Annotated in this window: 386 protein-coding genes, 9 tRNA genes, 3 rRNA genes, 5 pseudogenes and 3 riboswitches (1 of these 406 only partly in view); of the genes and pseudogenes, 201 read left to right on the forward strand and 202 right to left on the reverse strand. The window is 63.0% G+C overall.

What is annotated here, in order from left to right:
* The first annotated feature begins 108 nt into the window (after window positions 1-108).
* On the forward strand, window positions 109-567 hold the full coding sequence (locus tag AT395_RS06885) for a metal-dependent hydrolase (protein ID WP_042112464.1): 459 nt from the start codon (window positions 109-111) through the stop codon (window positions 565-567).
* A 92-nt stretch (window positions 568-659) separates the two neighbouring features.
* On the opposite strand, the gene AT395_RS06890 is transcribed toward AT395_RS06885, so the two are convergent.
* A complete protein-coding gene (locus tag AT395_RS06890) occupies window positions 660-1,670 on the reverse strand; it encodes a serine/threonine protein kinase (protein WP_042112463.1) in 1,011 nt (336 codons plus the stop codon).
* Window positions 1,671-2,274: 604 nt separating this feature from the next.
* Here AT395_RS06890 and AT395_RS06895 point away from each other — a divergent pair.
* The 5 genes from AT395_RS06895 (at window position 2,275) to rrf (ending at window position 7,487) form a co-directional block, all read left to right on the forward strand.
* Window positions 2,275-3,807: ribosomal RNA gene (locus AT395_RS06895) — 16S ribosomal RNA — on the forward strand.
* A 64-nt stretch (window positions 3,808-3,871) separates the two neighbouring features.
* A tRNA-Ile gene (locus AT395_RS06900) sits at window positions 3,872-3,948 on the forward strand.
* A 45-nt stretch (window positions 3,949-3,993) separates the two neighbouring features.
* A tRNA-Ala gene (locus AT395_RS06905) sits at window positions 3,994-4,069 on the forward strand.
* A 283-nt stretch (window positions 4,070-4,352) separates the two neighbouring features.
* A 23S ribosomal RNA gene (locus AT395_RS06910) occupies window positions 4,353-7,230 on the forward strand.
* 144 nt (window positions 7,231-7,374) lie between these two features.
* Window positions 7,375-7,487, forward strand: a 5S ribosomal RNA gene (gene rrf / locus AT395_RS06915).
* The 16S, 23S and 5S rRNA genes sit together here with 2 tRNA genes alongside, the layout of an rRNA operon.
* Before the next feature lie 148 nt (window positions 7,488-7,635).
* Here the strand turns inward: rrf and aac(6') are convergent.
* The 12 genes and pseudogenes from aac(6') to AT395_RS06980 all read right to left on the reverse strand — a co-directional run bounded on the left by aac(6') (window position 7,636) and on the right by AT395_RS06980 (window position 21,539).
* Window positions 7,636-8,112, reverse strand: a complete 477-nt coding sequence (gene aac(6'), locus AT395_RS06920; protein ID WP_082164644.1) for an aminoglycoside 6'-N-acetyltransferase — start codon at window positions 8,110-8,112, stop codon at window positions 7,636-7,638.
* Between the two features lie 165 nt (window positions 8,113-8,277).
* Window positions 8,278-9,410 (reverse strand): annotated as a pseudogene (locus AT395_RS26350) (CMD domain-containing protein).
* Window positions 9,407-10,753: an acyl-CoA thioester hydrolase/BAAT C-terminal domain-containing protein gene (locus AT395_RS06935; RefSeq protein WP_048627784.1), complete on the reverse strand. Its 1,347-nt coding sequence runs from the start codon at window positions 10,751-10,753 to the stop codon at window positions 9,407-9,409. Before AT395_RS06935 ends, AT395_RS26350 begins: the two are co-directional and overlap by 4 nt.
* 16 nt (window positions 10,754-10,769) lie before the next feature.
* Window positions 10,770-12,338, reverse strand: a complete 1,569-nt coding sequence (locus AT395_RS06940) for an ABC transporter substrate-binding protein (RefSeq protein ID WP_042112457.1) — start codon at window positions 12,336-12,338, stop codon at window positions 10,770-10,772.
* A gap of 80 nt (window positions 12,339-12,418) precedes the next feature.
* Window positions 12,419-13,417 carry an ABC transporter ATP-binding protein gene (locus AT395_RS06945; protein WP_048627786.1) on the reverse strand — a complete coding sequence of 333 codons (999 nt, stop codon included), beginning with the start codon at window positions 13,415-13,417 and terminating at the stop codon, window positions 12,419-12,421.
* 68 nt (window positions 13,418-13,485) lie between these two features.
* Window positions 13,486-14,481, reverse strand: a complete 996-nt coding sequence (locus AT395_RS06950; protein ID WP_376738379.1) for an ABC transporter ATP-binding protein — start codon at window positions 14,479-14,481, stop codon at window positions 13,486-13,488.
* An 8-nt stretch (window positions 14,482-14,489) separates the two neighbouring features.
* Window positions 14,490-15,434: an ABC transporter permease gene (locus AT395_RS06955; protein ID WP_048627782.1), complete on the reverse strand. Its 945-nt coding sequence runs from the start codon at window positions 15,432-15,434 to the stop codon at window positions 14,490-14,492.
* Window positions 15,434-16,408, reverse strand: a complete 975-nt coding sequence (locus AT395_RS06960; RefSeq protein WP_039372782.1) for an ABC transporter permease — start codon at window positions 16,406-16,408, stop codon at window positions 15,434-15,436. Before AT395_RS06960 ends, AT395_RS06955 begins: the two co-directional genes overlap by 1 nt.
* Window positions 16,405-17,898 (reverse strand): flavin-containing monooxygenase, encoded by a 1,494-nt coding sequence (locus tag AT395_RS06965; protein WP_048627781.1) that lies wholly within the window; start codon window positions 17,896-17,898, stop codon window positions 16,405-16,407. The genes AT395_RS06960 and AT395_RS06965 overlap by 4 nt, the downstream gene beginning before the upstream one ends.
* A complete protein-coding gene (locus tag AT395_RS06970) occupies window positions 17,895-18,875 on the reverse strand; it encodes a LysR family transcriptional regulator (RefSeq protein WP_042112448.1) in 981 nt (326 codons plus the stop codon). Before AT395_RS06970 ends, AT395_RS06965 begins: the two co-directional genes overlap by 4 nt.
* Before the next feature lie 381 nt (window positions 18,876-19,256).
* The gene (locus tag AT395_RS06975) at window positions 19,257-20,969 is read right to left on the reverse strand and encodes an exonuclease domain-containing protein (protein WP_083577653.1); all 1,713 of its coding nucleotides are present in this window, start codon (window positions 20,967-20,969) and stop codon (window positions 19,257-19,259) included.
* An 18-nt stretch (window positions 20,970-20,987) separates the two neighbouring features.
* A complete protein-coding gene (locus AT395_RS06980; RefSeq protein WP_048627701.1) occupies window positions 20,988-21,539 on the reverse strand; it encodes a DUF2471 family protein in 552 nt (183 codons plus the stop codon).
* Between the two features lie 144 nt (window positions 21,540-21,683).
* Between AT395_RS06980 and AT395_RS06985 the strand changes: the two genes are divergently transcribed.
* Complete coding sequence (locus tag AT395_RS06985) at window positions 21,684-22,403, forward strand: glutathione S-transferase C-terminal domain-containing protein (RefSeq protein ID WP_042112445.1); 720 nt, start codon at window positions 21,684-21,686, stop codon at window positions 22,401-22,403.
* A gap of 65 nt (window positions 22,404-22,468) precedes the next feature.
* On the opposite strand, the gene AT395_RS06990 is transcribed toward AT395_RS06985, so the two are convergent.
* Window positions 22,469-23,647, reverse strand: a complete 1,179-nt coding sequence (locus AT395_RS06990) for a GGDEF domain-containing protein (protein WP_042112443.1) — start codon at window positions 23,645-23,647, stop codon at window positions 22,469-22,471.
* 119 nt (window positions 23,648-23,766) lie between these two features.
* Between AT395_RS06990 and AT395_RS06995 the strand changes: the two genes are divergently transcribed.
* On the forward strand, window positions 23,767-24,327 hold the full coding sequence (locus tag AT395_RS06995; RefSeq protein ID WP_048627700.1) for a DUF4019 domain-containing protein: 561 nt from the start codon (window positions 23,767-23,769) through the stop codon (window positions 24,325-24,327).
* A 25-nt stretch (window positions 24,328-24,352) separates the two neighbouring features.
* Here the strand turns inward: AT395_RS06995 and AT395_RS07000 are convergent, their stop codons facing one another.
* Window positions 24,353-24,937, reverse strand: coding sequence for a GntR family transcriptional regulator (locus tag AT395_RS07000; protein ID WP_058375298.1), 585 nt, complete (start codon window positions 24,935-24,937; stop codon window positions 24,353-24,355).
* Between the two features lie 487 nt (window positions 24,938-25,424).
* Window positions 25,425-25,703 (reverse strand): hypothetical protein, encoded by a 279-nt coding sequence (locus AT395_RS07005; protein ID WP_048627698.1) that lies wholly within the window; start codon window positions 25,701-25,703, stop codon window positions 25,425-25,427.
* Between the two features lie 143 nt (window positions 25,704-25,846).
* On the opposite strand from AT395_RS07005, the gene AT395_RS07010 reads away from it, so the two are divergent.
* Both AT395_RS07010 and AT395_RS07015 read left to right on the forward strand, forming a co-directional pair.
* Window positions 25,847-26,155, forward strand: a complete 309-nt coding sequence (locus tag AT395_RS07010; protein WP_042112437.1) for a DUF4148 domain-containing protein — start codon at window positions 25,847-25,849, stop codon at window positions 26,153-26,155.
* Window positions 26,156-26,483: 328 nt separating this feature from the next.
* Window positions 26,484-27,593 carry an alpha/beta fold hydrolase gene (locus AT395_RS07015; RefSeq protein ID WP_072632790.1) on the forward strand — a complete coding sequence of 370 codons (1,110 nt, stop codon included), beginning with the start codon at window positions 26,484-26,486 and terminating at the stop codon, window positions 27,591-27,593.
* 73 nt (window positions 27,594-27,666) lie between these two features.
* Here the strand turns inward: AT395_RS07015 and AT395_RS07020 are convergent, their stop codons facing one another.
* Window positions 27,667-28,242 (reverse strand): GNAT family N-acetyltransferase, encoded by a 576-nt coding sequence (locus tag AT395_RS07020; protein WP_048627697.1) that lies wholly within the window; start codon window positions 28,240-28,242, stop codon window positions 27,667-27,669.
* Complete coding sequence (locus AT395_RS07025) at window positions 28,239-28,829, reverse strand: helix-turn-helix domain-containing protein (RefSeq protein WP_042112432.1); 591 nt, start codon at window positions 28,827-28,829, stop codon at window positions 28,239-28,241. The genes AT395_RS07020 and AT395_RS07025 overlap by 4 nt, the downstream gene beginning before the upstream one ends.
* 91 nt (window positions 28,830-28,920) lie before the next feature.
* Between AT395_RS07025 and AT395_RS07030 the strand changes: the two genes are divergently transcribed.
* From AT395_RS07030 to AT395_RS07055, 6 genes are all read left to right on the forward strand, one after another.
* Window positions 28,921-29,424, forward strand: a complete 504-nt coding sequence (locus tag AT395_RS07030; RefSeq protein ID WP_042112430.1) for a GNAT family N-acetyltransferase — start codon at window positions 28,921-28,923, stop codon at window positions 29,422-29,424.
* A 577-nt stretch (window positions 29,425-30,001) separates the two neighbouring features.
* On the forward strand, window positions 30,002-32,977 hold the full coding sequence (locus AT395_RS07035) for a xanthine dehydrogenase family protein molybdopterin-binding subunit (RefSeq protein WP_048627696.1): 2,976 nt from the start codon (window positions 30,002-30,004) through the stop codon (window positions 32,975-32,977).
* Window positions 32,974-33,648 carry a (2Fe-2S)-binding protein gene (locus AT395_RS07040; RefSeq protein ID WP_048627695.1) on the forward strand — a complete coding sequence of 225 codons (675 nt, stop codon included), beginning with the start codon at window positions 32,974-32,976 and terminating at the stop codon, window positions 33,646-33,648. The genes AT395_RS07035 and AT395_RS07040 overlap by 4 nt, the downstream gene beginning before the upstream one ends.
* A gap of 160 nt (window positions 33,649-33,808) precedes the next feature.
* Window positions 33,809-35,065: a c-type cytochrome gene (locus AT395_RS07045; protein WP_042117213.1), complete on the forward strand. Its 1,257-nt coding sequence runs from the start codon at window positions 33,809-33,811 to the stop codon at window positions 35,063-35,065.
* Between the two features lie 46 nt (window positions 35,066-35,111).
* Window positions 35,112-35,795, forward strand: a complete 684-nt coding sequence (locus AT395_RS07050; RefSeq protein WP_042112426.1) for a helix-turn-helix transcriptional regulator — start codon at window positions 35,112-35,114, stop codon at window positions 35,793-35,795.
* 158 nt (window positions 35,796-35,953) lie between these two features.
* Complete coding sequence (locus AT395_RS07055; RefSeq protein ID WP_048627694.1) at window positions 35,954-36,328, forward strand: VOC family protein; 375 nt, start codon at window positions 35,954-35,956, stop codon at window positions 36,326-36,328.
* A 79-nt stretch (window positions 36,329-36,407) separates the two neighbouring features.
* On the opposite strand, the gene msrA (AT395_RS07060) is transcribed toward AT395_RS07055, so the two are convergent.
* From msrA (AT395_RS07060) to msrB, 3 genes are all read right to left on the reverse strand, one after another.
* Complete coding sequence (gene msrA / locus AT395_RS07060) at window positions 36,408-37,265, reverse strand: peptide-methionine (S)-S-oxide reductase MsrA (RefSeq protein WP_082117619.1); 858 nt, start codon at window positions 37,263-37,265, stop codon at window positions 36,408-36,410.
* Between the two features lie 122 nt (window positions 37,266-37,387).
* Entirely contained in the window at window positions 37,388-39,244 is a 1,857-nt protein-coding gene (locus AT395_RS07065; RefSeq protein ID WP_042112423.1) for a cytochrome c biogenesis protein DipZ, read from the reverse strand.
* 103 nt (window positions 39,245-39,347) lie between these two features.
* Window positions 39,348-39,977 (reverse strand): peptide-methionine (R)-S-oxide reductase MsrB, encoded by a 630-nt coding sequence (msrB, locus tag AT395_RS07070; protein ID WP_082164635.1) that lies wholly within the window; start codon window positions 39,975-39,977, stop codon window positions 39,348-39,350.
* A gap of 240 nt (window positions 39,978-40,217) precedes the next feature.
* Between msrB and AT395_RS07075 the strand changes: the two genes are divergently transcribed.
* Together AT395_RS07075 and AT395_RS07080 are read left to right on the forward strand one after the other, a co-directional pair.
* Window positions 40,218-40,961, forward strand: coding sequence for a response regulator transcription factor (locus tag AT395_RS07075; protein ID WP_042112422.1), 744 nt, complete (start codon window positions 40,218-40,220; stop codon window positions 40,959-40,961).
* Window positions 40,958-42,451 (forward strand): sensor histidine kinase, encoded by a 1,494-nt coding sequence (locus AT395_RS07080; RefSeq protein ID WP_047014179.1) that lies wholly within the window; start codon window positions 40,958-40,960, stop codon window positions 42,449-42,451. Before AT395_RS07075 ends, AT395_RS07080 begins: the two co-directional genes overlap by 4 nt.
* On the opposite strand, the gene AT395_RS07085 is transcribed toward AT395_RS07080, so the two are convergent.
* From AT395_RS07085 to AT395_RS07100, 4 genes are all read right to left on the reverse strand, one after another.
* Window positions 42,435-43,526, reverse strand: a complete 1,092-nt coding sequence (locus tag AT395_RS07085; protein WP_167370718.1) for an RHS repeat domain-containing protein — start codon at window positions 43,524-43,526, stop codon at window positions 42,435-42,437. The genes AT395_RS07080 and AT395_RS07085 overlap by 17 nt on opposite strands.
* Before the next feature lie 289 nt (window positions 43,527-43,815).
* The gene (locus AT395_RS07090; RefSeq protein WP_042112418.1) at window positions 43,816-44,067 is read right to left on the reverse strand and encodes a hypothetical protein; all 252 of its coding nucleotides are present in this window, start codon (window positions 44,065-44,067) and stop codon (window positions 43,816-43,818) included.
* Between the two features lie 408 nt (window positions 44,068-44,475).
* On the reverse strand, window positions 44,476-44,895 hold the full coding sequence (locus AT395_RS07095) for an Hsp20/alpha crystallin family protein (RefSeq protein WP_048627691.1): 420 nt from the start codon (window positions 44,893-44,895) through the stop codon (window positions 44,476-44,478).
* A gap of 36 nt (window positions 44,896-44,931) precedes the next feature.
* A complete protein-coding gene (locus AT395_RS07100) occupies window positions 44,932-45,372 on the reverse strand; it encodes an Hsp20/alpha crystallin family protein (RefSeq protein ID WP_042112416.1) in 441 nt (146 codons plus the stop codon).
* A 197-nt stretch (window positions 45,373-45,569) separates the two neighbouring features.
* On the opposite strand from AT395_RS07100, the gene AT395_RS07105 reads away from it, so the two are divergent.
* From AT395_RS07105 to AT395_RS07120, 4 genes are all read left to right on the forward strand, one after another.
* The gene (locus AT395_RS07105; protein ID WP_048627690.1) at window positions 45,570-46,208 is read left to right on the forward strand and encodes a hypothetical protein; all 639 of its coding nucleotides are present in this window, start codon (window positions 45,570-45,572) and stop codon (window positions 46,206-46,208) included.
* Between the two features lie 194 nt (window positions 46,209-46,402).
* Window positions 46,403-46,720 carry a co-chaperone GroES gene (locus tag AT395_RS07110; protein ID WP_042112414.1) on the forward strand — a complete coding sequence of 106 codons (318 nt, stop codon included), beginning with the start codon at window positions 46,403-46,405 and terminating at the stop codon, window positions 46,718-46,720.
* Between the two features lie 77 nt (window positions 46,721-46,797).
* Window positions 46,798-48,420, forward strand: a complete 1,623-nt coding sequence (gene groL / locus AT395_RS07115) for a chaperonin GroEL (protein ID WP_042112412.1) — start codon at window positions 46,798-46,800, stop codon at window positions 48,418-48,420.
* A 108-nt stretch (window positions 48,421-48,528) separates the two neighbouring features.
* On the forward strand, window positions 48,529-48,783 hold the full coding sequence (locus AT395_RS07120) for a hypothetical protein (protein ID WP_048627689.1): 255 nt from the start codon (window positions 48,529-48,531) through the stop codon (window positions 48,781-48,783).
* Window positions 48,784-48,869: 86 nt separating this feature from the next.
* Here AT395_RS07120 and AT395_RS07125 read toward each other — a convergent pair whose 3' ends face one another.
* A complete protein-coding gene (locus tag AT395_RS07125) occupies window positions 48,870-49,553 on the reverse strand; it encodes a lipocalin family protein (RefSeq protein ID WP_082164633.1) in 684 nt (227 codons plus the stop codon).
* The gene (locus AT395_RS25500; RefSeq protein WP_156219629.1) at window positions 49,550-49,711 is read right to left on the reverse strand and encodes a hypothetical protein; all 162 of its coding nucleotides are present in this window, start codon (window positions 49,709-49,711) and stop codon (window positions 49,550-49,552) included. Before AT395_RS25500 ends, AT395_RS07125 begins: the two co-directional genes overlap by 4 nt.
* A 186-nt stretch (window positions 49,712-49,897) precedes the next feature.
* On the opposite strand from AT395_RS25500, the gene AT395_RS07130 reads away from it, so the two are divergent.
* On the forward strand, window positions 49,898-50,482 hold the full coding sequence (locus AT395_RS07130) for a fasciclin domain-containing protein (protein ID WP_048627688.1): 585 nt from the start codon (window positions 49,898-49,900) through the stop codon (window positions 50,480-50,482).
* Window positions 50,483-50,615: 133 nt separating this feature from the next.
* Window positions 50,616-51,551: an alpha/beta hydrolase gene (locus tag AT395_RS07135; RefSeq protein ID WP_231606001.1), complete on the forward strand. Its 936-nt coding sequence runs from the start codon at window positions 50,616-50,618 to the stop codon at window positions 51,549-51,551.
* A 30-nt stretch (window positions 51,552-51,581) separates the two neighbouring features.
* Here AT395_RS07135 and AT395_RS07140 read toward each other — a convergent pair whose 3' ends face one another.
* The 4 genes from AT395_RS07140 to AT395_RS07155 form a co-directional block, all read right to left on the reverse strand.
* On the reverse strand, window positions 51,582-51,716 hold the full coding sequence (locus AT395_RS07140) for a DUF2256 domain-containing protein (RefSeq protein ID WP_072632791.1): 135 nt from the start codon (window positions 51,714-51,716) through the stop codon (window positions 51,582-51,584).
* 1 nt (window position 51,717) lies between these two features.
* On the reverse strand, window positions 51,718-52,293 hold the full coding sequence (locus AT395_RS07145) for a lipocalin family protein (protein ID WP_042112408.1): 576 nt from the start codon (window positions 52,291-52,293) through the stop codon (window positions 51,718-51,720).
* A gap of 190 nt (window positions 52,294-52,483) precedes the next feature.
* Window positions 52,484-53,215 (reverse strand): GTP cyclohydrolase I, encoded by a 732-nt coding sequence (gene folE, locus AT395_RS07150; protein WP_042112407.1) that lies wholly within the window; start codon window positions 53,213-53,215, stop codon window positions 52,484-52,486.
* Between the two features lie 40 nt (window positions 53,216-53,255).
* On the reverse strand, window positions 53,256-54,212 hold the full coding sequence (locus AT395_RS07155) for a MerR family transcriptional regulator (protein ID WP_167370719.1): 957 nt from the start codon (window positions 54,210-54,212) through the stop codon (window positions 53,256-53,258).
* Window positions 54,213-54,543: 331 nt separating this feature from the next.
* Here AT395_RS07155 and AT395_RS07160 point away from each other — a divergent pair, with 331 nt between their 5' ends.
* The 3 genes from AT395_RS07160 (at window position 54,544) to groL (AT395_RS07170) (ending at window position 57,403) form a co-directional block, all read left to right on the forward strand.
* Window positions 54,544-55,203: a carbonic anhydrase gene (locus AT395_RS07160; protein WP_042112405.1), complete on the forward strand. Its 660-nt coding sequence runs from the start codon at window positions 54,544-54,546 to the stop codon at window positions 55,201-55,203.
* Window positions 55,204-55,415: 212 nt separating this feature from the next.
* Window positions 55,416-55,706: a co-chaperone GroES gene (groES, locus tag AT395_RS07165; protein WP_010808449.1), complete on the forward strand. Its 291-nt coding sequence runs from the start codon at window positions 55,416-55,418 to the stop codon at window positions 55,704-55,706.
* Window positions 55,707-55,756: 50 nt separating this feature from the next.
* Window positions 55,757-57,403, forward strand: coding sequence for a chaperonin GroEL (groL, locus tag AT395_RS07170; protein WP_042112375.1), 1,647 nt, complete (start codon window positions 55,757-55,759; stop codon window positions 57,401-57,403).
* A 142-nt stretch (window positions 57,404-57,545) separates the two neighbouring features.
* Here the strand turns inward: groL (AT395_RS07170) and AT395_RS07175 are convergent, their stop codons facing one another.
* A complete protein-coding gene (locus AT395_RS07175; RefSeq protein WP_048627686.1) occupies window positions 57,546-58,517 on the reverse strand; it encodes a LysR substrate-binding domain-containing protein in 972 nt (323 codons plus the stop codon).
* 103 nt (window positions 58,518-58,620) lie between these two features.
* Here AT395_RS07175 and AT395_RS07180 point away from each other — a divergent pair, with 103 nt between their 5' ends.
* Window positions 58,621-59,832 (forward strand): MFS transporter, encoded by a 1,212-nt coding sequence (locus AT395_RS07180; RefSeq protein WP_042112372.1) that lies wholly within the window; start codon window positions 58,621-58,623, stop codon window positions 59,830-59,832.
* A 75-nt stretch (window positions 59,833-59,907) separates the two neighbouring features.
* On the opposite strand, the gene AT395_RS07185 is transcribed toward AT395_RS07180, so the two are convergent.
* Window positions 59,908-60,441, reverse strand: a complete 534-nt coding sequence (locus AT395_RS07185; RefSeq protein ID WP_042112371.1) for a MarR family winged helix-turn-helix transcriptional regulator — start codon at window positions 60,439-60,441, stop codon at window positions 59,908-59,910.
* Window positions 60,442-60,569: 128 nt separating this feature from the next.
* Here AT395_RS07185 and AT395_RS07190 point away from each other — a divergent pair, with 128 nt between their 5' ends.
* Entirely contained in the window at window positions 60,570-61,445 is an 876-nt protein-coding gene (locus AT395_RS07190; RefSeq protein WP_042112370.1) for an EamA family transporter, read from the forward strand.
* 21 nt (window positions 61,446-61,466) lie between these two features.
* Here AT395_RS07190 and moaC read toward each other — a convergent pair whose 3' ends face one another.
* A complete protein-coding gene (moaC, locus tag AT395_RS07195) occupies window positions 61,467-61,946 on the reverse strand; it encodes a cyclic pyranopterin monophosphate synthase MoaC (RefSeq protein WP_048627685.1) in 480 nt (159 codons plus the stop codon).
* A gap of 185 nt (window positions 61,947-62,131) precedes the next feature.
* Here moaC and AT395_RS07200 point away from each other — a divergent pair, with 185 nt between their 5' ends.
* Window positions 62,132-63,811 (forward strand): M48 family metalloprotease, encoded by a 1,680-nt coding sequence (locus AT395_RS07200; protein WP_231606000.1) that lies wholly within the window; start codon window positions 62,132-62,134, stop codon window positions 63,809-63,811.
* A 188-nt stretch (window positions 63,812-63,999) separates the two neighbouring features.
* Here AT395_RS07200 and AT395_RS07210 read toward each other — a convergent pair whose 3' ends face one another.
* The 5 genes from AT395_RS07210 to AT395_RS07230 all read right to left on the reverse strand — a co-directional run bounded on the left by AT395_RS07210 (window position 64,000) and on the right by AT395_RS07230 (window position 67,570).
* Complete coding sequence (locus AT395_RS07210) at window positions 64,000-64,665, reverse strand: DUF2946 family protein (protein WP_042112366.1); 666 nt, start codon at window positions 64,663-64,665, stop codon at window positions 64,000-64,002.
* A gap of 9 nt (window positions 64,666-64,674) precedes the next feature.
* A complete protein-coding gene (locus AT395_RS07215; protein WP_048627683.1) occupies window positions 64,675-65,706 on the reverse strand; it encodes a YheT family hydrolase in 1,032 nt (343 codons plus the stop codon).
* Window positions 65,707-65,722: 16 nt separating this feature from the next.
* The gene (locus AT395_RS07220) at window positions 65,723-66,178 is read right to left on the reverse strand and encodes a nuclear transport factor 2 family protein (RefSeq protein ID WP_042112364.1); all 456 of its coding nucleotides are present in this window, start codon (window positions 66,176-66,178) and stop codon (window positions 65,723-65,725) included.
* A 60-nt stretch (window positions 66,179-66,238) separates the two neighbouring features.
* The gene (waaF, locus tag AT395_RS07225) at window positions 66,239-67,264 is read right to left on the reverse strand and encodes a lipopolysaccharide heptosyltransferase II (protein ID WP_042112362.1); all 1,026 of its coding nucleotides are present in this window, start codon (window positions 67,262-67,264) and stop codon (window positions 66,239-66,241) included.
* Between the two features lie 108 nt (window positions 67,265-67,372).
* Window positions 67,373-67,570, reverse strand: a complete 198-nt coding sequence (locus tag AT395_RS07230) for a zinc-finger domain-containing protein (protein ID WP_023594882.1) — start codon at window positions 67,568-67,570, stop codon at window positions 67,373-67,375.
* A gap of 456 nt (window positions 67,571-68,026) precedes the next feature.
* Between AT395_RS07230 and AT395_RS07235 the strand changes: the two are divergent.
* The 5 genes and pseudogenes from AT395_RS07235 to fba form a co-directional block, all read left to right on the forward strand.
* A pseudogene (locus AT395_RS07235) lies at window positions 68,027-68,773 on the forward strand (AzlC family ABC transporter permease); the annotation flags it as partial.
* 158 nt (window positions 68,774-68,931) lie between these two features.
* Window positions 68,932-69,255 carry an AzlD domain-containing protein gene (locus AT395_RS07240; protein ID WP_042112361.1) on the forward strand — a complete coding sequence of 108 codons (324 nt, stop codon included), beginning with the start codon at window positions 68,932-68,934 and terminating at the stop codon, window positions 69,253-69,255.
* Window positions 69,256-69,341: 86 nt separating this feature from the next.
* Complete coding sequence (locus AT395_RS07245) at window positions 69,342-70,547, forward strand: phosphoglycerate kinase (protein WP_042112360.1); 1,206 nt, start codon at window positions 69,342-69,344, stop codon at window positions 70,545-70,547.
* 233 nt (window positions 70,548-70,780) lie between these two features.
* Window positions 70,781-72,214 carry a pyruvate kinase gene (gene pyk, locus AT395_RS07250; RefSeq protein ID WP_042117196.1) on the forward strand — a complete coding sequence of 478 codons (1,434 nt, stop codon included), beginning with the start codon at window positions 70,781-70,783 and terminating at the stop codon, window positions 72,212-72,214.
* A 134-nt stretch (window positions 72,215-72,348) separates the two neighbouring features.
* Entirely contained in the window at window positions 72,349-73,413 is a 1,065-nt protein-coding gene (gene fba / locus AT395_RS07255; RefSeq protein WP_042112359.1) for a class II fructose-bisphosphate aldolase, read from the forward strand.
* Window positions 73,414-73,510: 97 nt separating this feature from the next.
* Here fba and AT395_RS25505 read toward each other — a convergent pair whose 3' ends face one another.
* Window positions 73,511-74,233, reverse strand: a complete 723-nt coding sequence (locus AT395_RS25505; protein ID WP_125347420.1) for a hypothetical protein — start codon at window positions 74,231-74,233, stop codon at window positions 73,511-73,513.
* Between the two features lie 192 nt (window positions 74,234-74,425).
* Here AT395_RS25505 and AT395_RS07265 point away from each other — a divergent pair, with 192 nt between their 5' ends.
* The 5 genes from AT395_RS07265 to AT395_RS07285 all read left to right on the forward strand — a co-directional run bounded on the left by AT395_RS07265 (window position 74,426) and on the right by AT395_RS07285 (window position 79,960).
* Window positions 74,426-76,063, forward strand: coding sequence for a hypothetical protein (locus AT395_RS07265; RefSeq protein ID WP_048627682.1), 1,638 nt, complete (start codon window positions 74,426-74,428; stop codon window positions 76,061-76,063).
* 177 nt (window positions 76,064-76,240) lie between these two features.
* A complete protein-coding gene (locus AT395_RS07270; protein WP_042117194.1) occupies window positions 76,241-77,146 on the forward strand; it encodes a phosphoribosylaminoimidazolesuccinocarboxamide synthase in 906 nt (301 codons plus the stop codon).
* Window positions 77,147-77,162: 16 nt separating this feature from the next.
* The gene (gene purE / locus AT395_RS07275) at window positions 77,163-77,669 is read left to right on the forward strand and encodes a 5-(carboxyamino)imidazole ribonucleotide mutase (protein ID WP_042112354.1); all 507 of its coding nucleotides are present in this window, start codon (window positions 77,163-77,165) and stop codon (window positions 77,667-77,669) included.
* 41 nt (window positions 77,670-77,710) lie between these two features.
* The gene (locus AT395_RS07280; RefSeq protein WP_048627681.1) at window positions 77,711-78,904 is read left to right on the forward strand and encodes a 5-(carboxyamino)imidazole ribonucleotide synthase; all 1,194 of its coding nucleotides are present in this window, start codon (window positions 77,711-77,713) and stop codon (window positions 78,902-78,904) included.
* A gap of 3 nt (window positions 78,905-78,907) precedes the next feature.
* Window positions 78,908-79,960 (forward strand): L-threonylcarbamoyladenylate synthase, encoded by a 1,053-nt coding sequence (locus AT395_RS07285; protein WP_058375300.1) that lies wholly within the window; start codon window positions 78,908-78,910, stop codon window positions 79,958-79,960.
* Window positions 79,961-80,025: 65 nt separating this feature from the next.
* Here the strand turns inward: AT395_RS07285 and AT395_RS07290 are convergent, their stop codons facing one another.
* Complete coding sequence (locus AT395_RS07290) at window positions 80,026-81,000, reverse strand: sterol desaturase family protein (RefSeq protein ID WP_048627679.1); 975 nt, start codon at window positions 80,998-81,000, stop codon at window positions 80,026-80,028.
* A 280-nt stretch (window positions 81,001-81,280) separates the two neighbouring features.
* Complete coding sequence (gene dacB / locus AT395_RS07295; RefSeq protein ID WP_224787462.1) at window positions 81,281-82,798, reverse strand: D-alanyl-D-alanine carboxypeptidase/D-alanyl-D-alanine endopeptidase; 1,518 nt, start codon at window positions 82,796-82,798, stop codon at window positions 81,281-81,283.
* A 377-nt stretch (window positions 82,799-83,175) separates the two neighbouring features.
* Here dacB and AT395_RS07300 point away from each other — a divergent pair, with 377 nt between their 5' ends.
* Both AT395_RS07300 and AT395_RS07305 read left to right on the forward strand, forming a co-directional pair.
* Window positions 83,176-83,859: a response regulator gene (locus tag AT395_RS07300; protein ID WP_042112348.1), complete on the forward strand. Its 684-nt coding sequence runs from the start codon at window positions 83,176-83,178 to the stop codon at window positions 83,857-83,859.
* Entirely contained in the window at window positions 83,859-85,277 is a 1,419-nt protein-coding gene (locus AT395_RS07305) for an ATP-binding protein (protein WP_048627678.1), read from the forward strand. Before AT395_RS07300 ends, AT395_RS07305 begins: the two co-directional genes overlap by 1 nt.
* A 153-nt stretch (window positions 85,278-85,430) precedes the next feature.
* On the opposite strand, the gene AT395_RS07310 is transcribed toward AT395_RS07305, so the two are convergent.
* Window positions 85,431-85,880 (reverse strand): hypothetical protein, encoded by a 450-nt coding sequence (locus AT395_RS07310; protein ID WP_125347418.1) that lies wholly within the window; start codon window positions 85,878-85,880, stop codon window positions 85,431-85,433.
* A 252-nt stretch (window positions 85,881-86,132) separates the two neighbouring features.
* Between AT395_RS07310 and AT395_RS07315 the strand changes: the two genes are divergently transcribed.
* Together AT395_RS07315 and AT395_RS07320 are read left to right on the forward strand one after the other, a co-directional pair.
* Complete coding sequence (locus AT395_RS07315) at window positions 86,133-87,680, forward strand: DegQ family serine endoprotease (protein ID WP_048627676.1); 1,548 nt, start codon at window positions 86,133-86,135, stop codon at window positions 87,678-87,680.
* 129 nt (window positions 87,681-87,809) lie between these two features.
* Window positions 87,810-88,256: a carboxypeptidase regulatory-like domain-containing protein gene (locus AT395_RS07320; RefSeq protein WP_042112344.1), complete on the forward strand. Its 447-nt coding sequence runs from the start codon at window positions 87,810-87,812 to the stop codon at window positions 88,254-88,256.
* A 182-nt stretch (window positions 88,257-88,438) separates the two neighbouring features.
* Here the strand turns inward: AT395_RS07320 and AT395_RS07325 are convergent, their stop codons facing one another.
* Window positions 88,439-89,458, reverse strand: a complete 1,020-nt coding sequence (locus tag AT395_RS07325; protein WP_048627675.1) for an XdhC family protein — start codon at window positions 89,456-89,458, stop codon at window positions 88,439-88,441.
* Between the two features lie 320 nt (window positions 89,459-89,778).
* Here AT395_RS07325 and AT395_RS07330 point away from each other — a divergent pair, with 320 nt between their 5' ends.
* The 5 genes from AT395_RS07330 to AT395_RS07350 all read left to right on the forward strand — a co-directional run bounded on the left by AT395_RS07330 (window position 89,779) and on the right by AT395_RS07350 (window position 92,929).
* Window positions 89,779-90,396 (forward strand): CoxG family protein, encoded by a 618-nt coding sequence (locus AT395_RS07330; protein ID WP_048627674.1) that lies wholly within the window; start codon window positions 89,779-89,781, stop codon window positions 90,394-90,396.
* Window positions 90,386-90,931 (forward strand): winged helix-turn-helix domain-containing protein, encoded by a 546-nt coding sequence (locus AT395_RS26280; protein ID WP_082117614.1) that lies wholly within the window; start codon window positions 90,386-90,388, stop codon window positions 90,929-90,931. Before AT395_RS07330 ends, AT395_RS26280 begins: the two co-directional genes overlap by 11 nt.
* Window positions 90,932-91,061: 130 nt before the next feature.
* Window positions 91,062-91,697, forward strand: a complete 636-nt coding sequence (locus tag AT395_RS07340) for a cytochrome b/b6 domain-containing protein (protein WP_048627673.1) — start codon at window positions 91,062-91,064, stop codon at window positions 91,695-91,697.
* Between the two features lie 119 nt (window positions 91,698-91,816).
* Complete coding sequence (locus AT395_RS07345; protein WP_231606002.1) at window positions 91,817-92,545, forward strand: molybdopterin-dependent oxidoreductase; 729 nt, start codon at window positions 91,817-91,819, stop codon at window positions 92,543-92,545.
* An 81-nt stretch (window positions 92,546-92,626) separates the two neighbouring features.
* Window positions 92,627-92,929 carry a hypothetical protein gene (locus AT395_RS07350; RefSeq protein ID WP_048627672.1) on the forward strand — a complete coding sequence of 101 codons (303 nt, stop codon included), beginning with the start codon at window positions 92,627-92,629 and terminating at the stop codon, window positions 92,927-92,929.
* A gap of 89 nt (window positions 92,930-93,018) precedes the next feature.
* Here the strand turns inward: AT395_RS07350 and modC are convergent, their stop codons facing one another.
* The 4 genes from modC to AT395_RS07370 all read right to left on the reverse strand — a co-directional run bounded on the left by modC (window position 93,019) and on the right by AT395_RS07370 (window position 96,877).
* Window positions 93,019-94,125 (reverse strand): molybdenum ABC transporter ATP-binding protein, encoded by a 1,107-nt coding sequence (gene modC / locus AT395_RS07355; RefSeq protein WP_042112339.1) that lies wholly within the window; start codon window positions 94,123-94,125, stop codon window positions 93,019-93,021.
* Window positions 94,115-94,813, reverse strand: a complete 699-nt coding sequence (gene modB, locus AT395_RS07360) for a molybdate ABC transporter permease subunit (RefSeq protein ID WP_048627702.1) — start codon at window positions 94,811-94,813, stop codon at window positions 94,115-94,117. Before modB ends, modC begins: the two co-directional genes overlap by 11 nt.
* 212 nt (window positions 94,814-95,025) lie before the next feature.
* A complete protein-coding gene (modA, locus tag AT395_RS07365) occupies window positions 95,026-95,847 on the reverse strand; it encodes a molybdate ABC transporter substrate-binding protein (protein ID WP_224787463.1) in 822 nt (273 codons plus the stop codon).
* 364 nt (window positions 95,848-96,211) lie between these two features.
* Window positions 96,212-96,877: a TetR family transcriptional regulator gene (locus AT395_RS07370; protein WP_042112336.1), complete on the reverse strand. Its 666-nt coding sequence runs from the start codon at window positions 96,875-96,877 to the stop codon at window positions 96,212-96,214.
* 340 nt (window positions 96,878-97,217) lie between these two features.
* Between AT395_RS07370 and AT395_RS07375 the strand changes: the two genes are divergently transcribed.
* The 7 genes from AT395_RS07375 (at window position 97,218) to AT395_RS07405 (ending at window position 106,503) form a co-directional block, all read left to right on the forward strand.
* On the forward strand, window positions 97,218-98,450 hold the full coding sequence (locus tag AT395_RS07375; protein ID WP_048627671.1) for an efflux RND transporter periplasmic adaptor subunit: 1,233 nt from the start codon (window positions 97,218-97,220) through the stop codon (window positions 98,448-98,450).
* Window positions 98,451-98,465: 15 nt separating this feature from the next.
* Window positions 98,466-101,639, forward strand: coding sequence for an efflux RND transporter permease subunit (locus tag AT395_RS07380; protein WP_042112333.1), 3,174 nt, complete (start codon window positions 98,466-98,468; stop codon window positions 101,637-101,639).
* A gap of 2 nt (window positions 101,640-101,641) precedes the next feature.
* Window positions 101,642-103,132, forward strand: a complete 1,491-nt coding sequence (gene adeC / locus AT395_RS07385) for an AdeC/AdeK/OprM family multidrug efflux complex outer membrane factor (protein ID WP_042112331.1) — start codon at window positions 101,642-101,644, stop codon at window positions 103,130-103,132.
* 351 nt (window positions 103,133-103,483) lie between these two features.
* Window positions 103,484-103,741 (forward strand): acyl-CoA-binding protein, encoded by a 258-nt coding sequence (locus tag AT395_RS07390; RefSeq protein ID WP_042112329.1) that lies wholly within the window; start codon window positions 103,484-103,486, stop codon window positions 103,739-103,741.
* A 728-nt stretch (window positions 103,742-104,469) separates the two neighbouring features.
* Window positions 104,470-105,381, forward strand: coding sequence for a PilW family protein (locus AT395_RS07395; protein WP_072632793.1), 912 nt, complete (start codon window positions 104,470-104,472; stop codon window positions 105,379-105,381).
* Window positions 105,360-105,995 (forward strand): pilus assembly protein, encoded by a 636-nt coding sequence (locus AT395_RS07400; RefSeq protein ID WP_048627649.1) that lies wholly within the window; start codon window positions 105,360-105,362, stop codon window positions 105,993-105,995. The genes AT395_RS07395 and AT395_RS07400 overlap by 22 nt, the downstream gene beginning before the upstream one ends.
* Entirely contained in the window at window positions 105,985-106,503 is a 519-nt protein-coding gene (locus tag AT395_RS07405) for a GspH/FimT family protein (protein WP_048627648.1), read from the forward strand. Before AT395_RS07400 ends, AT395_RS07405 begins: the two co-directional genes overlap by 11 nt.
* Before the next feature lie 14 nt (window positions 106,504-106,517).
* Here AT395_RS07405 and AT395_RS07410 read toward each other — a convergent pair whose 3' ends face one another.
* The 3 genes from AT395_RS07410 to AT395_RS07420 form a co-directional block, all read right to left on the reverse strand.
* Window positions 106,518-107,015, reverse strand: a complete 498-nt coding sequence (locus AT395_RS07410; RefSeq protein WP_048627647.1) for a DUF3318 domain-containing protein — start codon at window positions 107,013-107,015, stop codon at window positions 106,518-106,520.
* 13 nt (window positions 107,016-107,028) lie between these two features.
* Window positions 107,029-107,412: a phage holin family protein gene (locus AT395_RS07415; protein WP_042112324.1), complete on the reverse strand. Its 384-nt coding sequence runs from the start codon at window positions 107,410-107,412 to the stop codon at window positions 107,029-107,031.
* A gap of 95 nt (window positions 107,413-107,507) precedes the next feature.
* Window positions 107,508-107,807 (reverse strand): ElaB/YgaM/YqjD family protein, encoded by a 300-nt coding sequence (locus AT395_RS07420; RefSeq protein ID WP_376738380.1) that lies wholly within the window; start codon window positions 107,805-107,807, stop codon window positions 107,508-107,510.
* 214 nt (window positions 107,808-108,021) lie between these two features.
* On the opposite strand from AT395_RS07420, the gene AT395_RS07425 reads away from it, so the two are divergent.
* The gene (locus AT395_RS07425; RefSeq protein WP_042112321.1) at window positions 108,022-108,660 is read left to right on the forward strand and encodes a peroxiredoxin; all 639 of its coding nucleotides are present in this window, start codon (window positions 108,022-108,024) and stop codon (window positions 108,658-108,660) included.
* 205 nt (window positions 108,661-108,865) lie between these two features.
* On the opposite strand, the gene AT395_RS07430 is transcribed toward AT395_RS07425, so the two are convergent.
* On the reverse strand, window positions 108,866-110,059 hold the full coding sequence (locus AT395_RS07430) for an acyl-CoA dehydrogenase (RefSeq protein WP_042112319.1): 1,194 nt from the start codon (window positions 110,057-110,059) through the stop codon (window positions 108,866-108,868).
* A gap of 231 nt (window positions 110,060-110,290) precedes the next feature.
* On the opposite strand from AT395_RS07430, the gene AT395_RS07435 reads away from it, so the two are divergent.
* Window positions 110,291-111,139, forward strand: a complete 849-nt coding sequence (locus tag AT395_RS07435; RefSeq protein ID WP_231586133.1) for an IclR family transcriptional regulator — start codon at window positions 110,291-110,293, stop codon at window positions 111,137-111,139.
* 325 nt (window positions 111,140-111,464) lie between these two features.
* Here the strand turns inward: AT395_RS07435 and kynA are convergent, their stop codons facing one another.
* From kynA to kynB, 3 genes are all read right to left on the reverse strand, one after another.
* The gene (gene kynA / locus AT395_RS07440) at window positions 111,465-112,430 is read right to left on the reverse strand and encodes a tryptophan 2,3-dioxygenase (RefSeq protein WP_042112318.1); all 966 of its coding nucleotides are present in this window, start codon (window positions 112,428-112,430) and stop codon (window positions 111,465-111,467) included.
* Between the two features lie 16 nt (window positions 112,431-112,446).
* Complete coding sequence (kynU, locus tag AT395_RS07445) at window positions 112,447-113,700, reverse strand: kynureninase (RefSeq protein WP_042112316.1); 1,254 nt, start codon at window positions 113,698-113,700, stop codon at window positions 112,447-112,449.
* A 70-nt stretch (window positions 113,701-113,770) separates the two neighbouring features.
* Window positions 113,771-114,436, reverse strand: coding sequence for an arylformamidase (kynB, locus tag AT395_RS07450; RefSeq protein ID WP_042117180.1), 666 nt, complete (start codon window positions 114,434-114,436; stop codon window positions 113,771-113,773).
* 47 nt (window positions 114,437-114,483) lie between these two features.
* Between kynB and AT395_RS07455 the strand changes: the two genes are divergently transcribed.
* Window positions 114,484-114,666, forward strand: coding sequence for a hypothetical protein (locus tag AT395_RS07455; RefSeq protein WP_125347417.1), 183 nt, complete (start codon window positions 114,484-114,486; stop codon window positions 114,664-114,666).
* Here AT395_RS07455 and AT395_RS07460 read toward each other — a convergent pair.
* Both AT395_RS07460 and AT395_RS07465 read right to left on the reverse strand, forming a co-directional pair.
* Entirely contained in the window at window positions 114,663-115,121 is a 459-nt protein-coding gene (locus AT395_RS07460; RefSeq protein ID WP_048627646.1) for a MarR family winged helix-turn-helix transcriptional regulator, read from the reverse strand. The two genes, AT395_RS07455 and AT395_RS07460, sit on opposite strands and share 4 nt — an antisense overlap.
* Window positions 115,122-115,129: 8 nt before the next feature.
* Window positions 115,130-115,648, reverse strand: coding sequence for a flavin reductase family protein (locus AT395_RS07465; RefSeq protein ID WP_042112312.1), 519 nt, complete (start codon window positions 115,646-115,648; stop codon window positions 115,130-115,132).
* Between the two features lie 163 nt (window positions 115,649-115,811).
* On the opposite strand from AT395_RS07465, the gene AT395_RS07470 reads away from it, so the two are divergent.
* The 10 genes from AT395_RS07470 (at window position 115,812) to msrA (AT395_RS07515) (ending at window position 125,552) form a co-directional block, all read left to right on the forward strand.
* Window positions 115,812-116,861: a 2,5-dihydroxypyridine 5,6-dioxygenase NicX family protein gene (locus AT395_RS07470; RefSeq protein WP_042112310.1), complete on the forward strand. Its 1,050-nt coding sequence runs from the start codon at window positions 115,812-115,814 to the stop codon at window positions 116,859-116,861.
* Window positions 116,858-117,655 carry an alpha/beta fold hydrolase gene (locus AT395_RS07475; protein ID WP_048627645.1) on the forward strand — a complete coding sequence of 266 codons (798 nt, stop codon included), beginning with the start codon at window positions 116,858-116,860 and terminating at the stop codon, window positions 117,653-117,655. The genes AT395_RS07470 and AT395_RS07475 overlap by 4 nt, the downstream gene beginning before the upstream one ends.
* Window positions 117,656-117,664: 9 nt before the next feature.
* Complete coding sequence (locus tag AT395_RS07480; RefSeq protein WP_042112307.1) at window positions 117,665-118,909, forward strand: acyl-CoA dehydrogenase family protein; 1,245 nt, start codon at window positions 117,665-117,667, stop codon at window positions 118,907-118,909.
* A 91-nt stretch (window positions 118,910-119,000) separates the two neighbouring features.
* Window positions 119,001-120,551: a class I adenylate-forming enzyme family protein gene (locus tag AT395_RS07485; protein ID WP_042112306.1), complete on the forward strand. Its 1,551-nt coding sequence runs from the start codon at window positions 119,001-119,003 to the stop codon at window positions 120,549-120,551.
* A gap of 243 nt (window positions 120,552-120,794) precedes the next feature.
* Window positions 120,795-121,541, forward strand: a complete 747-nt coding sequence (locus tag AT395_RS07490) for an IclR family transcriptional regulator (RefSeq protein ID WP_042117178.1) — start codon at window positions 120,795-120,797, stop codon at window positions 121,539-121,541.
* A gap of 39 nt (window positions 121,542-121,580) precedes the next feature.
* The gene (locus AT395_RS07495) at window positions 121,581-122,318 is read left to right on the forward strand and encodes a transporter substrate-binding domain-containing protein (protein WP_042112304.1); all 738 of its coding nucleotides are present in this window, start codon (window positions 121,581-121,583) and stop codon (window positions 122,316-122,318) included.
* 100 nt (window positions 122,319-122,418) lie between these two features.
* A complete protein-coding gene (locus AT395_RS07500) occupies window positions 122,419-123,087 on the forward strand; it encodes an amino acid ABC transporter permease (protein WP_039372621.1) in 669 nt (222 codons plus the stop codon).
* Window positions 123,084-123,860: an amino acid ABC transporter ATP-binding protein gene (locus tag AT395_RS07505; protein WP_042112302.1), complete on the forward strand. Its 777-nt coding sequence runs from the start codon at window positions 123,084-123,086 to the stop codon at window positions 123,858-123,860. The genes AT395_RS07500 and AT395_RS07505 overlap by 4 nt, the downstream gene beginning before the upstream one ends.
* An 18-nt stretch (window positions 123,861-123,878) precedes the next feature.
* The gene (gene hutG / locus AT395_RS07510; RefSeq protein ID WP_048627644.1) at window positions 123,879-124,826 is read left to right on the forward strand and encodes a formimidoylglutamase; all 948 of its coding nucleotides are present in this window, start codon (window positions 123,879-123,881) and stop codon (window positions 124,824-124,826) included.
* A gap of 150 nt (window positions 124,827-124,976) precedes the next feature.
* The gene (msrA, locus tag AT395_RS07515; protein ID WP_224787465.1) at window positions 124,977-125,552 is read left to right on the forward strand and encodes a peptide-methionine (S)-S-oxide reductase MsrA; all 576 of its coding nucleotides are present in this window, start codon (window positions 124,977-124,979) and stop codon (window positions 125,550-125,552) included.
* A gap of 83 nt (window positions 125,553-125,635) precedes the next feature.
* On the opposite strand, the gene AT395_RS07520 is transcribed toward msrA (AT395_RS07515), so the two are convergent.
* Both AT395_RS07520 and AT395_RS07525 read right to left on the reverse strand, forming a co-directional pair.
* Complete coding sequence (locus AT395_RS07520; protein WP_048627643.1) at window positions 125,636-126,367, reverse strand: hypothetical protein; 732 nt, start codon at window positions 126,365-126,367, stop codon at window positions 125,636-125,638.
* A gap of 187 nt (window positions 126,368-126,554) precedes the next feature.
* Window positions 126,555-126,896: a hypothetical protein gene (locus AT395_RS07525; protein ID WP_048627642.1), complete on the reverse strand. Its 342-nt coding sequence runs from the start codon at window positions 126,894-126,896 to the stop codon at window positions 126,555-126,557.
* 588 nt (window positions 126,897-127,484) lie between these two features.
* Between AT395_RS07525 and AT395_RS07530 the strand changes: the two genes are divergently transcribed.
* Together AT395_RS07530 and fabV are read left to right on the forward strand one after the other, a co-directional pair.
* Window positions 127,485-129,023: an MFS transporter gene (locus AT395_RS07530; RefSeq protein ID WP_048627669.1), complete on the forward strand. Its 1,539-nt coding sequence runs from the start codon at window positions 127,485-127,487 to the stop codon at window positions 129,021-129,023.
* 178 nt (window positions 129,024-129,201) lie between these two features.
* The gene (gene fabV, locus AT395_RS07535; RefSeq protein WP_042112298.1) at window positions 129,202-130,395 is read left to right on the forward strand and encodes an enoyl-ACP reductase FabV; all 1,194 of its coding nucleotides are present in this window, start codon (window positions 129,202-129,204) and stop codon (window positions 130,393-130,395) included.
* Between the two features lie 96 nt (window positions 130,396-130,491).
* On the opposite strand, the gene AT395_RS07540 is transcribed toward fabV, so the two are convergent.
* The 4 genes from AT395_RS07540 to AT395_RS07555 all read right to left on the reverse strand — a co-directional run bounded on the left by AT395_RS07540 (window position 130,492) and on the right by AT395_RS07555 (window position 135,938).
* Entirely contained in the window at window positions 130,492-131,625 is a 1,134-nt protein-coding gene (locus AT395_RS07540; RefSeq protein WP_048627641.1) for a DUF72 domain-containing protein, read from the reverse strand.
* Window positions 131,622-132,833 (reverse strand): SAM-dependent methyltransferase, encoded by a 1,212-nt coding sequence (locus tag AT395_RS07545; protein WP_042112297.1) that lies wholly within the window; start codon window positions 132,831-132,833, stop codon window positions 131,622-131,624. The genes AT395_RS07540 and AT395_RS07545 overlap by 4 nt, the downstream gene beginning before the upstream one ends.
* Window positions 132,834-132,949: 116 nt before the next feature.
* Window positions 132,950-133,597: a pyridoxamine 5'-phosphate oxidase gene (gene pdxH / locus AT395_RS07550; protein WP_042117168.1), complete on the reverse strand. Its 648-nt coding sequence runs from the start codon at window positions 133,595-133,597 to the stop codon at window positions 132,950-132,952.
* A gap of 286 nt (window positions 133,598-133,883) precedes the next feature.
* Window positions 133,884-135,938 (reverse strand): AsmA family protein, encoded by a 2,055-nt coding sequence (locus AT395_RS07555; protein ID WP_231605993.1) that lies wholly within the window; start codon window positions 135,936-135,938, stop codon window positions 133,884-133,886.
* 52 nt (window positions 135,939-135,990) lie between these two features.
* Between AT395_RS07555 and tcdA the strand changes: the two genes are divergently transcribed.
* Window positions 135,991-136,827: a tRNA cyclic N6-threonylcarbamoyladenosine(37) synthase TcdA gene (tcdA, locus tag AT395_RS07560; protein WP_048627640.1), complete on the forward strand. Its 837-nt coding sequence runs from the start codon at window positions 135,991-135,993 to the stop codon at window positions 136,825-136,827.
* Window positions 136,828-137,099: 272 nt separating this feature from the next.
* On the opposite strand, the gene AT395_RS07565 is transcribed toward tcdA, so the two are convergent.
* On the reverse strand, window positions 137,100-138,752 hold the full coding sequence (locus tag AT395_RS07565; RefSeq protein WP_048627667.1) for an AMP-binding protein: 1,653 nt from the start codon (window positions 138,750-138,752) through the stop codon (window positions 137,100-137,102).
* A 409-nt stretch (window positions 138,753-139,161) separates the two neighbouring features.
* On the opposite strand from AT395_RS07565, the gene AT395_RS07570 reads away from it, so the two are divergent.
* Together AT395_RS07570 and AT395_RS07575 are read left to right on the forward strand one after the other, a co-directional pair.
* Window positions 139,162-139,238, forward strand: a tRNA-Arg gene (locus tag AT395_RS07570).
* A 155-nt stretch (window positions 139,239-139,393) separates the two neighbouring features.
* Window positions 139,394-139,470, forward strand: a tRNA-Arg gene (locus AT395_RS07575).
* A 169-nt stretch (window positions 139,471-139,639) separates the two neighbouring features.
* Here AT395_RS07575 and AT395_RS07580 read toward each other — a convergent pair.
* Genes AT395_RS07580 through AT395_RS07590 form a run of 3 tightly spaced genes read right to left on the reverse strand, consistent with a single transcriptional unit; the run spans window position 139,640 to window position 144,001 of the window.
* Entirely contained in the window at window positions 139,640-141,118 is a 1,479-nt protein-coding gene (locus AT395_RS07580; protein ID WP_048627639.1) for an efflux transporter outer membrane subunit, read from the reverse strand.
* Between the two features lie 5 nt (window positions 141,119-141,123).
* Window positions 141,124-142,704: a DHA2 family efflux MFS transporter permease subunit gene (locus AT395_RS07585; RefSeq protein ID WP_082117610.1), complete on the reverse strand. Its 1,581-nt coding sequence runs from the start codon at window positions 142,702-142,704 to the stop codon at window positions 141,124-141,126.
* The gene (locus tag AT395_RS07590; RefSeq protein ID WP_048627638.1) at window positions 142,697-144,001 is read right to left on the reverse strand and encodes an HlyD family secretion protein; all 1,305 of its coding nucleotides are present in this window, start codon (window positions 143,999-144,001) and stop codon (window positions 142,697-142,699) included. Before AT395_RS07590 ends, AT395_RS07585 begins: the two co-directional genes overlap by 8 nt.
* Window positions 144,002-144,103: 102 nt before the next feature.
* On the opposite strand from AT395_RS07590, the gene AT395_RS07595 reads away from it, so the two are divergent.
* Window positions 144,104-144,853, forward strand: coding sequence for a CerR family C-terminal domain-containing protein (locus AT395_RS07595; protein WP_042112294.1), 750 nt, complete (start codon window positions 144,104-144,106; stop codon window positions 144,851-144,853).
* A gap of 77 nt (window positions 144,854-144,930) precedes the next feature.
* On the opposite strand, the gene AT395_RS07600 is transcribed toward AT395_RS07595, so the two are convergent.
* Together AT395_RS07600 and AT395_RS07605 are read right to left on the reverse strand one after the other, a co-directional pair.
* Window positions 144,931-146,406, reverse strand: coding sequence for an amino acid permease (locus AT395_RS07600; RefSeq protein ID WP_042112293.1), 1,476 nt, complete (start codon window positions 146,404-146,406; stop codon window positions 144,931-144,933).
* Window positions 146,407-146,642: 236 nt separating this feature from the next.
* Window positions 146,643-147,731 (reverse strand): porin, encoded by a 1,089-nt coding sequence (locus AT395_RS07605; RefSeq protein WP_042112292.1) that lies wholly within the window; start codon window positions 147,729-147,731, stop codon window positions 146,643-146,645.
* Window positions 147,732-148,000: 269 nt separating this feature from the next.
* Between AT395_RS07605 and AT395_RS07610 the strand changes: the two genes are divergently transcribed.
* Together AT395_RS07610 and AT395_RS07615 are read left to right on the forward strand one after the other, a co-directional pair.
* Complete coding sequence (locus AT395_RS07610) at window positions 148,001-148,474, forward strand: Lrp/AsnC family transcriptional regulator (protein ID WP_039372583.1); 474 nt, start codon at window positions 148,001-148,003, stop codon at window positions 148,472-148,474.
* Between the two features lie 67 nt (window positions 148,475-148,541).
* Entirely contained in the window at window positions 148,542-149,729 is a 1,188-nt protein-coding gene (locus AT395_RS07615) for an alpha-hydroxy acid oxidase (protein ID WP_042112291.1), read from the forward strand.
* A gap of 110 nt (window positions 149,730-149,839) precedes the next feature.
* Here AT395_RS07615 and AT395_RS07620 read toward each other — a convergent pair whose 3' ends face one another.
* Together AT395_RS07620 and AT395_RS07625 are read right to left on the reverse strand one after the other, a co-directional pair.
* Window positions 149,840-150,268 (reverse strand): hypothetical protein, encoded by a 429-nt coding sequence (locus AT395_RS07620; RefSeq protein WP_042112290.1) that lies wholly within the window; start codon window positions 150,266-150,268, stop codon window positions 149,840-149,842.
* Window positions 150,269-150,401: 133 nt separating this feature from the next.
* Window positions 150,402-151,328 (reverse strand): LysR family transcriptional regulator, encoded by a 927-nt coding sequence (locus AT395_RS07625; protein ID WP_042112289.1) that lies wholly within the window; start codon window positions 151,326-151,328, stop codon window positions 150,402-150,404.
* A gap of 335 nt (window positions 151,329-151,663) precedes the next feature.
* On the opposite strand from AT395_RS07625, the gene tcuC reads away from it, so the two are divergent.
* The 3 genes from tcuC (at window position 151,664) to AT395_RS07640 (ending at window position 155,514) form a co-directional block, all read left to right on the forward strand.
* A complete protein-coding gene (gene tcuC, locus AT395_RS07630; protein ID WP_042112288.1) occupies window positions 151,664-152,983 on the forward strand; it encodes an MFS transporter in 1,320 nt (439 codons plus the stop codon).
* 27 nt (window positions 152,984-153,010) lie between these two features.
* A complete protein-coding gene (locus AT395_RS07635; protein ID WP_042112287.1) occupies window positions 153,011-153,826 on the forward strand; it encodes a substrate-binding domain-containing protein in 816 nt (271 codons plus the stop codon).
* 215 nt (window positions 153,827-154,041) lie between these two features.
* The gene (locus AT395_RS07640) at window positions 154,042-155,514 is read left to right on the forward strand and encodes an amidase (protein ID WP_048627666.1); all 1,473 of its coding nucleotides are present in this window, start codon (window positions 154,042-154,044) and stop codon (window positions 155,512-155,514) included.
* A 42-nt stretch (window positions 155,515-155,556) separates the two neighbouring features.
* Here AT395_RS07640 and AT395_RS07645 read toward each other — a convergent pair whose 3' ends face one another.
* Complete coding sequence (locus AT395_RS07645) at window positions 155,557-155,799, reverse strand: DUF3820 family protein (RefSeq protein WP_042112286.1); 243 nt, start codon at window positions 155,797-155,799, stop codon at window positions 155,557-155,559.
* A 160-nt stretch (window positions 155,800-155,959) separates the two neighbouring features.
* Between AT395_RS07645 and AT395_RS07650 the strand changes: the two genes are divergently transcribed.
* Window positions 155,960-156,529 carry a YdeI/OmpD-associated family protein gene (locus AT395_RS07650; protein ID WP_048627637.1) on the forward strand — a complete coding sequence of 190 codons (570 nt, stop codon included), beginning with the start codon at window positions 155,960-155,962 and terminating at the stop codon, window positions 156,527-156,529.
* Window positions 156,530-156,592: 63 nt separating this feature from the next.
* On the opposite strand, the gene AT395_RS07655 is transcribed toward AT395_RS07650, so the two are convergent.
* The 8 genes from AT395_RS07655 to AT395_RS07690 form a co-directional block, all read right to left on the reverse strand.
* Window positions 156,593-157,234 (reverse strand): LysE family translocator, encoded by a 642-nt coding sequence (locus tag AT395_RS07655; protein WP_042112285.1) that lies wholly within the window; start codon window positions 157,232-157,234, stop codon window positions 156,593-156,595.
* Between the two features lie 180 nt (window positions 157,235-157,414).
* Window positions 157,415-158,383, reverse strand: coding sequence for an ABC transporter substrate-binding protein (locus AT395_RS07660; protein ID WP_048627636.1), 969 nt, complete (start codon window positions 158,381-158,383; stop codon window positions 157,415-157,417).
* A gap of 55 nt (window positions 158,384-158,438) precedes the next feature.
* A complete protein-coding gene (locus AT395_RS07665; protein WP_048627665.1) occupies window positions 158,439-159,695 on the reverse strand; it encodes a c-type cytochrome in 1,257 nt (418 codons plus the stop codon).
* A 108-nt stretch (window positions 159,696-159,803) separates the two neighbouring features.
* Window positions 159,804-160,667, reverse strand: coding sequence for an ABC transporter ATP-binding protein (locus AT395_RS07670; RefSeq protein ID WP_082117608.1), 864 nt, complete (start codon window positions 160,665-160,667; stop codon window positions 159,804-159,806).
* The gene (locus tag AT395_RS07675) at window positions 160,661-161,791 is read right to left on the reverse strand and encodes an ABC transporter permease (RefSeq protein WP_082117607.1); all 1,131 of its coding nucleotides are present in this window, start codon (window positions 161,789-161,791) and stop codon (window positions 160,661-160,663) included. Before AT395_RS07675 ends, AT395_RS07670 begins: the two co-directional genes overlap by 7 nt.
* 6 nt (window positions 161,792-161,797) lie before the next feature.
* Window positions 161,798-162,841 carry an ABC transporter substrate-binding protein gene (locus tag AT395_RS07680; protein ID WP_082117606.1) on the reverse strand — a complete coding sequence of 348 codons (1,044 nt, stop codon included), beginning with the start codon at window positions 162,839-162,841 and terminating at the stop codon, window positions 161,798-161,800.
* A 79-nt stretch (window positions 162,842-162,920) separates the two neighbouring features.
* Window positions 162,921-163,817, reverse strand: coding sequence for a class II aldolase/adducin family protein (locus tag AT395_RS07685; RefSeq protein ID WP_042112282.1), 897 nt, complete (start codon window positions 163,815-163,817; stop codon window positions 162,921-162,923).
* 16 nt (window positions 163,818-163,833) lie between these two features.
* Window positions 163,834-164,931, reverse strand: coding sequence for an LLM class flavin-dependent oxidoreductase (locus AT395_RS07690; RefSeq protein WP_042112281.1), 1,098 nt, complete (start codon window positions 164,929-164,931; stop codon window positions 163,834-163,836).
* A gap of 254 nt (window positions 164,932-165,185) precedes the next feature.
* Here AT395_RS07690 and AT395_RS07695 point away from each other — a divergent pair, with 254 nt between their 5' ends.
* The 4 genes from AT395_RS07695 (at window position 165,186) to AT395_RS07710 (ending at window position 170,274) form a co-directional block, all read left to right on the forward strand.
* The gene (locus AT395_RS07695) at window positions 165,186-166,496 is read left to right on the forward strand and encodes an acyl-CoA dehydrogenase family protein (protein WP_083577654.1); all 1,311 of its coding nucleotides are present in this window, start codon (window positions 165,186-165,188) and stop codon (window positions 166,494-166,496) included.
* Complete coding sequence (locus AT395_RS07700; protein ID WP_048627634.1) at window positions 166,493-167,140, forward strand: cysteine dioxygenase family protein; 648 nt, start codon at window positions 166,493-166,495, stop codon at window positions 167,138-167,140. Before AT395_RS07695 ends, AT395_RS07700 begins: the two co-directional genes overlap by 4 nt.
* 166 nt (window positions 167,141-167,306) lie before the next feature.
* The gene (locus tag AT395_RS07705; RefSeq protein ID WP_083577655.1) at window positions 167,307-168,965 is read left to right on the forward strand and encodes a rhodanese-related sulfurtransferase; all 1,659 of its coding nucleotides are present in this window, start codon (window positions 167,307-167,309) and stop codon (window positions 168,963-168,965) included.
* Between the two features lie 178 nt (window positions 168,966-169,143).
* Window positions 169,144-170,274: a glycosyltransferase family 9 protein gene (locus AT395_RS07710; RefSeq protein ID WP_072632939.1), complete on the forward strand. Its 1,131-nt coding sequence runs from the start codon at window positions 169,144-169,146 to the stop codon at window positions 170,272-170,274.
* A 47-nt stretch (window positions 170,275-170,321) separates the two neighbouring features.
* On the opposite strand, the gene AT395_RS07715 is transcribed toward AT395_RS07710, so the two are convergent.
* The 8 genes from AT395_RS07715 to AT395_RS07750 all read right to left on the reverse strand — a co-directional run bounded on the left by AT395_RS07715 (window position 170,322) and on the right by AT395_RS07750 (window position 178,565).
* Window positions 170,322-170,711 (reverse strand): DUF1801 domain-containing protein, encoded by a 390-nt coding sequence (locus AT395_RS07715; protein ID WP_042112278.1) that lies wholly within the window; start codon window positions 170,709-170,711, stop codon window positions 170,322-170,324.
* 361 nt (window positions 170,712-171,072) lie between these two features.
* Window positions 171,073-172,233: an iron-containing alcohol dehydrogenase gene (locus AT395_RS07720; RefSeq protein ID WP_042112277.1), complete on the reverse strand. Its 1,161-nt coding sequence runs from the start codon at window positions 172,231-172,233 to the stop codon at window positions 171,073-171,075.
* A gap of 24 nt (window positions 172,234-172,257) precedes the next feature.
* On the reverse strand, window positions 172,258-172,905 hold the full coding sequence (locus AT395_RS07725; RefSeq protein WP_042112276.1) for a branched-chain amino acid ABC transporter ATP-binding protein: 648 nt from the start codon (window positions 172,903-172,905) through the stop codon (window positions 172,258-172,260).
* Complete coding sequence (locus tag AT395_RS07730) at window positions 172,898-173,662, reverse strand: ABC transporter ATP-binding protein (RefSeq protein WP_042117137.1); 765 nt, start codon at window positions 173,660-173,662, stop codon at window positions 172,898-172,900. Before AT395_RS07730 ends, AT395_RS07725 begins: the two co-directional genes overlap by 8 nt.
* Before the next feature lie 11 nt (window positions 173,663-173,673).
* Entirely contained in the window at window positions 173,674-174,684 is a 1,011-nt protein-coding gene (locus AT395_RS07735) for a branched-chain amino acid ABC transporter permease (protein WP_082164624.1), read from the reverse strand.
* Window positions 174,681-175,577, reverse strand: a complete 897-nt coding sequence (locus AT395_RS07740; protein ID WP_042112274.1) for a branched-chain amino acid ABC transporter permease — start codon at window positions 175,575-175,577, stop codon at window positions 174,681-174,683. The genes AT395_RS07735 and AT395_RS07740 overlap by 4 nt, the downstream gene beginning before the upstream one ends.
* A gap of 136 nt (window positions 175,578-175,713) precedes the next feature.
* On the reverse strand, window positions 175,714-177,006 hold the full coding sequence (locus AT395_RS07745; RefSeq protein WP_224787469.1) for an ABC transporter substrate-binding protein: 1,293 nt from the start codon (window positions 177,004-177,006) through the stop codon (window positions 175,714-175,716).
* Window positions 177,007-177,116: 110 nt separating this feature from the next.
* A complete protein-coding gene (locus AT395_RS07750) occupies window positions 177,117-178,565 on the reverse strand; it encodes an NAD-dependent succinate-semialdehyde dehydrogenase (RefSeq protein WP_048627633.1) in 1,449 nt (482 codons plus the stop codon).
* Between the two features lie 248 nt (window positions 178,566-178,813).
* Between AT395_RS07750 and AT395_RS07755 the strand changes: the two genes are divergently transcribed.
* Window positions 178,814-179,644: an IclR family transcriptional regulator gene (locus AT395_RS07755; RefSeq protein ID WP_082117977.1), complete on the forward strand. Its 831-nt coding sequence runs from the start codon at window positions 178,814-178,816 to the stop codon at window positions 179,642-179,644.
* A gap of 250 nt (window positions 179,645-179,894) precedes the next feature.
* Window positions 179,895-180,536: a flavodoxin family protein gene (locus AT395_RS07760; RefSeq protein ID WP_048627632.1), complete on the forward strand. Its 642-nt coding sequence runs from the start codon at window positions 179,895-179,897 to the stop codon at window positions 180,534-180,536.
* A gap of 155 nt (window positions 180,537-180,691) precedes the next feature.
* On the opposite strand, the gene AT395_RS07765 is transcribed toward AT395_RS07760, so the two are convergent.
* Window positions 180,692-181,408: a GntR family transcriptional regulator gene (locus AT395_RS07765; RefSeq protein WP_042112272.1), complete on the reverse strand. Its 717-nt coding sequence runs from the start codon at window positions 181,406-181,408 to the stop codon at window positions 180,692-180,694.
* A gap of 177 nt (window positions 181,409-181,585) precedes the next feature.
* Here AT395_RS07765 and AT395_RS07770 point away from each other — a divergent pair, with 177 nt between their 5' ends.
* From AT395_RS07770 to AT395_RS07795, 6 genes are all read left to right on the forward strand, one after another.
* Window positions 181,586-182,806 (forward strand): pyridoxal-phosphate-dependent aminotransferase family protein, encoded by a 1,221-nt coding sequence (locus tag AT395_RS07770; RefSeq protein WP_042112271.1) that lies wholly within the window; start codon window positions 181,586-181,588, stop codon window positions 182,804-182,806.
* A gap of 189 nt (window positions 182,807-182,995) precedes the next feature.
* Window positions 182,996-184,273: an MFS transporter gene (locus tag AT395_RS07775; protein WP_042112270.1), complete on the forward strand. Its 1,278-nt coding sequence runs from the start codon at window positions 182,996-182,998 to the stop codon at window positions 184,271-184,273.
* A gap of 163 nt (window positions 184,274-184,436) precedes the next feature.
* Entirely contained in the window at window positions 184,437-187,499 is a 3,063-nt protein-coding gene (locus AT395_RS07780) for an FAD-binding and (Fe-S)-binding domain-containing protein (RefSeq protein WP_048627631.1), read from the forward strand.
* Between the two features lie 40 nt (window positions 187,500-187,539).
* Window positions 187,540-188,709 carry a DSD1 family PLP-dependent enzyme gene (locus AT395_RS07785; RefSeq protein WP_042117129.1) on the forward strand — a complete coding sequence of 390 codons (1,170 nt, stop codon included), beginning with the start codon at window positions 187,540-187,542 and terminating at the stop codon, window positions 188,707-188,709.
* Window positions 188,710-188,791: 82 nt separating this feature from the next.
* A tRNA-Ala gene (locus tag AT395_RS07790) sits at window positions 188,792-188,867 on the forward strand.
* A 16-nt stretch (window positions 188,868-188,883) separates the two neighbouring features.
* Window positions 188,884-188,959, forward strand: a tRNA-Glu gene (locus AT395_RS07795).
* Between the two features lie 274 nt (window positions 188,960-189,233).
* Here AT395_RS07795 and AT395_RS07800 read toward each other — a convergent pair.
* Together AT395_RS07800 and AT395_RS07805 are read right to left on the reverse strand one after the other, a co-directional pair.
* Window positions 189,234-189,530: a YciI-like protein gene (locus AT395_RS07800; protein WP_042112268.1), complete on the reverse strand. Its 297-nt coding sequence runs from the start codon at window positions 189,528-189,530 to the stop codon at window positions 189,234-189,236.
* 59 nt (window positions 189,531-189,589) lie between these two features.
* The gene (locus AT395_RS07805) at window positions 189,590-190,312 is read right to left on the reverse strand and encodes an AraC family transcriptional regulator (protein ID WP_048627630.1); all 723 of its coding nucleotides are present in this window, start codon (window positions 190,310-190,312) and stop codon (window positions 189,590-189,592) included.
* 167 nt (window positions 190,313-190,479) lie between these two features.
* On the opposite strand from AT395_RS07805, the gene AT395_RS07810 reads away from it, so the two are divergent.
* A complete protein-coding gene (locus AT395_RS07810) occupies window positions 190,480-191,409 on the forward strand; it encodes a DMT family transporter (RefSeq protein ID WP_053086307.1) in 930 nt (309 codons plus the stop codon).
* A 73-nt stretch (window positions 191,410-191,482) separates the two neighbouring features.
* Here the strand turns inward: AT395_RS07810 and AT395_RS07815 are convergent, their stop codons facing one another.
* The 4 genes from AT395_RS07815 to AT395_RS07830 all read right to left on the reverse strand — a co-directional run bounded on the left by AT395_RS07815 (window position 191,483) and on the right by AT395_RS07830 (window position 194,591).
* Entirely contained in the window at window positions 191,483-191,800 is a 318-nt protein-coding gene (locus AT395_RS07815) for a VOC family protein (RefSeq protein WP_048627628.1), read from the reverse strand.
* 429 nt (window positions 191,801-192,229) lie between these two features.
* Window positions 192,230-192,742 carry a hypothetical protein gene (locus tag AT395_RS07820; RefSeq protein ID WP_042112264.1) on the reverse strand — a complete coding sequence of 171 codons (513 nt, stop codon included), beginning with the start codon at window positions 192,740-192,742 and terminating at the stop codon, window positions 192,230-192,232.
* Between the two features lie 140 nt (window positions 192,743-192,882).
* Window positions 192,883-193,644, reverse strand: a complete 762-nt coding sequence (locus tag AT395_RS07825; RefSeq protein WP_048627627.1) for a 3-oxoacyl-ACP reductase — start codon at window positions 193,642-193,644, stop codon at window positions 192,883-192,885.
* A 212-nt stretch (window positions 193,645-193,856) separates the two neighbouring features.
* Entirely contained in the window at window positions 193,857-194,591 is a 735-nt protein-coding gene (locus tag AT395_RS07830) for a YoaK family protein (protein WP_042112262.1), read from the reverse strand.
* Between the two features lie 236 nt (window positions 194,592-194,827).
* Here AT395_RS07830 and AT395_RS07835 point away from each other — a divergent pair, with 236 nt between their 5' ends.
* The 3 genes from AT395_RS07835 to AT395_RS07845 all read left to right on the forward strand — a co-directional run bounded on the left by AT395_RS07835 (window position 194,828) and on the right by AT395_RS07845 (window position 196,499).
* On the forward strand, window positions 194,828-195,253 hold the full coding sequence (locus AT395_RS07835) for a TOBE domain-containing protein (RefSeq protein WP_048627626.1): 426 nt from the start codon (window positions 194,828-194,830) through the stop codon (window positions 195,251-195,253).
* A gap of 27 nt (window positions 195,254-195,280) precedes the next feature.
* Window positions 195,281-195,877: a nitrogen fixation protein NifQ gene (locus AT395_RS07840; RefSeq protein ID WP_052765392.1), complete on the forward strand. Its 597-nt coding sequence runs from the start codon at window positions 195,281-195,283 to the stop codon at window positions 195,875-195,877.
* Between the two features lie 100 nt (window positions 195,878-195,977).
* Window positions 195,978-196,499, forward strand: coding sequence for a DUF1993 domain-containing protein (locus AT395_RS07845; protein ID WP_048627625.1), 522 nt, complete (start codon window positions 195,978-195,980; stop codon window positions 196,497-196,499).
* An 88-nt stretch (window positions 196,500-196,587) separates the two neighbouring features.
* On the opposite strand, the gene AT395_RS07850 is transcribed toward AT395_RS07845, so the two are convergent.
* Window positions 196,588-197,118 carry a GNAT family N-acetyltransferase gene (locus tag AT395_RS07850; RefSeq protein ID WP_042112259.1) on the reverse strand — a complete coding sequence of 177 codons (531 nt, stop codon included), beginning with the start codon at window positions 197,116-197,118 and terminating at the stop codon, window positions 196,588-196,590.
* Window positions 197,115-197,804 carry a type 1 glutamine amidotransferase domain-containing protein gene (locus AT395_RS07855; protein WP_048627624.1) on the reverse strand — a complete coding sequence of 230 codons (690 nt, stop codon included), beginning with the start codon at window positions 197,802-197,804 and terminating at the stop codon, window positions 197,115-197,117. The genes AT395_RS07850 and AT395_RS07855 overlap by 4 nt, the downstream gene beginning before the upstream one ends.
* Before the next feature lie 249 nt (window positions 197,805-198,053).
* Here AT395_RS07855 and AT395_RS07860 point away from each other — a divergent pair, with 249 nt between their 5' ends.
* Entirely contained in the window at window positions 198,054-198,668 is a 615-nt protein-coding gene (locus AT395_RS07860) for a glutathione S-transferase (protein WP_042112257.1), read from the forward strand.
* A 64-nt stretch (window positions 198,669-198,732) separates the two neighbouring features.
* Here the strand turns inward: AT395_RS07860 and AT395_RS07865 are convergent, their stop codons facing one another.
* From AT395_RS07865 to AT395_RS07880, 4 genes are all read right to left on the reverse strand, one after another.
* A complete protein-coding gene (locus AT395_RS07865; RefSeq protein WP_039364975.1) occupies window positions 198,733-199,494 on the reverse strand; it encodes an ABC transporter permease in 762 nt (253 codons plus the stop codon).
* Window positions 199,495-199,502: 8 nt separating this feature from the next.
* Window positions 199,503-200,432: an ABC transporter ATP-binding protein gene (locus tag AT395_RS07870; RefSeq protein ID WP_042112256.1), complete on the reverse strand. Its 930-nt coding sequence runs from the start codon at window positions 200,430-200,432 to the stop codon at window positions 199,503-199,505.
* A gap of 185 nt (window positions 200,433-200,617) precedes the next feature.
* The gene (locus tag AT395_RS07875) at window positions 200,618-201,046 is read right to left on the reverse strand and encodes a VOC family protein (protein WP_042112255.1); all 429 of its coding nucleotides are present in this window, start codon (window positions 201,044-201,046) and stop codon (window positions 200,618-200,620) included.
* A 57-nt stretch (window positions 201,047-201,103) separates the two neighbouring features.
* A complete protein-coding gene (locus AT395_RS07880) occupies window positions 201,104-201,523 on the reverse strand; it encodes a YybH family protein (protein ID WP_042112254.1) in 420 nt (139 codons plus the stop codon).
* A 107-nt stretch (window positions 201,524-201,630) separates the two neighbouring features.
* Between AT395_RS07880 and AT395_RS07885 the strand changes: the two genes are divergently transcribed.
* Window positions 201,631-202,281 carry a TetR/AcrR family transcriptional regulator gene (locus tag AT395_RS07885; RefSeq protein WP_048627623.1) on the forward strand — a complete coding sequence of 217 codons (651 nt, stop codon included), beginning with the start codon at window positions 201,631-201,633 and terminating at the stop codon, window positions 202,279-202,281.
* A 41-nt stretch (window positions 202,282-202,322) separates the two neighbouring features.
* On the opposite strand, the gene AT395_RS07890 is transcribed toward AT395_RS07885, so the two are convergent.
* The gene (locus tag AT395_RS07890) at window positions 202,323-203,228 is read right to left on the reverse strand and encodes a LysR family transcriptional regulator (protein WP_048627622.1); all 906 of its coding nucleotides are present in this window, start codon (window positions 203,226-203,228) and stop codon (window positions 202,323-202,325) included.
* A gap of 284 nt (window positions 203,229-203,512) precedes the next feature.
* Here AT395_RS07890 and AT395_RS07895 point away from each other — a divergent pair, with 284 nt between their 5' ends.
* Complete coding sequence (locus AT395_RS07895) at window positions 203,513-204,271, forward strand: SDR family NAD(P)-dependent oxidoreductase (RefSeq protein ID WP_048627621.1); 759 nt, start codon at window positions 203,513-203,515, stop codon at window positions 204,269-204,271.
* A 12-nt stretch (window positions 204,272-204,283) separates the two neighbouring features.
* On the opposite strand, the gene AT395_RS07900 is transcribed toward AT395_RS07895, so the two are convergent.
* The 10 genes from AT395_RS07900 to ilvD form a co-directional block, all read right to left on the reverse strand.
* The gene (locus AT395_RS07900; protein ID WP_224787470.1) at window positions 204,284-205,267 is read right to left on the reverse strand and encodes a DMT family transporter; all 984 of its coding nucleotides are present in this window, start codon (window positions 205,265-205,267) and stop codon (window positions 204,284-204,286) included.
* A complete protein-coding gene (locus AT395_RS07905; protein ID WP_042112250.1) occupies window positions 205,260-205,739 on the reverse strand; it encodes an Lrp/AsnC family transcriptional regulator in 480 nt (159 codons plus the stop codon). Before AT395_RS07905 ends, AT395_RS07900 begins: the two co-directional genes overlap by 8 nt.
* A gap of 275 nt (window positions 205,740-206,014) precedes the next feature.
* On the reverse strand, window positions 206,015-207,193 hold the full coding sequence (locus AT395_RS07910) for a porin (RefSeq protein WP_048627620.1): 1,179 nt from the start codon (window positions 207,191-207,193) through the stop codon (window positions 206,015-206,017).
* Between the two features lie 161 nt (window positions 207,194-207,354).
* A complete protein-coding gene (locus tag AT395_RS07915; protein ID WP_048627619.1) occupies window positions 207,355-208,737 on the reverse strand; it encodes an MFS transporter in 1,383 nt (460 codons plus the stop codon).
* A 116-nt stretch (window positions 208,738-208,853) separates the two neighbouring features.
* The gene (locus AT395_RS07920) at window positions 208,854-210,158 is read right to left on the reverse strand and encodes an FAD-dependent oxidoreductase (protein WP_042112247.1); all 1,305 of its coding nucleotides are present in this window, start codon (window positions 210,156-210,158) and stop codon (window positions 208,854-208,856) included.
* A gap of 100 nt (window positions 210,159-210,258) precedes the next feature.
* Window positions 210,259-210,732, reverse strand: a complete 474-nt coding sequence (locus tag AT395_RS07925) for an aconitase X swivel domain-containing protein (RefSeq protein ID WP_042112246.1) — start codon at window positions 210,730-210,732, stop codon at window positions 210,259-210,261.
* Window positions 210,729-212,018 carry an aconitase X gene (locus tag AT395_RS07930; RefSeq protein ID WP_042112245.1) on the reverse strand — a complete coding sequence of 430 codons (1,290 nt, stop codon included), beginning with the start codon at window positions 212,016-212,018 and terminating at the stop codon, window positions 210,729-210,731. Before AT395_RS07930 ends, AT395_RS07925 begins: the two co-directional genes overlap by 4 nt.
* A 30-nt stretch (window positions 212,019-212,048) precedes the next feature.
* Complete coding sequence (locus tag AT395_RS07935; RefSeq protein WP_082164623.1) at window positions 212,049-212,963, reverse strand: TauD/TfdA dioxygenase family protein; 915 nt, start codon at window positions 212,961-212,963, stop codon at window positions 212,049-212,051.
* Window positions 212,964-212,999: 36 nt separating this feature from the next.
* On the reverse strand, window positions 213,000-214,367 hold the full coding sequence (locus tag AT395_RS07940) for an MFS transporter (RefSeq protein WP_048627618.1): 1,368 nt from the start codon (window positions 214,365-214,367) through the stop codon (window positions 213,000-213,002).
* Window positions 214,364-216,064 carry a dihydroxy-acid dehydratase gene (gene ilvD, locus AT395_RS07945; RefSeq protein ID WP_048627617.1) on the reverse strand — a complete coding sequence of 567 codons (1,701 nt, stop codon included), beginning with the start codon at window positions 216,062-216,064 and terminating at the stop codon, window positions 214,364-214,366. The genes AT395_RS07940 and ilvD overlap by 4 nt, the downstream gene beginning before the upstream one ends.
* 141 nt (window positions 216,065-216,205) lie before the next feature.
* Here ilvD and AT395_RS07950 point away from each other — a divergent pair, with 141 nt between their 5' ends.
* The 4 genes and pseudogenes from AT395_RS07950 to AT395_RS07965 all read left to right on the forward strand — a co-directional run bounded on the left by AT395_RS07950 (window position 216,206) and on the right by AT395_RS07965 (window position 221,278).
* Complete coding sequence (locus tag AT395_RS07950; RefSeq protein ID WP_048627616.1) at window positions 216,206-217,138, forward strand: LysR family transcriptional regulator; 933 nt, start codon at window positions 216,206-216,208, stop codon at window positions 217,136-217,138.
* Window positions 217,139-217,483: 345 nt separating this feature from the next.
* Window positions 217,484-219,622: pseudogene (locus AT395_RS07955) on the forward strand (TonB-dependent siderophore receptor).
* A 190-nt stretch (window positions 219,623-219,812) separates the two neighbouring features.
* Entirely contained in the window at window positions 219,813-220,397 is a 585-nt protein-coding gene (locus tag AT395_RS07960; protein ID WP_042112242.1) for a TetR/AcrR family transcriptional regulator, read from the forward strand.
* 455 nt (window positions 220,398-220,852) lie between these two features.
* The gene (locus AT395_RS07965) at window positions 220,853-221,278 is read left to right on the forward strand and encodes an organic hydroperoxide resistance protein (protein WP_042112241.1); all 426 of its coding nucleotides are present in this window, start codon (window positions 220,853-220,855) and stop codon (window positions 221,276-221,278) included.
* Window positions 221,279-221,389: 111 nt separating this feature from the next.
* On the opposite strand, the gene AT395_RS07970 is transcribed toward AT395_RS07965, so the two are convergent.
* Both AT395_RS07970 and AT395_RS07975 read right to left on the reverse strand, forming a co-directional pair.
* Window positions 221,390-222,046, reverse strand: a complete 657-nt coding sequence (locus AT395_RS07970) for a DUF1439 domain-containing protein (protein ID WP_082117600.1) — start codon at window positions 222,044-222,046, stop codon at window positions 221,390-221,392.
* A gap of 186 nt (window positions 222,047-222,232) precedes the next feature.
* The gene (locus tag AT395_RS07975) at window positions 222,233-222,445 is read right to left on the reverse strand and encodes a SlyX family protein (RefSeq protein ID WP_048627615.1); all 213 of its coding nucleotides are present in this window, start codon (window positions 222,443-222,445) and stop codon (window positions 222,233-222,235) included.
* A 99-nt stretch (window positions 222,446-222,544) separates the two neighbouring features.
* Between AT395_RS07975 and AT395_RS07980 the strand changes: the two genes are divergently transcribed.
* The gene (locus AT395_RS07980) at window positions 222,545-222,862 is read left to right on the forward strand and encodes a YnfA family protein (protein ID WP_042112240.1); all 318 of its coding nucleotides are present in this window, start codon (window positions 222,545-222,547) and stop codon (window positions 222,860-222,862) included.
* A gap of 13 nt (window positions 222,863-222,875) precedes the next feature.
* Here AT395_RS07980 and AT395_RS07985 read toward each other — a convergent pair whose 3' ends face one another.
* Window positions 222,876-223,541: a helix-turn-helix transcriptional regulator gene (locus AT395_RS07985; RefSeq protein WP_042112239.1), complete on the reverse strand. Its 666-nt coding sequence runs from the start codon at window positions 223,539-223,541 to the stop codon at window positions 222,876-222,878.
* Window positions 223,542-223,606: 65 nt separating this feature from the next.
* On the opposite strand from AT395_RS07985, the gene AT395_RS07990 reads away from it, so the two are divergent.
* Together AT395_RS07990 and AT395_RS07995 are read left to right on the forward strand one after the other, a co-directional pair.
* Window positions 223,607-225,094 (forward strand): MFS transporter, encoded by a 1,488-nt coding sequence (locus tag AT395_RS07990; protein ID WP_048627614.1) that lies wholly within the window; start codon window positions 223,607-223,609, stop codon window positions 225,092-225,094.
* Between the two features lie 17 nt (window positions 225,095-225,111).
* Window positions 225,112-225,996 (forward strand): annotated as a pseudogene (locus AT395_RS07995) (LysR family transcriptional regulator); the annotation flags it as partial.
* An 89-nt stretch (window positions 225,997-226,085) separates the two neighbouring features.
* Here AT395_RS07995 and AT395_RS08000 read toward each other — a convergent pair.
* Together AT395_RS08000 and AT395_RS08005 are read right to left on the reverse strand one after the other, a co-directional pair.
* On the reverse strand, window positions 226,086-227,663 hold the full coding sequence (locus AT395_RS08000; RefSeq protein WP_224787480.1) for a sensor domain-containing diguanylate cyclase: 1,578 nt from the start codon (window positions 227,661-227,663) through the stop codon (window positions 226,086-226,088).
* A gap of 80 nt (window positions 227,664-227,743) precedes the next feature.
* Complete coding sequence (locus AT395_RS08005) at window positions 227,744-228,208, reverse strand: Lrp/AsnC family transcriptional regulator (RefSeq protein ID WP_042112237.1); 465 nt, start codon at window positions 228,206-228,208, stop codon at window positions 227,744-227,746.
* 267 nt (window positions 228,209-228,475) lie between these two features.
* On the opposite strand from AT395_RS08005, the gene AT395_RS08010 reads away from it, so the two are divergent.
* From AT395_RS08010 to AT395_RS08030, 5 genes are all read left to right on the forward strand, one after another.
* Window positions 228,476-229,105, forward strand: coding sequence for a LysE family translocator (locus tag AT395_RS08010; protein ID WP_048627612.1), 630 nt, complete (start codon window positions 228,476-228,478; stop codon window positions 229,103-229,105).
* A gap of 510 nt (window positions 229,106-229,615) precedes the next feature.
* Entirely contained in the window at window positions 229,616-230,677 is a 1,062-nt protein-coding gene (cyoA, locus tag AT395_RS08015; RefSeq protein WP_045852646.1) for a ubiquinol oxidase subunit II, read from the forward strand.
* A gap of 15 nt (window positions 230,678-230,692) precedes the next feature.
* A complete protein-coding gene (gene cyoB / locus AT395_RS08020; protein WP_042117100.1) occupies window positions 230,693-232,672 on the forward strand; it encodes a cytochrome o ubiquinol oxidase subunit I in 1,980 nt (659 codons plus the stop codon).
* A gap of 2 nt (window positions 232,673-232,674) precedes the next feature.
* Window positions 232,675-233,301 carry a cytochrome o ubiquinol oxidase subunit III gene (locus AT395_RS08025; RefSeq protein WP_042112235.1) on the forward strand — a complete coding sequence of 209 codons (627 nt, stop codon included), beginning with the start codon at window positions 232,675-232,677 and terminating at the stop codon, window positions 233,299-233,301.
* On the forward strand, window positions 233,302-233,667 hold the full coding sequence (locus AT395_RS08030; protein ID WP_042112234.1) for a cytochrome o ubiquinol oxidase subunit IV: 366 nt from the start codon (window positions 233,302-233,304) through the stop codon (window positions 233,665-233,667).
* 138 nt (window positions 233,668-233,805) lie between these two features.
* Here the strand turns inward: AT395_RS08030 and AT395_RS08035 are convergent, their stop codons facing one another.
* The 3 genes from AT395_RS08035 to AT395_RS08045 form a co-directional block, all read right to left on the reverse strand.
* A complete protein-coding gene (locus tag AT395_RS08035) occupies window positions 233,806-235,590 on the reverse strand; it encodes a peptidoglycan D,D-transpeptidase FtsI family protein (RefSeq protein WP_042117099.1) in 1,785 nt (594 codons plus the stop codon).
* A 243-nt stretch (window positions 235,591-235,833) separates the two neighbouring features.
* The gene (locus AT395_RS08040) at window positions 235,834-236,577 is read right to left on the reverse strand and encodes a DUF3047 domain-containing protein (RefSeq protein ID WP_231605984.1); all 744 of its coding nucleotides are present in this window, start codon (window positions 236,575-236,577) and stop codon (window positions 235,834-235,836) included.
* A 251-nt stretch (window positions 236,578-236,828) separates the two neighbouring features.
* Window positions 236,829-237,455, reverse strand: coding sequence for a LysE family translocator (locus AT395_RS08045; protein WP_048627611.1), 627 nt, complete (start codon window positions 237,453-237,455; stop codon window positions 236,829-236,831).
* A gap of 152 nt (window positions 237,456-237,607) precedes the next feature.
* Here AT395_RS08045 and AT395_RS08050 point away from each other — a divergent pair, with 152 nt between their 5' ends.
* Entirely contained in the window at window positions 237,608-238,957 is a 1,350-nt protein-coding gene (locus AT395_RS08050; protein ID WP_125347413.1) for a hypothetical protein, read from the forward strand.
* Window positions 238,958-238,996: 39 nt separating this feature from the next.
* Here the strand turns inward: AT395_RS08050 and AT395_RS08055 are convergent, their stop codons facing one another.
* Entirely contained in the window at window positions 238,997-239,527 is a 531-nt protein-coding gene (locus tag AT395_RS08055) for a chromate transporter (protein WP_042112231.1), read from the reverse strand.
* The gene (locus AT395_RS08060) at window positions 239,524-240,126 is read right to left on the reverse strand and encodes a chromate transporter (protein ID WP_082164621.1); all 603 of its coding nucleotides are present in this window, start codon (window positions 240,124-240,126) and stop codon (window positions 239,524-239,526) included. The genes AT395_RS08055 and AT395_RS08060 overlap by 4 nt, the downstream gene beginning before the upstream one ends.
* Window positions 240,127-240,283: 157 nt before the next feature.
* Here AT395_RS08060 and AT395_RS08065 point away from each other — a divergent pair, with 157 nt between their 5' ends.
* The gene (locus AT395_RS08065) at window positions 240,284-241,207 is read left to right on the forward strand and encodes a LysR family transcriptional regulator (protein WP_048627608.1); all 924 of its coding nucleotides are present in this window, start codon (window positions 240,284-240,286) and stop codon (window positions 241,205-241,207) included.
* A 59-nt stretch (window positions 241,208-241,266) separates the two neighbouring features.
* On the opposite strand, the gene AT395_RS08070 is transcribed toward AT395_RS08065, so the two are convergent.
* Both AT395_RS08070 and AT395_RS08075 read right to left on the reverse strand, forming a co-directional pair.
* Window positions 241,267-241,866: a TlpA family protein disulfide reductase gene (locus AT395_RS08070; RefSeq protein ID WP_048627607.1), complete on the reverse strand. Its 600-nt coding sequence runs from the start codon at window positions 241,864-241,866 to the stop codon at window positions 241,267-241,269.
* 71 nt (window positions 241,867-241,937) lie between these two features.
* Window positions 241,938-243,086, reverse strand: a complete 1,149-nt coding sequence (locus tag AT395_RS08075) for a transglutaminase-like domain-containing protein (RefSeq protein ID WP_053086306.1) — start codon at window positions 243,084-243,086, stop codon at window positions 241,938-241,940.
* Between the two features lie 304 nt (window positions 243,087-243,390).
* Here AT395_RS08075 and selD point away from each other — a divergent pair, with 304 nt between their 5' ends.
* A complete protein-coding gene (gene selD, locus AT395_RS08080) occupies window positions 243,391-244,470 on the forward strand; it encodes a selenide, water dikinase SelD (RefSeq protein WP_042112228.1) in 1,080 nt (359 codons plus the stop codon).
* 69 nt (window positions 244,471-244,539) lie between these two features.
* On the opposite strand, the gene AT395_RS08085 is transcribed toward selD, so the two are convergent.
* The 4 genes from AT395_RS08085 to AT395_RS08100 form a co-directional block, all read right to left on the reverse strand.
* A complete protein-coding gene (locus AT395_RS08085; protein WP_048627606.1) occupies window positions 244,540-245,361 on the reverse strand; it encodes an alpha/beta fold hydrolase in 822 nt (273 codons plus the stop codon).
* Window positions 245,362-245,375: 14 nt separating this feature from the next.
* On the reverse strand, window positions 245,376-246,938 hold the full coding sequence (locus AT395_RS08090) for a benzoate-CoA ligase family protein (RefSeq protein WP_048627605.1): 1,563 nt from the start codon (window positions 246,936-246,938) through the stop codon (window positions 245,376-245,378).
* A gap of 142 nt (window positions 246,939-247,080) precedes the next feature.
* Window positions 247,081-248,685, reverse strand: a complete 1,605-nt coding sequence (locus AT395_RS08095) for a 3,4-dehydroadipyl-CoA semialdehyde dehydrogenase (RefSeq protein ID WP_048627604.1) — start codon at window positions 248,683-248,685, stop codon at window positions 247,081-247,083.
* Window positions 248,686-248,746: 61 nt separating this feature from the next.
* The gene (locus tag AT395_RS08100) at window positions 248,747-249,217 is read right to left on the reverse strand and encodes a DUF4863 family protein (RefSeq protein WP_042112224.1); all 471 of its coding nucleotides are present in this window, start codon (window positions 249,215-249,217) and stop codon (window positions 248,747-248,749) included.
* A gap of 267 nt (window positions 249,218-249,484) precedes the next feature.
* On the opposite strand from AT395_RS08100, the gene AT395_RS08105 reads away from it, so the two are divergent.
* The 5 genes from AT395_RS08105 (at window position 249,485) to AT395_RS08125 (ending at window position 255,846) form a co-directional block, all read left to right on the forward strand.
* A complete protein-coding gene (locus AT395_RS08105) occupies window positions 249,485-250,399 on the forward strand; it encodes a helix-turn-helix transcriptional regulator (RefSeq protein WP_042112223.1) in 915 nt (304 codons plus the stop codon).
* Window positions 250,400-250,511: 112 nt separating this feature from the next.
* Window positions 250,512-252,167 (forward strand): 2,3-epoxybenzoyl-CoA dihydrolase, encoded by a 1,656-nt coding sequence (gene boxC / locus AT395_RS08110; protein WP_042112222.1) that lies wholly within the window; start codon window positions 250,512-250,514, stop codon window positions 252,165-252,167.
* Window positions 252,168-252,276: 109 nt separating this feature from the next.
* Window positions 252,277-253,704 carry a benzoyl-CoA 2,3-epoxidase subunit BoxB gene (gene boxB, locus AT395_RS08115; protein WP_042112221.1) on the forward strand — a complete coding sequence of 476 codons (1,428 nt, stop codon included), beginning with the start codon at window positions 252,277-252,279 and terminating at the stop codon, window positions 253,702-253,704.
* 37 nt (window positions 253,705-253,741) lie between these two features.
* A complete protein-coding gene (gene boxA / locus AT395_RS08120; RefSeq protein WP_042112220.1) occupies window positions 253,742-254,998 on the forward strand; it encodes a benzoyl-CoA 2,3-epoxidase subunit BoxA in 1,257 nt (418 codons plus the stop codon).
* A 266-nt stretch (window positions 254,999-255,264) separates the two neighbouring features.
* The gene (locus AT395_RS08125; RefSeq protein WP_042112219.1) at window positions 255,265-255,846 is read left to right on the forward strand and encodes a DJ-1/PfpI family protein; all 582 of its coding nucleotides are present in this window, start codon (window positions 255,265-255,267) and stop codon (window positions 255,844-255,846) included.
* A gap of 58 nt (window positions 255,847-255,904) precedes the next feature.
* Here AT395_RS08125 and AT395_RS08130 read toward each other — a convergent pair whose 3' ends face one another.
* Window positions 255,905-256,420, reverse strand: a complete 516-nt coding sequence (locus AT395_RS08130; protein ID WP_048627603.1) for a 2-thiouracil desulfurase family protein — start codon at window positions 256,418-256,420, stop codon at window positions 255,905-255,907.
* Between the two features lie 171 nt (window positions 256,421-256,591).
* Here AT395_RS08130 and AT395_RS08135 point away from each other — a divergent pair, with 171 nt between their 5' ends.
* Window positions 256,592-258,016, forward strand: a complete 1,425-nt coding sequence (locus tag AT395_RS08135) for a hypothetical protein (protein ID WP_048627602.1) — start codon at window positions 256,592-256,594, stop codon at window positions 258,014-258,016.
* A gap of 25 nt (window positions 258,017-258,041) precedes the next feature.
* On the opposite strand, the gene AT395_RS08140 is transcribed toward AT395_RS08135, so the two are convergent.
* Entirely contained in the window at window positions 258,042-258,986 is a 945-nt protein-coding gene (locus AT395_RS08140; RefSeq protein ID WP_048627601.1) for a LysR family transcriptional regulator, read from the reverse strand.
* Between the two features lie 120 nt (window positions 258,987-259,106).
* Between AT395_RS08140 and AT395_RS08145 the strand changes: the two genes are divergently transcribed.
* The 5 genes from AT395_RS08145 (at window position 259,107) to AT395_RS08165 (ending at window position 268,968) form a co-directional block, all read left to right on the forward strand.
* A complete protein-coding gene (locus AT395_RS08145; protein WP_197088149.1) occupies window positions 259,107-260,117 on the forward strand; it encodes a zinc-dependent alcohol dehydrogenase family protein in 1,011 nt (336 codons plus the stop codon).
* 31 nt (window positions 260,118-260,148) lie between these two features.
* Window positions 260,149-260,256: riboswitch (ZMP/ZTP riboswitch) on the forward strand.
* 98 nt (window positions 260,257-260,354) lie between these two features.
* Window positions 260,355-261,602 carry a serine hydroxymethyltransferase gene (gene glyA / locus AT395_RS08150; protein WP_042112214.1) on the forward strand — a complete coding sequence of 416 codons (1,248 nt, stop codon included), beginning with the start codon at window positions 260,355-260,357 and terminating at the stop codon, window positions 261,600-261,602.
* 18 nt (window positions 261,603-261,620) lie between these two features.
* Window positions 261,621-262,103: a transcriptional regulator NrdR gene (nrdR, locus tag AT395_RS08155; RefSeq protein ID WP_010808637.1), complete on the forward strand. Its 483-nt coding sequence runs from the start codon at window positions 261,621-261,623 to the stop codon at window positions 262,101-262,103.
* Between the two features lie 899 nt (window positions 262,104-263,002).
* Window positions 263,003-266,215, forward strand: coding sequence for an autotransporter family protein (locus AT395_RS08160; RefSeq protein WP_167370720.1), 3,213 nt, complete (start codon window positions 263,003-263,005; stop codon window positions 266,213-266,215).
* A gap of 530 nt (window positions 266,216-266,745) precedes the next feature.
* Window positions 266,746-268,968: an autotransporter domain-containing protein gene (locus tag AT395_RS08165; RefSeq protein ID WP_048627599.1), complete on the forward strand. Its 2,223-nt coding sequence runs from the start codon at window positions 266,746-266,748 to the stop codon at window positions 268,966-268,968.
* 193 nt (window positions 268,969-269,161) lie between these two features.
* On the opposite strand, the gene AT395_RS08170 is transcribed toward AT395_RS08165, so the two are convergent.
* Complete coding sequence (locus AT395_RS08170; protein WP_042117088.1) at window positions 269,162-270,226, reverse strand: porin; 1,065 nt, start codon at window positions 270,224-270,226, stop codon at window positions 269,162-269,164.
* A 513-nt stretch (window positions 270,227-270,739) separates the two neighbouring features.
* Complete coding sequence (locus AT395_RS08175) at window positions 270,740-271,669, reverse strand: LysR family transcriptional regulator (RefSeq protein ID WP_042112211.1); 930 nt, start codon at window positions 271,667-271,669, stop codon at window positions 270,740-270,742.
* 263 nt (window positions 271,670-271,932) lie between these two features.
* Here AT395_RS08175 and AT395_RS08180 point away from each other — a divergent pair, with 263 nt between their 5' ends.
* The 4 genes from AT395_RS08180 (at window position 271,933) to AT395_RS08195 (ending at window position 277,209) form a co-directional block, all read left to right on the forward strand.
* Window positions 271,933-272,838, forward strand: coding sequence for a VOC family protein (locus AT395_RS08180; protein ID WP_048627598.1), 906 nt, complete (start codon window positions 271,933-271,935; stop codon window positions 272,836-272,838).
* A gap of 104 nt (window positions 272,839-272,942) precedes the next feature.
* Window positions 272,943-273,824: an NAD(P)-dependent oxidoreductase gene (locus AT395_RS08185; RefSeq protein WP_042112209.1), complete on the forward strand. Its 882-nt coding sequence runs from the start codon at window positions 272,943-272,945 to the stop codon at window positions 273,822-273,824.
* Window positions 273,825-273,930: 106 nt separating this feature from the next.
* Window positions 273,931-275,445 (forward strand): aldehyde dehydrogenase family protein, encoded by a 1,515-nt coding sequence (locus AT395_RS08190; RefSeq protein WP_042112208.1) that lies wholly within the window; start codon window positions 273,931-273,933, stop codon window positions 275,443-275,445.
* 396 nt (window positions 275,446-275,841) lie between these two features.
* Window positions 275,842-277,209 (forward strand): DUF3100 domain-containing protein, encoded by a 1,368-nt coding sequence (locus AT395_RS08195; protein ID WP_094068299.1) that lies wholly within the window; start codon window positions 275,842-275,844, stop codon window positions 277,207-277,209.
* 109 nt (window positions 277,210-277,318) lie between these two features.
* Here the strand turns inward: AT395_RS08195 and AT395_RS08200 are convergent, their stop codons facing one another.
* The 3 genes from AT395_RS08200 to AT395_RS08210 all read right to left on the reverse strand — a co-directional run bounded on the left by AT395_RS08200 (window position 277,319) and on the right by AT395_RS08210 (window position 278,866).
* Entirely contained in the window at window positions 277,319-277,882 is a 564-nt protein-coding gene (locus AT395_RS08200) for an EF-hand domain-containing protein (RefSeq protein ID WP_053086304.1), read from the reverse strand.
* Between the two features lie 111 nt (window positions 277,883-277,993).
* Window positions 277,994-278,260: a glycine zipper 2TM domain-containing protein gene (locus AT395_RS08205; RefSeq protein WP_082117597.1), complete on the reverse strand. Its 267-nt coding sequence runs from the start codon at window positions 278,258-278,260 to the stop codon at window positions 277,994-277,996.
* A gap of 171 nt (window positions 278,261-278,431) precedes the next feature.
* Window positions 278,432-278,866 carry a hypothetical protein gene (locus AT395_RS08210; RefSeq protein ID WP_124988650.1) on the reverse strand — a complete coding sequence of 145 codons (435 nt, stop codon included), beginning with the start codon at window positions 278,864-278,866 and terminating at the stop codon, window positions 278,432-278,434.
* A 615-nt stretch (window positions 278,867-279,481) separates the two neighbouring features.
* Here AT395_RS08210 and AT395_RS08215 point away from each other — a divergent pair.
* Both AT395_RS08215 and AT395_RS08220 read left to right on the forward strand, forming a co-directional pair.
* Complete coding sequence (locus AT395_RS08215) at window positions 279,482-280,138, forward strand: TetR/AcrR family transcriptional regulator (RefSeq protein WP_048627597.1); 657 nt, start codon at window positions 279,482-279,484, stop codon at window positions 280,136-280,138.
* 11 nt (window positions 280,139-280,149) lie between these two features.
* Entirely contained in the window at window positions 280,150-281,106 is a 957-nt protein-coding gene (locus AT395_RS08220; protein WP_048627596.1) for a LysR substrate-binding domain-containing protein, read from the forward strand.
* 84 nt (window positions 281,107-281,190) lie between these two features.
* Here the strand turns inward: AT395_RS08220 and AT395_RS08225 are convergent, their stop codons facing one another.
* The 12 genes from AT395_RS08225 to AT395_RS08280 all read right to left on the reverse strand — a co-directional run bounded on the left by AT395_RS08225 (window position 281,191) and on the right by AT395_RS08280 (window position 291,987).
* Window positions 281,191-281,550, reverse strand: coding sequence for a helix-turn-helix domain-containing protein (locus tag AT395_RS08225; RefSeq protein WP_052765390.1), 360 nt, complete (start codon window positions 281,548-281,550; stop codon window positions 281,191-281,193).
* A gap of 208 nt (window positions 281,551-281,758) precedes the next feature.
* Window positions 281,759-282,469, reverse strand: coding sequence for an ABC transporter ATP-binding protein (locus AT395_RS08230; RefSeq protein WP_042112205.1), 711 nt, complete (start codon window positions 282,467-282,469; stop codon window positions 281,759-281,761).
* Complete coding sequence (locus tag AT395_RS08235; RefSeq protein ID WP_042112204.1) at window positions 282,466-283,236, reverse strand: ABC transporter ATP-binding protein; 771 nt, start codon at window positions 283,234-283,236, stop codon at window positions 282,466-282,468. The genes AT395_RS08230 and AT395_RS08235 overlap by 4 nt, the downstream gene beginning before the upstream one ends.
* Window positions 283,233-284,207, reverse strand: coding sequence for a branched-chain amino acid ABC transporter permease (locus AT395_RS08240; protein WP_042117076.1), 975 nt, complete (start codon window positions 284,205-284,207; stop codon window positions 283,233-283,235). Before AT395_RS08240 ends, AT395_RS08235 begins: the two co-directional genes overlap by 4 nt.
* An 8-nt stretch (window positions 284,208-284,215) precedes the next feature.
* Window positions 284,216-285,136, reverse strand: coding sequence for a branched-chain amino acid ABC transporter permease (locus AT395_RS08245; protein ID WP_042112203.1), 921 nt, complete (start codon window positions 285,134-285,136; stop codon window positions 284,216-284,218).
* Window positions 285,133-286,005, reverse strand: coding sequence for an alpha/beta hydrolase (locus AT395_RS08250; protein WP_048627594.1), 873 nt, complete (start codon window positions 286,003-286,005; stop codon window positions 285,133-285,135). The genes AT395_RS08245 and AT395_RS08250 overlap by 4 nt, the downstream gene beginning before the upstream one ends.
* A gap of 235 nt (window positions 286,006-286,240) precedes the next feature.
* Window positions 286,241-287,434, reverse strand: a complete 1,194-nt coding sequence (locus tag AT395_RS08255) for an ABC transporter substrate-binding protein (protein ID WP_042112201.1) — start codon at window positions 287,432-287,434, stop codon at window positions 286,241-286,243.
* A 210-nt stretch (window positions 287,435-287,644) separates the two neighbouring features.
* Complete coding sequence (locus tag AT395_RS08260; protein ID WP_048627593.1) at window positions 287,645-288,640, reverse strand: amidohydrolase family protein; 996 nt, start codon at window positions 288,638-288,640, stop codon at window positions 287,645-287,647.
* Between the two features lie 37 nt (window positions 288,641-288,677).
* A complete protein-coding gene (locus AT395_RS08265) occupies window positions 288,678-289,232 on the reverse strand; it encodes a 3-hydroxyanthranilate 3,4-dioxygenase (protein WP_039368112.1) in 555 nt (184 codons plus the stop codon).
* A 42-nt stretch (window positions 289,233-289,274) separates the two neighbouring features.
* Entirely contained in the window at window positions 289,275-289,709 is a 435-nt protein-coding gene (locus tag AT395_RS08270) for a RidA family protein (RefSeq protein ID WP_039368109.1), read from the reverse strand.
* Window positions 289,710-289,794: 85 nt separating this feature from the next.
* The gene (locus AT395_RS08275; RefSeq protein WP_048627592.1) at window positions 289,795-291,267 is read right to left on the reverse strand and encodes a 2-hydroxymuconic semialdehyde dehydrogenase; all 1,473 of its coding nucleotides are present in this window, start codon (window positions 291,265-291,267) and stop codon (window positions 289,795-289,797) included.
* Window positions 291,268-291,420: 153 nt separating this feature from the next.
* Entirely contained in the window at window positions 291,421-291,987 is a 567-nt protein-coding gene (locus AT395_RS08280) for an SRPBCC family protein (protein ID WP_042112198.1), read from the reverse strand.
* A gap of 299 nt (window positions 291,988-292,286) precedes the next feature.
* Between AT395_RS08280 and AT395_RS08285 the strand changes: the two genes are divergently transcribed.
* The 6 genes from AT395_RS08285 (at window position 292,287) to AT395_RS08310 (ending at window position 298,145) form a co-directional block, all read left to right on the forward strand.
* On the forward strand, window positions 292,287-293,333 hold the full coding sequence (locus AT395_RS08285) for a LacI family DNA-binding transcriptional regulator (protein ID WP_042112197.1): 1,047 nt from the start codon (window positions 292,287-292,289) through the stop codon (window positions 293,331-293,333).
* Window positions 293,334-293,533: 200 nt separating this feature from the next.
* Window positions 293,534-294,547, forward strand: a complete 1,014-nt coding sequence (locus tag AT395_RS08290; RefSeq protein ID WP_042112196.1) for an extracellular solute-binding protein — start codon at window positions 293,534-293,536, stop codon at window positions 294,545-294,547.
* A 40-nt stretch (window positions 294,548-294,587) separates the two neighbouring features.
* Window positions 294,588-295,412, forward strand: a complete 825-nt coding sequence (locus AT395_RS08295; RefSeq protein WP_010805847.1) for an ABC transporter permease — start codon at window positions 294,588-294,590, stop codon at window positions 295,410-295,412.
* 5 nt (window positions 295,413-295,417) lie between these two features.
* Window positions 295,418-296,221, forward strand: coding sequence for an ABC transporter permease (locus tag AT395_RS08300; protein ID WP_053086303.1), 804 nt, complete (start codon window positions 295,418-295,420; stop codon window positions 296,219-296,221).
* A 45-nt stretch (window positions 296,222-296,266) separates the two neighbouring features.
* Window positions 296,267-297,310: an ABC transporter ATP-binding protein gene (locus tag AT395_RS08305; RefSeq protein ID WP_042112194.1), complete on the forward strand. Its 1,044-nt coding sequence runs from the start codon at window positions 296,267-296,269 to the stop codon at window positions 297,308-297,310.
* Window positions 297,311-297,317: 7 nt separating this feature from the next.
* On the forward strand, window positions 297,318-298,145 hold the full coding sequence (locus AT395_RS08310) for a phosphodiesterase (RefSeq protein WP_048627590.1): 828 nt from the start codon (window positions 297,318-297,320) through the stop codon (window positions 298,143-298,145).
* Between the two features lie 96 nt (window positions 298,146-298,241).
* On the opposite strand, the gene AT395_RS08315 is transcribed toward AT395_RS08310, so the two are convergent.
* Window positions 298,242-299,444, reverse strand: coding sequence for a globin domain-containing protein (locus AT395_RS08315; protein WP_048627589.1), 1,203 nt, complete (start codon window positions 299,442-299,444; stop codon window positions 298,242-298,244).
* A gap of 198 nt (window positions 299,445-299,642) precedes the next feature.
* Entirely contained in the window at window positions 299,643-301,280 is a 1,638-nt protein-coding gene (locus AT395_RS08320; protein ID WP_125347411.1) for an ankyrin repeat domain-containing protein, read from the reverse strand.
* Window positions 301,281-301,605: 325 nt separating this feature from the next.
* On the opposite strand from AT395_RS08320, the gene AT395_RS08325 reads away from it, so the two are divergent.
* Complete coding sequence (locus AT395_RS08325; protein ID WP_042117075.1) at window positions 301,606-302,274, forward strand: DUF1415 domain-containing protein; 669 nt, start codon at window positions 301,606-301,608, stop codon at window positions 302,272-302,274.
* 245 nt (window positions 302,275-302,519) lie between these two features.
* Here AT395_RS08325 and AT395_RS08330 read toward each other — a convergent pair.
* The 3 genes from AT395_RS08330 to AT395_RS08340 form a co-directional block, all read right to left on the reverse strand.
* Window positions 302,520-302,595 (reverse strand) — tRNA-Thr (locus AT395_RS08330).
* A 165-nt stretch (window positions 302,596-302,760) separates the two neighbouring features.
* Entirely contained in the window at window positions 302,761-303,774 is a 1,014-nt protein-coding gene (locus AT395_RS08335; protein ID WP_042112190.1) for a class 1 fructose-bisphosphatase, read from the reverse strand.
* A gap of 152 nt (window positions 303,775-303,926) precedes the next feature.
* Window positions 303,927-305,210 (reverse strand): aspartate carbamoyltransferase, encoded by a 1,284-nt coding sequence (locus AT395_RS08340; RefSeq protein WP_042117074.1) that lies wholly within the window; start codon window positions 305,208-305,210, stop codon window positions 303,927-303,929.
* Between the two features lie 207 nt (window positions 305,211-305,417).
* On the opposite strand from AT395_RS08340, the gene AT395_RS08345 reads away from it, so the two are divergent.
* A complete protein-coding gene (locus tag AT395_RS08345; RefSeq protein WP_472462597.1) occupies window positions 305,418-306,251 on the forward strand; it encodes a LysR family transcriptional regulator in 834 nt (277 codons plus the stop codon).
* Window positions 306,252-306,360: 109 nt separating this feature from the next.
* On the opposite strand, the gene AT395_RS08350 is transcribed toward AT395_RS08345, so the two are convergent.
* Both AT395_RS08350 and AT395_RS08355 read right to left on the reverse strand, forming a co-directional pair.
* The gene (locus AT395_RS08350; protein WP_124988651.1) at window positions 306,361-306,564 is read right to left on the reverse strand and encodes a hypothetical protein; all 204 of its coding nucleotides are present in this window, start codon (window positions 306,562-306,564) and stop codon (window positions 306,361-306,363) included.
* A complete protein-coding gene (locus AT395_RS08355; RefSeq protein ID WP_042112187.1) occupies window positions 306,561-306,824 on the reverse strand; it encodes a hypothetical protein in 264 nt (87 codons plus the stop codon). The genes AT395_RS08350 and AT395_RS08355 overlap by 4 nt, the downstream gene beginning before the upstream one ends.
* A 427-nt stretch (window positions 306,825-307,251) precedes the next feature.
* Here AT395_RS08355 and AT395_RS08360 point away from each other — a divergent pair, with 427 nt between their 5' ends.
* From AT395_RS08360 to AT395_RS08370, 3 genes are all read left to right on the forward strand, one after another.
* Entirely contained in the window at window positions 307,252-309,237 is a 1,986-nt protein-coding gene (locus AT395_RS08360; protein ID WP_048627587.1) for an aconitase family protein, read from the forward strand.
* 360 nt (window positions 309,238-309,597) lie between these two features.
* Window positions 309,598-311,016: an MFS transporter gene (locus AT395_RS08365; RefSeq protein ID WP_237165751.1), complete on the forward strand. Its 1,419-nt coding sequence runs from the start codon at window positions 309,598-309,600 to the stop codon at window positions 311,014-311,016.
* Window positions 311,017-311,082: 66 nt separating this feature from the next.
* A complete protein-coding gene (locus AT395_RS08370) occupies window positions 311,083-311,676 on the forward strand; it encodes a class I SAM-dependent methyltransferase (RefSeq protein WP_048627656.1) in 594 nt (197 codons plus the stop codon).
* Window positions 311,677-311,710: 34 nt separating this feature from the next.
* Here AT395_RS08370 and AT395_RS08375 read toward each other — a convergent pair whose 3' ends face one another.
* Window positions 311,711-312,634, reverse strand: a complete 924-nt coding sequence (locus tag AT395_RS08375; protein ID WP_042112185.1) for a LysR family transcriptional regulator — start codon at window positions 312,632-312,634, stop codon at window positions 311,711-311,713.
* 135 nt (window positions 312,635-312,769) lie between these two features.
* Here AT395_RS08375 and metE point away from each other — a divergent pair, with 135 nt between their 5' ends.
* Window positions 312,770-315,082 carry a 5-methyltetrahydropteroyltriglutamate--homocysteine S-methyltransferase gene (gene metE / locus AT395_RS08380; protein WP_048627585.1) on the forward strand — a complete coding sequence of 771 codons (2,313 nt, stop codon included), beginning with the start codon at window positions 312,770-312,772 and terminating at the stop codon, window positions 315,080-315,082.
* A 101-nt stretch (window positions 315,083-315,183) separates the two neighbouring features.
* Here the strand turns inward: metE and AT395_RS08385 are convergent, their stop codons facing one another.
* Entirely contained in the window at window positions 315,184-315,810 is a 627-nt protein-coding gene (locus AT395_RS08385; RefSeq protein ID WP_231605977.1) for an FMN-binding negative transcriptional regulator, read from the reverse strand.
* Window positions 315,811-315,962: 152 nt separating this feature from the next.
* Complete coding sequence (gene pepN, locus AT395_RS08390) at window positions 315,963-318,674, reverse strand: aminopeptidase N (RefSeq protein ID WP_048627654.1); 2,712 nt, start codon at window positions 318,672-318,674, stop codon at window positions 315,963-315,965.
* Window positions 318,675-318,872: 198 nt separating this feature from the next.
* On the opposite strand from pepN, the gene AT395_RS08395 reads away from it, so the two are divergent.
* Window positions 318,873-319,484 (forward strand): DUF4136 domain-containing protein, encoded by a 612-nt coding sequence (locus AT395_RS08395; RefSeq protein ID WP_048627653.1) that lies wholly within the window; start codon window positions 318,873-318,875, stop codon window positions 319,482-319,484.
* 90 nt (window positions 319,485-319,574) lie between these two features.
* On the opposite strand, the gene AT395_RS08400 is transcribed toward AT395_RS08395, so the two are convergent.
* From AT395_RS08400 to xdhA, 7 genes are all read right to left on the reverse strand, one after another.
* Complete coding sequence (locus AT395_RS08400; RefSeq protein WP_042117064.1) at window positions 319,575-320,132, reverse strand: TMEM165/GDT1 family protein; 558 nt, start codon at window positions 320,130-320,132, stop codon at window positions 319,575-319,577.
* A 10-nt stretch (window positions 320,133-320,142) separates the two neighbouring features.
* Window positions 320,143-320,330: riboswitch (yybP-ykoY riboswitch) on the reverse strand.
* Between the two features lie 292 nt (window positions 320,331-320,622).
* Window positions 320,623-321,951: a guanine deaminase gene (gene guaD, locus AT395_RS08405; protein ID WP_048627584.1), complete on the reverse strand. Its 1,329-nt coding sequence runs from the start codon at window positions 321,949-321,951 to the stop codon at window positions 320,623-320,625.
* 19 nt (window positions 321,952-321,970) lie between these two features.
* The gene (locus AT395_RS08410) at window positions 321,971-323,395 is read right to left on the reverse strand and encodes an NCS2 family permease (RefSeq protein WP_224787474.1); all 1,425 of its coding nucleotides are present in this window, start codon (window positions 323,393-323,395) and stop codon (window positions 321,971-321,973) included.
* Between the two features lie 228 nt (window positions 323,396-323,623).
* Window positions 323,624-324,664 carry an adenosine deaminase gene (locus AT395_RS08415; RefSeq protein WP_042112181.1) on the reverse strand — a complete coding sequence of 347 codons (1,041 nt, stop codon included), beginning with the start codon at window positions 324,662-324,664 and terminating at the stop codon, window positions 323,624-323,626.
* 96 nt (window positions 324,665-324,760) lie between these two features.
* Window positions 324,761-325,840: a xanthine dehydrogenase accessory protein XdhC gene (xdhC, locus tag AT395_RS08420; RefSeq protein WP_042112180.1), complete on the reverse strand. Its 1,080-nt coding sequence runs from the start codon at window positions 325,838-325,840 to the stop codon at window positions 324,761-324,763.
* Window positions 325,840-328,188 carry a xanthine dehydrogenase molybdopterin binding subunit gene (xdhB, locus tag AT395_RS08425; protein WP_042112179.1) on the reverse strand — a complete coding sequence of 783 codons (2,349 nt, stop codon included), beginning with the start codon at window positions 328,186-328,188 and terminating at the stop codon, window positions 325,840-325,842. The genes xdhC and xdhB overlap by 1 nt, the downstream gene beginning before the upstream one ends.
* A gap of 12 nt (window positions 328,189-328,200) precedes the next feature.
* On the reverse strand, window positions 328,201-329,673 hold the full coding sequence (xdhA, locus tag AT395_RS08430) for a xanthine dehydrogenase small subunit (RefSeq protein ID WP_048627583.1): 1,473 nt from the start codon (window positions 329,671-329,673) through the stop codon (window positions 328,201-328,203).
* A gap of 207 nt (window positions 329,674-329,880) precedes the next feature.
* Here xdhA and AT395_RS08435 point away from each other — a divergent pair, with 207 nt between their 5' ends.
* The gene (locus tag AT395_RS08435; protein WP_042112177.1) at window positions 329,881-330,843 is read left to right on the forward strand and encodes a LysR substrate-binding domain-containing protein; all 963 of its coding nucleotides are present in this window, start codon (window positions 329,881-329,883) and stop codon (window positions 330,841-330,843) included.
* Window positions 330,844-330,977: 134 nt separating this feature from the next.
* Here the strand turns inward: AT395_RS08435 and AT395_RS08440 are convergent, their stop codons facing one another.
* From AT395_RS08440 to AT395_RS08450, 3 genes are all read right to left on the reverse strand, one after another.
* A complete protein-coding gene (locus AT395_RS08440; RefSeq protein ID WP_042112176.1) occupies window positions 330,978-331,490 on the reverse strand; it encodes a disulfide bond formation protein B in 513 nt (170 codons plus the stop codon).
* 240 nt (window positions 331,491-331,730) lie between these two features.
* Window positions 331,731-333,116: an amidase gene (locus AT395_RS08445; protein WP_048627582.1), complete on the reverse strand. Its 1,386-nt coding sequence runs from the start codon at window positions 333,114-333,116 to the stop codon at window positions 331,731-331,733.
* 2 nt (window positions 333,117-333,118) lie between these two features.
* Window positions 333,119-333,772: a GntR family transcriptional regulator gene (locus tag AT395_RS08450; RefSeq protein ID WP_042117061.1), complete on the reverse strand. Its 654-nt coding sequence runs from the start codon at window positions 333,770-333,772 to the stop codon at window positions 333,119-333,121.
* 633 nt (window positions 333,773-334,405) lie between these two features.
* Between AT395_RS08450 and AT395_RS08455 the strand changes: the two genes are divergently transcribed.
* Entirely contained in the window at window positions 334,406-336,193 is a 1,788-nt protein-coding gene (locus AT395_RS08455; RefSeq protein WP_042112174.1) for a cation:proton antiporter, read from the forward strand.
* Between the two features lie 109 nt (window positions 336,194-336,302).
* Here the strand turns inward: AT395_RS08455 and AT395_RS08460 are convergent, their stop codons facing one another.
* The 3 genes from AT395_RS08460 to AT395_RS08470 all read right to left on the reverse strand — a co-directional run bounded on the left by AT395_RS08460 (window position 336,303) and on the right by AT395_RS08470 (window position 338,552).
* The gene (locus AT395_RS08460) at window positions 336,303-336,869 is read right to left on the reverse strand and encodes a PaaI family thioesterase (RefSeq protein ID WP_048627581.1); all 567 of its coding nucleotides are present in this window, start codon (window positions 336,867-336,869) and stop codon (window positions 336,303-336,305) included.
* A 159-nt stretch (window positions 336,870-337,028) separates the two neighbouring features.
* Window positions 337,029-337,760, reverse strand: coding sequence for a 3,4-dihydroxy-2-butanone-4-phosphate synthase (gene ribB, locus AT395_RS08465; RefSeq protein ID WP_082164620.1), 732 nt, complete (start codon window positions 337,758-337,760; stop codon window positions 337,029-337,031).
* Between the two features lie 97 nt (window positions 337,761-337,857).
* Window positions 337,858-338,037, reverse strand: a riboswitch (FMN riboswitch).
* A 314-nt stretch (window positions 338,038-338,351) separates the two neighbouring features.
* On the reverse strand, window positions 338,352-338,552 hold the full coding sequence (locus AT395_RS08470; RefSeq protein ID WP_048627580.1) for a heavy-metal-associated domain-containing protein: 201 nt from the start codon (window positions 338,550-338,552) through the stop codon (window positions 338,352-338,354).
* 272 nt (window positions 338,553-338,824) lie between these two features.
* Here AT395_RS08470 and AT395_RS08475 point away from each other — a divergent pair, with 272 nt between their 5' ends.
* The 4 genes and pseudogenes from AT395_RS08475 to AT395_RS08490 all read left to right on the forward strand — a co-directional run bounded on the left by AT395_RS08475 (window position 338,825) and on the right by AT395_RS08490 (window position 343,323).
* Complete coding sequence (locus AT395_RS08475) at window positions 338,825-341,338, forward strand: heavy metal translocating P-type ATPase (RefSeq protein ID WP_048627579.1); 2,514 nt, start codon at window positions 338,825-338,827, stop codon at window positions 341,336-341,338.
* A 174-nt stretch (window positions 341,339-341,512) separates the two neighbouring features.
* Window positions 341,513-342,319: an endonuclease/exonuclease/phosphatase family protein gene (locus tag AT395_RS08480; protein WP_082117975.1), complete on the forward strand. Its 807-nt coding sequence runs from the start codon at window positions 341,513-341,515 to the stop codon at window positions 342,317-342,319.
* A 7-nt stretch (window positions 342,320-342,326) separates the two neighbouring features.
* Window positions 342,327-342,725, forward strand: a pseudogene (gene cueR, locus AT395_RS08485) (Cu(I)-responsive transcriptional regulator); the annotation flags it as partial.
* 457 nt (window positions 342,726-343,182) lie between these two features.
* Window positions 343,183-343,323, forward strand: coding sequence for a DUF3563 family protein (locus AT395_RS08490; RefSeq protein ID WP_072617503.1), 141 nt, complete (start codon window positions 343,183-343,185; stop codon window positions 343,321-343,323).
* Between the two features lie 433 nt (window positions 343,324-343,756).
* Here the strand turns inward: AT395_RS08490 and AT395_RS08500 are convergent, their stop codons facing one another.
* From AT395_RS08500 to AT395_RS08520, 5 genes are all read right to left on the reverse strand, one after another.
* Window positions 343,757-344,221 (reverse strand): DUF995 domain-containing protein, encoded by a 465-nt coding sequence (locus tag AT395_RS08500; RefSeq protein WP_042112170.1) that lies wholly within the window; start codon window positions 344,219-344,221, stop codon window positions 343,757-343,759.
* Window positions 344,222-344,436: 215 nt separating this feature from the next.
* On the reverse strand, window positions 344,437-345,102 hold the full coding sequence (locus AT395_RS08505) for a DUF799 domain-containing protein (protein ID WP_042112169.1): 666 nt from the start codon (window positions 345,100-345,102) through the stop codon (window positions 344,437-344,439).
* A complete protein-coding gene (locus tag AT395_RS08510) occupies window positions 345,099-345,470 on the reverse strand; it encodes a DUF4810 domain-containing protein (protein WP_042112168.1) in 372 nt (123 codons plus the stop codon). Before AT395_RS08510 ends, AT395_RS08505 begins: the two co-directional genes overlap by 4 nt.
* Before the next feature lie 119 nt (window positions 345,471-345,589).
* Window positions 345,590-346,231, reverse strand: a complete 642-nt coding sequence (locus AT395_RS08515) for a CsgG/HfaB family protein (protein WP_042117054.1) — start codon at window positions 346,229-346,231, stop codon at window positions 345,590-345,592.
* A 334-nt stretch (window positions 346,232-346,565) separates the two neighbouring features.
* On the reverse strand, window positions 346,566-347,876 hold the full coding sequence (locus AT395_RS08520) for an Nramp family divalent metal transporter (RefSeq protein ID WP_042112167.1): 1,311 nt from the start codon (window positions 347,874-347,876) through the stop codon (window positions 346,566-346,568).
* 162 nt (window positions 347,877-348,038) lie between these two features.
* Here AT395_RS08520 and imuA point away from each other — a divergent pair, with 162 nt between their 5' ends.
* From imuA to AT395_RS08535, 3 genes are read left to right on the forward strand one after another with little or no spacing between them, the layout of a single operon-like run.
* Entirely contained in the window at window positions 348,039-348,926 is an 888-nt protein-coding gene (gene imuA / locus AT395_RS25510; RefSeq protein ID WP_167370721.1) for a translesion DNA synthesis-associated protein ImuA, read from the forward strand.
* Window positions 348,856-350,463 carry a Y-family DNA polymerase gene (locus AT395_RS08530; protein ID WP_048627577.1) on the forward strand — a complete coding sequence of 536 codons (1,608 nt, stop codon included), beginning with the start codon at window positions 348,856-348,858 and terminating at the stop codon, window positions 350,461-350,463. The genes imuA and AT395_RS08530 overlap by 71 nt, the downstream gene beginning before the upstream one ends.
* A 20-nt stretch (window positions 350,464-350,483) precedes the next feature.
* A complete protein-coding gene (locus tag AT395_RS08535; protein ID WP_082164618.1) occupies window positions 350,484-353,768 on the forward strand; it encodes an error-prone DNA polymerase in 3,285 nt (1,094 codons plus the stop codon).
* 78 nt (window positions 353,769-353,846) lie between these two features.
* On the opposite strand, the gene AT395_RS08540 is transcribed toward AT395_RS08535, so the two are convergent.
* The 6 genes from AT395_RS08540 to AT395_RS08565 form a co-directional block, all read right to left on the reverse strand.
* Window positions 353,847-355,217, reverse strand: coding sequence for a nucleobase:cation symporter-2 family protein (locus AT395_RS08540; RefSeq protein WP_042112164.1), 1,371 nt, complete (start codon window positions 355,215-355,217; stop codon window positions 353,847-353,849).
* Between the two features lie 590 nt (window positions 355,218-355,807).
* The gene (locus AT395_RS08545; RefSeq protein WP_082164617.1) at window positions 355,808-357,307 is read right to left on the reverse strand and encodes an HDOD domain-containing protein; all 1,500 of its coding nucleotides are present in this window, start codon (window positions 357,305-357,307) and stop codon (window positions 355,808-355,810) included.
* A 17-nt stretch (window positions 357,308-357,324) separates the two neighbouring features.
* Entirely contained in the window at window positions 357,325-359,064 is a 1,740-nt protein-coding gene (locus AT395_RS08550) for a putative bifunctional diguanylate cyclase/phosphodiesterase (protein WP_162597688.1), read from the reverse strand.
* A gap of 523 nt (window positions 359,065-359,587) precedes the next feature.
* A complete protein-coding gene (cuyB, locus tag AT395_RS08555; RefSeq protein ID WP_042112162.1) occupies window positions 359,588-360,316 on the reverse strand; it encodes a cysteate racemase in 729 nt (242 codons plus the stop codon).
* 85 nt (window positions 360,317-360,401) lie between these two features.
* Window positions 360,402-361,304 (reverse strand): transporter substrate-binding domain-containing protein, encoded by a 903-nt coding sequence (locus AT395_RS08560; protein ID WP_042112161.1) that lies wholly within the window; start codon window positions 361,302-361,304, stop codon window positions 360,402-360,404.
* 198 nt (window positions 361,305-361,502) lie between these two features.
* Window positions 361,503-362,759 (reverse strand): D-amino acid dehydrogenase, encoded by a 1,257-nt coding sequence (locus AT395_RS08565; protein ID WP_072632945.1) that lies wholly within the window; start codon window positions 362,757-362,759, stop codon window positions 361,503-361,505.
* Between the two features lie 222 nt (window positions 362,760-362,981).
* On the opposite strand from AT395_RS08565, the gene AT395_RS08570 reads away from it, so the two are divergent.
* On the forward strand, window positions 362,982-363,941 hold the full coding sequence (locus AT395_RS08570) for a LysR family transcriptional regulator (protein WP_042112160.1): 960 nt from the start codon (window positions 362,982-362,984) through the stop codon (window positions 363,939-363,941).
* A gap of 15 nt (window positions 363,942-363,956) precedes the next feature.
* On the opposite strand, the gene AT395_RS08575 is transcribed toward AT395_RS08570, so the two are convergent.
* Window positions 363,957-364,568 carry a hypothetical protein gene (locus tag AT395_RS08575; RefSeq protein WP_125347409.1) on the reverse strand — a complete coding sequence of 204 codons (612 nt, stop codon included), beginning with the start codon at window positions 364,566-364,568 and terminating at the stop codon, window positions 363,957-363,959.
* A gap of 71 nt (window positions 364,569-364,639) precedes the next feature.
* On the reverse strand, window positions 364,640-366,052 hold the full coding sequence (gene dbpA / locus AT395_RS08580; protein ID WP_042112158.1) for an ATP-dependent RNA helicase DbpA: 1,413 nt from the start codon (window positions 366,050-366,052) through the stop codon (window positions 364,640-364,642).
* Between the two features lie 136 nt (window positions 366,053-366,188).
* Here dbpA and AT395_RS08585 point away from each other — a divergent pair, with 136 nt between their 5' ends.
* Both AT395_RS08585 and AT395_RS08590 read left to right on the forward strand, forming a co-directional pair.
* Window positions 366,189-371,273: an NAD-glutamate dehydrogenase gene (locus AT395_RS08585; RefSeq protein WP_058375306.1), complete on the forward strand. Its 5,085-nt coding sequence runs from the start codon at window positions 366,189-366,191 to the stop codon at window positions 371,271-371,273.
* Window positions 371,274-371,530: 257 nt separating this feature from the next.
* On the forward strand, window positions 371,531-372,751 hold the full coding sequence (locus AT395_RS08590; RefSeq protein ID WP_048627571.1) for an MFS transporter: 1,221 nt from the start codon (window positions 371,531-371,533) through the stop codon (window positions 372,749-372,751).
* Window positions 372,752-372,776: 25 nt separating this feature from the next.
* Here the strand turns inward: AT395_RS08590 and pdxR are convergent, their stop codons facing one another.
* On the reverse strand, window positions 372,777-374,345 hold the full coding sequence (pdxR, locus tag AT395_RS08595) for a MocR-like pyridoxine biosynthesis transcription factor PdxR (RefSeq protein ID WP_082164616.1): 1,569 nt from the start codon (window positions 374,343-374,345) through the stop codon (window positions 372,777-372,779).
* Between the two features lie 256 nt (window positions 374,346-374,601).
* Here pdxR and AT395_RS08600 point away from each other — a divergent pair, with 256 nt between their 5' ends.
* The gene (locus AT395_RS08600) at window positions 374,602-375,327 is read left to right on the forward strand and encodes a GNAT family N-acetyltransferase (protein WP_042112154.1); all 726 of its coding nucleotides are present in this window, start codon (window positions 374,602-374,604) and stop codon (window positions 375,325-375,327) included.
* Window positions 375,328-375,448: 121 nt separating this feature from the next.
* Here AT395_RS08600 and AT395_RS08605 read toward each other — a convergent pair whose 3' ends face one another.
* From AT395_RS08605 to AT395_RS08615, 3 genes are all read right to left on the reverse strand, one after another.
* Window positions 375,449-376,741 carry an NCS2 family permease gene (locus AT395_RS08605; protein ID WP_042112153.1) on the reverse strand — a complete coding sequence of 431 codons (1,293 nt, stop codon included), beginning with the start codon at window positions 376,739-376,741 and terminating at the stop codon, window positions 375,449-375,451.
* 91 nt (window positions 376,742-376,832) lie between these two features.
* The gene (locus AT395_RS08610; protein ID WP_042112152.1) at window positions 376,833-377,873 is read right to left on the reverse strand and encodes a porin; all 1,041 of its coding nucleotides are present in this window, start codon (window positions 377,871-377,873) and stop codon (window positions 376,833-376,835) included.
* A 905-nt stretch (window positions 377,874-378,778) separates the two neighbouring features.
* Entirely contained in the window at window positions 378,779-379,618 is an 840-nt protein-coding gene (locus AT395_RS08615) for a metal-dependent hydrolase (RefSeq protein ID WP_042112151.1), read from the reverse strand.
* 156 nt (window positions 379,619-379,774) lie between these two features.
* Between AT395_RS08615 and AT395_RS08620 the strand changes: the two genes are divergently transcribed.
* From AT395_RS08620 to AT395_RS08630, 3 genes are all read left to right on the forward strand, one after another.
* The gene (locus tag AT395_RS08620; protein ID WP_231586128.1) at window positions 379,775-380,425 is read left to right on the forward strand and encodes a TetR/AcrR family transcriptional regulator; all 651 of its coding nucleotides are present in this window, start codon (window positions 379,775-379,777) and stop codon (window positions 380,423-380,425) included.
* A 66-nt stretch (window positions 380,426-380,491) separates the two neighbouring features.
* Entirely contained in the window at window positions 380,492-382,099 is a 1,608-nt protein-coding gene (locus tag AT395_RS08625; RefSeq protein ID WP_042112149.1) for a Na/Pi cotransporter family protein, read from the forward strand.
* A 402-nt stretch (window positions 382,100-382,501) separates the two neighbouring features.
* Window positions 382,502-383,728, forward strand: a complete 1,227-nt coding sequence (locus AT395_RS08630) for an arabinose transporter (protein WP_082164615.1) — start codon at window positions 382,502-382,504, stop codon at window positions 383,726-383,728.
* Here the strand turns inward: AT395_RS08630 and AT395_RS08635 are convergent.
* Window positions 383,703-384,602 carry a PhzF family phenazine biosynthesis protein gene (locus tag AT395_RS08635; RefSeq protein WP_048627566.1) on the reverse strand — a complete coding sequence of 300 codons (900 nt, stop codon included), beginning with the start codon at window positions 384,600-384,602 and terminating at the stop codon, window positions 383,703-383,705. The two genes, AT395_RS08630 and AT395_RS08635, sit on opposite strands and share 26 nt — an antisense overlap.
* Before the next feature lie 657 nt (window positions 384,603-385,259).
* On the opposite strand from AT395_RS08635, the gene AT395_RS08640 reads away from it, so the two are divergent.
* A complete protein-coding gene (locus AT395_RS08640; protein ID WP_052765385.1) occupies window positions 385,260-386,570 on the forward strand; it encodes an MFS transporter in 1,311 nt (436 codons plus the stop codon).
* A gap of 193 nt (window positions 386,571-386,763) precedes the next feature.
* On the opposite strand, the gene AT395_RS08645 is transcribed toward AT395_RS08640, so the two are convergent.
* From AT395_RS08645 to AT395_RS08670, 5 genes are all read right to left on the reverse strand, one after another.
* Entirely contained in the window at window positions 386,764-389,004 is a 2,241-nt protein-coding gene (locus AT395_RS08645; protein ID WP_042112147.1) for an NADP-dependent isocitrate dehydrogenase, read from the reverse strand.
* 1,005 nt (window positions 389,005-390,009) lie between these two features.
* Window positions 390,010-390,084 (reverse strand) — tRNA-Val (locus AT395_RS08655).
* Window positions 390,085-390,359: 275 nt separating this feature from the next.
* Window positions 390,360-391,100 (reverse strand): DNA polymerase III subunit epsilon, encoded by a 741-nt coding sequence (dnaQ, locus tag AT395_RS08660; RefSeq protein ID WP_042112145.1) that lies wholly within the window; start codon window positions 391,098-391,100, stop codon window positions 390,360-390,362.
* 99 nt (window positions 391,101-391,199) lie between these two features.
* Window positions 391,200-391,646 carry a ribonuclease HI gene (gene rnhA, locus AT395_RS08665; protein WP_042112144.1) on the reverse strand — a complete coding sequence of 149 codons (447 nt, stop codon included), beginning with the start codon at window positions 391,644-391,646 and terminating at the stop codon, window positions 391,200-391,202.
* Between the two features lie 11 nt (window positions 391,647-391,657).
* A complete protein-coding gene (locus tag AT395_RS08670) occupies window positions 391,658-392,518 on the reverse strand; it encodes a methyltransferase domain-containing protein (RefSeq protein WP_042112143.1) in 861 nt (286 codons plus the stop codon).
* 14 nt (window positions 392,519-392,532) lie between these two features.
* On the opposite strand from AT395_RS08670, the gene gloB reads away from it, so the two are divergent.
* The 4 genes from gloB to mdtD all read left to right on the forward strand — a co-directional run bounded on the left by gloB (window position 392,533) and on the right by mdtD (window position 399,622).
* Window positions 392,533-393,360 carry a hydroxyacylglutathione hydrolase gene (gloB, locus tag AT395_RS08675; protein WP_048627564.1) on the forward strand — a complete coding sequence of 276 codons (828 nt, stop codon included), beginning with the start codon at window positions 392,533-392,535 and terminating at the stop codon, window positions 393,358-393,360.
* 327 nt (window positions 393,361-393,687) lie between these two features.
* Window positions 393,688-395,394, forward strand: a complete 1,707-nt coding sequence (locus AT395_RS08680) for a transglycosylase SLT domain-containing protein (protein ID WP_048627563.1) — start codon at window positions 393,688-393,690, stop codon at window positions 395,392-395,394.
* 620 nt (window positions 395,395-396,014) lie between these two features.
* Window positions 396,015-397,916 (forward strand): propionate--CoA ligase, encoded by a 1,902-nt coding sequence (locus tag AT395_RS08685; protein WP_048627562.1) that lies wholly within the window; start codon window positions 396,015-396,017, stop codon window positions 397,914-397,916.
* 251 nt (window positions 397,917-398,167) lie between these two features.
* Window positions 398,168-399,622, forward strand: coding sequence for a multidrug transporter subunit MdtD (gene mdtD, locus AT395_RS08690; RefSeq protein WP_082164614.1), 1,455 nt, complete (start codon window positions 398,168-398,170; stop codon window positions 399,620-399,622).
* A gap of 123 nt (window positions 399,623-399,745) precedes the next feature.
* Here the strand turns inward: mdtD and AT395_RS08695 are convergent, their stop codons facing one another.
* On the reverse strand, window positions 399,746-400,672 hold the full coding sequence (locus AT395_RS08695; RefSeq protein ID WP_042112134.1) for a LysR family transcriptional regulator: 927 nt from the start codon (window positions 400,670-400,672) through the stop codon (window positions 399,746-399,748).
* Window positions 400,673-400,901: 229 nt separating this feature from the next.
* Between AT395_RS08695 and AT395_RS08700 the strand changes: the two genes are divergently transcribed.
* Together AT395_RS08700 and AT395_RS08705 are read left to right on the forward strand one after the other, a co-directional pair.
* Window positions 400,902-402,299: a M20 family metallopeptidase gene (locus AT395_RS08700; RefSeq protein ID WP_058375308.1), complete on the forward strand. Its 1,398-nt coding sequence runs from the start codon at window positions 400,902-400,904 to the stop codon at window positions 402,297-402,299.
* Complete coding sequence (locus tag AT395_RS08705; protein ID WP_072632799.1) at window positions 402,296-403,651, forward strand: MFS transporter; 1,356 nt, start codon at window positions 402,296-402,298, stop codon at window positions 403,649-403,651. The genes AT395_RS08700 and AT395_RS08705 overlap by 4 nt, the downstream gene beginning before the upstream one ends.
* Window positions 403,652-403,928: 277 nt before the next feature.
* On the opposite strand, the gene AT395_RS26355 is transcribed toward AT395_RS08705, so the two are convergent.
* Window positions 403,929-404,069: a DUF5076 domain-containing protein gene (locus tag AT395_RS26355; protein WP_107338493.1), complete on the reverse strand. Its 141-nt coding sequence runs from the start codon at window positions 404,067-404,069 to the stop codon at window positions 403,929-403,931.
* 345 nt (window positions 404,070-404,414) lie between these two features.
* Here AT395_RS26355 and AT395_RS08715 point away from each other — a divergent pair, with 345 nt between their 5' ends.
* The 7 genes from AT395_RS08715 (at window position 404,415) to AT395_RS08745 (ending at window position 412,315) form a co-directional block, all read left to right on the forward strand.
* Window positions 404,415-406,757 carry a bifunctional salicylyl-CoA 5-hydroxylase/oxidoreductase gene (locus tag AT395_RS08715; RefSeq protein ID WP_042112130.1) on the forward strand — a complete coding sequence of 781 codons (2,343 nt, stop codon included), beginning with the start codon at window positions 404,415-404,417 and terminating at the stop codon, window positions 406,755-406,757.
* Between the two features lie 9 nt (window positions 406,758-406,766).
* Entirely contained in the window at window positions 406,767-407,588 is an 822-nt protein-coding gene (locus AT395_RS08720) for an SDR family NAD(P)-dependent oxidoreductase (protein ID WP_042112128.1), read from the forward strand.
* A 35-nt stretch (window positions 407,589-407,623) separates the two neighbouring features.
* Window positions 407,624-408,487: an enoyl-CoA hydratase family protein gene (locus AT395_RS08725; RefSeq protein WP_048627560.1), complete on the forward strand. Its 864-nt coding sequence runs from the start codon at window positions 407,624-407,626 to the stop codon at window positions 408,485-408,487.
* Window positions 408,488-408,500: 13 nt separating this feature from the next.
* Complete coding sequence (locus AT395_RS08730) at window positions 408,501-409,685, forward strand: acyl-CoA dehydrogenase family protein (RefSeq protein WP_048627559.1); 1,185 nt, start codon at window positions 408,501-408,503, stop codon at window positions 409,683-409,685.
* Window positions 409,686-409,722: 37 nt separating this feature from the next.
* Window positions 409,723-411,366 carry an AMP-binding protein gene (locus AT395_RS08735; RefSeq protein WP_042112123.1) on the forward strand — a complete coding sequence of 548 codons (1,644 nt, stop codon included), beginning with the start codon at window positions 409,723-409,725 and terminating at the stop codon, window positions 411,364-411,366.
* A 68-nt stretch (window positions 411,367-411,434) separates the two neighbouring features.
* Window positions 411,435-411,905, forward strand: a complete 471-nt coding sequence (locus tag AT395_RS08740) for an acyl-CoA thioesterase (protein WP_042112121.1) — start codon at window positions 411,435-411,437, stop codon at window positions 411,903-411,905.
* A 2-nt stretch (window positions 411,906-411,907) separates the two neighbouring features.
* On the forward strand, window positions 411,908-412,315 hold the full coding sequence (locus tag AT395_RS08745; RefSeq protein WP_042117041.1) for a RidA family protein: 408 nt from the start codon (window positions 411,908-411,910) through the stop codon (window positions 412,313-412,315).
* A 256-nt stretch (window positions 412,316-412,571) separates the two neighbouring features.
* Here AT395_RS08745 and AT395_RS08750 read toward each other — a convergent pair whose 3' ends face one another.
* The 3 genes from AT395_RS08750 to AT395_RS08760 all read right to left on the reverse strand — a co-directional run bounded on the left by AT395_RS08750 (window position 412,572) and on the right by AT395_RS08760 (window position 415,645).
* The gene (locus AT395_RS08750) at window positions 412,572-413,105 is read right to left on the reverse strand and encodes an ureidoglycolate lyase (protein ID WP_042112120.1); all 534 of its coding nucleotides are present in this window, start codon (window positions 413,103-413,105) and stop codon (window positions 412,572-412,574) included.
* Between the two features lie 108 nt (window positions 413,106-413,213).
* Window positions 413,214-414,236: an allantoicase gene (gene alc / locus AT395_RS08755; RefSeq protein ID WP_058375309.1), complete on the reverse strand. Its 1,023-nt coding sequence runs from the start codon at window positions 414,234-414,236 to the stop codon at window positions 413,214-413,216.
* 86 nt (window positions 414,237-414,322) lie between these two features.
* Entirely contained in the window at window positions 414,323-415,645 is a 1,323-nt protein-coding gene (locus tag AT395_RS08760; RefSeq protein ID WP_042112113.1) for a C4-dicarboxylate transporter DctA, read from the reverse strand.
* Window positions 415,646-416,084: 439 nt separating this feature from the next.
* On the opposite strand from AT395_RS08760, the gene AT395_RS08765 reads away from it, so the two are divergent.
* The 8 genes from AT395_RS08765 (at window position 416,085) to AT395_RS08800 (ending at window position 425,872) form a co-directional block, all read left to right on the forward strand.
* Window positions 416,085-416,852, forward strand: coding sequence for an SDR family NAD(P)-dependent oxidoreductase (locus tag AT395_RS08765; RefSeq protein WP_042112110.1), 768 nt, complete (start codon window positions 416,085-416,087; stop codon window positions 416,850-416,852).
* 2 nt (window positions 416,853-416,854) lie between these two features.
* On the forward strand, window positions 416,855-418,492 hold the full coding sequence (treF, locus tag AT395_RS08770; protein WP_224787614.1) for an alpha,alpha-trehalase TreF: 1,638 nt from the start codon (window positions 416,855-416,857) through the stop codon (window positions 418,490-418,492).
* Window positions 418,493-418,558: 66 nt separating this feature from the next.
* Complete coding sequence (locus tag AT395_RS08775; protein ID WP_048627557.1) at window positions 418,559-419,320, forward strand: FadR/GntR family transcriptional regulator; 762 nt, start codon at window positions 418,559-418,561, stop codon at window positions 419,318-419,320.
* A 194-nt stretch (window positions 419,321-419,514) separates the two neighbouring features.
* On the forward strand, window positions 419,515-420,660 hold the full coding sequence (gene carA, locus AT395_RS08780; RefSeq protein WP_042112107.1) for a glutamine-hydrolyzing carbamoyl-phosphate synthase small subunit: 1,146 nt from the start codon (window positions 419,515-419,517) through the stop codon (window positions 420,658-420,660).
* Between the two features lie 39 nt (window positions 420,661-420,699).
* Window positions 420,700-421,368, forward strand: a complete 669-nt coding sequence (gene leuE, locus AT395_RS08785; RefSeq protein ID WP_042112105.1) for a leucine efflux protein LeuE — start codon at window positions 420,700-420,702, stop codon at window positions 421,366-421,368.
* An 18-nt stretch (window positions 421,369-421,386) separates the two neighbouring features.
* Window positions 421,387-424,629 (forward strand): carbamoyl-phosphate synthase large subunit, encoded by a 3,243-nt coding sequence (carB, locus tag AT395_RS08790; protein WP_048627556.1) that lies wholly within the window; start codon window positions 421,387-421,389, stop codon window positions 424,627-424,629.
* Window positions 424,630-424,896: 267 nt separating this feature from the next.
* Window positions 424,897-425,373, forward strand: a complete 477-nt coding sequence (greA, locus tag AT395_RS08795; RefSeq protein ID WP_042112102.1) for a transcription elongation factor GreA — start codon at window positions 424,897-424,899, stop codon at window positions 425,371-425,373.
* Window positions 425,357-425,872: a DUF4149 domain-containing protein gene (locus tag AT395_RS08800; protein ID WP_042112100.1), complete on the forward strand. Its 516-nt coding sequence runs from the start codon at window positions 425,357-425,359 to the stop codon at window positions 425,870-425,872. Before greA ends, AT395_RS08800 begins: the two co-directional genes overlap by 17 nt.
* Window positions 425,873-426,003: 131 nt before the next feature.
* Here the strand turns inward: AT395_RS08800 and yhbY are convergent, their stop codons facing one another.
* Window positions 426,004-426,504 (reverse strand): ribosome assembly RNA-binding protein YhbY, encoded by a 501-nt coding sequence (gene yhbY, locus AT395_RS08805; protein WP_042112098.1) that lies wholly within the window; start codon window positions 426,502-426,504, stop codon window positions 426,004-426,006.
* Window positions 426,505-426,642: 138 nt separating this feature from the next.
* On the opposite strand from yhbY, the gene AT395_RS08810 reads away from it, so the two are divergent.
* The 11 genes from AT395_RS08810 to phoR all read left to right on the forward strand — a co-directional run bounded on the left by AT395_RS08810 (window position 426,643) and on the right by phoR (window position 439,331).
* Window positions 426,643-427,293, forward strand: a complete 651-nt coding sequence (locus tag AT395_RS08810) for an RlmE family RNA methyltransferase (RefSeq protein ID WP_042112096.1) — start codon at window positions 426,643-426,645, stop codon at window positions 427,291-427,293.
* A gap of 119 nt (window positions 427,294-427,412) precedes the next feature.
* Window positions 427,413-429,287, forward strand: coding sequence for an ATP-dependent zinc metalloprotease FtsH (gene ftsH, locus AT395_RS08815; protein ID WP_042112094.1), 1,875 nt, complete (start codon window positions 427,413-427,415; stop codon window positions 429,285-429,287).
* Window positions 429,288-429,662: 375 nt separating this feature from the next.
* Window positions 429,663-430,532: a dihydropteroate synthase gene (gene folP / locus AT395_RS08820; protein ID WP_052765694.1), complete on the forward strand. Its 870-nt coding sequence runs from the start codon at window positions 429,663-429,665 to the stop codon at window positions 430,530-430,532.
* Window positions 430,533-430,723: 191 nt separating this feature from the next.
* On the forward strand, window positions 430,724-432,067 hold the full coding sequence (gene glmM / locus AT395_RS08825) for a phosphoglucosamine mutase (protein ID WP_042117037.1): 1,344 nt from the start codon (window positions 430,724-430,726) through the stop codon (window positions 432,065-432,067).
* Between the two features lie 477 nt (window positions 432,068-432,544).
* A complete protein-coding gene (gene pstS, locus AT395_RS08830; RefSeq protein ID WP_048627555.1) occupies window positions 432,545-433,579 on the forward strand; it encodes a phosphate ABC transporter substrate-binding protein PstS in 1,035 nt (344 codons plus the stop codon).
* Between the two features lie 137 nt (window positions 433,580-433,716).
* Entirely contained in the window at window positions 433,717-434,691 is a 975-nt protein-coding gene (pstC, locus tag AT395_RS08835; protein WP_042112091.1) for a phosphate ABC transporter permease PstC, read from the forward strand.
* A complete protein-coding gene (pstA, locus tag AT395_RS08840) occupies window positions 434,692-435,588 on the forward strand; it encodes a phosphate ABC transporter permease PstA (protein WP_042112088.1) in 897 nt (298 codons plus the stop codon). It abuts the gene before it with no gap.
* A gap of 60 nt (window positions 435,589-435,648) precedes the next feature.
* Complete coding sequence (gene pstB / locus AT395_RS08845; RefSeq protein ID WP_039368919.1) at window positions 435,649-436,431, forward strand: phosphate ABC transporter ATP-binding protein PstB; 783 nt, start codon at window positions 435,649-435,651, stop codon at window positions 436,429-436,431.
* Window positions 436,432-436,453: 22 nt separating this feature from the next.
* A complete protein-coding gene (phoU, locus tag AT395_RS08850) occupies window positions 436,454-437,161 on the forward strand; it encodes a phosphate signaling complex protein PhoU (protein ID WP_042112087.1) in 708 nt (235 codons plus the stop codon).
* 36 nt (window positions 437,162-437,197) lie between these two features.
* Window positions 437,198-437,899 carry a phosphate regulon transcriptional regulator PhoB gene (gene phoB, locus AT395_RS08855; RefSeq protein WP_010805263.1) on the forward strand — a complete coding sequence of 234 codons (702 nt, stop codon included), beginning with the start codon at window positions 437,198-437,200 and terminating at the stop codon, window positions 437,897-437,899.
* A gap of 91 nt (window positions 437,900-437,990) precedes the next feature.
* Window positions 437,991-439,331, forward strand: a complete 1,341-nt coding sequence (gene phoR / locus AT395_RS08860) for a phosphate regulon sensor histidine kinase PhoR (RefSeq protein ID WP_048627554.1) — start codon at window positions 437,991-437,993, stop codon at window positions 439,329-439,331.
* 191 nt (window positions 439,332-439,522) lie between these two features.
* Here the strand turns inward: phoR and ppk1 are convergent, their stop codons facing one another.
* Entirely contained in the window at window positions 439,523-441,637 is a 2,115-nt protein-coding gene (gene ppk1 / locus AT395_RS08865) for a polyphosphate kinase 1 (protein WP_042112083.1), read from the reverse strand.
* Between the two features lie 152 nt (window positions 441,638-441,789).
* Between ppk1 and ppx the strand changes: the two genes are divergently transcribed.
* Window positions 441,790-443,310: an exopolyphosphatase gene (gene ppx, locus AT395_RS08870; protein WP_042112081.1), complete on the forward strand. Its 1,521-nt coding sequence runs from the start codon at window positions 441,790-441,792 to the stop codon at window positions 443,308-443,310.
* Between the two features lie 140 nt (window positions 443,311-443,450).
* Here the strand turns inward: ppx and AT395_RS08875 are convergent, their stop codons facing one another.
* Together AT395_RS08875 and AT395_RS08880 are read right to left on the reverse strand one after the other, a co-directional pair.
* Window positions 443,451-444,278, reverse strand: coding sequence for a GNAT family N-acetyltransferase (locus AT395_RS08875; protein ID WP_042112079.1), 828 nt, complete (start codon window positions 444,276-444,278; stop codon window positions 443,451-443,453).
* 188 nt (window positions 444,279-444,466) lie between these two features.
* Window positions 444,467-444,943: a SixA phosphatase family protein gene (locus AT395_RS08880; protein ID WP_042117034.1), complete on the reverse strand. Its 477-nt coding sequence runs from the start codon at window positions 444,941-444,943 to the stop codon at window positions 444,467-444,469.
* A gap of 178 nt (window positions 444,944-445,121) precedes the next feature.
* Here AT395_RS08880 and AT395_RS08885 point away from each other — a divergent pair.
* The 6 genes from AT395_RS08885 to AT395_RS08910 form a co-directional block, all read left to right on the forward strand.
* Window positions 445,122-445,198, forward strand: a tRNA-Pro gene (locus AT395_RS08885).
* A 463-nt stretch (window positions 445,199-445,661) separates the two neighbouring features.
* Window positions 445,662-446,465 carry a hypothetical protein gene (locus tag AT395_RS08890; protein ID WP_048627553.1) on the forward strand — a complete coding sequence of 268 codons (804 nt, stop codon included), beginning with the start codon at window positions 445,662-445,664 and terminating at the stop codon, window positions 446,463-446,465.
* Window positions 446,458-446,982, forward strand: a complete 525-nt coding sequence (locus tag AT395_RS08895; protein ID WP_042112078.1) for an RNA polymerase sigma factor — start codon at window positions 446,458-446,460, stop codon at window positions 446,980-446,982. The genes AT395_RS08890 and AT395_RS08895 overlap by 8 nt, the downstream gene beginning before the upstream one ends.
* Before the next feature lie 126 nt (window positions 446,983-447,108).
* Window positions 447,109-448,107, forward strand: a complete 999-nt coding sequence (locus AT395_RS08900; protein WP_048627552.1) for a FecR family protein — start codon at window positions 447,109-447,111, stop codon at window positions 448,105-448,107.
* Between the two features lie 355 nt (window positions 448,108-448,462).
* Window positions 448,463-460,735, forward strand: a complete 12,273-nt coding sequence (locus AT395_RS08905) for a filamentous haemagglutinin family protein (protein WP_167370722.1) — start codon at window positions 448,463-448,465, stop codon at window positions 460,733-460,735.
* Between the two features lie 357 nt (window positions 460,736-461,092).
* Window positions 461,093-461,373 carry the 5' portion of an STN domain-containing protein gene (locus tag AT395_RS08910; RefSeq protein WP_125348274.1) on the forward strand. Its footprint extends 502 nt past the window's final position, so the window shows 281 of its 783 coding nt (coding positions 1-281); the start codon lies at window positions 461,093-461,095; the stop codon falls past the right edge of the window.

Consider the following 461,373-nt stretch of genomic DNA (forward strand, 5'->3'; position numbering starts at 1 on the left):
GCCGGTATGCTCGGCAGGGGAGGGTGCCGATGTCGTTGTCCCGGTGGTAGACTTCGGCCCCTTTTCTCAGACACGCGAGGCATGCCCGCGCTTCGCCGCCGGTCTTTCATGCAAGCCAGAAGTCATCTCATATTCGGTATCGGCGCAACATGGCTGATGCATCGCACCGGATGGGCCGCCAGCGTCCATGCCTGGCCATTGACACTTGTCGGTGCGCTGCTCCCCGACATCGATCATCCGAAGAGCATGCTGGGGCGCCGCGTCGCGCCAGTCTCGCTGGCGATTTCCGGGGTGTTCGGTCATCGCGGCATGACCCATTCGCTTTTGCTGCCCGTGCTGGCGGTTGTCGCCTGTCTATATGGATGGAGACACGTGCCGGCGTGGATGATCGCGCTGTGCGCCGGGTATTTGTCGCATCTGCTGGCGGATTGGCTGACCCCGTCCGGGGTGCCGCTTTGCTGGCCACTGCGCACGCGTTTTCGCTCGCCGCTTTACGTAACGACGGGGTCGGCGGCGGAGTGGTGTATTGCCGCCGCACTCGCGTTCGCCATGTGGCGGTGGTGGTGAGTGCGGGCGGTGTTGCGGCTGCGTGGGGCAGGAGGTGTTGCGGATCTGCGAATTGCCGGATTAGCGGATTAGCGGACTAGCGGACTAGCGGACTAGCGCCAGGTCAGCGGCGGTTCGTCCATGAGGGCGACTTGTTCGCGCAGCTCGAGTATGCGGTCCTGCCAATAGCGCTGCGTGTTGAACCAGGGGAACGCGGCGGGGAAGGCGGGGTCGTCCCAGCGACGTGCCAGCCAGGCACTGTAGTGGAGCAGGCGCAGCGTCCGCAGCGCTTCCGTCAGATGTAACTCGCGGGGATTGAAGTCGGCAAAGTCTTCATAGCCCGAGAGTACTTCGTCGAGCTGGAGGGTCATTTCCGCGCGCGTACCCGAGAGCAGCATCCACAGGTCTTGCATCGCCGGGGCCATGCAAGTGTCGTCGAAATCGACGAAGTGCGGGCCGGCATCGGTCCACAGGACATTGCCGGCGTGACAGTCGCCGTGTACGCGCAGCAGTTTCACGTCTCCCGCATGTTCGTATGCACGGGCGATGGCGGCGAGCGCGAGATCAACGATGCTGCGCCAGGCATCGCGCAAGTCGGCCGGAATGAAGCCGTTCGTCCACAGATACTCAACGGGGGCATGGCCGTAGCTGTCGATATTCAGCGTGAGGCGGTGCTGAAACGGCTGGGTGGCGCCGAGGGCGTGAATGCGCCCCAGAAAGCGGCCGAGCCAGTTCAGCGTGTCGGGATCTTGCAGTTCTGGCGCCCGGCCGCCGCGTCGAGGAAAAAGTGCGAAGCGGAAGCCGTCGAAGAAATGGAGTGTCTTGCCATGAATCTCCAGAGGGGCTACGACGGGGATCTCGCGTTCTGCGAGCGCTTGCGTGAAGCTGTGCTCTTCCAGGATGGCGTCGTCGGTCCAGCGCTCGGGGCGGTAGAACTTGGCGATCAGGGGCGGTCCGTCTTCCATCCCGATCTGATAGACGCGGTTCTCGTAACTGTTGAGTGCGAGCAAACGCCCGTCGCTGTAGCTACCTAATTGCTCGACGGCGTTGATGACGACATCTGGCAGCAGGGCGGCGAAGGGATGCGTGTGCCCGGAGGCGTCGGGGGAAAGATCGGTGTTCATGTCCGCTATTGTGCCAAACACGGTGAGCTTGACGCTGGTTCGCCACGATCTCTTCTCTCTATATAGACAAAGCGCATCCGAGACACGCCGGAAACGCAGGAAAATGCGTAGCCTTCAAAATAGTTTCACAAAGGGCTTGCGAAGTTCGTCGAAGGTGACTAATATCTCGTCTCTCGCAACGACGGCGACGCAGCGAAAGCGGCGGCGAAGGCGAAGCGAGACGGGCTGCAAAGCCCGGTGGTTGGCGGTTTTGATGCGAGCGAGTGGCTACGGCGACGAGCGAAGAAAGCGAAAAAAACTGTTGACGACGACGAGAAGCTGCGACATAATCTCACTTCTCTGCTGCTGATGCAGCGACGCAGAAAACGAAGCGACGGCGCGGTAAGTGTGCGACGAAGCGAAGTCAGATGCGATTGATCTTTAAAAATTGAACAACCGATAAGTGTGGGCACTCGATGAATAGTGCGTCTGCTTCGGCAGATTAGCTTTAAATTTATTGAGGCTCACATAGTAATAGGTAAGTTAAGTAATTAACTTGTCAGCATACTTTGAGAGCGACCGGTTCAAGTGATTTATCACGAAAACCGAAAACAGTAACAGGTTTAAACTGAAGAGTTTGATCCTGGCTCAGATTGAACGCTGGCGGCATGCCTTACACATGCAAGTCGAACGGCAGCACGGGTGCTTGCACCTGGTGGCGAGTGGCGAACGGGTGAGTAATACATCGGAATGTACCTTGTAGTGGGGGATAGCTCGGCGAAAGCCGGATTAATACCGCATACGCTCTGAGGAGGAAAGCGGGGGACCTTCGGGCCTCGCGCTACAAGAGCAGCCGATGTCAGATTAGCTAGTTGGTGAGGTAAAAGCTCACCAAGGCGACGATCTGTAGCTGGTCTGAGAGGACGACCAGCCACACTGGGACTGAGACACGGCCCAGACTCCTACGGGAGGCAGCAGTGGGGAATTTTGGACAATGGGCGCAAGCCTGATCCAGCAATGCCGCGTGTGTGAAGAAGGCCTTCGGGTTGTAAAGCACTTTTGTCCGGAAAGAAATCCTCTGGGTTAATACCTCGGGGGGATGACGGTACCGGAAGAATAAGCACCGGCTAACTACGTGCCAGCAGCCGCGGTAATACGTAGGGTGCAAGCGTTAATCGGAATTACTGGGCGTAAAGCGTGCGCAGGCGGTTTTGTAAGACGGATGTGAAATCCCCGGGCTTAACCTGGGAACTGCATTCGTGACTGCAAGGCTAGAGTATGGCAGAGGGGGGTAGAATTCCACGTGTAGCAGTGAAATGCGTAGAGATGTGGAGGAATACCGATGGCGAAGGCAGCCCCCTGGGCCAATACTGACGCTCATGCACGAAAGCGTGGGGAGCAAACAGGATTAGATACCCTGGTAGTCCACGCCCTAAACGATGTCAACTAGTTGTTGGGGATTCATTTCCTTAGTAACGAAGCTAACGCGTGAAGTTGACCGCCTGGGGAGTACGGTCGCAAGATTAAAACTCAAAGGAATTGACGGGGACCCGCACAAGCGGTGGATGATGTGGATTAATTCGATGCAACGCGAAAAACCTTACCTACCCTTGACATGTACGGAATCCTGCTGAGAGGTGGGAGTGCTCGAAAGAGAACCGTAACACAGGTGCTGCATGGCTGTCGTCAGCTCGTGTCGTGAGATGTTGGGTTAAGTCCCGCAACGAGCGCAACCCTTGTCCTTAGTTGCTACGCAAGAGCACTCTAAGGAGACTGCCGGTGACAAACCGGAGGAAGGTGGGGATGACGTCAAGTCCTCATGGCCCTTATGGGTAGGGCTTCACACGTCATACAATGGTCGGTACAGAGGGTCGCCAAGCCGCGAGGTGGAGCTAACCCCAGAAAACCGATCGTAGTCCGGATCGCAGTCTGCAACTCGACTGCGTGAAGCTGGAATCGCTAGTAATCGCGGATCAGCATGTCGCGGTGAATACGTTCCCGGGTCTTGTACACACCGCCCGTCACACCATGGGAGTGGGTTTTGCCAGAAGTAGGTAGCCTAACCGTAAGGAGGGCGCTTACCACGGCAGGATTCATGACTGGGGTGAAGTCGTAACAAGGTAGCCGTAGGGGAACCTGCGGCTGGATCACCTCCTTTCTAGAGCAAGCACTGGAAGTTGAGTGTTCACGCTTATCGGTTGTTGACTGCGTAGATCTAAGTCGGGTCTGTAGCTCAGGTGGTTAGAGCACCGTCTTGATAAGGCGGGGGTCGAAGGTTCAAGTCCTTCCAGACCCACCAAGCTAACCACCGCCTGACCAAGTCAGATGGTAACTGGCTTGAAATGGGGGCATAGCTCAGCTGGGAGAGCACCTGCTTTGCAAGCAGGGGGTCGTCGGTTCGATCCCGTCTGCCTCCACCAATTCCTTAGATCGCACATCGATGTCAGTCAAAAGCTTTTACGTCTGCAGTAAATCCCAATGGTGATGAAACGTGAATGTTTTTGAATGACAGCAATGTCATGCAGTATTTGTTCTTTAACAATTTAGAAGAAGTAGTAGTACAACGGAAGCGCGTTAGAGATGGCGCGTGGAAATTGTACGGGTTGTGATTGTATCAACCAGTATTTAAGTGATCGAAAGATGACTTGGAATACGGCACAACGCGATAACTCAACCTATAGCTGGAAGACATTCTGGTTATAGGGTCAAGCGAATAAGTGCATGTGGTGGATGCCTTGGCGATTACAGGCGATGAAGGACGCGATAGCCTGCGAAAAGTTGTGGGGAGCTGGCAAATAAGCATTGATCCACAAATGTCCGAATGGGGAAACCCGGCCTTTTAGGTCATCCTAGACTGAATACATAGGTCTAGCGAAGCGAACGCGGCGAACTGAAACATCTAAGTAGCTGCAGGAAAAGAAATCAACCGAGATTCCCAAAGTAGTGGCGAGCGAAATGGGACCAGCCTTCAAGATTTAGCACCGGTGTTATCAGAACGGAATGGAAAGTCCGGCCATAGTGGGTGATAGCCCCGTATGAGAAAACCCTGGTGTGGAACTAAGCTTGAGATAAGTAGGGCGGGACACGTGAAATCCTGTCTGAAGATGGGGGGACCATCCTCCAAGGCTAAATACTCGTAATCGACCGATAGTGAACCAGTACCGTGAGGGAAAGGCGAAAAGAACCCCGGGAGGGGAGTGAAATAGATCCTGAAACCGCATGCATACAAACAGTCGGAGCCTCGTAAGGGGTGACGGCGTACCTTTTGTATAATGGGTCAGCGACTTACATTCAGTGGCAAGCTTAACCGAATAGGGAAGGCGTAGCGAAAGCGAGTCCGAATAGGGCGTTCAGTCGCTGGGTGTAGACCCGAAACCAAGTGATCTATCCATGGCCAGGATGAAGGTGCGGTAACACGTACTGGAGGTCCGAACCCACTAATGTTGAAAAATTAGGGGATGAGCTGTGGATAGGGGTGAAAGGCTAAACAAACTTGGAAATAGCTGGTTCTCTCCGAAAACTATTTAGGTAGTGCCTCGTGTATCACCTTCGGGGGTAGAGCACTGTCATGGTTGAAGGGTCCATTGCGGATTACTTCGCCATAGCAAACTCCGAATACCGAAGAGTGCAATCACGGGAGACAGACATCGGGTGCTAACGTCCGGTGTCAAGAGGGAAACAACCCAGACCGCCAGCTAAGGTCCCTAAATATTGCTAAGTGGGAAACGAAGTGGGAAGGCTAAAACAGTCAGGAGGTTGGCTTAGAAGCAGCCACCCTTTAAAGAAAGCGTAATAGCTCACTGATCGAGTCGTCCTGCGCGGAAGATGTAACGGGGCTAAGCAATATACCGAAGCTGCGGATGCGAGCTTGCTCGCATGGTAGGAGAGCGTTCTGTAAGCCTGTGAAGGTGTCTTGTAAAGGATGCTGGAGGTATCAGAAGTGCGAATGCTGACATGAGTAGCGATAAAGGGGGTGAAAGGCCCCCTCGCCGTAAGCCCAAGGTTTCCTACGCAACGTTCATCGGCGTAGGGTGAGTCGGCCCCTAAGGCGAGGCAGAGATGCGTAGCTGATGGGAAGCAGGTTAATATTCCTGCACCGTCGTATGATGCGATGGGGGGACGGATCGCGGAAGGTTGTCCGGGTGTTGGAAGTCCCGGTCCCTGCAGTGGAGAAGGCGCTTAGGCAAATCCGGGCGCGTAATTCAAGGCTGTGGGGCGAGCGAACTTGTTCGCGAAGCAATTGGAAGTGGTTCCAAGAAAAGCCTCTAAGCTTCAGTCATACGAGACCGTACCGCAAACCGACACAGGTGGGCGAGATGAGTATTCTAAGGCGCTTGAGAGAACTCGGGAGAAGGAACTCGGCAAATTGGTACCGTAACTTCGGGATAAGGTACGCCCTTGTAGCTTGACTGGCCTGCGCCAGAAGGGTGAAGGGGTTGCAATAAACTGGTGGCTGCGACTGTTTAATAAAAACACAGCACTCTGCAAACACGAAAGTGGACGTATAGGGTGTGACGCCTGCCCGGTGCCGGAAGATTAAATGATGGGGTGCAAGCTCTTGATTGAAGTCCCGGTAAACGGCGGCCGTAACTATAACGGTCCTAAGGTAGCGAAATTCCTTGTCGGGTAAGTTCCGACCTGCACGAATGGCGTAACGATGGCCACACTGTCTCCTCCCGAGACTCAGCGAAGTTGAAGTGTTTGTGATGATGCAATCTACCCGCGGCTAGACGGAAAGACCCCATGAACCTTTACTGTAGCTTTGCATTGGACTTTGAACCGGTCTGTGTAGGATAGGTGGGAGGCTTTGAAGCAGGAACGCTAGTTTCTGTGGAGCCGTCCTTGAAATACCACCCTGGCTTGTTTGAGGTTCTAACCTAGGTCCGTAATCCGGATCGGGGACAGTGCATGGTAGGCAGTTTGACTGGGGCGGTCTCCTCCCAAAGTGTAACGGAGGAGTACGAAGGTACGCTAGGTACGGTCGGAAATCGTGCTGATAGTGCAATGGCAAAAGCGTGCTTAACTGCGAGACTGACAAGTCGAGCAGGTGCGAAAGCAGGTCATAGTGATCCGGTGGTTCTGTATGGAAGGGCCATCGCTCAACGGATAAAAGGTACTCTGGGGATAACAGGCTGATACCGCCCAAGAGTTCATATCGACGGCGGTGTTTGGCACCTCGATGTCGGCTCATCTCATCCTGGGGCTGTAGCCGGTCCCAAGGGTATGGCTGTTCGCCATTTAAAGAGGTACGTGAGCTGGGTTTAAAACGTCGTGAGACAGTTTGGTCCCTATCTGCCGTGGGCGTTGGAAGTTTGAAGGGGGCTGCTCCTAGTACGAGAGGACCGGAGTGGACGAACCTCTGGTGTACCGGTTGTCACGCCAGTGGCATCGCCGGGTAGCTATGTTCGGAAGAGATAACCGCTGAAAGCATCTAAGCGGGAAACTCGCCTTAAGATGAGACTTCCCTAGGAACTCGATTCCTTTGAAGGGTCGTTCAAGACCAGGACGTTGATAGGTCAGGTGTGGAAGCGCAGTAATGCGTTAAGCTAACTGATACTAATTGCCCGTAAGGCTTGATCCTATAACCAGTGTGTTTTCCCTGGTTTGAGTGACGTGTGTGCGCCAAATGGCGCTGATACATTCACAACCCAAACTACATGATGTACTACGCTTCTTCTGAATTGGTTTTGTTGCACGCCTAGTGCAGCAGAACATACAAGTTATGCCTGATGACCATAGCGAGTTGGAACCACCCCTTCCCATCCCGAACAGGACCGTGAAACGACTCCACGCCGATGATAGTGCGGATACCCGTGTGAAAGTAGGTAATCGTCAGGCTCCCCTAAAAAACCCCTTGCTACAACGCGTAGCAAGGGGTTTTTGCTTTGTGCGCACGCTATATCTTGTGACTTGCGAGATGGCTCAAGCGCCAGGCAAGCGTGCTGGCCCCGATGCTCTAGGGCTTGTGTCGACATCTTGATTCACCCTATCTCAACGCAGCCTTCGACGTTCGCTTTCTGAAGAAGACAACGCGTTCTGTCTCTTCGAAGCCGAGTGCCCGATGTAACGCCTGAACGCCGTCATTCCGAACATCCGTATCTGATGCAAACTCTTCGCACGCGTGAAGGGCGCCCCATTGCTCGACGTATTCGAACAATGCCTTGGCAACACCTTGACGACGTGCCTCAGGCGCCACATAAATGCCTTCAAGGAATAGCACCGGCGACGTATCGCATCCATTCACATAGTCGTGTCGTATCGATGCCTCGGCGAAGCCAAGTGCCGCCTTCGCCGTCGAAAATGCGATGAATGTGGCGTAACGTTCCGGACTGGAAAGTGTCTCTGCCATCTCGCGGTCATGCTCATCCGCGCTGGCCTGTGGCCAAAGACAATGTCTGAGCATACGCCACGACGGAATGTCATCGGGGCCAATCGGCTGGACGAAGTACTTGGTGGAAGTCATTGCTGAAGCCTTGAGGATGTCCGCGCAGAGCGGGTAAAAGGCTTCAGCCTATACCACTTGTCCAATAAAAAAAGCGCTGCCCGTAAGGACAGCGCTCTCTTAGCGCACAACCGCACTGGCACCAAGGAAACGTGCCAACGTCTCGCCGCGATCGAGGTTCCAGCCTTAGACAGCAGGCGCCGTTTCCGGGAACACCGGCTCACCGAGGTTAAGCATCAGCCGGTTCGCCCACGCAAAGATCGCGATGGAGTGAATCAAATCCAGAATTTCGGCGTCCTTCAGCCCCACATCGCGCAGCGCCTGAAGTTGCTCCGGACGTACATCGCCCGGCTTTTCCGTCAAGGCAATCGAGAACCGAGAAATGGCCTTCTCACGCGCTGTCGTACCGGCAGTGCGGGGGTCTTCGAAGACCTCGCGAATCACATCGTTACGCTTCGCTAATTGTTCGAAGCGCTGCGCATGCACCGACGCGCAATACACGCAGCCGTTGATACGCGAGACCACCGTGGTCGACAACTCACGCTCGGCGCGCGGCATGCCCCCGGGCGCATACATGATCGCGTTGAACGCGGCCGAACGCTGACGAAGGATCTCGGGTTGATGCACGAGGAAGAGGTAGTAATCGGACGTCTTGGCCTTCGGATGGCTCTCTTCCAGCACCGCTACCTGCTCCGGCGTTGCCTTGTCGAGTTCCACTACATCGAGCCAGGCATCCCAGTCGAGCGACTCGTTGGTGAATCCATGCGAACGGATGATATCGCTCATGCTGTCGTCTCCTGCGGCGCAAGTTGTTTGAGGGCCTGCAACCCCGCGACCAGACGCGTCTGATACGACAGGAATGCAATCAGTTGGGCCAGTGCAACGACCGCCGGCGTGGTGAGCCCAGCCGCCGGCAGCTTCTGCAAAGCCGCTTTGTCGCCAGCGACCGGGTTCTCGATAAGCGTGCGTGTGAATGTCAGGATCGCGCGCAGACGGGTGTTTTCGATATCGTCCGGTTGACCAGATTCGACGGCACGCAGCTGCGCCGCGTCGACCGCGTGTTTGCTCAACTCGGCGCGATAGTGCGCGGCAAGCGAAGGCGAGGGCGTGAGACGGCTCGCGTATAGCGCAACGAGCAGACGCTCCACCAACGAAATACCTTCGAGTGCAGGATCGAACAGCCCCTCGTAGCTACCCTGCGTCGCGACAGCGACTTTGTCGCGTGCATGACGCAACGTGTGCGTAGCCGTTCCGGGTGTCAGGCCGGCAACGCGATCGACGAGATCGTTGGCCATGTCGTATTGAGTATTGGCGCTCATGATTGTCCTTGAGATTGGGCCCGTGCGGCTACTGCCCGCGCGAGGAATGCCTGCACAGCGGTCCAGGAACGTTCGTCCGCATGGGCGTTCGCTGGCGGCTCGCCGCCACCGGTACTGATCTTTCCAGAGACCGGATGTGCGTAGACGAGCTGCGTCGTGGGCACATATGGGAACACAATGGCGTGTCCCGCACGATCGAAGTCCAGGTGCTCGACCGGATAGGGATGTGCATGCGCCGCAAGCCGCTCGGCGACCATCCGTGAATACCGGCTCGACGGCCATGAACCGTCGTCTTCGGCCGAAAGCAGCATGACCGGACCTTGGATCTTCTCTACGGGAATGCGTGCCCGCTCAACCGCTTCGGCGTCGTTCAGTGCGGTCAGCATCGCCTTGGCATGCCGATGCGGCGCAGGGCCCTCGTCGAACGGTGCCCACGATGCCGTTCGATTGTTTTCCCAGATGTGCGGCAACGGCTTGCCGTCGAGCAGCCACGTCGGGCCCTCGCGGCCGATGGCCGGATCGCAAGCGTTCTGCGCGCTGTGAATCAGCGCACTGGGCACGTAACCGACGACGGCCGAAACGGCGTCCGGGAACGTGGCGCCGAGCAGCAGCACCAACTCGCCGCCGCGCGATTGGCCCGAGAGCGCTACGAAGTCATGTGCCGGCTTCACGGTGCGGCGCAGCCAGTCCATGCCCTTCGCGAAGTACTCGAGCGGCGTATTGGAGATGTAGTCGGGCAGCCCCGGTCCCTTGAAGTATCCGAGTGCGAAAGCGGCATAGCCATGCGATGCATACAGCGCGGCGCGCGGCTCGTTGATACCACCGCCGGAGCCGTTGAGGATCATCACCGCCGGATGCGGGCCGTCGCCAGGCGGCAGATAAAGGGTGCCCACGAGCCCGTCTTCGCGCACCTCACGTCGGGTGACGCCGTCGGCGGCGAGTCGCTGGGTGAACGATACGGAAGACGATACCGCACCGTTGTCCTCGTTCTGCCCAGCCGTACGACCCGCCTGAGCGACCACCGTTGTCACGAGCGGCGCCATGACGGGCTGTGGAAACACGTCGCGACTCTTGCCGTCTTCCGGAACTTGCGACCAGATGAGGCCCATTGCCGATACGCCCTGATAGCTGCCACTGACGGGCGCGTCGCGCGACACGTCGACAACGCCCTGTGCGTCGGCCTTGAAGGTCGCCTCGGCATACCAGACCACGCCACCGGCCCGCGCCGTGCGGGCGGTGAGCGTCACATGTGCGCCGGGCGACGCGCCGTGCACCACGAGGTGGCGCGGCACGTCGATCAGCGCGTCGGCAGGGGTTGCCGTAAGAATGAGCGATGACGTCATAACGCGGCGGGCCGGCTTACTTGGCGGCCTTGGTCACTTGCATCGCAACGGTGCGATCGCTCGTGAACGGCGTGACCTTCAGGCCCTTACGGGCGGCCCAGATGTTCTGGTAGTGATACAGCGGGATCGTGCCGACGTCGTCCGTCTCGACTTTGACAGACTGACGCAGGATCGCTTCGCGCTTGCCCTCGTCGAATTCTGCGGTCGATGCGTCGAGTGCCTTGTCGATGGCCGGATTGCTGTAGTGACCCCAGTTCGAAGCGCCCAGACCCTTCTTGGCGTCCACCGTCGCCAGCACGTTCACCAGCGCGTAGCTGGCTTCACCCGTGCCGTTACCCCAGGCAAGCATGCTCATGGCGTATTCGTTCTTGTTCGCGCGACCCGAGTACACGGCCCAAGGCACCACTTCCACCTGGGTCTTCACGCCGATACGCGTCCAGAATTGCGCAACCGCCTGTGCGGTCTCAGGACCTTGCGGGTAGCGGTCGTTCGGCACATGCATCGTCAGCTTGAAGCCGTCCGGGAAGCCCGCTTCGGCGAGCAGCTTCTTGGCTTGCGCGGCATCGAACGGAATGTCCTTCACGTCCGGGTTGTAGCCGAACGTGTCCTTCGGCATCCACTGGTTGGCCACGCTCGCCGTGCCTTGCATGATGCGCGTGACGATTGCCTCGCGGTTGATGGCGAGCGAGAGGGCACGGCGCACGCGCACGTCGAGCAGCGGATTCTTCGCGAGCGGCTTGCCTGCGTTATCGGTGATGTACTGATTCGGGCCTTCGCGGAAGGTCGGTTGCAACAGCATCACGCGCAGGCCCGGGTATGGGAATACCGTCACGTTCGGCGCCTTCTTCAAACGCGGAATGTCCGAGGCCGAGACCTTGTCGATCACGTCCACGTCGCCCGCCAGCAGGGCGGCCGTGCGTGCGGCGCCGTTGTTGATGTAACGGTAATCGACCTTTTCCCACTCCGACTTGCCGGCCCAGTAGTTGTCGTTACGCACCATTTCCACGCGGTCGCCCGGCGTATAGGAGACGTACTTGAACGGACCCGTGCCGACCATGGCGCGTCCGGCGTTGTAGTCGTCGGTGTTCGACTTCTCGCCAACGTGCTTGCTCACGATGTGCACCGAAGCGAGGTTGAGCGGCAGATCCGGATTCGGAATCTTGGTCTTCACGACGAGCGTGAGCGGGTCCGGTGCGCTCATCGTGTCGATGGTGCGCAGATAGCCTGCGAACGTGGCCACGCTGCCCGGCACGTTACGTGCGCGCTGATACGAATAGATGACGTCTGCGGCGGTGAACGGCTGACCGTCGTGCCACTTTACGTTGGGGCGCAGCTTGAATTCCCAGGTCTTGGCGTCGAGCGCCTTCCACGACACAGCCAGTCCCGGTTGCAGCTTGTTCCACTTGTTCTCGACGAGCAGATCCCAGAAGTGCAGATCGACCGAGCGATCGCCCGCGTGGTTATTCAGTTGCGGATCGAGCGACGACAGCGGGTCGGCAAAGGCGATGCGCAGCGTCTGGGCAGAAGCGGCCGCGCTCGTCACAAGCATTGCAGCAGCCAGTGAGGACAACAAGAAGCGTTTCATTATCGGCAATCCTGGTCGTTGATGATGAAGAGAAGAGGCAGACACCGTTGCGAGAATCGACAGCGGCGTCTGTGGGCATATCAGGTGTCGTTCAGGTGACACGCACTCACATGATTGACGGCCACGCCGCGAAGCGTCGGTACCTCCGTGCGGCAACGCGGCATGGCGTGCGGACATCGCGGATGGAAGTGGCAACCGCCCGGCGGCGCAATTGGGCTCGGGATCTCGCCGCGAATGGCGGAGAATGTCTTGTGACGCACGTCGATGCGCGGAATCTCGGCAAGCAGCGCCTGCGTGTACGGATGATTCGGGCGACGGAAGACTTCCTCGACAGGCGCACTTTCCACGATGCGGCCGAGATACATGATGACCACGCGATCGGACAGGTGCTCGACCACGCCGAGGTCATGGCTGATGAACACATATGTCAGATGCAATTGTTCGCGCAGATCCATGAACAGATTGAGAATCTGCGCCTGGATCGAGACGTCGAGCGCCGCGACCGCTTCGTCGCATACCAGCAGATCGGGCGCGACGGCCAGTGCGCGGGCGATGCCGATGCGTTGACGCTGACCACCGCTGAACTGGTGCGGATAGCGATGACGCAGCGCAGGATCGAGCCCGGCGCGCTGCAACTGTGCACTCACGTAGTCGTCGAAGCCTGCCCGATCGGTCAGGCCGTGTACGAGCGCTCCTTCGCCGACAATGCGGTCGACGCGCAAACGCGGATTCAGGCTCGAGTACGGGTCCTGAAAGATCATCTGGATCTTCAGACGTGCATCGCGTTGCTCTTGCGCGGAAAGCGAGTCCGCCGGACGGCCGTGAATCTGCACTTCGCCTGACGATGGCTTGAGCAGTCCCGCGAGCATGCGCCCGAGCGTGGACTTGCCGCAGCCCGACTCGCCCACGAGTCCCACGACCTCCCCCGGTTTGACCACGAGATCGACGTTATCGACCGCGCGCACCACGGCTGGCGGATGCGCGAGACCAGCGCGTTCGAGCAGGCGTCCCGCGGGACCGACGTGACGCTCGCCAAAGCGCTTGCTAACACCACGCAACGCCACGATGGGCGCGGGCAGTGTGGCGCTCGGGCTGGTCGATTTGCCGTAGCCGGTGCTGACAGGCTGGCTTTGCGGCAGCGGCGTGTTCATACCATCTCCTTTTGCAACGCAGCGCCCGGGTGGAAGCAGCGCACGAGGCGGCCCGGCGAGGTTTGCGTCATCTCGGGACGCACCGCGCAGGCCGCACTCGCATAGGCGCATCGCGAGGCGAACGCGCATCCGGCCGGCATGGCGAGCAGATTCGGCGTCATGCCGGGAATCTGGCGCAGGCGCTGGCCGCGTTTGTTCAGACTGGGCAGGCTGCCGATGAGGCCCGACGTGTACGGATGTTGCGGCGTGTCGAGCACGGCGTCGACTGCGCCCTGCTCGACGATGCGTCCGGCGTACATCACGGCGAGCGTATCGGCCAATCCGGCCACGACCGACAGGTCATGCGTAATCCAGATGAGCGCCGTGCCATGCTGGCGTGCGAGCTTCTGTACTTCCGAGAGGATCTGCGCCTGAATCGTGACGTCGAGCGCGGTGGTCGGCTCGTCGGCAATGATCAGATCGGGCCGGTGCAACATGGCGATGGCAATCGCCACGCGTTGACGCATGCCACCCGAGAGCTGATGCGGATAGGCACGCAAGCGCTCGTCAGGGCTCGGAATCCCCATCATGCCGAGCGTATCGCGGGCGAGTTCACGCGCCTGTGCCTTGGACACGCGCTGGTGCGCACGCACCGCCTCGATCATCTGCACGTCGACGCGCAACACCGGGTTGAGTGTCATCATCGGGTCCTGAAAGATCATCGCGATGCGATTGCCTTGCAGGTGACGCAACTCGGCCGGCGACATTTTCGTGAGGTCGCGCCCTTGAAACAGGACCTCGCCGCCGACGATACGGCCCGGGGCATCGACCAGCCCCATGATCGAGAAACCGGTCACCGATTTGCCCGAGCCCGATTCGCCCACGAGCCCCATGATGTGGCCCGGCGGCAGTGAGAAGGAGACATCGTCCACGGCCGGCAACGTGCCGGCGCGGGTGATGAATTGCGTGCGCAGATTGCGCACTTCCAATGTGAGGGGAGACGTGGGGGACACTGCGCCGCTCATTTCTGCAACCTTGGATTGAACACGTCGCGCAGGCGGTCGCCCACGAGATTGATGGCGACGACCGTGATGAGCAGCGCGAGGCCCGGATACAGACTGATCCAGTATTCGCCGGAGAGCATTGTCTGATATCCGTTGGCGATGAGCAGGCCGAGCGAAGGTTCCGTCACCGGCACACCCAGACCCAGAAACGACAGCGTGGCTTCGAGCGTGATGGCCCGCGCGACTTGCAGCGAGCCCACGACGATCAGCGGCGGCAGGCAGTTCGGCAGGATATGGCCGAGAACGATGCGCCAGTTCGGAATGGCCTGGCAGCGTGCGGCTTCCACATACTCGCGCCGCGACTCCACGAGCGCTTGCCCGCGTGCGGTGCGGGCAAAGTAGGCCCATTCAAGTACGACGAGGGTGAGCACCACGTTGCCGATGCCCTTGCCGACGTAGGCGAGAATCATCAGTGCGACGAGAATCGACGGGAACGACAGCAGCAGGTCGACCAGCCGCATGATGGCGGCGTCGACCCGCCCGCCCGCGTAGGCGGCGATCAGTCCGAGAATCGTGCCGAGAATGCCGGCAATGAGCGCGGAGCCGACACCAACGCCCAGACTGATACGCAGGCCGTAGATGATGCCGGAAAGCAGGTCGCGGCCCTGACCGTCGGTGCCGAGCCAGTACGTGTACGTGGCGGCGCCGTTGGCCGTGGCGGGCGGCAAACGCGCGTCCATCACGTCGAGCTGCATCAGGTCATACGGATTTTGCGGCGTGATCCACGGCGCGGTGATGGCGGCGACGATCAGCACGACGAGTACGACAAGGCCAAGCACCGCGCTCTTCGAGCGGAGGAACTCACGCAGGCCCTGTTGCCAGGGCGACTCGCGGCGCATGGGCACCGGCTCGGGCGCGAGCGCCGGGGCGGGGGTGCCGTTGGGAGACGGATTGAGCGACATCAGGCAGCGGCCTCCACGCGCACACGCGGATCGAGCCATTTGTAGAGCACGTCCACGATCAGGTTGAGCGACACGAACAGGCACACCACGACGATGAGATACGCCACGATCACGGGGCGGTCGAGCGAGTTGATGCTGTCGAGAATGAGCTTGCCGGCCCCGGGCCACGAGAACACGCTCTCTGTCACCACGGCGAACGCGATGGTCGAACCAAACTCTAGCCCGAGCACCGTTACGAGCGGAATCAGCGTGTTGCGCAGTACATGCACAAGCACGACACGCAACGGCGAAAGCCCCTTGGCGCGGGCGAACTTCACGTAGTCCTGCGGCAGCACTTCAGACACGCCGGCACGCGTGAGACGCAGCACCAGCGATATCTTGAACAGGGCCAGATTGAGGGCGGGCAGAATCAGGTGGCGCAGCCCGTCGATCGTCAAAAACGACCATTCCACACCGAACACGCGCACCGTCTCGCCCCGGCCGCTCGCGGGCAGCACGCCCAGATGCACCGAGAAGAACATGATGAGCATGAGTCCGACCCAGAACGTTGGCAGCGAGAAGCCGACAATACTGCCGGTCATCAGCAGCTTCGAGATCGGGTTGCGCGGGTACAGACCGGCGAACAGTCCCAGCGGAATGCCGATGAACACCGCCAGAATGAGGGCTGCGAAGGCCAGTTCCAGCGTGGCGGGCAGGCGTTGCAGAATCAACTGGATGGCCGGCACGTTGTAGACGAAGCTGTTGCCCAGCTCGCCGTGCAGCGCGCCGCCGAGGAACGACAGGTACTGACGCCACAACGGCTGGTCGAGGCCGAGTTGCGCGATGATGCGCGCGCGATCGACCTGGTCGACGTCCTGGCCGATCAGGATGTCGACGGGATTGCCGATCGCATGCAGGCCGACGAACACGATCAGTGTCATCAGCCAGACCACGAAGACCGCTTGCAGCGCGCGGCGCAGAATCCAGGCGGTCATGCGATGCGCTCCTCGCCCTTCGCGGCGATCTCGCTGTTCAGTGCGGGCGGCGGCGGGGCGGGGGTCCATTCGTCGCCGTAGACTTCCGGCTCGGCGTATGCCTCCATGTTCGCGTAGTGATGTTCGACGTCTTCGCGATAGAAGGTGCCCGCGAGTGCTTGTGCCAGACGTTTCGCGCCTTCGCTCACCGCCGGGATGTCGCCCGAGACCGCGCCGTGCGAGAGCGTGGCCGGTGCGCAGAAGCAATGAATGCGCTCAAGTCCGGGGCAATCGCCGGGGGTCTTCTCGAGGAATTCGAAGGCCGGGCCAAGGTCGGGCGAGTCGGACAGTTCAACGTCTTCGTCCCCGGCTGCGGGCGTATAGCGATCGCTCCACTTGCGCACGAATTTCGAGAAGGCGGCGAACTCCGGACGTCCTTCGATATCGATGCGAAAGCCGGTCGCGAAGACGAGGAAGTCGAGCACGAAGGTGCCCTTTGCGGTGCGGACGTGCAGTTCGTCGCCGATCGGAGTCACGTCGAGAATCGGTGCGCCGAGGTTGAAGCGCGCATTCTCGTGACGCGATACACGCAGCGTGCTGCCGCGCGGCGGCGGAACCTGCTGCACATTGACGTAATGCCGGATGCGCCACTTCCATTCGTCCGGCAGGTTGATGTGACCGTGCGTGAGGCCCGGGTTGCCGGCGCCCTTGCCCTTGTTGATGCGCGGAATGTCGGCGCGGCGAATGAGCAAGTCGACGCTGGCCGCACCGGCTTCGAGCGCGGTGGCGGCGCTGTCCATCGCGGACGCCCCGGCACCGATCACGCCAACGCGCTTGCCGCGCAGCGTTGCATAGTCCATGGCATCCGACGAATGCGCCCAGTAACGGCGCGGCAACGCACGGGCGAAGGCCGGTACGGTCGGGCCGCCGAGGCCGTCGCGACCGGTGGCGAGCACCACATGGCGCGCATAGACCGTGTGTTCTCCCTCGGGCGACGTCATCGACAGCGCGACGAGACCGTCTTCGCCGAGCGGCGTCACGGCGGTGATGCGGTGGTCGTTACGGACATCGATGGCGAGCACATCGCGATACCAGCGCAGGTAATCCATCCATTGCAGCCGCGGGATCTTGTCGAGGGCGTCCCAGGCTTCGAGACCGAACTGCGCCTCGAACCACGCACGGAACGTGAGTGCGGGCAGGCCGAGCGCGGGGCCGGTGAGTTGCTTGGGCGAGCGCAGGGTTTCCATGCGCGCGGTGGTGGCCCATGGGCCTTCGAAACCGCGTGGCGACTGATCGAAGATCACGGCGCCCACCCCCAGATGCGTGAGCGACGCTGCGGCGGCAAGACCGGCCATGCCGCCGCCGATAATGGCGACGTCGAGCACGGGCTGGCCGTGGTGCGTGCGCTCGGGCACCCAGTGCTTGGCGGGCAGTTCGAGCCAGGCGAGGTCCTGACGCAGGCGCGCTTCGAGCGCGGGCAGGCCGGTGGCGGATGTCGGGGACTGGGTCATGACGACAGAGCTTCCTTGGGAGCGGGCAAGTCGCCGTAAAGCGACTGCAAGACTTGAGCGTGTTCGGTGGCGGCGCGTTGCGCAAAGTCGGGCAGCAGGTTGCGCGCGGCGTCGGCGAGTGCGCTGACGAAAGCGAGTGCGGCGGGCGAAGGTTCGCGCGCGTCGCGGGTGATGACACCGAAGAAGAACGGAATGTCGGCGTCGATCGGGCGCACGGCAACGTCCGCGAGCGGCAGGCCGTATGCCGTGACCGGTTCGAGTACGGCAACGCCGAGTCCTGCACGAACCGCCGTCATCGCATTGATCGATGCATTGGTCTCGATAAGACCCACCGGTGCAACGCCGGCTTGCGCGAACGCCTGATCGAGACGCCGGCGCAACCGATACGGGTTCTGCATGGTGATGATGCGACGGCCCACGCACGCGGCGAGCGGCAAGCGGTCGTAGCTGGCCAGCGGGTCGTCGCTGCGCACTGCGGCCACGCAGGCCGCTTCACCGATCCAGTGCACGACGATGCCGCGATGCTCGAGCGGCAGGCTGGTGACGCCAACGTCTGCGGCACCGGTAAGCACGGCGTGCACGACCTGTTCGGGCGATGTGCTGCGCATCTGAATCTGGACAGTGTCACGCGCAAGGCCCGGCAGGGCGAGGGCGGCGGGCACAAGGCCGGCGGCCAGCGCCGAAGTGGCGGCGACATGCAACGGACGAGACTGGCCACGCGCGATTTCGTCCGCGCGGGCGCGAATCTGCTGCAAACCGGCAAGCACATGCTCGACGTCTTCGAAAAGCAGAAAGCCTTGCTCGGTCGGTGTGACGCGCGGACCGCTACGGGCAAACAGCGCGTAGCCGATTTCGGCTTCCAGCTCCTGAATCATTCGCGTGATGGCCGGCTGAGAGCGCCCGAGCAGACGCCCGGCAGCAGTAATGCTGCCGGTCGACATGACCGCCGCGAAGGCTTCGAGTTGGCGTAATTCCATCTGGCTCTATGTGGGGACGGAGAACTGACGCGTACCCCACGCGCCGGAACTCCGGTCAGCGACGACGCCGAAGTCGCCGATGTCGCAATACCTTTGTATTCGGATTGCGTATTCTTCGACCTTTAGCATGCGTCTTGCAAATACTTAATATTTATATGCTCATTCCGTGGCGTGCAAAGGAGGGTTTTGCCTAGGTGGACGCCGGGGAGAAATAAATTGACGAGGTGGCGCGCGAGTGGCGTCGCGTTGCGCGGAGGGCGAAGTCGACGAGGCCCTGCGGGGCGGAAAGTGCCGAGGGCGGGGACGCTGGCGGTGGGGCGGCCTGTGGCGGTGCCGCCGGCGAGGGGGATCGGAACTGGCGTCGATCCCCCGGGGGATGTCTCAGTGGGCGTCGAACGGCAGACGAATCTGCGCGGGGTCTTCAGGACGGGGTTGGCGGCGGCGCAACAACGCCACTGCACGTTTGCTGGGAGGCTTCTCCGGCGGCTCGACAGGACTCAGGCGAAACGCCGGGCGGCTGAGTTGCAGAACGACCAACGGGGTGTGAGCGCGGCGTGCGGGGGTGGGGGTGGGCCCGGGCGACGGCAGGACGGCAGTGTCGGTCGCAGCCGGATCGCTCGCCTGCCGCGACGCCGCGAGGCGCCGGCCCAGCAAACGATAGATGTCGGGATCGAAGCCCGTCACCGCCGGCATGCTGTCGACCAGAGTGTCCAGTGCCTCGCGGGATGTCACGCTGCCGAGATATTGCCAACGGTCGATGACGTGGTATTCCACGTCGTCGGCGCGAGTCCCGGTGCCGTGTTCTTCAATCGCGATGGGGCCATCGTAGGGCCAGGTGTCGAGTTGCAGGGTGGTGAGGGCGTCGCGCACCCGCGCGGTATGTGCGGCAAGCGGCACATCGCCTACGCACGCGCCGTCGCATCGTTTGACCTGATAGCCAAAGCAGGGACGTCCGCCCGCCGCTTTCTCGAGCCCGAGTTGCGCGCAGCATAGACGATGCTCGTCGGCCAGCGCCCGAAGCGCACTCTCGGCACTCGCGCGCGACGAGAAGGTGCCATACAGCGCTTCGGCACTGGCGAAGTCGACCGTCTTCGCGCTCACGAGTTGGGGGGGGGCGCTATCGGCTGCGAGTTGCCAACTATAGAGACTCGACGTGCGACGCAACTGACGGTTATGCACCGGCTGCAATTGCTTGACCAATTGCGATTCCAACAGCAACGCACCCAGTTCACCTGTGGTTTGGCGCGCCTCAACGCGGCGGATTTCCTGCGAGATGCGCAAGTCCTTTGCGACTTGGTGATCGCTGGAAAAATGCGAGCGCACGCGTGACCGGATATCGACACTCTTGCCGACGTAAAGCAGTGTGTCGCCTTCGCCGTAGAAGAGATAAACGCCGGGACTGTCGGGCAGTGCGTCGATCGCTTCGTCCGGCAACTGCGGCGGCTGGCTCGAGCGTTTGGTGACCCGCTGCACAGCTTGGCCGATCAGATCGGGCGCATAAATCGTGTGGAGTTTCTGCCAGAATTGCCAGAGCAGATCGGCGTCCGCGAGCGCGCGGTGGCGGCCCAGCGGGGTGAGGCCGAAGCGTGCAATCAGGGCGTCCAGCCCATGACGGGCCGCCGAGGGAAACAGCAGACGCGAGAGTCGCACCGTGCAAAGTACGTCCGCCTGAAAGCTGATGCCGGCGCGCCGGAACTCGTTCTTGAGAAAGCCGTAGTCGAAGCGCGCATTGTGGGCGACGAACAGCTTGCCGTGCAGGCGTTCCGCCAGTCCTTCCGCCAACGTTGCGAACGACGGCTGACCGCGCACCATCTCGTTGGTGATCCCCGTCAATTGCTGGATGAACGGCGGAATCGGTTCGGCCGGATCCAGCAAAGTGCTCCATTGTTCGACACCGTGCGGGCCGACTTCGACAACGCCGATCTCAGTGATGCGGTCCTCGAGGGCGTTGCCGCCGGTCGTCTCCAGATCGACGAAGACCATCGGTGCGGGCAGGGAGCGGGCAAGGGCATCCGGGTCCATGACCTCGGACGCGACTTGTGTGCTGGCGTCCTCGACAGCGAATTCGGGCACTTCCTGAACCTCGTTGACCATAGTGATGAATGGCGGTGCTCAGGCGGCACACACCGGGCCGCTCGAACCCGGGCAGCGCGCGGCGATGGGCCGCACCGATCCACCCGCAGCGAACGACGAGGTGTCGTCACCGTGCAGGCGCTCACTGGCGAAGGCCTCGTCGAATACTGTCTCGAATGCGGCGGCGATGGCGCGAAACACTGCCGGCGCTGCGGCATCCGGCCAGTGCAGATCGACGGGCGCGTCGAGCGACGGCAGTTCGCCGTTGCGGCGCAGGGCCTCGTCGCCGGGCAGGCGTAGCAGGCGCGCAAGCACCCATGGCTCATGGCGGGCGTGCAGCCCGATATCGGCCTCCGCTTCATCGGCGATGGCCACGAGCGTGCGCCAGTCCAGTGCCGGTGTCAGGACGACCGCCCCCGATTTGTCAGACTCGCTCGCCCGCGTGCCGGTTGCCGTGGCGGCGTATGGCGACGCGGCCTCCGTCATGCCCGAACGTTGCTGCGCGTAACGTGCGGCGATCTCGCGCACGATGCCGGCAAGATCGCGTTCGGCGGCGTTCAGCGCCAGTTGATCCCAGTCGATGATTTCCATAAGACATTCCTCGATTGGGGGATATGATACTGTATAAAACCACAGTGTGCGAGAGACGTGGCCTCGTTAGCCTGACGGGGTCGCCGCCGGCGTCGCTGCGTGTAATACTCTGCGCCATTCCCATTGCGCAGGAGCCTGCCCTCGATGTTGACCCTGTACACCTTTGGCCCGGCATTCGGGCTTCCGGACGCCAGCCCGTTCGTCGTCAAGGCGGAAATGCTGCTCAAGCTCGCCGGATTGCCGTATCAGACGGATCGTGGTGGTTTTCGGCGCGCACCCAAGGGCAAACTGCCCTATATCGACGACAACGGCGAGATCGTGGCGGACTCGACACTGATCCGGTTGCACATCGAACGCAAATACGGGTTCGACTTCGATGCAGGCCTGACACCTGAGCAACGGGGGGCGGCGTGGATGTTCGAGAAGGCGTTGGAGGACCATTTCTACTGGCATGTAGTGCAGGCGCGCTGGTGCAACGAGGAGAACTTCGCCAGAGGCCCCGCCTCGTTCTTCAAGGCAATTCCCTGGCCGGTGCGTCCGATGGCTCAGGCATTCATCCGCCGCAAGATCCGGGGCACCTTGCACGGGCAAGGAACCGGGCGTTATACGCCGCAGGAGCAAGCACAACTGCTCAAGCGCGGCGCGCAGGCCGCAGCCCAGTTGCTGGGTGACAAACCGTACTTTTTTGGACGGTCGCCGTGCGGCGCCGATGCCACCGCGTTTGGTTTCATCGCAAGCGCCATGTCGCCGCACTTCCGGATGACGCTGCGCGACGAGATCGAAAACCATCCGAATCTGACCGAGTACGTGGCGCGCATGCGCCGCGAGTTCTTCGCCGACGCGAGCGATGGCTCTCACGCCTGAGCCGTCCGAGCCGGGGTTGTGTGGCTAAGGCAAGCGAGGTTGGGTGGGGCAGGGCAGGCGCAGCGTCAGCCCGCCTCGGACGCGGTCTCGTCGCTTGAGAGAACGTCCGAGAGCACGAGGTTGCGTCCGGAGATCTTTGCGGCGTACAACGCCCGATCGGCGCGCATGCACAGCGCTTCGAGGCTTTCGTGTTCGTGCCACGTCGCCACACCGCCGCTGAGCGTGTAATGACAGACGCCGAACGGACCGGCCACCAGATGGCGGCTCGCCTGAGTGCGCAGCCGCTCGGCAATGCGAATGGCGCCGGGGGTATCCGTGCCCGGCAGTAACACCGCGAACTCCTCTCCTCCCAATCGCCCGAACACGTCGCCTTCGCGCAAGCTATCTCGCACGAGCTTCACGAATTCGCGCAGCACCGTGTCGCCGCCTGCGTGGCCATGCGTGTCGTTGATTTGCTTGAAGTGATCGAGGTCGATCACCACGATCGACAGCGGCCAGCTGCGCGCGAGGGCGCGTGCCATTTCCTGACGGGCCAGCAGGTCGAAGTGTTTGCGCGAAAGCGCGCCGGTCAGGTAGTCGCGATTGGCGGCCTCTTCGGCGGTGGCGAGCATGGCGTCGTGGATCATCATGACCGCCCCCATCGTCATGGCAGGCATGACGATCGTGCCGATCGTGAGCATGACGGCGTTGAACATGGTCGGTGCAAATAACTCCGGACCGGGCGCCGGCGTCAGACCGAAGATTGCGCCACGGACCGCATGCCCGATGGCGAACACCGTCGCAAGGCCTGCCGTCAACCAATAGTTATAGGGATGGCGGCGCGGCGGGATGTGGCGCGCAATGAGCAGCGCCGTGGCGAGCAGCATCGCGGCGTGATAGGCGGAGACAACGACCACCCGCACTTGCGGATTGTCCGTGCCGTAGAACCACACGAGTATCGCTGCCGCGAGCACGCCCAGCGACGCCCCCAGCCACCGCCAATGGGGCGGCTGGCCGAGAAAGCGGGCGCATCCGGCGTAATAAAACAACAAGCCACCGGCGAGCGCGATATTGGCAAAAGGCACCGACAGGAAGTCGGGCACAACGCCACGCAGGGCGAATAGCGGCAGGGCGATCAGCACCGCCACGTTGGCGATGCACCATTCGCGCACGCCCGCCACGCGTGAGCGTAGAAGAGAACCCACGATCAGCAACATCATGAAGCTGAGCAGTGAGGTGATCGCGAGCAGGGACGTCGTCAACATGGCGATGACCAACGGGGGGGAACGGGCATTTGTTGTGCATTGTAATGTACGCCGCTGCGCGCGTTACACGCCAGTAGAATGGCCGGGTTAGTCTTTCTCGTTTCAAGGAGTTTGCGTCAATGTTGACGACACAGTCATTCGCGTCGGATCGTTCCCGTCACGCCCGCCGCTTCGGTCTCTTGCGCGCATTGGCGCTGGCCGCGAGCGTGGCCGGCAGCCTGAGCGCTTTGCCGGTACAGGCGCAGCAGGAGCCGCTACAGCGTCGCATGACGCAGCCGCCGCTGTTTTCCTCCCCCGCCAGCGGCGCGAAGGCGCCAGCCGCAGACATCAATCGCGACATGCGCCCGGCGCTTGAGGCCGCCAACCTCTGGCTCGGACTCACCGATATCAATCGCGGGAAGCAAAGCTGGGAGCAGGCGGCACCCGTGTTTCAGCGCTCCACGTCCGCCGATGACTGGGCGCAGAGCCTGCAGGCGGCCCGCTTGCCGTTGGGCAAAGTGAAGTCGCGCAAGACCGCGGACGCCGTCTTTACGCGCACGATTCCAGGGCAACCGGATGGCGAATATGTGGTGATTCAGTACGACACGGCTTTCGAGAAGAAAGCCGATGCGCATGAGATGGTGACGATGGTTCTGGGCATCGACAACCGCTGGCGGGTGGCGGGATATCTGGTGCGCTGAACGGTGCGCCTCGCCGGGTGCGGAGTCAGCGCGGCAGCGCGGGCTCCACGATACCGCGCGTGGTCTCGACGTGGGCGCGTGCGATCTGCTCGGCCCGTTCTTCGTCGTGGGCGCGCAGGGCGGCGAGCAATTCACGGTGCTGGGCGTTGGTGGCGCTCAGTTGTTCGTCGGAGAACATCACGGGAATACGCAACGCCCAGTAATAGAACTGGGTGCGCTCGTGAAACTGCGCCAGCACCACGTTATCGGCGGCTTTTACGATCAGATCGTGAAATTCCGTATTCAGGCGATTGATAGCAAGACGCGGCAAGTCACTGCCCGGCTCCATCTGGTCGATGAGCGCGGCCAGGGCATCGCACGTTTCGGGGGAGATCTTCCGGGCGGCGAGCCGTGCCGTTTCCGCTTCGATGGCCACACGGCTCTCGAAGATGGCATGGACTTGCAGATGATCGATGCCCTGCACTTCCCACCCGCGATTGCGGGCGATGAAACCCTCGCCTTGCAGAATGAGCAAGGCCTCACGTACGGGCGTGCGGCCAACGCCGAGCCGTTGAATCAGATCGTCTTCGATGAGGCGCTGCCCCGGCTTGAGTTCCGAGGTGAGAATCATGCTGCGGATTTTGGTCCGCACATCTCCAGTAATCAGGTTGCTGGGCGCTTTCATCTAATGCTTGTCTTCCATTGAGCGGCGCGCGCGCCGTGTACTTCGGCGAGATGCCGCAGCCATGCCCGTCCAGAACACGGGCCGCGTTCAGCGGGCACCCCATGCCGCAGCGGATTTTACCGAGTTTCTTTCCGCGCCTTCAAAACCCTTCCCCGGAACCTCACCGTCGTGGCAGCCATGCATGCAATGCATCAATGGCATCAGATTTCGCGCAATTCTTTCGGTTTCCGAAGCGAGTGCTCGCTTATACGGGCGTTTGAAGCGTCTGAAAATACAATAACGCCCGCCATAGCGGGGTTCGCGCTCACTCACTTGTTGTGTGAATACCTGCCGTCATGGCGTTGCGGGTACCGAAACATACGTCGCGCTTGAGGGCAACAAAAATGATGAAGATGTGAACCAGCGGTGCTGAATAACCCTGGGTCAGGAGGGGTTATCGATCGATGTCGAGTTTTCTTTCTACGCACCAAATGTCGCGCTCGCCGGTAGGTTTGAGCCGCCAGTGCTTGGCGGGAAGCTGCGCGCCCGCCGTCGTTCGGTAGGGCGCGACATCCAGTGTCAGCGAGCCATCGGCGAAACACTGGTACTGGCCGGCGCTGCCTGCGCCATCGCTGAATTCCAGGATCACGTTACCCGCCGGTGCTTTCGGCCCCTCAAGCGCTGTTAGTCGTGCGCCAGGGTAGAGATGGGTGTGATGCACATGAAATCGCATTCGCCGCCCTCCCGCTCAATAATTGCTAAATTAGAAATAATTGATTATTAACGTTGGTATTTATTATTAATATGCGCACTAATAGACTGTAACTGTCGACGATGAATCAAGCATCGCCCCCTTCAAAAGACAGGAGAAAGACCATGAAGCGCACTCTTATTACCTCAGCCCTGATTTCTACCATGCTGGCTGTGTCGGCCGGCTCGGCCTTTGCCAGCGATGCTTTCGACGGCCCGTCGGAATTCTCGTGGGTGCCCCAAACCAGCGTACTCACCCGTGCCCAAGTTCGTGAAGAACTGATTCAGGCCCAGAAGGCCGGCCTCGTGGTTCAACACGATACCGTGTATCCGAAGGCTGCGCCCAGCGCCCAACCGGCAACTGCCGCAGCCCCGGTGGCAGCCGGTTCGGTCGGCGGCTTGCAACGTGCCGGCACGACCTACTTCGGTAACTAAGCCTCACCACGGCACGCGACCGCCCCGGATCGCCGGGCGCGGTCGCGTGCCGCTTGCATTGCGGCGTTGACCTCCTTTTCAGGAACGTTAGCGTCGGCAGCCAGACCGTTTGACATCGCATTGCGATCTCTCGGTATCGTCTGCGATGCCGAAGGCAACGCCGGTGATCTCCTGCTGGCTCCTGTCGCTGTGCGTGGTTTCGCGCACAGGACTTTCCCGTCGCACTTGCGGCGGGCTTTTTGCGTGACGTCCACCTACGGAGACTGCGTGGCACAATCGCGTCATTCCGCTTTGTGCCACTTCGCGTGCTGCGGCGCGCTTATCTCTCATGACGTTATCGCTTAGCCTGCGCGCGCGCCGTGTGTCGCAACAAGCCGTTGCGGCGCTACGGGCGGGCGCCTTCGTCAGCCTTACCGCCCTCGTTGTTCTGAACGTAGCCCTGAGCGCTACGCCTGCGCGTGCTGCGCAGACCGCATCTGACAACGTGCAAAGCAACGCCGGTCCGGCCTATGGCCCAGAGTTGCAGGGCTTCGACTATCCCTATCCGGTCAATCGATTCGACTTCACGTCGCAGCGCCTGCCGTTGCATATGGCGTATCTCGATGTGAAACCCGAGCAAGCCAATGGGCGCACCGTCGTGCTGCTGCACGGCAAGAACTTCTGTGCCGCCACTTGGCGGGAGACCATCGACACGCTGGCCAGCGCGGGCTATCGCGTAATCGCACCGGATCAGATCGGCTTCTGCAAGTCGAGCAAGCCGGCCCAGTATCAGTACAGCTTCCAGCAACTCGCGAACAACACGCATGCGCTGCTGGCATCGCTGGGCATCAAGACGGCAACCATCGTGGGGCACTCGACAGGGGGCATGCTGGCGGCGCGCTATGCACTGATGTATCCGAACGAGACGCAGCAACTGGTGCTCGTCAATCCGATCGGTCTGGAAGACTGGAAGGCGTTGGGGGTGCCGTCGAAGACCGTGGACGAGTGGTACGACCGGGAGTTACGCACCACGGCGGCGGGCATTCGCCGTTATGAGCAGGCGACGTACTACGCCGGACAATGGAGCGATCGTTACGAGCCGTGGGTGCAGATGCTGGCGGGCATGTATCGAGGACAGGGGAAGCGTATCGTCGCGTGGAACTCGGCGTTGCTCTACGACATGATCTATACGCAACCGGTGGTCTACGAGTTGGGGCAGATTCGGGTGCCGACCTTGTTGCTCATCGGTGACAAAGACACCACGGCCATCGGCAAGGACTTCTCGCCGCCGGAGGTGCAGGCGCGAATCGGACACTACCCCGCGCTCGCGAAGGCGACACAAGCCGCCATTCCCGGCGCGACGCTGGTGGAGTTTCCCGAACTCGGCCACGCGCCGCAGATGCAAGATCCGGCAACGTTCCACAAGGCGCTGCTCAGCGGTCTGGCGGCGGTGCGTTAAGCCCGCCCCAAGGCGTGAATTCAATCAGACCACGCAAACGCCGGCCGCGCGCACCGGCAACCCCGGCGATGCATCAGAGGTGCTTGTAGTAGAACGTGGTGCTACAGAACGCGCCGTCGGGCATGCGCGCGAATTTCGGCACATCGCCCGCGCGCTGCCAGCCGCTGCGCTGGTAAAGCCGCTCGGCGTCGCCACCGGTCACGGTATCGAGCACCAGCACATGGCGGCCTTCGTCGCGCGCCACCTCGTCGAGGGCCGCCATTAACTGCTGCGCAACACCCCGGCGCCTTGCCGAGCGGTGCACGAGCATCTTGGCGACGTCTGCACGATGCGGCTGGTTCTCGGGCAGATCGAGAACCAGCTGGACCGTGCCGACGATGTCGCCATCGTTCGCCGTACCGTATGCATCCGCTGTCCCCGACGACTGACGACGACGGGCAACGAGCAATGCGCGTTCGCCACGCGCTACGCTCTCGGCCACTTTGCGCCAGAACGCGGCAGCGCGCTCGCGCGTGAGCGGCAGCATGAAGCTCACCGAGGCGCCGCCCTCTACGCAGTCGATGAGTACGTCGGTGAGCGCGTCGATGGCGGCAAGCGCTTGCGCGCCGTCGAGTCGTTGCAAAGCGATAGACCACGAAGCTGACGTCATGGGGTTCTCCTTGGTGCGACAAACGGCAACGTTACGAGCCCGACGAGATAACGGGCGCTTACCGATGTCGGATTATGAAAGCCGATCGGCTGATCGAGCCGCATCGCAAGACAGTCGCCGGTATCGAGCCGCCAGGTGGTATCGCCCAGCGTGATTTCGATGGCGCCGTCGATCACCCAGATCTGTTGCCAGACTTCGTTGTCTCGCGCGCCGGTGTCGTAGGCCACACGCTCGCCGGCCGGGAACTGTACTTCCACGAACTGCAACGGCGAGGGTTGCGCCGGTGAAAGGTTGCGTCTCACATAGCCAGAATCCGGATCTGTCCACACCGGCTGCTCGGCGCGCCGGGCGAGCGGTGAGGGCGGTGCATCGTCCTGCGCGTGAACCTCGAACATCGAGGCGAGCGTGACATCGAGTGCAGTGGCAAGCTTGTCGAGCACGTTGGCCGTAGGGCTGGTCTGTGCACGCTCGATGAGCGAGATGCTCGAACGGCTCACGCCGCTGCGCTCGGCCAGCGTGTCGAGGGAATAGCCACGCTCGCTGCGCAGTTCGCGCACACGGCGTGCGATGCGTTCGTTAATGTCCATGACTTCCAGTCTAATGGAAATTAATTTCCAGTAAAATAGATAACATCGTTCACGCCGTCATTCACGGCCTTTCGCCTGCGGGACCTTCCAAATGACTTCCTCGTTCATTGTTCGCGACGCTACCGACGCCGACCTCATCGCCATTCGCGACATTTACAACGATGCCGTCGAGCACACGACTGCCATCTGGAACGAAGTGCTGGTCGACGTCGACAACCGGCGCGAGTGGCTGGCGGCACGCGTGGCGCGCGGATTTCCCGTGATCGTGGCCGAGCGCGATGGCAAGGTCGCGGGGTATGCGTCGTTCGGTGACTGGCGCGCATTCGACGGCTACCGCCATACCGTCGAGCACTCGATCTATGTCGACAGGCACACGCGCGGCGGTGGTGCCGGTGAAACACTCATGCGCGCACTCATCGATCGCGCTCGAGCGCTCGGCATCCATGTGATGATTGCGAGCATTGAGGCGCAGAACGCACCGTCCATTCGTCTGCACGAAAAACTCGGCTTTCGCAGGGTCGGCACGTTCAACGAAGTCGGCACGAAGTTCGGCCGCTGGCTCGATCTGACGTGCATGGAATTGCGCATCTCTTGAACGCTTGCGCGACCGAACGATCGATCCCGGAAAGCCTGCGCTGCAACATAAATTCGATGCCGCTATGTCTTGTCAGATATAGCGGCATTTCTCATTGGGCATAGGCAACATCACGCCATTCAAATATCGCCCGCTCTCGCCCGCCATATGGTGCGCAATGCGTGACATATCGCTGGCGTTCTCACGCAGTGCGGCATGCCTAACCTTGTCATTCCCATGGGGGGCGTGTAGCCTTGGCACGTCCGGTGTCACTCATGAAGTGTGTTCGCATAGAACTTCACGAGCGCATCACGGCAGGTGAATGTCACGCATTGTGAACATGCATCGTGGGTCGTTGACGTGAAGTCCGACGTCGCGGCCCCGTGAGCGTTGCAGTGCTGTCTTGTCGTTCGCGAGCTTTGTGAAACGTGATACGTCCCCCCAAAACAAGACGGACGGAACGCTTATGCCGCGCCTGCCAAGAAAACACTGTCCTCCTGCGGCTGTGTCGAGCGATGACGCTCGGCCCGACGCCGTTTCCGAATTTCCCCAGTCTTCCCACAGTTCTCAGCGTCCCGATGCTGCGCCCGGCTTCGCCATGTCGCGTCGCGGGTTCCTCAAGGCGTCGGTGATTGCGGGCATCTCCGTGTCTATCGCGCCTTTGGGCAGCCGGGCGTTCGCTGCGCTGTTCGAGGACAAGAACCTCACGCCCGTTGCGTGGGATGCCGCCAAGGGGCAAGCCAAATTCCGCATCGACGGCACCGCCAAGGTAACGGGTGCCAAGATCTTTGCGCGCGACGTCCGTTCGCGCGACATGCCGGGTTGGCCCGCGCAGCAGGCGCATGCGTTCGTGCTGCGCGTGACGCGTGCCGACCGGCCCTACCTCGGCTTCGATCTCTCGCGTCTGGATGACGGTCTGCAACCCGACCGTATCGTGACCGCCGACGATCTCGCGCGAGACGGTATTGCATTCCCCGAGTTCTACGGCGACGACATGTTGCTGCCGGCGGGCAAGACACCCGCTTATCTCGGCCATGCCGTGGCGATTCTGATCTATCGCGACTTCACGCGCTTCCGTTTCGCCAAGGACAAGCTCAAGTTCCACGACGAGATCATTCGTTACGGCGACGTGACGGGCCCGCTCGAGCGCGATCCGTGGGGCAGCTTCCGCTACGTGCGCGTTGGTGGCAAGACGGCTTACGACGATGACGTCTACTCAAGTCTGAAAGATGCGCCGATCTTTCCAAGCATGATGCGCAAACATCTGCCTGTCTGGCCTGACGGCAACGATCACGGCAAGCTCGACGAACAAGGTATGGCCTACGCAGGCAAGATCGGCGAGTCGCTCTCGCACCCGCCGGCGAATTGGCTGGTGATGTCGCGCGAATACCGTACGCAGTCGATCGACACGGCGGCGCTCGAGCCCGATAACGCCAACTGCTGGTACGACGCCGGCACGCAAACGCTGCACATGGTCGTACCGACGCAATCGCCGTCCGAAGTTGCCGAGAACGCTGCCGCGATGGTGGCCAAGGGCCACTTCCCGGTCAAGCGCCTGATTGTCTATCCGTGCTACACGGTCGGCTACGGTTCCAAGGACCACTACAACATGCCGTTCTACGGGCTGGCTGCGGCAATGTACGGCGACGGCCTGCCGGTGCGGCTGGCCAACGACCGCTACGAACAGTTTCAGACCTCGCTCAAGCGACACGCATTCACCATACGCTATCGCATCGGCGTCGACAAAGAGAGCGGGCTGCTCCAGGCATTGACTGCCGACATGGAGTGTAACGGCGGCGGACGGATGAACTTTTCGCCCTCGGTGGCGATGGTTGGCGCGACAGCCGCACAATCGATCTACTACTTCCCGCAAAGCGATCTGGCGAGTGTGGCGATTGCCTCGCGTGCGATCGACGCAGGCTCGGCCCGCGGTTACGGCACGTTGCAGTCGATGGCCGCCACGGAAATGATGATTGACGAGATCGCGGCGCAACTGGGTGTCGACGCGATCGATTTCCGTCTCAAGAACGCACTGCGCTCGGGCATGAAGAACACGCAGGGCGCGATCCCCGCAGGGGCCGTTCGCGTGGACGAAGTGCTCGCCCGTGCCAAGGCGCATCCGCTATGGACGCAGCGCGACAAGAAGAAGGCAGAGTACGAGGCTGCGCATCCCGGACGTCGCTACGGGGTGGGATTTGCATGCGTGCAGAAGGACTTCGGCACCGGTGCCGAGACCTCGTTCGCGCGTGTGGAGATCGACGAGACCGGCAAGATTTCGTTGCACCACACGGCCGCCGAGATCGGCACCGGCACCTCGACATCGCAGGCGGTCGCCGTGGCGAAATGGCTGGGTATGCCCGCAACGGACGTGCACGTCGCGATTACCGACTGGCCGGAACTGCCGGTGGTGACGAGCGGGGACCCGTACCTGATGTCGCAAGCCGAGCAGGACAAGCTCGCTGCCAATCCGCGTTGGTCACCGGGGTATGCGTCGCCATCGAGTGCTACGAACTCCGCGTTTTACTTCACGCATAGCACCCGCGAAGCGGCTCGGTTGTTGTTCATGCAAGGGCTATGGCCGGCGGCGCTATCGATTTGGCGTCGCGGACTGGGGGGCGGTCAGGCGGCCCCGCTGGTCGTGCGAGCCGAAGACGCGCGCTGGGTCGAGGGCAAACTCTCGGCTGCCGGGCTAGAGGCGTTGCCGTTACCCATGCTCGCCAAGACGGCGCACGAGTTGGGACTGGTGACCGGCGCAACGGTGCACGTTTTCAATCGCTGGCAGTGGGCGGAAGCCGATTGGGATCTGGGCGACGGTGTGACGCAGCGTCTGCCCGTCGACGGGATTGCGCTGCGCTTCGGCAAAGGCGGCGCGAATGCGGCCGCGGCGGCCGGACAGGCGCCTGCGGCACAGACGCCCGCAGCGAAGGCCGCACATCGCAGCGGCAACGCGCCGGCGAAATCTGCGTCGGCCGCAGCGGGCAAGGGCACGAAGGCCGGGGCGGGCGCGCCGTCGCCCAATGCGGGTGCTGCGGGCATGCAGGTCGCGGCCCCCACGCCGGGCACCGGCTATCGCACGGTCGATCGCAAGCGCGTGTATTACCCGCCGGTGCAGCGTAACAACGCGGCGGTCACGTACTACAGCGCAGTGGGCACGCTCGTCGAGTTGTCGGTGCACGAGGCGACCGGCAAGGTCGAGCTGCTCACGCACCATTCCATCATGGAATGCGGCAACCAGATTTCGCCGCAACTCGTTTCGGGCCAGTTGCAGGGCGGTCTTGCGATGGGCATTGGCCACGCGTTGCACGAGTATCTGCCGCTGTATGAAGACGGTCCGGGCAACGGCACGTGGAACTTCAATCGTTATCACTTGCCGCGCGCGGTCGACGTTGCGGTATGGACGCAAACCGGCGAGGTGCTGCCGCCGATTTCCGAGACAGATGTACCCAAGGGCATTGCCGAAGTGGTGATGATCCCCGTAGTGGGCGCGATTGTGAACGGCCTCGCGCATGCGATTGGCCATCGATTTACGGATTTGCCGGTGACACCGGAGAAGATCCAGGAGGTACTGGCATGACGGACGTTTCGAGCGCACCGCAAGCCGCGTCGGACGCCACGGCGACGACGGGCGCGGGACAGGACATGAGCGGCGCGAGCGCTGCATCGGCAGCGGCAACGCCGGCTTCGGCGAGCGGCAAGAAGCCATGGGAAACCCTGCCGGTGACCGTGAAGGTCAACGGCGTCTCGCATGGACCGATGGACGTGCCGGCCGGTCTGATGATGATCGACTTCCTGCACGAGACACTGGGCCTGACAGGCTCGCGTCTGGGCTGCGGGCAGGGCATTTGCCACGCTTGCGTAGTGATCGTCGATCACGCGGACGGCAGCAGCGAGACGGTCCGTACGTGCATTACCGGGGCGAACTATTTCGACGGTAAGACCGTACGCACGGTGGAAGGCCATGCGACGCGCGATGCCGACGGCAAGCTCACGCTCGCGCCGATTCAGCAGGCGTTTCTCGATCACTTCAGTTTTCAGTGCGGCTATTGCACACCCGGTTTCGTGAACGCGGCGACGGTGCTGATCGAGGGACTCAAGCGCAACCCGGTCGCGCGTGCCGATCTCGAAGCTGCGATCACGGCGGGCCTTAACGATCAGATCTGCCGGTGTACGGGTTACGTGCGCTACTACGAGGCCGTGCGCGACGTCATTCTCCAGACGCCCGGCTGTATTAAGGATGCCAAATGAAGGACGCGAAATGAGGGGATATGCCATGAGCCTGAATCGCGTCACCCGATGGAGTACGCGGGCGGCGTGCGTCGCCGCGATGCTGCTCGTTGCCGCGTGCAACGACTCGACGGCACCCAAGCCACCGGAGCCTGCGCAGCCGCCGAAACCGAAGACGTCGATGCTGCCGTCGCTGGTCACGAGCGCGATCGCCGCAGAGGCACCGGGCGCTGCCGCGTCTGCTGCGTCTACCGCATCTGTCACGACGTCCGCGCCGCCTGCCTCCCCGGCGCCGGCGGCCAACGCGTCGTCCGAACTGATCGCTCGCGGCAAGTATCTTGCACGCGCGGCCGACTGCGCGGCGTGTCATACGAGCGCGGATGGCGCGCCGTTTGCGGGCGGTGTGCCGCTCAAGTCGCCCTTCGGCACCTTCTACGGCACGAACATCACGCCCGACAAGACGAACGGCATTGGCGGCTGGACGGCCGACGACTTCTATCGCGCATTGCACGACGGCGTGGCGCCGGACAAGGCGTTGTACCCGGCCATGCCGTACACCTCCTATCGCCAGATGACCCGTGCAGACAGCGACGCCATCTACGCGTATCTGATGTCGGTGAAGCCCGCGGCGGTGCCCAACCGCAAGCACGACCTCTCGTTCCCGTACAACATGCGCTTCGGCATGCGCGTGTGGGACTGGATGTTCCTGAAAGACACGCTGCCCGATGCCTCGAAGGGGCAATCGGCCGACTGGCTGCGCGGACGCTATCTTGCCAACGCCCTGGGCCACTGCGCGGAATGTCACACACCGCGAGGCACGTTCGGTCAATTGGACAAGGCAAAGCCGCTTGGCGGGGCTGCGCTCGCACGGATTGCGGCGCCCGATCTGACGCCCGAAGCCCTCGCCGCACGCGGCTGGACGGTGAAGGACCTGCAAACGTTCTTCGGCACGGGGATTGCGCCGCAAGGCTCGGCGTTTGGCGAGATGTACCCGGTGGTGCATTTGAGTACGCAATACCTCACGCCCGACGATCTGCGTTCGCTGTCGACGTATCTTCTTGGCGATGCTGCTCCGGCACCGAAGCCGTTGCCGGAGAATCCCGACACCAGCAAGCTGACGGCCGGCCGCAATCTGTATCTTGCCGTTTGTGCGGGATGCCATGCGGCCGATGGCACCGGCAAGCCGCACGTTGCCGTGTCGATGCTGGGGAATTCGACGGTGCGTCAGAAGGATCCGCGCAATCTGATTGTGGCGATCCTCGACGGTATCGAGCCGCAGAAATTCCCGGGGCTTGAGGCGATGCAGGATATGCCCGGCTTCGACAAGCGGCTCACCGACGCGCAGATTGCCGAGCTGAGCAACTACCTGCGCGTGGCCTACGGCGGGCAGGCGGGCGACGTGAACTCCGAGATCGTCAAACAACTGCGTCAGAAGTGATCTGACCTGCCACCTCCCGGATCGGCATGGCGCATAATGATGCGCCATGTCCCGTACACAACGTCTCTTCTCTCTGATGCAGTTGCTGCGCCGTCACCGTTATCCGGTGGCGGGCGCGGCGCTGGCCGACTCGCTCGGCGTGAGTCTGCGCACGCTGTACCGCGACATCGCGGTATTGCAGGCGCAGGGCGCGCATATCGAGGGCGCGCCGGGGCTTGGCTACGTGCTCAAGCCCGGCTTCCTGCTGCCACCTTTGATGTTCTCGGAAGAGGAGATCGAGGCCATCGTGCTGGGCTCGCGCTGGGTGGCCAGGCGTACCGATGGCGCACTGGCCGACGCTGCGGCCAACGCGTTGGCCAAGATCGCGGCGGTGCTCCCGCCGGACTTGCGCGCTTCCCTCGAAGCCTCGACGCTGCTCATTGGTCCGGGCGATCCGTTGCCGCCGATGATCGTCGATCTGACTGTCATCCGCGAGGCCATTCGTGCCGAGCGCAAACTCCGGTTGTCCTATCGCGACGAAGCGGGGCGCCTGTCAGAGCGCGTCATCTGGCCGTTCGCGCTGGGCTTCTTCGAGCGCGTGCGCATGATCGTCGCGTGGTGCGAATTGCGTGAGGGGTTCCGGCACTTCCGTGCCGATCGCATCGAGGCAATGACCGTGATCGAAACCCGTTATCCGCGCGGGCGGCGTGCCTTGCTCAAGGCGTGGCGCGAGACAACCGGAATACAGTGATCTGTGACGGTTTGCGGCGTTTCAAATGGCCGTTCGGCTACTGACAAAAACTGACAGCATCTCTTCGTACGATGGCATCCATGACAACGCGCAGCGGCACCGGAAATTCGGAGGCCGATGAAGCGGATGTCATTGATAACAATCGACAGGAGCGAGTTATGCTGCATCCGAACATGGTCATTCTGTATGTTGCGAGTCCCCCCGAGAGCGCGGCGTTTTATGCCGATCTGTTTGATCTGGAGCCGGTCGAAGCGTCTCCCGGATTCGCGTTGTTCGAATTTCCTTCGGGCATGAAGCTGGGGCTGTGGGCGCGCTTTGCCGTGGCGCCGACGGTCATCGCCCCGCCGGGCGGCAGCGAAATCGTGGTGCCCGTGGCGTCCGACGCGCATGTGGATGCCACATGGGAAGACTGGCGCGCCCGGGGCATCACCATCGTGCAGTCGCCCACGGCGATGGACTTCGGCCGCACTTTCGTGGCGTCCGATCCGGACGGTCACCGGGTACGCGTGTACAAGCTCGCCGAGAACCAGTGATGACGTGACGCGAGGGCGGGCAAGGCGTGTGAGCGCCTTGCCCGCTTTCGTTCCCGGTCTCCCGCATGACAGCGAAGCCTTACTTGGCAGACGCCGTCTTCACGAGTACGGGCGTGTCGCGATACAACGCGGGGAACAGACGCTTGAGGTCGTGCACCTTCGGCAGATCGTTGATGACGATATACGGATACGTCGGATGTTCGGTCAGAAAGTCCTGATGATAGGTCTCCGCCGCATAGAAGCCCGTGTACTTTTCCACTTTGGTGGCGATGGGCTTGCTATAGACATGCGAGGCGTCGAGCTGAGCGATGTAGGCGTTGGCGACGTTGCGCTGTGCATCGGTCATCGGGAATACGGCTGAGCGATATTGGGTACCGCTGTCCGGACCCTGACGGTTCACTTCGGTTGGATTGTGCGCCACGGAGAAGTAGATTTGCAGCAGCTTTCCGTAGGAGACCTGTTGCGGATCGAACGTCACTTCCACCGATTCGGCGTGCCCCGTCGAACCGCTGCTGACGGTCTCGTAATCGGCGGTCTTTGCACTGCCGCCCGCGTAGCCGGACACGGCTTTCGTTACGCCTTTCACATGCTGGAAAACACCCTGCACGCCCCAGAAGCAGCCGCCCGCGAAGACCGCTGTCTCGGTATGCGCGCCTGTGACGGGTTCGTCGATTTTCGGTGCGGCGATGACGACCGCCGCTTCAGCCCCGCCGAACGCATAGGCGCCGACTTGCCAGACGAGCACGCCCGCCACGGCCGCGGCCGCGCCGACGAGCCCACGCCGGAGGCGTGAGACGGAGACAAGGGGAGTCGCCGACGCGATAGGTGTGTCGGAGGTACCGCTCGCGCCAGGTGAGACCGACACCGAGCGGCGCGACGACTGGCCCGAGGTGCTGTCGTTGATTTGCGACGTGTGTTGGGGATCGAAGGGGGTCATTTGAAAACTCCTGGCGTCTGTAGACGCCTCGCTGACAAGGTCAATGGCAATTGAAAATGAAATCCGGCGCGGATTCGCGGTAGCGGGCGGCAGATCGCAAGCGCCCGCCGGCGCGCGCATGCTCAACCAAACGTAAAGGCATAGGCAGACACGCCCGGATCCAGAAACTCGATGGAGAACGTGCGGTCGCGTACCTCGCCCGCCTGAGCCGACTGACGCACCAGCTGGTACAGGCGTTGTGAGGTCACTGTGCCGGCCCCGTCGGCGGTGACGTCTGTGCCGTGAGCGTTGCCGGGCGCATTGCCGTCGATCGTCACGCGAAAGCGCACGGGCTTGCCGTTCGTGTCGGGGCCGAGTACGAGGTGCAGATCACGGGCGTGGAATCGATAGACGATGCGTGCGCCGGTCTCGGTTGCCGTGGCCTGCTCCGGCCCGACACGCCAGCCACCGGCCAGTCCCCATTGGTTGAGGGACGGCATTGACGGGGCGCGATAGTCGCTGGCCTGATCGCGTACGGCGCCCCCCGGCGATGCAAAGTGATCGGCGCGTTCGTAGCCGACATAAGTTTCCGGCGACGCGACGTCGCGCATGTCGGCCGCTTGCTGAACGCCATTGGCTTGCACGTCGGCAATTCCGCCGGCGACCTGCTTGGCGCCCGCTTCACGCAACAGCTGTTGGATCACGCGCTCCGACTCGGCGTAGTTGCCTTCGCCAAAGTGGTGGTAACGCACACGACCCTGAGCGTCGACGAAGTAGTGCGCCGGCCAGTACTGATTGTTGAAAGCGCGCCAGATGGCGTAGTTGTTGTCGATGGCGACCGGGTAGTCGACTCCCAGATCATGCACGGCCTTCGTCACATTGCCGATATCGCGTTCGAACGCGAACTCGGGGGCATGCACACCGATGACAACGAGGCCCTGATCGCGATACTTCTGTGCCCACGCTTTCACGTACGGCAGTGTGCGCAGACAGTTGATGCAGGAGTATGTCCAGAAGTCGATGAGCACGACCTTCCCACGCAAGGCTTGTGCGGAGAGCGGCGGCGAGTTCAGCCACTGCACGGCGCCGTCGAGCGAAGGCAACTGCCCTTCGACGGGGAGCGGGGCGGGCGCATCGACAGCGGCGAGCATCATCGCGCCGCCGGTGGCGGTCATGGCTGCGCCGCCTGCGTTGGCTTGATCGGCTGCCGGCGCGTTCTGTCCCGGCGTGTCGGTATGGGCCGCGTCGTGACGGCGGGCGCCGAGTTGTTCCACGAGCTTTTGTTCGATACCGCCTGTCGACGCCGTCGAGACTTGCGCGAGTACACCGGTGTCCAGCCCCAATGCGATCGCGGCAACGCCCGCGAGCATCAGTCCGCCGAGCCCGCGTCGGATCCACTCACCTGCGCCGAGAGAGCGTTTCATGGCGGCGAACACGCGCCCGCCGACGAGCAGTGCCAGCGCGAGCGACGTGGCCGCGCCTGCCGCGTACGCGACCAGCAAAAGCGTCGTGCCGACACTTGCGCCTTGCAGCGCGGCGCCCGTGAGCACCAGACCCAGAATCGGGCCGGCGCACGGCGCCCAGAGCAGCCCGGTGGCGATCCCCAGCAGGAACGAGGGGCCGGGACGCGGGCCGGAAGTGACGGCGTCCTTGGCGATGCCGTCAGTTTGCGCCGACTGCGACAGCCGGTCGCCAAGCGATACGAGCGGATGCGTGAGCCGTTCGGCGAGCTTCGGGAAGAGCAGTGTCGCACCGAAGAGCGCCACCAGCGCGAGTGCGAGCCAGCGGCCGTACTGATTGGCCTGCACGACCCAGCTCCCGCCCACGGCCGCGAGCGTGGCGACCAGCGCGAACATCAGCACCATACCGGCGAGCATGGGCAGCACGCTGCGCGAGAAAGACTGGCCGGCACGCGAGAAGACGAACGGCAGTACCGGCAGAATGCACGGGCTGACGATTGTCAGAATCCCGCCGAGATAGGCAAGGATGAGCAAAGTCATGACGCACTCCAGAAGCAGCGCCCGAATGCCGGGCGAAGCCAATTTTTATGAGTTGGCGGTAAGTGGGGCTGGTTATATCCCCTCGGGCAGGGTGGTTTCGACATCAGGCTGCTTGCGGATTGAACGTCATGGCAAGGCCGTTCATGCAATAGCGCAGACCGGTCGGCTTCGGCCCATCGTCGAACACATGGCCCAGGTGGCCGCCACAACGCCGGCAATGCACTTCGGTGCGAACCATGCCGAACGTTGTGTCGGTACGCGTGCCGACGGCGTGCTCAAGCGGTGTCCAGAAGCTCGGCCAGCCGGTGTGGCTGTCGAATTTCGTGCGCGACGAAAAGAGCGGCAGTGCGCAACCGGCACAAGAGAAGGTGCCGGCGCGGTGTTCGTCGTTGAGCGGGCTCGAATAGGGACGCTCGGTCCCTTCGTTGCGCAGGATTTCGTACTGCCCGGGCGTCAGGCGCTTGCGCCACTCGGCGTCGCTGTAGGCCACCTCGAAGTGTTCGGGGGTGTTGGCATGGCGGGCGTCTTCCGCCCGTGCCGGGCGCACGAGCCGCGGCACCAGTCCGGCGGCGACGGCCGCCGCCGCAGCGGTCGCGCTCAGCAGAAACACCCGGCGCGATGGTACCGGGTGGGGGCTCCCGGCGGCAGCGCGGCGCGGCTGATGCGACTTAGGCGACTTGGACGACTCGCGCGGCTCAGTTGAGCGGTGTGGATCGTTTTCGGACAAACTCATGACATCCTCCGGTCAGTAGGACGATCCGGGGCGGCGCTGGCATCGTCGTCACCGGTTCAGGGGAGCGGAGCGACGGTAGTGATGCACAGCGGAGATCCGCGCCGGATCGATGACTGAAGCGTAGTGCGCGGGCGATGCCAAAGTCCTCACGTAAAATTAAACAATTCGTGATACCTCGCGGTGCGTGAACTGCGCACAATGGGGTCTCCAAGACCCACTTTCCCGGGAGTTGTCCCTTCGATGGAATCGCCGCGCCGTGTTTTGCTCGTCGAAGACGACGTGCATATCGCCGATTTGCTCACGCTGCATTTGCGCGACGAGCGATTCGAAGTCGTGCATTGCGCCGACGGCGACGAGGGGTTGCGCCGGTTGTCCGAAGGCGGCTGGGATGCCCTGATCCTCGACCTGATGCTGCCGGGCGTCGATGGTCTGGAAATCTGCCGCCGGGCGCGGGAGATGACGCGCTACACCCCCATCATCATCACGAGTGCGCGCTCTAGCGAAGTCCATCGGATTCTCGGGCTGGAACTCGGGGCCGACGACTATCTGGCCAAGCCGTTTTCGGTGCTGGAACTGGTCGCCCGGGTCAAGGCGCTTATGCGACGGGTCGACGCGCTGGCTCGCAACGCGCGCATGGAGGCTGGCAGTCTGGCGGTTTCCGGGTTGTTCATCGATCCGATCGCCCGCGAAGCGTCGCTCGGTGGCAAGCGGCTCGATCTCACGCCGCGCGAGTTCGATCTTCTGTACTTCTTCGCGCGCCAGCCCGGCAAGGTGTTCTCGCGCATGGATCTGCTCAATGCCGTATGGGGCTATCAGCACGAGGGCTACGAGCACACCGTCAATACTCACATCAATCGGCTGCGCGCCAAGATCGAGGCGGACCCGGCACAGCCCACACGCATCCTCACGGTCTGGGGACGTGGTTACAAGTTCGCGACCGATGGCGGACCGGACGGCCCGAGTGCCGACCCAGGAGCTGTATGACGCGCCGCTGGAATCTCACATTGACGCAGCGCCTGTCGCTGGTCTTCGCGGTGTTGCTGCTGGTGTGCTGCGGCACGTCGGCATGGATGCAGGTGCGCGCGAATCGCATGCACGAAGCCGAGGTGATTCAGGGGCTCTCTCGCGGACTTGCCGAGCACATTGCCGCCAATGCGCAACTGATGGACTCGAACGGTATGAAGCCGGATGCCGTGCGGCGTCTGTTCGGTCAGTTGATGGTCGTGAATCCCAGTGTCGAGGTCTATCTGCTCGACATGCACGGGCGCATCACCGGTCACGCGGCGCCGGAGGGTCATTTGCGGCGCACGCAGGTCGATCTGGCGCCTGTGCACCGGCTACTCGACGGCGAGGCGCTGCCGATCTATGGGGACGATCCGCGCAATACCGATGTTCGCAAGGTGTTCAGCGCCGCGCCGTTGCGCGTGGATGGTCGGGAGGTCGGGTACATCTACGTCGTGCTGCTCGGCGAGGCTCATGACCGGTATGCCGAACGCGGGGCAACGAGCGTTGCGCTCAATACCGCGCTATGGTCCATCGGACTCGTGGCGGCGTTGTGCCTGATTGCCGGTCTGGCGGCGTTTGCGCTCATCACCCGGCCGTTGCGACGCCTGACCGACGTTGTGCGCGAGTTCGATATCGACGCCGCCCCGGTGTCTGCGCTGCCGGCTGTCTCGTTGGACGAACCAGCCTCGCAACAGGGGCGCCCGAGCGACGAGATCGTGGTGCTGGAGCGTGCCTTCCGGCAAATGGTGGAGCGACTGGAAACGCAATGGCGCGCGCTCACGCGTCAGGATCAGGAGCGGCGCGAGCTGATCGCCAACATCTCGCACGACTTGCGCACCCCGCTGTCGTCGCTGCACGGTTATCTCGAAACGCTATCGCTCAAGGACGCCACGCTCACGCCAGCCGAGCGGCGGCGCTATCTGGGCATTGCACTCGATCAGAGCCGCAAGGTCGGGGCGCTGGCGCAGTCGCTGTTCGAACTGGCGCGCCTCGAACACGGCTTCGTACAGCCCGAGGCCGAGCCGTTCTCCATCACGGATCTGATTCAGGACGTTTTTCAGAAATTCGAGCTGAGCGCCGAGTCGCGCGGGGTAGCGCTGCGCGCGCAACTCGCACCGCAAATTCCCGTCGCACGGGCCGATCTGGGGCTGATCGAGCGGGTATTCACGAACCTGCTCGATAACGCGCTGCGGTACACGCCGTCGGGCGGGGAGATTACGGTGTCAGTGGCGCCGGTCGGCACGGAAATCGAGGTGCAGGTGAGCGATACCGGGCCGGGCATTCCCGAGAGCGCGCGCGACGGACTCTTCGAGCGGCCATTCACGGTCGGGGGCGCCCGCCGTGAGGGCGGGCTGGGCTTGCGTATCGTGCACCGTATTCTGCAACTGCACGGCCGGCGTATCACGCTGGTCGACGCCGCCGGTCATGCAGGACAGGGTGCGACGTTCCGCTTTACTTTGCCGACGTGATCCTGTTCTCTGCCGGGGTGCCCGGCACGGTGTCGAAATAGGTCAGCTTGCGCACGAAGACATTGGCGAACGGGTCGACCTTTTCACCTGCGGCGGAAGGTGAGGTGATCACGACGCGCACAATGTTGCCGTGGCTGTCGTATTTGTAGTGATACTCCGACACGTGGCGCTCGCCGGTGGCGGCGTCGGTGCGGGTCACGCGCATGAGTTCGTGGCGCGGGGAGTATTCCGATACCTCGTTGTCCCATGCCAGCGGCAGCCACTGACCGTCGATGAAGGCCGACGCGCCGTTGTCCCGGACGATGCGCCCGCCGTCGGGTTTGCGCTCCACACTCGCGAAGGTGCGGTAGGAAACGACCTTCGGCGCGGGGCGTACCTTGCCGTCTGCCGTGACCACCTGACGCGCCTCGTTCGGCGCTTCCCACTGACGCGATAGCGCGAAGCACTCGTCGTCGAACAGGCGTGCCTGCAGGCTGCCGGCGCGACGATGATGGATGCCGTTCGCCGACGCGAGAATGCGGCGGGTCCATTCCAGTTGACCGTCGCTTTCCTGACGCACCTGCTCCTTCCATGTCCCGCGCCTTGTGGCGCCGCGCACGACCCAGGCGTCGGCGCTCTGCCAATCGACGGGGGCGCCGTCGATGCTGCGCAGGCGTCCGTCGGCGTCGTAGGTATAGCGGCCGCGGTCGGTGCTTGAGAGCAGGTGGCCCTGAGCGTCGAACTCCATAACGAAGCGATTGCCGTTGTCGAGCGGACCGACCTTGCCGGTGCTGCGATCGTAGCTGGCGATGAAGCGCGTTTCTTCGATACGGCGAACCCCGGCAGGAATACCACCGAAGTTGCGCATCAGATCGTCTTCTTCGCGCAGGGAGGTCTGCACGCACCACGGCAACGGGGCGACGGGCTGCGGCGCGTCGGCAACGGTGGGAGACATCGAGGGGGGCGTGGGTGTCGCTGTGCCGGTGGCCGGGAGATTCACCGGGGCGGTGCCCGGAAGGGGACCGGCGCAACCCGCCAGCGCCGCAGCCAGCGTGAGGAGTTCAAGTCCACGGCGGACAGAGCGTACGGAAAGCATGGAATGGGCGGTTCGGACAGGTAAAGCGGACATCATTGCAAACGATTGTCGGGAAGATTCTCTCCCGGATTGTACCGGCTCTATGTGACGTGTCAGTTCCACAGCCTGGCAGGGGGGCTTCAACGGGAAAGCAAACGTGCCTGGGTGAGAGTCACGGACCGAGCGCATCGATCCGGCGAAGGGGACGGAGTTAGCCGCTGTGAGGCGACATTCTCAGCGTCGCCATGCCGACATCGCTACGGGCAAGCGCTTGCACACGATCGCCGAGGGGATACCTGCACACAGGGGATCAGTCGGCCCGGTCCGAACAACGCTCCTTTAGGGGCGCTCCTATCCGGCAAGAGGCGTCGTCCGGATGTAGCTTGCGGAGAAACGACCGGCCCTTTTCCGTGAGCTGGGCACGGCGCAAGCCGGTATCCGATTGTTCCAGCATGACGAGCTGGCGTTCGAGCAGTGCGTCGAGTTCGGCGCGTTTCATGTCGAGCTGGTCGGGTGCCTGGCGAACCAGCATCAGGGTCGCAAATTCGTGTGGACTGAGCATTTTTGTCTCCTGTCAGCAATGGAACCGTGAGCAGGGGCACGAGGCAAAGGATGCCACGCTGCGAGGCAGCGTCAAATGGGCAGTGTCAAATGGCAGCGCCGGTTTGGCGATGCGGTGTTTCCTCGTCGATCGAAGGCGATGCACCGGTGGGGCATCGCAGTGTTCCGGTAAGTCTTACCCGGCGTGGGCCCAGAGCAACGCGAAACGGGCGAGACGGGCAATACGGGCAATACGGGCAATACGGGCAAGACGCAGGCAATGCACATGGCCGTGGCAAAAACGGAAGGGTTCCGTCCATCGAGATCGGCTGGTTTTGCATCGTTAGCCGTCGCCGGATGTCTCCGGATAGCGGGTTAAGCGGCACATCCCCCTGCACGATGTGCCGCGTGTCCGCGCACGGCAGGTGGCTTACGTCTGTTCAACGCTGACCTGAATGCGTCTCGGCTTCGCCTCCTCTCGGCGCGGAATCGTCAGCTTGAGCACGCCGTCGCGCAACTGTGCATCGATACGTGTCACGTCAAAATCCGGACTCAGCGTGAACGCACGCCGGAAATGCGGATGACGCACTTCGCCGTGCAGCAAGCGCAGTTCGGCGGGCGTTGGAACGATTGCCTCTGCTTCGATATTCAGACTGCCGTCCTGAACGCGCACTTCTAGCTTCTCGCGTGGCACGCCAGGAAGGTCGGCATACAGTGTGATGCCGCGGCTATCCTCGAACACGTCGACGGCGGGCGCGATACGGGTGACAGGCTTTGCCGTCTCCCCGCCCTGCGCGCCGACGACATCAGTGCGCGATGAACGGGAGGTCAGTTCAGTGTTTTCATTCATGATGTTCTCCGTGTTCGTTCTGCGGTATCGGGCGCCTTACTGGACGGAAATCGCCCGCGGCTTCGACGCCTCGGAGCGCCCGACGGTGATCATCAGGCAGCCGTTGGTGTAGCGCGCGCTGACCTTGTCCGGGTCGGCGTGCTGGGGCAGCTCGATCACTCGCCGGAAAGCACCCATAAAGCGCTCCCGGGCATAGACGCGAGCATCGTCGCCCAGGTCCGGGCCAGGCGGTTTGCGTTCGCCGCTGATGGTGAGCAGGCCCTTCTCGATCAAGACGTCGATCGCGGCCGGATCGAGCCCGGGGGCGAACGCGACAATCTCGATGCTGTCGTCGGTACTGCCGATGTTCACTGGAGGAAAGGTCTCGCTGCGCATCGCGCGCAGGCTTGCCGGAAAGCCCGAGAAGAGGCTTGTCATCTGCCGCTGCAGGCGGTCGAATTCGCCCAACAGATCGGTGTTGTAGAAAAGATCGCTCATGAGTGGCTCCTGAAATTCAGGGGGCCTTTCACGAAAGGCGAGTGGAACCACGCGCTCCAGTCCGCCCGTCGTGGATAAGCCCGCCGACAAACAAATCGAAACACGCAGCGCTTATCGCGACTGCCTGAGCAATGCATAAAATAGTGCAGGAAACGGAAATTTCAAGAGGCCCCGCAACATAGCTCACAGGAGGTCGAATGGATCTTTTCGACAGACTTCAGGAACAGGTCGAGAGTGTTCGCCTGCCGCTGTTTGCCGTGACGCTCACGGCGGCGGCGCAGGTAAATTCCCCGCTTCTTGCCATACTTCACTGGCACGGCTTCCGGCGCGCAACACCGCTTGTCTTGCCCGGGGTCGACATCCCGCCGCGACCGATTCCCGGATCGGCCATTCAGCTCGACGCGCCATGGCATCGTCTCGAAACCGTGGACGCCATGCTGCTCGACGCCGCCTGGCAATACGGCGCATGGGATGTCGAGCGCACGGAACAGCGCGGCTGCAACGTGATCGGCGCCAGCGCTGCCGAGGCGCTGGCCTGCCGTCAGGCGTTTGGCGACTACGGTGACGACATTGCCTTTCCCCAACCGCTTCTCGACGACCAGACCGATCGTCGCGAGCTGATGCAGCTCGCCGCGCACAAGGGGTATGTGCGATGGCTCTTCCGGCCCGTCAAAGGCGGGGTATGGCGCACGCTCGACGAGCCGGACGACACGCTTGAGGCGGATGGCGGCCGTCGGCCACCTTGTCCGGTACCCGCCCAGCCCCGGCGCCCCGAGGGACGAGGCCGCACAATCTATCGGCTCGGCAAGGTTCGCCGCATTCTGTTAGTGCGCTGAATACGCGCTGAAAACGCGCTGAAACAATTTGTTACAAAAAAGCACTTTTTCGCCTCTTGAAGCCCAACACGGGCACCCCTATTTCGCTTTCCGCCAGACATTGGCTCGGCTGGTGCAATACGCCGCTTCGAGCGCGCCGAGTGCACCAGCCGGATTCCCTTATTGGTGATCCTTTAATCGCTTAGGAGATGGAAATGCAGATTCGTCCCCTCTACGACCGGGTTATCGTCAAGCGAATCGAAGCGCAGCGAACTACGGTCTCGGGCATCGTGATTCCCGATTCAGCGGCTGAAAAGCCGGAGCAAGGTGAAGTGGTTGCGGTCGGCACTGGTCGACTGCTGCAAGACGGAACGCTGCGCGCGCTCCAGTTGAAAGTCGGTGATCGGGTGCTGTTTGGCAAATATGCAGGCCAGACGGTCAAGGTCGACGGTGAAGAATTGCTTGTCATGCGCGAGGAAGACGTCATGGGCGTTCTCGAGGCCGACGCCGGCGCTGCACGCAAGGCCGCCTGACATCGCATTCGGGTCGCGGACACCGGGCGGGTCGTTCGCGACGCGTTGAATCAACGACTACTTTCCGGAGCAATATCATGAGTGCAAAAGACGTCAAATTCCATGACAGCGCGCGCGCCCGCATCGTCAAAGGGGTGAACGTGCTCGCCGATGCAGTGAAGGTCACGCTTGGACCGAAGGGTCGCAATGTGCTGATCGAACGCAGCTTTGGCGCCCCCACCATCACGAAGGACGGTGTATCGGTTGCCAAGGAAATCGAGCTGAAAGACCGCTTCGAAAACATGGGCGCGCAGATCGTCAAACAGGTCGCCTCGAAGACCGCCGATGTGGCCGGCGACGGAACGACTACCGCCACCGTGCTTGCGCAGGCCATCGTGCAGGAAGGCATGAAGCATGTTGCCGCCGGCATGAATCCGATGGACCTCAAGCGTGGTATCGACAAGGCCGTCGCTACCGTGCTTGATGAACTGCGCCAACTCTCGAAGCCGATTTCCACGAACAAGGAAATCGCGCAGGTGGGATCGATCTCTGCAAATTCAGACGAAGCGATTGGCAGAATCATTGCCGATGCCATGGAACGAGTCGGCAAAGAGGGCGTGATTACGGTCGAAGACGGCAAGTCGCTCGACAACGAACTCGACGTAGTGGAGGGCATGCAATTCGATCGCGGCTACGTCAGCCCGTACTTCATCACCGATCCGGAAAAGCAGGCGGCGTATCTGGACGACGCTCTGGTCCTGCTCCACGACAAGAAAATCTCGAACATCCGGGATCTGCTGCCCATCCTTGAGGCGACCTCGAAGGCGGGCAAACCCCTGCTGATCGTTGCGGAAGATATCGACGGCGAAGCCCTGGCAACGCTCGTGGTCAACGCGATGCGCGGCATTCTGAAGGTGGCCGCCGTCAAGGCGCCCGGGTTTGGCGACCGCCGCAAGGCGATGCTCGAGGACATTGCGATCCTCACCGGAGCCACCGTCATTTCCGAAGAAACCGGCATGCAGCTTCAGAAAGCCACGCTCGAGGATCTGGGGCGGGCCAAGCGCGTCGAAGTCCGCAAGGACGACACCATCATCATTGACGGTGCGGGTGACGAGAAGCGCATCGAGGCGCGCGTGCAGGCGATCCGTACGCAAATCGAAGAGGCGACGAGCGACTACGATCGCGAGAAACTGCAAGAGCGCGTGGCGAAGCTGGCGGGCGGTGTGGCCGTAATCAAGGTCGGCGCGGCGACCGAGGTTGAGATGAAGGAGAAGAAAGACCGCGTCGACGACGCGTTGCATGCAACGCGCGCGGCGGTAGAAGAAGGTATCTTGCCGGGCGGCGGCGTGGCGCTTCTGCGTGCGCGGTCTGCGGCAAGCCACCTGAAAGGCGCTAACAGCGATCAGGACGCGGGCATCCAGATCGTGCTGCGTGCGCTCGAAGCACCGTTGCGCGTCATCGCCGCCAACGCCGGGGACGAGCCTTCGGTGGTCATCGCGAAAGTGCTCGAGGGCAATGGCAATTTCGGCTATAACGCAGCCACGGGCGAGTATGTCGATCTTGTCGAGGCGGGCGTGGTCGATCCGACCAAGGTTACGCGCACGGCTCTGCAAAACGCTGCTTCGATTGCCGGGCTGATCCTGACGACGGATGCCACGGTCGCCGACGCGCCGAAAGAGGAAAAGACAATTCCGTCCGGCGCACCGGAACTCGAGTACTGACCCAGCGGTGGGTTGTGCACGCGCCGGTCTACAGTCGCGACCGGCGCGTTTCGTTCGGCGCCGCACGATGTCTGTGTCATGCGGCGCCGTTTTTTGCCGGAGACAGACATGAGGCTTGAACTTTCCATCGACGCTAATCCGCTCGACATAGAGATCGACGACGTGGTCGCGGGACTGCTCGCTGCCCGGCTTGATCTTCCCGCTGGGGCGGACAACAGCGAAGCGCTCGCACGCTATCTCAGCGAGAAGGCTGCGCCATGGACGCTCGACGAAGACCACATGCGCAAGCGTATTCTTCGCAGGCTGATTCTTGACATAGCCGACCCCGCACTGATTATTCGCCATCTCATGGCGGATGACTGAACTGACTCGACCCGCGCAATGGGCAATCGTGTCAGTCCCCATTTGTGAGCCGGCGAACGGGCGGGGGTGCCGATTTTCTTCGTCGATCAGTTGTCCTGGCCCGGCGTAGCGAACCCCGGCAGACCGAGTTGCTCCGGCAACTGGGGGACTCGCCGAAAGCGCGAGCTGTCATAGCCCATAGCTTCCAATCGCGTGAGCAGCGAGCGGTAAGTCGCGTCGTCAATCGTCGGCGTGCGCGAGAATATCCATCCAAGCGATTTATCCGGGTAGCCGAGAATGGTGTAGCGGTAATCGGGATCCACGTACAAGGTGAGTTGAGAGACGTAGATCGGCCAGATGAGTCGTACACGCCAGTGACCGCCTTCGCTGCCCGGCACTACGCTGTCGAGAAACTGGTAGTGGGTTTCGGGCTGGTCGAATCCCCCTTTGCGGCCATAGAAGTGATCGTCGATTCTTCCATCGTCTCGAAGTACCCATTCCGCTCGGGTCGCGACGAAGCCACGCTCGGCGAAATAGGGAATGTTGGCAACGACGTACCAGCGGCCCATGTATCGAGGCAAGTCGACCGAGGTAACCTTGAGCGGAACATTGGCGAGAGGGTTGGGGTTGGGAGGGGACCCGGAGCAGCCTGCGAGCGCTATGCAACATAGCGTTGCGCATGACACGGCCAGACCGCGTGCCAACCGCGCCGCCGCTCGCTTTGTCCAGCCGACTATCCGGGAGAGGAGCCCGCCCGCCAGCGGATAAGCACTCGCAGCATATTGGGTCATACCGTTTCTCCCACGACCTTCTCTCGCTTCTCGAACAGGTGATGACCGACGCTCCACGGCTGGCCGCTCGCATCACCGAACAATGCAGCAACGGCTATCCGCACGCGAGCGGGCGCGGCAAACAGACCACAGAAGGTCGTTGCGACTGTCAATAGCATGTATGACTCCCGGCAATGTGGTTGGCGATGCGCTCGTATACGGGTAAAGCACCCGGCCGGATGCACGGCTGACGAATTTCTTCCTCCAGTGAAAGAATTCACATGCATTGATGCATCCGAAAGCAGTCCTCATCCGTTTTAGCTTTTGCTTCCATCTCGGAGAAGCGCTACCAATCGGGTGAAGGAATGAAAAAGTTCAAGCAAGCCGGATTTCTTGCGATCTGTCTGTCTGTGGGCGCCGTTACCGGCTTCCAGGCTGTCTCGGCGTCGGCCGCCATGGATGGCGCGGATCAAACGGTCATGGTGGGCGGGGCGGCCATGTATCCCTCCAAGAACATTATTCAGAACGCGGTCAATTCTAAGGACCACACGACGCTGGTAGCCGCAGTAAAAGCGGCGGGGCTAGTCGATACCCTTTCCGGCGCCGGGCCGTTCACGGTTTTCGCGCCCACGAATGAGGCGTTTGCGGCGCTTCCGGCCGGGACAGTCGACGGATTACTGAAGCCGGAGAGCCGGCCCGCGCTGGTGAAGGTGTTGACCTATCACGTGGTTCCGGGCCGCCTCTCGGCTCAGGAACTCATGAAGGCGGTCAACGACGGCGGGGGCAAGGCGATCCTGAAAACGGTCGAGGGAGACTCGCTAACCGTGATGAGCGACGGTACTCACCTGACGGTGACCGATGACAAAGGCGGCACCGCGCGCGTCACTATCGGAAACGTCATGCAATCGAACGGCGTGATTCATGTCGTCGACAAGGTGCTCCTGCCGTAACGACCCCATGGGGAGGCGGCGCGCGTAAGCACCTGCCTCCCAAAAGTCTCCGGGGCGATCTGCTTTCGCCATGTCTGCCGTGCACCCGAAAGGACACGGCGCGACGTTTCGTGTCAGATATTGCGGTAACGCGATGAAGAAACACCGACTCTCCCGCCTTCTTTCGACGCTCTCGGCCTGCGCCACACTATGCGCTTGCACCCCGGTGAATGTGGTCAATGCCTTGACACCCAGCAAGACCTATCGCCTGGTCCCTGACATTGCTTATGGCGACGCCGAGCGGCTAAAGCTCGACGTCTATGTGCCGACGCGACCTGCTGGGCGTGCGGCCGGCATGCCCGTTGTTGTATTTTTCTACGGCGGCAGTTGGCAAAGCGGTGAGCGTGCCGAATACCGCTTCGTTGGCGAAGCACTCGCGTCGCGGGGATTTCTTGCGATTCTGCCGGACTACCGAACCTATCCGGACGTGATCTTCCCCACGTTCATGGACGACGCGGCGAAGGCGGTACGGTGGGCTATCGATCGGGCGAGCGCTTTCGGCGGTGATTCGGAGCGCGTGTTTCTCATGGGGCATTCGGCGGGCGCCCAGATCGCTGCATTGCTTGTGACCGATGAGCGTTACCTGCTCGAAGCGGGCTTGGCGACGCGCAACATCTCGGGCATGGTAGGACTCGCCGGGCCGTATGATTTTCTGCCACTACAAAGCAAAGTGCTTCGTCGGATATTTCCCGAACCCGTGCGCAAGGCGAGCCAGCCGATTGAGTTCGTCACGGGGTGCGAGCCTCCCATATTTCTGGGGGTAGGCGATACCGACAGTGTCGTCTTGCCCGGAAACGCCGTCCGGTTTGCCGAGCGGTTAAGGGCGATGCATGGCACTGTGGAGATTCGACACTACAACCTCGGTCACGCATTAATGCTGGGCGCGATCAGTGCACCGTTGCGCCGTTTCTCACCGGTGCTGGACGACATCGCCGATTTTGTAAATGCCATTTCGGAGCGAAGGGTGGTTCGTCAGGTCTGTACGCAGACTGAGCATTTCGCCGTCGGCGATACATCGTCGATCAAGTGATAAATGGAGCAGCAAGGCGTGATGCCGCGACTAATGCCTCAGGCGTCGGCATCGCTCGGAACAATACGTAACGTTTTCCCACGCCCGTGCCCATTTCTTGCGCCAGACGAACGAGCGTCCGCACACAGGGCAGATTTTGCTCGGCAGAAAAGGCTTTCGGTGCACGTTATTCCGACGGCATGGTGCGGTTTTGCGTCACCCAGATAAGCGCATCGGTATCGACGCCCAACGCTTGCGCCCGGGCCAGGATGCGTTTCATGTCGTTGTCGGCGATTCGTTTGTCCCGAGCCAGAATCCAGCAGTAGCCGGTGTCGGGCCCGAGAACCAGCGCCCATCGGTAGTCCGGATCCAGTGCTGCAACGTGGTAACCGCCGTAAAAGGGCCCGAAAAAAGAGACCTTGAGCGAGGCGACATCCGGCGCACCGGTGAAGCGAGCCTTTCCGCTGACTTCTTTCCAGCGACCCGTGGCTGGATCGAAACCACGATTCAGCACCTTGACGCTGCCATCCGGCTGGCGCGTATAGGTTGCCGAGACGTCCGTCATGCCGCGCTCGAACGAGTGATCGAGGCGTGCCAGTTCATACCAGCGCCCCTCGTAGCGCCCGATATCAAACGGCGATACCGGGATGACTCCCGGTGGTGGATTCGTGCTCGCGCAGGCCGACACCAAAATCAGCAACGACGAAAGCACTCCCAGCAGCCCAATCCGGAATGACGTTCCGACGAAAACACTCTCTCTCATGGCATACCTTCGACGGTGAGTTTGAAGAGAACGGGGTAAATCGGCCTGTCGCCCCGAGCGGGACCCGCTGGGCGAGTTCAACGCTCCGGCACTTGCCGGCGCTTGGCCCGCGCAATATGGCGTCAAAACAAGTGGGGATGTCAGACCGTATAAAGGTACGAATGCTCCCGCGTCTGCGCGCCGGAGTTGCTTACTGAGAACGCGTAGCCATTAACGTCAGAAACTCACGGCGCAGCGAAGGATCTTCGAGAAATCTCCCGCGCATCACACTGCTCACCATGCGCGCACCGTCATCTTTGGTCCCTCGCCAGTGCATGCAGAAGTGATCCGCTTCTATGACGAGTGCCAGGCCATCCGGCGCAATTTTCTCCTCAAGCAAGTCGGCGATTTGTTTCACCGCTTCCTCCTGAATCTGCGGTCGGGCCATGATCCAGTTGAGCAAACGCGCATATTTGGACAGTCCCGGGAGATTTGAATCGGCGTTCGGCAGAATGCCGATCCATGCGTGCCCCATGATAGGACACAGATGGTGTGAGCAAGCGCTCCTCACCCGGAGCGGACCGATCAGCGTAAGTTCGTTCAATTGTCCGATGTTCGGAAATTCGGTGATGGCCGGGGGCGGCTCGTAGCGGCCCGCGAACACTTCTCTCACGAACATCTTGGCCACGCGTTTCGCCGTGTCGCGGGTGTTGTGATCGTTGTCGACGTCGATGACGAGCGCGCGCAGCGCATTTTCGATATGAAACGCGACTTCTTCCTGAAGCCTGTCTACGTCGCCTTCGCGCAGATGGGAAGCGATATTGTCGTTCGCATGAAACCGGACGCCTGTATTACGCAGACGCTGAACGATGGCTTGCGACAACGGAATCCCGTCCTGAGTGCTCTGCGTGATGGCTGGCTGCGAATCGATAATTGCGCCCATGAAATTCTCCTTAGCGGAAAGGGTTCTGATGACCCGCGCCTTATCGTTCGCGGCGCCCCATACCCGGAATAGACCAGCCCTCGTGCGCGACTATCGCGGCCAGAGCATCTTCAAACAATGCGACCGCTTTGTTGGCAGCATCGCCCAAGTGCTGGTGGAGCAGGGCGTCGGCGGGGGAGCGCGACAGGCACTCATCGCTATATCGCTCGAAGGCGGAAACTTGCAGCACCAGTTCGGCAAGATGCTTGGGACACTCGCACGCAATCGTCGTCGATTGCGAGGCCACGTTGGCCAGCGTTTCATCGTCGAACCGACGCGGTGATCGCGACCAACGCGGGTCATGGCCCGAACCTGACGCATTGTCGCGACGCAACGACCGAACGAAATCGACGATGATTTCGTTCGCATGCAACAGCGCGTTGGATTTTCGCTTTAGCTCGATGCCCTCGAGACGAGCGAGATCGATGGCGCGACGCGCGCCGAAAGCGTAGACGACAAGGACTTGCTCGCAACGGATGCGCCGCGCGGCCGCAACGATGGAGAGCACTTTGTCTTCGTGAAGTGCCTCGACGCGAACGACCATGCCGTTTGTCATGGCGCGTTGGTCGTCGTCAGGTGGAATATCTTCAACGCTATTGAACGTAAGGCATGTAATGCCCGCCGGCGTTTCCGGTTTCACGCTTTCGCCGAAACCCACAATGATCAGGTTCGCAGAAAGTGGTTCGCTTTGCGAAAGGGGGGCGCCGGCACCGCTCGCCAATCGGCTCAACTGCTCGTTATCCAAATGAGCGATTGCACCGATTGCATGCCCTTTGTCGACGAGTGACTTGATGGTTCGCAGTCGACCGACATCCAGGTCGGAATACTGACGCTGACCGGAGGCGCTCGTGGCAGGAGAAATGACGCCATAGCGTTGCTCCCAGATCCGCAACGTGGCGGCCGGCATATCGACGAGTTTTGCGGCTTCGCCACTTCGATAACGTCGAACTGAACTCACTCTGGCCTCCATTCCTGGCGCGCTTCAATCGAAGATGTAATCCGGGGTTAACTTAACTCAATGCTTCCGTGGAGTCAATAATTTAACTCGTTTTATTGTTTATCTGTTATTTTGAGTTGAAAATATGACTCAAAAATCTTTGCTGAGTGCGAAAGTCGCTCGCTGTGGACGGGCGTTTTCGAGGGAGGGGCGGGCAATGCGGGACGCGTCTATCTGGTGCGAGCTGGCGCAGCCCGGGCCGAGATCGGTAATAATGGCGGTCGATCGCAGGCTGCGCAGCACTTGCACAAATGCTCGCGCCTGTGCCGGAGTCTTAACTCAGAGAATCGTTATGCGTGACATCATTGACGGCTTTCTGCGATTTCAACGCGAAGCCTATCCCCAGCGTGTCGAGCTATTCAAGCGACTCGCCACCAGCCAAAACCCGAAAGCGCTGTTTGTTACCTGTTCGGACAGCCGCGTCGTGCCGGAGCTGCTGACGCAGCGCGAGCCGGGCGAGCTATTTGTAATACGCAACGCAGGCAATATCGTTCCGTCGTACGGGCCCGAGCCCGGTGGCGTTTCCGCGACTGTCGAGTATGCGGTTGCCGTGCTGGGCGTGCGGGACATTGTGATTTGCGGCCACTCGGACTGCGGTGCCATGGGCGCAATTTCGCGCTGCACCTGTCTCGACCACATGCCGGCAGTTGCCAACTGGCTGCGACATGCCGACGCCGCGAAAGTGATCAACGCGGCGCACTCGTTCGATACGCCCCGCGCCAAGCTTGACGGGCTGGTGCGAGAGAACGTGATTGCCCAACTGGCAAATCTGCGTACTCACCCTTCGGTAGCGCTGGCGCTGGAACAAGGGCGCATGAACCTGCACGGTTGGGTCTACGACATCGAAACCGGAGGCATCGATGCGCTCGACGGCGCCACACGCACGTTCGTTTCGCTGGCGGAAGCGCCAAGCACCGTGGCGGTGACCTCGCGCAATCCGGACGGGCGTTGAGGCCCGTTAGCATTGCCTGCCGTCATCATCTAGCCCCCGCAAAGCACAAAAATGTAGCCCTAGGGAAAACCCCGCGTCTTGAAATCGTAAAACCCCGTCCCTATAATTAGCACTCGTTGGCGCAGAGTGCTAACGCCATGAATTCACCATATATGCAAAAAATTGCATATTTAGTTTTGACGATCTCACACTGAGAGAAAGAGGAGCTTGTAATGAACCTTCGTCCCTTGCATGACCGCGTTATTGTCAAGCGCCTGGACAACGAAACGAAGACGGCGTCGGGCATCGTGATCCCTGATGCCGCCGCTGAAAAGCCGGATCAGGGCGAGATCCTGGCTGTCGGCCCGGGCAAGCGCGATGATCAAGGCAAGTTGATCGCACTCGATGTGAAGGTGGGCGACCGTGTTCTGTTCGGCAAGTACGCCGGCCAGGCCGTTAAGGTCGACGGCCAGGAACTCCTGGTCATGCGCGAAGAAGACATCATGGCCGTCGTGGCCGCCTAAGATTGTCTGCCCCCAGACATCTTCCGTAAAGTATTCAAGGAGTTATTGCAATGGCAGCTAAAGAAGTCGTTTTCGGCGATGCCGCTCGCGCCAAGATGGTCGAGGGTGTCAACATCCTCGCCAACGCCGTCAAGGTGACCCTGGGCCCGAAGGGCCGTAACGTTGTGCTCGAGCGCAGCTTCGGTGGCCCGACCGTGACCAAGGACGGTGTGTCGGTCGCCAAGGAAATCGAACTCAAGGACAAGCTCCAGAATATGGGCGCGCAAATGGTCAAGGAAGTGGCTTCCAAGACCAGCGACAACGCCGGTGACGGCACCACCACCGCTACGGTGCTGGCTCAGTCGATCGTGCGCGAAGGCATGAAGTTCGTCGCCTCGGGCATGAACCCGATGGATCTGAAGCGTGGTATCGACAAGGCCGTTGCTGCCGCCATCGAAGAACTGCGCAAGATCAGCAAGCCGTGCACGACCAACAAGGAAATCGCTCAAGTCGGCTCGATCTCGGCCAACAGCGACACCTCGATCGGTGACTACATCGCCAAGGCGATGGACAAGGTCGGCAAGGAAGGCGTGATTACCGTCGAAGACGGCAAGTCGCTGCAAGACGAGCTGGACGTCGTCGAAGGTATGCAATTCGACCGCGGCTACCTCTCGCCGTACTTCATCAACACCCCGGAAAAGCAAGTTGCGATTCTGGAGAACCCGTTTGTCCTGCTGTTCGACAAGAAGGTCTCGAACATCCGCGATCTGCTGCCGGTGCTGGAGCAAGTCGCCAAGGCTGGCCGCCCGCTGTTGATCATCGCTGAAGATGTCGAGGGCGAAGCCCTGGCAACGCTGGTGGTGAACAACATCCGTGGCATCCTGAAGACCTGCGCCGTCAAGGCACCGGGCTTCGGCGACCGCCGCAAGGCCATGCTGGAAGACATCGCCATCCTGACGGGCGGCCAGGTCATCGCCGAAGAAATCGGCCTGACGCTGGAAAAGGCCACGCTCAACGAGCTGGGCCAAGCCAAGCGCATCGAAATCGGCAAGGAAAACACCATCATCATCGACGGTGCCGGCGAAGCTGCGAACATCGAAGCGCGCGTCAAGCAAATCCGCGCCCAGATCGAAGAAGCTTCGAGCGACTACGACCGTGAAAAGCTGCAAGAGCGCGTGGCCAAGCTGGCCGGCGGTGTTGCCGTGATCAAGGTCGGCGCTGCGACCGAAGTCGAAATGAAGGAAAAGAAGGCTCGCGTGGAAGACGCACTGCACGCTACGCGCGCTGCCGTGGAAGAAGGCATCGTCCCGGGCGGTGGTGTTGCACTGCTGCGCGCTCGCGTGGCCGTGGCCGACATCAAGGGCGCCAACGCTGACCAGGACGCCGGTATCAAGATCGTGCTGCGCGCCATGGAAGAGCCGCTGCGCCAGATCGTCACCAACGGTGGCGAAGAAGCCAGCGTCGTTGTGGCCAACGTGATTGCCGGCAAGGGCAACTACGGCTACAACGCGTCGACCGGCGAGTACGGCGATCTGGTGGAAATGGGCGTTGTGGACCCGACGAAGGTTACCCGCACCGCACTGCAAAACGCCGCATCGGTGTCGGGCCTGCTGCTCACGACCGACTGCGCCGTTGCCGAACTGCCGAAGGAAGATGCTCCGATGGCTGGCGGCATGGGTGACATGGGCGGTATGGGCGGCATGGGCATGGGCATGTAAGTCTCGCAAGAGACTGCATGACGGGGCGTCGAAAGACGCCCCGGATGCCGGGTCGCCGGGCTTCGCTGCGGAATTTTCGATTCGGCGGTTGAAGCCCGCACCAAAACGGCAACGAGTTCCTCGGAATTCGTTGCCGTTTTTTTTATGCCTGCGTGGACGTCTGAGCCGGTGGGGCGTTGTCGTTGCCGCTTCGAATGCGCGAGGGGACGAGCGGTGCCGTGGCGGCGATCTCGTCCTGCATCCACTGCCAGAAGGCGTGTATCGCGCGCTCGCGCGGATGATTCTCACGCCAGTTCACGTGATATTCGAGGCTTGGCGGAATGCGCGCATCGCCGATCTGCACCAATTCGCCTGCCGCCAGCGCATCGCGCACCAGCAGACTGCGTGTCGTGGCCACCCCCTGTCCCGCAATCGCGGCCCGCAGGAGTAATCCCGAATCGTCGAAAATCGGGCCGCGCGTGGGTTCATGCGGCGGCAAGCCGGCGGCAACCTGCCAATCGCGCCATGACCGATGCGCAAAGCGCAGCATCGGCAATTTGTCGGTGTCCGCCACGGTGAACCCCGGCACGCGTGCGATCAGATCGGGGTGGCATACGGCGATCACGTAGTCGTCGAGCAGCTTACGCGTAACGAATCCCGTGGCTTCTACGCGTTGATGCCAGATGCCCACATCGACCGAATACGGGTCGGGGGCGGCGATATCTGCGTGAATTCTCAGCATCAGGTCGATGCCCGGGTGCTTTTCACTGAAGCGGTCCAGTCGGGGGATCAGCCACTGCGCCGCCAGATCGGTCATCACACTGACTTCCAGGCGCACCGTGACCGGCGACGCACCGGGGGCCGTGCCGGCCCGTGCCTCCGCGATCGCCTCGTCGAGTTCCGACATGCCGATGCGCACGCGCTCGGCCAGGCGTGCTCCCACGCTCGTTGGAATCATTCGGGCACCCACGCGGCGGAACAGCGCCGTGCCGAGCTGTTGCTCGAGTGAGCGCATATGGTGACTCACCGCACTGTGCGTCAAATTCAATTCATCTGCGGCCCGCGTAAAACTACGATGGCGAGCGGCTGCTTCAAGCGCGCGCAGTGTTTGGAGGGGAGGAAGGTGTTGGAACATGATGTCAAATTCTACTCACAATACGCGCGCAAAGGTTTCGTTGGCGTCATCGCAGGGTTCGGCCGACAATCCATACCCAAGCAATTCACTAGGGTATAGCTTCATGTCGAAAGCACTTCGTATCTTCGTGCTGTTCGCCTGCGGGTACTTCGTCTCATACGTGTACCGCGGTGTGAACATCGGGTTCGCGCCGTTCATGACACGTGAGCTCGGTCTCTCGTCTGCCGATCTCGGCTTGCTGACGAGTCTTTATTTCCTCGGTTTCGCGGGCGCGCAATTGCCGGCTGGCGTGCTCCTCGACAAATTCGGCCCGCGCCGGGTGGCGTCGCTCGTGCTGTTGCTGGCGGCCGCCGGTGCGGCACTGTTCGGTCTGGCACAGGGCGTGGGCGCGCTGATGGCCGGCCGCCTGCTGATCGGCGTGGGGGTTTCGGTGTGTCTGGGCAGTGCGTTCAAAGCGCTCGCGCAGTGGTTTCCGGTCTCTCGTCTGCCGTTGCTCAATGGGCTGGTGATGGCCGTCGGTGGCATGGGCGGGGTCGTGGTCGGCACGCCACTGAACTGGCTGCTCGGTCTGACGGATTGGCGCATCGTGTCGTTCGGGCTGGCGGCACTTACGGTCTTCATGTCGGTCGCGCTGTGGTTCGGCGCGCCGGAGAAGCCTGGTTCGCACGCGCAAGGCGGTCTGTCCGAGGCGCTCAAGGGCGTTCGTCAGGTGCTGGGGAGCGGCATGTTCTGGAAAGTCACGTCGCTCTCGGGCATTACGCAGGGCGTGTTCTATGCGATGCAATCGCTGTGGATGGCGCCATTCATGCGTGACGTGGAGGGCCTGAGCGAGGTGCAGGCGGCGTCGCTGGTGTCGGTCGTGGGGCTGGCGATGATGGCCGGCAGCGTGGGGTTCGGTGCGGCGGCACGCTCGCTCGAGCGTCGGGGAGTGAGCGTGTTCGCGTTCTCCGGCGTCGGCATGGTGTTATTCGTTGTGGTGCAGTTGTTGTTGATGATGCGTGCACCGATTCCGCCGGTCTGGCTGTGGGCCGCCTATGGGATTTTCGGTGGCACGGGCATTCTGTCGTACGCGGTGCTTGCCGAGCACTTCCACGGCACGCTGATCGGCCGTGTGAATACGTCGCTCACGCTGGTCATTTTCCTGTTGATCTTCTTCTGTCAGGTGGGCGTGGGGGCAATGCTCGGCGCTTACGCGGCGCACAGTGCACAAGCGCACTTCGCCGCCTGGACGGTGCTGATCGTGCTACAGGTGCTGGGCGCCGTGTGGTACTTCTGGCCGCAACGTCAGCGCGTCGGTAACGCAGCTCCGGCGTGATGTGATGTGAGGCGGCAGCCTTTGCCGTGCGGCTGCCGTCTATCCAACGTCCCTGTTGCGTTCCGCTTCAAGTCTTCATTCCCGTCCGGCTTCCAGCGCGCGCAACCATGCGCTCAGGCCGGATTCGATGTCTGCGAGCGCCGCTTTCGTCAGGGGGGCCAGCATGCGGTGTTCGTTCGCCACGTGTGCCTCGACGGCCTGCTCGATCAATGCGAATCCGGCGTCCGTCAGTTGGACCAGCGTGCTTCGGGCATCGTCCGGATTGGCCACGCGAGCAATCCAGCCCCGCGCTTCCAGACGCTGCAATCGATGCGTCATTGTCCCCGACGTCACCATCAACGTCGAAAACAGGGCTGTCGGCGCCAGCCGGTAGGGCGCGCCCGAGCGACGCAGCGTCGCCAGCATGTCGAATTCCCACCCGCTCATGTCGAACTCGGCGAAGGTCGCGTCGAGCTGCAATTGCACGAGCGCTGCGCAGCGTTTAAGACGGCCGATCACGCCCATCGGCGACACGTCCAGATCGGGACGCTCGCGGTGCCACTGTGCGAGGATGTTGTCGACGGCATCGCCGTCTCGCTTCTCCGCTTTTTGCGTCGGCTCGATCTCCATTGCCGCGTGCTTCGTGTGTTTCGTGCGACTCCCCGTTGGCCGGTTTCCCATGCGTGACTCCAGTTGTCTTGACTTCAAGACAAAATGATACCAAACTGCAAATTATCTTGAATTGAAGATAATTTGCCATGACGACTACGACTTCCTCTTTGTCGGTCCGTTGGATCGACGCGCTGCTCACGGCGTTGGCCCCCATGATCTGGGGCTCGACCTATATCGTGACGACTCAACTGTTGCCGCCGGACCGGCCTTTCACGGCGGCGTTGATTCGTGTGCTGCCATCCGGTTTGCTGTTGTTGCTGTACGCAAGACGTTGGCCTGAGCGTCGCGACTGGGGCCGGTTGGTGGTGCTCGCAGCGCTGAACATCGGCGCGTTTCAGGCGTTGCTGTTTGTGGCCGCATATCGCTTGCCGGGTGGGCTGGCGGCGGTGGTCGGCGCGATCCAGCCATTGCTCGTGATGGGGCTGGCGTGGGGTGTGGAGCAACGACGTCCGCTGGCGGCTACGGCCTGGGCGGCGCTCGCGGGTGTCGTCGGCATGGCGGTTCTGCTGTTGTCGCCGGGCACGGTGTTCGAGCCGGTGGGTATCCTGGCGGCGCTGGCCGGGGCGGCAAGTATGGCGACGGGCACGTATCTCACGCGCCGGTGGCGCTTGAATATGCCGGTGCTGGCACTCACGGGCTGGCAGTTGCTGTTGGGCGGATTGATGCTCGCGCCAGTGGCATGGCTGGCGGACGCACCACTGCCCGCGCTCACGATGTGGCAAACGCTGGGCTATCTGTATCTGTCGATCGCGGGCGCGTTGCTGGCGTATGCCTTGTGGTTTCGCGGCATTGCGCGTCTGGCGCCGGTGGCGGTGTCGTCACTCGGTTTGCTGAGCCCGTTGACCGCCGTGGTGTTGGGCTGGGTTTTGCTTGGTCAGGCGATCAAGGGTTTTGCGTTCGTTGGGCTCGCAACCGTGTTCGCGAGCATTCTGGCGGTGCAGTGGACAGCATCGCGAACGTGATGCATGGGACGTGAGATGGCCTTACGCCGGCGCCACCCAGTCGCCAGACTTGCCGCCGTGCTTTTCGAGCACCCTCACGTCGGTGATGGTCATGCCACGGTCGACGGCCTTGCACATGTCGTAGATCGTGAGCAGGCCGACCTGAACGGCCGTGAGGGCTTCCATCTCCACGCCCGTGCGGCCGATGGTTTCGACCTGCGCGCGGCAATGCACGGCGGTAGCGCCATCGTCCACGAGAAACTCCACTGTCACGCGCGTGAGCGCCAGCGGATGGCACAGCGGAATCAGATCGGCGGTTCGCTTCGCGCCCTGAATGGCCGCAATGCGGGCAATACCCAGCACGTCGCCTTTCTTGGCTGTGCCGGTGCGAATCAGCGCGAGCGTTTCCGGCTTCATCTGGATGGTGCCGCGTGCGACCGCGATGCGGTGTGTGCTGTCTTTGCCGCCGACGTCAACCATGTGGGCCTGTCCGGCGGTGTCGAAGTGGGTGAGTTCTGCCATGAGTCGATGCTGAGAAGGTGTTGCGGGAATCGTGGCACGGGAGCGCGCTTGCGCCGCCTGCGAGCATGAATTCGACGGTGTTCAGTCTGTATTCCCGACGGTGATGCGATGCCACGGAACGTCCACGTCTGGCTGCTATCATAGCAGCAGCCCCGAATGATCAGCGCCACGCGGCGCCCATTTCCATGACGCGTTCGTCACGTTCGTTCAGCGCCTCCATCGCGCATATTCCGCATGATTCCCGTGCTTCGCTTTTCTTCGTCGCGCTGCTTATGGCGCGTCTGACCGGCATGTCGAAGCGCTCACACCGGTCTACCCTTCGCCCGCGCGATATCGCTCGCTGGCGGCGCGTTTTCGCGTGGGCGATGCTGCCGGTCATGACCGCGGCGACGTTCACCGCAACGGTGCTCCCGACACAGGCCGCAGCGCAGTCGCTGCCCACGCTCGGCCAAAGCTCGGCGTCCGACCTGTCGCCCGCGATGGAGCGCAAGTTGGGCGAGCGAGTGATGCGCGAGATTCGCGCCGACCCCGATTATCTGTCCGACCTGCTGCTCTCCGATTACGTCAATGCGTTAGGCAGCAAGCTTGTCTCAGCCACGCGCAAGGTCGGGCTCGACGCCAGTCAGAGCTTCGAATTCTTCGTTGTGCGAGATTCCGCGATCAACGCTTTTTCGTTGCCCGGCGGGTTCATCGGCATCAACACCGGACTGATCGTGATTACGCGCACCGAGTCGGAACTGGCGTCGGTCGTCGGACACGAGACGGGGCACGTTCTGCAGCACCACATTGCGCGAATGCTCGGCCAGCAGTCGCAGAACTCGTGGATCGCGCTTGGGGGATTGTTGCTCGGCCTGCTCGCGGGGATTGGCGCACGCAGCTCGGATCTGGGTATGGGGATCGCGATGGGCGGTCAGGGGCTGGCCGTCGACCGGCAATTACGATTCTCACGCGATGCCGAGCGTGAAGCGGATCGTGTGGGTTTCCAGTTGCTTCAGGCGGCGGGTTTCGACACGTATGCGATGCCGGCCTTCTTCGAGCGTTTGCAACGTGCGGAGTCGATCAACGAAGCGGGGGTGCCGGAATATGTGCGGACTCACCCGCTCACGACGGATCGCATTGCCGACATGCTCAATCGTTCGCGCAACGCCGGATACCGTCAGCCGGAACAATCGCCGGAGTATGTGTTCGTGCGTGCGCGTGCGCTCGTGTTGCAGCAGAAGTCGGCGAGCGACTTTGCGACGATTGCCGATGCGCAACGCACCGCAATCCGTTCGCAAACGGCACCGAGTGTGGCGGGGGCCTGGTATGCCGTGGCGCTGGCGGAATTCAAGCAGCGTCGTTGGGAGCCTGCGCGCGAGGCGTTGGAGAAGTCCCGTGCGGCGTTTGGCGGCACGGGGCCGGGTACGCCGAGTCTGGCCGTCCTGGCCTCGGATATCGCGCGTTTGTCGGGGCGGCCGGAGGAAGCGTTACGCGTGGCCACGCAAGCGCGCGCGGCGTTCCCGCTCTCGCAGGCTGCCGATATGGCGTATGCTGACGCGCTGGTCGCGAGCCAGCGGATTCCCGAGGCAACGAAATTTCTGCGGGCGCAGGTGGAGCGCTATCGCAGCGAGCCGATTTGGTGGCGGGCACTGGCGGGCGCCTGGGCGGCAGATGGCAAGCGGGCGCGTCAGCACGCCGCGTTAGCGGAGCAGTATGCATTGCAAGGCCAGTGGATGGCGGCCGTCAGCCAATTGAAACTGGCGCGCGACGCGGGCGACGCCGACTTCTACGAGATGTCGACCATCGACGCCCGGCTGCACGAGTTTCAACGTCGTTACCGGGAAGACAAAGAAGACGAGAAGGACTTTAACAAGCAGTTTGGGTGAGCTCGCGTACAGCGCAGCGGCGTGCATCGTTGGGTTGCACGCAAAGCCCCTCATGCCCCTCGTGCCCCTCGTCGAAGCTTTCGAGCGTTGTCGTCTCACGCCCCCTTTGGCGAGTTTGGCCGCCCGGCGGTATCCCGAAGCGTTTGACAATGCCGACTCCGTCCGAAGGGACGTCGCGGTGTAACTGCTTATGCGCCTTGACCGTCTGCCTGTGGATCGCGCTCGAAACCATAAGTCTGCGGCAGACTGCCTGCATGGACGGTCGCAAAGGGGAGGGTGGCGCCATTGCGCCAATGCAGACGCACAGCACCTTTGGCGTCGGCAGTATCGTCGGACGTTTGCGCGATCTCGAAGGCCTGCGCCAGGTCGGAAACCTGCGTGAGCAAATCGATGTCGTGATCGTGCAGCAACGCGAGCGGAGCGTTTCCCTTCGAGACGCCCTCGCCATCGCTGCCGGATACCGCACCGACGAACGCGACATTCCCGTCTTCATCCAGCAAACACGCTTGCGGCACGAACGTATGCCCCAATTGATCCGTCAGCACTGGCGCGCCACGACCCTCGTTCGCGGTGGCGTCCCACGTTAGCCGTACCACGAACGGCGCATAGGCGAGCGCCACATACACGCGCTGAGGCCCGTTCTGGAAGTACCATCGCCCGGCGTCGTCACTGGCGTAGTTGCGTGCGATGAACGCGAGCAGCGCCGCGTGACGGATCGGATCGCCCGCCGTGCCTGCCGCTTGTGCCGCCTCGTCGCGCATGCGCCACTGGCCGCGCCGGTCGAGTGCGAGCCAGCCGTAGCAATGCGGTACGTTGGGCCACTTGGCCATCGCCTGTCGAACGATTTCATCCATGTCGTATCCTCAGGCCGCGCCCGGCAAAAATTGACGGAAGTACTCGATGACCGTGTGCGGCATCCAGGTCATGCCGCCCGGAAACGGCCCGCTCATGAAGCCGACGTGCCCGCCGTGCGCCGGTTGCAGCAACTGCACGTAGCGTCCGACATCGTCGTGACCGGGCAACGCGCTGGCGGGTTGGAATGGGTCGTTGCGCGCATTGATCACCAGCGTGGGCACTTCGATGGCTGGCAGAATCGGCTTGCTCGACGCGCGCGTGTAATAGTCAAATGCGCTGTGATAACCGTGCAACGGCGCCGTGACCACATGATCGAATTCGCCGAGATCGCGCGCGGCCATCATCAGGTCCCGATCGTACAGCCCAGGGTATTGGTCGAGCTTGGCGAGCGCCTTCTTCTTGAGCGTGCCCAGAAAGTTGCGCGTGTACACCATGTTGAAACCCCGCGAGAGCGCCAGTCCGCCCGCCCGCAAATCGAGCGGCGCCGAAATCGCGCACGCGGCACTCACGATCCGCGTGGCGTGTCCCTCTTGCTCACCCAGCCAGCGCAGCAGTACGTTGCCGCCCAGCGACACCCCCGCAGTGAAGATGGGGCCCGAAGTGTTGGCGCGCAGCCGCTGCAACATCCAGTCGATCTCGGTGCTGTCACCCGAGTGATAAAAGCGTGGCGCCCGGTTCAGGCGGCCGCTGCAACTGCGAAAGTGGGGGATCACGCCGCGCCAGCCCCGCGCTTCGACCTCGCGCATCAGTGTGCGGGCGTAGTGGCTGCCCGAGCCGCCTTCAAGCCCGTGAAACAGTACGACGAGCGGCGTTCCGAGCAGACCTTCAGGGGCAGGCGGAGATTTTTCGGCGGCTGGCGGGGCGACAAGCCAATCGACGTCGACGAAGTCGCCGTCGGGGGTGTCCCACGTCTCGCGCCGGAACTCGACCGACGGGCGGCGACCCAGCAGTGCCGGGTAAATCGTCTGGCTGTGTCCGTCGGGCAGCCACCGGGGTGGCTGGTAATCCGGAGGGAGAAACGTCGCCTGACGCGCCGTCATCGTCGTGCCGTACCTGTCAGTGCAGTCCGTCCGGACGCGCGTGCATCATCAGGCTGAACTGCTCGACGGCATGCGGCGGCAATGGGCTGGAGTGGATATGAGCGAAGCGCCAGTCGCCTTGCTCGTGCACCAGCACGTAGGTCGTGTGGATGAGCTGGGCGGTCGTCTGGCCGGCGTCCTCGTTGCCCACGCGTATCGCTTCGGTCGCGGTATGCACGACTGTGCCGACCGTGTCGTACTCGGTCGTGTCCAGCGAATCGACCAGCACCACGCTCTGGGCGAACTGGGCGACCAGACCGCTGCGGATCTGCTCGAGACCGTCCCAGCGGGTGCCGTCGGCGCGAATGTAGCTGACGAAATCCTCATTCGCCCAGAGCGACATCACGCGATCCGTCTGCCCACGGCGCAGCGCGTCGTAAAAGGCGGTGATGGTCTCACTGGCGGCATCGAACAGACGGACAAAACGTGGCATGAGGATTTACCGTTGAGTGTTACCGGGATCGGGCTGAACGCGGCGCCGCCATCCACTGGATCAGCGCTGCGTGAGCAAAATGTTGCGCACATTTGCGAACACATGCTCAGGCATCAACTCGGTGAGGCAGCGTGTGTGGCCCAGCGGGCATTCGCGGGCGAAACACGGACTGCACTCCAATTGTAGCCACAGGATATGCGCCTGGTCAGACAGCGGCGGCGTGTGGCGCGGATCGGACGAACCGAACAGGGCGATTTGCGGTCGGCGTAACGCCGCGGTTACGTGCATCAGCCCCGAATCGTTGCTCACCACCGCATTGGCGCGTGCCAGCAGCGCGCACGCCTCGGCCAGCGATGTCTGCCCGCACAGATTGCGCACGAACGGGGCTTCGGCGGCGATCTGCTGCGCGAGCGCTCCGTCTTTGCCCGATCCGAGCGCAACAATCTGCGCATACGGGAACGAGCGGCGGACCAACTGGGCAAGCTGCGCGAAATGACCCGGCGGCCAGCGTTTGGCCGGACCGAACTCGGCGCCCGGGCAAAACACCACGAGCGGCACACGCAGATCCAGATCGAAGCGCGCGAAGACGCGCGCCGACTCGTTCAGATCGGCCTCGATACGCGGCGTGGGCAGCGTCTCGGGCAGCTTGGCGCCCGGCGCGAACGCGAGCGCAGCGTAGTGCCGCACCATGGGCGGGCGCTCGTCTTTGCGCGGATTGGCGTGGCGCACGTTGAGCAGGCCGTAGCGCTGCTCACCCTTGTAGCCGATGCGCAACGGAATGCGCGCCAGCCACGGAATCAGCGCCGACTTCAGGGAGTTCGGCAGCACATAGGCGGCGTCGTAACCCTCGTCGGCGAGCACGCTCGCGAGCCGATAGCGCTCGAGTGGCTGCAATTTGCCGTGCGCGAGGTCGGTGGCGACGACGCGCGAAATCTCCGGCATGCGTTCCAGAACCGGGGCGACCCAGCCGGGCGCGATCGCGTCGATGGTCAGACGCGGATGCAGACGCTTGAGCAGGGTGAACAACGGCTGCGCCATCAGCGCGTCCCCAATCCAGTTGGGGGCGATCACCAAGGCTTTATGCATCGTGGCGGAGACTCTAAACGTTAAACGTAACGATGAAGCGGACAGGCAACCGGGCTGCGCATTGCGACAGCTTGGCGCTGCGCCCGGCCGGGTGGGACGACCGGCGGCTTAGTGGTGGCCCTTGAGCACGACACCCGCCTTCAGGCGATAGCGTGTGCCGCAGTACGGGCAAGCCGCTTCGCCATGGGTCACATCGATGAACACGCGCGGATGGGCGCTCCAGGCTTCCATCTTCGGATTCGGGCAATGCACCGGCAGATCTTCGGCGCCGACTTCGACGACCGGCATTTGTTTGACTTCGCTCATGGGGTTCAGACCGTGATGGGTATTCGGAGTTTTGGGGATTGCAGGGCCGGTACCACGATTGAAACCGCTGGCTGCCGGACCACCAAAAGACGCTATTGTAAAGCAGCCGCGGCCCTTTGCGGATGGCTCGCAGCGCCAGCGGGCGCGCCACATGCTCGTTTTGGCATCGCTTATTGCTCACCGCGTGGCGCGTATGCGACACCTCGGCTGTTGCACCTGCAAAAACGAACCGATATACGCTGGCAACGTAGTAAGCAAATATTTACCGTGGCTATAATGCGTTGTCGCTCGCCGCCAATGATGAATATATTCAGGAGACACTCCGGCAACCCTGGCGGGCGTCATGGCTGCTAGCGGCCATCTTGGGCGTGCCGGGCGCCGTCGGGACCGCTTTGCCCCGCAATGCCAGACACTGCACCGACCGCTTCGGTGTTCGCCCCCCAACCGACCATGCCAATGCTCCGTCTGCCAGCCGCCGAACGTAAAGGGTTCGCGGCCGGATTTCGCATCATTTCGCCGCTTTTGCCTGCCATCTTCTCGTGGGGACTCGTTACCGGCGTCGCCATGAGCAAATCGATACTGACCGTGCCGCAGGCCATCGGCATGAGCCTGATGCTGTATGCGGGGTCGGCGCAGTTGGCCTCGCTGCCGCTATTCGCCGCCGGCATGCCGTTGTGGACGATTCTGCTCACGGTAGGCATCGTGAATCTGCGCTTCGTGATCTTCAGTGCCGCGCTCCAGCCACATTTCTCCTATCTGTCCTTGCCCCGGCGCATTGTGCTTGGCTATGTGAACGGCGATCTCGGCTTCGTGATGTTCATGAATCAGAACTTTGCGAGCGGTTACGTGCCCGGCAAAGAGGGCACGTATTACGGCATTACGATCAGCAATTGGGCGGTATGGCACGTATCGTCGATCCTCGGCATCATGCTCGGCGCGCTCGTGCCCGATAGTTGGGGGTTGGGGTTCGCCGGCACGCTCGCCCTCATTCCCATGATGGTTCACACGATTACCAGCCGCTCGACGATGCTGGCCGTGGCGCTCGCCTCGGTTATCGGTCTGCTTGCGTTCGATCTGCCTTACCGCCTCAACCTCGTGCTCGGTGTGCTCGGGGCATTGGCCGCTGGCATGGTCTGCGATGATCTGGCTGCACGGCGCGCGAAACGTCTTGCGCTGGCGAGTCCGGCGCCGGCCGCGAATGACGAGATTGCGCGTGCGGTGGCGGATGACGGTGCGCAGGGAGGCGGACACGAAACCGGACACAATGGCAGACACGACGGCGGACAGGGCGGTGCGCAAGAAAGCGCGCAAGCGGGCGTGCAGGGGAGTGCACAGACCCGCGCCACCGGGGAGCGTCGCTCATGAGTGCCTTCGAAATCTGGTTCGCCTTCGTGGCGATGACGGCGATCACCATCGTCACGCGGACCTTCTTCCTGCTCGCGGGCGATCGGGTGACGCTGCCGCAGCGCTTGCAACGTGCGCTGCGTTACGCTCCGGCAGCGGCGCTCGCCGTAATCGTGGTGCCGGAGGTGCTGTTGCTCGATCACCAGTTCGCGCTGCATCTGGGCAACCATAAGCTGGCGGCCGCCGTGGCGGCCACGGGCTGGTTCGTCTGGCGTCGCAACATGATCGAGATGATCGTCGTCGGCATGGCCGTCTACACGCTGGGACGCTTGTTCCTGTAGGCAGAACCCCCAAGCCCCAAAATGGGCAACCGGCCGGTCGGATCAGTTAAAATGCATGTTTTTCCCACTATTTATTCCGGATTCTCATGGCTTCCGTCGTACGTCTTTCCGATTTGATCGCTCAAGGCCGCCTGGCTGGCAAACGTGTTTTCATCCGCGCCGATTTGAACGTGCCGCAAGACGATGAGGGCCGTATCACGGAAGACACGCGTATCCGCGCCTCGGTGCCGGCGATTCAGATGTCGCTCGACGCCGGCGCAGCCGTGATGGTCACGTCGCACCTCGGCCGCCCGACCGAAGGCGAGTTCAAGCCGGCCGACTCGCTCGCCCCCGTTGCGCAGCGTTTGTCGGAACTGCTCGGCCGTGAGGTGAAGCTGATCGCCGACTGGGTCGACGGCGGCTTCGATGTGGCGCCGGGCACGGTCGTGCTGCTGGAGAACTGCCGCGTCAACAAGGGCGAGAAGAAGGATAACGACGAACTGGCGCAGAAGATGGCCAAGCTGTGCGACGTCTACGTGAACGACGCATTCGGCACGGCCCACCGCGCCGAAGCCACGACCCACGGTATCGCCAAGTACGCGCCGGTCGCGTGCGCGGGCCCGTTGCTTGCCGCCGAGCTCGAAGCGCTCGGCAAGGCGCTGAATGCGCCGGCCCGTCCGCTCGTGGCTATCGTGGCAGGCTCGAAGGTCTCGACCAAACTCACCATTCTGAAAACGCTCGCCGACAAGGTCGATCAACTGATCGTAGGCGGCGGCATTGCCAACACGTTCATGCTCGCCGCCGGCCTGCCGATCGGCAAATCGCTTGCCGAAGCCGATCTGGTGGGCGAAGCAAAGGCGATCATCGACGCCATGGCTGCGCGCGGTGCGTCGGTGCCGATTCCGACGGACGTTGTGTGCGCCAAGGAGTTCAGCGCCACGGCTGAGGCTACGGTGAAGGCGGCTGCCGATGTGGCCGCCGACGACATGATCCTCGACATCGGCCCGCAAACGGCCGCAAAGCTCGCCGAGCAACTGGCGGGCGCGGGCACCATCGTGTGGAACGGTCCGGTGGGTGTGTTCGAATTCGACCAGTTCGGCCACGGTACCGAGACGCTGGCGCGTGCCATTGCCGCTGCCAAGGGATTCTCGATCGCCGGGGGCGGCGACACGCTCGCGGCCATTGCCAAGTACGGTATTGCCGATCAGGTCAGCTATATCTCGACCGGTGGCGGCGCTTTCCTCGAATTCCTCGAAGGCAAGACGCTGCCGGCCGTCGACGTGCTGCAACAACGCGCGGCACAAGCCAACTGATCGCCTGAAGGCAGGTGGAGCGGGGCTCGCAGGCCGGTTCGACGGTCCGGAAAAGCTTGGCAAAAGGCGGTTTTGATCGCCTTATTGCGAACGTCAGAGATCGAATCAAACGATTTCGTACGGACAATACGAACTTTTTGGTTAACCTGCGGCGGCCTAAATGCGCTACAAACCTCTAAGCGCCAGCAATGTCGAACGCGCTGTTACCAAAAGAGGATGAAGAGATGGATGTAATGAACCGCTCCACCAAGATCGTCGCCACCATCGGTCCGGCATCGAGCACGCCGGAAGTGCTCTCGCGCATGATTGCCGCAGGCGTCGACGTTGTTCGGCTGAACTTCTCGCACGGCAAGGCGCAGGACCACATTGAGCGCGCCGAGATGGTGCGCGCGGCCGCCAAGGCGGCGGGCCGCGAAGTGGCCATCATGGCCGACCTTCAGGGCCCGAAGATTCGCGTCGGCAAGTTCGAGAACGGCAAGACCACGCTCGAGGCGGGCGCCAAGTTCATTCTGGATGCCGACTGCGAGCTGGGTAACGACGAGCGCGTCGGCCTGGACTACAAGGAACTGCCGCGCGACGTGCGTCCGGGCGACGTACTGCTGCTCAACGACGGCCTGATCGTGCTGATCGTGGATCGCGTGTTGGGCAGCGAGATCCACACGACCGTGAAGGTCGGCGGCGATCTGTCGAACAACAAGGGGATCAATCGCCAGGGTGGCGGGCTGACGGCGCCGGCGCTCACGGCCAAGGATATGGAAGACATCAAGACGGCGATGGCGCTGGGCGCCGACTACGTCGCGGTCTCCTTCCCGAAGAACGCCACCGATATGGAAATGGCGCGCCGTCTGGCCAACGTGGCCGGCGAGCCGTATGGCATCAAACCGCGCATGATCGCCAAGATCGAGCGCGCCGAAGCCATTCCGGCGCTCGAAGAGATTCTGGCGGCGTCGGACTGCATCATGGTCGCGCGTGGCGATCTGGCCATCGAAGTGGGTAACGCGGCAGTGCCGGGTCTGCAAAAGCGCATGATCAAGCTCGCGCGTGAGATGAACAAGCTCACGATTACGGCCACGCAGATGATGGAGTCGATGATCCACAACCCGGTGCCGACCCGCGCCGAGGTATCGGACGTCGCCAACGCGGTGCTCGACGGCACTGACGCGGTCATGCTGTCGGCCGAGAGTGCGGCGGGCAAGTATCCGGTCGAGACGATCGAGACGATGGCGGCGATTTGCGTCGAAGCCGAACGCTCGGAAACGGTGGAACTCGATCGCGACTGGCTCAACCAAACTTTTACGCGCATTGACCAGACGATTGCGGCCGGCGCCCTGTTTACCGCGTATCATCTTGGCGCGAAAGCGATCGTGGCCCTGACGGAATCGGGCTCGACCGCTCTGTGGGTGTCTCGCCACAGAATTCATGTGCCGATTTTTGCGCTGACGTCGCAACTCGGCAGCCATCGCAAGATGGCGCTGTACCGCAACGTCTATGCGATGCGTGCCGACGCCACGCTCGACCGCGATCAGGCGCTCAAGCAAGCGGAACAACTGCTGCTTGCGCGCGGGGTGGTCAAGCGCGGCGACACGATCGTATTGACGGTAGGCGAGCCGATGGGGCAACCCGGCGGCACCAATACGTTGAAGATTGTCCAGGTGGGCCAGGCATGACGAAATGGGCCGCGCGAGTGCGGCGGGGCGTGGGAGTTGAAATATACGCCGCGCTGCCCGCGAGCCGTCGTCATGAGGGGCGCCTCTGGATCGAGGAAAGATTTGCTTAGTTTTGTGATTCCAAGGAGAACATCATGCCCCTAGTCTCTATGCGACAGCTGCTCGACCATGCCGCCGAAAACGGCTACGGTCTGCCGGCCTTCAACGTCAACAATCTGGAGCAGGTTTCCGCCATCATGGCCGCCGCCGACGAAGTCGGCGCGCCGGTCATCATGCAAGCCTCGGCCGGTGCCCGTAAGTACGCTGGCGAAGCGTTCCTGCGTCACCTGATCTCGGCGGCCGTGGAAGCCTACCCGCACATTCCGGTGGTGATGCACCAGGATCACGGCCAATCGCCGGCGGTGTGTATGGCCGCGATCAAGAGCGGTTTCTCGAGCGTGATGATGGACGGCTCGCTCGAAGCCGATGGCAAGTCGGTCGCCAGCTACGAGTACAACGTCGAAGTGTCGAAGAAAGTGGTCGAGTTCTCGCACTACATCGGCGTGACGGTGGAAGCCGAGCTGGGTGTGCTGGGTTCGCTCGAAACGATGAAGGGCGACAAGGAAGACGGCCACGGTGCCGACGGCACGATGACCCGCGAGCAGTTGCTGACCGATCCGGATCAGGCGGCCGACTTCGTGCAACAGACGCAGTGCGACGCGCTGGCCATCGCCATCGGTACCTCGCATGGCGCTTACAAGTTCAGCCGCAAGCCGACGGGCGATATTCTCGCCATCGACCGCATCAAGGAAATCCACCGCCGCATTCCGAACACCCACCTGGTGATGCACGGTTCGTCGTCGGTGCCGCAAGAGCTGCTCGCCGAGATCCGCGAATTCGGTGGCGACATGAAGGAAACGTATGGCGTGCCGGTCGAAGAAATCGTCGAAGGCATCAAGCACGGCGTGCGCAAGATCAACATCGATACCGATATCCGTCTGGCCATGACCGGCGCGATCCGTCGCTATTTGTTCGAAAACCCGAGCAAGTTCGACCCGCGCGATTACCTCAAGCCGGCCCGCGAAGCCGCCAAGCAGGTTTGCAAGGCGCGCTATCTGTCGTTCGGTTGCGAAGGTCAGGCCGGCAAGATCAAGACGGTTTCGCTCGAGAAGATGGCAGAGAAGTACAAGAGCGGCGATCTCGCTCAGATCGTGAAGTAAACAGGCGCATCATTGCCATGCCGGGTTTGCCCCCGCATGGCTGGCTGCCCGGTCCGGGTCGCGTGGCGTGACGGACAATCCGTCGAACGCCTCGCGCTCAGGTCGCAGGCCCGGCTTTCGCCAGCACTCGCTGGAACAGAAGCCGGGCCTTTTCTTTTGGCATCTGTAACTGGAACTTCCCGCCCAGTTCCGAGCGGATCGTGGCGGTGAGCATTTCCACCCCATCGACAATGAGGGTCATCGGCTCGTTCATGTGCTGGCGCGAGAAGTCGCGCATGCGGGTGGTCGCGCCTTCGCGCAGGCTCAACGTGATGACGACCTCGGCATCTACCGGGGTGTCGCCTTTCTGTGCGGGAAACTGCAAGCCCAACTGCTCGATATCGCGCGCGGCGAACAAGGCGAAACGTGGAATTTCGTCGTCGTCTTCCGGGGTGGCGATGGCAATGAGGCGCGGCAGCACAGGCCGGTCGACACTATCGGGGGTATCGGTGGCCGCCGATGGGGGGCTCCCGGGCGGGGTGTGCGCAGTGCTGGGCCGATGAGCCGGCGCGTGGGCAGACGCTGCCGGTGGCGTGGCGCCGGGGCTTGCCGACTGCGCAAACGCGGGCAGGCTGGCAAACGCCAGAACTGCGGCTAGCGTCAGGCGGATGCGCCAATGGGTTTTCGGGCGAGCGCCAAAGGCGAATTCCGGGCGGCCTTCCCGTTGAAAGTGCAAGTGGCGGTCAGGGCGGCGTACGGCAGGATTGCCGGCGTACGGCTGCCGGACAGTTTTCGGATTCGAGGCGTTCGTCACGGCAGTCCCCTCGGTTCGGGTGAGCATTTCCATTCTAGGCAACATCCGGGCAAGTCGAAGGGCAGAGAAATCCCGGCCCTCGCCGACGTGGGACGGTGCCGGCACCGGATCAAACCGACAGTCATCCACCGAATTCCGAAGCCCGCTGGCAGTGGGCGTGACAGTCTCCTGAGCCCCCTGAATATTAGCTCTCGCCCTCAAGGCCATCCGGAGATTGCCATGCCCACGTCGCTGCCCAAGATTGTTAGCTGTTGCCTCGGTATTACCAAACCAAACGACAATTCGCCCCCGTCATCGGAGAGCGCTTCTCTGGCGGGGGACATCGTTTCGGTGTCTCACCGTGCACAAACGGCCAGCGGCGTAACCCGTGACGGGCTGCCGCCGGCGACGGCGGCCGCTGGCGAGTCTGCGCCCGGCGCGTCCGAGATCGCGCTGACGACCATGGCCGCCGATTGGCGCGGCAGTGAGCTTAGCGCCGCTGGCATCCGTGGTACCACCGGTACTGCCGGTAACAGGGGGGCTGCGGGCAACGCGTCTGTAAAGGCGCATGCGGAGATGCCGATTCGGCGTCCGGAGCATGGCATTGCACCGCAAGCGTTGCCGCCAACGATGCAACCGGCCACGAAAGCGTGGGTCGATATGTACGGCGTCAACACGTCCAAATTGATGGATCTGAATAACGAATTCACGCGCTATGGCCTGATCGAGCTGGGTGGGCACCGATTCATGGTTGGGCCGACGGCGGGCCCGGCGGAGGCACGAGTGCTCACCCGCATTCTCAAGGCACGACCGCAAATCGGTGCGATCTTCTGCGTCGAGCCCGGCGCAATGTGCGAGCCTGCCGACCCGAGGGGCGAACCGCGTAAGACGGGATACGCCGAGCGGCCTATTCACGAGTATTTTTCCAGTGTCGTTCTCCGGCACCCACAAGACACCGACGCTTCTGCGAAGCACGCGCCTCAAGCGAGCGTCGGCTTCGGTAGCGGACTGTCTCATGTGCAGTACATGGAGTTTGCCGGTATGGAACGATTCGATGCCGAGATTCCTCGCGAGGTGCTGTGGCATGCCGGGCGAGGCGTGGCGACGTTCATGCGCGAGAACCCAGGCAAGATTGCGCTCGTTTGTTCGGAGCGCGGCATTGCCCGGCCGTGCGCCGTGATTGCCAGCGCAGCGCTGCAACTGAAAAACGGCGACGCGCAGTTGCGCAAGGCGCTGACCATGCAGGTTGTCGAGCAACGTTCCAGATTCAGCGATCACCATATCAATCTGGCGACGCGCAGCCTCGATCAGATCGCCGAGTTCGCCAGACTGCTCCAGGTACTTCGCAGCCCCGGCCGGGGGGATCTCGACGAGGAACGAAAAGTCCATTTGCTCAAGGCGCGTCTGCCGGAAGCGACGGTTGGCCAATATGCGGATGTCGACTGGGCCAGCGACGAGGCGCGCCGCACGCTGGCAACGCTCCTCGAAGACAACTTCGCTCAAGTGTCGCCGGTACTCGCCTCGGGAGGCTTGCCCCCCGATACTGCGCTGCTCTGGTTGTGCGACGAATTCCATGTGCAGCGCGGGATCAGGTTTCTGACCGCCGACTACCTCTACGGTCACATCGACCGGATCTCTCAGGAGAGTATCGACCCGGGCCATCGGAATGCGGTTCGCCTGGTGACGGTCGACGACGAAGGACTGACTTGCGACAACAAGTACTATGACGCGGCCGCAGTGGCCGACTGGTATCGCCAATGCCGCCTTCGCTCCAACGTGATGTCGAATCCGTTGTCGCGGGCGCCGGTGGTGGCGCTGCTCGTGCGCGCGGGCGACACGGCGCGGCTCGAGCCGCTATTCCGGCCCGGCGCGGCCTGAGTCTGGTGCCCCCGCCGCGAGGCGGGGCGGCGTTTGACGCTCCCCCCCTACACTTGAGAGCGGCGCGAGGGTACCGGCATCCCCGCCCGATGTCCCCTTGGGGGTCGACATCTTCGTGAATCGCCCCCCGACACGCGTATAATTACGCCTTTGCCCTTCCTGATATTGGGTCCCGCCGTGACTACCCCCGCTCCGAACGCCCTGTACGAATCTTCCCTCAAGAGCCTGCCGCTGCTCTCGCGCGGCAAAGTGCGCGATAACTACGCCGTCGGCGACGACAAGCTGCTGATCGTAACGACGGACCGCCTCTCGGCGTTCGACGTGATCATGGGCGAGCCGATTCCGGGCAAGGGCCGTGTGCTCAACCAGATGGCCAACTTCTGGTTCGACAAGCTGGCGCATGTGGTGCCGAATCACCTGACGGGCGTGGCGCCCGAGACCGTCGTGTCTGCCGACGAAGCCGGTCAGGTCGCCGGCCGTGCGGTCGTCGTCAAACGTCTCAAGCCGATCCTCGTGGAAGCTGTGGTGCGTGGTTATCTGGCCGGCAGCGGCTGGAAGGACTATCAGGCAACCGGCGCCGTGTGCGGCGTGAAGCTGCCCGCCGGCCTGCAGAACGCGCAGCAACTGCCCGAGCCGATCTTCACCCCGGCGGCCAAGGCCGAGCTGGGCGAGCATGACGAGAACATCAGCTTCGACGACATGGTGAGCCGCATCGGCCGCGAACTCGCCGAGCAGATCCGCGAAATCTCGATCCGTCTGTACAAGGAAGCGGCGGCCTATGCGGCCACGCGCGGCATCATCATCGCCGACACGAAATTCGAGTTCGGTCTGGACGACAATGGCAAGCTGCACCTGATGGACGAAGCGCTGACGGCCGATTCGTCGCGCTTCTGGCCGGCCGACTCGTATGCCGTGGGCAGCAACCCGCCCTCGTTCGACAAGCAGTTCGTGCGCGACTGGCTGGAAACGCAGCCGTGGGGCAAGACACCGCCCGCACCGAAACTGCCGGACGACGTCGTTGAGAAGACGGCGGCCAAGTACCGCGAGGCGCTCGAGCGCCTGACCGGCCAGCAACTGGCCTGAGCAGGACATCGACGACATGAGCGAGAAACAAGCCGTGGCCCCGCGCGTTGGCGTGGTAATGGGGTCCAACTCGGACTGGGAAGTGATGAAGAACGCGGCCGCCATTCTGGCCGAGTTCGGCGTGCCCTATGAGGCGCAGGTCGTCTCTGCGCATCGCATGCCGGACGACATGTTCCGTTACGCCGAAGCCGCCCGCGAGCGCGGTCTCGTCGCGATCATCGCGGGGGCGGGCGGTGCCGCCCACTTGCCGGGCATGATCGCCGCCAAGACGACCGTGCCGGTGCTCGGCGTGCCGGTGCCCAGCAAGTATCTGCGCGGCGAAGATTCGCTGCTCTCCATCGTGCAGATGCCCAAGGGCGTGCCGGTCGCCACGTTCGCTATCGGCGAAGCGGGGGCGGCTAACGCGGCGTTGTTTGCGGTCGCCATGCTGGCGGCCGACGACCCGGCGCTGGCCGGCAAGCTCGAAGCGTTCCGCGCGAAGCAGACCGAAGCCGCGCGTGGCATGACGTTGCCCTCGCTGTAAAACAAAAGTACGTCCCCGCTACTGTCAGCGCCTCAACGAAGATGAATTCTGCCTCCGCTACGCCTGTCCTTCCCGGCCAATGGCTGGGCATGCTGGGCGGCGGCCAACTCGGCCGCATGTTCTGTTTTGCCGCGCAATCGATGGGTTACCGCGTCTGCGTGCTGGACCCGGACCCGCGCTGTCCGGCCGGTGCCGTTGCCGACCGCCTGATCGTTGCCGATTATCGCGACGAGACTGCGCTCGCTGAGCTGGCCGCGTTGTGCCCGGCGGTGTCGACCGAGTTCGAAAATGTGCCGGCCCAGTCGCTCGACTTTCTTGCCGCTTCCACGACCGTGAGTCCTGCCGGGCGTTGCGTCGCGATTGCGCAAGACCGTGTGGCGGAAAAGCGCTTCATCGAGAGTTGCGGCGCGCCCGTGGCGCCGCATCTGGTCATCGAATCCAACGAGGCGCTCGCCGCCATGGGCGATGCAGCCATCGAAAGCGTGCTGCCGGGCATTCTGAAGACGGCGCGTCTGGGCTATGACGGCAAGGGCCAGGTGCGGGTGAATACCGTTGCCGAGGCGCGCGACGCCTATACCGCGCTGGGCGGCGTGCCTTGCGTGCTGGAAAAGCGTCTGGCGCTGGCCTTCGAAGTCTCGGTGCTGAGCGCACGCGGTGCCGATGGATCGGTAGCCACGTATCCGCTCGCACAGAACGTCCATATCGACGGCATTCTCGCCACCACCACCGTACCCGCGCCCGACGCCGCCCCGGCCATTGCCGACGCGGCTCGCGCTGCGGCGGCGAAGATTGCGTCGCAAATGGGTTACGTGGGCGTGCTGTGCGTCGAGTTCTTCATTCTCAAGGATGGCTCGCTCGTCGCCAACGAAATGGCGCCGCGCCCGCACAATAGCGGCCACTACACCATCGATGCGTGCGCGGCCAGTCAGTTCGAGCAGCAAGTCCGCGCGATGGCCGGGCTGCCGCTCGGCGAGACACGTCAACACTCGCCGGCCGTGATGCTCAACGTGCTCGGCGACGTATGGTTCGAAGGCGCAGCCAAGGATCAGCCGCGTACGCCGGCGTGGGCGGAGGTCGTGGCGCTGCCGTCGGCACGTCTGCATCTCTACGGCAAGGAAGACGCCCGCGTGGGTCGCAAGATGGGTCACATCACGTTTGCCGGTGCGTCGTTGGACGAAGCCCGCAAGGCATGTGTGACGGCAGCGGCGAGCCTCAACATCCCGCTGGAAGACTGAGCGATGACATCGCCTCACGCGCCGCGCATCGTCATGCCGCCGGCCGACGCCATCACGCTCGCGGCCGAGCAACTCGCGGCCGGTGAACTGGTCGCGTTTCCGACGGAAACGGTCTACGGCCTCGGCGGCGACGCCGAGAATCCGGCAGCCGTCGCGGCGATCTATGCCGCGAAGGGCCGTCCGGCGAATCATCCGGTCATCGTGCACTTTTCGCCTGAAGGCGATCCCGGCTACTGGAGCGACGACGTGACACCGGCGGCGCGCAAGCTGATGGACGCGTTCTGGCCCGGCCCGCTCACCCTCATTCTCAAGCGCGCACCGCATATTCCTGCCGCCGTCTCCGGCGGCCAGGATTCGGTCGGCGTGCGCTGTCCGTCGCACCCGGTGGCGCAGGCGTTGTTGCGCGAGTTTGCCCGGCTCAAGGGGGGGCAGGGCGGGGTCGCCGGCCCCTCGGCCAACCGTTTCGGTCAGGTGAGCCCGACCGCTGCGCAACACGTGCGCGACGAGTTCGCCGGATTGCCTGGCGTGACCGTTCATGTACTCGATGGCGGCGAGGCGGCGGTGGGTATCGAGTCGACGATTGTGGACTTGTCTCGCGGTTTCCCGGCGCTGCTTCGACCGGGCCATATTGCTCCTGAGCAGATCGCCGAGGTGCTGGGTGAGATGCCGCGCCTGCCGGGGCAGGACAGCAACGCCCCGCGCGCGTCTGGTACGCTCAAGGCGCATTACGCACCGCGCACGCCGTTGTATCTGTGCGACGCAGCTCAGTTCGCGCCGGCCCTGGCCGTGCGTCCCGAAGGCGAGCGCGTTGCGGTGGTGGCCTTCGCGCCAACGCTGGCGGCCCTGCCGGCCGAGGTCTCGACGTCGAGCGATGTCGTGAAGATCGTGTTGCCCGGCACGCCGGCGGCGCTCGCCACCGACCTTTACGCCATGCTGCGCCGGCTCGATCGTGCCGATGTCACGCACATTCTGTTCGAGCGTTTGCCGGACACCCCCGAGTGGGCAGCGGTCGGTGACCGTCTCGGGCGCGCCGCCGCGGCCTTCGAGCGCGCCTAGGGTATTCGTTCAGTTCCCCTTAGTAACGGCGTACCGGCAGGATTACGCAGGCCCGGGGCAGCGCTTCAAAGCCTTGTGCGCGACGCCCCCACACTGCCGGCATTCCCCACACTCCCCGGCATTCCGCCCTCGGAGGGCGGCGCCGTTGGTCCGGTGGCCAATGGTGCCGGCTGTGCCGATTGCACCGATTGCACCGATTGCACCGCCTGCCACGTACGACGCCACTCCGGCGGCCCGAACAACGCCATCGCCTTGTTGCGCCATCCCTTCACGGTGAAGACGTCGTGCACCATCGCGCGCCACTCGTGAAATGTCAGCGTGATCGGGTTATGCGTGCGAATCGGGTCGACGATGCCGAATTCGCACGGCTCGGCCTCGCTTTCTTCCACATAGGACCCGAACATCCGGTCCCAGATGACCAGCACGCCTGCGTAGTTGCGGTCGATGTAACGCGGATTGCGCGCGTGATGCGCACGGTGAATCGACGGCGTATTGAGCACGTACTCAAGCCAGCCCAATTTCGGAATCGCCTGAGTGTGCACGAAGAACTGGAAGGCGAGATTGAGCAACACCACGCCGACGATCTGTATTGGCGTGAAGCCAATGAGCGCCATCGGTGTCCAGAACAGCCACATGCCCGCGACCGGGTACATCAGGCTTTGACGGAATGCGGTCGACAGGTTGAGCCGTTCCGACGAGTGATGCACGACGTGCGCCGCCCACAGCCAGCGGATACGATGGCTGGCTCGGTGAAACACGTAATAGAGAAAGTCCTGCACAACGAAGAGCAGCACGAAGCCGGCCCATCCGGCGGGCATTGTGTAGATGCGATGATGGTCGTAGAGCCACGCGTAGAAGGGCACGATAAGCAGCCACGCCAGTTTGTCCGCGCCCTGGTGCATCAGTGCGAGCGTGGCGTTGCTGATGGTGTCCTTCAGGCTGTACATGCCGGGGCGCCGGCGCCGCCAGTACCAGGCCTCGATGCCGATGCACAACACGAACACCGGGGCGAGCGCCAGCAAAATCAACTCGACGTTCATGACCTCGTGTCTCCTCACGATGGGGTCATCTGAACCGGTGTCCCTGCCGCTATGTGAACGTGGGCGAAGGTGGCACCGATGGAACGTCTATTCTGACCCGAATGTGCCGGGTCGGCGCGGCGGTTAGAGGGAAACGTCAAATGCCGCGTGACTCCCGCCATCACGCACGTCGTGTGCTCTGCGTTGAGCATGCCGTAGCGTCATAGCGGTGTAGCGGTGTAGCGGTGTAGCCGGCCCGCCGGCAATTTGGCAGGCCCGGCGGACCTTTCCCCAAGCAGACTCAACGCGCGTTTTCGTACACCCAGGAAATGAGAGCATCGTGGAATCCGCGGGCATTGCCTGCGCGCGGGTCGTTCACGAGCGAGACCACCACGTAGATGTCGCCCGAGCGCGTGCCCACATAACCCGCCACTGCACTCACATCGTCGAGCGTGCCGGTCTTGATGTGGGCGTTGCCCGCCACGTCGCGGTTCATGAGGCGGTTGCGCATGGTGCCGTCGACGCCGACGGTCGGCATCGATTCGACGAGCACCTGTCCGGTCGGGCTGTTGATGCCGTGTTGCAGCAGGCGGGCCAGTTCGGCGGCACTGATGCGCTCGATGCGCGACAGGCCCGAGCCGTTCTCGACGACGAGCCCGGGCATGGCGAGATCGTTCTTGTCGAGCCACCGGTTGAGCACATCGCGTGAGCGCGCGAGGCTGGCTGGCGTGCGGTTGTTGTCTGCGGCGAGGCCCAGCGTCAGGAACAACTGACGTGCCATCACGTTGTTACTGAACTTGTTCATGTCGTGCACGACTTCGGCCAGTGTCTGACCGCGATGCGTGACGAGCAAACGTGCGCCCGGCGGCACGACGCCCGTGCGCACATTGCCGTTGAATTGCCCGCCCGAGGCTTGCCACAAGGCGCGGAAGCCGCCAAGGAAGAAGCGATCGCGATCCGGAGCGGCCACGTTCCATCCCTTGTCTTCGCACGAGGCCGGATAGGTGCCCGAGAAGTGCGCGACATACGTGCCGTCGGGCGTCGTGTTCAGCGTGGGATGAATGCGTGTGAGCCAGTCGCCGCAGTTGCCCGCCGGGGTGAACGACATGTCGTTCGCGATTTGCAGATTGGCCAGCGGCGGCAGCACGTTCACGTCGACGGTGCCGTTCTGATTGCCGGCGAAGCTGAACGACATCGCCTTGAACGAGTAAAGCAAGGGATCGGGAGCGACGTTGTAGGGCCGGTCGTCGCCGCCGTCGATCGCACCGACCGCGCCAATGTCCGAGCTGTAGGCAGACCGGTCGAGCACGAGGTCGCCGTTGATGTTCGTCACGCCGGCATTGTGCAGTTCAGCGACAAGCTTCTCCATCTCTTCGGGCACGAGCTTCGGATCGCCCGTGCCCTTGAAATACAGATTGCCGTTGAGGGTGCGGCCGTCCGATACCCCATCGGTGAATGCCTGCGTGCGCCAGCGATAGTCCGGCCCGAGCGTGTCGAGTGCCGCGATCGTCGTGACGAGTTTCATCGTCGAGGCCGGATTGCGCGGCACGTTCGGATTGACGGCGAGCAGCGGCGCGGCGATCTGTCCTCGCGTTTGCAACGGGTTGTCGACTTTCGCGACGATCACGCTCACATGCGACATGGGCACCTTGCTTGCGGCGAGGGCGCGCGACAACTCGGGCGGCAGCGGCGTGGCACGCGCGGCGGCGGCCGGCACCCTGGGCGTCTGCGCGTGCTTGGCGGACTTCGCCTGTACCGGCGCACTCACGATCATCGCGAGCATCAACGCCGAGCAGCATACGCGTGCGACGTCGCTCACGACGCGGCGCGACGCCGGCGAATGCAGTGAAGAGGGGGAGCGTGAGGCGCTGCTGGGCAAACGAGGGACGCGCATGACGGGCGAGGTTCTCCAGTGTTGCGCGCAGCGAAACCGTACGGCCCGAATTCCGAAAATACTCAGGCAAAGCGATGCGGACGCGGCGGCGAAGCGATGATATGAGTTCGCTAACCGCGATGTGCGTCTGACAGCGCGGCTGCAAGCGTGCCATTGTAAGGCGGTCGTGCAACGAACTGTCGCTACAATGAGTCGAAATCCCGTGAGTGTCACGCATAGGCAACAGCGCGCGAGAGATAACCCGTCGCCTGTGCCGGTACAGCCTGTGACATGTGGGGAAGCTCTCAACCGGTGCCCAAGCCATGCGAATCTTGTTGGTGGAAGACGATGCGATGATCGCCACGGCCGTCATGAAGGGTCTGCGCCAGGACGGCTGGACCGTCGATCATGTCGGGGACGGACAGCGCGCGCTCGATGCGCTCGTGGTCGAGTCGTACGACGCACTGCTGCTCGACCTTGGCCTGCCGCGCCGCGACGGCATCGACGTGCTGCGTACGTTGCGTGCACGAGGTCAGACGCTGCCGGTGCTCATTGCCACGGCGCGCGACGCCGTCGCCGAGCGCGTTAAGGGACTCGACGCCGGGGCCGACGATTATCTCGTGAAGCCGTTCGATCTCGACGAGTTGGCGGCACGCCTGCGTGCGTTGGTGCGTCGTCAAGCCGGGCGTAGCGAGCCGTTGCTGCGTCACGGCGGCATTGTGCTCGATCCGGCGACACGGCAGGTGACATGCGGCGGCGCGCCAGTCGTACTTTCCGCACGCGAGTACGCCGTGCTCGAAGCGTTGCTCAACCGGCCGGGCGCGGTGTTGTCTAAGGCACAACTCGAAGAACGTATCTATGGCTGGGGCGAAGAAGTGGCGAGCAATGCAGTCGAAGTTCATATCCACGGGCTGCGCAAGAAGCTGGGGGCCGACGCCATACGCACAGTGCGTGGTGTCGGCTACATGATGCCCACCGTGGGCACGACGTCTGCGGAGGCCAACTGATGCGCTCGATTCGCCGTCGTCTTCTCGTCGGGTTGCTGATCACGCTGGTGGTGGCGCTGTTGCTCGCAGGGATTGCGATCTTTCGTCAGGCACGCACAGAGGCCAATGCCTTGTTCGATTTCCAGTTGCAGCAGATGGCGTTGTCGCTGCCTGCGGAACCTTTTTCGAGCGTGCCGGGCGACCACAGCGACGCGGGCGGTCTGGTCATTCAGATATGGAGCCGCAACGGCGTGGAGTTGTATTACTCGCATCCGCGCGCGCCGTTGCCGCCGCGTGCCGAACTCGGTTTTACCACCGTACAGACACCCGCCGGCGATTGGCGCGTGTATGCGGCGCTCGTAGGCGATAACGTGGTGCAACTGGCGCAGCCAATGGTCATTCGCGACTCGCTGGCCGTATCGATGGCGCTGCGCACATTGTTGCCGCTGGTGGTGGCGATGCCGGTGCTGGCGTTGCTGGTCTGGATCGTGGTCGGGCGCGGTTTGCAGCCGCTGCGTCGTGTGACGAAGGCGCTCGATGCGCGCGCACCGGGGGCGCTGGAGGCGTTGCCGGAAGCCGGGTTGCCCGACGAGGTGCGGCCCTTGGTGCGCGCACTCAACAGTCTGCTTGGCCGGCTCGACGAGGCGCTCGTGCAGCAGAAGGCCTTCGTGGCCGACGCCGCCCACGAACTGCGCACGCCGCTCGCCGCGCTGCAACTTCAGGTGCAATTGCTCGAACGGGCCCATACGGAGACGGAGCGAACCGAGGCCATGCGCGATCTGCGCGACGGCGTGCGGCGCGCCTCGCATATGGTTGCGCAATTGCTGACGTTGGCGAGGCAGGAGCCGGACGTCGCGCGCGCCGCCACGACGTTCGTGGAATTACCGCTCGCGCCGCTGCTGCAAGACGTGGTGGCGCATCATGCAGCGCTGGCCGTCGCGCGCGGGATCGATCTCGGACTCGACGCCCCCGACGCGTTGGCTGCGATCAGCCGCGTGCGCGGCGATGCGAACGCATTACAGACACTCTTCGGCAATCTCGTCGACAACGCGCTGAAGTACACGCCGAGCGGCGGTCACGTGGACGTTCGTCTGGTGGCCGCAATGCCGGCACCGGTAGTCGAGATCGAAGACACGGGGCCGGGCATTGCACCGGCCGAGCGCGAGCGCGTGTTCGACCGGTTCTTCCGCGGTGGGGCGGCGTCAGGCGACGACGGTGGCGCGGCGCATCCCGGGTCGCCGTCCGAGGCTCGGACACCGGACGACACCGGCGTGCCGCGTGCGCAGGGTAGTGGGTTGGGGCTCGCCATCGTGCGTAACATCGCGCTTGCCCACGGCGCGCGCGTGGAGTTGTTAGACGCGCGCGGCGGCAGCGGCCCGGGGCTGCGAGTGCGCGTGAGCTTCGGTGGCGCCGCGTCGTCTCCCCCGCCCGCGCTTTGACGTTTGCCGTGAGGCGTACGAGTCGCCGCGGGTGTGTCGTGTCTGGCTCGCGTTGACGGGCATCAATGCGCTGCGCCGTGACGGCCATCGCACCCGCGATATGCGACGTCGCGCGGTGCATTGACGCACCGCGCCTTCGGTGAAAACCGGAACTCATCCGCGCGTCACGTTCGTGACTTTATCGTTTTCAATCGTGAGGGTGCGTCGATCCGGACGATAATCGCGCGTGGTCGGCAGGGCTTTGCCGTCTTGCATGCCGATGCGCCACGGGCACCCTTGCAACATCAATTTGGCTTCTGCGAGCGATTTGCCGACGATAGCCTGGTCGGCAGGCGTGTCCGGCGTGCAGTTACCGTTCTTGCTCTGCATTTGCCCCTGCATTTGCCCCTGCATTTGTCCCGACATCTGCCCCTGCGTTTGCGCCGAATCGGCGGGACCTTGCGTGCCCATACCGTCGCCGCGTGAGCCGTCGCCAGGGGCGGCATTCACGGAAATTGCGAAGCTCAGACAGAACGTGGCCGCAGCCCATCCCATCCAGCGCCCTGTGTTGTGGTCACGGCGATCCATGCGTGTACGGCGACGTGTCGTTAGGGTCTTAGGCATCGTTATTCTCCTGAAGTCGAAAACTCGCGACGCGGAATTGCGCCACCCCGCCACCGTAGGCAGCGGCATGCCTCGCACGCAAGGCGAACCACGCGAGATGTCCCTTCAAACGCCTGCTGCCGTAACGCATAGCACTCAAGATCGCGCTCGCCAGGATTCGATGAGTGACTTTTGCGCGTCTTAAGGTTGCCTTAAGGGAGCCTCTCTACGATCACAGTCATGTCAAACGTGGTCGTCAGTAAGGAGAAACTCATGCGGACCTCGAAGCTCACTCGTACGCTGGTTGCCAGTGCCGTGCTCGTTGCCATGACGGGGGGCTATGTGGCGGGACGCCAGCACTGGCAGGCACCGATCGCCTCCGAGATGGTCAGCGACGCCAATGCGGCCAATCCGGCGCTGGCCACACCGGTCGCTGGCGCGCAAAACACCCCGAATACCGCGCCGCGCATGCTGGTGCCGGACTTCTCGCAACTAGCGGAACAATACGGACCGGCGGTAGTCAACATCAGTGTGACGCACGATGGGAAACCTTCGGCGGCGCGCGGATCGGCGGCCATTCCAATGCCGCCGGGCATGGATCAAAACGATCCGCTGTTCCAGTTCTTCCGTCATTTCTACGGCGCGCCGGGTAACGATGGCGGCGGCAACGACGATGGCGGCGATGGCGGCAGCGGACCGACGCGCAGTCTCGGTTCTGGCTTCATCGTGAGCCCGGACGGTTACATCCTGACCAATGCGCACGTCGTGGACGACGCGAGTCAGGTGACGGTGAAGCTCACCGACAAACGCGAGTACAAGGCGAAGGTCGTGGGCAGCGACAAGGCGAGCGACGTGGCGTTGCTCAAGATCGCCGCGACGGATCTGCCGACGGTGAAGATCGGCGATCCGGCGAAGACAAAGGCGGGCGAATGGGTCGTAGCCATCGGGTCGCCCTACGGTTTCGACAACACGGTAACGGCAGGTATTGTGTCGGCGAAGGCACGTGCCTTGCCTGACGAGAATTACACACCGTTCATTCAGACGGACGTGCCGGTCAATCCGGGTAATTCGGGCGGGCCGCTGTTCAATCTGAACGGCGAAGTCATCGGCATCAACTCGATGATCTATTCGCGCACCGGCGGTTTCCAGGGGTTGTCGTTCGCGATTCCGATCGACATGGCGATGAAGGTCAAGTCGCAACTCCAGCAATACGGCAAGGTGAGTCGCGGGCGCATTGGCGTGGCGATTCAGGAGGTGAACCAGTCGCTGGCGAAGTCGTTCGGTTTGCCCAAGCCGACGGGGGCGCTGGTGTCGTCCATCGACAAGAATGGACCGGCGGCGAAGTCGGACCTGAAGCCGGGCGACGTGATTCTGGCCGTCAACGGCACGACCATCGACGATTCGGTGCAGTTGCCGGAGAAGATCGCGGATATGCGTCCGGGCCAGAAGGCAACGCTGACCGTGTGGCGGAATGGTGCGAAGCAGGATGTGAGCGTAACGGTGGCGGCGTTGAACGAGAAGAAGGACGTTGCGAGCAACGATGACTCGGCCACGCACGGCCGGTTGGGCCTCGCGGTACGCGAACTCTCGCCTGAGGAGAAGCGCGCGGCGCAGGTCGCCAACGGTCTGCTCGTGGCGCGTGTCGGCGGCCCGGCGGAGCAGGCGGGCGTGCAGCCGGGCGACATCATCCTGTCGCTCAATGGCACGCCGGTGACGAGTGCTTCGCAACTGAGCGACAAGCTCAAGAAGGCGGGTAATAATGTCGCGTTGCTGGTGCAGCGCGACGGGCAACAAATTTTCATCCCGGTCGATCTCGGCTAAATGCCGGAGGAGACAAGCACGGGATGCCACGCACTACCTTGTGTACCGGTGCCGTGGCGGTCGCGATACTGCGGCGGCTGCATCACCGGTGCGATCCGATTTCGTGACGACATGAACGGGAGGTCGAACATGTGGCAACAATGGCAACGCTGGTCGGTAGCCGCGGCGATGGCCACGGCAATCGCCGGGAGTCTGGGCGGCATATCCGTCGCCCATGCGCAGGGCGGAATGCTGCCGCCGTCGATGCAGCAAGGCAACGTGACGTATGTGTCGGGCGGCATCGATAGCGACGAATCGGGAGCTTTCAAGCGTGAGGCCTCGCGCTGGCCGCTGTCTATCGAGATGGCGGCGCGTGGCGACGGCGCAAACGAGTATATCGCCGACGTTCAGGTGCAGATCATGCACGGTGGCACCACGGTGCTCGATACGCGCTCGAAAGGGCCGTTCATGCTCGTGAAACTGCCCGAAGGCAGCTACACCGTGAAGGCGACGTATAAGGGCAAGCCTATGACGAAGGATGTCCATGTGCCCGGGAAGGGCCACACCGCAGCAACATTCCTGTGGCCGCACGACTGATGTGCCGATCGGTCGAGCCGGGTGAAGGGCCACGAATGACGAGGTAACCCAGGCAGTACCAGGCAGTACCACTCAGCAACGAGTGAGCGAGTTGCGCCGCCATGTTTGACATGGCGGCGCTTTTTTTCGTGCTGGGCAAGGCGATGCGCGACGCGCGGAATGTCGGCCCGACGTGCGGTTGCTCAGGCCGTGCTGCGGCACTCGGAGGCTTCGCCGTCGGCGGTATCTTCCTCCGCGCGCACTGCGAAGGTTTGCCTGACGGCGATGCCGTTCTTGATCGCCGTCATCTCGGCAAGAATCGCCACAGCGATCTCTGCCGGGGTGCGTGCGCCAAGATGCATGCCGACCGGGCCGTGCAGCCGTTCGATCTCCGTCGAACTCAGATCGAAGAGCGAAAGCCGCTCGCGGCGTCGCGCATTGTTCACGCGTGAGCCAATGGCGCCGATGTAGAACGCGGGGGACTTGAGCGCTTCGAGCAGCGCCATGTCGTCGAGCTTCGGGTCGTGTGTGAGCGTGAGCACGGCGCTGTGCGAGTCGAGCTGCAGCCGCACGATCAGATCGTCAGGCATCTCACGCGACAACTCGGTGCCCGGCACCTGCCATTCGTCGGCATATTCGCTGCGCGGATCGCAGACGATCACGTGATAATCGAGCGCGCACGCCATTCCGGCCACGTATTTCGACAATTGCCCTGCGCCGATCACCACCAGCCGGTGGCGGGGGCCGTGCGAGGTGATGAGACGGATCCCATCGAACTCAAGCGGGGGCGTATGGTGGCCCGGCGCTATGCGCACCGCACCGGTGGCCATGTCCAGTTCGCGCACCACGAGGCGGAATTGCGCAATGGCGTCGAGCAGTTCCGGAATGCGCGAGGCATCGCTCAGCGGTTCGAGCACCAGTTGCAGCGTGCCGCCGCAGGGCAGCCCGAAGCGGTGCGCTTCTTCGGCGGTGACCCCGTAGCTCGTGAGTTGCGGGCGATCCTGCGGCCAGTCGCCGTCGCGAATGCGGGCGATGAGATCGTCTTCCACGCAGCCGCCCGAGACGGAGCCGACCATATGGCCGTCTTCGCGAATCGCGAGCATCGAGCCCACGGGGCGCGGGGCAGAGCCCCAGGTGCGCACAACGGTGCCCAGCGTGACGAAAAAGCCCGCGCGGGTCCACTGTACGGCGGACTTCAGCACTTCCAGATCGACACTGTCCATAGCACGGTTCCTTCGCCAATACGCAAGCGGCAGCGGAGGGAGGCCCGGACACGGGACCCTCGCTATCCATTCACCGCTCGATGTGATCCGGCGAGTATATCCCGCCTTGGCTTGCGCTGTATTTGAGCCAATACTCCGCTCACCCCCCGGCTTTGCGGTCCGACGACGGTTTTCCGAGGGGCAGGGCGGGCGTCGGACCCAATGTCGCAGGCATGATCTGACGTGAGGTAACTCGTGTCACAATAGTTTGAGGTTCGAGATAACACCACGGCATCGCCGCAACACTCACGCGTTGACACATCGCGTTCGGGGAGGGGGCAATGGAACTGCAGAACAGCCGGCGGTTGCCGGCGGCACGAGACGTCGTGTGGATCGCGCTGAACGACCCGGGCGTGCTGCGCGGGTGTATTCCGGGATGCGAATCGATCGAGCGCATCGACGACACGACATGGACGATCGTTGTCGCCGCCTCGCTGGGACCGGTAAGCGGGCGCTGGAACGGCCGCATCACCCTCTCCGACGTGGTTGCGCCGAGCGCGTACACATTGAATTTCGACGGACTGGGCTCGTCGGCCGGGCATACGCTCGGCAAGGCGGCGGTCACGTTGCAATCGCAAGGACCGATGAACACATTGCTCACGTATGACCTGAAGGCGCAATTCGGCGGCGAGTACGCCCATCTGGATTCCCCGCAGATCGAAGGCGCTGCCCGCAAGCTCGCTGACGAGTTCTTCACGCGCCTGACGGCCGCCATTGCCCCGCACCACAAACTCGACGAGGCCGTTGCCCCCGATAGCACGGCGGCCACCGCGCTGGCGCCCCATGGGGCGACGCGCGATACCGCCGCCGCGCGCAGCAAGATAGCGCGCTGGTGGCCGTGGGCCGTGGCAGCGGTTGTCCTGATCCTGATCGTGTTGTGGGGCAACCATGCCAGTTGAGCGTCGTCAGAGGAAAGAAGGTGGGGCGGGCAAACGGGAAAAAGCGGGCGGGCCGGACATCGTGCCTGTCATTGGCGAGCAGGCCCCAGGCGCGCTTGCGCGGGAATTGCTGGCGGCAGCCGAAGCGCTGGAAGCCGCGAGCCAGGCCCCGGCTCCGGCAGGTGTGGCGAGTTATGACGTACGCGTGCGAATTCGCGATGGCGACACACCGGTGTTCGGGCCCGGGCGCCTCACGTTGCTGCGTGCCATCGAAGCGACGGGGTCGATTTCTGCGGCCGCACGTCGCATGGGCATGTCCTATCGTCGGGCGTGGCTGCTCGTCGAAGCGATGAACCACGAATTCCGGGAGCCGCTCGTCACCCGCCATATCGGCGGTGTGTCCGGTGGCGGCGCGCAGCTCACGCCGTTCGCGCAGAACCTCACGGCGCACTACGACACGCTCATCAAGGAAATCCGCTTGCTTCTCGACGCGCATGTGCCGACCTTCGACGCCTATCTCAAAGGCAGCAAGGCCGTCGACCCGGACGAGGGGTGAAAACCGGCCGCCGTTCGCGTATTTTCTGTCACGCCAACTATCACGAAAACGTTATCTCTCCGTGAGGACTTCGTCACCGGCCTGAAGCGACACTGACTCCATCGACGCGAACCCCGCGATGGAGGTCCCCATGTCCAGTCTGACGAAGTCCGTGCCGCCGGTGGCACAGCCCCCGGTGCGGTCCCGGCCGGTTCAGCCCGGTTGGCTGCGCGTCACGCATTGGCTGAACGTGCTGGCCGTTCTCGTGATGGTCACGAGCGGCTGGCGCATCTACAACGCGTCGCCCATCTTCGGTTTTCGCTTTCCCAACGAGATCACTTTCGGCGGCTGGCTCGGCGGCGCGCTGCGCTGGCATTTTGCCGCGATGTGGCTGCTGGCGGCCAATGGGCTCGTCTACCTGCTATTCAATTTTGCGAGCGGCCGTCTCGTACGCCGCTTCTTTCCGCTGACGTTGCGCGGCGTGTTGCGCGACGCCTTCGCCGCGCTGCGCGGCCGTCTCGCGCACGACGATCCCCGCCAGTACAACCAGGTGCAGCGCGCCGCGTATCTGTTCGCGGTACTCGACCTTGTGCTGCTCGTGGCGTCGGGGCTTGCGGTCTGGAAGCCCGTGCAACTCGGCTGGCTGTGCACGCTGTTTGGCGGATTTCAGGGGGCACGCCTGGTGCACTTCCTGGCGATGACGGGACTTGTCGCGTTTATTGCAGTGCACGTTGTCATGGTGGCGCTCGTGCCTCGCACGCTGCGCACGATGATTACCGGTCGCTGAGCGCGCCGTCTACGAGAGAGCGAATGGTCATGACCCTCGAACGAAAACCTCACCATGTTCCGCCCAGCGCCCCGATCGTGCGCGACGGCGAGGCGATTCTTCATGAAGCGCGCGCGTTGATGACGCGTCGCGTGGCCGAGCCCTCGCGCAGAGCCTTCCTGACCCGCACGTTGTCGCTCGGCGGGGTCGCATTGCTCTCAGGGTGTTCGCTCGACGACAACGCCAGTGTGGAGTCGGCGCTGGACAAAATCTCGTGCTGGAACGACCGGGTGCAGGCCGCACTGTTTCGCCAGAATGTGCTGGCGCCGACGTTCCCGGCATCGAGCATTACGCGGCCGTTCCCGTTCAACGCGTTCTATTCGATGGACGAAGCGCCGGTGGTCGACGCCGCCGATTACCAACTGGAATTGTCCGGTTTGATCGCAGACAAGGCACCCTGGCGGCTCGATGCGCTTCGCGATTTCGCCGGCCCGCGTGCAGCGGAGCAGATCACGCGACACGTCTGCGTGGAGGGCTGGAGCGCCATTGGTCGCTGGGGCGGCGTGACGTTCTCCGACTTTCTGCGGCGCATTGGGGCCGACACGACGGCGCGTTACGTCGGCTTCAAATGCGCCGACGACTACTACACGAGCATCGACATGCCGACGGCACTGCATCCGCAGACGTTGCTCGCCCTTACCTACGACGGCCAGACGCTGCCAAGGGAGTACGGCTTCCCGATGAAGCTGCGCATTCCCACGAAGCTTGGCTACAAGAATCCCAAACATATCCGCGCGATTTTCGTGACCAACACCTATCCGGGCGGGTACTGGGAGGACCAGGGATACAACTGGTTCGGTGGCAGTTGACGCCTGCGCGCGACTCCACGTTTTACGGAGCACCCTCGTGGCGTTCCGGCAGCACACACTTACTCTTGGAGGACTACGGCAATGAAAATGCGATATCTGGCGGTGATGGCAATGGGACTGGCGCTTGGCACCGGAGCGGCGTTTGCACAGGACGCAATGAGCAAGGGCGACGCCATGGGCAAAGGCGACGCGATGAGCAAAGGCGACGCCATGAGCAAGGACATGGACAAGAGCGGCAAGATGTCCAAAGGCGACGCGATGGGCAAGAAGGGTGACGCGATGGGCAAGAAGGGTGACGCGATGGGCAAGAAGGGCGACGCCATGGGCAAGATGGACAAGGGCGATGGCATGTCCAAGGGCGACGCCATGGGTAAGGGGCAGTAAGCCACGCGCGGTAAAGCCAAAAGGCGTCGCGGCGGACCTCCGACGCGACGCCTTGTCGTTTGTTGCTGTTTTGTCGTTACCCCGCAGTCTTATCGGGTCAGCGCCACCGATTTGATCAGCAGATACACGTTCTGGCCCGCAGCCAGTCGCAGTTGATCGGCAGAGAATCGCGTGATGCGTGCGCGAAGTATCGTGCCCGCGGTGTCGCCGGCGAGCGCAGCCCCCACTTCTACCGAGTCGCCCAGATCGCGCAACGCGACTACGCGGGCGGGCAGCACGTTCAGCACGCTGGTGTCGACGGGCGGTGCCGTAGCGACCGCAACGTCGCGCTCGCGCACGAGAATGCGGCAGGCGTCGCCCGTTTCGCCACCGGCTCGCGGTACACGCAACCGGATCGTGTCGCTACCGTTTACGGCCAGCGTTGTCAGACCGTATCGCGTGTCGTGCGCAACGATGCGTGTCTCCAGCACCGTGCCCGGCGCTTCGGTTGCGCCGTCGAGCGCGTCGCGATGCCTATTGAGCACGTCGGCGGGGGCACCTTGCGAGATCGTGCGGCCGTCCTTGAACAGCACGACCTGATCGGCCAGCCGCATGACCTCGTCGAGCGAATGCGTCACGTACAGCACGGGCAGCTTCAACTCGTGACGAATGCGATTGAGATAGTCGAGCACTTCGAGACGCCGCGCGTGATCGAGCGAGGCAAGCGGCTCGTCCATGAGCAACATGCGGGGGCACGACAGCAGGGCACGGCCGATGCCCACGCGCTGCTTCTCTCCACCAGACAACGCCCCGGGACGGCGACTCAGCAGATGCCCCAGATTCAGCACCTCGACCACATGTTCCAGTGCAATGGCGCCGGTGCCCGCCGCTGCCACATCGCGGCGGCGTAACCAACGGCCGAACAGCAGGTTCTGCCGTACGGTCAGATGCGGCAGCAGGCGCGCGTCCTGAAACACGTAGCCGACACGGCGGCGCCACGTTGGCAGCGCGACGCCTGCGGCACTGTCGAAGAGGACGTCATCGCCCACGACAATACGCCCCGTGTCGGGCTTGAGCAGGCCGGATACCGCGTTGACGACGGTACTCTTGCCGCTGCCGGACGGCCCGAACAGCGCGGTCACGCCCATGCCGGCGGCGAATTCGGCGTCGAGCCGGAAGTCGCCGAACGCATGTTGGAGACGAACTTCAACCGTCATAACCGAGCGCCTTGCGATGGCCGAAGCGAATCAGCACTTCGGAGAAGATGAGCGTTGCCACGGCCAGCGCGACCGAGATTGCGCACAGACGCCAGACCAGTGCGTCGCCGTCGGGCACCTGGGTGGCGGTGTAGATTGCGAGCGGCAGCGTCTGCGTCTGTCCGGGAATATTCGAGACGAACGTGATCGTCGCGCCGAACTCGCCGAGGGCGCGAGCGAACGCGAGCACGAAGCCGTGCAGCACACCGGTGGCGCTCAGCGGTAACGTTACCGTGAAGAAGGTGAGCCAAGGGCCTGCCCCCAGTGTTTGCGCCGCTTGCTCCAGCCGGGTGTCGGACGATTCGAGCGCCTGCCGGATCGCTCGCACGAGCAGCGGGAAGCCCATGACGCCGGCGGCGAGCGCGGCCCCCGTCCAGCGAAACGCGAAGGTGAAGTTGAACCACTCGCGCAGCAGCTTGCCGATGGCGCCCTGTGCGCCGAACAGCACGAGCAGCGCGAAGCCGACGACCACCGGCGGCAGTACGAGCGGCAGGTGCAGGACGGCATCGAGCAACGTTTTGCCGGGGAAGTGCCGGCGAGCGAGCAGCCATGCGGCCGCATAGGCGAAGGGCAGGCTGCAAAGCGTGCCCCATAAGCCAATGCGCAGGCTGAGTTCGACGATGCCCCATTCTTCCGGGCTGAGACTCATGAACATTCGGGCGAGCGATAGTGGGTAGCGGGGTTGGCCAGACGCTCACGCGCCGGTCCTGCGAAAGGTAACGCCAGCGCCGTGGGCGACGGCACCGGCGGCCAACGCATTGGAGGAATACCGGGACTGTAGCGGATCTCGCCTGTTCGAGCGCGAAAGGCGTTCCTGGTATGCGTGCTGTATGTCCACCAAGTGTTACCGATGCGGCGAAATCACGGGCGACCGAAGCCGAAACGCTGGAACGTGGCCTGCGCGGTCGGGGTTTGCAGGAATTTGTAGAACGGATCGGCGTCGGCACGGTTGGCCTGTTTCGTCACGGCAACCGGGTAGACAATCGGCGCGTGGCTATCGGCCGGGAACGTGCCGGCGATACGTACGCGCTTCTCGGCGTTGGCGTCGGTCTTGTACACGATGCCGTAAGGCGCTTCGCCGCGGGCGACCAGCAATAAGGCGTTGCGCACGTTATCGGCGGCGGCAACCTTGCCCTGTACCTTCGTCCAGATGCCGAGCTTTTCGAGCGCAGCCTTACCGTAGAGGCCTGCCGGCACATGGGCCGGATCGCCCATGGCGAGCTTTCCGTTGCCGAGCTTGGCGTCGAGATCGATGCCCGGCTTCAGATCGATGTCGCCCATGGTCGTGGCCGGTGCGATCAGCACCAGCTCATTGCCCAGCAGGTTGCGGCGCGTGGTCGTGTCGATCAGGTCGTGCTTCTGCGCGTAGTCCATCCAGTCCTGGTCGGCCGAGATGAATACGTCGGCCGGCGCGCCTTTCTCGATCTGGCGTGCGAGCGTCGAGCTGGCGCCATACACGAGCACCGGTTTCTTGCCGGTTTCCTTGGTGTAGGCCGCCGAGAGATCGTCAAGGGCGTCTTTCATGCTGGCGGCGGCGAACACTTGCTGGGCTGCCGCGTGACCGGCAAACAACAGACTTGCGCCGACCGTGGCAATGCCCAGTGCGCGGCGCAACATCGTGCCAGTCTTCTGCGGGGCTTGGGACTTGAAGCTAACGAGTTTAACGATAACGACGGCTTTCACGAATGTGGTCTCCAGCATGGGGTGGCGAGGTCGGCTCGATGTGTGGCGGCGAACAGGCCGCATGCTTTGAGCCAACTCGTGGGTGCGATCGGGCGGCGAGGCCGGATTGCCGGTCGCGCAGTGCGCGCAACGCGTTATGTAGGATTATATATAACGCTTCGACGCTGTACAGGTATACGCCGTATCACGGCGCCCGAATGTGATCCCATGCGGCAACTCCGCACCATGAAACGGAGAAATCGGGACGGCGTGCATGACTTCACGCGCTGGCCGGGCATGAACAGACAAGCGCCCGGTCACGGGCGCCTGCTAATTAATATATGTAGTAAATCTTAGGAGGGGGGGCGTCGGTCGACGCGGACCTTCAGGCGAGGGCGGCTTGCGGCGTTTTACCTTCCGGGCGCAGCATGGCCGGGCTTGTGCGCAGCATGTCGAAGAAGCCGTCGACCACGGCATCGCATTCTGCGCCGAGATCGTAGTCGGGCAGGAACAGCCAGTCCGACATCATGCCGACGACCAGCGCGTGCAGCATGATCGCCGCGCGGCGCGTGTCGAGATGCTTCGGCAACTGGTTGCGCTCGATGGCGCGTTCCATGTCTCGCATGATGCGCTGCTTGCCGTCGGCACATGCTTCACGCTGACGCTCGAGCACCGAAAGCATCTCGTTCGTGTATTCGCATTTGTGGAAAAGAATGTCGAGCACACGGCGGCGGCGCTCGTTACGCGCCGTCTCCTTGAGTACCAGCTTGCAGATATCGTGCATGCGCTCCATCGGATCGCCATTCTCCGGCTCGGCGCATTCTTCGTCGATCATGCGCTCCATGGGCAGGCGGATGCGGTCCGTCATGGCGTTGAACAGGTCGATCTTGTTCTTGAAGTGCCAGTAAATGGCGCCACGGGTCAGACCCGCAGCTTCGGCGATGTCGGAGAGCGACGTGCGCGATACCCCTTTCTGTGCAAACACCGCTTCGGCGGTGTCGAGCAACAGATTGCGGGTCTCGATCGCTTCCTCTTTGGTTCTGCGGGCCATCGTCGTGTCACAGGGGCGGCGGAAATTTGCAAAATGCGATGTAAACCGGGACGCACTTTGGTGCGACGCAATATGATTTACATACATTCATGAATGTATCTATAATAGCAGCCGCTTGCTCTATTGCACAGGGAACATTTAAGCTCCTTCGTCTAAGGGAAAAACCTCACCGATGTAAGGGAGCCATTTGAGGCCGGATCACCCGGGCCTTTGGCACTCGCCGACCCGTCTTTGTGCGACAGGATTGCTGAACGGTATTCGCCACGGCAATCGTCGCCACCGCAATCGTCGCAACGTATCGTCATTTTGTTTGACCGCATTCCATTTATCGGGGGCGTATATGCACGTCAAGAGAAGTTCACTGGGGATGGTCACGGCCGTGGCACTCGCGGTATTGACCTTGGCCGCGTGCGGCAAGAAGCCGCAGCAGCCGCAGGGCATGGTGCCGGAAGTCGGCGTCGTGACACTGCAACCCCAGAACGTAACACTGACGACCGACCTGCCCGGACGCACCTCGCCCTTCCGCGTTGCCGACGTGCGTGCGCGCGTCGACGGCATCGTGCTCAAGCGCGATTTCACCGAAGGCAGTGACGTCAAGGCAGGCCAGCGTCTGTACAAGATCGATCCGGCAACGTATCAGGCCGCCTATGACAACGCCAAGGCCACGCTGGCCAAGGCCGTCGCGAATCAGGCCTCGACCAAGCTGCTGGCCGATCGTTACAAGCAACTGGTCGCCGTTGAAGCCGTCTCGAAGCAGGATTACGACAACGCTGTGGCCGCCGCGCTACAGGCCGACGCCGATGTGCAGTCCGGTAAGGCCGCGGTCGAAACGGCGCGCATCAACCTTGGCTACACCGACGTGCCGGCACCGATTTCGGGCCGCACCGGCCTGTCGCAGGTGACCGAAGGCGCTTACGTGCAATCGGGCGCCGCTACGCTCATGACGACCGTTCAGCAGATCGATCCGATGTACGTGGACGTGACGCAATCGGCCGCCGAGGGACTGCGTCTGCGCCGCTCGCTGGCTGAGGGCAAGCTGCAAAGCGCAGGCAAGAACGCCGCCAAGGTCGAACTGACGCTGGAAGACGGCACGAAATACCCGCTCGAAGGCAAGCTGCAGTTCTCCGACATCACCGTCGATCAGACGACCGGTTCGGTGACTGTGCGCGCTATCTTCCCGAACCCGAACCGCGAGTTGCTGCCCGGCATGTTCGTGCACGCCCGACTCCAGGAAGGGGTGAAGGAAGGCGGTCTGCTCGTGCCGCAACAGGGTGTCACGCGTGACCAGAAGGGTCAGCCGACGGCACTGATCGTGAACAAGGAAGGCAAGGTCGAACTGCGTCAACTGGTGACCGATCGCGCGATCGGCGACAAGTGGCTGGTGAGCTCGGGCCTGGCAGTGGGCGATCAGGTGATCGTGTCGGGTCTGCAGAAAGTACGCCCGGGTGCGCCGGCCAAGGCTGTGCCGGCACAGCTTCCGGGGGCGGCGCCGGCGCCGGCGGGGGCCAGTGCACCGGCTGCGGCAGCATCTGCCTCGCAGGCGAGCACTGCCTCGGCCGCCAACGCTCAATAACGCGGAGCCTCATTCATGGCAAAGTTTTTTATCGATCGCCCGATTTTTGCGTGGGTGATCGCGATTGTCATCATGCTGGCCGGTGCGCTTTCAATTCTGAAGCTCCCGGTCTCGCAATATCCGCCCATCGCACCGCCTTCGGTGCAGATCACTGCGACTTACCCGGGCGCTTCGGCGCAGACCGTTCAGGATACGGTCACGCAGGTGATCGAGCAGCAGATGAACGGTATCGACAACCTCGAGTACATGTCGTCGACGTCTGACGGCTCGGGTACGGCACAGATTACGCTGACCTTCTCGCAGGGCACGAACCCGGACATTGCGCAGGTGCAGGTGCAGAACAAACTGCAACTTGCCACGCCGCTGCTGCCGCAGCAGGTGCAACAGCAGGGTATCAAGGTGGCCAAGGCGACCAAGAACTTCCTGCTGGTGATCGGTGCGTATTCCGACGACGGTCAGATGACCGACATCGACCTTGCAAACTACATTGCCGCCAACGTGCAGGACCCGATCAGCCGTGTGAACGGTGTGGGTCAGGTGCAGCTCTTCGGTTCGCAGTACGCAATGCGCGTCTGGGTCGATCCGCAGAAACTGAACGGCTACAACCTCACCGTCATCGACGTTTCGAACGCCATTTCGGCGCAGAACGTTCAGATTTCGGCCGGTGAGCTGGGCGGCGCCCCGGCAGTGAAGGGGCAGCAGCTCAATGCCACCGTGACGGCGCAAAGCCGCCTGCAAACGCCGGAGCAGTTCCGCAAGATTCTGCTCAAGGTCAACAAGGACGGCTCGCAAGTGCGTCTGGGCGACGTGGCGCGCATCGAGCTTGGCGGCGAATCGTATCAGGTGGTGGCACGCTATAACGGCAAACCGGCCGCCGGTCTGGCCATTACGCTGGCCACGGGCGCGAACGCGCTGCAAACCGCTACGGCGGTCAAGCAGGCGGTCACCGAGCTGGAGCCGTACTTCCCGGCGGGCATGAAGGTCGATTACCCGTACGACACCACGCCGTTCGTGAAGATCTCGATCGAAGAAGTGATCAAGACTCTCATCGAAGGTATCGTGCTCGTGTTCCTGGTGATGTATCTGTTCCTGCAAAACCTGCGGGCAACGATCATCCCGACGATTGCCGTGCCGGTCGTGTTGCTCGGTACGTTCGGCATCATGGGTGCGGCAGGTTTCTCCATCAATACCTTGTCGATGTTCGGGCTGGTGCTGGCTATCGGTCTGCTCGTTGACGATGCCATTGTGGTGGTGGAAAACGTCGAACGGGTGATGGCCGAAGAGGGGCTGAGTCCGAAGGAAGCGACGAAGAAGGCGATGGATCAGATCGTCGGCGCGCTGGTGGGCGTGGCGCTGGTGCTCTCGGCGGTGTTCGTGCCGATGGCGTTCTTCGGCGGCTCGACCGGGGCCATCTATCGTCAGTTCTCGCTGACGATCGTGGCGGCCATGGCGCTCTCGGTGCTGGTGGCTATCGTGCTGACGCCGGCCATGTGCGCAACGATTCTCAAGCCGATCAAGAAGGGCGAAGTGCACGAGAAGCGCGGCTTCTTCGGCTGGTTCAACCGCACGTTCGACAAGGGTTCGAAGAAGTATCAGAGTCAGGTCGAACGGATTCTGAAGCGCAGCACGCCGCTCGTGATCGTGTATGTCGTGATCGTGGCGGTCGTGGGCTTCCTGTTCGTGCGCATGCCGACGGCGTTCTTGCCGGATGAAGATCAGGGCTACTTCTTCAACCTGGTGCAATTGCCGCCGGGCGCGACGCAAGAGCGCACGCTCGACGTCATGAAGCAGGTCGAGAAGCATTACCTCGAGAATGAAAAGGACGCTGTGCGTTCGATCTTCACGGTGACGGGCTTCGGCTTCAACGGCCGTGGTCAGAACGTGGGTCTGGCGTTCACGATGTTGCGTCCGTGGGAAGACCGTCAGTCGTCCAATCTGAAGGTGCAGGCGGTGATCGCGCGTTCGTATCAGGCGTTCGCAAGCGTGAAGGACGCCATGATCTTCGCGATCAACCCGCCGTCGGTGCCGGAACTGGGTAACGCGGGCGGTATCGACTTCGAACTGCAAGATCGCGCGGGCCTTGGTCACGACGCGTTGATGGCCGCACGCAACCAGCTTCTCGGATTGGCGGCAAAGAATCCGAACCTGGCGAACATGCGTCCGAACGGTCTCGACGACACTCCGCAGTACAAGGTGGACGTCGACGAAGAAAAGGCCGCAGCACTGGGTCTGTCGATTGCCGACGTGTACACCACGCTCTCGGCCTCGTGGGGTTCGTCCTACGTGAACGACTTCATCGACCGCGGGCGTGTGAAGAAGGTGTACGTGATGTCGGAGGCGAAGGACCGCATGCTGCCGCAAGACATCAACAAGCTGTACGTACGCAACGCGAGCGGAACCATGGTGCCGTTCTCGGCCTTCGCGACCGGCAAGTGGACTTACGGCTCGCCGCGTCTGGAGCGATACAACGGCGTGCCTGCGGTGGAAATTCAGGGTATGCCGGCACCGGGCAAGTCGTCGGGTGACGCCATGAAGGCCGTGGAAGAAATCGCGAAGCAACTGCCGCCGGGTATCGGTCTGGAGTGGACGGGGCTGTCGTTTGAAGAGCGCATTTCGGGTTCGCAGGCACCGGCGCTGTACGCCATCTCGATCCTGATTGTGTTCTTGTGTCTGGCTGCGTTGTACGAGAGCTGGTCGATTCCGTTCTCGGTGATTCTGGTGGTGCCGCTGGGCGTGTTGGGTGCACTGCTGGCAGCCACGCTGCGCGGGTTGTCGAACGACGTGTACTTCCAGGTGGGTCTGCTCACGACTGTGGGTCTGTCGGCGAAGAACGCGATTCTGATCGTGGAATTTGCCAAGGATCTGCAAGAGCAGGGCCGCACACTCATGGAGGCGACGATGGAAGCGGTGCGACTGCGTTTGCGCCCGATTCTGATGACGTCGATGGCGTTCGTTCTCGGGGTGTTGCCGCTTGCGATCTCGAACGGTGCCGGCTCGGCTTCGCAGCACGCTATCGGTACCGGCGTGATCGGCGGTATGCTGGCGGCAACGTTCCTGGCGATCTACTACGTGCCGGTCTTCTTCGTGATGGTGCGCAAGCGCTTCGCCCATGAGGATCTGGATACCGTGGAACACCCGGAAGCGCGTCACGTGCAACCGGACGCCGGCCCCGCCAAGGAAGGAAACTGACTATGAAGCACAAAGCATTGCCGATGGCCTTGGCGGCAGCGTTCCTGGCAGGCTGTACCCTCGCGCCGCACTATGAGCGGCCCGAGGCACCGGTTGCCACGTCGTTCCCCACTGGCCCGGCTTACAAGACGCCCGGGGCGGCGAACCAGAACGGCGCTTCCGGCAGCAATGCCGTGATGGCGGCCGATCTGGGCTGGCGAGATTTTTTCACCGATCCCCGTCTGCAAAAGCTGATCGAGATCGCGCTGGAGAACAACCGCGATCTGCGAGTCTCGATGCTCAACATCGAAGCCGCGCGTGCGCAGTATCAGATTCAGCGCTCGGCGCTGCTGCCCTCGGTTGGGGCGGCGGGGCAGGCGTCGATTCAGCGCTCGCCGGCGGACTTGTCGACGTCGGGACGCGCCGGCGTGAGCCGCAGCTATCAGGTGGGTGTGGGCTTCACGTCGTATGAACTCGATCTGTTCGGTCGTATCCAGAGCCTGAAGGATCAGGCGTTGGAGACGTATCTGGCTAGCGAGGACACGGCCAAGGCAGCGCATATGACGCTGATCTCGGAAGTGGCGACGGCGTACCTCACCTGGCTGGCAGATCAGGAACTGCTCAAACTCACCTCGGACACGCTCAAGAGTCAGGAATCGTCGTATGAGCTGACCAAGCGCAGCTTCAACGTGGGCACGGCGTCCGGGCTGGATCTGCGTCAGGCGCAAACGCCGGTCGATACGGCGCGGGCGAATTTCGCCCAGTACACGCGTCAGGTGGCGCAGGACGAGAACGCGCTCACGCTGCTCATTGGCCAGCCGTTGCCGGCCGATCTGCCGCCGGGCCGTCCGCTCGATGGGCAGGGGCTGCTTGCCGACCTGCCGGCCGGGTTGCCCTCGGATCTGTTGCTGCGCCGTCCGGATGTCACGGCGGCCGAGCACACGCTCAAGGGCGCCAACGCGAACATCGGTGCAGCGCGTGCGGCGTTCTTCCCGTCGATCTCTCTGACGGCGAACGCAGGGACGGCCAGTGCGTCGTTGAGCAATTTGTTCAAGGGCGGGCAGGGCGCCTGGTCGTTTGCCCCGACCATCACGCTGCCGATCTTCGCTGGCGGGCAGAACATCGCCAACCTCGATTTGGCCAAGGTGCAGAAGCGTATCGAGATCGCCAACTACGAGAAGGCGATTCAGACGGCATTCCGCGAAGTGTCCGATGGGTTGGCCGCACGCGGCACGCTCGACGATCAGGTCGCGGCGCAGGAGTCGCTCGTCAAGGCGAGCGACGAGAGTTACAAACTCTCGGATCTGCGCTATCGCAACGGCGTGGACAGCTACCTGAACGCGCTCGTCTCGCAACGTGCGCTGTACTCGGCACAGCAAACGCTGATTGCCACACGCCTGTCGCGCTGGACCAACCTCGTCACGCTGTACAAGGCGCTTGGCGGTGGTTGGGAAGAGCGCTCGGTCCCGGCCAACGCCGGTACGGCGTCGGCACCGGCGGCGGCTTCGTCGTGATCGTGCCGTGACGCGGTCGCTTGCGTTGAAGATGTCGTGAGATCGGGTGCGACGAGCGTCGCATAACGGTCTCGAAACGACGCAAGGTTTGACCCTCGCAGTATCAGAAACGCCCGGCAATGCGCCGGGCGTTTTGTCTTTTTGCGCCGTGCGGCGCGGAAAATAGGCTCAGTTCCCGAGAGGTTTAGACGCCGGGTTCTACGCTCGCCCCTACCTCCCGTAGCGCTTCGTCGCTATCCTTGATCGCGTTGTATTCGCAACACCCCGAACGTCGGCGCGAGCGCTTCATAACATCCGCGAATTGACGCACGGGACATATATAAGCTGACTGCTTTTCCAGGGAGAGACACCATGAGCGATCTTCAAGCACGCTTCGAAGAGGCGGTAGCCCAATCCAAGACGCTGCCCGAACGCCCCGACAATTTCACGTTGCTGCGTATCTATGCGCTCTTCAAACAAGGCACCGAGGGCGACGTCTCCGGCACGCGTCCCGGTATGACGGATTTCGTCGGTCGCGCCAAATTCGACGCTTGGGAAATGCTCAAGGGCAAGTCGAAGGAAGAGGCGCAAGAGGCTTATGTCGCACTCGTCGACGAGCTGAAGGGGTAATGCTGACGGACACCGCGTTGCCCATCATGTGACGATGCAGCGACAATCGGGCGGCGCAGAATGCGCTCGGTGTGATGGGCCCAAAGACGGCGACTTCGGTCGCCGTTTTTTATGGGCGTTCGTCGAGAACTGAGGTATCGCGTACGAGAAGTGAGGTGGCGTATGACGGGGTAGGTTTTGCGGCACCGTCCGATTGGCGTGTCGCGGAGCGTGGGCGACGATGGACTCGTCATCAACGAGACGAGAGACCGAACCATGCAACAGGATCGACGACACCCGCAGCGTCGCGCCGATCGGCAGGCGCTTCGCGATGCCCTGACCCATCACCGCCATCCGTCGCGCCGAGACGCCCGGCGGCCGCCATCGCTCGATGCAGGGCGAAGGCGGAACCGGGGATCGTGGCTATTGCCGCCACGCGCGTCGGAGCCACCGGTCGCTGCGACGGCGGCAGAGGGGGGGCCGAGGGCCGGTGCGTGCGGTCGGCCTCGCTGTCGAGGGGCGGCACTGCTCGACGTCATGTTCACATTGGCCGCCCTCATGGCCGGTGCGCAAGGGTTTGCCCAATGGCAGGCGGCGGGCGGTATGACATCTGCCGAGCTTGCCCCGCCGGCGAAAGCGGCCGCGACGGCCTTGCCGGCGCCAGCCAGGAGTGACGCATGGCACATAGGCCGCTAACCGCGATGCGGCCGTTGACCGTCGTTCGGGGCGATCGGGTTTGCACGCGTCATATGAGGGGTTTCACGCTGCTCGAATGGGTGCTGGCAATGCCGCTCGGACTGCTGATCGTGACGGCGGCGATCGCGATCTATCTGGCGGGGATTCGGTTGTGGCGAGTCCAGGCGGAGCGATATGACGTAACCGAGCGCGCCATCTTTGCGTTGACCCAACTGACTCGCGCCGTAGGCATGGCGGGGTACCGGAACTGGGACCCGATGGAGGGCGCGATCTGGCCACCGGGGGCGTTGCCGGCGAAGCGAGAGTGGCCGTCGTTACGAGCGAGTGCTGCGTGTGCGAGCACGGTTGACACTTGCCCGCGACAGGGTTGGCAAGGCAGTTCGTTGCTTGAGGTGCAGTTTCAGGGGGCGGGGTTGTCGACCGGCAATGGGGCCGTTCATAACTGCGCTGGGATGCGCACCCGGGCGACGGGTCAACTGGACGACCGACAAGTCAGTATTTTCTATGTCGATAAGGGAGAGGACGGTACTCCCTCACTCTATTGCCGTTATGGCGAGCGTCAGATGCTCTCGGCGGATCTGCACCCGGCGCAGGTGTTGGTGAGCGGGGTGGAAGCCATGTACGTTCGGCTGGGGTTCCGCGTTGGGGGAACAGGGCCTTTGCGCTGGGTCGAGCCCGTGAGGAGTCTGCGCCGCAGGCCGCCGAGCCCGCCGCGGGGGGAGGGCGGGTGGGAGAACGTTGCTGCCGTGGCATTCTCGCTGGTCCTGCGTGGTGCACCGCGAAGTGGCGGCAAGTCCCGCGCGGTGCAGGTGGTCGAAGTCTTCGATGCAGTGTCCGGTGGCCGCGAGTACAAACGGCTAGGCAATGCTGGCGATGTCCATCTGCATGTGTTCAATGCGGTGGCCTATCGCCGCAACGATGGTGGCGTCGGTGAGGAGGCGAAATGGTTGGCGTCTTCATGGTGATGTGGCTGGCGGCATTGATGACGCTTGCCGCATCCGGTATGCAGCATCGTCAACTGGCCGCTCGGTTCATCGCCTACACGAGCGACCGCGCTGGGGCATTTGCAGCGGCGGATCAGGCCCTGACCGAGGCGCGCGATTGGCTCACGCATACCTCTCGCGCAGCGGATATCGCAGGCGTCTCGGTTTTCGAAGCCGGACCGTTCGGCGTGCTCGCGGCGAACCATCGCGGCGACATCTGGTACGAGCGCCGTATACCAAGATGGCGAACGGTCGAGTGGTATGGCAGTAGCGCCGTCGTTGCGACCCGCAAGGCGCGCTATTTCATCGAGAGAATTGCGTTTTCCGCCTATCCGGCAGGCGAGCCGCAGGCGGGCGACACGCCGGCGCGCCGGTATCGTGTGAGTGCCATGGGATGTGGCGAGTTGCCGGGCACACGCGTGTATTTGCAGGCGATTTATGAAGTCCGGCAGAGACCGGCGGAAGCTCGCAGTGGTGGAAGGGCGCCGTCGTTTTCCTCACGCTCACTGAGTTGGCGCGAGGTTGCCATGTGGCATGACAGCGTTGTTGCCACGCCTGTACAGCGTAATCGTGACGAGCATTGCGATGCGCCGTGATTTGCGTTTCGCACGCGGCGTGACGATGCTGGAGTGTGTGGTCGCGATGGCAGTGCTTGCCGTCGCACTGATGGCAGTGTCGCCATCCATCGATGCCGTTCGGCACCGCGTCGCGGTCGACGTCACGGCACGAGCATTTCTGGCCTCGATGCAGTCGGCGCGAGCGGAAGCGTTGGGCCGGCACCGTCGCGTTGCAATGGCGCCGCACGATGGCGGGAGTCTGAGCAGTGGCTGGGTGACGTTCGTCGACAAGAATCGAAATGATCGTTTCGACGAGGGGGATCAGTTGCTGGGACGGCATGCGCCGTTGCCACCGGGCGTCAGCGTCGAAGTGCGATGGGGGCTGTACAACACGGAGGGGCTCGCGTTCGCAGAAAACGGCTTCATGCGAACGGAGACACGGGGATGGTTATCGGGGACCGTGCGCATTGAGGGGCACGGTCGAAGCGTTTGCATCACCATCAACGCCTATGGCCGCGCCCGTGTGGCCCGACGCTGTAGCGCGTGAGCCGGGCGCAGCGCTCACATGATCGGTGGTGTGCCGCTATCGTCGGCTCGGGATGGGGCGGCAGGGCGGGCGGTGACGGCCGCGTTCGCGTTGGGTGTCGACGGCTTCGTCGATTCCTGCCAGAGCTTGATGCCTTGCCAGGCGAGAACCCCGAGGCCGCCCCATTTCAGACCGCGACGTACTACACGGCCGACAGGCGTATGTGACAACCCGGTGAGCGCCAGCGAGGCAACCGAGCTGACCAGCGGATAGCGTTCAAGCAGTCCGCCGAGCTTGAGCCCGGAATTGGCGATGCCGCCCATTCCGGAGAGCTTGGAGAAGGCGCCGGGCAGCAGATAGCGTACCCAGCGGAAATTGCGCAGGCGTTCGCGGGTGACGTGTGAGGCCTGAATCAGTTCGGCACGCTCGACGGCAATACGCGTGAGCACGAGTTCCTTGCGAATCGCGAGGAGGTCGTGACGCGAGCGTCGTGACGGTCGCGTGCGGCGAGGGCGGTTCTGTTCCAGCGGCACGGGCAGATCTCCTTCAGTCCGGACGCAGGGCGTCGCGGTCCTTTTCGAACTCGGCCAGCGTGGCCTCGAACGGCATTGGGGCATCGCGCAGGATGTTGCGTGCGCGCAGTGCGCATCCGCCGGCGATCAGCGAATACACGATGAATATGCCGGTCATGGCCTGGAGACGATAGGTGTCCCAGAAAATCACGATCACCAGCGCGGTCAGCGACACGAGGGCGAGAACGCCGAAGAGCATCGCGGCGAGGCCGAGGAAAGCCACGCCCATCAGGCGTTCCTTCTCCTCGGTCAATTCGATGCCGATGAGTTCGATGCGCGACTGCAGGATCTCGAGCAACGCACCGGCGAGGCGCCGCAGCGAAGGCCGTGGCGGGGTCGTGCGATCATTGTCGGTCATGGGCTGGACTCGGGCGGCCCACCTGACCCGTCGCACCGGTCAAGTGGGTCCGCCTTGGGCAGAATAGGCGAGAAAGCGACTTGCGTCGGCGCAGCTTACTTGCGGTTGAGCAGCAGGCCGATCACCACGCCGATACCGGCGGCGATGCCCACGGCTTGCCACGGGTGGTCGTGAACATAGTCATCGGTCGCGCGAGCGGCCTTCTTGCTCTTCTCGACAACGACGACCTGCACGTCGGAAGCCTTTTCCTTGGCTTGCTTGAGCAGGGCCAGCGCCTTGTCGCTCAATTCGGAGGCACGCTCACCGGTCGTGTTGGCGGCTTGTTTGAGCAGGTCTTCGGCGTCGGCCAATACGGATTTGATATCGGTCATGAACTTCTCCTTGTTGGTGTGCATTTGCGACATGATCGTTACCCAGTAATGGGAGGAAAATGCGAGGGGGGTGTGAGTAATATCGTAACGCTTTCAGCGGGCCGTTGCCAGAAAGCAACATCCTCGATGTTCGTATATTTCGAATAATTATGTGTAATCAATTTTTTATTCGTTCTTGCAAAGCTTAGCATCCTTTAGTCTTTACCCACTCAGTTGAACGTTCTCAAGGAGACCGTAAATGACATTGCGTTTGGGTGACATTGCCCCCGATTTCGAGCAGGACTCGTCGGTTGGCAAAATCAAGTTCCACGAATTCCTGGGCGACGGTTGGGGCGTGCTCTTCTCGCACCCGGCCGATTACACGCCGGTTTGCACGACTGAATTGGGTCTGACTGCGAAACTCAAGGGTGAGTTCGAAAAGCGTGGCGTAAAGGTTATCGCGTTGTCAGTCGACGACGCCGAATCGCACAAGGGCTGGATCAACGACATCAACGAAACACAGAACACCACGGTCAACTTCCCGATTCTGGCGGATGGCGATCGCAAGGTTTCGCAGCTGTACGACATGATTCATCCGAATGCCAGCGAAACTGTGACAGTGCGCTCGCTGTTCGTGATCGATCCGAAGAAGAAGGTGCGGTTGATCATTACGTATCCGGCCAGCACCGGTCGCAACTTCGACGAGATCCTGCGTGTGATCGACTCGCTACAATTGACCGACAACTACTCGGTTGCCACGCCGGGTAACTGGAAAGATGGCGAAGACGTGGTGATTGTGCCGTCGCTCAAGGACGAAGCCGTGCTGAAGGAGAAATTCCCGAAGGGCTACAAGGCCGTGCGTCCGTACCTGCGTCTCACGCCGCAGCCGAACAAGTAATCCGGCTAGCGTTGTAGAAGACTGCGGATAAAAAAAGCCAGCTCTCCAGAGCTGGCTTTTTTGTTTGGTACGCGCCGTCGCCCGGGGGATTGACGGCCCGCGAAGTGCGGCCTGAGAAACGACGCGTACCAGACAAGTCGCATGAACCGCGATAAACCGCAGAATTGCGTGCGGTTCATGCAACTCGATCCATCATGACGATCGATCAGAAGAACGCCTGGATGCCGGTCTGCGCACGACCGAGAATCAGCGCGTGGATGTCATGCGTGCCTTCGTAGGTGTTGACCACTTCGAGGTTCACGAGGTGACGTGCGATACCGAACTCATCGGAAATGCCGTTGCCGCCGAGCATGTCGCGCGCCAGACGCGCAACATCAAGCGCCTTGCCGCACGAGTTGCGCTTCATAATCGACGTGATTTCGACGGCGGCCGTGCCTTCGTCCTTCATGCGGCCCAGACGCAGGCAGCCTTGCAGGCCGAGCGTGATTTCCGTTTGCATGTCGGCAAGCTTCTTCTGGATCAACTGATTGGCGGCGAGCGGGCGGCCGAACTGCTGACGGTCGAGCACATACTGACGCGCCGTGTGCCAGCAGAATTCCGCCGCACCGAGTGCGCCCCAGGCAATGCCGTAGCGCGCCGAGTTCAGGCAAGTGAACGGCCCCTTCAGGCCCGATACGCCCGGCATCAGATTCTCTTCCGGAACGAACACCTGATCCATCACGATCTCGCCGGTGATCGAGGCACGCAGGCCGACCTTGCCGTGAATCGCCGGGGCCGACAGACCCTTCCAGCCTTTTTCCAGAATAAAGCCGCGAATCTTTTCTTCGCCGTTCTCGTCGGCAAGCTTGCCCCACACCACAAAGACATCGGCGATGGGCGAGTTGGTAATCCACATCTTGCTGCCGCTCAACTCATAGCCACCGGCGACCTTCTTGGCGCGCGTGGTCATGCCTGCCGGATCGGAACCGTGGTTCGGCTCGGTCAGACCGAAGCAACCAATCCACTCGCCGCTGGCCAGCTTCGGCAGGTATTTCTGCTTCTGCGCTTCGCTGCCGAATTCGAAGATCGGCACCATGACGAGCGACGACTGCACCGACATCATCGAGCGATAGCCCGAGTCCACGCGTTCGACCTCGCGCGCGATCAGACCGTAGGCCACATAGTTCAGGCCCGGGCCACCGTATTCCTCGGGAATCGTCGGGCCGAGCAGGCCGATCTCGCCCATCTCGCGAAAAATGGCAGCGTCGGTGCGCTCATGACGGAACGCTTCGAGTACGCGCGGCGCGAGCTTGTCGTTCGAGTACGCGGCTGCGGCGTCACGAATCATGCGCTCTTCGCTCGTGAGCTGTGCGTCGAGCAACAGCGGATCTTCCCAATGAAACTGTGCATTGCCTGCCATGACCTATCTCCTCCGACGTTCTCGAAAATATGCCGACGCCATCCTCATCGGCCCGTTGGCACATGTGCGGCATAGGTCGCTACCAGCCGCACCGGGAAAGCACTTCGACTTGACGAAAGTTCCGCAATGCGGAACAATGTTCTGAAATCGAAGTTAGTTTAGCACTAAACTTTTTTCTCAGGCAATGGCTAGTGCATGCGCTGGCTGAACCCATTTGAAGCGGAGCGCGCGATGGTTGTGGTCAAAACGTCCCTGTCAGCCTTTGCCGGTGCGCCGGCACACGGAGTGCCGCCGTCCCATGACGAACGAAAGTTTGTCACCGCGCTCGCGCGGGGGCTTGAGCTGCTGCGCGCTTTCGGACCCGACGACGTGCTGCTGGGCAACCGCGACTTCGCGGCCCGCACCGGATTGCCGAAGGCGACTGTCAGTCGCCTTGCCTACACGCTGACAGAGCTGGGATATCTGCGCTACGACGCCGAGCTGGGTAAATACGCGCTGGATGCGGGCGTTCTTGCCTTGGGATACGCCTTTCTCAGCGGCACCGACATGTTGACGCTGGCGAGGCCGCATATGCGGGCACTGGCCAAGGAAATGGGGTGTTCCATTTCGCTCGGTTGCCGGGAGGGTATCGACATGATGTATCTCGAAACCATTCGCAGCGACTCAGCACATCTCACGCTGGGACTGACGGCGGGTTCCCGCCTGTCGATGCTGACGAGTTCGATGGGGCGTGTCTACCTCGCTGCGATGACCCCGATCGAGCGCGAGACGATGCTCGCCGATCTTCGCGATGCTTACGACGCGAACCCGGGAGCGCTACGCAATGTTGGCTGGGACGTGCTGCAGTCCGGTGTCGACAAGGGGATCGAGTCTTACAAGCGCGAGGGCTGCTGCTACTCGTTTCGCGAGTGGCATGAGGGCGTCAATGCCGTGGCGGTGCCGCTTCGCGACGTGCGGCAGAATCGCTGGCTGGCGATCAGTTGCAGCGGGCCGTCGTCGTCGATTCCGGATTCGGTCTTTCGTGAAGAGATCGGCCCGCGCCTGAAGCAATTGGCTGCTCGGTTGAGTGGGCAGGTTTAAGCCCTTGGATTGGCTCACATCCGAACCTGAACCCGAACCCATGCCAGTGGTTCATCCGGTCGGGAGCCGCCCGCGGCGCTCTGATGCCTGTTAAGTCGCACCGCGGGCCGTTCCCAACCTGATCCGCAACCGTTATTGATCCGATAACACCTATCGAGGTGATGGGCACTGTGGGGTGAGGGGCACGCCGGCGATGATTGTCCGTCCCCTGACGTAGCGACCAGGCATTGGCGCGGAGTCAGGGGACGAACAATCGCCACGGCCGCAGGCGGCCGGGGCTGGTGCTCGCTGAACCTATGCGGTGGGTGTGCTTACCGCAAAGCCATCACAGCAGCGTTCGCACATGCCACAACTCGGGGAACAACACGACATCAAGCATCTTGCGAAGGTAGGGCGCGCCGTTGGTGCCGCCGGTGCCTTGCTTGAAACCGATGATGCGTTCTACGGTCGTCACGTGACGGAAGCGCCACTGGCGGAAGGCGTCCTCGAGATCGACCAGTTCCTCGGCCATCTCATACAACTCCCAGTGTTGCGACGGATTGCGATACACCTCGAGCCACGCTGCCTCGACGGTCTTGTCGTGCGGTGTCGGCTGTGTCCAGTCACGCTCCAGCCGTTCCGGTGCAATCGCGAAGCCGCGACGCGCGAGCAGGCGCACTACCTCGTCGTAGAACGATGGCGCATTGAGCGCCGCTTCCACCTGCTGGAAGAGGTCGGGACGATGCGAATGAGGCTTCAACATCGCCGCATTCTTATTGCCCAGCATGAACTCCAGAATGCGGTACTGATAGGACTGAAAGCCCGACGAGCTACCCAGTGACGGACGCATCGACGAATATTCCGACGGCGTCATTGTCGCCAGCACGCTCCACGCCTGCACCAGTTGCTCAAGAATACGCGACACGCGCGCGAGCATCTTGAACGCGGGCGGCAGTTCATCGTTGTGAACCGCCGAGCGCGCCGCCTGCAGTTCGTACAGCGCAAGCTTCATCCACAATTCACTCGTCTGATGCTGAATGATGAACAGCATCTCGTTGTGATCGGTTGAACGCGGATGCTGTGCATTCAGAATCGGATCGAGCGACAGGTAGTCGCCGTAGCTCATGCTCTTGGAAAAATCGAGCTGCGCATCGTGCCATTGCGTCGTGTCGGCCGATGCACTTTGCTCGGCCTTCGGATCGCTCGCCGGGCGCTCTGCGCTCTGATGCCCGAACGGGCACCCGCCCTGAGCGGGCGTAGCGTCCGTCGACGTGTCGTGATGGCCGCTTGCGGAGGAGGGGGTCTTGCTCATACTGACAGTTCCTCTCTCAGGTCACCGTGCCGCGACGATGAAACTCGGGCTTGTCCCAAGCGCCGGTGGTCAATACGTCGCGCAGAATTTCAACCGAATCCCACACGTCGGCAAAGCTCGTGTACAGCGGAGTCATGCCGAATCGCATGATGCGCGGCTCGCGATAGTCGCCAATGACACCGCGCGCGATCAGCGCCTGAATCACAGCGAACCCTTCAGGATGCTCGAAACTCACCTGCGAGCCTCGTGCGGCATGGTCGCGCGGCGTCACCAGCGTGAGCGGGAATTCGGCGCAACGCGCTTCCACCAGCTTGATGAACAGATCCGTCAGCGCCAACGATTTGCGACGCAGCGCTTCCATCGACGTCTGCGCAAAAATGTCCAGACCGCACTGCACGAGAGAAAGCGAAATGATCGGTTGCGTACCGCACAGGTAGCGCCCGATGCCATCGTCCGGGGTGTATTCCGGCTGCATCGCGAACGGCGTGCGATGGCCCCACCAGCCCGACAGCGGCTGCCAGAACGTGTCCTGGAGACGCTTGTTGACCCACACGAAGGCCGGTGCGCCCGGGCCGCCGTTCAGATATTTGTACGTGCAGCCCACTGCGTAGTCGGCATTGGCACCATTCAGATCGACGGGCACGGCACCCGCAGAGTGGCAAAGGTCCCACACGGCCAGTGCGCCCGCCGCATGAATCTCCGCCGTACGGGCAGTCATGTCGTACATGGCGCCGGTGCGGTAGTTCACATGCGTAAGCAGTACCACGGCCACATCGTCACCCAGCGCATTCGGCAACTCGTCGGGCGAATCGATCAGACGCAGCGAATAGCCGTCGTCGAGCAAACGCGTGAGGCCTTGCACAATGTAGAGATCGGTCGGGAAATTGCTGCGCTCCGAGATGACCACTTTGCGTTGTGGCGAGCGCGAGCGCTGCGCGTCGAGCGCGGCGGCCATCACCTTGAAGAGGTTGCTCGACGTGGTATCCGTTACCACGACTTCGCCTTTACCGGCACCGACGATCGGCGCGAGGGCGTCGCCCAGCGTGCGCGGCAGCGCGAACCAGTCCGCATCGTTCCAACTGCGGATGAGGCCGACGCCCCATTCGGCGGTGATTATTTCCTGTGCACGCTTGGCAGACGCCAGCGGACGGGCACCCAGCGAGTTGCCGTCGAGATAGATCACCCCCGGCGGCAGATCGAATTGCGCACGCAGCGGGGCGAGCGGATCGGCCGCATCGAGGGCCAGACAATCGTTGCGAGAAGACGTCATGGTTAGCGTTTTGTGAGTGATAGCAATGTGAAAAAATCGTTTGCCGCGAGGCCGACGCGGGCAGTACCGTTCAGAGAGAACGCAGCACGGCGCGGACCGGGCTCGCGTCGAGCCGCATGAACTTCAGCGGCAACGCAATGAGTTCGTAATCGGCGGGGGCAATCGCGTCGAGTACCAGTCCTTCGAGAATGGCCATGCGATGCGCGCGAATGCGGTGGTGCGCGTCCATGGTCTTGCTCTCCTGCGGATCGAGCGACGCCGTGTCGATACCTACGAGCTTCACGCCATGCGACGCAAGCAGGTCGATGGTCTCGGGGGCCACCGCGCAAAACGCGTTATCCCAGCGTGTTACCGGCGCTTGCGCATATGTACGCAAGAGCACACGCGGCGGCACATCCGCCAAGTGTGGCGCGATCATTTCGGGCGTGACGACCGGCGACGCGCCAATGCAATGGATCACGCGGCAAGTCCCCAGATAGGTGTCTAGCGGCACTTCGCCAATGAATGCGCCGTCGTCGTCGTAATGGCGTGGCGCATCCGCATGCGCACCCGTATGCGGCGACAACGTGATGCGCCCGACGTTGACCGGACAACCCGGTCCGATCTGCCACACCGCTTCCTCCGAGAACGGCGTGTCACCCGGCCAGACAGGCGTGTCGCTGGAGAGTGGGGCGCTGATATCCCAAACGCGGCGCTCGTTGTGCGCATCGGCTGGGCGGTGGCTGGGTGGGGTCATGGACGTGCGCAATAGCGTGAATCGATATGCGCATCTTAGAAGAATTCGTGTTGCAAGTGCTTGCGTATTCGCCGGCCGCGATGCGTGAAATTGATAGCAGAAGCAATATTTCCGTCATTCGCCGACAGAAAATTCGAAAATATGGCAAAGCGATCGAATTTTTGACGATTCGCGACGCCGCGCGATTCGCGTTTTCAGACGTGTCCGTGCAGCGATCGGACACGGCCTAGCGGGGGCTTTGCGTTCCCTGCGCCATTTCGTCGATCAGGCGGCGCAACGTTTCTTTGAGGAGGGCGGATTGATCTGCGCCGAAGCGAGCGAGCACGCCGGCTTCATGGCGGCGTGCGCTGGCGAGCAACGGCGCGACGCGCTCGCGTCCCGCGTCGGTGAGCGAGACCAGCGACTGGCGACGATCTGTTGCACTCTCGCCGCGAACGACATCGCCGGCCGCTTCCAGCCGGTCGACGACTTTGGTGAGCGTCGGCTGTTTGGCGAGCACGATGTCTGCCAGTTGATTGATGGTGCGCGCGCGTCCGTCGGAGAGCGTGGCGAGCACTCGCCACTCCGACACGCCGAGTCCCGCCGCCGCGACTTCGCGATGAAATTCATCGGAGACCAGCGTGCTCGCACGGGCGAGCAGATACGCCAGATAGTCATCGACGAACGGCGCTCCCGCGGCTGACATGGGGCGTTTTAACCGAGCGACTGCGGCTTGTGAAAGCCGCCTGCGTGGAAGATCAGCGGCATGCGCTCGGAAACGTTTGCATGAACCCCGCAACGCTCGACCTCACCCACGAAGATGACGTGATCGCCTTCGTCATAACGGCTGCGGTTATGACACTCGAACCAGGCCAGTGCACCCTCCAGCACCGGCGTGCCCGACGCCGACAAGGTGTACGGCACACCCGCAAACCGGTCGCCCTTCATGGTGGCGAAGCGCTTGCAGACGTCGAGCTGATCGGCGGCCAGCACGTTCACGGCATAGTGCGAGTTCTCGCGGAAGACGGGCATGCTGCCCGCTCGCGTGGCGAGACTCCAGAGAATGAGCGGCGGCGTGAGCGACACCGAGTTGAACGAACTGGCGGTGATACCGATCAGCGAGCCGTCGTCGGCGCGCGTGGTGATTACCGTCACCCCGGTCGCAAACTGACCGAGCGCATGACGAAAGGCAGCGCTGTCGAAATCTGGTACTGCGGCGCGTTTGGCGTTCACTGTCCCTGCACTCCCGTCGGGCTAATTTGATCGGGTTGATTTGTATGAATATTCATATACTATGGCACGAACAACAGATCGACAAGACGCATGACGGCCAGTAGCGTGCCAGGGGGCGAAGCAGCCCACGGCGGGCGAGAGGGTCAGACGCTCAGGAGACGATATGCTGATCGAACGAATCGAGCATAAGTGGATCGACGTATTTGCCGAGACCTTGCGGCGCTGCGACATACGACCCGGCGACGTGGTGGCGATTGTAGCCGAAACGCAATCCCGGCCTGTGAACGTGGAATTAGCACAGCTTGCGGCCGAATCGCTCGGCGCCAAGCCTTTCCGGCTGATCGTGCCAAGCCCGCGTGTCAGTGCGCCGGTGCCGGTGCGCTCGACGGGCGCCAGCGACGCGCTGGGGCAGTTGGCCCCGGTCGTGGCGGCGCTCAAGTCGGCAACGCTTGTCGTCGACTGCACCGTCGAGGGCTTGTTGCACGCGCCCGAACTGCCTGAGATTCTGGGGGGCGGTGCGCGCGTGCTGATGGTCTCCAACGAGCATCCCGAAATTCTGGAACGCTGCGCGACCGATCCGGCGCTCGAGCCGAAAGTGCGTGCAGCGATCAAGCGTTTGCGCGGCGCAGCACAAATGCATGTCACGTCCGCCGCCGGCACCGATCTGCGCATCGGTCTTCGCGATGCCCGCGTGGGCGGAGTCTGGGGCTGGTGTGCCAAGCCCGGACAGGTCGCTCACTGGCCGGGGGGGCTGGCGCTGGCGTTTCCGGCGGCCCACAGCGTGAACGGCCGACTCGTGCTCGCGCCGGGCGACATCAATCTGACGTTCAAACAATACTTGCGGGATCGCATCGAACTCACGGTCGAGGACGACTATGTCGTCGCCATCGACGGCGAGGGTGTCGATGTCGAGCTCATGCGCGATTACTTCGCTGCGTGGGGAGATCGCGAAGCCTACGCCGTCTCGCACGTCGGCTTCGGCATGAACCCGCGCGCACGCTGGGACGCGCTGGCCTGTTACGACAAGCGCGATTGCAATGGCACGGAGCAGCGCGCGTTCGCGGGCAACTTCCTGTACTCGACGGGGGCCAACGAAGTGGCGGGACGCCACACGCTCGGTCATTTCGATCTGCCGTTGCGGCGCTGTACGATTGCGCTCGACGGCGATGTCGTCGTGCGCGACGGTCAATTGCAAGGCGAGTTCGCATCATGACGCTTCCCGTACCCGCCTGCCAAACGGCGGGCGATGGCCCGCTCACGCTGGTGCTGCTGCACGGCATTGGCGGCAACCGGCATGTCTGGCCCGCGCAGTTCGAGACATTCGCCACGGCGGGGCATCGCGTGGTGGCGTGGGATATGCCCGGTTACGGCGAGAGCGCGTTGCCTGCCGAGCCGACGATGGCGTCGCTGGCCGATAGCCTGCAAGCACTGCTCGACGCATTGGGCCCATCGCGATTCGTGCTCGTTGGCCATAGCATGGGCGGCATGGTCGCACAGGAGCTGATGGCGCGCGGCGCGCCGTTCACGCGCGATATCGCGGCGCTGGTGTTGTGCGGCACCTCCCCCGCATTCGGTAAGCCGGACGGCGACTTTCAGCGCGAATTCGTGCGCCAGCGCACTGCGCCGCTCGACGCGGGAAAAACGCTGCGCGAGATGGCCGAAGCGATCGTGCCGGGCATGCTCGGCGAGCCGGATGCCGCCGTCCGTGCGAGCGCGCATGCGGTGGCCGTCGACGCGATGGGCGCGCTCACCCCCGATGCCTACCGGGCGGCGCTGCAAGCGCTGGTGGGTTTCGAGCAGCGCGCCGCACTGGCACGCATCGCCGTGCCGGTGCTGCTCATTGCCGGCGAGCACGACACCAATGCGCCGCCGAAAGTCATGGCGCGCATGGCAGAGTCCATTCCGCAAGCTCGCTACGTCTGCCTGCCCGGTGCAGGACACCTCATGAATCTGACGCACCCGGCGGCATTCAACGCCGAGGTGCGCGCTTTCCTCGCAACACTCTAGGAGACTACCGTGGCCTATCAGCCCCCTTCGATCGTCGGCGAGCATTACCCGCTCACGGACAAGCAGCGGCGCCTGCTGGCGCTGGCCGAGCAGGTGGGGCGCGAGTCGCTCGCGCCGCGCGCCGCCCGCTGGGATCGCGAAGCGTCGTTCCCGTTCGAGAACTACGACGACATGCGCGCCGCAGGCCTGCTGAAGTTGTGCATTCCCGAATCGGAAGGTGGTCTGGGCGCGGATTTCGCCACCTACATGATGGTCTCCGCCGAGTTGGGCCGCCACTGCGGCGCCACGGCGCTCACGTTCAACATGCACACGTGTTCGATGATGTGGACCGGTATTCTTGCCGACGATCTCGACATGACGCCCGAGCAGCGCGCCGAGCATGCGGGTTATCGCAAGCATCACTTCGCGCGCGTGATTCAGGACGGGGCGATCTACGCACAACCGTTCTCCGAAGGCAGTGCGGCGGCCGCAGGCAAGGCACCGTTCGGCACGACTGCGACGAAGGTTGAGGGCGGCTGGAAGATCAATGGTCGCAAGATATTCGCATCCCTCTCGGGGGCGGCGAATTACTACGGCGTGCTGTGTACCGAAGACAAGCCCGAATTGTCGATGAAGGACACGTTCTACATCGCCGTGCCAGGCGATGCGCCGGGCGTGACCGTCACCGGCGACTGGGACCCGCTGGGCATGCGCGGTACCGTCTCGCGCACGCTGCTCTTCAAGGACGTTTTCGTCCCTGACGAACTGCAACTGATGCCGCGCGGCGTCTACTATCAGGCCGCCAGCCGCTGGCCGCATATGTTCATGACGCTTGCCCCGACGTACATGGGGATCGCGCAGGCGGCCTACGATTTCACGGTGCGCTATCTGCGCGGCGAAGCCGAAGGCATGGGCGCGCCGGTCAAGCGTCGTATGTACCCGACCAAGCAGATTGCCGTCGCGCAAATGCACATCATGCTCGAGCAGACGCGCGCGCTGTTCCTTCGCGCGTTGCAGGACGGCCGGGCCGATCCGGGTAAGGACGCACGTCTGCGGGCGTATGCAGCGCAGTACACGATCATGGAGAATGCCAACGAGCTGTGCCGTCTGGCCATTCGTACCTGCGGCGGGCAGTCGATGCTCAAGACGCTGCCGCTCGAACGGATGTATCGCGATTCGCGTTGCGGCGCATTGATGCTGCCGTGGACCGCAGAGCTGTGCCTCGACCGTATCGGCCGCGAGGCGCTCTACGAACCGGGTGAGCGCGACGAGTAAGCCTTGCGCGCATGGCCGAGGCTGATCGCCGGTCACCGGACGCCGATCGCATGCCCCGGGCCATGCTGTCTTTCTTGTCACGGAGAACAAGTTGACGCCTTTTGTAGAAGCGCTTGCCCGTCACGCACGCGCCACGCCGGAGCGGCTGGCGTTGCGATGTGGCATTGGCGATGAATCGGAGCAGACCGACTACGCAGCGCTGTGGCGACGCGTCGAACGGGTCGGTGGACATTTGCGCAGCACCTGGCGTATCGCGCCGGGCGACCGAGTCGCATGCCTTGGTCTGAACGACGCGTTGCAATTGGCGCTGTTGTTCGCTTGCGCTCGTGCCGGTGCCATCTTCCTGCCGCTGAACTTCCGTCTCGCCGTGCCCGAACTGGCCGCGATCGTGCGCCATGCGGGCGTACGTGTCCTCTGGTTCGACGCCGCGCATCGCGATGCTGCGCGCCAGATTCGCGACTCGCTCGAGCAGCACGCGATCATTGACCTGCCGCCCCCCGCCATCGCACCCATTGAAGGACTAATCGCGGTGCCGTCGATGAAGCCGGTCGACTATCCCGAGGTGGCGGCCGATGCGCCTGTGCTGCTCGCGTACACGTCCGGCACGACGGGCGAACCCAAAGGCGCATTGCACACGCAGGCCGGGTTGCTCGCCAACGCCGAAGCCAGTTGGTGGGCGCATGACATGAGTGCGGACGATCACATCCTGTCTACGCTGCCGATGTTTCATGTGGGCGGGCTGTGTATTCAGACACTGCCCGCGCTCTTGCGCGGCGCGAGCGTCACGCTGCATCCGCGCTTCGATCCCGCTGCCTGGCTGGCAGATGTCGAAAGGCATCGTCCGACACTCTCGCTGATGGTACCTGCCACGCTGCGAGCCGTGCAGTTGCATCCGGCGTGGCCGGGCACGGACTTGTCGTCGTTGCGCGGGGTGATGGCCGGTTCCAGCGTCGTGCCGATGTCCGCCATCGACGCGTTTCACGCGCGCGGCATTCCGCTTGGGCAGGTGTATGGCGCGACGGAAACCGGCCCGGTGTCGATCGCACTGCGTTTCGGCGAAGCGAAGGCGCATCCCGGCGCAGTGGGGCGCGCGTGCCCGGGCGTCGACGTGCGGCTGACCGATGTGACCGGGCAGGAGGTGCCTGCGGGAGAGGTCGGTGAAATTCTCGTGCGGGCGCCGAACGTGATGCGCGAGTACTGGCGTGCGCCCGGCCACGCGTCGTTCGAGGACGGCTGGTTCCACTCCGGCGATCTGGCGCGCTTGCGCGAGGACGGCTGTTATGAGGTCGTGGGCCGCAGCAAGGACATGATCATCTCGGGCGGCGAGAACATCTACCCGGCGGAAATCGAGAATGCGCTGGTCGATTGCCCCGGGGTAATGGAAGCCGCCGTTGTCGGCGTGCCCGACGAGCGGTGGGGCGAGGTGCCCGTCGCGGTCATCGTGCCGTCGCCGGCAACGAGCGCCACCCCGCAATCGATACTCGACTTCCTTGGCGAGCGCATCGCCCGCTTCAAACTGCCGCGACGGGTCGTCATTCTCGACGCCCTGCCCAAAAGCGCACTTGGGAAAGTGCAGAAGCCGATTCTCATCGGCTGGTTATCCAAGGTGCCCGATTCGCAAACATCAACTGACAGTCGTTAATCAGAATCTTCATTCAGTTTTCGCGTAAAAGCGCCGAATGCCTTGTCTGGAAAGGGGTTCGGCGTTTTTTTATGCCGATCTCCCGTAGTGCGTAAGGGAAAATCCCTATGCGCAATCCCTCGATTTGTTACCATCCGATGAGAATTGCATTTTTTACTTTGGGAATTGCATCGCAAGATAGCGCCCATGTCGTCATCGGCGGCTAGCCCGCTGATTTTTTTGCTTTCTTTTGTTTTCAAGACGATGGACACCACCGAAGCTCATTCGGTCTCCGAACGCGTTCTGCAAGTCCTTGTGACTGTGGCGCGTCATGGACGACCGATCGCGGCACGCGAGATCGCCGCGCAAACGAGCCTGCCGCTCTCCACGGTTTACCGCCACCTCGTACCGCTCAAGAAGTGGGGCCTGGTGCAGGAGCACGCCCATGAGGCGCTCTACGAACCGGGTCCGGTCGGCGTGCAATTGGCGTGGGGTTTCGACCACAACTCGCATCTTGTTACTCAGGCACGTGAGGAGATCGACGCCCTCGTGCAGCGCACCGGTGAGACCGTCGGTCTGCTGGTGGCCGCTAACGGTCAGGTCGTTTGCCTCGACATGCACGAGAGCGAGCAATCGCTGCGTTGCTCCTTTGCCAAGGGACGTGCGCATCCGCTGGTGCATGGCGCCTCGGCCAAAGCCTTGCTCTCGTTCTTGCCGCAAGCCACCCGCGACAGCCTGATCGGCCGTCAGTTGGCCGGCCAGCCGGTCGCGCAGGAGCGTCTCGTTGCGCAGGTCGAGGAAATCCGCAAGCAGCGTTATGCGGTGTCCGAAAGCGAAGTGGATTTCGGCGTCTGGGGCGTGTCGGCCCCGGTGTTCGCCGCCAAGGAACGTCTGGAAGGCACCATCACCTTGATGGCGCCGGCCGTGCGTGTGGCTCAGCGCCACGAAGAGCTGATTCGCCTCACCGTGGCGGCAGCCGAGCGTATTTCGAATCGATTGCAGTACTTTTAACCGGTTTTTTCCGACCGAGACTACACGAAGGAGTACCAGATGAAATTGCGTCACATTCTGTTCACGATGGCGCTGGCCGTCACCTGCTCGAGCAAGGTCTTCGCTGCCGACGACGTGCTGCGTGTTGCGACCGACGCGACCTTCCCGCCGTTCGAGTACGTGGACAACGGCAAGCGCACCGGCTTCGACGTCGAAATGATCGAGGCGCTGGGCAAGGCAATGGGCAAGAAGGTCGAGTGGACGGATATCGATTTCAAGGGCCTGATCCCGGCCGTGCTGTCCAAGCGCGTTGACGTGGCTGCTTCGGCAATCTACATCACCGACGAGCGCCTGAAGGTGGTGAACTTCACGCACCCGTACTACACCGGCGGTCTGGCCATCATGGTCAAGGCTGAGAACACCAGCATCAAGGAGCCGGCCGATCTGAACGGCAAGAAGGTGTCGGTGCAGGTGGGTACGAAGTCGGTGCAGTTCCTGAAGGAAAGCTATCCGAAGGTCGAGCGCGTGGAAGTCGAGAAGAACGACCAGATGTTCGAACTCGTGAAGATCGGCCGTGCCGACGCCGCCGTGACCGGTAAGCCCGCAGCGCTGCTGTACGCCAAGGCCAACCCGGGCGTCAAGGTGCTCGACAAGACGCTGACGGTTGAGCGTTATGGCTTCGCCGTTCGCAAGGGCGACACCGAACTGACCAACGAGATGAACAAGGCGCTGGAAAAGGTCCGTGCAGACGGCACCTACGCCGCGCTGGTCAACAAGTACTTCGGTACCGCGAAGTAAGTACGTCGCGAACGTAATACCGGGCGGGTTTGCCGCCACCTTCATGGGAAGGCGGCGCCCGCCGAAGCACTAAAGCAGTAGAGCAACTGACGGAGTACGCATGGAACTCGATTTTTCGCCGGTGTGGGCAAACTGGCAGGACCTCGCGCGTGGCGCGCTCGTTACCGTTGAGGTGACTGCCTGCGCACTGGCGCTGGGCTGCGTGTTGGGTTTGCTGGTCGGCATGGGCCGCCTGAACCCGGCGCATCGCATTCGCTACGGCATTTGTACCGCCTATGTCACGTTCATCCGTGGCACGCCGTTGCTGGTGCAACTCTTTATCCTGTTCTTCGGACTGCCTCAGTTCAACATTCTGCTGCCGGCCTTCATGTGCGGTGTGCTGGGCCTTGGCATCTACAGCGGCGCTTATGTTTCGGAAATCGTGCGCGGTGCCATTCAGTCGATCGAGCGCGGTCAGATGGAAGCGGCCCGCTCGCTTGGCATGCCGTATGGTCAGGCCATGCGCTCGGTGATTCTGCCGCAAGCCGTTGTGCGCATGATTCCGCCGCTGGGCAACGAATTCATTGCGCTGATCAAGAACTCGGCCCTCGTGTCGCTGCTCACGATTCATGACGTGATGCACGAAGGTCAGAAGATTATCAGCGTGTCGTACCGTTCGCTGGAAGTGTATCTGGCGATTGCGTTTGTTTATCTGATTCTGACCGGTGTTACCACGCTGCTCCTGCAGCGCGCCGAGAAGTCCCTGCGTGCCGGAGGTGCCGTGCAATGAGCGAAGTGAAAAAGGAATTCGGCGCCCCGATCCTGAAGATCGAGGGCCTGGGCAAGGCTTACGGCAGCCATCAGGTGCTCAAGGGCATCGACTTCGAAGTCGATGCGCGTCAGGTTGTCGTAGTCATCGGTCCGAGCGGCTCGGGCAAGAGTACATTCCTGCGTTGCTGCAACGGGCTTGAAACTGCCGAGCAAGGCACCATCGAGATCGTAGGCAAGAAGCTTGTCGATCACGGCAAGATGATGGGCGAGAACGCGCTCAATCATCTGCGCACCGAAGTGGGCATGGTGTTCCAGTCGTTCAATCTGTTCCCGCATTTGACCGTGCTCGATAACGTGACGCTCGCGCCGCGCAAGCTGCGCGGCATGAAGAGCGCCGACGCCGAGAAGCTCGCTCGTGAGTTGCTCGCGAAGGTTGGGCTGGCGGCGAAGGCCGACGTCTACCCGGGTACGCTTTCCGGTGGACAGAAGCAGCGCGTGGCAATTGCTCGCGCACTGGCCATGCAACCGCAAGTCATGTTGTTCGATGAGCCAACTTCGGCGCTCGATCCGGAACTCGTGGGCGAAGTGCTTCAGGTGATGAAGGCGCTCGCGAACGACGGCATGACGATGCTGGTCGTCACGCACGAGATGGGTTTCGCACGAGAAGTCGCCGATGTCGTGGTCGTGATGGACCAGGGCCGAATCATCGAAGCGGGTGCGCCCGAGCAGATTTTCACCGCACCGCGCGAAGCGCGTACGCGAGAATTCCTGCAAGCGGTCATCGCGCGGTAAGGCAAGGCAGGAAAACGTATGACAATCGATCGAACGGTCTGGCAAGGCCGTGTGGATACCGGCGAGACCGGCCATACCCTGCGTCTGCATCAGGTGCTGCGCGATTACGACGCGTCGCAAGCTGCCGGTGGCGCGGTGGTGCTGGGCTTTTGCAGTGACGAAGGCGTGCGCCGCAATCACGGGCGTCAAGGCGCGGTTGCGGGCCCGGACATGCTGCGTCGCGCACTGGCGAGCCTGCCTGTGAAGGGCACGCCTGTCGTGTTCGACGGCGGCAATATCGTGTGTGCCGACGACCGGCTCGAAGCCGCGCAAGCCGCGCTGGGTCACCGCGTGGCGGAAGTGCTGAGCGCAGGCGCACTGCCGGTGGTGCTGGGTGGCGGGCACGAGATTGCGTACGGTACGTTCCTTGGGGTTGCCGAACATTTCGGCGACCGCTTGCGCAACGAGCCGATCCTGATCCTCAATTTCGACGCGCACTTCGACTTGCGTGCCCAACCGACGGCCAGCTCGGGCACGCCGTTCTGGCAAATCTCGCAGTTGCTGGCGGGGCGTCAGGCGCCGTTTCATTACGCGTGCCTGGGCGTGAGCCGCTACAGCAATACCGATGCGCTTTTCGAACGCGCGGATTCGCTGAACGTGGAGTACTGGCTCGACGAGACGATGCTCGCGCACCGTCTGCCCGACATGTGCGAGCGGCTCGAGAAAAAGCTCGCGCAAGTGAGTCATGTGTACCTGACCATCGATATGGACGTTTTGCCGGGCGAGAAGGCCCCGGGCGTGTCGGCGCCGGCGGCACATGGCGTGGCGCTGGAAGTTGTCGAAGCGCTCATCGGCGTGGTCCGCCGTTCGGGCAAGTTGCGTGTGGCGGATATCGCCGAGTACAACCCGACGTATGACCGCGACGGTCTGACCGCACGCGTGGGCGCCCGGCTTTTGCATCCGCTCATCACACAGTTGCCGGTCTGACGCGCAAGTGGGCGGCGTGAGTCTGGCGTAGGGTAATTTGCGCCGTTTGCGGGACTTCTGCGCGACAATAGGGCGGGCGATCGAACCATCGATCGCCCGCCCTATTTGTTTTGTGCGCTGCCGCATAAAACGTTGCCGACAAGCGAGGTCATGATGACAGAGCAGACGAACTCCCCGAGCGATACCCGTACCGAAGTTGCCACGCTGGCGGGTGGCTGTTTTTGGTGTCTCGAGGCCTGCTATCAGCAGTTGGACGGCGTCAAATCCGTCGTCTCGGGTTATGAAGGCGGACACGTCGACAACCCGACCTATGAGCAGGTTTGCGAAGGCGACACCGGCCATGCGGAAGTGGTGCGGCTGACCTACGATCCGGAGGTGGTCTCCTTCGAAGAACTGCTGGTCGTGTTCTTCCAGATTCACGATCCGACGACGGTTAATCGTCAGGGCAACGATGTGGGCACGCAGTACCGCTCCGCCATCTTCTATCAGGACGAGAAACAGAAGGAAGTCGCCGAGCACCTCATCGCCGAACTGATGGCCGAGATGACCTACCCTGCACCGATTGTCACGCAAGTGGTGCCGGCACAGACGTTCTGGCCGGCCGAGGCGTATCACCAGAACTACTTTCGCCAGCATCCCGATCAGGGCTACTGCGCTTACGTGGTCGCCCCGAAACTCAAGAAATTCCGCGAGAAGTTCGCGCGTCGTCTCAAGTCGGCGGCATAACCGTAGCCGGTTCGCCGCCGTTCCGGGGATTCGCCAACGTACGAAAACTCGGGACGGCGGCGCGGTTCGGCCGGCGCCTGCCCTTACTGGATCACGCACGGGCCGTTCTGCATCGTGTCGAGCGGGTTGGGCCAGTTGTAATTTCGGGCATCGACCGAGCGCGGCAATCGACCCAGATCGGTTCGTTGGCGGCATCGGGCCAACTGCGCGGTGAAATCGGAGAGGTGCGTGTCGTCCGTTGCCGCAAGGGCATATCCGGCGGGCGGCAGCGTGGTGTGCCCTCGCATTCCCGCCGCCCGGTAATGGAATCCGAGGATCGCCGCATGTTCTTCCCGGATGCGGGGGGCATTCGGATTGCCTTCATGGAGAAATGCCAGTTCGCTCTCGCCAGCGAAGAGGAACTCGGCCTCTCCCGGCACGTTCAGCTGCGGAAATTCGAATCGGCCGATCTCGATGCTGTGCGCCCCAATGTCGAAGGTCAATGCACTCAGGGTGCCGGGCAAATACTCCGGCTCGTCGCGCAGCAGCGACGGGAAACCCACGGCTCGGATGCGCGCCTCGACAGACAGTGAGCCCGCTGCGGGGTGAAACGTCATGAGGTCGCCCAACGCCTTGCGCAATTCGGCGTTGCTCGTGTATTGCCGGGCACTACATTCGTTTTGCGGGGTGACGAGTTCTGCGAGCAGATTATCGAAGTACTTGTTCACCGGAATGGGATGGCATTCGAAGACGGTACGGCGAAAGTGGGCCTCCGGCAGTTTTGCCACGAGCGACGCAGAGGGCGAATCAAGAGGCTGATTTTTGATCTTTTCCATATCGATGGCGATTTCGTGGCGATCCGTATGGGGGTTGCTCTCATAAGAAGCGGAGCTGGATTGTGCGAAAGGAATTGCCAAGGCGAGTAACGGCATATTTCATGCTCCCTGAGGGATGTCGTGCGTGACGGGGGGGCGCTGAGTTGGGGCGATGGGCGCTGGCGGCGAGGTTGCATGGGGATCGGCATCACCCCACCACACGGACAGACGCGCCGCCAGTTGCCGAAAACAGAATCAGACAGGGCTCTCCCAAATGAGCGGCATGCCCATAGGCAGCGTCGAGACTGTCGAAGAAGAATGCTTCGGCTGCGCTTGGCACCTGCTGGGTCACAATTTCGAAGCGATGGTGATCGAAGCGAATGTCGAGATAGGTCCGATTTGCAAGAAACCAGACCACGTAGCCGGCAAATGGCAGTGCTGTGGGCAGTGCCGGAACGATGCAAGCCGAGTGCGATTCGTTGTCTGATGCCGTGGCGGTCTGCGCTTCCAGCCAGCGTCGATAGTCCTCGCGCGCAGGTCGGATTTTCATGGTCGTATTCTCCTGAGAAGTGACGACGACGCTTCCTGAGGCGTCGAGCGATAGTGCGGCCGTTGCTGAGGCAAGGTTTTAGAAACTGGCCCTAGCGTTGCCGAATTCGCGTCGCGCCGCCAAAGCACGCGGTGTCCGGCGACGCTGCGACGTCGCATGGATACCGCGCTGAGCAGTTGGGGGCGGACGCAATCTGAGGCCGGCCGTCGGGCGTCGTTGCCCGGTGTCCGGTGTCCGGACAACGATTTCGATAATGCCCAGTGCCGGAGGGGCTGGGCTAGAGGAGCGTCCGAAAGGGGCATCGGACAGCGCCTGATTATGATGAGGCGATGCGGTTTGGAGGAGGGCTGCCCGCGGTGAACGTATCGCCGGCTGCCGTTGAATCGCCCTCACGTGGCCGCGCCATCGGAGTTCAGGAACGGAGGTCGTGTGATGCTGCGGGCCGCCGGGCGAATCGGCCCCGAAACCCGCATGGCGCCTGAACGTTCATATGTTCATTATTTTTCGCATAGAATGGCGGCTTCCCTCCATGAAGTCTTCAGGTAGTCCGCCGTGCGCCCCCTGCCTTTCCGCGATGCGTTGATGGCCATGATCGGCATCGCGCTCGTCAATATGCTGGTCGCTCTCGATCAGACCGTTGTCAGTACAGCACTTCCATCCATCGTCGCCGAACTCAAAGGGTTCGAGTACTACGCCTGGATCGCGAGCATTTACCTGCTGGCCTCCGTGGTCACCGTGCCGGTGTTTGGCCGGCTTGGCGATTACTTCGGCCGCCGCCAGTTCGTGATCGCTTCGGTGCTGACCTTTACCGTCGCTTCGTTGTTGTGCGGGCTGGCCCCCAACATGCCGTTCCTTGTGTTCGCGCGTGGATTGCAGGGCATTGGCGGCGGCATGATGGTCGGCACGGCCTTCGCGTCGGTGCCCGATCTGTTCCCCGACGCCCGCTCGCGGGTGCGCTGGCAGGTCGTGATCACTGCGGCTTACGGCATTGGCACGGCCGCCGGGCCATCGCTGGGGGGGCTGCTCTCCGAGCATTTCGGCTGGCGTTCGACGTTTTTCGTGAACCTGCCGGTCGGTCTGGCGGCGCTGTACTTCGTATGGCGATACCTGCCGAAATTCCCGTCAGCCCACCAGGGTGAAGTTCGCGTGGACTGGCGCGGCGCTGCATGGATTGCGGTTGTGCTCGGAGGCTTTCAGGTGTTCATCGAGAACGTGCCGGCGCATGGGGCATCGCTCGGGAATCTGCTGTTGATCGCCGCCGTCGCGTTCGGCTTCTGGGCGCTGCTGCGCACCGAGCGTCGGGCCACACATCCGATTGTGCCGCTCGATATGTTCCGGCATCCCCAACTCATCGTGCTCTTCACGTTGTCGGTGCTGATCGGCTTCGTGATGTATTCGCTGATTTTCTTCGCGCCACTGCTGCTGCAAGGCGGATTCGGCCTCAGTCCTCAGGGCGCGGGCCTGATTGCGACGCCCATTGCGGCATGCATTGCGCTGGGCAGCTTCATCAATACGCCGATCGTGGTGCGCCTTTCACGGCCGACCAACATGCTGATCCTCGGGTTTTGCCTGCTGGCGCTGGCCTCGGCGGGCGTGGGGCTGGCGCATCGCGATACCCCGCACGGCCTGCTGGCGTTGATGATGGCCTGCGCGGGGATCGGCATTGGTTTCATCCTGAACAATATGAACGTGTTCGGGCAGGAGATTGCCGGGCGCGAACGTTTCGGCATTACCACCGCGCTGTTGCAGTCGACGCGCATGGTCGGCGGCATGCTGGGCACAACGATCGTGGGCACCCTGGTCAACCATTGGTACGCCAACGGTGTGGCCGGCGCCGTGTGGAGTTACAACGGCACGCCGGCGGCACATGCCGTTGCGCGGGCACTCGACCCGCGCATTCTCATCGATTCGGCCTTGCGTGCTGACCTATTGACGGATCTGCGCGCGATGGGCATCGACGGCGCCCCGCTGGTCGAAACCGCTCGTCAGACGCTCGTGAACGCGGTCCACGCCGGGGTGTTGCTCACGGGCGTTGCCGCGGTCATTGCCGCGTTGCTGGTGCGCCGCATCCGGCAGATTCAGTTTCCCAAGCGGCTCGACCGTTCGGTCGTGGTGGCGCCGGAATAAGTTGGAATAAGCTGAAATAGAGCCGGCGTTGGCCGAACGGGCGACGCCAAATGGCGCAAAACCAAAGCACGGAACGAGCAAACGCCCCTCAAAATGCCGGGGCAGGCCCGACCTCGTTTACAATGCGCGGTGTTTGCCGGGTGAGCCGGCATCAACGAATTTTGTGAACGAGGTTTCCATGATCATCAAGCCACGCGTGCGCGGCTTCATCTGCGTCACCACCCATCCCGTCGGCTGCGAGGCCAACGTCAAGCAACAGATCGAATACGTGAAGGCTCAGGGCCCGATCGCGAACGGTCCGAAGAAAGTGCTCGTGATCGGTGCGTCGACCGGCTACGGCCTGGCTGCGCGCATTACCGCTGCCTTCGGTGCCGATGCGGCAACGCTGGGGGTGTTCTTCGAGCGTGCGGGCAGCGAGACCAAGCCGGGAACGCCGGGCTGGTACAACACCGCCGCCTTCGACAAGTTCGCCACCGAAAAGGGGCTGTACGCGAAGAGTATCAACGGTGACGCGTTCTCCAAGGAAATCAAGGCCAAGACCATCGAGACGATCAAGAACGATCTCGGTCAGGTCGATCTGGTCGTCTACAGTCTGGCCGCACCGCGCCGTACGCATCCGGAAACGGGGCAGGTGTTCAGTTCGGTCCTCAAGCCGATCGGCAAGTCGGTAACGCTGCGCGGTATCGATACCGACAAGGAAGTGGTCAAGGCTTCGGTATTCGAGCCGGCCTCGCAGGAAGAGATCGACAACACGGTCGCTGTCATGGGCGGTGAAGACTGGCAAATGTGGATCGATGCGCTGGCCGACGCTGGCGTGCTCGCCCCGGGTGCCAAGACGACGGCGTTCACGTATCTCGGCGAGAAGATCACGCACGATATCTACTGGAACGGTTCCATCGGCGCGGCCAAGAAGGATCTCGACGAGAAGGTGCTCGCCATTCGAGCCAAACTCGCCGCGAACGGTGGCGACGCTCGCGTGGCCGTGCTCAAGGCGCTGGTCACGCAGGCCAGTTCGGCCATTCCGATGATGCCGCTCTACCTCTCGCTGCTGTTCAAGGTCATGAAGGCCAAGGGCACCCACGAAGGTTGCATCGAGCAGATCTACGGTCTGTACAAGGACAGTCTGTACAGCGCCACGCCGCTGCTCGATGACGAAGGCCGCGTGCGTACCGACCAGAAGGAACTCTCGACGGACGTGCAGGCGGAAGTCTCGGCCCTGTGGGATAAGGTGACGGACGAGAACCTTTACGAACTGACGGATTTTGCAGGCTACAAGCACGAGTTCCTGCGTCTGTTCGGCTTCGAGATCGACGGCGTCGATTACGAGGCAGATGTGAATCCGGACGTGCCGATTCCGCATCTCGTGGCATAACGACTACGCGCCCGGCGCGATAGCGAGGTTAACGATGGCCTGAGTCCGGCGGTTTGCCGGCTCAGGCCATCGTCGTTTCAGGCGGGGCGTTGGGTGTCAATCTGCGCCGGCGCGAGAGGAGGCTTGAGACAACTCGTCGATCCGTTGGGCCAGTGCGTGACACGATAGCGGCGACGAGCCTTCGGCCTTGTTGTTGACGATCACGTAGACGGGTTGCCCGGCGAGTGCGTAATGCGTGGCGAGGGTGGCGAGCACGTCGCGTGTTGTCGGATCGGGATCGACAATCTTGTCGAACGGCGCGTACTTCGCCTTGGCTTGTTCGTAGCGGTGCGCGCTGTTCAGATTCCAGCGCACGACGAGCGGGCCCGCGCCCGTTTCGTCGAGCATGGCGAGCGCTGCGGCCTGACGTTCCACATGCGGCATGCGCGCGTGCAGACCGATGCAATAGCGCACGCCCAACTGTCCCAATGCCCGCATGAGGCGTGGCGTAAGCAATGCGCCGTCGCGAATCTCCAGCGCATAGCACGGCCCCGCGGCGACGTTGCCGTCGGCCGAGGTTTCTCCTTGCGGTAAGGCCGGCAGGGCGGAAAAGAACGCTTCGATGCGCTGAATCAACGCAGGAATGTCGCGCAGCAACTCGACGGGCAGGGGCGACACCTGAAACACCAAGACTCCCGCCTTCGGACCGAGTCCGGCCAGACAGGGCGTGACAAACTGCTCGGTGGCAATCTGAGCGTCGAGAAAGCACGGGTTTGCGCTCAGCCCTTCGCCTTTTTCGCCGCGCACAACAGCATCGGTCACGACACTCGGCGCCTTGACCAGAAAGCGGAAGTCGTCCGGTACCTGTTGTGCATACTTCTGATACTCGACGATCGACATCGGCTTGTAGAACGACCGGTCGATGCCCACGCAGCGCAACACCGGGTGGCTGGCGTAGGCGGTGAGCCCCTGGCGGGAGAGTTTGGTGTCACTATAGTCGTCGTCCCAGACAATGCCCTTCCAGCCGGGGAACGACCACGACGAGGTGCCCAGACGAATATTGCCGGGCAGTCGATGGCCCAGTGTCTGCATGGCGGGTGGAATGTCGGCCGCACCGACGCCGCCACGGCGTGATGCGCTTTTGCGAGGTTCGGGGCTTTCCTGCGCGGGGGTGTTGCCATCGACCTGCCCGGCACCTCCGCCTGTCGGAGGATCGTCAGGCGGCGTGCCAAACAGATCGAACTGGCTCATCGGTTCTCGTACATGTAACGGCGCGACCAGGGCAAACGCTTGGCCGACAGACCTGCCTTGCGGCAGACGATTTGATAGATCGAGACGTGATCGTGCTCGAACGCATACGCGCAACCCGCAAGATACACGCGCCAGACCCGGAAGCGCTCTTCGCCGGCAAGTTTGCGCAGCGTAGGGGCGTGCGCTTCGAAGCGTTCGGACCAGAGCGTGAGCGTGCGGGCATAGTGACGGCGCAGGCTTTCCACGTCGCTCGCTTCGAGTCCGCCGCGCTGCATCGATTCCAGTGCGAGACTGATGTGCGGCAACTCGCCGTTCGGGAACACGTACTTGTCGATGAACTCGCCGCCGCCCATCGCCGTCTCGCCGCTGTCCGGATCGGTCGACGTGATGCCGTGGTTCATGGCAATACCGTCGTCCTTGAGCAGCGATGCGATCTTGGCGAAGTAGTCACGCAGGTTCTTGCGTCCTACGTGCTCGAACATGCCCACACTCGTGATGCGGTCGAACTCGCCGGTCACGTCGCGATAATCCTGAATGCGGATTTCGATCTGATTCTCGAGGCCGAGTTTTCTGACCCGCTCGGTGGCGAGATCGAACTGGTTCTGAGAGAGCGTGACGCCGACACACTTCGCGCCGAATTTCTGCGCGGCGCGAATCACCAGGGCACCCCAGCCGCAACCGATATCGAGCAGCGTCTGCCCGGGCTGCAACTGGATCTTGGTGAGAATGTGATCGATCTTTTTCTCTTGCGCCGTATCGAGGTCCTCGTCGCCGTTTTCAAAGTAGGCACACGAATAGACCATGTTCTTGTCCAGCCAGAGCTGGTAGAACTCGTTCGACACGTCGTAGTGAAACTCGATCGAGCGTTTGTCGGATTTCTTGCTGTGATTGAAGTGGCGTACGGCACGCTCCAGCGGGCCGATAGTCGAGAGACTGCTACCGGCGAGCGCGTAGCTCATGTCGATGACGTCGGCGAGCTTGCCCTCGACGTCGATTTCGCCCTTCACGTAAGCCTCTCCGAGATTGTCGAGGCTGGGACTCAGTAGACGCGTCATGGCCGCAGGGCCGTTGATGCGTAACGTTACGCTGGGGTTGTCGAAGGCACCGAAATCATAGTGCTGTCCATTCCAGAGCGCGAGCCGGATCGGCAGATTCGAAGATGTCTTGACGCCGCTAACCCAGTTTTCGAGTTTTTTCTCCCACAACATGGATATGCTCCAAGTGTCACCAAAAAAACTTCAATCCGTACCGCAGGCACGGTGACGTCTCCTCGTCAGAACGGGCGGGCAGGCGTACCGCGTCGGCGTAGCCGACACAACAACGTTTACGGGGAGAGGCGCGCCACGCGCCAGGACCCATCGGCAAGCCGGAAATACTTGATGCGATCGTGCAGGCGCGATTCACGGCCCTGCCAGAACTCGATGGTCTCCGGCACCAGCCGGTAGCCACCCCAGTGCGGCGGGCGCGGCGGGTTGTCGCCAAACTGGCGCCGGAAGTCCGCTTCGCGTTGCTCGATGATGCTGCGATCTGCCACTTCGGCGCTTTGCACCGAGGCCCAGGCACCCAGACGGGAGCCCACCGGACGCGAGTGGTAATAAGCGTCGCTCTCCGCCTCGCTCACTTTGTCGACACGGCCCTCGATGCGCACCTGACGCTCAAGTTCGATCCAGTGAAACAGCAGACAGCCATACGGCGTGGCAGCCAGTTCCTGGCCCTTGCGCGACTCGTAGTTCGTGAAGAAGGTGAATCCGCTTTCGTCCGCGCCCTTGATGAGCACGATGCGCGCATCAGGCCGACCATCCGGCGTGACCGTGGCGAGTGTCATGGCGTTCGGCTCGGCCAGTTCGGCGGCGAGCGCTTGCTCAAACCAAAGTCGGAATTGATCGAACGGGCTGGGCGCCACGTCGGTCTCTGAAAGTGAGCCGAGGGCGTAGTTCTTGCGCAGGTCCGCGAGAGAAAGCGTCTGAGTCACGACGATCGATATCAGTCTGTTGCGGTTGGGGGTTGCGACACAGTATAGCGAAGAGTCGGCGAATGTGCGCGCGTGACGATTTGTCGCATAGCGTTGCACAGGATCCTTCGAATGCCCCGTGAGGCGGGCATTTCGCGCCATGTGCTTGATATTTAAGGAGTGAAGTAGTTTTGTCGAATTGTCGCCGTTGCTTCCGAAATCGCACGGCATGGGGCCGGAAAATCCCTGTGCCTGGCATGGGCATTGCTTTGGCGCGCCGAAGCCCATGCCCGCCCCGATCAGGGGGTCACGGCGCTTCCCGGCCCGACCCAAATACAGGCGCCGTGGCCGCGGGCGAGGGGGGGAGCGAGCTGCCGGACGGGCGCCTTTTCGCCCCGGATTGGGGGGCGCTCGTACCATTGGCGTCGGGCACCGGTTTCACCTTGGACGGATTCCTGCTCGCCGGACGTTGCAGATTGGCGAGCAACTCGCCGCAAGGGCTGTCCTTGCCCGGTCCGAGTTCCAGCAGCGGCACGAGTGCGGTGTACGGGGCGAGCACGCCCAGCGCGATGGCGCCGCCGGCGCGAGCCACCAATGTCGGTACGTTGACGCCCACGTCCGGATGCTTGAAGGTGCCACGCACATACAGCGGCGAGCGCAACGACAGCAAGCCGAAGTGTTTCGGCTCCGGCCGGATCGTCAGATTGAAGTGTTCGCGCTTGAGGTCGACCTGACCGGTCACGCCAATGCTCGTATCGTCGGTGTCGATCACAAACGTGCGGGCGTCCATCAAGCCGTCGCGCACCGCAAAGTCTGCCGCCGCACACCGCATCTCGACCTGCTTGTCGCCGAAGAGTTTTGTGAGGACGATGTTCCCCACGTTGAGCCCCAGGTATTGCAGTAGTAGCTTGCTCACCGAGCCGCGATCGATCAGCGTTTTGATCTCACCATTCGACGAGCCGGCCAACGCGGCGACCGAGTTGCCGGTGGCTGTCAGCGCGGCGTCGCCATTCACTTCACCCACGCTGGTTTTCATCAGATCGACCTCGGGCAGCAATTGCTTCATTTGCAGGTGGCGCAACGAGACTTGCGAATCCACCTTCATCAGTTCGGCTTGCCCGTTGAGCACCAGTGTCGACGTGATGCGTCCGCCGGCGACACCGAACTCCAGCGGCCGGAGCGAGAGCACGCCATCGTCAAGCACGATGTGCGTGACGAGGTTGTCGATCGGCAGGCTCCTGTCCTTGATGATCTTGCGGCCCGTGAACTGCACGTCGGCGTCGATGGCGCGCCAGCGATCGGTCTTGAAGGGATCGACCGGCAGTACTTTGTCGGAGGGCGGCGCTTTCGGCTTGCCCGTCAGGTCGCTGCCGCCCGACGGATTCTGCCCGCCCACGACCGGTCCGAGGTCGACCAGACGCAATTGATTCGATACGACCGCGCCTTGCAGGATGTTGCGCGGCTCGCGCTGACGCAACACGAGCGTGCCCGAGAGATCGCTCTGACCGACCTTGCCGAGAAAGCGCTCGTAGCGCCATACGCCAGCGGTATGCAGCAGATGCCCATTGGTCTCGTACGCGGGGGTTTCCGGCAGCAATACGCCCGTGATCGGGTAAAGGTCGGCCATCGTCGGGCCGGACAGCCGCAGATGCATGTCGAGCGCCGACAATGTCGCCGGATTCGTGAACGTTCCCGTCGCGGCGATCTGGGTGCGGCCGATGCGCACGCTGGCGTCGAGCGGATAGGGATCGCCGGTGTCTTCGAGCGAGAGTACGTCGCCGCCTCGTGCCTTGCCCGTGACCGGGACCTTTCGGAACGTGCCTTTGAGCGAGACGCCGATGCCATAGGGGGCCTGCCCGTCGATGGTCGCGATGTTCGCGGTGAGATCGAGTTGCTGGGGGGCAAGGTTGGCGCGCACCACGCCGTCTTCGAGAATCAGGCGGCCAATGCGCAGTTTCCACGGGGAGGGCTTGCCGTCGCCCTTCGTGAAAGTCCAGTTGTTCTGTCCGTCGGCCCGTTGCTCCACGATTACCTTGGGCGCAGACAGTGTCACTTCGGGCAGCACGACATGTTTGTCGAGCAACGGCAGCCATTCGAGCGAGAACGTGAGGCGCCCGAGCGCGATCATGTTCGGCTCCTGACTCCACGCAACGTTGCCTAACACGATATCATTCGCGATCAGGCGAGGCCGCGGCAGCCAGCGCCCCAGTCCCGGGGCCTGTGCGTTCGGCGCCAGCCAGTGCAGCGAGAGGTCACCCCTGATGGCGAACGGGCGGCCGGTCGCGGTGCTCACCTCCCGGTTGATGAAGGGCCGGGCGTAGTTCCAGTCAAACCACGTGATGAACGCCGCGAATGCCAGCACGATGGCGACTATCGTGATCGCCAGCCATTTCAAGGACGTTACCCATCGCATCATGAACAGTACCCCGTCGATCGTTGTTGCTCCGGTGCCTGCCACGCCATCGGAGGAAGATTTTGACGCGAATCGCCGCTTCGGCGGTATCGCGCGTTTATACGGTGACGACGGCCTCGCGCGCTTGCGTGATGCCCACGTGGCCGTCATCGGCATCGGCGGCGTTGGCTCGTGGGTGGCCGAAGCATTGGCGCGCAGCGCCGTGGGCCGACTCACACTTATCGATCTCGATAACGTCGCCGAAAGCAATACCAATCGTCAGGTGCACGCCCTGGACGGCAACTACGGAAAACCGAAAGTTGCCGCGATGGCCGAGCGAATTGTGGCCATCAATCCCGCTTGCCAGCTCACGCTTGTCGAAGACTTCGTGGAGCTGGAGAACCTCGACGCCATGCTGAGCGGTGGTTTCGACTGGGTCGTCGACGCCATCGACAGCGTACGGGTGAAGACAGCGCTTATCGCATGGTGTGTGGCGCATAAGCAGCGTCTGATCACCGTAGGCGGCGCGGGCGGTCAGATCGATCCGACACGCATTCGTATCGACGATCTCGCTCGCACGATCCAGGACCCGCTGCTTGCCAAAGTGCGTGCGCAATTACGCAAGCAACATGGTTTTGTCCGTGGGCCGAAAGCCAAGTTCAACGTGCCCGCCGTGTACTCCGACGAGCCCTTGCAGTATCCGGAAGCGGTCTGCGCCCCGGCTGACGGTCCCGATACGGCTGTGGGGCCACAGGGCCTGAACTGCGCCGGTTTTGGCTCAAGCATGTGTGTGACAGCCACCTTCGGCATGGCAGCCGCAGCCCACGTCTTGAAGCGAATCACGATGCGTGCGGCCTGATGGCCTACCTGACGTGTCCCTGTTTTACCAAGGCGAGCGCGCCACGTCTGTAACCAAAAGTTACCAATCGCGATCGGTGTCGATGCCTCGATAAACGTTTCGATGTCTGAAATGACAATGGCCGGGATTGCTCCCGGCCATTGTTATTACGTGGTGCTTTATAGGGCGCCTTATGTCGCCCCTTACGTGGGGCCCTTATGTGGCGCTTTCCGGCTTCGCATTGTTTCGCGATGTCAGGCGAGACCGCTCGCCGGGAAAAGCAGCACAGTTGGTCAGCGCAGTTCGCGACGCAGTACCTTGCCCACCGGTGTCTTGGGCAAGTCTTTGCGGAACTCGATCAGATGCGGCACCTTGTAGTTCGTCAGGTGCTGGCGGCAGAAGTCGATGATGATCTGCTCGGTCAGGTCCTGCGACTTCTTCACGATCACGGCCTTTACCGCTTCGCCGGTGCGCTCGCTCGGCACGCCGACGACAGCCGCTTCAAGCACGCCCGGACACATGGCCAGCACACTCTCGACCTCATTCGGATACACGTTGAAGCCGGACACGATGATCATGTCCTTCTTGCGGTCGGTGATGCGCACATAGCCCTGCGCGTCCATCGTGCCAATGTCGCCGGTACGCAGCCAGCCATCGGGCGTAATCGTCTTGGCCGTCTCGTCCGGCCGATGCCAGTAGCCCTTCATGACCTGCGGGCCGCGCACGCAGATCTCGCCTTCCTGATCGAAGCCGAGCGCTTCGTTCGCGTCGTTGCGAATGCTGACATCCGTTGACGAGATCGGCAGACCGATGGACCCGTTGAACTCGCTGCCGAGCGGGTTGATACACACGGCAGGCGACGTTTCCGTCAGACCATAGGCCTCGATGAGCGGATGACCGGTGACCTTCTGCCAACGATCGGCCACGGCACGCTGCACGGCTGCACCGCCGCCAAGCGCACACTTGAGCGCGCTGAAATCGAGCTGGTCGAACCCCGGGGTATTGAGTAGCCCGTTGAACAGCGTATTCACGCCCGTCATGAACGTGAATTTCCACTTGCCCAGTTCTTTCACGAAACCGGGCATGTCGCGCGGGTTGGTAATCAGCAGATTGAGCGCGCCCAACTGGAGGAACACCAGACAGTTCGCGGTGAGACAGAAGATGTGATAAAGCGGCAGGGCGGTAACGATGATCTCCTTGCCCTCTTCGAGGCCGGAGCCGATCCAGGCGCGCGCCTGCAACATATTGGCGATCATGTTGCGATGCGTGAGCATGGCCCCCTTGGCCACCCCCGTAGTGCCGCCCGTGTATTGCAGGAACGCAATGTCGTCGTGACCCAGTTGTATTTCCTGATGCTGGGCACGCGCGCCCTGAGCGAGCGCGGTACGGAACGGCACGGCGTGGGGAATGCTCCACGCGGGCACCATTTTCTTCACATGCCGCACCACGTAGTTCACGATCCAGCGCTTGGGCGCCGGCACGAGGTCGCCGATCGCGGTCGTGATGACGTGTTTGACCGGTGTATTGGGCAGCGCCTTTTGCAACGTGGCGGCGAAGTTCTCGATCACGACGATGGCGCCACAGTCGGCGTCCTTGAGCTGATGCTCAAGCTCGCCTGCCGTGTATAGCGGATTGACGTTCACGACCACCATGCCGGCACGCAGGATACCGAAGACAGCGACCGGATATTGCAGCAGGTTCGGCGACATGATCGCCACGCGCGCGCCGCGCTCCAGGCCGGGCAAACTCTGCAGATAGGCGGCAAAGTCACGCGACTTGCGCTCGAGTTCAGCGAAGGTCATCGTCACGCCGAGGTTGGTGAACGACGGGCGATCCGCGAACTTCTGGCAGCTTTGCAGGAACAGATCGTTCAGCGAACGATACCTGTTGACGTCGATCTCGGCCGGCACGCCGGGCGGATAGCTCTTGAGCCAGACTTTTTCCATGAGCGCCTCCTTGAATTTGGTTTTTATCGCATCGTCGTCGCCGGGGGAAGAGCCTTGGCGCGCGGTGCGTCGATTCATCGCATTTCTTTTGGCAATGCAAGAGAGGGCTCCGAACGTGTCGTCTCCCACAGTCCGGTCTCGCGCATGCACGGCAAACGCGCCAATCGACGCGCTGCAAAAAGTCGTAGCATACCGTGCCGTTTCCGGCGACAGCACATGGAAAGCCCTGATTTGATGCGGGTTTGCGTGGAGTAATTGTTCTAGCGGCAAAGACTTGCCATTGAGGGGGATTCCGCGCTAATCCCGCACGGAATGGCCGATGTGACGGACAAACCGCAGATGTGACAAAAGAATTGCAAAAAACGCTTGCGTGGCGGGCTGGTTTCTTACATAATTCTGTTCTCACGACGCGGCTGTAGCTCAGTTGGATAGAGTACTTGGCTACGAACCAAGGGGTCGTGGGTTCGAATCCTGCCAGCCGCGCCACCTAATTCGAGGGTCTCCTCACGGGGAGACCCTTAGTTTTTCGGGAGAGTCTTTCCCAGTGACGCGCCGCATGTCATGTACATTCGGCCCGCGTCGATGAGAAGGCAAACCGACAGCAGCAGGATCGTCTGATCGGTGTCTCACGTGCAGTAAGTGCGGCTGTAGCTCAGTTGGATAGAGTACTTGGCTACGAACCAAGGGGTCGTGGGTTCGAATCCTGCCAGCCGCGCCAACCCAGTTGGCAAAAACGCTCCAGAGGCGAAAGCTTCTGGAGCGTTTTCGTTTGTGCGGACGAAAAGCGCCGTGCGATTCGACGTTCCACACGCGCGTATCGGCTAACGGCGGGCACGGCGACGTTCCGCCTCGAACGCCATCGTACCCAACACGGAAGGCCCGAAGCGTTAGCCTCGCCCTGTATGCGTGTCCGATTTCGTCGCGATTTCCGGGCCGATTTGCCATCCCAGCCCCAACGCCTTTTGCAGTGTCACGAACGACCGGAGAAGCTGCGCATCGCCGGCGATGCGGTCTTGTTCGGCAGAAAAGCGTGTGCGTTCTGCGTCCAGCCAGTCGAGCGTGCTTGCGGTACCCGCACGATAACGCTGGCGTGTGAGTGTGGCTGCGCGCGTGGCCGACGCCTCTACACTGCGCAGACGGTACACGTTTTCGCGCTGATGGCCGTAGCGTGCGAGCGCCACGTCGGCGTCGCGCAGCGCGGTGAGCACGGCACTCTCATACTTCGCCTGCGCCTGATCGCGCCCAGCCTTCGCCCCGTCGACCCCGGCTTGAACGCGACCGAAATCGAGCACATTCCATTGCAAGCGCGGCATCGTCATCCAACTGAAGTTGTCCTTGCGCACGAGATGGCCGGGGTCCAGCGCCGAATATCCGAGTTCTCCCATGATCGAGAGCTTCGGGAACCAGTTGGCAGTCTGCACGCCGATCTGCGCGTTCTGCGATGCCAGACGGCGTTCCGCTGCACGAATGTCGGGGCGTGCCTGCAACAGGGCCGACGGATCTCCGATGGCGACCTTGGCCGGCAGGTTCGGCAGCGCCTTGGGCGTTTTCAACTCGGCATCGAGCGCGCCCGGCGCGCGCCCGGTCAGGAGTGCCAACTGATCGAGCGATTCGATCACGTCCGCTTCGAGCGGTAACACGCGCGACTGCGTTTGTTCCACCTGCGTCACGAGCCGCTCGACGTCGAGTTCCGACGCGACACCTCCCGCTCGGCGCTGGCGCGTGAGTTCGAGCATTTCTCCTTCCAGCTGCGCCGAATCACGCACCAGCGTCAGTCGCGCTTGCTGGTCGCGCAGCGCTACGTAAGTCTGAGCAACTTCGGCGGCGAGTTGCACGTGGGCGTCGGCCAGATCTTCCGACGCGGCGTCGGCGTCGGCACTGGCGGCTTCGACAGCGCGTCGCGTGCCACCGAACAAATCGATTTCCCAACTGGCGTCGAAGCCGGCGACGTAAAGGTCGAGCGGGCCGCGGCCACCGCCGCTGTTTTCGCCGCCGAGCAAACTCAGGTCGGGCGAGCGCGTGCGCACCATCGCTAGATCGACGCCCGCCTTCGGCAGCAGATCGGCCTGATGGCTGCGCAGGCTCGCGCGCGACTGACGCACTTTCGCCTGTGCAGCGCGAATGTCGGGACTGTGTGCAATGGCGTCGTCGATCAGCGCCGTCAGCTGCGCGTCATTGAGCGCCGTCCACCAGCGGGCGACACCCGGCGTGTGGGCTTCCACGCCTTCGCCTGCATGTGCGAACGTCGCGCCGGTGCGCAGCGCCTCGCCTGCGACTTCCGGCGCGCCATGATAGTCCGGGCCGACGGTGCAGCCAGTGACGAGAAGGGCGGCCGCGAGGGCCAGCATTCGGATAGGAAATGTCATGATGTTCAATGGCCGCCGGCGCTGAATCCGGCCGGTTGCTTGAGCAGCAGGGCCAGCGGCACGCATAGCAGCAGCGCGATACCCAGTGCGTAAAAAGTCTCGGAAAACGTCATCACGCTGGCCTGCCGGGCAATTTCGGCGGCGAGCTGAGCCGTGGCCTGAAGCTTGGCGTGAACCATGTCGCCCGACTGCGCGAAGAAACCCGCCGCATTGGCGGCAAGATGCTCTTGTCCCAACGCACTGTTGGCGGTGATTGTCTCGCGCAGCATGGCATCGTGATAGTCGGTGCGGCGGTCGATCAGCGTACCGAGCAACGCCAGACCGACCGACCCGCCGAGGTTGCGGGCCATGTTGTACAGACCGGCGGCGTCGCCGGCGTCTTGCGCGTCCACGGCCGCCATCGACGCCTGATTGAGCGGCATCATCGCGAGCATCTGCCCCACACCCCGCAGCAATTGCGAGAGCGTGAAGTCGTGGCCGACGCTTTGTGCCGTCAGGTCGATGTCGAGCATGCAACTGGCGAAGAAACACAGCAGCCCGAGAATCACGAGCAGACGAATGTCCACCCGGCTGATGAGGCGGGGCAGAAACGGCATCATCAGGAACGCGGGCAGCCCCGAGAGCAGCATGATGTTGCCCGACTGCTGAGCGTTGTAGCCCGCGATCGTGGCGAGGAACTGCGGCAGGAGGTACGACACGCCGTAGAGTCCCGCGCCCACCGTGAAGACAATGTAGATCACGCTCGCGTAGTTCTTGTTGCCCAGCAAGGAAAGCTTGACGATGGGCTTCTCGGCCGTGAACTGCGCCACGAGCATCATGCCGATGCCGATGACCGACACGATCGACAGCCAGACGATCAGGTGCGAATCGAACCAGCGCTCGCGCTGTCCTTCTTCGAGCACCACGGTAAGCGAACTCAGGCCGATGGTCAGCCCCACGATGCCCAGCCAGTCCGCCTTGAAGAACGCGTGCAGATTCGTCGGTTCGCGCTTGAGGCCGAGCATGAGCAGCGTGACGATGGCTGCCGAGATGGGCAGGTTCAGGAAGAAGCACCAGCGCCAGTTGGCATTTTCGGTCAGCCACCCGCCGACCACCGGCCCAAGCAACGGTCCGAGCAGTACGATCAGGCCGAACATCGCCATGCCCACCGGCATCTGATGACGTGGCAGGCGTGTGCGAATGATCATCTGCGCCGTTGGAATCATGGCGCCGCCTGCAAAGCCCTGTCCGATGCGGCCGATGATCATTTCGGGCAGGCTGCTCGACGCGCCGCACATCATGGAGAAGAGTGTGAAGAACACGGCGTTGAGCATCAGGAAGCGCCGCAGCCCGAGCACGCGCGTGAGCCACGCCGCGAGCGGAATCATGACGATTTCCGACATCAGATAGCCGGTCGAGATCCAGGTGCCTTCGGTGCCCGAAGCGCCGATCTGGCCTTGAATCTGCGGCAGCGCCGAATTGGTGATGGAGATGTCGAGCGTGGCCAGCAAGGCACCCAGTGCGCCCGCCGCTACGGCGATCCAGTCCGACGCCGATGCGTTGCGGGGCGAGGCCGTCGAAGCGCTTACCACGCTACCGTCAGCCACGTTGCGCTCCCCCGTTCGAGCGCGATGACGCAGCGTTCGTCAGGGGGCCGATGAGCGAGTCGAGCGGCGCACTGAGCGAGAGTTGCTGGCCCGGGCGCCCTGCCTGTTTGGCGGGCTTGGCCGGCGCGCTTCGATGCGTATCGACGTCTGCCGTGACCGAAAGACCCGGCAGCAACACCGTACGCAGCGACTCGGGCACATCGAGACGAATACGTACCGGCACGCGTTGCACGATCTTCGTGAAGTTGCCCGTGGCGTTCTGCGCGGGCAGTAGCGCGAACTGTGCGCCGGTGCCGGGCGAGAGCGAATCGACCACCCCGTGGATAGGCTCGCCGGGCAGTGCGTCGACATGCACCGTCACCGGCTGGCCAGGCCGCATATGCCCGACCTGCGTTTCCTTGAAGTTCGCTGTCAGATAGACATTCTGCACCGGTACGACCGTGAGCAATCGCGTGCCTGGCTGGGCGAACTGGCCCACACGCACGGCACGGTCGCCGACGCGTCCGGACAACGTGCTTTTGACCACTGTGTCTGCGAGATCGAGGTCTGCCTTGCGTGCGCTGGCCTGGGCCACCGTCAATTGCGCTTTGGCCTGCGCAAGCGCGGCCGCGAGCGTGTCCGTTTGCCGTTCGCTCGCCTGCAAGCTGGCTTCGCTGCTTCTGAGCGAGGCGTCGGCGCGTGCGCTGGCATTGCGCAATTCGGCGAGACGTTCGTCAGTCTCGGCGCCCGTGGCGACCAGCGGGACATAGCGTTTGACCTGACCGGCCGAGTACGCGGCATTCGCGCGTGCGCTGTCGAGTTCGGCGCGTACCTGTGCAATGCTCGCGGAGTGCTGGGAGAGTTCCGCCTGTGCCCGGGTAACGTCGGCTTCACGGGCCAGAACAGTGGCCTGCGCCTCGTCGTAGGCGGCCTGATATTGGCGAGCGTCGAGTCGCACGAGAGGCTGGCCGACCGTCACCGTTTCGTTGTCGCGCACCAGCACTTCGGTCACATAGCCGCCGACTTTCGGCGCGACGGTCATGCTGTCGGCTTGCAGATAGGCGTCGTCGGTCGACTCGATGAAGCGCCCGACAAACCACCATTGCACACCCCAGCCCAGCGCGGCAATGACACCCAGTCCCAGCGCGCCAAGAAGAATCTTCTTGCGACGAGGGTTGGCCGGGGCTTTCGTCTGGCCCGGTGCCTGGACTGAGCCGGCGGCTTCAGCGGTGTCTGCGGCCTTGCCGGCCGGGGCTTGCGCCTGACGTGCGGTCAGCGGCGCCGATTCTGCCGGTTTGACCTGTGCTGCGGTGGTCATAGGAATTTCCTCAAATTATTCCAATTGGCAGAATTATTCCAGTTGATCGATTTATGTCAAGTGTTATATTTTTGACGAAAGTTTTGGCAAGCAAGGACAGACATGACAGCGACTTCACGTGCAGGGCGCGCTCAGGGTGCGGCAACGCGTCCGCGGCACGCGGTCGACACGGGGTATCAACGTGGCGAGGAAACGCGCGCGCGGATTATCCTCGCGGCGATCAAGTGTTTCGGGGAGTTTGGCTTTGCGGGGGCGTCTACGCGAGACATCGCGAACGAAGCGGGGGTGAACGCGCCTGCGCTCCAGTATTACTTCGACAATAAGGAAGGGGTTTACAAGGCGTGCGTCGAGTACATCCTGAGCCTCGTGTTGAAGCAGATGGGAAGCGCCATCGAATCGGCCGAGCGCGTGGTGGCCGACCCGAATGCGACGGACAAGCAACTCATGGACGCGTTTTGCGAGCTACAGAACCGCAAGGCAGGGTTCATGGAGGAGGTGCCGGAGATCGACGGCTGGCACATGTTCATGGCTCGAGAGCAAGCGGGCCTCGGACCGGAAGCCGGATTCAAGGTGTTTCACGAGCGCTTCTCGAGCCGGTTGGCGTCAGTCGGCGCGAATATCGTGACGCGCCTCGCCGGTGTCGCACCCGATAACGAGGAAATGCGCATTCGCGCCGTCTGTATCAGCACTCTGGGCATGGCGTTTCGCGTGATGCGCCGCTCCGTCGATTGTTCGATGGGGTGGGCCAACGAGCCGAATCCCGAGCGCAATCGAATGGTGCGTGAGGCGGTGCTCGAACAGACTCGCGGACTACTGGAGCAGATCGTCAAACAGCGCAAGTCGGCCAGGTAAGGTCAACGCAGGCGGTCATATGACGGGGGCACCTTTCGGTGCCCCTTCGTCGTTTTCAGCGCCTCTTGCCGATTGGGTCAGGACTGGGCGGCTGTGCGCGGTTGTGCCTCGCCGTCGCGCTTGCGATACCACAGGAAGTAGATCAGCAGAACTACCGCAACGAAGGGCACGCCAAAGATCAGCGTCATGCGGAACACGCCGGTGAGCAGTGTGGTGAGCATGATGGCGGCCATCAGGGCTGCGCCGAGCAGCGTGAGCCACGGAAAGCCCCACATGCGAAACGCCAGCGGCGGATGGTTCTCGCGTCGCCAGGCGCGGCGGAAGAAGAAATGCGTGACGAAGATCATCATCCACGTGAGCATGGCGCCGAACATCGAGATCGCCATCATGAACGTGAACGACGACTCCGGGTACAGGAAGTTCACGAGCGTGGCGAGCGCAATGCCGACCGTCGAGAGCAGCAGCGCCGCGAGCGGCACGCCACGCCGGTTCACCGCGCCGAAGCGAGCCGGCGCATATCCGGCGCGAGAGAGCGAGAACATCATGCGCGTGGTGATATAGAGCTGGCTGTTCATCGACGAGAGCGCGGCGATCAGCACCACGAAGTTGATGACACCGGCGGCGCCGGGAATATCGATGGCCTGCATCACCTTCACGAACGGGCTTTCGTCCTGACCGGCGGCGGTCCACGGCACGATCGCAAGCATCAGGGCAAGGGTGAGCAGATAGAACAACACGAGGCGCACGACGGTTGAGCGGAAGGCTCGCGTGACCGCACGCTCAGGGTTCTCGGCTTCGCCGGCGGCCACGGCAATCATCTCGATAGACAGGTAGCTGAAGATCGAGATGATGACGGCGACCCACATCCCCCACAGCCCCTTCGGAAAGAAGCCGCCGTGTGCGGTGTAATTCGCGAAGCCTGCCGGGGCATGCCCGCCATCGGCGACCGATCCCGGGGCGATGAAGACGACATAGGCACCGATCAGAATGAAGACCACGATGGCGGTGATCTTGATGAGTGAGAAGCCGTATTCGATGGCGCCGAACAGATTCACCGACATGGCGTTCACAAGCACGAGTGCTGCGGAGAAACCCGCGACCCAGTACCAGCCCGGCACCTGCGGAAACCAGTATTTCATGTACACGGCAATGGCGCTCACCTCGGTACCCACGGCCAGCACAATGCACGACCAGTACGCGTAGCGAACCAGAAAGCCGGCCCACGGGCCGATGTAGTGTTCTGCGTAGGCGCCAAACGACCCCGACGTCGGATGCGCAACCGTCATTTCGGCGAGGCACCCCATGAGCATGAGCGCGATGATCGCGCCGATCCCGTACGAGATGAGCACGCTCGGGCCGGCAAAGCCGATGGCGAAGCCGCTGCCGAGAAAGAGTCCGGTGCCGATGGCGCCACCGATCGCGATCATCGCCATCTGACTGGCGGTGAGCGAGCGCCGCAAGCCTTGCTCACGACGCGTGATGTGGGCGAAATCGCGGGGCTTGCCCGATTGAGGCGACTGAGAGGACTGGGAAGACTGGGGGGAATGCGTCATGACACACCTCTTGGACGTCGTCGCGGAAGGTGGGCGACGCCCGCATGAGTACAGCATTGCTTGTCATCGCCCGACGGCGCGCCGTGGAATGCCGTCGAGATGCCGGTGGGCATCGGGTGCGGCGAAATGCAGGCGCGAACGGGCCCCACCGCCCCGGACGAATCCGGGGCGGGTCATACCAACAGCAAAGGAAAACACCCGGCAGGCGCGAGCGTGTCGCGCCATTGACCGTCGGCTTAGAAGATGTGGCGGATACCCGTTGCCACGCCCACTTGCGTCGAGTTGCCCGGCAGTTCTACGCGTGCCGCGCCGCTGACTTTGTTGTAGTCGACGGTGCCGTAGACTTGCGTGCGCTTCGACAGCGCGTACTCGGCGAGCAGCACATACGTGTAACGACGGCCCGAACCGGCATCGCCCGCCTGGGCGTTGATGTTCTTGATGTCGTCGAAATACGCTGCGCCCGTGATCGCGAGGTTCGGCATGGCCTGAATGGTCGTGCCGAGATAGAACGTCATGTCCTTGCGCGGGTTGTCGTCCAGGTTGCCTGTGGCGACGGTGTGTGCCGGATCGTTGAGCGTGCCGTCGAGCCAGCCGCTGCGATCGCGACCGCCCATGTAGCCGACGAACACCTTGGCAATGGAAACGCTATAGATCCCCCCCAGGCCCCACATCTGCTGCACACGCTTGGCAGCATCGCGCGCCTGCTGATATACGCCGGCGATCTGGAACGGACCCATGGCATAGCCCGCACGTGCGCCCCAGTAGTTGCTGGCCGCCATCGTGCCCGGCGTGTTGCCGAAGCCGTAGGTCGCGCCGAGCGACAGGCCGCCGAATGTGCCGGCATAGCTCACAGCGTTGTCTACCCGGCCGCGCGTGATGTTGTACATCCACGAGTTGTTCGCGTAGTTGCCGATCGTGAGCGGATCGAAGTCGCCGTAGACGTTAAACGCCTCGGTGGCCTGACGGCCGATCTTGATTGCACCGTACTGATTCTGCAGGCCGACGAAGGCGTAGCGATCAAACAGTCGCGGACCGTTCGAGAGTTGGCCATTCTGCGGATTGATGCCCGATTCCAGCTGGAAGATCGCCTTGGTGCCGCCGCCGAGGTCTTCCGAGCCCTTGAAGCCGAAACGGCTGTTGGTCACGGCGCCGTTGGTCACTTGCCACAGGGCGTCGTTGTTGGCGTTGGCATTGTTTTGATACCGCACGCTCTGATCCACGATCCCGTAAAGGGTGACAGCGCTTTGGGCGGCAGCGGTGGTGCTGAAGGCGAGGCCGCAAGCGGCCGAGAGGATGGCCAGGCTGGCCGGAATTGCAGACTTCATGGGTCTCCTTTTTTAGTCTTGTAGACGTACTACGGTTTAAAACAGATTCGCTGCTCCTTCCGATATAGGAGGTCGCGAATTCTTCTCGGCACGACAACTGCAATATCCAGAAACGACGCCCGCAGCCGCAATGACAAAGCGGTTCCGGCCCCGGGGCCGAGGGCTATCATATCAACGCAAAAATGGAATTTGCTTGCTATTTATGTCGGACAACTGGCGGTAAGTCGAAGGATCTGCCAGAATCCGTGAAAACTTGACGGATTCTGCCAATGAACCTCGACCTTGCCGATCTGCGCATCCTCCGCCATCTCGAACTCAATGGACGCATCTCCAACCAGGAATTGGCGGATGCCGTTGGCTTGTCGCCATCGGCCTGCCTTCGCCGGGTGAAATTGCTTGAGGATCGCGGGGTGATTTCCGGATACCGTTGCATCGTGGACGCACAGCATATCGGCCTGGAGTTCGAAGCGCTAGTGCAAATTACGCTCCGTCCGGACGTCGATCAATGGCATGAAAAGTTTCTCGCGTGTGTGCAGAACTGGCCGGAAGTGGTGACCGCCCGCATCGTCACCGGCTCGGCGAATTACATCCTGACGGTAAGGGCCCGTAACCTCGCGCATTACTCCGATTTCATCGTGAACGAGCTGTACCGCGCGCCAGCCGTCATGTCGATTCAGTCGAACATTGTGCTAAAGACAATTAAACACACGCAGTCCCTGGTCGATCTCGTCAAACAAAAATAACAAATTATAGAAGATATTAACTAATTCCCGAAAGACGGTTGGGATTTCCCGGAAGAAGAGACGCAGCATGGCAGTGATTACCACCATCGAGGACTTGCGGGTTCTCGCACAGCGGCGAGTGCCGCGTATGTTTTACGAGTATGTCGATTCGGGGTCGTGGACGGAATCCACCTATCGGGCGAATGCGGCGGATTTCGGCGGTATCGGGTTCCGGCAACGCGTTGCCGTGAACATCGAGCATCGAAGCACACGCACGACGATGCTGGGTGAGCCGGTTGCCATGCCGGTGGCGCTGGCGCCCACGGGCATGACCGGCATGCAGCACGCGGACGGCGAGATTCTCGCGGCGCGTGCGGCCGAAGCGTTCGGCGTGCCGTTCACGCTCTCGACCGTGTCGATCTGCTCGATCGAGGACGTGGCGGCGCACACCAAGGCGCCGTTCTGGTTCCAGTTGTATGTTATGCGCGATCGCGATTTCATCGAGCGCCTGATCGACCGTGCCAAGGCGGCAGGATGTTCGGCGCTGATGGTGACAATGGATTTGCAGATCAGCGGTCAACGCCATCGCGACATCAAGAACGGCCTGTCGGCGCCGCCGAAGCTGACGCTGCCGAACATTGCCAACATGATGACCAAGCCGCGCTGGTGCATGGGCATGTTGGGCACTCGGCGCCGCACCTTCGGCAACATCGTTGGCCATGCCAAGGGGGTGGACGACATCGGTTCGCTGGCAGCATGGTCGGCGGCGCAGTTCGACCCGTGCCTGTCGTGGAACGATGTTGAGTGGATCAAGAAGCGTTGGGGTGGCAAGCTCGTGCTCAAGGGCGTGCTCGATCCTGAAGACGCGCGAGCGGCACGCGATACCGGGGCCGACGCGATCGTGGTGAGCAATCACGGCGGGCGTCAGCTTGACGGTGCGATTTCGACGATTCGCGCGTTGCCGGACATCGTGGCGGCGGTGGGGCGTGACACCGAGGTCTGGCTCGATGGCGGTATTCGTTCCGGTCAGGACGTGATCAAGGCGATGGCGCTGGGCGCAAAGGGCACGCTGATCGGGCGCCCGTTCCTCTATGGGTTGGGCGCAATGGGCGAGGCGGGGGTGCGTCGCGCGCTGGAGGTCATTGCAAAGGAGATGGACGTCACGATGGCGCTGACCGGCCGCACGACCATCGACCGTCTCGATCCGTCGATGCTGATTCCGGGCAGCTATCCGACGGGTATCGGTCCGTACCTGCCGGAGCCCGACGGACAGTAATCGGCGCTCTGGAAAGCAAAAAAGCCGCAGCTATCGCGCTGCGGCTTTTTTGTGTCCCTTGAACAAAGGCCGAAGGCCGCGTTGTATCAGGGCAGGCCGTGGCGGGACGATCAATGATGGTGTTTGCGATGACCCCGGTGTTTGCCGCGATAGTGGTCGTCGTCGTGGGCGCTTGAGCGCGACATGTTGCCACCGAGCGCGGCACCCGCGCCGCCGCCAACGGCCGCACCGATCAGGCCGCCCGAACGGCCGCCCATCGCATTGCCTGCCGCCGTACCGGCGCCGCCGCCCAGCGCGCCGCCCAGAATGGCGCCTGTGCGCTCGCGGCGGTTGGACGTTATCGCGCCACCGGCACCGCCGCCCACTGCACCACCCAACACCGCACCGGTGCTGCCGCCAAGCGCGCCGCCTACGGCTGCGCCTGCCACGCCGCCCAGCGCGCCGCCGAGGGCATTGTTCATATCACTGGCCGAAGCCGTCAGGGAAGTGGTTGCAACCACGGCGGTGATCGCCACCATCGGGAAAATTCGCTTGAGCATGAGTCTTGTAGGAGATTCGGATTAACGCGAGGCAAGTATAAAGACGCGTCGCCTTGCCACCGCGTGCCCAATGTTTCGTTTCTCGTAAGACGGGTAACAATATGTTTCATTGCGTGCATTCGCTGTGAGTCGGTTATAGAGACTCGCCATTCGCACGCCGCCGCGACGGCACCTTCATTTCGGCCACATACCGGTACAACTGCGCCGCCGCCGGCGAGAGCGGCCGTGCCTTGCTCCGGATCATGCCAACGCGCCGCGTTACCACCGGATCGACCAGCGGCACACTCGTGAGCAACGGATGATCGCCTCCCGGCATCGCCATCGTTGGCACCGCTGCTACCCCCAGACCCGCTTCCACCAGTCCCAGCATCGTCGTCACATGCTGGGTCTCGCAAATACTTGGCGGGCGCTGCGGCAGTGCGGTCAACGCCTGATCGAGCAGCAACCGGTTGCCCGAGACCTTGCCCACGGTGATGTAGTCGTACTCGTAAAGCTCGCGCCACGTGACCCGTTTCTTGCCCGCAAGCGGGTGATCGCGCCGGCACGCCGCCACGTACCGCTCTTGCAGCAGGAGTTTGAACTCGATGTTCGGCTCCTGACTGCCGATGAAATTCAAGCCGAAATCGGCGTCGCCATTGGCCACGGCGGCAAGCACCTCGTTGGCGCTCGCGTCGAGTACCGAGATGCGAATGCGCGGAAACGCCCGGTGGTATCGCGAGATCACCTGCGGCATGAAGTAGTACGCGGCAGAGGGCACGCAGGCGATGGTTACATGCCCGAGACTCGGCGACGCCACGTCGCGAATGCTCAGAAGCGCGTTGTCCAGATCGTCGAGGATGCGTTCGGCATCGCGCGCAAACGCCCGGCCCACGTTAGTGAGCGCCACGCGCCGCGTGCTGCGCTCGAAGAGCTTGACCCCCAGGGCGTCCTCCAGCTTGTCGATGCGGCGCGAGAGCGCCGGTTGCGAAAGGTGGATCGCTTCGGCTGCGCGGCGAAAACTCGCGAGTTGAGCCACCGCGCGAAAGGCCTGCAAATCGTTCAGATCGAAATTGATCGCCATGACATTGAAGGATAAGAGTCGGGCCGGCGCCGCCAGTGACCCGGGTGTCGTGAACCGGAAATCGCGAAGCGGGCGTTGCCGATTGCCGCACTGTCGACGCGCGGCGCAGAGTGTAGCGTGTTACCGCTCGGTAGGCGCATTAGCATCCTACGATTGATAGCGTGTGTGCATCAATCCTTCCAAAACTTGCAATTCACAACCGGGGAACTTCCGGCGCACCATTGGCGGCTTCAAAAAAGCGTCCACGACGGTTCGACACGTCCCCGGCAGAGACGCAATGCGACGATTCACTGGCGGCTCGACCCCCCGGGCCGCAGGCAACACGGAGACAGCGCATGTCACAGCGCCCCCAAGACGCGGTTTCGCGTCGCCCATCGAAAGCCGGCGCGGTCCTGCGCGTGACTGCCGGCAATTTCCTCGAGCAGTTCGATTTCTTTCTGTTCGGCTTCTACGCCACGCAGATTTCCCACGTCTTCTTCCCGACGGACAGCGAGTTCGCTTCGCTCATGCTGACCTTTGCCGTGTTCGGCGCAGGTTTCCTGATGCGGCCGCTTGGCGCCATTGTGCTTGGCGCGTATATCGATAACGTCGGTCGCCGTAAAGGGCTGGTCACCACGCTGGCCATCATGGCAAGCGGCACCATCCTCATCGCCTTCGTGCCGGGTTACGAAACCCTCGGGTTGGCGGCACCGGTGCTGGTGCTGATTGGTCGGCTGCTGCAAGGGTTCTCGGCCGGTGCCGAACTCGGCGGCGTGTCTGTGTATCTCGCGGAAATCGCCACGCCGGGCCGCAAGGGCTTTTACACGAGCTGGCAGTCGGCGAGTCAGCAGGTGGCCATCGTCGTCTCGGCGGGTCTTGGCTTTGCGCTTTCGCTGACGTTGACCGCGCAACAGATCGCCTCGTGGGGCTGGCGTTTGCCGTTCCTCGTGGGCTGCATGATCGTGCCGGTGATTTTCGCACTGCGCCGCTCGCTCCAGGAGAGCGACGAGTTCAAGCAACGCAAGCGTCATCCGTCGGTCGGCGAAGTGTTCCGCTCGATGGCTGCCAACGCGGGCGTGGTGCTCGGCGGCACGATGCTCGTCGCGCTGACCACCACGGCGTTTTACCTGATCACTGTCTACGCACCGACGTTCGGCAAGAGCGTGCTGCACCTCTCGAGCGCCGACGCGTTGCTCGTGACGCTGTGCGTGGGCGTATCGAACTTCATCTGGTTGCCTATCGGCGGCACGCTCTCCGACCGAATCGGGCGTCGTCCGGTGCTGCTGCTCTTCGCGGGGCTCACCCTGGTGACGGCGTATCCGGTTCTGTCGTTCCTTGTGCAGGCGCCGAGCTTCACGCGCATGCTGGTCGCGCTGCTGTGGCTCTCGTTCCTGTACGGCATGTACAACGGCGCGATGATCCCGGCGCTCACCGAAGTCATGCCGCCGGACGTGCGCGTGGCCGGTTTCTCGCTGGCCTATAGCCTGGCGACGGCGATTTTCGGCGGCTTCACGCCCGCACTGTCGACGTACCTGATTCATGCCACGGGCGACAAGGCTGCGCCGGGCTACTGGATGAGCTTCGCTGCGTTGTGTGCGATCTGCGCGACGCTGGCGCTTTATCGCGGCCGCCCCGGCGGGCAAGGCCGCACCCGTACCGAACTCGCCGCAGGTTAACCAGAATCCAGAGTCAGAGAGGTCGCCATGAAAACACTTTTCTCCCCGGTGCGCGTGAGCGCAGCCCGACGCCTCGTTGCCGCCCTCGGGGCGGGTATCGCGATGACGGCGCTGTTCGCCGCTCCCGCTGTTCACGCGGAAGACCTGCGCGTGATGAACTCCGGCGGCTTCACGGCCGCCTACAAGCTGCTGCTGCCCAAGTTCGAGGCATCGAGCGGCGATCACGTCGATACCGCCTGGGGCCCGTCGATGGGCAAGGCGCCCGAGGCGATTCCGAATCGTCTGGCGCGGGGCGAGTCGGCCGACGTCGTCATCATGGTCGGTTACGCACTCGACGATCTCATCAAGGCGGGCAAGGTGCGTCCCGATTCGCGTGTTGATCTGGCCGACTCGCGTATCGGTGTCGTCGTCAGGGCGGGCGACCCGGTGCCGGACGTCAGCACCCCCGAGACGCTGAAGGCGGCGCTTCTGGCCGCGAAGTCGGTCGCGTATTCCGATAGTGCCAGCGGCGTGTACGTTGAGCGCGAACTCTTTAAGAAGCTTGGCATTGCCGAACAGATGAAGGGCAAAGCGGTGATGGTGCAAAAAACGCCCGTCGCCGAGAAAGTGGCTGCCGGCGACTACGCCTTGGGATTGCAACAGGTGAGCGAGTTGCTGCCGGTCAAGGGCGTTGCGTTCGCGGGCAAGATTCCCGAGTCGCTGCAATCGGTCACGCGTTTCGCCGGCGGCGTGCCGGTGAATGCACCGCATCCCGAAGAAGCGAAGAAGCTGCTGATGTACATGGCAGCCCCCGCCGTCGCGAAGGATGTCGAGTCCACCGGACTCGATCCGCTGGCGCACTGATGATCCCTTTGTCAGTGAAGCAGTGAACTCACGTTTCTCCATTGCCGAGGGGACTTAAATTTCCTCTCGGCAACCTTGGCGGGTTTGACCGACAATGACGTGTCAGACAACGGCGTTGCTTCGAACAACGCCACCGCCAAGGAGAGAGACTCATGGCCCTCGCGCCAGACCTGCCGTCCCTGGCTGCCCGCTCGGATGCAGCCGAAGCCAACACCATGGCGTTCCCCAATGCACAACTGAACGCCATCGTTGCGCTCGATGCGCTTGCGTTATCGGAGGCGATTCGAACGCGTCAGGTCTCGTGCCGCGAGGTCATGCAGGCGTATCTCGCGCACATCGCCCACTACAACCCGGCGGTCAACGCCATTGTGTCCTTGCGCGATGCCGATGCGTTGCTGGCGCAGGCCGACGAGCGCGATCGGCAACTGGCGAACGGTCAGTATCTCGGCTGGATGCACGGCATGCCGCACGCGGTGAAGGATCTGGCCGCCTGTGCCGGGTTTCCAACGCGCAAGGGCTCGCCGCTGACGCCGGAAGCGCCCGACACGCAGGACAGCATCAGCGTTGCGCGTATCCGCGCTGCGGGCGCGATTTTCATCGGCAAGACCAACGTTTCCGAATTCGGCCTGGGGTCGCACAGCTACAACCCGGTCTTCGGTATCACACGTAACGCTTACGACACCACCCGCATTGCAGGCGGCAGCAGCGGCGGGGCGGGCAGCGCGCTGGCGCTGCGCATGCTGCCGGTGGCGGACGGCAGCGACATGATGGGATCGTTGCGCAATCCGGCGGCGTTCGGCAATGTGTACGGCTTTCGGCCGTCGCAGGGCCGTGTGCCGTATGGGCCGACGCCGGAGATCTTCGTCCAGCAACTGAGCACCGAAGGGCCGATGGGCCGCACGGTCGCCGATGTTGCCCAATTGCTCGCTACGCAGGCTGGATACGATGCGCGCAGTCCGCTGTCGCTGGCTCACGAGCCGCCGCCGTTCGCGAGCGCGCTACCGCGCGAGGTCAAGGGGATGAAGCTGGGCTGGCTCGGCGACTACGGGGGCCATCTGCCCATGGAGGACGGCGTGATGGCGCTGTGCGAGGCGTCGCTGCATGATTTCACGGCAATGGGGTGCGAAGTGGAGGCATGCGTGCCGGACTTCGCGCCCGACCGGTTGTGGCAGACGTGGCTGACGCTGCGTCACTGGCTCGTGAACGGTTCGCTGGGAGAGATGTACGCCGATCCTGCGCGTCGCGACAAGCTCAAGCCGGAAGCGCAATGGGAAGTCGAGGGTGGCAATGCGTTGCGCGCTGCCGATGTATTTCGCGCCTCTGTCGATCGCAGCGAGTGGTACCGCTCGCTGGCACGGTTGTTCGAGCGTTACGACTTTCTGTTGCTGCCCTCGGCGCAGGTATTTCCGTTCGACGCGGAAACGCACTGGCCCACGTCGGTGGCGGGCAAACCGATGGACACCTATCACCGGTGGATGGAAGTTGTGATCGGGCCGACGCTGGCCGGGTTGCCGGCGATCAGTGTGCCGGTCGGATTCGACGCGCGCGGTTTGCCGATGGGGCTCCAAATCATTGGGCCGGCGCAAGCGGATCTCGCGGTGCTGCAACTTGCGCACGCCCATGAGCAGCAAACGCAGTGGGTGCGCCGCTATCTGCCGCCGATGCTCTCGGGCAGTGCGCGGGCCTGACATTTCGGCTCGGCCGCGCGGTCGAAATGACGAAGTCCCGGCTTAGCGGGTACGTGCCGCCCGCGCCTGAGCGCGCAGCGGCCGTAGCAATTCACCTAGCGCGTTGTGGTCGATTTCGTGCATGAGCGCAAGCAGACGGCCGATCTCTCCCGGGGGAAATCCCTCGCGGGCGAACCAGCTCAGGTAGTTGCCCGGCAGGTCGGCGATGTAGGTGCCCTTGTGTTTGCCGAAGGGCATGGGCGTCGTGACGAGGCGCATCAGCGCATCGGCGTCGAAGTCGAGCATGACGAAGGGCGCGGCGTGAGACGCACGCGAGTAAGACAGAAAGCATCACGCTATCACACGCAGCCTTCGCCGCGCTGGCATCGGATCGCCGTCGGTCTTCCATGGGCACGCTGCGAACGAAAATGCGCTCCTGCCTGCATTCCACTTTTCGGGTCACGCCATGACTGAGCCTCGCCTGACATTCCTCGACCAGACAGCGTGGGAAAACTGGTTGACGCAGAACGGAAAGACACCGACCGGGGTATGGCTGCGCCTTGCCAAAAAGGGCAAAGGGCAGCCGACCTTGACTTACGAACAGGCGCTGGAAAGTGCGCTTTGTCACGGCTGGATCGACGGTCAAAAGCAGGCGGAAGATGACGAATACTGGTTGCAGCGCTTTACACCGCGTTCAGCAAAGAGTCTCTGGTCCAAGCTCAACAAAAAACGGGCTGAAGCGCTGATCGCCGCAGGCAGAATGCATCCTGCCGGCATGCAAGAAATCGAGCAAGCCAAGGCGGATGGCCGCTGGGAGGCCGCCTATACGTCTGCCAGTAACTCGGTCGTGCCGCACGACCTGCAAGCGGCACTGGATGCCAACCCCAAGGCCAGTGCGTTTTTTGCGACGCTGAACAGCCGTAACCGGTACGCGATCCTGTTTCGGATACAGAACGCCAAAAAGCCCGAAACACGGTTGCGCAAGATCGAGGAATTTATCGGCATGCTCAATCGCGGCGAAACGCTTCATCCCTAGACCGGGGAGGGCGGCAGCCACCGAAGTCGCCGCCCGCCGCCTTGCCAAAGGCGCGCTTAACCCTTACCCCCGCGACGTCAGCAATTGCCAGCCGGCCGTGCCGAATACCACGGCGAGGCAACCGTCGAGCCAGCGCCGGATACGCAGATAGACGCGTCGCGCCGTGCGTGTGGAGAACAGCATCGCGTAGCCGCAGAACACGGTCAGCCCGATGACCACACAACCGGGCACGACCGCGAGGGGCATGGCCCCATCGGGAGTCGACGATAGTGCGACGACGGACACCCATCCCAGCACCGCCTTCGGGTTAGTGAGATGCATCAACGTGCCGCGCAGGTACAGCCGTTTGAGCGACAGCGTGCCGCCGCCATCTGTGGGGGCCGACTGTGTGGTGCGCGTCGGGCGTAGCGCAGATCGCCCCGACTTGAGTGCCAACCACATCAGGTAGACCCCACCGAAGAGTTTGATGGCGATGAGGAACTGTGCGTAGGCGAGCAGGGTGGCGGCAATGCCGAGCATGGCGACCGTTGCCCAGAACAGTGAGCCGGACATGACACCCAGCGCGAACGTCAGCGCCGGTTTGCGGCCATGATTCGTCGCGATGGACATGATCGCCAGATTGCTCGGCCCCGGGCTGGCCGCGCCGATGAAGTAGGCGGTGTAGGCAAGCAACAGATGCGTTGAGAACGTGGCGCTGACGAGCATGGCGAACCTCGTGCCGGAAGGCGGGGAATTTTGCGAGTGTCGGCGCGTGCGAGGTGCGGCGCCATAGACAGTTCGTCAATTTCCGACCGAGCCAGTTGCCGGCGGCTGGCGGCTGGCGGCCGGCCGCCAGCGATTCCCCTGGCCCTCCGGCCAGAACGGTCGTGCCCGCCCTCGGCTGCCTCAGACCTTGATCGGGAAACGCCGGTCGAACGTTGTCTTCACGTCGAGCGGCTGCCTGAGCAAGCCAACTTGCGAATAGAAGTCGGCCGTCCGTTGTTGCTCGGCAACGAGGGCGTCGTCGATGTTGCGCCATTTCGTGGCGCGTCGCGAAAACTGTAGCTTCGCCGCCTCGGGCGGAATGCCGATAATGCGCGCCATGGCGGCAGAAAAGGCGTCGACATGCTGATACGACCAGACCTGGGCCCGCACCACGCGCGCCAGAAAGTCGCGCAGGACTTCGTGCTTGCCCGCGATGGCCGCGTCGGTGGCCGCCAGATAGCTCAACCCCGACCAGAGCCCCCGGCCGTTCACGAGCACGCGCCCGCGCCCGGTCGTCTCCGCGACCGCCGTGTAGGGCTCCCAGGTGGCCCACGCGTCAACCGAGCCGCTGGCCAGCGCGGTGATGGTGTCGGCAGGCGGCAGGAAGCGGAAGTTGACGTCGCCCGGGGCCAGACCGGCGGCCGTGAGCGCCTTGAGCGTGACGAAGTGGCCGATGGAGCCGCGCGTCGTACCGATGTTCTTGCCCTTGAGATCGGCTGCGGTGCGAAGCGTGGCGTCTGGACGCACAATCACGGCGGTGCCATACGCATCGGAGCGATTGGCCCCGATGATCTTGATCGCCGCGCCGGCCGACAGCGCGAAGATTACCGGCGCGTCGCCGATCGGGCCGCAATCCACCGCTCCCGCATTGAGCGCTTCGGCCAGCGGCGCGGCGGCGGGGAATTCGGTCCACTGAATGTCGTAAGGCAACTGCCTGAGTTCGTCTGCCGCTTCGAGCAGCGCGCGCAGCCCGCCCTTCTGGTCACCGGCCTTGAGGAGCAGACGGCCGGATTGCGCGTAGGAAACGCCGGGCTGCGCGAGTGTGGTCAGCGCACCCGCTGCACTTGAAGTGGTGACGTACTGGAGAAATCGGCGTCGGGAAATCGTCATGATGAATGCCTGTGGTGGAACGAAATAGAGGGGGATGCCGGGCGCGGACAATCGGCTAGTGCACGAAGCCGCCTTTGATGAAGCGCACGGGATCGTCGTCCATTTGGCGCAACGTCGCGGTGAGCGGGTCGGCACGGAGGGTGGCCTGCCCCGGATCGGACAGCGCGGTCGAGGTCGTGCACATCAGGCCGCCGTCGGCCCAGCCCCGGCGTCCGGCGGGGGCGAGCGCTCGTAGCCAGCCGTTGCGGTCGGCCAGCCATTCGGTGCCCGCCAGGCTCGACGGCGATGTCCCGGCAATCTGCGCGAAGACCTGCCATGCCTCTGCGCTATCGGCCACACAATCCGCTCGCGTACCGAACAGTGGGGTGACGTTATTCGCGTTGGCCGCCGCTCCGCGATCCGAGGGGCGGGCCGCTACCTTGCGAATGACAGAGGCTTCGCGCGTTGGCGGGCCATTTCGCGCCACCAGTAGCGTGAGAAAGCGTGGGTCTTCAAACGGTGGCGGATGGTCGGCGTCCACCGCGACGACGCGCACCCGCTGATTGCCGCGCCACGCAGCGACATTCCGGATGGGACTACTGGCGCATTTCACCGCGACGGAGGGGAGTGCGATCGGTACAGGCCAACTGCCCCCCGCGGCCATGCCCGCCGACGCGGAGAGCACGCGCATGTAGTCGAGCGCAGCCCAGATCTCGCGGTCGCTCAGCCGCCCGGCGAAACCGGGCATGGTCACCCCCTGAGCGTCTCGCATGCCGTACAGCACATGCCAGAACAGTTCGCCGTCGGCGCGGCGGCTCAGCAGCGCGCTCGCCATGGTCGGCGGCCAGCGATGCAAAGTGGCGGCCAACGGACCTTCGCCGCGTCCGTCCGTGCCGTGACACGCAACGCACTGCGCCGCGTACACGCGCGAGCCTCGCGCGATGCTCTCTACGGTGAAGCCCGTCGGACTCGTATGAAAACTGGTCGGCACGGCGGCGCTCAGCCAGAGCGATGGCGACGGCCACGGGGCCAGCGCCAGCGCACCGGCGGCGGTGGCGAGCAGCCAGCGCCATGCCCGCCGCCAGCACAGCGCCAGTAGCGCGCAGGCAAGCGCAAATGCAATGGCCGCGAGCATCCAGGCGAACTGACGGGCGAGGGCGACGTCGATGACGAGGTTTTCCCCGGCAATGCGCACGTCCCAAGGCCATGCGGGGGCGCCGTGCGAGTCGTCGGTGATGCCGAGCGCATAGAGTGTGCTCAGCCAGGCGGACTGCACGAACTGGAGGGCTTGCAGCAGGGCGTTGAGCCAGAGATGCGAGGGGGGCGACGTCATCGGGCTCGCTCCGCGCGAAAGCGGCCCGATGACGGCCGGTACGTCCACTTCATCTGCTTCGTGACATCGCGATCCACACGTTCCGCACGTTCCACACTTTCCACACGATTACCAGCTTGCATCGAGTCCCAGATGTCGGAGCGCTTCGTGGCGCAGTTCGGTAATACGCGGGTCGCCGCGATGACGCGGATAGGGGAGATCGACGCGCAGTTCCGCCACGATCTTTGCCGGACGCGGACTGAACACGATCACGCGCTGTGCCAGGAAGAGGGCTTCCTCCACGTCGTGCGTGACGAGCAGCGCGGAGAAGCCGGCGCGTTGCCACAACTCGACCAACTCGCTTTGCATCGCCAATCGCGTGAGCGAATCGAGCTTACCGAGCGGCTCGTCGAGCACCAGCAGGCGAGGATCGTTGACGAGGGCACGCGCGAGCGCTACGCGTTGCGCCATGCCGCCGGAGAGTTGATGCGGAAAGGCGTCGGCGAACTCGGCGAGACCTACGCGAGCCAGCGCTGCATCGACCCGGTGGCGCTCCTTGCCGAGTACACCACGCGCTTGCAGGCCGAGCGCGACGTTATCGCGCACGCGCCGCCACGGGTAAAGCGTGGGGTCCTGAAACACTACGATGCGCGACGGATCGGGTCGCGTAATCGCGGTACCGTCCTGCGTGATCGTGCCGCGCGTTGCCGTCTCCAGCCCCGCCACGAGGCGCAGCAATGTGGACTTGCCGCAGCCGCTCGGCCCGAGCAACGCCACGAACTCGCCCGGGGCAACGCTCAGATTCACGTCGTCTAGCACCTGCAAGGGCGCCTGACGCGTGCCAAACCAGTGGTCGACGCCGCGAATATCGATCCGTGCGCCGGTGTCGTTCGCGGAGGCAGAGGCGCCGTTGCCGGTGAGAGACGCCGCAGCATCCGCATACGGCGGGTCGAGCCGCTCCAGCGTTGGGGAAGACGTTGCGGCGCTTACCATTTGACGGTTCCTTTCTGCCATGCGAGCGCGCGGTCACGCACGGTGAAGAGCAGGGTGATGACGCCGGAGAACAGCAACGCCATGACGATCAGGGCGGCGTACATATTCACGTAAGAGGCCCAGCCCTGCGCCCATGTGAGGTACCAGCCGAGACCGGACTTTACGCCCATCATTTCGGCGGTCACGAGGACTGAGAACGAGGCGCCAAGCCCCATGAACAGACCGACGAAAACGTTGGGCAACGCAGCGGGTATCGCCACACGCAGCACCAGAAACGCATCGGACGCCCCGAGCGTGCGTGCCACGTCGTAATAGCTCTTGTTCACCCCTGCAACGCCTGACCACGTCAGGACAGCGACCGGAAATGCCGTCGACAGGGCAATGAGGAAAGCGGCGGCGGAGTAGCTCGACGGGAAGAAGTAGAACGTGAGCGGCAACAGGGCAGTGGCCGGCACAGGGCCCAGCACGCGCAACACCGGATGCACCCAATAGCCGATCGCGCGCGACCAGCCGATGGACACGCCGATCAGGAAGCCCGCAATGGCGCCCAGCCCAAAGCCGATACCCAGCAGCTTGAGCGTGTTCGCGGCGCTGTCGCCGAGGCGTTGCCAGTCGTCGGTATAGACCTCGATGAGGGCTTGCGGCGGGGCGAAGAACGGTGTGGGCAGCGAGCCGGTCTTCGCGGTGAGGATTTCCCAGGCGCCCAGCACGAGCGCCATTGCCACGAGCCACGGTCCGGCGCCCGTGAGCGCTTCGCGCAGACGCAGCAATGGCGGCGTGGCTCGACCCGCGACTGACAGCACTGCGAGCAGCGCGGCGACGACCAGTGCCAACACGCCCAGCTCGTCGGTAAAGGCCCAGTCGGAGAAGCCCACGACCTTGTTGGGCCAGCGCAGCGTGAGCGTGCCGAAGGCGGCCCACGCCAGCGCGGCGGCGAATCCGGTGCCCCATAGCGCCGGTGTGCGCGGCGCGGCGAAAAGCTGATCGATTTCCGTCTCGTCGAAGCGGGGTAGGGGGACGGGCACCGACGCGCGCAGCGTCGTGCCTTCCGCTTGTTCTGCGAGTTCCAGCGCCCCGGCGGGGGAGGCCCCGCGCAGTGCAGCGTTATCGAGAATGGCACTCATGGTCGTTTATCCCAGGACATTGGCGTAGACGTGCTGCGCCAGTTTCTGCGGATCGGTGCTCTTTTTGAGCACACCGATGCGGCGGAAGTCGTCGGCGAAGAAGGCGATTTCATCGCGCAGGTCTGTGCCGGTCGGATGGTGCGAATAGGTGAGCGTGGCGTACAGCTTGCGCAAATCCTCGGGGCTGATCTTCGGCGAGTACTTGGCGAAGATCTTCGCGGCCTCGTTCGGGTTCTCGTTGACGAACTCCGTGGCTTGCACGATCGAGCGCGCGAGTGCGCTTGCTGCCGCGCGGTCATTGCGCACCAGTTCCCCGCGCGCGCCGATCACGCAGCACACCTTGCGGGCGTATTCGCCGCTCAGGTTGGTGGCCAGTTCGACGTAGGCGCCGTTGGTGCGCTTCTCGAGCAGGTACAGATTCGGATCGCCATCGGCAATCGCCTGAATCTCGCCCTTGTCGACGGCAACGCCGAGCAGGTCGGCCGGGTATTGACGCCAGGTAATGTCGCGATCGGCGTCGATGCCGTTCTTCGCGAGCAGGATCTGGAAGAAGTGTTTGCCCGGCGCCGCGAGGTCAGACACGCCGATGGTCTTGCCCTTGAGCGCGGCGAGCGAGGTCACGCCAGCAGCCTTCGCGCCGAGCAGGCGCACGCAACCCCCGTGCGAGCTGCCGATAATCTTCACGTCGAAACCGGCTTCGAGCGGCTTGAGCCAGCGGTGGATCATGCCGACGGCGGCATCGGCCTTGCCCGTGGCGATCGATTCGAGCAGTTGGTCGGTCGAGCCGCTGTAATTGATGAGGTCGACTTGCAGGCCGTTTTTCTCGAAGAAACCACGCTCTTGAGCGGCGACGATGGGCGTCAGGCAAAACGAGTTTTGATTCCACGCGAACGTGAGCTTGCGCGGTTGCGACCAGGCCCGGCGTCCGAGCAAGAGCGCAGGGGCGGCCAGTGCAGCGGCCGTGCCTGCCCGCAGTATCTTGCGGCGCCCCGTGTGAACTTCACTTGGCGTCGTAACTTCCGGTCCGTTGGCGGTGTGACGAAACTTCATGGATACGACTCCCCTGTTGATTTTTGATGGTCGTGGTCGGTTGGTTGAAAGGCGGGGCGTGCCCCGCAACGTCAATCCGTCAGTCGAGCAGATCCGGTTCGGCGGCGACGAGTCCTTCGTAGAGGCTTTCGAACGAGTACAGCGCGCCCTCCGGGCCGCCGACCTGACTGTGCGTGTGGCGCGCGGTCGCGTCGTCGATCGGCTGCGGCGTGCCTGCGGCTTCGGCAAGCAATTGGGTGTGGGCGGCGTTCTCCAGCGCGATGTACCACCAGGCGGCGGCTTCGACGCTTGGGCCGGCGGTGAGAATGCCGTGGTTTTTCAGAATGACGCCCTTGACCGTGCCGCTGCCGTCGGGCTTGTTCAGCGCGTGGGCGATACGGTTGCCCTCGCTGTCGTCGACCACCATGCCGGTGAAATCGTCAAACAGGGCGTGGTCTTCGAAGAAGCCGCACGAATCCTGCGTGAGCGGATCGAGCGGTCGTCCGAGCGTCGACCACGCCTTGCCGTAGGTCGAATGCGTGTGTGCAGCCGCAACGAGATGCGGATGCGCTTCATGGATGGCCGCATGAATCGCGAACGCCGCCTTGTTAAGCGGCCGGTCGCCCACCACCGTCTCGCCTTGGGCATTGACGAGCAGCAGATCGGAGACCTTGATGCGCGAGAAGTGCACGCCTAGCGGATTGACCCAGAAGTGATCGGTCAGCTCGGGATCGCGGGCGGTGATGTGCCCGGCCAGTCCGAGGTCGAAACCGTGTCGCGCGAAGATGCGGAAGGCCGCGGCCAGACGTGTCTGGCGGTGGCGGCGTTCGGCCAGCACGTCGTTGCGCACGGGCGGCGGGTCGAACCAGAAGCGCTGCTGCGGCGCGGCGTTCAGTACCAGCCCGGTCGGCGTGGTGCGAGTTGGGGCGGGGACAGGCGTGGGGTTGGACGTCGAACGTCCGAACGCGTGGGTGTCAACGGGCAGAACGGCAGCCATGAGTCTCTCTCCTGAATCAGGCCGCGCGGCGCGTGGCGTCGTTTTGACGATCGCGTTCGGCCACGAGCGCGCGCAGACGCGGAATCAGCTCACGGCCATAGTCGATGGCGTCGCCCAGCGGATCGAAGCCGCGAATGAGGAACGTGGTCACACCGAGGTCGTAGTAATCGAGCAGCGCGTCGGCGACTTGCTCGGGCGTGCCCACGAGTGCCGTGGAGTTCGAGCGTCCGCCGATGAGCTTGGCGATCTCGGTCCATAGCACCTTGTCGAGGCGCGCCCCCTTGTCGGCGGCGGCGAGCAGACGTCGTGCGCCTTCGCTTTGCAGCGCCGAGCCCTGCGGCAGGCCAGCGGCCTCGCGAATGGCCCTGGCTTGCGCGAGGATCTGGTCGGCGCGTGCCCAGGCTTTCGCTTCGGTCTCGGCGAGAATCGGGCGGAACGACACCGAGAAGCGCGGCACGCGACCGTGCACCGCAGCCGCGGCCCGCACGCGTGTGGTGATATCGCGTACCTGATCGAGCGATTCGCCCCACAACGCATAGATATCGGCGTGCTTGGCGGCGACTTCCAGGGCGGCGTCCGAGGCCCCGCCGAAGAAGATCGGGACATGCGGCTGCTGCACCGGTTTGACCTCCGAGAAGCCTTGCGTGAAGCGGTAATACTTGCCCGCGTGATCGAACGGGCGATCTTCCGTCCAGAGGCGTCGCAGAATGCTCAGATACTCGTCGGTACGCGCGTAGCGCTCGTCATGAGAGAGATAGTCGCCGTCGCGTTGCTGTTCGGCGTCGGAGCCGCCCGAGATGAAATGAACGCCGAGACGGCCGCCGCTGAACTGGTCGAGCGTGGCGATCTGACGCGCGGCCAGCGTCGGTGCAACGAAGCCCGGACGATGCGCGAGCATGAAGTGGATGTTCTCGGTCACGGTTGTCGCGTAGGCGATCGTGAGCGTGGCCGAGGGGCTGGTGGAGTGATGCGGCACCAGGATCCGGTCGAAGCCGGACTGCTCGTGAGCGCGGGCGAAGTTGCGCACATAGTCGCGGTCGACGGCCGGGCCTTTTTGCGGATGAATTTCGGATTGCTTACTGCTTTGAATCATGCCGATGATTTCGACGCTCATGAACGCTCTCCTTGTGTGGGGCTGGGGACGCGTGCACGGCGACATGGGTCGGTTTGCGCTACACGCCCATCGATCGGTAACAGACGGTGAACGGGAGTGAGCCTACGCAAACAATTGGCGGCCGTTAAATAATCATTTCCGCAAAGATTATTCGATATGGATGGTTGGGCGAGGCCCCACCGCGCCTTACGCTATGGGCACTGCGTAAGACGGCGCGTTCTGCGCCTAACGCGTATTTGCTTATTCCAAAAGTCATGTCTTCACTTGGCCAATCGACGTTGCTGTCCGGCGCGTTGCCGTCGGCGAACCCGGCGCCGTCCGGGGCGGTGCTACCCTTGCCTCGGGCCGAGGGCCCGGCACGCCTCGCACAACTGGACGCCTTGCTGCCCCCCATCACGCGCGTGCTCGCCGAGCGCGCGGCGGCGCTCGACCGCGAGGCACGCTTCCCGTTCGAGAACTTCGCGCTATTGCATCGCCACGGGCTGATCGCAGAGATCGTGCCGCGTGCGCACGGCGGCGGCGGGGGCGGACTGGCGGTGGCGCGGCGTATCGTCGGCGCGATTGCGGCGGGCGAATCGGCGACCGCGCTCGTGTTGACGATGACCTACCTTCAGCATCGCTCGCTTGTACGTACGAGCACGCACTGGCCCGAGGCGCAGCGCCATGCCGTGTTCGACAGTGCCGTGCGCGACGGGGCGCTGATCAACGCGCTGCGTGTCGAGCCCGATCTGGGCACGCCTGCCCGGGGCGGTTTGCCGTCGACCATTGCGCGGCGCACCGAATCGGGTTGGCGGTTGTCCGGCCGCAAGCGCTATTGCACCGGCATTCCGGCGCTGCGTTGGCTCTCGGTCTGGGCGAGAACCGATGAACCGGAGCCCCGGGTCGGGGTGTTTCTGGTGCCGCGTCCCGATGGTTCGCAAGCCTCGCCCGATCGACAGGGGATTCGTGTCATTCAGAACTGGGATCACCTTGGATTGCGCGCGTCTGGGAGTCATGAAGTCGTACTCGAAGAGATCGACCTGCCGTTCGGCAATGCGGTCGACATTCGTTTGCCGCACGAGTGGGCGCCGGCGGGCATCGGTCAGCGCGATAACGACGCCCATATCGAACAACAGGCGTGGATGAGCGTCTTGCTCGGCACGCTTTACGACGCGGTGGCGCGCGCTGGTGCCGATTGGCTCGTGACATTCCTGAACACGCGTGTGCCGGGCAATCTCGGGGCGTCGCTCGCCACCGTGCCGCGTATTCAGGAGACGGTGGGGGAAATCGCCACGTTGCTGCACGTCAATCAGCGATTGCTCGACGCGGCGGCGGCGTCGGCGGACGACGGTGAGCCGGATGACGACATTGCCAGCGGTGCGCTAAAGTTCACGGTAACGGGCAATGCCATTCGGGTTCTCGAACTCGCTTTGCAGCTCTCGGGCAATCACGGGCTTTCACGCAACAATCCGCTTGAGCGTTACCACCGCGACGTGCTGTGCAGCCGCATTCACACGCCGCAAAATGACACCATTCTGGGCGCTGCCGGCCGGCGGGCGCTCGCTGCTTTCCGGGAATCCGTATGACCGCAGTTTTGGATGGCATCGCCCTTTCCAGCGATTTGCCCGAACACGATTACGAAGCGCTCGATCCGTTGCGCAACTTTGTCGCCGCGTTTTCGAGGCTGCTGGAGCGTCGTCCGCATGAGACGACATTGCTCGAAGAGGGGGCAGGGCTGCTCGCCCAGCTGGTCGCACGGGACGACTGGCTACCCGAGGCGTTTGCCACCCCGCATCCCGAGCATTATCAGCAGTACCTCCTGCATTGCGATTCGGCGCAGCGTTTTTCCATCGTGAGTTTCGTGTGGGGGCCGGGCCAGCGCACGCCGATTCACGATCACACCGTTTGGGGCCTGATCGGCATGCTGCGCGGGGCCGAGGATTCACAGCCTTACGTGCTCGATGCAAAGGGGGTGCCGGTCATCGCGGGAGAGCCGGTGCGTTTGTCGCCGGGCGACGTGGAGGTGCTCTCGCCGCGTTTGGGAGATATTCACCGTGTGACCAACGCGTATGCCGACCGCGTGTCGGTAAGCATTCACGTATATGGCGCGAACATTGGTGCAGTGCATCGCAGCGTGTTCACCGAGGTGGGCGAGCGCAAGGGTTTTGTCTCCGGCTACGCCAATGCGCAGTTGCCGAACCCGTGGGGCCGGGCGGTCCAGCGCGTCTGAGACGCGCGACCCCGTGAGCCGCGCAGCGCATGTCGCGGCGCACCACGTTGTGCGGCGCGCGTGCGGGTGCCTTCTGCCACAATGGCCGTCTGCCTGTGCATGCGGGATAGCCCGCTACGCCGACACTCGATACCGAAGCTACGTTTGACGAATTCAAGGAACCACCGTGTCCGTTCACTCGACCGATGCGCCGTCGCAGACGGCTGATCAGGCGCCAGCCGCCGCAGATTTCACCTTCCCCGAACTCAGCTTTGCCGACGTGCGTGCCGCGTTGCTCGCGCGTGAAGAAATCGCGTTGCTCGACGTACGCGAAGAAGATCCGTTCGCGCAGGCACATCCGTTATGGGCAGCGAATCTTCCGCTATCGCGAGTGGAGATCGAAGCGTGGGCGCGTATTCCGCGACGCGATACGCGCATCGTCGTGTATGGCGAGTACGACGGTCGCGATCTCGCGCCGCTTGCTGCCGGCGTGTTGCGCAAACTCGGCTACACCGACGTCAGCCTGCTTGCGGGCGGGCTCGACGGCTGGATCGCCGCTGGCGGCGAAGTGTTCCGCGACGTCAACGTGCCCAGCAAGGCGTTTGGCGAGTGGGTCGAGGGATTGCGCCATACGCCGTCGCTATCGGCACAGGAGGTGCAGGCATTGCTCGACGCAGAGGCCGACGTCGTCGTAGTCGACGCCCGACGCTTCGACGAATACCAGACCATGAACATACCGGGTTCCATCAGTGTGCCCGGTGCCGAACTCGTGCTGCGTGTTCGCGAACTGGCACCCGACCCGGCGACGCGCGTGATCGTCAACTGTGCCGGACGCACGCGGAGCATCATCGGCACGCAATCGCTCGTCAATGCCGGTCTGCCGAATCCGGTGGCGGCCCTGCGAAACGGCACGATCGGCTGGACATTGGCCGGACAGACCCTCGAGCGCGGGGCGGATCGGCGTCACCCCGCGACCGTACGCGAGGCGACGCTGGCCGTTGCGCGAGAAGGGGCGAGAGCCGTTGCCGACCGGGCGGGCGTGCGCCGTATCGCGCTGGCCGACGTGCCTTCGCTGAATGCGCCGGGGCGCACCGTATATCGCTTCGACGTACGAACGCCGGAAGAGTATGCGGCGGGACACTTGCCCGACTTTGCCAGCGCACCCGGCGGGCAGCTCGTACAGGAGACCGACCATCAGGCGCCGGTGCGCGGCGCGTGGATCGTGCTGGCGGACGACGACGGCGTGCGTGCCGACATGACCGGTTCGTGGCTGGCGCAGATGGGGTGGACCGTGTACGTGGTTGAGCCCCACCCTGCCGAGGCGCGCAGTGCGCAGGGCGGATGGCCGTTGCATACACCGTGTGCGCCCGAAGTGGCGAGCGTCTCGCCTGCGTTGCTGGCGCGATGGCTCGACGAAGCACGGCCGGGGCAGATCGCAGTGCTCGACTTCACCTCGGGAGTCAACTACGTCAAGCGCCACATTCCGGGGGCGTGGTTCGTCATTCGTGCGCGGCTGGCCGAAGCGTTGCACAAGATCGGGCCGGCACAGCGTTACGTGCTGACCTGCGGATCGAGCCTGCTCGCGCGCTTTGCGGCTGCCGATCTGCGGCGTCTGACCGATGCCGAGATCGTGGTGCTCGACGGCGGCACACAGGCGTGGATCAACGCCGGCCTGCCGCTCGCCTCGGGAGAGACGCATCTGGCCAGCGTGCGCGACGATCGGTATCGTCGTCCGTACGAGGGCACCGATAATGCGGCCGAAGCCATGCAGGCCTATCTCGACTGGGAGTTTGGGCTCGTCGATCAACTCCATCGCGATGGGACGCATCACTTTCAGGTCGTCTGACGCACGCGGGGCAGCGACAACGAGACACCGGGGCGATGCGAGTCGCGTTTGCGCTGCCGTCCTTGCGGGCAGACGTGGCATACTCCCCAACTTCTGGCGCAGTCGCCCGACTCGCGATGTGAACCTGCTCACAGGCATGCGGGGCCGGGGCGGCGGCCGACCTGCTTTCGATTCGATCATGCCATTGCAGCGCTTCATTGCCCGCCGACTGGGGGCGCTTACCGAGCCCAGCACCCGTATTCCTTACGCGTGGGTGTACCACGAGCCCGACGTCTTCATGCAGCGCACCTCGTCGCTGAGCGTTGCCAAAAAATATCTGCATCGGCGCTTGCGTCTTGCCATGAGCGGGCAGTCGAGCCGTGAAGTGCGTCATGTGGCCCCGAACGCGCGCGTGCTGTGGATCTATGGCGGCAAGGCGTCGGTGGGCGATGCCGTGATGGACATGTCCGGCCGGGCGCTTCTACGTGGGCGCGAAGGGCCTGTCGATCTCTTGATAACACCTGGGCTCAAGGCCGTGTTCGAGGGCGACGACATCTTTCGTCACGTTTACGACGATCCTGCGAGTGTGAATCCGGGCGATTACGACGTCGTCGTATTGCAGGAATTCAACTATCCGACACTGCGGCTCAAGCGTAAGTTCTTTCCGTCGTTGCCGTTCGCCTGCCTGTTCCGCTTCTTCCACGGGCCTGACCGTAACCAGACTCAGTTCAGCCTTGCGGCTGTCAACGACGTCTTCTCGCTGGGGCTTGCACCGGACGATCTGTTTGTTCGCGCGAAACCGTATCTGCGAGCCGAGTCCGAGGTGCCTGCGGCCATAGCGCAGCAGTTGCCCGGGGGGCCGTACCTTGTTCTTGCGATGGGGGGAGTCGAGCCGCGCCGCACCTATGCGCACTGGCGTGAATTCCTGCAAGCCTACGACATTGCGTATCAACCGGGGATGCCGGCGGGTATCGTGTTGCTGGGATCGGGCAACGGTGCCGAGGCGGCGAAGGCGTTGATGACGGCGACATTCGTGAATCTGACATTGACGTCATTTGTTGGCCAGTTGACGTTGCGGGATGCGAAGCGCGTGATTGCCAACGCCTCGCTTTTCGTGGGGGCCGACGGCGGCTTGATGCATGTCGCGCATACGACACCGACGCCGAGCGTGACTCTCTTCGCGAAGGCGGAGCCTCCCTATTTGCGGTTGACGCCGCAGTGCCAGTCGACGCCATTGCAGACCGACTCCGACGTGAGTGCGGTCGATCCGTCGGCGTTGGCCGAGACAGTCATAGCGGCCTTGGCGTCGACGCCGCCGCGTTTGCGCTAGGCCGACTTCGGCGGCACCTCTCATCCCGCCCTATACCCGGCAGAGATTCAATCCGAGGTGATGGGGTTGGCTTTGATTGCTGCGCGGATGAGGGTAGTGAGGGCGTTTTCGTTGACGGTATCGCCGGGATGAAAATCGATGGCGCGGCGAGTATTGCCGTCGAGGCTGGCGTTAAAGAGGTGGGAGGGATCGGGAAGCGAGGCGCCTTTGGCGAACGTGAGTTTCACGGTGGCCTTATAAGTTTCGCCGGTGCAGAGAATGCCATTACAGGACCAGACGGGGACACGCCATTTCCATTCCTCGACGATATCGGGGGAGGCGTGGGTAATGATAGAGCGGAGTTGTGCGAGGAGGGAGCCGCGCCAGTCGTTGAGTTCGGCGATGCGTTCGTCGATAAGGGCGGTGGCGTTGGGGGCGTCGGGAGTGGCCTTCTTCATACGGGAGAGTCTCCGCAAGCATGGGCAGACACGGGGTACGAGAATTGCCATTGTAGCGAGGAAAGAGGATTCCGCGAGGGGTGAGCCGAGGGGGAAAGAGACGGATCGGGGCCCCTTTCCGAATCGAGTTGGGTTTATGTCTGAGAGTCGGAAAGGGGCCTCGGTCCGTCGGGGAGGTGCTGCTGAGGTGGGCAGCAGGTCTGAGCCGGGCAGCAGGTCTGAGCCGGGCAGCAGGTCTGAGGTGGGCAGCAGGTCTGAGCCGGACAGCAGTTCTGAGGCGAGGCAGGGGGAGGCGGCGGCAGGTTGGTTAGCGGGTTAGCCGATGAGCCAACCCGCGACGAAGGGCGCCAATCCCTGCGATTCAGAATGCGGCGCTATAGATGGCGAAAGCGTCTGCCTCGGAGACTTCCCGAGGGTTATTCACGAGCAGGCGGGTTTGGAGCATGGCGTCGCTGGCCATGCGGGCGATGTCCTCCTGCTTGACGCCGACTTCGCGCAAAGTGCGAGGAATTGCGGTATCCACGATCAACTGTTCGATGTGTTGAATGAGCGCGTCGGTTTTCGCCTCATCGCTGCCGGAGATTTTAGCGGGCAGTATCACATCGGCGAGTTCGGCGTAAAGCTTGCTGGCTGCGGGGGCATTGAAGCGCATGACGTGCGAGAGCACGAGGGCGTTCGAGAGGCCGTGAGCGACATGGAAAATACCGCCGATCGGATAGGCGAGGGCGTGAACGGCGGCCACGGGCGAATTCGCGAACGCTTGTCCGGCGAACATGGCGCCGACCAGCATGGCTTCGCGGGCATTGCGGTTGTTGCCGTCGTTGCAGGCGGGCAGCAGATTGCGCGAAAGGAGTTCGAGCGCTTTCACGGCGAGCGTGTCTGAAATCGGGTTCTTCAGATGCGCCGACGTATAGGCTTCGATGGCGTGCACCATCGCGTCGATACCCGTTGCGGCCGTTGCCGCGCGCGGCAGGCCGAGCGTGAGTTCCGCGTCGAGAATCGCGAGATCCGCGTAGAGTTGCGGGGCCACGACCCCCATCTTCGTCGTCTCGCCGGTCGTCACGATCGATACCGCCGTGACTTCCGAGCCCGTGCCGGCGGTGGTCGGCATCTGCACCAGCGGCAGGCGCGAGCCCGTCACCTTCTTGATGCCGTACATCTCCTTGATCGACTGCGTGCCCGGGAGCAGCACCGCGAGCAACTTCGCCACGTCCATCGACGAGCCGCCGCCCAGGCCCAGCACAATCTCCGCATCGGCCGCGCGAGCGCGCTCGGCCGCTTCCAGCACCACATGCTCCGGCGGATCGGCGATCACGTCGTCGATCACCGACACCTGCCAGTCATGCTTTGCGAGGTCGGCCAGCGCCGGGGCCAGCAAGCCGCTCTTATGCAAAAAACCGTCGGTCACCACACACAGGCGTTTGCCCGTCGGATACTGCTCGCGCAACAGCGCGCCCAACCGGCGTGCCGCGCCGAATTCCACAATGACGGTCGGGACCGTCTGGAAACGAAAAGCGTTCATGATCGTTGTCCTCTTGAGACCTTCTCAGACTGACGCGACCATCTGGCCGCGATCGATTCGGTAGACGTTATCGAGCACCGCACCGGCGTGTTGCAGGTCAGCACCCGAGAGAATCACAGCGAGACCCGCGCCGCGCATCTGGCCGATCACCTCGGCAATGCGCTTCGAGAGTGCCGGGGCCACGCCTTCGAACGGCTCGTCGAGCATCAGCAGACGCGAGCTTGTCATCAGCGCGCGTCCGACGGCCACCAGTTTCTGCTGGCCTCCCGACAATTGCAAGGCACGTCGCGGTGCCCACTCGCGGGCTTCCGGAATGATGCCGTACACCTTGTCCAGACGCTCCTGCACGTCCTTCGCCTTCAGCGCCCAAGCCGGCACACAGAGATTTTCCTCCACCGTCATATCCGGAATCAGACGACGATCTTCCGGCGCATAACCGATCCCCAGCGACGTGCGTTCATGCGACGGTGCTTTCACCAAATCCACGCCGTCGAACGTCAGCGTGCCGCCGTTCGGTTTCACCAGTCCCATGATCGCGCGCAGCGTTGTCGTCTTGCCTGCGCCGTTGCGCCCGATCAGACCGACGATCGCGCCCTTCGGCACCGAAAAGTGCACCCCGCGCAGAATGTCCGTCGCACCGAAGCGCACATTCAGATTTCCGACTTCAAGCATGGGCCACCTCGCCTGCCATATGCCCCGTGCCCGGCACTGCGGCCACGGTCTCGCCAATGATCAACTCGCGCACTTGCGGGTCGGCCAGCACCACATCGGCCGTGCCGTCCGCCAGAATGCGGCCGTCGCAGAACGCCAGCACCCGGTCGCTGTATCGACGCACGATTTCCATATCGTGTTCCACGAAAAGCACCGTAATGCCCAGGGCGCGTGCCGCGTCCAGCACACGATTCATCACGTCGAACTTCTCTTCTGCCGCCACCCCCGACGTCGGTTCATCCAGTAGCAGCACTTCCGGCTTGCAGACCATCGCGAGCGCAATGTCCAGCAGCTTGCGCACGCCCTCGGGCAGCGTGCCCGAAAGCATGTCCGCAAATTCCAGTACGCCCAGACGCGCCAGACTCTCGTTCGCCAACTCGGCCGACAGCCCCGAAATCGCCAGTGCAATCTCGATGTTCTCCCGCGCCGTCTGCGAGCCGAAGAGCTGCGGAATCTGGAAAGACCGCGCAATGCCCAGACGCGTAATCTTGCGCGGCGCGAGCCCCGTGATGCGCTTGCCACGGAACACAATCTCGCCGCGATCCGGCTTGATATAGCCCGTGAGCATATTCACGAACGTGGTCTTGCCCGCACCGTTCGTGCCGATCAACCCAACCACACTCTGCGCGTCGATATTGACCGTAATGTCCTTCGCCGGCGTGACACTGCCAAACGTCTTGTACAGGCCCGTAGCCTCAATGATGTGTTTCGATGCCATCTCGTGCCCCTTCATGCTGCGTCGCCCGAGGCGGCAGCCGTTGCCGTGTGCGTGACCGGATGCGCAGCGGCCGGCTTGCGGCGCGCGAGCCCGAGACTCGTCAGCCCGCCCGGCAGGAACGCAATGATGGCCAGCATGATGGCGCCCATGACGATCTGCCACGTGTTCGGCGCGTAGCGATACGCCATCGCGCGAGCCACCTCCAGCAACAGCGCGCCGATAAACGGCGAGAACGCAAAGCGTGTGCCCGAGAGCACTGCGATGAAGACAAACTCACCAGAGGTTGTCCAGAACGCCATGTCCGGATCGATGTGGCCGATGTTGAATGCCTGCAACGCACCGCCCAGACCGGCAAGGGCGCCCGCGATCACATACGTCAGATGAATGTTCGCCCGTGCCGACGTGCCCAGATACTCCACACGGATCTCGTTGTCCTTGATCGCGGGGCCGAGACGGCCCGGTGTCGAACGCATATACAGCGCGACCGCCATCACACAGACAATCGCCGCGATGAAACCCACCGCGAACAGATTCGTGCCCGTGAGTTGCCACGGCTCGGCGCTGCTGCCGAGTGTCGGAGCGTTCACGTTGAAGCCATCGCTGCCCCCGAGTTCCACGTTATTGAGCAACAGGCCGTAGCAGATCATCGACAGCGCCAGCGTGAGCATTGCGAAGAAAATGTCGCGATAACGGGCCAGCAGGAACCCGAGCACCAGCGCGAGTAAGGCCGAGACGATCATCGAGACGGCCAGCAACGCGAACAGCTCGGTCAGACCGTAATAATTCATGCCGAGGCCCACGCAATACGCGCCGACCGCGAAGAACAGCGCCTGCCCGAACGAGGCCAGCCCCGTGCGCAGCAACATTGCCAGACCCAGCGCGACAATGCCCTTCGAGAGCGCCACCGACACCAGAAACTGCCACTGCGGCAGCGCCAGGCCTGCCGCACCGATGGCGGCGAAACCGATCACCGCGAGCCACGTGCCGGGCGCGCGCAGGTGAGAACAAATTGCGGAACTCATATCTTGCGAGCCTCCATCGGAGCGAAGATGCCTTTCGGGCGCACAGCCAGCACCAGCGCCATGACGATATAAATCGAGAACAGTTCGCCTTGCGGCCAGTAATGCACGGCGCTCGCACGCACCAGACCCACCAGCAGTGCGCCAAAGGCCGCGCCGGGCAGCGAGCCGAGCCCGCCGATCACCACCACCGCAAAGGTCAGCACCACGATCTCGACACCCATGCCCGGCGCTACCGACACCGTTGGCGCAGTCAGGGCGCCGCCGATGGCGGCCAGCACCGCACCGGCCATGAACGTCAGCACGAAATAGCGGCTCACGCGAATGCCCATCGCCTGACTGACTTCACGATCGTGAATCACCGCGCGCAACAAACGGCCGCTGCGGGTGAACTTCAGGAACGACGTGAGGCCGATACCCGCCACGAGCGCCACGCCCACGATCAGGAAGTTGTAGTTCGGGTACGAAAGACCGCCCAGATCGAAATTGCCGAGGAAGCTGTACGGCTCGGACACCGAGTACGGATCCACGCCCCACACCAGCTTGATCGCGTCTTCCATGATCAGGAAGAGCGCATAAGTGACCAACAGCAGCACCACGGGGTCTTGCCCGTAGAAACGCTTGAGCACCCCGCGCTCCATGATGAAACCGATGGCCCCGCCCGCGACGATGGCCGCCAGCACGAGCAACAGATAGCTCACGTAAAGATTGCCGCCCTGGGCAACCCACGGGCCGATCAACGTCACGCCAGCGTACGCGCCCAACGCGTACAGGCTGCCGTGCGCCATGTTCAAGATTTTGAGCACGCCATAAACGAGGGTCAGTCCCAGGGCAACCAGGAACAGCCACGCGGCGTACATCACCCCGTCCACCAGGACGGCGTAGATCTGCGACATCTCGCATTCTCCTTGGAACGCAAAGCGGCGCGCGGTACATGGACCGCCACGCCAGCCTTGCGGGTACGACTCAAGGTCGTGACAGCACGATTGCGCGGAGGACCGTGAGGTCCTCCTGAACGAGAAACGAAACGCCTTAGTGCTTCAGGCCGCCCTTGATCCATTCGGCCGACTTCACGCCTTCGGGCGGGGTGACTTCCGCGATCGAATACTGCTTCACGTCCGTCACGGTGACCTTGCCGTTCACGTTCTTCACAATGCCGAACGCTGTACCTTGCGCTGCCTGGTGCCCCTTGCCCAACGTCAGGCCGATCTTGCCGGCCGGGGCGTCGAAGGCGAGGTGCTCGAACGAGGCGATGACCTGCTCCGGCGTGGGCTGCTTGCCGCCGTTGGCCGCCTGCGCCTTTTCATAGGCGGCCTTGAGCGCGAGAATGCTCTGGTTCATCTTGTACGACGGGTAGCTCGGCGTATCGTTGAACTTCGCGCTGTAAGCGGTGCGCAGCCAACGGTTCAGGGCGTTGTCCGGCGCGAACATGCCGTACATGCCGCGTGCGCCGATGATTACGCCGTCCGGCAGACGCGTCTTGCCGTGGGTGGCCGTCTCACCGGCGGTGAGTACGGTGAGCGACTTCTTGAACAGATCGCGCGGACCGGCCTGCACCACGAGGCCTTCCAGATCGCCGCCCCAGAAGCTCGAATGCAGCACGTCCGGATGTGCAGCCAACAGGCTGGAAATACCGGCGTTGTACTGGCCTGCGCCCAACTGCGGCATTTGCGAGCTGACCGCCTTCGCATTCGGCTTGAGCGCCTTGAGCGTGCCTTCGAAGTCGGCCCATGCGTCCTGACCCCAGGCGTAGTTCTGATTGATGCCGGCGTACGTTTGCAGATCCGGCTTGCGCTCGGCGACATAGCGGGCCGCGCCCACGTTGTCCATGGTGGCCGTGGCGACCGGGCGGAAGACATACTTGAAGCTGGCGTCCTCGAACACGCGCGGCGTGCCGCAATCGAAGAACAGCGTGACCTTCTTCAGTTCTTCCGCGACCGGCGCGATCGCCAGGCAGTTGCCCGACGACGTGTAGCCGACCACATAGTCCACGCCCTGATTCAGCAAGTTGCGGTATTCGCTCACTTGCTTGCTCGTGCTGCCGGCTTCGTCGATGTAGACGAGTTCGATCGGTGCGCCGCCGAAGCCCTTCGTGGCATACGGGGCAGGCACCTTGCCGGCGTTGAGTTCGGCTGCCGTGACTTCGGCGGCGTTCTTGGCGGGCACGCCGAAGGGGCCGGCGGCGGCACCCGACATGAACGTCACGATACCGATCTTGATCGGCTTTCCGTCGGCTTGCGCCGTGGTGGCAACCGAGGCGATGGCGGCGCCGGCCGCAAGTGCGAGAGCGAGCGGCTTCATGCCGCGCTGGATAACGCGCTTCATACTGGTTTCCTTTGGTGGTGTTGCGACTGATGTGTCGATTTATGCGATAGCGGAGTTCTGATGCTCCGGTGCGCCGGTGCAATCGACGGGCCCGTTGCCGGGCCCGAGCGTCACACTTGCAGGCACAGGTACTTCAGTTCGAGGTATTCCTCGATGCCGTAGTGCGAGCCTTCGCGGCCCACACCCGATTGCTTGATGCCGCCGAACGGCGCGACTTCGTTCGAGATCAGGCCGGTGTTCAGGCCGACCATGCCGTATTCGAGCGCTTCGGCCGTGCGCCACGCACGCGAGATGTCGCGCGTGTACAGGTAGGCAGCGAGACCGAATTCCGTGTCGTTCGCCAGAGCAATGGCGTCTGCATCGCGAGCGAAGCGGAACAACGGGGCCACCGGGCCGAAGATTTCTTCGCGCGCCACGCGCATTTGCGACGTTGCGTCGGCGATTACCGTCGGTGCGTAGTAGGTGCCGCCCAGCGCGTGTGCTTCGCCGCCGACCAGCACTCGGCCGCCGCGCGACTTCGCGTCTTCGACCAGCGTTGCGACCTTTTCCACCGCTTTGCCTTCGATCAGCGGGCCGATCGTCACGCCGTCTTCCAGGCCGTTGCCGACCTTCATCTCGGCCACGCGCTTCGCGAATTTCTCGGCGAATGCGTCGTACACGCCGTCCTGAATGTAGAAGCGGTTGGCGCATACGCACGTTTGGCCGCCATTGCGGTACTTCGCGGCGATGGCGCCTTCAACGGCAGCGTCGAGGTCGGCATCGTCGAACACGATGAACGGCGCATTCCCGCCCAGTTCCAGCGACATGCGCTTGACCGTCGGTGCGCACTGCGCCATGAGCAGACGACCCACGCCGGTCGAGCCGGTGAACGACAGCTTGCGCACGCTCGGGTGCGCGGTGAGCACGCCGCCCACAGCGCGGGCATCTCCCGTGACCACCTGGAACACACCGCCCGGAATGCCGGCACGGTGCGCCAACTCGGCCAGCGCGAAGGCGGAGAGCGGCGTGAGTTCCGAAGGCTTGACTACGATCGCGCAACCGGCAGCCAGTGCCGGGGCGACCTTGCGCGTGATCATCGCCGCCGGGAAATTCCACGGCGTGATGGCCGCGCATACGCCCACGGGTTGCTTGAGCGTGACGAGGCGCTTGTCCGAGGCAGGGGTGGCGAGCACGTCGCCGTCTACACGCTTGGCCTCTTCCGCGAACCACTCGATGAAGCTGGCGGCGTAGGCGATCTCGCCACGCGATTCGGCGAGCGGCTTACCTTGCTCGCGGGTCATGAGATACGCCAGATCGTCGGTATTGGAGATCATCAGGTCGAACCAGCGGCGCAGCACGGCGGCGCGTTCCTTGCCGGTGCGGGCGGCCCATGGCTTTTGGGCGGCTTCGGCGGCTACCACGGCGCGCGTGGTTTCCTCGGCGCCGAGCTCCGGCACCTTGGCCAACACCTCGCCCGTGGCCGGGTCCAACACGTCGAACGTCTTGCCGCTGTCGGCCGCGATCCATTGACCGTCGACCCAGGCGAGAGTCTTGAGAAGGGTAGTGTCTTTGAGTTGCATGGCAGTGGGCCGGGCTCGCCGGCGGTTCCTGTTGGCGAAACGGCGTGCGGCAGTGTCTCGGCTTGCCGCTTGCCGTTCTATCTATTGAACGGTATTCTATGTATTGAATGTGATTCTACGTATTGAACGTTTCGGGTGCAACTAAGGGGTTTTCCTAGGGCGGAATGAGAATGACTTGCCCGTACCATGCTGGCGGCGTGGCCCGCCACCCGATCCCTTCCCACGATTTCGAAGCCGACTCCCGATTCATGCCCAAGCGCAAACTCGACGTACCTGCCAACGCCTCAGCCGACCCCCTTGCCGTCGAGCCGCTCAAGACCACGGCACCTGCCGTGGTGCGGGCGGTGCACATCCTCGATGTGATCGCGGCGTCGTCCGAGCCGGTGGCGCTGGCCGATCTGGCGCGCGAGACGGGGGTGCCCAAGAGCACGCTGCACGGTTTGTGCGATACGCTGGTCAAGCTGCGGCTGGTCAAGCGTCACGCCAATGGCGGCATGACGATGGGCTCGTACGTGATGGGGTGGGCAAATGCATTTCTGTCGCAGACCAACATTACCGAGGAGTTCCGGGCGGTCTGGGAGGCATCGCGTGCATTTGCGCAGGAGACCGTGACACTGTCCGTGCTCGATGGCGCGGACGTCATCTATCTGGCCTGTCACAACGGTAACCGGCCGTTGGGCGTAACGTTCCGCATTGGCATGCGGCTGCCGGCTCCCTACACGGCGACGGGCAAGGCCATGCTCTCGACGCTGCCGCCGGGCGAGGTCGCCGATCTGCTGACCGGCGCCTGGCCTGCACCGCTTACGCGTGCGAGTGTGAGTTCCTACTCGGCATTGGCCGACGAGATGGCGCAGGTGCGTCGAGACGGCTATTCGATCGACAACGGCCAGATGCGCGAAGGCATGATCTGCTTCGGTGCGCCGGTGTTCGATGCCAGCGGCGAGCGTGCCGTGGCAGGGCTGGCGGTCAGTTTCCTCACGAATGAGATCGATTCGGAAACCGGCCAGCGTATTGGACGCCAGATGCGCGAACTGGCCGATCAGCTCTCCGTGCGGCTCGGCGCGTCGGCCCGTCGCTAGCGCGGACCCACGCGCTCAGCGTGGTGTCATCTTCCCGTCAGGCAGGCACCGGCTTGCCGACAGCGTGGTGTCGTCATCGGATTGTTACTGTTGGCGGAACAGTCATGTCCAATTATTCAGGCTATTCCCTAGGGGTTATCACTGGCATTATTTGGCCTTGACTCGATGTCCAGACAAGCCAGAGGAAGCGTAGGGAAGCGCGATCCCGGCGGTGCCATGGGGCGGACATCCATTCGGGAAGCACTACGCCATGTCCAATATTGCAATCGTGTATTACTCGCAAGGCGGCGCAACCGCCATGATTGCTCATTCCGTCGCGCAAGGCGTGAACGACGCCGGCGCACATGCACAACTTCTCAGCATTGAGCCGCACCAGCTCGTCGACGGGCAATGGCACGACGAGGCCATGCTCGCGCGTCTCGCGGCTGCCGACGCCATCATCTTCGGCGCACCGGCCTATCAGGGCGGTATCGCCGCGCCGTTCAAGGCATTTGCCGACGCCACGACCGGCATGTGGCGGGCTCGCAGTTGGCGCAACAAGGTCGCTGGCGGATTCTCGTTCAGTTGCCGTTCGGCCGAGGACAAACGCCACACCCTCGATTACTTCGCGGCGCTTGCTGCGCAGCAGGGCATGGTGTGGGCCGATGCCGAAACGACGGACATCGCTCCGGGCGCTTCTGCCCGCCAGCGTCATCCCGGCGATTTCCCGGCCGCCATCGTGTCGGGGATGGAGGTCGATGCCGCCTATGCGCTCGATCCGGCAGATGTGATCGCAGGTAAGCAATACGGCCGCAACGTTGCAGCGCTGGTCGCGCGTCTCGCGGGGGAAGTACTCGAATCGCCCGCCGTGCTGGCACGTCGCGCACTGGAGGCGGCCGAACGCCGTCTTTGATGCCATCTCTGGCGCCGGGCAGACCGGGTTGATGCCGCACGACCTGTGCGTGGCAAACGGCTCGCGAAAGGCCGTCGGAGATGGCTGGCAGTACCAATGAAAAAGGCGTGGGGCCGGAGAGGGCGCCCACGCCTTTTTGTATTTGCGGGCTCGACTCAGTTGCTCGGTGCGTCGCTCGACGGTTCCGCGTGGATTTGCAGAACGGCGTCGCGCTTGGCCAGCAAGTGCTTGCGCAGAATTTCGCCGAGGCGCTTGCCGTCGTGCTTTTCCAGCGCATCGATCATTTGCTCGTGCTCGGCAATGGCGCGATCCCATTTGTCCGCGTGAAAGTTCGAGCGAAAGCGCAGCGCCATCAGCCGGCGATTGATCGACATATAAGTCTGTCGCAACGCGCCGTTGCGTGCCGCTTCGTTGATGCGGTCGTGAATTGCCTGATTGCGCGCGTAGTAACCCGGCAGATCCTGCTGCGCGCGGCACGCGAGCATTGCGTAATGCAGCGCCTTGACCTCGGCCAGTTCGACGGGTGTCATGCGCTCGGCCGCCAACTCGCCCGAAAACGCCTCGAGTGCGCTCATCAACTCGAACATCTCCCGGATTTCCTTCTCTGTCATGCGGGCGACGCTCGCGCCGCGATTCGGGGCGATCTCGATCAATCCCTCTGCGGCCAGCACCTTGAAGGCTTCGCGCAGCGGCGTGCGCGAAATGCCGAGCGTCTCGCATAACTCACGTTCGTTGAGTTTGACCCCCGGGGAGAGCACCCCCTCGATGATGAGCTTGCGCAGATGCTCGACCACCGTGTCGTGCAAACGCAGGCGTTCCACCCGGGGAATGTCGGGCGCGGCAATCGTCGACGTGTTTTCCATTTTTTGCATTCAAAATCATCAAGCCTTCATGGGCACGATTGTAACGTACCGTATCAGGCACCCGTATCTCTAGGGTAAACGCCTGTATTAAAAGCGCTTCTCACCTCTTGCGAAAGTCTTCGGCTCTGTTAAAGTATTTTGCATGCAAAATTCAAAAGCGAATTTTTGAAGAGGAGAGAGACGTTCATGCTGAAGCTCGATTTCCATCCCTCGGGTCGCCATTTCCTGCAGATCCCTGGCCCCAGCCCGGTGCCCGATCGCATTCTGCGCGCCATGAGCTACCCGACGATCGATCACCGCGGTCCGGAATTCGGCGCGCTCGGTCGCAAGGTGCTGGCCGACATCAAGAAGATTTTCAAGACGGAACAGCCGGTCGTGATCTATCCGGCGTCGGGCACGGGGGCATGGGAAGCCGCGCTGACGAACACGCTCTCGCCCGGCGATCATGTGCTTATGTTCGAGACCGGGCACTTCTCCACGCTCTGGAAGAAGATGGCCGAGAATCTGGGACTGAAGCCAGAGTTCATCGGCCTGCCGGGTACCGATGGCTGGCGTCGCGGCGTGCAGCCGGACATGATTGAATCGCGTCTGCGCGCCGACACCGCACATGACATCAAGGCCGTGTGCGTCGTGCACAACGAAACCTCCACCGGCGTTACGTCGGACATCGCGGCGGTGCGTCGCGCCATCGACGCGGCCGGACATCCCGCGTTGCTGCTCGTCGACACGATCTCGGGCCTCGGTTCGGCTGATTACCGTCACGACGAATGGGGCGTGGACGTGACCGTCTCGGGCTCGCAAAAGGGCCTGATGCTGCCGCCGGGGATCAGCTTCAATGCGGTCTCTCCCAAGGCGCTCGAGGCGGGGCGTCACGCCAGGCTGCCGCGCGCCTTCTGGGGCTGGCAAGAGATCATCGAAGCGAACAAGAACGGTTACTGGCCGTACACGCCGAACACGAATCTGCTGTACGGCCTGTCGGAAGCGTTGGACATGATTCTCGAAGAGGGGCTGGACAACGTGTTCGCACGTCACCAGCGACTGGCCGAAGCCACGCGCCGCGCCGTGCGTGCGTGGGGTCTCGAGATTCAGTGTCAGGACCCGGCCGTGTACAGCCCGGTGCTCACCGGTGTGGTCATGCCACAGGGGGTGGATGCCGACGAGGTGCGCAAGCGTATCTACGAACGATTCGATATGTCGCTCGGGCAGGCGCTCGGCAAGATTCGCGGCACGATGTTCCGTATCGGCCATCTGGGCGACTGCAACGACCTCACGCTCATGGCGACGCTCGCGGGTTGCGAAATGGGGCTTCAGATTTCCGGTGTGAAACTCGCCGGTTCGGGTGTCGTCGCCGCGATGGACTATCTGGCGCAGGCAAAAGACACGCCGTCGTTAAAGGTGGCCGCCTGATCTGCCGTTAGTTGTCCTAACCAGGAGACGAGGGTGCCGTTGCCGTAATCGGTGTCCTTGCAGTGAACGCTTTAATTGTCATTCATGCGTCACAGGGCTTCCGTACAGAAGAGCCCGTGACGCAGCAACACCTTTTGCGCTGCCGGCACGCTGCGGGCGCGCTTCACAGGATGTTTCAGGAGACATGCAATGAAGCTTTTCAAAGCGACACGGGTCGTGCTGGTGATGCTATGCGTCATGTATTTCATCACCTACCTCGATCGTGTCAACGTCAGTACGGCTGCGGCCGGCTTCGGCAAGGAATTCAATCTCAACAAGACCGAAATCGGTCTCGTCTTCTCCGCTTTTGCTTATCCCTACCTTGTTTTCCAAATCATCGGCGGCTGGGTGAGCGATCGCTTTGGTGCGAAGCGTACGCTGCTCGTATGCGGCGCATTGTGGGCCGTTGCGACCATTCTCACCGGTATGGCGGGGGGGCTCGTTACGCTGTTGTTGGCGCGTTTGCTGCTCGGTCTCGGTGAAGGGGCTACGTTCCCGGCCGCCACGTCGGCCATGTCGCGCTGGATTCCGAAAGAGAAGCGCGGTTTCGCTCAGGGGATTACGCACGCGGCGTCGCGCATCGGCAATGCCGTGGCGCCGGCCGTGGTGGTATTCATCATGGCAACGCACGGCTGGCGCGAGTCCTTTTATCTGTGCGGTATCGTGAGTCTCGTTTGGGTGGTGCTGTGGGGCTTCACGTTCACGGAACGTCCGCAAGATCATCCGCGCATTACGACAGAAGAACTCGCGGTGCTGCCCGCCCTGAAGGCCAAGAGTGCATCGGTGCCGTGGGGGCCGCTGTTCAAGCGCATGATGCCGGTCACGATCGTGTACTTCTGCTACGGCTGGACGTTGTGGCTGTTCCTGTCGTGGATTCCGCAGTACTTCCTGCACAGCTATGACCTCGATCTGAAGAAGTCTGCGTTGTTCGCGTCGAGCGTGTTCTTCGCCGGTGTGGTGGGCGATACGCTCGGCGGGATCGTCACCGATAAGCTGTACGAGCGCACGGGCAGTCTGAAGCGCGCACGTAGCTGGATGGTGTCCGTGTGCATGCTGCTTACGCTGATTTCGCTAGTGCCGATGATGTTCACGCACCATCTGTACGTGTCGATGGCCTGTCTGGCGTTCGGCTTCTTCTTCGCCGAAATGACGATCGGCCCGATGTGGGCGATCCCGATGGACGTGGCGCCGGAATATTCGGGCACGGCCAGCGGCATGATGAATACCGGCTCGGCGCTGGCGGCGATTCTCTCGCCGGTAATTTCGGGCTACCTCATCGATCGCACGGGCAACTGGGAACTGCCGTTCGTCGGCAGCATGATCCTGATGGCTGTCGGTGTGGTGCTGGCCTTCCGCATGCAACCCGAGAGCAAGTTCTCGATGGCCGGCGATGCCGCCAAACCGAGCAACGCCCGTCAGCCTGCCTGACGCGCGCAGGGGGCTCGCCTGAGCGTCCCTTCGCCGAGGGGGACGCTCAGGGCGGCACCCGCAGCAACTGCAAACCACCTGCCGGGCGGGCTCGCGCCTGCCGCAGCAGGCCCGCCACATGCCGACTCGTGATCGGAACGGCCAGCCTAACGCCAGCAACATCATGAATCCCCAATCGAACGCCCGCGCCAATTCTCATGCGAATCTCATCAGCCAGCCCGTGCATCTGATGCCGATGCAGCGGGGCGGGGTGGCCCTCACGCCTTTGCAGGATCGTTTGCGCCGCGAGATGCGTGGCGACGTGCGCTTCGATCGCGCGAGCCGTGGCCGCTATGCGACCGATGCGTCGATCTATCAGATCTTCCCGATCGGCGTGGTCGTGCCACGCGATCAGGAGGACCTGATTCGTGCGCTGGACATTGCGCGAGACCAGCAGGTGCCGGTGCTCGCGCGCGGTGCAGGTACAAGCCAGTGCGGCCAGACCATCGGCGAGGCGCTTGTTATTGACAACAGCAAATGGCTCAACCGCGTGGTGGCGTTCGACCCCGAGGCGCGCACCGTTACCGTCGAGCCGGGTATCGTGCTCGATCACCTGAACGCGTGGCTCAAGCCGCACGGCCTGTGGTTCCCGGTCGACGTGTCGACCGCAGCACAGTGCACTATCGGCGGAATGACAGGCAACAACTCCTGCGGCTCGCGCTCACTCGAGTACGGCAATATGGTGCACAACGTGCTGTCCATCGATGCGGTGCTCGCCGATGGCGCGCAATTGCACTTCGGTTCGCTGCATACGCCGCCCGCCGACGCCCGCACTCAGGCCATTCTCGCGAGCGTTCATGAGATTGCCGTGCGCGAGCGCGACGAACTGCGCGAGCGCGTGCCGCGCGTATTGCGCCGCGTGGCGGGCTACAACCTCGATCTGTTCGATTGCCTCAATCCGCGCGCGTATACGGACGACGGTGTCGCCAACCTGTCGCATCTGCTGGTCGGCTCGGAGGGCACGCTGGCGTACAGCCGTCAGATCACGCTCAAGCTTGTACCGCTGCCTGTGCACAAGACGCTCGGCGTGGTGAATTTCCCCACGTTCTATCAGGCGATGGATCTTACGCAGCACATCGTGAAGCTCGGACCGGTGGCCGTAGAACTGGTCGACCGCACGATGATCGATCTGGCGATGGATAACGCGGCGTTCCGTCCCGTGATCGAGAAGGCGCTCGTTGGCGATCCGCAGGCGATTCTGCTCGTGGAGTTTGCGGGCGACGACGCGAACGCACTGCGCGCGAAGCTCGACGATCTGGCCACCCTCATGGGAGATCTCGGCCTGCCGGATAGCGTCGTGAAGATGCCCGAAGCGGGGCCGCAGAAGGCGCTGTGGGAAGTGCGCAAGGCGGGCCTGAACATCATGATGAGCATGAAGGGCGACGGCAAGCCGGTGTCGTTCATCGAGGACTGCGCGGTGCCGTTGGAGCATCTCGCGGAATACACCCGGCGTCTTACCGAGGTGTTCCATCGCAACGGTACCGAGGGCACCTGGTATGCGCACGCGAGCGTGGGCACGCTGCATGTGCGTCCGATTCTCGATATGCGCCGCGACGGCGCGGTGAAAATGCGCGCTATTGCCGAAGAGGCGGCGGCGCTTGTGCAGGAATACAAGGGGGCGTATTCGGGCGAGCATGGCGACGGGCTATGCCGTGGCGAGTGGGTCGCCTGGCAGTATGGGCCGCGTATCAATGCCGCATTCAGTGAGATCAAGCAACTGTTCGATCCGCAGAACCGTTTCAACCCGGACAAGATGGTGCGGCCGCCGAAGATGGACACGCGCGAGCTGTTCCGCTTTGCACCGGGCTACGCGGCCAAGCCGATCGAGCCTGCGCTGGACTGGACGGCGTGGAACGTGAAGCGCGATGCGTTGACCGGCGAGCAGAGCGCGCCCGGCACCGGCTCCGATGCGACGAACGGCCTCGCATCGGCTGTCGAAATGTGCAACAACAACGGGCACTGCCGCAAGTTCGACGCCGGCACGATGTGTCCGAGCTATCGCGTGACCCGCGACGAACAGCATGTGACACGCGGGCGTGCGAATACGCTGCGTCTGGCCGTCTCGGGACAATTGGGCGAGGCGGGGCTGGCGAGCGACGACGTCAAGGAGGCACTCGATCTGTGCGTATCGTGCAAGGGCTGCAAGCGCGATTGTCCGACAGGTATCGACATGGCGCGCTTCAAGATCGAGGCACGTCATGCGCGTGCTAAGCGCCACGGCCTGTCGCTGCGCGACAAGCTGATCGCGTACCTGCCGCGCTATGCGCCGTGGGCCAGTCGCGTGGGCGGTTTGCTCGATGTGGCGCAGCGTCTGCCGGGCAGCAATGCGGCGAAGCGCTGGCTGGGTCTGGCGCTGGAACGCTCGGTGCCGGCGTTGAAGTCGTCTTTCCTGGCGAATCAGGCACCGCTCGCCAGTGCGCCGGGCCCGGAGGCGACCGGGCAGCGTCATGTGCTGCTTTTCGTCGATACGTTCAACAACTATATGGAGCCGGAGAACGCCCGCGCCGCAAAACGTGTGCTCGAAGCTGCCGGCTATACCGTTCATGTGAACCAGCGTGCGGGCGAGCGGCCGTTGTGTTGCGGGCGCACGTTTCTCGCAGCGGGGCTGGTGGACGAAGCGAAGGCGGAAGCGCGGCGCTTGCTCGACGCGGTGATGCCGTTCGTCGAACGAGGGGTGCCGATTGTGGGGCTGGAGCCGTCGTGCCTGCTCTCGCTCCGCGACGAAGTACTCGGTTACGGTTTTGGCGATATGGCCCGCAAGGTGGCCGACAATGCGTTTCTCTTTGAGGAATTTCTGGTTCGCGAGAGGGCGGCGGGGCGTTTCGAGGTGGCCTGGCAGGCCCTGCCCGAAGGCGTGGGCGAGGCGCTCGTGCACGGACACTGCCATCAGAAGGCGTTCGACGCCTATTCGCCCGTGACGACTGTGCTTGGTTGGGTGCCGGGGCTGAAGGTATCATCGATCGAGTCGTCATGCTGTGGCATGGCGGGCAGTTTCGGTTATGAGGCCGAGCACTACGAGACGTCTCGCGCCATGTCCGAATTGACGCTGTTGCCGGCGATCCGGCAGCGCAAGGAGAACGCCATCGTCGTCGCCGACGGCACCAGTTGCCGGCATCAGATTCACGACGGTGCACACACGCAAGCGCTTCACGTCGCATGTGTGCTTGCCCGGGCGCTGCCTGCATGATCTCTGCCTTTTTTCCGCGAACGCCCTTCAGGGGATTGTGATGCCCGATTCACTCAGTACGGTTTCGACGTCGGCCAACGTGGCGGTACCCCCGGTTGCGCGCGTGGGCGACTCGCTCGCTCAGGTGGCCACGCCATCCCTGCTGCTCGATCTCGACGCCTTCGACGCAAATGTCGCTCGCATGGCGAGCGCCGCGGCCGCGCAGGGTGTCGCGGTGCGCCCGCACGCCAAGGCCCATAAGTCTGTCACGATTGCGAAGGCGCAAATGGCGGCGGGCGCCGTCGGCATCTGCTGCCAGAAAGTTACCGAAGCGATTCCGTTCGTCAATGCGGGGATCGGCAACATTCACATCAGCAACGAGTTCGTGGGCGAAGCGCGCGTGGCGCTGGTCGTGGAGATGGCGGCCCGCGCCACGCTTTCCGTGTGCGTGGACGACGTGCGTCAGGTAGCACCGCTTGGCAAGGCGGCAGAGCGCGCTGGTGTACGTATCGCAGTGTTGCCCGAGGTCGACGTGGGGCAGGGGCGTTGCGGTGTCGATTCGACGGACGCCGTCGGCGCGCTGGTCGATGCCATCGATCATTACGAAGGGTTGCGCTTTGGGGGATTGCAGGCGTATCACGGCAGCGCCCAGCACGTCGATAGCTGGGACAAGCGGCGCGACACGGCGCGGCTTGCTGCGGAGCGCGCGTCGGCCTACGTGCGTTTTCTGGAGGCGCGCGGAATTGCTTGTCCGGTGGTGACGGGCGGCGGCACGGGCACGGCCGAGTTCGACATCGAGAGTGGTGTCTACACCGAGATTCAACCGGGTTCGTATGTGTTCCTTGACGGCCACTACGGCTCGCTCGAATGGCGCGGCGACTGGCGCTTCCGCCATGGCTTGTTTCTCGCATCGACGGTCATGAGCACGGCGCGCGCGGGCATCATCGTGTGCGACGCGGGGCTCAAGAGTGTGGCGACGGACTCAGGACTACCGCGCTTCTGGTCGTCGCAGCAGGCGGGCAAGCCGTATTACCGCACGGCGTCCGACGAACACGGCGTGCTTGAGTTGGCGTCGCCGGGTGAGGACAGTACGCCGTGGCTTGGCGAGCCGATCCTGCTTGTGCCGGGGCATTGCGATCCGACCGTGAATCTCTATGATCGGTATGTGGCGGTACGCCACGGCCGGGTGGAAGGACTGTGGCCTATCGAGGCGCGCGGCCTGAGCCAGTAATGAGCGGTGACATCGAAAAATTTTTGTGTGGGGGCTTCCCAACTTTCGAAAACCGCGTTATAGTCTCGTTTCTTCGCCGTACGGGGGTATAGCTCAGCTGGGAGAGCGCTTGCATGGCATGCAAGAGGTCAGCGGTTCGATCCCGCTTACCTCCACCAAAACGGAAGACTTTATGTCCCCTTCGTCTAGAGGCCTAGGACATCACCCTTTCACGGTGAGTACAGGGGTTCGAATCCCCTAGGGGACGCCAGATTCATCGGCGTGATTCTCGGAAGCATCCGGAAACACGACGAAAAATCGGTTGTCGACAAACGCGCTTGGTTTTACCGCCAAGCGCGTTTTGTTTTTTCTGTGACGGTTTTTTTCAACGTCGCAGGACGGGCGGCATGTCGTGCCGCACTTACCTCTCGTTCCATCTGGCGCATTCGCCGCGTTCGCGGCATGCCTCGTACGCTTCGCGTTCGCGGCATTCGTCCCGTTCGTCCCGTTCGTCGCATCCCCGGTATTCGTCGCCCTTTGTGCCCTTAGCGCACAGGCGAACTCGCCGTTTTACCCACGACGGTTTTCCACGGCCGCACGCGCCAAGCCTTCACCAGGCCATTCACAACGTACGGATCGTTTTTCGCGAAGGCTTCTGCCGCGGTAGGGGAGTCGCTCTCGAAGAGCAATGCCGCCGTGTCGACGGGGGACTCCAGCGCACCGGCGAGTACCAGCTCGCCGCGATCGGCGGCTTGCCATGCGAGCGCCAGATGGGCATCGCGGTACTGTCCACGACGTTCGAGATAATCGTCGGCCAGGTCGTAAGTGAGCAGGTAATGCATGGTGTTATCTCCTTTGAATTCGCCGCGGTATTGGCGACCCGCGGCGACTTGCCGCCGTTTTACCGGTAAAACGCCGACGGCGGTACGCCGAAATGCCGTTTGAACATGGCAGCAAATGCGCTCTGGCTCGCATAGCCGTGATCGAGCGCGACATTCACGATTTTCTCACCTCGCGCGAGGGCTTCCAGGGCTTGCAGCAAGCGCGCCTGTTGACGCCAGCGGCCGAACGTCATGCCTGTCTCCCGGGCGAAGCGGCGTTGGAAGGTCTTCCCCGACAGGCCGGCCTCTCGGGCCCAGTCGTCGATGGTCGCGTCGTCGTCTGGCGATTGCGTCAGGCGGTCGCATATATTCGCCAAACGCGTATCTCGTGGCCATGGCAGATACAGCGGAAGGACTGGCAACGCAATCAGTTCGTCGAGCAGCAGACGCATGAGGCGGGCGTCGCGCGAGTCGATGGCGTAGTCGGTCGGCACATGAATGGCCGCGAGAATCAGCTCTCGCATGAGCGGCGTGATCTCCACCACGCAACTCTCATCGGGCAACGGCTCCGTGCCCGGCTCGACGAATACGGTGCGCATTTTGACGTTACCACTCATCTGGACCGTATGTTCCAGCCCTGCGGCGAGCCAGACGCCACGCGTGGGAGGCACCACCCAGCGGCCCGACGCCGACGCAATGATCATCACGCCTTCGATCGCATAGAGCAGTTGCGCGCGACGATGGGAGTGCGAGGCGATGAATTCTTTGTGCGCATAGTCGATCGCCATGGCCGCCATCGGCATGGGCGTGTTTTCGAAGCGAACGTGATCGGTCAGGTGCGCATCCCGGGGCCGGCGGACGGTGTTCACAGATGTCCTTTTTGAGACAGGTTATGGAATTTTAGCGTGAGACGCCCCGGCGCGACATGGCCGACGATGACGCTTCCTTCTCATTCTTGCGGAAAATCGTCATGGGGTACTTCCTGTATCCGCTCGGCGCCATGTTGTTGTGGGCCGGCAATGTCATCGTCTCGAAGCTCTCGGCCACGACCATCGCGCCGTCGGCCATTACGTTCTACCGGCTGGTGCTGGCGCTCGCCGTCATGACGCCGTTTGTCATTCGTCCGCTGCTGCGTAACTGGGGGCACGTTCGCCCGCAACTGGCCAAGCTCGGCTTTCTCGGCTTTCTGAGCATGTCGTTCTATCAGAGCCTGTCGTATCTCGCAGCGCACAGCACCACGGCGACGAACATGGCCATCGTGACGGCACTCGCGCCACTGCTCACGTTGTTGTGGAGTGTTGTGCTGCTGCGTGAGCCGCCAACGCTTGGCATGCTCGTCGGCGGTTTATTGTCACTGGCAGGACTGGTGTATCTGATCGGGCAGGGGCATCCTTCGCAATTGCTCGCCGGCGGTGTGCATCTCGGCGACGTGCTCATGCTGATCGCTTCGGCCTCGTACGGGCTGTACAGCGTGTTGCTGCGACGCTGGCACGTGGCCGTGCCGCCCGCGCAATCGACCTACGTACAAGCCTGGGCAGCGCTTGTGACGATGATCCCGATGCTCGCCCTCGTGCCCGCCGGTCAGGCGCAGCTCAACGCCGCCACGGTGCCGTTGGTGCTGTATGCCGGGTTGGGCGCGTCGATTCTGCTGCCCATTCTCTGGATTCAGGGTATCCGGCATCTGGGCCCCAACCGTTGCAGCATGTTCATCAACGTGTTGCCCGTCATGACGGCGGCAATTGCGGTGGTGTTGCTGGGTGAGCGCTTGCACACGTTCCACCTGATCGGCGGCGGTGTCGCGCTCGCCGGGGTGTTCATTGCGCAGCGCTGGCAGCGCCCGCTGCCGGGGTTTGGCTCGGCAAGTACGGTATCCGATCCCTCGGACGAGGTTCCGGCGTAAGCGCCGGTGCCCACCCGCTGCAACGAAGACAGCGGCGGGTGAGGGCAGAGGACTTCGTGCGACGAGCGTCGAATCACGCGTCGCGAACGGCGACCCCGTAAGTGCTCACTATGCGACGGTCCTGCTCCTGCGAGGAGAACGCTTCCCAGAGCAGGCCATTGCAATCGGTGCTGCTGGTGTACTCGGGAGTATCGTCGTCTTCGAAGCCGATATGACGCAACTCGCCGGCGCGCGCGGGCGACTGGTTGATCGAGAAGTTCAGCAGATCGGTGCGCCACATGGCGTAGGCACCGGGCACGATAGCCGCGGGTGGCTGGCCGAGGCGCTCGGAATAGTCTTGAATGGACTCGTCGAGATCGCGCACGGCGAGCGCGATGTGAAAGCGTTTCATGGGGTCTCCTGAGGCAGGGATGGGAAGGCGTCGACATCGGACTATGTGAGCGCCCGCTTGCGCGGCGAACGCGTCGAACGAGAGATGCCGACGAGGTCGATACGATCGACGAACCCCATCTTATGTGTGGCCGGAAAGGGCAGCCAGACGGCGGGTTATCCTGGTATCCAGCGTAATGGGATAGCACACGGTTCTTCACTGCGGAAACCGGGAGCGGAGGCCGGGAAATCTCACTCCAGTTCTGGAAACGGCGCGGGAGCAGTCGTCGGAAATGCGGCGTGAGGGAAACGAGTGGCGGACTACGAGCCGCGAGCAACTACATGCAGGCAACGAGCAACGAGCAACGAGCAACGAGCAACGAGCAACGAGCAACGAGCAACGCTCGACGAGTGGCGTCCAACGCCTACCGAGTGATGCGTGAGCGGGCGCTCACTGGGGCCGTTGAAAATCGTTCTCGACCCACGCACGGGCGCTGTTGCGCGAGAGCTTGAACGTGGGCGGCACCTTGACCGCCGCGAGCGTTTCGCCGAAGCGGTCGATGGCGCTCAGCATCGCATAAGGATCGTAGTCGTCGGGCACGATATCGAGCGTGACGTCGATGTCGCCGTCGGGGCCGTCGACACTGACTCGCTTATGCAACTGCGCGCGCAATTGCTGTTCGTGACGGCGCAACACTTCGGTGGCCGTTTTCACGAGTGTATGAAACGCGTTGACGTCCAGCGGTTTCGGATTTTTCTTGTCGCGCCCCATCGTCCACGGTCCCACGAGCGCCGGTTCCGACTCGCCGTCGCGATACATGGCGACAGCCCAGCCATCGTCTTCCTCGTTCTTGACGACCTTCGCCGTCCAGCCATCGTCGCGCCAAAGGCGGTCTTCGTGGATGGCATCGGCACTGTCGGCGGTGCCGTCGGTCGGATGAAGGTCGGTGGAGGTGGCGGTCACTGTTGGAAATCGGGGCTTGGGGAATGAGAGCGCGGGCGCGGGACGCACGAGCGCTCGCGAAAGGAGCGATTTTACCGCGTCCGGCCAAGGCGCGGACGCGTTCCCCCTATTGCGTAGATTGCGCGAGGCGCGTCAGCCCGTCAGCCCTTGACCAGCCCGCCGTCGACGATAAGGTTCTGTCCCGTCACGGCGCGAGCCCACGGGGAGAGGAAGTACAGTACGGCGTCGGCGAATTCATCGGGTGTGGTAACGCGGCGAAGCGGGGTCAGGCCGGCGATCAGATCGAACACGGCCTCCGGCGTTGCCGAACTCGCGTCGGTCACGCGCAGCAATCCGCCCGACACCATGTTGACGGTGATGCCGTCCGGGCCGAGATCGTTGGCTGCCGTGCGCGTGAGCGACAGCAATGCAGCCTTGGCCGTTGTGTAATCGTGATACGGCACGACAGGGTTCTGGAACAGATTCGTGCCCACGTTCACGACGCGTCCAAAGCCAACCTCGCGCATGCCGGGCAACGCTGCTTGCATCGTATTGAGTGCACCTTTGACCGCGCCCTCGAACTGCTGGGTGAAGCGCGACCACGCAATGTCGCCCAGCTTGGGGCGAGCATCGCCGTCGAAGCGGAAATCGGCCAGCGCGTTGTTGACGACCGACACGATCGGGGCGCCGATTCGCTCGCGTGCCTCGGCAAACAGCCGGGCGACGGCCTTCTCGTCGGTCACGTCGGCTTGCAGCGCGATCGCGCGAGGGCCGATGGATTCTGCCAGTTCGCGCGCAGCGACGTCGCTGCGCAGGTAGTTGATGATTACGCCCGCGCCCTCACGCGCGACGGCTCGCGTAATGGCCGCGCCCAAGCCGCGGGCACCGCCCGTGACGAGTACCCACTGCGAATCCAGCTTCATTCCAATATTCCTTGTCGAGTCTTGCCAATGCCTTGCGCCGGGCGTTCCCAAAGGTGCGAGAACGAGCAAAATCGAGCACAACCGAGTGTCTGCGAGCGCAAGAATTCGGCATTATCGCGCGTTCCGATGCAACGCCTCGGAGGCCGGAAACGAAATAACACGCCATGACACGCCATGACACGCGATACCAGCAGGTGCCGGCCCGCCATTCGTTACTCGTTCGCGACAGCCAGTGAGGCGAGCAACACCACCGGCAGCAACACGCACCAGAAGCCCGTGCCGTGAAACGCGAAGCCGCCAAAAATGGCGCCGACGGCGAATGCGGCCAACGCCGGAATCATTTTGCGCAGACGCGCCCGTGCGGACTTGTCGTCGCCGCAATTGCCGCTGGCCAACTCGACAATGTCGATGACGATCTGCGTCGTGTTGCCTGTCATGATCGTAGTGGGGGCGAGGTCGGCGAGCACGAGACGCCCGGCGGCGTTCTGAATGGCGAGCGCAGCCACGCCGAACATGCCCGAGAGAATGGCGAGGGGGGCGTCGGCCGAGACGATCGGCTGGGCCGCCATGCCCACGATCATGAAACCGAGCAGCAACAATGTTTGCATCAGGATCAACAGGCGCAACGGCCGACGCTCGGTGCGCGAGAAGCCCTGCACAACCAGTTTCACCATCGCGACGAAGACCACGAACACGGGGAGCGCCAGCAGTTTGGCGAGTACGCCCACATGCGTGCTGGCAACCAGTTGCACACCGATCATCACGAAGTTGCCGGTCACATGCGCGGTGAACAGTCCGAACAAGGCAATGAAGCCTACGACATCGATATAGCCCGCTACAAAGGCGAGCACCATGCCAATGACGGCCGGTTTGGAGAAGTGACTGACCCATGCACGGGCAAATGTGGCGGCCTCGGTCGGCGTGGGGATGTGACGGGGGGTGCCCATGGTGGCTCCTCTGACGACTTCCGTTGTGGGTCTTGCGCCTGTGCGGCGGTTCGTGCAAGGCGGTGTCCGGTGCTGATGAAGCATATCATCGGCCCATGACGGCCATCGTTGAATCGGCCCGCTATACTGCAATGCGCCGACGAAGTGTGTCGTAGTCCGACGATGATCGTCTCGCCCCGTCTCGTTGCCATCCGAGGGGCCGATGGCCCCCGAATTGATCGACAGGAGAATTCCCGATGAAGACCAGCGCACGCAACCAGTTCAGCGGCAAAGTCGTGGCCTTGCAGTGTGGCGCCGTGAACGACGAAGTGACGCTGCGCACCGATGCCGGTCAGGAGATCGTGGCCGTCATCACGCACGCAAGCACGGTGAACCTCGGCCTCAGGGAGGGCAGCGATGCCGTGGCGTTGATCAAGGCCTCGTCGGTCATCGTGATGGTCGATGCCGACGCGAGCAAGGTTTCCACGCGCAACGTGATCGTCGGCAAGGTCTCGCGCGTAGAGACCGGGGCCGTGAATAGCGAAGTCGAGATCGCGACCGATAGTGGCGCCGTCATTGCCGCTATCGTCACCAATGAAAGCGTCAGACGTCTCGGGTTGACGGCTGGCCGGGTGGCTGCCGCATTGGTCAAGGCGTCGAGCGTGATTCTCGAGGTGGCCTGAGCGTAGCCATTGCGCCAAGAGGTGTCGATGGATCGCCCGACGATGAGCGCTTCGCTTCCCCCTTCGCTGACCCCTTCGCATTCGCGCACGGAGGCGGTGTGCTTCGCGTCGCTGCTGCTGGCGAACGCCACCCCCGAGCGCGTGGTCCGTCTCGGACTCTCGGGCGCGGCCATGGCGGCCTTGCTGCGCCGCCATTTCTCCCCGGTGCCCGGGGCGTGGCACGCGCTTGCCGCCGATCTGCCCACGCCTGCCTGGGCCTCGCACGCCATCTTCGTTGTAGAGATGCGTGAAATGCTGCGGCGCCGCGCCCATCCGATGCTGCACCCGGCCGATGCCGCCGACATGGCGACGATTCTGGCTACGGCGTGTCTGCGTCCCGATCATCTGTGGCGGGATCTGGGACTGACCGGCCGTGACGATGTGACGGCGCTGCTCGCGCACTTCTTCCCCTCGCTGGTGAGCGAGAACACCGCCAACCTGCGCTGGAAGCGATTTCTCGCCGAGGCGTGTGCCCGGGCTTACGGTCGCGCGCCCGCACCGGCGCCAGGGTGCCCGGGGTGCGAGGCTTACGGCGAGTGCTTTGCGCATTTGCGTCAGACGAGCGTTCCGATCGACTTTCCGTAAGCGATCAGGGTGCCCGGCGAGAATTTTTCGGCACTGATAGCATGAGTGTTCGCGCGCCCCGTGCGCTTGCCTTGCAACGCTATCCCCGAGGAGTCTCACGATGTCGATTTCCCTTTATCGCGCCACCATTCCCGTCTATCTGCGCGGCCTGACCGTCATGGCCGACTACATCAAGAAGGCCCGCGCCCATTGCGAGGAGAAGTCGCTCGACCCGCAAACGATTCTCAAAGCGAAGCTTGCACCGGACATGCTCGACTTCGTTGCACAAGTGCAGCGCGTGAGCGACACGGCGAAGTTTGCCGTGTCACGACTAACGGGCGTGGATTCACCGAAGTTCGAAGACAACGAGACGAGCTTCGATCAACTGCGCGATCGCATCGCCAATACCGAGGCGTTCATTGCCGGCATTCTCGAAGATCGTTTCGACGGGGCGCAGGCACGCCAGATCACGCTGAAGTTCAAGGAATATCAGACCACGTTAGACGCGGTGGATTACCTGTTCAAATTCGCGCTGCCGAACTTCTATTTCCACGTGACGACCACGCACGACATTCTGCGGGCGCAAGGGGTGGATGTCGGCAAGAAAGATTATCTCGGTCCGTACGAGATGGAAAAAATCTGACCGGTGCAAGCGCCACGGTAAAGCGACACGGGAGCCCGGAGGCTCCCGTGCATTGGCAGGGTCAGTGCGGCCGGCGAGTTTAGTGAATTCACTGAGTTGCGATGGGCAGATACATGCGCAATTCATCCTGGAAGCCGTTGCCCACGCGCATCGCGTCGGGCTCCCGTCCGATCTCCACGAATCCGAACGATTGGTACAGCGCGATGGCCGGGCGATTGGCGGCGCTCACCTGTAAGGTCACGTGACGCAATCCCGGCTGCGAACGCGCGAGTGCGAGCGCGGCTTCGACCAGCGCACGCCCGACGCCGCGCCCGGTGGCGTCCGACTGGACATACATTCCCCACAGAAAGCCAACGTGCGCGAAGTTCGTGCGTTGCCCGCGTGCCAGGCCCAGTACGCCGATCAGCCGTTCGTTTTCAAACGCCCCGAAGACACCGCCATCGGTGCGCGCCACCAGCCATTCCCGAACGCGCTCGACCGGCCAGTCCTTCTCTTCATCGTAGGTCGATCCGAACGCCTCGGGGTGGGCTTGCAGGCCCGCCAGCCGTAACGCCTGAAACGCAAGCGCATCGCTTGGCACGAGGCGTCGCACATCGACAGATGACGCTCGTGACTTCATGGCAGACGAGGCTCCATCATCGCGAGTACGGTACGTGCCGCCTCTTCCGACGAAGCGGGATTCTGGCCCGTTACGAGCCGACCGTCGCCCACCACGTGCGATTGCCAGTTGTCGCCCTTCTCGTACAGACCGCCCAGACGGCTGAGTTCGTCTTCGACGAGGAACGGCACCACGTCGGTGAGGCCGACTGCCGCTTCTTCGTCGTTGGAGAACCCGGTCACATGACGGCCCCGTACCAGCGGCTCGCCATTTTTGTTGCGCACCTGACGCAGCACCCCCGGCGCGTGGCAAACGAAGCCGATCGCCTTGCCTGCGCGCTCGAAGGATTCGATCAGATGGATGGAGTTCGGGTCCTGTGCCAGATCCCACAGCGGGCCATGGCCGCCGGGGTAGAAGAGTGCGTCGTAGTCGGTCGCTTTGACGTCGGCCAGCCTAAGGGTATTGGCCAGCGCCTTCTGTGCATCGGGATCGTCGCGAAAGCGCCGTGTGGCATCGGTCTGCGCGTCGGGCTCGTCGCTCTTCGGATCGAGCGGCGGCTGACCGCCGGCGGGCGACGCCAGCGTCACGTCCAGCCCTTCGTCGACGAACACATAGTAGGGGGCAGCGAATTCTTCGAGCCAGAAGCCGGTCTTCTTGCCCGTGTCGCCGAGGCGATCGTGCGAAGTCAGCACCATGAGGATGTTCATGAAACGTCTCCCTGTCGAGTCGGCCATGCGCTCTATTTTACCTGCCATTCGCACGCCGTACGCGAGGTGCCGGCACGTTGCTGCACCGGCGCCCTTGTGAGCGGGATTCGCAGCAAAGCGCAATCGAATTCGATTTGCGAGGCGAGGGACCTCCGCTATGCTTGTGCGAATGCGGGCGTCGCCCGTTGTATGGCGTCATCGAACGGTCACACGAGCACCGGCAGCCACTGCCGACCACAGGAGCGAGACATGCAATTGATTGGAATGCTGGATTCCCCGTACGTGCGCCGCACGGCGATTTGCCTCAAGTTGCTGGGGCTGCCGTATGAACATCGCTCGCTGTCCGTGTTTCGAACGTTCGACGAATTCGCAACGATCAATCCGGTCGTGAAGGCGCCGACGCTCGTGACCGACGACGGCACGGTGCTGATGGACTCGACCCTGATCCTGCAATACCTCGAGACGCTGGTGGATCCGGGGCAACGCCTCGTCCCCGTCGACCCCGCCGAACATCTGCGCGCGCTGCGCCTCACGGGGCTGGCGCTGGCGGCATGCGAAAAATCGGTGCAATTGGTGTACGAGCGCGAGTTGCGCCCGAGTGAGAAGCGACACACGCCGTGGACGGATCGCGTGCGCAATCAGGTGAAAGCGGCATTTCAGGCGTTGGATGTGGAACTGGCACAGAAACCCGTGCTCGCAACGCCGGACGGGATCGGCCAGCACGGCGTATCGATTGCCGTGGCATGGCGCTTCCATCAATTGATGCTGCCGGAAGTCGATTTCGGCGCGGACTTCCCGGAGGTCGCCAGCTTCTCCGCGCAAGCCGAAGCGCTGCCTGCGTTCCGGGAAACGCCGCCGATCTGAGGTTGAGAGGGCGACGAATCGGCGTGGGGAACGCCGGACGGTGGACCGTCCGGCATGGGGCGTGTCAGTTCTTGAGCCGGTAGCCCGTCTTGAACATCCAGGCAACAATGGCAAGAAAGACCGCGAGGAACACGAGCGTCATGCCCAGACTCACGCCGACACTCACGTCTGCCAGTCCGTAGAAGCTCCAGCGAAAACCGCTGATGAGATACACGACCGGATTGAACAGCGTGACCGTGCGCCAGAACGGCGGCAAGATGCTCGTCGAGTAGAAGCTGCCGCCCAGGAACGTGAGCGGCGTGATGATGAGCAGAGGCACCAGTTGCAGCTTCTCGAAGCCGTCGGCCCAAATGCCGATGATGAACCCGAGCAAGCTGAACGTGACGGCGGTGAGCACCAGAAACAGCACCATCCAGAGCGGATGCTCGATGCGCAGCGGCACGAACAGCGCGGCCGTGCCGAGCATGATGACACCGAGAATGATCGACTTGGTGGCTGCGGCCCCGACATACGCCACCACGATCTCCATGTACGACACCGGGGCGGAGAGCACCTCGTAGATCGTGCCGGTAAAGCGCGGGAAATAGATGCCGAACGAGGCGTTCGTCACACTCTGCGTGAGCAGCGAGAGCATGATGAGGCCAGGCACGATGAACGCCCCGTACGGCACCCCGTCGATCTCGGGAATGCGCGAACCGATGGCCGCACCGAACACCACAAAGTAAAGCGACGTCGAGATGACGGGGGAGATGATGCTCTGCATCAGCGTGCGACGCGTGCGAGCCATCTCGAAGTTATAGATCGCCCTGACGGCGTAGAAATTCATGGCGCGGCTCATCCTTCTTTCTTATGCACGAGCGAGACGAAGATGTCTTCGAGCGAGCTTTGCGTCGTGTGCAGATCCTTCACCGAGATACCGGCACGCTCCATGTCGCGCAGCAGGGTGGCAATGGAGGTCTGCTCGATATTGGCGTCGTAGGTGAACGCGAGTTCGGTGCCGTGGTTGCCGAGGACAAGACCGTAGCCGGCGAGCGACTCGGGCACGGCCGAAAGCGGCTCGGCGAGTTGCATCGTGAGGTGCTTGCTGCCCATGTGCCGCATGAGTTCGTTCTTCTCCTGCACAAGCGTGATCTGACCGCCCGTGATGATGCCCACGCGATCGGCCATTTCCTCGGCCTCTTCGATGTAGTGCGTGGTGAGGATCACGGTCACGCCGGTCTCGCGCAGCGACTGTACGAGACGCCACATGTCGCGGCGCAGTTCCACGTCGACCCCGGCGGTCGGCTCGTCGAGGAACAGCACGCGCGGCTCGTGCGAGAGCGCCTTGGCGATCAGCACGCGTCGCTTCATGCCGCCCGAGAGCTGCATGATGCGGCTGTCCTTTTTCTCCCAGAGGGAGAGCGAACGCAGCACCTTTTCGATGTACGCCGGATTCGCCGGCTTGCCGAACAGGCCGCGCGAGAACGAGACGGTCGCCCACACCGATTCGAACGAATCGGTGGTCAGTTCCTGCGGCACGAGGCCGATGGCTTCACGCGCGGCACGGTAATCCGTGACGATGTCGTGACCGTCGACGGTGACCGTGCCCGAGGTCGGGCGCACGATACCGCAAATGGTGCTGATGAGGGTCGTTTTGCCGGCGCCGTTCGGGCCGAGCAGGGCGAAGATCTCGCCGCGCTGGATTTCCAGGTTGATGTTCTTGAGCGCCTGGAAGCCGGTCGCGTACGTCTTCGACAGATTCTGGATTGAGATCACGGATGGCATGGCGGCGACGATAGCACAGGCGTGCGGAACTTGTTGGGTACACGTCGGGCCCGGCGCGAGTGCGGCGCGCAGGCAAAAGAATGGCGGGCCGCAGGGCTGTCGTGCGCCCCGGGTGGCCCGCGCTCAGGCGAATGGCCGGGGCGGTGCCCGGCGCATGCCCGTACCTTCCGATACGTTCCGATGCCTTAGCCCTTCGGCATTTCCTTTGGCACGATCACCATCCAGTTCACGCCGAAGCGATCCTTGACCATGCCGAACGTCTTCGCGAAGAAGGTTTCGCCCAGCGGCATGTTGATCTGGCCGCCGTCTGCGAGGGCGTTGAAAGCCTTCTCGGCCGCGCCTACGTCCGCGAAGTCGACCGACAGCGAGAAGCCGTCGAATTTGGGCTTGCCGCTCACCATGCCGTCCGAGACCATCACCATCGAGTCGCCGAGGGTGAACTCGCCGTGCATGATCTTGTTCTCGCTGCCCGGCGGGAGCATGCCTTCCGGACAGCTTCCGGGGTTTTCGCTGTAGCGCATGAGCGCGCGGCGTTTCGCCCCCAGTGTCTTTTCGTAAAACGTAATGGCTTCTTCGCAACGACCTTCAAAAAACAAATAGGAATGAACTTGCATGGGGTGCTCCTCTCAATGTCTCAAAAAGGGGTATCACGACGCCCCGGACGGGAAGTGTTACGGCGCTAAGGTCATGGGTACCGAGGCGTGCTCATGCACCACGCGCCAACGACCTTGTGTCTTGCGATAGCCCACCGTCGCGCGCACGGTGGCGCCGTGCGTCTGTCCGTCAGGACCGGTGTTGCGCACGACATTCACGCTATGGCTGAACGCCAGATCGCCGGCGTGCAAGAGACGCCATTGCGTGACTTCGAAATGGATTGGCCCAACCGTGTGGCCGAACCAACCCTCGAGCAGACGGCGATACGCTTCGTGACCGCGATGCTCGGTGGGCGGCATCACGTCGAACACCACGACATCGGGGTCGTAATGCTCGAGCAATGTGCCGACCTTCTTGTTGCGCACGGCGTCGAGCCATGCCGCATTGATTGCACGAATGGCAGCTTCATCGCCATGTGCCGGATACGTCTCCACCATAGTGCCTCCTCGCTTGTTGCGCAGATATGTCGCACCGCAACTTGTCTTTGTGGACAGTGTACACAAACAATAGCAGACATAATGGACACTGTCCACAAGGAGTTGCAATGACAGAACAAGACACAACGACCGGGCCGGTGCGCACGACTTACCGGCATGGCGATCTGCGCCGGGCGTTGCTGGAAGCGGGGGTTGCGCTCGCGCGCGACGGGGGGCCCGATGCCGTGATCCTGCGTGAGGCCACGCGCCGCGCGGGGGTCGTGCCCAATGCGGCGTACCGCCACTTTGCGAATCGTCAGGATTTGCTCGACGCGGTGCGCTCGGCGGCGCTGGCCGAATTGGCGCTCGCTATCGAGCGCGAGATGGCCGCGCCCGGGATGGCGTCGCTCGACGCCGCCGCACGTGCCCGCGCCGGTTTGCGCGCTGTCGGCATGGGTTATCTGCACTTCGCCCGTGCGCAGCCGGGTCTGTTTCGTACGGCGTTTGCGCCGTCGGAGAACGTGCGCTCGGAAGCAACGCCGGAGAAAGCGGGCGCGAGCGGACTCAACCCGTTCCAGCTACTGGGCGCGGCGCTTGACGGCATGGTAAGCGCCGGCATCATCAGTGCGGCACAGCGGCCCGGCGCGGAGTATCTGGCGTGGGCCGCGGTGCATGGCTTGGCGGTGCTGGTGATCGACGGTCCACTGCGTGATCTGCCTGCCGATCAGGTCGACGCGCTGGGCCAGCGGCTCGTGGCGATGGTCGAGCGCGGCCTGTAGGGCGTGTGGCGCCTGGGCAGGAACATGCAGCCCAGGCATTCTCAACGCTGCGTCAGACGCGGTGTCAGCAAGTCGGCGAGCCAGTTCATGAACGCTTGTGCACGCCGAGGCAGGTGACGCCGGTTCGCGTACAGGAGCGTGACGGCCAGCGGCTCCGCCTGATACTCAGGCAGCACTTCCTGTAGCGAGCCATCGGCCAGATGGGCATGCATGCCGCCTTCGGGCGCCTGAATCAGCCCAAGGCCGGCGACGCACGCCGCCTGATAGGCGTCTGCGTTGTTCACCGTCAGCACACCGTCCATTGGCCATTGCGTGTAGCGCTCGCCATCGAAGTATTCCCAACCGGCCGGACGCGTACCCAATGTCGTCGTGTAGTGAATCAATCGATGGCTGCGCAGATCGTCGAGCGTGCGCGGCACGCCGTATTGCTTTAGATAGGCCGGGCTCGCCACGTTGATCTGACGCATGTGACCGAGCGGGCGTGCGATCAGCGTCGAATCGACGAGGGCGCCCACGCGCAACACGCAGTCGAACCCTTCGCGCACGAGGTCCACGCGTCGGTCCGTGCTCGACAGTTCCACACGCAGCGCCGGATGCTGAGCCAGAAACGCAGGCAATTGCGGAATGACGGTCGTGCGCGCAAGCGTGGCGGGCAGATCGACGCGCAGGCGCCCCGAGAGCGCTTCGTCGCGCGCCACGAACATCGTCTCCCACTCCTCCATGTCGGCGAGCAGATCCTTGCATCGCTCAAGGCATGCCAGACCGTCCTGCGTAAGTTGTACGCGTCGTGTGGTCCGATGCAGCAACCGCGTGCCCAACTTGGTTTCGAGCTGTTTGATGGCATTGGAAACGCTGGCGCGCGGCAGGCCGAGACTGTCGGCGGCCTGCGTGAAACTGCCGGTCTCCGTAACGCGCACGAAGATGCGCATGGCGTCGAGTTGGTGCATGGAGAAGAGAGGACTGGCTCAGCCGCCGGCCGGTCGATTGTTATTTGAATTTGATCAGTGTAATCAAAATTGATAGGTTTATTGGTGAAATTCGTTGCAATAGCCTGTTGAACATACCGCGGCATCCGAAGCGCTCCGTCTGCGACCGATGACGAACGGCGCACGCGAGCGCCGGAAGACGCGGGACGAGACGGCCCGCGCGAGGCGGCGCCGTCGAGCTTGTTCAACGGGGCGTTGACAGCGTGTATCAGCGTGTATCGCCCCACGTTCTCAGGAGCATCACCATGACCCGCAAGATCGTTCTCATCACCGGTGGCAGCCGCGGCCTGGGCCGTGCCTCGGCACTGGCTGCCGCCCGTCGCGGTATCGACGTCATCCTTACGTATCGCAGCCATCGGGCCGAAGCCGACGCGGTGGTCGCCGAGATCGTCAAGCAGGGTGCGAATGCGGTGGCCTTGCCGCTCGACGTGTCGGAGTCGTCGCAATTCGCTCCGTTTGCCGCCGAGATTCAACGCGTGCTGCGCGAAATCTGGAGACGGGACACGTTCGACTTCCTGGTCAACAACGCCGGTACGGGCTTGCACAGCGCATTCGCCGAAACGACGGAGGCGCAGTTCGACGATCTGGTGCGTATCCATCTGAAGGGGCCGTACTTCCTGACCCAAACATTGTTGCCATTGATCGCAGACGGTGGCCGCATTCTGAATGTGTCGAGCGGTCTTGCGCGCTTCTCGCTGCCGGGGGCGTCGGCCTACGCCATGATGAAGGGCGGTATCGAAGTGTTTTCGCGCTATCTGGCCAAGGAGTTGGGCGCGCGCGGCATCCGCGCCAACACGGTGGCACCGGGTGCCATCGCCACGGACTTCAACGGCGGCACGGTGCGTGATGATCAAGGGGTCAATCAGAAGGTCGCGGCGAATACGGCACTGGGGCGCGTGGGCGAGGCCGAGGATATTGGCGACATGGTGGCGGCGCTGCTGGGCGACGAAACCGGCTGGATCAACGCTCAGCGTATTGAAGCGTCGGGCGGCATGTTCGTTTGAGACGCGAGGGGGTCAGTGAGGGCTGCGGCGTGAGCGCATCGTCCCGGACCACGCAACGGCGCCGACGATGCACACGCCGCCCACGGCCATCTTGAGCGTGGGCGACGTGCCAAACAGCACCCACGCGAAGGCGATCGCGTAGACCGGCTCGAGGGCGATGACGACTGCCGCCTGACTGGCCTTGACCGTACGCAGTGCGTGGATAAAGAGGGTATAGGCCAGCGCGGTGCAAACAATGCCGAGGCACGCGAGCCATGCCCATTGGGCGGCCGGCAGTGCGAGCGCCTCGCGCCATGCAAATGGGCCGAGCACGACCAGGATGCCCAGACACTGCCACCAGCTGGCTTGCAACGGTGACGCTTGCGCACCCAGCACGCGATTGGACAACGCGATGACCGCGTAGATGGCGCCGGAAAGCACGCCCCACGCAAGGCCGATCGTGGCCCCCGCTTGCCAGTCGAATGCGGGTGTCACGAGCGCGAGTCCAATGCATACGAGCCCGATGACGCCGGTGTCGCCAAGCGTTGGACGTTCGCGGCGCAGGGGCCATTCGAGCAGGATGACGAACGCGGGGAAGCAGGCGAAACCCAGTGTGCCGACGGCCACGCCGCCAGCCTTGATCGCCAGAAAGAAGGCGAGCCAGTGCACGGCGAGCAGCACCCCGGCCACGATGAGCCGCAACGCAGAAGCGCACGAGAGGCCCCGCCAGGGCGCGCCCCCCGAGAGTCTTGTGGCACTGCGCATGCCCGCGAGCCCGGCGAGGGCGATGACGCTCAGTGCGAGCCATGAGAAGAGGCCACGGCCGAAGACGATCAGGGTGCTGCTCGCGGCGATGTGTTCGCCGAACAGTGCCGAGGCGCCAAACAGCATGGCGGCAACATGCAGCGCGATCTGCTGACCTGCCCCGCCGTGCGGGGGCCGGGCGAGGCCGGCGGTGGCAGGTGTGCCGGGCATGGCAGGTGTGGCAGGTTCGCCGGTCGCAGCGACCTCAGGCATTGCCGGAGGCATCCGGCACCGGGACCGCCGTGGTGTACATCACTTGCTTGAGCGCGAAGCTCGAGCGGATGTTGCGTATGCCGGGAATGCGCGAGAGGCGGTCGGTGATCAACGTTTCGTAGGCGCTCATGTCGCTCACCATGACGCGTAGCAGATAGTCGGCGTCCCCCGACATGAGATAACACTCCATGACGTTGGGCAGGGCCGTGACGGCGGCTTCGAAAGCATCCAGGCCGTCCCGATTCTGGTTCTCAAGCGTGACGTGAATGAACACGTTGATATGCAGCCCGAGCCGGGACGGGTCGAGCAGTGTCACACGCTGGCGGATGTAACCGGCCGCTTCGAGCGCCTTCACGCGCGCCAGACAGGGCGAGGGCGAAAGGTTGACCCGCGAGGCGAGTTCCACGTTGGTGAGGCGGGCGTCGGCTTGCAGCTCCCGCAGAATCTTCAAATCAATGGCGTCGAGTTCCATACCACATTGCGCGCGCGCCCCGGATGGGGGCCGGCGTTCCAGTCGATTAGCCGCTCGGTAGGCGACAGTGCCGCAATACTAGCCTATTTATCCACCGGCCAAGGGGGCGGCACGATGACGCCCGTGATAGGTGGCGGATTTTCGGTGTCGACGTGCGCTGTGGAGGGGACGCGGCACTTGACCGGTTCGTCGCACGATTGCCGCTTGGGCAGGTACGATCGGGCGCTACCCGGATACCGGCGAGAGGGCGCCGCCGGTATCCGGGAACGCGGCGATCAGAAACGGTGACGCAGGCCGGCGAGTACGGCCACTTGATTCTTCACACCGGCCCCTGCCGGGCCGAACGCGTTGATGGCGGCGACCGTCGCATCGCCGGCAGCACGCTGGTAGATCACGGAAGCATGCAGGTCGGTGCGCTTCGAGAAGTAATATGCCGCGCCCGCGTCGATCTGATGCCAGCGCGGGCGCGTGCCCGATGCGAACGACGTCGGGCCGGTGCCGGTGTAGCCCGACGCATCGGTGAAGATGTAACCGATACCCGCGAAAAGCGCCGGCGAGAACTGGTAGCGCGTGTTGATTTCGTAGTTGTCGACGCGCAGGTCCTGCCCGTTCTGATAGCGAAGCCGGGTATCGGTGAAGACCGCGCTTACGCGCGCATCGCCGAAGCTATAACTGCCGGCGACACCAATGACATCCTGACGCGAAACGAAGCCCGAGTTGTAGAACAGGCTTGTCGACAGTGTGTATTCGTCGCCGATGGCGCCGCCCGGATTGGTCGACGTTGCCGCCGATGCCGATGGATTGCTCAGATGCAGAAAGGTCGCTGCCGCACCGATCGGCCCGCGTTGATACTGAATGCCGAGGCCGAGCGCACGGTTGTTCGCGAAGCCGTTGCTGCCGCCGCTCGCACTCTGATTACTGAACGCGTACAGGGCGCCCAGCGTGAGACCTGCCATCGGCGAGTATTCGTACTTCACAGACTGATTTAGCCGGAACGTCGAGAAGGTATTGTCGACGTCTCCCACGTGGGCGCCGTAGATGCTGCCGAATTGTGTCCACGATTCGAACGGCGACAGATACACGAAGCCGAACTCGTACTGACGTCCGAAGGTGAGTGTGCCCCAGCGTGGATTCGACAAGCCGGCGAACGCTTGCCGTCCAAACATGCGACCGCCCTGACCGAGGGTTCCGTTAATGCCGCTGAAGCCGTTTTCCAGCGTAAATATGGCCCGGGTGCCGTCGCCGAGATCTTCGCTGCCCGTCAGACCGAAACGGTCGCCGCTGCCGAAGCCCGTCGCCAGAGCCACTCGGCTCGCACCTTTGGCCCCGACGGCCGACGCTACGTTGTTGGTGTAACCGATGCCGTTATCGATGATGCCGTAAAGCTGAACCGAGCTTTGCGCCAGCGCGGGCAGTCCTGTCAGGGCGACGCAAAGGCCTAGCAGTGCCCGCATCGACGCACGGGCGGAGCGGGGTTTTCGCAAACGAGAGGACGAGAAGGGCCGTCCTGCGCACGAATGGCGTTGGATCATGTTGTCTCCTGAATGTCTTGTAATGAGTTGGCGGTGTCTTGTGTGCCTGAGTGGACGGGGAGGCGCGTCTTTGGTGAGGCAGGTCAGCTCTTTGCGGTGACCGGGGCCGACGACGGGGTCGGGTGCGGCCCTGCGCTGTCGTCTGCGGTGCCGCGGCGTGTCGTGCGTCCCAGCACGAGCGCCAGCAACACCACGACAGCCACCGGCGCGGCGGCCGCGACGAACAGGGTCGACACCGGTAGCGAGAGCGAGAGAAGCAGACCGCCGATCATTGGCCCCGAGATCGAGCCGATCTTGGCGACGCCGATGGCGATACCCGTGCCTTTGCCCCGGATGGCGCTGGGGTAGACGGTCGGTGCCACGGCGTTCAGACCCGACTGCGTGCCGGCGACGCAGAATCCGACGAGGAACACGGCGGCAGTTAGCAGCATGGCTGGCATGCCGCTGCCCAGCAGGGCGACCAGGGGGCATCCGAAGAGCGGCAGAAACACGATCATGCGAGCACCGTAGCGATCGATGAAACGCATCAGCGCGAGGCCGCCTGCCGTGCCGCCGATGGAGAACATGGCCGAGACCAGCGCAGCTTGTCGGGCCGGTACCCCCACGGCTTCCACCAGAATGGGCAGCCAGTTCTGCAACGCGAACAGGGCCATCGAGTTGGCGATGTAGGCGAGCCACAGCACGGGCGTGATCGTGCGCAAGCGTCCGTGGAACAGCATGGCCCAACGGAACGGCGCCGGTGCGGGTTCGTCGCCCACGAAGAAGCGCGTGGAGGTGTCGACATTGGCCGCCGGATCGATCTTGCGTACGAGTCGCACCACTTCTGCGGGACGCCAGCCTTTGAGTACGAGAAAGCGCAGCGACTCGGGCATGACAACAGCGAGCACCGCCGCGACCGCGAGCGGCGCTACGCCGCCGATCAGGAAGATGGCGTGCCATCCGTACGGGCCGACGAGCACGGCGGCAACGGCGCCCCCGAGACTCGCGCCGAGCGTGTAGCCGGTGAACATCAATGTCACCCAGGTGGCGCGCAGGCGCTTGGGCGCAAACTCCGAAATCAGCACGAACGCGTTAGGAACGGCGCCGCCGATACCAATGCCGGCGAGGAAGCGGAGCACCAGCAGGTGGTCGATGGAGGTTGCCTTCACCGTCGCGAGTGTGAGCACGCCATACCAGACCGTGCCCCAGAGCAGCGCGCGCTTGCGTCCGAATCGATCGCCCAGAAAGCCGAACAGGATCGAGCCGACCATGATCCCGAACACGTTGATGCCGAAGGCGGGTCCCAGCGCGGCGCGGGGAATCTGCCAGTCTCGCACCAACGAGGGGGCCGCATAGGCAAGGGCCGTAAGCTCGTACCCATCGGTGAGCATGAGAATCCAGGCGCAGAAGATCGTCAGAAATGCGAATCGCCCGGGTTTTTGCGCGTCGATGAGACGCGAAATATCCATCGTTTGCAGCGTTGCCATGTCTCCTCCATATGCCGATCGCCCGTAAGCGCCGGCTTCAGGAAGCCGGGCGCAGCGCTCGTTGGCGTGCGTTCCCGGCAAGTGTCGTTACGTCCTGTGTCGATCCTCGCGCCGCTTCATGACAAATGCGGCGGGTCGATCCGGTCGACGTTGTCGGCAATTCGCTCGCGCAACGCTGCGCGGTCGATGTCGTGAACGCTGCCCGCACCGGCCATATCGAGTACGTGCGCCGCCGCAGCGCCCATCGCAATACACGGCCCCATCACACGCACGCTCGACAGCGCGCTCGAGTCGGCGTCGATGCAGCGGCCCGCGGCAATCACGTTATCGGCGTCGGCGGCGAGCAGACTGCCCAGCGGCACGGTGTGCAGGTGATCGTCGCCGAAGGGTTGCCAAACGTACCCTTCCGGACGGTCGTGAAGTTCGATTGGCCAGGACGTGCGCGCCACGGCGTCGGGGAACGCCTTCGCGGCAATCACTTCTTCGGCGCTCAGCGTGTGGGTGCCGACGATCCAGCGCGTTTGCCGGATACCCGGCAGCCCGTAGCTGCGAATGCGTGCGTTGCGATACACCTCGGGGTATTCGGTCCTGAGAAATTCGAAGGCGCGGTCCGCCTGATCGCGCCCCACCAGTGCCGTATGCGATGCGGCCACCGGTTCCAGCGGCGTTTCGATGTGTGTCATGTTCGCGATACCGATGTTGCGGCCGCGGAAATAGAAGACGAGACCGTCCTTGCGCTCCAGCCCGTAGGCGTTCGCGCGGCTGGCCACGCGCTCCTTGAACTCGGCCGGGGTCGGGGCATGCGTCTCGTCGAGCCCTTCCAGCACGACCATCTGCGTGCCATGTACCGGCGTGATCGGTTCGCGGCACGCCAGTCCGGCATTCCAGGCGAGCGCGGCGTCGCCGCTGGCGTCCACAAAGCCCTTGGCGTCGACGTGAACGTCGCCGTATCGCGTAGCCAGCGTTACGCGCTGCACGCGACGGCCTTCCATGGCCACATGCCCGATGACTGCACCGAGAATGACGGTGATACCGGCGTCGAGAATCTTCTGTTCGATCCAGCGCGAGAGCGCGATCTCGTCATACAGCACCACGGTCGTGAGGGGGCCTTCCTTGTAGTGCAACGCGCCTTGGGCGCCGAGGTCGCGCAGGATACCGTCGGCGATGCCGTGCGTGACCTGAAAGCGTTTTGGCCCGTTGGAGAACAGTCCGCAGAAGGTGCCGATGATGGAATTGACGGCTTGCCCGCCAAGCGCGGGAAGGCTGTCGACGAGTACCACCTTTCGGCCAAGCGCTGCCGCTTCCAGTGCGGCCGAGGTGCCGGAAATGCCGGCGCCCACGATGCAGATGTCGGCGTCGACGTGCCACGCGGGCGTGTGGGTCGCGCGGCGCACCACGCGAGTATTAGTGTCCAATTGCATCTCCAGTGAAAGCCAGGTCAGGGAAGACAGGGGAATAAAAAGAGCGACGAGTATTCTCGAAAGGGGACGGAGAAAGTCGTCGCGAATCGCACGGCAATCCTCAGACGGTCGCAATGCGCCGGGTCACTTCGACCACACCGCGATCGGCATCGACCACCACCCAGTCGCCCGATTGGATGAGCGTGAGCGGATCGCGGTCAAAATCGGTCAGCGCGGGCGCGTGTGTGACCACGGCGCCGAGCGCCATCTTGGTGGTCATCTCGTTGAACAACATGGCGATCGGCGCGGTGCCTGCCAGCCGTGCAATGTGAAACTGGCTCGACCAGCCCGACGAGCCTTTCGCGCCGGGGAACACCAGCACCTTGCCCGCAAAGCTCACGCCGCGAAGTTCGTGACGCGTTTCAATGACCGTGCCGCTGCGCGGGTCGATGCCGCCCCAGCCGGAAATGCGCTCGCGCGTGACGAGCGCTTCGCCCTCGGTGCGCCCGCCGACCACGCGCCGGCCATGGAGCACGAAGGTTTCCGTGGCGCTTTGCGGGGCGTCTCGCCGTTCGATGTGTGTCGTGGTGTTCATGCCAATGCTCCCGTCCAGCGACCGCTGAGCGCGGCCGAAATACACTCGGCCGTGGTGCCGCACCAGGCTTGAATGTTCATGATGGCCGGCAGGTAATGCGCTTGCTTGGCCGAATCGACGGCCGCGACTCGCGTGCCCTTGGGCATGACTCGTCCGAGTGCGGAACACGTGTCGCTCATGAGATGTGCGCCGGCCGACTCGATGATTCGTGTGTATCCCGCCTGATCCGCCAACTGACGTGTCGCGCGCGGGGTAAAGATCCAGAGCTCGGTGTTTTCATGCACCTTCTGGCCCTCGAGTAATTGGCAGACCTCCCAGATCTGTTCGATGGAGTAATGCGGGCAGCCGAGCATCACGAAGTCCACGTCGGTGTCGCGCGCCGTGGTGTTCACGCGCTCGTAAGCGAGGCGCCGTTCGGCCGCGCCGTAACGCAGGGTCTGGCGGGCTTTGCGCGTGCCGAACGCTTCGTCGAGTGTTCGCGCTTCCGGCGTTGTGCCAACGATGTGGTACATCTCGACACCGCCTGACGATGCCGCCGCCGCGCCGAAGTGCTTGAGGCGCGGGAGATTGGCTGGCCCCTGAATGCCCTGCAGGACGGGAATGCCTTCGGAGACGACTTCGCCAACGTAATAGCCGAGAAGTCCCCATTCGAAGACGTTGTCGATCGGCACGTCGACTTGCACGAGATCGGTGCCGAAACGGTTTTCCGTCAGATGCAGCCCCCAGTAGGGGATCTTGCCGGTGAGCATCGCGGCGCCCGCGCTCTCGCGTCCTTCGGCGTTGCTGCGTGCCCCGAGCACGGCGTTGATGTACACGACTGCCGACGACTCCATCCACGCGCAATGCTCGCCGCGCACCGGTACATTGCCGACCTGATACGGCGCACACGTGTGCAGCGGCTGCACGCCGAGCCGGCCCGCATACGCTTCGCCTGCGCGATAGAGTTTCACGACTTCCGCTGAAATGCCTTGCCGCTCGGCATGTTCGGGATCGAAGCCTTGCTGGAGATGGCTGCTGTAGGCCTTCATGCGAGGCACGGGCACGACCTCGGCGCTGTCGAGGTTGAATTCGGAAAAGACGGCGTCGAGATCGAGCGTGCCGCCGCGGGTGCCGAAATCGCGCAGAAACGGTGTGGTGGCGCCGAGTGTGCCGCACACGTTGTTGGTGTCGACGAGGCGCTCGGCACCGAGCGCTTCGCCGTAACGCACCAGCAGATCCATCGCTTTCTGCACGGCAGGGCCCTGCGTGCCGTCAAGCATGGCCTGCTCGTCGTGGGTCAGTTGCATGGGGTGTCTCCTTGAATGTGACCGGGCGGGTCAGGCGTCGAGCGTGGTGGCGCGACGCAGTTCACGACGCTTTGTCAGGTCGAAGCGCCGGCCGCGATGTAATGTGCATCGGTTGTCCCAGATCACCAGATCGCCGGGTTGCCAGGTGTGTCGATAGACAAAGGCGGGTTGCGTGGCGTGTTCGAGCAGATCGAGCAGCAACATGCGGCCTTCGGCAAGTGTCATGTCGAGAATGCGGCTCGCATGGGCACCGATAAACAGGGACGACCGGCCGCTCGGGTGTTGACGTACCAATGGCCAGACGGTCGGGGGAATGGCTGCCCGTTGGGCCGCGTCGTACTCGGTGTCGCCGAGAAAGAAACGCGAGTGCAAGGCGTCGTGTTCGGCGTGAAGCCCGCGCAGCGCCGCTTGCTGCGACGCCGGCAACGCCTCGAACGCGGCACGCATATCGGCGAACTCCGTCTCGCCGCCTTCCGGTGGCACCGCCACGGCGTAGAGCATCGAGTAGCGGGCCGAGGGCTTCTGAAACGAACTGTCGCTGTGCCACAACTGGTTGGCGAGATTACCCACAATGCGACGATGCTCGCGATGGGCAACCGCACCGCTTTCGTCAAGATTGGAGATGTCGGCGAGGGTGTCGTGCCCGAGGCGGTTGTGCGGCCTGGCCACGCGTTTGAAGCCGATATCGAGCGGCCCCAGCGCGCTGGCGAAATCCAGTTGCTGCTGTGGCGTGAGCGACTGGCCGCGAATGACGAGCACACCGTAACGGGTCATTGCGTCGTCAATGGCGTGCGCGGTGTCTGCGCTGACCGGTGCGGCGGTATCGAGACCATGCACCTGAGCGACGAAGTCGAAGGCTGTCTCGCGCGAGCCGTTCGTTTCAACGGTTTCACCGGTTCGGCTCGCGTTCACCGTGGGCGAACGCAGCGGCGTGAGGTCAAGCATGTTGGCTCCTCCGGAACGTTTTATTGGGGGGCGATGTCACGCAGTTCCTGCGGGATGCGGTGTGGACTCGGCGCGTTCGGGATCGTGTTGCCGGTGAAGCATGCCGAGTGCGAAGGCAAAGATCGCCACGAGGCCAACGGGGACGGCGCCAAAATAGAACAAGGCGCTGACCGGCCAATGCAGCGATAGCAGCGCACCGCCGATGACAGGGCCCGCAATGGCGCCGATCTTCTGGATACCGACCGCCACGCCCACGCCCTTGGCGCGCAGGGCGGTTGGATAGACCATTGCCGCTACCGCGTTGAGGCCGAATTGCGTACCGACGACGCAAAACCCGATCATGAAGACCGCCGCGATCAGCATTCCTTCGGGGACGGCGGTGCCGAGTGCCGCCACAAGGGGACAGCCGATAACGGGCAGCACCGCGACGATCAGTGCTCCGCGTGTATCGACAAATCGCATCAGCGCGAGTCCGCCGATGGTGCCGCCGACCGAGAATGCGCTGGATACGAGAGCGGCGCGCGCCGGTGGCACGCCAATCGCTTCGATCAGCATCGGCAGCCAACTCACGAGAAAGAACAGCGCCATGGAGTTTGCGACGTACACGGCCCACAGCATGGGGGTGATGCGGCGCAGGCGGCCCGCGAAGAGCTCTCGCAGACGCGCATGCTGCGCTCCCGCGGCCTCGTCGCCGGCAACGAAACGCATTTGTGCGTCGAAGTGCTTTCCGGGATGCAGCCGTGACGCGACGCGCGCGATCTCGTCGGCGCGGCGGCCCTTCAGCGCGAGAAAGCGAATTGACTCCGGCACCCACAGGGCGAGCATGACGGCAGCGAGCAAAGGCCCTACGCCGCCGATGACGAAAATAGCCTGCCAGCCGAAGTGCGGAATCATCCACGCCGCGACCACGCCGCCCAACCCGGTGCCGACGCTGTAGCCCGTGTACATCAACGTGACCCAGGTGGCTCGCAACCGGCGAGGCGCGAATTCCGTCATGTACGCAATCGCATTGGGCACGACTCCGCCGATGCCGATGCCGGCGATAAAGCGCAGTACGAACAGCGTGCGCAAGTCGCTGGCGAATACGACAGCGAGCGTTAGTACGCAGAGGATGCCTGAGCCGATGAGAATCGTGCGCTTGCGACCGATGACGTCACCCAGATAGCCCAGGACAAACGCACCGAGCATCGTGCCGAAGACGAAGGCGCCAAAGGCGGGCCCCAGGGCGCCACGCCCGATACCCCATGCGCGACCGATGGCGGGAGCGGCAAACGAGAGCGCGCCAAGATCGTAGCCCTCGGCGAGCATCATCAAACCCATCAGAACGATGATGCGAATCGAAAACCCACCGACCTTCTGGGTTTCGACGACCTGATCGACGTCGACCGTCGGCGCGGCGTTCATGCGCGTTCTCCGTCGTCGTTCCGGCCGTTCAGTACCGCGCCTTGCGGCATTGACGACACGTTCTCGCGATACAGCTTGAGCCACCCGCGTGGCGATGCGGCCGACGGGGCGCGCCACTGTTCGCGGCGTTGCGTCCATTGGGCGTCGTCCAGTTGTACGTCGCAGCGGCGCGTGTCGAGATCGATGACGATAGTGTCGCCGTCGTGAACGAGGGCAAGCGGGCCGCCGGTCGCGGCTTCGGGCGCAATCTCCGCCACGACCAGACCCTTGCAAACGAGCCCCGAGAGGTGCCCGTCGGTCAGCAGCGCGACCGATTCGCTCAGCCCCGCGCCGTCGATGGCAAACACCACGCGAGAGGCGCCGCCGCCCATCGCGGGCCCTCCGCACACGCCCGCGCCTCGCATGACGACGACATGGCCCGGACGGATATCGCCGCGGCGCAGCGCCTCGACCGCCGCGTCGGAGGTATCGAAGCACAGCGCTGTGCCCTCGAAGCGACGAGCCTTGTCGGGGGAAATGCCGAACTTCACGATGCCCGCTTCCGGCGCAAGGTTGCCGCGCAGGAGAACGATGGCCGGGCGCGACGCGAAGGGGCGCTCGACCGGCCGTATGACGTTGTCGTCGTGGATCGGGGCGTCCTGTACGTTTTGCGCCATCGTCGTTCCGGTGACGGTGAGCGCATCGCCATGCAGCCACGGCAACAGACGCCTCAGCACCCCCCGCGAGCCACCCGCGGCATCGAAGGCTTCGATCGTGTCGTCTCCGACCGGGCGAATGCCTGTGAGCACCGGTATCTGGTCGGCCAGCGATTCGAACAGGTGATAGACGTCGACATCGCATTGCGCCTCGGTGGCGATCGCTTGCAGATGCTTGACGCTATTGATCGAGCCGCCGACGGCGAGCACCGCCATCGCGGCGTTGGCGAATGCGCCGGGACTGAGAATCTTGCGCGGGGTGAGATCGGCCTCGATCATTTCGACGATGCGCTGGCCTGCCCGACGCACTGTCTCGAACATTTGTGGACTGTTGGCGGCTACCGGCGTGCTGCCCGGCAGCGCCATGCCAAGGGCTTCGCATACCAGATGCATCGAGTTCGCCGTACCCAGCCCCGAGCACACGCCAGGCCCGCGAATCGCATTGCGCGTCATGCCAACGAGTTCCTCGACCGGCAGACCGCCGGTGACGACATGCATTGCGCTGACAAAGACATCCTCGATGTCCACATGCTTGCCGCGGTACTCGCCGCTGGCCTGATAGCCGCAAGCCACAATGAGGCTCGGAATATTCAGGCGCGCCGCCGCCATCAACTGACCGGGCACTGTCTTGTCGCACGAGGCGAGGCAAACCATACCGTCGAGCATTGCGCCTTCGACGGCGACTTCAATGTCGTTGGTGACGAGGTCGCGTGCCGACAGAATGTAAGCGCCGCGTGCACCGGCACCCGTGATGAAGTCGCTCGGCGCGGCCGTACGGATTTCGAAAGGCAGAGCGCCGGCGGCGCGAATGGCCTCCTTGAGCGCGGCCGCCACGCCGTCAAGGTGACTGAAACAACTGGCAAGTTCGGAAGAAGAGTTGACGATGGCGATCTTCGGTTTTTCGAGATCGTCTTCGGCGATGCCCAAGGCACGCCATTGGGCGGCACGCACCGCCCACAGATAGGAACCACGGGGGAAATTGCTTCGCAAGCGACGAGGCATGGTGTCTCACTCCAGCGTTTTTTCTTGGTGAAAAACGCCGTCCCGGATGCACTCTACGGTGTCTCTCGAAGACGGTGACTCATGCTAGGTAGCCGAATATAATCCGTCAATTCGATCCAATTTATTTGGTAAATCCAAAATATGGATATTCATCAGGTCGATCTGAATCTTCTGAAGGCCTTTGACGCGATGATGCGCACACGCAGCGTGACCCAGGCGGGCATTGTGCTCGGGCTGAGTCAGCCGGCCATGAGTTTTGCGCTGTCGAAATTGCGTCAGATGTTTGACGATCCGCTGTTTGTGCGATCCGCACGCGGCATGGAGCCCACAGCACGCGCGCAGGAACTGGCGGAGCCGGTCACGCGCATGCTGTATCTGATTCAGGACGAAATCCTGCCGCGTCCGACGTTCCATCCTGCGTCGTCGCGTGAGACGTTCGTGATGTGCATGTCGGACATCGGGGAAATGGTGTTCTTGCCGCGCTTGCTCAAGCATCTCGATGGCGTGGCGCCCCACGTGAAGATCAAGACGGTGGCGCCCACGCCGCAGGAGTTGGAGGCGGGACTGACCGAAGGCGATATCGCGCTGGCGGTTGGTGTGTTCCCCGATCTGGAGAGCGCATCGATTCGCCAGAAGCTGCTGTATCAGCACTCGTTCGTGTGCGTCATGCGGATCGATCATCCGAACATCGGGCAAACGATGACGAAGGACGAGTACGAGGCAGCCGATCACGTTGCCGTGCGTCCGGAGGGGCGTCGTGCCGATCAGTTCGAGAAGACGCTGGAGCGGCTTGGCGTGCATCGCAACGTGCGTCTGTCCCTGCCTCGCTATATGGGCGTGCCGTTCATCGTCGCCGACTCGAACATGATCGCGACAGTGCCGCTCTCAGTCGGCCGCCGCTTCGCCGACTTCGCCCGGGTAAGGCTCGTGCCGTTGCCCTTCAACGTTCCCGCCTACGATCTTCATCTCCACTGGCATTCGCGCTTTCACAACGACCCGGCTAACGCCTGGATACGCGAGGTGATGTCGGCATTGGTGAGTACACCGAGGCGGCCTTCGACGGCTGAAGTGTGACGTCATCGTACGATCGACAACAGTAGGGGCTATAGGGGGCGGCAGCGAGGAGAGGGCCGGCGGTTGGTAAGGGGCGGTAAGGGGGTGGGGAGCGGCAAGGAGCGGCAAGGGTTGGCAGTGTTGCATTTCCGCCTTGCCGTGGCCATGGCGTGACAACAGAGGTTGACGTTGTGCGGCGGACTGCTAATATCTCGAAACTTAAATAATAATGTTAATGATTCGCATTAATAATTCGAATCTTGATCGTCACACGGGAATTCAGGTATGTCTTTCGTTCACACGGCTCGCGCGCTGCCTGCCATCGGCCGCCCCGGCGCGCGTAATGCCGTCGCATTGCGCACCAACATGGCGCCGCTGGCGCTCGCCGCATTACTGTCCTTCACGGCCAACTCGGCCTTCGCTCAGTCAGTGCCCGCTAAGGTAGCGGCGGCGGAGGTGGCAGATGCCGCCACGTCGACCGCCGACGCCTCTGCCCAGGCCACGCTCAAGGCCACGACCGTTACCAGCTCGGCCTTGCGCGAAACGCCCCAGAATCTCAAGCAGCCGGTGCAATCCGGCGCGCTCGGCTCGCGTAGCCAGCTCGATACGCCGTTCTCGACAACCGTGGTGAGCCAGGAGCAACTCGAACAACGCCAGCCGGCCAAGCTCGGCGAAGTGTTCTCCACCGATGCCTCGGTGACCGACGGCAGCAATGCCTTCGACGCATGGGCCGGCTACGTTTACGTGCGCGGCATGCCGATCGACTGGCAATACGGTTTCAAGCTCGACGGCCTGCCGGTGATGACCTACGGCGTGACCATGCCGTATGAGTAGTTCGATCGCGTGGAACTGCTCAAGGGGTTGTCGGGCTTTATGTACGGCTTCGTCGCGCCGGGCGGCGTGGTGAACTACGTGACGAAGAAGCCGACGGACGAGCGCATTGCCAGCGTCGATCTCGGTTTCCATTCCGACGGCATCTGGCGCGAGCACGTCGATCTCGGTGGCCGTGCCGGGCCGAACGACATGTTCGGCGCACGCCTGAACTACACGCACGAAGAAGGCCGCACATACACCGACGGCAACCTGAATCGCGACACGGTATCGGTCGCGCTCGACGCACGCATTACCCGCGATCTCACGTGGAACTTCGGTGCGATGTATCAGGACCGTCGCGCGACAGGAACCTCGCCGTCGCTCTCGACCTTCAGCTTCTCGGGCAACCAACTGCCCGGGCCGATCAACGTGTCCAATGCGAATCTGCAAACGCAAGCCACGCATCTGAACACGATCACGCAGTTCTACACGACGGGCCTGCAATACCAGATCGATCCGGATTGGAAGGTATCGGCCAACTACGCGTTCAACAAATCGACGCGTGACCGAAACGAAGCCACGCTGTATCTGCTCAACGGCGCCGGCAACTTCAGCGGTCAGAACGATCTGGGCGACGAGAACAACACATTCCGCGCATGGCAATTGACTGCCGAAGGCAAGGTGCGGACCGGCCCGTTCGCGCACCAGTTGACGTTCGGCATCGCCTCGCAGTATCAGACGAACGACTACGCCTACATCTACAGTCCGACGTACACGGGCAATCTGTATCAAGGCACGTCGTATCAGTACTATGGCGATGGCACGACCCTCAAGGCGCAACGCTCCAGCGCCATCGAGCAACGCTCGGTCTTTGCCTCTGACACGGTGCAGATCACGGAGCGTCTGTCGGTACTTGGCGGCGTTCGCTTCACCAACTACAACCAGACGAACGCGCAAGGCATCTCGACCTACTCGACGAACGGCGTGTTCACGCCCACGCTTGCCGTTATGTACAAGGTCGCGCCGAGCACGACGGCCTATGCGAGTTACGTGGAAGCGCTCGAAGCCGGCGAGGTCGTGGGGGCGACCTACGCCAATGCGGGAGCAGTGCTCAATCCGTTCAAGAGCCGTCAGTACGAACTCGGCGTGAAAACCGAGCAGGACACCTGGAGCACGACGGCAGCACTCTTTCGCATCGAACGCGGCGCCGTGTACACCAACAGCGCCAATGCGCGCGTGGCAGACGGCCAGTCGATCTATCAGGGTATCGAACTGGCCGGCTCGGTCAAGCTGGGGCCGCAGTGGACGCTGGGCGCCAGCGCCATGGCACTCGATAGCTGGTATGCGCGCACGAACGGTTTCGATGGCAACCGCGTGGGGGGTGCACCGCGTTTCGTGCTCTCGGGCAACCTCGAGTACAAGGTGCCGTATGTGCCAGGGCTCTCGGTGGGAGGCGACATCCGCTACAACGGCCGCACGTCGCTCAATCCGCAGAACTCGCTGACGGTATCGGGGTACACGCTGATCAATCTTGGCGCCACGTACCGCACGCGTGTGGCCGGCAAGGACGTGACGTTGCGCGCCGCCGTGAGCAACCTCACGAATCGCAAGTACTGGCAGTATCAGTACGACAACTACATCAAGGCGGCCGATCCGCGCATGGTCAGCCTGAACGCCAAGATCGATTTCTGATCGTTCTCCGGCATTCGGCGAAGCACGGAAACAGCGGCCTGAGCGCCGCTGTTTCTCGTGGGTGCGGGAGTGTCCCGCCGCGCGGCGCTTTGCCGCCCCCACCCCGGACTATCGCCTCATCGGAAAAATCAATCGACCGGAACGAGAAAACGTCTTGACTATCTACCTACCAGTAGATAAAGTTCGTTTCATGAACCGCACAACGATATCGCCGAGCGCACCGACCGTCAGGGAGCAACTGCTGGAGCACGCGCAGATGTTCCTGATGACGCGAGGCTACAACGGCTTCAGCTATCGAGATCTCGCAGAGCGGGTCGGCGTGAAGACATCGAGCATTCACTATTACTTCCCTGCCAAGGAAGATTTGGTGCTCGAAGCGATCAAGGCGTATGAAGCGCAGGTCGGCGAAGGGCTGGCCGGCATTGACGACGCGCTGCCCCCGGCACAAAAGCTGGCGCATTATGCGCAGGGGTTCGGACGCATCGTTGCCGACGGTCATCGGATTTGTCTGTGCGGCATGCTGGCCGCCGATATCGAGACGTTGCCGGAGACGGTTCGGGAAGCGGTGCAGCGCTTCTTCGCGTATCACGAAGCCTGGCTGGCGCGTGTGTTGACGCAAGGCATGGCAGACGGTTCGCTCACGCTGAGCTCGTCGCCCGACGCCACGGCCCGTGCCTTGTTCGCAGGGTTTCAGGGCAGCGTGATGGCCTCGCGGCTGTTTCGGGCGCCGTCACGGCTCGAAGATGTGGTTGCCGCCGTTTGCGGTGTGGCCTGAGTTCAGTCTGGGTACGAAGCCAGAGGCCCGGCAAAGCGCGAGAAGCAGGGCGAGTTTGAAGACCAGGACGACAAGGTAACGGGAGTCGATCTCCCGTTTATTTGCGGTAGCGTATCTATCTATTAGTAGATAGATACTATGCAAACGTGAGAAACGGGACGGTGGGCGACGCAGTTCTGAGTGGCGTTCACGAAAGTTGTCCCGCAGGTGGATTAAGATCGTTGACGGCGTTGAGTGCCGTGCACGCGAGAGGCCCGACGACGGCGAGCCGCGCGGCGCGCGCAGCACCTCGGTACCGTTGACGCGGGAACACACGCGCCTGGCAGGCGTCAAGACAGCCATGCACGCGCGTATGTCAGGTGGGTCGTCCGGCCAGAAGGCAACGCCACGATGGCGGGCCAGTCCGGGGCGACCGAAGTTTGGAAGTGAAATTTTCTACTTACCAGGAGTTCGTCATGTCGATCGAAAAAGTGCTGTACACCGCCCATGCCACCGCCACCGGAGGCCGTGACGGCCGTGCCGTTTCCTCGGATGGCGTGCTTGACGTCAAGCTGGTGGTTCCCAAGGAAATGGGCGGCCCCGGTGTTGGCGGTACCAACCCGGAGCAACTGTTTGCCGCCGGTTACTCGGCCTGTTTCCTGGGCGCGCTGAAGTTCGTCGCAGGCAAAGAGAAGGTGACGTTGCCCGCCGAGACGAAGATCGACGGTAGCGTGGGTATCGGCCAGATCCCGACCGGCTTCGGTATTCAGGCTGAACTGAAAATCAGCGTGCCGGGTGTGGATCGCGCCACGGTCGAAGCGCTGGTGCAGAAGGCGCACATCGTGTGCCCTTACTCGAACGCCACGCGCGGCAATATCGACGTGACGCTGACGGTGGTCTGAGCCGGAAGGCAGGTGTCGTGCGACGGTAGGCACCGTCGCCGGATGCAAGAAGGGCAGCCTGAACGCTGCCCTTTTTTATTGCGTGACGCATGATCCGGTGCGCGGCGCCGATCACTTCGTCTTCACTTCGACCTTGATGCCGTCAGGCAGCACCGTGATCGCGCCGGGCTCGACTTCGCGTCCACCGTATCGCAACTGTTCGGGTTTGAATGTGTAGATCGGATATTGGTTGAGCACCTGCTGCGCGACGGTGCCGCCGATGGACGTCAATTGCTGGCCATACGAGGCCGGCATGCCGTTCAGATCCACGCGATCGACACTCGGATTGTCGAGCAGTACGGCACGTTTGACCGGATCGTATTTCAGCGCGCTGGAGATGGCGAGCACACCGGCCAGCGGCTGGCCTTGCAACAACACGTTCTGCACCTGCGCATCGACCTGCGTGGTGATGCGATTGGCTTGCGGGTTGAAGCCGATTTGCGGGTGCGCCAACGCGACAGAGAGCAGTTGGCCGTAGTTGAGCGTTGTTGGAAACCGCTTGTCGATGGCGGTTTCGATTTCCTTGCGCGTCATCGTGTACTCGCCAGTCCAGATGTTGTACGCAGCATTGACTGAGCGCGTAAGCGGGGCGAGCGTCAGGCCGAGCAGTCCTGCGGCGGCCAGACGTAGCGCGTCGCGGCGCGAGGTTGCGGCAGCGGCCGCAGCATCGCAGGTCTCAGGGTTGTCGGCGAAGCGGTCGGCCGGGAAAGGCTGGTGGCGAGAAATCATGGGGCGAAGGTCCGAAGGACGAGGCACGGCGGGGCCGTGTCTGTGTCGTCGATGCAGATGTGACCCGGGCAATGGGGAATCGTTCTGGACACCGCGTCGACTCAGATCCGCGCAGGCGCGGGAAACGAAAGGTGTCGTGCACGCGGGTCGGCCATCGCGCGGCGGCTGAACCATCGGTTCGGGTCTTCAATAATGCGGCGGAATTTCGTGACGCGGATTACCGTCGGGGCCGCTTTGCCCTTGCGACTGCATTTGCTGATATAGCGCCTTGAGCTGCTTTTGCAGCAGGTCGATCTGTTGCTCCTGACGCGTGACGATCTCGTTGAGCGTTTCGAGCAGATCCTCCTGAAAGGCGGCCTTGACTTCGAGTTCGACGACGCGTGCTGCCAACGATTCCATGAGCTTCTCCGGTGAACGCGGCATTGTAGGTCATTGCGCACTTTGCAAGCCAATGGGTGCGACGGGACGCAGCAGATTGGTGCAGGGCATAATCGCACTATGAAAACCTTTCTGCTTTATGTCGTGACTGCAATCGCGGAAATCGTCGGGTGCTATTTGCCGTGGCTGTGGTTGAAACATGATCGCAGTGCCTGGCTGCTCGTACCCGGCGCAATCGCGCTCGCGCTGTTCGCGTGGCTGCTCACGCTGCATCCGGCAGCGGCCGGCCGTGTCTATGCCGCATACGGCGGCGTGTATATCAGCGTCGCTATCGTGTGGTTGTGGCTGGTCGACGGCATGCGTCCTACGCCGTGGGACGTTGCCGGTGTACTCGTCGCGCTGGTGGGTATGAGTCTGATTGCGTTTCAGCCAAGCTGAACGAAATTTGGCGTCAGGACGTGCGCACGCGGTACGTGCAGCGCTGACCGCCTGCGAGAATGTGTGTCTCGCGAGACACCGTGCCGCGCTCGCCGACAAGCTCCTGAAACAACTCCAGCTCCGTACGGCAAAAGCCCTGACACGTTTTTGCCGCCGCGCAGATCGGGCAGTGATCCTCGATGAGCAGCCAGTCGTCGCCATCGCGTTCGACGCGCGCCATATAACCTTCCGACGAGCGAATCTCCGCAAGCTTTTCCAGCCGGGCCGCAAGACCGGGTAGCGGGTCGACGGCCTGCTTGTAGTGCGCACGCGTTTCCACCGCGCGCTGCGTAATCAGACGGTCGAGGCCGTCTTCGCCGAAAAGCTGGCGAATCGAACCAATCAACTGGATGGTGAGATGGGAGTGCGCGTCGGGAAACCGGCTGTGCCCGGCTTCCGTCAGTGCCCATGCCTGACGCGGACGGCCCGCGCCGCGTGAAGGCATCGTCTCGCCGATGAGCAGACCTTCCGCGACCAGCTTCTGCACTTGCTGGCGCGCCGCCTCCGCCGTGATCCCCAACGCAGAAGCGACCTCCGCCGTCGAAGCGGGGCCTTGCGTCTTCAACCAATGCAGTACGCGCTCGTGTCCGGCACCCGGCGTCGCCGCCCTATTATCCAAGTGGTTATTTGGGTAATTCATTGTGAGGCATGTAATATCCAAGAACTTTCTTGCATATTAGTCGCCTGACGGGCGGCTGTCCATCCATGACAACGAGCACGACGAATTCTGTGGCGCCGGGCTGGCGCGATCTGTTGAGTGGCAATAACGGCTGGCGTTCATTGGCGCTGGCGGGCGGGGTGGCGTTGCATGCCACCAATGTCTATGTGGCGACTACGGTGCTGCCATCCATCGTCAAGGAAATTGGCGGATTGGATCTGTATTCGTGGAACACCACGCTGTTCGTGGTGGCGTCGATTCTTGGCTCGGTACTGGCCGCCAAGATGCTCACGGCGCTCGGGCCGCGCGTCGCCTACCTCGCGGCGCTGCTGGGTTTCAGCGCGGGCACGATCCTGTGTGCCGCTGCACCGACGATGCCCTGGATGCTCGCAGGGCGCACCTTGCAGGGCTTCGGCGGCGGCATTCTGCTCGCGCTCAGTTATGCGTTGATCCGTATCGTTTTCGCACCGCCGTTGTGGTCGCGGGCAATGGGACTTGTCTCGGGCATGTGGGGTGTTGCCACGCTCTGCGGCCCGGCGGTGGGCGGCGTCTTCGCGCAGTTTGGTCACTGGCGCTGGGCGTTCTGGTCGCTGCTGCCGGTGGTGATCGGATTGGGCCTCATCATTCGCGCACAGGTGCCTGCCGGACGTGCGGTCGCGGGCGTGCGTGAGTCTTCGGAATCTCACGCGCCAACTCACCCGGAGGCGCATGCCATTCCGTGGTTCAAAGTGATCTTGCTATGTGCCTCGGCCGTGGCGATCTCGCTGGGCGCGGTAGTCGACGAGCACTGGCTGGCGGTCATGTGGGTGCTTGCGGGACTCGCGCTCGTCTGGTGGCTCTCGCAGCGGGAGCGCAGCGTGCGACATGCGTTGCCCCGGCTCATGCCGACGGGGGGCTATTCGCTGCGCACGCGGCTTGGCGGACTATACGCGGCCATGAGTCTGCTTGGCCTGGCGACGACGAGCGAAATTTACATCCCGTATTTCCTCCAGACGGTTCACGGCCAGACGCCGTTCGCTGCCGGTTATCTCGCCGCGCTCATGGCTGCCGGGTGGTCGGTCGGTTCGATGACGAGTGCCGGGCGGCAGGGCGACGCTGCCGAGCGACGCGTGCGCCTCGGCCCGGTGATCGTCACGCTCGGCATGCTCGCGCTGGCGTGGCTGCTGCCGCAACCCGCACTGTTCGCGAGTGCAACCGGTGCCGCGAGCCTGTGCATCGCGCTGTTCGGTGTCGGCGTGGGTGTCGGTATCGGCTGGCCGCATTTGCTCACTCGGGTGATGACGGCGGCGCGCCCGGGAGAGGCTGCGTTGGCCTCGGCGTCGATCACGACGGTGCAGTTGTATTCGATGGCGCTGGGTTCGGCGCTCGCGGGACTCGTTGCGAACGCTGCCGGTCTCGCGCACGGCGCATTGCCCGAGGCACAGCGTGCGTCGGTCTGGCTGTTCGCCTTATTCGCCCTCGCGCCAGCGGGCGCGGCGGTCATTGCATTGCGCGGCAAGGTGGCCGCTCCCGTCACGGGACAGGAGGCATCATGATCGATCGCATTACCGCCATGCGCACCTTTGTGCGTGTGGCCGAAGTCGGCAGCTTCACCAAGGCGGCGACGTCGCTCGACATTCCGCGCGCGACGGTCACCACCCAGGTGCAACATCTGGAGCGATGGTTCGGCGTGGCACTCTTCACGCGGTCGACGCGGCGAGTGGCCCTCACGATGGAGGGGGCTGCCTACTACGAACGTTGTACGGCGATTTTGGCGGATGTCGAGGAGGTGGAGTCGGGCCTGTTCGGTGCGCAGGCGCAATTGCGCGGACGTCTCGCCGTGGTGCTGCCGCCCGTCATTGCGCGTGAAGTGGTGATGCCGTCGCTCGGCGAATTTCAGGCGCGCTATCCCGGCCTCGAGATCGCGCTCGATGCTACGCCGGCCCACGGCGACTGGCGCGGTGACGGCGTGGACTGCGGGGTGGTGCTGGGCGAGTTGCCGGACTCGAGGCTGGTGGCGCGCCACCTTGGCGATTTGCCGCGCGTGACGTGTGCGAGCCGTCGCTATCTCGACACCCACGGCATACCCGACGATCTCGATAGTCTCGCCATGCATACGTCGGTGAAATGGCTGACGGCACCGGCGGAGACGCTGGCATCGCTTCCCCCCGCGGGCGAGGCGGGGGCGGGCAATGCAGCACGCGCCGCACTCGCGACGGTAAATCCACTCACCACACGCTGCGGCGATCTGACGCTGATGGTCGGTGGACGTGCCACGTGCGTGCGTACGCGCGGCCAGTTGCATGTGGGTGACGAAGCGGCGTATCTGGCAGCCGGACTCGAAGGTCTCGGACTGATTCAGCCGACGTTGCTCGCCGCTGCGCCCTATCTCGCGTCGGGGCGTCTGGTGCCCGTGCTGCCGAAGTGTCCGCCGCCGCCGTTGCGGCTCTCGGCGGCATATCCCGCGCAGAAGCGCGTGTCGCCACGGGTGCGGGTGTTCGTCGACTGGCTCGCGCAAATCTGCGAGCCGTTGGGCAACGCGCGAGATTACGCGCCGCTGCCTCGACCGCTACCTCCCGCATTCCCGGCACCGCCTGTTGCGCCGGTTGCGCCAGTGCCCGAGGGCAGTCCGTCCAGCGCGCGCCGCTCGTTTACGCTACCGGTGTAGTGGCTGCGCTTTTCCTCGTACATCAGCAGATCGGCCCGCTGGACCGTCGCTTCGAGCCGCTCGCCGGCTTCGCATGTTGCCGTGCCCATCGAGAACGAGAGCGGCGTGCCGGGATAGAACGAGTTGTTCAACTCCACCAGTTGACGAATGCTCTCGATCATCGCCGCGCCGCCTGAGGCGTCGGTGGAAGGCAGCAACAAGGCGAACTCGTCGCCGCCGATACGCGCGGCAATCTGCGGCGCGGCCACCGCTTTGCCCAGCACTTCGCCCGCGCGGCGAAGCAGGGCGTCGCCTGCGGCATGGCCCAACTGGTCGTTGACGAGCTTCAGGCCATTCAGGTCGGCCACGATCACCGTGACCGGGTAGGGCCCCTTGCGCTCGAGCCGGTTGAGTTCGTCGACATAGAACGAGCGGTTGCGCAGCTTGGTGAGCACGTCGTGTTTGCCGAGGAATTCGAGATACGACTCGGCCTTCTTGCGCGCCGTGATGTCCGTAAGTGCGACGAGCACCAGATCCCAGCGCGACTCGTGGCCCGGCAGCACCGCGAATTGCAGATGAACGTTGATCTCGTTGCCGTCGAGCGCGTAGTTGACAACCTCGCGCTGCTGAAACAGCTTGTTGTCCCACAGGTCGATCAACTGCTCGCGGAAGTTGTGCCGCATGTCGTCACGGAACACGTCGGGCAGGCGGGAGAGCAGTGTGGTCTTGTCGGGAGCGACGAACATCGCCAGCGTGTGACGGTTCACGTCGAGCACGTGAATCTCGTTCATGCAGCGCTCAACGAACTCGGGGTGAACGTCGGTGAACGTGCGGAAGTCGGTAATGCCGCGAGAGCGGGCGTCGTCGAGCAGCAGTTTGATCGCGCTGAAATCCTCGACCCACAGCGAGACCGGCGAGTATTCGAAGAGGCCGCGTGCGTATTGCTCGCCCATCGTTACGCGCTCGCGCGCGTGTTCGAGTTCGGTTACGTCTTCGAGCGAGATCAGCACACGCTCGAAGGTGGCTTCGTGGCCGGGCAGGACCGAGCCGTTGAGCAGCACGTCCAGACGCCGCCCGTCGAGCGTGTAGTTGACGGTCTTGCTCGTGAAGTGCGTGCGGCCGTCCCACAGTTGGCAAAGCTCTTCAATGTGCGTCTTGAGCATGTCGTCGCGGAACACGCGCGGCAGATTGGCCACGAGCGTGTCGAGCGACGGTGCGTTGAACATCGCCAATGTCCGGCGATTGACCTTGATGACCCGAATGCGCCGGGAACACGCCGAGACGTGGGCAGGGTCGGACTTGAAGTGGGCGCGCAGGTCGGTGACCCCCTGCGCACGCCATGCTTCGAACAATTGCTTCACGCCGCTGAAATCTTCGAGCCAGAGAGAGACGGGCGCGAGCTCGAACATCAGGGCATCGTCACTGGCATCGTTGGCACTGGATGGCGAGGCGATCGGCTGGGAAGGTACGGCGGGCATGGCGTCCGGCATGAGGCACCTAAGGTCGTGTCAGCCCGCCATTTTACGGGCAAACGTGCACCACGCCACAGTGAGTCGGATTACAGCAACGGTGCGCCGGTATCGCGTTTGACTTCGCGTAGCGACAGCATCGATTCGATCGACGAGACGCCGGGCAGGGCGCGCAACACGTCGCGCGTGAACATGCCGTAATCGTCGAGGTCGGTGGCGACCACACCGAGCAGGTAATCGGCGCTGCCGGAAATGTTGTGACACGACACGATACGGTCGATGGCCTGCACTTCGCGCTCGAATTGCTCGGACAGCGCGCGGTCGTGCACGGCAAAGCGCACGTGGACGAAGGCCGTCACCCCCAGACCCAGCGCGCGATGCGACAGCTCGGCCCGGTAGCCCATGATGTAGCCCTCGGCTTCGAGCCGCTTCAGCCGACGGGCGCAGGGCGTTTCAGAGAGCGCTACACGCTCGGCAAGCCGGGCGTTGGAGATGCGGCCATCGCGTTGCACGATGGCGAGAATCGCCTGATCGATGGCGTCGAGTTCGTTCATTGTCGGTATCCCGCTACAAAAACTGCTGCAAAGATGGCATTCCACCACGATCTGCGATCCCGGGAAAGTGTTGCCCTCATCTGTCCGGATTAGACCAGTCGGTAGCGAAGGGCTCTGTCAGGTAGGAAGATTTCGCGGAAATGGAATCTATGTTGGTGGAATACGCCATATAAGTTAATGAAATTGGATGGAAAACGCTATGTATCTCTCCCGGTTTGGCGGGATCATTGGTCTCGTTTTGGCCAACTTCGCCCTCAGGGAAAAATCATGGTTTCGTTGCCGTTGCTCACCGTATTCATTGGCGCTTTGATCGTTGTCTATGCATTGCCGGGACCGGACATGGCGCTGGTCATGCAGACGAGCATGACGCGCGGTGTGCGACACGGTCTTGCCACGGCAGCGGGACTGGCGCTGGCGCGCGCCGGGCATGTGACCCTGTCGGCCTGTGGCGTGGCGGCGCTGCTGCGCGCGGCGCCGTGGCTGTTCGAAACGGTCCGCATCGTGGGCGCGATCTACCTTGCGTGGGTCGCCATCCAGATCTGGCGCTCGCCGGCGTTTGGCATGCAGACGACCGAAACGCCGGCGAACGCTGCACCGCCCCTCTCGCATGCGGTGCGTCGCGGTGTACTCTCGAGTGTGCTCAATCCGAAGGCGCTGCTGTTCTGTTCGGTGCTACTGCCGCAATTCGTGCGCCCCGACGCTGGCCCGGTCTGGGCACAAGTGCTCGAACTCGGTGTGCTGCTGTTGATCGTGGGGGTGATTTTCGATGTCGCGCTGGCGTTCGGTGCAGCGCGTATCGCGCATTGGCTGCGCACTCGCCCGTTTGCACAAAAAGTACAACGCTGGTCGTTCGGAGCGGCGCTCATGGCCTTCGCAGTACGCTTGTCGCTCGACTAAAAAGCCGGGCACAATACATCTCACCTACATTCCAGTGATTGACTGCACCAATCGGGTGCATTTCGCTGCGACACCGCAAAAGAAGGTGCGACACAACGTCGCACCTCTTGAATTCTAAGAACCTTCCCGAATTGCTGCATTGCACAGCGTTTACCGCCAAACAGGTGTCGATCTGCTTGGAAATCGTCGCGCGCGTACGCGTGAAGGCTGCGCGACACATTGTCGCGCAGGCGGGTGTGCGATGTCCGGCCTAATTAAACTTCGGCATAATGCCGCACCGTGATGGAAGTAAAAGACAAGAAGTCGGACAGTGACTTGAGGTCTGCGGGCGGCGATCTGCCCCGGTTCCCGTCTTTTCGATGACACAGTCGTCGTAGTTCGACCGGTGCAATACCGGCGCGACGACTGCTCCCGTCCCACCTTAACCCTTGCCAACCTCCTGCGACCCTGCATCAGGCCGGTAAGCCCGTGTTGCGCCGTTCGCTGGCCAACTCAACCCTGTCGTGTGACATGAAGAAACACAGAAACCCGCGATTGTTTAGGCTCCTCGCCTTGTGCTCGCCGCTGCTTTTGGCCGGCTGCGGCATGACGCTGCTCGACCCTAAGGGGCAGATCGGAGTAGAGAACAAGAACCTGATCCTCACGGCCACCTGGCTGATGTTGATCGTGGTGATTCCTGTCATCCTGATGACGCTGTGGTTCGCGTGGAAATACCGCGCGAGCAACAAGTCGGCGCGCTATGAGCCGAACTGGTCGCACTCGACGGCCATTGAGGTCGTGGTCTGGCTCGTGCCGATCATCATCATTGCGATCCTTGCGCGCATCACCTGGGTGACCACTCACGAACTCGATCCTTACAAGCCGCTGCAAAGCGACGTGAAGCCGATCACGGTCGAAGTGGTGTCGATGAACTACAAGTGGTTGTTCATCTATCCCGAACAGGGCATTGCGTCGATCAACGAACTGGCCATTCCGGTCGACACCCCGGTGAATTTCAAGATCACCTCGGAATCGATCATGAACTCGTTCTTCATTCCGCAATTGGGTAGCCAGATCTACTCGATGGCCGGGATGGAAACGAAGTTGCACCTGATCGCCGACCACGTGGGCTCGTACGACGGGATTTCGGCGAACTACAGCGGCGGCGGTTTCTCGGGCATGCGTTTCAAGACGCTGGCGATGACCGACAACGACTTCCAGCAGTGGGTCGCCAAGGTGCGTGATTCGAAGAAGGTCCTGGACAAGGATGCCTACGCTTCGCTCGTGCCGATGAGCGAGAACACGCCGGTCACGTATTACAGCTCGGTCGACGCGAAGATGTTCGAGTCGATTCTGCACGCCCCGATGGCAAGTGGCATGGCCCAGCAGCACGAAGGCCATGAAAACCACGGCGCCATGGAAATGAAGGGCATGGACATGAAGATGGAAATGAAGGGCGCGGGCACCGACGCCGTGACGGCTCCGGCCGCCGCTGCAAACGGGCAGAACGGCCAGTCGATGACCATGGCCATGGACAACGCCGGCGCGCACGCGATGCACGCCGGTGCGGCCGCGCACGCGCACAAGGAGTAAATAACAATGTCAACGCTGTTTGGCAAACTGACTCTCGAAGCCATCCCGTACCACGAGCCGATCATCGTCGGCGCGGTCGGCATGATGGTGCTCGGGGTACTGGGCATCGTCGCGTTGCTCACGTACTTCGGCAAATGGAAGTACCTGTGGAACGAGTGGGTCACATCGGTCGATCACAAGAAGATCGGCGTGATGTACGTGCTCGTCGCGCTCGTCATGCTGCTGCGCGGCTTTGCCGACGCCATGATGATGCGTACGCAACTGGCGCTCGCTCATAACTCGGGCGGCATTCTCCCGCCGGATCACTACGACCAGATCTTCACCGCCCACGGCGTGATCATGATCTTCTTCGTGGCGATGCCGTTCATGACGGGTCTGGTGAACCTCGTGGTGCCGCTGCAGATTGGCGCACGCGACGTGGCATTCCCGTTCCTGAACACGCTGTCGTTCTGGCTGTTCGTGGCCGGCGCTGCGCTGGTGAACCTGTCGCTGGGTGTGGGTGAATTCGCTCGCACGGGCTGGCTGGCTTACCCGCCGCTCTCGGGCATTCAATACAGTCCGGGCGTCGGGGTGGATTACTACATCTGGGCCTTGCAGATATCGGGTCTGGGGACGTTGCTCACCGGTGTGAACTTCGTCGTCACGATTCTGAAGATGCGCGCCCCGGGCATGAACCTGATGAAGATGCCGATCTTCACCTGGACCTCGCTGTGCACGATGGTGCTGGTGTGCGCTGCGTTCCCGGTGCTGACGGTTACGCTGGCGCTGCTCTCGCTGGACCGCTACCTCGACTTCCATTTCTTCACGAATGAGTTGGGCGGCAACCCGATGATGTACATCAACCTGATCTGGATCTGGGGTCACCCGGAGGTGTACATCCTGATCTTGCCGGCGTTCGGTATCTTCTCGGAAATCATCTCGACCTTCTCGGGCAAGAAGCTGTTCGGCTACAAGTCGATGGTGTACGCGACGGCCGCGATCATGGTGCTGTCGTTCCTCGTGTGGGCGCACCACTTCTTCACGATGGGCTCGGGTGCCAGCGTGAACGCCTTCTTCGGTATCGCGACGATGATCATCTCGATCCCGACCGGCGTGAAGATCTTCAACTGGCTGTTCACGATGTACCGCGGTCGCGTGCAAATGACCGTGCCGGTGCTGTGGACGCTGGGCTTCATCGTCACGTTCGTGATCGGCGGTATGACCGGCGTGCTGCTGGCTGTGCCGGGTGCTGACTTCGTGCTGCACAACTCGCTGTTCCTGATTGCTCACTTCCACAACGTGATCATCGGTGGCGTGCTGTTCGGTTACATCGCCGGCATGAATTACTGGTTCCCGAAGGCCTTCGGCTTCAAGCTCGATGAGCGTCTGGGCAAGGCAAGCTTCTGGTGCTGGTTGATCGGCTTCTACCTCGCGTTCATGCCGCTGTACGTGCTGGGCCTGATGGGCATGACCCGTCGCCTGAACCACTACAGCAACCCGGATTGGCAGCCGTGGCTGATCGCCGCGCTGATCGGCGCGTTGTTCATCGCCGCCGGTATTGGTTTCCAGGTGCTGCAACTGGTTGTCTCGATCAAGAACCGCAAGGCGCTGGCCGACACCACGGGTGACCCCTGGAACGGCCGTACGCTGGAGTGGATGACGTCGTCGCCGCCGCAGTTCTACAACTTTGCCGAAGAGCCGCGCGTGCATGACATCGACGAGCTGGCCTATCGCAAGGAACACGGCATCAAGAGCGATCTGAAGACGAGCTACGCCCCGATCCACATGCCGAAGAACACTGGCGCCGGTTTCATCATCAGTGCGTTCTCGCTGGTGTTCGGTTTCGCGGCCATCTGGCACATCTGGTGGCTGGCTATCGTTGGCTTCGTCGGCATGATCGTGACGTTCATCTGCCGCAGCAACGACGATTCGATCGACTACTACGTGCAGTCGCCGGAAGTGGTGGCCATTGAATCGGCTCACCATCAGGCACTGGCCGCAGCAGCAAAGGCTTAATCATGACGAGCGAAGTTCTCAAACACTCTGGCGCGCATGCCGATGCGCATGCGCACGACCACGCGCACCACGACACCGGGGGCAACACGATCTTCGGTTTCTGGGTGTACCTGATGACCGACCTGGTGCTGTTCGCCAGCTTGTTCGCCACCTTCGCGGTGCTGCGTGACTCGACGGCGGGCGGCCCCACGGGCAAAGAACTGTTCGACCTGAAGTTCGTACTGGTCGAAACGTTCATCCTGCTGTTCTCGTCGATCACCTATGGCTTTGCCATGATCGGCCTGCACAACGGGAAGAAGGGTGCCGTGATGGGCTGGCTGGCGATTACGTGGCTGCTGGGTGCCGCGTTTATCGCGATGGAACTGTATGAGTTCCATCATCTGATCCTCGAAGGTGCCGGCCCGAACCGTAGCGGTTTCCTGTCGTCGTTCTTCGCACTCGTGGCGACTCACGGTCTGCACGTGGCCTCGGGCCTGCTGTGGATGGCCGTTCTGATGTTCCAGATCGGCAAGAAGGGCCTGAGCGCTACCAACACCACGCGTCTGCAATGCCTGTCGCTGTTCTGGCACTTCTTGGACGTGGTCTGGATCGGCGTGTTCACGGTCGTGTACCTGATGGGAGCGATGTAAATGAGCAATAGCAAATCGGTGCAATCGCACGGCCACGACGCTGGCCACAATGCGGCCGGTGGTAGTCACGGCAGCGTGAAGTCGTACCTGATCGGCTTCGTGCTCGCGGTGATCCTGACGGTCGTGCCGTTCAAGCTGGTGATGGATGGCACGATGCCGCCGTCGACGGTGCTGCCGCTGATTCTCGGCGCCGCGCTCGTGCAGATCATCGTCCACCTGGTCTACTTCCTGCACATGGACCGCTCGTCGGAACAGCGCTGGAACGTGATGGCGTTTCTGTTCACCGCGCTGATTGTGGCCATCGTGCTGGTCGGCTCGCTGTGGATCATGCACAACGCCAACTCGCTGATGATGCCGGGGATGTAAATCTCCCGGACTTGCCCGGCGGTTCAGGGCAAGTAAAAAAGGCGGCTTCGGAATTCCGGGCCGCCTTTTTTTATGGGGATCCGATTCGACGGGGAGGGGCGGGGGCCGCCACCCGCGCCTCGCAAACTCGTGCGAGGCTTAACCGTGTGGCGCTTTGTCGTCAGGTGGTGTGTCCGATGTCGGTGCCGCCAGAATCACCCCGGGGCGTACCGGCAGGTCAGGCCGGATACCCAGCAACGGCAGCGCCTGCGACGCAATCTCTGCAAACGCTGGCCCGGCTGCCTGACCGCCAAAGTGTTGCGATGCCTTCGGCTCGTCGACCGACACGGCAATCACCAGACGCGGCGCCGAGAGCGGTGCAATTCCCACAAACGACGCACGGTACTTCGAATGGTCGTAGCCGTGCGCGCCGGCCTTGTAGGCGGTGCCGGTCTTCCCGCCAATGCTGTAACCGGCCACCTGCGCGGTGGTGGCGGTGCCGCCCGTATCGACCACGGCCGCCAGCATCTTGCGCATTTCCGTTGCCGTGTGGGCATCGATCACCCGCACCCCTTCAGGTTGCGTTGGCGAATCCGGCTTGATGATGGAGATGGGGACGAGCACGCCGTCGTTGGCAAAGATCGTATAAGCCCGCGCCAACTGGAACAACGACGCCGAAATTCCGTAGCCGTAGGCCATCGTCGCCTGCTCGATGCGCCGCCACGACTTGTACGGACGCAGACGGCCCGACACCGCGCCCGGGAACCCCAGCTTGGGTTGCTGACCCAGACCGATTTCGGTGAACATGTCCCACATTTCCTCGGCGCGCAGCATGGTCGAGACCTTGGTCATGCCAATGTTGCTCGACTTCTGAATCACTCCGGCGGCCGTTAGCACGCCGTTCGCGCTGTCGTCGCTGATGGTCGCGCCTTCGAAGACATATCGTCCCGGGCCGGTGTCGATCAGCGTGGTCGGTGTCAGGCGATGCAGGTCGAGTGCCAGCGCCATCGTGAACGGCTTGAGAATCGAGCCCGGTTCGAAGACGTCGGTGAACACGCGGTTGCGCAATTGCTCGCCCGTCAGATGCTCGCGGTCGTTCGGGTTGTACGTCGGGAAATTGGCCAGCGCCAGCACCTGTCCCGTCTTGGCGTCGATCACGACCGCCATTGCCGCTTTCGCACCGGTGCGATCCAGCGCGTTCTTGAGGGCTGCGTAGGCGATGTACTGCACGCGGGTGTCGAGCGTGAGGCGAATGTCCTTGCCGTCGCGCGGCGGGCTGGAATCGTCGAGATCCTGAATGGTGCGGCCGATGCGGTCCTTGATCACGCGCCGCACACCGGCCGTGCCTTCGAGCAAGGGCTCTTCGCCCAGCTCCATGCCTTCCTGTCCCTTGTCTTCGACGTTGGTGAAGCCCACAACGTGCGCGGCGACATCGCCTTCGGGGTAGAACCTCTTGTATTCACTGCTCTCGTAGACGCCGGGGATACCCAGCGCTTCGACCTGTTTGCCGACTTCCGGTGACACCTGACGTTTCACATAGACGAACTTCTTCTCGCCGATGAGTTTGGCGCGCAGTTCCTTCGCGGGCATATCGAGCAGCTTGCTGGCCTTCTGGATATCGCTGTCGGACAGATCGTCGGGGACTTCGGCAGGCACGGCCCAGACGGTGCGCATGGGCAGGCTGGTTGCGAGAACGCGGCCGTCGCGATCTTCGATCTTGCCGCGCACCGCGGGCATGACGATGGTGTGCTCGTAACGTTTCTCGCCCTGTGCGATGTAGAAACCGTTGCCGGGACCGGCGATCCAGAACGCTCGCACGACCAGCCCGATGAACGCGAGGGTGATCATGATGACGACGAGCTTGGAGCGCCATAAGGACATGCGCGACTGCAATACCGGACTGGAGGCGAACGTGACGTCCTTGGGCTGGCGATTCTTTTGCATGGCGCTCGCGAAGGCGATAAGAGGCGTGAACAGCAATGAGCCGATCGACAAACTCTGGCTCAGATTCTAGGCGAGATAGCGTAGCATGCAAGCGACTGTTGCAATAGCGCAAAAGCCCCGTCAGGCGGGGCTTTCAGGGTTATTTTCGACACTTTCGGGCATGCTTTTCGCACGGGTGTCGGCTGGTGAAACCGGGAGCGGATTTTTGCGATGCCAGGCGCAGTCTGCTGCGAGCCTGCGGCGCTATTTGGCGACGCCCCCGAAGCGCACGTCTCCGTACCACGCGTGTGCACTCGCATGCGTGTTGTCGCTGTCGGTGAAGATGCCGTAGCCGAGCAGTTTGCCCGGCTTCTCCTTATAGATGCGCTCGTAGTCGGCCACGATGTTCCGCGAGAAGGTCTGCCATTTGCCGAGCGATGCGTCACCGCCCGCCACCACAAGCATTTGGACCCGGTCGGTATGCGGGTTCTGGATCACGGCCCCCGGCGCGGCGTCGTTGGACCAGATATACATCAGTGTGGCGTACGGCAGGTCTTCGCCGCCGGCCTTGGCCAATGTCATTGCCGCACGGTCGCCGAACGGCAGCGAGGATTTGTCGCCATCGAAGAAGAACACCAGCCGTGCAGGCGAATCCTCTTTGTCGCTCACGCGGTTATCGGCGCCGGGGATCGCCTTGTCGACTTTCCACCGCCAGGTCACGCTCGGTGTCTCGTTCAGGTCAACGCCATCCCCCTTGGCCATCAGCGCCGAAGCGGAGTCCACGGCGTTGGCTTCAATGACATTGCGATCGCCATCGGCAACGACGGTGTACGTGGTGAACTTCTTGCCGCTGACGACCGGCAGGTTTTTCCAGCCGGTCGGCAATGCGGTGCCCGGCGACGCTTTCGAGAAGGGGACGGCGGCTGGGGCGGTGGTCGATGGGTCGGCCGCGCGAGACGAATGGCTCGCCGTCGCGGCGAGTCCGCCGGCCATCAGACTCAGCGCCAACGTCCAGCTCCCCAGGGATCGGGAGACCCGATGCGTTGGGGCGCCGGTCGGGGGAGCGAGGCGGCTAAGGCGCCCACGTCGATCCGGTGAGCAAGGTGAGCAAGGTAAGCCAAGTGGCAAGACGATGCGATGCATGATGAGCGACTCCGGCATAGGCAGGCAAACCGCTGGCACCGGCCGGCAGGCCCGTGCCTCCGGGAGGCGCAGCCCCCCATTCAACAATGGCTGTCGACGACTGAACGACCCGGGGATCAACGCTGTTGCATGGCAACCCGCAGACCGAGGCCGATGAAGATCGTGCCGATGATCTTGCCCTGCCAGCGCAACAGCCACGTGAAGCGGCGTACGAACTTTCCGAGCGGACGCACCGACAACGCAATCGCTGCCGTGTACAGGGCACTCATCGCAACGAACACCAGTCCCAGCACAAGGAATTGCGCGAAGACGTTGCCCTCGCTCGCGTGCACGAACTGCGGCATGAAGGCGAGGAAGAAGAGGGCGGTTTTCGGATTGAGCACTTCGGTGGCCACGGCCTGGACGAATGCGCGTCCGGGAGAGACCTTCGGCGCCACAGGCAGTTGCGGATCGGACGCCTGCTCGCGCAATGCCTTGACACCCAGATAGATCAGATACCCCGCGCCGACATATTTCACGACGTCGAAGGCCAGCGCGGAGGTCATCAGCACCGCCGAGAGTCCCACGGCCGCACACAGGGTGTGTACGAGGTCGCCCAGTGCAATCCCCATGCCCGTCATGATGCCGGCACGTCGTCCGCCTTGCACGGTACGCGTGATGGTCAGCAACACCGCCGGGCCGGGAATCAGAAACAGCCCGAGCACGACAACAACGAACGTGGCGAGGGTGGCAAAGGTAGGCATGAGGTCTCTCCAGGGCAATCGGTGGCGACGCAATGGCGACATCATCCCAGATTCTGCGACAGCTTGCCCGAAAGGGGGCTGGGCGAATGCCGAAGCGTCTCGCTCGATTTCGGCAGACGATGTTTGTCTTTACGACGTCAAAAGGAAGCGACATGCCATCCGTGTCCAGTACGGCAGCCTCATCCAACAGCACGTTCCTGCACCTTGCGTACGAGGCGGTGAACTGTCTCTACGATGGGTTCAGGGGGGACTTCCAGGGCGCCAGCGCGTGCCTGCGAGGCAGTGGCCTGAGTCATTTACTAAACAATGGGTGGGGAATGGCGGGGCAGCGGCATCAGGAGCGGGCACTGAGTGCGCCGGACACGACAGGCGTTTGGGGGGCGACGGATGTAGCGTTCGCGTGTGCGCTGAGCGCGCTGACCATCGGCGCGGTGTGCCGCTATCTATGGCCGGAGATGCGCGCGTTGGAGAATGCATTCCGTGAGGGGGAGCAAGGGCCGCGTGAGTGGGCGCTTCAGACACGGGCGCAGCTTCGTCGCCGTACCCCGGCAGATCTCACTTCGATGCGCCAATGTCTCGCGGCCTTCGATGCGACCCAGATATTCGCCGACGCGGCGTCTGCCACAGTGGATTCGGTGAACGTCCCGGTACCGTCGAGACGCAAGCTGGCCGAGCGGAAAATTGCGGAGATCCTTGTCCTTCATATCGCCGACGCACCGCAAACCTGCATTGCGCAAAGCGATCGGGTGTCGTCGCTGTGTCAGCTTCTGGCGCACGGGCTGGGCTTCAAGCTGCCGCGGACGATGCGAGAGGCGTTGCGTGTGGACGATGCCAGACCATCGCTGATCCGATATGACGATGCGTTCACCCTCTTGCGCGAACGTCTCGAACCCAACTGGCGCGATGACCTTGGGGGCTCGCCGACATTCACTGTGCATCCCATCGACGTTCAGCTTTTCGATCCGGCCGAGACAACCGGCGATCTTACAAAGGAGACGCGCATGGCAAGACGGCAACTGACGCATCCCCAGGCGCTGCGGCGAGTCCGGGATCGTGTTGTTGCTTTGATGGCGGCAAGTGTGAAGGGGGACTGCGGGAGTACCGCCGATTGGCGCGATCTCGGTGAATTCGCATTGGTTGCCGCTGTCCAGCGGGGGCTGCCGTGTGAGCGCGTACTCGACGCGCTGGGCATTGCGGTACGCGCGGGCGTCACCGCGCGTTTCGCCTGGCGCTGGACAGACGATCCGCAGACGCAGCCCGTTGCGTCGACGATCCCGGTGGACGTCTCGCGCTGGCTTGCCCGTGTACTGATGGTGGCCGGCAAGCCGGAGATGCGCGAACCCTGCCCGCCTCGCCTCGCCGCATTAGCGCGCGGCGATACCCCGGCGTCGCTGATGATCGGCTCCCGCGACTGGATACATCTTGTCGACGGCGTTCGGGCATTGGGCCGCGACCACTGGCATGCGGACTACGCGGCGGTGTGCGAAGCCGGCAAAGCGTAAGGTCGGCGGCTGGCCGCGAACCAAGGGCTGCATCGGCGGTTACAGATACGTCCCGCCCAGCAGTCCGGCAATGCTGCCGGCCGCGAGCCACCACAGCGGGTGAACGCGGGTGCGGATCGCGAACACGGCCACGCAGGCGGTGATGCCTGCGAGCAGCCAGGACGTTGCCGACGCTTCGGCAATGAGTGCCGCGCTCGCGGCGACAAGTCCGGCTGTCATGGGGACCAGACCGGCCTGCACGATGCTGCGCCACGGCCGGTCCTTGAAGCGCTCCCACAGGTGCAGCACACCGATGGTGATGAGCGAAGACGGCCCGAACTTCGCGAGCGAGGTGACCAGCATGCCCTGCCAGCCGGCCACATGCCAGCCCACGAGCGTCACGATCATGAGGTTCGGGCCGGGCGCGGCCTGCCCCAAGGCGAACAGCGCACTGAATTCCTCGGATGTCATCCAGTGATGCAGATCGACGACCTGGCGCTCCATTTCCGGCAGGATCGTGTTGCCGCCGCCGAACGCCAGCACCGACAACTGCGTGAAGATGAGCGCGAGCGAGATGAGCGTGCCGGTCATTGCGAGACTCTCCAGGTGGCATAAATCGAGATCGGCGTCATGACGAGCATGGTGAGCACCAGCGGCACGCGCAGCACGGCAATCGCGATAAAGCACGCCGTGGCCACACCTGCCAGCGCCACAGACTTGCGCAGCGGCCACGCCACTTTCCACGCCATCTGCACCAACAGGCCGGCCGCGGCTGCCGCGAGCCCCGCGAAGAGGTGCTTCACGTGCGGATCGCTCTGAAAGTGCTGATAGATCGTGCCCAGCACGATGACCACGGCAGACGGCGCGGCAATCAGCCCGAGGATCGACGCGAGCGCACCGCGCCAGCCGTGAAAACGCATGCCGAGCGCCACCGACAGGTTGATGATGTTGCCGCCGGGCAGGAACTGGCACAGCCCCAGCAGATCGGTGAATTCCGCCGGCGTGACCCATCGGTGTTTCTCGACGATCATGCGACGCGCCAACGGCAATGCCCCGCCGAACGCGGTCATGCCAAGACCAAGGAAACCGAAGAAGAGGGTGCGAACGCTTGGGGCGTCGGCAACGGGCGTGACCGGCATCGCGGCGGAGGCGCCGGATGCGGCAGGAGCGGTTGAAGCCGGAGTGCTCATGACGGGTGAGTTCTGAAACTGGACTACGGTGAGGGCCGCCCGGCAGAGGGTGTCTTCAGGAAGGGGGGCACGCGTGCCGCGCGGGACCCCTTGAGATTAGGACGATTGCGCTATATTGTCCAATATATGGAAGTGACTTGATTGATATCGAACCAATATGGCAAATATCGACATACGCCTGTTGCGCTATTTCATTGCGGTGGCTGAAACAGGGCACATGACGCGTGCAGCGGAGCGTCTCGGGATCGGGCAGCCGCCGCTCTCGCAACAGATCCGCGTCCTTGAAACGCAATTGGGCGTCACGCTCTTCGAACGCCTGCCTCGCGGTATGGCGCTCACCGATGCCGGTCAGGCGTTTCTCGGCGATGCGTACGACGTCGTTCGCAAGCTCGATCAGGCGGTGGACGACGTGCGTCGTGTCGCGGCAGGCGTCAAAGGGCGGTTGTCCGTGGGCTTCACCAGCTCGTCGGCACTGCATCCGTTCGTGCCGACGGTGATCCGCGCGTTTCGGCGTGACGCGCCATCGGTTTCGCTGATGCTCGACGAGAGCAGCACGAGCGAGTTGCTCGACGGTTTGCGCGACGGTCATCTGGACGTTGCGTTCATTCGTCAGCCGCAGGGCGACATCGGGCAGATCGTTTTCATGCCGGTACTTGAAGAGTCGATGGTGCTCGCCGTGCCCTCGGCGCACCCGCTTGCGCTCACGGGGCGGGCAGGCAAGGCGGCCGTGCCGATGACGGCAATCGCGGCGGAGAAATTGATTCTCTATCGACGCCGCACGGGGCAGGGACTATACGACGCGATCATTGCTGCGTGTCACGGTGCGGGCTTCAGCCCGAACATCGAACAGGAGGCGCCGCGTCTGCTCACAACGCTCTCGCTCGTGGCGGCAGGGCTGGGGGTATCGGTGGTGCCCGCGTCGCTCATGCGCATGCAGGTCGAGGGCATTGTCTATCGGCCGCTGACCCCCGCGCCGCGTGCGCCGTTGTACTGCGCGCATCGCGAGGGCGTGTTGGCGGGACCGGCCGCGCGACTGCTCGATCATGTGAATGAGGCCGCGCAGCGTGTCGTTGCCGAGTGACGAACGGCAGGAGGTGGCAGCCGGTGGCAGGCGCACGCAAAATGCACGGTGGCAGGCAGTCACGCTCTCGCGCCATCCTTTTGCGTCAGCAGCGCTTCGATGTGTCCGTGCAGGCCGACGTCGCTCCATTCCAGTTCGCCCATGCGCCAGAAGCGTGCGTTACCCGCGCGGTCGATGAGATAGGTGGCGGGTAAGCCGAGCGATCCGAAGCGTTTGTAGACACCGCCGTCGGTGTCTAGCAGAACCGTGCCGTCGATAGGGAGTTTGTCGATGAACGGCCTGACCGTGGCGAGCGGCTCCTTGTAATTGACGGCGACCAGTGTGAGACCCCGCTGACGGTATTGCCGGGCGACCGCCCCCATCGCAGGAATTTCTTCGCGACAGGGGCCGCACCACGTTGCCCAGAAGTTAAGGATAACCACACGTCCGCGCCACTCGGACAGCGCGTGTTGTTTGCCGTCGAGCCCGTCGAGCGTGAACACCGGTGTCGTACCGCGCCAGGCCGACAGCGTGCCGCCGGATGTCCCCGCGAGCGCGCTGTCGTCGACTTCCGCCGCCCCCTTGACCGGCCCGGCTGCCAGCGCCTGCGCGCCGGTGCCGCCCAGCGCACCGGCGGTTCCGAGGGCCCCGAGGGTGTGAAGAAAATGACGGCGTTGCATGGCGATACTCTCCTGCGTGTGCGTGTCGTGAATCTCGCGGGCCGGCTCAGTCCTCAGCCGATTCCGCCTTGTCAGGCGGTGATTTCCCGGGCGCTCATACGATAGCGGAACGTGTCCGGGTTGAGGCTGTCGAGCTGGGCACGCGCCACTTCGCCATTTGGGTACATGAGGAATGGCACGGCGTTGTCCTGCGCGGCGCGTGCGCCCGGCAGCGGTACATCGGCGCCGTGATTGAACGCGACCCAGTTCATCTCCCACTGTCCGAAGAGCATGGCGCGCGCGGCACGCACACGCAGGTCGTCGACCGGCAGACCACCCGGCACTTCCTCAAGCACGACCTTGCGCACGTCTGCCGGATCGACCGGCACCCAGCCGTAGCCGGCGGCGTAAAACTCGGCGCGGCAATGCTGCGCACGCGTGACGTCGCCCGCTTTGCCCAGGCTGTTGAAGCCACGATTCGACGCCGCCACACGCACACCGTAAGCGTCGCGCGCGGGGATACCGACCGAGCGCGCGAGGGCGGTAAAGAGTGCGTTGATATCGGCGCACTTGCCCGCGAGGTTGCCGGTCGTGAGCATGTAACGCACGTCGCCGGTGCCGCAGCCGCGCACCGAACCTTCGCGACGGCAGTTCTCGACGATCCACTGGTAGATGGCGCGCGCTTTCTCAACGTCGCCCTTTTCGCCGCGTGTGATCTTTTCGGCCGTTTCGCGCACCAGACCGTCGGTCGGCTGGAGTGCCGTCGGGCGCAGATATCGGCGCAGGACTTCGGGCGATTCGCGCGGCGCGTTGGCCGAGGGCGGTTGTGCGAGGTCCACCTGCCGGTCGCGCGTGGCGAAGGTGTTCACCAGGGTGACCGTGCGGGAGCCTTGCGCCGCGCTGTCGGGCCATGCCACCGCCAGCATCGGCACGCCGATGCCCGCCGCGCCGCGCACGGTGCGCAACTCGGCGTTGGCACCCGGCGCTTCCCAGCGGGTGCCGAGCGCGCGCTGATACCCCCCCGACGGCGAGGCGGCCACCGGCAGCCACACGTTGGCCGGGCCGTGACCGGCCGGCAGGTCGACCTGGGTGGTCAACTCGAAGGTGCGCCAGCCTTCGGCGGCGTCGGCCGACGGGGTACGCACGGGCGCCGCCAGCACATGGGCGGGCAGCAGCGAACTCGACAGAACGGAAGCGGGCAGGGCGCAGGCACCCAGCGAGAGGAAGCGGCGGCGTTGCATGATGAGATCCCCTTTGGCGTCAGCGCTCACGGCGCATGGTGGTTAGGGTGTTGCAAGAGCGCGTTGAGATGCGGTGGTCATGGTGTCCCGCAATGCAGGGACCATGTGAACCGGTAGCATGGCGGCGTCGCCGGACATCTTCAGCCATTTCGAGACATATCGACGCACCAAAGCTGCATCATAATACGTCGAGTTTTGGCAAACTGTCGTCACCCGGGAGCGGCGAGCTTTGACGAAGCCCTGAGCGGTACTCATACGCGCTTCACGAAGGGTTCCCGGCTATCCCCAACGAACATCAACGACCATGACCGCAATCGATGCAACTCAAGCAGGCGCCGCACCGGCCGCGCCGCGTCTGACTTCGCTCTCGCACGGCGGCGGCTGCGGCTGCAAGATCGCGCCGGGCGTGCTATCCGAACTGCTCGCCCGTAACGAAGCGCCGCTGCCCGCGCCGGCCGCGCTGCTGGTGGGCACGGAAACCTCCGACGACGCTGCGGTGTATCAGCTCAACGACGAACAGGCGATCATCGCAACGACGGACTTTTTCATGCCCATCGTCGACGACCCGTTCGACTTCGGCCGTATCGCCGCGACCAATGCGCTGTCCGACATTTACGCGATGGGCGGCAAGCCGATCTTTGCGCTCGCCATTGTCGGCATGCCGATCAACGTGCTGCCGCGCGAGACGATCCGCGAGATTCTGCGCGGTGGCGAATCGGTCTGCGCCGAGGCGGGCATTCCGATTGCAGGCGGCCACAGCATCGACTCGGTCGAGCCGATCTATGGTCTCGCCGCACTCGGGGTCGTGCATCCGAAGCGGCTGAAGCGCAATTCCGACGCGCAGGCGGGCGACGTGCTGGTGCTCGGCAAGCCCCTCGGTGTGGGCGTGATGTCGGCGGCGCTCAAGAAGAATCAACTGGACGAGGCGGGTTATCGCCGCATGATCGACGCCACGACACGGCTGAACCGTGTCGGCCCGGCGCTTGCCGCGTTGCCCGGCGTGCATGCGCTCACGGACGTGACCGGCTTCGGTCTGCTCGGCCACACGTTGGAAATGTGCCGCGGTGCGAATCTTGCGGCCTATCTGCGCATGTCCGATGTGCCGCTGCTCGACGGTGTGCGCGAGTTGGCCGACAAGGGATGCATTACGGGCGCGTCTGGCCGCAACTGGGCGTCTTACGGCGCGTCGGTCGACATGGGGGAGCGTTTGACGGAGCGTGATCGCGATCTGTTGTGCGATCCGCAGACCGCCGGCGGGTTGCTGGTGTCCTGCGCGCCCGGCGCGGTCGACGATGTGCTCGCCGTTTTCCGCGCGGACGGCTTCGACGAAGCCGGTATTGTCGGCGCGATGCGCCCGGGCGCGCCCGGCGTGCGAGTGATCTGAGGTACGGTTCAATCACCGGCTGACGGGCGCGCTCGCGAGAGCGATACGCGCCCGCAACGGCACCTTACGTCACGCTGCCCGACGGTCTGCGTGATTGCCGATGAAAGCGATGATAGCTTCGCCCAGCGGCGCTGGCGCATCGCGATGCGGCGAGTGCCCGCAGGCCGCTAACTTCACCACCTTGGCGTGCGGCACATGCGCAGCGATGCTGTCCATTTGCGCCATCGTGCCGTACTCGTCGTCTTCGCCCTGAATGGCGAGCAGCGGCTTCGAGATGCTCGCCACGGCGCCCTCCAGATTCCATTCGCGAAACGCCGGGTCCAGCCAGATATCGTTCCAGCCCCAGAACGCCGAATCGACATCGTCGTGATAGCGGCCGAGTTTTGCGGGCAAGTCGGTCGTTTCGTACACGGCCTTTGTCTTCGCAATGCTCTCGACCGACACATCTTCGACGAAGAGGTGCGGCGCGAGTACCACCGCACCGGCGAGCCTGTCCGGGAACGCGGCCGAGAACAGCAGCGAGATCGAGCCGCCGTCGCTATGACCCACAAGCCACAGACGATCCGCCTGATCGGGGCCGACACCGACCGCGTCGAGAAATGCGGGCAACACCTCACGGGCCTGACGGTGCATGAAATCCACCGGCCACTTCTCGTCGCGTGCGCGCGGGGTGGAGCGGCCGTAGCCGTTGCGCGAATACACAAGGCCACGATAGCCGCCGGCGTCGCACAACTGCTGCGGCCAGTCTTTCCACATGGCGACGGAACCCAGTCCTTCGTGCAGAAAGACCAGCAGCGGCGCTTGCGTGCGTTCGCGGTTGATCCATCGATACTCTAGCGAGAGCGGGCCGTGCGAGGCTGTCTCGATCCGGGCGAACTGTACGTCCGACATTGTCGTGTCGTCTCCTAAAGCAACTCGCGCAGCTTGAAGCGCTGCACTTTACCGGTGGCTGTCTTCGGCAGATCGTCGACGAACACCAGCTCGCGAGGGTATTTGTGCGGCGCGAGCCGGGCTTTGACGAACGCCTTCAACTCGGTGGCCATCGCGTCGGTCGCGGCGACCCCCGGCTTGAGCACGACGAAAGCCTGCGTCTTGGTCAGGCCGTTGTCGTCGCGTCCCACGACACCGGCTTCGAGCACGGCGTCGTGCTGCATCAGCACCATCTCCACTTCGATGGGCGAGACGTACTGGCCGCTGACCTTGAGCATATCGTCACTGCGTCCGGCATAGACGTAATACCCATTGGGCAGACGCTGGTACTTGTCGCCGCTCCTGAGCCAGTCGCCGAGGAATGTCGCGCGCGACTTCTCGCGATTGCACCAATACATGAGGGCTGCGCTCGGGCCTTTGATGTACAGGTCGCCGATCTCGCCATCGGGCACGGGCTGACCGTTCTCGTCGCGCAACTCCACGGCGTAGCCCGGCACCGGTTCGCCGGTCGTGCCGTAGACGACCTGTCCCGGGCGGTTCGACAGGAAGATGTGCAGCATCTCGGTCGAGCCAATGCCGTCGAGAATCTCCGCACCGAAATGCGCGGTAAATCGCTCGCCGATTTCACGCGGTAGCGCTTCGCCTGCCGAGGTGCACACGCGCAACGCCACGTCCTGGCGGGCGGGCAGATGCGGCGAGGCGAGTAGGTTGGCGTAGAGCGTGGGCACACCGTAGAAGATTGTCGGACGATGTTGGCACAGCCGCTTTGCCACGGCTTCCGCGGTGGGGCGCTCGGCCATCAGCACGACCGTAGCGCCGACCGTCAGCGGGAACGTCAGTCCGTTGCCCAGCCCGTACGCGAAGAACAGTTTCGCTGCGGAAAAGACAATGTCGTCTTCGCGAATACCGAGCACATTTCGGCCATACGTCTCTGCCGTCCAGTACAGGTTGGCATGCGTGTGCACGGTGCCTTTGGGCTTGCCGGTCGAGCCCGAGGAGTACAGCCAGAACGCAATGTCGTCGCCGGCGGTATCGGCTGGCAGTGCGCTCGGCGGTCCATCGAGCAGCGCGTCGAATGCCGGCACGATCGTTGCCGTGTCCGTCTCGGCGGCAATCGGTTGCGAGACGACGCACGGTGGCGGCGAGGGCACCTTCTCCAGTGCTGCCTGCACCGTGGGCATGAGCGCGCCGGACGCGATGACGAGTTGCGCCTTGCTATGCGCAACCATGTACGCGTAGTCGTCGGCGGTAAGCAGCGTGTTGACGACCACGGGCACGACACCGGCGTACAAGGCGCCGAGGAACGCGATCGGCAGGTCGACGGTGTCGAGCATGACGAGCAGAATGCGCGCTTCGCGATGGATGCCGGCGCGGGCGAGTCCGGTCGCAAAGCGCCGGCTTTGCTCCGCCAGTTCGCCATAGGTGAGCGTGCGCGTGTCGTCGATATAAGCAGTCTTGGCAGCGCGCCCGCGACCAAGCGCCTCAAGGTGCGCGGCGAAGTTGAAGTTCGCCGGCGGTGGGGTGAGTACGGCTTGCATGTTGCCTCCGGTGGATCACCGCGCGGCGCACCGCTCACGACTGAACGGTGGATGCGCGGCGTGAGTGCTTTATGGCGCTCTGACGGCGCCTGTATGAATCACCTTGACTGCGACGGCTTGCGACGTTGGCTGGCTTGATACGCTAAGACTTCGGAAATTCGACGGCGTCCTGCGTCAGCGCTTCGACCAGCGCGGCGGGGCCCTGTACGGCCGAACGCACATGATAGAAACGCAGTGCGCGAAGGCCACCCAGTTCTTCGCCACCGCCGGCACGACCCGGCCCGCCATGCAGCGATTGCGGCATGACGTTGCCGTGACCCGTCTGGGTCTTCGCCACAGAAGGGTCGACCGCATGCACGCGGCCATGTGCATCGGCCAGTGCCAGGGCGGGAGCGCGCATGGCGAGGGCGTCGTTGCTATAAAGGGAGACGACGAGCGAGCCTTGCCCGCGTTTGGCGAGCGCGACCGCCTCGTCGAGATCGCGATAGCCCACGAGTGTTGCGACAGGGCCGAAGACTTCCGTGTCATGCACGCGCTTGCCGCTCGCGCCATCGCGCAAGCCAAGCAGCACGGGCGCCATGCAGGCGCTGTCCGGCCCGGCGTCGACGAACACGGCATCGCGATTCCCGTCGTAAAGCGTTTCGGCCTCCGCCTGCAAATGCGCGATGCCGTCGAGCACGGCACGTTTTTGCGCGACGCTCACGAGCGAGCCCATCGTCACGGTCTCGTTGCGGGGGTTGCCGACGACCGTCCTGGCGAGACGCTCGGCAATCGCCGCGGCGGCGGCATCGAAGAGATCGACAGGGACCATCGCGCGGCGGATTGCCGTGCATTTCTGGCCCGATTTGACGGTCATCTCCCGCGCGACCTCGCGCACGAACTGGTCGAATGCGGCGGTGCCCGGCGCGGCGTCGGGTAACAGGACGGCACTGTTCAGGCTGTCGGCTTCCACGTTGATGCGCGCAGAGCGCTGCGTGAAGGCCGGATGCGCGCGCAGCGTGGCCGCAGTGTCGGCCGAGCCGGTAAAGGAAACCACGTCGAACGGCCCGATACGGTCAAGCAGACCGGCCGCGCTACCGCAGATCACCGACAGGCTGCCCGCGGGCAGAATGCCTGCGGCAACGATATCGGCCACCATGCGCTGCGTCAGCCAGGCGGTCGACGTTGCGGGTTTGACGATAACGGGCACGCCCGCCAGCAGTGCGCCTGCGGCCTTCTCCCAGAGTCCCCATGCGGGAAAGTTGAATGCGTTGATGAAGAGCGCCACGCCTGGCGTCGGACGGAACACGTGGCGCACCGCGAACGAGGCGTCCTTGGCCAGCGGCACGGCGGTGCCGTCGAGCAACGTGTGGGCGTCGCCAAGTGCGGAGCCGAGCTTGGCGTACGTTGACAAGGTATAGATGGCCCCGTCGATATCGACGGCGGAGTCAGTCGCAACGGTTCCCGAATTGGCGGTGGCGATGGCGTAATAGTCGTCCCGATTCGCCTGCAAGGTGGCCACGATTTGCGAGAGTCGCTGTGCACGTTCGCCATACGACAAGGCACGCAACGCGGGGCCTGCCGTCTCGCGGGCGAAGGTGAACGCGGCGTCGAGATCCAGACCGGCGCTCGACACGTAGGCAAGCGTTTCCCCAGTCACGGGATCGGTGAGCGCGGTATGTCCACTCGCGTTCGACGTCTGCGGTGCACCGGCCACCCATTGGCCAGCGACGTAGTTTTCCAGCAATGCAGGGGTGCTCATAACCATGAACCGAAGTGAATCCAGCAGGTAAACATGCGAGGTGCAGTGTGTCCGGGCGCGCGCCGGATCAGGCGCTACGCGTGAATTCGATCGCGCCTTCCGGCAGCAGATACAGGACGAGGGCACGCCCGTTGGCGACCGTCGGCCGATGCGCTGTGCCGGGACCGTACACACACCAGCCCGCCGGATGCCCGTCGAAGGTGGCGCCCGGGGTGAGCGGCATGATCAGATCGATTTCGCCATTGGGATGCACATGGTGGGGGCCGGCAAGATCGGCCATGTCCACCACGTCGACGGAGAAGCCGTGCGTGTCGGGTGTGGGTTTGATCACACGCCCGTAACGAATGCCGCCGCCTTCGCGATTGCAAAGCCAGCCTTCGGCAACGCCGGTGCGGCAGGCGTCGGCCAACGCTTCGAAACCGGCGGAACCGGCACCGTAATGCGTGTTCAGCCATTCGGCGAGGTGGGCGTCGATGGGGCGGCCGTCGAGTTGCCGGGTGAGATCGGCAATCAGCGCCTGAAATTGGGGCACATCCATCCATGTCTCCTGGGGACGTCGCAGTCGCTGTACCGTTCGCGGCGTAGTGGGCCCGAGTCGCTCGGGAACCGGCATTGCCTGTGCAATGCTCTGTCGCTCGCGCATTGCGGTCTGCGCACTGTCTGTTGATATGACGCCGATCAAGGGCGGTGCACAGAATGTCTGGCCCGCGTTTGCTTTTTTATCGGCGCATGGTGAAAATTAGAGCATGCAAATTTCGCTGTCAAGCAATATATTACATGTTACCTGCTTCGAGGATCTCGCCTGATGAATAAGAGTGCGCAAGCCGATGGGGTGCCGACGGCGCGCGGCGCCGGGGAGAAGGACCCGTTCCTGGTCGCGCTGGGCGAGCGGGTGCGAACGCTTCGCGCCCGGCGCGGCCTGACCCGTAAGGCGTTGGCGCTGGATGCGGCCGTCTCCGAGCGTCACGTCGCCAATCTGGAGTCGGGGGTGGGTAATGCGTCGGTGCTGTTTCTCCGCCAACTGGCACAGGCACTAAATTGCACGTTGGCGGAGATCGTGGGCGACGAAACGACGTCGTCGGCGGAGTGGTTGCTCATTCGCGAGATCCTGCACGGGCGCGACGGCGAGGCGCTCACGCGGGCGCGTCAGGCGCTGAGTGAGTTGTTCGCTGGTAGCGAGCGCGACCCCGACCGGCGCGGACGCATTGCGCTCATCGGGCTGCGCGGTGCAGGCAAGTCGACGCTGGGCCGCATGCTCGCCGACGATATGCATGTGCCTTTCGTCGAACTCAATCGCGTGATCGAGCAACTGGCAGGCTGCCCGCCATCGGAAATCTATTCGCTGTATGGCGCCACGGCCTACCGCCGTTATGAGTTGCGCGCGCTGGAAGCCGTGGTGGCGGAGCATTCGCGTGCTGTGATCGCGTCGCCGGGCGGTATTGTGAGCGACGCCGCCACGTTCAATTTCCTGCTGACGCACTGCTATACGGTGTGGCTGCAAGCGTCGCCGGAAGAGCACATGAAGCGGGTCGTCGCACAGGGCGATCTGCGGCCGATGTCGGGCAATGCGGAGGCGATGGACGACCTCAAGCGCATTCTGGCGGGCCGGCAGGACTTCTACGCCAAGGCCGACATGAGCTTCGACACCGGTGGCCGTGCGCTGGCCGACGCCTACCTGCAGCTTCGCGGACGCCTGGCGGTGCAGTTATCGTCGGATTGATCTCTTCGTTTCTGCAAAATAATTCATTTTTATTCAAATAAACGATTGACGACGTGGTGATGCTGCACTATATTGCAATCCAACAAGATCATTATTCGTGTTGGAGGCAATCATGTTCGGCAAACCCCACGTCGACTACCGTACGGACCCCACGCAGTACAAGCATTGGAAACTGAGCTTCGAGGGCCCGGTGGCCACGCTTGCGATCGATATCGCGGAAGACGGTGGCATTCGCGAGGGCTACAAGCTCAAGCTCAATTCGTACGATCTCGGTGTGGATATCGAACTGCACGATGCCGTGCAACGCATCCGCTTCGAGCACCCGGAAGTGAAGACGGTCGTGGTGACGAGCGCCAAGGACCGTGTGTTCTGCTCGGGCGCCAACATCTTCATGCTCGGCCTGTCCTCCCATGCGTGGAAGGTCAACTTCTGTAAGTTCACGAATGAAACGCGCAACGGTCTTGAAGACTCCAGCCGCCACTCCGGTCTGAAGTTTCTCGCCGCGGTGAACGGCGCGTGCGCCGGCGGCGGTTACGAGCTAGCGCTCGCTTGCGACGAGATCTATCTGGTCGACGACCGGTCGTCGTCGGTTGCGCTGCCCGAAGTGCCGCTGCTGGGCGTGCTGCCGGGCACCGGCGGCCTCACGCGTCTGACCGACAAGCGACATGTGCGCAACGATCGTGCCGACATTTTCTGCACCATTGTCGAAGGTATTCGTGGCGAGCGCGCCAAGCAGTGGCGTCTGGTCGACGAGGTGGTCAAGCCCGCGCAATTTGCGCAAACGGTCGCGGCCCGTGCACTGGAACTGGCGCAGGGTAGCCATCGTCCGGGGGGCAAGGGCGTGACGCTCACGCGTATCGAGCGCACTGACGAGCCGGACGCCATCCGCTATGAATTCGTCGATGTCGAAATCGACCGCGCGAATCGTACGGCCAGCATCACTGTGAAGGCGCCGAAGTCTGCGCCGCCGTCGGATATTGCCGGTATCGAAGCGGCAGGCGTGAACTGGTGGCCGCTCAAGATGGCCCGCGAACTCGACGACGCCATTCTCAATCTGCGTACGAACGAACTCGACATCGGCACATGGTTGCTGCGCACCGAGGGCGAGGCGAAACATGTCCTGGCCGCCGACGCCTCGTTGCTGGCGCATCAGGATCACTGGTTCGTGCGCGAGACGATCGGCATGCTGCGCCGTACGTTTGCGCGTATCGACGTGTCGTCGCGCTCGCTCTTCGCGTTGATCGAGCCGGACTCGTGCTTCGCCGGCACGCTGGCCGAATTCGCTTTTGCCGCCGACCGCACCTACATGGCCGCGCTGCCGGCGAGCGAGGAAGACGAACCGGCGATCACACTGACCGAAGTCAACTTCGGCTTGCTGCCGATGGTCACCGATCAATCGCGTCTGGCGCGCCGCTTCTATGAAGACGCGGCCGAACTCGACGCCGTGCGCGCCACCATTGGCCGTGCAGTGCGTCCGGATGAAGCCGAGCGTCTGGGGCTGGTCACGGCCGCCGTCGACGATCTCGACTGGCCGGACGAAATTCGTATCGCCATCGAGGAGCGTGCGGCCATGTCGCCCGATGCGCTCACCGGCATGGAAGCGAATTTGCGCTTCAACGGCAAAGAGACGATGAACACCCGTATCTTCGGCCGCCTGTCGGCGTGGCAAAACTGGATCTTCATCCGTCCGAACGCCGTGGGCGAGAAGGGCGCGCTCAAGGTCTACGGCAAGGGCAACAAGGCGCAGTTCGACCTGAACCGCGTCTGACGAAAGGGCGGCGCCGCCACCGGTGCCCGACACCGGGCGGCGCGGGCTTCAGACGAGACGTTTTTCACAGAATACGCACGAGACACCACGAGACACGAGGATTCCCACGATGGCTTCGATCAACTACAGCGAGAAGATCCCCAACAACGTCAACCTGTCGGACGACCGCACGCTGCAACGCGCGCTGGAGCAGTGGCAGCCGAACTTCCTGTCCTGGTGGGGCGACATGGGCCCGGAAGGCTCGCACGGTTTTGACGTCTACCTGCGCACCGCCGTGAGTGTGGACCCGAGCGGCTGGGCGCACTTCGATCATGTGAAGATGCCGGACTATCGTTGGGGTATTTTCCTCACGCCGGGCGAAGCCGATCGCAAGATTCACTTTGGCGAGCACAAGGGCGAGGCCGCATGGCAAGACGTGCCGGGCGAGCACCGCGCGAACCTGCGCCGCATCATCGTCACGCAGGGTGACACGGAGCCGGCGTCGGTGGAGCAGCAGCGCCACCTTGGGCTGACGGCGCCGTCGATGTACGACCTGCGCAACCTGTTCCAGGTGAACGTGGAGGAAGGCCGCCACCTTTGGGCGATGGTCTACCTGCTGCATCGCTACTTCGGCCGCGACGGTCGTGAAGAAGCCGAAGCGCTGCTTGGCCGTCGCTCGGGCGACGACGACAATCCGCGCATTCTCGGTGCGTTCAACGAAAAGACGCCGGACTGGCTGGCGTTCTACATGTTCACGTACTTTACCGATCGCGACGGCAAGTTCCAGCTCTCGGCGCTGGCCGAATCGGGCTTCGATCCGCTCGCGCGCACCACGAAGTTCATGCTGACCGAAGAAGCGCACCACATGTTCGTGGGCGAGTCGGGAGTGTCGCGCGTGATTGCACGCACGGCGCAGGTGATGAACGAACTCAAGACCGACGACGTCTCGAAGCTGCGTGCGGCCGGTGTGATCGACCTGCCGACGATTCAGCGCTACGTGAATTTCCATTACTCCGTGACGATCGACCTGTTCGGTGCGGACCAGTCCTCGAATGCCGCAATCTTCTACAGCTCCGGCCTGAAGGGGCGCTATGAGGAGAGCAAGCGCGACGACGACCATCAACTGAACGGTCAGATGTACCGTTTGCTGGACGTGGACAACGGCAAGCTCGTCGAGCGCGAAGTGCCGATGCTCAACGCGATGAACGAAGTCCTGCGCGACGACTACATCAAGGACTCGGTCGCTGGGGTGAATCGCTGGAACAAGGTGCTGGAGAAGGCCGGTATCGATTTCCGTCTGACGGTGCCGCACAAGGCGTTCAATCGTCAGATCGGTACGTTCGCCGGTGTGCGCGTGTCGCCGGACGGTCGCGTGGTGAGCGAGACGGAGTGGGCCGCGCACGAGCGCGAATGGCTGCCGTCGTCGGAAGACCGTGCGTATGTGGCGTCGCTCATGGGCCGAGTGGTCGAGCCGGGCAAGTTCGCCAACTGGATTGCGCCGCCTCCGATGGGCATCAACCGTCAGCCTATCGACTTCGAGTACGTGCGCTTCAACTAAAAAAGCAGCAGCGCATTCCCCACAAGGAGACAGCATCATGAACGGCCCCGTTCCGGTCGAAGTTCTGAAGCAGCATCTGATCGATCCGGAGATCTGCATTCGCTGCAATACCTGCGAGGAGACGTGTCCGATCGACGCGATCACGCACGACGAGAACAACTACGTCGTGCGCGCGGACACGTGCAATGGGTGCATGGCATGTATCTCGCCATGCCCGACGGGGGCCATCGACAACTGGCGCGACGTGCTCAAGGCCGAGGCGTACTCGGTCGACGAGCAACTCACGTGGGACGAACTGCCCGTGCAGGACGACGCTATCGCCGGTCAGGGCTCGATCGGCGAAGCGGCCGAGGGCGCCGCCGGCAAGGCCTCGGCCGACATGCCCGAGCCGGTCATCGGCGGCTCGGATCTCGTGCGCGGCTCGGTTGTGCCGCCGTGGTCGGCTGCGAAACCCTACGTCAATCTGTACAACCACAAGGCGCCGATTCAGGCCACTGTGGTGGGTAACTACCGGTTGACCGACACGAGTGCCGAGAGCGATATCCATCACATTGTGCTGGACTTCGGCAAGCAACCGTTCCCAGTGCTCGAAGGGCAGTCGATCGGCATCATTCCGCCGGGCACCACGGCCGACGGGCGAGCGCATCACGCGCGGCAGTACTCGATTGCGTCGCCGCGCGACGGCGAGCGTCCTGGCTACAACAACCTTGCGCTCACGGTCAAACGCGTGACCAAGGATCATCAGGAGCAGGCGGTCGGTGGGGTGTGCTCGAACTACCTGTGCGATCTGAAGAAGGGCGACGTGGTGAATGTGATGGGCCCGTTCGGCAGCACGTTCCTGATGCCGAACCACGCCGATTCGCATCTGCTGATGATCTGCACCGGCACGGGCGCCGCGCCCATGAGGGCGATGACGGAATATCGCCGCCGCCGCCGGATGAAGGGGGCGACAGGCAAGTTGATGCTGTTCTTTGGCGCGCGCACGCAGGGCGAACTGCCGTACTTCGGCCCGCTGCTCAATCTGCCGAAGGATTTCATCGACACGAATCTCGCCTTCTCGCGCACGCCGGGGCAAGCGAAACGCTATGTGCAGGACGCGATGCGCGAGCGCGCAGCCGATGTGGCGGCGCTGCTGCGCCACGAACACACGTACATCTACGTGTGCGGATTGAAGGGCATGGAGGATGGTGTGCTGCAAGTGCTGCAAACCATTGCGGGCGAGGCCGGGCTCGACTGGCAGTCCCTGTGGCAGCGGATGAAGACGGAAGGGCGTCTGCATCTCGAAACTTACTGACGCGACACACCCGACTGACGACACTTCACGATATTGACGCGCGCCCGGCAGATAGCGGATTCGACCGGGCAGCGTGGGCTTCCGATTGACCGACGGCGTTTTGCGCCGACTTGACACCGCGTGCCTCGGCACGCGGTTTTTTTTCGCCTGCCTTCGCTGACGAGGCGTAACGGCGGCGCGTTCGATGCCGCCCCGGAGGTGTCACCGGAATTGAGTAACATGGAGGGGCTGTTTCCCTTCCATCTTTTCTCTGAACGGAGAGTCACATGGGCAAGAAGCGGATTCTGGTACTGGCGGGCGACTATGTCGAAGACTACGAGTTGATGGTGCCTGTGCAGGCGCTGAGCGCCGTGGGGCATCGGGTGGAAGTGGTCTGCCCGGGCAAGAAGGCGGGCGACAAGGTGCGCACCGCGATTCATGATTTCGAAGGCGATCAGACATATAGCGAGAAGCGTGGACACGATTTCACGCTGAACGCCACGTTCGATGGACTGTCACCGGCCGACTTCGACGCGTTGGTAATTCCCGGCGGCCGCGCACCGGAGTATTTGCGTCTGAACAACGAGGTGCTTGCGGCGGTGAAGCACTTTGCCGAGAACGACAAGCCGATTGCGGCGATCTGTCACGGTGCGCAGTTGCTTGCGGCCGCGGGCGTCATTGAAGGGCGTGAGTGTTCGGCTTACCCGGCATGTGCTCCGGAGGTGCGTCTGGCGGGCGGAAAGTATATGGAGATCGCCATTGACGAGGCGCATACCGACGGCAAGCTCGTGACCGCGCCTGCGTGGCCCGCACATCCCGCATGGATCGCGCAGTTCCTCGTTGTATTGGGAACGAAAATCGAGCTGTGATATCCGGTGTCTGATGCCTGATTGGCGTTTGTTTCGCAGTCGAGAAGACGGCGCGCTATCAAAGGGTGTCGATGGCGCGCAGTCTTTCGTCTGCCTCGGCGAGCGTGTGCTCGCTGAATACTTCAATACCGTGCTGTCGCAACCACGCGGCTGCCACACCTTCGCCCGCCATCTGCCGGCCGCTGAACGAGCCGTCATAGATCGACGTGCTGCCGCACGACGGGCTGCCTTCCTTGAGTACCGCAATGCGGATGCCGTACCGCTGCGCCAAAGCCAGCGCGCGTTGCGCGCCTTCGAGAAATGCCTCGGTGACGTCGGCCCCGGTGTTGTCGATCACGCGCGAGTGCTTTTGCCACACGGCGTTGCCACCCGTTGCGCCAGCGATCTCGGCGGGCGGGCGCGGGGTAGGCAATCCGCCGGCGACTTCGGGACAGATCGGCAGAATGAAACCGTTGGCTTGCCAGCGCTCGAGAATGGCGGCGGCGTGCGATTCGCAGGGGGCGGTGCGTCCGTGATAGCGCACCGGATGGCCCAGAAGGCAACTGCTGACAAGAATGCGGGGAAACGTAGACATGGCGCGAGCCTATCACGCGTCTGCCTATCGCACGCAGCGGAATTGTCCGAACTTGCCTCGTTTTCCAAAGCGCGCTGCCCGCTTGCGCAGCAAGATCAGCCGATCTCAACAGGGGCGGCTGACATGCGCTTGGCGCGCGGACGTCCTGCCATACGACCAAGGAGTGTCGTGATGGACATCAACGCTTGTTCGCCGGGAGGCATCGCTGCCGGCAGTTTCTCTACTGTGCGGCCGGAACGGAACGCGGCGGTGCCGGAACCCGTGCCTCTCGCAGCGTTCGGGCCCGTTACAGGACACGACGGCAGTGGCGCATCGTTGCCGCCTGCCGGGCCGTACGACTTTTCCGAAGCGCGGCCCGTGCACGAGGCCGAGCCGCCGGGGGCGAGTCGGGAAACCGTGCGAATGTCGCTGGGGCAGCGCGCCGACGCCGCGCAGTTCGTCGTGAGGGCCTGTCCAAGCACCTGGCGCGCAACGCAGGCATGGTTCGCTTCCCGGCTGTGGGGTGCGTTGGGGCTCGCCACGCCAACGACGCTTTTGGTGCGCGGGTGCTCGCTCGCGTTCGATGGGACGCATGCGCCCGAGCGCGTCTATCTGGCAACCACCGACCTGCCGGCCTATCGGCCGCTGGGGCAATGGCTGGAGGGCGATGCCGCGTGGCGTGTGATCGACGGTGCGCGCGGTGGTGCCGACGATGCGTGCAGGCAAGCCCGCGCCGAAGTCGACGAGATCGGGCTGCAAATGGCACAGCGTGCCACCCTTGCTGCGCAACGCCCGACGAACGCGCACGCGCATGCTGTCGCCGTCGAGGCCCGCAACGACAGACGCGCGGTGCTCTGTCGGGCGCTTCCCGACGTTTATCAGTGCGCGTTGGAGCGGCACTACATTGCTGCGCTTTGGCTCGACAATCGAGATTTGTGCGACGCGTTCATGGGGAATATCGGTGTCTGGCGCGACAAGGACGATTTGCCTTACATCATGACCGTGGACTTCAGGGCCTGCTTTGGCGCAGCGGTTCCGGGCGAATGGGATGGCGGCGGTGAAGGCGGGCACGACGGTGAGCGATCGCGGCATCGGCAGGGGCTTGCTTCACACGGGGCACTGCATCGTGCAGGGCGCTCAGGGCAATCCGATACCGGGACATTCGGCGCATTGATACCGGAAGGTGCGCTGACGGATTCGACGCGGTTTCGGCACGGCAAGTATTGCACGCCATTTGCGCGCAGGCTCGGTGCCATGACGCTGACCACAGACGCCAGGACCATGCTCGACGAAATGAAGGATCCGACCGGCGTGCGTGCACTCGCGGCCGAGATGGCTTACCGGCTGGGGCGCATTGGCGCGTCGGATATCTTGCCGTGGGCGGCGAGCGCCAGTCTCATTGCGCGCGCGGTGCCTGCGTGCAACGGTGGCACCGACGACGAACGCGTTGACGACCCGGAGACGCTGGTGCATCGGATCCTGTCGCGTCGAGACTGTCTCGCCACGCTGCTGGGTGGCACCTGGGCGGCGCAAGCCTGGGAACGGCTATATCCGATGCGCGCCGCGGCGATCAAGGCACGGCAGTCGCCGTTTCTGACGCCCGAACACACCCCGTAGTGATCCGCGACAGGTGCTCCGTACATTACGGCGTTGGCGTCATGACACATGCGGGGGCAGCGAGCAACTCGCGTGTGGCGTCGACCAGCGCGTCGATGGCAGCGCGCAGTTTCGGCGACGGATGCCGCGTGTCGGGCCAGACCAAATGCAGCGGCGTGGCGGGCGCGTACACCTGCGTCAACAATCGCTGAAGTCTGCCGGTGCACAGTGAGTGCGCGGCGACCCAATGCGGAACACAGATAATGCCGAGTCCTTGTTCTGCGGCGTCGACCAGCGTGACGAGGTCGTCGAGCACGAAGCGCGGTGCCCGGCGCGCTTCGTGCACCATCGACAACGCGGTCCATTCATAGAGACTGCCGTTGCGTCCGTACATCAACCGTTCGTGTGCGGCGAGGTCAGCCGGGGTCTGTGGCGTACCGCGCTCGGCGAGATACGCGGGCGAGGCGCATAGCACCATCGTTTGTTCGCCCAGCGAACGGGCCTTGAGCCCGGGCGTGTCGTCGAGATGACCACTGCGCACGGCGAGGTCATAGCCTTCTTCGATCAGGTCGACTCGCCGGTCGCTGAACGCCATTTCCAACCGTAACTGCGGGTGGGTGCGGGCCAGCCCCAGCAAGACGGGGGCGATGCACTGCCGGCCGATCTGTACCGGCATGGTCACCCGGAGCTTGCCCATCGGCGTTTGCGAGCCGGCGCTCAGTTCATTTTCGGCTTCCGACAGCTCCGCCAGCACCTTCGTGCAGCGTTGATAGAAGGTCTGCCCCTCGTCGGTCAGATGCTGGTTGCGTGTGGTGCGATGAAACAGGCGCACGCCCAGCCGCGCTTCCAGCCGGCCCACCCGTTTGGCGACGGCCGAGCGTGTCAGGTGCAGCCGTTGTGCGGCGCCCGAAAAACTACCGGCATCGGCGGCGGCCACGAAGGCGGAAATGCCTGATAGCCGGTCTGGCGTATAGATCTCATTGGTTCCCATAAGTCGCCAATTTGTGGAAAAAGTGCCAACACTGCCGCTGAGTATTCTCCAATAAGCTGACGATGTCTACCCGGTGTACCGGGCATTTCAAATCGGCAAAAGGACTTGGCAATGACAACGATGCAGCAATGGCAAATGGCGACGCTGGGTGAAGCGGCCCTTGAGCGAGTGGGTGTAGACATTCCGCAGCCGGGCCCGGGCGAGGTGCTGGTGAAAGTGGGCGCGGTATCGCTCAATTACCGCGACGCGTTGATGATCGATACGGGCATGGGGTTGCCGGTGACGTTTCCGTTCGTGCCGGGGTCGGATATGGCAGGCGAGGTTGTGGCCGTTGGCGCGGGCGTGACCCGCGTTGTCGTGGGCGAGCGTGTCGTCAATACGTTCTGGGACCGGTGGATCGGCGGCGAGCGGGCGCCGGAGGGCTTGGAAATCTTCGGCGGAACCTTGCAGGGGGTGTTGCGCGAATACGCCGTATTCCACGAGGCGTCGCTGGTGCATGCGCCCGAGACGCTCGACGATGTGGCTGCCTCAACGCTGACTTGCGCAGGACTCACGGCATGGTTTGCGCTGTTCGGTACCGGCCGCAAGCTGGCGGCCGGCGAGACGGTGTTGTTGATCGGGACGGGGGGCGTAGCGCTGTTCGGCGCACAACTCGCGCTGGCTCATGGCGCGAAAGTCATTGTCACGAGCGGGAGCGAAGCGAAACTTGCCCGGGTGGCGGCGTTGGGCGTTACCCATGGCGTGCGGCGGCGTGAGGGCTGGGCACAAGAGGTGCTCGAACTGACGCAGGGCCGGGGTGTCGAGCAGGTGCTGGAACTGGCGGGGGGCGATATGCGGGAGACGATGACGGCGCTCGCCCCGGGCGGCAAGGTCTCGGTTATCGGCATGCTGGGCGGGGACACGCTGCAACTGCCGGTATACCCAGTGTTGCTCAAACGTGCCCACATTCAGGGCATTGGGGTGGGGCACCGGGACGGGCTGGAAGCCCTGGTGGCAGCGATCGACCGCCACGGCATCGCGCCGGTGGTCGACGCTGTCTACGATTTCGCCGACGTCGACAAGGCGCTGGCGCACCTGCGCCGGGGGGCATTCGGCAAGGTGGTCGTGCGGTTGGCCGGGCCGGTTGCCTAACATCAAAAGCTCGCATAAACTATCGACGCCACAAACCCCGCGTGACTGGCGATTAGGGTGCACAGCCTTGTGCGCCCGAGGTGGATCAACCCACCGGGAAGCGCCGGGGTCTTATTTGCCGTTCGCCTGGGCAGCCGTGATGGTTGGTGCTGCCCTGTCTATCGTCTTCCGAAGCACAAAGGAAGGCGCGCCGCAGCATCCCCTCCCGGAAAACCTGTTCAATTCAACGGAACCGCCATGTTCGACAAATCGAAATCTACCGTTGCCGCCGTCGATCCCGACGTCTGGGCCGCGATTCAGAAAGAAAATCAGCGTCAGGAAGATCACATCGAGCTGATTGCTTCGGAAAATTACACCAGCCCGGCCGTGATGGAAGCGCAGGGCTCGCAACTGACCAACAAGTATGCGGAAGGGTATCCGGGCAAGCGCTATTACGGTGGTTGCGAGTACGTCGATATCGTTGAGCAACTGGCCATCGATCGTGTGAAGGCGCTGTTCGGTGCGGAAGCCGCGAACGTGCAGCCGAACTCGGGCTCGCAGGCCAACCAGGGTGTGTATTTCGCCATGCTCAAGCCGGGCGACACGATCATGGGCATGAGCCTCGCGCACGGCGGTCACCTCACGCACGGTTCGCCGGTCAACATGTCGGGCAAGTGGTTCAACGTGGTGAGCTACGGCCTGAACGAGCAAGAAGACATCGATTACGACGCTGCCGAGAAGCTCGCGCAGCAACACAAGCCGAAGATGATCGTGGCGGGCGCATCGGCCTTCGCCCTGAAGATCGACTTCGAGCGCATGTCGAAGATCGCCAAGTCGGTTGGTGCGTACTTCATGGTCGACATGGCGCACTACGCCGGTCTGATCGCCGCTGGCGTGTACCCGAACCCGGTGCCCCACGCCGACTTCGTGACCACGACCACGCACAAGAGCCTGCGCGGCCCGCGCGGTGGCGTGATCCTGATGAAGGCCGAGTTCGAGAAGCCGATCAACTCGGCGATCTTCCCGGGCATTCAGGGTGGTCCGCTCATGCACGTGATTGCCGGTAAGGCTGTCGCGTTCAAGGAAGCTGCCTCGCCGGAATTCAAGGCCTATCAGGAACAAGTTGCAAAGAACGCTCGCGTGATGGCCGAAACGCTGGTCAAGCGCGGCCTGCGTATCGTGTCGGGCCGCACCGAATCGCACGTCATGCTGGTCGACTTGCGTGCCAAGAACATCACTGGCAAGGCAGCGGAAGCCGCGCTGGGCGAGGCGCATATCACCGTCAACAAGAACGCGATTCCGAACGACCCGGAGAAGCCGTTCGTGACGAGCGGTGTGCGCCTGGGCTCGCCGGCCATGACCACGCGCGGTTTCAAGGAAGCCGAAGCGGAACTCGTCGGTAACTTGATCGCCGACGTGCTCGACAACCCGGAAGACGCTGAAAACCTGGCCCGTGTGCGTGCACAAGTGGCTGAGTTGACCAAGCGTTTCCCGGTCTACGGCTAAGCCGAGAGCCCCGCACACATGCGCTGCCCGTTCTGCCGGCACGACGACACGCAGGTCATCGACTCGCGTGAAGCGGAAGACGGCGCTGCCATCCGGCGGCGCCGGAAATGCCCGTCGTGCGACAAGCGTTTCACCACCTACGAACGCGTCGAGCTGGCGATGCCGGCGGTCGTCAAGAAAGATGGCAGCCGCGCCGAGTACGACCGCGCGAAAGTGCGCGCCAGTATGCAACTGGCGATTCGCAAGCGCCCGGTGAGCGCCGAAGCGATGGATGCTGCAATTGCGCGCATCGAGTACAAGCTGCTGGCCGGTGCGGAGCGTGAAGTGATGAGCCAGCGTATTGGCGAGCTTGTGATGCGCGAGTTGAAGCGGTTGGACAAGATCGCCTATATTCGCTTTGCGTCGGTGTATCGAAGCTTCGAAGATATCGCCGAGTTCCGCGATGTGCTCGAGGAGATCGACAGCACCGATATCAAGCCTAAGCGTAAGCCGGTGGGTTGAATCGCTAGGGGGAGGCGACAACAGCGCGTGTGAGCGTCAATGGAGGCCGTGAGGCCACCTCCGACGCAATGAATGACGGAAAACCCGTCGTGCCCGAAAGGGCGCGACGGGTTTTTTTATGCCCGCGCGGTTTGAGGTGACACGCCTGCGCGATGACGAAAATGTGACGCCTCGCAGCGCCAAAAACGCCAATGGGAAATCACTTCATTGCGGCTCTGCAACGTTGCGTGCGTACCTAATTGCGCGTTTATTTTGGGATGTTGGTGTTGATTGAGTGGTTGATTTGGGATGTTTCATCTGAAATTTAATTAAAAATAATAGGATTATTCGCAATTTTAGATGTCCGGGTTTTTTGGGGTATTTACCAAAAAGCCATCAGATCTAATTATTTTCGATGACATCTATTTAGAATTCGCCACTTCGCGGTGAGGCACCGCTGTTGTTGTCGCGATTAGGTGATTTGCCGTCGTGAAGAATTCTATTGAGGTTATCGAATGAAAAGCAAATTTCAGACGTCGCAAACGCTTCGTCAATCCAAGATCTGTCTGGCGGTCGCGACGATGCTCGCGGCGATGAGCATGCCTGCGCAAGCGGAGAACGTCATTGAGAGTGAGGCGGCGGCGTGGAGCGAGGAAAAAAGTAATGTCGCGAAGAGAATGAGCGACCGACTGCAAAGGCTGACGGATGAGTATCAGGAGAAGCTTGAAAAGGCTAATAGTCAGAGTTCGTTGAAAACGGTTCGTTTGAATATTTACTCGAAAACTAAAGATATTGCCAGTGAAATTGATTACAAGAAAGAAATGGCGAATTTGTCTGAGGTGGCTGATAAATTAATTGCCGATTTGAAAGGGGGAGGTCGGGAAATTGAAGGGTGGTTGCTCGATTTGCGGGTGGCGGATATGGAAAATGTCAAACGGGAAATCCAGAAGGTCATGGACGCCGGTTCGGACGAGTTTGAAAGAGCGCGCGGGCAGTTCGATGTGTTCCTGAAAAATAATGCCGAAGCTCTTAAGAGCGCCGATGAGGCGCTGAGTGTCGGCGCGAAGAAGACTGCGCTGAATGCACGTTTCGATGCACTCAATAATGCGGACGAAGCGACTTTCAAGCTTATGGCCAATACCAAGGAGTTGGTGGCGTCTTCGCAAAACGGCAGCGCTGCCGCACTGACGTGGGGTAACAACAATCTATTTAACGCGCATTTCGACGAGGGCTACCCCGACGGGGCGAGCCAGATCGGCAAGGAAACCGTACTCGATATCACGAAGCGCTCAGGTGCCGTATCGGATGCGATCGATGGGGCGAATGGTCACGAACGCGACGTAGGCACGATTCGAGTGGCGAAAGATGTGACTCACCTGGTGGGCGTTATTGAAGGGTATCTGAACGTTAATCAGGGGCTTGAAGGCGCCGGCGAACTGGCCGTGGCCGTTGGGAACAGCGGATCGCTCAATTTTGAAAAGGGGGGCAAAGGGATCGATCCTGCTGCACGGCACGTAGTTCTGATCGCCGGAAGCGGTGCGAGCGCGGAGGAAGTCGTCGCTGGCGCTTTCGGGACGGGCGGGAAAATCGATGAAGAGCCGGGGGTGATTCGGTTTCTTGCAGGCACAAGCGCTCAAAATGCTGCGATCGCAATCGCCACGGGCGCTCAACTGCGATTCGAGGAGGGCTCCAGTGCCGGCGCCAGCACCATCATGGTGAATGATGGAACGGTGCATTTCGACGACGCACACGCCGGCAGTGCGTCGATCCAGAACGCTGGCAGGCTCGTAGTTGACAGCTCGACGATGGGTACCAGTAGCGTAATTAATGGCGCCGAGGGTGAGTTCACTGCGAGCGATACGCAGCTCGAGAAAATGCACTTGACGAATCTGGGCACTACCGAGTTTTTTGGGGCTGCTGGCGGAAACGCTCGCATCTCGAACGACGGCGACGGCCACGTGACGATCCACGACACCAATCTGGAGAATCTGAGTATCGATAACGCGAACGTTCTGGAGATTGTGAACTCAAGCGCTGGCAAGGCAACGATCTTGAATGCACAAGGTGCTGTCGTGATGTTTAGCGATACGGCGTTGGAATCACTGCAACTCGAGAATCGAGGAACGGTGATTGCAAAGGGCAACACCACGGCGGATAACGCACGCATTCGTATGAGTGGGGGCGTGTTTGATGTTTCAAATATCGAAGGACCCGAAGGGCGTAGGCATCTCGACGGAGAAATCACAATCGGTTCACTGTCTGGTCGCGGCGATCTGCTCGCCGAAGACACCCACGCCACGCTTGGCTCCTTGAATCAGGATGACGTGTTCGAGGGACGCATTCTCAATAGTCAAGAAGTACCTTTGGATGCCAGCATGAAAATGCGCGCTCAACTCGCGAATGGCGATGATGCACAGGAGCTGGCTGAATACGAAGGCGTGAGATTGACCAAGGTTGGCACTGGTAATTTGACACTCACCGCGGGCCAGAGCGACGTGTCGATGATCGCCGTTGAGGCGGGCATGCTCACGGCTGCTCACGTCAATGCGTTGGGTGCCGGCACGGTGAGCATCGCGGCAGAAGGTACGGTCGCGCTGAATCAGGACGTAACGGGCGTGACCGAGTTGACGAATGCCGGTACGTTGAATCTGGGCATGAACAAGCTCGAGGTGGGCACGTACGCGTCTGAAACAGGCGCGAAGATCAAGTCTCGCATTGAGAAGGTCGATGGAGAACTGCGCGGTGGCAATATCCGTGTTTCGAAGGAAGGCAATTTCGAAAAAACGGAGCTGTTAGTCAGCGCTGCGAACGATATTGAAATTCAGGATATCGTGGGCAATTTCGAAGTCGTGCAAGCGGAAGGCGATGCACAGGTGACTGGCGGGAAAGTCACCGTGGGTAGCATCTCCGTCGATAGCAAGCCGATTACGGAAGACCCGAAGCCGGTGATCGACACAAAGATCACGGAAAAGAACATCGTTAAGTTCGTGGCGGCCGACGGTGGCTACACGGCCAACGAGCAAGCGGTGCTGGCCTCGGTGGATGGCGTGACGGTGGGCGACCTGAGCTCGGGCAAGATTGGCGGCAAGGTGCTCTCGGCCATGGCGCTACAAACGGCGGGCTCGGACGAGCAACGTAAGTCGGCACGCATGCTCTCGGGGGAGTCGCTGGTGAATAACGCGGTGGCGGCGCAGGCGGCAGCCACGACGTTCCAGCGCGGCATGCAAACGCGCATGATCGCGGGTGGGGCGATGTTCGACGACAAGACCACGAACGGCGCACTGGCGGCGGATAACGGTATTGCCGGTTGGGCGTCGTTCAACGGCGGCAAGACGAGCCAGCGCGGTGACGGCATGTCGTTCGACGTGAAGGGTCTGGACGGTGCGATCGGTGTGGACAAGCGAGTGAATCGGAACACGCTGGTGGGCGCCTCGGTGGGCTTTGGCAATCAAGAGTCGAAAGCCAAGGGTCTGGCGGGCGAGTCGAAGGTCAACAGCGTGAGCGTGGGTCTTTACGGTTCGCATCTGACGGATACGAACTGGTTCGTCAACGGCGGCGCGTCGTACACGAATCACAGCGTGAAGACGGATCGCACGGTGAGCGCACGTAACGCGTCGGCGCGGCTGACGGGCAAGACGAGCGGTCAGACGTTCGGCATGTTCGGTGAAGTGGGTAAGCGCTTTGAGGTGTCGGGCATGAACATCGATCCGTCGGTGGGGGTGCGTGTGGCGTCGACGCGTTTGAACGCGTTCGACGAGGCGAACCGAGACGGCTCGGGCAACGATGGCCTGAAGGTGGGTTCGCAGTCGCAGACCTCAACGCGAGGGGTGTTGGGCGTGCGTCTGTGGAGCGAAGTGGCGAGCGTTGCGGGTGGCAAGGTTGCCCCGTCGCTGCGTCTGACGTACGAGCGGGAGTTCAGCAACACGCAGAGCAGCCTGACGAGCGCGATCTATGGCGCATCGAACAAGTTCACGGTGAAGGGTCCGAAGCTGGGCAAGGACATCTTCACGGCGGATTTGGGGCTGGATATGCAGCTCAAGAAGCAACTGGAGGTGCGCGTGGGCGGTAACGTGAGCGTGCGTAAGGGCGAGAACGCGCTGGGGGGTGGTATCTCGGCGAAGTATCGCTTCTAAGGAAGTCGGCAGGACGGCTTTCCTCGTGAGGGGAAAGCCCGGATCTCTTCCCAAGGGGGTCCGATCCGAGCGGCGTACCGCGCAGTCATGAGCGGTGCGTCGTGGGTTGAATATGGGTTGAAGCCCCCGTTACTTATTGGTAACGGGGGCTTTTGCATTTGAGCGCCAGCGTCAATCCAATTTTCAATAAGGGGCGGCAATGTGAATGATTCTGTCCATAAAACCGAGGCCGCATGACACTACGCCGCGTCACTCCTGTGATTGGTGATTTGTAGGGGGTGGCAGCTAAAAAATGAGATTGATTGGTTGGATTCTATGTTTTGCTCCGCTTTATGTGGAGGTTTTCGCCAAGTTTTTCTTGGGATATGTCCCGGGAAAGGTGTTTCGAGCGAGCAATTTCCCAATGCCGTGCCTTAACAATCGTTAATACGTTAATCACGTCCTACGATTCGTGTCACTCATCGAATGCAACGCAATTTGCGTGATTCATTCGACATCCGCCGATCACGAATTGAAGAGGAATACAGGACATGAAAGCCAACCAAATTGTGGCCAACAAGGACATACACGCCACACTCGACACTGCCACGCTGGCGGCGCGTGTTCGCCGCACGGCCATCGCCGGTGCGGCCGCCGTTGCACTGACGGGCGGCGGTATGGTCAGTGCCAATGCGGCAACGGAAATGGTCTCCGAAACGAGCGCTGCGGAAAAGAACTGGAAGCGTATCGCCGGTGCGGCTACCAAGCAGGTGATGCCGTCGGTTGACCCTGCACGTCATGTGCTGACGAGTGCTGCAGACATGAAGGCCGAACTGGCGATGATGCTCACGGTTGAGGGCAAGCAAAAGCAGGCGCTGATGAACGCGAGCGACGCGGTACTGAAGGCTGAAACCAATATGTTCCAGCGCGGACTGGGTCAGGCCGAGCAGCGCCTCGCCAAGGCTCGCGCGAACCTCGGCAAAGCCACGAAGGCACGCGAGGCGACTCAGGCAGTTCACGCCTATCTGGCGCTAGAGAAGGCTGATGCCGCACGCACGGTGTGGAAGAACATCGCGAGCGAATTGAAGTCGGGTTTGGCCAATCAGCAGACCTCGAACATCGAGAAGGAAATTTCGTTTGCCGATGCATCAGGTCTTTCGGTCGACGACTTCTTCTCGCGTATCGACCGCGCTATCGCTGAGGGTAAGAGGAATAACGACAAGATGGAAAAGGAACTCAACAAGCCGGAGTTCCTTAAGAAGATTGATCACGACACGGCCAAAGCCAAGCGCGCTCTGGCGTTGCTCAAGGCCAAGCAAATGGTCGAGCCGATGGTCGCCAAGGAGGCGATGGACGAGATCGCGTCGAAGCTCGACATGCCCGCGCCCGCAATGGCCAAGGCCAGCGAAGTGCCGAACACCGTGATTTACCCGGCCGCGAAGGAAATCACCACCGTCACATTTGCCGACGCCTCGAACGACGACTGGCGGAAATGGCTTGATGACCGTTCCCGTGAGATCAAGGAGGGTGCAGAAGATATCGCCACGATCGTCGAGACGAGCGACCACGCGCCGGATGACGAAAAGGCGACAACTCGTGAAACCCTGGCCGAAGTCATTGAAAAGATCGATGCCGACCTCGACGTGTCGAAGGGTGACGAGAGCAACGAAGGTGACGGCAAAGGTACCGACGAAGGCACCCCGGAAGGCGACGGTAAAGACTCTGTCACCGACGAACCTGACGTCGTGCCGCCGGCGGAAGTGGAAGCGGTGGCACAACCCGCATTCTCTGTCGAACAAGCCATGGCATCGGGTGTCGTGCTGACCCAGATGGCCAACGCTGCTCAGCAAAATGCGGAACTGTTCCGCAAGGGCATGCAGGACCGTCTCTCGGGCGACGATGCGTTCATGCAGCCGACAGACATCGGCGCGATGGGGGCCGGTATTTCCACCTGGGCACAGGCCATGGGCGGTCAGACGACCGGCATGGGGCGCGATGGCGTTCCCGGCTTCTCAATGAGCGGTGCCGGCGTGGTGGCAGGCGTTGATGCCAAAAAGAACAACACACGGGTGGGTGTCGCCGTGGGGTACAGCGATGCAAGCGTCAATGCGAACGGCGAGAGCAGCCAGAACGCCTCGTCGAAGGTGAGCACGTATAGCGTTGGCCTGTATGGCGCCCATGAAGTCGATGGCTGGTTCGCCAACGGTGGCGTGTCGTACAGCGCGCACAGTATCAAGAGCCAGCGTGCGGCGAAACTTGGCGGCGAAATCTACGGCCTGAGCGGCAAGACGAGCGCCACGACCGTGGGTGGCTTTGTCCAGTTCGGCAAGCATATCGTCACGCGCGCCGTGAATATCGATCCGAGCATCACGCTCAAGGTCGCGAACACCTCGGTCAAGGGCTTCACCGAAACCGGCACCGCTGGTCTCAAGGTCGACGGCAGCAACTTCAACTCGGCGCGTGTGGGCATGGGTGCGCGCCTGTGGAAAGCGTTTGGCGACGAGTCGCACAGCATCACGCCGTCGCTGCGTATTTCTTACGAACGTGAGTTGGCGCACGGCGCACCGTCGATGGACGTTGCCCTCGCCAACGCGGCAAACGCAGGCAAACTTACTGTCACGGGTAACAAGTTTGGCAGTGACATCGTCAGCGCGGAAGCCAGTGTCGACGTGAAACTCGGCAAGAAGCTCTCGCTTCGTGGCGGCGTGAACGGTAGCGTGCGCCAAGGTCAAACGCAAGCCGGTGTGGCCGGTTCGCTCAAGTACGTCTGGTAATCCAGGTGTGAGAGGTGCCGGTATGCCCGGCACCAAATTCGCGAGGTAGGTGCAGTAGCAATAATGGCAGTAACGGCAGTAATCGCAGAAGTAGTAACGGCAGTAGTTCCCGTAGTCGCAGTAAAGAAAAAGCCGTCCGGCATTACGCTGGACGGCTTTTTTCGTCTTGCGGATTCACACTGACATCGCGCGATCAGAACGAATGCGAGACCCCGATATAGGCGCCGGTCTGGCTCTTCCCTGCGGGCGGATTGTCGAGCGAGTCGCTCGGAATCGCCGCGACCGAGAAACTCTGATTCGCGCTGTTCTTCACGTAGGCGACCGTGCCGTACAGGAAGGTGCGCTTCGAGAGGTTATATGTCGTGCCCAGTTCGAACATCGTGGCGTGGCCGAAGCCGCCCGGCACGTTCACGTGATACACCGCCGCATTCGCGGCCCACGCCTGTGTCGCCTGATACTTCACGCCGGCCCAGTAATGATCGGCGCGTGTCGCGAAGTCGGGCGCCGGGGCGTCCGGCGCGGACATGTGCGTGTAGCCCAGCGAAATCGTGAAGCGATTCAGGAATACGTTTGCCCCGGCGAAGTACTCGCGCGACGTGGCGAACACATCGGTGAAGCGCCCGTTGGTGTCGCGAATTTCGTCGTACAAGGCGCGCAACTGGAACCGATCATGGGTGTATGTCAACTGGGCACCCATGCCCCGGCCGCTGTTGAACTGACCGGCAATGTTCGAGAACGCGTACTGGCCTGCGACATCGAAGCCATACCAGTTCGGGCTCTGATAGTTGACGGTATTGCTCGCTTGCGGCCAGTTACGTCCGCGCACCAGCGACGCCGAGGAGAAAGCCTGCTGCTGGAACGGATCGAAGTCCCATACCCCGTTGCTGATGAACAGGTTTCGGCCAAGGGTCAGTTGCCCCCAGGAGCGGGAGTTGAAGCCCACCAGCGCGCGCCGGTCGAAGATCGATCCCGAGCCGTTGTTGTTGTAGCCGTTCATCAACTGGAACCCGCCTTCCAGATTGAATACGGCGTGCAATCCCTGTCCAAGATCTTCATAGCCGCGCAGGCCGAACAGGCTGGTGCCGTAGTCGCCGCCTTGCGCGCTCCAGCGCGATGTGGTGCCGCCGTTACCGTCCTGCAGGTTGTTCATGAACTGAAAGCCGCCATCGACGCGGCCGTAAAGCTGCACACTCGATTGCGCGTGCGCAAACGTGCCGATGCTGCATAGCAGGCTGGCGGCAATGAGTTTCTTTTTCATGGTCTGCTCCCCAGGTTGCGTTTTGCCCCGCACCATCCTTGCGTGGTTATGTCCGTCGTCGTCTCGCGGCGCCCGAGTGGACGCGAAGCGAAAGCGCGGCGGGAAAGTCTGAAATTTCGTTACGAGTGACGAGAAATAGGCAAGCGGGAGCGCCTGGGCAACGGGCGCCGCGTGAGGAGACGCGGGCGGTTGCAAGTGATGCCGTCACGCTCTGGTCGTCAGAGATCGTCGTCATGGCAGTCCACTGGCGTAGGTCTGCAACAGCGCGGCGCAAGCGCAGACAGCTTCGTGCGCGATTGCGAGACCGGAGTTGGCTGGGCAAGGGCGATCGTGGTGTCACATAGCTTGAAGTGCGACACAACGGGCGCGCTTCGCCCGGATGGCTTCTTTTATATCCGATTTCCCGGGGATGCAACATCGGGTAAAGGCTTAGTACGCCGATTGTTGCTTGGCCGCAACCGAAATGCCTTGATCGACGAGACAAATTCGGGCCAAAGCCTTCAGTCGGTCGTTTCAGTCCGGCGCACCGAAGGCTTCCATCTTGCTCGCGAGGTGGGTCAGCAACCGGTTGGCGGCACCGGAAAGCCGCCGCCCGGCGCGGGTGACGAGATGCGCTTCGGCGCCCTTGAGAATGGGGTGATCGACCGGCAGCGCACACAGCACACCGGCCTCGATCTCTTGCGAGACCGCGAACGTGGGCAGAAATGTCGCGCCCAGTCCCGCGCGTACGAAATGCTTGAGCACGGAAATCGAGTTGGTGGTGACCGTCGGCGTAAGCCGATGCTTTTCCGACTGCTCGGCCAGCGCCATCAGTTGACGCGTGCCGTAAGCGCCGTGCATGAGCGCGAGCGGCACGTTGTAGAGTGCGTCGAGCTGGAGCGATCCCGTTTTGTCCAGCCGATCCATGAGCGAGGAGTCGGGGGCCACGATAGCGTGCACTGGCTGACGCATCTGTGCACGCGACACGATCTTGGGTTCGGCCGGCGGGTTGTAGACAAGTCCGATGTCCGCGTCGTCCTCGGCAACGAGCCGCATGACCTCGTTGGTGCCCGCCAGATCGAGCGTCAGCGTGATATCAGGGTAGCGCTTGCAGAAGTACTGGAGCGGCGCGCCCATCAGATCGCTCACAAATCCCTCGCCGACCGCAAGCCGGATGTGACCGCGCCGCAGCCCTCGCACTTCCTGGAGCTTGGCCAGCAGGTCCTCCTGGTGCGCGCGTTGCTCCCGGTAGTACTCCATGAGCAAACGGCCAGCTTGCGTGAGGTGCACGCCACGTTTGTGGCGTTCGATGAGCGGCAGCGCCAGTTCGGCCTCCAGCAAGGCGATCTGGCGGCTGACGGCGGAGGGCGCGATGTCGAGTCTGTCGGCGGCGGCGCGCACGGTGCCGCACTGCACGGCTTCGAACAGATAGGGCAGGCGGCTTTCGGTGATGGCAGGTGTCATACCCTAAAGACTAATTTTTAGAACAAAAATCTTCAAGCGTTGTCATTGAGCGTCGTTTTTTTTCAATTCACACTGCAAAACATGCGGATCGGCCCCTTCGTCAGGCAACGAACCCAGGCGAGGCCTGGTGGAGGCGGTCCGATTCCGCGCCAGTTTCGCAGTCGGTGGCCGAGACACAAGGGATAACGCCTCGGGCCGTACTAACCAGCACCCGGCAGCACCCGGCAGCACCAAGCAGCACAGGGCTATTACGGAGACACCAGATGATTCCTCCGCGCAACACGCGATTTGGCATCGATCATCCACTGGTTACCGTGCACGACCATCCGCGGCGGCTGTCGCATTACACGCGCATGGGCTTTTCCCCGTCGCCGGTGTCGTATCACCCTTGGGGCACGGTCACGTCGCTCATGATGTTCGAGGACAACTTCATCGAACTGATCGGCGTGGAGAACGCCGGCAAGTTCGGCACAAACGCCGTTGGTGATTTTTGCTTCGGACGCTATCTCGGCCGTTTTCTGGCGCGCGAGGAAGGCGTCTCGCTGATTGCCCTGCACAGCAAGGACATACGCGCGGACCATGCGCGCCTCGTGCAGACCGGTCTCGAGGCGCAGGGCATTCTCGATTTCCGGCGGCCGATGCGCAAGCCGGATGGCGCGCACGACGAGGCTGTCGTCTCGCTGGGCCTGTTTATCGACGATTCGCTGGGCGACGCATCGAACTTCATTTGCCAGCAGCACCGGCCCGAGCTGATCTGGGTGCCCGACTGGCAGCGCCATCCCAATGGGGTGAGCAACATCATCGGTGTGACTTATGTAACGCCGGATACCGTTTCCCTGCGCACGCTCGCCACACGATGGCAGCAGATGTATGGGGCGCGGCATGTCGATCTGTATGACGGCGGCGCCGTGGCCGATACCGGTTGCGGCCATTTGCGCGCACTGTCGCCGCAGCGTGCCGAAGCCCGTTATGCGGCGGTCGGTTTGCCGATGGCGCAGGCCGTGCGCACGCACGCCGTGGCGATCACGCTGCTGGCGCCGGATCTGGCGCACATCGAGGCGCTGTGGCGAGAGCACGGCGTGCCCTATGGCTATAACGAACATGGGCTGGTGGTAGAGCCCGAGTTTGCAGGCAATGTCGTGCTGGAGTTCGTGAATCACCCGCACTGAGATCCCCTGAAATATCCAAGCGGCGGCCGGATGACCCGGCCGGCGGAGCAACGCGGCGTCGCCCGTGGGGGCGGCGTCATCCTCGCAGTCAATCTGGAGTCAACATGAAAATCATCGGAGTGGTCGGACTGGGCAATATGGGACGCGGCATGGCGCTGTCGTTGCAGCGCGGCGGCTTCACTGTGCTCGGTTTCGATCCGTCGCCGGCTGCCGGTCGTGCCCTGGCCGAGGCCGGCATCGGCCTGCGCGCTTCGGTCGCCGAACTCGCTCGCGAAGCCGACGTCCTGGTGCTGTCGCTGCCGACATCGCAAGTTGTCGAAGCCGTGGTGAATGGCGCCGACGGCATTGCCGCGAACGGTCGCGAGGGGCTGATCGTCGTGGACACGTCGACGGCCGATCCGCAAAGCACGCGTGCGCTGGCGGCCACGCTGCGCCAGAAAGGCATTGCCCTGGTCGACGCGCCGGTCTCCGGCGGCCCGAAGGGCGCATTGAACGGCGCGCTCACCATGGTACTGGGCGGCTCGGCCGACGACATCGCCCGTGTCGAGCCGGTACTTGCCGCCATGTCGGCCAAGCGTGTGCACATCGGCGACGTGGGCGCGGGGCATGTTACCAAGCTCATCAATAACCTGATGTGTGCCGCGCATCTGGTCGTGGCTGGCGAGGCGATGCGTCTGGCGAAAGCGGCCGGCGTTGCACCGGAACAAGTGCTGGAGGGCCTGAACGCGGGCTCGGGGCGCAGTGGTGTGACGCAGACCAACTACCCGACGTGGATTCTGAACGACGCCTTCGACTCGGGTTTCACGATGAAGCTCATGCGCAAGGACGTGCGTCTGGCCATGGCGCTCGCCGAGCAGACCGGCACGCTCGCCACGGGCCCGCTCTCGGCAGAAGTCGGCCGTCTGTGGGCGGCCAGTGCCGCGACGGTTGGCGATGACGAGGATTTCAACCGCATCGTGCAGTTCATCGAGCCGGGCCGCGCGTAAGCGTTCCCGACGGGCAACCCGCACGACACCCACGCATTCGCGTTCGATACTTTTTTCGTTTGACGACACGATGCGCCCGAGGCGGCGCATCGCACGGAGTTTTCTCATGGCAGACCAACAAGCCGCCGCCTTACTCGGCGCATTCGCAAAGTTCTTCCCCAACGCCACGACTATCGGCTCGTTCGTGAATGGCGAACTGGTCGAGGGCACGGGTGAGGCCACCATCGACATCGTGAATCCGGCCACCGGCCAGACGGTGCTGACCTATCGCGACGCAGGCGCCGCTGTCGTGGCGCAGGCCGCCGAGGCTGCGCAGGCAGCACAGAAGACCTGGTGGGCGCTGACCCATGCCGCGCGCGGTCGCGTGATGCAGGCGGTGGGCAGCAAGATCCGCGAGAACGCCGAGGCGCTTGCGCAACTCGAATCGATCGGCGCAGGCAAGCCGATTCGCGATTGCCGTGGCGAAGTCGGCAAGGTGGCGGAAATGTTCGAGTACTACGCCGGCTGGACCGATAAGTTCTTCGGCGACGTGATTCCGGTGCCGAGCACGCACCTGAACTACACGCGTCGCGAAGCGATGGGCGTGGTGTTGCAGATTACGCCGTGGAACGCGCCTGTCTTCACCTGCGGCTGGCAGCTCGCCCCGGCCATCGCCATGGGCAACGGTGTCTTGCTCAAACCGTCGGAACTGACCCCGGCCAGCTCGCTCGTGGTGGCCGCACTCGCCGAACAGGCGGGCGTGCCGCGTGGCCTGATCAACGTGCTGGCCGGTTTCGGTCACACGACCGGCCAGGCCGCGATCTCGCATCCGGTCGTCAAGAAGGTGGTGTTCGTCGGCTCGCCGGCCACCGGCAGCAAGATCGCCACGGCGGCTGCGCAGCGCCTGCTGCCTAGCGTGCTGGAGCTGGGCGGCAAGTCCGCGAACATCGTGTTCGACGATGCCGACCTGAAGCGCGCCTGCCTTGGCGCTCAGGCTGCAATCTTCTCCAGCGCGGGCCAAAGCTGTGTGGCGGGTTCGCGTCTGCTGGTTCAGCGCGGCGTGTATGACCAAATGATCGAGATGCTGGCGCGCGGCGCAGAAAAGATCCGCGTGGGCGAGCCCCTCGACGATACGACCGAAGTCGGCCCGATCTGCAACCGTACTCAGTATCAGCACGTCATGAACATGATCGACGCCGGTGTCGAGGGTGGCGCGCGACTGGCGGCGGGTTCGCAGCAGCGCAGCGATGGCGGTTTCTTCGTGCGTCCGACGGTGCTGGCCGACGCGAACAACACAATGGGCGTGGCACGTACCGAAATCTTCGGCCCGGTCGTCGTGGCGATTCCGTTCGACACCGAAGAGGAAGCGCTGGCGATCGCCAACGACAGCGAATTTGGTCTGGCCGGCGCGGTGTGGACGCAGGACGTGGCGCGCGCTCATCGCGTGGCCGCGCAGGTCAACGCCGGTACCTTCTGGATCAACGGTTACAAGACGATCAATGTGGCGTCGCCTTTCGGGGGCTACAACCACAGCGGGTACGGCCGTTCGAGCGGCGTGGAAGCGCTGTACGAATACACGCAGACGAAGAGCGTGTGGGTCGAGACCGCGGCCAATCCGGCCACGCCGTTCGGCTACGTCTGACCCGGCGGCAAGCCGGGAACAGGCAATCGGCGCGAATGCGCTGCCATCAAACGTTCTGCTGTCGGGAACGTGTCGTAAAAGTGTGAGATGTGTGCCATACGAAGGTCGTGAGACCCCGTGCGGCACGCGGCCGTTCCAGTCTGCGAGACCCGGGGCCGGAACGGCTATTTTGACCGCGTATAATGCCGCCCTCGGGTGGTTCGGCGCGGAACGCTGTTGCTGTCACCGAGGCGTGTCAACATGGCGCTCTTTGGGCGTTGTGAGGGGAGAAGTCCGCAGGTTTTGCGACCGTGCGGGCCATGCGCCGAATTTCCTTAACCACCGAAATGTTCGCGTCTTTTCCGGGTGACCGGAGGGCAACGGACCGGTTCAATAGCAAGTGCAGTGGAGACCCAGATGGCAGTCATGGAACAAAACGCGGCCAAGCCGCAAGGGGGCGCCTTCAGCGATGGCGTGCGCCTGTATGTTTGGGCAATCGTGATTCTCGTGATTGCGGAGCTGATCGGGGCGATCAGCATCAAAGCCGGTCACGGCAAAATCGTGCTGTTGCCGATGGTCTGGGCGTTGCTGCTCGGCGCGGCCCTGGGCCTGTCGCAGGCGCGTTTGCCGCGCTTCGCACAGATCGACCTGCCGATGCAGCATCGCGCTGCCGCCATTCTGCAACCGGCGCTGCTGCTCTTCGTGGCAAAGCTCGGCCTGCTCGTGGGCGGTTCGTTGCCTAAGCTCGTCGCCGCTGGCTGGGCGCTTGTGTTCCAGGAATTCGGCCACTTCGTGGGCACGATCATCCTGGGCCTGCCGGTTGCGCTGATGCTCGGCATCAAGCGCGAAGCCATTGGCGCGACCTTCTCGGTCGGCCGTGAGCCGAGCCTCGCCATCATTGGCGAAAAGTACGGCTTCGACTCGCCGGAAGGCCGTGGCGTGCTCGCCGAGTATCTGACGGGGACGATCTTCGGCGCCGTGTTCATTTCGCTGTTCGCCGGTTTCGTGGCCAGTCTGAACCTGTTCCACCCGCATTCGCTCGCCATGGGCGCCGGTGTGGGCTCGGGCTCGATGATGGCCGCCGCTGCCGGCGCCATTGCCGCGCAGCAAACGCCGGAAGTGGCCAAGGAAGTCGCCACGTTCGCCGCTGCATCGAACCTGATTACGACGACCATCGGCACGTACTTCACGCTGTTCATCTCGCTGCCGCTCGCGGTGTGGGGCTATCGCGTGATGGAACCGGTGCTGGGCCGCATGAGCAAGCGCGGCCGTGCCAACGCCGAAGCCGCTGCCGTGGCCGACGCCGAAGCGGCGAAGGAACTCAAGCAAGCCAGCAAGGCGCACACCGTCGAGATGAACTTCGGGGCGCGTTTGTTCGCCTGGGTGTTCTCGGGTGCGCTTGCGCTCATCGGTAACAGCATGGCCTTCAAGACGCCGTTCCTCGACGGTATCCCGGGCATGCTCATCATCATCGGCGCCGTGATCGTTGGTGAGGTGCTGTACTTCGTCACGCGTCGCAAGGTGCCGGCCGTGTGCTGGGTGTCGCTGATCGCCATGTTCCTCACGTCGCCGGCCTTCCCGTTTGCGCCGGTCGTCGAGCAGTTCACGGGCAAGATCAACTTCCTCGCACTGGTCACGCCGATGCTGACCTACGCCGGTCTGTCGGTCGCCAAAGACGTGCCCGCGTTCCGCCGCCTCGGCTGGCGCATCGTGGTCGTCTCGTTCCTGGCGAACGCCGGTACGTTCCTCGGTGCTGCGATCATCGCTGAGTTCTTCCACGTCTAAAGCGTGCCCGGTGTGCGCGGCGGTGACACCCCGCGCACTGGCAGGGAAAGGAAAAACGCCACGGCATGCCGTGGCGTTTTTTTTGGTGCAGCCGGATCGTTCCCTCAAATCAGGGCTTCATGGTCGCGGCGTCGGCCTGTTCGCGCTCGTGATAGTAGCGGCGGAAGTAGGCGCGAATCTCGGCCGGTGAGAGCTTGCCGTCGTGATTCACGTCGATCTCGTCGAAGTGCTGATACAGGAACGGTTCGGCCGCCGCCACTTCGTCGCGGCTCAGATAGCCGTCGCCATCCTTGTCGGCTGCCTTGAAATAGCGCTCGAACGTTGCACGGCGCGCCTGCAACTGGCTGCGTTGATAGGCAGCCCATTCATTGCGGTCGATCTTGCCGTCGTGATTGGTATCGATGGCATCGAACGAGCGTTGCAGGTAGAGACCGAGGGCCGCGTTCTGATCGGGCGCGTCGCCGTAGTCGGGGCCTGCCGACGGGGCGGGGGGCGTTGGCGTGGACGGTACGACGCCATTGACCGGGTTGCCCTGCGCGTGGCCGGGGATGGACGCGAGCGATAGCGCAGCCGCACCGGCACACAGGGTGACGGCGGCGAGCGAGCGGCGTGCGGCGCGTCGCGCCGTGAGGGTTCGCAGCGTCCGTTGGCGGAAGGTGTCTTGGGATGTCATGTCGCGCTTCTCCTTAATCCTTGAGCAATGACGGCGGCGAGAGTCTCCGGGCCATACCGCGATGCGAGACGCCTGCCGCCCGAGAACAATGCGGGGGGCGATCGACGCGCATCAGCGGCGATGGCGATCATCTGTCATCACGTTACCGATTACGCCACCGACCACGGCGCCACCCACCGTGGTGCCGAGGTCGCCGCCTGAGATCAGGGCGCCGCCGAGGGCGCCCACACCGGCGCCGACCGCCGTGTTACGCGATTCGCGCGGTGTCATGCCGCCACAGCCCGCCAGCGTGCCGATCAGGGCTGCCCCCACCAGAATCGGGGCGGCCGAGCGTGAGAGATGTGCAATGTGCGAGGTCCATCGTTGTGTGGTCTTCATGACGCTTAGCTCCTTCAAAGGGGCGCTGTGCCCCAGGGATGCGCAGGCCGGCCCGGAACGGCTCGACCTGCTATTCGATAAATGCAGTGGCTTTCGATACCGCGCAAAGCCCCGTTGGCGTGTGCCGGTTCGGTGGGCAAAGCGTGAATCTCGATGCAAATTCAGGACAACTCAATGCGCCGTTTCGGAACCCGGTGTCGGTGCGCCTGCCCCGTTGGCCGGATACGTTTCCTGATACGCGGGCGGCGGTGGCGGAGGCGGGTACGGGCGACCCTGCGCGTCTGACGGGTACGGTCGCCCATAGCCATCGGTCGGCGGATACGGACGCCCGTAGGCATCGGTCGTCGGTGCCGGAGAGGGCGGCGCCGCGTACGGACTGCATGGTGTGCCGGCGGCATATGGCGGCGGGCCGCAGTTCGGCTGATAAGCCGGGTTCGTCGTTTCGTTGCCTCGGTACGGCAAACGCGGTTGCGGCGGCGCCTCATAGGCACAGCCGGCCAGCGTCAGCAGTGCGGCAACCAGGCCGGTCGCGGCGGTCGCCTTGGCGATACGCGTCTTCGAGACGTTTGCCGTGAGGCGGTTCGTTGTGTTGTCTATTCTCATCATGACCTCCTTGTGAGGGCGGTGTTTGCCCCGCCCGTCGTCATGGATCGATATAAATTGGACGCAAGTTGCGGCAAATGGATCGATAGATGTTGTAAGACTTTGTAATGCGGCTTGAGGGAGCGCCTGCTGGCGGGACCGCGCGCAGGCATTGCCGCGCACACAGAAAGCTACGTATACGACGTAGTCCGAATCAATGTAGGAATGCACTGACAGCGTGTGCGTAAAGTGCGTTCTCTTTCTAGGGCTTTCGTATGCGTTCGCGTATTCGTATACATATACGAACGTGCCCGTGATGCCGGGTGTGTCAGGCACGGAAAACATGACATCGAAATTGTTCAGTTTTGAAGTATCTGGCGCCTGAAATACCGCCTCATGTGGCTCGGGGGGCGCGTGCGTCCATTACGCGATAACGCGGCGCATTACGCGATGTCTGTCATCGCAATCCACGTTGTATGCGTTGAAATATCGGGAAAGTCCGGGGGAGTGTTTGCGCTTAGTTTTCGCCGCAAGCTGCGTTTGCGCTGGCATACTGTGCCCGCTGACGTTCGGTATTGACTTCAGCGGACGTTGAGAAATTTCGATTGAGGTGCTCGGCCTATCCGCGCAGGCTTACACATGCCACAAGTCAAGAAAGAAGACATTCGTCTGGCCATCCTCGAAGCGTCGCATGCCCTGTTTCTTGAAAAGGGTTATGTCGACACAACAATGGTGCAGATCGCCAAGCGTGCAGGTATTTCGCACGCGAACATCTACAGCTACTTCACCGCGAAGCTGCAAGTCTTCTTCTGCGTCTACGAGAAGTGGTTCAAAGCGCGCATTACTGTGCTGGAAGCCGAGGTGATGGCGGCCCACGGCGCTCACGAGCGAATGCGCACACTGCTCGGCGGTCTTTTGGTCCAGACACCGAGACTCGACAACGGCTTTTCGCACAATCTGGTGCAGGCGCTGGCCACCGTGACACCGGGTGATCCTTACGACGCGGCGTTGTTGCAGTGGTTTCGCGAACGCCTGTCGAGCATGCTCGCGGCATGTGCGCCCAGTCTCGCGCGCGACAGCGTACGGCGGGCACGCCTCGTGGACATGCTCGTGCTGACGTTCGACGGGTGTCTCGTCAATTACCACGTCAATCCGGCGTCATTGCCGGACGTCGCCATGCTCGAAGAGTTCGTTGCCGCGTTCCTGTCGGCTGAACCGGTGGAGATGGCGGGGACGGCAACAACACCGCAGGAAGCGGGCCCGACGATGTCGTCCGGTTCCGCGGCGACGGCCTGAACAGGACGCCGATGCGCTCACTTCCCTGGACGGCCCTTAATCTCGGGCGAAAGCTCAAGTTTCATCAGCTTCAGGTGTTCGATCGCGTGCTCGAGACGGGCTCGCTCGTGCGCGCCGCGAACGAGACAGGTCTCACGCAGCCAGCGGTGAGCAAGATCGTGCACGAGTTGGAGGCCTGCTTTGAAGGGCCGCTCTTCGTGCGAAGCAATCGGGGCATGCAACCCACGGAGTTGGGTGAACTGCTCGGCCATCGCGTGAAGTCGCTGATGGCGGAGCTGCGTTACCTGACGGACGAGGTGAATGCGTTCAGCGCGGGCACCAGCGGACATGTGATCGTAGGCACGCTGATCTCGGCAGCGGCCGATCTGTTGCCACGCACGATTGCCATGCTGAAGTCGAGAACTCCGGGCGTGCTCGTCACCGTGCGCGAAGCGACGACCGCGCAGCTTTTCCCGGCGCTTGCCAGCGGGGATCTCGACATTGTGGTGGGGCGTTTGCCCGAGCGGGCGTTACCGCTCGCGAATGCTTTCGCCCTGACTCACGAGGTTCTTTTCAACGAATCGCTGTGTGTGGTCGGTGGCACACGTCACTGGACGCAGTCCCCCGAGCGTGTGCCGCTCGCAACGTTGCGGGAAGGGGCGTGGATCTTGCCGGTGCCCGAATCGCCGTCGCGTCTTGCTGCCGAGCGATTGTTTCACGATGCAGGGCTTCCACTGCCCGACGACGTTGTCGAGTCGCTCTCCGTCCTCACCAATATCGGGTTGATGCTTGAGACACCGCGTGTCGCGCTGATGCCGCGTGCGGCCGCCACGCCGTTTGTGGAGTCGGGGCTGCTGCGTGTGCTGGCCGATACCGTGTCGGGCAGTTTTGGCGATGTGGGGTATTCACTGCGTACGGACAAGCAGCCGAGTCCGGCGTGCGAACGTTTCGTCGCCTGTCTTCGCGAGGTCTGCGGTCTCAAGCCGTAACCCCCCTCTGCGCTTGTCGTGTGTTCCGGAAATGCAACAGGGCGGCATGCCGATGATTTGGCATGCCGCCCTTTGTTATGCGTTTCAGAGGCGGGCAAGCGACGAGACGAGCCCGGGATTCTGTTGCACGAGTCGAATCAGGCAGGCGGCTTGAGCGTTGGGACGAGCGCGTCCCTGTTCCCAGTTTTCGAGCGTGCGCGGATTGGTGCGCAAGTAGTGTGCGAAGACATTGCGCGACATGCCAAGATGCTTGCGCAGCGCCAGCAATTCGTCAGGAAATATTTCCAGTTTTGGGAGCGGCGTGCGAGGTAGCTCCTTGATGTTGAGCGGAAGATCCGCGGGAAGGCCGTTCTTGACGTGTGCCGGCTCGGTGGGCAGCGGCGCACCGGTGTCCTGCGATAGCAGCCAGCGGAAGGGATTCGAAGGCGTATTGGAGTAAGCCATAGTCCTACCCGGGTGTCGATAAGTGGTGAGAAGAGGGCGCTTGCGAAGTCGATCAAGCGGGACCGATTGCACCACATAGTTCTACTGGGTGCTTTCACAAATCACACCGGATTTTCGCGTCTGACACCTATCGAGTACTACGCACCTCCTGGTTCGAGGTGCCGTAGAGTGTACGCAGAAATGAGGCGTACGCAGCGTGCCGTACGTCTTAAACGCCCAGATAAGTTTGCAATTCCGGCAACGCCCGGCGCAGGCTCGGCGAGTCGCCCTGCCAAGCCACACGGCCCTTGTCGACGATGTAGTGGCGGTCGCCGAGTTCGAGCATCGGGGCCAGATTCTTGTCGATGCAAAGGATCGACAAACCGCTGCCTTTAAGTTGCTTCAGACACTGCCAGATTTCACCGCGAATGAGGGGGGCCAACCCTTCGGTCGCTTCGTCGAGAATGAGTAATTTCGGATTCGTCATCAGTGCGCGGCCGATCGCGAGCATCTGCTGCTCACCGCCGGACAGATTGCTTCCCAGGTTTTTCTCCCGTTCCCGAAGGCGCGGAAACAGTCCGTAGATGCGCTCGAGTGTCCACGGCGAACTGGCGCCGTGACGATTTCCCGCCGTGGCCACGAGGTTCTCGCGCACCGTGAGCGTGGGAAATATCTGGCGCCCCTCGGGCACGAGTCCCATGCCGGCGCGGGCAATGCGGTGCGACGGACTGGCGTGCACCGGCTGTCCGTCGAATATGATCTCGCCGCGTGCCGGACGCATGAGACCGGTCATCGACTTAACCGTAGTCGACTTTCCCATGCCGTTGCGGCCGAGCAGCGTGACGAACGCGCCGCGCTCGATTTCCAACTGCATACCGAACAGCGCCTGACTTGCGCCGTAATACGACTCGACACCTGACAAAGACAACAAGGGGCTCATGCGGTCGCTCCCAGCATTTCGTTTCGGGTTTCGTCCCCAAGATAGGCTTCGCGCACCCCGGCATCGTTGCGGATGGTGTCGGCGTTGCCACAGGCGATGGCCCGTCCGTAGACGAGCACCGTGATGCGGTCGGCAAGTGCGAACACGGCGTCCATGTCGTGTTCCACGAGCACGATGGCGTAATCGCCCTTGAGGTCTGCCAGCAGATGTGTCATCTGTTCGGACTCGGCTTGCGACATGCCTGCCATCGGCTCGTCGAGCAGCAGCAGCTTCGGGCGGCCCGCGAGCGCCATTGCCAGTTCAAGCTGGCGATGCTCGCCATGGGCGAGGGCGCTTGCGGGCACGTGCATGCGTGAGGCCAGACCGGTGCGCGCCAGGATCTCGCGCGCCGGTTCGACCAGTGCGGCTTCGCGAATGGCCGGCCGCCAGAAGCCGAAGCTGTGACCCTGCATGGCCTGCACGGCCACGAGCACGTTTTCCAGTGCGGTGAATTCGCGGAAGACGGATGTGATCTGATAAGAGCGCGCGAGTCCCGCGCGGGCGCGCTGCTCGATGGGCATTGCCGTGATGTCGCGTCCGTCGAAATGAATGCTGCCTTCGTCGGAGCGCAACTCGCCGGCCAGTTGGCCGATAAGCGTGCTCTTGCCGGCGCCGTTCGGGCCGATGATCGCGTGAAGCTCACCGGGGGCGACGTCGAGGCAGAAGTGATCGGTGGCGGTCAGCCCGCCATAGCGTTTGACCAGTTGGTCGACTCGGAGCAGGCTCATGCTTTGCCCTCCACGGTGCGGGTGCGGCGCGAGAGCCGCACTTGCAGGTCGCCGAGCAGGCCGTACAGGCCGCGCCGCGAGACGAGTACCGCCACGACGATGAGCGGCCCGAAGATAATCATCCAGTGTTCGGTCATGCCCTTGAGCCACTCTTCGATCAGCAGCATGGCGGCGCTGCCCAGCACGGGCCCGAAGAACGATCCCAGCCCGCCGAGCACCACCATCACGATCAGTTCGCCCGAGGCTGTCCATGCCATATAGGCCGGCGAGACGAAGTGCGTGAGATTGGCGTAAAGCATGCCCGCGACACCGCAAGTCATGGCGCTGATGACGTAAGCCACGAGCTTGTAGCGCAGCGTCGGGTAGCCCAGCGCGCGCATGCGGCGGTCATTCTGGCGCGCGCCGCGAATCACCATGCCGAAGCGCGCGTCGACCATTCTGCGGCCGGCCCAGACACACAGGCACAGCACTGCGAACGCCGCGTAATACAGCACGGCAGGGTCGTCGAGCGATACGTTGCCGAAGCGGCTGCCGGCGGACACGGGCAAACCGTCGTCGCCGCCGTACTGCTTCAGACTCACCGCGAGGAAGTAGAACATCTGGGCAAACGCCAGCGTGATCATGATGAAGGCAATGCCGGTCGTGCGCAGCGAGAGCAGGCCGGTGACGGCGCCGACAATGGCGCACAGCAGCAGCGTGACACCGAGATGCACGAAGCCGTTGTCCACACCGTGATAGCTGAGAATACCGACGACATAAGCGCCGAGTCCGAGATACAGCGCATGTCCGAAGCTGACCATGCCGCCGTAGCCGAGAATCAGGTCTAGCGAGACGGCCGCGATGGCGAACACCACGATGCGGCCGAACAGGGTGAGGTAGAACGGTTGCTGGGCAAACGTTGCGTAAAGGGGCACCAGAGCCAGCACGGCCAGCAACAGCAATGGCACGGCGGTGCGAAGATTCAGTTTCATTTCCATCGTCAACCGTGTTTGACCGGGAAGAGGCCTTGCGGGCGCACGGCAAGCACCGCCGCCATAACAAGGTAGATGAGCATCGAAGCGAGCGCAGGTCCGGCGGTGTCGGCGGTGCTGCGCTCAAGCAGGCTGCGCAGCAACGTGGGCAGCGCCGTACGACCCACCGTGTCGACCACGCCGACGATCAGCGCGGCGAGAAACGCGCCGCGTACCGAGCCGATGCCGCCGATCACGATCACAACCATCGTCAGAATCAGGATCGGCTCGCCCATGCCCGGCTGTACCGAGAGGATAGGGCCGGCCATGAGTCCGGCAATCCCCGCGAGAATCGCGCCAAGACCGAACAGCAGCGAGTTGAGCAGTACGATATTCACGCCAAGCGCGCCCACCATCTGACGGTGCGTCGATCCGGCGCGAATCAGCATGCCGATGCGCGTGCGGTGAATGAGCAGGTAGCAGCCGAGCGCCACCACTAGACCCACTACGATGATGAGAAAACGATAGGCCGGGTACGCCAGGCCGAACAGGTTCACCGTGCCGGAAAGCCACTCGGGCACTTCCATGTAGTACGGCGACGGGCCCCAGATCATGCGGGCCAGTTCGTTGAAGAACAAGATCAGGCCGAAGGTGGCCAGCACCTGATCGAGGTGGTCGCGGTCGTACAGTGTCTTGAGCGCAACGAATTCGACGATCAGGCCGAGCAGCAGCATCGCGGGGACGATGGCAATCGCGGCCAGCGCAAACGAGCCCGTGTGGTTGTACACGGTGGCGGCGATGAACGCCCCCATCATGTAAAGCGAACCGTGGGCGAGGTTGACGAAGTTCATGATGCCGAACACCAGCGTGAGGCCGGCCGCCATGAGGAACAACAGCACCCCGAGTTGCAGCCCGTTCAGGCACTGCATGATGAAAAGCGTCAGACTCATGTTGCCTCCCGGGCCAGACCCATCTGGCGGAAGATGGCTTGCGTGAGCGGGCTGGCGCTGTCGTTCAGCGTGAGCACGATATCGAAGTGATTCGTGCCCGGCATCGGCACATACTCGCCCGCGAAGCCCTTCGCACGCCACGCGGCGAGGTAGTCGTCGCTCTGCCGTTTGAACTCTGCCGTTTCGGTCTCACCGTAAGACACCACGATCGGGCAGCCGCGCGCGGGCAGATGAAAGTGCGGGCTGTTGCGACGCGCATCGTCCTCTGAGAGCTTCATCCATTCGTTAATGTGCGTGAACGGAATCGGCGTGAGGTCGAACAGACCGGACAGCGGTGCAGCACCGGCAACGACGTCTTCGGGCACGCCATATTGCGCATGCCAGCCCTGCGCGAGCAGCATGCCCGCGAGATGGCCGCCGGCGGAGCTGCCGCACACGTGAATGCGGCGCGGGTCGCCGTGGTGCTCGCCGATGTGGCGATACACCCAGGCCAGCGCACGGCGTGTCTGGTCGACGATGGTGTCGAGCGAGGCGCCGGGCGCGAGCGAATAGTTGATGGTGACGACAGTGGCGCCCGCGCGCGTGAAGGCGGGCGCCATGTTGCTCGAATCGTTCTTGCTCAGCGCACGCCAGTAACCGCCGTGTACGAAGAAGAAGACGGGCGCGCCGGGGGCCGGGGCCGGGAAAATGTCCAGCGTCTCGTCGGGGTGATTCCCGTAGGCGACATCGAGAACGCAGGGCGTGGTCGCGCGGGCCTGCGCGCTCTCGGCGGCGTACTGCGTCAGGATGTCGAGAACATTGGGGGTGGTAGCGCGAGCGTTGTACTGAACGTCCAGCTCGGCATCGTCGAAATTGCGGTAGCGCTTCATAAACCCTCGATAGTGCTCTGGTAGTGCTCGGGTCGTGCAACGACAGCGCTCACCGGCGCGAGACGCCGGGAGCAGGGGCGGCAACCGCTGCTGCGTCGGGCTCGGCGCACCCTGGCGCAGGCCCGCGGCAGCGGCTTACATCACAAGCAACGGATCGCAGAAGGCGGGGTCGCGATGCCCCGCCACACAACGTTGAACGGCGGATGCCAACAGCAATGCCATTGGGTCAGACGGTTTATGAGCGGATCTTGCACATCGACGCCAGATTGGCGCGCGTCTTGATCTCGATCTTTCCCTTGTTTGCGAACGCTGCGCCGCTGCCGTCCTTCACGACATCCACACGGTAGAACGGCGCGATCGGGAACTGATTGCTGGCGAACTTAAACGATCCGCGCACGGACTGGAAGTCGGCGGCCTTGAGCGCGGCACGCAGGGCTTCGCGGTCGGCAACGCTGCCCTTGGTCTTGGTGAGGGCGGAGTCGATCAGGTTGGCGGCGTCGTAAGACTGCGCGGCGTACATCGATGGCACCCGGTTGTATTTCTTCTGGAAGGCCGCGACGAATTGCTTGTTCTGAGCGTTGTCGAGGTCCGGCGAGTACGGCGCGCTGGTGATGCTGCCCACGGCCTGCTCTTTCAGGGCGGGCAGGGTGGAGCCGTCGATGGTCGACACCGAGATCAGCGGAATCTTGCCAAGCAGGCCGGCCTGACGATATTGCTTGACGAAGTTCACGCCCATGCCGCCCGGGTAGAACACGTACACGGCGTCGGGCTTGGCTGCCTGCAACTGGGCGATTTCCGCCGAGTAATCCGGCTGGTTGACCTGCGTATAGACCTCGTCGACGATCTGGCCCTTGTAGTCGCGCTTGAAGCCGTTCACGGCGTCGCGTCCGGCCTGATAGTTCGGGGCCATCACATACATCTTCTTGTAGCCGAGGTCGGTCGAGAGCTGACCGCCGGCCTCGTGCAGTTCGTCGTTGTCCCACGAGGTCGAGAAGAAGTTCGGCGAACACTGTTCACCCGCAATCGGCGTCGGGCCGGCATTCGAGCCGACCATGACCACGCCCGCATTCGTCACATTCTTGTGAATGGCCATCATCACGTTCGAGAACGTGACACCGGTGATGAGCTGCACTTTGTCGCGCTCCACCAGTTTCTGCGCCGCCTGCACGCCCACATCGGGCTTGAGCTGATCGTCTTCCTTGATCACCTGAACCGGCACACCGCCCAGCTTGCCGCCCTTTTGCTCGATAGCGAGCATGAAAGCGTCGTACTGATCCTGGCCAAGCGCACCGCCCGGGCCGGAGAGCGTGCCGATGAAGCCGATCTTTACCTGAGCGTGCGCGCCGTTCGAGGCGAACAGCGCCGCGGCTGCGGCGATGGCGCCCAGTGCGGCGATGGCTTTGCGTTGCGTGGTTTTCGTTCCCGTCATCATGGTCTCCAAACTAAGTTCCGGAACTGGCAAACACCGTTAGCTAATGGACTCGCGCCGGGATACTTGACCGCTTCTTCACGTCGGTCATGGCAGGCCAGGCGCGTCAGACTAGTTAAATTGTTTAAGCGTCAAATATTTCAGTGCCCAGCCTAAACGACGCCTTTTGCGTAGGCAAGCAATTTCAAAAACACCTCGGGAAAGCACCAGTTACAGGTCGAAGAACTCGAGCGCGTTTCCCGCCAGAATGCGGTGCCGGCCGGCGGCGTCCAGTCCCGGCTGTTCGGCCACCAGACGGCCGATGTCCTGCTCGCCAAGCGGGAACGGGTGATCCGAGCCGAGCATGATGCGCTCCACGCCCATGGTGTCGATCAACAGGCGCAGCGCCCGGGGATCGAACACCGCGCTATCGACGTAGAACCGATCCAGATAATGAGACGGCGGGTGCGGACTGTCGGCGCGCACGATGTCGCGGCAATGCCAGGCATTCTCGGCGCGGCCCAGCAGATACGGGAACGCACCGCCGCCGTGGGCGAAGCACAGCTTGAGCGAGCGGGGCAGACGCTCGAAGGCGCCCGAGAGGATCAGCGAGAGGATCGAGAGTTGCGTCTCGGCGGGCATGGCCACGAGCCACGGCATCATCCACTTCTTCATGCGGCCGTCGGTCATCATGTCCCACGGATGCACGAGCACCGGGATGTGTTCATTGCCGCAGTGCCGCAAAAACGCCACGAGCTGTTCGTCGTCCAGATCCTTGTCGCCAAGGTGGTTGCCGATTTGCACGCCGATATGGCCGCTGGCCTTGGCCCGCGACGCTTCCGCACACGCCAGATCCAGGTCCTGCAACGGTACCTGCGCCATCGGCTTGAGCCGCGTGGGCGCATAGGCGCAATGTTCCAGCGCCAGGTCGTTCATGCGCCGGATCCAGTCCATGACCGCGTGCCCGTCGTAGCGGTAACCGAACATGATCGGCGTAGCGCAGACCACTTGCATGTCGATGCCGTGACGGTCGAGTTCTTCAACACGCAGCGCGGGGTCCCACAAGGCGCGATAGACAGGACGGAAGGCGCGCTCGTCGAGCATGATGTTGCCGGTCTCGCCGCCGTCGTCGATGCGCAACCACGGCGCGGTGGCGGGGTCGAGACGGGCGGCTTCCTCCTGCGTGATGCGCGGGAAGAAGTGGGCGTGCATGTCGATTTTCTTCATGACGTGACGTGTGATGTTCTGTGAGCGGCGTTGCGGGTCAGGCAGACGCCGGTGCGGTGGTCTTGGGTTGGGCGGCGCGGCCCGGGTGGATCTCGCCGCAACTCGGGCATCGGCGCAGCGATTCGGAGCCGTAGAACGCTTCGAACAGGGGCGGCAGGTCCGTCACGATGCTCTTGAGCTGCACTTCCACGCGGTGCACTTGCGTACCGCATTTGAGGCAGTACCACTCGAAACCGTCGAGCAGACCGGGCGGGCGCTGGCGTTCGATAACGAGGCACAGGCTTCCGGCTTCGGGCCGTTGCGGCGAGTGGCGCACGTGCGGCGGCAACAGGAAGATGTCGCCTTCTTTGAGGTCGATACGCTCGGCGCGGCCGTCGATCCAAAGATTGACCCACGCGTTGCCCTTGAACTGATAGAAAAACTCCTCGAGCGGATCGTCGTGATAATCGGTGCGATGGTTCGGTCCGCCCACGACCGTCACGATAAAGTCGCTGTCCTGCCAGACCTGCTGATTGCCGACGGGCGGCTTGAGCAGATGCGCGTGATCGTCGATCCAGCGCTGGAAATTGAAAGGCTTGCCATACGTCAACATGCTGTCTCCCGGGTCATGCCGCGTCAGGTGAGGTCTCGGTATTTAGCGCGAGCGCGGCGCGTAGGCCACGCACTTGATTTCGATCAGCAACAGCGGATGCGGCAACTGATGCACCGCGACCGTCGTGCGCGTAGGGCCGTTCTCGTCGAAGTACTCGCCGTACACCTCGTTGTAGCCGCCGAAGTCGTTCATGTTCACCAGGAACGAGCCGACTTCGACCACGTCGGCCAGTGTTGCGCCTTCGCTGGCGAGAATGTCGCGAATATTCTCGATGACGGCGCGCGTCTGCTCGCGAATGTCGAGCTGTGTCACGCCCAGCGCATCGACTTGCGCGCCGGCGTAGGTGTTATCCGGACGCCGCGAACTGGTGCCCGAGACGAACAGGAAGTCGCCGGCGCGTTTGATGTGCGGGAATTTGCCGCGCGGTTTGGCCTTGCCGGCAACGACACGGGCCTGTGTGTCTTGCGATGCGCTCATGGGTGTTCAGTCTCCGTGGTGCTTTTGTGGGATGGCGCACGGGTGCGGCAGTCTCGACCCCCATCGATACCGCCGCACCGTCGCCTCACAGTTTGATGCAGATGTTGGTGATTTCGGAATAGAAGTCGAGCGAGTGGCGTCCGCCTTCTCGACCCAGCCCGGAGAGCTTCACGCCGCCGAAGGGCGTGCGCAGGTCGCGCAGGAACCAGGTGTTTACCCACACGAGTCCGGTCTGGAACTGACGCGCCACGCGGTGCGCGCGAGAGAGGTTCGTCGTCCACACACAGCCGGCAAGACCATAGTCGCTGTCGTTCACCCGGCGGATCACTTCGTCTTCGCTGTCAAACGGCGCAACGTGGCACACCGGGCCGAAGATTTCTTCGCGAACGCAGCGCGCCGTGTCGGGCAAGCCGGTCCAGACCGTCGGTTGCACGAAGGCGCCGTCGTCGCGCGCGTCGCCGAACACGGGCACGTCACCGCCGGTCACGACGGTGGCCCCTTCCTCGACTGCCAGCCGATAGTAGGAGAGCACTTTCTCGCGATGCTTGCGCGATACGAGCGGGCCCATTTGTACACCGGGGGCGTCGGGGGCATCGATGCGCAGCGCGGCGGCGCGTTCGGCCAGTGCCGCGACGAAGCGATCGAAGATTGGCCGTTCCACGTAGACACGCTCCGAGCACAGGCACACCTGACCGGCGTTGGTGAACGAGGAGCGGACCACGCCGTCGACAGCTTTCTCGAAGTCGGCATCGGCGAACACCACGGCGGCATTCTTGCCGCCAAGCTCGAACGAGATCTCCTTCACGCCGTCGGCTACGGCTTTCATGATGGCGCTGCCCGTGCGCGATTCGCCGGTGAAGGTGATCGCGGCCACGTCGGGATGCTTCGTCAGGAATTCGCCTGCCGAGTTCGGGCCGAAGCCATGCACGAGATTGAAGACACCGGGCGGCACGCCGGCGGCGTCCATCACCTCGGCGAGCAGCGTGGCTGAAGACGGCGTTTCTTCCGACGGCTTGGCAACCACGCAGTTGCCCATCGCCAGCGCGGGGGCGACCTTCCACGTAAACAGCAGCAGCGGCAAATTCCACGGCGAGATGATGCCGATCACGCCAAGCGGCTTGCGCGTGACGTAATTCATCACGTCGCCGCCGTCGGCCGCGCGCATTTCGTACATTTCGCTGCCCGCCGTCTTGATGAGGTCGGCGAACATGCGGAAGTTGGCGATCCCGCGGGCGATGTCCAGCGTGCGGGCCTGTTCGGTGGGACGGCCGGTGTCGGCGACTTCGGCCGCCACGAACTCGTCGAAGCGGGCCTGGATACCATCGGCGATACGGTGCAGCACGGCCGCGCGCTCGGCGGGCGTGGTTTTGCCCCACGGACCCTCATGCAAGGCGCGACGGGCGGCGCTCACTGCCCGGTCGACCGTAGCGGCGTCGGCTTCGCAGACGTTGGCGACGAGCCGTCCGTCAACGGGGCTTACGTTATCGAACTGACGGCCGGTGGCGATGAAGGCGCCGTCCACGTAGTGCCGCAGCAGCGGCGGAGTCGCAAGGCTCACGAGGTCTCCTGGAGCAGAATGTTGTGCGGGGCGGCAGCGCTTGTCGAGACGCCATAGATCCACCGCCGGATGCCTTCGAGTCTAAGCATCCGGAACTATAAAAAATAATGAAATCTATCGGATCGTCTATTCCTTAATGGAATAGCTGGGAGGTCAGTGGTGCGAGTCGTGACTCATTCTCGAACGAGCTTCGCGCAAGTCGCGCGGGTTGCGCTCTTCACCTATGGCCGCCGGCGGCAGGTCGGTATCGAGACACTCGACCAGATGGGCATTGAGTACCGCCGCAAGGCCCTCGCCGCCACGTCGCATGACGTAATTGTGATTCCAGCGGAACAGCGGCTGGGCAATGGGCGAGAGTTTGTTCATCCAGTTGCGCTTCATGTGCACATCCCACGCGTAGCGCACGACGGTGATCGAGCCTTCCGTGTCGAAGCGCCAAACGCCGGTGCCTTGCACCTCGCCTGTGGCCACGCTGCGCACTTCGCGCATCGGGTCGATGTGGGTGATGCGCGCCTCGAAGGTGAGCGAATAAGGCAGAGCACCGTGCCAGGTCAATTCCCGCACGGCGCCTACGCCATCGGCATCGCCCGGCTCGAGGGTGCGTACATTGCGCACGCATGGCCACCAGTGAGCCCAATGGTCGACGTCGCGAATGGTGTCCCAGACTTCGTCCAGCGGCGCAGTGAGCCGCCACAAGGTGAGGAAGTGATATTCGTTCATGGCCGATCCCGGTAGTGAATGAGGGGGAAGGGTTGCCGTCATGCCCCGGCGTATGGGGGGAATTTCAGTATAGGCGGCATACCGGCCCTGGGTGTCCGGCATGCGCCTCAGACCGTTTCAACGACATGCACTGACGTTGCCGATGCGTCGGATAGCGAGTTGACGGCCTGTCGCGGCTGTCATCAATTCATCACATTGCCTCCATAGAATCCCGGAGTGAAAACGTTTTCGTAAACGTTTACATTTGCGTAAAATCCGTCAACTTCAAGTTTCGACGGCACGATAACAAGGAGAAAGGCGTGGCAGACATCAGGGACGTGGCGCAGCGCGCGGGGTGTTCGATTGCGACGGTGTCGCGCGCGCTCAATTCGCCGCAGTTGGTGCGTCCCGAGACGCTTGCCCGGGTGCAGGCGGCCGCTGCCGAGCTGAAATTTCGCCCCAACGCGTTGGGCCGCCAGTTGCGCGGCGAGCGCACGGGGCTGATCGGCGTGATGCTGCCGACGCTGGGCAATCCGGTGTTTGCCGATTGTCTGGAGGGGATCGAAGCCGCCATCGACGGCACCGGCCGCCGACTGCTGCTCGTGACCACGCAGTACGACCCGGAGCGCGAGCGCAATGCCATCGAAACCTTGCTGCAACAGCGAGTGGATGGCCTGCTGCTGACGTTGGCCGACGCCGAGCACAGCGTGCTCATCGACGATCTCGCGGCCGAGGGCGTGGCGTGTCAGTTGGTCTATAACGATGCCCCGCACCGACCATGCGTGTCCGTGGACAACCGGGCCGCGGCGGCGCAGGGCGTGGCCATGCTGATCGAGGCGGGCCATCGCGACATCGTCATGGTGACCGGGGCGCTGCATGCGTCCGACCGCGCCAAGCGACGCTATCTCGGCTATGGCGACGCCATGCAAGCCGCCGGCCTGACGCCGTTGCCGGCCTTCGAAATCGATTTCAACAGTGGGGCACGCGGTGAACGGGTGCGCGAATGGCTGGCGCAGCGCGAGCGCGACGGCGCGCGCCCCACGGCCCTGTTCTGCTCCAACGATCTGCTGGCGCTCGGCGTGATGCGTGCCTTGCGCGAGGCCGGCTTGCGCGTGCCCGACGATATATCGGTGCTCGGCTTCGACGGCCTGGCCGTGGGCGAACTGCTCTCGCCCACGCTTGCCACGGTGGTGCAGCCGAGCGTGGAGATTGGCCGCCATGCCGCGCAGCGGCTGCTCGCACAAATTGATGGACGCACCGGTACGGCAACGGGCTCGCCCGATGCATCGCTGGGGCAGGCACTGATCCTGCCGCACGAGATTCGTCGCGGCGGCACGGTGGCGGCGCCACCGCACAAGCCACGCTGAGGCGGTCTCGCAATCTGGTGAACAGGCTGAACCGATTTGAAGGAAAGGCAGTAGCAAGGAAAGTGGCTGACGACTGGCTCCGACAAAGAGAGTGCAGCGCCGGCCGAGGCAATCAGGCATCAGGCATCAGGCCGCGAGGCCCGCACTTATCCGGTAGCACTTCGTGCCGCCAATGCTCAGACATTCAGGAGCCCACAGAAATGAAGCTTTGGATCACCCGCGCTGCTCGCACGCTGGCGCTTTTCACCTTGCTCGGCGCTGGCGCCGCGCATGCCCAGCAGACTGCCATCTGCTACAACTGCCCGCCGGAATGGGCGGACTGGGCCGGTCAGGTCAAGGCCATTGCGCAAGACACCGGCATTCGCGTGCCGCTCGATAACAAGAACTCCGGCCAGGCTGTCGCGCAATTGATCGCGGAACAGAAGGCGCCGGTGGCCGACATTGTGTACCTTGGTATTACGTCGGCCATCGAGGCGTCGAAGAAGGGCCTGCTCGCCCCGTACAAGCCAGCCAACTGGGATCAGGTGCCGGCCAGCATGAAGGATCCGAACGGCATGTGGACCACGATCCACTCGGGCACGGTGGGCTTCTTCGTGAATCGCGACGCGCTGGAAGGCAAGCCGGTGCCGCGTTCGTGGGCCGACCTGCTCAAGCCGGAATACCGTGGCATGGTGGGGTATCTGGATCCGAGCAGCGCGTTCGCCGGCTACGCCGCTGCGATTGCGGCCAATCAGGCGCTCGGCGGTTCGATGGACAACTTCGGTCCGGCCATCAGCTTCTTCCAGAAGCTCAAGGCCAATGCGCCGATCGTACCGAAGCAGACGGCATATGCTCGCGTGCTCTCGGGTGAGATCCCCATCCTGATCGACTTCGACTTCAACGCGTACCGCGCCATCTACAAAGACCGGGCCAACGTGCAGTTCGTGATCCCGATGGAAGGCTCCGTGTCGCTGCCGTACGTGATCGCGCTCGTGAAGAATGCCCCCCACGCCGAGAACGGCAAGAAGGTCATCGACTACACGCTGTCCGACAAGGGCCAGGCGCATTGGGCGCAAGCTTTCCTGCGTCCGGTGCGAGCCAGCACGATGCCGGCGGATGTGGCCGCCAAGTTCCTGCCTGCCACCGACTATGCACGCGTGAAGCCGGTCGATTTGCAGAAGCTCGCCGCGCAGCAGGACGCGTTCGGTCAGCAGTATCTGAAGAGCGTGCGCTAAGCACGGTAATGTCCAACGAGGAAGAGGAGCAAAGCAAGCGATGCGTGACCTGACCCTGCCGCGCGGCTGGCGCGTGGCACTTCTGCTACCGGCGCTGGCGGTCTTTCTGGCGTTCTGGCTATTGCCGATGGCCGCGCTTGTGCAAGTGAGCGGCGACGGTCACGCGTTCGAGACCTATCGCGCCATTCTCACCAATGCACGTTATCTCGATAGCCTGTGGCAGACCGTCGTGCTCTCGGCGCTGGTCACCCTTGCCACCCTGGCGTTGTCGCTTGTGGCGGGCCTCTTCCTCACCCGTCACGACTTTCCGGGTAAATCGATCCTCGTGTCGATGCTCACCCTGCCGCTGGCGTTCCCCGGCGTGGTGGTCGGTTTCATGGTCATCATGCTCGCCGGGCGTCAGGGGCTGATCGGCGACCTGTCGACCAAGCTCATCGGGCACAAGCTCGTGTTCGCGTATTCGCTCGCGGGCCTGTTCCTCGGTTACCTGTACTTCTCGATTCCCCGTGTGATTCTTGCGGTGATGGCGGCTGCGGAATCGCTCGATCATTCACTCACGGAAGCGGCCGCGTCGCTCGGTGCGGGGCCGTTCGCCATTGCCCGCGACGTGACGTTGCCCGCGCTGGCGCCCGCGTTGATTGCTTCCGGCGCGATGTGTTTCGCGACCTCGGTGGGGGCGTTCGGCACGGCCTTCACGCTGGCCACCGACATCGACGTGCTGCCGATGACCATCTACACCGAGTTCACGCTCAACGCCAATGTGGCGACGGCGGCGGCGCTCTCGGTGATCCTCGGCATCGTGACGTGGGCGGTGCTCATGCTCGCCCGCAATTTCACGGGGCAGGGCGTCGCCGCCGGAGGTTGATTCGCATGCTCAAGAAAACCCTTTTCACGCTGCAACTGCTGCTCACACTGCTGATGTGCGCGTTTTTGCTGATTCCCGTGGGCATGTCGATTCTCGCGGGACTGTCGGTGAATTACTTCCGGGGTCCGTCGGCCGGCCTCACTTTCAAGTGGGTGATTCAGGTCTGGCAGGACTACCACGACGCCATTCTGAATTCGCTGTATGTCGGCGGCGCCACGCTGGTGTTAGTCACGCTGCTCGGCGTGCCGGCCGGCTACGTGCTCGCGCGCTGGCAGAGCCGCTTTGCCCGTTGGATCGAAGAGCTGCTGACGTTGCCTATCGCGCTGCCGGGGCTGGCCAGTGCGCTCGCGCTGATCAGCGTGTACGGCGGCATGCGCGGCTTTCGCGAGAGTCTGGCGTTCATCGTGGTCGGGCATGTGATCTTCACCTTGCCTTTCATGGTGCGTGCCGTTGCGGCCGCGTGCGCCGACTCGCGCATCAAGCTGATGGAAGAGGGCGCGGCGAGTCTCGGTGCAAGCTTTCTGCGGCGCTTCACGACCGTAGTGCTGCCCAACATTCGCAGCGAAATCGTGGCGGCCGCGCTCATTGTGGTCACGCTCTCGCTCGGCGAATTCAACCTCACGTGGATGCTGCATACGCCCGACACCAAGACCCTGCCCGTGGGGCTGGCGGACGCCTACGCGTCGCTGCGTCTGGAGATCGGCAGCGCGTACACGGCGGTGTTTTTCGTGTTGATCGTGCCGTTGCTCATCGTTATGCAGATGACAGCGCAGCGGGCGAAGGTGCGCAATGCCAAAGGCCGTACCTGATCAAGTGGCTGCATTGCACGCCTACCGAATGCCAAGGATATGACGATGAAACTGACTTCCATCCCGATTCATCTCGAACGCTGTGCCAAGACGTTTCACGGCAACACCGTGTTGCAGCCGCTCGATCTGACGATCGGGGCCGGTGAAACGCTGGTGCTGCTCGGCCCGTCGGGCTGTGGCAAGACCACAACCCTGCGCATGATCGCCGGCCTGGAGCGCCCTGATGCAGGCGGGCGGGTGCGCTTCGGCGACGAAGACGTTACGCGCCTGCCGATCGAGAAGCGTCGCGTGGGCATGGTGTTCCAGAACTACGCCCTGTTCCCGAACTTCACCGTGCGGGGCAATGTCGCCTACGGACTGAAGCTGCGCGGCCTGCCATCGGCACAGATCGACAAGCGTGTGAACGAACTGCTTGATCTCGTGCATCTCACGCCTTTCGCCGATCGTGCCATCGCGCAACTCTCGGGCGGGCAGAAACAGCGCGTGGCTTTGGCGCGCGCGCTCGCCCCCGAGCCGCGCGTGCTGTTGCTCGACGAGCCGCTCACCGCGCTCGACGCGAAGCTGCGCGAGACGGTGCGCGCGGATATGGATCGTTTGCTGCGCGGGCTTGGCGTGACGACGGTGTATGTCACACACGATCAGGACGAGGCAATGGCGCTGGGCGACCGCATTGTGGTGATGAGCGCCGGGCGTATCGAGCAGATCGGTGCGCCGCGCGATATCTACTACCAGCCGGCGTCGCGCCATGTGGCGAACTTCGTCGGCACGCTCAATCGTCTGGCGGGGGTGTGGCGCGACGGCCATTTCCATTTGGAGGGCGGTCGCGTTGCCTGCCCGGAGGTGCGTGCCGACGTGCAAGAGCTGTACTTCCGCCCGGAAGATGCCATCGTGGTACCCGCCGGTGACGCGCCGATCGTCGGCCGTGTCGACGAAGTGCAGTTTCTCGGCGACCGCACGCGCCTGACGTTGAGCGGCGTGTCTGCCGCCGGCCCGGTGCTGGTCGAAGTTTCCAGCCGTCGCGAGTGTCGCGTCGGCGATCGGGTGGGCCTGTCGCTGCCCGCCGCCCATGTCTTTTCGCTTCACGGATAATCCGCTCATGCTGTTCGCGCAAATCAGCGACCTTCACATCAAACGGCCCGGCAAGCTGGCCTATCGGCGTGTGGATACCGCCGCCTATCTCGAGCGCTGCGTGGCGCGCCTGAATTCACTGGTGCCGCGACCCGACTTCGTGGTGCTGACGGGCGATCTCGTCGACTTCGGCGCCCGCGAGGAATACGAACACCTGCGCCGCTTGCTCGCGCCATTGCAAATTCCGTACTACCTCGTGATGGGCAATCACGATGGGCGCGACGCGCTGCGCGAAGTGTTTCCGGAACACACGTATCTCGGCAAGCCCGGCGACTTCGTGCAGTACACGGCAATGTTCGGGCCGCTGCGACTCGTGGCGCTCGATACGCAGGACCCGCCCAACGGGGGCGGCAGGCTGTGCGACGAGCGTCTCGAGTGGCTCGAGGCGACGCTTGCAAGCGATACCGCCACGCCAACCGTTATTGCCATGCACCATCCGCCGTTTGCCTGCGGTATCGAGCACATGGACATTCAGGCGCTCGACGTCCGCGATGCCGCGAAGCTCGCGGCCATCGTGCGTCGGTTTGAGAATGTCGAGCGAGTGATCTGCGGGCACGTACACCGGCCCATCCATACGCGCTTCGCGGGCACGGTCGCGAGCGTATGTCCGTCGCCGGCGCATCAGGTGGCGCTGGATTTGCGTGAGGGCGGACCGTCGGCATGGGTGCTCGATCCGCCGTCGTTCCAACTGCACCGTTTCACGCCGGAGACGGGCCTCGTCTCGCATCTTGCCTTCGTGGACGATGCGGGGGGCGCACACCCGTTCTACGACGCTTCGGGCGCCTTGATCGACTGAGGCGTTCGTGCGGCGGCGCTGTTGCCGCATCGACATCGAGACGCGACGAGGCCCCCGATTGGGGGCCTCGTGTCGTTTACCCGCGCGGGCGGCAGATCAAAGCAGGTGGTCGAGCGCGTCCGGGCCGAAGACTTCACGGTGCAGGCGCTCGGCGGGCACACCGGCGTCGCGCAGGGCACGCCATTGGGTCTGCATGAACGGCAAGGGGCCACACAACAGGTAATCGGCGTCGGCGGGCAGTGTCAGACGCGAAATGTCCATCCGGCCAGCGAACGTGTCGCCAGTGCCTACGCGTTCGGCGCCTGTCGGCGTTTCGAGGAACGTCGCCACACGCAGGTGCGGCAACTGCGTGGTGGCATGGACCAGATGGCGGCGTAACGCGAAGTGCGAGCCGTCGCGGGCAGCGTGCGCGAAAAGGATCTCGCGGCGCGACCCCTTGGCGGCCAGTGCGGCGACCATCGACATCATCGGCGTGATGCCGACACCTGCGCTAAGCAGCACGAGCGGGCGTGTTGCATTGAGCGTGGTCGTGAACTCACCGTAGGGCGGGCTCACGAGAATGCGATCGCCGGCCTTCAGGTTCGCGTGCAGCCAGTTCGAAACCTGACCGGCGGGCTTGGCATCGGCCGCGTCTTCACGCTTGACCGTAATGCGCCAGTGCGGTGCGCCGGGTGCGTCGGACAAGCTGTATTGACGGCGTTGTTCCAGACCGCCGGGCAGCGTGACCGACACGCTCACGTATTGTCCGGGCGCGAATTCACCGGGGGATCCGCCCTCGGGCGTGCGCAGGTAGTACGAGACGATGTGCTCCGTTTCGCGGTCGACGTCGGCCACAACCAGTTCGCGCAGCGACCCCAGCGGCGCGTGCGTGCGTTCGGACAAACGGGCTTCCGCTGCAATCAGTTCACCGGCGAGCAGCCAGTACGCTTCGTCCCAGGCGGCGATCAGGTCAGGCGTGGCGGCGTCGCCCAGCACGTCCTGGATGGCGCGCAGGAGATGGCGGCCGACGATCGGATAATGCGAGGGCGTGATGCCGACCGAGACGTGCTTGTGCACGATACGCTCGAGTACCGGCCGCAGCGCCGCAGCGTTGTCGATGTTCGCGGCGTACGCGAACACGGCTGAAGCGAGCGATTGTTGCTGTGCGCCGCTGGCCTGATTTCCCATATTGAAGAGATTGCGCAACTCAGGATGCGCGTCGAACATGCTCGCGTAGAAGTGACGCGTGATCGCAAGACCGTGTTCGCGCAGAACAGGCACGCTCGCATCGATGTAGGGGCGGGAAGCGGCGGAAAGCATGGTAAGACTCCTGAATTCATAAGATGCAAAATAAATGCATCTTTTTGGGCGTGCTTGTGAGGTTCACGAGCACCGCGTGATCCCGGGATGAGGAAATTCGCGGTGCGGCATTCGGTTGCCGGTGCCCCAAAGGCTCACATCACAACGACAACTTCAGGGCGCCGGCGAGGTGATTATAAGATGCAAATTAAATGCATATTATGTGAATGCGGCGGAATGCCGCACGGGGGTGTCTGCCAGTTGAACGATGGCCTGGCGGCGCTGGATGACGGTTTCATTTGCGCGTTGGCGGGTGGTGGACATCAGCGTGAAGCCGTCGCGTATGAAGGGACGGCGATCTGCGGGCAATAGCGACAGTGGCGTCGTCCCGGATTGATCGACGACGGTGGGGTCGCCGCCGTAGCGCAATGCGGTCGAGAGCATGTACTCGGCGAGCGTTGCGCTCTCCGATTCCCGCGTTGCCTCGGCAAGTGCATGCATCAGCGTACTGCCGTCAAGCCCCGGTTCGTTGATGTTCGGACAAAGGGCGAGCAGGACTTCCGCTGCGCCGCAGTAGCCGCGTTGGGTCAGCCACACAATGGGGGGCGTGCCGTCACGATGCCGTTGCTCAAGATTCATGCCGTTACGTTGGAGCGACTCACCCAATTCAAGCAGGGATTCGTGTGGAAGCAGGGGGTTGTGTCCTCTTGCGTTGAGTCGATTGGCCTGCGCCAGGAGGGCGGCGACAATGGCAGGCACTTCGTTGGCGATGTTCTGTGCGCAGGAGTGCTTTGCGTCGAGCACGCAGCGTTCCGCTCGTTGCCGTGCCGACGTTATCATCGTTTGGCAGATTCGCAGACGGTGCGAGAGGCTCTCGGTGACGAGCGATCGCGCCGTTGTGCCATCGACGTTGGGTTGGTCGAGGTCGCCTCCGTGACGCAGGGCCAGCGTGAGGAGAAAAAATGCGGAGAGGGCATGCCGTCCGCGATGTGTCGCGGCAGCGAGATAGTGCATGAGGCAGTTGCCATCGAGGTTGCCTAAAGTGGCATTGCAGTCGGCGCCGATCGAGAGCAACGTTTCAGCCGCTGCGCAATAGCCGTTGAGCGCGAGCAGCATGATAGGCGGAGAGCCTGTCCGGTCTTGCTGCGCGAGTCGAGTGCCGTGCGATCGGAGCATCTTGCCGAGTTGAAATAGCGACGCGTGCGGGGTCAGCAGATCGTGACCGGCCAGACGCAGACGTTCGGCTTGCGCTGCCATGGCGGTGGCGACCAGTGGGACACCGTGCGCGGTGAGCTGATTGGGGTCCGAGCCGAATGCCAATACCGAAGACAACCATTCCGGGGCGACCTGACTGCACAGATGTGACAGTGGAAGATGAAAGTTGCCGGGGACCGCAGACGCTGCGACGGTGTTGGTCTTGTCGCGTCCGGAGAGGACCAGCACTTTGAGGGCCGAAGCGAGCCTCCCCTCCGGAGGGAGGCCAGACGTCTCGTTCAGAATCGAGTCGACAAAGACACTGGGATATGCCGACGGTGAAGCGGCGAACCGGAGCCAAAGTTGCAATCCTTCGTCGCTCAGGAGGAGATTTGCGTCGTCGGGGCGCAGGTGCCGGCGCCGTGTCCGATCGACGAAGATACCGGCTTCGTCCAGTCTGGCGAGCGTTCTTTCCTGCGGCGGCGTACAGAACAGGGTGGCCATCGTAAAGGCGAGACCCGCTGGGTTGCCGTCCCTCGCTACCCGGCAACTGTCGAGTAGCTCGCGGCCCGCTGTCGTGTTGACACTTATCAGTACGTCCCGGGCGTCTTTCGACGAACACTGCTTGTCTCGCTTGGCCAGAAGCAGGCGGTCGAGCGACATTTCGGATAGCGATGACGGATCGAGGGTGGGCGAGGGCGAAGGGTTCCCCGGCTCGGGGGACGTTGCCGGGAGCGCATGAAAGACGGCGCTCGACACTGGGGGTGTAGTGGAGAGAGGGGACTGAGGCATCGGATTGAGGCTCTGGGAGGACACCGAGCATAGGCGTTGGCATCAGGTGTGTGGTGCAAGGGGAAGCTGCGAGGTTACGCAGATATATCGAGCCAGTTTTGGCATTCGGACCTTGAGGTTATCGACGGCGGGCATGTCGACGCGGGACGATGGCGAATTACAATGCGGTATTCACGATCTATTGCCACGTTTTTGTATGTCGGAGAGAACCTTCCCAGTGCCCGATGCCACGCCTGAACCGTTAGAGAGCCAGGCGCATGACGCCGTGATCGCGGCAACGCGCCATTGGCTGACGCGTGCCGTGATCGGGCTGAACCTCTGTCCGTTCGCGAAGGCGGTACACGTCAAGGATCAGATTCGTTATGTCGTGAGCGCCGCACGCGATAGCGAAGGCGCATTGCAGGATCTGGAGCGCGAGTTGCGGTGGCTGGCCGAGGCCGATCCACAAACCGTGGATACAACGCTGTTGATCCTGCCGTATGCGCTACTCGATTTTCACGAGTACAACGACGCACTGTTTTTCGCGGAACGCCTGCTCAAACAGTTGCGTCTCGAAGGCGAGTTGCAGATTGCGAGCTTTCATCCGGACTATCAATTCGAAGGCACGGCGCCGGACGACGCCGAGAACTACACCAACCGCTCGCCCTATCCGATTCTGCATTTGCTACGTGAGTCGAGTATCGATCGCGCGGTGGAGGCTTTTCCGGAGGCCGAAACGATTTATGAGCGCAACGAGGCGCTGATGCGCAAGATGGGGGTAGCGGGTTATCACGCCTGGATGGCGCAGCCAGCGGAAGATGAGGACGGGGCGAACGACAACACGATCGCTGGCGTTGATGAGACGAGCGGCAAGGCGGGGGAATGACGTTTGCCGAAGGCGTTGGAGACGTCACCGACGCTGGCGGCATGAGCGGGAAGAGGGAGGGGAGAGGTATCGTTGATGTACCTTCTTCACGCCGCCGCACCCGTCATTCGCAGGGCGTCTCTTGATGGACGTCTGCCATGTTGGAACGACAAAAACAAAAAAGCCGCGCGATATATTCGGGCGGCTCTTTTGTTGACTGCTAAGTACTGCGTCTTGCTTGCATAACCAGGGACTCAAGAAGTCGCTGGTGCCGGAGAGAGGAATCGAACCCCCGACCTTCTCATTACGAATGAGCTGCTCTACCGACTGAGCTACTCCGGCGCTGCGAAGAAGTGAGATAATAGCAGAATTTCTGCGGTTGTCACTACTTTTTTCAAAGATTTTTTGCTGTCTCTGCGTGAGTTACGCGTAAATCATTGAAATTTCAGAAATCCTGCGCTTTCGTCGTCGCGAGGAATTTGCTGTCGCGACGACGTTTTCGTGACCTTACTTCGCGTTGTCTTCGTGGTGGTAGCCGGTCACACGCTCGACTTCGTTCTTCGAGCCGAGGAACACGGCCACGCGCTCGTGCAGTTTCTGCGGCTGCACATCCAGAATGCGCTGCATGCCGTTCGTTGCCGCGCCGCCCGCTTGCTCCACCAGGAAGCTCATCGGGTTGGCTTCGTACATGATGCGCAGCTTGCCCGGCTTGTCCGGATCGCGCTTGTCGGCCGGATACATGAACACGCCGCCGCGCGTGAGAATGCGATGCACGTCTGCCACCATCGAGGCGATCCAGCGCATATTGAAGTCCTTGCCACGCACGCCTTCCTTGCCTTGCAACAATTCGCTGACATAGCGCTGCACCGGCGGATACCAATGGCGCTCGTTCGACATGTTGATCGCGAACTCCTTGGTGTCCTCCGGAATGCGCATGCCTTCCTGCGTGAGTACCCACGAACCCATCTCGCGATCCAGCGTGAAGCAATTCACGCCGTGCCCCGTCGTCAGTACGAGGACCGTTTGCGGGCCGTACACCGCGTAACCGGCCGCGACCTGTTGCGTGCCCGGTTGCAGGAAATCCTTCTCGGTCGGATCCGTTACGCCGTCCGGGCAACGCAGCACCGAGAAGATCGTGCCGATCGACACATTCACGTCGATGTTCGACGAGCCGTCGAGCGGGTCGAACATCAACAGATATTCGCCTTGCGGATAGCGGTTCGGAATGTGGAAGACGTCTTCCATCTCTTCCGACGCCATGGCAGCCAGATGGCCGCCCCATTCGTTCGCTTCGAGCATGATTTCATTGGAGATCACGTCGAGCTTCTTCTGAACTTCACCCTGCACGTTTTCACTGCCGGCGCTACCTAGCACGCCACCCAGCGCCCCCTTGGACACGGCATGACTGATCGATTTGCACGCGCGCGCAACAACTTCGATCAGCAGTCGCAGCTCGGCAGGAATGTTGTTGAACTCCCGCTGCTGTTCGATGAGATATTGAGTAAGGGTCTTGCGCCGCATGTGGGCCTCCAGAAAAGCAAAAAAAGCGTACCTGTTCGATTTGGTCGCAATTTTACTCGTAATGGCACGCTGCCCCCGCGAAAAATCCTTGGGGGCAGCGCAATTTCAGGTGTGGCTGAGGTAGGTCTCGGTGTTTTCCGAGAGACGGCCGATCAGTCGAGGCCGTCGAACAGCGCGTCGTCCGGACCGATGTGCGACGGTGCGCGCCATGTGGCGTCGCGCATGCTGTGCTGGACCTGCTTGTCTACGCCCAGCAGAATAGCGAAGATCGCCATGCGCACGGGAATACCGTTGTCCGTCTGACGGAAGATCGCCAGTCGCGGGTCGTGATTCAGATCCGTCGACAGATCGTTGGCGCCCGGCCGGCTGTCGCGCGGCAGCGGGTGCATGATGATCGTGCGCGCGTCGCAATACTGATTGATCAGTGCTTCGTTGATCTGGAAGTCGGGCGTATAGCCTTCGATCGCCTCGTCGGCAAAACGCTCTTTCTGGATGCGCGTCGCGTAGACCACGTCGGCACCGGCCAGATCGGCGAGCGAGTTGCTCTGCACGATCACGTGACCGTTCTGCGAGATCTGGTCGAGAATGTACGTCGGCATTTCGAGCGACGGCGGCGAGATCAGCGTGAACTTCAGACCGCGATACAGGGCCAGCAACTTGATGAGCGAGTGCACCGTGCGGCCGTAGCGCAGATCGCCGACCATCGCGACGTGCGCGCCATCGACGAGCTTGCCCAGACGCGAGAACTCGCGGCCGATGGTGTACAGATCGAGGATTGCCTGGCTCGGGTGTTCGCCCGGGCCGTCGCCGCCGTTGATGACGGGGATGTTCGTGGCGCGTGCGAATTCCGCGACCGACCCCTTTTCCGGGTGACGCACGACGAGCGCGTCGACATAGCCGCTCATCACGCGGCTCGTGTCGTAGATCGATTCGCCCTTGGCCATCGACGAGAACGTGAAGCCGGTGGTGTCGCACACCGAGCCGCCAAGGCGGCAGAAGGCTGCGCCGAAGCTCACGCGGGTCCGGGTGCTGGCTTCGAAGAACAGATTGCCGAGCACGGCACCTTCGAGCACTCGCGAGATCTTCTGGCGGCGCGCGATCGGTTGCATGATGTCGGCGATATGGAACAGCTCTTCGAGCGAGTCGCGCGAGAACTGGTCGACCGAGATCAGATGCGGCTTGCCGTCGAGCCCCATGCGCTCGCGCAACGGTTTGTGTGCGCTTTGCGTAGATTCTGCGGACGGCGCTTCGCGACCGAGGATTTCGCCGACGAATTTCTCCACGATGCTCGGCATCGTGCGATATTCGCTCGAATCTTCAGGCAGCAGCCAGGTGTCAAGGGCGCGCCGGCGAACGCCGATGCGCTCGGCAAAGCTGTCGCGGGTCATGTTCAGGCGACGCATCGCGTCGCGCAGGAAAGTCTGCTGTGCACTCATGGTCGGGTCGGCAGGGCTGTGTACGCGATGCGTATAATAGGCGTCGATTCGTTGTTTGTCCAGCAAAAGACGTGCCCCGTGCGGGGCCACGCCAGCCGGGCGTTTCCGGCATTTCCGGTGTATTGCCGTACGGGTATGGAAAACCTTCTCCGCAAGTTAGACCTCACCTCTTTGCGCCTTTTCGTGGCTGTCTGCCAGGAGCGGAGCATGGCGCGTGCCGCCGAGCGCGAATTCATCGCGCCGTCGGCCATTAGCCGGCGCATTGCCGACATCGAGGCGATTGTCGGCCTTCCCCTTATTCAGCGTCATCAGCGTGGTATTACCGTCACGCCCGTCGGCGAGACGGTGCGTCGCTACGCCGAGCGCATTCTCGGCACGATCGAGTCTCTGGGGGCCGAGCTGTCGCAGTTCCACGAAGGGGCGCGAGGCAGCGTGCGCATTGCGGCGAATCTGTCGGCTATCGTCCAGTTCCTGCCGGAAGACCTCGCCGCGTTCGGCCGTGTGTTTTCTGCCGTGGATGTCGAACTCGACGAGCAGCACAGTAACGAAGTGCTCCAGCGCGTGGGCGAGCGCGCGGTGGATGTCGGCATCTGCAATGCCGTCGAGGGAATCGAAGCTTTTACGATGGTGCCGTATCGCCGCGACCGGCTCGCCGTGATTCTGCCGGTCGGCCATCCGTTGGCGGCGCGCACGGGCGAGATTCCGTTCTCGGCGTGTGTGGGCGAGACGCTTGTGGGGCTCCAGGGCAATAGCGCGCTCACGCAGTTGCTGCGTCAGCAGGCGAGCGCGGCGGGGGCGTCGTTGCGGATCAAGATCCGCGTGTCGAGTCTCGACGCCCTGTGCCGCATGGCACATGCGGGGTTGGGCATTGCCATCGCGCCCGAGCAAGTCGGCCAGTTGTATGTAGGTAAGCTCGATGTGGTCGTGCGCCCGCTCACCGACGAATGGGCGTACCGCCAACTCTGGCTTGTATTCCCGTCGCGTGAGCAATTGAGTGCCACGGCATTGGCCGTCGTGAATTTCCTGGAGCAGAAGGATTGATTCGCTACCGAAATTTGCGGTCTGCGCCACTCGCGACCTGAAGCCGCTCTCCGAAAAACAGCCCGATTCTCGGAGAGCGGTCAGGCATTGCTGTTAGCGGTGGGCCACGTCAAACGCGCGGCACGAGCGAACTGATTCGTGAAGCGAAGACCTTGGGATCGGCCAGCTGTACCACGTCATCCGGGACATCGATGACATGCGCCTGCTGGTCGGGGCCGGCAGCGATTCCGGCCACTTGCCCGCGCATGCTGCCATCACCTTGTTGGGCGGCGACAAGTTCCCCTTGCTTGTTGACGATGACGACCATTTTCATACCACACCCCCACCTTGCAGGTTATGCCAGGCACCGCCCGGCCCAAGATTCGTGATCGTGACGTAGTACGTGGTGTGACCGTTGTTGTCCTTCTCCTTGCGCTGGTTGTCCGCGCGATGGACGCCGCCGGAATTCGGTGTTTTGACATCGGCGCTTGCAAATTGCGTGCCGAAGTCTTCACCGCCATCGCGGACATACCACCAATAGGCAGACTGGTTGGGATTTAGGAATGTCAGCGGCCCTACATTGTTGAACGCCATGGCATGACTCCTCTGGAAATGACGCGCAATGGCTGCTAGCGGGCAGCTCACGCGCTTAGGTTGGCGCAACTCCGTACGCAATACGAACCTGTTTTCCCCTGCGGTGGGTAGATGGTCTGCATTTCGTACGTACGTCACCGGCATTCAATTGGCACAGTCGATGGCGCGCTTAAAATCTAGTGGTTCCGGCGTGCGCTATTGGGAGGTTCATGCTGGCCGCCCCGTGACACAAGCATTCGCGCTATTTGTAACTGCGATTTTTCGGAATTTCCCCAAGGTGCATTGGGTACGTTTGTGGGTTCATGCGACGGGTATGCACTGATTCGGGGCGGGCACGGACATCGCAATCCGTCACGGCGACCTTGCCCAGACGGCATCGCGGCACCCCGTGTCCGGAGCTATCCTCTTCGCGAGGAGGTTCCCTCGCATGGAAGACACCATTCGTTTCGACGGCCGCATGCTGTTCCTGTCCGCTGACCCGGCCATCGTGCGCCGGCAGTTGGCTGGCGAGTCCGTGACCCGCGCCGAGGCCGGCGCGTTGCGCGATAACGTTTCGACTGACGAGATCACGCCGGTCACCGTCATGCTGACCTACGACGAGCGGCTCGGACGCTATCCCTACGTCGGTTTCAAAGCGGGAAACGAAACGCCCATCGGCGAGCATGATGTGCGCCGGGGCGGCTTTCAGATCACGGTCGCGGGCAAGCGCTACGGCAAAGGGTCGTCGCGCGAATCGAGCCCGCTGGCGGAACTCTCGGCAGGTATCCGGCTGATCGTCGCGGAGAGTTTCGAGCGCATCTATCAACAGAACTGCGACAACATCGGCATTCTGACGACCACCGACTTCGGTGTGCTCGAGCGCATTCAGGCCGGCGAAGCCATTCCAATCACCGAATTCCTCAAGGGACGCGACGCGCTCACGCAGCAGATCATCCGCAGCGGCGGCCTGCTGGCGTTCAGCAAATTCGCGGAATGGCCCGCGCCCGTCGCGCATGCCGACACACCTCACGCGCCGCCGCGCACGCTCGTCGAGAAGATCATGGCGCGGCGTTTGCACCCGGCTACCCCCGGCCTCGAACACGGCGACGGCGTGTTTGTGCGCGTCGACTGGCGCTTCTCGCACGATTACTTCACGGGCATGTGTGCGCATCTGATGCATCGCGCGTTTGGCGAGCCGGCTGCGCTGCATGATCCGGCCCGCATCATCGCGTTTCAGGATCATCTGGTGTTGGCCGCGCAAAGCTACCCGCACGTGACGCAGGGGTTATTGCCCGGCGTGGCCAGTCTGACGAGCGGGCATCGCGATTTCGTGTCGCGTTATCCGGTGCTTGCCCACGGTGAACTACCGGTCAAGGGCAGAAAGGGCCGCGAGGGTGACGGCAGCGCAGAGGGCGCCGACGGCATCTGCCACGCGCTCATGGCCGAGCGCTACGCGTTGCCGGGGCAGATCGTGATCGGCACCGACTCGCACACGCCTCACGCGGGCGCGCTAGGCTGTCTGGCGTTCGGGGCTGGCGCGACCGACATCGCGAACAGTTGGGTGACCGGCTACGTTCGCTGCAAGGTGCCGCAGACGCTGCGCATCGAGATCGACGGCGTGCTGGCGCCCGGCGTGACGGCCAAGGACGTCGTGCTGCATTTGCTGCGGCTCGACGCGATCCGCCGTGGCGACGCCATTGGCCTTGTCTTCGAATATGCGGGCAGTGCGGTGCAGGCAATGTCGGTCGACGAACGTGCCACGCTCACCAATATGGTCGCCGAACTGGGCGGCTTCACAGGTATCGTGGCGCCGGACGAAAAAACGGTGGCTTTCCTGAAAGCGCGCCGGGGAGTCGACTTCGTCATCGAGCCGTGGATGAAGAGCGACGCCGGTGCCCATTATTGCGACGTGATCCGTATCGATGCCGCATCGCTGCCCCCGATGCTCGCGCGTCCCGGAGACCCGGGCAACGGTGTGGTGCTCTCGGATCTGACGTCTCCCGTCGCCATCGATATCGCCTACGGCGGCTCGTGTACCGCAGGCAAGCGCGACGATTTCGACGCGTATCACGAGGTGCTTGCCTGGGGCGTTGCCTATGGGCTTCGCGTGGCGCAGGGCCGCTCGTTGTTTTTGCAGTTCGGCACGATGGACGTGCGCGCCTACTGCGAAGCACAGGGGTATCTCGACACGTTCGAGGCGGCCGGCGTAACGCTCGTCATGCCGGGCTGCGGCGCGTGTGCGAACTGTGGGCCGGGACAATCGACATCGGCCGGGCAGGTCACGATCAGCGCCATTAATCGCAACTTCCCCGGGCGTTCCGGGCCGGGCAGTGTGTGGCTGGCGAGTCCTTATACGGTGGCCGCGAGCGCGTTGGCGGGACACATCATCAGCTTCGAGGCGTTGAAAGCCTCGGTGGTGCCCGCGGCGTCTTAGGTCGTGCGCACACTGGGGCTGTCGAAAAATGGGCGGCAAGCAATGCTGACGAGTGTGCGCGATTCGGGGGCGATGTGCTGTGTCCGGCACGGTTCGCAGCAGGGCCATGCCGCTGTTGATGAATATCGCAATTTTTCGTAGTGCGTGGCAAAGGTGACAGGCACGTGGTCATTCGTGGCACAATTTCGGCCTCGTGCCTGTCGATTCATGGTGTATCCGACGTACCGGGCCACCGCTGGCAAAGGCATCGCCAATGCACGGTAGGGGGTTCGAGAGACGTCGGCAAATGAGCAGTTCGGCCATGACCGAACGGGCCCGGAGACGATTTCCATGCCATCCCCCGACGTTTCAATGCCTTCCATGCCTTCCCCAAGTCAGGCCGCTCAAGCCCGCGCTGCGGCAACCCGCCTGAGCGCTGGCGACATTTCCGCCCGCCTCGACCGACTGCCTCCCACTCGCACTGTCTGGAAACTGGTGGTGCTGCTCAGTCTCGGTTTCTTCTTCGAACTTTACGATCTGCTCTACACCGGCTATATCGCGCCAGGGCTGGTGAAAAGCGGGATTCTGACGCCGACCACCCCGGGCCTGTTCGGCACGACCGGCGTGGCGAGCTTCATTGCCGCGCTGTTCGCCGGGTTGTTCATCGGCACCATTGCGTGCGGCTTTCTCGCCGACCGGTTCGGCCGTCGTGCCGTGTTCACCGGTTCGTTGCTCTGGTACACGGTGGCGAACGTCATCATGGCGTTTCAGGAGACGGCCACGGGCGTGAACTTCTGGCGCTTCGTCGTGGGGCTGGGTATCGGCGTGGAACTGGTGACGATCGGTACTTACATTGCCGAACTCGTGCCCAAGCAGATTCGCGGCCGGGCATTCGCCTGCGAACAGGCGGTCGGCTTCACCGCTGTGCCGGTCGTCGCGCTGCTTGCCTACTGGCTCGTGCCACGCGAGTTCCTCGGTCTGGAGGGCTGGCGCTGGGTGGTGCTGATCGGCGCGCACGGCGCGGTGTTCGTTTGGTGGATTCGCCGCGCCCTGCCGGAAAGCCCGCGCTGGCTCGCGCAGAAAGGGCGGCTGGACGAGGCAGATCGTGTGCTGTCCGAACTGGAAGCGAAGGTCGCTCGCGAATACGGAAAACCGCTGCCGCCGCCGGGCGAGCCGGCGCCGGTGGTGCCCAAGGGCGCGTTTCGCGACATGTGGGTGCCGCCGTATCGCAAGCGCGCGATCATGATGATTTTGTTCAACATTTTCCAGACAGTCGGCTTCTACGGTTTCGCCAACTGGGTGCCGACGCTGCTCATCAAGCAGGGGGTTACCGTGACGACGAGTCTCGGATACTCCAGCGTGATCGCGCTCGCCGCCCCGGTCGGGCCGCTGATCGGTTTGTGGATGGCCGACAAGGTCGAGCGCAAGCACGCCATTGTATGGACCGCCGGTATCGGTATCGTGTGCGGTCTGGTGTTCTCGCAGGTCACGTCGTCGTTCCTGCTGATCGCCATGGGGATCGGGCTCACGCTCGCGAACAACATCATGTCGTACAGCTATCACGCATATCAGACGGAATTGTTCCCCACGGGCATCCGGGCGCGCGCCGTCGGTTTCGTCTATTCGTGGAGCCGCTTCTCGGCGATCTTTACCGCGTTTCTGATCGCGTCCGTGCTGCGCAATTTCGGCGTGACCGGCGTGTTTGTGTTCATCTCGTGCGCCATGCTTGTCGTCATGCTCGCCATCGGGCTGATGGGTCCGCGCACGCGCGACATCGCGTTGGAGAAGATCTCGCAGTAGGGCAACATTGGATCCATGGCCGCGCGCCGGCGCGGTCATTCCCGCATTTTTCCGGAGACTCCGATCATGGCGGACCTGCAAACCGAAGCGGCTTACGAGGCCAATGCCGTTCGTTACAGCGAAGACTGGCTCAACCAGCCGCCCCCCGACGACATGTACGCACTGTTGATGCGTTATTTCGTTCCCGGCGGGCAGACGATCGACGTGGGCTGCGGCAACGGACGCGACGCCGCGTGGCTTGCCCGGCAGGGGTTCGATGTGGTCGGCTACGACAATTCGCCGGCACTCGTCGAACTGGCGCGTCAAGCGTTCCCATCGGTGAAGTTCGACGTTGGCAGTCTCCCGCGGCTTGAGAACGTGACGGCGCAGTTCGACAGCGTGGTTTGCGAGACTGTCCTGATGCATTTGCCGGCTGACGACGTGCCGCAAGCCGCCGATCGCCTCTGGACTCTCGTGCGCCCGGGCGGCGTGCTGTATGTGTCGTGGCGTGTCACCGAGGGCGAGGATCTTCGCCATGAGGACGGGCGGCTCTACAGCGCTTTCTCTCCCGAGGTCGTGCGCGCGGCACTTCACGACGGCGTGGTGCTGCACGAGGAGGACGTGACGAGTGCCAGCTCCGGCAAACGCATCTGCCGTCTGATCGTGCGACGCCCGGCGTGACGCCGGGCACAGCCATCAAGCGCGCTTTACCGCGTCAGAGCAATTCGATTTCGGGCAGCGTGAGCAGACTCGTTTCACGCATGAGCGAGACGAATTCGCCGATGTACGGACGCGCCGTGATGGCGGGCAACGTGGCCGCCCAGAGTTCGGCGGTCAGCCCCTGCGGCGTGATCGGCCGCGCGCTCACATAGCGTCGCTCCAGATAGCCCGTGACGGCCCATAGCGGCAGCGCTGCGAGCCCGCGCCGGCTTGCGACCAGTTGCAGAATCGCCACCGTCAGCTCGGTGGTGCGACGCGTCGGCTCGATCCCCGCAGGCCGCAACACCTGACGCACGATGTCCAGCATATCGTCTGGCACGGGGTAGGTGATGAGGGTCTCGTCGCGGAAGTCTTCGGCGTTGAGATGCGACTTGCCCGCGAGCGGATGGTCGTTCGCCATGAGCGCCATCATCTGGAAGCGGAATAGCGGATGAAAGTCGACCGCCTCACCTTCTTCATGCTCGGAAATGATTGCCAGATCGGCGCGATCCTGATGCAACAGCCCGATGGGATCGGCGTGAAAGCCCGACACGATATCGAGTTCGACTTCCGGCCAGCGAATGCGAAAGGCGTCCATCGCCGGCATCAGCCAGTCGAAACAGGTATGGCACTCGACGGCGATGCGCAGCGTACCCTGCGTGCCTTGCGCAAGCCGCACGAGATCGCGCCCCGCTTCGTCGACCGCCGGCACGACTTCCTCGGCCAACGCAAGCAGTCGCTTGCCAGCCGGCGTGAAGACCAGCGGCGACGACTTGCGCACGAACAGCGGCAAGCCATAAAAGTCCTCCAGCGCCTTGATCTGATGCGAGAGTGCAGACTGCGTCAAATGCAGCCACAACGCCGCGCGCGAGACGCTGCCCGTGTCGCGCAGGGCGAGCAGCGTCTGCAGATGGCGAAGTTCGATGGGCGTTCGTTGCATGAATATTATTAATAATAAATGGCAAAAACTTTCGTTTGAATAATACACGCGTGACCGGGATACTGCCAGCCTGGGCGGACATCGTCCGCAGACAACCCCATTGCAGCAACGCAAGCTCCCGGAAGGACAACGCTCATGGCTCAGGCCCACGTACTTGGATTGCCGCGCATTGGCGCACAACGTGAACTCAAATTCGCCGTCGAGGCCTTCTGGCGCGGCGAAATGACCGTTCAGGCATTGCAGGACACCGGCCGGAGCATCCGCGAGGCAAATCGCCGTGCGCAGCGCGAGGCGGGACTCGACTGGATCACCGTTGGTGACTTCCATTGGTACGATCAGGTCCTGTCCACGCTGGCGCTCGTGGGCGGGCTGCCGGAGCGCTTCGGCGCGGCGCCCGCAGCCCTCACGCTGGCGGACTACTTCGCTGCCGCGCGCGGTACTGCCCGGCAAAGCGCGATGGAAATGACAAAGTGGTTCGATACCAACTACCACTACCTCGTGCCGGAATATTCGCCACAGACGCGCTTCGGCCGGGGCACGGAGTGGTTGTTCGAAGAAGTGGCGGAGGCGTTGGCCGAAGGCGAAAACGTCAAACCAGTGTTGCTCGGGCCGCTCTCGCTGCTGTATCTCGGCAAGGAGAAGGGTGGTCTTGCAGACCGTCTCTCATTGCTGCCTGAATTGCTCGTGCAATACGAGCGCGTGCTGTCGCGCCTGAAGGCGTTAGGCGTGACGTGGGCGCAGATCGACGAGCCGATTCTCGCGCTCGACCTGCCAGCGCTGTGGCGCGACGCCTTTGCGCCGGTATATCGACGTCTCGCGCCGGTCGCGCCATCGTTGCTGCTTGCCACGTATTTCGGCGACGTCAGCGAGCATGTGGCGCTGTTGGCGGCATTGCCCGTCTCCGGCGTGCATGTCGACGGGGTGCGGGCACCGAAGCAACTCGAAGCGTTCGCCGCACAATGGCCGCAAGACAAGGTGCTGTCTGCCGGAGTGGTCGAAGGACGAAACGTCTGGCGCTGCGATCTCACGCACGCTCGCGCACGACTCGTACCGCTGGCGGAAACGCTCGGAGACCGGCTATGGGTGGCGTCGAGTTGCTCGCTCATGCACTGCCCGGTCGATCTCGCGAGCGAGGCACGCCTGGATAAGGAAGTGCGGAACTGGCTCGCGTTTGCCAGGCAGAAACTGGACGAAGTGGCATTGCTGTGCCGCTCGCTCGACGCGGCTCAATTCGCCACCGCGGACGTGCGTGCCGCTTTCGTTGCCGATGCCACCGCGCAAGCTGCGCGTCGCACGTCGCCGCGCATTCACAACAGCGTGGTGCAGAAGCGACTGGCGGCGCTGACCGAGGCCGACGCACGCCGCGCGTCCGACTATCCGGCCCGCGCCCGCGCGCAGCGCGCATGGCTCAAGTTGCCAGCACTGCCGACCACGACCATCGGGTCGTTCCCGCAGACGGCGGCCATTCGTGCGGCGCGCGCCGACTTCAAGCGCCGTGCCATATCGCATCTGGACTATCTGGAGACGATGCGCGCACAGATTCGTCTGGCCATTGAGAAGCAGGAAGCCTATGGGCTCGACGTACTCGTGCATGGCGAGGCAGAGCGCAACGACATGGTCGAGTACTTCGGCGATCTGCTCTGGGGCTTCATGATTACCGAGCATGGTTGGGTGCAGAGCTATGGCTCGCGTTGCGTGAAGCCGCCGGTGATCTACGGCGACGTGTACCTGCCCGAGCCGATGACCGTCACGTGGAGCGCCTATGCACAGCAACTGACCGCCAAGCCAGTCAAGGGGATGCTGACCGGCCCGGTGACGATGTTGCAATGGTCGTTCGTGCGCGACGACCAACCGCGGGAGCTCACGGCATTGCAGATCGCGCTGGCGTTGCGCGAGGAAGTGGCTGCGCTGGAAAAGGCGGGGGTGCGTGTGATTCAGATCGATGAGCCGGCGCTGCGCGAGGGACTGCCGCTGCGTGAACGCGACTGGCCGTCGTATCTCGGCTGGGCGGTGCGTGCGTTCCGTGTGTGCTCGTCAGGCGTGGCCGACGACACGCAGATCCACACGCACATGTGCTATTCGGAGTTCCACGACATTCTGCCCTCGATTGCTGCGCTCGACGCCGACGTGATCTCCATCGAGACCACGCGGTCCGATATGGAACTGCTGGACGCTTTCGAGGCGTTTGAATATCCAAACGAGATCGGTCCGGGGGTCTACGACATTCACTCGCCGCGCGTGCCTTCGCAGGCAGAGATGGAGCGTCTGATCGAGGCTGCGCTCGCGCGCATTCCGGCCGATCGCCTGTGGATCAATCCGGACTGCGGATTGAAGACACGCGACTGGGCTCAGGTCGACGGTGCGCTGCCCCACATGGTCGCCGCCGCCAAAGCCGTGCGTGAGCGGCTCATGGGGGCTCGCGTGCAGGGGCAGGCTCAGGCGGCCTGACGCTCGCGTGCGTCAGGCGTCGCGCTCATCGCGCCAATGAAAAATGCCCGGAGCCTGGCCGAAGAGGGGGAAGTCGCCGTGCCGGGAATGGCTTCCGGCACTCAAGTCTTATCGTGCCGATCTATCGCCAGCTTTACCAGCGAGGCCATTCTGACGGCATCTTCGCCTTCTTCTGCCATCAACCCCGTGACGGTTCCCATCCGATCCTGCATGGATTCATCCTGACTGACCTTCAACTTCCCGACAAGCCGGACAATCGGAATTTCAATGCCGACCACGCCCCGGATCATTTTGTCGATGTAGTCCGAAGGGGCATCCGTGAGTTTCCAGGGCGAAGCTCGCGAAGATTCATTGACTGCGGTAAGCCGCGCCAGCAACTGATACAACCAGTCCCGGTCATCGACGGCTCTGGCCACACCGTGCGCGTGCGCAACGCTGTAGTTCCAAGTCGGAACCACCTTGCCGTCTTTCTGTTTGCTGGGATACCACTCCGGCGTGATATAGGACTGTGGGCCCTGGAATATCACCATGGACTCGGCCGATGCCGAGAGTTGCTCCCACACGCGATTGGCGCGCGAGACATGTCCAAGAAGCGTTCCGAATTCCCCCCGAGACCTGTCCAGCACAAAGGGAATGTGGTTGGCGACAAACCCATCGTCGGTCATAGTGACCCACGCCCCCAATGGATGGGCATCTATGAGTGACAGCGCGTCGAGACGATCTGGCATCGCATGGTATTTCGGTACGTACACAAACACTCCCACAATCAGTCCCAAGGACGCTCAGCGGTATTTCCGCACGTTTGAAAAACGCCGCCGATACCTTGGCGTATCGGCGGCGTCTTGTCTTTCCCGGTGTTCCCCGGTCGGCGAAAGATCCCTCAGGCGAGCGCCTTTTCGACGATCTCGCGAACGTCCTTCGACAGGGCCTTGTGGTCCGCGACAGCTTGCAGTGCTTTGTGCATGTGCTCGCGCAGCGATGGCGTGTACTTGCGCCAGCGGTCGAGCACCCGTGCCAGACGCGCCGCTACTTGCGGGTTGAGGGCGTCGAGCGCGAGTACCTGTTCCGCCCAGAACTGGTAGCCGGAACCGTCTGCCGCGTGGAACTGGGCGGGATTGCCTGCGCAGAAGCTGAAAATCAGCGAACGCGCCCGGTTCGGGTTCTTCAGCGTGAAGGCCGGATGGCGCATGAGCGCCCGCACTGCGTCGATCACACAATGGCTGCCGTCGCCGCGTTGCATGGCTTGCAGCGCAAACCATTTGTCGATGGCTAACGGCTCGTGCTCGAAGCGTTGATAGAAGTCTTCCAGCGCTTCGGCGGCATGGTTCTGTCCGTGCGCGGCGTCGCCCTCGCGCGCGGCCCCGCCGCGTTGCACGAGCGCGGTGAGCGCGGCGAAACGATCCGTCATGTTGTCGGCCGTGTCGTATTGCGTGCGGGCGGTTTGGGCCACACCGGCGTCGGACAGTTCCATCAGGTACGACAGCGCGAGGTTCTTCAGGGCACGCTCGCCTGCGGAGGCGGCATCGGGACGATACGGACCCGGCACGCGATGGTTGTGATACGCCGCGAGCCACTCGGTGTGCAGCGAGGCCGCCAGACGCTGACGCAGATACTGACGCGCCGCATGAATTGCCGCCGGATCAATCTCGGTCATCTGCTCGCCGAGATACGACTCGGCCGGCAGCGTGAGCGCCTGTGCGCGGAACGCCGGGTCGAGTGTTTCATCGCGCAGCACTTGCCGGAAGGCTTCGAGCACGTAGCTGTCGACGCTGGGCAACTGGCCCATCTGAATGGACTCGACGAGCGCCAGCAACTGGCGCGTGGCCAGACGCTGACCGGCTTCCCAACGGTTGAACGGATCGCTGTCGTGCGCCATCAGGAACGCGAGTTCGTCGATGGTGTATTCGTGCTCGACGATCACCGGAGCCGAGAAACCGCGCAGCAGCGACGGCATCGGGTTATGCGGCACATCCACGAATGTGAAGCTCTGGCGCTCCTGCGTGAAGTCGAGCACCCGCGTGGTGGTGGCGGGCACCTCGCTGCCTTCGCCCGCCAGACGCAGGGCGAGATCGCGGCCGTCCTGACCGAGCAGACCGACAGCGAACGGAATATGGAACGGCTGTTTGACGAGCGTGTCGTCTTGCAACTCGACGCCGACCTTCGGGCAGCGCTGCGTGAGCGTGAGGGTGTAGGTGCGCGCGGCTTCGTCGTAGGCGGCGTCGACCGTCACGCGCGGCGTGCCGGCCTGGCTGTACCAACGGCCGAATTGCGTCAGGTCGCGATGGTTGGCGTCGGCCATGGCGGCGCGGAAGTCATCGCACGTGACTGCCTGCCCGTCGTGGCGCTCGAAGTACAGGTCCATGCCGCGGCGGAAACCGTCGCGCCCGAGCAGCGTCTGATACATGCGCACGACTTCGGCGCCTTTCTCGTAGACGGTGACCGTGTAGAAATTGTTGATCTCGACGTAACTCTCCGGGCGCACCGGATGCGCCATCGGGCCGGCATCTTCGGGGAACTGTGCCTGACGCAGCACGCGCACGTCGTCGATGCGCTTGACCGCGCGGCCCGACTCGGAGCCCATCATGTCGGCAGAGAATTCCTGATCCCGGAACACCGTCAGGCCTTCCTTCAGGCTCAACTGGAACCAGTCGCGGCAGGTCACGCGATTGCCTGTCCAGTTGTGGAAGTATTCGTGGCCCACCACGGCTTCGATGTTGCCGAAATCGTCGTCGGTCGCGGTGGCGGCATCGGCCAGCACATACTTCGTGTTGAAGATGTTCAGGCCCTTGTTCTCCATCGCGCCCATGTTGAAGTCGCTCACCGCCACGATCATGAAGCGGTCGAGATCGAGTACGCGTCCGAAGCGCTCCTCGTCCCAACGGATCGAGTTGATCAGCGAGTGCATGGCGTGTTCGGTCTTGTCCAGATCCTGCGGCTGTACCCAGACTTGAAGGAGCTTCTCGCGGCCATCGCCGGCGACCAGGCGTTCCTCACGGCAAACGAGACGTCCGGCGACCAGCGCGAACAGGTAGCTGGGCTTCTTGAACGGGTCGTCCCAGATGGCGAAGTGACGGCCATCGGGCAGGTCGCCCTTGTCGATCAGGTTGCCATTGGCCAGCAGCACCGGATACGCTTCGCGGTCGGCGCGCAGCGTAACGGTGTAAGTGGCCATCACATCCGGACGGTCGAGGAAGTAGGTGATCTTGCGAAAGCCCTCGGCCTCGCACTGCGTGAAGAAGTTGCCCCCCGAGACGTATAGCCCCATGAGCGACGTGTTCTCCTGCGGACGGCAGCGCGTGACGAGCGTGAGTTCGAACGCTTCGGGCGGGGCTTCAACGGTGAGCGTTTCTTCGCCCGTGCGGTATCCGGCCCAGGGTTTGCCGTCGAGTTCGAGGCTCACCAGTTGCAGACTCTGACCCACCAGTTCGAGGTCGCCGCCGGCGCCGGCAGGGTTGCGGTGTACGCGCAGCCGGCTGGTGACGGTGGTGACGTCGGGGGCGAGGTCGAAGTCGAGTTGGACGGTGTCGATCAGATACGCCGGGGGCGTATAGTCGGAGCGTTGGATGACACCTGCGAGGTCGGTTCTGAGCATGGACGGTGTTTTGCGGACGGCCAAGGATCTCTAAATTGTAACGGAGTGGCGGCTCCTCCGCGTCGAAGCGAGAAATTTGCTGAATTTTTGCCTCAACGCGGCCGTCAAATGTCTCGGATGTGCGCGATGCGTCGTCCTATGCTTAAATCGGTGCAGGCGGCGCGCTTGGGCGCGCCGGGCCTTTCTCTGGAGTAGTCAATGATGTGGAAACGATGGGCAATGGCGACGTTGGCCGTCGCCAGCGTCTTGCTGGCAGGGTGTGCCAGCACGGTCACGAGTCAGGTGACCGCGTTCGGCGATTCGCCGGGTTTTGAAGGCCCACGCACTTATGCGCTCACGCGCACCGCCGAGCAGCAGAATAATCAGGAACACGCGACTTATGAGCAGTGGCTGCGCACGCGGCTGGCCGGAGACGGTTTCAGCGAGCAGAGCCCGTCGAGCGCGCACTATCTGATCGGCATGAGCTACGGCATCACCCAGCAGGTGATGCGTGTGGCGGAGCCGGCGTACGATCCGATGTTTGCGCCGGGCCCCTGGGGGCCGTGGGGACGCCCGTGGGGGTGGTATGGCTATCCGTACGGACCGCCGCCGGCTTATGTCGAGCGCGATTACCCGTATGGGCTCGCCGGCTTGCAGTTGCGCTTCACGGATCGCGCGAGCGGCAAGGAGGTGTACCGTGTGCAGGCCAATACCAGTGATGCCGGCACGTCGCTCGCCTCGGCCATGCCGTTCCTGATCGACGCCGCGCTCAAGCAGTTGCCGTTCCCGAGCGGGCGCACGGTCAACGTGCAGCAGAAGGTCGGACAATAGGGCGCCGGGCAAGTCGCGGCAGGCAGCAGAACCTCGCCGGAGGAAGGCGGCGCGTCATCGGGACGCGCGCTTCGCTCCGGCGTTTTTCGTTTACTGCATCAGCGTGACGATGCCGAGGATGGCGAAGATGATGGCGGCAACCGTATGCACGGCTTTCGTTGGCAGGCGGCCGGCGAATTTATGGCCTACGAGTACGGCCGGCACATTGGCGAGCATCATGCCGAGCGTAGTGCCGGCCACCACGCCAAAGAAGTCCTGATAGCGCGCGGCGAGCATCACCGTGGCGATTTGTGTCTTGTCGCCCATTTCGGCGATAAAGAACGTGACGACCGTGGAGGCGAACACGCCGAGTTGGCGCTTCGTGGTGGCGTCTTCGTCGTCGACCTTGTCGGGAATCAGAATCCAGATTGCCATGCCGATGAACGAGGCGACGATGGCCCACTTCATGATTGCCGGACTGATGGCCGTGGATAGCCATTCGCCGAGCGCGCCGGCGAAGCCGTGATTGACCAACGTGGCGACGAGAATGCCAAGAATGATCGGCACGGGCTTCTTGAAGCGTGCAGCGAGAACGAGGGCAAGCAGTTGGGTTTTGTCGCCGATTTCGGCGAGACCGACAACACCGGTCGAGATGAGGAACGGGGACACCTTGTTTTTCTCCGCCGGGCCATGTTGATGCGAGCCAATGACAACGCATCCCGGCCCGGTTGGCGGAAGCATTGTCATCGGTCTCGCCAGGCCCGAAGGCTGCGCACGCCATAGCCGGAACCGGCCAAGTCTGTTGACGTACGCCCCTGTCGACGTGCGATGAGCACGACAGGGCGGCTACTCCCCAATGAATCGGAGCGGATTATAGCATCGGATTGGTGACGTGCAAGGGCTGGCTGGCGGTGTGCACGGTGTTCTGTCGCGCGCGAATGCGCACGCTGAGGGCACAAGGCAACGGCGGGCAGGTCGCCATGCGGGGGTGAAAAAAGGGCAGCCGACAGGCTGCCCAAGGAGATCCCCGACCGCATGCCCCTTGCGCACGGTCGGCGACCGCGGGGGAATGTACGCCGCGCCAAGGCGGCGGCGCCCATTTCCTCGCGAAAGCGATGCGTCACTTTGCCGCCCCGACGAGGCGGATCAGGGCGCCCGGTCAGTGGGCCGTGCGTCGATGCACCGGTTTGCCTGCGGCGTAGGTCGTGGCGATGGCGCGGTCGTCGCCGAGCATGGCGAACGCGAAGAGCAGTTCTTCGAGCGATTCCGCCAACGCCGTGCGGCGTGCCAGCAATGGTGTGGCCTTCGGGTCGAGCACCACGAAATCGGCCTCGGCGCCCGCGGCCAGTGTGCCGATGGTGCCGTGCAGATCGAGGGCGTGCGCCGCGCCTTCCGTCGCCAGATAAAACATGCGTTCGGCCGAAAGGTGATAGCCCGACAGACGTGCGACCTTGTGGGCCTCGTTCATCGTCTGCAACATCGAGAACGTCGAACCACCGCCCACGTCGGTCGCGAGCGTGACCGGCATGCGGGTCGCCTCGGCGGCAGCGAAGTCGAACAGACCGCTGCCCAGGAACTGATTCGATGTCGGGCAATGCGCGGCCACGGTCCCCGTCTCGAACATGCGACGGCGGTCATGCTCGTCGAGCCAGATGCAGTGGCCATACACCGCGCGTTTGCGCAGCAGCTTGTAGTGGTCGTACACGTCGAGATAGCTGCGATGGCCGGGGAACAGGGAGCGCACCCATTCGACTTCGTCGGTGTTCTCGGCGACGTGGCTCTGAATGAACACGTCCTGATACTGCTGGGCGAGTTCGCCGCACACGCCAAGTTGCGCTTCGGTCGACGTCGGCGCGAAGCGCGGCGTGAGCGCGTAAAGCTGGCGTCCCTTGTTGTGCCAGCGTTGGATCAGCGTTTCGCTGTCGCGTGCGCCGCTCTCGGCCGTATCGCGCAGGAATTCCGGGCAGTTGCGATCCATCATGACTTTGCCCGCGATCATGCGCAGATCGCGCGCGTCGCTGGCCTTGAAGAAAGCGTCGGCCGACCCCGGATGCACCGTGCAATACACGAGCGCGCTTGTCGTGCCGCCGCGCAGCAGTTCGTCGAGGAAGAACTGGGCGACATCGGCCGCGTACTCCGGGTTCTCGAAACGGCGCTCGGTCGGGAAGGTGTACTTCTCGAGCCAAGGTAGCAGCCCCGGTGCGGGCGACGCGATCATATCCGTTTGCGGATAGTGGATGTGCGTGTCGATGAAGCCGGGCGTAACGAGCTTGTCGCGCAGGTCTTCGACGGGCGTGCCGGCGGGCAGTGTGGGGGCGACCCTGGCATAGTCGCCGACGGCAGTGATGCGGCCGTTCTCGAAGGCGACGATACCGTCGGTATGGTGCACGGTGCCGGGGGCGCCATCGAGGTAGGCGCGCGCGGGATCGTGCGTGAAGTAGACCAGTTGCGCGCGTATGGCGCGCAGGGCGTGGCTTGTGGTGGACATGTGCAGGGGCCTTCTATCGTTACATTTGCGTGAGCAGCAGCACTGCCAGTGCAGCGACGATCCACATCGCCGGCTTGATCTCTTTCACACGGCCGGTGAACAGCTTGAGCACGACAAACGCGAGGAAGCTGTAGGCGATACCGTCGGTGATCGAGTACGAAATCGGAATCATCACCACCGCGATAAAGCTCGGGATGGCTTCGTCCATGCGGTGCCATTCAATGCGCGCCACGGATTCCATCATAAACACACCGACCAGAATCAGCGCCGGGGCTGTCGCGATGGCAGGCACCAGCGAGAGCATCGGGGACAGGAACAGGAACGGCAGGAACAGCAGCGCGCACACCACCGCGGTCAGCCCGGTGCGCCCGCCCTGTGCGATGCCTGCGGCCGATTCGATATAGGCGTTCGCCGGGCTCGTGCCGAGCGGGCCGGAAATCAGCACCGAGAACGAATCGACGATCATCGCCTGACGCATATTGCGCGGATTGCCGTCGCGATCCTTCATGTTACCGGCTTCGGCAATGCTCATGAAGGTCGAGAGCGTATCAAAGAACGCCGTGAAGAGCATCACGAAGATGAACGGCAGGTAAGCTACCTTCAGCGCACCGAGCAGGTCGAGCTGGCCGATGCCCGAGAAGTCGGGTGCGGCGAAGAAACCGTGGAAGTTCACCAGCGTGGCGGTCGCAATTTCCTTGGGGAAGTACGCCGTGCCGTCGCCCCACAAACGGCCGATGGGAATCGCCATGAGCGTGGTGACAACGATACCGATCATCAGCGCACCGTTCACGCGGCGCGCGACGAGCACGGTCGTGAGCGCGAGTCCGATGAGGAAGGTGACGGTCGGCGGCGACAAGTGCGCGAGACGCACGACCGTGACCGGATCGCTGATTACAAGTTTGGCGTTGACGAGACCGATCACGGTGATGAACAGACCGATGCCGCACGAGATCGCGTAGCGCAGGTTGGCCGGAATGGCGTCGACGACGAAGCGGCGCACGTTGAGCGCCGCGAGCAACGCGAAAAGAATGCCCGACCAGAACACACAGCCCAGCGCCGTTTGCCACGGCATGCCGACGCCGTGCACCATCGTGAAGGCGAACAGCGCGTTCAGTCCCATGCCCGGCGCGACGAGTACCGGGTTGCGGGCGTAGAGCCCCATTGCACAACTGCCGAAGAAGCTGATGAGCACCGTGGCGGTGAGTGCCGCCGGGAACGCCATGCCAGTCTTCGACAGAATGGCCGGGTTGACGACGATGATGTACATCGCCGCGAGGAATGTGGTGATACCGGCTATCACTTCCGTGCGAAACGTGGAGCCGAGCGCCGTAATACCGAAATACCGGTCGAGCGACGAGACAGGCTGCGCGCCCGCCACGCGCGTGCTGTCGTGAGCCGCTTCGGGCGCGGCAGTACCCGCCGGGGGGCTGAGCGATGAGTCCATGGGGTGTTGTCTCCGATGTTCTAAGATGTTTTGTGCGCGCGACGCCACAGGTGTGGGGGCACCGTATGACGCCTATTCAGGCACGCTCAAAAAATAGCATCGGGCCCCGGTGAAAATATTCCTCATGCGGAATGTTCCACATCATCGCGAGCTAATGTGGCGGTGTTGGGAGCGCCGGTTTGCCTTCGTTTTTTTGTGGTGACGGCGAAAATCGGAACTTACTGTGACTTATGCCGCTTGCGCTGCGCGGAAGGCCGCCAGTTCCCCGACGAGACGGCGCTTCTCGCTGTCGTCGATGAACGACGCTTCGAAGCTGTTCCTTGCCATCGTGTAAGCGTCTTCCAGCGTCATGTCCAGCGCGTCGAACGTTGCCAGGAAGTTCTCGTTCAGGTAGCCGCCGAAATAGGCCGGATCGTCAGAGTTGATCGTCACGGCGAGCCCGCGCTTGAGCAACTGGTGCAGCGTGTGCTGCCCCATATCGTCGAACACTTTGAGACGCACGTTTGACAACGGGCACACCGTGAGTGCGATCTTTTCGCGGGCCAGCCGATCCAGCAGCGCTTCGTCTTCGATCGCGCGCACACCGTGATCCACGCGCTCGACGCGCAGCATGTCCAGCGCTTCGTGAATGTAAGCGGGTGGCCCTTCTTCACCGGCATGCGCCACAATGCGCAGCCCCAGATCGCGGCATCGTTCGAACACGCGTGCGAACTTGGACGGCGGGTGCCCTTGTTCCGACGAGTCGAGTCCCACGCCTACGAGACGGTGGCCGTGGCTGTTGAAATACGGCAGGGCGGTTTCCAGCGTTTTCAGGGCATCGTCTTCCGGCAAGTGACGCAGGAAGCAGAGAATCATGCGGCTCGTGATGCCGTATTGCGCCTCGGCTTCGGCCAGCGCGCGTTCAATGCCGTTGACTACCGTTGCCATCGATACACCGCGCGCCGTGTGCGTTTGCGGATCGAAGAATATCTCGGTGTGACGGATATTGTCGGCGACGGCTCGCTCCAGATAGGCGCGCGTCATGTCGTAAAAATCGTCTTCGGTGAGCAATACGCTCGCACCTGCGTAATAGATATCCAGAAAGGATTGCAGGTCGGTGAAGGCGTAGGCGTCGCGCAGGGCTTCTACGCTCGGGTAGGGCAGCGTGACGTGATTTCGCTGCGCCAGTTGAAAGATCAGCTCGGGCTCGAGCGTACCTTCGATATGCAAATGCAGCTCCGCCTTGGGCATGGCGCAAAGGGTCCTGGCGAGTTCTGGCGTGAGTGGCATGGCGAAGTTTTGTTGTTGGGGGGATGGGCGGGATTCTACCGTCGCCGGCGAATGCCGGTCACGCGCGAACCCATGCGCGCGACCGCCGCACCGCCGTCAGATGGCGATGCCGGTGTTCTGCGACGACGCCGGTGCGTTTTGGCGCATCTGCTGCTCGCGCACGCGCAAAAGCTGGGCCGCCACGGCAATGGCGATTGTCGCCGGCGCCTTGCCGGTAATGCCGGCGACACCGATGGGGCAGATCATCTGCTCGAAACGCTCGGGCGGCACCCCGCGATCGCGCAGACGGTGTTCGAACTGGCGTCGCTTCGTCATCGACCCGATCAGGCCGAAGTAGGCGAAATCGTCACGCTTGAAGATGGCCTCGCACAGGCGCTGATCCAGGGCGTGGTTATGTGTCATCACGAGGAAATACGCACCCGGCGGCGCTTCGGTCACGACAGCCTCGGGGGTGTCGGTCGATTCCACCTGCGTATTCGGCGGCACACTTTCCGGGAAGGTCTCGGTGCGCTCGTCGGCCCACGTGACGTGGCACGGTAGCGTGGCCAGCACTTGGACGATGGCCTGCCCGACGTGGCCCGCACCGAACAGCACGATATGGAAGTCGCTGGGCGCCAGACGCTCGCTCAGCCAGAGCCAGCCGTCGCTGCCTTGCCAGAAGGAGCAGGCGGCGTCGTCGGCATCGCGAGTCAGGGTGTGCGGGTGGGCGAGAGGCTCGCTCGCATCGAGTGCCGTCAACATGACCGGGCCACCTTGCTGCAAGCTTGCGACCGCATCGGCGCCGGGGGCTCCGAAAGCAACGCTGCGCAGACTCGCTTCACCTGCCGCGAGCCGCTTGTGAAGCGCGCTCACCCAGGCCAGATCGCTGAGCGTGAGCACTTCGAAGGCGAGGGTGACGGCGCCGCCGCAGCACTGCCCAAGGCTCGGGCCAAGCGCAAAACGTTCGACATGCCGTGCGCCTTGCTGTCCGTACTGACGCAGTAGCTGGCGGGCGACATCCATCGCCCGCCATTCGAGATGCCCGCCGCCGATGGTCTCCCACACCTGCTCGCGCGTGACGAGCAGATGGGTGCCCGCCTCGCGCGGCGCGGAGCCCTCCACGCGCGCGATCGTCACCAGTACCGCAGCCTCGCCACGGGCCAGCAGTTTGTGGGCGGCATCGACCCAGCGGTGCATCAGGCGGCGCTCCGCGTGCGCAACTCGGTGATCGCCATGAGTAGCGCTTCGGACGTTGCCGGCGCATTGAGTACCGGTTCGTCGCGATAGTCGTTCACGCTCGCCACGGCATCGCGCAGGGCGTTGAACACCGAAAACGGCAACAGCAGCGGCGGCTCGCCCACGGCTTTCGAGCGATGGATCGAGTCCGAGACGTTCGTGTTCTCGAACAACGCCACGCGGAAGTCCGTCGGACAATCGCTGATGCCGGGAATCTTGTACGTGGAGGGGGCGTGCGTCATGAGCTTGCCGTCCTTGTTCCACCACAACTCTTCCGTCGTCAGCCAGCCCATGCCTTGAATGAAGGCCCCTTCGACCTGCCCGATATCCAGCGCGGGGTTGATCGACTTCCCGGCGTCGTGCAGCACGTCGGCGCGCAGCAAACGCCATTCGCCGGTCAGCGTGTCGAGCACCACTTCCGAGACGGCCGCGCCGTAAGCGAAGTAGTAGAACGGATTGCCGTTCATGGTCGCGGCATCCCAGGACAAGCCCGGCGTGGCGTAGAAACCGTCGGACCACAGTTGCACGCGCGCCCAGTAAGCCGCTTCCACCAGATCGGGGAAGGGGATGTCGTGGCCGTTCGCGCTCACGACATCGTTGGCGAAACGCACGTCGTCAGGCGAGCCGCCGTACTTCTGCGCGGCAAACGCCGCCAGACGCTGGCGAATCTGCCATGCGGCGTTCTGGGCCGCCTTGCCGTTCAGGTCGGCGCCGGTCGAGGCCGCCGTGGCCGACGTGTTCGCCACCTTGCTGGTGTCGGTCGCCGTCACGCGCACATGCGAGAGATCAACGCCCAACTCGTGCGCCACGACCTGAGCCACCTTGGTGTTCAGACCCTGCCCCATCTCCGTGCCGCCGTGATTCACGAGCATCGAGCCGTCTCGATAGATGTGCACCAGCGCACCGGCCTGATTGAAGGCCTGCACGTTGAACGAAATGCCAAACTTGAGCGGCGTGAGCGCCAGACCCTTGCGCAGTACCGGACTCGTGCGGTTGAACGCCTTCACCGCTTCACGTCGCGCACGGTAGTCGCTCGTCTGTTCCAGCTCTGCAACGAGTTCGTGAATGACGTTGTCCTTGACCACTTGCCCGTAAGGCGTGACGTTGCGCTCGGTCTTGCCGTAGAAGTTCGCGCGGCGCACGTCGAGAGCGTCTTTGCCCAGATGGCGGGCGATGGCGTCTTGCACGACCTCCATGATGAGCGCGCCCTGCGGGCCGCCGAAGCCGCGAAACGCCGTGTTCGACTGCGTGTTCGTCTTGCCGCACAGCGCACGCAGATCGGCGTCGGGCACGAAGTAGGCGTTATCGAAATGGCAGATTGCACGCGTGGCGACCGGGCCCGACAGGTCGGCCGAGAAACCGGCGCGCAGGGTCATGTCGACCTTGGCGCCCTGAATGCGGCCGTCGTCGTCGAAGCCGATGTCGTACTCGAAGTAGAAGCCATGACGCTTGCCGGTCATCATGAAGTCGTCGTCGCGATCGAGACGCAGCTTCACCGGACGCTTCAGTCGCGTGGCGCACAGCGCGGCCACGCAGGCAAACAGACCCGATTGCGACTCCTTGCCGCCGAAGCCCCCGCCCATGCGACGGCATTCGACCTGCACCTGATGGCTGTGCCAGCCAAGGGCGTGCGAGACGAGCGCCTGCATTTCGGTCGGGTGTTGCGTCGAGCAATAGAGGTGAAGACCGTCGTTTTCCTTGGGAATCGCGTAGGAAATCTGTCCTTCCAGATAGAACTGCTCCTGCCCGTTGCATTCGAATGTGCCGGTCAGCCGGTGCGGCGAGGCTTGCAGTGCGGCATCGGCGTCGCCACGGCGCAGATGGTACGGCGGAAGCACACCGGCGCCTGCCGCCTTGGCGGCCTGCGGCGTGAGAATCGCGGGCAGGTCTTCGTACTCGCCCTTGGCCAGACGCGCGGCACGGCGCGCCGCGTCGTGCGACTCGGCCACCACGGCGAACATCGGCTGACCGATGTACTGAACAATGCCGTCGGCGAGAATCGGGTCGTCGTGAACGACGGGGCCGCAATCGTTCACGCCGGGAATGTCGGCGGCCGTCAGTACCGCGACCACGCCCGGCGCGCGGCGCACGGCGTCGAGATCGAGCGAGAGAATGCGGGCGTGCGCCTTGGGCGACGCACCGAGAGCGCAGTGCAGCGTGCCTTGCAGTTCGGGGATGTCGTCGGTGTAGGTGGCTTCGCCGGCCACGTGAAGTTCGGCCGACTCGTGCGGGCGCGAGCGGCCCACTTGGGCGCCGGCCGCCGGGGTGGCACCGGTCTGCGTCATGAATCCTTCAACTTGCGTGTTCATGGGCAACTCCGGTTAGACGTTGGCGAACGCGTTGACTTCGTGTGCCGCAAGCGGCGCATCGGTGCGCGTCTCCAGGAAAAAACGATACAGCAGATTCTGCGCGCCGGCGAGCCGGTAGGCGCTGGTCGCGCGCATGTCCGAGAGTGGCTGGTAGTCGGCGGGCATCGCTGCCATGGCGGTGCGCACGGTCGCTTCGGTCCACGGTTGGCCGGTGAGGGCGGCTTCGATGGCGCTGCCCCGCTTGGGCGTGGCAGCCATGCCGCCGAACGCCACGCGCGCCGAGCGCACGGTATCGCCGTCGAGTTCGATCGCGAACGCAGCGCACACCGCAGAGATGTCCTGATCGAAGCGTTTGGCAAGCTTGTACGTGCGGAAGCGTTGCGCTGCGCCCGGGAGCGGCACGCGGATTCCCTGCACGAATTCGCCGGGTTGGAGCGCGTTCTTCTGATATGCCAGATAGAAGTCCTCAAGCGGCATCTCGCGCACCACGCCTTCGCGATGCAGCACGATGCGAGTGCCGAGCACGATCAGCCCCGGCATCGAATCGCCAATGGGTGAGCCGTTCGCGACGTTGCCGCCCAGCGTGCCGGCGTTGCGGATCGGGAACGACGCGAAGCGCTGACGCAGTTCGGCCAGGTCGGGATAGTGTTTGACAAGCGCATCGAACGCGTCGTTGAGCAAAGCGCCCGCACCGATATAGATGCCGTTCGGACCTTCGGATATCTCGCGCAGTTCCGCCACTTGTCCGAGATAGATCAGGTGCTTGAGCTCGCGGAATTGTTTGGTGACCCACAGGCCGACGTCGGTGCTGCCTGCCAGGATGCGTGCGTCGGGGTAGGCGGCGCGCAGGCGGCCCATCTCGGCCAAGGTGCGCGGTGCGTGGAAGACATGACCGTCGTGCTCGTACGACAGCGTGTCGCCGCGTTGCAACGCCTGAAGCTGCTTCGCGAGCGCTGCGCGGTCGAATTCCTGACGCGGCAGCGCGAACATCTTCTGGGCGGCGTCGACGATGGGCCGATAGCCGGTGCACCGGCACAGGTTGCCGGAGAGCACGTCGTCGATCTCGCGACGGCTCGGGCAGCCGGCCCCGGCCGGACGATTCAGATACATGGCCCAGAGCGACATTACGAAGCCCGGCGTGCAGAAGCCGCACTGCGATGCGTGACAATCCACGAGCGCCTGTTGCACCGGATGCAGGGTGCCGTCCTGAGCGCGCAGGTCTTCCACCGTAAAGAGGGCTTTGCCGTCGAGCGTGGGCAGAAACTGGATGCAGGCGTTGACCGCCCGCAGCGCCACGTTGCCATCGTCGGCCAACTCGCCGATCACGACCGTACAGGCACCGCAATCGCCCTCCGCGCACCCTTCCTTGGTGCCGGTGCAGTGCAGGTCTTCGCGCGTGTACTGAAGCACGGTGCGGGTCGTGGCCTCGCCAGTGACCTCGTGCACCTTGCCGCGGTAATAGAAGCGGATGGCTTGTGTCTCCATGGTTCTCAGTGTAGTGCAGTGGGATTGCAGAAGCGCCGGATCTGCGCCGGCGTGGGGATGAGCCGAAGATAGCACCGGCAGGGGAGGTAAATATTTCGAGGCCATGATGATGCCTATTCGGTCGCCCCGATGACCCGGCATTGTCATAAACTATGGCTCAACCCGCCGTCATCCGGCGTTCAACAAGCCCCAAGAGCGCCCCAACTCATGCAAAGACCCCGCGAACAGATCGACGCCTACCTGCTGCGGGTACTTCATACGCTGCTCACCGAACAAAGCGTTTCGCGCGCGGCGCTCAAGCTCGGCCAGTCGCAGCCCGCCATCAGCAACTCGTTGCGCCGTCTGCGCGAGATCACCGGAGACGCCATTCTGGTGCGCGGCAAGAGCGGCATGGTGGCCACCGAGCGCGGCCGGGAACTGCTGGGCTACGCCACCGATGCGCTCGCCGCCATCGAGCGCATTACCCATCCCACCACCGAATTCGCGCCGCAGACCACGACCCGGGCGTTCCGGCTCGGGGCGCCCGACTATCTCGACGCCGTTTTCCTGCCCAATATCGCCGAAGTGCTGCGCCGCGACGCGCCCTCGGCGCGCCTGCACGTCCAGCCGATCAATGCCGGCTTCGACTATGCCGGCGCGCTGGAGAACGGCTCGCTCGACGTGGTGATCGGCAACTGGCTCGAGCCGCCGCCGCAATTACACATGTCGCGGTTGTTCGACGACGAAGTGGTTTGCATGCTTGGCGCGCAGCATCCGCTCGCGAACAAGGGCATCTCGCTTAAGCATTATCTGGAATTGCCGCATCTGGCGCCTACGCCTTACGTGGCGGAGCGTCAGAGTTTCATCGACGGATGTCTGGCGGAGCAGGGCTTGCGTCGCAATATTCAGATGACGATGCCGTATTTCGGGCTCGTGCCCTACGTGCTCATGCGTACCGATCTGGTCTTTACGACGGGACGGCAGTTTGCACAGCACTACGCGCGGTACCTGCCGATTCGTGTCTTGCCGTCGCCATTCGCCTTTCCGCCCATGCGCTTTTATCAGCTATGGCACGAGCGCACGCATGCCGCGCCGGAGGTGACCTGGCTGCGCCGGCGAGTGGCCGAGGTGGCGACGGAACTGGATGCCGTGAGCGGCGGTGCGGAAGTGCCGGTCGTGGCGCGGCCCTGACGGTCGGCGGACGAACGGAAGGCGGCGGGCAGAGGCGGAGGGGGCGGACGGTGTGAAGCCCGCGGAGGGCGCGGCCGCCACCCGAAGGCAGACGGCCGGTCAGACAGGGAGCGCGGGGTGCGCCCGACGATCCCTTAGCGCAACGAAATCGCGCGGCGAGGACGGTGCAACGCCAGCGCCAGGAAAATCACGACAAACGCGGCGAGCGACCACATCGGGAGCGTGAGGCCGAGAATCGGCGGGTACATCGTCTGGCACATTCCCTGCACCTGAAACACCTGCGGAAACATGCGCGACGTCGGCAAAGCATCGACAAACGCTTCTACCACGTCATATCCGCAGCTCACCAACGGATTCGCTTGCACGTACACCAGATAGCCCGACGCCGCCATGCCCCCAATGGCCGATAGCGCGGCGAGCACACGTGCGAACTGAATACCTGCCCAGCCGCGCGCGAGCGCACCGATCAGACCGAAGATTGCGATCAGCACCAGCGCATAACGCGTGAGAATGCAGAGCGGACACGGGTCTTCGTGGCGCACGTACTGGAAGTACAGTGCCCCGCCCAGCAAGGCGAGACAGACGACGGTGAGCAGGAGGTACAGCCGGCGTTCGCGGCGCAGGGCCGGGTCGATTTGAGTGTTCATTTCACTTCGGGCGGTGAGCCATCACGAATCCCGCAAAACCCGCATGACGCAGGGTGGCAGGCACTTGGGCTGGGATTGTAACCCCAGCCCGATTCGTGCGTGAGCCGAAAAATTGCGGAACTTTTTGCTCGAAAATCAGACGCTTGCACCGGCGTGCGACGGGGCGCACGGTCATTGCCCAACGACTCGCGGGCGACGCCGCCACCCGCGCTGTTCTGGTCTATGCCGAAGCGTGCGGCATCAACCGCCCAGACCCGCCGAGCGCAGGGCGTGTTCGATGGCACGGGCAACCGGGAACAGGCGGGCGTCGCTGCCGGCTGCGCCGCTCGCCATCAGTCCGATAGGGGCTTCCCCCTTGGCCTGACAAGGCAAGGAAAACGCGCAGCCGTCGATCATGTTGATGGCGGTAGGGTTGCGCAGCACCAGCGCATTCGTTGCCGTGAAGGTGTCGTCGCTCGCTTCGAGCGGTGCAATGGCCGGCGGCGTGAGCGGCACGGTCGGGCACAGCACGGCGTCGAAGCTCTGCCAGACGGGATTTGCCGCAGCGATGAGGTTGGCGCGGGCATTCAGCAGGTCGATGTAATCGGCGGCGCTGGCCGGTTCGCCCTTGCGAATGCGCACCAGCACGCGCGGGTCGTAATCCTGTGCATGCCCGGCGATCAGCTTGCGATGCCACGCATAAGCCTCGATAGGCGAGAAGCCGAAGCGGTTCATCGCGGGCAGGCCGTCGAACGGGGTGAAACTGAACTCCACGAGCGTGGCGCCAGCCTTGGCGAGTGCAGCGAGAGCGCGCTCGTAAATCGCAATGGCGGCAGGTTCCGCACCGTCCAGCACGAAATTCGTCAAGATGCCGAACCGCATGCCACGAATGGCACGCGGTTCGGCGGGCGTTTCGTCAACGCTATGGCCGCTCAGGATGGCGTCGACCCGCGCGCAACAGTCGACCGAGCGACCGATGGGGCCGACCGAGTCCAGCGACGTCGAGAGCGGCAGCGCGCCGTCGCGTGGCGTGCGGGCGGCCGTTGGCTTGAATCCCGTCAGGCCGCAGAAGGCCGAGGGAATGCGGATCGAGCCGCCGGTGTCGGTGCCGAGTCCGACGGCGGCCATGCCGTCGGCCACCGACGCGGCGGCCCCCGACGACGAACCGCCGGCAATATGACCGGCTTCGCGTTGCCACGGTGAGCGCGGCGTGCCGTAGTGGGGATTCAGACCCAGGCCCGAGAACGCGAATTCGGTCATGTTGGTGCGACCGATAATCACCGCGCCCGCCTGACGCAGCCGCGCCACGGCAAGCGCGTCGCGCTGGGCCGGGGCGGCGCCGGAGAGGACTTTGGACCCCGCACGCGTGACCTGTCCGGCAACGTCGAACAGATCTTTCACCGACACAGGAATGCCCATCAGCGGCGACAGGCGGACACCGGCGCGTCGCAGGGCGTCGATGCCGTCGGCGGCGTGACGGGCGGCCTGGGCGTCGACGTGTGTGAAAACGACGCTGCCTTGCCCGGCGGGATCGGCGATGCGGGCGAGCGCCTGCTCGGTCAGCGCGCGGCTGGTGGTGCGAGCGGCGTCGAGCGCGGCGGCGAGTTCGGACAAGGGGCGTTGCAGGTCGATGGCGTCGGTGCTCATGATCAGATCGCTTTCAGAATGTGAGTGCGGAATTCTTCGATATGCCGGGTAATCGCGCGGCGGGCGCGCTCGGCGTCGTGCGCAACGAGCGCTTCGAACAACTCGAGATGCTCCTCGTAGACATCTTCCAGATGACTTGGCGTGGACAGCGCAAGAAACCAGAAGCGCAGCGAGCGTTCGTGCAACCCGCGCAACAGCTCCGCGAGCGTTTGATTGCGCGAGGCGTGCGAGATCGCCAGATGGAAGTCGCGGTCGATGCGCATCATGGCCGCCACGTCCTGCGTGGCAATCGCATCGCGCGAGCGCGCCAGCACCGCCTCGATGGCGGCGAGGTCGTCCGGTGTGGCGGCGCGTGCCGCCAGCGCCACGCAGTACGTCTCGTTGATCATGCGCACGTCGATGATCTCGAGGGCGTCGTTGAGCGAGACAGGCGCGACCATCGCACCTTTGCGCGGCAGAATGACCAGTAACCCTTCCAGTGCGAGCCGATGCATGGCCTGATGCACGGGCGTGCGTCCCAGTCCTGTCGACTGCATCAACTGGGCTTCGTTGAGGGGTTCGCCGGGGCGCAAACGTAGCGTGATGATGTCGTGCTTGATGGCGTCGTAAGCACGCTCCGTGAGGCTTCGGTTGTCGGTGGCGGCGGGTGAATCCATGACGGTGGCGACGTTTGCGGTCGTTGCAGCATGATCCGGTTCGAAGGGCATGGCGTTGTGCATCGTCAGGTGGGCTTCGGTTGAGCGGTATTCGTCCGCGAGGGCTGGGGGGGATCGGCTCAGCGACGTATGCGTCGATGCCGTCACCATTCGCGCCAAAGGACGGATATCGATGCCCGCTCCGTCATCTACGTGAAATTCGATTGATATTTGTGTGATATTTCACACGTCGATGCGACAAAAAGCAAGAAGAAAAATTTCATGGGAAGGGGCGAAAAACGGGAATTTTTTATGAAATGCCCCGTCAATCTTGGGTTGCGCGCGTGTTCGCCCATCGCGTATATTGGTTCGGCGCCAGTTTCTGGCCGGGAGTTCGTGTGGTTTTGCCGATCTGGCCAGTGTGCCGGAGACCCTACCGGGACGCGCAAGCCAGGTCCCGGCAACCGGTCCGCCATGGCGACCGGGCGAACCAACGCAACGTCTACCAAGCCGGCAGCACGCGGCCGGCTTCCCACCTTTATCAAGCATCACGTCTTGTGATATCGCTGCGGCCCGCGAGGGGCGCGGCGTGTGACCGGCGTGGAGTCAAGAACAGCAATATCGGCGTAACACGCCGCGGGGAGAACGTATCGGATGCATCACGCCATCGACTTCATTCAGGATCTGGCCGTCATCATGCTGCTGGCGGGCATTGTGACGGTCATCTTCAACCGGTTCCGGCAGCCGGTCGTACTCGGCTATATCGTGGCGGGGGTGATCATCGGCCCGTACACACCGCCGTTCGCATTGATACACGACGAGAAGACCATCGGCATTCTGGCCGAACTCGGCGTGGTGTTCCTGATGTTTTCGCTGGGGTTGGAATTCAGCTTGCGCAAGCTCGCGCGAGTGGGCGTGACGGCATTCGTGGCAGCGATCACCGAGATCGTGCTGATGCTTTGGCTGGGCTACGAGATCGGCCGCTTCTTCGGCTGGAAGGCGATGGATTCGATCTTCCTCGGCGCCATGCTCGCTGTCTCGTCGACCACCATTATCGTGAAGGCGCTCGACGAACTGGGCATGAAGCGCGAGCGCTTCGCTCAGCTCATTTTCGGCGTACTTATCGTTGAAGATGTGCTGGCCATCGGCATGATCGCGCTGCTCTCGGGCATTGCCATCAGCGGTTCGGTCGATGCCGGTGAGGCCACCTTCACGCTGGGCAAGCTGCTGCTGTTCATGGTGGTGTCGCTCGTGGTGGGCATTCTGCTCGTGCCGCGCATTCTCGGCTACGTGGCGAAGTTCAAGAGCGACGAGATGTTGCTGATCGTCGTGCTGGGCCTGTGCTTCGGCTTCTGTCTGCTGGTCATTCAGATGGGTTACAGCGTGGCGCTTGGCGCGTTCCTGATCGGCGCCATCATGGCCGAAGCGCGGGAGTTGCACACGATCGAACGGCTGGTAGCCCCGCTGCGCGACATGTTCAGCGCCGTGTTCTTCGTCACCATCGGTCTGCTGCTTGACCCGCATGTCCTCGTGACCTACGTTTGGCCGATTCTGGTTATTACCCTGGCGGTCGTGATCGGCAAGATTGTGTCGTGCGGCCTGGGCGCGTATCTCTCGGGGCAAGACGGGCGTACATCGATGCGCGTGGGCATGGGGCTGTCGCAGATCGGCGAGTTCTCGTTCATCATTGCGTCGCTCGGGCTCTCGCTCAAGGTGACAAGCGACTTTCTCTATCCGATTGCCGTGGCCGTGTCGGTCATCACAACGCTGCTCACGCCGTATCTGATCAAGAGCGCCGATCCGGTGACCGGGTGGCTCGGCCGTGCAATGCCGGGGCGTCTGTCCTATGTGCTCGGGCAGTACACGCAGTGGCTGCAAAGCATTCAACTGACGGGCGACAGCGCGGCGCTCGTCACCATCGTGCGACGCATCGTGGTGAGCGTTGCGATCAATCTGGCGCTGGTCGTCACGATCTTCCTTGGCGGCGCGTTTTTCTACCGGCGGCTGGCCGATCTGATGTCGCCGTGGGTGGGCGACCCGAGCCTGCAAAGCGCCGTGGTCTGGGGGGGCGCACTGGTGCTGTCGTTGCCGTTCCTGATTGCGGTGTACCGCAAGCTCAAGTCGCTCTCGCTGCTGCTCGTGGAGTTGTCGGTGCCGCCGAGCCTGACGGGCCGGTACACGCTTCAGGTGCGCCGCGTAGTGGCCGAGATTCTGCCGATTGCCGCGATGGTCGGAGTGATTCTGCTGGTGGCGGCTTTGTCAGCGAGTATTTTGCCGTCGACAGAAATGATCGCGCTGATCGTTTCGGGCACCGTGGTGCTGGCTATCGTAATGCGGAGCTGGTTCGTGCGCATGCACGCCAAGCTCCAGATCGCCCTGAAGGAGACGCTCGAACACCAACCGGATGGCGAGCAGCACGGCAACGGTCCGCCTTCGCATTGATCCACGCGAGCACCCGCCGCGACAACGGGCAGGGTGCGAGGCAAGCCTAACGAAAAGCCCGCCGGGTTTCCTCCGGTGGGCTTTTTCCATTTGACGGCAGCGGGCTTGCTTACGCTTTGCGTGTCGGGAGGTCGAAGATCAGGCAGGTGGTCGTGGCGTGTGCGTAGAGCGTGCCGTCGGGGCCCACGATGCGGCCTTCGGCGATGCCGACCTGACGCCCCACCTGAATGACGTTGCCTTCGGCGCGCACGCAGGGAACGTCGCGCGTGAGGGCGCGGACCATGTTGGTCTTGAGTTCGAGCGTGGTGTAGCTACGCCCGACGGGCAAGGTCGAATGAATGGCGCAGGCAACGGCAGAGTCCAGCAGGGTGGCGTACCAACCCCCGTGGATGGAACCGAGCGGGTTGTAATACGGCAATGCAGGCCTGCCCTGAAAGACGGCGCGGCCGTTCGCGATTTCGATCGCCAGGAAGCCGAGCGTTTCACTGATCGGCGGCATGGGCAGCTTGCCGTCGAACATCGCCTGAAAGATCTCCAGGCCGCTCAGACCGATCACGTCGGAGGGTGTTGCAACGCCGTAGCGTAACGGACCATTGCGGGCGAGTCGTTCTCGCACAGCGGCTTCGTCAGCTTCCCATTGCGCCAGTACGGTAGCGGCAGCCGGTTGAATACTCATGGTGTCTTCCTCGTGACTTTTATCATGCTAGCGATGTGCCAGATTATAGAAGTCGACGCGTGCGCCGGGGCATTTCGCGTTAGAGGGAAGTGTCGAGGCGAGGCGGCGGGTAGCAACGGCAGGTTCTCTCGCCCGCCACCCGCTTCCCTCTTGGCCCGCTCAGGCCGCCTGCGCGTGGTGAAGACGGTAATTCGCCAACTCGTCGATGGTCAGGATCGGCAGGCCGTGTTGTTCGGCGAAGCGTTCGATGTCTGCACCACGGGTCATCGTACCGTCCGGGTTCATCAATTCGCACAATACGGCGGCGGGCTTCAGGCCGGCGAGAATTGCGAGATCGACCGAGCCCTCCGTATGGCCGCGGCGGGTGAGCACACCGCCCGGCTGCGCACGCAGCGGGAAGACGTGGCCCGGGCGAGACAGGTCGGAGGGTTGAGCGTCGTCGGCGATTGCGGCACGGATCGTGGTCACCCGGTCGGCGGCCGAAACACCGGTGCTCACGCCTTGACGCGCTTCGATAGTCACGGTGAATGCGGTGCCGTAGCGGCTTTGATTCTGCTCGACCATCGGCGGCAGATCGAGACGGCGCAGGGTCTCATCGGGCAGACACAGACAGACGATGCCGCTGCACTCACGGATCAACATGGCCATGGTGGCCGGGGTGATTTTCTCGGCGGCAACGATCAGGTCGGCTTCGTTCTCGCGGTCGAGATCGTCCATCAGAATGACCGGGCGGCCTTCGCGCATGGCCTGAAGCGAGGCTGCCAGACGGACTTCGACCGGCGGCAGGTTCGTAAAGGCCGGGTAGGCGTGCAGATCGTCGGTCGCGCTGGCCCTATTGGCCGATGCGATGTCTTGCGGTGCTGCTTGGGTCGTGCGGGTGATAACGGACATGAAACGCTCCTCGCGTAAGTCAATCGGGCGAAAAACGTTTTCGGGGCATGCGAACGGACGTCGCCATGGAACGGTGTCCCATGGCACGCGGGTATCGACGCATCTTCTCTCATCCGGACTATGACCGTCGGCTCTGGCTTCGCACCAGATCTGCTGACCCTGCCGATGTCGCGAAAGCAACGGTGGCAGGCGCTCGCGGGCTCGTGACGCAAGCAGCTTGCGCTGCGTGGTGTCACATACCGCCGGTGGGGACTTTCACCCCGCCCTGAAGACGTGTATGCCGCACGCTTGGCGCTGCGAAGTGACTTATCGGGTGGCGTCCTTGCGTATTCGGCGAGAGAGAGCGTAGCACAAGGTGTCGCGGGTCTGCAGGGAAGACTGCGCGGCGCGCGTGGGATTGAGGACGAGGAAAGCGGCGCGACACGCGGGCGGAAAGGGGGGGGAAGAAGTGGGTGGAAGAAGGGATGCGAGAAGGGGGCGGATTCGCACAAGAATGCAACGCCGGAAGCCACGGCTGTTTGGGAACGACAGATGCCACGGTCGTGGGAGACGCGTGACATCCGGCATGCAGCGTGACGGGGTGGAGGACGTTCAGGCCGGAGTGCCCTTGACCGTGTACCCGGCGTCGGTGATGGCTGCGCTGACTTCGATCGGCGAGAGACGGCTTTCGACGTCGACGCGACCGGCACTCAGATCCACGTTGACTTTGGCAGCCGCGTCGCGCTCGGTGATTGCCCGGGTGACGGCTTTGACGCAATGGCCGCAGCTCATACCTTCGACTTGCACTTGCATGGTGAACTCCTTGAAAAGAGATTTCGGTGGCACTGATCTGATGAGCCGATCATAGACCTTCCTATGGAGGGAAGCTCAAGCACATTTTTCAGAGGATTCGGCTGGCCGACGAGACGTGACCCAAACCCGAGCGATTCCGGGCGCGTTATCGTGAGACATCGCGAGGTTGTCTCGGTGCGGATTGCGACATATTGGCGCGAGTCGCTTGACCTTCCTGTCATGGCAAGGTCTATGCTGTGACGCATGATGATACGCCTCCTGGAGATCCAGAAATGACTCAGAACTGGTCGGTCGGTATTGAAGGCATGACCTGTGCTTCATGTGTGACGCGGGTTGAGAAGGCGTTGCGGCGTGCGCCGGGCGTCGCCAGCGCCAGCGTGAATCTCGCGACCGAAACGGCGGCCGTGGAAGCGGCACCTGATGTGACACCGTCGGCATTGTTCGGTGCGGTCGAGACAGCCGTAAGCGACGCGGGGTATCAGGTTGCGGAGCAGCCGTTTGAGTTGGCGATTGGCGGAATGACCTGTGCGTCGTGTGCGGGGCGGGTGGAAAAAGCGCTCAGGAACGTGCCGGGCGTCGTCGAAGCTAATGTCAATCTGGCGACGGAGCGCGCTGCCGTGCGCGGCGTGCGTGGCGCTGTCGACGTGGCGGCATTGATGGCTGCCGTTGAGAAAGCGGGGTACGAAGCGTCGCCTGTGACGGGCCCCGCACAGGCCGCGACATTGCGGGAAGGCCCGGCGTGGTGGCCGGTGGCCGTGGCAGCAGTGTTGTCCTTCCCGCTGCTGTTGCCGATGTTGCTCGAACCGTTCGGCATTCACCTGATGCCGCCGCCGTGGGTGCAGTGGCTGCTCGCGACACCGGTGCAGTTCTGGCTCGGTGCCCGATTTTATCGGGCGGGTTACAAGGCGGTGCGTGCGGGTAGCGGCAATATGGATTTACTCGTGGCCCTTGGCACGTCTGCGGCCTACGGTCTGAGTTTGTATGAGTGGTGGCGTGCGCCGGCTGGCGGCATGCCGCATCTGTATTTCGAAGCGGCAGCTGTCGTTATCACGCTTGTGCTGCTCGGCAAGTGGCTCGAAGCACGGGCAAAGCGTCGTACTGTGGAAGCGATTCGAGCGCTTGCGGCGCTGCGGCCCGAAACGGCACGCGTGCTGCGCGACCCGCAGGGTGCGGCGAACGAGCTCACGGTGCCGTTGAGCCAGGTGAAAGTCGGCGATTGGGTCGTGGTGCGTGCCGGTGAGCGTGTGCCGGTCGATGGTGAGATTCGCGATGGCGCAAGCCAGCTCGACGAATCGTTGCTGACCGGTGAACCGCTGCCCGTCGACAAAACGGCCGGTGACAAGGTCGTTGGCGGCTCGATCAACGGGGCGGGAACGTTACGGGTAGAGACGACGGCCGTGGGTGCCGATACGGCGCTGGCCCGGATCATCCGCATGGTCGAAGACGCGCAGGCTGGCAAGGCGCCGATCCAACGTGCGGTTGACCGAGTGGCGGCAATCTTCGTGCCGGTGGTGGTGCTCATTGCGATCGCGACGGTCATCGTCGGCTGGGCGCTGGGAATTGGCCTTGAGGCGGCGCTGCTTAACGCGGTGGCGGTGCTGGTCATAGCCTGCCCGTGTGCGCTGGGACTGGCGACGCCCGCCGCAATCATGGTGGGCACGGGGGCGGCGGCTCGGCAGGGCATCCTCATCAAGGATGCCGAGGCGCTCGAACTGGCACACCGTATAAACGTTGTCGCTTTCGACAAGACGGGAACGCTGACGGAAGGCAAGCCAAGTCTGGTGGCCCATCTGCCCGCGCAAGGAACGCACGCCGAGACGTTATTACGTTGGGCTGCTGCGGTGCAGTCCGGCAGTTCGCATCCGCTGGCCAAGGCGGTGACGGTGGCAGCGGAGGAGGCCGGGCTGGGGAGGACAATTCCGGCGGCCTCCGACATTGCTGCGTTGCCCGGCAGAGGGATGCGGGCATGTGTCGAGGAAACCGGTGAGATGGCCGGTATCCATCGATTGCAGTTGGGCAATGCCCGTTTGCTCGACGAACTGGGTGTCTCGCAGGGGGCATTGGCCGAGGACGCCGAGCGGTTGGCGGCGGAGGGGCGTACTGTCTCGTGGCTGGTAGAGACCGGAGAAGAGGGCGCGGGCACGGATAGGGGTGCGGTGCGCTTGCTCGGGTTGTTGGCGTTCGGTGACGCGCTCAAAGTCACAGCGCGCCCGGCCATCGAACGATTGCATGCCCTCGGGGTGCGCTGCGTAATGGTCACGGGGGATAACGCTGGCAGCGCCAAGGCTGTCGCCGATGCGTTGGGGCTCGACGAAATTCACGCAAACGTGTTGCCGGAGCACAAGGCGGAGGTGATTGCGCAACTCAAGCGCAATGGCGCGGTCGTAGCCATGGTGGGTGATGGCATCAACGATGCTCCTGCGCTTGCCGCGGCCGACGTCGGCATCGCAATGGGGTCTGGCACCGACGTCGCTATGCAAACCGCAGGCATTACGCTGATGCGTGGCGACCCGCTACGCGTTGCCGACGCCATCGATGTTTCCCGCCGCACCTGGTCGAAGATTCGTCAGAACCTGTTCTGGGCGTTCGCTTACAACGTGATCGGGATTCCGCTGGCGGGCTTCGGGCTGTTGAGCCCGGTGATTGCGGGGGCGGCAATGGCGCTCAGCAGTGTCAGTGTGGTGAGCAATGCGTTGCTGCTGCGCCGGTGGCGTCCGGCGGCGGCAAAAGAGGTCAATGCGGGGGCTGTCGATGCTATAGACGGGGCTCGTCGCGTCGGTGTCTGAGGGAGGTTTGCCCCGACACAAGGTGAACGGCGCATAATGAAACGATCAGGGGTGACATACGGGCAGGGTTTGGCCGGTATGTCGCCTGATTTCCATCTGGCTTGAAAATCGCCGAAAGCGGCATCATCTGGGTGATATCGTCTGTCTTTTGGCGTGGAGTCAATGCTGCCGAATATGAATAGTCTGCATATCGCGAGTTACAACATCCATAAGGGCTTTTCCGTTTTCAACCGATTGCGTGTTCACGAGTTGCGTGCAGGGTTGGAGGGACTCGCGCCGGATCTCGTCTTCCTTCAGGAAGTGCAGGGCATGCATCAACGGCATGCGATGCGTCACCGCAACTGGCCGATACAGCCACAGCACGAGTTTCTGGCGCAGGGCATGTGGCACGATCATGCTTATGGACGCAATGTCGTTTATGAGCACGGGCACCACGGTAACGCGATTTTGAGTCGTTATCCAATCGTCAGATCGGACAACCACGACATCACGACCTATAGTTTCGAGAAGCGCGGCATGCTCCATTGCGAAATTGCCGTGCCGGGCCTCGCACAGCCGCTGCATTGTCTGTGTGTGCATTTATCGTTGGCAGGGCAAGGCCGTCGCCGTCAGTTCGAGATGTTGACGGAGCGCGTTGCGGAGGCGATTCCCGCAGAGGCGCCATTGATCATCGCGGGTGATTTTAACGACTGGAGCAATCAGGCAGATCGGCTGCTGGCGGAAAAACTGGCGCTGACCGAGGTGTTTCAGAGCAGTGTGGGACGTCCTGCCCGTAGTTTTCCAAGCGGATTGCCGCTTTTACGACTTGACCGCATTTACGCGCGCGGCTTTCATATCGAAGGGGCACAGGTGTTGCATGGGCGTCCCTGGTCACGGATTTCGGATCACGCGCCGATCAGCGCCCACCTTGTGCTGTCGGACGACGACAAGTCGATGAACGGTTCTTCCACCCCGTCGTTCAACCCTCGTTCCCCCCAGTGAGGTAGTCATGAACATCGGACAAGCGGCACAGGCCAGTGGCGTGACGGCCAAAATGATCCGGTACTACGAGAGTATCGGCCTGATGCCTCCGAGCCCTCGCTCCGAGGCAGGTTACCGGCGATATGGCGAGCAGGATCTTCATCTGCTTCGCTTCATTCGTCAGTCGAGACGCTTGGGTTTCGGGATCGACCAGATTCGGCAATTGCTGGCGCTGTGGCAGGATCGTGGCCGTTCCAGCGCGCAAGTGAAGGCGCTTGCGCAATCTCACGTCGACGAGCTCAATCAGCGAATTGGCGAGTTAGTGGCCATGCGGGACACACTCTCGCATCTCGCCATGCATTGCCACGGCGACGACCGCCCTGACTGCCCGATATTGGAAGGTATCGCTGCTGCGGCGCTTCCCGATGGCGCAAGGAATCAAACCGTGAGTTCCGGGGGCAGTCCGGCACAGCAAGCCGCTGCTACGGGTGCCATGGGCGTTGAAGCGCCAGCATCGACAGGCAACGCGGTCGGTGAGGGCGAAGAGCCGGTTCGCCAAATTCCCCAGGGATAACGTCCGAGGGATCTCGGCAACGGGGACGCCTAAATCTCATATGACGCGCCGCAGCAGCGGCGCTTTTTTTTACTTTACGAATTTTGACGTGAGCCTGCGACAGTGCGTCGCAGCCGGGTGTTGCAGCATGCTGACAACTCTCTATGTATTTGATTTATATGAAATTTATTTGGAATGGATCGCATTCGAAGCAAGTCTCTAGCAGATTTTTCGTGGTTTTCACATATAGGGGCTAACCCTTAACGGGAAAACCCTATATAATGCGAAGCACTGCTGCGATGCAGCACACTAAATGAATTGGAGAAACGTCATGTTTGCCGCCCTGTTTGAAGTCGTAAACACTTGGTTTGAAACTGCTGAACGTCGTCGTCGTGAAGCGTTCCTGGCTGAGTCGAAGGACATCATTGAGCTGGAACAACGTATCCGCGCGCTCGAAACCGCCGGTTACTAAGTTGTTCGTAAGCTGTCTGTAGGAAGTTCCTCCGGACGAACGGTCGTCGCTGGCGCAATCAGGCAAGTCGATCGTCACAACGGGCGATCCCCGTCATCGATGTGATGACGTGCGACGGCGCCCAACCGTCAGTCCGGATGCCAATCTCCGCTGTGCTCAGGATTGGTTTGCGCAAGCCCGCCACTTTGGCGGGCTTTGTCGTTTACGCGCGAAATGGGATGTCGCCCTATGTATCCCCTGGCGAAATTGGCATCGAGTCATTCCCTGACATTCTCCGACGCCGGGCGTGCCGCATGGTGTTGCTGTTCATGGCGACGATTTCTGAGACGTCTTCCTAATCAGCACCCCGACGACGGAAGATGCAGTCGGCCGTCGCGCCCCGGATCTGTTCGCAGGCCGGGGCGTTTTTTCATCGGCGCGGATCGTCGATCGTCTACTTCTCGATGGTGAATTCGGTAGCGATCGCGGCACCATTGGCAAGCGAAGTCACGCCGTAGTACTTGTCGCCGACCTTGAACATGAAACGGCACCAGTTCTCGGTGAGCGCTCGCCATTCCAGGTTCACACAGTACGACCCGTTATCGTTGACCGACCAAGTGCCGGTCGCGTGGGCGACCTGAACCAGACGTCCCCCCGATCCGAGATTGCCCTTGTTGTCGCTCGTGGCATTGAGCGAGCCATTGGTTTCGTTGACCCATTTTCGTGTACTGCCGTTGCCGATGACGTTAGTGATGTGGGCGCCCGGCATCAGTGAACGCAAGTCGTCAACGCTGAGTTGCTGGCCGTTGGCGTTCTTGAGGTCGGACAGGTGCATCGGGTCGGCGTACACGAGCGACGACAGCGCGAGCAGGCCGACGGCGATGAAGGCGGTGAGGGGGGAAGCGAAGCGGGGAACCATGATGACTCCTGAACGTAGCTCAACTCACGTCCGGCGCGCGTATGCGTCGCCTGACGTTGTCGTTCCGTGCTCGGGGCACGGTGTCGCTATCGGTCCGGGTCTTGCGTAGTGATGCGTTACCACTATAGGCGACGTGCCGACATCTGCACAGTCTGGTGCACCCCGGACATGCGGCCTGTCGGCGACCGCATGAATCCAGGGTGCTGGAGCCTACCTCAATCGGTGCCGTACTTCGGCGAACGCGGGCCGTAGAGCAGGCCGTTGGCGCGCCCTGCAGAGAGCAGGCGCGCATTGGCTGTGCCCGCGACCGTGTAACCGGCGTTCGACACACTGTTCACGATCTGCTTGACTGCCGCCGTGATCAGCATGCCGATCAGGCCGCCGCCGCTGTTGTTGTTGCCTTCGTTGTTCGAGGCGCTGGCCGCACCACTCCACAACTTGGCGCCGTTGCGAAGATCGATGAGTTCGGCCGAGACCGTCACCACCGTGGCGCTGTCTAACACCATGTACTTCGTACCGTACTGCGAGATCTTGATGTAGAGCGCAGCGTCGGCACCGAAGATCTCACGCAGTTTGGCCGGGCTCACCTGATGGATGTCACCGGCGACCGTCAGTCCGTTCTGACGGAACGATTCGTCGACCAATGTCACCGGCATCACGTAGTAGCCCGCCTCGCCCAGCGGTACCGTCACCTGCGACAGCACACTGTAAGTCGCGTCGATGTCGGGCGATTCGTTCAGCGGCGGCAACACCAGAATCGACTTGGGCTTGCTTTCCTTGAAGGCGGTGTAGTCGTACGGCTTGGGCTGATGCACCGCGCAACCGGTCATCACGGCTGCCAGTGCCGCTACTGCCATCCATTTACAGAGTCGCACCATCATTGTTTGGCCTCCGTGGTCTTGTTCTTGAGGAGAAAGTCGATGTAACCAGCCGATTCGGGAAACAACTGTTTCTCGGTCTGAAATTCCTCGACCATCTTGTCGGACTTGCCCACAGAGCCATAGAGCAGGCCGAGGTGGGCGTGAAAGCCCGGAGGCGCAGCGTTATTGCTGGCTTTGATCTTCTCGAGATCGCGCTCGAGCACAATGATCTGCGCTTCCTTCGATTCGCCCTTGAAGTATTCGTAGACTTGCGGCTGATAGCTTTCCCAGTCGTACAGGGGCTTGGGTGGCGTGGCGCAGCCAGTGAGCAGTGCGCCACCGACGATGGCCGCCATGGCGGCGCGGCCGGATAGAAACTTGCGATTCATGGCGAGAGATATCCTGACAGGCATGCAGCAGCGGGCGAACGCGTGCCCGCACTGACGTGCGAAACCGAACGCGTTGCGCGCGACACACTGCGGCATGCAGCAATAGTGAGTGGGTGAGCTTACTTGCCGGGCTTCCAGGCACCGCTTTCGATGCCGGCGACCAGATTGTTGACGGCTTCGCGCATCGCGAGGTCAAGCACCTTGCCGTTGAGCGTCGAGTCATAGCCCGCAGTGCCGCCGAAGCCGATCACTTCGCGGTTCGACAGCGCAAACTCACCCGCGCCACCGCTCGAATAGACGACTTCCGACGTAGCAATGTCGACCACGTTCAGGTTGACCTTGGCGTAAGCGACCTGCTCGCGGCCCCGGCCGAGAATACCGAAGAGTTGCTTGTCGCCCACTTCCTTGCGACCGAACTCGACAACGTCGCCGGTGATCACGTAGTCGGCACCCTTGAGCGTTTGCTGGGTCTTCTTGATATCGGCTTCCTGACGGATCTCGGCCATGTTGTCGCGGTCGAGCACGTTGAAGCGATTGGTTTGTTGCAGATGCGTAATCAGGATCGTCTTGGCCTGGCTGCCGAGTCGGTCGACGTTATCGGAAAAAACGCCACGCATGTACGCAGAACGGTTGTCGAACTTGCCGACAGCGATCGGCGTGCGTACCCCCACGTACGGACGGCTGGCACTTTCCACCTTGGCGACTTGCATGGTGCGCGAGCTTTCGGTGGCGCAACCGCCAAGCACGCCGACGGCGACCATGGCGGCGCTGAGCAGCGCAATGCTGGACTTGCTTTTCTGCACGGTGATACCCCTGTATGTGTTATGACCCGGCAGGCGATGCGTGGTGGCGTCGCACTGTCACGAGCCTCTGATCTCTTCCCGATTCGTAGTGCTTTACTGTTTTTCGTTCGGGCAAGGGGAGCGATCTTAGCACGCTCTTTTTGCGAGTTGATACCCCGTAATACGAGGCATACGCTCGCTGCGCTAAGCAGCGAGCGGCGCTTGGCGATTCACTCGCACAGTATTCCCCTCATGTTTTTGACAGGAGTTGCCATGGCCGACAGCGACGCTTGCCCGCTGCCGCCTCGCGGCTTTAGTCGAGTCCGAAAATCAGCAACAGGTTGGTACCGGTGATGACGGCGAAGAGGACCCATGCAAACACTTGCGTGGGACGTCCGATGGTGTCGCCGTTCATCACGCGTGGGTCGCTGACCGAGCGGATCAGCGGCCACATGGCGAACGGCAGTTGCAGGCTGAGCAGCACCTGACTCCATACGAGCAACTTGCCGACGGCACCGTCGCCCAGCCACAGCACGCCGATCAGCGCAGGCACGAGTGCGAGTCCTCGGGTAATCAGGCGGCGCTGGTAGCAGGGGATCTTCATTTTCAGAAAGCCATCCATGATGACTTGCCCGGCGATGGTGCCGGTGAGCGTCGAGCTTTGCCCGGATGCCAGCAAGGCGATACCGAACAGGAACGCAGCCGCACTGCCCGCAATCGGTGTGATGAGCAGATACGCCTGCTCGATATCGGTGACGTTGGTCTGGCCGCTGGCGTGAAATACCGAACCGGCAAGAATCAGAATGGCCGCATTCACGCCCATGGCGATCACCAGCGAGACCCAGGTGTCGATGCGAACCAGCATGAGGGTATCGCGCACATCGCCGCGCTTGCCCCCGACCACGCGCCGCGTCTGCACGACGGAGGAGTGCAGGTAGAGGTTGTGGGGCATGATCGTGGCGCCGACGATACCGAGCGCCAGCACGATGGCGTCGCGCCGGTCGTGGCTGGGGGCGCCGGGCACGAGGCCCGCGGCCACGGCATGCCAGTCGGGCGGCACCATCGCTACCTGCGCCACAAAGCAGAACGCCATTGTGCCGATCAGCCCGAAGACGATGGCTTCGATCTGCCGAAAGCCTTTGCCCTGCAACCCGAGCACGATCATCGTGTCGAGCGCGGTGAGTACGATGCCCCAGGCGATCGGCACGCCCAGCAGCAGTTTGAACGCGAGTGCGCAGCCGAGGACTTCGGCGATATCGCAGGCGATGATCGAGATCTCGGCGGTGATCCATTGCACGAGGCGTCCCGCGCGGCCATAGCGGTCGTAGCTCGCCTGCGCGAGGTCGCGTCCGGCCACCAGACCCAGCCGGGCGGCAAGCATCTGCAGAAAGATGGCTGCGAGGCTCGAGAGCGCGACCACCCAAAGCAGCGAGTAGCCGAATTGCGATCCGGCCTGAATGTCCGTCGCCCAGTTGCCGGGGTCCATGTAACCGATCGCGACGAGCAGTCCGGGACCGGCGAAGCGTTTGAGCTTGATCCAGCGCGATTCGCGCGCGTCGATGACGATGCTGCCCTTGACCTCGGAGGGGCAGAAGGGCGCGGTGGCTGTGGTTGGCAGAGGCATGGGGGGAGGGAATTCGTCCAATGGCGTCAACGTTATCCGGGCCGGCGTTCGCTCGCAAGCCTGATTCAAGATCATGACGCCAGGCGTTGCATAGATAGCGCAAAAACAGAATGCAGGCTGCTATACTGTACATTCATACAGTATTTTGGTTGAGCAATGACCTTGCCGCTTTCCTCTTTGCCTGCCGGGCTTTGGCGCGCCAGTGAGCTGGCGCGTTGCCAACGTGCTGGTCACACCACGGGCTTTGCCGCGCTCGACGCCGAGTTGCCCGGCGCCGGGTGGCCGCATGGCGCGGTAACGGAATTGTTGAGCGAGCGTCCGGGCATTGGCGAATGGCGGTTGCTGGCGCCGGTGTTGCGCGATCTGACTCAGGCGGGGCAGCCGGTGATGGTGGTTGCGCCGCCGATGCTGCCGTATGCCCCGGCGCTGGCAGGCTGGGGAATCGACCTGCGCTGGCTCAGTGTCGTGATGCGTCCGCCTTGTCAGACACGTTCGCGTCCGGTGGCAGGGACACGCGGTGGACGCGGCGGGCGCGGCGGGCGCAGCGTGACGGCCGAGGATCGGGACATGCTCTGGTGTGCCGAGCAGGCGCTCAAAAGCGCGTGCTGCGGTGCGGTGCTGACCTGGCTTCCTGCCGCAACGCCGGAGCAGATCCGGCGGCTTCAGGTCGCGGCGGGTGGCGGCGAGACGCTGACCTGGGTGATACGCAGACCCGCCGCCGCGGCCACGGCGTCGGCGGCGCCGCTGAGGTTGGGGCTGAGCGTCGGGGAAGGGAGCCGCCTCGGCGTGCAGTTTCACAAGCGTCGCGGACCGCCTCGTCTTGAGCCGCTCTGGTTGACGTTGCCAGCGCCCTATACGCGTGCCCCACAACCGGTGACGGGAATTGCCGACGATGAGCGGCCGATGCTTGTCAGGCCCGATCCGGCCCCTTCGATCGCACCGTCCACGGTGTCTTTGGTTTCTGCTTCCGGAGTCTCGCATGGCTTGCTGGATCGCCCTGCATCTGCCATATCTGGCGCTCGAGATCGCCTCTCCGCGCACGCTGGCTGACGCGTCGACCCACGGGCAGGCCGACACAACGGTCGTGCTCGCGCAGTCGCGTGTGTGGCAGGCGAGTGAAGCGGCGCAGGCTGCGGGGGTAAAACCGGGCATGCGTCGTGGCGGCGTGCTGGCGTTGCTACCACAAGCGAGATTTCACGATCGCGACGAGGCCGCCGAGACCGTAGCACTGGAAGCGCTGGCGCTGGCGTTGCTGCGTTTCGGGCCGGATGTTGCCATCGCTGCGCCGCAATGTGTGTTGATCGACGCAGCACCGAGCCTGCGCCTGTTCGGCGGTCTGGCATCGTTGGTGGCGCAGGTGCTCGAGAGTGCCGAGGCACTGGGGCATCGTGCGTCGCTGGGCATTGCCGCTACGGCCAGCGCAGCGGTGCTTCTCGCACTGGCCGGCGAATGGGCCTTGCCGACGCCGCCAGGGCGAATGCCCCTTCCGATACCGATGCCGGCCACGGCACCCATACCGACGCCGACGCCCATACCCATACCCACTCCGGCCGATCTCCCGCAACAACTCGACTCACTTTCGGTGACGTTATTGGCCGAGGCACAGCCGTGGCTCGACTGGCTTGCACAAATCGGCTGTGCGACGTTGGGCGAATTGCGTGCGCTGCCCGCGGCGGGCGTACGTCGCCGCTGTGGCGCCGATCTTCCCGCCGCACTCTCCCGGGCCTACGGCGAGGCGCCTGAGTCACCCCATTGGTATCGCGCACCGCCACACTTCGAGGCGGTGCTGCCGCTGCCATCGCTCACCCATGACATCGACGTGTTGCTCTTCGGCCTGCGCCGTTTGCTTGCGCAACTCACGGGGTGGCTGTCCGCAGGGCAACTGGCCACGCGCGCGCTCACGCTGGTACTCGAGCACGAGCCGCTAGGGCGGCAAACGCTGGCGCCGACGCGCTTCGACATCCGCCTCGCCGAAGCGAGTGCCGCGCCTGCACACTTGTTGTCGCTGTGCAAGGAACGGCTCGCCCGCTCGCCGTTAGTCGCCCCGGTGCTGACCTTGCGTCTCGACATCACGCAAACGGCCCCGCACGTTCCGCAAAGTGGCTCGCTGCTGCCCGAGCCGGGACGCGCCCGGCAGGATTTTGTGCAACTGTTGGAGCGCGTGGCGGCACGTCTGGGCGACGAGCATGTACGGCGTTTGCAGGTGCGTGGCGATCACAGGCCCGAGGCGGCGTTCGTCAGCGTGCCGTATGGGACGCCCGCGCGCGCGACACAGAGCGCCGATGGCAAGACACCCGGTACGAGCCGTCATTTGCCGGATGGCGAGCGGCCGTTGCCGCCGCGTCCGGCGTGGCTGCTCGATACGCCGCAGCGGCTCAGCGTGCAGCAGGAGCGACCGTGGCGGCAGGGGCCGTTGCAACTGCTGAGTGGCCCGGAGCGTATCGAAGCCGGCTGGTGGGAGCCGGGCACCGTCACGCGCGACTATTTCATTGCAGCCGATACCGAGGGGGCATTGCTGTGGGTGTTTCGTGAGCGTCCCGTGAAAGGGGCGGACGCCGCGTGGTATTTGCATGGCCTGTTCGGCTGAGCCCATCGATTCCCGGTCTTATGAATTTCGACGATTTCCTGCCATGGCAAGGCCCGACCGAAGGGCTGGCCGCCAACGACGAGAGTGCCGAACCGGCAGACCCGCGCGCGGCCGATGACGGCAGCCTGCCCGCGTATGCCGAATTGCACTGTTTGTCAAACTTCTCGTTTCAGCGCGGGGCGTCGCACCCGGAGGAGCTGATCGCGCGTGCGGCGTATCTCGGTTACACCGCGCTGGCGATCACCGACGAGTGTTCGCTTGCCGGCGTGGTTCGCGCATTGGCCGAAGGGGTCAAGCATTCCGCCGTGTCGCTGATCGTGGGCAGCGAGTTTCGTCTGACGCCGGAGCGCGAAGCCGACACGCTTGGCATGGTGCATCTGGTTGCGCTGGCGCAGCATCGCGAAGGCTACGGCAATCTCTCCGAGATGATTACGCTCGGCCGCATGCGTGGTCCGAAGCGGAGTTATCGTTTGCATACCCGGGACTTCAGCGCACCGGCGAGCGAGCAGGCGCATTTGCGAGGGCTGCCGGGGTGCCTGATGATTCTGGTGCCGGATGCCGACGCGAGTCATGAGCGCACCCTCGCGCAAACCCGCTGGGCGGCGCAAACCTTTGGCGAAGGGCGTGTGTGGCTGGCGCTGGAGCGCCGTCATCGTGCCGACGACGAAGCGCATCTGGCTCGCTTGCGTGCAATTTCCGCCGAGTGCGGCGTGCCGCTCGTCGCTACCGGTCATGTCCTCATGCATGTGCGCTCGCGCAAGCCGTTGCAGGACACACTGACCGCCATCGGGTTGGGCAAGCCGGTGCAAGCGTGCGGGCTGGCGCTTGCGGCCAATGCAGAGCAGCATCTGCGCACGCGGCTGCGGCTCGCGTGGCTTTACCCCTCCGATACGCTGGCCGAGACAGTGGCGATCGCTTCGCGGTGCCATTTCGATCTGCGCAGTCTGCGTTACGAGTATCCGGAAGAGTTGGTGCCTGCCGGTCACACGCCGGTGACGTATTTGCGGCAGGAGGTCGAGGCGGGGGCGAAGCAACGCTATCCGAACGGGCTGCCGCAGAAAGTGCGCGATCTTATCGAGGACGAACTGACACTCATTGGCGATCTCGAATACGAGCCGTATTTCCTGACGGTCTACGACATCGTGCGTTACGCCCGCAGTCAGAACATTCTGTGTCAGGGGCGCGGGTCGGCAGCGAATTCGGCGGTGTGCTATTGCCTTGGCATTACGGCAGTCAATCCTGACGAAGTGCAGTTGCTGTTCGGACGTTTCCTGTCCCGGGAGCGCAAGGAGCCGCCCGATATCGACGTGGACTTCGAGCATCAGCGGCGCGAAGAGGTGATCCAGTACATCTACAGGAAATACGGCACCGATCGTGCGGCGCTTGCCGCAACGGTGATCTCGTATCGCATGCGCAGTGCGGTGCGCGACACGGGACGCGCGCTGGGCATCGATCTGTCGATCGTCGAGCAGATTGCGCAGAGCCAGCAATGGTGGGATGGCCGGGAGAATCTGCTCGCGCGCATGGCGGCACAGGGGTTGTCGCCCGATGCGCCGACCACGCAGTTATGGGCCGATCTGGTGGCGCGACTGATCGGCTTTCCCCGGCATTTGTCGCAGCATGTGGGCGGCTTCGTGATTTCTCGCGACAGGCTCTCGCGGCTTGTGCCGATCGCGCCGGCGGCGATGGAAGATCGTTACGTCATTCAATGGGACAAGGACGATATCGAGACTCTCAAGCTGCTCAAGGTCGACGTGCTGGCGCTCGGCATGCTGAGTGCGTTGCGCCGCACACTCGATCTGCTTGGCGAGTGGCGCGGTGCGCCGATGGAACTTGCCGACATTCCACGGGACGATCCGGCGACATACGGCATGATTCGTCGTGCCGACACGATTGGCGTGTTCCAGATTGAGTCGCGAGCACAAATGAGCATGTTGCCGCGTCTGAAGCCGGACAAGTTCTACGATCTGGTGATTGAAGTGGCGATTGTGCGGCCGGGGCCGATTCAGGGCGGTATGGTGCATCCGTATCTGCGTCGCAAGCAGGGCAAAGAGGAAGTGATTTATCCGCGCGAGGAAATCAAGGCCGCACTTGAGCGCACGCTCGGTGTGCCGATTTTTCAGGAACAGGTGATGCAGATCGCGATGATTGCTGCCGATTTCACGCCGGGCGATGCCGATCAGTTGCGCCGGTCGATGGCCGCGTGGAAGCGCAAGGGGGGGCTGGAGAAATTCCAGACCCGCATCATCAGCGGCATGCTGAAGAACGGTTATCCGCAGGCGTTTGCCGAGGCGATCTGCCGGCAGATCGAGGGCTTTGGCGAGTACGGTTTTCCCGAAAGTCATGCGGCGAGCTTTGCGTTGCTGGCCTACGCGAGTGCGTGGCTCAAGTGCCATGCGCCTGAGATGTTCCTTTGTGGGTTGCTCAACAGTTTGCCGATGGGGTTCTATTCGGCGTCGCAATTGGTGCAGGACGCGCGGCGGCATCGCGTCGAGGTGCGCGCCATCGATGTCTGTGTGAGCGACGTGGAGTCGCGCCCCGAGGCGCGGACCGGGCGGTATGGCAATGCGCGCCGGCCGGCAGTGCGGCTGGGGCTGTCGCTGGTTCGGGGCTTGTCCGACGAGGGCGCGCGGGCAATCGAGCGCGCGCGCCGGCAACGGCCGTTCACCGACATTGACGATTTGACGGCGCGCGCGACATTGTCGCGACGCGATCTCGACGCACTCGCCGCCGCCGACGCGCTATCGGCGTTGCTGGGTGGGCGACGTCAGGCGCGCTGGACGGTTGCGGCGTGGCAGCCGCCCACACCGCTGCTGGGGGCGACGGCGCTGCGCGATGCGGTGCCGGGCAGCCGCGACGAGCAGGTGTCATTGCCGCCGATGCCCGAGGGGCAGGACATCGTGGCCGATTACGCGAGCACGGGGCTGACGCTGCGTCGCCACCCGTTGCTGCTGTTGCGGGAGAAGCTCACGAGAATGCGGGTAATGACGGCGAAGGAATTACAGTCCGAGGGCGTGAACGGACATCGGGTGCGCACGGTAGGTATCGTGACAGGGCGGCAACGGCCGGGCACGGCCAACGGCACGGTCTTCGTGTCGCTGGAAGACGAGACGGGCGTCATCAACGTGATCGTCTGGCCCGATCTGGTCGAGTCGCAGCGCAAGGCGTTGCTGGCTGCATCCTTATTGGGGGTGGAAGGTGTCTGGCAACGCGAGGCGCGTGTGACCCATCTGGTCGCCCATCGTCTGGTCGATCTCTCGCCGATGCTGGGCGAACTCGCGGTTTCGAGCCGGAACTTTCACTGAGAAGATTGTGCGTAAGCCGCCCGTCGCACAGCACGTGGGCCGGAGCCTGGATGCTCCGGCCCACGTGTCATTGCCGCATCAATGCGCGGCGTCGGCTTGCTTGCCGGCTTCCTGTGCCAGTGCGCTCGCTTCTTCCTCGCTGCGCAAGCCGTTGAAGTGGGCGTTGAGCAGCACTGCGCTAATCGATGCAAGCAGAATGCCGCTATGGAAGAACGGGGCAAGCGCGTGCGGCAGCTTCATGAAGAATTTGTCCGACGCCACCGGGATCATCCCCACGCCAATGCTGATCGCAATGATGTACAGGTTGTAGCGATTCTTCGAGAGATCCACCGTCGAGAGAATCTTCACGCCTGTGGCGGTGACCATGCCGAACATCACGATTCCCGCGCCGCCCAGCACGAACTGCGGCACCGACGCCACCACGTGCGCCACCTTCGGAAACATGCCCAGCACGATCAGGATCAGGCCGCCCATCGCACACACCCAGCGGCTCTTCACGCCGGTCACGCCGACCAGCCCCACGTTCTGCGAAAACGAGGTGTACGGGAACGTGTTGAAGATGCCGCCGATCACCGTGCCCAGCCCATCGACACGCAAACCGCGCACCAGCGTCTTCTGATCGACCGGACGTCCGACGATATCGCCCACCGCGAGGAACATGCCGGTCGACTCGATGAACGTCACGAGCATGACCAGCGTCATCGTTGCAATGGCGATCGGATCGAAGCGCGGTGCACCGAAATGGAACGGCATGACGAATCCAAACCACGGGGCTTCTGATACGCCCGCAAACGACACTTTGCCTAAGGCAATCGCCACGAGCGTACCGAACAGAATGCCCAGCAGCACCGCGATGTTGGAAAAGAAGCCGCGCACGTATTTGGTAATGAACAGGATGCACAGCAAGACCGCGAACGATACCCCCAGATAGACCGGGTTGCCGTAGTCGGGATTGCCGAACCCCCCCGCCGCCCAGTTGATGCCCACGCCCATGAGCGAGATGCCGATCACCGTGATGACGGTTCCCGTAACCACCGGCGGAAACAGTCGCAATAGCTTCCCGATGAACGGTGCGATCAGAATGCCGATGACTCCGGCCGCAATCGTCGCGCCGTAGATGTCGAGCAGCCCGAGATCCGGGTTCGTGCCGATGGCGATCATCGGGGTGACGGCGGTGAATGTCACCCCCATCATGATCGGCAGACGCAAGCCGAAGATCCAGAGACCGAGTGTCTGGATCAGCGTGGCGATACCGCAGGCAAAGAGATCGGCGTTGATCAGGAAGGCGATCTGATCGACCGACATCTTGAGCGCGCCGCCCACGATCAGCGGCACCGCTACCGCCCCCGCATACATCACCAGCACGTGTTGCAATCCCAGCGTGAACAACTTGGGGAGCGGCAGGCGCTCGTCGACCGGATGCACCGGTACTGCGGCAGATTGCGTCATGTCTTCTCCTGATCCGACGGTACGATTTGATTTACATGGCGAAACCGAGCGTAAATTTTTTACCGGGGCGCAGCGAGTGCAGTCAAAAAGCCGCCGAGTCGACGGGGGCGCTACCGGGAGCTGCAACCGGCGCGCCGTCATGGCGGAAAACTGCGGTATGGCGACATGTTACGCCGGGCCGTGCGGCCGTGGCCCAATCTCGCGAGAGCCTTATGCCATATAGCGGGAATGCCTCAGGAGAGCCGTGAGTGAGACGTCGAGGACAATGACCCGCCGCGCCGGAATCGTCCAGTGGATCACCGTGCACGAGCGCAAGCTGCCGAGGTCTATATCGAATCCGGAATACTAAAGATTGTATTTGGCGTATGAATCGCCGAGACACACGCGCACCGTTCGACCGCCAATGAAGGGCTTGTCATGACACGGGGACTGCGGGGAAGGCAACGAGGCGGGTCGACCGGTCGGGGAGGAATGCGGGAAGTGCCGAGCGAGGCTCGCTGGCGCGAAGGGGATATCGGGCACGGCCGAATTCGGGGCCGGCTGTCGTCGCCCAGTCGCTCGACATCGACGGCTGGACGACCCCTGACGACTCAGCGTCCGCCAGTCGTGCCGGAAGGCCGGCGGGCGAGCGAATCACCGGTATTGCCAGTGCTGGCGTTTTGCTGTGCCACGCTCTCGAGCTTGCTGGAAATCTCTTCGCCCATATGGTGCAGGAACTCCATTTCCTTCGCACCGATACCACCAGCGCACAACGCGCCACCCCAGTCACCGTAGAGCAGTGCCACGGTCTGGTTGCGCTGGCGAACCGGCAGCAGGAAAAACGACTTCACGTTCGAGAAATGCTGACGGTGCCACAGCGGAATACGCGGCACGATGCGGGGCTCGCGCGCGTTGTCGATCAGAATGGCCCGGCCGTTGGTCAGGGCCAGATGGAAGACGTCCGGCTCGAACGCTTCGGGGAATGTCAGACCCAGCAGCGGCTGCACGTCGCGTCCGATGCCGAAGCGCATCTCGAAGACCTTGCCCGCCGGCGCGCGCACGAAGGCCGCGCAATTGACGAAGCCCAGCGACTGAAGAATCGCCTCGAGCGTCAGATTGAGCAGGCCCACGGCATCGGTCTCGTCGGTGGCGGCCCGCACTTCCGAAAGCCCATCGGCCAAACGTCGCGCCGAGTCCAACGGCTTGCCCGCTGGCGGCTGACGCGTGTTCGAGGCGCCAGTACTGATCGCGATGAATTCCTGATGGCTTGTGTCGCGCGCCATCTCTTCGCCCACGGAAACCACTTCGCTGATGTCCAGCGCGAGACGGTCGGCATAGCGCTCGGCCAGCTCGGCCAGACGCTCCGGATCGGCGCCGCGCGTGAGTTCCGTCACCATCTCGTTCGACATGTTCGCCACGGCGCACAGCCAGTCGGCGTGCGAGAGCGGAGCGTCGCCCTCCAGATCGATCGGACGCATGCTCGTGGCAATCGATTCCGGCAGCCCCCACTTGCGCGCAGCGGCTTCCGCCAGTTCGGGAAACGAAATGCTCAGCACCTGTTCGCAGGCGTCGCTGTCGCTGATGCCCTGGGCGGTGGCGATGGCCTGAATTTCCGCCCATTCGTTCGGGAAGCAGTAGGTCACCAGCAGTCGCGCCACATGGTGCAGCAACGTGCAGACGACCGCTTCTTCCCCATCGCGGATACCGTTCTTCGCCGTGATGTCGCGCGCAAAGGCGCCGGCCAGCGTGGCGCGTGCGAGTTCGCGGGCCATATCGTCGCGACGGGCCGCAACCTCACCGAAACCCTCGAGCAGCTTCAGGCTCAGGGCGAGGTGACCGATCGTATCGACGCCCAGAATCATGATCGCGCGCGATACCGTCGTCACGTTGCAGCCGAAGGGCGCATACATGGCCGAGTTGGCCAGACGGATCACTTTCTGGGTGAGGGCGAAGTCGGAGAGCACCGACGACGCCAGGTCGGCCGTGCTCGTGTTCTCGCTTTGCATGGCAGACACGATGCCCGTGACCGAGCGTTGCAGCGACGGAAAGTCGCCGCGCTCGGCCATGCGCTGCCATAGTAATTCGAGCGTTTTTTCTTTGGTAAGGCTCATGGTAGCGGGGATGTCGGTCAGTGGCCGGCATCCACATTGAGACGCCCGCTCGCAAAGGCCGCCTCGAGTTCTCCCGCAGGCAGGGCTTTCGAAACCAGCCAGCCCTGGATGGAATGACAGCCGCGATCGATCAGCATCTGCCGTTGTTCTTCTGTCTCGACCCCTTCGGCGACAGCCGACAGGCCCAGCTCCCGCGCCAGCCCCAGAACGGCCGTCACGATCGTACGGTCGTTCGGTGACGTGGGCATGTCTTTCACGAAGCTGCGGTCGATCTTGAGCGCGGAGAGCGGGAACCGTTTGAGGTATCCCAGGCTCGAGTAGCCCGCGCCGAAGTCGTCGACGGCGAAACGCACGCCCAGGGTCTGCAACTCGCGCAGGACCAGATTGGCCTGCTCCGGGTCGCGCATGAGCACGCTTTCCGTAATTTCGAGCACCAGCCGGTGACCCTCCACCCCCGAGTCGGCAATCGCTTGCCACACGAGGCTGGGGAACGACGGATGGTGGAATTGCTGTGCCGAGACGTTGACCGACATGTACAGCCCGTCGAGCCGGGTGCGATCCCAGCGCGCGAGCTGCATGCAGGCGGCGCGCAATGCCCAGCCGCCCAGCAGGTTGATCAGGCCATTGGCTTCGGCCAGCGGTATGAATTCGGCCGGCGAGACCGGGCCGAGCGCCGGATGCCAGCGCATGAGCGCCTCGACACCCTTCACGTTCAGCGAAATCGGGTCGCAGATCGGTTGGTAGTGCAGGCTGAATTCGCCGTTGTGAATCGCCTCGAACATGGCCGATTCCAGCGAGAACGCCTTGCGATGCAGGTCGCCCAGATCGTCCGTATAGACGAACAGACCATTGCGGCCGCGATCCTTGGCGCAGTACATGGCCGCGTCGGCGTGCTTGATGAGCAGGCCGGCCGAATCGCCATGCTGTGGGAAGAACGACACGCCGATGCTCGTCGTGAGGTGCAGCAACTGATCGCCGACCTGGAACGGTTGCTGCACGGCAGACAGCAGACGCTTCATGATCCCGCCAAGCGCCTGTTCGTTGTCGCACCCGGGCAGAATCAGCACGAACTCGTCGCCGCCCATGCGCGCGGCCATGTCCGTCTCGCGAATCTGCGCGATCAGACGCTGGCCTGCGTCGCGCAGGAGCTGATCGCCGACATCGTGGCCGAGCGAATCGTTGACCTTCTTGAAGCCATCCAGATCGAGCAACGCGACGGCGAAATTCGGGCCGCCTTCACGGGCGTGCTGAATGGCCTCGAGGATGCACTGCTGAATGTATTGACGGTTACCCAGCCCGGTCACCGCATCGCGCACGGCCAGATCGGACAGACGCGCTTCGTTTTCCTTGAAGGCGGTGATGTCTTCGCCATGCACGATGAACGAGGCGCTCGCACCGCCGATGCGCGGCGTGTATTGTGCAATGCGCAAACGCATCCAGACACGGTCGGTCAGACCGCGCAACAGGCGTACCGTGCACTGCTGGGGACCGAGGGTCTGAGCGGCGGAGAAGGCGTCTTGCAACATCGGCACGTCTTCGATGCCGGTCAGCTCGAAGAGCGTGGCATGGTCGAGGTATTCGCGCGAATACTCAAGCAGACGCAGGGAAGCTTCGGCAATGAAAAGGAAGCGGCCGTCGGCAGCGACATGCGCCGAGAGTCCGCCGGTCAGTTCGACCAGCGCCCGGGATAGTGCGGGCGCCGGCGCCGGGGGGCTGCCCTCGGCGATGGCCGATGCCACGGTCGAAGGTTCGACCAAAGGCACGCCGGCTGGGAGTCGATCTGAACTCATTGTTGTTGTCTGTGCATGCATCACGTCGAGCGCGCTGCCGCTCATGTGCTTCCCCGTTCAGGCAAACGCGCTCATGGCCGGACAGGGGTCCGGCAGGTGTCCGATGGATTGTGGGCCATTATAGCTAAAGACGCCAGCGATTTTGGTAGCCGCAATCCTCGTTTCATGCCGCTTTCCACAGGTTTTCCCCTGTGGGTTTTTTTCTGACAAGACAATCGGGAATTTTTCCTGCATGGCCGTTGGCGTTTGGCCGATATTCGCCCCAAAACGCGCGTCATCCGGACCTTCTGCACGCCGGTACACCGTTCGGCGCGATTTTCCTGCGAGCGCCAGTCTACCCAAGCGCGAGGCACTTGCGGAGGTCACAATCGTGGATTTTTGTCATTGCGATGCAACATCGCCGCCGTCGTGACAAGGCTCGACGTCGGCGTGCCGTTCAGGGCGGCGTGTCGATGCGACTGCTAAACACTGCTAAGCGCCGACGGCCGACTCAGCCCTGGGACGGCCGCTCGTGAGCGAGCGACCATGCGATGCATGCGCGGGCCAGCGCCGCAGAGGCATCAAGACCAAAGCGCCCCAACGGGGTTTCGCAGGTGGCGAGCGCCACGGGAATTTCGGTGCAACCGAGAATCACGCGTTGTGCGCCGGCGGCCAGCAATTGTTCCATCGCCATGGCGAGCGCGTCGCCGCCGCGGCGAATGTCGCCGGCCTTCGTAAGCCGGATGCCCTCGTTCACGAGCGCTTGATGGGCGAGCGGCTCGGTCGGCTGAACAAAGCGATAGCCCAGCGCTTCAAGCCGGGGCCGGTAGACGTTGGCGTGGTGAGTGCCTTCGGTGGCCATCAGACCGATGGGGGCGCCGGGGGCGACGCAGGTGGCCAACTCACCGGCGACGGCCTCGACCACGTCGAGCACGGGCAGCCGGGTGCCGTGTCGCAACGCGTCGAGCCAGGCATGGGCGGTGTTGCAGGCAATGGCGATGCAGCCAACGCCCGATTGTTCGAGCGCGTGCACGCCGTCGAGCATGCCGTCGAGCGGCGAGGCGCCGTCGCGCAGCAGCGCTTCGGTGCGGTCGGGAATCTGGGGAACCGAGTACAGAATGAACGGGATGTGATCCTGATCGCGGCTGGCCGGATGTTGATCGACGATCTTGCGGCAAAGGTCGATGCCGGCGGCGGGGCCCATGCCGCCGAGGATGCCAAGCGTAGCGTGCGAATTCATGATGATGGCAATCAGGGGAACAGCGGAAAACCGGATCGCGCGGTGCGGGGACCGTAGCCCCCGCACAACGCACGTTCCGTCAGGATCAGTCGTATGCCTTCGTGATCGGATCCTTGAACATGGCGCGCATTTCAGGCGTCATCGGGTAGTTCATGTTCTGGTTCTTCGGCGGAACCGGTTGCGTGAACCACTTGTTGTACAGCTTCTCCATTTCGCCGGACTTTTCCATGTCGGCGATGACCGTGTTCACGACCTTGGTGAAGGCCGGGTCGTCCTTGCGCAGCATGCACGCATAGTTTTCGAACTGAAGGTTCGGGCCGACCACTTCATAGCCCTTGGCTTCGTCGGCCGGCAGCGCGGCGCGTTGGCCGTACAGCAGCGGCTCGTCCATCACGAAGGCCACGGCGCGGCCTTGCTTGACGGTCAGGAAACCATCCGAGTGTTCCTTCGTCTGAATCAGGTTGAAACCGATCTCGCCTTTTTTGCCCGACAGAATACGGTCGGCCGTGGTGCCGGCGGTCGTCGCAATGGTCTTGCCCTTCAGGCTATTCAGGTCCGTGATGCCCGAACCCGACTTGGCGATCATCTTGATCGAGTACAGGAAGATGTTGTGCGAGAAGCCCACTTGCTTCGCGCGCTCGAACGTGTGCGTGGTCGAGCCGCACTCCAGATCGATCGTGCCGTTTTGCATCAGCGCGATACGGTTCTGCGACGTGATCGGCGTTTCCGTCACTTTCAGGTTCGGCAGGTTCAGGTCTTTCTTGACTGCGTCGACGATCTTGAGCGCGATTTCCTGCGAGTAGCCGATCGTCTTGCCGGTGTTGTCCGTGTACGAGAACGGAATCGACGACTCGCGCACCCCGAGAGCGATCACGCCAGTGTCCTTGATCTTCTTGAGCGTGCCGGTCAGTTCCTGTGCGCTCGCGGTGTGCGCGAACAGGGCGGCGGCGGCGCTGACGAGCAGCAGGGGAGCAAACAGCTTCTTCATGGTCTCTGTCCTATCGGAAGTGATGGCACGGTGGTCCGCGCCGTTGGAATATCAAAAGCCAAACACACTGATACAACCCGACACTTGCTCCCGACGATCCCCGTGGGAGTGATGCCCTGAAACCCCGCGTCCTGCCTGGTCCAGCCTGGGCATTCAAGTGCTCGACCCGGGGGGACCGCTATGGTCGGCCACCCCCGATTACCCGGCCAGCCGGGCAAACCCTGCCAGGTCGACCGCGGGACGCTTGCCGTCGATGGCATCGGCAATTACGCGCGCCGCACCCATCGACAAGGTGAAACCCAATCCCCCGTGGCCCACGTTCAGCCACAGATTGCCCAGCTTGCCCGCGCGCCCGAGGATCGGGCGCCCGTGCGGTGTGGCCGGGCGCATGCCTGTCCATTCCAGCGGTGCCTGCGCGCCACCCAGCGCGGGGAACAACCCCGCCGAGAGGGAGCGCAGTGCATCGATGCGGTGCGCTGCGATCCGATAGTCGTAACCCACCAGATCGGCAATGCCCGCCACGCGCAGATGCTCGCCGAGACTGGCATAAACAACCTTGTTGTCCGCGTCGGTCACCGAGACCTGCGGTTGCGCGTCGACCGGCGCGTTGCGATACGTCAGGCTGTACCCCTTGAGCGGATACAGCGACACCGACTCGCCGACCGTGCGCAACAACGGCATGGCGGCCAGTCCGTTGGCGACGACACAGGCATCGAGCGCCACGTCGCCCGAACGCGTGCGAACGGCTTGCACGGTGTCGCCGCGCACGTCGAAGCCGGTCACTTCGCGATCAAACAGTAGCGTGCCGCCGGCATGCTCGCCAATCAGCCGCGCCAGTTCCTTGCACAGCAACTGACAATCGCCGGTACCTTCCCCCGGCGTATGAATGCCGCCCGCCAGTTCACCTGCGATCTTGCCCAGCGCGGGCTCCAGCGTGGCGCACGTCGCGGCGTCGACACGCCGTTGCGTGTAACCGAGGCCGTTAGCGAGCTCCAGCGAGCGCTCGGCGGCGGCCAGCTTGTCCGCATCGCGATACACCACGAGCTTGCCGCTCAGGCGATAGTCGAACGACACCGACTCCTTCGCCAGAAATTCCAGCATCACTTCACGGCTGTGCAGACCGAGCGATAGCAGGCGCAACGTGGAACTGGCGTTGGCCTGTGCGCTGCAATGTTTGACGAACTCGATCGACCAGCGCCAGAAGTCCGGATCGAACGACGGTTTGATGCGCAACGGCCCCGTGCGCGAGAACAGCAGCGAAGGCAGTTGCGAGAGGACGCCGGGGGCGGCGAGCGGCGACACATAGCCGTAGCTCAACTGGCCGCCGTTGGCGAAACTCGTCCCGAGGCCCGGACCGCGTCCGGCGTCGATGACGGTGACCTCATGGCCTGCGCGAAGCAACTGATACGCGCTGGCGAGGCCGACGATACCCGCCCCGATGACTCCAATATGCATGACGATGAATAACAACGAAAAACGCGAAAGAAAGCAAGGCGGAAAATATTCCCGGCAGGAGGACGGGGGGCCTCGCGGCGGGCTTTCTACACCCCCTTTGCTACGCAGTGTAGAGCGAGAAAATTCGGTAACCTATGCGGATTTGAGGCAGCATATGTCTTTTGGCTATAGGGTCGGACTTGCTGCCGATCCATCATCTGAGGCAGGGGGACGACGTCAGGCATGAAATTGCGGCATATCGAGACGTTTCGCGCAGTCGTGCTGACCGGCTCGGCCAGCGGCGCGGCGCAATTGCTCAACGTATCGCAACCCGTCGTCTCGCGCGTGTTGCAGCACGCCGAGCAGCAACTGGGCTTCAAGCTGTTCGATCGCATCAAGGGCCGGCTCGTGCCGACGGCCGAAGCACGCCGTCTTTATCCCGATGTCGAGCGCATCTTCAGCGATCTGGAGCGCCTGCGCACCACGTCGCGTAACCTACGCCAGCATGGCGTGGGCCATCTGCGCATCGCGGCAACGCCGAGTCTCGCGCAAAGCCTCTTGCCGGCCGCCATCGAGCGCATGCGTCGCGCGCATCCGGACGTTGTCTTCGAACTGATCACGCATCACACCACCGAGACGATTACTGCCATCCTCACATCGTCGGTCGATGTCGGCATCGTTTCTGCACCGCCGATGGCGGCCGGCATCGTGAGCCGTCCGGTGGCGCAGGGGCATATCGTGCTGGCCGTGCCCGCGTCGTGGCCGAAGCTCTCGCGTCGCGGTCCGGCAAGTGCCGACGCGCTCGCCGGGCGCGATCTCATCAAGCTGCACGACGATACGCCGCTCGGCGCGCTCATCAACGAGCGTCTCGATCAGACAGCATTGCTGCAGGACGCCGAAGTGATGGTGCAGACCTACTCGCTCGCGGCAGCGCTCGTCGAGCATGGGCTGGGCTACGCGTTGCTCGATCAGTTCACGGCGGCGAGTGCGCATGTGCAGACGCAGCGACTCTACCGGGTGGCCCCGGCCATCGAATTCCCGGTCGAGATGTTGCGGCCTGCCCATCAGCCGGAGTCCGTGCTGGCAGACACCTTGCGCCGGCATCTGGCGGACGTTGCCGGTGAACTCAGCGAGCGTGCCGAGGCTTTGTGCGAAGGCCGGGAGATCGTGCTGACCCCGGACGACGACGCCGACGTGGGTTAATGCTCCGGCACGGAGTCAGCGGCAACTCGGCTCGCTTTTCACTTCAAAGTAGGTAAATGGTTGCGCCTGAAGCTTGTCGGCGAGCGAGGGATAGTTCGCCTGCACGAAGCGCCGCGCGCCCGCCATGTCGAATTCGGTGCGCAGCCAGATCTGGCCGTCGTGGCTGTCGAGTATCAGCGTGCCGGCATAGATCACGTCGCCCCGGCGGACCTGCACCGTCGGCACCTTGCGGCCCTTGCAATAGCGGAAGCGATAACTATTGTCGGCGGGGGTGAATTCCATCGGCCCGAAACGCTCGTTGCGCATGAGCGGCGAGACGCGCATGGCCACGAAGCCGCGTGTGGGCGGGTTGCTGTTGAGGGTGCGTGTGACTTTGCCGCCGACGATACCGTTGACCGTCTGAGAGAAGGTCGAGTAATTCCACGGTCCCCAGGTGCTTTGCAGTGGCGTGTCGAGGCCGACGATGACGATGGCGTACTCGTCCAGCGTGTCTTCGGTAATGGCGGGGTTGGGCGCAATGCCCTTGGTACTGCACGCCGCCAGCCAGCCGGCGCAGAGCAATGTCAGCATTGCGAGCGTCGCTCGCCGCGCGACAGGGGAGAACCACAGGGTACGCATTGACCTCATTGCAGCCTCCATGTCGCGCATGACGCTCAGGAAACGATCCGGGTAGTGACGAACCCGGAGGGAGACAAACGTTAATCCTGCAGGAATCTTACCTTGACCTTGCGGCCCTTGACACGGCCATCCGCCAGCTTGCGCAGTGCTGTGGGGGCAATGTCACGGTCCACGGCAATATACGTGAAGTTCTCCAGCACGTTGATCTTGCCGATCTGGGCCGCGGCAAAACCGGCCTCGCCGGTGAGTGCGCCGAGCACGTCGCCCGGGCGGATCTTGTCTTTCTTGCCGCCCAGCATCTGGAGCGTGACCATCGGCGGCAGCAGGTGCCCGCTGCCCGACGGCGTCAGCTCCGAGAGCTTGTGCCACGGCACTTCGTGCCCCAGTGCAGCTTCGATATTACCTACGCGTCCCATCTCGTTCATGCTCGCCAGACTGAACGCCCAGCCGTCCTCGTCGGCACGGCCTGTGCGGCCGATACGGTGGACATACACCTCGGGGTCGGGTGTCACGTCGACATTGATGACCGCTTCGAGCTGTGCGATGTCCAGCCCGCGTGCGGCCACATCGGTCGCCACCAGCACCGAGCAACTGCGGTTGGCGAACTGGATCAGCACCAGATCGCGCTCGCGTTGCTCCAGATCGCCGTGCAGCATCAGCGCGTGAAAGCCCTCGGCGCGCAGCACATCGGTCAGATCGCGGCATTGTGCGCGCGTATTGCAGAACGCAATGGTGCTGACCGGGCGGAAATGGTCGAGCAGTTGCCCGACGGCGTGGAGACGTTCGTTCTCGCTCACTTCATAGAAGCGTTGGCGAATCTTGCTGGCGTCGTGCTTTTCTTCCAGACGAATCTCGCGCGGCGCGCGCAGCAGGCGCTGGGCAAGCTTGGCGATGCCTTCCGGATAGGTCGCGGAGAAGAGCAGCGTCTGGCGTGAGGCGGGGGTTTGGCGCGCGACTGTGGCGATGTCGTCGAAAAAGCCCATGTCGAGCATGCGGTCGGCTTCGTCGAGCACCAGCGTCTTGATATTGGCGAGCGAGAGCGTGCCGCGGTCGAGGTGGTCCATGATGCGGCCTGGCGTGCCGACGACCACATGGGCGCCGTGGGCGAGGCTTTCGGCCTGCGGGCGCAGCGGCGAGCCGCCGCAGAGCGTGAGGACCTTGATGTTGTCTTCGGCGCGTGCGATGCGTCGCACTTCCTGCGCGACCTGTTCGGCAAGTTCGCGTGTGGGACAGAGTACGGCGGCCTGTACGGCAAAATCCCGGGCATCGACACGCTGTAGCACGCCGAGCGAGAAGGCGGCGGTCTTGCCGCTACCGGTCTTGGCCTGCGCGATGATGTCGTGACCGGCGAGGATGTCCGGCAGAGACGCCTGCTGGATGGGCGTCATCGAGGCGTAACCGAGCCGTGCGAGGTTCTCCTGCATGGCAGGCGAGAGCGGCAGGCTCGAGAAGGGGGCGCTGTCGTTGCGCGATTCGGTGGCTTTTGAGTTCATGCGCAATTATACCGGTCGGGTCGGGCCAGTTGCCGTAAGGTCGGGGCTCAGGGTTCGCGCCGTTGCCAGTCCGGGGTCCCGGGCGTAGCATGGCTTTGCCTGTCGATGTCTCGTCCATTCCCGCTTGAGGTTGCCCATGCCCGCGAATTCGGAAGAGAAAGTCCGCCAGCACATGGCGGAAGTCGTCACGATGGCCGGGGAGCGTGCGCCAGAGGTGGCCGCGCTGTTCGAACCGTTCGTACGGCATTACTACGGTCTGGCCGACGCCGACGATGTTGTCTCGCGCAGTGTGGCCGATCTTTATGGCGCAGCGATGGCGCACTGGCAACTCGGCCAGAAGTTCGTCTCGGGCGAGCCCCGCATCCGCATTTACAACCCCACGCTCGATCAGCACGGCTGGCACTGCGGTCATACCGTCATAGAGATCGTCAACGACGACATGCCGTTCCTCGTCGATTCGGTGACGATGGAGATCAACCGGCAGGGGCTGGCCCTGCATTCCGCCTTTCACCCGGTCTACCGTATCAAGCGCGACGCGGCGGGCAAGCGTATCGCCGTGGCGCCCGGCGGTGGTCTCGTGCGCCCGGCGCCGGCGGGCGAGCGTGCCGGGGCCAGTGCCGGGAGCAACGTGGGGGCGCTACTCGCGTCGGGTACGTCGGGTACGTCCGGTGCATCCGGTGCGGCTGGCGAGGCAGGCGCAATGTCGCACACGGGCGGCGACACCACCGCCGACGGCAGCCGCTTCGAATCGTATATCCATATCGAAGTCGACCGGTTCTCCGAACCCGAGCGCATTCAGGCGTTGGCGGACGGCCTGCAACGCGCGCTTGGCGACGTGCGAGCCGCCGTTGAAGACTGGCGTGCAATGCAGGCGGCCGCTCATGCGGCCATCGAAGCCCTTTCGCAGCGTGCCGCACAAAAGGGCGTGGGTCAGCAGGAACGCGACGAGATCGACGAGGCACAGGCGTTCCTCGACTGGATGCTTGCCCGCCATTTCACCTTCCTTGGCTATCGCGACTATGAACTGGTCGAGCGAGACGGCGAGCACTACCTGCAAGGCGTAGTGGGCACCGGTCTGGGCGTGCTTCGTGAGGCGCGGCGCGACGCCGGCACGCCCGACATCACTCGTCTCTCGCCCGGCGCCATCGGCATTGTTCGGGAGAGTGCGCCGATCTTTCTGACGAAGGCGAATTCGCGCGCCAGCGTGCATCGTCCCGGTTATCTCGATTACGTGGGCGTCAAGCGTTTCGACGCGCAGGGGCGTGTGTGCGGGGAGCGGCGTTTTCTCGGGCTCTACACGTCGACCGTTTATATGGTGCCGGCCGACGAAATACCGCTGGTGCGCCGCAAGGTCGCCGAGGTGATCGGGCGTACCGGGTTCCTGCCGAATGGGCATCTGGCCAAGACGCTCGCCACCATTCTCGAACAATATCCGCGCGACGAACTGTTCCAGATCGACGTCGATCAACTGGCCGATATTGCGTTGGGCATTCTGCGATTACAGGAGCGTCAGCGCACGCGTTTGTTCGTGCGGCGTGACCGCTTCGACCGCTTTGTGTCCTGTCTGGTGTTCGTGCCGCGCGAAAAATTCAACACGGATCTGCGCGTGCGCGTGCAGAACCTGCTGCAAGCGGCCTATCACGGCACGAGCGTGGAGTTCACGCCGCAGCTCTCCGAGTCGATGCTCGCACGCATTCACATTACCGTGCGCACCGAGCCCGGGCATGTGCCCGAGGTCGATGTGAACGAACTCGAAGCCCGCATTGTCGAGACGACACGCCGCTGGCAGGACGATCTGTCCGACGCGTTGCGCGAGCAATTGGGCGAGGAGCGCGGCACGCGGGCGCTGCGGCGGTACGCGCATGCCTTCCCTGCCGGGTATCGCGAGGACTACGCCGCCCGCGTGGCGGTGCGCGACGTCGAGTTGATCGAGCCGCTGCTCAACGCGAAGCCGGCGGCGGTTGCCCAGGCGCCGGCTGCGGGCGCCACACCGCTCGCCATGCAGCTTTACCGTCCGCTGGAGGCCCCGTCCGGCACGTTGCGCTTCAAGATCTATCAGGCGAGCGAGCCGATTGCGCTCTCGCGCAGCTTGCCGATGCTTGAACACCTCGGCGTGCGGGTGAACGACGAGCGCCCTTACCGGATCGAGCCCGCCGATGCGGGAGCGGTGTGGATGCACGACTTCGGCATGACGAGTCTGGACGGTGCCGATGTCGATCTCGAGCACGCACGCGCACGTTTCGAAGATGCCTTCGCCCGCATCTGGGCGGGCGACGTCGAAAACGACGATCTCAATCGTCTGGTGTTGCAAGCCGGGCTGACGTGGCGCGAGGTGCGCATTCTCCGGGCGTACGCGAAGTACATTCGTCAGGTCGGTTCGACCTTCAGCAATGCGTACATCGAGAATGCGCTGACGGGAAATCCTTCGATTGCGGGCATGCTGGTGCGACTGTTTCTGGCGCGCTTCGATCCGGCGCTGAGTGAGGAGGCGCGCACATCGCAGGCAGAGCGCCTGCGCGCGCAGATTCATGCGGCGCTCGAAGACGTTCCCAATCTCGACGAAGACCGCATTCTGCGCCAATTCCTCGGTGTACTGGAAGCCACGCTGCGCACCAATTATTTCCAGACGGACAAGGACGGTGTCACGCAAAAGTCCTACCTGTCGTTCAAGTTCGATCCGTCGAAGGTGCCGGGGCTGCCCGAGCCGAAACCGATGTTCGAGATCTGGGTGTACTCGCCGCGAGTGGAGGGGGTGCACCTGCGCGGCGGACGCGTTGCGCGTGGCGGCCTGCGCTGGTCCGATCGGCGCGAGGACTTCCGTACCGAAGTGCTGGGTCTTGTGAAAGCGCAGATGGTGAAGAACACCGTGATCGTGCCGGTCGGCTCGAAGGGCGGCTTCGTGGTGAAGCAGCCTCCGCCGCCGGGAGATCGCGAGGCCTATCTGGCCGAAGGCGTGGCGTGTTACCAGACCTTCCTGCGCGGCCTGCTGGATCTGACCGATAATTATGTCGACGGCCAACTGGTGCCGCCGCCGAAAACGGTGCGCATCGATGGCGACGATCCGTATCTCGTGGTCGCGGCCGACAAGGGCACGGCCACGTTCTCCGATTACGCCAATGCTATCTCGGCGGAATACGGCTTCTGGCTTGGCGATGCCTTCGCGTCGGGCGGGTCGGTCGGTTACGACCACAAGAAGATGGCGATCACGGCTCGCGGGGCGTGGGAGTCGGTGAAGCGTCACTTCAGCGAGATGGGCGTCGATACCCAGTCGCAGGACTTCACGGTGGTCGGCATTGGCGACATGTCGGGCGACGTTTTCGGTAACGGCATGTTGCTCTCGAGGCACATCCGGCTCGTGGCGGCGTTCGACCATCGGCACGTCTTTCTCGATCCGAACCCCGATGCGGCGACGTCGTTTGCCGAGCGCGAGCGCATGTTCCAACTGCCGCGCTCCAGTTGGGCCGATTACGACACCCGGCTCATTTCCGAGGGCGGCGGCGTGTTTCCCCGTACGGCCAAGGCTATTGCGCTCTCGCCGCAGGTGCGCGAGCTGATCGGCACCGACGCCACCGAGTTGCCGCCGACTGACCTGTTGCGCGCGCTGCTCAAGGCGCCAGTCGATCTGCTCTATAACGGCGGCATCGGCACTTATGTGAAGGCGAGCACCGAGACGCACGCGCAAGTGGGTGATCGCGCCAACGACAGTTTGCGCGTGAACGGCGCGGAGCTACGCTGCAAAGTCGTGGCTGAGGGCGGCAACCTCGGACTGACGCAACTCGGGCGCATCGAGTACGCGCAGCACGGCGGGCGCATCAACACGGATGCCATCGACAACTCGGCGGGCGTCGATTGTTCCGATCACGAGGTCAACATCAAGATTCTGCTTGGGCTGGTGGTCACCGATGGGGAGATGACGCTCAAGCAGCGCAACACGTTGCTCGCGGAAATGACGGAAGAGGTCGGCACGCTTGTGCTGAGCGATAACTATTTGCAGACGCAGGCCTTGTCGCTGGGGCGACTGCGTGCGGCGGCGGCGCTGGATGACGACGCTCGCTTCATGCGCTATCTCGAGCGGGCGCAGCGGCTTTCTCGTGCCATCGAATTTCTGCCGGACGACGAAGCCCTCGATGCGCGCCGCGCGGCGGGGGCGGGGCTAACGTCGCCGGAGCGTGCGGTGCTCATGGCCTATAGCAAGATGTGGCTCTACGACGTGCTGCTTGCCAGCGATCTGCCCGATGCGGATTTCGTGGCCGAGGACTTGCCGTCGTATTTCCCCACGCCGTTGGCGAGCCGGTGTGGCGCGGCGATGTTACGGCATCCGCTCAAACGCGAAATTCTCGCCACGATGCACGCCAATGCGCTCGTGAACCGGGCGGGGGTGACATTTGTGCACCGGCTGAGCGAAGAGACCGGAGCGGAGCCGGCCGACGTTGTGCGGGCCAGTCTGGCGGCGCGCGGCGCCTATGGCCTCGACGCGCTGTGGCGCGAGGTCGATGCGCTCGATGCACGGGTTTCGCACGAGACGCAGGCGTCGCTCTTCACTGCCATTGCGCAGTGGCACGAGCAGGCCACATTGTGGTTCCTGCGCCGGCGTCTGACCGATGTGCCGCAAACCGTCGAGCGGTTGCGCAGTGTGCTCGATCCGATTCTGCCCACGCTCGACTCACTGGTGAGCGGCGAGGCAGCCGAGGAGGCACGCGCCAAAGCGCAAACGATGATCGACGCCGGGGTGCCGCCGCCGCTTGCGCAAACGGCGGCGGGAATCGGCGCGCGCGTTGCGCTGCTCGACATTGCCGAGGTGGCCAGCACCAGCGGGCGCGAACCGGCGCTTGCGGCGCAGGTGTACTTCGCGCTTGATGCGCCGCTTGGCTACGGCTGGTTACAGAGTGGCGTGCTGGGGTTGCCCATGCAGACGCATTGGCAGCGGCTCGCTCGCGCCACGCTGCTTGAAGAGCTGTCGGTGCTGAGGCGGCGTCTGACCGCCAGCGTGCTCGATGGCGGTACGCGACCCGATGTCGATACCGCTGCCACCGCCGCCACCGCCGCCACCGATGCGGCAGACCAGAGCCCGGCGGGCAGACTCGTCGCTGGCTGGCAGCGTGCACATGCCGAGGCGCTGACGCGCTACCACCGCGTGCTGGCCGATCAGGTGGCCGTGGGCAATGCAGACCTCGCAATGCTCTCGGTGAGTCTGAAAGCGTTGGCCGAAGTCGGGCGCTGACGGGGGGATTTGCACCACGCCGAGCGAGGTGACGCGGTTTACCTTTGTGGTGGCGGCGCGCGACCGGACACGCGCGAACGTGGCGAATCGCGCGCCGAAAACCGGCTCGCGAACATTTTTTAAGCGTTTACACAAAAGACGCGAAACGGCGTATCATCCGGGAAAACCCTAGGATTGAGTGGATCTGCGCGAATGCTTGCCCGTCGCGCCGATTGGCGCGTCCTGGGGTTTCGTCGATTCCTGATTCCCCCTGCGCAATGCCCAACGACACCTATCCCGTGAACGGACAGTTCGCCACGACGCTGCAAATCGTCTCTACCGTGTTCTTCACGTTCCTGTGCTATCTGACGATTGGTTTGCCGCTCGCGGTGCTGCCGTCGTTCGTGCATGTGGATCTGGCTTACAGCTCGGTCGTTGCCGGGTTGGCCATTAGTGTCCAGTACCTGGCGACATTGCTCTCGCGCCCTTACGCCGGGCGCACGGCCGATGCCTGGGGACCGAAGCGCACCGTGCTGTGCGGACTGGTGGCGTGCGGTGCCTCCGGATTGCTCGTGGCCCTGGCCGGTGTGTTCTCCGGTGTGGCCTGGCTGTCGCTGCTCGCGCTGATTCTCGGGCGTCTCGTGCTGGGATTCGGTGAGAGTTGGGTGTCGACGGGCGCGATCATGTGGGGTATCGGTCAGGTCGGGCCGTCGCATACCGCCCGGGTCATCTCTTGGAATGGTGTTGCGACCTACGGCGCGCTGGCGCTGGGCGCGCCGTTGGGCGTGGCGCTCGACAATGCTTACGGCATTCAGGCACTGGGAGGCGCTATTGCGCTGTCGGGCATCGTGGGGTTGGGGCTCGCGAGGATGAAGCGGGCAACGCCTGTCATCCATGGCGAGCGTCTTGCGTTCCGAGCGGTGCTCGGCCGCGTGTTGCCGTTCGGCATGGGCCTTGCGCTGGGTTCGATCGGCTTTGGCGCCATCTCCACCTTCATCACCCTTTACTACGCAAGCCATCATTGGGACAACGCAGCGCTGGCGTTGACCGCGTTCGGCTTGTGCTTCATGGGTGTGCGGTTGCTGCTTGGCAGCAGCATCGGGCGCTTCGGCGGCTACCGAGTGGCAATGGTGTCGTTTGCGCTTGAGGCGTTCGGGCTGATCGTGCTCGGTATTGCGCCGACCGGATTCACGGCGCTGCTGGGGGCAGCGCTTTCGGGGGCGGGCTTCTCGCTGGTGTTCCCGTCGCTGGGTGTGGCGGCCGTCAACCTTGTGCCGGCACAAAACCGTGGCGCTGCACTGGGCGCGTACTCCGTGTTTCTCGACGTTGCGCTTGGCGTGACGGGACCGGTAGCGGGCCTGATCGTCGGCGCTTACGGATATGCCGAGGTCTATCTGTGCGCGGCGATCGCCGCAGTCGCAGCCGTCTTGCTGACGCTGTGGATGGCGAGGGCGGCGCAGGCGCGTGAAGCCGACAAGAACGTCGCGCAAACCGCGTAATTGACAGTACCGTGCGGCGGCGCGATCAACTTGCTGCCGACTTCTGTGCCGCTACGATGGCGGCAAGCCGCTTGATCAGACCGGGGATACGCGAAGCATCCGTATCGCCATAGCCGATCACGAGGCCGTTGTCCGTGGGTTGCGGCTCGAGTGCAAAGCTCGACAGGGCACGAGGGCCGATGCCTTCGCGCTGTGCAGCGGCCACGATCGCCTGGTCGGGGAAAGCGGGATCGAGCCGCACCGTCAAATGCAGGCCGCAGCGCTCTCCAATGACCGCATACGCCGGGTTGAAATACGTGGCCAGCGCGTCGCGCAAGGCACTCTGACGTTCCCGGTACAGACGCCGCATGCGCCCGAGGTGCCGTGCGAACTGACCACTCCGAATGAAATCTGCCAGTGCGAGTTGTTCGAAGCGGTGACCGCCGCGAAGCAGTTCGTCGAGTGCGTCGCGGGCTTGCGCGGCGAGTGCGGCGGGCAGAATCAGGAAGCCGAGGCGCAGTGCAGGAAACATCGTCTTGCTGAACGTTCCCACGTAGACCACGGGGCTATCCGGCACCATGCCTTGCATGGCGGCGATGGGTTCGCCCTGATGGCGAAATTCGCTGTCGTAGTCGTCTTCGAGAATCCAGGCGCCGTGATGGCGAGCCTGAGCGATCAGATCGAGACGGCGCGACGCCGACAGCACGCTGCCCAGCGGATATTGGTGCGATGGCGTGACATACACCAGCCGAGGCGGCGACTTCTCCCACAGACCTTCCGGAATCACGATCCCTTCATCGTCGACACGCAGAGCTTGCAGGCGCACGTCGCTCGAATGAAATGCGGCCTTGGCGCCGCGATAGCCGGGGTCTTCCATCCAGACCGTATCGCCCGGGTCGGTCAGCAACCGAACGCAGAGAATCAGAGCCTCGTGTGCGCCTTCCGTAATAACGACTTGCGAGGCGTCGCAGCGCACTCCGCGAGAGATGCGGAGGTGTCCGGCAATGGCTTCGCGCAGCGCGGGTTCACCGAGCGGGTCGCCGTAGTGATAGTGGCGGGGCTGGGCTTCGCGCATGACACGTTCGAGCGTGCGACGCCAGGTACTGGCGGGAAAGCGAGTGAGTGCAGGCACACCGGGCGTGAACGGCAGGGGCGTTTCGTCGGCGCGCGCGGCGTGCCGGGTGGACGGCAGGCGTTGAATGCGACGTGAGGCGGCGGGCGTGGCGGGCGGATCAATTTGCCCTGAAGCACGCGCGAGCGCTTCGGCCTTTTGCTTGGCGGCTTCGGCGGCGAAGTGAGGATCGAGCGAGAGTTGAGCTACGCGAGTACCGAGCCGGTGAGGGACGATAAAGCCCTCGGCGGCGAGTTGATCGTAGACGATAGAGACGGTGTTGCGGGAGACGGCGAGGTCTTCTGCGAGGGTGCGGGAGGCGGGGAGCCGGGCACCGGCGGGCAGGCGTCCTTCGAGGATCGCGTGCTTGAGCCGGGAGAGGAGTTGTTTCTGGAGAGAGGTGCCGCGGCCGGGCTCGACGGCGAGGGGGCTATCGAACAGTGCGGCGACGTCTTCCGGCGAGTGATCGTGGACAGCGGGGTGGGCTTTCGGGGCGGAAGTCATGGCGACGGGCAAAAAAGAGGGCGGGAGGCGTGCAGACGCAACCGATAGCGTGTGCGGCCGGACCGGCACCCCATTCCGCTGCGAGTTGGGTCACTGTCTGAGTGGCGGAATGGGGTGCCGGTCTGGCTTGCGAGTGGGGTAACGCAAACGATGGCACCATCAGATTCCTAAATAGTGGTGCTTTTAATCGTACCACTGAAGCGCTACTTTGAGCGTCATGAACTGAAATGGACCCTGTTTCCGGAGAAAGAAGGACATGACCGAGGCACCCAACTTCAACGAGTACGATCAACCCATAGGCGCAGCACTGCCGGATTGGAAGCCGCGGGCACAGCCGCCGCGCACGCCGATCGACGGGCGGTACTGCCGAGTGGAGCCGATCGACGTGGAGCGTCATGCGAAGGATCTCTACGACGCCTATGCGAGTGCGCCGGACGGTCGTGACTGGACGTACATGAGTGCCGGCCCGTTCCCGGATTTCGATAGCTACTACGCGTACGCGACCAAGTTGGCGGCATCTACCGATCCGTTGCATCACGCGATTATTGATAGAGAGACGGGTAAGGCGGTGGGGACATTGGCGCTCATGCGCATCGATGCAGCCAACGGTGTTGTCGAGGTTGGCCATGTGGCGTATTCGCCATTGCTCAAGCGCACGCGTGCGGGGACGGAGGCGCAATACTTGTTGATGCGTCGTGCGTTCGACGAATTGGGTTATCGCCGATACGAGTGGAAGTGCGATGCGTTGAATGCGCCGTCGCGCAGAGCGGCGGCGCGTTACGGTTTCACGTTCGAGGGCATATTCCGTCAGGCGATTGTGTACCGGGGCCGTAGCCGCGACACTGCGTGGTTCTCGATGATCGATGGCGAGTGGCCGGCGATCAGCCGCGGATTCGAGCAATGGTTGTCGCCTGAGAACTTCGACGCGCAGGGGCGGCATCGTGCCGGTCTGGCGGCATTGATTTCGGCGGCGAAGGCGTGAGTGACGGGTAGGGCCAGGGCCGTTCCGCTGGTGGCGGCATTGCGGCGGAAAGCAAAACGGCCCGCCGGGGGAATCCTCCGGCGGGCCGTTTTGTCATGGGAAGTCGGTGCTGTCGAACCGATCAGCCCGGGAAGAACGCGTACTTCAGTACGAAGAGGACAGCGATCACCCAGGCGGCCGGGTGAACTTCCTTCGCGCGGCCCGTGAACAGCTTGAGCACGGCGTACGAGATGAAGCCGAAGGCCAGACCCGTGGCGATCGAGTACGTGAACGGCATTGCCAGTGCGGTCAGCGCGGCCGGCGTGGCTTCCGTAATGTCGTCCCACTCGACGTCGAGCAATTCGCGCAGCATCAGACCGGCCACATACAGCAGCGCCGGTGCGGCAGCGTAGGCGGGTACCGAACCGGCCAGCGGCGCGATGAACAGCGCGAGGATGAAGAGCACGGCGATCGTGAGGGCGGTGAGGCCCGTGCGGCCGCCGGCTTGAACACCGGAGGCGCTTTCCACGTAGGCCGTCGTGCTGCTCGTGCCCAGCAGCGAGCCGATGAAAATTGCGATCGAATCGGCGAACAGCGCGCGTCCCAGCCCCTTGTAGTGCGTACCTTCGAGCAGGCCGGCGCGTTTCGCCACGCCCATCAGCGTGCCCGTTGCGTCGAACACTTCCACCAGCACGAACGCCAGAATCACGTGAACGAAACCAGCGTGCAGGGCGCCCGGGATATCGAGTTGGAGGAACGTCGGCGCCAGACTCGGCGGCATGGCGAAGACACCCTGGAACTGGTTCAGACCCAGCACCATCGAGAGTACCGTGACCGCCAGAATGCCGATCAGGATTGCGCCACGTACGCGCAGGGCGTCGAGCACCGCGATCAGGAAGAAGCCGAAGATCGCGAGCAAGGCTTGCGGCGAGTGGAGGTCGCCCAGACCGATTTTCGTCGCCGGGTTCGCCACGACCACGCCGGCGTTACCGAGTGCGATGATCGCGAGGAACAGCCCGATACCGGCCGCAATCGCACATCGCAGCGATTTGGGTACCCCGGCAATCAGCCATGAGCGTACGCCTGTGACCGTCAGGATGATGAACAGGCATCCGGAAATAAACACTGCCCCCAGTGCCTGTTGCCATGTGTAGCCCATGGCGCCCACGACCGTAAAGGCGAAGAAGGCGTTCAGCCCCATGCCCGGCGCCATGCCGATCGGGTAGTTCGCGACGAATGCCATTACCACCGAGCCGATGGCAGCGGCAAGACACGTCGCCACGAACACGGCGCTCTTGTCCATGCCGGTCGTGCCGAGGATATTGGGGTTGACGAAAATGATGTAGGACATGGTGAGGAAGGTCGTGAGACCTGCCACCATCTCTGTCCTGACATTGGAGCCATGCTCCTCGAGTTTGAAGAATTTGGTCAGCAACGTGCTCTCCTTGTGACTTTGTTATGCCGTTGTCCGTGTGCAGCGGGGGCGCGCGCATTGTACTGCGCGCGAACCCGTGCAGCCGAGTTTGTCAGAACTTGGTGCGCATGCCCACCCCAAAAGTATTCCCGGCTTCGAGTCCGGAAACCTTGTCGTTCAGGTAGGCCACATAGAGATCCGTACGTTTGGAGAGGTTGTAATCGTAGCCGAGCGCCCAGGTGTTTCGGCTCGTGTCGTTCATGCCCGAATTCTTCGTATAGGCAAACGAAGCCATCACGTTGCCCCCGCCGAGCGGTACCGAAACGCCCAACTGCCCGCCGTTCGACGTCAGATTGCCGCCGGTAATCGTGTTCTTGATGTACTGATACTGGCCGTAGAGCTTGACCACCTGGAAATCGTACGTCAGACCGGCTTGCAGGGCCTGCTGATTACGGAATCCGGTGATGCCGGCCTGATCGTCCGGTGTCGAATCGAACTTCACCTGCTGATAGGCCAGCGTGGCGGCGAGCGGGCCGTGGAAGTACATCGCCGCGGCGCTCCACTTGTTCTGACCCATTTCTCCGGCCTTGTTGCCGAACGCGTACGAGAAGCTGGCGCCGAGCCCCTTGTAGTCCGGCGTGGCGTACATCACTGCGTTATTCCAACCCGAATCACCGACGATCCCCTGACCCGCGAGACCGAGGAACGTGTGATAGACCATCGGGCTGAACGTATAGGAGTCGACGAACGGGTTGAACAGAATCGTCGAGACGAAATAGGACGTGGTGAGGCGTCCCATCGTGACCGTGCCGAGCGTGTTCGATTGCAGTCCGACGTAGGCGTTGCGAGAGAAGAAGCTGTCGCCGGTAAAGCGTCCGTAACGTCCGCTTTGCGGCAGGAAGAAGTCCTCAAGCGTGAAGATCGCCTTGAGACCATCGCCCAGATCCTCCGAACCCTTCATGCCCCAGTAAGAGGTGGACATCCCGCCACCCCCCTGTGTCCACGCGCGTTCGCCGCCCGGTGCTTTCGCGGCACCGACCCAGGCGTCGACCTGGCCGTAGAGCGATACGTTCGACTGTGCGTGGGCGACGCCCGCCGCGCCGCAAACCGCGAGGGCGAGCGCGCCCCGCAGCCAACCTGCTGCCTTGCTCATGAATGTGTCTCCGTCTCGTTTTAGTTTGTGCGTGCCTCTGAACTTCTCTTTTTCACCGAAGAGTGCAAGGGGCACGCCTGAGTCATTGACACACTGACTTCGCTTTGCGCGGGTATCGGTGTTGCTTTGAGGCGTGATTATTATTATCAAGTTGCCTCACATGACATATCACTCGGCTTTGATACTCGGTATTCCGTTGTTGACGGCACAATTTTCGGGTTAACACGGGCGGTTTCCCCCTTGCACGCGATTTGCGGTCTGCCGTCGGCGGGGTCCCCGTTTTCGTCGCTCCACGAAATTCGCTTTGGAAAACGGGGACCCCACCGACGGCCATCTCCATGCCACCGATTCGACGCAACCCTCTCCACTACACTCGCTTGCACAGCCCCATGCCTCACCGTCACGACGACACCGCCTCTTCCAGCGCAAAGGGTCTCGCAGCTCGTCCCCACGTGCTTCGCAACAGATGGGGCCCGAGCCGCGAGACCCTCGACACGACACCCGTGCCCCCATCACCCGGACGGCAAGCGCCGAGCCTGCCGACACCGCCGTCACACACCCGGCGATACGCATCGTGCATTTCACGCCGGCACTGGCGAGCCGGGCAAGGGAATGTTCACGGGGATAACGAGGCGCTCGCCGACCGGGCCCCATCTGTTGCGAAGCACGTGGGGACGGTCGGCGAGCGCCTGGGCGCAAGAAGAGACGGTGTCGTCGTGACGAGGCGAAGGGGGAAGAAGCGGGGTGGGAGCGGGGATGGGTTGCAACGATGCGGGGGCGTGCTTCGAGCCGTGGGGCCGCTCCCCGTTTTCCAAAGCGAATTTCGTGGAGCGACGAAAACGGGGAGCGGCCCCACGGCCGACCGTTGACAGGCGAATTGGTCAGCTCTCAGCCGGCAAGGGACGTCAACGAATGGCGCGCCAACTGGCGTTATGCGCAGCGAGCCAGTTTTCGGCGAGCTTCGGATCCCCGTGACGGTTCGGATGAAACGACGGTGCGAGGTACTTGAGCATTGGCCCGGTGCTGCGCCACACGACGCCATCGCGACCGAAGAACATCGTAGTGAACCCCCACCACGTGCGAGGCTTGAAGAGTGTGCCATCGTGCCAGAGGTTGTTGATCGTCTGCGCATGACTCTCCAGCGCGAACATGAACAACACGTAGAGATAGGTGAGTATGCGCTGACGCTCGCTACCACCGAGGGCACGGTATAGATCGAACGCCACCGCCTTGTGCTCGGTTTCCTCGGCCGCGTGCCAGCGCCACATCAGGCGCATCTTCGGCTCAGCCTTGGCAAGCCATCGGTCGTACCGGAGCGCGCCGTCGCCAAATACCGCAGTGCAGTGCTCGTATGCGGCGGTCACGGCGAGCATGTACATCGGCGAGAGCTTGCGGCGGCGAGCCCATTGAATGCGCGTCGTCGCCCAGTTCTCCCAATGATTGACCAGTCCCTGCTTCGCCAACTGCGCGTTGTACTGGCCATGCAGATGGCGGTGTGTTGCCTCTTGTCCAATGAACTGCGCAATGTCGGCGCGCAGCTTGTCGTAGCGAGCGTCGTCGGGCAGACGATCCATCGTGTCGCGCACCGAGTCGATAAACGATTGTTCGCCCACCGGAAAACTCATCGATAGCGCGTTGTAATACATCGTGCGGTATGCATCGCCGCTATGCCAATGACGGTCGAAGCCGCTGGCCAGATCGACGGTCAGCTTGCGTACGGTCAGGGCAGAAATGTCGTTGCTCATGGTGCCTTGCCTCTCTGGCGGTATCGGCGAGTTCGCAGCTTCGTGAGATGCAGAAGACCCGCGCTGTCGCCGTCACTTGAGTTTTGGTGTGAATGTGAGCATTATTCATTTTTCAGGCGTCTTGCCGCAACTCGCTTCCCGCTCAGGTTTTTCAATATGTCTGCACCCAAACCGTCCGCTACCCCGAATGCCGCGTCAGCCATGCGAAAGCGGCCGATGCAGGCACGCGCGCAACATACCGTCGAGACGATTTTCGAGGCGACTGCTCAGGTTCTCGACGAAGAAGGAGAGGCGGCGCTCACGACGAATCGCATTGCCCGCAAGGCTGGTTTTTCCATCGGCACGCTGTATCAGTACTTCCCCACCAAAGAAGCGATTTTGCTGGCGATGATTGCGCGCGAGCGTCGCCGCGTGATGGATGAACTCAACGAACGCATCGCACGCGCAGCCGAAGAGGGTGCCGACCCCGAGCGAGTCATTCGTGAGCGGCTTCGGGTACTCATCGAAGCGTTCGGCGCGGGCGGGCGCGTGAAGCGCTCGCTCATCAAGATGGCGTGGCAACTCGATCACCACGAAAACGTCATGCAAGCCATGCGCGAGGCGGCCGAACATATTGCCGTTGCCATGTCGCGGCGCGACGCGCCCGAGATGCGTCCGCCCACCGCGGCCACCGTTTTCGTGCTCACGCGTGCCGTCATGGGTACGCTTCGCTCCGCCGCGCTCGAAGATTCGCCGTTGCTTGGCACTCCCGAATTCGAAGACGAGCTTTACCGGTTATGCTGGGGCCTGTTGCGCGCAGACGGCTAATGCCCAAGGCACCGGCCGGCGCTCCCCTCCGATAGATCCGGCAGTTCGTACACAGGAACGTGTTGCATGGGCGAAATCGTCAAGGCGGTTAGCATTCTGGCCGGCGGCGTCGGTATCTTCCTCATCGGCATGGCGATGATGACCGACGGTCTCAAGCTTGCCGCAGGGCCGGCGCTCGAGCGCATTCTTGCCAGCGCGACCCGTACCCGCTGGCAAGCCTTCGCCTCCGGCGTGCTCGTGACCGCCATCACCCAATCTTCCTCGGTCGTTACCATCGCCACCATCGGCTTCGTCAATGCCGGTTTGCTCAAACTTGGTGGCGCCCTCTGGCTGATGTTCGGCTCCAACCTCGGCTCGACCATGATGGGGTGGATCGTCGCCGTCATCGGTCTGAAATTCAATATCGATGTCTTTGCGCTGCCAATGATCGCCGTTGGTGTGGCGCTGCGATTGACTGGTGCCGGCACCCGGCGTGGTGCCATCGGTAACGCGCTGGCCGGCTTCGGTTTGCTCTTCTTCGGTATCTCGCTGCTTCAGTCGGCATTCATCGACATGGCCGGCCTGATCCGCATGCCCGACGGCGACGGACCGCTCGATGTGCTGCTGCAAGTGGTCGTCGGTTTCGTCCTCACCTGTATCGTGCAGTCGTCCGCCGCCGCGATGGCCATCACGCTCACCGCCGCGCAAAACGGTCTGCTGGGCGCACAGGGGGCCGCAGCCGTTGTCATTGGCGCGAACGTCGGAACTACCGTGACCGCCGTCATCGCCGCGATCGGGGCCACGCCCAACGCCCGGCGCGCGGCAATGGCACACGTAGCCTTCAACGTCGTGGCGGGCGTGGTGGCGTTGCTGCTGCTGCCGTGGATGATCCGCGCAATCAGCACCGGCATGGCATGGATGGGCTACGCCACCGACCCGGCCATCAAGCTCGCGATCTTTCATACGACGTTCAACGTGCTCGGCGTGTTGCTGATGATTCCGCTCACCACGCCGCTGCTGCATTGGCTGCAACGCCGTTTCCGTTCTCGCGAGGAAGACGAGGGGGCGCCGCAGTTTCTCGACGACAACGTTTTGCCGGTGCCGCAACTGGCCGTGGATGCCCTCAAGCGCGAGGTCGAACGGCTGGGCGCAATGAGCCGTCATATGGTGCGAGGCGCGTTGACCGGTATGAGTGCAGGGGTACTGGCACAGGAACACGCGTCTGTCACGCGGCTGGGGAGTGTGTGTCAGACCTTTGCCGAACGCATGAGCCGCGCCGCAATCGAAGCGGCTTCCGCAGAGGCGCTGGCCGATACGCTGCGCACACTGCGTTACTACGAGAGTGCCGCCGAACAGGCAATTGCCGCCGCCGCGCTACGCGACCAGACCGGTACCGCCACAGGAAATTCCGACGTCTATACCGCGTTTGTACGGGAGTCGACCGCGCTGCTCGATCATGTTGAAAGCGATACGCGGCCCGCCGACGGCGGCGAGTCGCTCGCCACGCACGCGTCGGCGATGGAGGCCGCTTACGGCGGTCTCAAGGCCAAGCTGCTGGCCGATGGCGCCGCCGGGTCAATCCGCATCGCCGTCATGGAAGAAGCGCTGCGCCGCTATAGCGCACTGCGGCGCGCCCTTCAACAGACCATCAAGGCCGGGACCCGTCGCGCCAAGGGCACCGATCCGATCGATTGACGAACGCTTGCTCCGTAATTTGCGGTGCCGCTATGCCGCGTGAACTCATCTTGCGTAACGCTTGGGGCGTCGCTAGAATGCAAACTGATTTTTGGCACGCGGCGAAGTTTTTCGCCGATGCCACGTAAGCGTTCACGTGAACCAACGCATTCTCCGCGACAGCGGCCGGTCTTGCCGGCTCGTCGGTCGAGGGGCGTGCGTTGTCAGTGAACCGCCGGGCTGCCCATTCAGCGCATTCCCCGGTTCTCTGCGCGCCACAAGCGCCTTCTCTCCCGATCTGCCTATACCGCCTGTTGGCACCGACACCCTGTCGCGGTTGTTCGTTCGCCGGTTCGCGCCTGATGCTCGACGCTCGATGCGTTACGCCTCACGCGCGCCCGCACCCCCATGGAGTCTTCTCGCATGTCCTCGTCTTCTGCTGCACCGGCTGATTCAGCCAAGCAAGCGGCCCCCCAAGCGGGCGCCGTGCCCGCCAACGCTACGGCGTTGCTGGTGCGCTTCTCTCTCAACGTTTTTCTCGCCTGCCTGACCATCGGCATGTCGCTCTCCGTCGTGCCGCTGTTCGTGCATGACACGCTCGGGTATCACAACGTCATCGTCGGTTTCGCCGTCGGTATCCAGTCGCTCGCCACGGTACTGACACGTAAGTTCGCCGGGCGCACCGCCGACCAGCGCGGCGCACGCGTTGCCCTACAGCGGGGCTTGCTTTTCGTTGGTCTGTCGGGCTTCGCCTTGCTCGTCACCGGTCTGGTGACGTTCGCTCCCGCGCCGCGGCTCGGGGTACTTACGCTCGCCCGTCTGCTGCTCGGTGTCGGGGAAAGCCTTTGCATTACCGGCACGCTGACATGGGCCATCGCCAGTCTCGGCGCGGCGCAATCCGGCCGCGTCATGTCCTGGACAGGCGCCGCCGTGTTCAGCGGTTTCGCCGTTGGCGCACCGCTCGGACTGGCGCTCTATGGCGGCACGGCGCTCGTGGGTGTCGCCTTGGCGATCTGTGCGCTGCCGCTCGCCGGCTGGGCGGTGATCGCGCGCATTCCCGGGGTCGCCCCCGCGCACCACGCCGGCGGCGCGTTGCCGTATTCGCAGGTGCTGCGCATCGTGTTCCTGCCGGGCCTCGCGCTGGCGCTGCAAGGCGTGGGCTTCGCCGTGATCGGCGCGTTCGTGGTGCTGTACTTCGACGCCTCGCGCTGGTCAGGCGCCGCCATCGCACTGTCGGCATTCGGTCTGGCGTTCGTGTTGATGCGTCTGATCGGCGGGCGATGGCCCGAGCGTTTCGGCAATCTGCGTGTCGCGCAGATCTCGCTGGCAGTCGAAGCCGTTGGTCTGTTGTTCGTCTGGCAAGCGCCATTCGCGTGGTTGGCATTGCTCGGCACGGCGCTCGCCGGGGCTGGGGCCTCGCTGATCTTTCCGTCTTTGGGGATCGAAGTGGTCAAGCGCGCACCCGCCGCCAGCCGTGGCACAAGTCTGGGCACCTATGCCGCCTTTCAGGACGTTGCCATTCTGCTGACCGGCCCTCTGGCCGGGGCCGTAGCCAATCCGTTCGGCTATCGCGCCGTGTTCCTGTGCGGTGCCGTGGCCGCCGTGCTCGGCGTGATGGTCGTCGTCACATTGCGCGCACGTCGCCGCTGATCCAGCAACCGGCCGCCGCGTCGAGCGGATCGCGTAACGTCACGGTGATGGCGGAGGCGTGCCCCATCGCGACCCCCTGTCGTACAACCACGCCGCGCTCGCCGGGCGACAGCCAGCCATAGCGGCGCGCACCGTATAGCAAGGCGGCAGCGGCAATGCCGGTCGCCGCATCTTCCGGATAGCCGGATGAGCGAGGGAACTGGCGTGCCTGCAATACCGGCAGCGCACGTCCGTCGCCAACGTCTTCGCGTGCACATGGGTACAGGCCCGTCGAACCGATGGCGTCGCATGTGGCGAGCATCATGGTGAAGTCCGGCGTCAACGCCTGCAATCGCTCGACGCTGCGCAGCGGCACCAGCGTCTTCACGCGGCTGGTCGCTGCGTTGCATATGCCTTCAAGGGCGATCTCGTCGGGCGAAATCCGCAGGGCCGCGCATATGGCGGCGATGGCACTTGCGTCGATGATCGGGGCGGTACGCCCGGACGGCTGGCTGACTTCGATGTGTTCGCCATCTGCCGCGAGCCGGCCTTCGACCTGTCCGCTGAGCGTCTCGATCGTGACCGGACTGCCATCCCATCGGCCGGCGCGGCGCAGCACCCACAACGCGCCAAGCGTGGCGTGCCCGCACATCTCCATCTCGTGATTCGGAACGAAGAAACGAAAGCGCCAGGCGTTGCCCGCATGGGCCGCGGCCATGACGAACGCGCTTTCGTGTCCGTAGTGGGTCGCGACAGCTCGCATGTCGTCTGCCGTCATGGCATCGGCATCGAGCACGATGGGGGCCGGATTGCCACCGTTATCGTCAGCCGGGAAGACACTCACCAACGAGACCGTCGCCGGCGCGGGGAGGGGGAAGGGAACGGGTGACGTCATGGCGATGGGCAATCCGGAAAAGGAGTCGGGAGAGGAATCAGCAAAGGCGCTGGCGACGGATGCCGCCGATTTCGCAACGGGTTGCAATGCAACACGGGACGCGACCTGAAGCCTCAAGATTACGCGCTAAGTCGCGCGCCTGTCAGGTGCCCCGGTCATGAATTTTCGATCGCGTTTCGATCAACTTTCGGACGCGTCCCGCTTGCTATACGCATGTCAATCGCCGGTCGCTCCGTGCCACGCCGCATTGCGACATTCACGTGGCGTGCAACGTCCTGTCGTGTCAATTCGCGAGTGGCGTCGCGTCGACGCGACATTTTCGCCGCCCCCATTTTCGGACGATGACTAACGACCGAAGACGCCTTCGAAATGCAGCGGTGTCCTATGGTTTACAATCCCGTCGGCCTCCCAATATCGAAAGGGATGGCAGGGTGAGAAACGTCGCGCAACGGCATGCGGGCCGGGGAGCGACGTCCGGAGACAATGCCTCCGGACTCCGCGTAATCGGTTCTCGTAAGGCGAGAACCGTGAGGTCTGTCAGAGCCGTCGAGCAGGTAAGGCAGCGTGATCGGTGCGAGTGGTCCGGAGGCAGCGTTGCAGTCGTGATTCTGGCTGTGCAAGCAAACAAATTAGCAGCCAAGCTTCGAAGTGGAGACCATGAGTACTATCGCTAGCGGTGTCAAACCCAACGCGCATACGCGCGAGATTGAGGCGCAAGCCTATGCAAAAGCGACCTGGCGTTTGTTGCCGTTTCTTTTCCTGTGTTACGTCGCGGCTTATCTCGACCGCGTGAATGTCGGCTTTGCCAAGCTGCAAATGCTGAACGACCTCCAGTTCAGCGAGACCGTCTACGGTCTGGGCGCGGGCATCTTCTTCATCGGTTATTTCTTCTTCGAAGTGCCGAGCAACATCATCATGCACAAGGTCGGTGCGCGCCGCTGGATTGCGCGGATCATGATCTCGTGGGCGGTCCTCTCGGCAGCCACGCTGCTCGTGAAGACGCCGACGCAGTTCTACCTCGTGCGTTTCTTCCTCGGTGTGGCCGAGGCGGGCTTCTTCCCCGGTATCGTGCTGTATCTGACTTACTGGTTTCCGGCACAGCGTCGCGGCCGGATGAACGCGCTCTTCATGATCGGCATTCCTGTTGCCGGCGTGTTCGGTGGACCGCTCTCGGGCTGGATTCTCGCCGCGTTCAATGGCGTGGGCGGCTGGGCCGCATGGCAATGGCTGTTCTTCATCGAAGCCATTCCGTCGGTGATTCTGGGTGTCGTTACGCTCATGTATCTGCCGAACGGCATTCGCGCAGCGTCCTGGCTGACGGAAGACGAGAAAGCAATTCTCGAGTACAACATCGCGCAGGACAGCGCGGGCAAGGCAGAGCACTCGGTCGCCTCGGTGTTTGCGAACGGCCGCGTTTGGCTCATGGCTGCGATCTACTTCTGCTGCATGATGGGTCTCTACGGCATTGGCTTCTACCTGCCAACGCTCATCAAGGCCAGCGGTGTGAAGAGCGCGCTCGACGTGGGTTTGCTCACCGCCATTCCGTACGCCTGTGCCGTGGTCAGCATGATCGGCGTCGCGCGCAGCTCGGACCGCACACGCGAGCGTCGCTGGCACTTTGCCGTGGTGTCGCTCGCCGGCGCCGTGGGGCTGTACCTGAGCACGGTATGGGGCAATAACGTGCCCCTCGCCATGGTCGCACTCTCGGTAGGCACGGCGGGTATGCTCGCCACAATGCCGGTGTTCTGGACTTACCCGAGCGCGTTGCTCGTGGGCGGGTCGGCGGCGGCGGCCATCGGCATGATCAACTCGATCGGCAACCTTGCCGGTTTCGTGAGCCCGTTCATCATCGGTTGGCTCAAGGACGTGACGCAAAGCACCAACGCGGGCATGTATTGCGTGTCGGCGGCGCTTGCCATCGGTGCCTTGCTGGCGCTCACGCAATCGAAGGAACAGGTCAATCGCTAACGCACTGACCGGACGGATCTGATGGGGCGAAGGGCGGCATCGTTCGCGCTTGCACCATCGATGTGATGCAAACAAAAAAGCTGGCATATGCCAGCTTTTTTGTTGGGCGTCATCGGGCGGTCCTCGCAGACCGCCCGACGTTCGACTACCGCAGTCGAACGCTTTTCTTCCCTATGCCTTCATTGCGCCGTCATTACGCCTTCGCAAGGCTTGCCAGCGCAGCGTTGAACGTCTTGCTCGGACGCATGACTTGCTCAAGCTTCTCGAAGTCGGGCTTGTAGTAGCCGCCGATGTCCGTCGGCTTGCCCTGCACGTCGGCGAGTTCACCCACGATGGTCTTCTCGTTCTCGGTCAGTTGCTTGGCGAGCGGAGCAAACGTCTTGGCCAGATCGGCGTCGTCCGTTTGCGCGGCCAGTTCCTGTGCCCAGTACATCGCCAGGTAGAACTGGCTGCCACGATTGTCCAGTTCACCGGTCTTCGGCGACGGGTTCTTGTTGTTGTCGAGCAGCTTGCCGGTGGCAGCGTCGAGCGTCTTGGCAAGAATCTTGGCGCGTTCGTTACCCGTCTTGATGCCCAGGTCTTCCAGCGACACGGCCAATGCCAGGAATTCACCCAGCGAGTCCCAGCGCAGGTGGTTTTCTTCCACCAGTTGCTTGACGTGCTTCGGCGCCGAACCGCCAGCCCCCGTTTCGTACATGCCGCCACCGGCCATGAGCGGCACGATCGACAGCATCTTGGCGCTGGTGCCCAGTTCCATGATCGGGAACAGGTCGGTCAGGTAGTCGCGCAGAATGTTACCGGTCACCGAGATGGTGTCCAAGCCGCGGATCACGCGCTCAAGCGTGTAACGCATGGCGCGCACTTGCGACATGATCTGGATGTCGAGGCCGTTGGTGTCGTAATCCTTCAGGTACTTTTCGACCTTCTTGATCAGTTCGGCTTCGTGCGGACGGTACGGGTCGAGCCAGAACACGGCCGGCATGCCCGAGTTGCGCACGCGGTTCACGGCGAGCTTCACCCAGTCGCGGATCGGCGCGTCCTTGACCTGGCACATACGCCAGATGTCGCCGGCTTCCACGTTCTGCGAGAGCAGCACTTCGCCCGTGTCGATGTCGACGATGTTGGCCACGCCGTCTTCGGCGATTTCGAACGTCTTGTCGTGCGAGCCGTACTCTTCCGCCTTCTGCGCCATCAGGCCCACGTTCGGCACCGTACCCATCGTGGTCGGATCGAACGCGCCGTTCGTTTTGCAGAAGTTGATGATTTCCTGATAGATGCGAGCGAACGTGCTTTCCGGGATCACGGCCTTCGTGTCCTTCGGACGGCCGTCGGCGCCCCACATCTTGCCGCCGATACGGATCATGGCCGGCATCGAGGCGTCGACGATCACGTCGTTCGGTGCGTGCAGGTTCGAGATCCCCTTGGCCGAGTCGACCATCGCCAGTTCCGGGCGGTGCTCGTGGCAGGCGTGCAGATCGCGGATGATTTCTTCGCGCTTCGAGCTGGGCAGCGATTCGATCTTCTCGTACAGATTCACGAGACCGTTGTTGACGTTCACGCCCAGTTCGTCGAACAGCTTGCCGTGCTTCTCGAAGGCTTCCTTGTAGAAGATCTTCACAGCGTGGCCGAACACGATCGGGTGCGAGACCTTCATCATGGTGGCCTTCACGTGCAGCGAGAACATCACGCCAGTCTTGCGCGCGTCTTCCATCTGTTCTTCATAGAAGTCGCACAGCGCCTTCTTGCTCATGAACATGCTGTCGATGATTTCGCCGTCGAGCAGCGAGACCTTCGGCTTGAGAACGATCGTCTTGCCGCTCTTCGTCACGAGTTCCATCTTGACGTCACGGGCGCGGTCGAGGGTCATCGACTTTTCGCCGTGGTAGAAGTCGCCATGCTTCATGTGCGCCACGTGCGTGCGCGAAGCCATGCTCCACTCGCCCATGCTGTGCGGGTGCTTCCGGGCGTAGTTCTTGACAGCGAGCGGTGCTCGGCGATCCGAGTTGCCTTCGCGCAGCACCGGGTTCACTGCCGAGCCCAGGCACTTCGAGTAGCGCTTCTGGATGGCTTTCTCTTCTTCGGTCTTCGGATCTTCCGGGTAATCCGGGATCTTGTAGCCCTTCGATTGCAGTTCCTTGATGGCGCTCTGGAGCTGGAACACCGACGCGCTGATGTTCGGCAGCTTGATGATGTTCGTGTTCGGGTCTTGCGTCAGACGGCCCAGCTCGGCGAGGTTATCCGGGACGCGCTGCTCTTCGGTCAGGAATTCGGGGAACTCGCCGAGGATACGGCCCGAGACGGAAATGTCGCTCGTCTCGACCGACACGCCCGCCGGTGCCGTGAACGTGCGAATGATCGGGAGGAAAGAGCCGGTGGCCAGAAGCGGTGCTTCGTCGGTCAGGGTGTAGATGATGCTGGGTTGCTGCGTACTCATCGCTGGTCTCGGATTCAAGAAGCAGGGAAAGGTGGGGGAACGCCGCTGACTGAGGTGACAGTCTGCTAGCCATGACAAATTTCCCTGATTGTGACACGGGGCGGGGCCAAAACTGAAATGCCTTTTCGTAATGTGAATGCTTGTGTCTTATATAAGACTGGCTCTGAAGGCCGCATAACTTCGTGAAAAACCCCGCAGAACGAGGCGGGGCTTCGATAAGGCGATCCGACGAAGGGCGGCGCACACAAGAAATATTTGATTGATTTTTATTGTTTATAGAAAAAATCTATAGAAAGCCGGGCCGGAGTTGGGGGTGGCGGGGGCCGTGAGCGAATGCGGCGGGGGTGCGACACGCCTATTTGTTACTTGCCACGCCTATGTCGTTACGCTCAATGGCGCCCACGCGTCGGCCCCCTGGTGCACGTTTCCGGGCCAGTACTCCCCTCCAGCCGCCGGCTTTTACGCAGCGCGTTCGCTGCCGTTGCCGCAATCAGAGCAGATAGACGCGAGGCGGTGGTTTTTTGCTTCGATGTACGCGGAGCGGGAGAGTCCCAAGGACGATAACGCGGCTGCGTTCGGCAATCACCTGCGGGGCGGACGCTTCGGTGGGGAATGGCACACAATGCCTGGTCAGGTGCCGTTTGCGAACGTGAGCTTCGAGCGGCGCAACTTCCGCTCGATAGTATGTTTCTCGTCGAGCGACGCGACCGCCAACATTCAGCACCATGACGCAGAACGTGAGTGGCGGTGCATGCGCGGGCGGTAACTGTATGTTTTCGACTCGGGACGTGCTGACGGGCGCGGCGGCGAACAATGCGGGGATCGTCTACTCGTTGACGGGGCCGGATGCGCGGGTAACGGGAACTGCGGGGTTCAAGTGCTAAGGATTTGCGTAAGGGATGGGATGCACTGAGGCGCATCCCGTTGTCGCTGAATGACGGCAGGTGCCGCTGGAAGGGGACGCAGAATGCAAAAAGGGCCGACGCATCGTCGGCCCTTCGAATCTGGTGGGTGGTACAGGGATTGAACCTGTGACCCCTGCCGTGTGAAGGCAGTGCTCTACCGCTGAGCTAACCACCCAAATCATTAACTAAATCAATGATTTAGTGCTGATTGCTGAAGCTTCCGTTTCGCAATCAGGAGCAGAACTTTAACTGTTTTCGCCGAAGCCTGCAACCTTTCTTTTGATCATTTTTGCTGCCGCCGTGACGATATCTCTCGATCACTTCACGCCGTTTCTTGCGATGACTCGCAAGCAGCAAAGACAGCGATTATAGGGATGTTTTTTTCGTTTGGGAAGGCCTTCGTGCGAAATTTTCGCAAAGTGTCGGTTCGTTCTGCACGAGCTTGCGAAGTTACGCCGCAGGCGGGGCGTCGCCTTCGGGGGGCGTCGGTTCTTTGCGCCAGACGCAAGTGCCCTTCATACCCTTGTCGATGCCGTTCAGCACGTCGGCATGCGCCGCGATCTCTTCCGCCGCTGCCAAGATGATCGGCAGATCGAACTGGCGCAGTGAGATCTTTTCACGATGGCCACCCGCTTCGCCGCCGTCATCATCGCTCGTATCGATCACGAGGCTCTCCTGACCGCGCGTCATGGCGAGGTAGACGTCGGCAAGCAATTCCGCGTCGAGCAATGCGCCGTGCAGGGTGCGATGCGCGTTGTTCACGCCGAGGCGTTCGCAGAGGGCATCCAGCGAATTGCGTCGGCCGGGGAACATTTCTCGCGCGCGCAACAACGTGTCGATCAGGCCGGAGCAATGCTCCATGAACGGCGGCCAGCCGAGGCGGGCGTATTCCATGTCGAGGAAGCCGAGGTCGAACGCCGCGTTGTGAATGATGATCTCGGCGCCGCGGCAGTATTCGCGCAACTCTTCCGCAATCTCGGCGAATTTCGGCTTGTCGGAGAGGAACTCGGTGGTCAGCCCGTGCACCGCCAGTGCGCCCGGATCGCTGTCACGTTCGGGATTGATATAGAAATGCAGGTTGTTGCCGGTCAGGCGGCGATTGACCAGTTCGACACAGCCGATTTCCAGCAAACGGTCACCCGTCTTGGCATTCAGGCCAGTGGTTTCGGTATCGAGGATCAGTTGTCGCATGGGGTTCGGTGATTCTTGTGTGCTTTCGGAATTGGCGCGCTGCGGGCGATATCGCCTCACGCAACGCGCGGAGGATGCTCAGGGACCGTCACCATCGCGCTAACCGCGACGCAGACTCTCCACGCCGCGATTGGCCAACTGGTCGGCGGCTTCGTTGCCTTCGTGCCCGGCGTGACCTTTCACCCAGCGCCAGTCGATCTCGTGCTTCTGGGAGACAGCGTCGAGCGTTTGCCAGAGATCGGCGTTTTTCACAGGCTCCTTGGCGGCCGTCTTCCAGCCGCGCGCCTTCCACCCATGAATCCACTCGCTGATACCTTTCTGCACGTATTGCGAGTCGGTGTGAAGCACTACGTGGCAGGGCTTGTTCAGGGCCTCAAGCGCACGAATGACGGCGAGGAGCTCCATGCGGTTGTTGGTGGTATTGGGCTCGCCGCCGAACATTTCCTTGCGGTGTTTGCCCGCAACGAGCAGGGCGCCCCAACCGCCGGGGCCGGGGTTGCCTTTGCAGGCACCGTCGGTATAGATATCAACTTGCGGCAAGGTCATCTCTCAAACAATCAATCGGGCGCGTCGGTCGCTTCCGCCATCTGGCGATGCGTGGTGTTGGGCGTAGCGACCGGTGCCGCCGCCGGCTGGAGGCCGAGTATACGCTTGCGAACTTTGCCGACCAAGCGCATGCCCCGCACCCGCTTCACGGCCCGCACCGCATAGAGCGCGCCGAAGATCGGCCACCAGCGGTCGCCTGCCGGTTCCATGAATTCGAAGCGCTGTAGCCAGTGGTCGCCGCGCAGCGGCGGGCGATAGCAACCGAAGCGTCCGCGGTCGATGTCGAACGAGAGCAGCTTGAGCCAGTCCTTCAGACGCGTGAACGCAATCAGATCGGCGCCTGGCGGCAGGAACGGCGCACCGGCAAGCCGGCCCAGTTCCTCACGGGCGCCCCACAAGCTCAGATTGTTGAAGCCGGTGATGATGACCTGCCCCTCGGGCACGAGAATGCGCTCGACTTCGCGCAGAATGTCGTGTGGATTCTCGGCAAACTCGAGCACATGCGGCAGCACTACGAGGTCGGTGCTTGCTGTGGCGATGGGCAACTCGTCGAACCGGCTCACGAGAATGTCGCGGGCGATCATGACGGCGGGGCTGGCGTCGCAAGACGGCGTGCTGCCGGTTGTGTCGCTGGCGGCCTTGGTCATGAGCGGCGGTGCTTCGGCGCCACGTGCAGCGGGAAGGATGAGACCCCGGTAAGGCATGCGGTTTTCGCGCAGCGTATCCAGCTCGGGACGGCCAAGTTGCAGCGCGTGATAGCCGAACAGATCCCCGACCCATTGATCGAAGAGGGCCTGTTCCCATGCAAACGCGTAGCGGCCTGGCGGTGAGACGAGCCAAAGGGGCCAGTCTATAATCGGACGTTCTGACATGGTGGCGAGTATATATGGATGCGCACGCAGATGCGGCGAGTAAGCTGTCGGCCGGTACACTGACCGTCTTTCCCGTCCCCGCGTTCCAGGACAATTATCTCTGGGTCATCGATAACGGCAAAGATGCCGTGGTCGTCGACCCGGGCGACGCCGCGCCGGTGCTCGCCTATCTCGAATCGCGCAGTCTTACGCTGCGCGCCATTCTCATCACGCACAAGCATGCCGACCACATTGGCGGTGTCGGCACGCTGCTCGAACATTTCGATGTCCCCGTGCACGGCCCGGCGCACGAAGCCATCGCTTGTGTCGATCATCCGCACGAGGGGGGCGAAACGGTTCATATCGCGTCTCCGTCCATGGTGCTGGAAGTGATCGACGTTCCCGGCCACACGCTGGGACATATCGCGTACTTCCTTGGCGCCGGTGCGGCAGGTGCGCCGCGACTGTTCTGCGGCGACACGCTGTTCTCGTGCGGCTGCGGACGGCTGTTCGAAGGCACGCCCGCGCAGATGCTCGCCTCGCTAGACGCGCTCGCCGCGCTCCCGCCGGCCACGCTCGTGCATTGCGCACACGAATACACCCTCTCGAATATTCGCTTTGCGCTGGCAGTCGATCCGGATAACGCGGCCCTTGCCGCCTGGCATCAGGAGGCCACGGCGCTGCGCGCCGCGGGGCGCCCGACGCTGCCCACCACGCTCGCCCAGGAGCGGGTGACAAACCCCTTCCTGCGCAGCGACGCGCCGGCAGTCGTCGCGGCCGCCGAAGCCCATGCCGGGCGTGCGACGCTTTCCCGCGAAGCGGTGTTCGCTACCGTGCGTGGCTGGAAAGATACCTTCCGCTAATCTTGAGTGCGTCATGCTGTCAATAGCGTGACGCACCATGACCTCTGACACAAAGCGGACGTTGACAGCCTCGCAGGCGTCTGCTCAGCCTTGTCGAATCACCTCGGATGTGAATTTTCGGTGTCGCTTCAGTGGCATCGTATATGCCGCTTGTGTGTGTCTCACTGGCCACAATGCCGGAAACCGAATTTAGGGATAACCCCTATTTTTGGGGCATTTGGGCGTAAATTTTGCAAAAAAATTAGGCAGAATGGTTGACGCATCTGAAGGGTTTCCTTACCATCCTTGCCAATTTCATGAAGATGTCACCCAATTCGAGCCCGATCAATGCGACTTATCGTTAGCTTGCTACTGACGCTGCTTCTAGCGGCTTGCGCCAGCACAGCGCCGACCACAGGTGCGTCGAATTCCACTCCCGAAGCGCAGAGCAAGGCGCCTCTCGCGTCGACCGCCAAAGGCAAGCAGCGAGTCTCCAGCGATCAGACCATCGATCTGGATAACGACTCGCTGGGCGATCTGGCCTATGGCAGCGACGACGCCGATCTCTGGTCACGCATTCGTCACGGTTTCGCCATCCCCGATCTGGATACCGACCTCGCGCAGGATCGCACGCAGTGGTACGCGCAGCGTCCTGAATACGTCGAGCGCATGATCCAGCGGTCGAACAAATATCTGTTCCACATCGTCGAAGAACTTGAGCGCCGTCATATGCCGACGGAGCTGGCGTTGCTGCCGTTCGTGGAAAGTGCGTACAACCCGCAAGCCCTTTCGACGGCCAAGGCCGCCGGTATGTGGCAGTTCATTCCGAGCACGGGCAAGACGTACAACCTCAAGCAGAACATGTTCCAGGATGAGCGTCGCGATGTGCTCGCCTCGACCACTGCCGCGCTCGATTACCTCTCGAAGCTCTATGCGATGTTCGGCGACTGGCATCTGGCGCTCGCAGCCTACAACTGGGGCGAGGGCAACGTGCAGCGCGCGATCGATCGCAATCAGGCGCAAGGTCTGCCGACCGATTATCTGAGCCTGCGTATGCCGACCGAGACACGTTATTACGTGCCGAAGTTGCAGGCGATCAAGAACATCATCGCGCACCCGGACCTGTACAGCGTGAAGCTGCCGGAGATTCCGAATCACCCGTATTTCGTTAGCGTGACCACCAAGCGCGACATCGATGTGGCCCTGGCTGCGAAGCTGGCCGATCTGCCGCTCGACGAGTTCCGCGCACTTAACCCGTCGTTCCGCAAGCCGGTGATTCTTGGCGCTGCACAGCCGCAAATTCTGCTGCCGTTCGACAGCGCCGAAGTGTTCCAGCGCCGTCTGAAGGGTTACGACAAGCCGCTCTCGAGCTGGACGACGTACACCTCGTCCTCGCGTGAGCGTCCGGAAGATGTGGCGCTCAAGCTGGGTGTGGACGCCGCGGTCATCCGCTCGGTCAACAACATTGCGCCGCGCATGCGCCTGAAGGCCGGCTCGACGCTGCTGGTGCCGCGCTCGGACGACATCGATCAGGACATCAGCGCGTCGGTGGCGAGCAACGCAGTGCTGGCGCTCGAGCCGGATCTTCCCGATACCCGCAAGGTGATGGTTCGTGCGCGCAAGCACGACACGCTGGCGAGCGTTGCCTCGCGCAGCGGGGTGAGCGTGGCCCAGATCAAGAGCTGGAACCGTCTGCGTCGCGATACGCTCACGTCCGGCCAACTGCTGGTGCTGCATGTTCCGGTCAAGGACGCTTCGCGTGTAATGGCGGCGTCTGCCGCCCCGGCGGCAGCCGCGGCACCGGCGGCCAAGAATGACGACGATGCGCCGCGCACGCGCATGGTGCGTGGTAAGAATGGCAAGATGATTCGCGTCGTCGACCGTCGCCCGACAGCGAGTCCTGCCAAGGCTGCCGTTGCCGGCAGCAAGACGACGGCACCGGCCAAGGTCGCTTCGAAGGCACCTGCGAAGGCTCCGGCAAAGACGGTGGCGAAGACCGCAGCGAAGCCCGCCGCCAAGGCGCCTGCGAAGGTTACCAAGACCGCTCAGCGTTAAGCGCCGGCCTTTCCGTTCGCCGGGCGATCGCCGCATCGCCTGCGTTTGACGAAGTAAAACGCCCGTGAGGTTTTCCCTCACGGGCGTTTTGTTTTGCGGGGCGCCGTTGCCTCCCGCGGCCCGGCATCGGCTTCACATCCGCTTTGGAGAATTCCCGCAAATGGACGGGCTCTCATTTCCTATGATGAAGACGCGGACGGTTCCGTTCGTAGTCACTCAACAAGGAGTCCTAAATAAAATGGAAAATGATAACCACGAAGACAGCGACTGAGCTTAGTGCACTGTCGTCGGTGGGGCCGCTCATGCCACGCGCCCGCGTCGCCGGGAACCGTTCGCCGTGATCAATGCGATTCACCTCTGACTCCGCGTAATCCCCTAGCGTTTCGCGTGCCGGGCGTGGCTGCCCGGTAAGCCTTCCGTAAGCGTCAACGCGCACACTGAACGCGAGGCACTTCACCTGTGTCCGACAATTTCGTTGCACCGAAACGCATTGCCGGTCGATGGCGGCACACCGTCGGCCTTGCCGGCCCGATCCGGCGCCGCGTCAACCCTGTCCCCTCCGGCGCCGCCGGTGCGGCGTGACGGGCGCGCGAGCCAATTCATATATGCAAGGAGACAATATGACTTCGTATGCGTCGTTTCACGCCCGCTCGATCACCCCCGATACCCGGGCGGCGTTCTGGGAGGAGCAGGCCCGGCTGATCGATTGGGAGACGCCTTTCACGCAGGTCCTCGACTACGACAACCCGCCGTTTGCCCGCTGGTTCGTCGGCGGTCGAACGAATCTGTGCCACAACGCCGTCGATCGCCACCTGCCGTCGCGCGGGACACAAAATGCGCTGATCTGGGTGTCGACGGAGACCGAGCAGGAGCGTGTCTACACGTACGACGAACTGTCGGCGGAAGTCAATCGCATGGCGGCATCGTTGCAATCGCTGGGCGTGGCGCGTGGCGAGCGCGTGCTGATCTACATGCCGATGATCCCCGAGGCGCTGTTCGCCATGCTGGCATGCACGCGACTGGGCGCGATCCACTCGGTCGTGTTCGGTGGCTTTGCGTCCGTCAATCTGGCGGCCCGCATCGACGACGCGCAACCGAAAGTCATTGTCTCGGCCGATGCCGGGTCGCGCAACGGCAAGGTGGTCCCGTACAAACCATTGCTCGACGAAGGCGTCACGCTGGCGCAGCACAAGCCGTCGAGCGTATTGCTGATCGACCGGGGGCTGGCGCCCATGACACGCGTGGAAGGCCGCGACGTCGACTACGCGCCGCTGCGCGAGCAACATCTCGACGCCCTCATTCCGTGCGAGTGGCTTGAGTCGAGCGAGCCGTCGTATGTGCTCTATACCTCGGGTACGACGGGCAAGCCGAAGGGCGTGCAACGCGACACCGGCGGCTATGCGGTCGCGTTGGCGTCGTCGATGCAGCACATTTTCTGCGCGAAGCCGGGCGACACGATGTTCTGCGCATCGGACATCGGCTGGGTGGTCGGACATAGCTACATCGTGTACGCGCCATTGCTCGCGGGCATTGCAACGGTGATGTACGAGGGCACGCCGATTCGTCCCGATGGCGGAATCTGGTGGCGCATTGTCGAGAAGTACAAGGTGACGCAGCTCTTCACGGCGCCGACGGCGATTCGTGTGCTCAAGAAGCAGGACCCGGCCTATCTGACGCAGTATGACCTGTCGTCGCTGCGGCTGATCTTCCTCGCAGGTGAGCCGCTCGACGAGCCGACAGCGCGCTGGCTGACGGACGGTGTCGGCAAGCCGGTCGTCGACAACTACTGGCAAACGGAGACCGGCTGGCCGATTCTCGGCATGGCGCGTGGCGTCGAGGTTCTGCCGGGCAAGCTTGGCTCGCCGGGCAAGCCGGTGTACGGCTACGACGTGAAGCTCGTTGACGAGATTACGGGGGAGGACTGTGGCCCGAACCAGAAGGGCGTGCTGGCGATCGAGGGGCCGCTGCCGCCGGGGTGCATGAGCACGGTGTGGGGTGACGATGCCCGTTTCGTCAAGACCTACTGGCAGACAGTGCCGGGCCGCATGCTGTATTCCAGCTTCGACTGGGGCGTGCGCGACGACGACGGGTACTACTTCATTCTCGGGCGCACCGACGACGTCATCAACGTTGCCGGTCACCGGCTCGGCTCGCGAGAGATCGAGGAGAGCATTGCCAGCCACCCGGCGGTCGCGGAGGTCGCGGTCATCGGTGCGCAGGACTCGCTCAAGGGCCAAGTCGCGATGGCGTTTGCGGTCCTGCGTCAACCGGAACTGGCAGCCACCCCCGAGGCGCGGCTGGCGCTGGAGGGCGATGTCATGAAGACGGTGGACAAGCAGTTGGGCGCGGTGGCGCGTCCGGCGCGGGTGTTCTTCGTCACCATGCTGCCCAAGACACGTTCCGGCAAGCTGTTGCGACGCGCGATTCAGGCGATCTGCGAGGGGCGGGAAACAGGAGACCTGATCACGCTCGAAGATCCGGCGGCGCTGGAACAGGTGCGCGATGCCGTGAAGGGCGTGTAGCCGGTCGGGGGCTTCCAGAGGGGAGCCTTCCGTAACGGCGATGGGAAGTGGAGACTGCGGCGCATTCGATTTTTCGGACTGCGCCGCAGTGCATTTTGGCGGCCGATAAGGTTAGATATCGGGAATCGACGTCGCATTACGACATGTCGTCCGCCATCGCCGGTATGATTTCGCGAAATGCCTGCGGGATCGGCGGCTCTCTCATCCACGGCAGACGCGTGCGCCCATGACCGTTCATTGTTTATCGACACATGACTTCACCCAATCCGGCCGCGTGGCGGCAGAAAGCGATGCTCCTCGTGGTGTCCATCGGCTTTTTCATGCAGACGCTGGACTCGACGATCGTGAATACGGCGTTGCCGGCCATGGCGCGCGATCTCGGTCAATCGCCGTTACATATGCAGGCAGTGGTCATCGCGTATGCGTTGACCATGGCCGTCACGATTCCGTTGTCGGGATGGCTGGCGGATCGGTTGGGCACGCGCGTGGTTTTCTCCAGCGCGCTCACGATCTTCTCCATCGGCTCGGCAATGTGCGCCTATTCCAGCACCCTCGATGCGCTCGTGTGGTGGCGTGTGGTGCAGGGGTTTGGTGGCGCGATGTTGCTGCCGGTGGGACGGTTGGCGGTGTTGCGCACCTTCCCGCGTGAGCAGTATTTGCAGGCGCTCGCGTTCGTTGCGGTGCCGGGTATGATCGGTCCCCTGATCGGTCCGACGCTGGGTGGGTGGCTGGTCAAGGTGGCGTCGTGGCACTGGGTGTTTCTGATCAACGTGCCCGTTGGGGTAATCGGTTGCGTGGCAGCGCATTTCTTCCTGATCAACGCGCGCGCGCCGCACCAGACGTCGTTCGATATCAAGGGATATCTGCTGCTCTCTGTCGGCATGGTGGCGACCTCGCTCGCGCTCGACCGGCATGCCGATATGGCTGGCGCGCATGCCCTCATGCTGGTGTTGCTGGTGGTGGGGTTTGCCGGTTTTGTCGCCTATGGGCTATACGCGAACCGTGCGCCACAACCTTTATTCTCGCTCGCGATGTTCCGCGTGCATACCTTCAGCGTAGGGTTGCTGGGGAATCTCTTCGCGCGAATCGGTATTGCGGCGGTACCTTACCTCGTTCCGCTGTTGCTACAAGTGAGCCTTGGCTATACCGCGTTCGAAGCGGGTTTGCTGATGCTACCGATCACGATCACGGGAATCTTCGCCAAAAGCCTGGCGACACATCTGGTCACGCGTTATGGCTACCGGCCCGTGCTGGTGTGGAACACGATTCTTGCCGGGGGCGTGATGGCGAGTTTCGCTGTCGTAACCCCGCACTATCCAGTGCCGCTGCTGATCCTCCAGTTGGGCATTCTGGGCGGCATTAACTCGATACAGTTCACGGCAATGAATACGTTGACGTTAAAGGACCTGAATCCGGACGACGCGAGCGGCGGCAATAGCCTGTTCTCGCTCGTGCAGATGCTGGCCATGAGCTTCGGTCTGACCGTGGGCGGTGCGTTGCTGGTGACGTTCACGGGAGCGTTTGGCGAGAGTGCGGGCGTTGGAGCGCTTCCTGCGTTCCGGGCGACGTTTGCCTGCGTTGGCCTGATCACGTGTTGTTCTGCGTGGATCTTTGCCCAACTGACCGACCGTGAACAGAGGGCTACCGATGACGGCGACGCGCAGGCACAAGCCGTGGCAGCGACACCCCCGCCTCCGGCAAATTAGGGCGTTGGGCGCGCCGATTCGAGCCAGCGCGCCGTGAAGCGCTGCGATGCACCTTGAATGAGAGGTGAGAGGCGGTGGGGATGACAGCGATGACGGCTGTGGTGCTTATGCAAGTCATCCGCTTCATCCCCGCGAAGCAAATGGTCTGTCGAGAATTTCGGGTGCGCGAATGGCGTCGATTAGCAGGCCGAGGAAGGCTTCGACGGGAGCGGGCAGGGTGCGGCCGGCCATCGTCTGCACTTGCAGCGAGCGTTGGTGCAGCGCCGGGTTCCGGATGGGAATGGCAACGAGCCCTTCAGGGGCCAGTCGGCTGCGCACCGTGAGCAAACCGGTGAGCGTGACGGCATTGCCCGAGCGCACGAAGCTGTGTAGCGCGGCGTGATAGTTGCTCACGAACACCGGTTCGAAAAGCAGACCTTCGAGCGTGCAGCAAAGATCAAACATCTGCCGGATGGTCACGCCGGCGTTCGAAAGCGCCAGCGGGTAGGGCAGCAGGTCGGCGAGTGCAATGTCGCGTCGTTTGGCGAGCGGGTGCCGCCTGGCCATCAGGGCATAGATCGGTGCCGGCTGCGTGTGTACGACCTGCACTCCTTTTTCCGGCGCGACGCTGAAGCACACGGCGATATCCGCCTCGCCATCGCGCACGCGCACAGTGGCATCGAACGGAGATACGACGTCGAGCAGGAAGTGCGCGCCCGGATAGGTTTCGCGAAAGCGTGCAAACACCTGCGGCAGGAAGTCCCGCGCGACCCCCTCGGCGCTGGCGACGCGAATCGTTGCGCGCCCAACTTCCGTGAGTCCCCGGATTTCCGACGTGACACGCTCTGCGTCGAGCAGTACGCGACGCGCATGATCTGCGAGCAACTCGCCCGCTTCACTTAGCACCATGCCGCGCGGCCGGCGTTCGAAGAGCGGTGTGCCGAGGTCTTCTTCGAGCTTCGCGATCTGACGGCTCAGCGCCGAGACCGCTACATGCAGGCGCTCTGAGGCGCGACTCAGCGAGCCGGTGCGAGCAACTTCGAGAAAGTAACGCAGCGCGTGAGTTTGCATGGGAAGCGGTCGAGTGACAGGGGCGGAATGGGACGGTCGAGCAGGGCGTTTCCCCGGCTTTTTGCTTTGCCAAAACGGCAAAGAAACATTCGAAATATTATCATTGTTGTCAAAAATACCCGCTCCTAGAATGGCCTGAACGGTTGTGCCGCAGCGTGCCACCGGCACGCGTCGCAGTGATGCGCGAGACAAGGCTGCCGTGCCCTCACAAGCCATCTGGAGACAAGCAGTGACACGTAGCGCAGCGATTTCCCAAGCCACCGCCCAATACGATTCGGGCGCGTTTCTCGATACCCTCAACCGTCGCGTTGCCTACAAGACCGAGAGTCAGGAGGCAGACAGCGGCGACGTGCTGCACGCTTATCTCACCGAGGAGATGATCCCGGCGCTCGCGGCGCTCGGCTTTACGTCGCGCGTCGTGCCTAATCCGGTGCCGGGCGGCGGGCCGTTCCTGATTGCTCAACGTCACGAGAGCGACGACGTGCCTACAGTCCTCACTTACGGCCACGGCGACGTGGTGCGTGGCTACGACGCACAGTGGCGTGACGGGCTCAAGCCATGGGAGATCGTGGTGGAGGGCGACCGCTGGTACGGACGCGGCACCGCCGACAACAAAGGTCAGCACACGATCAATCTGGCGGCGCTGGCGGAGGTCCTGGCCTTGCGCGGCGGCAAGCTCGGATACAACGTGAAGATGATTGTGGAGATGGGCGAAGAAATGGGCTCGCCGGGCTTGCACGCGATTTGCGAGCAATTGCGCGACGAGTTGCGAGCCGACGTGCTGATAGCCTCCGACGGTCCACGCCTGGCGGCGGAGCGTCCCACGGTGTTCCTCGGCTCGCGGGGGCTGGTCAATTTCAAGCTCAGCCTGAATCTGCGCGACGGCGGCCATCACTCGGGAAATTGGGGCGGCCTGTTGCGCAATCCGGGGGTTGTGCTGGCGAACGCGATTGCGTCGATGGTCGACGGCAACGGGAAGATTCTGGTGGAGGGCCTGCGTCCGCCCGAGTTGCCAGCGTCGGTGCGTCGTGCGCTTGCCGGGCTGGAGGTCGGGGGCGGGCCGGACGATCCCGAGGTCGATGCCGACTATGGTGAGCCGGGCCTGACACCGACAGAACGCGTGATCGGTTGGAACAACATCGAGGTGCTGGCGTTCAAGACGGGCAATCCCGAGAAGCCTGTCAATGCGATTCCCCCGTATGCCTACGCGCACATGCAGATCCGCTTCGTAGTCGGCACCGACTGGGAGCGGCTGGCCGAGATCGTGCGCGCGCATCTGGACGCGCACGGTTTCCCGATGGTCGAAGTCGAGGTTGAGCGGGGTGTGATGGCGACGCGTCTCGATCCGGAAGACCCATGGGTGCTGTGGGCGTTGACGTCGATACGCGAGACGACAGGTAAGCCGCCGGTGCTGCTGCCGAATCTTGGCGGTACGTTGCCGAACGATGTATTCGCGGACGTTCTTGGTCTGCCCACGCTATGGGTACCGCACTCGTACCCGGCCTGTTCGCAGCACGCGCCAGACGAGCATTTACTCGGATCGGTCGCACGTGAGGCGTTGCAGATCATGGCGGGGCTGTTTTGGGATCTGGGGGATGTCGAGCTCAAAGAGGGGAAGCCGCGATGAACAGCACCGCTGCCGCCGCTGGGGCGGATCATACGAACGGCGCGTCGAGCGCCGGCAAGGAGGGCGCGCGTACGGATGTGCCCGTCTACAAGCTGATTGTCGCAACGTCGATCGGGAACGCGCTTGAATGGTATGACCTGATCGTCTACGGCTATTTCGCGGTGACGATCTCGAAGCTGTTTTTCCCCGCACACGACGAGACCGTGTCGCTGTTGATGGCGTTGGGAACGTTTGCGCTGTCGTATCTGGCGCGTCCTCTGGGGGCTTTCGTGCTGGGGGCGTACGCGGATCGTCACGGACGTCGTGCGTCGCTGATGTTATCGATCGCCATGATGACGGTAGGCACCGGGCTTATCGCGTTTATGCCGACGTATGCGGTGATCGGGGTGTGGGCGCCGATCGGCATCTTCCTGTCGCGACTGATGCAGGGATTCTCGGCGGGGGGCGAGTTTGGCAGTTCGACGGCGTTCCTTGTGGAGCACGTACCTCACCGGCCGGGCTTCATGTCGAGCTGGCAGTTCGCGAGTCAGGGGGCGAGCACGCTGTTGGCGTCGGCATTCGGAGCGGTACTCACGGGCGTACTGACGCAACCGCAACTCGAGTCGTGGGGATGGCGTATTCCGTTCCTGTTCGGAATGCTGGTGGGGCCTATCGGGCTTTACATCCGGAAGTATGTTGACGAGACGCCTGCATTCGAGCGCGACATCGCGCGAAAGAGCGCGGTGCGGGCGGAAGAGGGCAGTGCGGGAAAATCGCCGGTGTGGGAGGTGTTGACGACGCAGAAATCGCGTTTGCTGGTGTCCATCGGTGCGCTGGTGCTCACGACGACGGCGAACTACATGATTCTGTATATGCCGACGTATGCGACAAAACAACTCGGCTTGCCGCCGTCACAGGGCTTCATTGCAACGCTGGTGACGGGCTTCGTCATCATGACGCTGACGCCGTTCGTCGGGCATTGGTCGGATAAGGTAGGACGTATTCGCATCATGCTGGTGGCGGGGGTGTTGTTCCTGTGTACGGTGTATCCGGCGTTCGCGTTCATGAACGCGCATGCATCGCTGGCGACGATGATGGTCGTGATGCTGTGGGTCGGCACGTTGAAGGCGGTGTACTTCGCACCGATCCCAGCACTGATGTCGTCATTGTTCCCGACGCGTACGCGCGCAACGGGGATGGCAGTGGGTTACAACCTTGGCACGACGATCTTCGGCGGTTTTACCCCGTTGGCGGTGGCATGGCTGATTGCGGCGTCGGGCAACAAGCTGGCGCCGGGGCTGTATCTGATGGTGGGCGCGGTGATCAGTCTGACGACACTGCTGATTGCGCGGGCGCGGATGGGGGCACGCTGAGGGGGATCGGCTGGGCGAAGGCCCGAGGGGAGGCGCTCGTCGGTGTCGCGTGTGAAGGTGTCGCGCGTGGCTGGCGTGGCGCGTCCCTTTGATGGCAAGGGTGTGCGGGGGCCTTGGTGACGTTGCCGCGACGTAGTGTCGTTGGGCATGCAGGCGGGGCGCTGAGTTCTTGCAGGAAGTGATCTCGAACGAGCGCCAGTGAGTCGATATTCATGCGCGGATAGTCTTGTTGCAGCATGGCTGCGACTTGTCGGGCGACGTCCGCGAGAATCGCACCTCAGAGAGCTTCTTCCGAGATCTGCTTCGCTTCCTGATACCTCCCAATGGTCATTGAGCAGTACATCGTCTGATCTGCGGTCCAGACGCGGAGTATGTCTATCGCGTCGTCGTCGAGCACGACTGAATCGGGATTGGACATTCATACATCGCATTCCTCTCTTAAGTCAGGCCAGCGCTCGAATCGAAACGCAGATGACAAGACGGCGGCGATTCTGTCGAATAGACGGCGTAGCGCATTCCGGATTTGGACGCGACACTCGGGTTTCCGGGAACCTTGAACCTTGAACCCGACACTCGGGGGTACGACGACGCTCGAAGGCAGTCGGCAATAGCCCCCCGCTAAGTACTTTCCCTCCCCCTCCGAAGTCGGGATTTGCCGACCTTGCCGTCGGAAATTTTTTCCTCTAGTATTTTAGGCATAAACTATTTACGATTTAACAAAGATCGGCAAGCGCGACGCGATCTGTGAATCCGGAGGTTGGAGATGAATATCGTCTGTATCGGCGGCGGTCCCGCGGGCCTGTATTTCGGGTTGTTGATGAAGCTGCGCGAACCTTCCCACCGTGTTGTGGTGGTCGAGCGCAACCGGCCCTACGACACGTTCGGCTGGGGTGTGGTGTTCTCCGACGCCACCATGGACAACCTCCAGCAAGCCGACCCCGTGAGCGCTGCGCAGATCAACGACGCCTTCAACCATTGGGACGACATCGATATCCACTTCGAAGGCCGCACGATCACCTCCGGCGGTCACGGATTCATCGGCATCGGCCGCAAGAAGCTGCTCAATATTCTGCAAGCGCGCTGCGAAGCGCTCGGTGTCGAACTGGTTTTCGAGACGGACGTCTCCGACGATCAGGAAATCGCTCGCCGCTATCAGGCTGATCTGGTGATCGCGTCCGACGGCCTGAACAGCCGTATCCGTACCCGTTACGCCGACACCTACCGCCCGGATATCGACACGCGCCGGAATCGCTTCGTCTGGCTCGGCACGCATCAACGTTTCGACGCCTTCACGTTCGCCTTCGAGAAGACGGAACACGGCTGGTTTCAGGCGCACGCCTATCAGTTCGACGCCGACACGTCGACGTTCATCGTGGAGACGCCCGAGGAAGTCTGGCGCGCCCACGGCATTGACGAGATGAGCCAGGAAGAGGGCGTGAAATTCTGCGAAGACCTCTTTGCGAAGTACCTCGGCGGCCATGAACTTATGAGCAACGCCAAGCATCTTCGCGGCTCGGCCATCTGGATTCGCTTCCCGCGCGTGATTTGCGAACACTGGGTCCACTGGAGCGATGTCGACGGCAAGCGTGTTCCTGTCGTACTCATGGGCGACGCCGCACACACCGCACACTTCTCCATCGGGTCCGGCACCAAGCTCGCGCTGGAAGACGCCATCTCGCTCGCCGACGGCCTCGGCACTCAGGGCGTGGACGCCCTGCCGGGCGTGCTGGCCGATTACGAAGCCGCCCGCAGCGTCGAAGTGCTCAAGATCCAGAACGCCGCGCGCAATTCGACCGAGTGGTTCGAGACCGTCGAACGCTACGCGCGCTTCTCGCCGGAGCAATTCGCCTATTCGCTGCTCACGCGCTCGCAGCGTATTTCCCACGAGAACCTGCGAGTGCGCGACGCCGGCTACGTCGAAGGCTACGAAGACTGGCTCGCCGAGCACGCGGGAGTGAAACGCGCTCAGGGCCAGCAAGCGATTCCCCCGATGTTCACGCCGTTCCGCGCACGCGACCTCACACTCAAGAATCGCATCGTGATGTCGCCGATGGCCATGTATTCGGCGGTCGACGGCGTACCGGGCGACTTCCACCTCGTGCACCTCGGTAGCCGCGCGTTGGGCGGTGCGGGCATGATCGTGGCCGAAATGACCTGCGTGTCGCCCGACGCCCGTATCACGCCGGGATGCCCCGGCCTGTGGAACGATACACAACGCGACGCGTGGAAGCGCATCGTCGACTTCGTGCACGCGGGCAGCGATGCGAAGATCGCCATGCAGATCGGCCACGCCGGTCGCAAGGGGTCGACGCGCCTCGCATGGGACGGTATCGATCAACCTCTCACCGAAGGCAATTGGCCGCTGATCTCGGCCTCGCCGCTGCCCTATATCGAAGACGTATCGCAAACGCCGCGCGAAATGACGCGCGCCGATATGGACCGCGTCAAGGACGACTTCGTACAAGCGGCCCGTCGTGCCGCCGAAGCCGGCTTCGACTGGCTCGAGCTGCACTGCGCGCACGGGTATCTGCTCTCGAGCTTCATCTCGCCGCTCACGAACCAGCGCACCGACGAATACGGCGGCTCGCTGGAGAATCGCCTGCGCTATCCACTGGAAGTCTTCCATGCCGTGCGTGACGTCTGGCCGTCGGCCAAGCCGATGTCGGTCCGTATTTCGGCGCACGACTGGGTCGAGGGCGGTATTACGCCGGACGACGCGGTCGCCATCGCCCGCGCTTTCAAGAACGCAGGCGCCGATCTCATCGACTGCTCGTCGGGGCAGGTCAGCAAGGCCGAAAAGCCGGTGTATGGCCGCATGTTCCAGACACCGTTCGCCGATCGTGTGCGCAACGAGGCAGGTATTCCGACGATTGCCGTCGGTGCGATTTTCGAAGCGGATCATGTGAACAGCATCATCGCATCGGGCCGCGCCGATCTGTGCGCGCTGGCGCGTCCGCATCTGGCCGATCCGTTCTGGACACTGCACGAAGCCGCCAAGATTGGTTACAAGGATTTACCGTGGCCGGCGCAGTACTATGCGGGCAAACGGCAGTACGAGACCAATCTGGAGCGTGCTGCCGCCTACGCTCAACAGATCGGTAAATAAGGACAGTAGATGACGTCAACCACAACTTCGACGGGTGCCGCTCCGGTGTCGTCGGCATCGCTCAAGGGCATGCACGCGTTGGTGACCGGCGGTGCGCGCGGGATTGGCGAGGCCGTTGCACGGGCCTTGCTGGCACAGGGCGCCCGGGTCACGCTGCTCGGGCGTAGCGAGACCTCGCTGGCCGATGGCGCGAAGGCACTGGCCGGGCATGGCGAAGTCGCGTGGGTCAGCGCCGACATTTCGAACGCGGCAGCGGTCGAGGCGGCTTTTGCGCGCGCGGCCGAGCGTTTCGGCCCGGTGCAGGTGCTTGTGAATAACGCGGGACAGGCCGTCAGCGCTCCGTTTGGCAAGACGGACGGGGCGCTGTGGCAACAGATGATCGACGTCAACCTGACCGGTACGTTTCACTGCATTTCCGCTGCGCTGCCTGCCATGCTGGCGGCGGGGTGGGGACGCATCGTGAACGTGGCGAGCACCGCCGGGCTGATTGGCTACCCGTATGTTACGGCGTATTGCGCGGCCAAGCATGGCGTGATCGGGCTCACGCGTGCGCTGGCGCTCGAAGTGGCGAAGAAGGGCGTGACGGTCAACGCAGTCTGCCCGGGCTATACGGAAACGGACATCGTGCGCGACGCCGTGGCGAACATCGTCGCCAAAACGGGACGCAGCGAAGACGAAGCACGCGCTGAACTGGCAAAGCGCAATCCGCAAGGGCGTCTGGTGCAACCGCAAGAGGTTGCCGACGCCGTGCTGTGGCTCTGCCAGCCGGGCGCGGGCGCAGTCACAGGACAGTCGATCGCGGTCGCTGGCGGTGAAGTCACCGTCGGCTGAGCGCGAATGCAAAACCCATCCAAGGAGATCGGCCAATGAGTGACGTGAAACTGACGATGGCGCATCACAAGCGCCCGTTCGCGACCTATGAAGCCAAGCACTTTCTGTGGTCGGTGTCGAACGACGCGCAAGGGCGTCCGAGCATCGGCACGATCACGCTGAACCGTCCCGACAAGAAGAATCCGCTGACGTTCGACTCGTATGCCGAACTGCGCGATCTCTTCCGCGGTCTGGTCTACGCGACGGATATCAAGACGGTGGTGGTGACTGGCGCCGGCGGCAACTTTTGCTCGGGCGGCGACGTCCACGAAATCATCGGCCCGCTCACGCAGATGAGTATGCCGGAGTTGCTCGATTTCACTCGCATGACGGGCGATCTGGTCAAGGCGATGCGCGTTTGTCCGCAGCCGATCGTCAGCGCCATCGACGGCATTTGCGCCGGTGCAGGCGCGATGGTGGCGCTCGCGTCGGATATGCGTCTGGGCACGCCGCAGACCAAGACGGCGTTTTTGTTCGTGCGCGTGGGGCTGGCCGGCGCCGATATGGGCGCTTGCACGCTGCTGCCGCGCATGATCGGGCAGGGCCGCGCGTCGGAGCTGCTTTACACCGGCCGGGTGATGACGGCGGAGGAAGGTCTGCAATGGGGCTTCTTCAACGCGTTGCACGACGGTGGCGCGGTGCTCGGCGCAGCACAGACGCTGGCCGATCAGATTGCCTGCGGCCCGACGTTCGCGCACGGCGTGACGAAGAAGTTGCTGCATCAGGAGTGGAACATGGGCGTGGACGAAGCCATCGAGGCGGAAGCCGAGGCGCAAGCGATCTGCATGCAGACGAAGGATTTCCGTCGCGCTTACGACGCCTTTGTTGCGAAGCAGAAACCGGTGTTCAAGGGCGACTGACGCGAGCGAGACGATGAGCGATATCACTCCCCACAATGCGCGCAACGCCGAGTTTCTGGCGTGGCCGTTTTTCGACGACGCGCATCGCCGCCTGGGCACGGAACTCGACGCCTGGTGTTCGCGCGAACTGAAGGTGGACCATCACGCAGACACCGATGCGACGTGTGTGGCGCTGGTGCGGCAATTGGGGCGCGCCGGCTGGTTGAAGTACTGCGTGCCCGCGAGTCATGGCGGTGCGCTGGAGACGCTGGATTCGCGCGCGTTGTGCGTGTTGCGAGAAACGCTCGCCCGCCACGACGGTCTGGCCGATTTCGCCTTTGCGATGCAAGGGCTGGGCAGCGGCGCGATTACGCTCGCGGGCAGCGACGCGCTCAAGCAGCGCTATCTGCCGCGCGTGGCCTCGGGGGAGGCGATTGCGGCGTTCGCGCTGTCGGAGCCGAACGCGGGCTCGGACGTGGCTGCGATGGCCTGCGCTGCCACGCCGGATGGCGACGATTATGTGCTTAACGGCGAGAAGACCTGGATTTCGAATGGCGGCATTGCGGACTTCTACTGTGTTTTCGTCCGGACGGGCGAGGCGCCGGGGGCTCGGGGTATCAGCGCGTTCGTCGTCGATGCGAATACGCCGGGGCTGACGATTGCGGAGCGCATCGACGTGAGCGCACCGCATCCGCTCGCTCGTCTGAAGTTCGAGAACTGCCGGGTGTCTGCCTCGCAGCGTCTTGGCGAAGCGGGGCAGGGGTTCAAGGTCGCGATGATGACGCTGGATATTTTCCGCGCGTCGGTGGCGGCGGCAGCGCTGGGGTTCGCCCGCCGTGCCCTGGACGAAGGGTTGGCGCGCGCCAAGTCTCGCGAGATGTTCGGCCAGACGCTCGCCGATTTCCAGATCACGCAGGCCGCGCTGGGCGATATGGCGACGTCGGTGGACGCGGCTGCCTTGCTGACGTATCGCGCCGCCTGGCAGCGCGATGTGCAGGGGCAGCGCACGACGCGCGAGGCAGCGATGGCGAAGATGTTTGCGACGGAGTCGGCGCAGCAGGTGATTGATCGCGCGTTGCAGATGTTCGGTGGCGCAGGCGTGGTATCGGGAGCGATCGTTGAGCGTCTGTATCGGGAGATTCGCTCGCTTCGGATCTATGAAGGGGCAACGGAAGTACAAAAGCTGATCATCGCGCGAGAACTGCTCAAGGACGGCTGAGCGCTGTCATTGACTTACCGGGGGCAAGGAGAAGCACATGGAACGATCTGGACATCTCGACACTTTCGCGCGCGACAATCTGCCGCCCGCCGATCAGTGGCCCGAGTTTCTGCTGGACAATCCGGATGTGGCATATCCGGCGCGCATCAATTGCGCCGCCGAACTGCTGGATCGTGTGATCGCTGAGGGCCGCGGCGACGCACCCGCGATTTATTCGGTGGAGAACGGCGCACCGACGGTCACGACGTATCTGGGTTTGCGCGAGATGGTGGATCGCATCTCTCATGTGCTTCGTAATGACATGGCGTTGGTGCCGGGCAATCGCGTGTTGCTGCGTGGTCCGAACAATCTTTTCATGGCTGCGGCGTGGCTGGCGGTGATCAAGGCCGGACTCGTGGGGGTGCCGACGATGCCGCTGCTGCGGGCGAAGGAACTCAAGCAGATCATCGACAAGGCGGAGGTCGGCGCAGCATTGTGCGACGGCCGTCTGAAGGAGGAGCTTGAGTTCAACCGTCAATCGACGCATGAGTACTTCTGTCCGGCATTGACGCAGGTGGTGTATTTCCACGACGTGGGTGAGGACTCACTGGAGGCCCGCATGGCGCGTCAGCCGGCGCACTTCAATGCCTGCGACACGGCGGTGGACGATGTGTGTCTGATCGCCTTCACGAGCGGTACGACGGGACAACCGAAGGGCACGATGCATTTTCATCGCGACGTGCTGGCGATGTGTGATCTGTTCCCCCGCCATGTACTGAAGCCGGGCCCGGACGATATCTTCTGCGGCACTCCCCCGTTAGCGTTCACTTTCGGTACGGGGGGCTTGTTGACGTTCCCGTTGCGTGTTGGTGCGGCGACGGTTTTGTTGGAGAAGCTCACGCCGGACAGTCTGTTGCAGGCGATCGAGCAGTATCGCGCGACGATCTGTTTCACGGCGCCAACGTTTTATCGCCAGATGGCGGCGCTGGTGGACAAGTACGATTTGTCGAGCCTGAAGAAGACGGTCTCGGCAGGCGAGGCGTTGCCCGATGCGACACGTCAGCTATGGAAGCAGGCGTCGGGCATCGAGATGATTGATGGCATTGGTGGCACGGAGATGATCCACATTTTCATCTCGGCAGCGAATGGCGACGTGGTGCCGGGCGCGATCGGCAAGCCGGTGCCGGGCTATATCGCGATGATCGTGGACGAGAACATGCAGCCGCTGCCTCCCGGCAAGGTGGGCAAGCTGGCGGTGAAGGGACCGACCGGTTGCCGGTATCTCGCTGATTCGCGTCAGACGAACTATGTGAAGAACGGCTGGAATCTGCCGGGCGACACGTTTATGTGTGACGAAGCAGGCAATTACTATTATCAAGCCCGCTCGGACGACATGATTGTCTCGGCCGGTTACAACATCGCCGGACCGGAGGTCGAGTCGGCGCTGTTGAAGCATCCGGCGGTGGCTGAGTGCGGTGTGGTGGGTGCGAACGACGAGGCACGCGGTCAGATCGTGAAGGCGTATGTGGTGCTCAAGCCCGGCGAGTCGCGCGACGAAGCGATGGTGAAGGCGCTTCAGGAGTATGTGAAGGCTAACATCGCACCATATAAGTACCCGCGCGCGATCGAGTTTGTCGACGCGTTGCCGCGCACGGAAACGGGTAAGCTGCAACGCTTCAAGCTCCGCCAGTTGGGGCAGTGAGGTAGGGGTGAGCGCTCCAGTCGGCACTCACTCACTTTGTCGATCCTGCTCGCAGGGAGAATGGAATTATGTCGGAGGCTGACGTGAGCGCACACGCATTCGTCAAACCGCTGCTGGTGCGCTTCAAACATTGCGATCCGGCAGGCATCGTGTTTTATCCGCGCTATTTCGAGATGATCAACGATCTGGTCGAAGACTGGTGCGCGGAAGGACTGAACCTGTCGTTCGGCGAGATGCATCTGCGCGACGGCATGGGGGTGCCGACCGCCAATATCGAATGCCGCTTCAGTGCCCCCAGTTTTTTGGGCGAGACGCTATTGCGCTCGCTGGAAGTCACGCGCCTCGGTCGCTCGTCGATGACGCTGCGCATACGGTTCGCCGGTGCAAACGACGAGACGCGTCTACAAGCCACGCTGGTACTGGTCTGGGTCGCGAAGGGCGAGGGCGGAAGACCCTCCCCGATCACGGTACCCCCGGCCCAACGCGAGGCTATTGTGCGCTTTGCCGCACCCGATTCTGTAATTGAAGGAGTGTCCTGATGCTGCAAGTTCTGCAACCGCCCGATTGGGCGAAACCGCGCGGCTACGCCAACGGCATGGCTTTCGAGATGACGGCAGGCAGCCGCATCGTGTTTGTCGGCGGTCAGATCGGCTGGAACGGACAGCAACGTTTCGAAACGGATGATTTCGCTCTGCAAGTCCGTCAGACGCTCGCGAATATCGTGGCAATTCTCGCCGAAGGCAACGCCAAGCCAGAACACATCGTACGCATGACCTGGTACGTGAAGAATAAGCGCGAGTACGTGGAAAGCTATCGCGCCATCGGCGAACACTATCGAGACATCATCGGACGCCATTTCCCCGCCATGACCGCCGTGGAAGTCGCCGATCTTGTTGAGGACGAAGCGAAGGTCGAAATCGAAGTCACCGCTGTTGTGCCCGCCGCTTAGTTTTTTCAGGGCGTGTTGGTTGGGGCCCCTCCTACACCGCCCTCCAGACGGACCGGGGCCCCTTTCCGCCTCTCAGACATAAACCCAACTCGCTGCAGAAAGGGGCCCCGGTCCGTCTCTTTCCCCTTCCTTCGCCCCCTTCTTGCCCACTTCTCGCCTTTACACCGCTCGCTTCGGTTCTTTTCCTCCCTCCCCAAACGCAAAACGCCGGGTTTCCCCGGCGTTTTCGCTGTCCTGCTTCTTTTTCACGCTCTTCTTATGCCGCTTTCTGCGCCGCCCGCGCCGCCTCCAACGCCGCCTGCGTCAACACATACACCCCCGGCAAATCCTGCTCGTCACAGTTGTGACCCTCGCCCCCCCGATCCACCACCACGAAGTCACTCACCTCATGCAACGCCAGTAATGGGTGATGCCATACGCCTCGCGCGTAGTTCACGCCCTGCCAACCCTCCGAGACGAACGCCCTCATCTGACTCACATCCAACTCGCCCGCCGGCGCCACCACCACCAGATACGGCGTCGTCTTCAACGGAATGAACGCCTGACTGCCCAACGGGTGACGCTCCAACATCTTCACCTCATACGGCAACTGCCTCGGCTGCCCACGGAACACGTTCACTAACGTTCGTCCACCCTCCGGACCCAGATCCACCGTCGCCAGATCGTGAAAGCGCTCGGTCGTCCCGCCATTGATCGCGAAATGCTTCGCCCCCGACAACTCGATCACGTCGCCAAACGGCGCAAACGCCTCCCGCGTCAATCGCTCTATCTTCAACGCCAGACCCGCCATGTCACGCTCCTTTTTTTCCCTGCTCGTTGCAGCCTCTCGCATCCTTCCCATCCGTCGCACCCTTTGCTTTCGTCCGGAGGCGAGAGGTCTTCTTTTTGCTGACGTCGCTTACGCCGTCTTCTCGCTCAGGCGGCCCCACAGACGCAGGCGCGATACGCCGCCGTCCGGAATGATGTTGAAGCGGATGTGCGTGATCGCCCCCAGCTTCTGCACCGGCTCTTCAAAGAAGAACTGTTTGTCCATCGCCAGTTTCTGCTCGGGCAACAACACCGGCCAGAACATGGACTGCGTAATCAATGACTGCTCGGTGCCCCCCGTCACGTATGCCGCCTGGATGGAGCAACGATCGGGGAAGTTGCCCTTGAAGTGCGCCGTGTCGACTTCGATTTTGGCAATCTCGCCCGGCTGTGCCAACGCAATGATCGCCCAGTCGTTGCCGGGCTCTCGACGCCGCCGCGTCTCCCACCCATCGCCCATGTTCACGCCACGGCCCGGCATCAACAGGTTCGACGCCAACCCGAAATGCTGGTTGTTCGCCGCTACGATGTAACCGCCATTCTCCATCGCGATCAGGTCGATCAGCTCGTCGCGCGAACGCGCCGCCCAATCGCTCTGCGGCAAGCCATACAGACGCAAGCGGGCCAGACCGCCGTCGGGGTACAGGTTCACGCGCACGTGCGTGACCGGACGCTGGATAGCGATGGCATGGTAGTGATGCGAGTTGCCTTGCAGCGTGGTCGAGGCGAGCAGTTCGAACCACTCGGCGCTCTGGCCCGGTGCACCGTCCGGGCTGTAGCACCCCTCGAGCGACGCCGCCGGCGGGAAGTTGCCGGTGAAGTGGCTGGTGTCCAGATCGACACCGAACAACACGCCCGCCCGCGCGAGCTTGACCACGCACCAGTCGTAGCCGTTCACGCGCTTGCGACGCGTTTCCCAGCCATCCATCCACTTGCCGTTCTCGTCGTATTTGCCGGGAATGAAGACGGCCGGCTCGGGATTGAGCATGCGCTCTTTGGCCGCGAAGAATTCGTCGCTGGCCTCGAGTGCCTGCGCACCCAGGCGCGGATCGGCCAGATTGACGTAACGGCGCACGAATTCCGGTGCGTTCGGATCTTGCGGGGCGAGGGCCATGTTGCTTTTCACTCCAGATAAAGGCGCCGACGTCGCGCGTCGGCAGAATATTCGCTCGGTATCTCTGACGGCTTAAACCATGATGTTCATGGCGTCACCGCCGCGTTAGTCGGGGCAGCACTCTCTTCTGCCGATGTCGCAATCGGTTCGTAGGGCAGGGCGCCATCCAGCACTTTGTGTGCTCGTACGAAGTCGACGTCTTTTTCCCAGGCCGCGACGACGAGCGTTGCCACGCAGTTGCCCAGCAGGTTGGTAATGGCTCGCGCAATGCCCACGAACCAGTCGACAGGCAAAATCAGAACGAGGCCAATGACGGGGATCGCCGGGATGGCCGCCAACGTGGCCGCCAGAATCACGATGGCCGACCCCGGAATGCCATGCGCTCCCTTGGACGTGAGCAAGGACACGAGCACCACAAGGATCAGGTCGTGCATCGACAAGGGGGTGTTGGTCGCCTGCGCAATGAAGATGACGGCAAGGGTCAGGTAGATGGAGAAACCGTCGAGGTTGAAGGAGTAGCCGGTCGGTACGACAAGCCCTACGGTCGATTTCTTGATGCCCATCCACTCGAGCTTGCGCATGATCGCGGGCAACACGGCATCGGACGACGCCGTGCCCAACACGATGGACAACTCTTCACGGAAGTATTTGATGAACTTGAAGATGTTGAAGCCCGCCAGCCGCAATACGCCGCCCAACACGACGGTCACGAAGACGAAGCAGCTCAGGTAGAACACGAGCACCAACAAACCCAACTGCTTGAGCGACGACGCGCCATATTTGCCGGTGGTGAACGCCACGGCGCCCAATACGCCCAACGGCGCCAGCCGGATGATGAACGCCATTACACGGAAGAAAACGTGGCTCAGGTCTTCAATGAATCGCGCCACCGGACGGCCCCGCTCGCCAAGGGCCGCCAATGCACAGCCGAACATGACGGAGAAGACGAGGATTTGCAGTATGTCGCCCTTGGCGAAGGCGTCGGTAATGGTGTCGGGAATGATCTTCAACAGGAACCCCGCGGTGTCTTTCAACCCCTTGGCATTCTCGGTGTACGCCGCCATCGCACTCGGATCGAGACTGCGAATGTCGATGTTCATCCCCTCGCCAGGACGCGTCACCCATGCCAGCACGGCACCAATGACCAACGCGAAGGTGGTGATGATCTCGAAGTACAAAACCGCCTTGATACCCACACGGCCGACTTTGCGCAAATCGCCCGCGCTCGCCATACCACTCACGACGACACAGAAGACGATCGGTCCAATGACCATCTTGATCAATTTCAGAAAGCCATCGCCCAACGGACGCAAGGACTCTCCCAACTGCGGAAACCAAATGCCAAGCGCTACACCCACTATCAACGCAATGACAACTCGGCCAAACAACGAACGGAACAGCTTGGGCATGGTTTGTCTCCTCTGCCTGCGCAAATCACTCTCTCGGATTTCGCGATCTCTACGTCGGACGGACTGCTCTCGGGGGCTGATTTCTTTACTGCAACAACGATTTGGCGCGTTTGACGCCCGCTCATAACATCAGTGTATCCAAACAAGTCATACCGGTCTGACCAGTGATGTTATGGCGAATATTAGAAAGCCAATATAGTCCGGTCAAGACGCGGCTTCTGAGGGGATTCCCTATGGCGGGGCGAGGCTCGACAGTCAGCATGGGCGCGCGTGTGGCTCCGCTCGGGTTCGCCGGTTTTGTTGGCTGAATCCGCCGAAATTCTTGTGAACTTAGCTTTCCGGCGCACAGTCGCACTTGCATCAGGTGTGCTGCCCGGGCCCGTTGTGCTGCGCCGGGCGGTGTGTGCTGATCCCGCGACAACGATAGAAGGGAGGCGCCATGCGGATGAAAGACACGGTGGTCCTTGTCACCGGCAGTGCCCAGGGGATCGGACGCGCCATCGCGATTCGTCTCGCGCAGGAAGGCGCGCGTATCGTGGTGGAAGACCGGCTGAATGGCGCGATGGCCGAGCAGACGCTCGACGCGGTTCGCGCCGCCGGTAGCGATGGTTGTGTGATCGCCGGCGATGTCGGCAATGCCGCCGACGATCGCGCGGTCGTCGCTCAGGCGATCAAGGCAATGGGGCGTCTCGATGTGCTGGTCAACAACGCGGGCGTGGAGCGTCGCGCTCCGTTTCTCGACGTGACGGAGGCTGATTACGATCTCGTGATGAACGTGAATCTGAAAGGCGCTTTCTTCCTCACGCAAGCGTTCGTGCAACATCTCCGGGATACGAAGCGCGGCGGACGCATCGTCAACGTCAGTTCGGTTCACGAGGAATTGCCGTTTCCTCACTTCACGAGCTATTGCGCCAGCAAAGGCGGTATGAAGATGATGATGCGCAACCTGGCGATCGAACTCGCACCGCTTGGCATTACGGTCAATAACGTGGCGCCCGGCGCCGTTGGCACACCGATCAATCAGCAACTCCTCGCCAACAAGGCGCAGCTTGCCGCACTGCTCGCGAACATTCCGCTTGGCCGTCTCGCCGACCCGAGCGAAGTCGCCAACGCAGTGCTGTTTCTCGCCTCGCCCGAAGCGAGTTATGTCACCGGCACCACGCTGTTCGTCGACGGCGGCTTGCTCTGGAATTACTCGGAGCAATGACGATGACGGATACCGCGCAACGCTCGCTCGCCCTCGGCGGCATGACCCCGGGCGTCTCGCACTCTGCACCGTCGGATGTGCTCACGCCGGCGGACCGCTATCAGGAGTTGTTCGTCGCCGTGCAGACGCAACGCATTTTCCCCGACAGCAAGACGTTCGTGGACTGCGTGCCTGCGCTCGCCCCGGAAGAGGTTCTGCGCCGGTATCGCGAGGACGCCGCTAACCCCGGTTTCGATCTCTCGCGCTTTGTGGCGGACTATTTCACGCACGAACGTACGCCCGCCAGTCACTATGTGTCGGACCCGGGGCAGCGCCTTGTCGACCATATCGACGGGCTTTGGGACGTGCTCACGCGATTTCCCGAAGCGCATCCGGCCTATAGCTCGCTGTTGCCGATTCCCCGGCCGTATGTGGTGCCGGGCGGACGCTTCCACGAGCTTTACTACTGGGACTCCTATTTCACGATGCTGGGTCTTGCTCGCAGCGGCCGGCACGATCTGCTCGCGAGCATGGCCGATAATTTCTCGTTTCTCATCGAGACTTACGGCCATATTCCGAACGGCAACCGCACGTACTATCTGAGCCGCTCGCAGCCACCCATGTACGGCCTGATGGTGGCGCTGTTCGAGTCGCACGGCGTGGCGCGCGCACTGCAATATCTGCCTCACCTGCGTCGCGAATACGATTACTGGATGGAGGGCGAGGCGTCGCTCGCACCGGGCGATGCCTGCCGTCATCTCGTGCGCATGCCCGACGGCGCGCTTCTCAATCGCTATTGGGACGAGCGCGACACACCTCGCGAAGAGGGCTATCTGGAGGACGTGAGCACGGCGCGTAACGCGCCGGGGCGTCCGGCCGGTGAGGTCTACCGCGATCTTCGCGCCGGCGCCGCTTCGGGCTGGGACTTCAGTTCGCGCTGGCTGGACGACGTCAACGATCTGTCGTCGATCCGCACGACGGCTATCGTGCCGGTCGATCTGAACAGCTTTCTCTACGCCTCGGAAGTGCAGATTTCCCGGCTGAGCGACGGTGCCGGCGACACTGGCGCGGCTCGGGCGTTCGCCGCGCGTGCGCAGGCGCGGCGCGAGGCGATGACACGCTATCTCTGGTGCGAGAGTGAGGGCGCCTTTCTCGATTACGACTGGCAGCGTGGCGAGCAACGCCCGCAGCTATCGGCCGCGCTGGCTGCGCCTCTTTTTGTCGGTTTGGCGTCGCCGGAACAGGCCAGCCGTTCTGCGCGAACGATCGGCGAACGGCTTCTCGCCGCTGGCGGTCTGCGCACGACACAGGCGTCGAGCCTTCAGCAATGGGACCCGCCCAACGGTTGGGCGCCGCTGCAATGGATCGCGATCCACGGGCTTCGCAGCTACGGCGAAAGCCGGCTCGCCAACGAGATTGCCCATCGGTGGCTCGCCACGGTCGGTGCACTCTACGCCCGCGAAAGCAAACTCGTCGAAAAGTACTCGCTCCACACCAGCGACGCCATGTGCGCCTGCGGCGGCGGGGGCGGGGAGTACCCGCTTCAGGACGGCTTCGGCTGGACTAACGGCGTGGTGCGACGCCTTCTCGGCGATCATCCGGAACACCCCGCCCATCAGGCGACGGCGCAAGGCCGCCCACCTCGGCGCACGCGCGGGTAGGACCTGACGGGATATTTGGCGTCGTACAATGCGCCATACGTATCCCCGCATTCCCAGTGAGGCCTCATGAAGCATTCGGCGCATGCCGTAACCGACGCCGCCGTCGCCATCATTCGCGAGCGCATTGAACGCCAGGTCTATCCCGCCGGCGCCATGCTGCCGTCGCAGCGCCAACTCGCCGAAGAGCTGGCGATCAGTCGAGCCTCGCTGCGAGAAGCCCTCTCTACGCTCGAAGCGCTCGGCATGGTTGCGATCCGCCCGGGTAAGGGCGTGTATGTGAACGACGCCTCGGCGCGTCTGGGCGTGGCGTGGCGCTTTGCGGACCAGATATCGCTCGCGGACACCTATCAGCTACGCTACGCCCTGGAAGGCTTCTCCGCCCGGCTTGCCGCCCACGCCGCGAGCGCCAGCGAAATCGAGTGGCTCACGGATAACGTCGAGATGATGAAGGGCGCACTGATCGACGGCGATGTCGATACCGCCGCCCAACTCGACTTCGCGTTCCACTTGCGGATCGTGGGACTCGCCGGGAATGCCGCTATCGCCGATATCCTGCGCGGCAGCACCGAAATCGTCATGGAAAGCCAGCGCCTGCCGTTCTACCAGCGCGAACGGGTGCTTTCCACCTATCATGAACATCTGGAGATTCTCGAGGCCCTGCGACGCCGCGACGGCGCCGCCGCAGGCGCCGCAATGGAGCGCCATATCGTGCTGGCGGCCCAGCGGGCGGGCATTCACTTCCCTATCCCCTCTGCGTATTCGTCAGCCGGCGGCCTTACCCTCCGGGAGAACGCAGAGCGTACTGATGTGCCACACGTTCAGCTTTGAGATGATTGGGATTTGCGCTATACTTTGAAGGTTTTAGTCATTTAACCCTCACCCTAGCGCCTACCCGCCTGACATCTCGTCCGCAGTCCGAGCATCCGCTGTGCGCATATTCCGCGCAATTCCGGTGCCCGCGCTGATGTCATCGCGGCGGACGATGGGGCTGGCAGCCGGGGTGAACCCTTCAGGAGTTTCCCGTGCTGCCGTCATTCCCACCCGCCATTCTCGCGCTCGCTGACGGCACGGTCTTTCGTGGGTACGCCATTGGCGCTGCCGGTCACACGATTGGTGAAGTCGTGTTCAACACCGCAATCACCGGCTATCAGGAAATCCTCACCGACCCCAGCTATGCGCGTCAGATCGTCACGTTGACGTATCCGCACATCGGCAACACGGGCGTCAACGGTGAAGACGTCGAAGCCACGAAAGTCCATGCCGCAGGCCTGATCATCAAGGATCTGCCGATCCTCGACTCGAATTTCCGAGCCAACAAGACGCTGTCGCAATACCTGAAGGACGAAGGCGTCGTAGCCATCGCCGGCATCGATACGCGCCGCCTCACCCGTATCCTGCGCGAGAAGGGCGCCCAGAACGGCTGCATCCTCGCCGGCGAAGAAGCCGACGAAGGCAAAGCCGTCGCCCTGGCCCAATCCTTCCCGGGACTGGCGGGTATGGACCTCGCCAAGGTTGTCTCGACCACGGAGACGTACTCGTGGACGGAAACGGAATGGCGGCTGGGTGAAGGCTACGGTGAGCAGAAAGACCCGAAATTCCACGTGGTCGCTCTCGACTACGGCGTCAAGCGCAATATTCTGCGCATGCTCGCCGAACGTGGTTGCAAGGTCACTGTCCTGCCTGCCCAAAGCTCGGCCGACGACGTGTTTGCGCTGAATCCGGATGGCGTGTTCCTCTCGAACGGTCCCGGCGATCCCGAGCCGTGCGACTACGCCATTGCCGCTACGAAGACCTTCCTCGAGCGCCGCATCCCGACGTTCGGCATCTGCCTTGGCCACCAGATCATGGGCCTGGCCGTGGGCGCCAAAACGCTCAAGATGAAGACTGGCCACCACGGTGCCAACCACCCGGTCAAAGATCTCGCAACCGGCCGTGTGGTCATCACGTCGCAAAACCATGGCTTCGCCGTGGACGCGAACAGCTTGCCGGCCAACGCGCGCGTCTCGCATGTGTCGTTGTTCGACGGTACGCTGCAAGGCTTCGAGCTCACGGATCGCCCGGCATTCTGCTTCCAGGGACACCCGGAAGCGTCGCCCGGCCCGCACGACATCGGCTATCTGTTCGACCGCTTCGTGCAGTCGATGGCCGACGCCAAGCAGCCGGCGTAAGCACAGGTTCGACGAGACACGCATAAGGACTCACGCATCATGCTCGGAAACTCGATCGGCATCGTCAACCTCTGGACCTATCTGGCCGGGGTGGTGGTGGTCATTCTGCTGCCGGGGCCGAACTCGCTCTACGTGCTGTCGGTGGCCGCACAGCGCGGTGTTCGCCATGGTTATGCAGGGGCGTGCGGCGTGTTCCTCGGCGACACCATCCTCATGACGTTGGCGGCCGCAGGCGTGGCGTCGCTGCTGCACGCACAGCCGGCGCTGTTCTTCGTGGTGAAGTACCTCGGTGCGGCCTACCTTTGCTGGATGGGGCTGAACATGCTGCGCGGTGCGCTGGCCGATGCGCGAGCCGCACGGGCGGGCGAGGGTGCAGCAGTCGCCGCGCCCAAACAGGTCGACGCCGATCACCCGTTCAAGCGCGCGCTGTTCATCAGCTTGCTGAACCCGAAGGCGATCCTGTTCTGCGTGTCGTTTTTCATCCAGTTCGTCGATCCGGGCTACGCCTACCCCGCCGTGTCGTTTGCGGTGCTGGGCGTGATCGTGCAGACCTGTAGTTTCCTGTATCTGAGCACGCTGATCCTGGCCGGTTACCGCCTGGCCGAGCACTTCCGGCAACGTCGCCGGTTGAGCGCCGGGGCAACCGGCGGCGTGGGCGCGCTGTTCGTCGGCTTCGGTGTGAAGCTCGCGACCGCGACGCTGAGTTAAATTTTTGTTGAGAACGTTATGCCAAAGCGCACAGACATCAAGAGCATCCTCATCATCGGCGCCGGCCCGATCATCATCGGTCAGGCATGCGAATTCGACTATTCCGGCGCACAGGCCTGCAAGGCGCTGCGCGAGGAAGGCTACAAGGTCATTCTGATCAACAGCAACCCTGCCACGATCATGACCGACCCGGATACGGCCGACGTGACCTACATCGAGCCGATTACCTGGGAAGTCGTCGAGCGCATCATCGCCAAGGAGCGCCCGGATGCCATCCTGCCGACGATGGGGGGGCAGACCGCACTCAATTGCGCGCTCGACTTGCACCGCCACGGCGTGCTCGACAAGTACAAGGTGGAGCTGATCGGCGCATCGCCGGAAGCCATCGACAAGGCCGAAGACCGTCTGAAGTTCAAGGACGCCATGACCAAGATCGGTCTTGGTTCGGCCAAGTCGGGGATCGCCCACTCGATGGAAGACGCTCTCGCCGTGCAAGCCCAGATCACCGCCGAGATCGGTGGCAGCGGCTACCCGATGGTGATTCGTCCGTCGTTCACGCTCGGCGGCTCGGGCGGCGGCATTGCCTATAACCGCGAAGAATTCGAAGAGATCTGCAAACGTGGTCTCGACCTCTCGCCCACGCGCGAACTGCTCATCGAAGAGTCGCTGCTGGGCTGGAAGGAATACGAGATGGAAGTCGTGCGCGACCGCGCCGATAACTGCATCATCGTTTGCTCGATCGAAAACCTCGACCCGATGGGCGTGCACACCGGCGACTCGATCACCGTTGCGCCGGCCCAGACGCTGACCGACAAGGAATACCAACTGCTGCGTAACGCATCGCTGGCGGTGTTGCGTGAAATCGGCGTGGAAACGGGCGGCTCGAACGTCCAGTTCTCGATCAATCCGAAGGACGGCCGTATGGTCGTCATCGAAATGAACCCGCGCGTGTCGCGCTCGTCGGCCCTCGCGTCGAAGGCGACCGGCTTCCCGATCGCGAAGATCGCCGCCAAGCTGGCGATCGGCTACACGCTCGATGAGCTGCGCAACGAAATCACCGGCGGCGCTACGCCGGCGTCGTTCGAGCCGACCATCGACTATGTCGTGACCAAGGTGCCGCGCTTCGCCTTCGAGAAATTCCGCGAAGCCGATGCCCGCCTGACCACGCAGATGAAGTCGGTCGGCGAAGTGATGGCCATGGGCCGCACGTTCCAGGAATCGTTCCAGAAGGCCCTGCGCGGTCTCGAAGTCGGCGTGGACGGTCTGGACGAAAAGTCGACCGACCGCGACGAAATCGTTGCCGAAATCGGCGAACCGGGCCCGGACCGTATCTGGTATGTGGGCGATGCATTCCGCCTGGGCATGAGCCTTGAAGAGGTGTACGCCGAGACGGCCATCGACCCGTGGTTCCTCGCTCAGCTCGAAGCGATCGTCAAGAAGGAACAGGCCCTGTCGGGCCGCACGCTGGAAAGCCTGAGCACCGAGGAACTGCGCTTCCTCAAGCAGAGCGGCTTCTCGGATCGTCGCCTGGCCAAGCTGCTCGGTACCGACCAGACCGCCGTGCGCCGTGCCCGTATCGCTCAGAAGGTGCGCCCGGTCTACAAGCGCGTGGACACCTGCGCTGCTGAATTCTCGACCAACACCGCCTACATGTACTCGACCTACGAGGAAGAGTGCGAAGCCCAGCCGACCGACAAGAAGAAGATCATGGTGCTCGGCGGCGGCCCGAACCGTATCGGTCAGGGTATCGAGTTCGACTACTGCTGCGTGCACGCGGCCCTCGCGCTGCGTGAGGACGGGTACGAGACCATCATGGTCAACTGCAACCCGGAAACGGTGTCGACGGACTACGATACGTCGGATCGCCTGTACTTCGAACCGGTGACGCTGGAAGACGTGCTGGAAATCGTCGACCTCGAAAAGCCGGTTGGCGTGATCGTGCAGTACGGTGGCCAGACCCCGCTCAAGCTCGCTCTCGACCTTGAAGCGAACGGCGTGCCGATTGTCGGCACGAGCCCGGACATGATCGATGCCGCCGAAGATCGCGAGCGCTTCCAGAAGCTGTTGCACGACCTCGGCCTGCGTCAACCGCCGAACCGTACGGCCCGTGCCGAAGACGAAGCGCTGAAGCTTGCCGCCGAGATCGGCTATCCGCTGGTCGTGCGTCCGTCGTATGTGCTGGGCGGCCGTGCCATGGAAATTGTCCACGAGCCGCGTGACCTCGAGCGCTACATGCGTGAAGCCGTCAAGGTGAGCAACGACAGCCCGGTGCTGCTCGACCGTTTCCTCGACGACGCGATCGAGTGCGACGTCGACTGCATTTCGGACGGCACCGATGTCTACATCGGCGGCGTGATGGAGCATATCGAACAGGCTGGCGTGCACTCGGGCGACTCGGCTTGCTCGTTGCCGCCGTACTCGCTGTCGGCCGAGACGATTGCCGAACTCAAGCGTCAGACGGCTGCGATGGCCCGTGCGCTGAACGTGGTCGGTCTGATGAACGTGCAGTTCGCGATTCAGCAGGGTAACGGCGTCGACACGATCTACGTGCTCGAAGTCAACCCGCGCGCCTCGCGTACGGTGCCGTACGTCTCGAAGGCGACTGGCCGCCAACTGGCCAAGATCGCCGCCCGTGCGATGGTCGGTCAGTCGCTCAAGTCGCAAGGCGTGACGAGCGAAGTGACGCCGCCGTACTTCAGCGTCAAGGAAGCGGTTTTCCCGTTCGTGAAGTTCCCGGGCGTCGACCCGGTGCTTGGACCGGAAATGCGTTCGACCGGGGAGGTGATGGGTGTCGGCCGCACGTTCGGCGAAGCGCTCTTCAAGTCGCAACTGGCTGCCGGCTCGCGCCTGCCGACGTCGGGCACGGTGCTGCTCACGGTGAAGGACGCCGACAAGCCGCGCGCGGTTGAAGTCGCCCGCATGCTGCACGCGCTGGGTTACCCGATCGTGGCGACGCGCGGTACGGCGGCTGCGATCGAAGCCGCCGGCATTCCGGTGCGTGTGGTCAACAAGGTGAAGGACGGCCGTCCGCACATTGTCGACATGATCAAGAACGGCGAGATCGCGCTGGTGTTCACCACGGTGGACGAAACCCGCACGGCAATCGCCGATTCGCGCTCGATCCGCATGTCGGCGCAGGCCCACAAGGTCACGTATTACACGACGATCTCGGGTGCGCGTGCCGCGGTGGAAGGGCTGAAGTATCTGCAGAACCTCGAGGTGTACGACCTTCAGGGCCTGCACGCTTCGCTGCCTGCCTGAACGTCTGCCGTCTGAGGCAGGCGATACGGGCCTGAGCAGGGCGTCGTCGCAAAAAATGGCGCCGCCGTTGGGGAACCGATCTCCGGCGGGGGCGCCAAATGCTTCATATGTGGCGGGATGTCGCTCGGCCAACCCTCTGGTTGGCAGCGTCGGCAACTCTGCTACACTAATGCCACATAGGTGTCACAGCCGCGGTCAAGCGGCGTTCGCAAAAAGTGCGAATGCGGCTTTGCTGCGGCAATTTTTTTGTCTTTCGGAACAACGCGCATGAGTACCATTCCTCTGACCAAACGAGGCGCCGAGCTGCTCAAGGAAGAGCTGCACCGCCTGAAGTCCGTCGAACGTCCGAACGTGATCACTGCGATTGCTGAAGCCCGTGCGCAGGGCGATCTGTCGGAAAACGCGGAATACGACGCCGCGAAGGAAAAGCAGGGCTTTATCGAGGGGCGTATCGCCGATCTCGAGTCGAAGCTCTCGGCGGCCCAGATCATCGACCCGTCGGCACTCGATGCCGAAGGCCGAGTAGTGTTCGCCGCGACCGTTGAACTCGAAGACCTCGAGAACGGCGGCAAAGTGCAGTATCAGATCGTTGGCGACGATGAGGCCGATCTGGAACACGGCAAGATTTCGGTGAGTTCGCCGATCGCACGTGCGCTCATTGGCAAGTACGCAGGCGATGTGGCCGAAGTGCAGGCCCCGAGCGGCGTGCGTGAGTACGAGATCATCGATGTCCGCTACGTCTGACGTGACGTCTGCAGGCGGCGCGCCGCGGCTGGAACGGCTGTTCCGACTGATCGCGACCGTCTGGTGCGGTAGTCAGTGGGCTATCGGCTATATCGTGGCGCCCACGCTCTTCGCCGTGCTGGAGTCTCGCACGGTGGCCGGCACGGTCGCCGGCCGGCTGTTTCACACGCAGGCCTGGCTGAGCCTTGTTTGCGGCGTGCTGCTGGTCTGGCTGGCAACGGCGCTCATCGCCCGCACGAGCGACGCTCGCGCTGCACGATGCTATCGTGGTCTGCGCTGGCTGGCAGTGGCAATGATGGTCTGCGTGCTGATCAGTTGGTTCGGCTTGCAACCGTTCATGGCCGATTTGCGTGCACAGGCGGAAGCGTCTGGCGTCGAGATCGGTCAATCGCCGTTCGCCGCGCGCTTCGGCGTGCTCCATGGCCTGTCGAGCGGCATTTATTTGCTGCAAAGCTTGCTCGGTATTGCGCTGATCTGGCGTCAGCCGGTGCGCGGCTAATTGCCGCAGGGCGCGCGAAGGCGCTAGCCTCGCGGCTTGCCACCCGATCGCCTCAACCATAAAAAAACGCGCCCGATTAGGGCGCGTCTTTTCGAGGGTTGGCGGAACAGCTTGATCGGCCAGCCGTTCGCTTAGTCGTTGCGCTGGCGCTTGACGCTGGTCTGGCGCTTCTTGGCGCGCTTGACGATACCACCGGCGGTCATGCGCTCGTTGCCTGCGACGGTGACTTTCTTGACCGTGGGGCGACGTCCGGAATTGGTGCTGTTCTTGATGACCGTGACGGTGCGCGGAGCACGGCCCTTGACCGTTGCGCCAGTACCACTGGTTCTGGCGCGAGCCGGCACTTCCTTTTCGTCCGGAGTGGGGCGGTACAGAACAAGCAGTTTGCCGATGTGTTGCACCGGCGCTGCACCGAGTTGGTCGCAGATCGATTCGTAAATGGCCACGCGCGCATCGCGTTCGTCGCCGAACACGCGTACCTTGATCAGTTCGTGGGCCTTCAGGGCGCCGTCGATTTCCTTGAGCACCGCCGGCGTCAAGCCGTCGGCGCCGATCAGAACGACAGGATTCAGCGCATGGGCGGCGGAGCGCAAGTCGGCGCGTTGCGCCGGGGTCAGGGTCAAAGCGGGCATAGAGGACAGACGAGACAAACGAGTTAGGATGCGCCCGCAAGCGGTAGCCACAACGCCTGCATGACTGCTGGCTGGCAAACGGATTTTGGGCGCGCAAGGGCGTATTATCCTGCAAATTCGCAGCGTTTTTGAAGAATTATGGCAAAAAACCGTTTCAGCCATGCGTGGCTGCACGATCACATCAACGATCCCTACGTCAAAATGGCGCAGCGCGAGGGCTATCGCGCCCGCGCAGCGTACAAACTCAAGGAGATCGACGAGCAGGACCGGCTGATCAAGCCCGGTCAGGTCATCGTCGACCTGGGATCGACGCCGGGGAGCTGGAGCCAGTACGCGCGCAACAAGCTCGCGGGCGGCAAGCGTACCGAGGGCGGCATCGACGGCACGATCATCGCGCTGGATATCCTCCCGATGGAACCGATTGCCGATGTTCACTTTTTACAGGGTGACTTCCGCGAAGACAGCGTGCTGGAGCAACTGGAAGAAATCGTGGCTGGACGCAAAGTCGACCTTGTAGTTTCCGACATGGCCCCCAACTTGTCCGGTGTGGCATCGGCCGATGCGGCGCGGATCGAGCATTTATGCGATCTTGCGCTGGATTTTGCTCAGCGGCACCTGAAACCCGAGGGGGCGTTACTGGTCAAATGTTTTCACGGCAGCGGCTATAGCCAGATTGTCGAAAAATTCAAACAACAGTTCAAAACGGTGGCGCCGCGTAAGCCCAAGGCGTCACGGGACAAATCCTCCGAAACGTTCATTCTCGGTCGGGGTCTGAAAAATCCGGGTTGATGCCCGTCAAACCGGCGCACTGGCGCTATGGTGGCGGTAAAGAATCACTATGGCGGTGCGCCTGCGAGTGGATTAGAATGAATTCCTGGCGCGAAGCGATTTCATGAAGGAGCAACGCTTTGAACAATAATATGTTTTCCAAAGCGGCGGTGTGGTTAGTCATCGCGCTGGTCTTGTTTACTGTTTTTAAACAGTTCGACAAGCCGCATGTCCAGGAGGGCGTAACTTACTCCCAGTTCATGGACGATGCCAAGAACGGCAAGATCAAGAACGTGGTGGTGCAAGGGCGCAGCCTTCAGGTCACGCCTAGCGACGGCCAGAAATACACCATCGTGTCGCCTGGCGACATCTGGATGGTGGGCGATCTCATGAAGTACGGCGTTCAGGTCTCGGGTAAGGCCGACGACGAACCGAACGTGCTCATGTCTGCACTCTACTACCTTGGACCCACGTTGCTGATCATCGGGTTCTGGTTCTACATGATGCGACAGATGCAGGGCGGGGGTAAGGGCGGTGCCTTCTCCTTCGGTAAATCCCGTGCACGTCTCATCGACGAAAATGCCAATCCGGTCACCTTTGCCGACGTTGCTGGCTGCGACGAAGCCAAATACGAAGTCGGCGAACTGGTCGACTTCCTGAAAGATCCTCAGAAATTCCAGAAGCTGGGCGGGCGTATTCCGCGCGGCGTGCTGCTGGTCGGCCCGCCGGGAACCGGTAAGACGCTGCTGGCCCGTGCTATTGCTGGCGAAGCCAAGGTGCCGTTCTTCAGCATCTCGGGTTCCGACTTCGTGGAAATGTTCGTTGGCGTGGGTGCTGCCCGTGTGCGCGACATGTTCGAAAACGCGAAGAAGCAATCGCCTTGTATCGTGTTCATCGATGAAATCGATGCGGTCGGCCGTCATCGTGGCGCTGGCATGGGCGGCGGTAACGATGAGCGCGAGCAGACGCTGAACCAGATGCTCGTCGAGATGGACGGTTTCGAGGCCAATTCGGGCGTGATCGTGATTGCCGCGACCAACCGTTCGGACGTGCTCGACAAGGCGCTGCTGCGCCCGGGACGTTTCGACCGTCAGGTCTACGTCGGTCTGCCGGACATCCGTGGCCGCGAGCAAATCCTGAAGGTGCATCTGCGCAAGGTGCCGATCGCCAACGATGTCGACGCATCGGTCATCGCACGCGGTACGCCGGGCATGTCGGGTGCCGATCTCGCGAACCTGGTGAATGAAGCTGCGCTGTTCGCCGCGCGCCGTAACAAGCGTATCGTCGAAATGCTCGACTTCGAAGATGCCAAGGACAAGATCTTCATGGGTCCGGAGCGCAAGTCGGCTGTCATGCGCGACGAGGAACGCCGTGCGACGGCGTACCACGAGTCGGGCCACGCAGTCGTGGCGATGCTGCTGCCGGAAGCCGATCCTGTGCATAAGGTGACGATTATCCCGCGCGGCTGGGCGCTGGGCCTGACCATGCAGTTGCCGGAACACGACAAGTACTCGGAGTATCGCGACACGATGCTCACGCAGATTGCCATCCTGTTTGGCGGTCGTGCAGCAGAGGAAGTGTTCATCAACAAGATGTCGACCGGCGCTTCGAACGATTTCGAGCGCGCCACCAAGCTCGCTCGCGATATGGTGACCCGCTACGGTATGTCGGACGCCCTGGGCCCGATGGTCTACGTCGACACGGAGCAGGATTCGGTGTTCGGCCGCATGTCTTCCAAGTCGGTGTCGGAGGCCACGCAGCAAAAGGTCGACGGTGAAGTCCGCCGCATTCTGGACGAACAGTACGCATTGGCCAGGAAGCTGCTGGAAGACAACCGCGACAAGGTCGAAGCCATGACTCAGGCGCTGATGGAATGGGAAACGATCGACGGCGAGCAGATTGGCGACATCATGGATGGCCGTCCGCCGCGTCCGCCGAAGAGCGGTTCGCCGAGTGGTGGTGCGTCGGGTGGTAATCCGCCGCTCAAGCCCAGCAACACGCCGGCGACCGTCTAAACGGTCGTCTCGGCGGGCGAAAGCCCTGCGATCCCAGAAAGGCCGGCCCCTCGCCGGCCTTTTTGCGTTTTGGGGCAATAGTGCTGGCGAAGATGGGCTCCCATGCCGCAAACCGTTGGAGCGCCAGCAAAAAAAAGTGATCGGGGACGCAAGCCAGGAAATAGTGAATTTCGGTGTTACGGAGTGTTTCCGGCGTCGGTGCGGCGGGGGATTCCGGTAACATTACGGCCATATGCAGCGCTCGGTGCCTCCGGGCGCGCCGAACCGTTCCCGCGAACGGGCCGCTATCTGTTTTACTGAGCTACGAGCTTCCGAATGTCCTCCGAGCAGTCGCAATCCCTTCCTTCCACGCCTTCCGACATCGACGACATCGTGGTGTCCGGTGAAGTATCCGACAACCCAGTCAAGCCCGACTCGCTCGCATTCGGGCCGCGCTTCCGGCTCGACGCGCGCCGGGTGCATGTCATGGGCATCCTGAATGTCACGCCGGACTCGTTTTCCGACGGTGGCAAATTCGTCGCCCGAGACGCCGCGCTGCGCCATGCGGAGAGGTTGATTGCCGACGGTGTCGATATCCTCGATATTGGCGGTGAGTCAACTCGTCCGGGGGCCGAAGCCCTGCCGGAAGACGCCGAACTCGAGCGCGTCGTGCCGATTGTCGAAGCCTTGCGCGATTGCGGCGTGCCGCTCTCGGTCGATACTTATAAGCCGGGTGTCATGCGAGCCGTCCTGGCTGCTGGCGCTGACATGATCAACGACATCTGGGGGTTTCAGCAGCCAGGGGCTATCGACGCCGTGCGCGATAGCGAAGCTGCGCTGTGCATCATGCATATGCTGCACGATCCCAAGACAATGCAGGACGCTCCGATTTACACCGATGTCGTCACCGAGGTGGCTGCCTTTCTCGATGGCCGGGTCGACACGTTGCTCAGTGCAGGCATTGCACCCTCACGTCTGTATCTCGATCCGGGATTCGGCTTCGGCAAGAATCTGGCGCATAATCTCGCCCTGCTCAAACACCTGCCGGTATTGTCTCGCGACGGCCTGCCGTTGCTCGTGGGCATGTCGCGAAAGCGAATGCTGGGGGAAATCACGGGGCGTCAGTCGCCGCAGGAGCGTCAGGTGGCAAGCGTGGCGGCTGCGATGTGCGCTGCGCAGCAGGGTGCGGCTATTGTCCGGGTGCACGATGTCGCCGAGACGGTCGATGCCCTGAAAGTCTGGCACGCCGTGCGCGACGCCGAGTGACGCCGCGCACGGCGGCATTATGCTAAGCGCGCGGCCCTGAATCCGGGGCGGGGACCGAGCGGGGACGCACGCCAAGCAGAATGGCGGTGCGATCTGCCGTTATCCTTTGACAAGTCTCGAGAAAGTACATGAAAGATGCTCGCGTGCGGACCGTCAACCGGCGCGAAGTATCGAATGGGAACGATGCAACGATGAAACGACGTTATTTTGGAACTGATGGGATTCGCGGCACGGTGGGTGAGAGCCCGATCACGCCTGAGTTCGTGCTGCGGCTCGGCTATGCGGCGGGCCGTGCGCTTGCCGGGAACCAGGCGACGGGGCGCCCGACCGTTCTGATCGGTAAGGACACGCGGGTTTCGGGCTACATGCTCGAAGCCGCGCTGGAAGCCGGTTTCGCGGCAGCGGGTGTCGACACCATGCTGGCGGGTCCCATGCCAACGCCGGCGGTGGCGTATCTCACGCGTGCGTTGCGTTTGGCGGCAGGCGTGGTGATCAGTGCCTCACACAATCCGTACCACGACAACGGCATCAAGTTCTTCTCGGCAGATGGCAACAAGCTGCCGGACCAGACCGAACTGGAGATCGAAGCCGAACTCGACAATCCCATGACGTGCGTACGCTCCGAGCAGCTTGGCAAAGCGCGTCGTCTGGACGATGCGGCCGGCCGGTACATCGAGTTCTGCAAAAGCACGTTCCCCAACGATTTCGACCTGCGCGGCATGAAGATCGTGGTCGACTGCGCCAATGGCGCGGCGTATCACATTGCTCCGCATGTGTTCCATGAGCTGGGTGCCGAAGTCATTGCGATCGGCAACCAGCCGAACGGCTTCAATATCAACGAAGACTGTGGCGCGACAGCGCCCGACGCACTCATGCGGGCCGTGCGGGCGAATCACGCGGACCTCGGCGTGGCGCTCGATGGCGACGCCGATCGCTTGCAGATTGTCGACGGGGCCGGACGTCTCTATAACGGCGACGAATTACTGTATCTGTTAGTCAAGGACCGGCTGAACAACGGCGGCGTGCAGGGGGCTGTGGGCACGTTGATGACCAACATGGCAGTGGAAGTTGCGCTCAAGAAGCTAGGCGTGCCGTTCGTGCGGGCCAAAGTCGGCGATCGTTACGTGCTTGAGCAACTGTACAAACACGGTTGGCAGATCGGCGCGGAAGGGTCCGGCCATATTCTCTGTCTGGACAAGCACACCACCGGCGACGGCATTGTCTCGGCGCTTCAGGTGCTCGCCGCCATTCGCCGCGCGAACAACAAGCCGCTGGCGAAATTGCTCGACGACGTGCGCCTGTTCCCGCAGCACATGATCAACGTGCGTACGCCGGTGGGGTACGACTGGCAGAACGACAGCCGTCTGGCTGCCGAGCGTGAGGCCATCGAGGCCAAGCTGGGCGACACCGGGCGCGTACTGATCCGTGCCTCCGGAACCGAACCGGTGCTGCGTGTAATGGTCGAGGCTCGCGAAGAGTCACAGGCCACTTCATTCGCTCAACGACTGGCAAGCGTCGTCAAAACGGCGGCATGATCGGTCTTTGCCATCTGCGGCCGTCACTTTGCGTGGCGGCCTGCAACCCCCTTCGGCTGCCCGTCACGTTGTAAATCCCATCTCCCCCGGCGAACGCTTTCAGCGGATCGCCGCGTCGTTGTCTTCCCTGATTCCCATCATAGGAATGTTCTTTGCCGGACGTTCACATTTGTGACACCGGCGCTGAGCATTGTCAGATCATTTCCGACATCGCTAGGTCATTGTCACGAAGCGGACATGCGCGCTGGAAGGGGGGCGCCGAGACACAAAAATCTCGTGGGAAGGCTCCGAAACCCGCGCCAATCAACGATCTCTTCAAAATCCCAGGTGTGACGGAAGGCGAATGCAATATGACGATTCCGAGGCGACTTTGTGACGCCAATATTGTGAGCTTTCTGAAATGACATATTACTGTCACATTCCGAATCTATTCTTCGAGCCATCCACACGCTGTACCACACCAACTCGGAGAGATCCATGAAGCTGATGAAGACTGCGATTGCCGGCCTCGCTGGCGTTCTGTTCGCCGCTGGCGCGATTGCGGGCGAGATTACGGGCGCAGGCAGCACGTTTGCCGCTCCGATCTACACCAAGTGGGCCGACGCTTACCAAAAGTCGACCTCCAACAAAGTCAACTACCAGGGCATCGGTTCGTCGGGCGGCATCAAGCAAATCCAGGCCAAGACTGTCGATTTCGCCGGTTCGGACGCCCCGCTGACGGATGAAGAGCTGGCCAAGCAAGGCTTGTTCCAATTCCCGACGGTTGTCGGCGGCATTGTGCCGGTGATCAACGTGCCGGGCGTGAAGCCGGGCGAGTTGGTCCTGTCGGGCGAAGTGCTGGGCGACATCTACCTGGGCAAGATCAAGAAGTGGAACGATCCGGCCATCGCCAAGCTGAACCCGAAGGTCAAGCTGCCGGATACCGACATTGCCGTGGTTCGCCGCGCTGACGGTTCGGGCACGAGCTTCGTGTTCACGAACTACCTGTCGAAGGTCAACGCCGAATGGAAGAGCAAGGTTGGCGAAGGCACCACGGTCAACTGGCCGACGGGTACGGGCGGTAAGGGCAACGACGGCGTTGCTGCCTTCGTGCAACGTCTGCCGGGCGCTATCGGTTATGTCGAGTCGGCCTACGCCAAGCAGAACAAGCTGACGTACACGGCCCTGACGAACGCGGAAGGCAAGGCTGTCGAGCCGACCGCCGAGACGTTCGCTGCCGCTGCTGCCAAGGCTGAGTGGTCGAAGACGTTCTACCAGATCCTGACGAACGAGAAGGGCGACAAGTCGTGGCCGATCGTTGCGGCGACCTTCGTGCTCGTGCACCAGAAGGCTGACGCCGGCAAGGAAGCCCAAAGCGCCGACGTGCTCAAGTTCTTCGACTGGTCGTTCAAGAACGGTGTGAACACCGCCAAGGAACTGGACTACATCCCGCTGCCGGAAGATGTTCTGAAGCAGATCCGCGCTGGCTGGAAGGCCAAGGTTGCCGAGTCGGCCACCAAGGCCGGCATCTAAAGCACCTTGCAGGTTATCGGGCAATGCAACGTTGTGTTGCCCGATACCTCAGAACCGGCAATATCCGCGCCGCCTGTTCCGAAGCCCGAGTTCTGATCTGGCAACGGCTGGCGGCGCGCTCACGCTGAGACGACATCATGGCAGAAGCCACCAGCCCCCTCGCAACACCGGGCGCACAGCGCGCTCCGTCTTCCGTTGGCGACTTTCTCTTCGCGATGCTGACTCGCGGCGCCGCTCTCGTCACGCTGCTCTTGCTCGGTGGCATCATTGTGTCGCTGATCATCAGCGCGCTGCCGTCGATTCAGAAGTTTGGCTTCGCCTTCCTGTGGACGAAGGACTGGGATCCTCCCGCCGAACAATTCGGCGCGCTCGTGCCCATCTACGGCACGATCATCACCTCCGTCATTGCCCTTATCGTTGCGGTGCCGGTGAGCTTCGGCATTGCCCTGTTTTTGACAGAACTCTCGCCCGTATGGCTGCGCCGCCCGCTCGGCACTGCCATCGAGCTGCTTGCCGCCATTCCGAGCATCGTCTACGGGATGTGGGGCCTGCTGGTCTTCGCCCCGATCTTCAGCCAGTACTTCCAGAAGCCGCTGGGCGCGCTGCTCGGCAATGTGCCGGTCATTGGCGCGTTGTTCCAGGGGCCGCCACTTGGCATCGGTATTCTGCCCGCCGGCGTGATCCTCGCGATCATGATCATTCCGTACATCGCCTCGGTCATGCGCGACGTGTTCGAAGTGACGCCCGTGCTGCTCAAGGAGTCGGCCTACGGTATCGGTTGCACGACCTGGGAAGTGATGTGGCGCGTTGTGCTGCCCTTCACGAAGACCGGTGTGATCGGCGGCATCATGCTCGGCCTGGGCCGCGCGCTCGGGGAGACCATGGCCGTCACGTTCGTGATCGGTAACACGAACCTGCTCGACAACATCTCGCTGTACTCGCCGGGTAACAGCATTACCTCGGCACTCGCCAACGAGTTCGCCGAAGCCGGCCCCGGCCTGCACACGTCGGCCCTGATGGAGCTCGGCCTGATTCTGTTCTTCATCACTTTTGTCGTGCTGGCGCTGTCCAAGCTCATGCTGCTGCGCCTCGAAAAGGGCGAAGGTAAATAAATGACTCAACAAGCGCTCGAATTGGAAACACCCGCCGTGAAGCCCACCGACGCCTTTACCCGCGTGCGGCTGCAAGCTTACCGCCGCCGCAAGAACATCTTCGCGATCGCCATGTCGCTCGCGGCGATGGCCTTCGGCCTGATCTGGCTGCTGTGGATTCTGTACACCACGCTCTCGCTGGGCATCGGTGGCCTGTCGCTGTCGCTGTTCACGGAAATGACACCGCCGCCGAACACTGCGGGCGGGGGGCTTGCCAACGCCATCGCCGGCAGTATCGTGATGGTCGGTGTAGCCACGCTCGTGGGCACGCCGCTCGGTATTCTGGCCGGCGTTTATCTGGCGGAGTACGGCCAGAAGTCATGGCTCGCGAGCATTACGCGTTTCATCAACGACATTCTGCTTTCGGCGCCGTCGATCGTGATTGGTCTGTTCGTGTACGCACTGGTGGTGGCGCAGATGGGGCACTTCTCGGCCTGGGCCGGCATTATCTCGCTCGCGCTGTTGCAGATCCCGATCGTGATCCGCACCACGGAGAACATGCTCAAGCTGGTGCCGAACAATCTGCGTGAAGCTGCCTTTGCCCTGGGCACGCCGAAGTGGCGCATTATCGTCAAGATCACATTGAAGGCGTCGATCGCCGGTATCGTGACGGGCGTGCTGCTGGCTGTGGCGCGTATCGCAGGTGAGACGGCACCGCTGCTGTTCACGGCGCTCTCGAATCAGTTCTGGTCGATGAACCTGAACCAGCCGATGGCCAACCTGCCGGTCACGATTTTCAAATTTGCCATGAGCCCGTTTGCGGAGTGGCAGGCCCTTGCCTGGGCGGGCGTGTTCATCATCACCCTCGGGGTGCTGTTCCTGAACATTCTGGCGCGCACGTTGTTTGCCAAGAAGTAACCGGCAATGACAAACGACGCAACGCTACGACACGACGCAAACCTGACGGTTGAGACGAACATGACGAATCCGACGCAAGAAATCAAACTGCCCTCGAAGATTGAAGTCAAGAATCTGAACTTCTTCTACGACAAGTACCACGCACTCAAGAACATCAATCTGCGCATTCCCGACCGTAAGGTGACGGCCTTCATCGGCCCGTCGGGTTGCGGCAAGTCGACGCTGCTGCGCACGTTCAACAAGATGTACGCCCTGTACCCGGAGCAACGTGCCGAGGGCGAGATCAACATGGACGGCGAGAACCTGCTGACTGCGAAGCAGGACATTGCGCTGTTGCGCGCGAAGGTCGGCATGGTGTTCCAGAAGCCGACGCCGTTCCCGATGTCGATCTACGACAACATCTCGTTCGGTGTGCGTCTGTTCGAAAAGCTCTCGCGCTCGGAAATGGACGACCGCGTGGAGTGGGCGCTGACCAAGGCGGCGCTGTGGAGCGAAGTCAAGGACAAGCTGCAACAGTCGGGCTATGGTCTGTCGGGCGGTCAGCAACAACGCTTGTGCATTGCGCGCGGCATCGCCATTCGTCCGGAAGTGCTGCTGCTCGACGAGCCGTGCTCGGCGCTCGACCCGATCTCCACGGGCCGCATCGAAGAACTGATCGCGGAACTCAAGGACGACTACACGGTGGTGATCGTTACGCACAACATGCAGCAGGCTGCGCGTTGTTCGGACTACACGGCGTATATGTATCTGGGCGAGCTGATCGAATTCGGCGAGACCGAGAAGATCTTCATCAAGCCGGATCGCAAAGAGACTGAAGACTACATCACCGGCCGTTTCGGTTGATGCCCACGAGGAAACCCGCGACATGAACGATAAACACCTCTCCAGCCAGTTCGACTCCGACCTGAACCAGGTTTGCTCGCGCGTCCTTGAAATGGGCGGCCTGGTCGAATCGCAGATCGTGACTGCCATGCAGGGCCTCAATACGTTCGACCGTAATCTGGTCGACGAAGTGATCGCCAACGAGCATCGTCTGAACACGATGGAAGTCGAGATCGACGACGAGTGCAGCAAGATCATTGCCCGCCGTCAGCCGACCGCGCGCGATCTGCGTCTGCTGCTCTCGATCTCGAAGACGATCACCAACCTCGAGCGCGCAGGCGACGAGGCCGAGAAGATCGCCAAGCGTACGCGCCACCTGCTTGAAGACGGTGCGGCGCAAAGCGTGAACTTCGCGGAAATCAAGCTCTCGGGCGAGATGGCTGCGCAGTTGCTGCGTCGCACGCTGGACGCATTCGCGCGTCTGGACATCGTGGCGGCTGCCGAGATCGTGCGCGACGACAAGGCCATCGACAATGAGTTTCGTGGCTTCGTGCGAAAATTGGTCACGTACATGATGGAAGATCCGCGCACCATCTCGGCTGGTCTGGATTTCCTGTTCATCGCCAAGGCTGTCGAGCGTATCGGCGATCACGCGAAGAACATCGCCGAATTCATCATTTACATTGTCAAAGGCACTGACGTCCGGCACATTTCGCGCGAAGATTTGCAGCGAAAAGTGCAGGGCGAATAAAAGGCCGGACATTACTGAAGGTTTGAGAGGGAACCGATGCCTAGCAGCATTCTGATCGTAGAAGACGAACCGGCGATTTCCGAGCTGATCTCCGTTAATCTGCAACACGCGGGTCACTACCCGATTCGCGCATACAACGCGGAGCAGGCGCTCACGCTGATCAGTGACGTCCTGCCGGATCTCGTATTGCTTGACTGGATGCTGCCGGGCAAGTCGGGCGTGACGTTCGCGCGCGAGCTGCGAGCGAACGAGCGCACCAAGCATGTGCCGATCATCATGCTCACCGCGCGCAGCGAAGAACAGGACAAGGTGATGGGGCTGGAGATCGGCGCGGACGATTACGTGACCAAACCGTTCTCGCCGAAAGAACTGATGGCCCGTATCAAGGCGGTATTGCGCCGCCGCGCACCGCAGTTGACCGAAGACGTGGTGAGCGTGAACGGCCTGAAGCTCGATCCGGCCACGCATCGCGTGACGAGTCATCAGTCGAGCGGCGACATCAAGCTCGATCTGGGGCCGACGGAGTTCCGCCTGCTGCACTTCTTCATGACGCACCCGGAGCGTGTGCACAGCCGCTCGCAACTGCTCGATCAGGTGTGGGGCGATCATGTGTTCGTGGAAGAGCGCACGGTGGATGTGCACATCAAGCGTCTACGCGCCGCGCTCAAGCCGGCGGGGCACGATGCTATGATCGAGACCGTACGCGGCAGCGGCTACCGTCTGACGAAGTCGGTCTGAGGCATCGGGCCTCGACTCCGGCCGAGACCTGCCGTGCCAATGCCGCTCCTGCCCGATGGGCGGCGGGCGGCAATCTTCCTGTGCATCGTCTATGAATATCATCTGGGCCCGTGCGCTGGCGTTCCTGATCCTGCAAGCGGCCATTTCGGTGGCCGTAGGCTGGCTCTTTGGGGCAAGCGCGGGCTACGTCACCGCCATTGTCCTGCTGGTGACGCAGCTCTTCTTCAATGTCTACCATGCCCAGCGCCTCTGGCGTTTGCTCGACGCGCCGGTCTATGGCGAAGTGCCGAGCGCACTTGGGTTGTGGGGCGAAATCTACTATCGACTGCACAAGCTGGCCAAGCGCTGGCATAACCAGGTCAAGCAGGTGGAACAACAGCACGCGCGTTTTATTCAGGCGATTCAGGCATCGCCCAACGGCGTGATCATGCTCGACGAGCACAATCAGATCGAGTGGTGCAATGCGATTGCCGAGGCGCACTTCGGCATCGATGCCAAACGAGATCTGCGTCAACAGATCACACACCTTCTGCGCACGCCTGCCTTTGTGCACTACCTGTCCTCGGAGCGCTACGACGAGGCGCTGCTCATGCACCACATGGGCGAGAAGCGAAACAACGTGCTCTCCATGCAGGTGTTCCCTTACGGCGACAACCGCAAGCTCATTATTTCGCTCGACGTCACCGATCTCGAGCGCACCGACTCGATGCGCCGCGATTTCGTGGCCAACGTCTCGCATGAACTCAAGACACCGCTCACGGTGCTCTCCGGATTCCTGGAGACGGTCGGCGAACTGCCGCTCTCTCCCGACGAGATCCAGCGCTATGTCGAGATCATGCGGCAGCAGGCGTCGCGCATGCAGAACATCGTGAACGATCTGCTCACGCTGGCGAAGCTCGAAGGCAGCGGCAAGCCGCCGCCGGACGACCGGATCGACATGGGCATGCAGATGCGATCGCTGCGCAGCGACGCCGAAGGGCTCTCGCAGGGGCAGCATGTGATCGAGGTGAGAGGGGCTGACGGACTCGATCTGCGCGGCGCCGAAGGCGAGCTGCATAGTGCGTTCAGCAATCTCGTGAGCAATGCGGTGCGCTATACGCCGCCAGGCGGCAAGATCCAGATCGAGTGGGCGGCGACCGACGATGGCGGCGCTCGCTTCGTGGTAATCGACTCCGGGCTGGGCATTCCGGCGGAGCATATTCCCCGGCTTACCGAGCGGTTCTACCGCATCGACCGCAGCCGCTCACGGGATACGGGCGGCACCGGTCTTGGCCTCGCGATCGTCAAACATGTGCTGACGCGCCATCAGGCCGATCTACGGGTGACGAGCGAGGAAGGGCGCGGCAGCACGTTTGCCATTCACTTCCCGCCAACGCGTGTGGTGCATCGTGCACCGATCGATGCCACGCCCAGCGTGACCGCGAGCGAATAAGTGCGTGCGGCGGAAGGGATCTTCCGCCAGATCGAGGATTCGAAAAAAGAGCGTTCGACTTTGCGGTCGGGTGCTCTTTTTTTATCACTCGTACGCGCGATAGTGTGCGTAATCCGATGGATTGGACGAAAAAAGGGGGCTTTCGCCCCCCCCCTTTTGCCTTGTGACAAACGACCTGCGTTGCCAACGATTCAGTTGCCGGTCTGCATGTGTTGCGCGACTTCCTGCATTAGCGCCATCTGGCTGTTGAACGGCGTCTTGCCGGGTTTGCGACGCACGTAGCTGCCGTCCGGACGCATCAACCAGGCGGCCGTGTTGTCGCGCAAGTGAACCATGAGTCCCTCGCGGATCACGCGGGCCTTCAAACGCTTGTCGCGCACGGGGAAGGCGACTTCCACACGGCGGAAGAAGTTGCGTTCCATCCAGTCGGCGCTGGAAAGCATGACTTGCTCGTCGCCATGCGCATAGAAGTAATAGATGCGATGGTGCTCGAGAAAGCGCCCGACAATCGAGCGAACGGTAATGTTCTCCGATAGTCCCGGTACTCCGGCGCGCAGCGCACAAACACCGCGCACGATCAGATCGATCTTCACGCCGGCGCGCGACGCCTTATAAAGTTCCGCAATGATCGTGGGTTCGAGCAACGCATTCATTTTCGCGATAATGCGCGCCTTCTTGCCAGCTGCCGCCGCTTCCGTTTCGCGACGGATCGCCTCGAGCAGATGCGTGTGCATGGTGAACGGCGACTGCCACAGCGCGTGCAGGTGCGTCTGGCGGCCAATGCCGGTCAACTGCTGGAAGACGACGTGCACGTCGGCGCACAGGGCCTCGTCAGCCGTCATCAGGCCGAAATCCGTGTACAGGCGGGCCGTGCGGGGGTGGTAGTTGCCGGTGCCGAGGTGGGCATAACGCTTGAGGAACGTTTTCTTGCCGAGGCGGGTGCGTCGCACCACGAGCAGCATCTTCGCGTGGCACTTGTGGCCAACCACACCATACACGACGTGAGCACCGACGGCCTCGAGACGTGCGGCCCAGTTGATGTTCGTCTGCTCGTCGAAGCGTGCGAGCAATTCCACCACCACCGTGACTTCCTTGCCGTTGCGCGCCGCTTCCATGAGGGCGTCCATCAACGAGGATTCGTTGCCGGTGCGATAGATCGTTTGCTTGATCGCCACGACATCGGGGTCGCGTGCGGCTTGCAGCAGCAGTTCGAGCACGGGCTGGAAGCTGTCGTACGGGTGGTGCAGCAGCAGATCGCCCTGATCGATGAGATCGAAAATCGCAGGCGACGCACTCATGCGCTTTGGCAGCGCCGGCACAAACGGTACGAACTTCAGGTCGGGGCGGTCGACCATCTCGGGCAATGGCATCAGGCGCACGAGATTGACCGGACCTTTCACGCGGTAGCAATCCGAGTCGGACAGACCGCACTCGGTCTGGAGGCGTCGCACGAGTCGTGCCGGGGCGCCGGCATCGACTTCGAGGCGTACGGCATCGCCAAGGTGGCGGGCTGGGAGTTCACCTTGCAGCGCGGTGCGCAGGTTGGTGATTTCGTCTTCGTCGACGAACAGATCGCTGTTACGCGTGACACGAAACTGGTGGCAGCCCTTGGCTGTGAGTCCCGGGAACAGTTCGCTGGCGAAGCGCAGCATGAGCGAGCTGAGCAGCACGAAGCTGTTGGGCAGCGGGGCGAGTGCCGGCGGCATGGGCACCAGTCGGGGCAGGGCGCGCGGGGCCTGAACGATGGCGAGTTCGGCGTCGCGGCCGAAGGCGTCCTTGCCTTCGAGTTCGACGGCGAAGTTCAGGCTCTTGTTGAGTACGCGAGGGAACGGGTGCGCCGGATCGAGCCCGATGGGCGTGAGAACCGGCACCAGTTCGCGCAGAAAGTAGTCGCGGGCCCACTCAACCTGGGCGTCGTTCCACTGTCCGGAGGGGTGAAAGGCGATACCCTCGGCCTCCAGGCGGGGCAGCAGACTGTCGAACATGGCGTACTGCTTTTCGACGAGTGCCTGTGCCCGGGCGCAGACTTGCGTGTAAACTTGCTGAAACGTCATGCCGTCGGGCGTGAGCATGCCCGGATTCTCGCGCATCTGCTCCTTCAGTCCGGCGACGCGGATCTCGAAGAATTCATCCATATTGCTACTCACGATACAGACGAAGCGCAAACGCTCTAATAATGGCGTGGCCGGATCGGCCGCCTGGGCAAGCACACGTTCGTTAAACGCAAGGATGCCCAGCTCGCGATTGAGCAGCGGGTAATTCATAGTCGACGTGCGAAAGACATGGGATTGGCGTGAATTCTTCATCCGTATTGTTACAGTTATATGACATTCACATTTGTCAACGACGTGTCATATTCGATTTGTAACTTATTCGTCATTTATTTGTCGAGTGGACGTCATGCTTCTAATGTGAAGCATCGTGCACTTCGACACTCTTCGCTCAGGCGTATCCCTACATGAGTACCCCATCGCCCTTGCTTGCGGCCGTCGATCTCGGCTCGAACAGCTTTCGCCTGATCATCGGCCGCGTGGAGGAGACATCCGCCGGCACGCAGATCTATCAGGTCGATGCACTGCGCGAGCCGGTCCGGCTTGCGGCGGGTCTGAACGCAGAGAAGTACCTGGACCATCCTTCGCAGCAGCGTGGCTGGGAGGTACTCAAGCGTTTCGGAGAGCGCCTGCGCGGATTTCATCCCGATCAGGTGCGCGCCGTCGCCACGAATACATTGCGCGTTGCAAAGAACGCGCAGGACTTTCTTGGTGAAGCACAACGCGCGCTCGGGTTTCCTATCGAAGTGATTGCCGGTCGGGAAGAAGCACGTTTGATCTATGCCGGTGCGGCGCACTCGGTGCCCACGTGCCCGGGCAACCGGCTGGTCGTGGACATTGGCGGCGGCTCGACGGAGTTCATTATCGGGCAAGATTACGAGCCGTTGATCATGGAGAGCCTATATATTGGCTGCGTGAGTCATAGCCGTTTGTTTTTCCCGAGCGGCAATGTCGACGACTACGCGATGAAGCAAGCCGAATTGGCGGCTCGACGGGAAATTCAGATCATTTCGGCGGCGTTTCGCGACGCCGGCTGGTCGCAGGCGATCGGCTCGTCCGGTACGGCGCGCGCATTGGCCGAACTGCTCGAAGCCAACGGCTTCAACGACGGCGGTGTGCACGGCCTCACCCGGGGCGGTCTGGAGCGGCTCAAACGGGCGCTTATCAAGGCTGAGAACGCCAATCGTCTCAAGCTCGCAGGGCTCAAGCAGGATCGCATTCCGGTGCTGCCGGGCGGCCTGTCGATCATGCTGTCCGTGTTCAATGAACTCGAAGTCGATCATATGGAGACGACCGACGCGGCACTCCGGCTTGGCGTGATGTACGACCTGTTGGGACGTACGCAGCATCAGGACATGCGCGCAGTGACCGTGGAGCAGTTCGTGCGCCGTTACGGTGTGGATCGCGCACAGGCCGAGCGTGTCGGTAATCTGGCGATTTCGCTGTACCGTCAGTTGCCGGTCGAAGTGGCCGAGGGGGATCAGGGTGACGGTCGCGAGGAAGGCGAGGCGTTGCTCAATTGGTCGTCGTCGCTGCACGAAATGGGTCTGTCGATTTCGCATAGCGCGTATCACAAGCATTCGGCCTATATCGGCAGCAATGCGGATATGCCGGGTTTTTCGCGTCCCGATCAGGCACGGCTGGCGGAATTGTTGCTCGGACATGTGGGCAAGCTGGGCAAGCTTGCGTCACAGGCGCAGCAGGTCGATTGGCAGTTGCTCTTCTGTCTGCGGCTGGCGGTGTTGTTTTGTCGTCGCCGTACCGACGCGCTGCCGGACAGCATCGAGGTCGAACGTCTTGACGACGGCTTTCAGGTTACGGTGCCGCGTGCGTGGATCGATGCCAATCCGCTTACCGATTACAGCCTGCAACGCGAAGCGCAGGAGTGGGAGAAGATCGGTATGCGTTACAAGGTTGTGTACGCCTGAAGTGTTGCGGATCGTATCGCCCGTTGTGTTCCGAAGGGCGGTGAGGCGAGGAAGCGGCGACAGCAAAAGAGAAAAAGCCCGGCAGATGCCGGGCTTTTTTTGTCCTTTTCGGGGGACGAAAGACTTGGGGGAATTGCCTGTCAGGCTTGTTTTAGCTTGTTCACGAGTTCCGGGCCGAGGAAGTGGCGCGCGTAGCGCGGATTCATGTCGGCAAGGCGGAATAGCGTGAGGAAGTCGGCGGTGTTGAAGTCGGGGTCCCATGCCGGGGCGCCGCAGATGCGGGCGCCGAGGCGCAGATATCCCTTGACGAGTGCGGGCGGCTCGACGTCGAGGGTCGATTGCAGCTCGTTGACCGGCAGGGCGATGCGCGGCACGGCGTGGTATTCCGACGGGGCCATCGCAGTGTCTTGCAACTTGCGATAGAGGCTGGCGGCGTAGTGGCCGCCATCGGCCATTGGCACGCTGGCGCAACCGAGCATCGTCTCGAGGCCATTGCGCAGCATGTATTCGGCCAACCCGCTCCAGAGCGCCATGATGACCGCGCCGCTACGGTAATCCTCGTGCACGCATGAGCGGCCGGTCTCGAGCATCTTCGGGCGCAGATGATCGAGTCGCGAGAGATCGAATTCCCCTTCGGAGTACAGACGACCCAGGCGTTTGGCCTGAGACGGGGGCAATACGCGATAGGTGCCGACGACTTTGAGCGAGTCCTGATCGCGCACGATCAGGTGGTCGCAATATTGGTCGTATTCGTCGACGTCCAGGCCTGCGGGGCCTTTGACCGACGCTCCCATTTCTTCTGCGAAGACCTGATACCTCAGGCGTTGGGCTTCCCGAAGCTCGCTTTCGTCGCGTGCCCACGCCACAGCCAGATTCGGTTTGACAGGCGTTTCAGGGCGAGGAAGACGCCTCCGCGACGTGGGGGTCAGCGAAGAGAGCGGCATAGTGGGGTTCGGCAGGTCGCGCATAAAGGCCCTTTTTTTGACGGTCGCGTTGCGACGTACTTTAAAAAGCATCAATGTCGATTCCGTGAACGGTAGGCGACAATTCTATGACAAAACTCGCAATGTCATGAGTCAGGTCCCGCTTCTGATACCTTTCAAAGCCCGGTACATGCGGGTTTGCGCAGGGTCTTCCGATGATGCCGGGCGGTCGTTCAAAGCAGATCGGGATTGACGACGGCTCGCACGACGACCTGGCTTTCGTCTTCGCGGCGGCGTGAAGAGAGCCACCAGATGCCGGCCTTCTTGATCGTCCAATAGGCTTCCTGACCACTTAGCAGCAGGGCGGCAAGTTGGCCGAGGGCGGGTTGATGACCCACGACGACGACGGTCTGATTCGTGCCGGGCCAGTCGATGGCGCCCAGCAGGGTCATGGCGTTTGCACCGGGAGCGAGATCGCGCACGATGCGCGGGGCGGGGGTGAGTGCCTGGGCGGTCTGAACGGCGCGCACGGCGGGGCTGGAGAGAATGATGGCGTCTTCGGGCAGATGGGCACGCAGCCATTGGGCGGCTTTGTCGGCCTGCTTGCGGCCGCGCTCGGTGAGTTCGCGCGCCAGATCGGCTTGAGCACTGAGGGCGAGGGAGGCTGGCAGGTTTTCAGCGTCGGCGTGACGCCAGAGAATCAAGTTCATTGACACGGGTTCGGACATGGAGAACCTCCCACTATGGCGGGGTTTCGTGGCGGTGGCGTGACTGCGGGGAGAACCCCCGAGGAGTCCCATTGTGCCAGCCGCCGCTGGGAAAGTACCTTTGTCGCGTGTGACTATTTGACGCGGCGGGCAGAACCCACTAGAATCTCACCTCTTTAGTCGGAGCGTAGCGCAGCCTGGTAGCGCATCTGATTTGGGATCAGAGGGTCGTAGGTTCGAATCCTATCGCTCCGACCAGCAGGATCAAAGGGGTTACAAGATTTTTCTTGTAACCCCTTTTTGCTTTTTGTCCCGGGGTAGGTGCGGGCGTGCCCGTACCACTTCGCGTTGCCGGCCGAGCGGCAGCGTGTGTGCGCAATGTCTCGCAATGCCTATTTCGCCAGATCAAGGCTGGCGGACGCGGAGTCCTGCCTGTCGTCGCACGTGCCGGGCACCGATGCGAGTGTTGCCAACTTAGCCCGATCGAGAAGGTCGCCCCCGCGCTGTGGGCACGCTTGAGCGAAGCGGAACGGCTCGCGCTGCGGCCGAGGGCCGATAGCCGTGGCCGTTTGGCGGGTGGCAGGCGATTGCCGCCATCGTTGCGACGCGTCTGCCACCGGATTGTCACAATACTTGCATGTTGGACTGCTACGGTTCGAGTCGATTTTGACGATATGCGCAAGCTCGTCGTTTCCGAAACCCCATGATCGATATGTAGACAATGACGAGCAACCCGGCGTCGCTATGGGTGCTAATGCTGGCCGGGTGCACCGTGTGTCTGGGTTTTTCGGGCGTCACGCCATCCGCGCTTGCCCAACTCGCGCCATCGCGGGGCAAGGCGCCGACCGAGGCAGCAGGCGCTGCAGTCTCTCGCGCGAACGCGCCGGCAGTGGCCGCTCGCGGCATTCCCGACGACGAGCCACGCTTCGAATTCGACATCCCCGCACAGCCGCTTGCCGCCGCCATTGACCGGTTTGCCGCCATTTCACGTCAACCGGTGGTGTTTCTCGACGAACTGGTGGACGGACGCCTGTCCGCTGCCATCCACGGACAATACGACGCTTTGTCGGCGTTGCGCATCATGCTCGTGGGCACCGGACTCGCTGTCGACGATGTGAGCGGGCGTCAGAGCTCACCGGGCGGTGTGCGTGCCTTCGTGCTCTCCAGAGTCGCCGGCACCACGGACGACGCCGCGCCGCTCGCGTCTGCGCCTAGTCCATTGTTTGACGGTCTGGTGCAGTCAGGGGTCTGGTCGGCGCTGTGCAATAACCCGTCAACGGAGCCGGGCGGCTATCGCGCACTGCTGCAGTTTCAAGTCGACGGCGGTGGCCGGATCCGTTATGTCCGGCTGCTTGGCTCGACCGGCGACCGCTACCGCGACGCAGCGATCGTGGCGACGCTCACGGCCATTGATGTCGGTCAGGCGCCGCCGCCCGGGCTGGCGCAACCGTTGACGCTCATGATCGTGCCCCGCGACGCCTTGTCGCAGTGGCTGACCTGCCAGGGAGGGCGCCGCCATGGCTGACGACGTGCCCCAGGGGTTGCGCAACTTCCTGCTCACGCGCTATGACGATCTCAGGCTAAGACTGCGGCGGGCGCTCGGCAGCGACGATCTGGCCGACGACGCGTTGCACGATACGTGGCTGCGCCTGCAACGAGGCGACGTGGCCGGTCCGATCCACAACCCGCAGGCTTACGTCATGCGCATGGCGGTCAACTTCGCGCTCGAAATTCGCCGTGGCCGCAGTCAGTTGTTGTCGTCAGACGATGTGGAGACATTGCTCGAACTCGTGCCCGATACCGCGCCGGGGCCCGAGCGCGTCGCCGAAGATCGTTCGCAATTGCAGGCGCTGGGCGAGATTCTGGGTAACATGCCCGCGCGCCGTCGCGAGATTCTGATTCTGGTGCGCTGGGAGGGCTGGGCGCAGCGCGACGTGGCCAAACGCTTTGGCATTTCGGTGCGAACCGTGGAATACGAACTCAAGACCGCCCAGGACTATTGCGCGGCCCGTCTGGCGCGACGCAACCGGAGCGAACGATGACGCAGACAACAAATTGTTGCGGGATCCGCGGCGCGGTAACCATCTGGATAGTAAGGGGCCGTTGCATGACGTACGGACGCGATGTCGCTCCGATGGCCGTCGCCGCCCGAGGCAATGTGAACTGACATGCTGAATTTTCCCGACTCCCGCGTCGAGCCGGACCTGCCCGATCCGCTCCGGCAGGACGCGCACGCATGGCTCGCGCGCCTAACCTCCGGTGCGGCGACGCAGGACGACGCCGCCGCCTTCCAGCGCTGGTGCGCCACGAGTCCCAGGCATCGGCAGGCCTTCGAAGAGGCGCGCGACCAGTGGCGCCTGCTGCAACCGGCCGTGGGGGGGCTGCTGGCAAGCCGTCCGGAGGTTGCCGAGCATCACCGCCGCACGCTGCGCGAACCACGGGTCGGACGACGCGCGTTTCTCGGCACAGCACTCGGTGCGGTCGCCGCAACGGGCGTCGCGCTGATCCATCCACCGTTCGACCTATGGACGCCCGTCGGGGAATGGCGCGCCGACTACCGCACGGCCGTGGGCGAGCAACGCACGGTGACGCTGGCCGATCAGGTGAGGGTCACGATGAACACGCGCACCAGCGTGCGCCGTTTGGCATCGGGCGGGCAGACCGTCGGCCTCGACCTGCTCGGCGGCGAGGCGGCGTTCGACGTGCTCTCGGCCGATCGGGCCTTCGACGTGGTGGCCGGCGCAGGACGCAGCGTGGCGGACAGCGGCCGGTTCGAAGTGCGCTATCTGGACGGCAACGCGTGCGTGACTTGCCTGCGCGGGCGCGTCAGGGTCGAGCACCCCGGCGGCACGCGCACGCTGCTCGCCAGCCAGCAGGCGAAGTACGACGACCGCTTGGTGAGCGTCGCCACCACGGTCGATGCCGCCGATGTGTCCGCTTGGCGGCGCGGCGAACTCGTCTTCAAGCGCGCACCGCTTGCCGACGTGATAACGGAAATCAATCGCTACCGGCAGGGGCGCGTCGTGTTGATGTCGTCGAGTGAGGCCGACAAGACGCTCAGCGCGCGCTTCCAGTTGGGGGCGCTGGATGTGGCGCTGGTGCAGATCCAGCGCTCGTTCGGCCTGAGCGCCAGATCGCTGCCCGGTGGCGTCGTCGTGTTGAGCTGATGCGGCGTGTGCGCATCTGCTATGTGTTTGTTGAGGACTGCAAGGCAATTTCCCGACGTCATAAAAAAATAATTCGGGATTCCGTGGGGTATCGACCATCTAGAAGGTGACGAGTCCCCGTGTCGCTGGCGCGCGCTGCCGCCTCGACGGTGGGCTCACTTCGGATACGGCTGCTCGCCAGGTTTGAGTGGCCGTCGGCATTGACTCAACCACCGGGCAGGAACCAGAAATGAGCACATGCGGGCAGACGGGCGCGGCGATCGCGACGATCACGACAAGCATTCGGTCGCAACGCAAATGCACGATACCTCGGGCACACGCCACCCAGGCAGCCACAGCGGCCCGTCTGGCACCGATGACCCGGGCTATCGCCGTCGCGCTGGCGACGGGCGGCATGCTCGGTACGGCACAGGCCGATCAGGCGTTCAGTCCCGCATGGTTCGCCGCCCGGGGCGCGGCGCAGAGCAGCGCCACGGCCACGGGCCGTCTGCCCAACGGCATGCCCGTCTCGTCGCTCAACAGCCCGTCGGAGCAACAGCGTCAGGCCAATGCGCAGTTGCAGCGTTCGGTGGCCAATCTCGGTGCGGCAGCGCAGGCCGTGGCGGCGCAGCAGGCGATGCAGGCGGCGGCGCGCCAGGCCGCACAGGCCAGCGCGTCAGTGCCCGACGGCCTGACCGACGGCGGCCTCAAGGTCGACACCAACAGTCTCACGCGCGGCTGGCTCAACGCCAACGCGCCGACACAGACCGTGGCGGACGGTCAGACGATGGTCACGGTCCAGCAGACCGCGGACAAGGCCATCCTGAACTGGGAGACGTTCAACGTCGGCAAGAACACAACGGTGTCATTCGAGCAACAGAAGGACTGGGCGGCGCTTAACCGCGTGAACGACCCGCAAGCGCGGCCGAGCAGGATTCAGGGGCAGATCAGGGGGGATGGCACAGTACTGATCGTCAACCGCAACGGCATTCTCTTTACCGGCACGAGTCAGGTCGACACGCGCAATCTCGTTGCGGCGGCTGCGAACATCAGCAACGACCAATTCCAGAAGAACGGCATCTACGGCACGAGCGGTAACACCCCGACCTTTACCGATGCGATGGGCAAGGTGCAGGTCGACGCGGGCGCGCGGCTCGTCACGCGCGAGCCGACGAGCGTGACGCAAGGCGGCGGCTACGTTATGTTGCTGGGCACGGAGGTGAGTCATGCGGGCGAGATCGTCACCCACCGCGGGCAGACCCAACTGGCCGCCGGCGATGCGTTCGTGATTCGTCGCGGTGTGGGCACCGACGGCAACACGGCGTCGACCACGCGAGGCAATGAAATCGCACCGCAATTCGGCGCGAACAGCACGGCCGGAAAGGTGGTCAACAGCGGGCTGATCGTTGCGCGCGAGGGCGACATCACGCTCGCCGGGCGTCAGGTGGAACAGCTAGGCGTGGCGTTATCGAGCACGACGGTCAACACGCGCGGCACGATCCATCTGCTCAATTCCGCAAGCGACGCGCGCGGCAGCGTCACGTTCGGGCAGGGCGCCACGACCGCCGTGCTGATCGAAGACGACGGCAGTCGCGCGCTGGACAGCCAGCGCGAGGCGCTGATTCAGGCGTCGGCGTTGCAGGACAAGGTGCGCGCGCCGATTTCCGCCGACGCGTTCGACAATCTGTCGCGCCTGTTCGACCGGCGCGATCAGTCGCGCGTTGAAGTGGTCTCGGGCGGCGATGTGCTGTTCGACAGCCACTCGCTCACGCTGGCCACGGGCGGACAGATTGCCGTGAGCGCGGGGCGTCGCAGTTTCGTCGCGAACCGGGCGTTGCTCGATGTCTCCGGCGCGGTGGGTGTGCAGTTGGACATGGCGTCGAACAACGTGAAGGTCAACGTTCAGGGCAACGAACAACGCGACGCACCGGGCAATCGCGACAACGGCAACCTGATCAACACGAACGTCTGGATCGACCGGCGACGGCTGGTGTACGTGGCGCCGAACGTAGGCGGCTACGCGAACGAACGTTGGTACACGTCGAACGGCCTGCTCGAAGTGGGCGGCTATCTGGGTAATCAGGGCCACACGATCGGCGAGTGGGCCGCGCAGGGCGGCACCGTGGTGCTGGGCGGCACGGAAGTCGTGACGCAGTCGGGGGCGAACGTGAACCTCGCGGGCGGCACGCTCGACGTGCAGACGGGATATCTGAACCAGACATGGCTCAAGGGCGCCGACGGTCGGCTGTACAACATCAACAGGGCGCCAGCCGACATGGTGTTTGCGGGCGTGTATCGCGGCTTCGAGAGCGAACATCCGCGCTGGGGCAAGAACACGACAGAAGCGTATTACACGCCGCTGATCGGGCCGCAGCGCGTGCTGGAGAATGGCTACACGGTGGGGCGCGACGCGGGGCAATTGATCGTCAATGCGCCGACGGCCGTGCTCGAAGGCGACATCGTCGCCACGGTATTCAATGGCGCGCGACAGACGCAGGCGCCCACGGCAGCACTCACCGACAGCTATCGCCAGAGTCAGAACGCGGTGGCGCGGGAAGGCCGATTGGCAATCGGACAGTACGGGGCGCTGGGCCTCACTGGAGCGTTTAACACCAATGTGCGGATCGGCGACGTTGCGGACATCGGCATCATCGCACCCACAGATGCGCTGGCACCGAACCGGCTCAATACGGCGTGGCTCGACGCGACACGTTTGACTTCGCAATCGCTGGGCGGACTGGGCATCGCGACGCGCGATACGTTCACGCTCGACGCCCCGCTCACGCTCGCCAACGGCGCGAGCTTCTCGGTCGTTTCGCCGTTCGCCAGCCTTAACGCCGACCTCACGGTGCGAGCCGGACAGATCAGCGTCGGCAATACATTGCGGACTTCGAGCATCGACTACTTGAGCTTGACCGGCGGGGGGGGCGGCGTGTCCCTCGCGCCGGGCAAGACGATCGACGCGCGTGGCCTCTGGACGAACGTCAAGCTCGGCGGTTCGGCCAACGCGCGGCTCGCCTATGTGGACGGTGGCAGCGTCAAACTCAATTCGACGCAGGACATCACGCTGGGCGCCGGCAGTGCGATCGACGTGTCGTCGGGGGCCGCGATACTGGCAGACGGCAAGATTCTCGGCGGCAAGGGTGGGAGCGTCACGCTGAATGCCGACGATGGCGGCAACGGCGCAGGCATGCTCACGCTCGGTAGCGATATTCGCGGCTTCGGTGTGAACGGCGGCGGCACATTGACGATCGGCACGGGCCAGCCCGTGATTCTCGGTAACGGACCGGTTCTGCCTGACGGACGGCTCTCTGCCGGCAAGGCCGCACCCGTCGATTTGCAACTGGGGGCGGATCTTGTCGTGCCCGCTGGCGGAGTGCTGCCGTTCTCGTTCGCGGTCACGCTTTCGAAGCTGGCTGCGGGCGACGTTGTGAAGGGAGGCGACGAACCGGTCTCGCTGATCCCGTCGCAAACGACCCCGCTCGTGCCGAAAGCCGACTGGACCGTGCCGATGACAATGACCGAAGTCGCGCTTGAGAACGGCACGCGGATATGGCCCGGACAGAGCGTGCCCGCTGGTTCGCGCATCGTCAGTGTGGTCGGCACGCTGCCCGACGGGTATGTCATTCCGGCCGACGCGTTTCCGAACGGCGTGAGCATCAAGCCCAATCGCACGGGCTACGACGCCGGCACGCGCGTCGCTAACGACTTGGTCATCCGCTCGGGCACCGTGGTCCCCACGGGCACGGTGTTTGACCGGGCGATCAGCGTAAGACCCGTATTCGCGCTCGCGCCGTCGCTCTTCGCGAAGGGGTTCGGCAGCTACACGGTGAACAGCCATACGGGACTTACCGTCACGAGCGGCACCCATGTGAACGCCGTGATGCCGGTGCTGCGTCTGAGCGCCGACGCGTCGAATCTGGCGACGAGCGACAACCCGGCCGGTGCGTGGGATGTATGGTTGCCGCCCGCCTATCTGGCTGATGCCGCCAAGGGCACGGTAACGAAGCGCGGTGGTGCCGATGTCCTGCTGCAATCGAGCAGCGCGATGCGGGGCGGGCACATGACGATCGAGCAAGGGGCGTCGATCACCGTCGACGCCGGCCGGCGTATTGCGCTCGAAAGCCCGGGACAGATCACTATCGAAGGCCGCTTGCAGGCGCCAGGCGGCGCGATTGACGTCTCGCAGGTCACGCTGGCGTACATGGCGCGCACGCCAGCGGACGCCGCGCCGGGGCAGCGTTCGATCCTGATCGGCGATCACGCCGTGCTCGACGTTGCCGGGCGTGCCGCGACGGCCATCGACGACGCCAATCGCCGCTACGCGGAAGTGCCCGACGGCGGGAGCATCACGATCGGTGCGCCGACTAACCGAAACTTTGGCACGGGCCTCGCGCAGGCGGGCGAGGCGTTCATCGTCGTGCGTCCGGGCGCGATGCTCGATGCGTCGGGCGGTCTCGCCGTGACCGATCTGCCGGGCAATGCCGGTTCGCTGACGCTGGCTGGCAACGGCGGCACCATCGCGCTCAATTCCTTCAACGGCCTCTATCTCGACGGCACGATGCGTGCGGCGGCGGGCGGGCCGGGGGCGCAGGGCGGCACGCTGGTCCTGACCCTGGAAACGCCACGCTATCGCCAGACCGTGGTGCCGGACGATGTGCGCATGCTGCGAACGCTCGTGATCGGTCAGGACACGGTGCCGAGCGGCTCGGATGGTCCGCTGACGATCGGTACGGCGCGTATCGGCGTCGGGCAGATCAAGGCGGGCGGATTCGACAGTGTCTCGGCATATGCCGATCTCATCCGCTTCAGCGGCAACGTCGACCTGTCGCTCGGACGAGGCATTGAGCTTTATCACGGAACGCTGATCACCGACGGGACCGATCAGACGGTTCGGCTGGCCGCGCCTTACGTGCAATTCAAGGCGGTCGCCTACAACTCGCTCGAAGGCAATCCGGTCTATCCGAAGGCGACCGGGGATGCGCCGGGCATACAGATTTCCGATTTGCCCACGAAGGCGAAGCTGGTCGTCGATGCATCGATGATCGAACTGGGCTCGCTTACGTTGTTCGGCGTGAAAGGGGCGTTGCCGCTCGTGGACGGCACGCGGCCGTTCAATCTGACAGGTTTCGACGCCGCCACGCTGAACAGTGCCGGTGATATTCGCGTGGGCAACGGCGTGGCCGGCACGCGCACACTCGATCTTGTCGCGGCGCAGATCTACCCGGTCTCGGCGCAGGACAACAACGCTGTCATCCCCGGCGCGATCCGAGCGACGGAAACCGTGCGCATCGGGCGCAGCACCGACACGCTACCCGCCATGCCGTACGAGGTGTTCGGCAGCCTGAGCGTCTTTGCGAAGAACATCGAACAGGGTGGCGTGCTGCGCGCGCCGCTCGGCATGATTACGTTGGGCACGGCCAAGAACATCGGTGCCGGTCTCTTGACGTCGGGACCGACCGACAATGTCGTGTTATTGCCGGGCAGTGTCACGTCGGCGAGCGCCAAGGGGGTGACCCTGCCCTATGGCGGTACCGTCGACGGCATGACTTATTCGCATGCAGGCAATGCCATCACAGGACCAGCGGGCTTCACCACGGGCGTGACGTTCGGCGGGAAGGCGTTCGACGTTCGGCAGGGAGCGGTCATCGATCTGTCCGGCGGCGGAGACGTGCTCGGCGCGGGCTTTATCAGCGGCCGCGGCGGTTCCGTCGATATCCTCACGACGCCGCTGGCGAACGCTGGACCTGGCTACCGCTTCAGCACGGCCGACAGTCAGGTCTATGCCATCGTGCCGGGCAGTCAGCCAGGCTATGCGCCAAGCGATGCAGAAGCCGGCGTGTTGCCATCGCTGGGCCGTCAGATCACGGTGCAGGCGGGCGTGCCCGGACTCGCGGCCGGCACCTATACGCTCATGCCGGCACGCTACGCATTGTTGCCGGGCGCGTACCGGGTCGAAGTGGGCGCGCATACTGCGGCAGCCACATCACAGGTGGTACCGACGAGCAGCGGTTCGTGGGTGATTCAGGGCTATCAGGGCACGGCGTACACCGGCTATCGCGAGGCACTGCCGACACGAATGGTCGTTACGCCGGGTAACCTCGTTCGCACGCACTCGCAGTACAACGAGACAAGCTATACCGACTTTCTCGTGTCGACGGCCAGACGCTCTGGCGCGCCGCTGCCTATTCTGCCCGCCGACGCACGGACATTGAACCTGAACTACGCGACCCGTCCCGGTACCGCGCCATCGCTCAGCTTCAAGGGCACCGCAATATTCACGCCGGGCAAGGGCGGGCAGGGCGGTATTCTCAGCGTCGACGGCGCGGACTCGCGCGACCTCAATCTCGAAATCGTGCCGGTCGGCGCGGCGACCAGACCGGGTTTCGTCTCGCTGCCTGACGCGGATCTGAACGCAATCGGTGCAGACCGGGTCTCGATCGGGGGCAGTACGCAGTTGTCCGATCTGTTCATCATTCGGGGCTTCACGAAGTCGCTGGCGATCAGGAGCGGGGCGCAACTGCGAGCACCGGAGTTTTTCCTGATCGGCGGCGCCGGGGGGGTGACTGTCGAGGACGATGTGCGCATCAGCACATTAGGCATGGGCAGCGCCACGCCGTTTTCGGCAGCCGACGGTTACGCCTACCGCGTTGCGCGCGACCTGTTCTTTCAAACCAACGCGATTGCACTGTCCAACGGCTTGCTCAATGTGATTTCGCAGGCGGGCACGGGCACGAGCGCCGGAATTTCGGTGGGCCGCGCGGCGCTATACACCGAGGGCACGCTGGCATTCACGGCGGGCACGGCGGGCAAGTTGTCGCTGTCGCCCGACCTGCGCTATGGCGCGAAGTACCTGTCGTTCGCCGTGCCCAACATCAACTTCGGTACGTCGGCGTTGCTCGACGCTGCGCGCCTTTCCGGCGTGCTGCCGGCGGGACTGCAGCTCAATCAGCAGGTGCTTGGCGATTTGCTCAAGGGCAACGCGGAACCCGGCGTGCCGAAGGTCGAATCGCTGATTCTGTCGGCGGGCAACTCGATCAACTTCTACGGTCCCGTGCTGTTTGACACGATCAACCCGGCGACCGGCAAGTCGAGCCTGACCGATCTGGTATTCAATACACCGGCCATTTACGGGCTGGGCGATGCGGGCGACACGGCGAAGATCACGACCGGCCGGCTGGTGTGGAACGGTGTGAGCGATGGGGTGACGCGCAATGCCAACCGCGAGCCGAAGAGCCTGCCGCCGCCTGTCGTCATCGCAGGCGGGCCGGGCACCGGCAGCGGCACGCTGGAGGTGGTCGCCGATGAGATCGTATTCGGTTACCCGCGATTCGGTTTGCCCGACACGCAACTGACGCTCGATCGTCTGGCGCTCGGCTTCTCCACCGTGAACCTGACCGCGAACGAGCGCATCACGGCAAACACACGCAATACGTTGTCCGTCTACCAATCGGGCACGAACGCGGCCACGTACGCGGGCGGCAATCTCAATCTGATCACGCCGCTGCTTACGGGCGAGGCGGCCTCGATCAACCGCATCACTGCGGGCGGCGCACTGCGCGTTTCGTCACCCAACGGGGCAAGCGCCAGTCCGAACGACGTGCTGGGCGCGGAGATCGGTCTGAAAGGGCAAGCCGTGACGATCGCCAGTACTGTGAGCCTGCCCAGCGGCAAGCTGACGGTCGACGCCGACGGCGATATCCGGCTCGGCGACACTGCGCGCATCGACCTTGCCGGGCGCGAAGTCAGGTTTTTCGACGTCAGCAAATACAGTTGGGGCGGCGATCTGGTGTTGTCCAGCGCACACGGCAACATTGCGCAGTCGGCTGCATCGGTCATCGACCTCTCGGCGCATCGCAATCGCGGCGGGTCGCTCTCGGCGACGGCGCTCGACGTTGCGGCCGGCAGTGTCGCGCTCGCCGGCAGGATTCTTGGCGCTGCCGATGGTGTCTACGACGCGGGCGGCACGCGCGTGCCCTATCTGGGCGCGAGCATCGACGTGCGCTCGCAGTCCGTCGACGACTTCGCCGGCTTGAACCAGCGTCTTACACAGGGCGAGGTATTCGGGGCGCGCAGCTTTCAGCTCAAGCGCGAGGGTTTGAACCTCGTGATCGACAACGAGCTCAAGGCCAACAGCATCGACGTCTCGGTCGACGGCGGCACGCTTACCGTCAATGGACGCGTCGACGCAAGCGGTGCACAGGCTGGCACGATCCGGTTGGCAGCGCGCGACGGCATCACGCTCGCATCGAACGCCGTGCTCGACGCGCACGGCACGACGTTACGTGTCGATAGTCGCGGACAAGCGATCGACGCGCCGAATCGGGCCATCGTGGAATTGACGACCGGGCGCAATCCAGCCAACGATACGCCGGGCTGGCTGAGAATGCGCCCGGGGGCGACCATCGACGTGAGTTCGCCCGATGGCGTGGCGCGTGGCACAGTGGATCTGAACGTGCAGCGCATGGACAAGCGCGGTGGCGATCTCGCCATCGACGCGACAGGACCGGTAACGATTCTCGGTGCGAAGAGTGTGGCGGTCAACGGCTTCTGGCGTTATACGGATGCGCCTGCGGGCACGCCGTCAAGCGATGGACGCCCGACGCAGGTGGTCAATCAGGCCTATCTCGACGCCCTCGATGCCGACAGTCGTGCCTTCACCAACGCCGCATGGGTCAACAGCGGTTTGCAGGGCCGGCTGGCGGGGCTCACCTCCTATGGCGCGGCGTATCACTTGCGACCGGGCATCGAGATCGCGAGTGCCACGGCCAACGGCAACCTGCTGGTCGATGGCGACCTCGATTTCTCCGGCTATCGCTACGGCCCCGGGGTGAATCCGGCTATTCGCGGTTCGGGAGAACCGGGCGTGCTGATGTTGCGCGCGGGGGGCGACCTGACGATCAAGGGCAGCATCAACGACGGCTTTGCCCCGCCGCCGACCACGCCTGACGACAACGGGTGGAAGATCATCGGGCGCGTGCGTGCCGGCGATCTGCTGACGTCGAATTTCGAGGCTATCGGCACGACGACGGTCTTCGAGATCGAGTACACGATTCCTGCCGATTGCTGGGATTGCCTGATCTTCGGCTCCGCGGGCGACATGTACGCCGCGGGCGATACCGTGCCGCTCGGCACGCAGGCGGACTACGTCACGATCCCGGCGGGGCTGCCGAGCCCCGTGTCGTTCGAGAGCATCGTGCCGCGCCCGGAGCCCGGCAAGATGTGGGCGGTCTCGCCGATGCTCGCACCGGGCGTGCGCTCGTGGTCGATGCAACTCGCGAGCGGTGCCGACGTTGGCGCCGTGAGCGGTCGCGCGTTGCAGCCGGGCAAGACGGGAAATCTCGTGCTCGACGACGAGCACTTCAGCGGCCAGCAGCGCACGGCGAGGGCGATGAGCGTAGTGCGCACCGGCACGGGCGATCTCTCGATGCTCGCCGGTGGCGATTTCACGATGAAGAGTCTGTTCGGCGTCTATACGGCGGGCACGCAGTCCGCGCCATTGCTCGCAGCCGACGGCAGCGTCCCGTTCAATCTGGCGCGTGGCACGGAGCAGCAGACACGTCCGAGCGGCGGCGACACCGTGCTAGGTCCGAGCGGCGCGGCGTACGAACCGTTGGTGAGCGGGCCGTCGAGCGCATATCAGGCGTGGTATCCGGAGCAGGGCGGCAACGTGTTCGTCAAGGCGCAGGGCAACGCGAAAGGCTACGTGACCTCGGGCGCCGACCAGTCGGTGACGTCGGCAAGCGGCAACTGGCTGTGGCGACAGGGCGGCGACGTGGGCGGCGTGTCCACGGCGTGGTGGATCAACTTCGGGACTTATGTGCTGCCGGTCGAAAGCGGCCGGTCTGTCCCGGGCACGACACCTCGTCTGGTGGGTTTCACTGGCATCGGCGCGCTGGGTGGCGGCAATGTCGACGTGCGCGTGGGCGGCGACGCCGGCATCATCGACAGCATGGGTCAACCCACCAATCCGGTCACGCAGGGTCTGAACCTTGCGGTCGGCGGCACTGGCAGAGTCACGGCCGACGGACGTATCGTGCAGACGGGCGGCGGCGATCTGAACCTGCGCGTGGGCGGCACGCTCAACCCACTCGACCCGAACCTGAATCGCAGCAGTAATACCGAGACACTGTTCGTGCGCGGCGCCATCGTGCCCGATATGCTCAACGGTGTACTCACGAACGTTCGCGGTGTGCTCGACATCGGCGCCGGCGCGATCGGTCGCATCGATCTTGGCTACGGTGTCACGTCGCCCTCGGTCGCGGTCGATCCCCGCGCGGTCGACTTCAATACGGCGAACGGCGGACGCGCCAACGGCGGGCCTTCGCTATCGCTTGGCGACGCTGCGGTGTCGTTCGGCGCGCGCGGCGACCTCGTGCTTTCTCGGGCAGACGATGCAGGCCTCACGTCGCAACCCAACGCGTCGTCGTACCAGGTGACGAGGGACGGCACGACTACGCGCTACACCGGCGGCGGCTATAGCTGGTTCTCTTTGTGGACAGACAGTACCGCGATCGACTTGATGGCCGCAGGGGGAAATCTGGCGCCGACGACGGTGGGCGCCAACGATCGAGTGAACCGTGGGGGTGGCGATTACCCCGCAACGTTGCGGGTGGCGGCGGCGCAGGGCGGCATCTTTTACGGAGCCAAGCTTTACGACCCGACGAGCCCGTACACCACATCGTTGACATTGGCGCCGTCGCCCGTCGGGCAGTTGGAAATGCTCGCCCGTAAATCGATTCAGACGCTGGGCATGTCGATCAACATGTCGGGCGCCGACCTCTCAGTGCTTCCTACACCGTTGCGTCCGGGTTTCGTGGGCTATTCGGGACCGAACACCGAGATCGTGACCAACCGCGACATGAACTCGCCGGCGAACGGCGTTGCTGGCTCGCTCTACACCTTCGGACCCAACACGGTGACCGGCAATCTCCATGCGGGCGACGACACGCCGCAGCGCTTCTACGCGGTGGAAGGCGACATCATCGGACTACGAACGGGAGAGGTGCTGGACTTCACCAGCAATGGCCAGGTCAAGTCAACGTTTGCGCAGAACCAATGGAATGTCGCAGCCAAGCCGGTGTGGGCCATTGCCGGTCGCGACATCGTTGGCGCTGGCGCGCAATCGATGATCTACGCGAACGGCGTCGCTCATTACGCGCCGGGGCTTTACGGTGCCGAATCGTCGGGCAACCTGATTTATCACAATAGCGAGACGGATGTGTCGATCGTGCGTGCCGGTCGCGACATTCAGTTGGCGAATTTCCAGGTCGCAGGACCGGGCACGCTCGAGGTGGTGGCAGGGCGCAATCTTTATCAGGCTGACAAGGGGGCGATCCTGAGCATTGGGCCGCTCGCGCCGGGCGATCTGCGCCCGGGGGCATCCGTTGTCGTGATGGCGGGCGCCGGCGCGGCCGGGCCGGACTATGGGGGACTCAAGCGCTATCTCGATCCCGCGAATCTGCTGCCGGCAGCCGCGCCGCTCGACGGTTCGGGCAAGGTCGTCAAGACGTACGAAGGCGAGCTCGCGACGTGGTTGCGCAAGCGTTACGGCTACACGGGCAACGATGCGCTGGCGTACTTCAACGCGTTGTCATCCGATCAGCAGAATGTGTTCTTGCGCGACGTGTACTTCGCCGAGCTGAAGGCGGGCGGGCGCGAGTACAACGATCCGGACGGCCGCCGTCAGGGCAGCTATCTGCGCGGGCGCAATGCCATCGCGGCGCTGTTCCCGGAGCGCGATGCCGAGGGCAAGCCGATCGCCCGCAGCGGCGACATCACGATGTTCGGCGGCTCGGGGGTGCGCACGCTCTTCGGCGGCAGCATCGACGTATTTGCACCGGGCGGTCAGATCGTGGTGGGCCTGCAGGGTGTGGCGCCGCCGGCCACGTCGGGCATCGTCACGCAGGGAGAGGGCGACATCAATCTGTACTCGAAGGGCAGCGTTTTGCTGGGGCTCTCGCGCATCATGACGACGTTCGGCGGCGGCATTCTGGCGTGGTCCGCCGAGGGCGACATCAACGCGGGACGCGGATCGAAAACGACCGTCGTCTACACGCCGCCCAAGCTGGCCTACGACAATTACGGAAACGTGACGTTGTCGACGCAGGTGCCCTCGACGGGCGCGGGGATCGCCACACTCGCGCCGATTGCCGACGTGCCGGCCGGCGACGTGGATCTGGTGGCACCGCTGGGCACCATCGATGCAGGCGAGGCCGGGATTCGCGTGTCGGGCAACGCGAACCTGGCGGCGCTGCAAGTGGTGAACGCCGAAAACATTCAGGTGCAGGGCAAGTCCACGGGCATTCCGGCGATCGCCGCCGTCAACGTGGGGGCGCTGACCAATGCGAGCGCGACGGCGTCGCAAGCAGCATCGGCCGCGCAGGATGCCGTACAGCGCGAGCGGGCCGCCTCGCGTCAGGCGCTGCCGTCGATCTTTACCGTGCGTTCGCTCAACGGCAGCAACGATCTGTCGCCATTGACCGAACCGATACGACCCGCGCAAATGGGCGCCTCGCTTGCACCCGGCTACGGGACGTATGACCCGCGCATCCCGGTGCAGGTGCTCGCACACGGACGGCAGTTCAATCCGGAGGTGTCGACATTGCTGACCGACGACGAGCGCAGACGTCTACGTGATGCACGGTAACGTGCGATGACGTGAAAATGTTGCTTCGATGAAAGCGATGACTTATGTCGACGGCGGGTATGTGGTGCAGTCGACGTATCGGGGGGGCCGGCATGAGACGTCCGAAGACGGAAGCTGTCGGCCGGCCCTACCAACGCCCGGCGCAAGGCACGGGCATGACGCTCCACGACATTCTGTTTCCCTCTCTGCCGAATGATGGCCGCAGGGTGTAACAGAATTGTCGTATTCCGATGTCATCATCTGCACTTTCCAGAGTTGCGTGCTGCATAGGCGATTGACGCATGCCGTCCGGTGCGCACTGAGGCCGGCGATTGGCGGCCTGACATGCCGTTGGTTCGGAAGCCGGGAGGATGCATCTTGCGTCTGTATTTGCTGGGTTTGGGCTGCTATGGAGTGCTGCTGCCGGTGTTGAGCATGGGGCCATCTGCCGCGCGAGGTGCGCCGCTCAACCCCTTCATCGGTTCCGACAGTGACCCCGCACGGCCCACGGTGCCAGCGATACCCGCGCAACAGACGCCGGGGCCCAGTGCCGAGCCCAAGTCGTTCTTCTTCGATATCCCTGCGCAGCCACTGGCCGATGCCTTGCAACGTTACGCCATGATCTCCGGCCGTCCCGCTCTCTTCAGTAGTGCACAGGT

The sequence above is a fragment of the Pandoraea apista genome (assembly GCF_001465595.2).
In the GTDB taxonomy this organism is placed as follows: Bacteria; Pseudomonadota; Gammaproteobacteria; order Burkholderiales; family Burkholderiaceae; genus Pandoraea; species Pandoraea apista.

Coding starts and splice junctions, on each gene's coding strand:
- AT395_RS08135 (WP_048627602.1), top strand. CDS start 256,592: ATGGACATCAACGCTTGTTCGCCGGGAGGCATCGCTGCCGGCAGTTTC.
- AT395_RS07860 (WP_042112257.1), top strand. CDS start 198,054: ATGCAATTGATTGGAATGCTGGATTCCCCGTACGTGCGCCGCACGGCG.
- AT395_RS08045 (WP_048627611.1), bottom strand. CDS start 237,455: ATGCCTACCTTTGCCACCCTCGCCACGTTCGTTGTTGTCGTGCTCGGG.
- AT395_RS07545 (WP_042112297.1), bottom strand. CDS start 132,833: ATGTTGTGGGAGAAAAAACTCGAAAACTGGGTTAGCGGCGTCAAGACA.
- AT395_RS07640 (WP_048627666.1), top strand. CDS start 154,042: ATGGCGTTCCCCAATGCACAACTGAACGCCATCGTTGCGCTCGATGCG.
- AT395_RS06970 (WP_042112448.1), bottom strand. CDS start 18,875: ATGGAATTACGCCAACTCGAAGCCTTCGCGGCGGTCATGTCGACCGGC.
- AT395_RS07610 (WP_039372583.1), top strand. CDS start 148,001: ATGAACCTCGACCTTGCCGATCTGCGCATCCTCCGCCATCTCGAACTC.
- purE (WP_042112354.1), top strand. CDS start 77,163: ATGAGCGAGAAACAAGCCGTGGCCCCGCGCGTTGGCGTGGTAATGGGG.
- AT395_RS08765 (WP_042112110.1), top strand. CDS start 416,085: ATGCGGATGAAAGACACGGTGGTCCTTGTCACCGGCAGTGCCCAGGGG.
- AT395_RS07565 (WP_048627667.1), bottom strand. CDS start 138,752: ATGGAAAAAGTCTGGCTCAAGAGCTATCCGCCCGGCGTGCCGGCCGAG.
- glmM (WP_042117037.1), top strand. CDS start 430,724: ATGAAACGACGTTATTTTGGAACTGATGGGATTCGCGGCACGGTGGGT.
- AT395_RS07655 (WP_042112285.1), bottom strand. CDS start 157,234: ATGCTCGTCAGCGCCACGTTCTCAACGCATCTGTTGCTTGCCTACACC.
- AT395_RS08480 (WP_082117975.1), top strand. CDS start 341,513: ATGAATAGTCTGCATATCGCGAGTTACAACATCCATAAGGGCTTTTCC.
- guaD (WP_048627584.1), bottom strand. CDS start 321,951: ATGTCCACCACAAGCCACGCCCTGCGCGCCATACGCGCGCAACTGGTC.
- AT395_RS08520 (WP_042112167.1), bottom strand. CDS start 347,876: ATGCCTCTGCCAACCACAGCCACCGCGCCCTTCTGCCCCTCCGAGGTC.
- AT395_RS06955 (WP_048627782.1), bottom strand. CDS start 15,434: ATGTCGCTCAATCCGTCTCCCAACGGCACCCCCGCCCCGGCGCTCGCG.
- AT395_RS08385 (WP_231605977.1), bottom strand. CDS start 315,810: ATGCCAGATCGTCTCGACGCGCTGTCACTCATAGATGCCCATCCATTG.
- AT395_RS06985 (WP_042112445.1), top strand. CDS start 21,684: ATGTTGACCCTGTACACCTTTGGCCCGGCATTCGGGCTTCCGGACGCC.
- AT395_RS07265 (WP_048627682.1), top strand. CDS start 74,426: ATGCCCACGTCGCTGCCCAAGATTGTTAGCTGTTGCCTCGGTATTACC.
- AT395_RS07990 (WP_048627614.1), top strand. CDS start 223,607: ATGACAACGAGCACGACGAATTCTGTGGCGCCGGGCTGGCGCGATCTG.
- AT395_RS07425 (WP_042112321.1), top strand. CDS start 108,022: ATGACATTGCGTTTGGGTGACATTGCCCCCGATTTCGAGCAGGACTCG.
- AT395_RS07900 (WP_224787470.1), bottom strand. CDS start 205,267: ATGCCTGAGGTCGCTGCGACCGGCGAACCTGCCACACCTGCCATGCCC.
- rnhA (WP_042112144.1), bottom strand. CDS start 391,646: ATGACCTTGCCGCAAGTTGATATCTATACCGACGGTGCCTGCAAAGGC.
- AT395_RS07090 (WP_042112418.1), bottom strand. CDS start 44,067: ATGCTCAGTCCACACGAATTTGCGACCCTGATGCTGGTTCGCCAGGCA.
- AT395_RS07970 (WP_082117600.1), bottom strand. CDS start 222,046: ATGATTTCTCGCCACCAGCCTTTCCCGGCCGACCGCTTCGCCGACAAC.
- pepN (WP_048627654.1), bottom strand. CDS start 318,674: ATGCTCAGAACCGACCTCGCAGGTGTCATCCAACGCTCCGACTATACG.
- AT395_RS07830 (WP_042112262.1), bottom strand. CDS start 194,591: ATGGGCACCCCCCGTCACATCCCCACGCCGACCGAGGCCGCCACATTT.
- AT395_RS08565 (WP_072632945.1), bottom strand. CDS start 362,759: ATGCATATTGGAGTCATCGGGGCGGGTATCGTCGGCCTCGCCAGCGCG.
- AT395_RS07690 (WP_042112281.1), bottom strand. CDS start 164,931: ATGAGCGTCGAAATCATCGGCATGATTCAAAGCAGTAAGCAATCCGAA.
- groES (WP_010808449.1), top strand. CDS start 55,416: ATGAACCTTCGTCCCTTGCATGACCGCGTTATTGTCAAGCGCCTGGAC.
- AT395_RS07780 (WP_048627631.1), top strand. CDS start 184,437: ATGAATCCCCAATCGAACGCCCGCGCCAATTCTCATGCGAATCTCATC.
- AT395_RS07985 (WP_042112239.1), bottom strand. CDS start 223,541: ATGAATTACCCAAATAACCACTTGGATAATAGGGCGGCGACGCCGGGT.
- AT395_RS08360 (WP_048627587.1), top strand. CDS start 307,252: ATGGAAGACACCATTCGTTTCGACGGCCGCATGCTGTTCCTGTCCGCT.
- AT395_RS07470 (WP_042112310.1), top strand. CDS start 115,812: ATGCTGATCGAACGAATCGAGCATAAGTGGATCGACGTATTTGCCGAG.
- treF (WP_224787614.1), top strand. CDS start 416,855: ATGACGGATACCGCGCAACGCTCGCTCGCCCTCGGCGGCATGACCCCG.
- AT395_RS07635 (WP_042112287.1), top strand. CDS start 153,011: ATGAAAACACTTTTCTCCCCGGTGCGCGTGAGCGCAGCCCGACGCCTC.
- AT395_RS08470 (WP_048627580.1), bottom strand. CDS start 338,552: ATGCAAGTGCAAGTCGAAGGTATGAGCTGCGGCCATTGCGTCAAAGCC.
- AT395_RS08200 (WP_053086304.1), bottom strand. CDS start 277,882: ATGACATCCCAAGACACCTTCCGCCAACGGACGCTGCGAACCCTCACG.
- AT395_RS08160 (WP_167370720.1), top strand. CDS start 263,003: ATGGAAAATGTCAAACGGGAAATCCAGAAGGTCATGGACGCCGGTTCG.
- AT395_RS07965 (WP_042112241.1), top strand. CDS start 220,853: ATGTCGATCGAAAAAGTGCTGTACACCGCCCATGCCACCGCCACCGGA.
- AT395_RS26355 (WP_107338493.1), bottom strand. CDS start 404,069: ATGTCCAATCCCGATTCAGTCGTGCTCGACGACGACGCGATAGACATA.
- AT395_RS07190 (WP_042112370.1), top strand. CDS start 60,570: ATGACGACTACGACTTCCTCTTTGTCGGTCCGTTGGATCGACGCGCTG.
- AT395_RS07395 (WP_072632793.1), top strand. CDS start 104,470: ATGAGGGGTTTCACGCTGCTCGAATGGGTGCTGGCAATGCCGCTCGGA.
- AT395_RS08575 (WP_125347409.1), bottom strand. CDS start 364,568: ATGAGGTCAATGCGTACCCTGTGGTTCTCCCCTGTCGCGCGGCGAGCG.
- AT395_RS08230 (WP_042112205.1), bottom strand. CDS start 282,469: ATGAGCCCCTTGTTGTCTTTGTCAGGTGTCGAGTCGTATTACGGCGCA.
- AT395_RS08320 (WP_125347411.1), bottom strand. CDS start 301,280: ATGTCGCTCGACCGCCTGCTTCTGGCCAAGCGAGACAAGCAGTGTTCG.
- AT395_RS07875 (WP_042112255.1), bottom strand. CDS start 201,046: ATGCAAGTTCATTCCTATTTGTTTTTTGAAGGTCGTTGCGAAGAAGCC.
- AT395_RS08810 (WP_042112096.1), top strand. CDS start 426,643: ATGGCAAAAAACCGTTTCAGCCATGCGTGGCTGCACGATCACATCAAC.
- AT395_RS08740 (WP_042112121.1), top strand. CDS start 411,435: ATGTCGGAGGCTGACGTGAGCGCACACGCATTCGTCAAACCGCTGCTG.
- AT395_RS07720 (WP_042112277.1), bottom strand. CDS start 172,233: ATGAACGCTTTTCGTTTCCAGACGGTCCCGACCGTCATTGTGGAATTC.
- AT395_RS07590 (WP_048627638.1), bottom strand. CDS start 144,001: ATGACCACCGCAGCACAGGTCAAACCGGCAGAATCGGCGCCGCTGACC.
- AT395_RS08725 (WP_048627560.1), top strand. CDS start 407,624: ATGAGTGACGTGAAACTGACGATGGCGCATCACAAGCGCCCGTTCGCG.
- AT395_RS07040 (WP_048627695.1), top strand. CDS start 32,974: ATGACGGACGTTTCGAGCGCACCGCAAGCCGCGTCGGACGCCACGGCG.
- AT395_RS07340 (WP_048627673.1), top strand. CDS start 91,062: ATGTCCAGTCTGACGAAGTCCGTGCCGCCGGTGGCACAGCCCCCGGTG.
- AT395_RS07055 (WP_048627694.1), top strand. CDS start 35,954: ATGCTGCATCCGAACATGGTCATTCTGTATGTTGCGAGTCCCCCCGAG.
- AT395_RS07310 (WP_125347418.1), bottom strand. CDS start 85,880: ATGCCTAAGACCCTAACGACACGTCGCCGTACACGCATGGATCGCCGT.
- AT395_RS07300 (WP_042112348.1), top strand. CDS start 83,176: ATGCGAATCTTGTTGGTGGAAGACGATGCGATGATCGCCACGGCCGTC.
- AT395_RS06960 (WP_039372782.1), bottom strand. CDS start 16,408: ATGACCGCCTGGATTCTGCGCCGCGCGCTGCAAGCGGTCTTCGTGGTC.
- AT395_RS06940 (WP_042112457.1), bottom strand. CDS start 12,338: ATGAAACGCTTCTTGTTGTCCTCACTGGCTGCTGCAATGCTTGTGACG.
- AT395_RS07980 (WP_042112240.1), top strand. CDS start 222,545: ATGAAAACCTTTCTGCTTTATGTCGTGACTGCAATCGCGGAAATCGTC.
- AT395_RS07930 (WP_042112245.1), bottom strand. CDS start 212,018: ATGCAACTGACCCACGACGAGCAGGCCATGCTTGACGGCACGCAGGGC.
- AT395_RS07775 (WP_042112270.1), top strand. CDS start 182,996: ATGAAGCTTTTCAAAGCGACACGGGTCGTGCTGGTGATGCTATGCGTC.
- AT395_RS08000 (WP_224787480.1), bottom strand. CDS start 227,663: ATGCCCGCCGTACCTTCCCAGCCGATCGCCTCGCCATCCAGTGCCAAC.
- AT395_RS07810 (WP_053086307.1), top strand. CDS start 190,480: ATGGGGTACTTCCTGTATCCGCTCGGCGCCATGTTGTTGTGGGCCGGC.
- AT395_RS07290 (WP_048627679.1), bottom strand. CDS start 81,000: ATGAACGTCGAGTTGATTTTGCTGGCGCTCGCCCCGGTGTTCGTGTTG.
- boxB (WP_042112221.1), top strand. CDS start 252,277: ATGGCTTCGATCAACTACAGCGAGAAGATCCCCAACAACGTCAACCTG.
- AT395_RS07540 (WP_048627641.1), bottom strand. CDS start 131,625: ATGAGCCAGTTCGATCTGTTTGGCACGCCGCCTGACGATCCTCCGACA.
- AT395_RS07160 (WP_042112405.1), top strand. CDS start 54,544: ATGCGTGACATCATTGACGGCTTTCTGCGATTTCAACGCGAAGCCTAT.
- AT395_RS08590 (WP_048627571.1), top strand. CDS start 371,531: ATGCCCAACGACACCTATCCCGTGAACGGACAGTTCGCCACGACGCTG.
- AT395_RS07370 (WP_042112336.1), bottom strand. CDS start 96,877: ATGGCCCGCAGAACCAAAGAGGAAGCGATCGAGACCCGCAATCTGTTG.
- AT395_RS08315 (WP_048627589.1), bottom strand. CDS start 299,444: ATGCTTTCCGCCGCTTCCCGCCCCTACATCGATGCGAGCGTGCCTGTT.
- AT395_RS08215 (WP_048627597.1), top strand. CDS start 279,482: ATGCCACAAGTCAAGAAAGAAGACATTCGTCTGGCCATCCTCGAAGCG.
- alc (WP_058375309.1), bottom strand. CDS start 414,236: ATGGCCCTCGCCCCGCAAGATCCGAACGCACCGGAATTCGTGCGCCGT.
- fba (WP_042112359.1), top strand. CDS start 72,349: ATGCCCCTAGTCTCTATGCGACAGCTGCTCGACCATGCCGCCGAAAAC.
- AT395_RS08065 (WP_048627608.1), top strand. CDS start 240,284: ATGGCAAATATCGACATACGCCTGTTGCGCTATTTCATTGCGGTGGCT.
- xdhA (WP_048627583.1), bottom strand. CDS start 329,673: ATGGAGACACAAGCCATCCGCTTCTATTACCGCGGCAAGGTGCACGAG.
- AT395_RS08680 (WP_048627563.1), top strand. CDS start 393,688: ATGCGACTTATCGTTAGCTTGCTACTGACGCTGCTTCTAGCGGCTTGC.
- pstS (WP_048627555.1), top strand. CDS start 432,545: ATGAAGCTGATGAAGACTGCGATTGCCGGCCTCGCTGGCGTTCTGTTC.
- AT395_RS08220 (WP_048627596.1), top strand. CDS start 280,150: ATGCGCTCACTTCCCTGGACGGCCCTTAATCTCGGGCGAAAGCTCAAG.
- AT395_RS07905 (WP_042112250.1), bottom strand. CDS start 205,739: ATGGAACTCGACGCCATTGATTTGAAGATTCTGCGGGAGCTGCAAGCC.
- AT395_RS08070 (WP_048627607.1), bottom strand. CDS start 241,866: ATGCAACGCCGTCATTTTCTTCACACCCTCGGGGCCCTCGGAACCGCC.
- AT395_RS08105 (WP_042112223.1), top strand. CDS start 249,485: ATGAATAAGAGTGCGCAAGCCGATGGGGTGCCGACGGCGCGCGGCGCC.
- groL (WP_042112412.1), top strand. CDS start 46,798: ATGAGTGCAAAAGACGTCAAATTCCATGACAGCGCGCGCGCCCGCATC.
- AT395_RS07030 (WP_042112430.1), top strand. CDS start 28,921: ATGACTTCCTCGTTCATTGTTCGCGACGCTACCGACGCCGACCTCATC.
- AT395_RS07805 (WP_048627630.1), bottom strand. CDS start 190,312: ATGCCGATGGCGGCCATGGCGATCGACTATGCGCACAAAGAATTCATC.
- AT395_RS08775 (WP_048627557.1), top strand. CDS start 418,559: ATGAAGCATTCGGCGCATGCCGTAACCGACGCCGCCGTCGCCATCATT.
- AT395_RS08025 (WP_042112235.1), top strand. CDS start 232,675: ATGACGAGCGAAGTTCTCAAACACTCTGGCGCGCATGCCGATGCGCAT.
- AT395_RS07600 (WP_042112293.1), bottom strand. CDS start 146,406: ATGACGCATTCCCCCCAGTCTTCCCAGTCCTCTCAGTCGCCTCAATCG.
- AT395_RS07105 (WP_048627690.1), top strand. CDS start 45,570: ATGGATCTTTTCGACAGACTTCAGGAACAGGTCGAGAGTGTTCGCCTG.
- pdxR (WP_082164616.1), bottom strand. CDS start 374,345: ATGACTTCCGCCCCGAAAGCCCACCCCGCTGTCCACGATCACTCGCCG.
- AT395_RS07940 (WP_048627618.1), bottom strand. CDS start 214,367: ATGAACGCCGCGCCGACGGTCGACGTCGATCAGGTCGTCGAAACCCAG.
- AT395_RS08410 (WP_224787474.1), bottom strand. CDS start 323,395: ATGGACTCATCGCTCAGCCCCCCGGCGGGTACTGCCGCGCCCGAAGCG.
- boxA (WP_042112220.1), top strand. CDS start 253,742: ATGAACGGCCCCGTTCCGGTCGAAGTTCTGAAGCAGCATCTGATCGAT.
- AT395_RS07430 (WP_042112319.1), bottom strand. CDS start 110,059: ATGGCAGGCAATGCACAGTTTCATTGGGAAGATCCGCTGTTGCTCGAC.
- kynU (WP_042112316.1), bottom strand. CDS start 113,700: ATGACGTCTTCTCGCAACGATTGTCTGGCCCTCGATGCGGCCGATCCG.
- AT395_RS07665 (WP_048627665.1), bottom strand. CDS start 159,695: ATGACGTCGCCCCCCTCGCATCTCTGGCTCAACGCCCTGCTGCAAGCC.
- kynA (WP_042112318.1), bottom strand. CDS start 112,430: ATGAGCAAGACCCCCTCCTCCGCAAGCGGCCATCACGACACGTCGACG.
- AT395_RS06935 (WP_048627784.1), bottom strand. CDS start 10,753: ATGACGTCATCGCTCATTCTTACGGCAACCCCTGCCGACGCGCTGATC.
- AT395_RS07325 (WP_048627675.1), bottom strand. CDS start 89,458: ATGGACAGTGTCGATCTGGAAGTGCTGAAGTCCGCCGTACAGTGGACC.
- AT395_RS07595 (WP_042112294.1), top strand. CDS start 144,104: ATGACAGCGACTTCACGTGCAGGGCGCGCTCAGGGTGCGGCAACGCGT.
- AT395_RS08210 (WP_124988650.1), bottom strand. CDS start 278,866: ATGATGAGAATAGACAACACAACGAACCGCCTCACGGCAAACGTCTCG.
- AT395_RS07580 (WP_048627639.1), bottom strand. CDS start 141,118: ATGACATTTCCTATCCGAATGCTGGCCCTCGCGGCCGCCCTTCTCGTC.
- AT395_RS07845 (WP_048627625.1), top strand. CDS start 195,978: ATGTCGATTTCCCTTTATCGCGCCACCATTCCCGTCTATCTGCGCGGC.
- AT395_RS07950 (WP_048627616.1), top strand. CDS start 216,206: ATGGATATTCATCAGGTCGATCTGAATCTTCTGAAGGCCTTTGACGCG.
- AT395_RS08440 (WP_042112176.1), bottom strand. CDS start 331,490: ATGAACACTCAAATCGACCCGGCCCTGCGCCGCGAACGCCGGCTGTAC.
- AT395_RS07520 (WP_048627643.1), bottom strand. CDS start 126,367: ATGGAAAAGATCAAAAATCAGCCTCTTGATTCGCCCTCTGCGTCGCTC.
- AT395_RS07675 (WP_082117607.1), bottom strand. CDS start 161,791: ATGAGTGCCATTCTCGATAACGCTGCACTGCGCGGGGCCTCCCCCGCC.
- AT395_RS08095 (WP_048627604.1), bottom strand. CDS start 248,685: ATGGTTATGAGCACCCCTGCATTGCTGGAAAACTACGTCGCTGGCCAA.
- AT395_RS07125 (WP_082164633.1), bottom strand. CDS start 49,553: ATGACCCAATATGCTGCGAGTGCTTATCCGCTGGCGGGCGGGCTCCTC.
- AT395_RS08005 (WP_042112237.1), bottom strand. CDS start 228,208: ATGAACGAACTCGACGCCATCGATCAGGCGATTCTCGCCATCGTGCAA.
- AT395_RS08900 (WP_048627552.1), top strand. CDS start 447,109: ATGCTGAATTTTCCCGACTCCCGCGTCGAGCCGGACCTGCCCGATCCG.
- phoU (WP_042112087.1), top strand. CDS start 436,454: ATGAACGATAAACACCTCTCCAGCCAGTTCGACTCCGACCTGAACCAG.
- AT395_RS07495 (WP_042112304.1), top strand. CDS start 121,581: ATGAAATTGCGTCACATTCTGTTCACGATGGCGCTGGCCGTCACCTGC.
- AT395_RS07020 (WP_048627697.1), bottom strand. CDS start 28,242: ATGACGTCAGCTTCGTGGTCTATCGCTTTGCAACGACTCGACGGCGCG.
- AT395_RS08130 (WP_048627603.1), bottom strand. CDS start 256,420: ATGTCTACGTTTCCCCGCATTCTTGTCAGCAGTTGCCTTCTGGGCCAT.
- AT395_RS08280 (WP_042112198.1), bottom strand. CDS start 291,987: ATGAACGAATATCACTTCCTCACCTTGTGGCGGCTCACTGCGCCGCTG.
- AT395_RS08545 (WP_082164617.1), bottom strand. CDS start 357,307: ATGAGCCTTACCAAAGAAAAAACGCTCGAATTACTATGGCAGCGCATG.
- AT395_RS07045 (WP_042117213.1), top strand. CDS start 33,809: ATGCTGCCGTCGCTGGTCACGAGCGCGATCGCCGCAGAGGCACCGGGC.
- AT395_RS08075 (WP_053086306.1), bottom strand. CDS start 243,086: ATGCAACGCCGCCGCTTCCTCTCGCTGGGTGCCTGCGCCCTGCCCGCT.
- AT395_RS08260 (WP_048627593.1), bottom strand. CDS start 288,640: ATGAAGAAAATCGACATGCACGCCCACTTCTTCCCGCGCATCACGCAG.
- AT395_RS07645 (WP_042112286.1), bottom strand. CDS start 155,799: ATGCTCGACTTCGACGCCGATGCGCTGATGCGCCTCGTCACGACGCCC.
- AT395_RS08010 (WP_048627612.1), top strand. CDS start 228,476: ATGGTTTCGTTGCCGTTGCTCACCGTATTCATTGGCGCTTTGATCGTT.
- AT395_RS08890 (WP_048627553.1), top strand. CDS start 445,662: ATGACGAGCAACCCGGCGTCGCTATGGGTGCTAATGCTGGCCGGGTGC.
- AT395_RS08475 (WP_048627579.1), top strand. CDS start 338,825: ATGACTCAGAACTGGTCGGTCGGTATTGAAGGCATGACCTGTGCTTCA.
- AT395_RS08370 (WP_048627656.1), top strand. CDS start 311,083: ATGGCGGACCTGCAAACCGAAGCGGCTTACGAGGCCAATGCCGTTCGT.
- AT395_RS06995 (WP_048627700.1), top strand. CDS start 23,767: ATGTTGACGACACAGTCATTCGCGTCGGATCGTTCCCGTCACGCCCGC.
- AT395_RS08265 (WP_039368112.1), bottom strand. CDS start 289,232: ATGTTGACGTATGGCAAGCCTTTCAATTTCCAGCGCTGGATCGACGAT.
- AT395_RS07625 (WP_042112289.1), bottom strand. CDS start 151,328: ATGGCGATCAATTTCGATCTGAACGATTTGCAGGCCTTTCGCGCGGTG.
- AT395_RS08140 (WP_048627601.1), bottom strand. CDS start 258,986: ATGGGAACCAATGAGATCTATACGCCAGACCGGCTATCAGGCATTTCC.
- AT395_RS07730 (WP_042117137.1), bottom strand. CDS start 173,662: ATGGCATCGAAACACATCATTGAGGCTACGGGCCTGTACAAGACGTTT.
- AT395_RS08125 (WP_042112219.1), top strand. CDS start 255,265: ATGGGCAAGAAGCGGATTCTGGTACTGGCGGGCGACTATGTCGAAGAC.
- AT395_RS08325 (WP_042117075.1), top strand. CDS start 301,606: ATGTCGGAGAGAACCTTCCCAGTGCCCGATGCCACGCCTGAACCGTTA.
- AT395_RS08165 (WP_048627599.1), top strand. CDS start 266,746: ATGAAAGCCAACCAAATTGTGGCCAACAAGGACATACACGCCACACTC.
- AT395_RS07415 (WP_042112324.1), bottom strand. CDS start 107,412: ATGACCGACAATGATCGCACGACCCCGCCACGGCCTTCGCTGCGGCGC.
- AT395_RS08760 (WP_042112113.1), bottom strand. CDS start 415,645: ATGCCCAAGCTGTTCCGTTCGTTGTTTGGCCGAGTTGTCATTGCGTTG.
- AT395_RS07660 (WP_048627636.1), bottom strand. CDS start 158,383: ATGACGATTTCCCGACGCCGATTTCTCCAGTACGTCACCACTTCAAGT.
- AT395_RS07760 (WP_048627632.1), top strand. CDS start 179,895: ATGTCCAATATTGCAATCGTGTATTACTCGCAAGGCGGCGCAACCGCC.
- AT395_RS08350 (WP_124988651.1), bottom strand. CDS start 306,564: ATGAAAATGGTCGTCATCGTCAACAAGCAAGGGGAACTTGTCGCCGCC.
- AT395_RS08270 (WP_039368109.1), bottom strand. CDS start 289,709: ATGAGCGCATCGCAAGACACACAGGCCCGTGTCGTTGCCGGCAAGGCC.
- AT395_RS08905 (WP_167370722.1), top strand. CDS start 448,463: ATGACCCGGGCTATCGCCGTCGCGCTGGCGACGGGCGGCATGCTCGGT.
- AT395_RS08050 (WP_125347413.1), top strand. CDS start 237,608: ATGCCATCCGTGTCCAGTACGGCAGCCTCATCCAACAGCACGTTCCTG.
- AT395_RS07330 (WP_048627674.1), top strand. CDS start 89,779: ATGGAACTGCAGAACAGCCGGCGGTTGCCGGCGGCACGAGACGTCGTG.
- AT395_RS08510 (WP_042112168.1), bottom strand. CDS start 345,470: ATGAATCGCAAGTTTCTATCCGGCCGCGCCGCCATGGCGGCCATCGTC.
- AT395_RS07975 (WP_048627615.1), bottom strand. CDS start 222,445: ATGGAATCGTTGGCAGCACGCGTCGTCGAACTCGAAGTCAAGGCCGCC.
- folE (WP_042112407.1), bottom strand. CDS start 53,215: ATGGGCGCAATTATCGATTCGCAGCCAGCCATCACGCAGAGCACTCAG.
- AT395_RS06890 (WP_042112463.1), bottom strand. CDS start 1,670: ATGAACACCGATCTTTCCCCCGACGCCTCCGGGCACACGCATCCCTTC.
- AT395_RS07000 (WP_058375298.1), bottom strand. CDS start 24,937: ATGATTCTCACCTCGGAACTCAAGCCGGGGCAGCGCCTCATCGAAGAC.
- AT395_RS08705 (WP_072632799.1), top strand. CDS start 402,296: ATGAACAGCACCGCTGCCGCCGCTGGGGCGGATCATACGAACGGCGCG.
- AT395_RS07185 (WP_042112371.1), bottom strand. CDS start 60,441: ATGGAGATCGAGCCGACGCAAAAAGCGGAGAAGCGAGACGGCGATGCC.
- dnaQ (WP_042112145.1), bottom strand. CDS start 391,100: ATGCGACAACTGATCCTCGATACCGAAACCACTGGCCTGAATGCCAAG.
- AT395_RS08170 (WP_042117088.1), bottom strand. CDS start 270,226: ATGAAAAAGAAACTCATTGCCGCCAGCCTGCTATGCAGCATCGGCACG.
- AT395_RS07280 (WP_048627681.1), top strand. CDS start 77,711: ATGAATTCTGCCTCCGCTACGCCTGTCCTTCCCGGCCAATGGCTGGGC.
- AT395_RS07935 (WP_082164623.1), bottom strand. CDS start 212,963: ATGCTTGACCTCACGCCGCTGCGTTCGCCCACGGTGAACGCGAGCCGA.
- pstB (WP_039368919.1), top strand. CDS start 435,649: ATGACGAATCCGACGCAAGAAATCAAACTGCCCTCGAAGATTGAAGTC.
- AT395_RS08295 (WP_010805847.1), top strand. CDS start 294,588: ATGCGTGACCTGACCCTGCCGCGCGGCTGGCGCGTGGCACTTCTGCTA.
- selD (WP_042112228.1), top strand. CDS start 243,391: ATGACCGCAATCGATGCAACTCAAGCAGGCGCCGCACCGGCCGCGCCG.
- AT395_RS08880 (WP_042117034.1), bottom strand. CDS start 444,943: ATGAACTTGATTCTCTGGCGTCACGCCGACGCTGAAAACCTGCCAGCC.
- AT395_RS08610 (WP_042112152.1), bottom strand. CDS start 377,873: ATGAGCAAGGCAGCAGGTTGGCTGCGGGGCGCGCTCGCCCTCGCGGTT.
- cuyB (WP_042112162.1), bottom strand. CDS start 360,316: ATGAATTCGCACGCTACGCTTGGCATCCTCGGCGGCATGGGCCCCGCC.
- boxC (WP_042112222.1), top strand. CDS start 250,512: ATGTTCGGCAAACCCCACGTCGACTACCGTACGGACCCCACGCAGTAC.
- AT395_RS08345 (WP_472462597.1), top strand. CDS start 305,418: ATGGCGCGTGCCGCCGAGCGCGAATTCATCGCGCCGTCGGCCATTAGC.
- AT395_RS08255 (WP_042112201.1), bottom strand. CDS start 287,434: ATGACGGGAACGAAAACCACGCAACGCAAAGCCATCGCCGCACTGGGC.
- yhbY (WP_042112098.1), bottom strand. CDS start 426,504: ATGCCCGCTTTGACCCTGACCCCGGCGCAACGCGCCGACTTGCGCTCC.
- AT395_RS08750 (WP_042112120.1), bottom strand. CDS start 413,105: ATGGCGGGTCTGGCGTTGAAGATAGAGCGATTGACGCGGGAGGCGTTT.
- AT395_RS07885 (WP_048627623.1), top strand. CDS start 201,631: ATGACAGAACAAGACACAACGACCGGGCCGGTGCGCACGACTTACCGG.
- AT395_RS08335 (WP_042112190.1), bottom strand. CDS start 303,774: ATGCGGCGCAAGACCCTTACTCAATATCTCATCGAACAGCAGCGGGAG.
- AT395_RS08895 (WP_042112078.1), top strand. CDS start 446,458: ATGGCTGACGACGTGCCCCAGGGGTTGCGCAACTTCCTGCTCACGCGC.
- AT395_RS08340 (WP_042117074.1), bottom strand. CDS start 305,210: ATGAGTGCACAGCAGACTTTCCTGCGCGACGCGATGCGTCGCCTGAAC.
- AT395_RS08250 (WP_048627594.1), bottom strand. CDS start 286,005: ATGAAGCGCTACCGCAATTTCGACGATGCCGAGCTGGACGTTCAGTAC.
- AT395_RS08615 (WP_042112151.1), bottom strand. CDS start 379,618: ATGAGCAACGACATTTCTGCCCTGACCGTACGCAAGCTGACCGTCGAT.
- AT395_RS08305 (WP_042112194.1), top strand. CDS start 296,267: ATGAAACTGACTTCCATCCCGATTCATCTCGAACGCTGTGCCAAGACG.
- AT395_RS08460 (WP_048627581.1), bottom strand. CDS start 336,869: ATGAGTATTCAACCGGCTGCCGCTACCGTACTGGCGCAATGGGAAGCT.
- tcuC (WP_042112288.1), top strand. CDS start 151,664: ATGTCACAGCGCCCCCAAGACGCGGTTTCGCGTCGCCCATCGAAAGCC.
- AT395_RS07850 (WP_042112259.1), bottom strand. CDS start 197,118: ATGAAGTCACGAGCGTCATCTGTCGATGTGCGACGCCTCGTGCCAAGC.
- AT395_RS07015 (WP_072632790.1), top strand. CDS start 26,484: ATGACGTTATCGCTTAGCCTGCGCGCGCGCCGTGTGTCGCAACAAGCC.
- AT395_RS08625 (WP_042112149.1), top strand. CDS start 380,492: ATGGGCGAAATCGTCAAGGCGGTTAGCATTCTGGCCGGCGGCGTCGGT.
- phoB (WP_010805263.1), top strand. CDS start 437,198: ATGCCTAGCAGCATTCTGATCGTAGAAGACGAACCGGCGATTTCCGAG.
- phoR (WP_048627554.1), top strand. CDS start 437,991: ATGAATATCATCTGGGCCCGTGCGCTGGCGTTCCTGATCCTGCAAGCG.
- AT395_RS07620 (WP_042112290.1), bottom strand. CDS start 150,268: ATGCTCAAGCGAATTTTCCCGATGGTGGCGATCACCGCCGTGGTTGCA.
- AT395_RS08435 (WP_042112177.1), top strand. CDS start 329,881: ATGCAAAGACCCCGCGAACAGATCGACGCCTACCTGCTGCGGGTACTT.
- AT395_RS08055 (WP_042112231.1), bottom strand. CDS start 239,527: ATGACCGGCACGCTCATCTCGCTCGCGCTCATCTTCACGCAGTTGTCG.
- AT395_RS25505 (WP_125347420.1), bottom strand. CDS start 74,233: ATGCTCACCCGAACCGAGGGGACTGCCGTGACGAACGCCTCGAATCCG.
- AT395_RS08585 (WP_058375306.1), top strand. CDS start 366,189: ATGCCCGCGAATTCGGAAGAGAAAGTCCGCCAGCACATGGCGGAAGTC.
- fabV (WP_042112298.1), top strand. CDS start 129,202: ATGATCATCAAGCCACGCGTGCGCGGCTTCATCTGCGTCACCACCCAT.
- AT395_RS07695 (WP_083577654.1), top strand. CDS start 165,186: ATGTCTTCACTTGGCCAATCGACGTTGCTGTCCGGCGCGTTGCCGTCG.
- AT395_RS07740 (WP_042112274.1), bottom strand. CDS start 175,577: ATGTCGCAGATCTACGCCGTCCTGGTGGACGGGGTGATGTACGCCGCG.
- AT395_RS07405 (WP_048627648.1), top strand. CDS start 105,985: ATGCGCCGTGATTTGCGTTTCGCACGCGGCGTGACGATGCTGGAGTGT.
- hutG (WP_048627644.1), top strand. CDS start 123,879: ATGACAATCGATCGAACGGTCTGGCAAGGCCGTGTGGATACCGGCGAG.
- gloB (WP_048627564.1), top strand. CDS start 392,533: ATGGATGCGCACGCAGATGCGGCGAGTAAGCTGTCGGCCGGTACACTG.
- AT395_RS07245 (WP_042112360.1), top strand. CDS start 69,342: ATGGCTTCCGTCGTACGTCTTTCCGATTTGATCGCTCAAGGCCGCCTG.
- AT395_RS07865 (WP_039364975.1), bottom strand. CDS start 199,494: ATGAATTTCTACGCCGTCAGGGCGATCTATAACTTCGAGATGGCTCGC.
- AT395_RS08145 (WP_197088149.1), top strand. CDS start 259,107: ATGCAGCAATGGCAAATGGCGACGCTGGGTGAAGCGGCCCTTGAGCGA.
- AT395_RS08640 (WP_052765385.1), top strand. CDS start 385,260: ATGAGTACTATCGCTAGCGGTGTCAAACCCAACGCGCATACGCGCGAG.
- AT395_RS07915 (WP_048627619.1), bottom strand. CDS start 208,737: ATGGCAACGCTGCAAACGATGGATATTTCGCGTCTCATCGACGCGCAA.
- kynB (WP_042117180.1), bottom strand. CDS start 114,436: ATGACCCCACCCAGCCACCGCCCAGCCGATGCGCACAACGAGCGCCGC.
- AT395_RS07750 (WP_048627633.1), bottom strand. CDS start 178,565: ATGCAACTCAAAGACACTACCCTTCTCAAGACTCTCGCCTGGGTCGAC.
- ppk1 (WP_042112083.1), bottom strand. CDS start 441,637: ATGAAGAATTCACGCCAATCCCATGTCTTTCGCACGTCGACTATGAAT.
- AT395_RS07910 (WP_048627620.1), bottom strand. CDS start 207,193: ATGCGGGCACTGCTAGGCCTTTGCGTCGCCCTGACAGGACTGCCCGCG.
- AT395_RS08415 (WP_042112181.1), bottom strand. CDS start 324,664: ATGCCACTCACGCCAGAACTCGCCAGGACCCTTTGCGCCATGCCCAAG.
- AT395_RS07025 (WP_042112432.1), bottom strand. CDS start 28,829: ATGGACATTAACGAACGCATCGCACGCCGTGTGCGCGAACTGCGCAGC.
- glyA (WP_042112214.1), top strand. CDS start 260,355: ATGTTCGACAAATCGAAATCTACCGTTGCCGCCGTCGATCCCGACGTC.
- AT395_RS07505 (WP_042112302.1), top strand. CDS start 123,084: ATGAGCGAAGTGAAAAAGGAATTCGGCGCCCCGATCCTGAAGATCGAG.
- AT395_RS08635 (WP_048627566.1), bottom strand. CDS start 384,602: ATGACGTCACCCGTTCCCTTCCCCCTCCCCGCGCCGGCGACGGTCTCG.
- AT395_RS07745 (WP_224787469.1), bottom strand. CDS start 177,006: ATGAAGCGCGTTATCCAGCGCGGCATGAAGCCGCTCGCTCTCGCACTT.
- AT395_RS07315 (WP_048627676.1), top strand. CDS start 86,133: ATGCGGACCTCGAAGCTCACTCGTACGCTGGTTGCCAGTGCCGTGCTC.
- AT395_RS07065 (WP_042112423.1), bottom strand. CDS start 39,244: ATGACTTTGCTCATCCTTGCCTATCTCGGCGGGATTCTGACAATCGTC.
- AT395_RS08245 (WP_042112203.1), bottom strand. CDS start 285,136: ATGAGTCTGACGCTTTTCATCATGCAGTGCCTGAACGGGCTGCAACTC.
- AT395_RS07110 (WP_042112414.1), top strand. CDS start 46,403: ATGCAGATTCGTCCCCTCTACGACCGGGTTATCGTCAAGCGAATCGAA.
- AT395_RS07710 (WP_072632939.1), top strand. CDS start 169,144: ATGCCATTGCAGCGCTTCATTGCCCGCCGACTGGGGGCGCTTACCGAG.
- AT395_RS08195 (WP_094068299.1), top strand. CDS start 275,842: ATGGCAGTCATGGAACAAAACGCGGCCAAGCCGCAAGGGGGCGCCTTC.
- AT395_RS07420 (WP_376738380.1), bottom strand. CDS start 107,807: ATGCACACCAACAAGGAGAAGTTCATGACCGATATCAAATCCGTATTG.
- AT395_RS07685 (WP_042112282.1), bottom strand. CDS start 163,817: ATGGCTGCCGTTCTGCCCGTTGACACCCACGCGTTCGGACGTTCGACG.
- AT395_RS07755 (WP_082117977.1), top strand. CDS start 178,814: ATGCCCAAGCGCAAACTCGACGTACCTGCCAACGCCTCAGCCGACCCC.
- AT395_RS07180 (WP_042112372.1), top strand. CDS start 58,621: ATGTCGAAAGCACTTCGTATCTTCGTGCTGTTCGCCTGCGGGTACTTC.
- AT395_RS08715 (WP_042112130.1), top strand. CDS start 404,415: ATGAATATCGTCTGTATCGGCGGCGGTCCCGCGGGCCTGTATTTCGGG.
- tcdA (WP_048627640.1), top strand. CDS start 135,991: ATGAACAGTACCCCGTCGATCGTTGTTGCTCCGGTGCCTGCCACGCCA.
- AT395_RS08530 (WP_048627577.1), top strand. CDS start 348,856: ATGGCTTGCTGGATCGCCCTGCATCTGCCATATCTGGCGCTCGAGATC.
- AT395_RS07005 (WP_048627698.1), bottom strand. CDS start 25,703: ATGCGATTTCATGTGCATCACACCCATCTCTACCCTGGCGCACGACTA.
- AT395_RS07120 (WP_048627689.1), top strand. CDS start 48,529: ATGAGGCTTGAACTTTCCATCGACGCTAATCCGCTCGACATAGAGATC.
- AT395_RS26280 (WP_082117614.1), top strand. CDS start 90,386: ATGCCAGTTGAGCGTCGTCAGAGGAAAGAAGGTGGGGCGGGCAAACGG.
- AT395_RS06965 (WP_048627781.1), bottom strand. CDS start 17,898: ATGACCCAGTCCCCGACATCCGCCACCGGCCTGCCCGCGCTCGAAGCG.
- AT395_RS07350 (WP_048627672.1), top strand. CDS start 92,627: ATGAAAATGCGATATCTGGCGGTGATGGCAATGGGACTGGCGCTTGGC.
- AT395_RS07230 (WP_023594882.1), bottom strand. CDS start 67,570: ATGAGCGAAGTCAAACAAATGCCGGTCGTCGAAGTCGGCGCCGAAGAT.
- AT395_RS07960 (WP_042112242.1), top strand. CDS start 219,813: ATGAACCGCACAACGATATCGCCGAGCGCACCGACCGTCAGGGAGCAA.
- AT395_RS08445 (WP_048627582.1), bottom strand. CDS start 333,116: ATGAGCACCGACGCCATCGACCTGCAACGCCCCTTGTCCGAACTCGCC.
- AT395_RS07200 (WP_231606000.1), top strand. CDS start 62,132: ATGACGCGTTCGTCACGTTCGTTCAGCGCCTCCATCGCGCATATTCCG.
- AT395_RS08645 (WP_042112147.1), bottom strand. CDS start 389,004: ATGAGTACGCAGCAACCCAGCATCATCTACACCCTGACCGACGAAGCA.
- AT395_RS08560 (WP_042112161.1), bottom strand. CDS start 361,304: ATGAAGAAGCTGTTTGCTCCCCTGCTGCTCGTCAGCGCCGCCGCCGCC.
- AT395_RS07210 (WP_042112366.1), bottom strand. CDS start 64,665: ATGGATGAAATCGTTCGACAGGCGATGGCCAAGTGGCCCAACGTACCG.
- greA (WP_042112102.1), top strand. CDS start 424,897: ATGAGTACCATTCCTCTGACCAAACGAGGCGCCGAGCTGCTCAAGGAA.
- modB (WP_048627702.1), bottom strand. CDS start 94,813: ATGAGTCTCAGCCCGGAAGAATGGGGCATCGTCGAACTCAGCCTGCGC.
- pstA (WP_042112088.1), top strand. CDS start 434,692: ATGACTCAACAAGCGCTCGAATTGGAAACACCCGCCGTGAAGCCCACC.
- msrA (WP_224787465.1), top strand. CDS start 124,977: ATGATGACAGAGCAGACGAACTCCCCGAGCGATACCCGTACCGAAGTT.
- AT395_RS07650 (WP_048627637.1), top strand. CDS start 155,960: ATGACTGAGCCTCGCCTGACATTCCTCGACCAGACAGCGTGGGAAAAC.
- msrB (WP_082164635.1), bottom strand. CDS start 39,977: ATGAGTTTGTCCGAAAACGATCCACACCGCTCAACTGAGCCGCGCGAG.
- AT395_RS07085 (WP_167370718.1), bottom strand. CDS start 43,526: ATGCTTTCCGTACGCTCTGTCCGCCGTGGACTTGAACTCCTCACGCTG.
- AT395_RS08190 (WP_042112208.1), top strand. CDS start 273,931: ATGGCAGACCAACAAGCCGCCGCCTTACTCGGCGCATTCGCAAAGTTC.
- AT395_RS08535 (WP_082164618.1), top strand. CDS start 350,484: ATGAATTTCGACGATTTCCTGCCATGGCAAGGCCCGACCGAAGGGCTG.
- modC (WP_042112339.1), bottom strand. CDS start 94,125: ATGACGGTTGAAGTTCGTCTCCAACATGCGTTCGGCGACTTCCGGCTC.
- AT395_RS08100 (WP_042112224.1), bottom strand. CDS start 249,217: ATGGATGTGCCCCAATTTCAGGCGCTGATTGCCGATCTCACCCGGCAA.
- AT395_RS08235 (WP_042112204.1), bottom strand. CDS start 283,236: ATGAGCCTGCTCCGAGTCGACCAACTGGTCAAACGCTATGGCGGGCTG.
- nrdR (WP_010808637.1), top strand. CDS start 261,621: ATGCGCTGCCCGTTCTGCCGGCACGACGACACGCAGGTCATCGACTCG.
- AT395_RS07925 (WP_042112246.1), bottom strand. CDS start 210,732: ATGAACACCACGACACACATCGAACGGCGAGACGCCCCGCAAAGCGCC.
- AT395_RS07050 (WP_042112426.1), top strand. CDS start 35,112: ATGTCCCGTACACAACGTCTCTTCTCTCTGATGCAGTTGCTGCGCCGT.
- AT395_RS08450 (WP_042117061.1), bottom strand. CDS start 333,772: ATGGATTCACCCGCCGCCACCGACAACCGAAGCCTCACGGAGCGTGCT.
- pyk (WP_042117196.1), top strand. CDS start 70,781: ATGAACCGCTCCACCAAGATCGTCGCCACCATCGGTCCGGCATCGAGC.
- AT395_RS07215 (WP_048627683.1), bottom strand. CDS start 65,706: ATGACGGCGCGTCAGGCGACGTTTCTCCCTCCGGATTACCAGCCACCC.
- AT395_RS08730 (WP_048627559.1), top strand. CDS start 408,501: ATGAGCGATATCACTCCCCACAATGCGCGCAACGCCGAGTTTCTGGCG.
- AT395_RS08620 (WP_231586128.1), top strand. CDS start 379,775: ATGTCTGCACCCAAACCGTCCGCTACCCCGAATGCCGCGTCAGCCATG.
- AT395_RS07870 (WP_042112256.1), bottom strand. CDS start 200,432: ATGCCATCCGTGATCTCAATCCAGAATCTGTCGAAGACGTACGCGACC.
- AT395_RS07770 (WP_042112271.1), top strand. CDS start 181,586: ATGCTGAAGCTCGATTTCCATCCCTCGGGTCGCCATTTCCTGCAGATC.
- AT395_RS08455 (WP_042112174.1), top strand. CDS start 334,406: ATGCATCACGCCATCGACTTCATTCAGGATCTGGCCGTCATCATGCTG.
- AT395_RS08505 (WP_042112169.1), bottom strand. CDS start 345,102: ATGATGGTGCGACTCTGTAAATGGATGGCAGTAGCGGCACTGGCAGCC.
- AT395_RS08395 (WP_048627653.1), top strand. CDS start 318,873: ATGATGTGGAAACGATGGGCAATGGCGACGTTGGCCGTCGCCAGCGTC.
- AT395_RS07800 (WP_042112268.1), bottom strand. CDS start 189,530: ATGCATTACCTGCTCACTTACGACCTGGCCGACGATTATCTCGAACGT.
- AT395_RS08540 (WP_042112164.1), bottom strand. CDS start 355,217: ATGACGCAATCTGCCGCAGTACCGGTGCATCCGGTCGACGAGCGCCTG.
- AT395_RS07490 (WP_042117178.1), top strand. CDS start 120,795: ATGGACACCACCGAAGCTCATTCGGTCTCCGAACGCGTTCTGCAAGTC.
- AT395_RS07100 (WP_042112416.1), bottom strand. CDS start 45,372: ATGAGCGATCTTTTCTACAACACCGATCTGTTGGGCGAATTCGACCGC.
- AT395_RS08570 (WP_042112160.1), top strand. CDS start 362,982: ATGAAATTGCGGCATATCGAGACGTTTCGCGCAGTCGTGCTGACCGGC.
- AT395_RS08375 (WP_042112185.1), bottom strand. CDS start 312,634: ATGCAACGAACGCCCATCGAACTTCGCCATCTGCAGACGCTGCTCGCC.
- AT395_RS07145 (WP_042112408.1), bottom strand. CDS start 52,293: ATGAGAGAGAGTGTTTTCGTCGGAACGTCATTCCGGATTGGGCTGCTG.
- AT395_RS08225 (WP_052765390.1), bottom strand. CDS start 281,550: ATGGCTTACTCCAATACGCCTTCGAATCCCTTCCGCTGGCTGCTATCG.
- AT395_RS07390 (WP_042112329.1), top strand. CDS start 103,484: ATGAGCGATCTTCAAGCACGCTTCGAAGAGGCGGTAGCCCAATCCAAG.
- AT395_RS07735 (WP_082164624.1), bottom strand. CDS start 174,684: ATGAGTTCCGCAATTTGTTCTCACCTGCGCGCGCCCGGCACGTGGCTC.
- AT395_RS08185 (WP_042112209.1), top strand. CDS start 272,943: ATGAAAATCATCGGAGTGGTCGGACTGGGCAATATGGGACGCGGCATG.
- AT395_RS07475 (WP_048627645.1), top strand. CDS start 116,858: ATGACGCTTCCCGTACCCGCCTGCCAAACGGCGGGCGATGGCCCGCTC.
- xdhB (WP_042112179.1), bottom strand. CDS start 328,188: ATGAACACGCAAGTTGAAGGATTCATGACGCAGACCGGTGCCACCCCG.
- AT395_RS06975 (WP_083577653.1), bottom strand. CDS start 20,969: ATGGTCAACGAGGTTCAGGAAGTGCCCGAATTCGCTGTCGAGGACGCC.
- AT395_RS07220 (WP_042112364.1), bottom strand. CDS start 66,178: ATGCCACGTTTTGTCCGTCTGTTCGATGCCGCCAGTGAGACCATCACC.
- AT395_RS08670 (WP_042112143.1), bottom strand. CDS start 392,518: ATGTCAGAACGTCCGATTATAGACTGGCCCCTTTGGCTCGTCTCACCG.
- AT395_RS08695 (WP_042112134.1), bottom strand. CDS start 400,672: ATGCAAACTCACGCGCTGCGTTACTTTCTCGAAGTTGCTCGCACCGGC.
- AT395_RS08090 (WP_048627605.1), bottom strand. CDS start 246,938: ATGCAAGCCGTACTCACCCCACCGCCGGCGAACTTCAACTTCGCCGCG.
- AT395_RS07500 (WP_039372621.1), top strand. CDS start 122,419: ATGGAACTCGATTTTTCGCCGGTGTGGGCAAACTGGCAGGACCTCGCG.
- AT395_RS07725 (WP_042112276.1), bottom strand. CDS start 172,905: ATGCTTGAAGTCGGAAATCTGAATGTGCGCTTCGGTGCGACGGACATT.
- AT395_RS08240 (WP_042117076.1), bottom strand. CDS start 284,207: ATGAAACTGAATCTTCGCACCGCCGTGCCATTGCTGTTGCTGGCCGTG.
- AT395_RS07840 (WP_052765392.1), top strand. CDS start 195,281: ATGGATCGCCCGACGATGAGCGCTTCGCTTCCCCCTTCGCTGACCCCT.
- AT395_RS07670 (WP_082117608.1), bottom strand. CDS start 160,667: ATGGTAAGCGCCGCAACGTCTTCCCCAACGCTGGAGCGGCTCGACCCG.
- dbpA (WP_042112158.1), bottom strand. CDS start 366,052: ATGAACTCAAAAGCCACCGAATCGCGCAACGACAGCGCCCCCTTCTCG.
- AT395_RS08290 (WP_042112196.1), top strand. CDS start 293,534: ATGAAGCTTTGGATCACCCGCGCTGCTCGCACGCTGGCGCTTTTCACC.
- AT395_RS07895 (WP_048627621.1), top strand. CDS start 203,513: ATGACCCGCAAGATCGTTCTCATCACCGGTGGCAGCCGCGGCCTGGGC.
- AT395_RS07785 (WP_042117129.1), top strand. CDS start 187,540: ATGCCCGATTCACTCAGTACGGTTTCGACGTCGGCCAACGTGGCGGTA.
- AT395_RS07765 (WP_042112272.1), bottom strand. CDS start 181,408: ATGCAAAAAATGGAAAACACGTCGACGATTGCCGCGCCCGACATTCCC.
- AT395_RS08300 (WP_053086303.1), top strand. CDS start 295,418: ATGCTCAAGAAAACCCTTTTCACGCTGCAACTGCTGCTCACACTGCTG.
- AT395_RS07080 (WP_047014179.1), top strand. CDS start 40,958: ATGACGCGCCGCTGGAATCTCACATTGACGCAGCGCCTGTCGCTGGTC.
- AT395_RS07605 (WP_042112292.1), bottom strand. CDS start 147,731: ATGAAGTCTGCAATTCCGGCCAGCCTGGCCATCCTCTCGGCCGCTTGC.
- ribB (WP_082164620.1), bottom strand. CDS start 337,760: ATGTCCGTTATCACCCGCACGACCCAAGCAGCACCGCAAGACATCGCA.
- AT395_RS07815 (WP_048627628.1), bottom strand. CDS start 191,800: ATGAAACGCTTTCACATCGCGCTCGCCGTGCGCGATCTCGACGAGTCC.
- ppx (WP_042112081.1), top strand. CDS start 441,790: ATGAGTACCCCATCGCCCTTGCTTGCGGCCGTCGATCTCGGCTCGAAC.
- AT395_RS08875 (WP_042112079.1), bottom strand. CDS start 444,278: ATGCGCGACCTGCCGAACCCCACTATGCCGCTCTCTTCGCTGACCCCC.
- AT395_RS07035 (WP_048627696.1), top strand. CDS start 30,002: ATGTCGCGTCGCGGGTTCCTCAAGGCGTCGGTGATTGCGGGCATCTCC.
- AT395_RS07825 (WP_048627627.1), bottom strand. CDS start 193,644: ATGAAGCTGGATTCGCAGTGGGTACTCGTCACGGGCGGTGCCCGCGGC.
- xdhC (WP_042112180.1), bottom strand. CDS start 325,840: ATGCACCGCTGGGTCGATGCCGCCCACAAACTGCTGGCCCGTGGCGAG.
- AT395_RS08175 (WP_042112211.1), bottom strand. CDS start 271,669: ATGACACCTGCCATCACCGAAAGCCGCCTGCCCTATCTGTTCGAAGCC.
- AT395_RS06980 (WP_048627701.1), bottom strand. CDS start 21,539: ATGGAAATCATCGACTGGGATCAACTGGCGCTGAACGCCGCCGAACGC.
- AT395_RS07305 (WP_048627678.1), top strand. CDS start 83,859: ATGCGCTCGATTCGCCGTCGTCTTCTCGTCGGGTTGCTGATCACGCTG.
- AT395_RS06885 (WP_042112464.1), top strand. CDS start 109: ATGCAAGCCAGAAGTCATCTCATATTCGGTATCGGCGCAACATGGCTG.
- AT395_RS08600 (WP_042112154.1), top strand. CDS start 374,602: ATGACCGAGGCACCCAACTTCAACGAGTACGATCAACCCATAGGCGCA.
- AT395_RS07615 (WP_042112291.1), top strand. CDS start 148,542: ATGGCAGTGATTACCACCATCGAGGACTTGCGGGTTCTCGCACAGCGG.
- AT395_RS08720 (WP_042112128.1), top strand. CDS start 406,767: ATGACGTCAACCACAACTTCGACGGGTGCCGCTCCGGTGTCGTCGGCA.
- AT395_RS07435 (WP_231586133.1), top strand. CDS start 110,291: ATGGTTGTGGTCAAAACGTCCCTGTCAGCCTTTGCCGGTGCGCCGGCA.
- AT395_RS07680 (WP_082117606.1), bottom strand. CDS start 162,841: ATGAAGTTTCGTCACACCGCCAACGGACCGGAAGTTACGACGCCAAGT.
- AT395_RS07175 (WP_048627686.1), bottom strand. CDS start 58,517: ATGTTCCAACACCTTCCTCCCCTCCAAACACTGCGCGCGCTTGAAGCA.
- AT395_RS07920 (WP_042112247.1), bottom strand. CDS start 210,158: ATGCAATTGGACACTAATACTCGCGTGGTGCGCCGCGCGACCCACACG.
- AT395_RS07460 (WP_048627646.1), bottom strand. CDS start 115,121: ATGTCAGCCGCGGGAGCGCCGTTCGTCGATGACTATCTGGCGTATCTG.
- cyoA (WP_045852646.1), top strand. CDS start 229,616: ATGAAGAAACACAGAAACCCGCGATTGTTTAGGCTCCTCGCCTTGTGC.
- AT395_RS07700 (WP_048627634.1), top strand. CDS start 166,493: ATGACCGCAGTTTTGGATGGCATCGCCCTTTCCAGCGATTTGCCCGAA.
- groL (WP_042112375.1), top strand. CDS start 55,757: ATGGCAGCTAAAGAAGTCGTTTTCGGCGATGCCGCTCGCGCCAAGATG.
- AT395_RS08500 (WP_042112170.1), bottom strand. CDS start 344,221: ATGGTTCCCCGCTTCGCTTCCCCCCTCACCGCCTTCATCGCCGTCGGC.
- AT395_RS07095 (WP_048627691.1), bottom strand. CDS start 44,895: ATGAATGAAAACACTGAACTGACCTCCCGTTCATCGCGCACTGATGTC.
- moaC (WP_048627685.1), bottom strand. CDS start 61,946: ATGGCAGAACTCACCCACTTCGACACCGCCGGACAGGCCCACATGGTT.
- pstC (WP_042112091.1), top strand. CDS start 433,717: ATGGCAGAAGCCACCAGCCCCCTCGCAACACCGGGCGCACAGCGCGCT.
- AT395_RS08205 (WP_082117597.1), bottom strand. CDS start 278,260: ATGAAGACCACACAACGATGGACCTCGCACATTGCACATCTCTCACGC.
- AT395_RS07375 (WP_048627671.1), top strand. CDS start 97,218: ATGCACGTCAAGAGAAGTTCACTGGGGATGGTCACGGCCGTGGCACTC.
- AT395_RS08515 (WP_042117054.1), bottom strand. CDS start 346,231: ATGGTCGCCGTCGGCGTGCTTGGCGGTTGCGCCACCGAAAGCTCGCGC.
- AT395_RS08035 (WP_042117099.1), bottom strand. CDS start 235,590: ATGCAAAAGAATCGCCAGCCCAAGGACGTCACGTTCGCCTCCAGTCCG.
- AT395_RS07345 (WP_231606002.1), top strand. CDS start 91,817: ATGACGCGTCGCGTGGCCGAGCCCTCGCGCAGAGCCTTCCTGACCCGC.
- AT395_RS08800 (WP_042112100.1), top strand. CDS start 425,357: ATGTCCGCTACGTCTGACGTGACGTCTGCAGGCGGCGCGCCGCGGCTG.
- AT395_RS08310 (WP_048627590.1), top strand. CDS start 297,318: ATGCTGTTCGCGCAAATCAGCGACCTTCACATCAAACGGCCCGGCAAG.
- AT395_RS07525 (WP_048627642.1), bottom strand. CDS start 126,896: ATGAAAATCCGACCTGCGCGCGAGGACTATCGACGCTGGCTGGAAGCG.
- AT395_RS07880 (WP_042112254.1), bottom strand. CDS start 201,523: ATGGTGGAGACGTATCCGGCACATGGCGATGAAGCTGCCATTCGTGCA.
- AT395_RS08180 (WP_048627598.1), top strand. CDS start 271,933: ATGATTCCTCCGCGCAACACGCGATTTGGCATCGATCATCCACTGGTT.
- AT395_RS07320 (WP_042112344.1), top strand. CDS start 87,810: ATGTGGCAACAATGGCAACGCTGGTCGGTAGCCGCGGCGATGGCCACG.
- AT395_RS08365 (WP_237165751.1), top strand. CDS start 309,598: ATGCCTTCCCCAAGTCAGGCCGCTCAAGCCCGCGCTGCGGCAACCCGC.
- AT395_RS08355 (WP_042112187.1), bottom strand. CDS start 306,824: ATGGCGTTCAACAATGTAGGGCCGCTGACATTCCTAAATCCCAACCAG.
- AT395_RS07890 (WP_048627622.1), bottom strand. CDS start 203,228: ATGCACCAACTCGACGCCATGCGCATCTTCGTGCGCGTTACGGAGACC.
- AT395_RS08030 (WP_042112234.1), top strand. CDS start 233,302: ATGAGCAATAGCAAATCGGTGCAATCGCACGGCCACGACGCTGGCCAC.
- AT395_RS07715 (WP_042112278.1), bottom strand. CDS start 170,711: ATGAAGAAGGCCACTCCCGACGCCCCCAACGCCACCGCCCTTATCGAC.
- AT395_RS06990 (WP_042112443.1), bottom strand. CDS start 23,647: ATGTTGACGACGTCCCTGCTCGCGATCACCTCACTGCTCAGCTTCATG.
- AT395_RS07130 (WP_048627688.1), top strand. CDS start 49,898: ATGAAAAAGTTCAAGCAAGCCGGATTTCTTGCGATCTGTCTGTCTGTG.
- AT395_RS07010 (WP_042112437.1), top strand. CDS start 25,847: ATGAAGCGCACTCTTATTACCTCAGCCCTGATTTCTACCATGCTGGCT.
- adeC (WP_042112331.1), top strand. CDS start 101,642: ATGAAGCACAAAGCATTGCCGATGGCCTTGGCGGCAGCGTTCCTGGCA.
- AT395_RS08735 (WP_042112123.1), top strand. CDS start 409,723: ATGGAACGATCTGGACATCTCGACACTTTCGCGCGCGACAATCTGCCG.
- AT395_RS07530 (WP_048627669.1), top strand. CDS start 127,485: ATGATCGGCATCGCGCTCGTCAATATGCTGGTCGCTCTCGATCAGACC.
- AT395_RS07855 (WP_048627624.1), bottom strand. CDS start 197,804: ATGAACATCCTCATGGTGCTGACTTCGCACGATCGCCTCGGCGACACG.
- AT395_RS07135 (WP_231606001.1), top strand. CDS start 50,616: ATGAAGAAACACCGACTCTCCCGCCTTCTTTCGACGCTCTCGGCCTGC.
- AT395_RS07400 (WP_048627649.1), top strand. CDS start 105,360: ATGGTTGGCGTCTTCATGGTGATGTGGCTGGCGGCATTGATGACGCTT.
- msrA (WP_082117619.1), bottom strand. CDS start 37,265: ATGACCCCCTTCGATCCCCAACACACGTCGCAAATCAACGACAGCACC.
- AT395_RS08630 (WP_082164615.1), top strand. CDS start 382,502: ATGTCCTCGTCTTCTGCTGCACCGGCTGATTCAGCCAAGCAAGCGGCC.
- leuE (WP_042112105.1), top strand. CDS start 420,700: ATGCTCGGAAACTCGATCGGCATCGTCAACCTCTGGACCTATCTGGCC.
- mdtD (WP_082164614.1), top strand. CDS start 398,168: ATGACTTCACCCAATCCGGCCGCGTGGCGGCAGAAAGCGATGCTCCTC.
- AT395_RS07285 (WP_058375300.1), top strand. CDS start 78,908: ATGACATCGCCTCACGCGCCGCGCATCGTCATGCCGCCGGCCGACGCC.
- ilvD (WP_048627617.1), bottom strand. CDS start 216,064: ATGCCTCGTCGCTTGCGAAGCAATTTCCCCCGTGGTTCCTATCTGTGG.
- carB (WP_048627556.1), top strand. CDS start 421,387: ATGCCAAAGCGCACAGACATCAAGAGCATCCTCATCATCGGCGCCGGC.
- AT395_RS07835 (WP_048627626.1), top strand. CDS start 194,828: ATGAAGACCAGCGCACGCAACCAGTTCAGCGGCAAAGTCGTGGCCTTG.
- AT395_RS07380 (WP_042112333.1), top strand. CDS start 98,466: ATGGCAAAGTTTTTTATCGATCGCCCGATTTTTGCGTGGGTGATCGCG.
- AT395_RS08685 (WP_048627562.1), top strand. CDS start 396,015: ATGACTTCGTATGCGTCGTTTCACGCCCGCTCGATCACCCCCGATACC.
- AT395_RS08060 (WP_082164621.1), bottom strand. CDS start 240,126: ATGAGCACTCCGGCTTCAACCGCTCCTGCCGCATCCGGCGCCTCCGCC.
- AT395_RS08490 (WP_072617503.1), top strand. CDS start 343,183: ATGTTTGCCGCCCTGTTTGAAGTCGTAAACACTTGGTTTGAAACTGCT.
- AT395_RS07075 (WP_042112422.1), top strand. CDS start 40,218: ATGGAATCGCCGCGCCGTGTTTTGCTCGTCGAAGACGACGTGCATATC.
- waaF (WP_042112362.1), bottom strand. CDS start 67,264: ATGCATAAAGCCTTGGTGATCGCCCCCAACTGGATTGGGGACGCGCTG.
- metE (WP_048627585.1), top strand. CDS start 312,770: ATGGCTCAGGCCCACGTACTTGGATTGCCGCGCATTGGCGCACAACGT.
- AT395_RS07240 (WP_042112361.1), top strand. CDS start 68,932: ATGAGTGCCTTCGAAATCTGGTTCGCCTTCGTGGCGATGACGGCGATC.
- AT395_RS08085 (WP_048627606.1), bottom strand. CDS start 245,361: ATGTCGGACGTACAGTTCGCCCGGATCGAGACAGCCTCGCACGGCCCG.
- AT395_RS25500 (WP_156219629.1), bottom strand. CDS start 49,711: ATGCTATTGACAGTCGCAACGACCTTCTGTGGTCTGTTTGCCGCGCCC.